Origin of the sequence: Streptomyces sp. NPDC002176 (assembly GCF_044903645.1) — a bacterium.
In the GTDB taxonomy this organism is placed as follows: Bacteria; Actinomycetota; Actinomycetes; order Streptomycetales; family Streptomycetaceae; genus Streptomyces.
The window spans coordinates 57672-509358 of the sequence record NZ_JBJDQW010000001.1; the positions used below are offsets into that span (position 1 = coordinate 57672).

Below are 451687 nucleotides of genomic sequence, written 5' to 3' on the forward strand. Positions count from 1 at the left end.
GGTGCGGCCGCGGTCGGTGCTGTAGGCGAGCGACTGGGCCTGTTTGCCGCCGCTTTTGTAGGCGCTGGTGTAGACGGCGACCATCGGCGGGTTGTCCGGGGTGCCGAAGCCGCTGGTGTTGTTCCGGTCGATCACCGCGCTGCCGGAGAACACCATCTCCTTGTCGTCGTGGGAGAGGGCGAGCGGGAGTTGCTTCCAGTGCACGAGGTCCGTGCTGACGGCGTGGCCCCAGGACATGTCGCCCCAGGAGTTGCCGCCCGGGTTGTACTGGTAGAAGAGGTGGTATTCGCCCTGGTAGTAGACGAGACCGTTGGGGTCGTTCATCCAGTTCTTCTCGGGGGTGAAGTGGAACTGGGGGCGGTAGGTCTCGGTGTAGGGCGGTGCGTCGGCGGCCGCGGCCGGTGGGGTGAGGGAGGTGGCCGCCAGGGCGCAGGCGGTCAGTGACGCCGCGACCAGCCAGGCGCGGGCGTGCCGCGTTCCACGTACCGAGCTCATGACATCTCCTGTGCTGCGGTCGGCCCCGCGGCGGAGCGTGACGCGCGGGGCGCACGGGTCCGGGAAGGAGTGGGCAGGCCGCCGGTGCCGTCGTCCCTGGCGTCGGCGGGAGATGTCATCGTTGACTCATGTCATCGATGACAGCGAGCGGGTGCGTCGATGATGCGGCAGGGACACGGGCGCGTCAACGGTTCGCGCGGCACCGCTTGTTGGCTGATTCATGGCGCCCGGAACAAGCCGCGTACGTTGCCGTTTTGTGACCGGCACAGGGCATTGACGTCGCCGTGAGGGGCCGTCCATCATCCTCGCCATGGCGTGTCAACGATGACATAAGTCAACGATGACACCTCGGGACGGCATGCTCCGATGCCGGCCGCGCCGCTCGCAATCCCGCAGGAGTCGTTCATGTCTCGCTTCACTCGTCCGCACCTGTCCCTGCTGAGAGTCGCCGCGTGCACGGGCGCCGTGGCTCTGACCCTCACGGCCTGCGGCTCCGGCTCCGGTTCGGGGTCGTCCACGTCGGGTTCGGGCGGGGTCAAGGTCGGGCTGATCACCAAGACCGACACCAACCCGTTCTTCGTGAAGATGAAGGAGGGTGCGGAGCAGTCGGCCAAGGAGAACGGTGCCCAACTGCTCACGGCTGCGGGCAAGTTCGACGGGGACAACGCCGGTCAGGTCACCGCGATCGAGAACATGGTGGCGTCCGGGGTGAAGGGCATCCTGATCACGCCGAGCGACTCCAAGGCGATCGTGCCCGCGCTGGCGAAGGCCCGCGCCAAGGGCGTGCTGGTGATCGCGCTGGACACGCCGACCGAGCCGGAGAGCGCGGTGGACGCGCTGTTCGCCACGGACAACCTCAAGGCGGGCGAGCTGATCGGGCAGTACGCCAAGGCCGCGATGAAGGGCAAGCAGCCGAAGATCGCCACGCTCGACCTGGCGCCGGGTGTCTCGGTGGGCGTGCAGCGACACGACGGGTTCCTCAAGGGCTTCGGGGTCGGCGCCAAGGACCCGTCCGTGGTGTGCTCGCAGGACACCGCCGGTGACCAGACCAAGGGCCAGACGGCGATGGAGAACTGCCTCCAGAAGGAGCCGGGCATCAACGTCGTCTACACGATCAACGAGCCCGCCGCGCTGGGCGCCTACACCGCGCTGAAGGCCAAGGGCCGCGAGAAGGACGTACTGATCGTCTCCGTGGACGGCGGCTGCACCGGCACCAAGGCGGTCAAGGACGGCAAGATCGCGGCGACTTCGCAGCAGTACCCGCTCAAGATGGCCGCCGAGGGCGTGAAGGCGGTCGTGTCGTACGCCAAGGACGGGAAGAAGGCGTCCGGTTACACCGACACCGGCGTCACCCTGATCACCGACAAGGCGCAGTCCGGGGTGGACGCGAAGGACACCGCGTACGGCCTGGACAACTGCTGGGGCTGAGGCCCCGGCCCACCTGACCGGGCGGCCGGCCCGGCCACTCCCCCGCCGGACCGGCCGCCCACCTCTCCCGCGCTCCCCTGGACCGACCTCCGGCAAGCCCTTTTCGACAAGGACGTCGTATGACCGCCACGACCACGCCGTACGCCGGGCTCACGGCGCCGAGCACGGCGCGCCGACTGCTCACGGCACCCACCACGGGTCCCCTGGCCGCCCTGCTGATCGCCTGTGTCTTCTTCTCCTTCTCCACCGACCAGTTCCTCACCGGCGGGAACTTCTCGCTGATCGTGCAGCAGGTCATGGTCGTGGGCACGCTCGCGATCGGGCAGACCCTGATCATCCTGACGGCGGGGATCGACCTGTCGTGCGGGGCGGTGATGGCGTTCGGCAGCATCATGATGGCGCGGATGGCGGCCGAGGGTTCGCTGCCGCCGCTGCTCGCCATCGGGCTGGGCCTGCTGGTGTGCGCCGGATTCGGGCTGCTGAACGGGGTGTTGACGGAGAAGATCCCGCTGCCGCCGTTCATCGTCACCCTGGGCATGCTCAATGTGGCGTTCGCGCTGACCCACATCTACTCCGAGGAGCAGACGGTCACCGAACTGCCCGGCGCGCTGACCGCGCTCGGCGGCACCTTCCCGCTCGGTCACACCGACATCACCTACGGTTCGCTGGTCACCATCGCCCTGTTCCTGCTGTTCGCCTACGCGCTGAGCAGCACCGGCTGGGGACGGCACGTGTACGCGCTCGGCAACAGCGTGGAGGCGGCCCGGCTGAACGGCGTCCGCACCTCCCGGCTCACCATCGGCGTGTACACGGTCGCCGGTCTGCTGTACGGGGTGGCCGCGCTGCTGCTCATCTCCCGTACCGGCGTGGGTGATCCGCAGGCCGGGCAGACGGACAACCTCGACAGCATCACCGCCGTGGTGATCGGCGGGACCTCCCTGTTCGGCGGGCGCGGTTCGGTGCTGGGCACGTTCATCGGTGTGCTGATCGTCGGGGTGTTCCGCAACGGCCTCCAGTTGATGGGGGTCGCGTCCATCTACCAGACGCTGATCACCGGGGTCCTGGTGATCCTCGCGGTGACCGTCGACCAGATCTCCCGGAAGAAGGCCCGATGACCGCCGCCGACTCCCCCACGCCCGTGCTCCAGGCCCGAGGTCTCGTCAAGCGCTACGGCCAGGTGACCGCGATCGACGGCGCCGACTTCGATCTGCTGCCCGGCGAGGTGCTGGCGGTGATCGGGGACAACGGCGCCGGGAAGACCAGCCTCATCAAGGCGCTGACCGGGGCGATCGTGCCGGACGCGGGCGAGATCCTGCTGAACGGCGAGCCGATCCGGTTCACCGGGCCGCAGAGCGCCCGTGCGCACGGCATCGAGACGGTGCATCAGGATCTCGCGGTGGCCGCGTCGATGGACATCGCGTCCAACATGTTCCTGGGCCGGGAGCTGCGCCGTGCCGGGGTGCTGGGCAGTGTCTTCCGGATGCTGGACAAGAAGCGGATGCGGCAGGAGGCCGCCGAGCACATGGCCGATCTGAAGATCGGGCTGCGTTCGCTCACCCAGGCCGTGGAGACGCTCTCCGGCGGGCAGCGGCAGGCGGTCGCGGTGGCCAGGTCGGTGGCGTGGGCGCGCAGTGTCGTGGTGATGGACGAGCCGACGGCCGCGCTCGGGGTGAAGGAGTCCGGCCAGGTGCTGGACCTGATCCGGCGGGTGCGGGACAAGGGGCTGCCGGTGGTGCTGATCAGCCACAACATGCCGCATGTCTTCGAGATCGCGGACCGGGTCCATGTGCACCGGCTGGGGCGCCGGGCGGCGGTGATCAAGCCGTCGGACTACTCGATGGCGGAGGTGGTCGCCATCATGACCGGGGCGCTCACGGTGGACGAGAGCGGAGGTACGGTCGTCGCGGACTCCGAGGCCGCGAAGGCCGCCGGGGTCCAGGCCACCTGACTTCCACGGCCCGGGGGTTCCCGGCCGGAGCCGACGAGCACAGGAGACGTGTCCCGCATGGCCGCGAACCGCCGCCCCACCCTGGCCGATGTCGCCCGCGAGGTCGGGGTGAGCGCCAAGACGGTCTCCCGTGTCCTCAACGAGGACGGTCCCGCCTCGGCGCGGACCCGGGAGCAGGTGCTCGCGGCCGTGGCGCGGCTCGGCTTCCAGCCGAACCTGATGGCCCGCAACATCCGGGTCGGCGGCCCGGACACCACGATCGGGCTGGTCGTGCCGGATCTGGGCAACCCGTTCTTCGGGGCGGTGGCGGGCAGCATCGAGGACTGCGTCCGCGAGCGCGGGCTGACGTTGCTGATGGGGTCGTCGGCGGACGACGCGGACCGGGAGCGGGCGCTGACGGACAAGTTCCTGGCGCGCCGGGTCAGCATCCTGATGGTGGTGCCGTCGGTGGGCGCCGACCACGCCCATCTGCGGCCGCACCGGGCGGTGGGGCTGCCGGTGGTGTTCGTGGACCGGCCGGGGGCGGGACTGGCGACGGACTGCGTGGTCAGCTCCAACCGGGAGGGCGCCCGTGCCGGGGTGACGCATCTGGTCGGGTACGGGCATCGCCGGATCGGGTTCGTCGGGGACCTGCCGACGCGGCTGTACACCCGGCGGGAGCGGCTGGCCGGGTACCGGGAGGCGCTGCGGGACGCGGGGCTGCCCGACGACCGGCTGCTGGTCGCCAGCGCCCACGACCAGGACGACGCGGGCGAGGCGACGGCGCGGCTGCTGGCCCTCCCCGACCCGCCGACGGCGCTGTTCGCGGGCAACAACATCGTGGCCCTCGGGGTGGTCGCGCAGTTGGCCCGCAGTGGCCGCAAGGACGTGGCGGTGGTCGCGTTCGACGATGTCGCGCTCGCCGAGGCGCTGGAGCCCGCGTTGACGGTGGTCGCCCAGAACCCGGAGGAGATCGGCCGTACGGCGGCCGTCACGGCGCTGGCCCGGCTGGACGGCGACCGCTCGCGCGCCCGTACGGTCACGGTGCCGACCCGGCTGATCGTGCGGGGGTCGGGCGAGCAGCGGGTCAGCGCGCCTGCTTGAGCAGATGCGGCGCGTGGCGGCGGACGGCCTCGCGGATCTCTCTCATCGACGGGTTGACCATGGGGTTGCCCGCCACGGTCACGGTGGGGACGGTCTCGTTGCCGTCGGCCACCAGGCGGACGAAGGCGGCCGCGTCGGGGTCGCGCCAGATGTTGACCTCGGTGCGCGGCAGCCGGGCGAGGCGGAGGCGGAGCCGGAGCTTGATGCAGAACGGGCACAACGGCCGCCAGTAGACGACCACGCCGTCCCGGTAATCGGTCAAGGTGTTCCCCTCGGTCGGCGTCTTCAGGTCCGGGTCCGAGGGTAGTGGAGGCCCGCGCGGTGTCGTCGCGCGGGCCATCTCCCGTGCGGCTGGGGCCAGTCAGAGGCTCGCCGGTTCGGCGTGCGGGGTGCCCAGGTAGGGGAACCGGTCCGACAGGTCGGTGTGCGGGCCGATGTGGTCGCTGGTGATCTTGCCGCCGGAAACCATGGTCAGCCGGGCGGAGGTGATGTCGTCGGTGGGCGTGCGTCCGTTGGGATAGGCCGCGGGCCGGGAGCGGTCGAGGCGGAGGATGTCCGGCAGGACCGTGCGCAGGGTCTCCTCGGCGGCCGCCGGGTCGTAGCCGCCGGTGTGCTGGAGCACCTCGGTCCACTGCCGCAGGTAGGTGTCCCGGTCCTGGGCGGGCTCGCCCTCGTTGTACGCGGTCTTGGCGCTGTTCTCGGGGTTGAAGTAGGCGGTCAGCGACGGGTGGGCACCGCGGTCGACCGACTTCAGCTCACCGTCCGTACGGAGGCTCACCCGTCCCCATACTCCGATGACGGGGTCGGCGCCCAGTTCCGAACTGGGCATCTCCAGCGCGATGCTGAAGACGTTCTTGTCCGCGCCCCAGTCCTTCCCGGTCCACTGGAACTGGTTGGCGATGCCCTCGAGGTCGGCGAAGAAGGGGTCGCTGCGCAGCGCGGCGGAGAACTGGTACGGCCCGGCGGTGACCACCTGGGGTTCCGCACCGAAGGCGACGGGCGCGTCCTTGACGATCTCTTCGCCCACCGCCTCGTGGTCGCGGGCCTGCTGCCCGGTCGCCCGGTACACGCTCACGGTCTGCCGACCGTCGCGCGGCGGGGAGAAGACGAAGCTGAACGCGACGTCCGCCTGGTGGTCCCCGTCGGTGTCGACGTTGATCCGGTAGACCGCGTCGGGGTGGAGTGCGGCACCCTCCTTGGGGACGGCGGGGTGCGCGTTGAGGATCAGTACGGTGCGGTCGTCCGGCACCGTGAAGGCGAAGAGGTCGGTCATGTCCAGCCGGGCGTCGCCCAGGGGTGGGCGCAGGTCCGGGCCGCTGAGGTGATGAGACATGGCGCCAAGGTTGCGCCTTACGTCTCTCGCTCGGGCGGTGGCCGGGCCGCTCGTCGGCGCCGGGTCACTCGGAAGAGGGCCCGCGCGGGGTAGTCGCGCGGGCCCCCTTGTGCGGTACCGGCTACCGGTAGGAGACCGTAACCGGCTGGTGGACGCTCGTCCTCGGGGTGGTGATCTTCAGGGTGTGGGTTGTGGCGTCCCACTGCCAGGCGGAGGGGGCGAGTGTGGTGCTGTTCGCCGTGACGTGGGCCGGGGCCTTGGTGAGGCCCTGGAAGGTGACCGTCCACGTGCGGCGGGCCGGGGCGCCCTGGTAGGTGCCGTGGGTGGGGGCGATGCGCAGGGTGCGGTCGGTGTAGGTGATCCGGGTGGTGGCCGAGCGGTGGCGGGCGGGGGTGCTGACGCCGTCGTCCTCGTAGAGGGTGAAGGCGCCCGGCGCGCCGGTGGCGACGGTGACGCCGACCTGGTCGAGCGGGGTGCCGGAGTCGTGGGCGGCGTTGCCGGTGCGGGTGGCGACGATGCCCCCGGCGCGGACGAACACCGGCATGGTGTCCAGGGTGGTGGTCACGTCGTACGTGGCGCCGCCGGTGCCCGCGGTGTAGGTGCGGCCGGTGAAGTAGTCGGTCCAGGTGCCCTCGGGGAACCACACGGAGGTGGTGGTGCTGGTGCCGGGCGTGGTGACCGGGGCCACCAGCATGTCGGGGCCGTACAGGTACTCGCTGCCCGCCTTGGTGTAGGCGGCCTCGTCCTCGGGGTGGTCGAGGTAGAGGGGGCGGACGAGGGGGACGCCGGTGGTGGCGGCCTGCTGGGCGAGGGTGTACGTGTACGGGACGAGGGACTCGCGCAGCCGGAGGAACTTGGTGGCGGAGTCGCGGGCCGCGTCGCCGTACTGCCAGGGCAGCCGGTCGCTGTGGTTGCTGTGCAGGCGGTCGATGGGCTGGAAGGTGCCGAACTGCACCCAGCGGGCGTACAGGTCGTCGGGGAGTTTGGTGGTGCGGTGGGTGCGGCCGTCGTCGGTGGTGTAGGTCTCGGCGCCGGGGATGCCGTGTCCGTCGTTGTGGCCGCCGATGTCGTGGCTGATGGCGGCCATGCCGGTGGCGGCGGACTCGCCCGGGGTGTAGCCGACCTCGGCGCTCAGGGTGCCCCAGGTGGAGGAGGTGTCGCCGGAGAAGTGGAGCGTGGTGCGCTTGTCGGCCCAGGGGCCGGTGGGCAGGCCGACGCCGCCGCTGTAGCCGCCCGCCTGGAGGGAGCCGTAGGCACGGGAGAGGACGAAGGGGCGCTCGGCGGTCTCGGCGGTGAGGCCCGCGTACTTCTGGTTGATCCAGGCGTCCGGGGTGACTCCTGCCTGCGAGGAGCGGGAGGCGTCGCAGCACCAGTCCAGCCACCAGAAGTCGTTCCCGGCGCGGTCGAAGGGCCGGTGCAGATCGAGGTACGCCTTCAGCTGGTCGGCGTCGCCGAAGTCGAAGGTACGGCACTCCGAGCCGGCCGAACCCGCGCAACCGCCCTTGCTCAGCTTGCCCTTGGCGGTCTCCTGGGCCTTCGCGTACTGCGGGTCGGACTCCAGGATGCTGGGGTGCACGTTCAGGGTGTTGTGCAGCCCCTGCGCGGTGGACCAGTCGAAGAAGCCCTTGGGATCGGGGTACTTGGCCGGGTCGAAGTTCCAGCCGCTCCAGGTGTTGGGGGCCTTGAAGTCGGTGTCGGTGACGAGCACGTCGAGCGGGACTCCGGCGGCGCGGAAGGCGGGCAGGATGGTGTCCTGGTAGTCCTTCGCGGTGCGGTCGATGTACTCGGAGTACCAGACGCCGTAGGCCCAGCGGGGCAGCAGCTGGGGCGGGCCGGTGAGGGTGGCGAGGTCGGTGAGGGCCTGCTTGTAGTCGTGGCCGAAGCCGAAGACGTAGCCGTCCTGGTAGGGCTTCCCGGCGTGCGCGGCGCGCGAAGTGGCCTTGCCGGTGCGGGAGTCGTAGACGGCGGAGGGGGTGTCGTCCAGCAGGTGCCAGCCGTCGCGGTGCAGGAGGCCGGGGGTGGTGCGGGGGCTGGGGTCGTGGTCGCCGTCGAGGCCGTCGAGGCTGCGGCGGTAGCCGCCGAGGGCGAGGTGCGGCTCGGGGGCGGGGTCGGCCGTGGCGGTGACGGCGAGGGTGTCGACGTTGACGTGGCAGCTCGTGGTGTCGGGGCAGGCGAGGGTGACGTCGTTGACGCCCGCCTTCAACTCGACGGTGGTGGAGGCCGTTTGCCAGGTGTCCCAGTCGGCGGTCGGGTCGAGGGTGAGGGTCGCCGGGGTGCCGGTGCCGGGGCGGACCTCCATCGTGCGCTTCTCGTGGCGGCCGTCGCCGCCGGTGCCGTTGGCGTAGCGCAGGTGGAGGCGGTAGGTGCCGTCGCGGGGGACGTCGGCCACGCGGCGGGTGAGGCGGGCGTCCTTGTTCAGCTCGGCGGCGAAACCGTCGCCGGAGTGTCCCCGGTGGTCGGTGGCGATGACCGCGGTGCCCGCGAGGAGGCCGTCCTCGGCCTCGCAGCTCGTGCCGAACGCGCACGCGGGGACGGCGGTGCGGTCCCGTGCCGGGTAGTCGGCGCCCGGCTTCAGCAGGGCCGTGCTGTCGATGTTGACGTTGCCGGAGTCGGCGGCGGTGCGCTGGAGCCGTACGGTGTGGCTTCCGGCGCCGAGGGTCAGGGGCAGCCGGGCCACGCCCCAGGTGTTCCAGTCGGCGGTGGCCGGGAGGCTGAACGTCCTGTTCGCGCCGCCGTCCACGCTGAGGCTGAGGGTGCGGGTCTCGCGGCGGCCGTCGGCGCCGACCGCGTTGGCGTACCGGACGGCGTACTCGTAGGCGCCCGCTTCTGGTGAACGTACGTCCGTGGTCAGCGAGTTGTTCGTGACGTCGAAGCCCGCGAGGAAGCCCTTGCCGGTGTACCCGGTGTGGTCGATGGCGACACCGGGGCCGTCGTGGGGCTGTCCCTCGGCCTCGCACAGGGCGCCCGCCACGCAGTCGGGGCGCTGCCAGGGGCTCGCCTGCACCTGCTTCTGCCCGGCCTTCAGGCGCACGGTCAGGTTGTCGGCGGTGAAGGGACCGGAGCCCACCTTGTAGCGCAGGGTCAGGGCGCTGGTGGTGACGGTGAGGACGCCGTCCTTGACGGAGGAGGTGTAGGCGGGCGGGGTGAAGGCGCTCCGGCCGATGGCGTTGAAGGTGGCGCTGTCCTCGAACTTGTCGTCCCCGGCGTACTCGGTACGGATCAGAGTCGGGGACAGCACCTGGAACCGGGCGCCCGGCACGGTCACGGTGGCCGAGCGGGCCTTGGCCGCCGGGGTGGCGGCGTCGGCGCCGACGGGGGCGAGCGCGACGCCCGCGCAGGCCAGGACGAGGGCGATGACCGGTCCGCGCGGCGGGCGGAGGGTACGGGGGAAGGGTGGTCGCACGGCACGCTCCTGGGGGCGGTGGCGCTCTCGCGAGCGCGACGGACATGCGGAGACGACGGGTGCAGCACAGGTGCGATACAGCGATACAACGTTGTAAACACGGCTCCCCGGCATGAGACCACGCTCCGCTTTCACGTGTCCAGGTCCCGAACAGACAGCGTTGTCAGGGTAGTTGGCGTGAAGCGCGCGCGACGGGTGTTCCGTCCGGTTCCGGCTGTGGCTGCTTTTGATGCTGTACAGCCCTCCCCCGCGGTGCTGTCCTGCGACTGACTGGGCTTGTTCAACGTTGGAGGACTCGCCATGCCGGTTCACAGACCCCGCTTCCTCGGCGCACTGCTGGCCCTCGCTCTCGCCCTCGGCGGAGTGCTCGCGCTGCCCGCGCCCGCTCGCGCCGCGTCGACCGTGTGCGCGCTCTCCTGCGACACCCTCGATCCGTCCAAGGCCCGCCAGGAGTCGTCCCCGGTGCCGGACCGGACCGTCAACGGCCGTCTCCTGAGGCTGCATGTCTCCGAGCCGGACAGCATGGCCTGGGCCAGCGTCGACCAGGGCAAGCAGGGGGACGCGGTGTGGCTGGACCGCTCCTGGGACCGGGGCGCGAGCTGGGACGGGCTGCTGGGGAAGGCGAGCATCCCCGCCTCGTGGACCGGCACCCGGACGCTGATGTACAACGTCACCGACCCGGTCGCCCACCGGCGCGGCTGGGTCCGGGCCTGCGCCGACGCGGCCGGGGTGACCTGCACCGACTGGTTCCGCCCGCGGGTGTGCGACGGCACCTCCTGCGACGGCGCCGACCCGGCCACGGCCGCCCGTGACGAGCGTCCGGTGCCCGCGACCACCCTGTACGGGCGCACCATCAGCCTGCACATGGACCAGGCGAACGGCATGGCGTGGGGTGTGGTGGAGAACGGCGGCGCGGGCGACGAGATCTGGCTCGACCGCTCCTGGGACGAGGGCGCGAGCTGGCCCGAGGGTTCCTCGCTCGGCCGGACCAGCGTGCCGTCCGGCTCATCGTCGACGCGTACGGCGATGTTCGCCACGCGGGACCCACGCGGGCTGCTGTACGGCGGTGCCGTGCGCGCCTGCGGCCGTGAGTCGGCGCACCAGGACGGGAGTTGCACCGCCTGGGCGCGCCCGGCGCCGACGCGGGCGCGGGGTGCGGCGGACGCGCTGATGGCGTCGTACCAGACCAGCGAGGGCTGGTGGCGCAGCAGTTGGTGGAACTCGGCGGTGGCGTTGACCTCGGTGGCCGACTTCGAGCGGGCCACGGGTCGGCACGACTACGACTGGGCGATCGCGCGGACCTTCGAGCAGAACAAGGGCGTCTTCCCGGCGGGCGGCCGCAGTTCGGACCCGGTGGAGGGGCACTTCATCAGCCGGGCCGTGGACGACGCGGCGTGGTGGGCGATCGCCTGGGTGGCGGCGTACGACCAGACGGGCGAGCGGCGCTATCTGGACGAGGCGGTGACCATCACCGACTACGTGCGGGGGTTCTGGGACACCAACACCTGCGGCGGCGGGGTGTGGTGGGACCGCGAGCGCACGTACAAGAACGCGGTGACCAGCGGGCTGTATCTGTGGCTGACGTCGGCGCTGCACCAGCGGCTCGCCGGGGACACGGTGTGGGGCACGCGGGCGGTGACCGCAGGTGACTGGTATCTGCGCAGCGGGCTGATCAACTCCTCCGGCCTGGTGAACGACGGGCTGACCAGCGGGTGCGCCAACAACGGCCAGACGGTGTGGAGTTACAACCAGGGACTGGCGATCGGCGGCCTCACCGAGCTGTGGCGTTCGACCGGTGACGGCCGCTATCTCGACACCGCGAAGCGGCTGGCGGACGCCGCGCTGTCCTCCGCCGCGCTGACCCGTGACGGGGTGCTGACCGAGTCGTGCGATGTGGGCGGCGCGAGTTGCGACGACAACCAGAAGCAGTTCAAGGGTGTCTTCGTGCGGCATCTGGCCGATCTGGCGTCGGCCACCGGCTCGTCGGCCTACCGCGCGTATCTGGTGCGGCAGGCCGACTCGGTGTGGGCCAAGGACCGGGACCCGCTGAACCGGCTGGGCCAGCGCTGGGGTGGCGGGAGTCCGAACCAGGTGGACTGGCGAACCCAGGCGAGCGCGCTGGCGGCGCTGACCGCGGCCGGATGAGGTGAGCGGGGCGTTCAGCCGACCCGGCGCCGTCTGGCCAGCCAGGTCTGGGCGACGACGACCAGGACGAGGAACGCCCCGCTGACCACCTGCTGGTAGGCGGAGTCGAGGGAGCCGATCTGGTTGATGACGTTCTGGATGACCTTCAGCAGCAGCACGCCGACGAGGGAGCCGCTGACGTAGCCGAGGCCGCCGGTGAGCAGGGTGCCGCCGATGACGACGGCGGCGATGGCGTCCAGCTCCATGCCGTAGCCGAGGATGGTGACACCGGAGGCGAGGTAGGCCGCGTTCAGCGCCCCGGCGAGACCGGCGAGCAGCCCGGACAGGGTGTAGACGCTGATCTTGGTGCGGGCGACCGGGGCGCCCATCAGCGCGGCCGCCTGTTCGTTGCCGCCGACGGCGTACACCCGCTGACCGAACCGGGTGCTGCGCAGCAGCACGGCGCCGCCCAGGAACAGAACCGCCGTGATCCACACGGGAGTTCCGATGCCGAGCAGCTTGCCCTGGCCGAGGGAGGCGAAGACGGAGTCCGGGTCGACCAGGAAGGTCTTGGCGCCCTCGTCGGTGATGGCCAGCATGAGCCCGCGCGCGGCGAGCATCGAGGCGAGGGTGACGATGAACGGCGCGAGCCCGGTACGGGCCACCAGCAGCCCGTTGACGAGGCCGATCGCGGCGCACACCACCAGTGGCAGCAGGAGCGCGACGGCCGTGCCGTACTGGGAGCCCCAGGCGGCGAGGACACCGCCGAGGACGAACACGGAGCCGACGGAGAGGTCGATGCCGCCGCTGACGATGACGAAGGTCATGCCGAGGGCGACGGTGGCGAGGAACGACGAGGAGACCGCAATGTTGCCGAGGTTGTCGCCGGTGGCGAAGGAGTCGAAGGACAGCGAGGCCACCGCGGCGAGGACGACCAGGGCCACGAGGGCGCCGTGCCGCTGGGCGAGCGCGGCCACCCGGTCCCCGCGCCGGGCGGTGTCACCGGGTACGGGTGCGGTCCGTCCGGCGGCGGTGGGGTGTTCCTTGGTGCTGGGCATCACCGCTTCCCCCTCTCCCGTGCCGCGTACACCGCGAGCACGATCACCACGGCCTGGGCGATCTGGGTCCAGGACGAGGGCAGGTCGTGTTTGATCAGGGTGGCCGTCAGGAGCTGGATGAGGACGGCACCGGCCACCGTGCCGCCGATGCGTACGCGTCCGCCGGTGAGCGGGGTGCCGCCGACGACCACGGCGGTGATGGCGGACAGTTCCATCAGGTTGCCCAGGGAGCTGGGGTCGCTGGCCTGGAGCCGGGCCGTGGCGAGGAACCCGGCGACGGCGGCGAGGACGCCCGAGCAGACGTAGACGGTGATCAGGACCCGGTGCACGGGGAGTCCGGCGAGCTGGGCCGCCGGGCGGCTGTCGCCGATGGCGAGGAGCCTGCGCCCGAAGGTGGTCCGGCGCACCACGAAGCCGACGATCAGGGCGAGCGCGGCGGCGATCAGCGCGAGGTAGGGGATGCCCACCACGCTGCCGGAGCCGAGCGTGGCCATCGCGGGGTCGCGTACGTCCTTGAGCTGGGGCAGCAGCACCAGGGCGATGCCCCGGCCGCCGACCATGAGCGCGAGGGTGGCGACTATGGGCTGGACGCCGACGAACGCGATGAGCGAGCCGTTGGCCACGCCGATGACGGCGCCGCCGACCAGCGCGGCCAGCAGGGCGATCCAGGGGCCGTAGCCGAGGTAGAGGGAGGTGACGGAGGTGGCCAGGGCCATCACGGCGCCGACGGAGAGGTCGATGCCCTCGGTGCCGATGGCCAGCGCCATGCCGAGGGCGACGATCAGCACCGGGGAGACCTGGACGGCCTGGGTGCGGAAGTTCTCGCCGGAGACGAAGTGGTCGGTGAAGAACACGTTGAACAGCAGCAGGACGGCCAGGCCCAGGTAGACGCCGTAGTTCTGGAGCCAGCCGACGACCGTGGACCGGTCGGGCAGGGTCCTGTTGTCCAGGGCGAGTTCAGTCATGGTGGGGCGCCTCCTCCTCGGCGGCCTCGGCGATGGCCCGCAGGAGCTGGTCGGCGCCGACCTCGTCCCCGGTCAGCTCGCCGACGACCGAGCCGTCCCGGAGCACCACCACGCGGTCGGAGCCTTCGATGAGTTCCTCCACGTCGGAGGAGATCAGCAGCACGCCGAGGCCGTTCTCGGCGAGTTCGTCGATGAGTTTCTGCACCTCGGCCTTGGCGCCGATGTCGATGCCTCGGGTCGGCTCGTCGAGCAGCAGCACCTTGGGGTGCATGGCCAGCCAGCGGGCCAGCAGCACCTTCTGCTGGTTGCCGCCGGAGAGTTCGCCGACCTTCTGGTGCGGGCCGGCGGCCTTGATCTGGAGCCGTTTCATGAAGGTGTCGACCACGGCGTCGACGCGGGCCTCGGAGACGAGGCCGAAGCGGGACATGCGGGGCAGCGCGGCCAGGGCGATGTTCTCCCGGACGGACAGGCCCGGCACGATCCCCTCGGACTTGCGGTCCTCGGGCAGCAGGCTGATCCCGGCCCGGATCGCGGCCGCGGCCGACCCGGTGCGTACGCGCTGCCCGTCCACGGTGACCTCACCGGCGCCGAGCGGGAGGGCGCCCGCGATGGCCTTGGCGGTCTCGGTCCGCCCGGAGCCGAGCAGTCCGCCGAGGCCGACGACCTCGCCGGGGCGGATGTCCAGCGAGACGTCGTGCAGCTGGTGGCGCCGGGTCAAGTTGCGTGCGCTGAGCACGGGTTGGGACCCGGCGTCGTGGCTGCCCGCGAACTTGGTGACGCCTTCGGCACGGACCTCGCTGGTCTCGCGGCCCAGCATCAGGGAGACCAGCTGGAGGCGGCCGGTCTCGGCGAGCGGGCCGGTGTGCACCAGGCGTCCGTCGCGCAGCACGGTGACCGTGTCGCAGATGGCGTACAGCTCGTCCATGCGGTGGCTGACGTACAGCACGGCGATGCCCTGTTCGCGCAGCCGCCGGATGACCCCGAACAGGGTCTCCACCTCGCGGGGTTCGAGCGAGGAGGTGGGTTCGTCCATGACGACCACGCGGGCGTCGACCGAGACGGCGCGGGCGAGGGCGACCATCTGCTGGGCGCCGACGCCGAGTTCGCGCAAGGGGCGGCGTACGTCGACGTGGACGCCGTACTCGGCCATGGTGTCCCGCGCCTCGCGGTGCATGCGGGCGAAGTCGATCAGGCCGAGGCGGGTGCGGGGCTCGCGGCCGAGGAAGAGGTTGCGGGCCACGCTCATCAGGGGGATGAGGTTGACCTCCTGGTAGATCGTGGAGATCCCGGCGTGCTGCGCGGCGAGCGGGGTGGGGAAGGCCACCGGCGCGCCCTGGTGGCGCAGTTCGCCCTCGTCGGGGCGGTACACCCCGGTGAGGACCTTGATCAGGGTGGACTTGCCCGCGCCGTTCTCGCCGACCAGGGCGTGGGTCTGGCCCGCCCGCAGGGTGAACGTCACGTCGTCCAGGGCCAGTACACCGGGGAAGCGCTTGGTCAGGCCGGTGACGGCGAGGACTTCGTCGGATGGTGCGGTCACGGCTGCTCTCCATGGGGTCATGGGCGACGTGCCTGCTCGGGGCGCCGAGAGCATTGAGGAGGGCTCTCGGCGCCCGGTCGAAGTGGGCGCTCAGTACGCCTTGTTCAGGTCGGCCTTGGCGTTGGCGCCGGTGTACTGGCTGTCCTGGATGACGATGTCCTCGCCGACCGGCTTGCCCTGGGTGAAGGAGTCCAGGGTGGCGAAGGCGAGCGGCCCGAAGCGCGGGTTGGACTCGATGACGGCGCTGATCCAGCCGTCCGCGATGCCCTGCACGGCGTTGCGGGTGCCGTCGATGGTCACGATCTTCACGGCGCCGGGCTTCTTGCCGGCGCCCTTGAGGGCGTTGACGGCGCCGAGGCCCATCTCGTCGTTCTCGGCGTAGATCGCCTTGATGCCGGGCTTGGACTGGATGAGCTGCTCGGTGACCGACTGGCCCTTCTCGCGGGTGAACTCGCCGGTCTGCTTGAAGACGACCTTGAGTCCGGGGGCCTTCTCCTTGACGCGGTCCTCGAAGCCCTTGGTGCGCTCGGTGGTGACGTTGTTGCCGGCCGCGCCGAGCAGGATGGCGATCTCGCCCTTGCCGCCGGTCGCCTCGATCAGCTGGTCGGCCGCGCGGCGCCCCTGGGCGACGAAGTCGGAGCCGATGAAGCTGACGTAGTCCTTGCAGGGGGCCGCGTTGATCTGCCGGTCGATGGTGATGATCGGGATCTTCTTGGCCTGGGCGGACCGGAGCACCGGCTCCCAGCCGTCGGAGTTCAGCGGGGCGATGACGAGGAGCTTGGCGCCCTTGGCGATGAGGTCCTGCACATCGCTGATCTGCTTGGAGAACTGCGACTGGGCGTTGGCGGTGAGCAGCTTGATGCCGCGCTTCTCGGCCTCGGCCTTGATGGAGGCGGTCTCCGCGATGCGGAACGGGTTGGCCTCCTTCTCGGACTGGGAGAAGCCGACGGTGGCGTTCTTCAGGTCGAGCTTGTCGGCGCCGTAGTCGCCGATCGCGCAGGTCTTGCCGCCGCCGCTCTCGGCGACCTGCTTGCCCGCGTCGTCGCCCGCGCTGGAGGTCTGCGTCGGGGCGGAGTTGTCGCTCTCGGACTTGGTGCAGCCGGTGACGAGCGCCAGCCCGGCGACGAGCCCCATGGCGAGGATGTTTCTGGTGGTGGTGCGGGAGTGCGGCTTCATGCGGATTACCCCACTTCGGGACTGCGGAAGGCCGTCCGGCCGTGACCAGATCAGGATGCTTTTTACATCGTTGGAAGTGCCGTGTAAACACCTTGTGCCGGGCGACACCGAACCGATACCAGCGCCAACTGGGGCCTGTGACAGGGGATTTGTGCTGGTCAGAACGAGTGCGGACGTCGTCCGAGGGTGCTCTCCCGCTCCACCAGGGTGAAGCCGGGCTGGAGCAGGCGGGCGGCTCGGGGGGTCTCCTGGTTCTGGTCACCCTTGAGCCGTCCGACGACGGACTCGACGGCGAGCCGGGCGATGGCCTCCTTGTCCGGGGAGACGGTGGTGAGGGTGACGGCGGCGTACCGGGACTCGGTGATGTCGTCGAAGCCGACCACGGCGATGTCCTCGGGCACCTTCAGGCCCCGCTCGGACATCACCCGCATCGCGCCCAGCGCGACCAGGTCGTTGTAGGCGAACACCCCGTCCGGCCGCTCGCCGGAGTCCAGCAGCTCCGCCATGGCACGCGCGCCGTCCTCGTGGCCCCAGCCGGTGGTGGTGGCGACCAGCCGTTCGTCCACCACCACCCCGGAGGCGGCCAGTTCGGCCTGCCAGCCGATGAACCGCAGGTGGGCGGGCTGGTGGGAGCGGTCACGGCGGGCGCCGAGGAAGGCGATGCGGCGGCGGCCGAGGGCGAGCAGATGGCGTACGGCCGCGCGGGCAGCGGCGATGTTGTCGATGACGATGTGGTCGTAGGGCAGGTCGTAGCGGCGCTCGCCGAGCAGGACGAGCGGGGCGTCGTCGCGGCGGGCGGCCAGGTCCTCGGTCTCCAGCTCCAGCGGGCTGAGGATCAGGCCGTCCATGACCCGGGCGCGGAAGCCCTGGCAGACCAGGATCTCCTGTTCGCGGCGGCCCTGGGTGTGGTCGAGCAGGACGGTGTACTCGTGCTGGGCGGCGGCGTCGATGACGGCACCGGCGAGTTCCGCGAAGTAGGAGTTGCCGAGTTCGGGCACGGCCAGGCCGATGATTCCGGTGCGGCCTTTGCGCAGGTGGCGGGCGGTCAGATTCGGCCGGTAGCCCAGCTCGTCGATGGCCGACTGGACGCGGGCCCGCATGGCGGGGGTGACGTGCGGATAGTCGTTGACCACGTTCGAGACGGTCTTCACGGAGACCCCCGCACGTTCGGCCACGTCCTTCAGACTCACGTGCATCCTCAGTCCTCCCACGCCTCGTGTCAGACACCTGGACAGAGCGCAGGAGGCGTGTTCTCATGCCAACTGCCCTTGTTTCCAACGTTATACAAGATGTGCTGGAGCACGGGCAGAGCACGCACCCGCAACTCCGTTTCCCCCGGAGGTACTCGTGCCACCATCCTCTCGCCGCAGGTCCCGCCCGCACCGCTGGCTGGCCTCCGCGTTCACCGCTCTGACGCTCGTGGTCTCGGGCGCCACCGCCTCCCAGGCGTCTCCGGCGGCCCCGTCGGCCCCGGATTCCCCGAAGGCCGACGGCCCGGCCGAGGCCCACGGTCTCAAGGGTGAGTACTACACCCAGTCGGCGTCCGGAGCCTTCGACTTCGCCACGCTGAAGGCGACCGCCTTCGACCCCTCGCTGGACTTCCAGGACCTCGAACCGCGTCTGAAGGCCCGCACCGGCCAGCAGGACGACGTGAGCGTGCGCTGGACCGGCCGCCTCACCCCGGAGAAGTCCGGCGCGCACACCTTCTCGATCACCGGCGACAACGGCTTCCGGCTGTGGGTCGACGGCAAGGAGGTCATCGACCACTGGGTGGACGACTGGGACCGTGAGCAGAACTCGGCGCCGGTCACCCTGGAGGCCGGTCACGCCTACGACATCAAGGTGGAGTACTTCGAGCACTACGGCGGTTCCAACCTGCATGTGCGCTGGACACCGCCCGGCGGTGCCAAGGGGGCGATCCCGCAGTCGGCGTTCAGCCTGCCCGACGGGTTCACCTACAACGGCCCGCAGGACTCGGCGATCCAGCCGGACGGCAAGACCCTGGTGCTGGACTTCGCCCAGCAACTCCAGGCTCCCCCGGCCGGGTTCGACGAGCACCTCGACATCGATGTCGGCGGCTCCGCCTGGCCGCGCGGCACCGCCAAGCTCGACCCGTCCGACCCGAGCAAGCTGATCGTCCCGCTGAAGGAGCCGGTGGTCGGCGGCCACGGCGGCTACGCGGACCTACGCTACGACGGCAAGGGCGGCCTGACCGGCACCGACGGCGTGGCGGTCTCCGACTTCTGGAGCACCGGCGGCAACCACTCCACGTACCAGCTGCGCACCCCCTGGGCCGACAAGGTGAGCCCCACCAACGCCCACCCGGAGTATCCGCGGCCGCAGTTGACCCGTGACAAGTGGAAGAACCTCAACGGCACCTGGGAGTTCGCGGGCGCCGAGGCGGGCGAGCAGCCGCCCACCGGCAAGAAGAAGCTGGGCGAGAAGATCCTGGTGCCCTACCCCGTCGAGTCCCAGCTCTCCGGGATCGAACGGCACGAGGACCGCATGTGGTACAAGCGGACCTTCACCGTGCCCGCGGACTGGCAGGTGCACGGCACGCGCCGTCTCCAGCTCAACTTCGACGCGGTGGACTGGCAGGCCGTGGTGTACGTCAACGGCAAGAAGGTCGGTGAGCACAAGGGCGGTTACGACCGGTTCAGCCTGGACGTCACGGACGCGCTCCGCAAGAACGGCGGCCTCCAGGAGCTGATCGTCGGCGTCTACGACCCGACCGACTCGGCGAACGGCGAGAACCCGCCGATCGGCAAGCAGCGCCTCGACCCTAGCGGCATCTGGTACACGCCCAGCTCCGGCATCTGGCAGACGGTGTGGATGGAGCCGGTCGGCCGGGACCGCGCCGAGGACGTGAAGACCACCCCCGACCTGGCGAACCGCTCGGTGTCGGTGAGCGTGCGCGGTGTGCGGGACGGCGTGCCGGTCACGGCCGTCGCCTACGACGGCAACCGCGAGGTCGGCCGGGCGAGCGGCACCGGCGGCAAGGCGTTCTCGGTGCCGGTCCCCCGCCCGCACCTGTGGACCCCGGACGACCCGCACCTGTACCAGCTCAAGGTGACGGTCGGCCGTGGCTCCGACACCGACCGGGTGGGCAGCTACTTCGGTATGCGCTCGGTCGAGGTCAAGACGGTGAACGGCAAGCAGCGCGTCCTGCTCAACGGCAAGCCGGAGTTCCTGATGGCCACCCTCGACCAGGGTTTCTGGCCCGACGGCCTGCACACCGCGCCGACCGACGACGCGCTCGCCTACGACCTGAAGGTGCACAAGCAGCTCGGCTACAACTCGGTGCGCAAGCACATCAAGGTGGAACCGGACCGCTGGTACTACTGGGCGGACAAGCTGGGCCTCATGGTGTGGCAGGACATGCCCGCGATGAACACGGTCAACCCGTCGGCGGCGGCCCGTACCGAGTACGAGCACGAGCTGAAGGAGATGATCCTCCAGCACGACAGCCACCCCTCGGTGGTCATGTGGGTCACCTTCAACGAGGGCTGGGGCCAGTACGACCAGGCGCGGATCGCGGACTACGCCAAGTCCCTGGACCCGACCCGGCTGGTCAACAACATGAGCGGCCTGAACTGCTGCGGCGCGGTGGACGGCGGCAACGGCGACATCGCCGACGCCCACGGCTACCCGAGCCCGCAGGTCCCGGCGGCCGACGGCAAACGGGCCCTGGTCAGCGGCGAGTACGGCGGTCTCGGTCTGGGTGTCCCCGGACACGCCTTCCCGGTCCAGATGACCTATGTCGGCGTGACACCGGAGACGTACACCGACGTCTACCTCGACCGGCTGAAGGAGGTCGAGCAGCTCGCGGCCTGCAAGGGGAGCAACGGCGCCGTGTACACCCAGATCACGGACGTCGAGGGCGAGTTGAACGGTCTGCTCACCTATGACCGCAAGGTCCTCAAGGCCGACACCGATCGGCTGCACGCCGCTCACCAGGCGCTGATCAAGGGCGCCGAGAACGGCACGCTCACCTGCACCTCCTGACGTACCGCGCGGCCCGCTCCCCTGTCGGGGGCGGGCCGCGTGTCCCCATGGCGGACTCACCCCCAGGAGCTCCCGCATGTCCCTCCATCGACGTCACTTCCTGGCCGGCAGCGCGCTGGCGCTGGGTTCGGCCGCACTCTCCGGCCCCCTGGCGTACGCCGCCCCGGCCGCCCGCTCGCTCGCCCCGGCCGCCTTCACCCGGCTCGCGCCGGGCAGCATCACCGCCCGCGGCTGGTTGGCCGGCCAACTCAAGCTTCAGCTCGACGGATTGTGCGGCCGCTACGACCGGCGCTCGCACTTCCTGGACTTCGACAACTCCGGCTGGGTGCACCCCGAGAAGCCCGGCTGGGAGGAACTGCCGTACTGGCTACGGGGTTTCGTCCCGCTCGCCATCGCCACCGGGGACGCCGACGCGCTGGCCAGAGCCCGCCGCTGGATCGACGCGGTGCTGGCCACCCAGCAGTCCGACGGGTTCTTCGGCCCGCGCTCACTGCGCACCTCGCTGGACGGCGGCCCCGACTTCTGGCCGTTCCTGCCGCTGCTGATGGCACTGCGGACCTGGCAGGAGTACGCGGGCGACCAGCGGATCATCCCCTTCCTGACCCGCTTCCTGACCTTCATGAACGCCCAGGGCAAGGGCGCCTTCGACCACAGCTGGATCGCCACCCGCTGGGGCGACGGTCTCGACATCGCGCTGTGGCTGCACGACCGTACCGGCGACGCCTTCCTGCTGGACCTCGCCGACAAGATGCACACCTGGGGCGCCGACTGGACCGGCCCGCTGCCCTCACCGCACAACGTCAACATCGCGCAGGGATTCCGCGAACCGGCCCAGTACGCGCGGCGCTCCGGCTCGGCCTCGGACACGAGTGCCACGTACCGCACGTACGACCAAGTGCTGGGCGTGTACGGCCAGTTCCCCGGTGGTGGGTTCGCCGGGGACGAGAATCTGCGGGCCGGTTTCGGTGATCCCCGGCAGGGGTTCGAGACGTGCGGGATCGTCGAGTTCATGGCCAGCCACGAGCTGCTGACCCGGGTCACCGGGGACCCGGTGTGGGCGGACCGCTGCGAGGAGCTGGCGTTCAACATGCTGCCCGCCGCCCTCGATCCGCAGGGCAAGGCGGTGCACTACATCACCAGCGCCAACAGCGTCGACCTGGACAACGCGGCGAAGACGCAAGGGCAGTTCCAGAACGACTTCGCCATGCAGTCGTTCCAGCCCGGCGTCGACAACTACCGCTGCTGCCCGCACAACTACGGCATGGGCTGGCCCTGTTTCACCGAGGAGCTGTGGCTCGCCACCCCGGACCAGGGTCTGGCGGCCGCTCTCTACGCGCCGAGCCAGGTGACGGCCACCGTGGCCGGGGGCACTCGGGTCACCGTCACCGAGGAGACCGACTACCCCTTCGGCGAGACGGTCCGGCTCACCCTGTCCACCCCCCGCGCGGTCCGCTTCCCGCTGCGGCTGCGCGTGCCGGGCTGGTGCGCGGACCCGGTGCTCACGGTGAACGGCCAGACGGTGGCCGCGCGCCCGGGCCCCACCTTCGTCACCGTGGACCGCACCTGGGCGACCGGCGACGTCATCGCCCTGAAGCTCCCCCAGCGCACGACGGTACGGACCTGGACGGGCGGCAAGAACGCGGTCAGCGTGGCGCACGGACCGCTGACGTACGCGCTGAAGATCAGTGAGCGCTATGTCCGGTACGCGGGCGACGACACCTTCCCCGAATACGAGGTGCACGCCACCACCCCGTGGAACTACGGGCTGGTGCCGGGCGCGGTGCCCGAGTTCGTCCGGTCGGCGGGATCGGTCCCGGCCAATCCGTTCACCCTGGAGGGCACGCCCGTACGGATGACGGCGCGGGCCCGCCGTATCGCCGAGTGGGTCGCGGACGACGAGCACGTGGTCGCGCCGCTGCAGCCGAGTCCGGCCCGGTCCGCCGCCCCCGTGGAGACGGTCACGCTGGTCCCGATGGGGGCGGCGCGGCTGCGGATCAGCAGCTTCCCGACCGCCGCGCCGGACGGCCGCGCGTGGACCCCCGAGCCGCCCTTCCGGCGGATACGGAACAAGAACAGCGACAAGGTGCTCGCCGTGGACAACATGTCCACGGCCAACAGCGCCCGGGTGGTGCAGTTCGACGACACGCCCACCAGCGACCACGCCTGGCAGTGGCTCGACCGCGGGGACGGCTGGTACCTGGTCCGCAACGGTCACAGCGGCAAGGTGCTGGGCGTGGACGGCATGTCGACGGCCGACAGCGCGCTGGTCGTCCAGTACGAGGACAACGGCACGGACGACCATCTGTGGCGGCGCCTGGACAGCGGTGACGGCTGGTTCCGGCTCCAGAACAAGCACAGCGGCAAGGTGCTCGGCGTGGACCGGATGTCCACGGCGAACAGCGCGCAGGTCGTGCAGTTCGCGGACAACGGCACCGACGACCATCTGTGGCGGATCGGCTAGCTCGCGTCGCGGGAGTCGTCCCGGTCAGCTGGGCCGGGACGACTCCAGCAGGTCGCACTCGATGAAGGAGGGCGGGCTGGTGCACAGGGCCGCCATGCGCTCGGCGAAGGCGCGGGCCTCGGGGTCGTGGCGGCTGCGGCCTGCGGCCTCCAGGGAGGCGAACTCCAGCACCTCGTAGTAGCGGTCGTCCTGGTTCTTGTCCTTGAGGACGGCCTGGTAGGTGGGGCCGTGTTGCATGCCCCCGAAACGCCGGTCGATGTCCATCGCCAGGGTGCGCATCTCGTCGATGCGGTCGGTCTCGAAGGCGATGATCTGCACGAACTTCTCGGCCACGGTTCCTCCAGCCGGCCAGGGCGCCGCCACCGGGGCGGCGACGGCTCAGCACCCAACGAAACACGGCGGGCGGCGGTCGGCAATTCGTCGCGGGACGTTCGCCGTACGGCTCGCGCGGCCGCGTATGGGTGTCGGACCCGTCCCGGTATGGGGGTCAGCACCGATGGTGGCGCGGTGCGCGGGCGTGCGACGGTGTCATGGCCCCCGCGACCCGAACCGAGACCGTCGACGGCACGGGGCCTCGATGCCCCGAACGCTTCCGGGGACCAGGCCCTTCGCGCGTCCGCAAGGAAGGCGAAGGTGGCCCGTGGGACATGCCGACACCCTGCTCGCCATGGGCGGCGCCTTCCTGGCCGCCGCCTTCCTCGCCCGGCTGGGCGCCCGCTTCGGGGTGCCGACGATCCCGCTGTTCATGCTGGCCGGTCTGCTGCTCGGCCCACACACCCCCGGTCTGGTCCTGGTGTCGGACCCGCACGACTTCGAGATGCTGTCCGCGCTCGGGCTGGTGCTGCTGCTGTTCTATCTGGGCCTGGAGTTCAAGCTGGACGACCTCCGGCGCGGCGGCAGACGCCTGCTGACGGCGGGCGGCATCTATCTGCTGCTCAACGTCGGCGCGGGCCTGGGTTTCGGGTTCGCCCTGGACTGGGGTGCGCGGGAGGCGCTGGTGCTGGCCGGTGTCCTCGGCATCTCCTCCTCCGCGATCGTCACCAAGATCCTCATCGACCTGGGCCGGATCAGCCGCCCGGAGACCCGGCTGATCCTCGGGGTGATCGTGGTGGAGGACCTGTTCCTCGCGCTGTACCTCGCCGCGCTCCAGCCGGTGATCGGGGGTGCGGAGGGGGTCGGGGAGACGGTGTTGCAGGCGGCGAAGGCGTTCGGGTTCCTGCTGGTGCTGGCCGCCGCCGCCCGGTACGGCACCCGGCTGGTGGGGCGGCTGATCCAGGTCCGCGACAACGAGCTGCTGGTGATCAGCTTCCTGGGCGCGGCCGTGCTGGTGGCCGGGGTGTCGGAGCTGCTGGGGGTGGCGGACGCGATCGGCGCGTTCATGGTGGGCCTGATCCTGGCGGGTACGTCGTCCGGGCCGCGTATCCGCAAGCTGGTGCATCCGCTGCGGGACGCGTTCGCGGCGATCTTCTTCTTCGCGTTCGGGCTGGCGCTGGACCCGGCCCGGCTGGCCTCGGTGGCGGGTCCAGTGGCCGCGGCGGCGGCGCTGACCATCGTGATGAACGTGATCGCCGGTCTGCTGGTCGCCCGCACCTACGGGTACGGGCCGGAGCCCGCTGCCGACATCGCCACCACGCTGGTGGCGCGCGGGGAGTTCGCGCTGATCCTGGGCGCGATGGCGGTGAGCGCCGGGCTGGACGGGCGGCTGTCCTCGTTCATCGCGGGGTATGTGCTGGTGCTGGCGATCCTCGGGCCGATCATCGCCAAGCGGGCGGATCTGCTGGCGCGTGCGATGCGGGCGGTGCGTCCGGCTCCACCGTCCCCGGCGCCGTCCGAGGAGGAGACCCCGGTTCCCGCCGAAAGGTAGCTCAGGGTTCGATCAGGCCCACCCGGATGGCGTACCGGGTGAGTTCCAGGCGGTCCTTGAGGCCGAGTTTCTGCAGCAGGTTGGCGCGGTGGCGTTCGACCGTCTTGGGGCTGATGACCAGGAGGTCGGCGATCTGCTGCGTGGTGTGGCCCTCGGCGACCAGTTTGAGGATCTCCTCCTCGCGGCCGGTGATGACCCGGGAGGGCAGCGCGCGGCCGTCGCGGACGCGGTCGAGGTAGTCGCGGATGAGGGCGTTGACGGCGCCGGGGTAGAGGAAGGGCTCGCCGCGCAGGGTGGCGCGGCAGGCTTCGACGAGGTCGCGGTCGGCCACGGACTTGAGGACGTAGCCGGAGGCTCCGGCGGCGAGGGCCTCGAAGAAGAACTGCTCGTTGTCGTACATCGTCAGGATGAGGACGCGGGTCTCCGGCTGGGTGCGGGACAGTTCGCGGGCGGCCTGGAGGCCGGTGAGGCGGGGCATGGCGATGTCGAGGACGGCCAGGTCGGGGCGGTGGTCGCGGGCTAGGGCCAGTGCCTCGGCGCCGTCGTCGGCCTCGGCGACCACGGTGAGGTCGGGTTCGCCCTCGAGGATGAGCCGGACGCCGCGCCGGACGAGGGCGTGGTCGTCGGCGAGGAGGATGCGGGCGGGGGCCGGGTCGGTCATGGTCGGCGGCTCCGGACGGGGACGGTGAGGCGGATCTCGGTGCCGCCCTCGGGACGGGGGCGCACGGTGAGGTGGGCGCCGATGAGCAGGGCGCGTTCGCGCATGCCCCGCAGGCCCGAGCCCTCGGGGTCGCCGTCGATGCCCCGGCCGTCGTCGGCGACCCGGAGTTCGACACCGGCCGGGGTGTGGGTCAGGGCGAGTTCGGCGTGCCGGGCGTGGGCGTGGCGGGCGATGTTGGTGAGTCCTTCCTGCGCGACGCGGTAGAGGACGAGTTCCGTCTCGTGGCCGAGCGGGGGCAGGTCGTTGCCCAGCCGGTGGCGGACGGTGAGGCCGGGGCCGGAGAACTCGCTGGTGAGGGCCTTGAGGGCGCTGAGCAGGCCGAGTTCGTCGAGGACGCCGGGGCGCAGGCGGCGGGCGATGCGGCGCACCTCGTCGAGTCCGGTGCGGGTGGTCTCCTGCACCTGGTGGAGTTCGTCGCGCAGCCGGGGCGGGGCCTGGCCCGCGACGCGGCCCAGTTCGAGGAGGACGGCGGTGAGGGTCTGGCCGACCTCGTCGTGGAGTTCCTGGGCGACGCGGTGGCGTTCGGCCTCCTGGGCGGAGAGGGCGCGGGCGCTGCTGGTGGCCCGTTCCTGCTCCAGCCGGTCGAGCATGGCGTTGAAGACGGTGATCAGCTCGGCGATCTCGCCGTGTCCGCCGACCGGCGGGCGTACGCCGGGCCGCAGCAGGTCGGCGGTGGTCATGGCGCGGCTGAGCCGGTGCAGCGGGGCGAGGTTGACGCGGAGCAGTACGGCGTTGGCGACGAGCATCGCGGCGAGGCCCGCGGTGAGGATGGCGGCCTCGGTGAGCAGGACCGGGGTGGAGACGGTGACGGGGCCGAGCAGCAGGGCGGCGGCCGCGACCAGGACGACGGCGTTGAGCAGGAAGATCCGCCAGAACAGGGGCACCGCGCCTCACCTCCTGGCGCCGGGTCGCGCTCGGGCCCGTCAGCTACAGCCTGTGCGGGGAGCGGGCGGCGCGCCATCCGTGGGGGCACCCATCCGGGTCTCCCCTAGGGGCTGAGGGCCGCGGAAATGGGGGTCGTACCGGATGGTGGGGCGGGCGGTGGAGCCGGGATGCTGGAAGCGATCCGGAGGGAGGCGCCCGATGTACGCATACGACGAGGAGACCCTGGCCGGGGTGCGAGGGCGCTTCGCCCGGAGCGGCCCATACGACGGACCGCGCACGGAACCCGCACCCCCGCCGCGCGCCCGGTCCCGCCCCTTCCGTGTGCGGTGCTGGTGGCTGCTGGCGCTCGGCGGGGTGCTGCTGGCGGCGGGGATCGTGCTGCCGCACGGGCTGCTGATCGCGACGGGGCTGGTGCTCAGCGGGATCGCGGCCCAGCTGCTGGACCCGGCCCGCGGCCGCCCCCGCTCAGTCGGCCGACGCGGACGGTCCGGCAGGCGCGCGGCTCAGCTCGGCCGTGAACTGCGCCCCGGTGAGCAGGGCGAGGTTGGTCAGCCAGAGCCAGATCAGGAACACGACCGAGCCCGCGAGCGACCCGTAGAGCCTGCTGTAGCCGCCGAGTACGGAGGTATAGAGCGCGAAGCCGCCCGACACCGTGATCCACAGCGCGGCGGCCAGCACTCCGCCGGGCAGGCTGTGGCTGCGTCGGCGGGCCTGTACGGGGCCGGTGCGGAAGACGATCACGATCAGGACGACGGCGAGGCCGAGCAGCAGCGGCCAGCGCAGCAAACGCCACACCCAGGCCACCGTGGCGTCGAGGCCGAAGAAGCGTCCGGCGGCCTCGGCGACGGGCCCGGTGAGCAGCAGCACCAGGGCGCTGACGACGAGCAGGCCGAGCAGGGCCAGCGCGGTCAGCACGATGCGGTGGGCCTTGCGCAGGGGCGAGCGGTGGTCCTCGACGCGGTGCATGCGGTGCAGGGAGCGGCGGAAGACGGCCAGATAGCTGGAGGCGGACCAGATGGCGCTGCCCGACCCGGCGACCAGCAGCGGCCAGATGGCGGCGTCGGGGCGCAGCATGCGGCCCAGGACGTCGTGGAGTTCGCCGCCGGACTCGGCGGGGGCGTAGGCGGTGACCTGGGTGATGAACCGTTCCGCCGTGCCGGGGCTGATCAGCGCGAAGGCGATGACGGTGACCAGGAGGGCGGGCAGCACGGTCAGGATGGCGTAGTAGGTGAGGGCGGCGGCGTCGTCGGAGACGTCGTCGCGCCACATGGAGAGCGGTGTGCGGCGCAGCGCCGCGCCCCAGTCGCCGGGACGGGGCGGGGGCGGCCGGGTGGCGGCGGGGGCGTGTGGTTCAGCGGACATGCGGTACCTGGTGGGGGCGGGCGCTGAGGCGCACCCGGCCGTCGACGGGACAGGGGGCGGCGGCCGTCTCGGCCCGGCCGAGGAGCCGGGTGACGCCGGGCAGCACGGCGTCGGGGGTGGTGTCGGGCTGGATCCAGAGGTGCAGCCGTACGGTGATCCGGCCGCGTCGGGCGAGGACGCGGGCGCGGCAGCGGGCGACGCCGTCGAGGGCGGCCGCGTCGCGGGCGACGGCCTCCTCCAGTGCGCGGGCGCGCACGGTGGAGCCGGGTGCGGGCAGGGTGATCAGCGGGCGTCCGCCGCCGTGGAACTGGCGGGCGCACCACAGGGCGCCGAGCGTGGTGGCGGCGACGGACGCGGCCATGACGGTGGGCGTCCACCAGCCCTGGGTGCGGGCGTCGAGGAGGCGGGCGGGGCTCAGGAAGGTGACGTCGTCGGAGGGTCCGGGCCACCAGGCGGGCATGCGGGTGCCGAGGGCCGGGTCGGCGGACGCCAGCCAGGCCCCGGCGGCGAGCAGGGCCAGTCCGGTGACGGCGAGGACGCAGCGGTTGAGGGCGGTGCGCATCAGTTGCCTCCCGCGGGCGCCACGACACCCAGCGGCGCCGGTGCCGGTTCGGCCGGGGGCGGGGTCCACACCGGCAGGGGGCGTACGGCGACCCGCAGTCGCAGGGGGCGGCGCAGGCCGCACTCGGCGAGGGCGCGGCGCGCGGCGTCGGTGATCTGCTCGCGGGCGGCGCCGCGGTCCCCGAAGGCGAGCGCGGCGCGCACGGTGGCGCGGCGGCGCCGGACCCGTACGGCGACCGTGTCGACGCCCTCGGTCCCGGCGGCCGTGTCCCGGAGCAGGGCGGCGACGGCCGCGCGGTCCACGGCGACCCGGGTGACCGGTGCCGGGGAGTGGGCGGTGAGCAGGCCGCGTCGGCCGGGGGTGACGGCGAGGACGATGAGCCAGACGCCGAGCAGGACGCAGCCGACGGCGGCCGCGGTGACCGGGGGTTCGCCGGGTCCGTGCACGTACAGCCAGTGCAGGGCGCCGGTGCGCCAGGCGGCGGCCGGGCGGTGCCCGGTGTGCACGAGGATCAGGTCGGTGGCGAGGGCGCCGCAGGTCAGCGTGGCAAGCAGGGTGAGCACGCCGAGGGGCAGCCTGCGCTGCGCCCACCAGCGGCGCGGGACCCGGCCGCCGGGGGCCGACTCCCGCGCGGGCGGCTCCTGTTCGGTCATCCGGTCCGGGGTGAGCGCGGTGACACCGACGCGGGCCGTGCGCACGTCCAGGCCGGTCAGTTCGGCGGTGCGGGCGGTCACATGGTCCTGGACGCGGCGGACCGTGGGCGTGAGCGGCTCGGGGTAGGGCAGGGCGACGTCGACCGCGACCTCGGCCCGGCCACCGCGCACGGCGGCCGAGGAGCCGGTCGCCCGCGCGGCGCGGCCGGGCAGCGCCTCGGTGACGGCGCGGCCCGCGATCCGGCGGACGGCGCGGTCGGAGACCGTGGTGGTGCCGCGCCGCTCGGGGGCGGTCGTCGGCGGCCCCGGCTCGGGGGCGGTCATCGGCGGCCCCGATCGAAGGCGTGCCGCAGGTCCTCGGCGCGCCCGCCGCGGTCGAACCAGTACCCGACCGCGTAGCCCACCGCGCCGAGCGCGGCCACGAGCAGGAACGCGCCGAAGCCGCCGAACCAGCCCGCGAACGCCAGCGCGATACCGGCGATCAGCCCTACCAGCGCTCTGTCCATCTCTCCGTCCCCTTCTTCGATCCCTGCTTCGCCACGCCCGGTGTCAGGCCACGCGGGACGTGGTCTCCGGGGTGCCGTCCTCGTCGTCGGGCAGGTGGACGTCGTTGATGGCGACGTTGACCTCGACGACCTCCAGGCCGGTGATCCGCTCGACGGCGTCGATGACGTTCTCCCGGACGTCGCGGGCGAGGTCGGCGATCGGGACGCCGTACTCCACGACCAGGTCGAGGTCGATGGCGGTCTGCCGCTCCCCCACCTCGACCTTGACGCCCCGGCCGACGTTGGAGCGGCCGCCGGGGACGCGGTCGCGGACCGCGCCGATGGTGCGGGACAGGCCGCCGCCCATGGCGTGCACGCCGGGGATCTCGCGTGCGGCCACTCCGGCGACCTTGACGACGACGACATCGGCGATGGAGGTCCGGCCGCGCGTGGCGGCGGGCTCGTCGGCTCCGGTGGCGCCGCCCGCGAGGGCCGTCGAGGACGGCTGCGGCTTGGTGGTGGCTCCCGCCGGGGCGATGCCGGTGGCGGGCGCGCTCTGGACGCTCATGACCAGGTCCTCTCGATGGGCCGTACTGCTGGTGTCGTTCCGTTGGACCCGGCCGGTCCACGACTGTGACGCGGATTCCCGGATTTTCTCCGCTGATGCCTCTCTTCCCCTCGCTGACGCGCCCCGCAACCTGCATCCACCTGGGTTTTCGTGCCTGAAGTAGCCGATGAGGGGCACGGCGGAGAGGGGGCGCGGCGGATACCGCGTCACAGAGCCGCCTTCGAGGTGTCGAAGAGGCAGGACGACGGAGAGGAGCCGCCCGGTGTCGGGGGCCCGTGGACAGATCGCGTATCCGGGACCGGAACGCGCGCCCGACGACACCCCGGCACGGGAGGCGACGGCGGCGCGCCCGGACGACGACCTCCTGACGGTGCGTGCGGCCGAGGGCGACGAGGAGGCGTTCGCCGTGCTGGTGCGCGAGCACGCCCCGGCGCTGGTCGGCCTCGCCACCCGGCTGCTGGGCGACCGCGCGGAGGCGGAGGACGCGGTGCAGGACGCCTTCATCAGCGCCTGGCGCAGGCTGCCGGAGTTCCAGCGGCGCTCCTCCTTCGGCACCTGGCTCTACCGCATCGTCACCAACCGCTGTCTGAACGTCCTCCGGGCGCGCAGACCGGTGACGTCGCTGGAGGCGGCCGGGGAGGTCGCGGCGCCGGAGTACGACTCCCCCGAGCGGATCACCGAGGCACGGGACGCGGTGCGCGGGATGCGCCGGGCGCTGGACGAGCTCTCGGCGGAGCAGCGGGCCTGCTGGGTGCTGCGCGAACTGGACGGACATTCCTACGAGTTCATCGCGGAGACGGTCGGCATCAGCCAGGAGGCGGTGCGCGCCCGCGTCTTCCGCGCACGACGCTGTCTGACACGAGCACTGGGGGCCTGGCGATGACCACGCACACCGACCCGCCCGACCGGTACACCGGGCCCGACGGCGACGACGAGCGGCTCGCCTGCGGGCGGCTGCTGTCCGGTGTCTGGGACGGCTGGGAGCAGGCCGATCCCGACCCGCACCGCGCCACCTGCCCGCACTGCAGGGACGCGGTCCGGGAGCTGACGCTGCTGGAGTCGACCGTACGGGAGCTGCGCGAGGAGACCGCCCCGGCGGAGACCGGCTACGATCCTTCGGCGCTGACCCGGCGGGTGATGGACGTGGTCCGGATGGAGCTGCGGCCGGGCCGTCCGGTGCCGCTCGGGGACGACGACGAGGACCTGTGGGTGATGGAGGCGGTCGCCGCGCGCACCCTGCGGGCGGCCGCCGAGACGGTCACCGGGGTCCGCGCGGGTTCGTGCCGGATCACCCCGCCGGACGCCTCCGGGCGGGGCGAGGTGACGGTGCGCCTGGAGGTGCACGCCCCGCTGGGCGTGCCGCTGGCGGAGGTGGCCGAGGAGGTACGGCGTCGGGTGGCCGAGGCGGCCCGGCTGCGGCTGGGGCTGCGGCCCGCGTCGGTGGACGTCCGGATCGTCGACCTCGTGGACGCTCCGGCCGGATTCGAGGAAGGGCCGGGCGATGACTGACCGCGCGCTGCGCACCACGCTCACCGGGGAGATCGCCGCGGCCGTGGAGGCGGTGCCGGGGGTGGCGTTCCTGCGGCCGGGCCTCGGCGGGCGGCTGCGCTCGGCGCTGCCCCGCGGCGCGAGCGCGGCCGACGGCGGCCGGGCGGTGCCCGCCGGGGTGCGGCTGACCCGGCCGGACGGGGCCGGGCCGTGGCGGGTGGAGATCCATGTCGTGGCGCGCGGGCACGTGCACACGCTCGACGTGGCCCGCGCCGTCGCACGTGCCGTCGAGGGGCGGCTGGCCGGGCTGCTGCCCGGTGAGCAGCCGCCGAAGGCCACCGTGACCGTCACCGGGCTGGTCTGAGTCCGGCCCCGGTACCCGTCGTCGTTATTCGTCCGGGTGACCAATCCGCGGCCGTCCTGGCCTCGGATTACGCGGGGACGACTCTCACGGAACGACGTGAGAGCCCCGCCCCGGCGCAACGTTGGAGAGGACAGTTGTGAAGGAAGCCGTCTACATCGGCAGGAACCCGGCAGCGGAACCGGACTTGCAGCAGTTGCTGCACGAGGTGGCCCTGGGAGACCAGGAGGCGTTCGCCTCGGTCTACGACACGGTCGCCGGTCCGGTGCTCGGGGTCGTCCGGGCGGTGCTGCGGGACCTGGCCCAGTCGGAGGAGGTGGCCCAGGACGTGCTGGTGGAGGTCTGGCGTACCGCTCCGCGCTACCGGCCCGACCGGGGTACCGCGATCAACTGGATCCTGACGCTCGCGCACCGGCGCGCGGTGGACCGCGTCCGCTCGGTGGAGGCGGCCGCCGCCCGTGACACCAAGGCGGCGCTGCTGGACCGTACGCCGGAGTACGACGAGGTGACCGAGCAGGTGGAGTCCCGGCTGGAGCAGGAGCAGGTGCGGCGCTGTCTGCGTACGCTGACCGACCTCCAGCGGCAGTCGGTGACGCTCGCCTACTACCGGGGGCTGACCTACCGGGAAGTCGCGGAGGCGCTCGCGCTGCCGCTCGGCACCGTCAAGACACGACTGCGCGACGGCCTCATCCGGCTGCGCGACTGCCTGGGGGTGACCGCGTGACCATGACCGATCCACACACGCTGACGGGTGCCTACGCGCTGCACGCGCTGCCCGACGACGAGCGTGCCGATTTCGAGCGCCATCTGTCCGGCTGCCCGTCCTGCGCCCGTGAGGTGGAGGAGTTCGAGGCGGCCGCTGCCCGGCTGGCGCTGGCCGCTTCCGCGCCGGTGCGCCCGGCGATGCGGGAGGAGGTGCTGCACCGCGTCGGCTCGGTGCGCCAGCTCACCCCCGGCACCACGCCGGTGGAGCGGGTGCGCCGCAGCAAGGGCGCGGGCCCGGCCCGCTGGGCGCTGGCCGCGTGCGTCGCGGCGGCCGCCGTGTTCGGCGGTACGGCGGCGTGGCAGTGGGAGCGCGCGCAGGACGCCCAGCAGCGGGCGGCGCAGGCGGAGCGGCAGTCGTCCGAGCTGGCCGGGGTGCTGGCGGCGCCGGACGCCAAGTCCCGCACGGTGAAGGTGGCGGGCGGTACCGGCACGGTGGTGGTGTCCGCCGAGCGGGACCGCGCGGTGTTCGTGTCGTCGAAGATGCCCGAGCCGCCGAAGGGCAAGGTGTACCAGCTCTGGTTCGACGACGCCGGCACGATGCGCAACGCCGGTCTGATGGACCCGGCACGCGCCAGCCAGTCGGTGCTGATGAAGGGCGCGGTGGACGGCGCCTCGGGTGTCGGAGTGACGGTGGAACCGGCGGGCGGCTCGGCCAAGCCGACCAGCGCCCCGGTGACGGTGCTGAGCATGCCGTCGTAGACGGAGAGCAGCGAAGGAGGGGAGCCCCGGATCACCGGGGCTCCCCTCCTTCGTTGTCACGGCGTCAGCCGCGCGGGGGCAGCGGGAAGAAGCCGCTGGTGCGGGCCGCGTACTCCTCCCAGCCGGGGCGGCCGGACATGCGGCGCTCCAGCAGGCGCTTGCCGCTGCCGTTGATCAGCAGATAGCTCATCACCAGCGGCGAGATGAACGAGACCACGGCGGGGGCGGCGCCGCCGTCGCAGGCGACGAGGAACAGGCCCCACCAGACGCAGAAGTCGCCGAAGTAGTTGGGGTGCCGGGTGTAGCGCCACAGGCCGCGGTCCATGATGCGGCCCTGGTTGGCGGGGTCGGCCTTGAAGCGGGCCTTCTGGGCGTCGCCGACGGCCTCGAAGAAGATGCCGACCGCCCACAGGGCCGTACCCAGCCAGGCGAGCCAGGAGACGGGGCCGGTCGCGTACTGGGCGGCCTGCACCGGCAGGGAGACCAGCCAGACCAGGGCGCCCTGGAGCAGGTAGATCATGCGGAACGCGTACAGGTTGCGGTTGCCCGACGCCTTGTCGAGCAGTTCCTCGTAGCGCGGGTCCTCGCCGTGGCCGCGGCCGCGCCGCCCGATGTGGACGGCGAGCCGGAGGCCCCAGACGACGGTGAGGGCGGTGACGAGGGCCCGGCGGGCGAGATCTCCCTCGCCCGCCGACGCGCCGAACGTGGCCAGGGCGACCACCGCGAAGGCGGCTCCCCAGGCGATGTCCACGATCCGGTGCATGCCCTTGCGGACGGCGATGGCGAAGGTGATCACCATGACGCCGAGCGCGGTGAGCGCCGCCCAGCCGAGGTTCGCCGCGAACGCGCCCCAGGCGAAGCCGCTCACACCAGCTCCCGGTACCAGTCGGCGGCCTCGGAGAGGTCCAGCCCGCTGGCGCCCTCGCGGTCCCGGCGCACGGAGAGGATCTGGTCCACGCCCATCCGGCCCTCCTCGAAGGCGAGCGCCCCGCCGACCAGGTACAGCCGCCACACCCGGGCGGTCTCGGTGCCGACCAGGGCGACGACCTCGTCCCAGCGCTGCTCCAGGGTCTGGTGCCAGGCGGCGACGGTGCGCACGTAGTGCTCGCGCATCGACTCCGTCGACCGCACCTCGAGACCGGCCGCCTCCAGGAGGCCGACGGTGTCCCCGAGGGGCCGCATGTGCATGTCGGGCGCGATGTACGCCTCGATGAACGCGCCGCCGCCCGGCGCGTTGGCGCCCCGGGACATCTGCTGCACCAGCACCCGGCCCTCGGGGCGGACCATGCGGTGCAGGGCGGCGGCGAAGGCGGGGTACTCGTCGTCGCCGACGTGCTCGCCCATCTCGATCGTGGACACCGCGTCGTAGCCGGAGCCGGTGATGTCGCGGTAGTCCTGGCACACCACCTCCACCCGGTCCTCGAGCCCGCGTTGGCGTACCTGCTCGCGGACGTACGCGGCCTGTTCGCGGGCCAGGGTGACGGCGGTGACCTGGGCCTTGTGCTGTTCCGCGGCGTACAGGGTGAGCGAGCCCCAGCCGCAGCCGATGTCGAGCAGCCGGGCGCCGGGGGTGAGGCCGAGCTTGCGGCAGATCAGCTCCAGCTTGGCGCGCTGGGCGTCGGCGGGGTCCATCTCCTCGGCGGTCCAGTAGCCGCAGGAGTAGGCCATGGTGTCGTCGAGGAGGAGGCGGTAGAAGTCGTTGGACAGGTCGTAGTGGTGGCTGATGGCGGCGCGGTCGCGGGCCTTGGTGTGCCGGTCGCCGCGCAGCCGGGCCTGGGAGGCGGGCACGGGCGGGCGGGGGCCGATCGCGCCGAGCCGTGCGGCCTCCCCGACGGCGCGGGCGCGGTCGGCCAGGGTGAGGCGCGGGGCGTGCGCGCCGCGTTCGCGACCGGCGGCCCAGACGGTGCGCAGTCCCTCGGCGAGGTCGCCCTCGACGTCGAGTTCGCCGGTGATGTACGCCTGGGCGAGGCCGAGTTCACCGGGCTGCCAGAGCAGGCGGCGCAGGGCGCGGCGGGAGCGCAGTACGACGACGGGGGTGCCGGACGGGCCGGTCTCGCTGCCGTCCCACGCGCGCAGCCGGACCGGCAGCGGGACCCCGAGCGCGTCTTCGACGAGCGCGGCCAGCCGGTGCGCGGCGCCGGTGCGGACGGGGGTGCGGAGGTCGGTCATCGAGTGGGCTCCTTGGTGAGCAGGTACTGCTGGACGTCGAGGTAGCCGGAGCGGAATCCGGCCTCGGAGTAGGCGAGGTAGAAGGTCCACAGGCGGCGGAAGACGTGGTCGAAGCCGAGGTCGTCGACGTCCTCGGCGCGCTCGGTGAACCGTTCCCGCCACAGGCGCAGGGTCTCGGCGTAGTGCGCGCCGAAGGCGTCGCGGCGGGTGACGCTCAGCCCGGTGTGCTCGCGCACGGTCTGGTCGACGGCCTCGACGGAGGGCAGCAGGCCGCCGGGGAAGATGTACTTCTGGATCCAGGTGTGGGTGTCGCGGGAGGCGAGCATCCGGTCGTGCGGCATGGTGATGGCCTGGAGGGCGACCCGGCCGCCGGGGGCGAGGCGCTCGTCGAGGGTGCGGAAGTAGACGGGCCAGAACTCGGCGCCGACCGCCTCGATCATCTCCACGCTGACGATGGCGTCGTAGGTGCCCTCGGCCTCGCGGTAGTCGCAGAGTTCGATGGCGACCCGGTCGGCGAGGCCCGCCTCGCGCACCCGCTGCCGGGCGAGGTCGCGCTGTTCGCGGGAGAGGGTCAGCGAGGTGACGTGGGCGCCGCGGGCGGCGGCGCGCAGGGCGAGTTCGCCCCAGCCGGTGCCGATCTCCAGCAGCCGGGTGCCCTCGCCGACCTCGGCGAGGTCGAGCAGCCGGTCGATCTTGCGGTGCTGGGCGGCGGGGAGCAGGGCGTGCTCGGCTGGGAAGCCGCGGAAGACGGCGGACGAATAGGTGAGGGTGTCGTCCAGGAAGAGGGCGAAGAGGTCGTTGGACAGGTCGTAATGGGCGCTGATGTTGTCGCGGGAGCCGGTCGTGGTGTTGCGCTGGGCGGCGGGCTGGCGCAGCGCCCACAGGCGGCGCAGGCGTTGCAGCGGGGCGGGGACGAGTTCGGCGGCGTGGGAGGCGAGCACGGTGAGCGCGCCGACCAGGTCGGGGGCGTCCCACTCCCCCGCCATGTACGACTCGCCGAAGCCGATCAGGCCCGTGGTGCCGATGCGGGCGTGGAAGGCGTCCGGGTCCCGCACCTCTATGAGCGGTCCGCCCTGGCCCAGGGTGGTGCCGTCGGGGAACCGGACCCAGAGCGGCAGCCCGCCTAGGGCGTGCCGTACGACGGCGGCGGCGACGGTACGCACCGGCCGGGACGCCTTGGGCACGGCGGCCACGTCGGGCCAGCGGCCGGCGTCCACCGGGGCCGGGACCGAGGCGGCGTCGGTCCTGGTCGTGGGGCGGGGGTGGGCTGTGGTCATGTGGCGTTCTCCGGGTCGTGGCGGACCTGGCGCGGTTGCACCGGCAGGCCCCTGAGGAACAGGCGGATGCCGTGGAAACGGATGGCGGCCGACACCGCGAGGGTCGACCAGGGGTGGCGCAGGGACAGACGCAGCAGCGCGCCCGGGGTGGCCGGGCGACGGGTTCCGTGGACGGTCGCGGTGAAGGGCGGGCTGCCGGGTCTGTCCAGGCGCAGGGAGAGCTGGAGGCGGTCGCCGGGCAGCGGGAGCCGCATGTGGTAGCGGCCGTCCACCGGATAGAAGGGCGAGACGTAGAACTCCTTGTCCACGTCCGCCTTTCCGGCCGCGTCGGTGTGCAGCAGGTAGGCGTGGCGGCCGCCGTAGGTGTTGTGGACCTCGGCGACCACGCAGCGGGGGCTGCCGTCGCGGTCGTGGCACCAGTACAGGGTGAGGGGGTTGAAGACATGGCCGAGGACGCGCGCGTGGGTGAGCATCATGACGCGGCCCCCGTCGAGGTCGATGCCGTGCTCGGCGAGGAAGCCGTCGAGCGCGGCCCGGATCGAGGGGGCGCGGCCGGTGAAGTGGTCGCGGGCCCGGAACCGGGCCAACGGGCGCAACAGCAGGGGCAGTTCGGGTATGTGGTCGGTGTCGATGAGCCACATGTAGGTGCGGTGGCGCAGGGCGTGGTGGATGGGGGCGCGGCGGGTGTGCCGGACCACGCACGGATAGAGGGCGGGCGTGCTCACCAGGTCACCCCCAGGGCCTGCGCGGCCGCGACCCCGCTGCGGCAGCCGTCCTCGTGGAACCCCCAGCCGTGGTAGGCGCCGGCGAACGCGGTGACGGAGGTGGCGAGTTCGGGCAGCCGCTGCTGCGCGGCGACCGACTCCGGGGTGTAGACGGGGTGTTCGTAGTTCATCCGGGCGAGGACGCGTGCGGGGTCGACGCGGTCCTCGCCGCCGAGGGTGACGAGGTAGCGCGGGGAGGCGTCGAGACGCTGGAGCCTGTTCATGTCGTAGGTGACGCGTACCCGGTCCGAGCCCGCCGAACAACTCGGCATGAGGTAGTTCCAGGAGGCACGGGCGCCGGGGGCCCTCGGCAGCAGGGCGGCGTCGGTGTGCAGCAGGGTGGTGTTGTGGGAGTAGCGGAAGGCGCCCAGCACCTCCTTCTCGTCGGCGGAGGCGTCGCCGAGCAGCCGGAGCGCCTGGTCGGGGTGGACGGCGACGACGACGTGGTCGTAGGAGTCGGTGGTGCCGTCCTGGGTGGTGATGTCCACGCCGTCGGCGTGCCGCAGGATGCTGCGGACCGGGGCGCTGGTGCGGACCTCCTGCACCTCGGCCGCGACCCGGTCGACATAACTGCGTGAGCCGCCGGTCACGGTGCGCCACACGGGTGAGCCGGTGACGGAGAGCATGCCGTGGTGGGCGAGGAACCGGAAGAGGTAGGCGGCCGGGTAGTGCTGCGCGGTCTCGGCGTCGCAGGACCAGACGCAGGAGACCAGCGGGGTCATGAAGTGGGCCCGGAAGTACGGGGAGAAGCCCGACCGGTCCATGAACTCGCCCAGCGTCATCGTGGAGTGGCCCTGGTGCTCCAGCAGGGCGCGGGCGGCCCGGTGGAAGGCGGGGACCTCGGCGAGCATGCGCAGGTAGGCCGGGCGCAGGACGTTGCGGGGCTGGGCGAGCAGGCCGCGGGCGCCGCGCGCACCGGCGTACTCGAGGCCGCAGCCCTCGCAGCGCACCGACATGCTCATCTCCGACTCCTGCGTGGCGACGCCGAGTTCACGGAAGAGGCGGAGCAGGTTCGGGTAGGTGCGCCGGTTGTGCACGATGAAACCGGAGTCGACCCGGTCGATGCGGCCGTCCGGGGCTATGAGGTCGTGCGTGTGGGCGTGGCCGCCGAGGCGGTCGTCCGCCTCGTAGAGGGTGACGTGGTGGGCCCGGCGCAGCACGTGGGCGGCGGTGAGTCCGGCGACTCCGCTGCCCACGACGGCGGTTCGGCGCATCGTGCGTTCCCTTCCGGGGAGTTGGGCTTCTGAGTGGGGAAAGGGCTGTGCGCCCGCCCGCTCCGGGGACGCCGGAGCGGGCGGGCGCTGCCGGGTGGGGTCAGCTCTTGGGCATCAGGACGGTGTCGATGATGTACACGTTGGCGTTGGCGGTCTTGACGTTGCCGCAGACGACCTTGGCGGTGTCGTTGACGGTGTAGGACTCGCCGGAGCCGGAGGTCATCAGCTTCGACTTCTCGAGGGTGTCGAAGGAGCCGTTCTCCAGGTCCTTGGGCGCGAGCTTCTGGCCGACGACGTGGTAGGTCAGGATCTTCGTCAGCTGGGCCTTGTCGTTGAGGATCTTGTCCAGGGTCGCCTTCGGGATCTTGTTGAAGGCGTCGTTGGTCGGCGCGAACACCGTGATGTTCTGGGCGTTGTTGAGGGTGTCGACCAGACCGGCCTTCTTCACCGCGGTGACCAGGGTGGACAGCGCCGGGTTGTTGGAGGCGGCGGTGGCGACCGGGTCCTTGGCCATGCCGTCGAACGAACCGGCGCCGTTCTTCGGCACGGAGGAACAGGCGGGGCCGAAGGGCTGGTCCATGGAACCGGCGTCCATGCTCTTGCTCGCCATGGGCGAGGAGGCGGCGGCGGAGGCCGAGGAGCCGGAGTTGTCCTTGGCGTCGCTGGAGGAGCAGGCGCTCAGCGCGAGCGGCAGCACGGCGGCGGCGGCGAGAGTGACGGCGGCACGGCGGGTGCGGGTGGTGGTCATCATTTCTCTGTCATCTCCTGAGGATGGCGCGTGGCGGGTGCCGCGCTGAGGGGTGTCGCGCTGAGGGGTGTCGCGGTAACAGCTGATCCGGGGTGGGGGGAGTTCTCCGGCGCGGGGGCGGCCCGTACGGCCAGGGTGCCGGTGGAGTCGGGGCTGCTCGCGGCAGTCGGCGCCCCGACTCCTCCGAAGAGCGGGCCCCCGGCGGCCCCCACCGCCGGGTTCCGGTCCACCGGCGCGGCCGAGCCCACGAGGGGCCGGCGCGGCGCGCGCGGCGCGCAGCGCGCCGGGGCGGCCGGCGATCGGTGGTCCCACTCTTCATCCCTCACATGGGGAATCCGGATCTGCTGCGGAAGCGGATTGGTCACTCCCCCGATCAGGTGAAATAAAGATCGAAACCCATCCGCCGAGCCCCTGGCCTCGGATACTCCCGCCTCCGGCCTCGGCTACGGGTACCTCCGGTCCGGGTCCACGAGAGGCGCCCTCCGGCCGCCGCGCTTACGATCCCCACGTGGCAGACATTCCCGACAGCCTCATCGCCCTGGAACGGTCCGCCGAGGTGGAGCGCGCCAAGCTGGCCGGTCTCACCGGGAGCGAGTACGACGCCCAGCGGCGCCGCTGGCGCACGGCTTATGACGCCGTGTGCGCGGCCATCGCCGAGCGGTCGGACCGGACCGGTGAGGACCGCTGCGCGCTGGAGCGGGAGGTCCAGGAGGCGGTGCGGCACGCCCACGAGGACCCTGCCGTGGAGTAGCGCCCGGACCGGGCCGACTCGGAGCACTCCGGCATGCGGCGTCCACGGTCCTGGGCCACCCTCGGGACATGGCCCCGGACATGCCCGTCGTGATCTACCCGCCCGCCCCGGACGGGGGCAGGCGGGTGCGGGTCGGGGACCGGTTCGTCGGCATGGCCTACACGGTGCTGGACGTCGTGGAGTTCCTGCGCCGGGCCGGGCCGGAGGGCCTGGCGTCGGTGGAGGAGGCGGACGTCGTGAGCGCGGGGTGGGTCGAGTGGCGGGGCGCGGGTCCACGGGAGTGGCCCCGCTGAACACGGGAACCGGCCCCTGCCGACGGCGAACCGCCGTCCCAGCGGCCCGAGATGCTCGGGCGCGGGCAGCCCGGTCCAGGTGAGAGCGCGAGCCGGTGCACCCCCGGGTCACCGGCCCGTCAGGTCCGAACGCTATGAGGAGCGAGTGTCATGCCCAAGCAGATCGAGCACGTCATCAGGGACATCGAGGACCGCACCGCGCTCGACGCCCTCACCGGTCCGGCCGCCGGTCTGGTGAACAGGGTGACCCAGCCGACCGCCGTCAAGAACGCGCTCTCCGGTACCTGGCTGGGCCACGCGCTGCACCCGGTGCTCACCGATGTGCCCATCGGCGCCTGGGGCATGGCCACGCTGCTGGACCTGACGGCGGGCGAACGCGGGGCCCGGGCGGCTCGCAGGCTCGTGGGCTTCGGCCTGCTCGCCGTGGTACCGACGGCCGCGACCGGCGCCTCCGACTGGGCCGACACCATCGGGGGCACCCAGCGGGTCGGCCTGGTCCACGGCATGCTCAACAGCGCGGCGACGGTGTTGCAGACCGCGTCCTGGGTGGTCCGGCTGACCGGGCGGCGGCGCGCCGGAGCCGTGCTGAGCGGGGTGGGCCTGGGCCTGACCGGCGCCTCCGCCTACCTGGGCGGACACCTCTCCTACGTCAACGGCATCGGCGTCAACCACACGGCGTTCGAGGAGCCGACGGGCAAGTGGACGGACGTGGCGGCGCTGACCGCGCTGGAGGAGGGCAAGCCGCTGCGGGTGGACGCGGCCGGTGTGCCGGTGGTGCTGGTGCGGCACGGCGGGAAGGTGGACGCCCTGTCGGCCACCTGTACGCACGCCGGTGGCCCGCTGGACGAGGGCGAGGTCGACGCGGACGGCTGCATCCACTGCCCGTGGCACGGCAGCGCGTTCCGCCTGTCGGACGGCGAGGTCACGCGTGGCCCGGCGTCGGTCGCCCAGCCCGACTGGGACGTCAAGATCTCCCAGGACCGGGTGCTGGTGCGGGCCGCGAACGCCTGAACCGGCCCTGTGGACGGCTCGGGTGAGGCGGCGCCGGGATGACCAACCGCATCCGCACGGTGGGGCACTCCACCCGTGACTTCGACGAGCTGGTGACGATGCTGCGGAACAACGGCATCACCCATCTGGTGGATGTGCGCTCGTTCCCGTCGTCGCGGAAGTACCCGCAGTGGAACCGGGCGGCCATCGAGGAGGCGCTGCCGCCCGACATCGAGTACCGCTGGCTACCGGGACTGGGCGGGCGGCGGCACACGCCCAAGGACGTCCCGACACCCAACGGCGCCTGGCGGGTCAAGGCGTTCCGGGACTACGCGGACCACATGGCCACGGACGAGTTCCAGGAGGGGCTGGCCGAACTCCTGGAACTGGCCGAGCACGGCAGCCCCGCCATCATGTGCAGCGAGGCGGTGCCCTGGCGCTGCCACCGCAGGCTCATCACGGACGCCCTGCTGGTGGCGGGCGCGGACGTGGAGCACATCATGTCGGCGACGAGTACGAGACCGGCGTCGCTGAACGAGCACGCGCATGTCGAGGACGGACATCTCACCTACCCGCCACCGCCCGGCGGGGACGGACCGTGAGCCGGGTCCGGCACGGCCTGGACCGCGCCTGGGAGTGGCTCGCCCTGCACGTCCTGATCCGGCGCGGCCGCGAGCTGGAACTGCTGCACCGGGCCATGGGGTTCGCCACCCTCGCCCTGGTGACGCTGGCCCCGCTGCTGATCGTGGTCGCCGCCGCCGACCCGCTGGTGCGCGGCGGTTTCTCGTCCTGGCTGTCGGACGGCATGGGGCTGTCCGGGCGGTCGGCGAAGCTGCTCACCGATGTGTTCAGCCCGCCGCGCGAGGTCATCGGCACCACCAGCGCGTGGAGCATCCTGATGCTCGCCGTGTTCGGGGTGTCCTTCGGCGGCAGTGTGCAGAACGCCTTCGAGCGGATCTGGGGGCTGGCGGCCGGGCCGTGGCACCGGGTGTGGCGGCAGGCGACCTGGCTGGTGGTGCTGATGGCGTACCTGTACCAGGAGGTGCAGACGGGGACGACGATGCAGGGGTTCTCCCGGATCTTCCTGACCACGGTGACCACGGTGTTCTTCTTCTGGTGGGGCCCGTGGTTCCTGCTGGGCGGCCAGATCCGCTGGCGGGATCTGCTGCCGGGCGCGGTCGCCAGCGTGCTGGGGCTGGCCGGGCTGCGCGCCTTCTCCACGCTGGTGTTCACCCCGCTGATCGTGACCAACGCGCTGAGCTACGGGGCGGTCGGCACCGTGCTGGTGGTGTCGTCCTGGCTGATCGGCGTGGGGTTCGTGGTGTACGGGGGCGCGCTGTTCGGCCGCTGGTTCACCGAGCACCACTGGGTGCCCTCGCACGAGGACCAGCACCGCGACGAGGAGGGGTGACCGGGCCGTCCCGGTGGGCGTGTGCGGGCGGCGGGGGCAGCATGGAGGGGTACCGGTCCCGAGCCGTCGGGCGATGCCCGTGCCGGTGGGTGGAGGTGGCGGGATGGCAGTGGACTCCTTCCGGTCCGACGAGGAGCACGACGCCGGGGAACCCCGGCCGACGGGGCTGCTGGACCTGCTGAGCGTGGCCGCGGTGGTCCTGGACACCCGCGGACGCATCGTCTTCTGGACCCCGCAGGCGGAGGAACTCTTCGGCTGGTCCGCCGAGGAGGCGCTCGGTTCCGAGGCGGGCAAGCTGCTGGTCTCGCCGGGGCGGATCAAGTCGGCGGTACGGCTGTTCAGCGAGGTGCTCGCCACCGGCCAGGGCTGGGCGGGCGCCTTCCCGGTACGGCACAAGGACGGCTCCAGCCGGTTGACGGAATTCCGCACCATGCGGCTGCTCGACGACGAGGGCGAGGTGTACGCGCTCGGCATCGCCGCCGACCGGGGCCTGCTCCAGCGGGTGGAGACCGACCTCGCGCTGTGCGAGCGGCTGATCTACCAGTCCCCCATCGGTCTCGCCCTGCTCGATCCGGACCTGAGGTTTCTGCTGGTCAATCCGGCGCTGGAGCGGATCGACGGCATGCCCGCCGCCGAGCACGTGGGCCGGAGCCTGCGCGAGGCGCTGCCGCTGACGGACGTGGACACCGTGGAGTCGGCGCTGCGCCAGGTCCTCACCACCGGCACCCCGCTGCTGGACCAGTACCACGTGGGCCGCCCGCGCAACGATCCCGGACAACAGCACGCCTGGTCGCTGTCCTTCTACCGGCTGGAGGACCCCGGCGGCCGGGTGCTGGGCGCCGCCGTCTCCGTCGTGGACGTCACCGAACGGCACCAGGCGGCCGGGGAGGCGGACCGGGCGCGCAGACGGCTGGCGGTCATCGCGGACGCCTCCGCGCGGATCGGCACCACGCTGGAGGTGGAGCGCACCGCCCGTGAGCTGGCCGAGGTCGCGGCGCCGGTGCTGGCGGACGTGGTCGCGGTGGACGTACTCGACTCGGCGCTGGCCTGCCGCCGGATGAGCAGCCCGGACGACGGCCCGGAGCTGTTCCGGGCGCTCGCCCTGAAGGCGGCGCATCCCACGGTGGCGACGCACGCCGCCGATCCGCCGGGCGACCTGGCCGCCTACGCCGGGGACCGGCTGGTCACGCTGTGCGTGCACACCGGGCGCCCGGTGCTGGTCCCGCACGTGCAGCCCGCCGACCTGCCGCGGATCGCGCGGGACGCGGACGGCGAGGCGCTGCTGGCCGAGGCGGGCGTGCACTCGTATCTGGCGGTGCCGCTGATCGCGCACGGCGAGGTGCTGGGCGCGCTGGACCTGAAGCGGACCCGTAATCCGCTACCGTTCGACGAGGACGACGTGGTGCTGGCCGCCGAGATCGCGGGCCGGGCCGGGGTGGCGATCGACAACGCGCGCTGGTTCCAGAGCGTGCGCAACACCGCGCTCACCCTGCAGCGGAGCCTGCTGCCCGACCACTCCCCCCGGCACACCGGCCTGGAGGTGGCCTCCCGGTACGAGCCCGCGCAGGCCACCAGCGAGGTCGGCGGCGACTGGTACGACGTGATCCCGCTGGCGGACGACCGGACCGCCCTGGTGGTGGGCGACGTGATGGGCAACGGCATCGACGCGGCCGCCACCATGGGCCGCCTGCGCACCGCGACCTGCGCCTACGCCGACCTGGACCTGGCCCCGGAGGCGGTGCTGCGGCATCTGGACAAGATCACCTGCGATCTGGAGCACTACATCGTCACCTGTCTGTACGCGGTGTACGACCCCGCCACCAACCGGTGCACGGTCGCCAACGCCGGACATCTGCCGCCCGCCCTGGCCCGGCCCGGCCGGGCGCCGACGTTCCTGGACCTGCCCACCGCCGCGCCGCTCGGGGTGGGCGGGGTGCCGTTCGAGGCGGCCACCGTGCCGATGGAGCCCGGCGATCTGCTGGTGCTGTACACGGACGGGCTGGTGGAGACCCGGCAGCACGCCATCGACGAGCGGCTGGAGGCACTGCTGTCCCTGCTGGGCGAGCCCGGCCCCTCGCTGGAGGAGGTCTGCGACCGCCTAGTGCACGGCCTGCGCCACCCCGACGACCACGACGACGTGGCCCTGCTGCTCGCACGGGTGGTGGACAACGCGTAAGGGCCTGTCCGGCGGATCAAGGCGCGGACGCGGGGTCTGGCACGCCCATCTGCGGCGTTGTCGTCACTCGCCGACGCTCCGCGTCGACTCCCTCCTCCGCCTTGCACCTGGACGCACCAGACCCCGCTCACCTGGGTCGATCGGCGCCGCCGCTTCCCCGCACCTTGATCCGCCGGACAGGCCCTAGCCGCCGTCCGTCGCGTGGTGGGGTGCGGTGGGTGGTGCGACTCTTAGGTGCACAGGTGTTGGAGGAGGGAATCCAGGAGGGCCGATGGGACGGGACGTCCCGGCGCTCGTCTTCACCCGCGAGGACCGCCGCCGGTACCGCTTCAAGATGCAGGAGTGCCTCGACGCGTTCGCCCAGATGCTGCGCGAGTCACGCTTCGACAGCGACCGGCCGCGGGTCGGTCTGGAGATCGAGCTGAACCTCGTGGACGCCGACGCCGAGCCCGCGATGCGCAACAGCGATGTGCTGGAGGCGATCGCGGACCCGTCCTGGTCGACGGAGCTGGGCCGGTTCAACCTGGAGATCAACGTGCCTCCGCGTCGGCTGACGGCGGGCGGTCCGGACGCCTGGGAGGACGAGATCCGGGCGGCCCTCAACCACGCCGAGGACCGGGCCCGTACGGTCGGCGCGCGACTGGTGACGGTCGGCATCCTGCCCACGCTGCGCCAGGCGGACATCGGGGTGGCCGCGCTGTCGGAGAACCCGCGCTACCAACTGCTCAACGACCAGGTGTTCGCGGCCCGCGGCGAGGACCTGCGCATCGAGGTGGACGGCGTGGACCGGCTGCGCACCTACGCGGACACGATCACCCCGGAGGCGGCCTGCACCAGTACCCAGTTCCATCTCCAGGTCTCCCCGGAGGACTTCGCGGGCTACTGGAACGCGGCGCAGGCCATCGCGGGGGTGCAGGTGGCGCTGGCGGCGAACTCGCCGTTCCTGTTCGGCAAGGAGCTGTGGCACGAGACGCGTATCCCGCTGTTCGAGCAGGCGACCGACACCCGGCCGGAGGAGATCAAGGTGCAGGGGGTGCGACCGCGGGTGTGGTTCGGGGAGCGGTGGATCACCAGCGTCTTCGACCTGTTCGAGGAGAACCTGCGCTACTTCCCGGCCCTGCTGCCGCTGTGCGACGAACAGGACCCGGCGGAGACGCTGGACCGGGGGGACATTCCGGAGCTGGCCGAGCTGACCCTGCACAACGGCACCATCTACCGCTGGAACCGCCCGGTGTACGCGGTCGCGGACGGCCGCCCGCATGTCCGGGTGGAGAACCGGGTGCTGCCCGCGGGCCCGACCGTCGCGGACACCCTCGCCAACGGTGCCTTCTACTACGGCCTGACGCGGGCCCTGGTGGAGGAGGACCGGCCGGTGTGGTCGCGGATGTCGTTCTCGGCGGCGGAGGAGAACCTGCACACGGCGGCCCGGCACGGCATCGAGGCCCTGCTGTACTGGCCGGGCATGGGCGAGGTGCCGGTGCCGGAACTGGTGCTGCGCAGGCTGCTGCCGCTGGCGCACCGGGGTCTGGAGCTGTCCGGCATGGACGCGGCGTGGCGGGAGCCGCTGCTCGGCATCATCGAGCAGCGGTGTGTCACGGCCCGCAACGGCGCGGTGTGGCAGAAGGAGACGGTGCGGAGGCTGGAGGACACCACGCACGCCAGCCGCCACGAGGCGCTGCGCCGGATGACGGAGCTGTACATCGACTACATGCACCTCAACGCCCCGGTGCACACCTGGCCGGTGGACTGAGGCTCAGGACTCCGCCCGCTCTTCCTCCGCCTCTCTCCCCTCGGCAGCGGCGAGGGCGGAGTTCGGGCGGCGGACGACGAGTCGGCTCACCGTGTAGGACATCTCCGTGGTCTCGCGGCGGGGCGGCGGGTGGTAGCGGCCGCCGCAGACGGACAGGTTGACGATGATGGAGGCGTGCCAGCCGCGTCCGGTGCCGCGCTGGTCGGCGAAGACGCGTCTGCCGTTGACCCACCAGACGACCGAGCGGGTGCCGAACTCGGTGCGCAGGTCGACCCAGGCGCCGGGGCTGATCATGTCGTCGCGGAAGTAGCGGTTGCTGCCGCGCACGTGGTTGGTGAACTCCAGCAGGTCGGGGTTGTCCGGGTGGTACTCGAAGACGTCGACCTCCTGGCCGCCGTCCCGCCAGGTCCAGATGGCGGGCCAGGCGCCGATCTCGCGGGGCAGCCGGACGCGGGCCTCCAGGACGTCGCCGGTGCGGAGCTGGAAGCCGTCCGGGCTGCCCTCGGTGGTGAGCAGCCCGGTGTTCCACCGGCCGTCGGATCTGCGTCTGGCCCGGAAGACGCCCGAGCGGCTGTAGGCGGGGTCGGCCACCAGGTAGTCGAGTTTGTCGTCGCCCGGGTTGACCGGGCCGCCGTCGGGATAGGCCCAGGAGCGGCCCGCCACCCACTGCCGTTCGGACGTGAAGTCGGCGGTGAACACCACGTCGGAAGCGGCGGCGGACCGCGGACCGGGAAGGGGGCTGCCCGCATTCGGTTCGTGCATGTCCGTCATGTCCGTGTTCTCTCCGTCCAGCGACGCGCCATGCGCCCAGACCCGGACATCAGCGCAGAAAGAACCCGAACGAGTGAATACGGGCCGAGGCTTCGGCCAGAGCCTCGCGCGGACGGGTGTGCGCGGCGGCGGTCCAGCGGCGCACGGGGCAGGGCTTTCGTAGGCTTTTCATAGGCTTTACGCAGGCGGGAGAACCTCAGTGATCGAACTGGCCGCGGCCTTCGCCGTCGCGGGTGCCGCGAGCAACGCCATGGGCACGGCGTTCCAGCGCAAGGCGGCCTCCACCAGCGAACGCAGCGGCCTGAAGCTGCTGGCGGAGCTGGTGCGCCGCCCGGCCTGGGTGCTGGGCATGGCCGGGGTGGTCGGCGCGGCGGTGTTCCAGAGCCTGGCGCTGGTCAACGGGCCGCTGGCGCTGGTGCAGCCGCTGTTCATCCTGGAGCTGCCCTTCGCGCTGCTGATCGTCGGCCCACTGCTGCACCGGCATCTGCCCCGCTACGGCTGGTGGGGGGTCGGCGGGGTGGTGGTGGGCCTGGCCGTGCTGCTGGCGGCGGCCGCGCCGCACGGCGCGGGCGACCAGGCGCCGCTGACCCGCTGGGTCCCGGCGCTGGTGCTGGGCGTCGGAACGATCGTCGTGGTCGTGCTGCTGGCCCGGCACGAGCGTCCGGCCACCGGCCGCGCCGCCCTGCTGGCCACAGGGTCGGCGATCGCCAACGCGCTGACGGCCGCTCTGCTGAAGTCGGCCACGGGCACGTTCGCCGACGAGGGCTTCGAGGCGTTCCTCACGTCCTGGCAGACGTACGGCTTCGCGCTGGCGGGCGCCGCGGCGGTGCTGCTGCTGGAGAACGCGCTGCAGGCGGGCCCGCTGGCCGCCGCCCAGCCCGCTCTGACCATCGGGGACGCGGTGGTCAGCCTGGCGTTGGGCATCTTCCTGTTCCATGAGCGCATCCGCACCGGCTGGTGGCTCGTCCCGGAGGCGCTGGGCGCGATCCTCATCGTCGGGGGTGTGCTGGTGCTGAGCCGGGCGGTGCAGAACCTCATCGAGCGCCCGCCGCCCGGCTCGGACGACTGAACACGCGCTGTGGGCCGTCGTCCGGGACGACGGCCCACAGGCGTGCGGGGGGGGAAGCGTCAGCGGTCCTGGTTCACCTTCGCCAGCGCCTTGGCGAGCCCGTTGGCCCACAGCTGGTTGACGCGGGAGCGCTCGGCGGCGTTCGGGTAGCGGTTGGTGCAGGAGGTGCCGGGGCCGCCGCCGGACATCAGCTCGCTGCACGGGCCGCTGTAGTGGTCGGGCAGACCGAGCACATGGCCGGTCTCGTGCGCGGTCACCCGGATCGAGTCGTACTGCTGGTTCTGCGCGTAGTCGAGGAAGACGTAGCCCCGGCCGTGGCCGTCGGTGGAGGCGTACGAGCCGCGCGAGTCGTTGCCCTCGCGGTAGGAGAAGTTGCCGGTGCCGGTGGTCGAGGCGAGCTTGACGTTGGAGACCGAGCTGTTCCAGATCGACGTGGAGCTCGATATCTGCGAGCGGAAGCTCGGCGCCTGGCTGGCGTTGTAGTAGACGGTGACGGCCTTGAGGCTCGGGTTCTCGGCCCGCTGCTCGGCGACCGACTTCAGCACGGCGTCGAAGAACGCCTTGGTGTTCGCCGACTCCTGCGCCGAGCCGGTGTACCCGGCGTGCGGGGCGGCGACGGGCGCGGGCTGGGCGGCGGCGGGGGTGGTGGCGCCGAGCGCGGCGGCGGCCACGCCGAGACCGAGGGCGAGGAGGGATCTGACGGTCTTGGCGGACGTACGGGACGACGTCATGTGGGGTCCTCGTTTCGTACGTGGGGGGCCGTCCGTATGGGGGTGAACGGCCGGTTGCCCATGAGTCTCGGGCAGGTCAACGGCGTCCGGATGATGGCAAGTTGGGATAGTGGCGCCCTATCACCCAGCCATCACCGGTACCACGCACGACGGACCGCGGACCGTCGCGTGGGGGGCGACGATCCGCGGTCCGGTGTTCCTGCCGGGCGCGCTGAAGGGTCAGCGGGCCTGGTTCACCTTGGCCAGGGCCTTGGCGAACCCGTTGGCCCAGAGCTGGTCGACCTGGGCGCGCTCATTGGCGTCCGGGCTGGAGTTGGTGCAGGACGGGCCGGGGCCGCCGCCGGACATCAGCTCGCTGCACGGGCCCTCGTAGTGGTCGGGCAGGCCGAGCACGTGGCCGGTCTCGTGGGTGGTGACGCGGACCGAGTCGTACTGCTGGTTCTGGGCGTAGTCCAGGAAGACGTAGCCGCTGCCGTGCCCGTCGGTGGAGGCGTACGAGCCGCGGGAGTCGTTGCCCTCGCGGTAGGAGAAGTCGCCGGTGCCGGAGGTGGCCGACAGCTTGACGTTGGAGACGGAGCTGTTCCAGATGGAGGCGGCGCTCGCTATCTGCGAGCTGAAGGTCGGCGCGGCCGACGGGTTGTAGGTGACGGTGACCGACTGCAGGCCGGGGTTGGCGGCCTGCTTCTCGGCGACCGACTTCATGACCGCGTCGAAGAACGCCTTGTTGTTCGCCGACTCCTGGGCCGAGCCGGTGTATCCGGCGTGGGCGGCGACGGGGGCGGGCTGGGCGGACGCCGGGGCGGCGGCACCGAACGTGGCGGCGGCCACGCCGAGACCGAGGGCGACGAACATTCTGGTGGTCTTCGCGGGCATGCTGGAGGACGACATGTGGGGTGCTCCTCTTTTCGATGCGTGTGGGGGTCGCCGTCGTTCGAGTGGGGGTGAACGACCGGCTGCCTCCGAGTCTTGGATAGATCAACAGCCCCCGGCTAATGGCAAGTTGCGATAGCACCGGGCTATCACCGGCAACTCGTGCCGGTGCGCGGTGATTTATGCGTCTGGCGTGGGCATGCTCAACCGCCCTAGGCTCCCGTCATGGAGCTAGAGGTGAGGCACTTCCGGGTTCTGTGCGCCATCGCCGATGCGGGCAGCCTGCATCAGGCGGCGCGCGAACTCGGCCTGGCCCAGCCCTCGTTGAGCACCCAGCTGGGTCGGATCGAACAGGCGCTGGGCGGTCGGCTCTTCACCCGCGGCCACACCGGCTGCCGCCCCACCCCGCTGGGCCGCATGGTGCTGAGCCGGGCCCGGCCGCTGGTCGGGGAACTGGCCGCGCTCGTCACCGAGGCCCGCGCGGCCGCCGCCCGCGCCTCCGCCGGGCCCCGGCTGCGGATCGGCGCCACCGCCAGCCGCGCCCTGCCCGGCTGGCTGCGCCGACTGCGCTCACGCGTGCCCGCGGCCGAGCCGTCGCTCCAGATGGACGCGTCCGCGAACGCGCTGCTGCGCCTGGTCGCCGAGGGCGCGCTCGACCTGGCCTTCGTGCACGAGGTGGAGGGCAGCCCGCTGCGGGTCCCGGCCGGGCTGCGGCTGCGGGTGCTGGTGGAGCGGGAGCCGCAGTTCGTCTCGCTGGCCGCCGACCATCCGGCGGCGGCCCGGAGCGAGGTGCGGCTCACCGAGCTGGCCGAGGACCGGTGGATGGTCGACTCCACGGTCGACGGCGAGTGGGACGCGATCTGCCGGGTGCTGCGCGAGGCGGGGATCGAGCCGGACCTGCTGCACGGCGACTACCTCACCGCCTATTCGCTGGCCGCCACCGGCGAGGTGGTCACCGTCAGCCAGCCCACCGCGCACCCCCGGTCCGACCTCGCCATCCGCCCGCTGCACGGCGACCCGATCGGGGTCAGGCTGCTGGTCGCGGCGCGCACCGAGACCGACCTCGACCGGGGGTTCCCGGAGCTGGCGGACGCCTACTGGGAGGTGGCCCACCAGGCACCGGCGTACCGGGACTGGCTGGAGCGCGTACCGGAGCCGGAGCCGGAACCGGCCCTGTTCTGCGCCATGACCCGGACCGTGCCGGGCCCGGCGCACCGGCCCGGTCAGGTACCGGACCCGAACGTCCGCGTGGTGTAGGCGCATTCGGTGTACAGATAGCCCGACCGCAGCCGCGCGGTGTCGGAGGCGGGCGCGCCCGCGCCGATGCCGCCCGGCCGGTGCACGAAGTACGTGGTGCCGACGGGCAGCCGGATGGTGCGCGCGGGGTAGTTCCGCCCGCTGTCGGAACACGGCTTGAAGCCGGTCGTGATGGTCGCGGCCAGCGAGTACGCGGTGCAGCCGCCGCATGCCTTGAGCGTGAAGCTGCCGGTGACCGGGCCGGTGTAGAGGACGGTGATGTCGTGGGGGCTGTCGTTCTTCACGGTGACGGAGATGCTGCCGCCGGAGGCGGTGGTGGGCAGGTTCTTCCCGGCGGCCGGAAGGGTCTGGGCGACCTCGGCGCCGATGGCGATCTTCTTGGCCCGCTCCCGTTTGCCGCCGCTCTTGGTGTCGGAGACATAGCTCCGCATGCTCTCGCGCGCCCCGGCGAAGTCGCCGTCCTTGAACTGGTCGACCCCGCACTCGTAGGCGCCCGCGTCGCCGTCGCGGGCGGCTCGGCTGGCCGCCGCGGTGAGGCCGGTGGAGGCGCCACCGGCCGTGGCGGCGAGGTCGGTGAGCCGGGTGCCGAGGGCGCGCAGCCGGTCCACGGCGGTGCAGGGCGCGGTCCCGCTCACGCCCTGCTGGGCGGTGCGGACGGCCGTGTCGGCGGCGGGCACCACCTTGGCGGCGGCGGCTGAGCCGGGGAAGGTGCCGAGCAGGTCGCGGAAGTGGCCGGTCCACGCCTCGCCGCCGTCGGTGAGGTCGGCCGCGCCGCACTCGTAGAGCGAGGTGGCGAGCCGGTCGTCGGGCCAGTGGGTGAGCGTGCCGAGCCGGTCGGCGGGCATGGTGCGGGGCACCGTGCGCAGGAACTGCAGGGGTTCGACGGCCAGGCAGTACTCCCCCCGGCCGTACGCGGCGCCGATGGTGGAGTAGTAGGCGCGCAGCCGGGCGGGGACGCGGTCGGCGGCGCGTGAGCCGGGGTGGTCGACCGCGAGATCGCGGTAGACGGCGAGGGCCGAGCGGTAGTCGGAGCGGGAGGCGGCGAAGGTGCCGCGGGCGGCCGCGGCCACCAGGTCGTCGGCCTTCTCCAGCCGGTCGAGCAGCGCCTGCTGCTCGGCCTCCGCGCGGGCGCCGTCGTACCAGAGCGCGCCGCCCACCGGTACGGCGAGCAGCACCAGGCCCAGCAGCAGGGCGAGCGGGGCGCGGGCGGCCAGCGGGGTGCGCAGTCCCACCACGGCGCCGTGGGCGGCGGCGAGCAGCAGGACGACGCCGTAGCCGAGGATTACGCCGATGGGTATGCCGTCGGCGTCGGCGGGCAGCGCCACGAAGAGCAGGACGGCGATGGCCGCCAGGCACAGGGCCAGCGGGCCCCATCTGCGGAGCAGGGCGTAGCCGAGGCCGAGTCCGCTCAGGTTGAGCAGGGCCACGGCGGCCGCGCGCAGCGGGTTCGGCGGCGCGGGTGGCGGGCCGGGCGGCATCGGCGGAACGGTGAAGTGCTGGTCCGGGCCGTACGGCGCTTCCGGCATGTCGGCTCCCCCTGTCAACCGCCCCGCGCTCCCGACAAGTCTACGGCTCGTGTCGGGGTCACGACAGAGGGTGTGCGCGCCGGACGACGCGCGGGCGCGGGCGCCGGGTTCACGTGAGACTGGGTGTCGGACGACCGATCGGCGGGCCGGGAGGCGATGGGCGGTGAACGCCGTCAACCCTACGGACAGCGCGTCACTGCTGGCCGCCTTCGGTGCCCTGGGCGTGCTGGCGGTGACGTTCGCCGAGTCCGGGCTGCTGGTCGTCGGCTTCTTCCTGCCGGGGGACACGCTGCTGTTCCCGGCCGGGGTGCTCAGCGCGGTCCAGCACGGCGGTCAGCCGCCCCGGCTGGTGCTGTGGCAGGTGATGCTGTGCGCCGCCGTGGGCTCGGTGGCGGGCGCCCAGGTGGGCTTCCTCATCGGGCGGCACGGTGGCCGGGCGCTGCTCACCCGCACCTCCAGCCACCGGGTCAAGGAGGGGGTGGCGCGGGCGGAACGGCTGCTGGCCCGGTACGGGTACCGCAAGGCGCTGGTGATCGGCCGGTTCGTGCCGATGCTGCGTTCCGTGCTGCATCCGGCCGCGGGGGCGCTCGGGGTGCCGACGCGGACCTTCACCGTCTGGCAGACGGTCGGCGGGGTGTTGTGGTCCCAGAGCCTGGTGCTGGCGGGCTGGGCGCTGGGCTCGTCGGTCGACCACGTGGACGACTATCTGCTGCCGCTGATCGCGGTCGTCGTGGCGATCTCCCTGGTGCCGCTGCTGGTGGAGGTGGTCCGGGCCCGGCGTGCCCGGCGCGAGGCCGGTGACGGCGACTGAGTCCGTCCCCTCGATGCGTCACCCGCCCGGCTCAACCGCACTCCGCCTAAGGGGCGAGGCCGCGTGAGCGGTGTGACGGTGGGTGGGAGACATGGCCCCATGCACCGGCGGCGAGGAGGCGGCATGGCTGACACGGGAGGCGGGAGCGGCGCTGCGTGCGTCGCCACGCCCGGCCGGGACATCCCCGAGGGGTTGTCCGGCGATCCGTTCACTCAGGTGGGCGCGGTCGCGGACGCCGTGCTGTACGAGGGCTATCTGCTGTACCCCTACCGCCGTTCCTCGGCGAAGAACCGCGTCCGCTGGCAGTTCGGGGTGCTGCTGCCCCGTACCTGGGTGGAGGCGGACGGTCCGGTCGCCGAGGGCATCTCCGGTTCGGCGGACTCCTGGTACCAGCGCACCGAGTGCCTGGTACGGGCGGTTCCCGGGGCGGTGCTACGGGTGCGGGTGCGGTACCTCCAGCTCCAGCGCAAGCAGGTGGAGGCGCGGGGCGAGGACGGACGGCACCGGCCGGTCGAGTCGCTGCGTGCGGACGACGGCACAGCACATCTGAGCTTCGACGAGGCGGTCCCGTACGAGGTGGACCTCGGCTGGCCGTTGGAGGAGTTGCTGCGCGGACCGTGCACCGCCGAGGTCGGCGCGCCGCCCGCCGTCGAGACCGAGAACCTGGGCGCCGGGCGCGTCGTGCGCCGTCGCGAGCGGGTACGGGCGCGCACCACGGTCGCGGCCGAGGAGCTGGCGGACGGGCTGTACCGGCTGAGTGTGCGCACCGAGAACGCGGGCGAGGCGCCGGACATCCGCGCCCCCCGCGCGCGGGCGCTGCGGCAGGCTCTGCTGGCCGCGCACACCCTGCTCGGCGGCGAGGGGCTGGAGTTCGTCTCGCAGACCGACCCGCCCGCCGCGCTGCGGGAGCGGGCGCGCGGCTGCCGCAGCGCCTTCACCTTCCCGGTGCTCGGCGGCCCGGCCGGGGAGGCCGGGATGGACGGGGACGGCGCCACCGGGCCCGTACTGCTCTCGGCGCCGATCATCCTGCCGGACCATCCGCAGGTGGCGCCGGAGAGTCCGGGCGATCTGCACGACGCGGCGGAGATCGACGAGATCCTGACGCTGCGCACGATGCTGCTGACCGACGAGGAGAAGGCCGAGGCGCGGGCCACCGACCCGCGCGCGGCGCGCATCCTCGACCGGGTCGACACGATGCCGCCCGAGGTCTTCTCCAAGCTGCACGGGGCGATCCGCTCGCTGACCCCCGTCACGCGGCCCCCCGAGGCGCGGCCCGCCTGGTGGCAGGAGGGCGGCGACGCCGGACTGTCCCCGACGACGGACACCGTCGCGGTGGACGGCGTCCCGCTCGGCACCGGCAGCAAGGTGCGGCTGAACCCGCGGCTGCGCGGGGCGGACGCCCAGGACATGTTCCTGGTGGGGCGGACGGCCGAGGTGGCCGGGGTCTTCCACGACGTGGACGGCAGCGTGCACCTGGCGGTGACCGTCGACGACGACCCGGCGGCCGAACTGCACGGCTGGTACGGCCGTTTCCACTACTTCCGGCCCGAGGAACTCCAGCCCCTCGGCGACGGCGCCGAGCCCCGACCCTGAGCCCAGCCGGACCCGAGCCCCGGACGCCCCTGACGGCGACACCCACTCCCCCAGCGGCCGACCGACCGCAGCGAAGGCAGGCGACATGACGACCGAGAGCCACACCACCGCGGCGCGTGAGCGCATCGAACGATCCGAGGAACACGAGGGGATAGACGAGATCACCATCCTCTGGATCTCGGAGGGGATGAGCTGCGACGGCGACACCGTCTCCCTGACGGCGGCCATGCAGCCCTCCATCGAGGACGTGGTCCTCGGCCTGATCCCCGGCCTGCCCAAGGTCAACCTGGTCAACAAGGTGCTCTCGCCGAGCCTGGGCGGGGAGGACTTCCTCACCCCCTACCGGCAGGCGGCGCGCGGCGAGCTGGAGACCCCGTTCATCCTGGTCATCGAGGGCTCGGTGCCCAACCAGGACATCATCGAGGGCGACGGCTTCTGGACGTCGTTCGGCAACGACCCCGAGACGGGGCAGCCGCAGACGATCAACTGGTGGATCGACCAGCTCGCCCCGAAGGCGTGGGCGACGGTCGCGGCCGGTACCTGCGCGACCTACGGCGGCATCCACGGCATGGCCGGCAACCCGACCGGTTCCATGGGCCTCGGGGACTACCTGGGCTGGGACTACAAGTCGACGGCGGGGCTGCCCATCGTCAACGTGCCCGGCTGCCCGATCCAGCCCGACAACTTCATGGAGACCCTGATCTGGGTGCTCCAGCACGCCGCCGGTAACGCCCCGCCGCCCCCGCTGGACCACATGCTGCGGCCGCAGTGGCTGTTCGGCAAGACCGTCCACGAGGGCTGCGACCGCGGCTCGTACTACGAGCAGGCCGACTTCGGGCTCGACTACAACTCCCCCAAGTGCCTGGTGAAGACCGGCTGCTGGGGACCGGTGGTCAACTGCAACGTGCCCAAGCGCGGGTGGATGGCCGGGATCGGCGGCTGCCCGAACGTCGGCGGCATCTGCATCGGGTGCACGATGCCCGGCTTCCCGGACGCGTTCATGCCGTTCATGGACGAGCCCCCCGGCGGCACCCTGTCCTCCATGGTCATCAAGCCGTACGGCGCGATCATCCGCCGACTGCGCGGCGTGACCAACGAGATGGTCAACCACGAGCCCAAGTGGCGGCACCGGAAGCGCAAGCTCACCAGCGGTTACGACCCGTACTGGCGTCCCTGACGCCCGGTCGGCCGCGGCAGGCCCGACACCCACCCGCACACCCCGACAGCGAGGGCAGTACCGCAGATGACAACCACCGAATCACGGCCCACGGGACGCAAACCCGCCCAGATCGTGGACATGTCCTGGGACCCGGTCACCCGGATCATCGGCAACCTGGGCATCTACACGAAGATCGACTTCGCCAACCGGGAGGTGACGGAGTGCCACAGCACCTCGTCGCTGTTCCGCGGCTACTCGGTCTTCATGAAGGGCAAGGACCCGCGCGACGCGGGCTTCATCACCTCGCGCATCTGCGGTATCTGCGGGGACAACCACACGACGTGCTCCAACTACGCCCAGCAGATGGCGTACGGCATCAAGCCCCCGCCGATGGCCGAGCACATCACCAACCTCGGCGAGGCCGCCGAGTACATGTTCGACCACACGATCTACCAGGACAACCTGCTGTTCGTGGACTACTGCGAGGCGATGGTCAAGGCCACCAACCCCGGTGTCCTGGCCCGCGCCGAGCGCACCGAGGCACCGCGCGGCCACATCCACGGCTACCGGACCATCGCCGACATCATGCGCTCGTACAACCCCTTCGAGGGCGAGGTGTACAAGGAGGCACTGAAGATCAGCCGGGTCACCCGTGAGATGTTCTGTCTCATGGAGGGCCGCCACGTGCACCCCTCGACGCTCTATCCGGGCGGCGTCGGCACCATGCCGCAGCCCGCCATCTTCACCGACTACCTCAGTCGGCTGATGCACATCATCGACTTCGTCAAGAAGTCGGTGGCGATGGCCGACGACATCTTCGACTTCTTCTACGAGGCCCTGCCGGGCTACGAGGAGGTCGGCCGTCGCCGCATCCTGCTGGGCTGCTGGGGCGCGTGGCAGAACCCGGCGGTGGCCGACTACCGCTACGAGACGATGAACGAGTGGGGCAAGGCGATGTACGTCACGCCCGGCGTCATCGTCGACGGCAAGCTGGTCACCAACAACCTGATCGACATCAACCTCAACCTGCGCATCATGCTGGGCAGTTCGTTCTACGACGACTGGGTCAACGAGCAGCCCTTCGTCACCCACGACCCGCTGGGCAACCCGGTGGACATGCGCCACCCGTGGAACCAGACGACCGTCCCGGTGCCGCAGAAGCGCGAGTTCGACAAGAACTACAGCTGGGTGATGAGCCCGCGCTGGCTCCACCAGGAGACCGGCAAACACCTCGCGCTGGACACCGGCGGCGGCCCGCTGGCCCGGCTGTGGTCGACCGCGCTGAGCGGCCTGGTCGACACCCGGTACGTCAGCTCGGGCAACGGCAGTGTGCGCATCCAGCTCCCCAAGGGCGAGTCGCTGCCGGAGACCACGCTGGAGTGGCGCGTCCCGCAGTGGAGCAACACCATCGAACGCGGCCGCGCGCGGCCCTACTTCGTCGCGTACGCCGCCGCGATGGCGCTCCAGTTCCTGGAGGAGTCCATGGAGCTGCTGCGGGCGGGCGAGACCAAGGTGTTCCAGGACTTCGAGGTGCCGGACGAGGCGATCGGCTGCGGCTTCCACGAGGCCGTGCGCGGGGTCCTCTCGCACCACCTGGTGATCAAGGACAAGAAGATCGCCAACTACCACCCGTACCCGCCGACCCCGTGGAACGCGAGCCCGCGTGACATCTACGGCACCCCCGGCCCGTACGAGGACGCCGTCCAGGGCCAGCCCATCTTCGAGGAGAACGGGCCGGACGACTTCAAGGGCGTCGACATCATGCGCACCGTGCGCAGCTTCGACCCCTGTCTGCCGTGCGGTGTCCACATGTACATGGGCAAGGGCAAGACGCTGAACGTCGTGCACTCCCCCACCTACGGCGCGAACCATGGCTGACGGCGCCCGGCTCGCCGACCCGGCGGTCGAGGCGCGGCTCGCCCGGCTGGACGAGCTGCTGGAGCGCCTGGAGTCGGGCGGCGACTCGGCCGAGGCGCTGGAGTCGGTGGGCCTGCTGACCGACGTGTACGGGGAGGCGCTGGCCCGGATGCTCGACGGCGCGGACGCCGCCCTGCTGGACCGGGTGGCGGGCGACGAGCTGCTGGCGCATCTGCTGGTGCTGCACTCCCTGCACCCCGAGCCGCCCGAGCGGCGCGCTGAGCGCGCGGTGGAGCGGCTGCGCCCGGCCGTGCGCGAGCGCGGCGGGGACCTCCAGTGGCTCGGCGTCGAGGGCGACGTGGCCCGGGTGCGGGTCGACTCCGGCGGCGGCGGTGGCTGCGGGTCCGGGTGCGGCGCGGGTGGCGGGGACGTCACCGAGGTGGTGCGGGCGACCGTGCTCGCCGCCGCTCCGGAGCTGCGGTCGGTGGAGGCGGTCACGGCCGAGCGGGCGAAGCCGCCCGCGTTCGTGCCGCTCGCCACGCTGACCACCCGCCGGGCGGAGCGTCCGCAGGAGGCGCGGTGAGCGGGGCGCTGGCCCGGCTGATCCGCTCCGGCCCGGCTCTGGCCGGGGCCGGGCGGGCCGAGGTGTGCGAGCTGTGTGCCGCCCCGGTGGCCGAGGAGCACCGGCATCTCTTCGAGACGGCGGCCGACGAGGTCCGCTGTGTCTGCGGTCCCTGCTCGGTGCTGTTCGCCGAGCAGGGGGCGGGCGGCCGCCGGTACCGGCTGGTGCCCCGGCGCCGGGTGCGGCTCGCGCCGGTGGACACGACCGCGCTGGGCGTGCCGGTGGGTCTGGTGTTCTTCGTGCCGCGCGCCGACGGCGCGGTGACCGCGCAGGGGCCGAGCCCGGCCGGGGCCATGCGGTGGGAGGTGGACTCCGACGCCTGGCACGGGCTGGCCGCCGTGTGTCCGCCGCTCGCCTCCGTGGTACCCGACGTGGAGGCACTGCTGATCAACACGGTGCGCGGCCAGGAGGAGCACTGGATCGTACCGATCGACGACTGCTTCCGGATGGTCGCCCTGGTCCGCGCGGAGTGGCAGGGGCTGTCCGGCGGCGGCCGGGTGTGGCCGGCCGTCGAACGGTTCTTCGCGGAGCTCACCGAGCGTTCGTGAAGTCCAGAGAGGAGACGTTCATGGGCAGGATCAGAGTGGGCCGTCCCCAGGTGAAGCCGGACACGCCGACGCACGTGCCGGGCCTCCACGAGGGCAATCAGGGCCCCTACCAGGAGCAGACCGGGCACCACGAGGACGGCACCGCCGACGCGAGCCGCTCCACGGGTATCCGCAGCAAACGGCACGACGCCATCCTCGACGTCATGCCGAACATTCCGCCGGGATGAGCCGGGATGAGAGGCAGGAAGTGAGCGCCATGAAGATCGAGAGAGCGGCGAGAGCCGTCGAAGAGGCGGAGCGGACCCTGTGGACGGGGCGGCGGGTGCTCGTCGCCCAGGCCGCCGTGCTCGCCGGTCTGACGCTGCTGCTGCTCGTGAAGGAGGTCCCCGGGATGGTCCGGGAGATCAAGATCTACCGGATGACCGGGGGCCTGCGCACGGCCCGTCGGCACCCGTGAGACACCGGTGCACGAGCTGTCGATCGCGACCGCGATCGTGGAGCAGGCCGGGGAGATCGCCCGCGCGGACGGCACCGGGGACGTCTCCTCGGTGACCGTCCGGGTCGGTGAGCTGGCGGGTGTGGTGCCGGACGCGCTGCACTTCGCCTTCGAGGTGGCCCGGGACGGCACCTCGCTCGCCTCGGCCCGGCTGGTGGTGGAGCAGGTGACGGCGGTGGCCTGGTGCGGCGGGTGCGCGCAGGAGTTCGCGGTGGGCATGCCCCCGTTCTTCTGGTGCCCGGCCTGCGACCAGCCGTCGCAGGATCTGCGCAGCGGACGGGAGTTGGAGATCACCGCCGTGGATTCGGTGCCCTGACCCCCGCACGCGCGAACCGGCCCCGTCCCTCTCTGGGCGGGGCCGGTTCATGTGCTCAGCAGATGCGCGGAAGCTGCTCGCCCAGCGGCAGATCCAGCACCCGGGTGCCGCCGAGTCCGGTGGCGACGGTGACCATGCCGGGGTGTTCGGCCACGCACTCCCCGATCAGCGCGGCCCCGGCGCCCTGCGGGTGGGCGCGCATCGCGGCGAGCACGGCGTCGGCGTGCTCGCGGGGTACGAAGGCGACGAGCCTGCCCTCGTTGGCGACGTAGAGCGGGTCCAGGCCGAGGAAGCCGCAGGCGTTGGCGACCTCGTCCGGTACCGGCACGGCGCGCTCGGTGATCCGGACGCCGGTGCCGGAGGCGCGGGCGATCTCGTTCAGGGAGGCGCCGAGTCCGCCCCTGGTGGGGTCGCGCAGTACATGCACGTCCTTGGTGACGGCGAGCATGGCCGCGACGAGCCCGGCCAGGGGGGCGGTGTCGGACACGATCTCGACGCCGAACTCCAGCCCCTCCCGCACGCTCATCACCGCGACGCCGTGCAGCCCGATCGGCCCGCTGACGATGACCGCGTCGCCGGGCCGGGCGCGCTGGGGCCGGATGTCGACGCCGTCGGGTACGAGGCCGACGCCCGCGGTGGTGACGTAGACGCCGTCGCCGTGGCCGGACTCGACCACCTTGGTGTCGCCGGTGGCCACGATGACGTCCGCGGCGCGGGCGGCGGCGCCGAGCGCGCGGGCGATGCGATCGACGACGGCGATCTCGACGCCCTCCTCCAGGACGAACGCCGTGGACAGGTAGGCGGGCTTCGCTCCGCTCATCGCCAGGTCGTTCACCGTGCCGTTGACGGCGAGGTCGCCCAGGCAGCCGCCGGGGAAGAACAGCGGGCGCACCACGTAGGAGTCGGTGGAGAACGCCAGCCGGGCGCCGCCGAGTTCGAGCACAGCGGAGTCGGCGAGTCCGGCGAGGGTGGGGTTGCCGTAGGCGGGGGCGAAGACCTGGTCGATGAGTTCGGCGGAGAGGGCGCCGCCTCCGCCGTGGCCCATGACGACCACGCCCTGGTCGCGCAGGGGGGCGGGGCAGGTCCAGTTGGCGGGGTCGATCGCGGGGGCCTCGGTGAGGTCAGCCAACGGGGTTCATCTCCTCTCGCGGGATGCGCGATCCGCGCGGAGCCGGACCGCCTTCCATGCGGCGGTACAGGTAGTAGGCGGCGCAGGCGCCCTCGCTGGAGACCATGGTGGCGCCGAGCGGGGTGCGCGGGGTGCAGGCGGTGCCGAACGCCTCGCACTCGGTCGGCTTGATGAGGCCCTGGAGCACCTCTCCGGCCCGGCAGACGGCGGGTTCCTCGGTGCGGATGCCGGTGACGTCGAAGCGGTGCTCGGCGTCGTAGGCGCGGTACGCCTCAGCGAGGCGCCAGCCGCTGGCCGGAATGGGGCCGATGCCGCGCCAGTTGCGGTCGGTGACCTCGAAGACGTCCTCCAGCATGCGCAGCGCGGCCGGGTTGCCCTCCTCGCGCACGGCACGGGGGTAGGCGTTCTCCACCCGGTGCTCGCCGCGCTCCAGTTGGTGCACGGCGCGGCGGATGCCCTCCAGGATGTCCAGCGGTTCGAACCCGGTGACCACCATCGGCACCCGGAACCGCTCGGCCAGCTCCGGGTACTCGGCGGTGCCCATCACGCTGCACACGTGCCCGGCGGCGAGGAAGCCCTGCACCCGGCACTCGGGGGCGGTCATGATGGCCTCGATCGCCGGGGGCACCCGGACGTGGGAGACCAGCAGGCTGAAGTTGTCCAGGCCCAGGCGGCGGGCCTGGTGGACGGCCATGGCGTTGGCGGGTGCGGTGGTCTCGAAGCCGATGGCGAAGAACACCACCTGCTTGTCGGGGTTTTTGCGCGCCAGCTCGAGCGCGTCGAGCGGGGAGTACACCACACGTACGTCGCCGCCCTCGCCCTTGACCCGGAACAGGTCGCGGTCGGTGCCGGGCACTCTCAGCATGTCGCCGAAGGAGCAGAAGATCACCCCGGGGCGGGCGGCGACCGCGAGGGCCTTGTCGATGACGTCGAGCGGGGTGACGCACACCGGGCAGCCGGGGCCGTGGATCAACTCGACTTCATCGGGCAGGAGTTGGTCGATACCGTGCCGGATGATGGAGTGGGTCTGGCCGCCACACACCTCCATCAGGGCCCAGGGCCGGGTGGCGGTGGCGCGGATCTCGTCCAGCAGGCGGCGCGCCAGCGCGGGGTCGTTGAACTCGTCGATGTACTTCACCGGTTCTCCACTCCGCTTCCCTGCCGCTCGGCCTGCTCCCAGGCGTCGCCGAACTCCTCTTCCAGCAGCCCGAGTTGCTCGAACAGCTCCAGTGAGGCGCGGGCCGACTCCTCGTCGAGCTTCTGCAGGGCGAAACCGACGTGCACGATGACGTACTCCCCCACCCGTACATCGGGCAGGTACTCCAGGCACGCCTGTTTCTGCACTCCGCCGAAGTCGACGAGCCCGGTGAGCGGGTCGGCGCCTTCGTGGATGGCGACGACCTTGCCGGGCACTGCAAGACACATGGGTCACTCCGTCTCGTCTGGGGTGTGCTGATGGCCGGGTCGGCGGATCAGCGGGCTCGGTCCGGCCGGGGGACGTGGGCCGCGACCATGAGCTGGCCGAGCGCCAGCCCGCCGTCGTTGGGGGGCACCTGGCCGTGCCGCAGGACGGTGAAGCCGTCGGCCGTGAGCCGGGCGGTGCTGTCCTCCTCCAGCAGGGCGTTGGCGAAGACCCCGCCGGTGAGGGCGACGGTGGTCAGACCGGTCTCCGCGCGGGCCCGTCGGCACAGCTCGGCCACCGCTCCCGCCACGCCCCGGTGGAAGCGGGCGGCGAGCACGGGAGCGGGTACGCCCCGGCGCCGGTCGGCGAGGAGGGCGCGCAGCATCGGGGCGGGGTCGGCCAGCGGTCCGGGTGCGAAGCCGAAGGCGTACTCCCCGCCGTCCGCGTCCCGCGCCTCGAGTGCCAGGGCTTCCAGGGCGAGCGCGGCCTCGGCCTCGTGGCCCGCGCGCTGGCAGGCGCCGGTGAGGGAGGACACGGCGTCGAAGAGGCGCCCCATGCTGCTGGTCGGCACGCAGGCGACCTGCCGCTCCAACTGGCCGCGCAGCACGGTGAGTTCCGTCTCCGTGCAGGCGGTGACGCTGGGCAGGTCGGGTGCCCAGTCGACTCCGGCCGCCCAGAGCCGGGCCAGCGCCTGTCGGCAGGGGTTGGCGACGCCCGCGTCCCCGCCGGGCAGCGGGGCGGGGACGAGGTGGGCGAAGCGCCGGTACCCGGTGTAGTCGGCGAGCAGGATCTCGCCGCCCCATACGGTGCCGTCGTCGCCGTATCCGGTGCCGTCGAAGGCGACGCCGATGACGGGGGTGGTGCCGTCGAGGCCGTGTTCGGCCATGGCGGAGGCGATGTGGGCGTGGTGGTGCTGGACCCGCGCCGGTTCCGGCAGTCCGGATTCGGTGGCGCGGCGGCGGGCGTGGGCGGTGGAGTGGTAGCCGGGGTGCCGGTCGGCGGCGATCAGGCGTGGGGTGACGCCGGTGAGGGCGGCGAGGTGGGCCTCGGCGCGGCGGGCGGCGTCCAGGGTGGCGAGGTCGCCCATGTCCCCGATGTGCGGCCCGAACCACGCCTGGTCGTCCTCGCCGAGGCAGAGGGCGTTCTTAAGGTCGCCGCCGACCGCGAGCGCGGGCCGGACCGGTACCGGGAGGGTCAGTGGGCGGGGCACGTATCCGCGTGAGCGGCGCAGGAGTTGGGCGGTGCCGTCGGGGCGTACCCGGAGCAGGGAGTCGTCGCAGGGGGCGGCGATGGTCCGGTCGTGGGTGAGCCAGGCGTCGGCCAGTCCGGCGAGCCGGATCAGCGCCTCGGTGTGGTCGGTGACGATGGGCTCGCCGGAGCGGTTGCCGCTGGTCATGACGAGCGCCCGGGGCCCGGGGGGATCGCCGGGGAGGCCGAACAGCAGGGTGTGTAGGGGGGTGTAGGGCAGCATGACGCCGATGTGCGGGCTGCCGGGCGCGATCTCGTCGGCGAGGCGGGGGCCGTCGGGCGTGGTGCGGGCGCGCAGCAGGACGATGGGGCGGCCGGGGCTCGTGAGGGCGGCGCGTCCGGCTTCGGTGAGGTGGGCGACGCGTCCGGCGGTGGCGAGGTCGGCGCACATCACCGCGAACGCCTTGCCGCCGCGTTCCTTGCGGGCGCGCAGGGTGGTGACGGCGCGCGGGTCGGTGGCGTCGCAGGCGAGGTGGTAGCCGCCGAGTCCCTTGACGGCCACGATCCGGCCCTGGGCGAGCAGGGCCCGCGCGGCGGTGAGGGCGTCGGCGTCGCGGGCCGGGCGGGCCCCGGTGCCCTCGGCGGGGACGAGGCTCAGGCGGGGGCCGCAGTCGGGGCAGGCGACGGGCTGGGCGTGGAAGCGCCGGTCGAGCGGGTCGCCGTACTCGCGGGCGCAGGCGGGGCACATCGGGAAGCGGGCCATGGTGGTGGCCGCGCGGTCGTAGGGCATCGCGGTGGCGATGGTGAAGCGGGGGCCGCAGTGGGTGCAGGTGACGAAGGGGTGCCGGTGGCGGCGGTCGGCCGGGTCCGCGAGTTCCCGCAGGCAGTCGGCGCAGGTGGCGGTGTCGGGCGGCAACTGGGTGCGGCCGGTGGTGTGCGCGGTGGCCTGGATGGTGAAGGCGTCGTCGGTGCCGGTGGCGGGGAGGTCCTCGTGGCCGATGCCGGTGACGGCGGCGAGCGGGGGCGGCCGCTCGGCCAACTGCCTACAGAACAGCTCCACTTCGGCCAAGGGTCCCTCGACCTCGATGAGTACGCCGTCTGCGGTGTTGCCGACGAACCCGGTGAGGGCGTGCTCCGCGGCGAGCCGGTGCACATGGGGTCGGAAGCCGACCCCCTGCACCGTGCCCCGCACGGTGAGACGGCGGCGCACCCGGCCCGTCGCGGGGGCGGTCATGCGCGGGGGGCGGCGGCGGGGTGGTGCGTGTGGTGGCCTTCGGAGCCGTGGGAGTGGCCGCCGTGGCCGTGGTCGTGGGAGTGCGGGCCGGGGGCCAGTGGCGGGCGGTGGGCGGGCGGTGCGTGCCGGACGGCGAGGGCGCGCTCCAGCAGGGCGTCGACACCGTCGCCGCTGCGGGCGCAGGTCCGTACGGTCTCGACGCCGGGGTTGACCCGCTGGACGTTGGCCCGGAAGACGGCCTCGTCGAAGCGGGCGGCCTCGGCGAGGTCGGTCTTGGTGATGGCGACCAGGTGGGCGGAGCCGAACGCGGTGGGGTACTTCAGGGGCTTGTCCTCGCCCTCGGTGACGGCCATCAGGGAGATGCGCAGGGTCTCGCCGAGGTCGTAGGAGGCGGGGCAGACCAGGTTGCCGACGTTCTCCACGAACAGCACCTCGGTCTCGGCGGGGAGCCAGCCGTCCAGGCGGTCGCGTACCTGGCCGGCCTCCAGGTGGCACAGTCCGTCGGTGAGGAGCTGCTGGACGGGGGCGCCGGAGCGGGCGAGGCGCTGGGCGTCGTTCTCGGTGGCCAGGTCGGCGGTGAGCGCCGCCACCGGGACACCGCGCTGCACGGCGCGGGCGAGGACGCGGGCGAGGAGTTCGGTCTTGCCGCTGCCGGGGCTGGACAGCAGGTTGACGACCGTGACGCCCCGTTCGATGAGGTCCGCGCGGAGGCGGGCGGCGAGATCGTCGTTCTTGGCCAGGACGGCCTGCTTGACGTCGGACCGGCACATGGGCCACAGCTCCTCGGGAAGATCGGGCGCCTAGGCCCTGGGCCGTGCCGGGCACGGCCCAGGGATCTCACCGATCTTCGGCTGCCAGATCCCCGAGGCCGGGCAGCGCAGCCGCGTGCGGGGGCCCGGATTCCATCGGGCGGCCCAACGGGGGCGGGGGCGCGGCCGGGTCGGCCAGCAGGACGGGGATCAGGGTGTGCAGCGCGTCGACCGCCCGTTCGACGGCCGCGCGCACGGGTTCGCTGAGGCCGGGGGCGATGTCCTCGTCCGGGTTCGGCAGCACGGCGGGCTCGCAGGCCAGGACGAGGACGCGGGGCAGCGGCTCGTCGCCGAGGTGGGTGGCGAGGGCGAGCACCTTCTCGGGGTCCATGCCGTGCGCCTCGGGCACGACGCTTTCGTCCGGTGGGTCGGCCTCGACCAGGGAGAGGGTGCCGGGGCGCTGCCCGCGCGGGGCGACGTCGACGAGGACGGCGGTGGCGCAGCCGCCGAGCAGGGCGTAGGCGAGGTCCATGCCCCGGATGCCGAAGTCCCGTACGTGTGCGCCGGGCGGGAGGGGGCGCCGGTCGAGGGCGCGGATGACCTCGGGGCCGAAGGCGTCGTCGCCGAGGAAGATGTTGCCGACGCCTGCCACCAGCAGGGGTTCGGGGGTGGGGATCATCGGCCGTCTCCGAGGGGCAGGGGGCGGGTGGTGGCGGCGGGGACCTTGCGGACGAAGGCCGAGCGCAGGGCGTGGTAGGGCGCGGTGGGGTCGGAGAAGATGGCGTGCATCCGGGCGAGTTCGTCGCGCCGGTGGTCGGCGAGGGGGCGCAGGGCCTCGTCGGCCTGGCGGGCGGCAGCCTTGGCGGCGATCCGGTCGGCGAGGCCGGGCGCGGTGGCGAGTGCGGTGGCCATGGCCTCGACGGTGCCCGCGAAGTCGGCCGGTGCGGCGGGGACGAGCCGGTCGACCAGGCCGAGCCGGACCCCTCGGGCGGCGCTGACCGGCAGGGCCTCGGCGGTGAGGCGGCGGGCGGTCTCGGGGCCGGTGCGGCGGGGCAGCGAGTACGTCCAGAACTCGGAGCCGTACAGGCCCATGCGCCGGTAGTGCGGGTTGAGGACGGCGCCGGTGCGGCACCACACCTCGTCGGCGGCGAGGGCGAGCATGGCGCCTCCGGCGGCCGCGTTGCCCGCGAGCGCGGCGATCACCAGCCGGTCGGTGGTGCGCAGTACGGCCTCGACCAGGTCGTCCATGGCGTCGAGGTTGCGCCAGGACTCCTCGCCGGGGTCGGGGGCGCCCTCGATGACGTTGAGATGGATGCCGTTGGAGAAGAAGTCGCGGGCGCCGCCGAGGACGAGGACGGAGGTGGGGCGGGCGAGGGCGTACTGGTAGGCGGCGAGGAGTCTGCGGCACTGGTCGGTGCTCATCGCGCCGCCGGGGAAGGAGAAGCTGACGAAGCCGGTGGTGCCCTGCTCCCGGTAGCGGATGTCGGCGTAGGTGCGGCGGTCCGCGGGGAGGTCGAGCGGGGCCGGGATCTCGGGCAGCGCGGGGGTGTGCGGGGCGCTCCAGGAGGCGAGGACGGTGGCGGCGGGGCGGCGGAAGGGCGCCGGGTCGCCGGAGTTCTTGCGGGGGCGCAGCTCCGGAATCCACACGGCACCGTCGCGGGTGGCGCGGCAGACGGCTCCGGCGCGGGTGGCGAGGAGGTCGCCGGGGCGGCCCCGGAGCTGGTCCTCGGGGTGGCCGCCGTGCAGGAAGACCTCGCGGCCGTGGAGTTCGTCGAGGACGCCGGGCTGGGAGTCGGCGCCGCGCAGCCCGCGCAGCACGGTCTCGGTGTCGTCGTGCTCCCAGTCGATCCGGCGCCGGTCCTGGCGGAAGTGGTCGCGCCAGGTGACGGAGGGCCAGTCGGCGGTCTGGGGGCGGGGTTTGTGGTCGCCGTCGGCGTACCGGCGCACCGCGCGGTGCAGGGCGGTCATGGCGGCGTCGGCGGCCTCGTTGCGGTACAGGTCGCTCTTGCCGACGGCCGGTACGGGGAAGGGTTCGTCGGCCCAGACCGGGCCCGCGTCCATGCCCGCCTCGGCCTGGAGGACGGTGACGCCCCACTCGGTGACGTCCCCCGCGATGGCCCAGTCCAGCGAGGAGGGGCCCCGGTCGCCGGGCGGGCCGGGGTGCACGATCAGGCAGGTGTGCGCCCGCCAGATGTCCTCGGGGAGCGCCGTCTTCAGCAGGGGCGCGATGATCAGCTCGGGGCTCAGTTCGCGCACGGCGGCGCGGACGGGGTCGGGACCGTGCGTGGCGAGTACGACGTCCACCCGGTGGCCCGCGTCCGAGAGTTCGGCGTAGGCGCGTTGGGAGAGGCTGTTGAACGCGCTGGCGACCAGCAAAATGTCCATGAGACCGTATATTCGTCCATGTTCCGGGCGTCATGTAGGACCATCGGAACGTTTCCTCACCCCTACTCGGCCGCTTCCGGCCGTACCGGGGCATTCCGGGCTGTTCGAGCCAAGCGCGCGTTCGATCACCGGCCTGGGGTTCGGATGCGGGGATCGGCCGACCGGGTGACGATGGGGGTACGTCGGCCCGTTTCCCTCCGCCGGGGAGTACTCATGACCGCTTCCGCCACCGGGCGTTTCGACCCGGCGCGTGTGGCCCAGCTGTCCGGGCGGTTCGCGCCCGTCACCGAGGAGGTGGACGAGGTCTCCCTCGTCGTCGAGGGTGAGCTGCCGGACGACCTGGACGGCGTCTATCTGCGCAACGGCCCCAATCCGCGTTTCACCCCGATCGGCTCGTTCCTGTATCCGATCGACGGCGACGGCATGCTGCACGGCGTGTGGATCGAGGGCGGCCTGGCCCGCTACCGCAACCGCTTCGTGCGCACCCCCGCCGTGCTGGCCGAGGAGCGGGCGGGCCGGGCGCTGTGGGGCGGCCTCGAGTCGATGATCACCCCGGACGAGACGGAGGTCGGCCCGGAGCTGGCCCACACCTTCCGGGACCTGCCCGACATCAACGTGGTCCGGCACGCGGGCCGTCTGCTGGCGCTGGCCGAGTCGGGCTGCCCGTTCCGGATGACCCCGGAGCTGGAGACGGCGGGCCGGGAGACCTTCGGCGGCGCCCTGCCCGCCGGGATCACCGCGCACCCGAAGGTCGATCCGGTCACCGGCGAGATGGCGGTGTTCTGCTACGCGCTGGAGCCGCCGTACCTGACCTGGTCGCTGATCGCCCCGGACGGGACGGTGACGCGGGGTCCGGTGCCCGTGGACGGCGTCGACGAGCCGATGATGATCCACGACATGGCGCTCACCGAGCGCTTCCTCGTCCTGGTCCTCGCCCCCGTTTTCTTCGACCTGTCCGGGGCGATGAGCGGCGGCTCGCTGATCGACTGGCGTCCGGAGGCGGGCACCCGCGTGCTGCTGATCCCGCGCGACGGCTCCCCGGTCCGCGAGGTGGCGGACGACGCCTTCTGGCTCTGGCACACCGTCAACGCCCACGACGAGGACGACGGCACCGTGCTGCTGGAGTACGTGCAGTGGTCGCGGCTGTCCCTCGGCGAGCCCGACGGCGAGCCGAACCGCGGCACGCTGGTCCGGGCGGTGCTGGACCCGGCGACCGGCCGGATGCGGCGCACCGCTCTGGACGACGCCCGCGTAGAGTTCCCGCGCGTCGACGACCGCCGGATCGGCGGCCGACACGGCCGGGCGGCGGTCGCCTGGGACAGCGAGCGCTCCCCCGGCCTGCTGCCGGGCGAGTTCGACTCGCTGCGCTGGTACGACACCGGGGCGCCCGGTGTCCCGTCGCGCGGCTGGTACGGCGGTGAGCTGTCGGTGGGCGAGCCCGCCTTCGCGCCCTCGCCGGGGCAGACCGGCGAGGACCAGGGGTACTGGCTGGCCTTCGCCACCGACCGCACGGACGGCGGCGCCCGCCTCCTGGTGTTCCCCGCCGAGGAGCCGGAGAGCGGACCCGTGGCACGCGTACGCATCCCGGTGCGGGTGCCGCTCGGGCTGCACGGGAACTGGCTGCCGACCGAGGAGTAACCGGGGGAAGCCGGGAGTAGCCCACGCGGCCCAGTGGGCGTCCCCTGGTGTCCGGTTTGCCCGTAGCGTTCGTCAGAGGTGATCGTCGGTCAGCTCGGCGGATGCGGAGGCGAGGCGGGCGCGTGGCGGGTGGTGACGGGCGGCGGACGGGGCGCGAGCGTTCCGGTCCGGCCGCGCGGGGCGCGGTGCCGGGCAGCCGTCCGGCGTACACCGTGCGGCTGCCCTCGATGACCCGGTCCATCCCGCGTACCTCGGTGGCCGAGCGGACCGTGGGCTGGCTGCGGGTCGCCGCGGCCTACTCGTGGCGGCTGATCCTGGTCGGGATCGTCGTCTGGGGCATCTTCAGCGTGCTGGGCCGCTTCCAGCTCATCGCCGTCTCGCTGTTCCTCGCGCTGGTCGTCACCTCGGTGCTGCGGCCGCTCGCGGATGTGCTGGACCGGGTCATGCCGAGGCCGCTGAGCGTGGCCCTCGCCCTGATCGGCAGCATCCTGCTGGTCCTCGGTCTGCTCGCGCTGGTGGGCAACGCGGTGGCGGGCGAGTCGGCGCGGCTGAGCGGGGAGTTCCGGGGCGGGGTGCACCGGATCGAGGAGTGGCTGCGGCAGCCGCCGTTCCGGCTGAGCGCGGGGCGGCTGGCGGCGCTCCAGCAGGAGGTGACGGACTATCTCTCCCGGCACCGGGCCAGCCTGTTCAGCAGTGCGGTGTCCGGGCTCGGCCGGGTGGTGGAGGTGGTCACGGGCGGCGCGCTGGCGCTGTTCGCCTCGGTCTTCTTCATCCACTCCGGCGACAAGCTGTGGAGCTGGGTGAGCCTCAAGCTGCTGCCGCGCGGTGCCCGTCCGAGGTGGGACCGCGCCGGGCGCGCGGCCTGGCGGACCTTCGCCGGGTACACCCGGGGCATCATCATCATCGCCGCGACCAACGCGATCCTGGTCGGCATCGTGCTGTTCATCCTGCGGGTGCCGCTGGCGCTGCCGCTGACCCTGCTGGAGTTCTTCGCCGCGTTCGTGCCGCTGGTGGGTTCGCCGGTGGCGCTCGGGGTGGCGACGGTCGTGGCGCTGGCGGGGCGTGGTCCGCTGACGGCGGTCGCGGTGCTGGTGCTCATCGTGGTCATCGGCCAGTTGGAGGGGCATGTACTGCATCCGCTGGTGATGAGCTGGGCGGTGCGGCTGCATCCGCTGGTGGTCGCGGTGTCCGTCATCGCGGGGAGCATCGTGGCCGGGGTGATCGGCGCGGTGGTGGCGGTGCCGTTCGTGTCGGTGGTGTGGGCGGTACTGGGCGCGATGCGGGCCCCTCCCCCGGCCTAGCTCGCGGTCCCGCCGAGCGCGACGCTCGCCTCGACGGCGTGCACGTCGGCGAGGGCGCCGGTGTCGTCGGCGTCCGAGGCCAGGGCGAGGAGGAAGGCGGCGTGGTCACCGGCTACCACGGTCAGTTCCAGGCGTGCGGTGCCGCCGTCGTGCGGGACGTCCAGGGCGACGGTGTGCGCGGGACGGCCGCCGAGTTCGGTGCGGCGGGACTCGGCGAGGGTGGGCGCCGCGTCGGGGAAGAAGAACTCGGCGTTGGAACGGGCGGCGCCCTCGGCCGTCCGGCGCAGTTCACCGCTCGGTACGGGCCGTCCGGCGGCGCCGGTCAGCACGGTGGCGTCCTCGGCCGGGGTGGCGTCGGAGGTGCGGGTGATCCGGGAGGAGAACGCGCCGATCAGCTTCCGGTCCGCCGCCGGATCGTGCCGCCAGCCCTCGGGCACGGCGTAGGAGACACCCGCGCGGGTGTCGTTGACCCGGGGTCTGCCGCCGTCGTCGCCCGGCCAGGCGAGCGCGGCACCCCCGCACGCGACGGTCACGCCGAGCGCGGTGAGCCCCGTCCACAGCCGCCCGTGCCCACGCTCGCGCCGTGGTGCCGGGGTGTTCGGTGATGGCGTTGTCATGCCCTCAGCCTGCCCGACCGGGCGGAAGTACGCCTGAGTGCGGGTACTCAGGTGGCTGGGGCCCGCCCGGCGGATGGTCGGCGCATGACGGTGCGCGGGTCGGCCGGGGGGGGCCGGGTCCCGCGCACGGTGTGCTGCCGGTGCGTCAGCCGTTGGCGAGAGCACGCAGCCTGGTGAGGGAGCCGTTGAACTTGTCGTGGTCGCCGACGGTCTTGCCGGTGGAGGTGTACTGCCACATGGTGTGCGTGGACCAGCCGGCCGGCAGGGTGCCGGGGGTGGAGGCGTAGCGGGCGATCCACAGCGGATGGGAGGAGGCGAAGCCGGAGTAGTTTCCGGTGCAGTCCTTCCACCAGTTGGTGGCCGTGTAGATGACGGCGGAGCGGCCGGTACGGGCCTTGTAGCGGTTCAGGAAGTCCTTGATCCAGCTGACCATGCCGCTCTTGGACTTGCCGTAGCAGGACGCCCCGTAGGGGTTCCACTCGATGTCGAGGACACCGGGCAGGGTCTTGCCGTCCTTGGACCAGCCGCCGCCGTGGTCGACGAAGTAGTCGGCCTGGGCCTTGCCGCTGGTGGTGTCGGGGGTGGCGAAATGGTACGAGCCCCGGGTCATGCCCGCCGTGTAGGGGCCGTTGTACTGCTGGGTGAAGTGGGGGTTCTTGTAGTACGTCCCCTCGGTCGCCTTGGTGTAGGCCCACCGAGTGCCCGCACCCCACAGGGTGGACCAGGCGACGCTGCCCTGGTGGCTGGAGACGTCCACGCCCTCGGTCTGGGTCACCCGGAGGGCGGCTGAGCGGTCGTCGGTCAGGGACGCGCCCCCGTCGTGGGCGCGTACGCCCACGCCCATGTAGGCGCTGCCGCGCGGGGCGGTCGGCCCGCCGGAGTCGGGCACGGCGGCGGGGGGCGACAGGAAGAGGAGAAGGCCGGTCAGGACGCCGGTGAGACACAGGCGTGAGGTGCGGCCGCTGGGGAGGAGTATGTCGCTTCGCACGTCCTCCATCTGACCCGCCATCGGGCCGCACCGCACGCGGGGTACCACCGGGCGAAGGTGCTTCTTGGGCCAACTGGGTGGCCCGGCCGGGAGAGTGTCCCGGCCGGGCTCGGCTCAGCCGTCGATGCGGTGCTGGGTCCAGAAGGAGGTGAGGTCGGTACTGGTGGCGGCCTGGGCGGCGGCCTTGAACTCGGCGGTGGTGGAGACGCCGTACCAGTGGGCGGTGGCGTAGTCCTTCAGCAGCTTGGCCATCGCGGTGTCGCCGAGGACGCGGCGCAGGTCGTGCAGGGCGCACTTGCCGTAGCCGTAGACGACGGTGGAGTACCGGGAGGAGTGGGTGTCCCAGTAGGCCATCGAGTTGGTGATCTTCTCGGCGCTGGAGGCCCAGGAGACGCTGCTCCAGCAGCCGGAGCCGGTCTTGCCCTGGGCGAGGTCGGTGGCGTAGTCGGTGAAGGACTCGTCCAGCCAGGGGGTGTTGTACTCGTCGTCGCCGACGATGCCGTACCACCACTGGTGGGCGATCTCATGGGTGAGGGCGGTGGTGCTGACCAGGTCGAGGACGAAGCCGGGGTACTCCATGCCGCCGAACCAGAAGTTGTTGTCGATGACCGCGTCCAGCTCCCCGTAGGGGTACGCCCCGAAGCGGCCCGCGTGGGCGTCGACGGCGCTCTTGGCGGTGCTCAGCATCGACTGGGCGTTGGCGGAGCTGATCCCGGAGACGGAGTAGACGTTGACCGGGACCCCGCCGGGCGAGGTGCCGGAGATCTTGCTGAAGGGCCCGGCGGCCCAGGCGAAGTCGCGCACCTTGGACGCGGTGGCGGTGGTGACCGTACGGCCGCTGGTGCCGGGGGTGTCGGTGGAGGTGCCGGTGGCGGGAACCAGCAGGGTGCTGGGGTGGTCCAGGGTGACCTTGAAGTCGGCGGCGAGCGAGTAGAAGGACTCGCCGTTGTTGGTGTACGGGTCGAGGTGCCAGCCCGCGCCGTCGCGTACCGCGAGGACGGGCAGCGCGTTGCCGATGAAGCTGAAGGCGCCGTCGTGGCCGAACCGGTCGGCGCCGTCGGGCACGGTGATGCCGAGGTCGAAGCCGATGGTGGCGCTCTGCCCCTGGGCGAGCGGCGCGGGCAGGGTGATCTTCAGGGCGGTGCAGGCCACGGAGAGGTCGCCCGCCGTGCCGCCGGTGACGTTGCTGACCTTGATGGGCGGCGCGGAGCAGGTGCCGTGGTAGTTGTCCCACAGCCGGAGGTAGACCTCGCTGAGCGCGGTGGCCGAGGCGTTGGTGAAGGTGGCGCTCTGGTGGCCGTTCCACACCGTGCCCGTGCTGTCGCTGCTGAGGCTGACGGTGTAGGCGGGCGCGGCCGGGGTGCGGACGCTGTCGGCCGGGGGCGGGGTGGTGCCGCCCGAGGTGTCGAGCGCGATGTCGTCCAGGACGAAGCTGGTCTGGAGGCTGGAGTCCTCGGTGCCGGTGAAGGCGAGGTTCACGGTCTGGCCCGCGTACGAGGAGACGTCGACCGTCTTGCGGACGTAGCCGGAGGCCCGGTCGAGGTTGGAGTACGTGGCGAGGGTGGTGGAGCCTGCCTTCACCGTGAGCTTGTCGTAGGCCGTGGACGACGTGGTCTCGGCGGTGTCGACGTGCAGGTAGAAGCTGAGCGTGGCGGTCGCGCAGTCGCTCGGGACCGTGACGCTCTGGGTGAGGGTGTCGGTGCGGGTGCGGCCGGTGCCGTCGAGCCAGGCGAACGAGGTGCCGCCGTGGGCGCTCTGGCCGGTGCGGCTGGTGACGAGCCCTGAGGGGGACTCGGTCCAGGGTGAAGTGCCGTTCTCGAAGCCGCCGTTGACGACCGACTGCGTCGGGGTGCACGCGGCGGCGGCCGAGGTCTCGGGCTGGGCGGCGGTGGCGGGGAGGGCGAGGGCGATCAGGGCGGCTGCGGTGAACACGCCGGTGGCGAGCGCCCGGTGGGGGGTGGGTCTCACACGCTACTCCTTTGGCGGCGGCCGGGGTGCGGCCTGCTCGGTGGCCGCTTGCCGGACGGGGAGTGCGCCGGGGCGGCCGAGGCGCGGGGTTGCGCGAGCACTGCGCCACGCCCAGGCGGGCGTGGCTGCCGAAAGAGTGACAGATTTGACCAGGGCATGCCAGATGGTCGATGGGGGTGCCGGTGCCGCCGTACCGGGCGGGGTCAGGCGGTGCGCAGCTCCATGAAGACCGCGCGCAGCCGGGTGCCGTCCGGACTGGGCCAGCCGGTCGCCACATGTCCGGCCGCGCCCTCGGGGCGGGCGGGCGGCTCGGTTCCGGGGACCGGGCGCAGCACCCGGTGGACCCGGAGCACGGTGTCGTGGGGCGCGGGCAGGGCGGTGCCGTCCGCGTCGTCGGCCGGGGCCGGGGTGTGCGCGGCCGCGGGGAGGGGCTCGCCGGTGTAGGAGCGGATGACCTCGTGGTCGGGGGTGTCGCTGACGCGCTGGGCCATGGCCTGGGCGGTGCCGCCGATCAGGGCGAGCAGTTCGGTGGTCAGCACCGGGTCGTGGCAGCCGTCGTAGACCCAGCGCTCGCCGAGGACACCGTGTTCCGTGGTGCCGATCAGGGCGTCCTCGGCTCCGGCGAGAGGGGCTGCGCGGTAGGTGAGCGGGACCAGGTACGCGGTGGGCTCGGGGGTGGAGCCGTCGGTGACCACCATGAACTCGATGCCGACCTCGCCCTCGGGGTCGTCGAGGCGGAAGCCGCCGGTCCGCTCCAGCTCGGGCGCGCCGGAGCCGCGGTACCAGGGGCGGGTGGGGAGCCAGGGGGTGAGGAGTTCGAGCTTGGTCGGGGTGAGGGTGGTCTGGTGGATGACGGCCATCGAGCGGGGCCCTTCTGCGTACGGTGACGGAACCTCTGGAGTCTTCCACAAAGGGCGCGGGGCAACTGTGACCTGCGGTGCGGCAGTTGAGGTGGTCCGGCTTCTGGTCCTGGGGTGCTGCTCGGCGGTATACAAGGCCGGTCGAGGGCGCCGGGAGCGCCGGCCCTGATCCGAGTCCGAGGGGGACGATCTCATGGTGCGTGGCGGAGAGACGGGGAGACGGCGCCTGCGGGGCGGGCTGGGGGCGGTGCTGGGCGGGTGTGCCCTGGTCGCCGGTTCCGTGGTCCCGGCGGCCGCGCATCCCGCCGGGCACGGTACGGAGTACGTGGCGCTCGGCGACTCCTACACCTCCGGGCCGCTGATACCGGACCAGGTGGACGCCAACTGCGCCCGCTCGAACCGGAACTACCCCTCGCTGGTGGCCGCCGGGCGCCAGGTGGGCACGTTCAAGGACGTGAGCTGTTCCGGCGCGACGACCGCCGAGATGTGGCGGGCGCAGGGCACCAACGGCCCCCAGCTGGACGCGGTGAACCGGGGCACGGACCTGGTCACGGTGCAGATCGGCGGCAATGACGTCGGGTTCGGCTCGATCATCGCCACCTGCGCCCGGCTCGGCGCCGCCGACCCGACGGGCAACCCGTGCCAGCGCTCCTACCGGGCCGCCGGATACGACGAGTTGACGGCCACCATCGCCCTGGCGGCGCCCAAGGTCGACCGGGTGCTGCGGGCCGTCCACGCACGGGCGCCGCACGCCCGCGTGCTGCTGGTCGGCTACCCGGACCTGCTGCCCGACGACGGCTCCGGCTGCTTCCCCGACGTGCCGTTCGCCCGCGGCGACTTCCCGTATCTGCGCGACACGGGCAAGCGGGTCAACCTGATGCTGCGGCTGGTCGCGGCCTGGAACCGGGTGGAGTACGTCGACACCTACGGGCCCACCGTCGGCCACGACATGTGCAAGGCGCCCGCCGACCGCTGGATCGAGCCGCTCCGGCCGGCCTCCCCCGCGGCGCCCGCCCACCCCAACGCGGCGGGCGAGGCGGCGATGGCCCGCGCGGTGCTGGACCGGCTGGGCCGGGGGCACGGCCGGGGCTGACCGGCCGCGCACCCCGATCCGGGGCGCTCAGTCGCCGAGCGCGCCGAGGACGACGCCCTGGGCCTCCTCCTGCACCCGCGCGAGGTGGTCCGGGCCGAGGAACGACTCGGCGTACACCTTGTACACGTCCTCGGTGCCCGAAGGGCGGGCCGCGAACCAGGCGTTGGCGGTGGTGACCTTGATGCCGCCGATGGGGGCACCGTTGCCGGGCGCCTCGGTGAGGACGCCGGTGACCTCCTCACCGGCCAGGGTGTCGGCGGTGACCTGGGCCGGGGACAGCTTGCCGAGCAGCGCCTTCTGCTCGCGGGTCGCCGGGGCGTCGATACGGGCGTAGGCGGGCTCGCCGAAGCGCTCGGTGAGCCCGGCGTAGTGCTCGGAGGGGGTGCGGCCGGTGACGGCGGTGATCTCGGAGGCGAGGAGGGCGAGGAGGATGCCGTCCTTGTCGGTGGTCCACACCGAGCCGTCGCGGCGCAGGAAGGAGGCGCCCGCCGACTCCTCGCCGCCGAAGCCGAGGTCCCCGCTGAGCAGGCCGTCCACGAACCACTTGAAGCCGACCGGCACCTCGACGAGCCTGCGGCCCAGGTCCCCGGCGACCCGGTCGATCATCGTGGAGGAGACCAGGGTCTTGCCGATGCCGGTGGCGTCGGGCCACTGGTCGCGGTTGCGGTAGAGGTAGTCGATGGCGACGGCGAGGTAGTGGTTGGGGTTCATCAGCCCGGCGTCCGGGGTGACGATGCCGTGCCGGTCGGCGTCGGCGTCGTTGCCGGTGGAGATGCCGAACCGGTCGCGCCGCTCGATGAGCGAGGCCATCGCGTACGGGGAGGAGCAGTCCATGCGGATCTTGCCGTCCCAGTCCAGCGTCATGAAGCGCCAGGTGGGGTCGGCGTGCGGGTTGACCACGGTCAGGTCGATGCCGTGCTCGTCGGCGATCCGGCCCCAGTAGCCGACGGAGGCGCCGCCGAGCGGGTCGGCGCCGATGCGCAGCCCGGCGTCCCGGATCGCGTCCAGGTTCAGCACGCTGGGCAGGTCGCGGACATAGGTGCCGAGGAAGTCGTACCGGCCGGTGGTGTCGGCGGCGAGCGCGCGGGCGTAGGGGAAGCGGAGTACGTCCTTGCATCCGCCCGCGATGATCTGGTTGGCGCGGTCCTGAATCCAGGAGGTGGCGTCCGACGGGGCCGGGCCGCCGCTCGGCGGGTTGTACTTGAAGCCGCCGTCGGCGGGCGGGTTGTGCGAGGGGGTCACCACGACGCCGTCCGCGAGGCCGGTGGTGCGGTCCCGGTTGTGGGCGAGGATGGCGTGCGAGACGGCCGGGGTCGGGGTGTAGCCGTCCTCGCTGTCGATGAGGACGGCTACACCGTTGGCCGCGAACACCTCCAGCGCGGTGACCTTCGCGGGCTCGGACAGGGCGTGGGTGTCGGCGCCGAGGAACAGCGGGCCGTCGATGCCCTGGGCCGCGCGGTACTCGCAGATCGCCTGGCTGGTGGCGGCGATGTGGTCCTCGTTGAACGCGGCCGCCAGGGACGAGCCCCGGTGTCCCGAGGTGCCGAAGGCGACCCGCTGCGCGGGGTCGGCCAGGTCGGGGTGCAGCGCGTAGTAGGCCGTGACCAGGCGGGCCACATCGACAAGGTCCTCGGGACCGGCCGGACGGCCGGCTCGCTCGTGCGCCATGGGTCCGCTCCTCCGCATCAGTGATTTTCGAACGCTCGGGGCCATTTTGGCTTGTCAGGGGCCGTACGGGCGAATGGACCCGCTCCGGGCGGTGCCTACTTGCGCCCCACCGCCGCGTACAGCGGGAGCCGCTCGCCCTGCTGACGGCCGGTGGCGTCGGGGCGCCAGTCGGTCACGAACCCGATGCCCGGCTCCAGCAGGTCGAGTCCGGCGAAGAACTTGGCGAACTCGGCGCGGGAGCGGACCTGGACGCTGGTGCCGCCGCGCCGGTAGACGTCCACGACGGCGTGCCAGGTGTCCGGGTCGACGTCGGCGGTGGCGTGCGAGAGGACCAGACAGCTGCCCGCCGGGAGCGGGTCGAGCAGTTCGCGGACCACGTCGTACGCGTTGTCCTCGTCCGGCACGAAGTGGAGCAGGGCGACCATGGAGAGCGCCACCGGCTGCTCGAAGTCCAGCAGCTCGCGGGCGGCCTCGACGATCTTCCGGGGTTCGCGGGCGTCGGCCTGGATGTAGGCGGTGCCGCCCTCGGGGGAGCTGCTGAGGAGGGCCTGTGCGTGCCGCAGCACGATCGGGTCGTTGTCGACGTAGACGACCCCGCACTCCGGGGCGACGTCCTGGACCACCTGGTGCAGGTTCGGCCGGGTCGGTATGCCGGTGCCGATGTCGAGGAACTGCCGGATGCCCAGCTCGGCCAGGGTGCGCGAGGCGCGGTGCATGAACTCGCGGTTGGCGCGGGCGAGTTCCGGCACCTGGGGGAAGAGCTCCCGCACCGCTTCGGCGGCGGCCCAGTCCACCGGGTAGTTGTCCTTGCCCCCGAGGAACCAGTCGTACATCCGGGCCGGGTGGGGCTTGCTGGTGTCGATGGCCGTCGGCTGTCGCGCGGTGTCGGACACGGGGGCGTTCTCCTCTGCTCCGGTGGGGGGGTCTGCGTCCGGGTTTCTCTGCCCAACAGGACTGGTGTGCAAGCATGTTGGGGTGGGACTGGAGTGACCGGAGGGGGAAGTGTGAGCGACACCGTGCTGCGAGTCGGCGCCGACGGCGGGGAGGCCCTGCTGCTGCGGCCCTGGCGGCCCGAGGACGCGGCGGGGCTGGTGCGGGTACAGCGGGGCGACGCGGCGCTGCGACGCTGGACGGGCGCGGCCGTGGACGACGAGGCGGCCGCCGGGCGGTGGATCGCCGAGCAGACGCGGGGGTGGGAGACGGGCGACCGGCTGGCGTTCGCCGTGACGGCGGGCGACTCCCCTCTTGAGGAAGGTGAGTTGCTGGGCCATATCGCCCTCAAGGAGGTGCTCTCGGGTGGCGGCCGTGCCGAGGTCGGCTACTGGACGGCCGCACGCGCGCGGGGCCGGGGCATCGCCCCGCGCGCGCTGACGGCGTTGACCGAGTGGGCGTTCTCGGGCGGGCTGACCCGGCTGGAGCTGCTGCACCAGCTGGACAACACGGCGTCCTGCCGGGTCGCCCTCAAATGCGGCTACGAGCGGACCGGGACGCTGCCCGCCGCGCCGCCCGAGTATCCCCGCGACGGGTGCCTGCACGCCCGCCGTCGGGACGGTCAGGGCAGGATCGCGTCCACGTAGCCGCCGTCCACGCGGAGGGCTCCGCCGGTGGTGGCAGATGCCTGGGGGGAGCTGAGGTAGACGACCATGTGGGCGATCTCCTCCGGCTCGATCAGGCGCTGGATCAGGGACTGGGGGCGGTACTCGCGCATGAAGACCCGCTGGGCCTCGTCCCAGGGCAGCTTCTTGTCGACGAGTTCGTAGACGAAGTCCTCGACGCCCGCGGTGTGGGTGGGGCCCGCGATGACGGAGTTGACGGTGACGCCGGTGCCCGCCGCCTTCTTGGCGAAGCCCCGGCCCACGGCGAGCAGGGCGGTCTTCGACATGCCGTACTGGATCATCTCGGCCGGGATGACGATGGCCGAGTCGCTGGCGATGTACAGCACACGGCCCCAGCCGCGGTCGGTCATGCCGGGCAGGTAGAGCCGGGTGAGGCGGACGGCGGCGAGGACGTTGATCTCGAAGTAGCGGCGCCACTCGTCGTCGGTGAGCTCCAGCGGGTCGGCGGTGCCGAAGATGCCGAGGTTGTTGACGAGGATGTCCACCTGGGGCAGTTCGCGCAGCAGCTGCTGGGCGCCCTCCTCGGTGGAGACGTCGGCGGCGGCCGCGACGAACTCGGCGTCCGGGGCCTGCTCGGCGAACTCGGCGATGGCCGCGGAGACACGCTCCTTGTCGCGGCCGTTGACGGCGACGCGGGCACCGGCACGGGCGAGGCCCAGCGCGATGGCCGCGCCGATGCCCTGCGTGGAGCCGGTGACCAGGGCGGTGCGGCCGGTCAGGTCGAGGTGCATGGGGCGGGGGTTTCCTTCCGGTACGGGTGCGGCGGCTGCGCCCAGTCTGCGGGGGCGGGGCGCGGGGGACGGAGAAGCGCCGTCCGCCCGCGTGTTCACCCCTCCCCCGCGTCTCGCCGCTGTCCGGAAGGAAAGCCCTGTCGGTGGGCCGTCAGTTCAGCTTGAACTTCTGCGCGGCGGCGCCGTTGCAGTCCCAGATCTGGAGCCGGGTGCCGTTGGTGGTCGTGCCGTTGGGCGCGTCCAGGCAGCGTCCGGACTGGGGGTTGCGCAGTGAGCCGTCGGCCTGCTGCTCCCACTTCTGGCCCCCGGCGCCGTTGCAGTCCCACAGCTCGACCTGGGTGCCGTTGGCGGTGCCGTTGCCGTTGATGTCCAGGCAGCGGCCGAGGGTGGAGAGGGTGGTGTCGGCGCGGTGGAACCAGTGCTGGTCCACGGACCAGGTCTGGCAGTCCCACAGCTGGACGGCGGTGCCGTTGACGCCGGAGTCGTCGGCGGCGACGTCCACGCACTTGCCGCCCGGCGCGGCGATGGGTGCTCCGCCGTTGACGGAGAACTTCTGGGCGGCCGAACCGTTGCAATCCCAGATCCGCAGCCGGGTGCCGTTGGTGGAGGTGCCGTTGGGCGCGTCGAGGCAGCGTCCTGACTGGGGGTTGCGCAGCGAGCCGTCGGCCTGCTGGACCCACTTCTGCCCGCCGACCCCGTTGCAGTCCCACAGCTCGACCTCGGTGCCGTTGGCGGTGCCGTTGCCGTTGATGTCGAGGCAGCGGGAGATGGTGCCGAGGGAGGTGTCCGGGTTGTGGGTCCAGTGCTGGTCCTCGGCGTAGGTCTGGCAGTCCCACAGCTGGACGCCGGTCCCGTTGACCCCGGTGTCGTCGGCGGCGACGTCGACGCACTTGCCGCCGGGGCCGGTGATGGTGCCCTGGGGGCCGTTGGGCACGTTGGTCTGGCCGGAGTACCCGGCCGCGACGACGTTGGCCTGCACCGCGTTCTCGGCGGCGTCGGAGGGATAGCCGGAGACCATGGCGCCCTCGAAGAAGGTGCCCATGTTCCAGTTGCTGTTGTCCCCGCCGGTGCCGAGGATGATGCCGCCCTCCTGCTGCATGGGCCGGTAGCCGCCGCGCGAGGGCAGCGCGCCGTCCCACCAGGTACTCAAGGAGCCGGTCTGGGAGTTGCCGCCCTTGAGGGCGTACCGGGTCTGGCCGTCGTTCTTCAGCACGGCGGTGACGTAGGTGCTGTTGTTGCCCCGGTTGGCGAGGTTGGAGCCGTTGTCGCCCTGGAACATGCCGTTCTCGAGGTCGGCCTCGACCCAGGGTCCGTTGCCGGTGCAGGGGGCGAAGTAGCAGGTGGTGGCGATGGAGACGGCGTCCATGTGGCCGTTGCCGGTGTCGGCGGGGGTGCGTTCGGCGTTGCCGTAGTCGAAGCAGCAGGCGGAGCCGACGTGGGTGCCGCTGGCCACCATGTAGACACCCTCGGGCTGCCCGTTGACCGCGGTGCCGGAAGCGGCGCCGTTGGAGCGGTAGCCGACGCCGGGCGAGATCCAGATGCCGTAGACCTTGTGGCCGCCCGCGGTGACGGCGAGTTCGCTCGCGTCTGCGGCGCGGTCGGCGCCCATGCCCGCGGTGCCCGCCGGGCCGGGGTTGAGGTCGTTGTGGCGGCTGGTCTGGTCGTAGATCTTCGTCATACGACAGGTGGTGCCGCCGCAGAAGGTGTCCTGGCGGCCCGCGTCCGCGTAGCCGCCGACTGCCAGGAGGCCGATGTCGGTGGCGGCGCCGTCCGAGGCGCGGGTGACTCGGTACAGCGGGCCGTTGTAGCCGGAGAACAGCGCCCGGATCGTGCTGTGCGCGGCGACGCAGGGGGTGCCCGCGGCGGCGTAGATGTCGCAGGGCGCCGACCCGGCGGCCTGGGCGGGCGCGCTCAGCCCGGCGAGCGCGCCGAGCAGCAGGGCGAGCACGGACAGGACGGCCCCGAGGCGCCCCCGTAGACCTGGTAACACGGCGGATCTCAATGCGCGCATCGTCTGCTCCTTCGGCCGGCCGTGCGGTGGGGAGGCGGAGTCGGTGACTCCTCACGGCCGCTCGGGAACGTACGAAGCGCGATCGAACACGTCAAGATTTGTTGCTTCAGACTTGTCCAGGCTTTTGCCTGTGTGGTGATTTGTTGCTTTGGGCGGGCCCTCGGTCCCCCACCGGGCGGGGGCGCCGTGGTGCCGGGAGCTGTCCGGGCCCTTGATACGGTCGGCGCTCAGACGGTGACTGACGGTCCGCCAGGTCCGTCACGGGGGCAAGGGGGCACAGCGGTATGCGCGTTCGGACGGTGGCGGGAGCGCTGGTACTGGCCGCGGTCGGGCTGACGGGGTGCGGCGGCCAGGGGGACGGAGCCGACAAGGGCGACGGCGGGAGCCCCTCGGCGAAGTCGCTCGCCCGGCTGAGCCTGCCCGCCGCCTACGACGCGGGCGCGGGCTGGGACACGACGATCTCCGGCGTTCCGAAGCGCGTGACCGGCATGCCCCTGGTGGCGGTGCCCGGCGCCGGTGAGATCGCGAGCATCCACGGGGCTCCGAACGGCTGGACCACCCTCGTGCGGGCCGCCGACACGGGGCGCATCACGTGGACTTCCGCGCCCTGGCAGACTCCCCTGCCCGGCGACACCGGGACTCCGCGGACGCCCGGTGTGACGGTCGTCGAGCAGGACGGCCGCGAATACCTCGTCACCTATGCCGAGGGCATCCGGGGGAAGGACGCCCTGCACGACGGCTCCTCGGCGGTCGCCCTCGCGGTGTACGCCGCCGACGGGCACGGCACCGCGGTGAAACCGCTGCGGCGGATCGAGCTGCCCGTGGCGGACGACCCCGTGGTGCGGGTCACCGCGTCCGGCGACCGGCTGCTGGTCGGCCTGGGCGACGGCATGTACCCGGAACGTTCGCTCGCGGTGGATGTGGTGACGGGCAGGAGCACCGCCTACGACGGTCCCGACGAGCTGCTGTCGCCGTGCGTCGAGGCCGACTGCGCGGGCGGCCGGGTCATCGCGGCCACGGCGCGGGGCCCGTTGGTCGGGGTGGACAACGGCGGGTTCGGCCTGGTCGGCCACTGGTTCAGCGACTCCGTCCGACCTGCCGGTACGGAACGCACCGGCGATCTCGCTCCCTTCAACGGGCTGGCCTACGGCGCCGTCGACGGCCATGTGCTCGCCGGGTGGCGGACCCCGGACAAGGAGGACGGCACAGCAGCCGATCCGGTGTGGTCCGTGCACGAGTTGGCGACGGGACGCATCCAGGCGTACATGACCTGCGGTTACGGCCTGAACAACGAGATCGGCAAGGGCAACCACGGAGCGAGCCGTGCGTACGACCTGGTCGCCTCGCCCGACGGCCGCTATCTCGCCGCCGGTCCCGTCGCCTTCGACCTGCGGCGCGGGAAGGGCGTCTGCCTGGCCAGGAGCGGCGACCGGAAGGCCATCGCGATCGTCGCGATCCGCGACGACGGAACCGCCTACGGGGCGGTCCAGCAGGACGCGGCCGACGAAGCCACTCCCGTACAGGTCGATCTCACCAAGGGCCCGGACACCGCGAAGGTCCTCGGCGCCGGAACGCTGGTGCCCTATGTGACCGACGTGCGGGGCTCGGGCCTCTTCCTGAGCCGTGACGCCGAGAAGGCCCTACGGGTCTCCCTGCGCCGCGCACGCTGACGGCCGGTGTCAGCCGCCGCCCAGCAGTCCGCGCATCGTTGCCAGGTCCGCGTCCTCCTGGGTCTCGTGGGTGCGGGGGCCGCAGGCGCGGAGGAGGCGGGTGAAGTCGGCGGCGGCGGCCGTGATGCGGGCGCCGAGGGCCGCGCCGTTCTGGGTGCCGAAGTCGCTGGTGGCGGCGTAGACGGGGCGCGGGGAGACGATGGCGTGGAGGTAGGAGAACATCGGGCGCAGCGCGTGTTCGAGGACGAGGGAGTGCCGTTCGGTGCCGCCGCTGGCGGCGATGAGGACGGGCATGTCGGAGAGGGTCTCCTCCGGGAGCACGTCGAAGAACGACTTGAACAGGCCGCTGAAGGACGCGTTGAAGGCGGGGGTGACGGCGATGACGCCGTCCGCACCGGCGACCGTCTCGAACGCCGTGTCCAGCGCCTCGCCGGTGAAGCCGGTGAGCATCGCGTCCATGATGGGGTGGGCCAGCGGCCGCAGTTCGACGAAGGACAGCTCCACCGGCGCGCCCTGCGCCTCGAGTTCACGGGTGACGGCCGCCGCCAGCCGGTCCGCGAGGAGCCGGGTGGAGGAGGGCTCGCGCAGCCCGCCGGTGATGATCGTGATCTTCATCGTGCCTCCGGGTCGCCTTCGTCGGCCGGTTCTCGACTCCCGCCCGTGCTGTCGCGTGCGCGCAGCAGCGAGGCGTGGGTGGGGGCCGCCGGGGTGCCCTCGGGCCGGTCCTTGGCGAACTCCCGGCGCAGTACGGGCACGACCTCCTCGCCGAGCAGGTCGAGTTGTTCCAGGACGGTCTTCAGCGGGAGCCCGGCGTGGTCGATGAGGAACAACTGCCGCTGGTAGTCCCCCACGTACGCGCGGAAGCTCAGCGTCTTCTCGATCACCTCGGCCGGTGAGCCGACGGTCAGCGGGGTCTGCCGGGTGAACTCCTCCAGCGAGGGCCCGTGTCCGTACACCGGGGCGTTGTCGAAGTAGGGCCGGAACTCGCGCACCGCGTCCTGGCTGTCGGCCCGCATGAACACCTGCCCGCCGAGCCCCACGATGGCCTGCTCCGGGGTGCCGTGGCCGTAGTGGGCGAACCGGCGCCGGTAGAGGTCGACGAGCTGCCTGGTGTGGGAGGCGGGCCAGAAGATGTGGTTGGCGAAGAAGCCGTCCCCGAAGTAGGCGGCCAGTTCGGCGATCTCGGGGGTGCGGATGGAGGCGTGCCAGACGAACGGCGGTACGTCGTCCAGCGGGCGCGGCGCGAGGGTGAAGCCCTGGAGCGCGCTGCGGAACGTGCCCTCCCAGTCGACGGTCTCCTCGCGCCAGAGGCGGCGCAGCAGGTCGTAGTTCTCCACGGTGAGCGGGATGGCCTGGCGGATGTCCTGGCCGAACCACGGATAGACGGGGCCGGTGTTGCCCCGGCCGAGCATGACATCGGTGCGGCCGCCGGACAGGTGCTGGAGCACGCTGAAGTCCTCGGCGATCTTCACCGGGTCGTTGGTGGTGATCAGCGTGGTGGAGGTGGAGAGGATGATCCGCACGGTCTGGGCGGCGATGTAGGCGAGCAGGGTGGTCGGCGAGGAGGGCACGAAGGGCGGGTTGTGGTGCTCGCCGGTGGCGAAGACGTCGAGCCCGACCTCCTCGGCCTTGCGCGCGATGGCGACGGTGGCCTGGATGCGCTCCGCCTCGGTGGGGGTACGGCCCGTGGTGGGGTCGGGGGTGACGTCCCCGACGGTGAAGATGCCGAACTGCATCCCGGCCGCGCCGGTCGTTTCGGACGACGCCATGCTGGGCTCCTTCAGACGCTGCTGCGGAACTGGCGTACTGAGGTGGGGTTGCCGCTGTCCCGTCATCGTGTCACGCCGGGTGCGATCCGGCACGGGCGGGAAGGAGGCGAGGCTCCGGGGCCCGTGGGAGAATCGGGGGGTGTGCGGTCGTACGACTGCTCTGCCGGAAATCAGGCGATACGCGCCCGCCGGTGTACGGCCGTCGAGGACAGGTGGATCGATCCGCCGGGAGGCTCCCGTGAGCGAACGTCCCGAGGCGTGGCCGGTGCTGGACCACGCGGAACTGGGCCCCATGATCGAGTATGTGAACCGGGTGGTTCAGGTCGCGGGCAAGTACTCGCTGGACGACCCCTTCGAGGTCGGCTGGGGCAACATCGTGCTGGAGGTGTCCCCGCGCGGGCTGCGCACCCCGACGTTCCGGCGGAACGGGGTGACCTTCACGGTGCACTACCGGCTGCTCGACGGTGACGTGGTGATCGAGACCGACGGCGCCACGCGGACGCTGTCCCTGGGGCGGACGTCGGTCGCGGACTTCTACACGGCGTTCTGCGAGGCCGCGTCCAAGCTGGGCATCCCGCATCCGCGCAGCGCGCAGATCTGCGAGATCCCCGCCGCCCCGCCGAACTTCGAGGACGACCGGGTGGAGCGGGTGTGGGACGCGCACTCGGCCCGGCTGATGTGGGAGGCGTACGACCTCGCGGCGGCCGGACTGGAGGCGTGGCAGGCCCCGTTCCTCGGACACCGGCCGCGTGTCGGGGTGATGTGGGGCGGGTTCGACCTGTCGGCGACCCGGTGGCGCCCGAAGCGGACGGACCCCGGGCCCGAGGGCCCGCCGTTCATGCGCAACGCCCAGTTGCACGAGTACGTGTCGGTGGGGTTCTCCTTCGACAACACCCATGGCGACGGCAGCAGCCCGCTGGACATCGGCATGTACGCCTACATCTGGCCGCAGCCGGACGGTCTCACCGGCCGCTCCTGGGGTGTCGAGGGCGCCGACTGGCACCCGGACCTGGGCCTCGCGCTGCTGCCGTGGCAGAACCTGCGCCGACTGCCGGACCCGCACGGGGCGATCATCAGGTTCGGCGACGCCGTGTACGACGCGGCCGTCCAGCGGGCGGACTGGCCGACCGATCTGGTCGGACCGCGGGTCGACGGCTGGTACATGAGCGAGCACCAGCCGACCGAGCACACCGAGCGGATCGAGCAGGTGGGGCGGCAGGGCTGAGCGGACCGGGTGCGCCGGGGATCAGCCGCGCTGGTCCCCGGCGGCCGGGGGTTCGAGCCGCCGGTTCTCCGCCAGCAGCTCGTCGTACTTGTGGGACAGCTCGTCGTACCGTTCCTCGGCGGCGTCGTCGTCGGAGTCGCGCTTGCGACGGCTCAGGACAAACAGCACGACCGGTCCGGTAATCATCGAGACGACCGGGATCAGCGCCCACCACGGCATGGTTGTTCCTCCCCTGCGCGGCCGTCACGGGAGTGCGCCGCGCCACTTCACCGGGAGGGTATGCCCTGGCAGGGCGCTCGCCAACACCGTTCGACGCAAAAGCCTTCGCGTCCCCCGCTCGTCATCAGGTGTTTCGCGCCAACCACTGGACGGACCGGCCGGTTCGCTTCTAAGTTCCCGTCTCAACAGATCACTTGTTCACGTCCTACACCCCTGGTGTGAACAAGTGCCCTGTCGTGCGAGGCAGTTGGTGCATCACTTACCGTGCGATGCGAAAGGCTGTGGTGAAGACCGGATTTCCCGCGCCCGACGGCGCCCTTCCCGACCAGCGGTCCGCCACGGCGCGTCCGGACCGCCCCCGCTTCCAGGTCCTCGGCCTGCTGGCCATCACCGACGGGCACGAGACCGTCGTCCTCCAGCCCTCCAAACCGACCTCTCTGCTGGCCGCCCTGCTGCTGCACCCAGGTGCCGTGGTCTCGGGCGAGCTGCTCCAGCGCGTGGTGTGGGGCGACCGGCCCCCGGCCGGTGGCCGATCGGCGCTGCACACCTGTGTCCTCAGACTGCGCCGCCTGTTCGCCAAGTACGGGGTCGCCGACCGCGCCATCGAGGCGGTGCCCGGCGGCTACCGGCTGCAGGCGGACGCCGACACCCTGGACCTCCTGCACTTCCGTGACCTGCTCGGCCGGGCCTCGGCCAGCGACGACCCGGAGGCCGCGCTGCGGCTGGCGCGGGCCGCGCTGGGACTGTGGAAGGGGCCGCTGCTCGGCAACGTCCACTCCGACGAGCTGCACCGCGACCACGTCCCGCGTCTCGCCGAGGAGCGGCTGCTCGCCGTGGAGCGGGTCTTCGACGGCGAACTCCGCCTGGGCAGGCACCGGGAGATGATCGCCGAGGCCCGTGAGGCGGTGCGCGTCCAGCCCGGTCACGAGGGGCTGTCGGCGCTGCTCATCGAGGCGCTGTACCGCTCGGGCCGCCGGGCCGAGGCGCTCGCGGAGTACCGGCGTATCCACGCCCACCTCACCTCCGAGCTGGGGGTGGAGCCGGGTGCGGGCCTGCGCGGGCTCCAGCTCGCCGTGCTGCGGGGCGAGCCGTACGGCGGGCGCCCCGCGCTGCCCGCGTCCGGTGTGCCGCCGTCCGGGCCCGCCGGGACGCCGTCCGCTCTGGAGCGGACCTCTCCCCCGGCGCCGGGCGCGCTGGTGCTGCGCGCACTGGTCGACGCCGGACTGCTGGAGGAGGACCCGTCGGGCCGCTACCGGGTCCACGACCTGCTGCGGCTCTTCGTCCAGGCGGCCGGCACCAGCCTCCCGGCCACCGCACCGCACGACCCGGCGGAGAGTTCCCCACCCCCCGCCGACTGACCGCTCTCCCCGCCCTCTTCCCCGGAGGTTTCGCCAGCATGGTCCATGCTCCCTCGTCCCACGAGGAGATCGCCCGTTCGCGGCCCCGCATCCGCAGGGACGTCCTGTTCACCCAGACCCCGAACGGTGTGCTGTTCCACAACGCGCACGGCGGGTTCAACGTCGTCACCCAGTCCGCGTACCGCTTCGCCGCGCTGATCGTGCCCCATCTCGACGGGGAGCGGCGCGTGGAGGAACTCTGCGCCGGTCTGGGGGACAAGCAGCGCGACATGGTGGTCCAACTCGTGCGCGCACTCTACGCGCGTGGCTTTGCCCGGGATGCCGGGCCAAGACCCACCGGCAGCACACTGTCGCCGCAGGTGGCGGAGCGTTTCGCCCATCAGCTCGACTATCTGGACCATTACGCGGACGACGCGCACGGCCGGTTCGCCCGGTTCCGTGACACCCGGGTCGCGGTGCTCGGTACCGACGAGATGGCGCGCTGGGCCGCGCTGGGTCTGCTGCGCAACGGCTGCGCCACGGTGGGCGTCACGGGCATCACGGGCATCACGGTCGAGGACGCGGCGGAGGGCGCCCTCGACCACGACCCCCGGGGCACGGCGGGCGTCGACGCGGAGGTCACCGCTCTCACCGAGGCGGGCTGCGCGCCCACCCTGACGCGGCTGGGCGGGGGGACGCTGGGCTGGGCCGACCTCGACGGCTGGGACACCGTGCTGGTGACCGGTCCCGACGCACCGAGCCAGCTGCTGCGGCTGCTCGGCGAGGGCGTACCGGCCGGGCGGCGGCTGCTCGGGGCGTGGACGTTCGGACGGCGGGTGGTGGTCGGGCCGGTGATGACGGCCGGGACGCCGGGCTGCTGGTCCTGCGCCGCGCTGCGGCTGGGCGCGGGTTCCGACGCCGCCGACAGCGCCGAGCTGTGGGCCTCGCTGGGTCCGGCCGCGCCGCTGGGCGCGCCCGCGCGGGTGCCCACCGGGCCGCTCGCGGGGATGCTCGGCAACCTGCTGTCGTTCGAGGTGTTCCGGCTGGTGACGGAGGCGCTGCCCGCAGAGACCCGTAACCAGGTCGTCGTGCAGGACCTCGACTCGCTGGACGTGCTGGCCGAGCCGCTGCTGCCGCACCCCCGCTGCACGTTCTGCGCCTCCGGCGAGCCCAAGGTCCCGGACGGGGCCGCGCTGCGGGTGCCGCACGCGGACGACGAGCCGGTGCCACCGCCCGCCGACGGCCCGGCCGACGAGGCGGCGGCCAAGGGGGCGCTGACCGCGCTGGAGCTGCGGGACGTCCTGGTCCGCGAGGCGGCCGGGGTGTTCAGCGGCTACGCCGACGACGACTGGGAGCAGACCCCGCTGAAGGTGAGCACCGTACGCCTGGGGGTCTCCCCCGGCCGGATGCGGGAGGTCTCCGCGATCGACGTGCACCATGTGGCCGGGGCCCGGCTCGCCGCGCTGTTCCGGGGCGCCGAGGTGTACGCCGAGCATGTGGTGCCGCCTCGGGTCGGCGGCGAGGGGAGCCGGGTCGCGCCGGTCGAACTCGCCCTGTCCAGCGGGCTGGACGTGCCCATGGATCAGGTCGCCGCGTGGTCGGAGGCGACCTCGCTGCTGGACGGGCGGACGGTGCTGGTGCCCACGGGCGCGGTGCGCACCCTGGGCGGCTGGAACGACCAGGGCCTGTTCGAGCGCACCTCGGCGGGTACGGGCGCCGCGGGCACTCCCCGCGCCGCGCTGGCCCGCGCCCTGCGCTCCGCCCTGGCCCATGACGCCCTGCGCCGGGCGATCCGCCGGGAAGCGCCGGTACGGCTGGTGGACCTCGGCTCCCTCACCGACGACGCCGAGTCGCTGTTCCTGCTGCGCTCGGCGGAGAACCTGGGCGTCACGGTGGAGGTGCTGGACCTGACCGAGGGGGCGGCCGCACTGCCGGTGGCCCTGGCCCGCTGCACCGACCCGGAGAGCGGGGCGGTGCGCTGGGCGTCGGGCAGCGGCCTGCGTCCGCGTGAGGCGGTACTGGAGGCGCTGCGGGATCTGCTCGGCGCGGAACAGCTACGGCGGGCCGGGGCGGAGCCGGATCTCGGTGACCCGCTGTGGGCCGACCTGGAGGCGGCCGCGCTGGTCGCCGAGGGCGGGCCGGTGCCGGTGAGCGCGGCCGGGACCGACTGGGGTGCGGTGCTGGACGCGCTGGCGGCGGCCGGACGGGACGCGTTCGCGGTGCCGGTGACCGCGCCGGACCTGGCGGTGGGCGAGGTGCACGCGGTACGGGTGCTGCTGACCGGTGGCGAGCCCGGTGCCCACTGAGACGGAGACGGCGCCGGTCGCCGTCGACGCGCCCTGGGACACGGTGTGCGCACGCCTGACCGCCGCGCTCGCCGCCCGCGTGCCCGGCCGCCCGGCCGAGGTGACGGCGCTGGGTGTCCGCGACGAACTCGGCGATGAGGCCGTGGAGTTCACGCCGGGCACGATCCCGGTGGGCCTGTACGGGCATCACGCCGTGGTCGGCCCGGTCGCCCCCGCGGACGGCCATGGCTGTCCGCGCTGTCTGGCCCGGCGCTGGCAGGCGGTGCGGGCCGGGTTCCTGCGGGACGCGCTGGAGCAGGGCGGGCCGACCCGTGCGGCCGGGACTCCGCCGTGGGGTGCCGACTTCGTGGTGGACGCGCTGGCCGCGCTCGTCTCGGCGGCGGACCGGCACCCGCGTGCCGTACGGCATCCGTGGGTGTGGCTGCTGGATCTGGAGACGCTGCGGGTCTCCCGGTTCCCGCTGGTGCCGGACGGTGAGTGCCCGTCCTGCGCGGGCAGCCCGGACGACACGGCCGAGGGTGCCCGGATCGCCCTGGAGTCCGCCCCGGAACACACGCCGGGCAGCTTCCGTACCCGCCCCCTCTCCGCGTACGACCTGCCGCTGGAGGCGTTCGCCAACCCGGTGACCGGGATGCTCGGCCCGTCCGTGGCGCCCGATCTGACCTCCGCCTCCACCTCGTCGGCGGTCGGCGCCTTCACCACCCGTTCCGGCGCCTATCTGCGGGAGTGCTACTGGGGCGGGCACACGGGGGCGTACGGAACGAGTGTGCGGGTCGGGCTGCTGGAGGGGCTGGAGCGGTACGCGGGGATGCGGGCCCGCGCCCGGCGCCCGGTCGTCACGGCCACGCTGGACGAGCTGGGGGACACAGCGGTCGACCCACGGGTCACCGGGCTGTACCCGGACAGCTTCGACGCGGACGCGGTCGGCGCGCCCCGCTTCGCGCCGGACCGGCCGATCGAGTGGGTGTGGGGCTGGTCGCTGCGGGACGCCCGGCCGGTCCTCGTCCCCGAGGTGGTCGCGTACTACCACGCGCCGGGCGGCATCCGGCGCCGGTTCGTGCAGGAGAGCTCCAACGGCTGCGCGTCGGGCGGCAGTCTGGCCGAGGCGGTGCATCACGGGCTGATGGAGACCATCGAGCGGGACGCGTTCCTGCTGGCCTGGTTCGGCCGGGCGCGGCTGCCCGAGATCGACCCGGCGAGCAGCACCCGCCCCGCGACCCGCGCGATGGTGGACCGGCTGGCGATGTACGGGTACCGGGCGCGGTTCTTCGACACCCGGATCAGCTTCCCGGTGCCGGTGGTGACCGCCGTCGCCGAGCGGGTGGACGGCGGGCCGGGGCTGCTGTGCTTCGGTGCGGGCGCCTCCCTCGACCCGGAGGACGCCCTTGCGGGCGGGCTGTGCGAGATCGCCACCGACTCGGTGAACCTGCGCCGCCGTACCGCCCGCGAGGAGCGGCGGCTGCGCCGGATGGCGGCCGACTTCGACGAGGTGCGGGTGCTGCACGACCATCCGCTGCTGTATGGGCTGCCGGAGATGGGCCGGTACACCGACTTCCTGCTGCGCGACCGGGACGACGGGGCGCGGGTCCCGCTCGCCTCGCTCGCCCCGGACCCGTCCCGGCCCCGCCCGGCCGATCTGCGGGCGGACGTGGAGGCGGTCGTGGCCGAGGTGACCGCGCGCGGCTTCGACGTGGTGGTGGTCGACCAGACGGCGCCGGAGCAGCGGGAGTTGGGGCTGAGTACGGCCAAGGTGCTGGTGCCCGGTCTCCTCCCGATCGACTTCGGGTGGAGCCGCCAGCGCGGCCCATGGCTGCCCCGTACCCGTACCGCGCTGCGGGAGGCCGGGCTGCGTACGGCCGAGCTGACGCCGGACGACCTCAACCCGGCCCCGCATCCCTTCCCCTGACCGGCCCGCGGCCGAGACGCGGCACAACGAATCCCGGGCGCCCGGCCCGAACCGCCGGGCGCCCGCCACAGACGAGCTGACTAGGGAGTGACCATGGGATACGCCCATGAGTACGCGACCGCGGTGATGCGGCGGGGCAGGACCCCCATGGAACCGGCCGACTTCGTGCCGGACTGGGCCGACCGGCCCCGCAAGGGCAAGTACTTCCCCGGCGTGCCCTCCTTCCCGCTGCCCGACGGCGGCTGCGCGGACAACGCCACGCTGGGCCGGGGCCTGTTCGGCGAGCCGGGCACGGGCGCGTTCACGCTGCCCCTGCTGGGCGCGATGCTCCGGGACTCCTACGGGCTGACCGGACGCAGGCTGGCCGTGCAGGCCAACTCGGACCTGGGTTCGCTGCCGTTCCACACCCACGCCAACTGGTCGCGGGGCACCGCCTCGGGCGGCGGCCTGTACCCGATCGGCGTGCATTGGGTGAGCGGCGCGAGCGGCCCGCTCACCCCGGGCGTCTACTACTACGACACCCCGCACCACCGGCTGAACCGGCTGCTTTCCGGTGACGTGACCGGTGAAGTACGTTCCGCCCTGGGCGACTTGGCGGAGGCCGACACCGACCAGTTCCTGGTGCTGGGCGTGACCTTCTGGCAGAACGCCTTCAAGTACAACAGCTTCTCCTACCACGCCGTGACGATGGACATCGGCGCCCTGCTGGAGACCTGGCGGATGTGGGCGCGGGCGCACGGACTGCGGCTGGGCACCGCCCTATGGTTCGACGAGCCGCGCATCGGGCGGCTGTTGGGCCTGGACCCCGCCGAGGACGGGGTGTTCGCCGTGGTGCCGCTGCGCTGGGACGCGCCCGCGCCGGTCGCCCCGGAGACACCGGGGGCGGCGGTTCGGCACGTGCCGGACGAGCGTTCGCGGCGGACGCTGACCTTCCCCACCCTCGACCGGGTGCACACCGCCACGCTGGAGGGCGCCGCCGACCGGCCCGCCCACGGCAGGCTGGACCCGGCGCTCGCGGCTCCGGCGGGGCCCGGCGAACGGGTGCCGCTGCCCGGTCCGGCGCCGCTGGACACCACCGTGCGGCGCGCGTTGCGCGAACGGCGCAGCAGCTTCGGCCGGTTCACCGCGGGGGCGCCGCTGGACCCGGCCAAGCTGGCGGTGACGCTCGCCTCCGCCGTCACGGCCGCCACGCTCGACAGCGACGTGGAGACACCGGGCGGGGCGCCGCTGACCCGGTTCCATGTCTTCGTCAACCATGTCCGCGACGTACCGCCCGGCCTGTACGAGTACGACCGGGACACGGGCGGGCTGGTGCTGCTGAAGTCCGGCGCGTTCGGGGCGTTCCTCCAAGAGAACTACTTCCTCGCCAACTACAACCTGGAGCAGGCGGCCGCCGTGCTGGTGCCGGTGGCGCGCACCTTCGCCGTCCTGGACGCCGTGGGTGACCGGGGGCTGCGGCTGGTCAACGCCGCCGTGGGCGCCATCGCCCAGGCCGTCTACACCGCCGCCTCCGCCGCCGGGACCGGCTGCGGGGTCGCGCTGGGCTTCGACTGCGTGTCGTACGCGGAGGAGTTCGGGGTGGCCGACCGGGGCGAGGTGCCGCTGCTGATCATGATGATCGGCGAGGAGCGGCCCCGGCCCGCCGACTACCGCTACGACATCGTCGCCCCATGACCCGCCCGACCGACCGCCTCCTGCCCGGTCCGCGGGAGTTCCGACACGAGAGGGGCAGCACGGTATGAGCCCGGCCACCACAGTCGCCGAGACCACTGTGACCCTGCACGACCGATTCATGCTGCGCGTGGCCGGGCTCCCGGCCGAGACCGTGGAGGTGCTGCGCGCCCCCGAGACCGCCGACTGGGCCGCGCGCACGGCGGCCGAGGAGGACAGGCTGCGCGCGCTGGGCGCCCGGCTGAGCGATCCGCTCTCGGCCGCGGTCGGCGCCACCGAGGACGCGGCGCTGCGCCGCCGCCTGCTCGCGCTGCGCCGCCAGGTCTTCAACAACCGTCTGCCCGCCGACCTCCCGGCCGCCCGCGACCTCGCCTCCGGCCTCGACGGCGACACCGGCGCGGACCTCACCGCCTGGCTGGACGCGCGCCTGCGCTGGGAGGAACTGCGCGCCGAGGGCGAGACGGTGCTCGGCGGCGCGCTGGCCCGCGCCCGCGCCGCGCTGCGCGGACTGGCGCTGGACGACCGGCTGCGCCGGGGCCTCCTGCTGGCCTCGCCCACGCTGGAGGAGCGGCTCGACGCGTTCGCCGCCGACCAGAACCCGGCACCGGGCAAGCGGGCCCGCAAGATGGAGCGTTCGCTGCTGTCGTACCTGTACCGGACCGCCTGCAAGACCAGCCCGTTCAGCACGCTGACCGGGGTCGCGCTCGGCGGTTTCACGGAGGGCGGCGACCTGACGGAGGTGGACGACGCCTGGACGAGCCACCCCCGGCTGAACGTGGTCGTCCTCACCCGGCTCGCCGAGCTGATCGTGGCCGACCCGGCCCGCCGCGCCGACCTGCCGGTGGCACCCGCCTCGGGCTGGAAGCTGGACGACGACCGGGTGCGCTATGTCCGGCGGGCGGTCACCGCGGGGGACGACAGCGCGCCGGTGAGTTTCGACGCCGCCCAGGACCGGCTGTTCTTCCTGCGCAGGCAGGGCGCCCTGGACGGAATGCTCACGCTGCTCCGCGACACCGAGGGCACGCTCACCCACGGCGACCTGGCTCGCTGGCTGGCCGCCACCACGGGCGCCGGGGAGGAGGAGGCGGGGCACTATCTGACCGCGCTGCGCGAACTGGGCATGCTCCAGCTCCCGTCGCTGGACACGAGCGTGCACAGCGCCGACCCGCTGCGCGCCTTCCAGCGGGCGCTGCGCGGGCTGGGGGTGGCCTGGGCGGACACCGTCGCCGCCCGGCTGGACGGCCCGGCCGAGGCGGTCGCACGGTACGGGGCCGCCGACGTGCCGACCCGGCGCGCCCTCCTCGCCGGACTCCGCACCGAACTCAGCTCTCTCCAGCTCGACTTGGGCGCCGAACGCCCCGTACTCCCGCAGACCCTGCTCTACGAGGACGTGTCGGCGGGCACCACCAGCGCCCCGCTCGCCCAGTGGGCCGAGCCGGTCGCCGCGCCGCTGCGGTCGATCGGCCGGGTGCTGCCCGCCTTCGACGTGGCGCTGCCCCAACGGCTCACCCTCAAGGGCTTCTTCGTCGCCCGGTACGGGCGCGGTGGCCGCTGCGAGGACCTGCTGCGGCTGGTCCACGACTTCCACGAGGACATCTTCCGCCAGTACCTCCAGTTCACGGCGGCCAAGGACGGCTACCTCCCGGACGGCAGCCACGCCCCGGAGGAGAACTGGCTCGGCGTCCCGGAGATCGCGTCCATCGACCGGGCCCGCGCCACGCTGACCGCCCGGATACGGGAGCGCTGGGCCGAACTCCCTGACGAAGCAGATGAGTTCGTCCTCGATGACGCGATCGTGGACGAGATGGCCGACGCCCTCGGCACCGCCGCTCCCGTCTTCCGTCCGCAGAGCCACTTCCTCCAGCTGGCCCGCCGCGACGACGGTCCCCTGGCGGTGCTGAACAACTCGTACGGCGGCCTGTGCTTCCCCTTCACCCGCTTCACGCACTGCTTCGACGGTGCGGACGGGCTCACGGGTGCCCTGCGGGACGGGCTGCGTTCGGTGCCGCCGCCCGGCGCGGTCCTCGCCGAGGTGACGGCCGGTGCCGCGACCACCAACCTCAATCTGCACGGCAGGCTGACCGACTACGAGATCGTCTGCCCCGGTGAGAACAGCACCGCCCCCGAGGAGGCCCGCCTCCACCTGGACGACCTGTACGCCGTGCACGACGAGGACGGTGACCGGCTGCTGCTGCGCTCACGGCGCCTGGACCGCGAGGTCGTCCCGGTGTACCTCGGCTATCTGGTGCCGATGGTGCTGCCCGAGATCCCGCGCACCCTGCTGCTGTTCTCCCCCACCTCCCGCTCGGTGCCGGACGTGTGGCGCGGGGTGCCGACCGGGGAGGCGGAGGACGGCGTCACCCGGCGCCCCCGCGTCCGCCACCACGCGCTGGTGCTCCAGCGGCGCTCCTGGACCGTCGCCGACGGCCACCTCCCGCTGCGGGCACCCGGTACCGCCGACGCCGACTGGTATCTCGCCTGGCACCGCTGGCGGGTCCGGCACGGCCTGCCCGCCCGCGTGTTCGCCACCGTCCACGAGGAGACGGAGGACGGCCAGGGCGCCGCCTGGTTCGGCGGGTCCAAACCGCAGTACGTGGACTTCGAGAGCCCGCTCTCGCTCACCGCGCTCGAAGGGCTCCTCGCCGGGAAACGGGCCCGGACCGTCTTCGAGGAGATGCTCCCCGCCGAGGACGAACTGCACGTCACCTCACCGCGCGGGCGGCACGTCGCCGAACTCGCCGTCGAACTGCTGCCCGCCCGACCTGAGGAGGACGCCACACCATGACCGCTCCCACCGAAGCCTCCGCCCTACCCGGTCAGGCGCCCGGCGAGTGGCTGGCCGTACACGTCTTCTACGCGGCCAGCCCTCGCCCGTTGCTCCTGAACTGCGTCCGGCCCTTGGTCGACGCCCTCACCGAGGAGGGCCTGCTCGCCGGGTACTTCTTCATCAACTACTGGCTGGAGGGCCCCCATCTGCGGCTGCGTCTGAAGCCTGCCCGCGCCGCCGACGCCGCAGTGGTCCGGGAGCGGGCACACGCGGCGCTGGAGACGTTCCTGCGCGAGCGGCCCGCGCTGTACGAGGTGAAGGACGGCTTCTTCGCCGACCTCTACGAGACCTTGTTCGCCCTGGAGTTCGGCGACCAGGAACGCTCGGAGTACCTGGGCCCGGACGGCCGGATGCGGCTGCGCCCCAACAACTCCTTCGAGGACCGCCCCTACGAGCCCGAGTACGGCAAGTACGGCGGCCCGGCCGGGATCGAGCTGGCGGAGTGGCACTTCCAGCACTCCAGCGACCTGGTCATCGAGGCCGCCCGCTCGATGAACCTGCATCTGCGCACCGTGCTGCTCGGGCTGTCCGCCCAGCTGATGACGGTGATGTCCGGCACCTTCCTGCGGGACGACGAGGCCCTGCTGTCCTTCCTGGACCGCTACCACTCCTTCTGGAACCGGGCGTTCTCCAGCACCAACTACACCGCCGACGAGGGCTACGACCGCGCGTACACCGCGATGGGGGCCAGCCTGCCCGGCCGGTTCCGGGACATCCGGGACGCGGTCGCGGCGGGCGAGACCGGGCGGCTCCCGGCGTTCCTGCGCGGCTGGGCCGAGCACTGCGCCGAGCTGCGCGACCGGGCGACGGCGCTGACCCGTGACGGCGCGCTGGTCTTCCGCTCCTGGGACGGCACCCGAGACCTGCGCCCCACCGACCCGGCGCAGGCGCTGCCGATGCTGCTCTCGCCGTATCTGCACATGACCAACAACCGGCTGAGCACGACCGTCCGCGACGAGGCGTTCCTGTCGTACGTGCTCGCCCGTGCCCTCCGGGATGGCGGAGCGCAGGGTGCCGAGGGCGACGCGGGCGACTCGCTGGCGGGCTGGCGCCGCGGGGGTGAGGGGTGACCACCGGCACGTTCCTCGCCAGCCGCCCCCGGGTGCGCCCCGACCTGGTGGCCGGGCCCCGGCTGGTGCGCGGTACGGCCCGTATCCATCTGCTGAAGGACCCGCGGTCCGGGCGGCGGCTGGAGCTGGGCCCCAAGGAGCACTTCCTGATCACCCGGCTGGACGGGACCCGGACGCTGGAGGAGATCGGCGGGGAGTACGCGGCCGCGTTCGGTGCCCGGCTCGGGGAGGCGCAGTGGGGACAGTTGCTGCGGCTGCTGCACGGCCGGGGCCTGCTGGAGGGCTCCCCCGGGCCGTCGGTGGCGCCCCCGGCCGGGCCGGAGCGGCCGCCGAACGGGATTCTGGCCGGCCGGACCCGGATGGTGTCCGACGCGCCCGCGCTGATGGACCGGCTGCACCGGCTCACCGCGCCCGCGCGGCGGCCCGCCGTGGTGAGGGTGCTGACCGCGCTGGCCGTGGGCGTGTTCACCTCCGTCGCGCTGCAGGCCGGGACGTTGTGGCGGCAGACGGAGGAGACGGCGCGGCAGCCGGTGCTGCTGTTCGCGATCGGCTGTGTGCTGTGGTGCTCGCTGGCCCTGCACGAGCTGGCGCACGGGCTGTTCGCGCGGGCCTGGGGCGGGCGGGTCACGGAGGTCGGGCTGCGCTGGATCTGCTTCGCCACCTATCTGTACTGCGAGGTGGAGGACGTCCAGTTCCTCGGCAGCCGGGCCCGGAAGGTGGCCACGGCGTGCGCGGGCGTCTTCGCCAACCTGCTGTTCCTGGTGCCGTTCTACGCGGTGTGGGTGCTGCTCCCGGACGGCGCCCAGGCCCGGCCCGCGCTGGGCGCGCTGCTGCTGCTCGGCACCGTCCTCGGCGTGGCCAACCTGCTGCCGCTGCCCCCGCTGGACGGCTACAAGGCGCTCGGGCACGCGCTCGGCGTCTCCGGGCTCTCCGAGGGCGCCCGCACCTTCACCGGGCTGGCCGCGCGGGCGCTGTTCCGCCGGGGTCCGGGCATCGCCGCGTACTCGGCACGCCTGCGGCTGCTGTACGGCGGGTTCGCGCTGCTGACGGCGGCGCAGAGCGCGGCGCTGCTGGTGCTGTGCGGGGCCGTGCTGCGGGCCATGCTGCCGGACGGCCTGGCGGTGCTCGCCTGGTCGCTGCCGCCCGCGCTGCTCGCCGCCGTCCTGCTGCTGTGGGCGCTGGGCGGCCTGGGCCGACGCCTGCGGGACCGGCGTACCACCGGGGCGGCCGCGACCGCCTCCCCCACCCCCGAACCGGGGCGGCAAGCCCCCTCCGCAGTACACCAGTTGAGGAAAGGCGAGATGAGCGCACCCGACAGCAGGACGGAACCCGCCCCGAGCGGCACCCGCACCGAGACCGTCGTCGCCCTGGACGGCGTCAGCAAGCGCTACGGGGAGGTGACGGCTCTACACGGCGTCTCCCTGGAGGTGCGCCACGGTGAGTTCTTCGGCATCCTCGGGCCGAACGGCGCGGGCAAGACCACCCTGGTGGAGATCGTGGAGGGCATGCGGGAGGCCGACGCGGGCAGTGTCGCCGTGTTCGGGCAGAGTCCCTGGCCGCGCGACATCGCGCTGCTGGCCCGGATCGGCGTACAGACGCAGGCGTCGGCGTTCTTCGCCCGGCTGACCGCGGGTGAGCATCTGCGCACGGTGGCCGCGCTGTACGGGATGGCGCCGGAGGCGGCGAGGACGGCGCTGGAGCGGGTCGGGCTGACCGAGAAGGAGAACGCGCGGGTCGACCATCTCTCCGGCGGCCAGCGGCAGCGGCTCGCGGTGGCCACCGCGCTGCTCAACGAGCCGGAGCTGATCTTCCTGGACGAGCCGACGGCCGCCCTCGACCCGGAGGCGCGGCGCGAACTGTGGGAGCTGCTGCGGTCGTTGCGCTCGGAGGGGCGCACGATCATCTGCACCACCCACTATCTGGACGAGGCCGAGGCGCTGTGCGACCGGGTGGCGATCATCGCCGGGGGCCGGGTCGTCGCGCTGGACTCGCCCCGCAACCTGATCCGCGCCCTGGCCGCGCCGACCCGGCTGCTGGTGCCCGCCGACAAGCTCTCCCCCGGGGCCGCGCTGGCGCTGGCGGGCGTGGACCGGGCGACCGTGCAGGGCGCCGACCTGGTCATCGAGACGACGGTGCCCAACCGGGTGCTGCCCGCGCTCGGCGACCTGGTGGACATCGACTCGGTCTCCGTGCGCACCCCCACCCTCGAAGACGCCTACCTCTCGCTGACCGGCACCGGATCGGAGCACCACCGTTGAGCGCCTACGCCGCACTGACCAGGGCCACCTATGTCGCGAGCGTGCGCGACAAGACGACCCTCTTCTTCACCTTCGCCTTCCCGCTCGCCTTCCTGGTGCTGTTCGGCCTGATCTTCCAGGGCGACAAGGTCAACGGCGGGCTGGCCTCCATCAACTACATCGCGCCGGGCGTGCTGTCCTGGGGTGTGGGCAACGCGGCCGTGTTCTCGGTGGGGTTCGCCCTGATGCAGTGGCGCCGGGACGATCTGCTCCGGCTGATCTGGCGCACCCCGACCCCGCTGCGCACCCTGATCGCCTCGCGGTGGACGGTGGCGATGGGGGTGGCGCTGGCGCAGACCGCGCTGTTCACCGCCGTCGCGCTGCTGCCGTTCTTCGGGCTCAAGCTGATGGGCCCCTGGTGGGCGGCGCTGCCGCTGCTGGTGCTGGGGGTGACCGCGTTCCTCGCCATGGGGCTGGTCGTCGGCAGCCTCGCCGACACCCCGGAGGCGGTCGCGGCCATCGCCAACCTGGTGATGGTGCCGATGGCGTTCCTGTCCGGCTCGTTCTTCCCGGACGACCTGATGCCGGGCTGGCTCCGCACGGCCGCCAAGGTGCTGCCGCTGCACTATCTGAACGACGGTCTCACCGACGCCATGGGCGGCCGCGGCGACCTGGGCGACATCGCGCTGGACTGCGCGGGCCTCGCCGTGTTCGCCCTGTTCTTCGGGGTGATCGCCACCCGGATCTTCCGCTGGAGCAACCGGACATGACGACGACGATGACCGCTCTGGAGGCCGCGCGGGCGGACCTCCAGGCCCGGCTGGCGGTGCGCGCGACCGCCGCCGGGCTGCCCGCGCCCGCCGTGTCCCGGATCGGCGACACCAACGTGCTCGGCGCGGCCGGGCTCCCCGTCGGCCCGGCCAGCGTGCATCTGACCGCGCAGGCTGTGCTGCTCGGCCCCTGGGGCGGCACCCCGGCGGCCGGTCCGGCCTGCGGGATCTGTCTGGCGATGCGGCGGCAGCGGCTGCGCACCCGTACCGAGCGGGAGGCGCTGGAGACCGGTACGGAGACCACGGCGGCCGGGGTCTGGCCGGTGCTGCCGGACCACACGGTGGACGCGGTGTGGTCGCTGCACCGGCTGATCGCCTCCGGCGCCGCCCGGCACTCCGCCGAGGGCCCGGACGCCGAGCTGCCCCAGGTCACCGAGGTCGACCTGGAGACGCTGCGGGTACGGACGTTCCCGCTGCTGCCGGAGCCGATGTGCCCGCACTGCCGTCCGTTCACCGAGGAGGCGGAGCTGCGCGCGGCGGAGGAGGCGACACTGCCCTCGCCGGGCCCGCTGCCCAAGCCGCGCCCGGACTCCTACCGGCTGCGCCGGGCGTCGGACCATCCGCTGCCGGTGAAGGCCCTGGCCAACCCGGTGTGCGGGGTGCTCGGCGGCGGCACCTGGATCGACGTCACCTCCCCCACCACCGCGCCGGTCGCGGGCAGCGTCTTCATGCGGGGGTACGCCGGTCTCACCGACGTCACCTGGAGCGGCCAGGCCAACTCCTTCGCGGACAGCCGCGACCTGGCCTTCCTGGAGGGCCTGGAACGGTACGCGGGCACCCATCGCCGACACCGCGCGCCGGTGCTGACCGCCTCGCTGGAGGAGCTGGGCGACCGCGCCCTCGATCCGCGTACGTGCGGGCTGTACGAGCCGCGCACCTACGCCGAGGACCCGATGGTCGAGCCCTTCGACCCGGCCCGGCCGATCCCCTGGGTCACCGGCTGGTCGCTGCGGGACGGCCGCCCGGTGCTGGTCCCGGCCCGGCTGGTCTACTACAGCGCGGGCACCGCCGCCGACAACTTCGTCTTCGAGTGCTCCAACGGCTGTGCCACCGGCAGCAGTTGGGAGGAGGCGGTGTTCTTCGGCCTGCTCGAACTCATCGAGCGGGACGCCTTCCTGCTCGGCTGGTACGGCGATCTGCCGCTGCCCGAGATCGACCTGGACTCGGTGCGCTCACCGAGCGTACGCGCGATGGTGGCACGGGCCGCGCTCCAGGGCTACGACGTGCACGTCTTCGACAACCGGGTGGACCTCCCGGTGCCCGTCGTCACCGGGCTCGCGGTGCGCCGCGACGACGCGCCGGGCTCGCTGGCGTTCGCGGCGGGCGCCTCCTTCGACCCGGAGACGGCCGTGGAGTCGGCGGTCTCCGAGATCCTCACCTACATCCCGCACCTGCCCGGCCAGGTTGCCGAACGCCCCGCCGAACTCACGGCCATGGCCGAGGACTTCGACCTGGTGAAGCGGCTCCCGGACCACGCGGCGCTGTTCGGGCTGCCCGCGATGCGCGTCCACGCCACCGGCTATCTGAAGCCGCCCCGCACGGCTCCGCTCGACGAGCTGTTCGCCGGGTGGGAGGAGCGGCGGCCGCGCACCGGCGACCTCCGCGACGACCTGCTCCTCGTGCGGAACCTGCTGGGCGAGGCGGGCTGCGAGGTGATCGCCGTCGACCAGACCACGCCCGAGCAGCGCCGGATGGGGCTGCGTACGGTGGCCACGCTGGCTCCGGGGCTGCTGCCGATCGACTTCGGCTGGCTCAGGCAGCGGGCGCTCGCCATGCCGAGGCTGCGTACCGCGCCGTACCGGGCGGGCATGGTCGCGGCGCCGCTCACGGAGGAGGAGTTGCGGCGGGTGCCGCATCCGTTCCCGTGAGCGGGGCAGGCGTTCTGCTCGTCGGCGCGCGGGCCGTCAAGGGCCCCGCGCACACCGGCGGTCCCCGGCGCGCCGAGGCGGACCGGGGACCGTGGGTGCGAACGCCTGGATCAGGCGGTGCAGGAGGTGGTGCTGGTGGTGCTGGAGCAGGTGCTGGTGGAGGAACAGCTCGTCGACGAACCGAGCATGACCTCGCTGGCGTCCGAGTAGTCGGTGATCTCGAAGGTCTCCGACTCCAGGTCCAGGATCTCCTGGGCGAGGGAGGCGAGGTTGTTGTCAGCCATGATGGCTCCTTCCGGGTCAGGTGGCCTGCTGCCGGCCGGGACGGCCCCGTCCGGTGGTGCGCTGAACCTGCCGGAGGAGCGATCCCCCCGGACACCTCCCTTTCTACGCGCGTCCGACACCAACTCCCTTACCGATGGCTGTCACTTCGCTGACACCCCCGTACGACAACCCTCTGGAGTCCCCGCCGTGAGCAGCGACCAGTCCCGTCCGTCCGTGACCGTGGGCGGTGGTGTGCCGCCCGGTCTGGACGCCCTGCTGGCGTCCACCGCCGAGCTGTATCTCGACCTGCACCGGCACCCCGAGCTGTCCGGCGCGGAGGAGCGCACCGCCGCCGTGTTCGCGGACCGGCTGACGGCAGACGGCTTCCGTGTGCTGCGCGGGGTCGGCGGGCACGGGGTCGCCGCCGAACTCGTCAACGGCGACGGCCCGGCCGTGCTGCTGCGCGCCGAGCTGGACGCGCTCCCGGTGGCCGAGGAGACCGGTGTGCCGTACGCCAGCACCGCGACCGCGCCGGGTCCGGACGGGCGGCCGGTGCCGGTGATGCACGCCTGCGGCCATGACGCCCATCTGGCCTGCGCGGCCGCCGCGGCCCGCTGGCTCGCCGGGCACCGGGACCGCTGGCGCGGCACCCTGCTGGTGGTCGGGCAGCCCGCCGAGGAGACGCTGAGCGGTGCCCGGGCGATGCTGGAGGACGGCCTGTACGACCGGATCACCGCGCCGGACGTGGTCCTCGCCCAGCACACGGCCGCGTTCCCGGCCGGGATGGTGGCGCACGCGGACGGGCCGCTGATGGCGGGCAGTGTGACGCTGGAGGTGGTGTTCGAGGGGGACGGCGGGCACGCGGCCACCCCGCATCTGACGGCCGATCCGCTGCTCGCGGCGGCCGGTGCGGTGACCCGGCTCCCCGCTGTCGCCGCCCGCGAGACGGACCCGGCCGAGCGGCTGGTGGTGACCGCGTCCTCGCTCCGGGCCGGGGACACCGGGCGCTCCGGGAACGTGATAGCCACCCGCGCCGAGCTGCGGGTCACCGTCCGCGCCCTCTCGGAGGCGGCGCTCGTGCGGGGTACGGCGGCGGTGGAGCGGGTGGTGCGCGCGGAGGCCGCGTCGGCCGGGCTGCCGCCCCGGGTCACCGTGCGCGAGCTGACCCGCTCCGGCGTCACCCGCCCCGATCCGGGTGTCACGGCCGCCGTCCGCGCCGCCCACCAGGGGGCGTTCGGCGCGTCCCGTGTCACCGGCTGGCCCGCCTCCGCGGCGACCGAGGACTTCCCGCTGCTCACCGGCGCGGGCGGCCATCTGCACGGCCGCCCCGGCATCCGGGGCGCCTACTGGATGCTCGGCTCGGTCGGCCCCACCCAGTGGGCGGCGGCCCCCGGCACCGGTCCGGCGGAGAAGTTCCGGAGCCTGCCGAACAACCACTCCCCCCGCTACCTGCCCAGCGTCCGCCTCACCCTGGACACCGGCACGGCCGCGCTGGTCACGGCGGCGCTGGCCCAACTGGGCCCGGCGGCCGGGTGACCGCGGTGCGCGTGGCCCGGATCACCATCCGAATGCCGGACGGTACCGGCGGCGGCCGGTCATGGCCCGTAGGCTGACCTGTGCAGCTGGTTCGCCCCGTCCGCCAGACGGGGTGTCGTAAGAGGGAACCCGGTGGGAATCCGGGACTGCCCCGCAGCGGTGAGCGGGAACGACCGCCGTCATACGCACTGGGTCCGACGCACGGACCTGGGAAGCGACGGCCAGTAGGTGTCCTCCTGGTGAGGACGCGCCCGTGAGTCCGAAGACCTGCCATCTGCCCGTGCGCGACCCGCTCGCGTGCGGAGTTCCGGTGACCTCGAGGGCGGGTCGGCGTACGCAACAGGACGGACCACCGCGTCGCGCGGGCCGGGCCGCCTGGCCGTCACCCCTTCACGTACTCGTTCCGTCGCCGGGACCTCAGGGATTCATCTCGTGAAGGAGATCTCCGTGACACCGAAGTCCGCAGCCGCGGCAGCACGGTCGACCGTGTACGGCTACCCGCGTCAGGGCCAGGGCCGGGAGCTGCAGAAGGCGATCGAGGGCTATTGGAAGGGCCACGTCACCGCCGACGCCCTCCGGGCCACCGCGGCCGACCTCCGCCGCGTCAACTGGCAGGCGCTCGCCGAAGCAGGCATCGACGAGGTCCCGACCGGCGACTTCTCGGCCTACGACCACGTGCTGGACACCACCGTGATGGTCGGCGCGATCCCCCAGCGGCACCGGGCCGCCGTCGAGGCCGACGCGCTGGACGGCTACTTCGCCATGGCGCGCGGTACGCAGGACATCGCGCCGCTGGAGATGACCAAGTGGTTCGACACGAACTACCACTATCTGGTGCCCGAGTTGGGCCCGGACACGGTGTTCTCCGCCGACTCCGCCAAGCAGGTCGCGGAGCTGAAGGAGGCCCTCGCACTGGGCCTCGCCGCCCGGCCGGTGCTGGTCGGCCCGGTCACCTACCTGCTGCTGGCCAAGCCCGCGCCCGGTGTCCCCGCCGACTTCGACCCGCTGACCCTGCTGGACCGGCTGCTCCCGGTGTACGCCGAGGTGCTGGCGGATCTGCGCGCGGCCGGGGCCGAGTGGGTGCAGCTGGACGAGCCCGCGCTGGTGCAGGACCGCACCCCGGCCGAGCTGAACGCGGCCGAGCGCGCCTACCGTGACCTGGGCGCGCTCACCGACCGGCCGAAGCTGCTGGTCGCCTCCTACTTCGACCGTCTTGGCGAGGCGCTGCCGGTGCTGGCGAAGGCGCCGGTGGAGGGGCTGGCGCTGGACTTCACCGAGGCCGCGGCCGCCAACCTGGACGCGCTCGCCGCCGTCGGCGGGCTGCCCGGCAAGCGGCTGGTCGCCGGGGTCGTGAACGGCCGCAACATCTGGGCGAACGACCTGTCGAAGTCCCTCGCCACCCTGGGCACCCTGCTCGGGCTGGCCGACCGGGTCGACGTCGCCGCGTCCTGCTCCCTGCTGCACGTACCGCTGGACACCACTCCCGAGCGGGACATCGAGCCGCAGATCCTGCGCTGGCTGGCGTTCGCCCGGCAGAAGACCGCCGAGATCGTCACCCTGGCCAGGGGCCTGGCGCGCGGCACGGACGCGATCGCCGCCGAACTCGCCGCGAACCGGGCCGACCTGGCCTCCCGCACCGGCTCCCCCATCACCCGCGACCCGGCCGTCCGGGCCCGCGCGAAGGCCGTCACGGACGCCGACGCCTGCCGCGCCCAGCCGTACCCCGAGCGGGCGGCCGCCCAGCGGGCCCACCTCGGCCTGCCGCTGCTGCCGACCACCACGATCGGCTCGTTCCCGCAGACCGGCGAACTGCGCACCGCCCGCGCGGACCTGCGGACGGGCCGGATCGACACAACCGGGTACGAGGAGCGCGTCAAGGCGGAGATCCAGGAGGTGATCTCCTTCCAGGAGAAGACCGGCCTGGACGTGCTGGTGCACGGCGAGCCCGAACGCAACGACATGGTGCAGTACTTCGCCGAGCAGCTCACCGGCTACCTCGCCACCCAGCACGGCTGGGTCCAGTCCTACGGCACCCGTTACGTCCGCCCGCCGATCCTGATCGGCGACATCTCCCGCCCCGAGCCGATGACGGTCCGCTGGACGACGTACGCCCAGTCGCTCTCCGACCGCCCGGTCAAGGGCATGCTGACCGGGCCGGTGACCATGCTCGCCTGGTCCTTCGTCCGCGACGACCAGCCGCTCGGCGACACCGCCCGGCAGGTCGCGCTCGCCTTGCGCGACGAGGTGAACGACCTGGAGCGGGCGGGCACTTCGGTGATCCAGGTGGACGAGCCCGCTCTGCGCGAGACGCTTCCGCTGCGCGCCGCCGACCGGGCCGCCTATCTGGCCTGGGCGACGGAGGCGTTCCGGCTGACCACAGCGGGCGTCCGGCCGGACACCCAGGTCCACACCCACATGTGCTACGCCGAGTTCGGTGACATCGTGCGGGCCATCGACGACCTGGACGCCGACGTCATCAGCCTGGAGGCAGCCCGCTCGCACATGCAGGTGGCCCGCGAACTGGCCGCGCACGGCTACCCCCGCGAGGCGGGTCCGGGGGTGTACGACATCCACTCCCCGCGCGTGCCGAGCGCCGAGGAGGCGGCCGAGCTGCTGCGTACGGGGCTGAAGGCGATCCCCGCCGAGCGGCTGTGGGTGAACCCGGACTGCGGGCTGAAGACCCGCGCCTGGCCGGAGACGCGGGCGTCGCTGGAGAACCTGGTGACGGCGGCCCGTACCGTGCGGGGTGAACTGCGTTAGTCCGACCGTCCGTTCGTCCCGGCCCCGTTGCGGGGCCGGGACGCGTTCTCATCATCAGGAGGTTGTCCGGGTGACCAGTCGGCTGGTGCTCGTCCCGCCCGCGATCGGGGTCGCGCTGCGGGAGGCCCGGTTCTACGACGGGTCCTCGTCCATCGACGAGGCGGGCGCCGCTCGGGCGCGGGCGGCGGCGGGAGCGGTGCCGGAGGCGGCGCGGGTCGTGCTGTCGCCCGGTGCGCGGTGCCGGGAGACGGCCGAGGCGCTGGGGCTGCGGGGTGTGGTGGCGGCGGAACTCGCGCCGCTGGACGCCGGGCGGTGGCGGGGGCGTGCGCTGGCGGAGGTCGCGGCGGCCGAGGGGGAGGCGGTGGCCCGGTGGCTGGCCGACCCGGAGTGCGCGGCGCCGGGCGGGGAGTCGGTGCGGGCGGTGTGCGCGCGGGTGGGGCGCTGGCTGGAGTCGGTGCCCGAGGGCCGTACGGTCGCCGTCGTGGAGCCCGACGTGGTGCGGGCGGCCGTGGTGCACGCGCTGGGGCTGCCCGCCGAGGCGTTCTGGCGGCTGGACGTGGCCCCGCTGACCGCGACGGAGCTGTCGGGGCGGGCCGGGCGGTGGAACCTGCGGCTGGGACGCCCGCTCACGGCCGACTGAGAGGGCCCCCGGAGGATTTCCGGGGGCCCTTCGACTCAGTGGGAGGCGGCGACCGCCCGGCCCGTGTCGCGTGCCGCCACGGGGTGCGGGTTCAGCAGCCGCTCGGCCAACTCGCCGAAGAGCAGCCCGAATCCGGCCCACAGCACCGTCTGGATGGCCAGCGCGGAGAGGCGGAACCGCCAGAGCAGGGTGGCCGGGAAGTGTTCCGGCACCTCGTTGACGACCGGCAGGAAGGCGTACGCCAGCCCGGTCAGCAGGGCGAAGGCGGCCACGGCGACGAGGGTCGCGTACCAGTTGCCCAGGCGCGGGGCGAGCCGCTTGCCGAGGAGGGTGGCGCCGACCGCCAGCAGCACGCTGAGCACCATCATCAGGAAGTACAGCGTGGTGCGCTTGCCGATGGTGTCCGGGTCGCCGACCGAGGGCGGGTTCGCCGGGTACTTCAGGAACGGCACCACGTACACGGCGAGCAGCGCGGTGCCGGACAGCAGCAGCGCGGTCGCTCGGGGGCCGAAGCGGCCGACGCGGCCGAGCGCGAAGCAGAAGGCGAGCGCGGCGATGCCGCCGAAGGCGACCCCGTAGACGAGGACGCCGGTGGCCAGTCCGGCGGTGGACTGGAGCGAGCGGGAGACCACTTCGACCTCGTGCTCGTGGGAGTGGTGGCCCTCGAAGCTGATGGCGCTGTCCACGGACGGCTCGCCGAGGAAGTACGCGGCGATCAGGGCGAGCACTCCGGCGCCGAGGCCGGCGAGCATGCCCCGCACGAGGAGGTTTCTCACGGTTGCGGAGTTCATGGTGGGTGCGGCGTCCCTCGCGTCAGTGGCAGGGGAAGCCGAGCAGGTGGCGGGCGTCGTGCACCCACTCGTGGACGTCCGTGCCGTTGAACACGGAGGTGGCGCCCTGCTCGGCGCCGACGAAGTACAGCAGGACCAGCATGAGGACGCCGAAGAAGACCGCCCAGGGCGCTATCTCCTTCAGCGGCAGGGTGGCGGGAGCGGCCGGGTTTCCGGCGGTCGGCTGAGCGACGGTCTGCGCCATGGCAGTACCTCCTCTGGGAGTTCGCGTCCCATCTCGGTGGTGCACAGGACGACGGCCACGGGTCTGACTCGCGCGCCCCCTTGAGGGACCGCGCACACAGTGGCGCGACCGTGCCGGTTTCTCACCGGCTTCCGTTTCGCCGTCGTCGATATCGCCCCGACGGTACCGCGTGCGCCCTGCCTGGCCAAGACCGCGCCCCCTCGGGTGATCTTCCTCTCCCGAGGGGGCGCGGCCGGGGGTACGGGTCAGAAGTCGTCGGCGCCGTTGCGCAGTTCGGTCGTCCAGTAGCCGGTGAGCGTCTTCGCGGGGTCGACGGCGAGGCCGCCGCCTGCCGAGGAGTCCACCGCGATGACGGTGGAGTCGCCCTGCAGCACCAGCTGGAACGCGGTCACCACCTCGTTGTCCTCGTCGACACCCCCGTCGGACAGCTTGACCAGCACGAACGCCGGGTCACCGGGGTTCAGCACGGTCGGCACGGCGGGCTTGCTCTTGGCCACGGACGGCACGTCCTGCTTGTGGCTCTCCAGGAACTGGATGTGCGGGAAGCCCGCCATCTCGCAACGGTGGCCGGAGGTGTTCCGCGCGGTCAGGATGATGTGGGTGTAGGGCGGCCCGTCCTGGCGCTCGGAGCTGACCTTGACGTCCTGGGCGCGGCAGAGGGGCGTGGAGGCGGTGCCCTTCTTGGCGCCGGAAGAGCCGGAGCCGGTCTTGTGCGCGGTCCCCACGGCGGTGCTGGTGCCCGTGGTGGTGCCGGTGTCGGTACCGGTGCTCGTACCGGCCGCAGGCGCGGAAGTGGCGGCGGCGGCCGTGTCCTTGGCGACGGGCGCCCCCTCGGCCTTGGTGCCCTCCCCGCTCTGGCAGGCGGTCAGGGACAGGGCGAGCGCGGCGGAAGCGGCGACGGAGAAGAGTGCCGTACGGCGCGATGCGTTCATGGTGTTTTCCCCCGGGAGGTGAAACGTCGACGACGGCCCTCTCAGACCGTCGGCCAGCCTCTGACCTGCTGACACCCCCACTCTCACCGCCCCCGCTCACGTCCCGCTGACGTCCGGCTGACGCCCCTCTGACGCCGGGCCGGGCCCGCTGCCGTCACCGGGGTCGACCCGCGCCAGCACCTCGGCCAGCGGCACCCCGTCCCGCGAGGCGACGATCCGCCGCACCCGCAACTCCGCCCGCGTCCGGGGCCGGTACTTCGGCTCCTTCGCGCACCCACAGCCCGACCGCCCGTCGAACCGCAGCCCCTCCCCCAGCACCGCGGCGACCACGGACCACCTCGCGACATCCCGCCGACGCGGCGGAGCGAAGTCCCGCCCGGCACAGACGAGCGGCCGGGCGCAGTTCGGGCACGCGTGCTCCCGATCCGCGTGCCGCTTGAAACTGACCCGGCACGAGAGGCAGGCGTGGTGGAGCTTGTACGGGGTCACGGCGTAGCGGCACATGGGGTCACCGTAGCGACAGCCGTCCTACGACTCCTCCGCCGCGAGCCTTCGTACCGCCGCCTCGTGCCGCTTGCGGTGGTCCGGGCGGCCGCTGACCCGCAGCAGAGCCTCCAGGGCCCGTACCGCTCCCTCGTCGTAGCCCGTGGACTCGGCCTCGTCGGCGGCGCGTTCCAGGAGGCGGAGGGCTTCGGGTTCGTCGCCGAGGGCGAGGTGGGCCTCGCCGCAGACCGTGTGGAGGAGGGAGGTGCGGGCCGCTTCCTCGTGTTCGGGGCCGAGGTCCAGGGCCGTGCGGGCGACGCGGAGGGCCTGTTCCGGGGCGCCGGAGGTGAGGTGGGTGCGGGAGAGGTGGAGGAGGGCGAGCATCTCCGTGTGCGGGTTGCCCTCCTCGCGGGCCAGGGTGGCGGCTCGGGCGCAGTGGGTGAGGGCGGCGTCGAGGTCGCCCTGCGCGGACTGGACGACGGCCAGGTTGATCAGGGCGGTGGCCTCGCCGAGGCGGTCGCCGGTGCGGCGGGCCAGGGCGGGTGAGGGTTCGAGGAGGGTGAGGGCGTCCGCGAGGCGTCCCTCCTCGCTCAGCACCCAGCCCAGCAGGGTGCGGACGCGGGACTCGGCGTACGGGTCGGCCACGGCCTGGGCGCACTCCAGGGCCGTGGACAGCAGCGGCACCCAGTTGTCCCGCGAGCGCCACACCACCTGCGGCCACTGGAGGAGGATGATCCGCCAGGCCCGGTCGTCCAGTCCGGCGGCCCGCGCGGCGGTCACCGCGCGGGCCAGGTCCTCGCGTTCGGCGGCCAGCCAGCCCATCGCCTCCGCCCGGTCCGCGAAGTCGCGTACGGCGGCCGGGCGCCGGAAGTCGGCGGGCAGCGCGAAGCAGGGCTCGCCGCCGGGCTGGGCGGTCTCGGCGGCGGCGAGGGCGGTCGCGATGTAGTGGTCGAGAGCGCCGGTGAGCGCCTGGGGGCCGCTCGCCGGGTCGAGGTCGCGGGCGTAGAGGCGTACGAGGTCGTGCAGTTCCCAGCGGCCGGGCGCGGTCTCGGTGACGAGGTGGGCGGCGCCGAGCCGTTCCAGGGCGCGGGCGGCGGCCAGCGGGTCGGTGCCGGAGAGGGCGGCGGCGGTGTACGGGTCGACGTGGGTGCCGGGGTGATGGCCGAGGCGGCCGAAGTGGTGCGCGGCCTCGCCGGGGAGGTGCTGCAGGGTCAGGCGGAGCGCGGCCGGGACACCGGTGTCGTCGACCGCGAGGTGGGCCAACCGGCCGCGTTCGTCCGCGAGTTCGTCCGCGAGGTGGGCCAGGGTCCACTGAGGGCGGCCCGCGAGCCGGGCGGCGGTCACCCGGAGGGCGAGCGGGAGTCCGCCGCAGAGTTCGGCGAGCCTGCGCGCGGCCACCGGTTCACCGAGGACGCGTTCCTCGCCGAGGACGCCCGCGAGGAGCGCGGTGCCGTCCCGCGCGTCGAGCGTGCCGAGCGGCACGGGGCGGGCCGCGTCGGAGGCGATGAGCCCCTCCAGGCGGTGGCGGCTGGTGACGACGGTGACGCAGTCGGTGCCGCCGGGCAGCAGGGCGCGGACGGTGGCGGAGTCGCGCGCGTTGTCGAGGACGACCAGCAGCCGCAGCCGGTCGGTGAGGGTGCGGAACAGCGCGGCGGCGGCCGTGGCCGACTCCGGTATCCGGCGCGGCGGCACGCCGAGGGCGAGCAGGAACTCGCGCAGCACCTCGGTGATCGAGGGCTCGCCGGTGTCGCTGAAGCCGTGCAGGTCGGCGAAGAGCCGTCCGTCGGGGAAGGCGTCGGCGTTGCGGTGCGCCCACCACAGCGCGAGGGCGGTCTTGCCGACCCCGGCGGGCCCGGTGACCAGGCACACGGGCGCCTCCCCGGCGGCGGCCCGGCCGAGCGCGGCGAGTTCCGGGCCGCGCCCGTGGAAGCCGCGGGGCGCGCGGGGCAGCAGGTCGGCATGCGCCTCGGCGGGCACGAGAGGGGGGCGCGGGGGTACGGGCAGCCGAGCGGGTTCGGCCGCCGAGCGCGGGACGAGCAGGTCCGGTACGGGGTCTCCGCGCAGGATCAGCCCGTAGGCGTCGGCGAGTTCACGGCCGGGGTCGATGCCGAGTTCGTCGGCGAGGAGTCTGCGGGTGCGGTGGAACCAGTCGAGCGCCTCCGACTGCCTGCCCGCCTGGTACAGGGCGGTCATCAGCGCGGCGGACAGCGACTCGCGCAGCGGATGCGCGACGGCCTCGGTGCGCAGCACTGCGGCGGCCCGGTGATGCTCGCCCAACCGGCCATAGGCGAGCGCCAGTTGCTCCACGGCGGAGAGCCGGGACTCCTCCAGCGAGTGGGCGGCGGCCTGGAGCGGCGGTCCGGCGAAGGCGCCGCCGAGGGCGGGGCCGCGCCACAGCGCGAGGGCGTCGCCGAGCATCAGCACGGTGTCGGCGGGGTCGCGCTGTTCGCGGGCGAGGGTCAGCAGTTCCTCGAACCGCTGGGCGTCCAGCAGGGTTTCCGGCAGCCGCAGCGCGTACGCGTCCCCGGCGGTGAGGAGTTCGACGCCGTACGCCTCCGCGTCGCCCTCGGCGAGCAGGGCGCGCAGCCGGGACACATGGCCCTGGATGACACTCCGCGCCTGGCTCGGGGGTTCGTCGTCCCACAGGCAGGCGGTCAACCGGCGCGTCGGCACAGGGGTGTTGGCCGACAGCAGCAGCGCCGCGAGCAGGCTGCGGCGCTTGGCGGGGCCGAGCGGCAGTGGTCCCCGGCGGGTGTCGACGGAGACGGTGCCGAGCAGCCGGAACTCCACGAGTCGGTCCTTTTCGAGGGCGGCCATGGGCGGCCGGTACGGGAAGAACAGCAGCATATCGGGGGGTTGTCCGCGGCTCGGCGGGGGTTTCGCGTCCTCGCCGCGCCGCGCCTTGCGTACCCTGCTGACCGTGCCCTCCTCCCGCCGTCGCCGTGTCGCCGTTCTCGTCCTGGAGGGCGCCAAGCCGCTCGACGTGGGGATTCCGGCGCAGGTGTTCACGACCCGCGCGAGCATGCCGTACGAGGTGCGGGTGTGCGGGGCCGCGCCGGGGCTGGTGGCGGGCGGGGACGGCCTGTCGTACCACGTGGCGCACGGACTGGAGGCGCTGGAGTGGGCGGACGTGGTGTTCGTGCCGGGCTACCGGTTCCCGGACCGGGAGGACCCGCCGGAGCCGGTGGTGGCGGCGCTGGTCGCGGCGCACGGGCGGGGGGCGCGGCTGGCGGCGATCTCCACGGGGGCGTTCGCGCTGGCGACCACCGGACTGCTGGACGGCAGGCGGGCCACCACGCACTGGCACTACGCCCGCGCCCTGGCGGCCCGGTATCCGCTGATCCGGGTGGACGAGAACGTGCTGTTCGTGGACGAGGGCAGCGTGCTGACGTCGGCCGGGGCGGCCTCCGGCATCGACCTGTGCCTGCACATGCTGCGCGGCGAACTGGGGGTGGCCGCGTCCAACCACGCGGCCCGGCGCCTGGTCGCGGCGCCCTATCGCAGCGGGGGTCAGGCGCAGTACGTGCCGCGCAGTGTGCCGGAGCCGCTGGGCGAGCGGTTCGCCGCGACCCGGGAGTGGGCGCTGCACCGGCTCGGTGAGCCGCTGAGCCTCCAGTCGCTGGCCCGGCACGCGGCGGTGTCACCGCGTACGTTCTCCCGCCGGTTCGCCGAGGACACCGGGTACACGCCGATGCAGTGGGTGACGCGGGCCCGGGTCGACCTGGCGCGGGAGTTGCTGGAGCGTTCGGAGCGGAGCGTGGAACAGATCGCCGACGAGGTGGGGCTCGGTACCGGCACCAACCTCCGGCTGCACTTCCAGCGCGTCCTGGGGACCACACCGAGCGACTACCGGCGTACGTTCGCCCGGGGCGAGTGACGCTGGCGCGATCCTTGTGAACCGTGGCGCTCCTGCCACTGCCGCGCCCGGCTCCCGCCCGCGAACCTGGTGGCGAACGGAAGGGACACCATTCATGACGCGCATCGCCATCAACGGATTCGGCCGCATCGGACGCAACGTGCTGCGGGCCCTGCTCGAACGCGACAGTGACCTCGAGGTCGTCGCGGTGAACGACCTCACCGAACCCGCGGGCCTGGCCCGGCTGCTGGCCTTCGACTCGACGGCCGGACGGCTCGGGCGCCCGGTGGAGGTGGACGGCGACACCCTCGTGGTCGACGGCCGCCGTATCAAGGTCCTCGCCGAGCGCGAGCCCGCCCAGCTGCCGTGGGCCGAGCTGGACGTCGACATCGTGCTGGAGGCGACCGGCCGGTTCACCTCGGCGAAGGCCGCCCGCGCCCATCTCGACGCGGGCGCGAAGCGGGTGCTGGTGAGCGCCCCCTCGGACGGCGCCGATGTGACGCTGGCGTACGGGGTGAACAGCGACACCTACGACCCGGCGCTGCACACCATCGTGTCGAACGCCTCCTGCACGACCAACGCGCTGGCCCCGCTGGCCGCCGTGCTGGACGAACTCGCGGGCATCGAGCACGGGTTCATGACGACCGTGCACGCCTACACCCAGGAGCAGAACCTCCAGGACGGCCCGCACCGCGACCCCCGCCGGGCCCGCGCGGCCGGTGTGAACATCGTGCCGACGACCACGGGCGCGGCCAAGGCGATCGGCCATGTGCTGCCGAACCTCGACGGCAAGCTGTCGGGCGACTCGATCCGGGTGCCGGTGCCGGTCGGCTCGATCGTCGAGCTGAACACCACGGTCGCCCGCGACGTCACCCGCGAGGAGGTGCTCGCCGCCTACCGCACGGCCGCCGAGGGCCCGCTCGCCGGTGTCCTGGAGTACTCCGAGGACCCCCTGGTCTCCTCCGATATCGTCGGCAACCCCGCCTCCTCGATCTTCGACTCCGCCCTCACCCGCGTCGACGGCCGCCACATCAAGGTGGTCGCCTGGTACGACAACGAGTGGGGCTTCTCGAACCGGGTGATCGACACGCTGGAGCTACTGGCGCGCTAGGTACCGCAGCGCCGAAGCGGCCGCCCCCGCCCCGCACATGCCGTGGGCGCCCGGGCCCGGTGGGGTGGCCGCCGAGCAGAGGAAGACGCCCGGCAGGCCGGTGGTGTACGGGTCGAGGGTGGGGCGGGGGCCCAGGATGAGCTGGGGGACGGTCTTGGCGCCGGTGAGGATGTCGCCGCCCGCGAAGTTGGCGTTGGCGGCGGCGAAACCGGCCGGGGTGGTGGCCTGCACGCCCACGATCCGGTCGCGGGCGCCGGGGGCGAACCGTTCGATCTGCCGCAGGATCGCCTCCGTGGCGTCCCCGGTGTAGCCGTTCGGGACGTGGGCGTAGGCCCAGACGGGGTGCACCTCGCCCACCGAGCGGCCAGGATCGGCCAGGTACTGCTGGCCGACCAGGACGAACGGCCGCTCGGGCATGCGTCCGGCCGTCACGTCCCGCTCGGCCCGCGCGATCTCCTCGATCGTGCCGCCGAGGTGCACGGTCCCGGCGCGCCGGGCCTTCTCCTGGGTCCAGGGAATCCCGCCCTCGACCGCAAGGTCGATCTTGAAGGCGCCGGGGCCCCGGCGGAACCGCCGGTAGGCGGACCGGGTCCGGGCGGGCAGCCGGTCCCCGTAGATGGTCGCGGCCTGGCCGGGGTCGAGGTCGAGCAGGGTGACGTCGGCGGCCGGGATCTGGCGGTGGTCGGTGATCCGGATGCCCGTCTCCACAGTGCCCCCGTACTCGCGCAGCGCCTTCTCCAGCGCGCGGGCGATGGACTGGGAGCCGCCCTCGGCCACCGCCCATCCGGCGGCGTGCCCGGAGACCAGGATGCCGAGGCCGATGGCCGAGGTGAGCGGGCGGGTCAGCGGGCGGAAGGCGTGGGCGGCGATCCCGGCCCACAGGCCGCGCGTCCGCGGATCGCGGAAGATCCGGGCGAGGGCGGTGGCGGGCAGGGTGGTCGGCAGGCCGAACCGGGCGAGCAGCAGCGGGTGCGAGGGAACGCGCAGCAGCGGGCCCATCACCTCCCCGGCGAGCGCCTCCCAGTGCCGTACGGAGGGTTCGATCAGCGCCCGGTAGCGGTCGCCGTCGGCGCCGAGGAGACGGGCGGTGTCCGCGACGGAGCGCATCAGGACGCCCGCGGTGCCGTCGTCGAGGGGGTGGACGCAGTCGATGTCGGCCAGGAGCCAGCGCAGACCGTGCCGGGCCAGGTCCAGTTCGCGCAGGGCCGGTGAGGTGACGGCCATGGGGTGGATGGCGGAGCAGTGGTCGTGCAAAAGACCGGGCAGCAGGGCCTCGTAGCTGCGGGTGCCGCCGCCGACCTCGTCGGCGGCCTCCAGGAGGGTGACGTCCAGGCCCGCCTTGGCCAGGAGGGCGGCGGCGGCGAGCCCGTTGGGTCCGCCGCCGACCACCACGGCCGAGGTCATGAGGTGCTGTCCAGGGGGCGCGGCTCGGCCGACGGGCGCGTCGACCGTACGCCGTACACCGGGTAGCCGGGGCCGTCGGTGGGCCAGGGCTGACGGGTCACCATGTCGCGCACCGCGACGTGGCCGCTCTCCAGCAGGCCCAGGGCCGCGTCGTGGATCTCATAGGACTGAGTCTGCCGGTGCAGGGGCTGACCCTCCAAACAGATCACCCGGATCTCGCCGGGTGCGAAGGCGCAGCGGGCCTGTACGGCGCGCAGCAGTTGGTCGTCGTGGAGGTGGCCCTCGCCGAAGTTCCAGCCGAGGGCGAACCCCGCGATCAGCTCGCCCTCCAGCACGGTGACCCCGTCCTGGCCGTCGGTGATCCGTTCCACCAGGCCGTTGAGGGCGCGCCCGTGGGAGTGCATGGCGCGCCAGCCCTCCGCCTTGGCGGCGAGCAGCAGGGCGGTGTCGGCGTCGTAGAGGGTGGCCATCTGGTGCGGGGCGAGCCGGGCGCTCGTGGTCAGGCCCGCTTCCAGCCGGTCGAGCGCGTCTCCGGTGAACAGCCAGGCGCTGGTGGCCCAGTTGCCCGCGTAGTAGCGCATCGCGGGGAGGAAGGAGACGAGGTCGGGGCGGAGGTTGCCGAGCAGCGGGAGCAGCACGAGGCTCGGCAGGATCACCGCGAGCAGCCAGGGCGAGTGGAGGTCCCAGACGGTGAGGTCGCCGTGGGCGCCGAAGAGGAGGAAGAGCGAGAAGACGAAGAACAGGTTCCACTCCAGCGGCACCCCCATGGGCAGGGTCGACAGGATGTGCAGGTGGAAGACGACCATGTAGAGCAGGGCCGCCCAGGTCCACGGGCCGCCGTCGCCGAGGAAGACCAGGTACAGCGGGACGAGGTACTCGGTGGCGGTGCCGACGTGCGCGAGCAGGAACGAGAGGCGGGAGGGGCGCAGGTCGCGCGGGTGGTCGCGGTAGAAGAGGGTCTTGAGCCGGTTCGGGACCAGGGGCGCGTTGCTCATCATGGTGGCGACCACGAACGGGAAGTGGTGGTTGAGCTTGGAGGTGGCCGCTCCCCACCAGATGGCCAGCATGATCAGCTTGAAGCCGATGAACATGTCCCCGTAGGGGAAGAAGAACACCAGCAGCGACAGCCCGTACTGCTCCCCGCGCGCGGCGAGGAAGACGGTCTTGTCGCGCAGCCCCAGCACCGCCAGGGTCACGATCAGCGGTACGGCGGTGGCCGGGTCGAGCAGCCCCGCGTCATCGGGGCGGCCTAGCAGCAGCCGGACGCCGGAGGCGAGTACGGCCGCGTAGAGCAGTACGTCCACCAGTCCGCGCCGGTCGCCCCGGGTGAACGGCACCTTGCCGGGCCACGGTGGCAGCCGGACGGTGCCGGGGCGCAGCCAGTACAGGGCGGAGCCGATCGGCGGGAGGAAGCGGGAGGACAGCGGGCCGGAGCCGCAGCCGAGCCCGATGATCTCCCACAGCAGGGTGAAGACGATCAGCTTCTGGTAGACGACCGGTTCGGACCACCAGGACGCCACCTCGGTGACCGGTCCGAGGCCCGGCGTCAGCGAGATCACCAGCGCCGCTCCGCCGAGGTAGAGCGCGCATTTGACGACGTAGAAGAGGTACACCGACGAGGGGCTGCCGAAGCCGTGTTCGACCCAGTGCCGGGTCAGGGCCTCCAGGCGGTCGCGGCGGGGCAGGGTGCGGTAGGTGCCGGGGTCGACGGGGAGCAGCCGGGGTGTCATGAAGCCCATGGGGATCACGCCTTCGCTGGGCGGGCCGTACGGATGCAGCGAAGGTAGGGGCGCCCGGAGCACGCTGACGACGGCCGCGCGTCACAACATCGGCGGGCGTCTTTGTGCGCCGAGCACACTGGCGCGGCCGCCGGGCGGCTCTACAGTGCGGTCATGGCGATGGAACAGGCCCTGGTCGGCCAGTTGGTGGACCGGCTGCGCGGGACGCGGGAGGCCATGATCGCGGATCTGGTCCGGCTGACCCTCGTGCAGATCGACGCCCTCGACCACGACGCCGCGACCCGCTCCCTGCTGGAGGCGAGCCTGAGCGAGAACGTGGTGGCCGGGCTGAACTTCCTCCAGCAGGACTTCGCCCCGGAGCTGCTGGAGGCCCCGTCCTCGGCCCTGGCGTACGCGCGGGTGCTGGCCCAGCGCGATGTACCGCTCTCCGCGCTGGTCCGCGCCTATCGCATCGGCCACTCCCGGGTGCTGGACCACGCGTTCGCGCACCTCGACGACCTGCCCGCCGAGCAGCGGGTGTCGCTCGTCCTCGACGTGGTGCGCCGCTCGGCGCTGTTCATCGACCAGATCTGCGAGCAGGTCGGACGCGCCTACGAGCGGGAGCGGGAGCGTTGGGTGGCGAGCCAGGGCGGGGTGCGCCAGCAGTGGGTGGGCGCGCTGCTCGGCGGGGGTCCGGTGGACCGTGCGGCCGCCGAGCGGGCGCTGCGCTATCCGCTGGACGCGGTGCATGTCGCCTGCACCCTGTGGCCGGTGGCCGCGATGACCTCGTTCGACCTGGTCACCGCCGTGGACGAGGTGCGGGCGCACGCGGTGGCGGTGCTGCGGGCCCGTGCCGCGCTGGTGGTGCCGACCGACGAGCGCGAGGCCCGGCTGTGGCTGGCGCTGCCCGCCGGGGGCGAACGGCGGTGGGGAGACGGCCTGGCGGCGCCCGAGGGCACCGTCCTGCATGCCGCGGTGGGGCGGCCGGGCGCCGGGCTGGACGGCTTCCGCACCTCGGCACGCCAGTCCGCCCAGGTCCGGGAGATCCTGGCCAGGAAGCCCGCCGGGGCGGGCGCCCCGCACTGGGTGCACTACGCGGAGGTCGCGCCGGTCGCGCTGATGGCCGGTGACCTCCCGGCGGTACGGGACTTCGTGACGGCGACGCTCGGCGACCTGGCCCGGCGCGACGCGCGAGGTGCCGTCCTGCGGGAGACACTGCGGGTCTTCCTCACCCACCGCCGCGGTCACGCGGCCGCCGCCGAGGCGTTGAACCTGCACCGCAACTCGGTCCAGTACCGGGTGCGCCAGGCGTGCGCGCTGCTGCCCGACGACCCTGCGGACGACTTCAATGTCCGGGCGGCGCTGCTCGCCGCGCACTGGCTCGGGGACGCCGTTCTCGGTTGATTACCGACGCGTATCCGATAACCGCTCCGGCTATCCGCCGCGGAAACCACCCTTGAGGCAATAAAGAAACGCGCATCTATTCACGGCCTTCCGGCGATGCTGGCATTTGCGTGCCGAGCAGGGCTTCTGGGTTCGCATATGCGCGGCCGTATCACCACTTCCGGGAAACGGCACCGGATGGATGCGCGAACGCCTTTCCCCGAGTCGACGCGACTATGCCCTGGAGATACCTTTTATCCAGATTGCGGCCGGATCGAGCGAGAGAAGGACGTAGTGGAACTAGCAATCGCTCAGGAGACCATTGCCCGATGGCAGTTCGGTGTCACGACCGTCTACCACTTCCTCTTCGTCCCGCTCAGCATCGGCCTCGGAGGCATCGTCGCCGGACTGGAGACGGCCTGGGTGCGGACAGGGAAGGAGAAGTACTTCCACGCCACCAAGTTCTGGGGAAAGCTCCTGCTGATCAACCTCGCGCTGGGTGTGGTCACGGGCATCTTCCAGGAGTTCCAGTTCGGCATGAACTGGTCGAGCTACTCCCGCTTCGTCGGTGATGTCTTCGGTGCTCCGCTGGCGATGGAGGCGCTGATCGCGTTCTTCTTCGAGTCCGTGTTCATCGGGCTGTGGATCTTCGGCTGGAACCGGCTCCCGAAGAAGATCCACCTGGCGACGATCTGGGTCGTGACCATCGGCAGTCTTCTCTCCGCGTACTTCATCCTGGCCGCGAACTCCTTCATGCAGCACCCCGTCGGCTACCGGATCGACCCCGCGAACGGCAAGGCGCGGCTGACCAACATCTGGCGGGTCCTGTTCCAGGACACCACCCTGGTGCAGGTCTTCCACACCTTGACGGCGGCGTTCATCACGGGCGCCGCCTTCGTCATGGGCATCTCCGCCTACCACCTGTGGCGGGCCAAGCGCGGCAAGGACACCAACCGCAAGCGGATCGCCGCCATGCGCAGCTCGCTCAAGCTGGCCCTGGTCGTCTGCGCCATCGCGGGCATCCTCACCGCGCTGAGCGGCGACCGGCTGGCCAAGGTCATGTTCGAACAGCAGCCGATGAAGATGGCGGCGGCGGAGGCCCTGTGGGACACGGAAGGACCGGCCCCCTTCTCGATCTTCTCGGTCGGCAATGTCGGTGCGGGGCGCAACGACGTGGCGCTGGAGGTCCCCGGCGCGCTGTCCTTCCTCGCCAAGAGCAACTTCCACTCCCCCGTGCCCGGCATCAACGACCGCGCCGACGAGCAGGTGAAGCAGTTCGGCGGCAGCCGCGAGGACTACATCCCCAACATCTTCATGACGTACTGGGGCTTCCGCCTCATGATCTTCTTCGGCATGACCAGCTTCACCCTCGGGGTGATCGGCCTCTGGCTCACCCGGAACAAGTTCTGGCTGAAGTCCAGGTTCCGCACGGGCGAGGACGAGCCGCCGAACCTGATGATCACCGACAAGATCCGGATGAACGACTTCTTCACCAAGTGGAGCTGGCGCGTCGTCGCGCTGACTTTCGGCTTCCCGCTGCTCGCCAACAGTTTCGGCTGGATCTTCACCGAGATGGGCCGTCAGCCGTGGGTGGTGTTCCACCTGATGAAGACCGCGAACGCCGTCTCACCGAACGTCAGCGTCGGCACCCAGGTCGGCTCCCTGGTCGCGCTCAGCGTCTGTTACGCGATCCTCGCGGTGGTCGAGGGCGGCCTGATGGTCAAGTACGCGAAACCGGGGCCCGACGTCGACGAACGGCCACCCACCAAGGACCCCAGCCTGCGCATGTCCCCGGACGACCAGGACAAGCCACTCTCGATCGCCTACTGAGGACGGACGGCCATGCATCTCTATGATCTCTGGTTCATCCTGATCGCCCTGCTGTGGGTCGGCTACTTCTTCCTCGAGGGGTTCGACTTCGGGGTCGGTGTCCTCACCCAGACGATGGCCCGCAACAGCACCGAGCGGCGCGTTCTCATCAACACGATCGCCCCCGTCTGGGACGGCAACGAGGTCTGGGTGATCGCGGCCGCGGGCGCGACCTTCGCCGCCTTCCCGGACTGGTACGCCACCCTGTTCAGCGGCTTCTACATCCCGCTGCTGATCATCGTGCTCTGTCTGATCGGCCGCGGGGTGTCCTTCGAGTACCGGGCCAAACGCGACAGCATGCGCTGGCAGCACAGCTGGGAGCAGGTCACCTTCTGGACCTCGGTGATCATCCCGTTCCTGTGGGGCGTGATCTTCGCCAACATGGTCCGGGGCGTCGCCATCAACCGCGAGAAGTCCTACGTGGGCACGCCGGGTGATCTGTTCAACGGGTACGCGATCCTGGGCGGCTTCGCCACGCTGGTGCTGTTCACCTGCCACGGCGCGATCTTCGCCGCGCTGAAGACCGACGGTGAGATCCGCGAGCGCGCCCGGAAGCTGGTGCCCGTGCTGGGCCTGGCCTCGCTCCTGCTGCTGCTCGCGTTCCTGCTGTGGACGCAGGCGAACTCGGGCAACGGCCAGAGCCTGGGCGTCATGATCGTGGCGTTCGCGGCGATCCTCGTGGCCCTGTTCTTCAACCAGCTGGGCCGGGAGGGCTGGGCGTTCGTCTTCTCCGCCCTGACGGTGGTCGCGTCGTTCGCCATGCTGTTCCTGACGCTGTTCCCCGAGGTCATGCCGTCCACGCTGAACCCGGCCTGGTCGCTGACGGTCGCCAACGCGTCGTCCGCCTCCTACACGCTGACGGTGATGACGATCGTCGCGGCGATCTTCGCCCCGCTGATCATCATCTACCAGAGCTGGACGTACTGGGTGTTCAGCAAGCGCATCGCCGTGCACCACATCCCGGCCGGCCACTGAGCACGGCGGCACACCGCACGGGCGGGCCCCCTCCGAATCGGAGGGGGCCCGCCCTTGTCCGCCGTGGCCTCGCCGGTCAGGTCGCCGCGGTGATGTGGACCTTGAGCTGCTTCATGAGCGGCTGGTCGCTCTGGGTGCTGTAGTCGCACAGCGCGATCAGCACGTTCATCTCCGGCATGTACCCCGCGGCGCAGCCGCGCGGCATGTCGTACGGGATGGCGAGGTAGCCGTCGAGGTAGCGGTGGCTGCCGTCCTTCGCCGTGGAGACGATGTTCACGGGGTCGAACTCCGAGAGCCCGCGCTCGCGCATGTCGTCCTCGTTCATGAAGACCAGCTCGCGCAGGTTCTTGATGCCCCGGTAGCGGTCGTTGTCCGAGTAGATCGTGGTGTTCCACTGGTCGTGCGAGCGCATGGTGCCGAGCGTCAGCATGCCCGGCGCGGGCACCACGTCCGGCAGCTTGGCGTGGGAGAACTCCGCCTTGCCGGACTCGGTGAGGAAGATCAGCTCACGGGCGGGCTGCTTGATGCGGAAGCCCAGCGGGAGCCGCACCCGGCGGTTGAAGTCCTCGAAGCCGTCCAGCACCTCGGACATCGTGTCGCGGATGCGGTCGTAGTCCTCGATGTACCACTCCCACGGCGTGGGGCTCGCGGGCAGGGCGGCGCGCGCCATGCCGGAGATGATGGCGGGCTCCGACAGCAGGTGCTTGGAGGCCGGGCGCTTCATGCCGACCGACAGGTGCACCATGGACATCGAGTCCTCGACCGACATGCTCTGCACGCCGGTGCGCTGGTGGTCCTTGTCCGTGCGGGCGAGGCAGGGCAGGATCAGCGCCTCCTTGCCGTGCACGACATGGCTGCGGTTCAGCTTGGTGCTCACCTGGACCGTGAGGTCGCAGTTGCGCAGCGCCTCGTAGCTGAACGGCGAGTCGGGCACCGCGAGGGCGAAGTTGCCGCCCATGCCGATGAACACCTTGACGTCGCCCCGGTTCATCGCCTGGAGCGTGCCGATGGTGTCGAGGCCGTGCTCGCGCGGCGGGTTGATCTTGCAGACCTCCGCCAGCCGGTCCAGGAACGCCGGCTCGGGGCGGTGGTCGATGCCGCAGGTGCGGTTGCCCTGCACATTGCTGTGCCCGCGCACCGGGGACGGACCGGCGCCCTCACGGCCCAGATTGCCGCGCAGCAGCAGCAGGTTGACGATCTCGCGGACGGTGTCCACGCCGTGCTCGTGCTGGGTGACGCCCAGGCACCAGCTGATGATGGAGCGGTCGGCGTCGCCGTAGATGCGCGCCGCCTTGAGGATGTCCGCGCGGCTGAGCCCGGACTGGCGCTCCAGCTCCTCCCAGGGGGTGGCCTCGCACAGCGCCCGGTACTCGTCGAAGCCGACGGTGTGCCGCTGGATGAACTGGGTGTCGATGGCCTTGGGGTCGGTCTTCGCCTGCTCCAGGACGGCCTTGGCCATGCCGCGCAGCAGCGCCATGTCGCCGCCGACCCGCACCTGGAGGTCCAGGGTGCTGGTCCGGGTGGCGTGGAAGGTGGCCATGTCCAGGAAGTCGTGCGGGATGATCGCCTTCGTGGCGCCCGCCTCGATGAACGGGTTGATGTGCACGACCTGCGCGCCGCGGTCGAACGCCTCGGTCAGCGAGGTGAGCATGCGGGGCGCGTTGGAGGCGACGTTGACGCCGATGATGAACAGGGCGTCCGTGGCCTCCCAGTCCTTCAGGTCGACCGTGCCCTTGCCGGTGCCGAGGGATGCCGTCAGGGCGCGTCCGCTGGCCTCGTGGCACATGTTGGAGCAGTCGGGCAGGTTGTTGGTGCCCAGCTCACGCGCCATCAGCTGGTACAGGAAGGTGGCCTCGTTGCCGAGCCGCCCCGAGGTGTAGTACGACGCCTGGTTGGGGTTCTCCAGGTTGCGCAGGTGGCGTCCGACCAGTTCGAACGCGTCGTGCCAGGAGATCGGGACGTAGTGGTCGGTGGCCGCGTCGTAGACCATGGGCTCGGTGAGTCGGCCCTGGTCCTCCAGCTTGAAGTCGCTCCACTCGTGCATTTCGCTCACCGTGTGGCGGGCGAACATCTCACGGTCGGCCCTCTTGTGGGTCAGCTCCCACGTGACGTGCTTGATTCCGTTCTCACAGATGTCAAGCTTCAGGCCCTTGGTGTCATCCGGCCAGGCACATCCGGGACAGTCGAAACCACCGTTCTCGTGGTTCATCTTCATGATGGCCCGCGGGCCCTCGATCAGCGTTCCCTCGTCCAGCAGGAATTTGGTCACGCTCTTGGCGGCGCCCCATCCCGCGGCGGGGTGGTGGTAGGGGTGGAAGTACGGCTCCCCTTTGGGGATCGGGCCCACGCGGGGCTCGAGATCCGACTCCGCCTCCATCATCCGTGACTGTTCTTCGTCCAAGGTGCTCAAGGCTCTCACCCTTCCGCCGTCGCGGCGTGCGTCCATACCTATATATGGAGCTTTAGGCCAGACTATGTCGGGGTATCAGCACCCGCCACGCGGCGCGCAGCCCTTGAAAACAAAGGCCGAGCGGGGTTTTCATCCGGGCGCGGGAATCCTTTCACCAGGCTTCCGGAAAAGATTTCCCGATAACAATGAACGGCACGGAATCCGTTCTTGGTGACCGAGTTCCGTGCCGCATCGTCCAGGCGATAAAGAGGATTACGCTCGCATATGCGACCCCGTCACGGAGCCGGAGTGACCGGCGCGGTCTCCTCGCGCCGCTGGGCCGAGAGCACCTGCTCCCGCCGGGCGACGACGACCGCGGTACCGGCCGCGCTCAGCGCGAAGGAGAGCAGGACCAGCCGGGGCCGGTCGAGCCGGTAGCCGATGAGGCGGTCCAGGGAGTAACGGCCGGGTCCGGTCAGGCCGACGCAGGTGGCGATGTAGCCGAGGTAGGCCGGGTACTCGTAGCCGCCCGCGGTGGCGAAGAACCCGTTGGGGAGGTGCACGGAGACGGCGCCGCCCATGCCCCCGGCCACGGCGGCACCGGCGGCCGGGGTGGCGAGACCGAGCGCGAGCAGGAGCCCGCCGCCCAGCTCGGCCGAGCCGGAGGCGATGGCGCTCGCCTTGCCGGGCTTGAAGCCCATGGACTCCATGAACTTGCCCGTGCCGTCGATCCCTCCTCCCCCGAACCAGCCGAGCAGCTTCTGCGCGCCATGGGCGGCGAGCACGCCACCGGTGCCGAGGCGTACGGCGAGCAGTCCGAGATCCTTGCGTCGGCCCATGGGGAGGTCCTTCCGTCGGCGGAGCGGTCCCAACTGGGCAACACGCTAGCGACCGACGGGGCGGGACGCCCCTCGAAGGCCACAAGGGACGCGTGGGACACACGCCGGGTCGTCGGGAGCAGATGGCCGGTGTCGTGGCGGGACGTTCCGGTGTCCGCGATCTATCGTCGGCTTGCGTCCGCAGGCGGTGCGGTCCGGCGGCCGAACATACGGTACGGGCCCCTCGCCGCCGCCCGTTCGGCGGTTGCCGCCGACTGCACCTCTTGGAGTGGTATGGCTTCCGGGATGCCCCCGCACGCGTCCGGACCGAGGGTGAGCGCGTCGCGGTTGCTGGGGCGGTGGAAGCTGTGGCTGATGCCCGCCGTGCTCAGCTCGCTGGTCGCGCTGGTGCTGTCGCTGCTGTACATGGGCGGCATCCTCACCCCGGAGGGCAGCCTGCACCGGATGCCGGTGGCGCTGGTGAACCAGGACGAGGGCAAGCCGCTGCCGGGCCAGAAGGCCAACGTCGGCACGCAGGCCGCCCGTTCCATCCTCTCCTCCGGCACCTCCGACGGCCGGGTCCGCTGGCGCCCGATGTCACGGGCGAAGGCCCAGGACGAGCTGGCGTCCGGCAAGGTGTACGGCGCCCTGGTGATCCCGGCGGACTTCACGGCGACGGTCGGCGCGCTGGCCACCGCGGACGCCAGGTCCCGGCCGACGCTGACCGCGCTGACCAACCCGGGCGTGGGCAGCCTGGCCTCCTCGCTGGCGGGCCGGATCACGCAGACCGCGGCGCACCGGGTGTCGGTCTCGGTCGGCGAGCAGCTGTCGGCGTCCCCGCAGGTGAAGCAGGCCGACGCGACGACCCGGCTGCTGATCGCCGACCCGGTGGAGGTGCGCACCGAGGTGGGCCATCCCATCGGCGCGCACAGCGGGCTGGGGTTGAGCGCCTTCTACTACGCGCTGCTGCTGGTGCTGGCCGGCTTCATCGGCGGCAACATCATCCACAACGGCGTCGACAGCGGGCTCGGCTACGCGGACACCGAGATCGGCCCCTGGCACTCGCGCCGCCCCACGGTGGACATCAGCCGGACCCAGACCCTGGTGCTGAAGATGGTGATGACGGCGGGACTCGCGCTGCTCACCACCTCGCTGATCATGCTGGCGACGATCGTCCTGCTGGGCATGGACGCCCCGCACCCGGGGCTGCTGTGGGTGTTCTCGTACTGCGCGGTGCTGACGGTGGGGCTCGGGGTGCAGGCGATCAACGCGGCCTTCGGCAGCCTGGGGCAGCTCGTGTCGATGTTCGTCTTCATCGCGTTCGCGCTGCCGTCCTCGGGCGCCACGGTGCCGCTGGAGGCGGTGCCGGGCTTCTACCGGTTCCTCGGCGCCTTCGAGCCCATGCGTCAACTGGCGGCCGGGGTGCGGGCGATCCTCTACTTCGACGCCCGCGCCGACGCCGGGCTGCAGCGCGGCTGGGTGATGATCGCGATCGGCTTCGTGGTGGCCCTGGCGTTCGGCTTCGCGGCGACCCGCTACTACGACCGCCGGGGCCTGCACCGGATGGTGCCCCAACCGGCCTGACGGCCCGCTACTCCGGCAGACGCGGCGGGGTCGGGTCCAGGTACACCCGCTTGACCGCCGGGATGAGGGTGCGCAGCCGGGTCTCCGCCTCCTCGCAGGCCCATTCGATCTGGGCGGAGGTGGAGACGTCGCGGAAATCGACCTTGGCGGCGATCAGGATCTCCCCCGGCCCCTGCACCAGTGTGGTCAGCTCCATCACGTCCTGGACGGCGTCCACGGAGCGCAGTTCGCGCAGTACGGCTTCCCGCATGGGCTTGGGCAGGGCGCGGCCGACGAGGAGTTCGGTGTTGGCGCGGCCGAGGATGTAGGCCACGACGACCAGCAGCACACCGATGAGGATGGAGGCGATGCCGTCCCACACGCCGGAGCCGGTGAGCTGTCCGCCGAGCAGGCCGAGGGCGGCGAGCACCAGGCCGACGAGCGCGGCGGAGTCCTCCATGACGACGGCCTTCACGGCGGTGTCGGGGGTGTGCTGGAGGTAGCGCAGGATCGGCACCCGGAAGTGCTCGGCCCGTCCGGTGGCCTGCCGCCAGCCGGTGCGCAGCGACAGCCCCTCCAGGACGAAGGCGACGGCGAGCACGATGTAGGAGATCAGCGGGTCGCCGGGCTTCTCGTCGTGGGTGAGGGCGTGGATGCCGTCGTACACGGCGAAGACGCCACCGCCGACGAAGGTGGCGACGGAGGCGAGCAGCGCCCAGATGTACCGCTCGGGGCCGTAGCCGAGGGGGTGGTCGTCGTCGGCGGGTTTCTTGCTGCGCTTGAGGGCGACGAAGAGCAGGGCCTCGGTCATGGTGTCGGCGACGGAGTGCCCGGCCTCGGCGAGCATGGCGCTGGAGCCGCTGAGGACACCGGCGACGGCCTTGGCGAGGGCGACGCCGAAGTTGGCGGCGGCCGCCACGAGCACGGTGAAGGTCGATCCGCCCGCGCCGGGCCCGCCCGCCGAGCCCACCCGGGCGTCCAGGTAGGGGCCCTTGCCCGCGTTCGTCCCTCGTTCCATTCCGGGTTCACCCTGTTCGCTCATGGCCGGACAGTAACCCTCTTCCGTGGCGGAGATCGCGGGGTGCCGCGCTCCCAGCCTCGGCGCTGCACCGCACGGCGGCCAGCGCTGCCGGTCCGTACGGGGGATTCGGCGCCGGGCGGGGAAAAGGGCCGGGCCCGGTCGCCTCGGGGTGAGGGGACCGGGCCCGGTGCGGCCGTCGTCTCAGGACTGGGGCCGACTGCCGTGGTTGGCGCCGTTCTTGCGGCGGGCCTTCTTCTTGCGGCGTCGCTTCGAGGACATGCGAGCCTCCTTCTGGCGTGGTCGGGCACGTTCTGTGCGGGGACGGATGATCTCCTGCCCCGCGGTCCGGACACCATACATGCCGGTATGCCCCTCGAGCACGGCCGCCGGGGCGCACGCCCCGAGTCGCGCGCCGGGTCCGGGACACGGACGATACGAGAGACCGAGAAAGGGGGCGCCGTCGCGCGCGCCCGCCGCCGGGGTGAGGAGCATCCGCCGATGGCCGGAACCTGGGAAGCCGACGCTCTGGTGATCTTCGGGGTGACCGGGGATCTCGCGCGCAAGATGACGTTCCCCGCGCTGTACAAGCTGGAGGGCCGAGGGCTGCTCGACTGCCCGGTGATCGGGGTCGGCCGCCGGGAGATGAGCGACGAGGAACTCGCCGGGCTGGTGCGTGAGTCGGTGGAGGAGTCGGAGGGGTCGGTCGACACGGCGGCGCTCGAGCGGCTGACCGCACGGCTGACGTATGTGTCCGGCGACCTCAGCGCGCCCGAGACCTATGGGCGGCTGGCCCAGGAGCTGGGGCGGCGCCGTCGCCCGCTGTTCTATCTGGAGACCCCGCCCTCGCTGTTCGCGCCGATCGTGGACCAGCTGGCGGCCGCCCGGCTGCTGGGGCAGGCGCGGGTGGCGCTGGAGAAGCCGTTCGGGCACGACCTAGCCTCGGCCCGCGCGCTGGACCGCAGGCTGACGGCGGTGCTGGACGAGAACCAGATCCTCCGGGTCGACCACTTCCTGGGCAAGGAACCCGTCATCGAGCTGGAGTACCTGCGGTTCGCCAACTCCGCGCTCGCCGAACTGTGGCACCGGGACAGCGTGGTCTCCATCCAGATCACGATGGCCGAGGAGTTCGGCGTCGAGGACCGAGGCGCCTTCTACGACCATGTGGGCGCGCTGCGCGACGTGATCCAGAATCATCTGCTGCTGGTGCTGGCCCTGGTGGCGATGGACCCGCCGGTCGGGCCGAGCGCGACCGATCTGTGGGACAAGCGGATCGAGGTGCTGCGCGCCATGCCCGCCGCCGACGTCCACGAGTACGTGCGCGGCCAGTACCTCGGCTACCAGCAACTGCCGGGCGTGGCACCGGATTCGACCACGGAGACGTACGCGGCGCTGCGGCTGGAGATCAACAACTGGCGGTGGGCCGGGGTGCCGGTGTTCATCCGCGCGGGCAAGCGGCTTCCGGTGCGGGTGACCGAGGTGCGGCTGATCCTGCGCGAACCGCCCCGGCTCGGCTTCCTGCCCGACCCCGGCCAGGTCGCCGGGAACCAGATCGTGCTGCGCATCGACCCCGAGGCCGGGATGCGGCTCCAACTCTCGGCGCTGGACGAGGCGTCGACCTGGCGGCTGGTCCCGCTGGACACCATCTTCGCCCGCGAACTCGGCAAGCCGCTGGCCCCGTACGAGCGGCTGCTGTACGCGGCGCTGACCGGCGACGACAAGTACTTCGCGCCGCAGCGGGCGGTGGAGGAGTGCTGGCGCATCATCCAGCCCCTGCTCACCTATCCCCCGCCGGTCCACCCCTACCCGCCCGGCTCCTGGGGCCCGCCCCAGGCAGACGCCCTGGTGGCGGGCAGCCCGCCCTGGCAGCGCCCCTGGGTACCGGAGGTGCCGCCTGCGCCGGGTTCCCGCCAGTAGGGTGCTTTCTGTCCAGCACATCCCTCTGTAGCACTGGAGCAGGAATGACCGGTGATCCCGAGCCGATCAGCGCCGACGCACGCAAGGCGCTCGAGCAGGAACTGTCCGATCTGCATGAGGAGCGCAAGACGGTCGCCGCGACGCTGAAGGACTCCGACGAGGTCGGTGACCGTGCCGACCAGGCCGACGAGATCCAGCGGGCCGACCAGCTGAACCGGCTGGACGAGCGCATCGACCGGGTCGAGGACCGGCTCCGCCAGGCCGACATCGGGGGCCCGGTGCCCACCGACAAGGTCGGGGTGGGCACGACGGTCACCGTCCGGTTCGCGGACGGCACCACGGACACCCTGCACATCGGTGAGATCGCCGACGCCCGCGACCCGAAGCTCGTCACGTCGGACAGCCCGCTGGGCCGCGCGCTCATGGGCCGCGTCCCCGGCGACTCCGTCAGCTACGACGCCCCGGACGGCGAGGCCACCGCAGTCGTGGTCTCCCTGGGCACGCCCGGCGACAAGGGCTGAGGGCACACGCGAAGAGCCTGGGCGGATCGGACGCGATGTCCGGTCCGCCCAGGCTCTCGTCGGCGGCGGGGTCAGCCGTCGTAGTGGGACGGCGGGAAGGGGTCCTCGTCCTCGCGCTGACGGTGCGTCAGGTCACCCGTCTCCACCTCGCCCCGGTCCACCTGGCGGTCGATCTCGACGTTCTCCTGCTCGTAGACCCGCTCGGGGCTCTCCTGTTCCCGGACCGGCAGGCCCACGTCGCGCCGGTCCTCCTGGGTGCGTTCCTGCAGCTGCGGCTCGTCCGGACGGCGTGGCAGGCCGCGGCCGTGACCGTAGTCCGGGTCGCCCTCGACTTCCTTGTTGGACTTGTGGTGGTGCGCCATGGGGTTCTCCTTGCCGCCGTCAGTCCTTCTTCGCGTCGGCGTCCTTGGTACCGGCGTCCTTCGCGTCGGCGTCCTTGGCGTCGGCCTTCTTCTTGCCGCCGGACGCGGTCTTCTTGGCGGCCGCCTTCTTCCCGGCGTGCTCGTCGCCCTTCTCGGACTTCTCGGACTTCTTGTCGCCCGGGCCCCGCACGGTGACGTGCAGCGAGTCGTCCTTGACGTCGGCGACGATGGTGTCACCGGGCTCGGTCTGGCCGCTGAGCAGCAGCTCGGCGATGCGGTTGTCCAGCTCGGACTGGATCGTGCGCCGCAGCGGCCGCGCGCCGAACTCCGGCTGGTGGCCGTGCGCGATGAGCAGCTTCTTCGCCGCCTCGGTGACCTCCAGGTGCAGCCCCTGCGACTCCACCCGGCGCCGGGTCTGCGCCAGCAGGTGGTCGACGATCTGGGAGAGGTCGTCCTCGGTGAGGCTGTGGAAGATGATGATGTCGTCGATCCGGTTGAGGAACTCCGGCAGGAACCGCCCGCGCAGCTCCTCCAGGAGGTCGTCCTTGATCTCAGACACGTCTCCCTGGTGCGCCAGGATCAGATGGGCGCCGATGTTCGACGTCATGATGATGACGGTGTGCCGGAAGTCGACTGTGCGGCCCTGGCCGTCGGTCAGCCGCCCGTCGTCCAGGATCTGGAGCAGCGTGCTGAAGACATCCGGGTGCGCCTTCTCGATCTCGTCGAAGAGGATCACGCTGTACGGCTGGCGGCGGACCTTCTCGGTGAGCTGCCCGGCCTCCTCGTAGCCGACGTATCCGGGAGGCGCGCCGACCAGGCGGGAGACGGTGTGCTTCTCCTGGAACTCGCTCATGTCGAAGCGGATCATGCGGTCCTCGTCGCCGAACAGCAGCTCGGCGAGGGCCTTGGCGAGTTCCGTCTTGCCGACACCCGTGGGGCCGAGGAAGAGGAACGAGCCCACCGGACGATCGGGGTCGCCCATTCCGGCGCGGTTGCGGCGCACCGCCTGGGAGACGGCGGTGACGGCCTCGTTCTGCCCGACGATGCGGGCGTGCATCTCCTCCTCCAGCTTCAGCAGCCGCTCCTTCTCGCTGGCGGTGAGCTGGGAGACGGGGATGCCGGTACGGCGGGAGACGATGTCCGCGATGTCGTTCGGGGTGACGGTGATGACGCCCTCGCGGCGCTCCTCGATCCCGGCGACCTCGCTCTCGACCTCGGCGATCTTGCCCTTGATGTCGTTCGCCTTCTCGTAGTCCTGGCCCGAGACCGCCTCGTCCAGCTCGCGCTGCAGCTTGGCGATCTTGTCCTCGCGGGCGACGACCTCGGTGGAGCGGGCCGCGCTGCGCAGCCGGACGCGCGCACCGGCCTGGTCCATCAGGTCGATGGCCTTGTCCGGGAGGAAGCGGTCGGTGATGTAGCGGTCGGACAGCCCGGCGCAGGCTTCCAGCGCGGAGTTCTCGAAGCGGACCTGGTGGTGGGCCTCGTAGGCGTCGCGCAGCCCCTCGAGGATCAGCACGGTCTCCGCGACGCTCGGCTCCGGCACCATGACGGGCTGGAAGCGGCGCTCGAGGGCGGCGTCCTTCTCGACGTACTTGCGGTACTCGTCGATGGTGGTCGCGCCGACCACGTGCAGCTCACCGCGGGCGAGGGCGGGCTTGAGGATGTTGCCCGCGTCCATCGAGCCCTCACCGGTGGCACCGGCGCCGACGACGGTGTGCAGTTCGTCGATGAAGAGGATGATCTCGCCCTCGGACGCCTGGACGTCCTCGATGACCTTCTTCAGCCGCTCCTCGAACTGGCCGCGGTACTGGGCACCGGCGACCAGGCCGGACATGTCGAGGGCGACGACCCGCTTGTCCTTCAGGGTCTCGGGGACGTCCCCGATGACGATGCGCTGGGCGAGGCCCTCCACGATGGCGGTCTTGCCGACGCCGGGCTCGCCGATGAGGACCGGGTTGTTCTTGGAGCGGCGGGAGAGGATCTCGACCGTCTGCTCGATCTCGTCGGCGCGTCCGACGACCGGGTCCAGCTTGCCCTGCTTGGCCTCCTCGGTGAGGTCGCGGCCGAACTCGTCCAGGGTGCTGGTGGGTCCGCCGCCGCCCTTGCCCTGGTCCTGCCGCGCGGCCTGCTCGGTGCGCGACGCCAGCTTCCTGCCGTCCATGCCCTCGGCGGTCAGCAGGCGTCCGGCGCCGGAGTCGGCGTCGTCCAGCAGCGCGGCGAGGATGTGCTCCGGGCCGATGTAGGAGTTGCCGGCCGCCTGGGACTGTGCGAAGGCGTCGGCGAGGGTGCGCTTGGCGGCCGGGGTGAGGCCCGGCTCGGCGGACGGGGTGCCGGACTCGGCGGGCAGCACCGCGTCGATCTGGTCCGCGAGCTTGTCGGGGTCGACCCCGGCCTGGGCGAGCAGCCTGCGCGAGGGCTCGACCTTGGTGCAGGCCCACAGGAGCTGCTGGGTGTCCAGGTCGGAGGTGCCGTCCTCCTCGGCCTTCTGCGCGGCCAGGTTGAGCAGTTCCTGCGAGGACTCCGTCAGCAGCCGTCCGATGGGAACTCGCTGTACCGCGGGGGGCGATGACGCCGGTGACATGCCGAAGAACCGGTTCAGCAGGTCGCTGAAAGGGTCGGAGGAACCGAACGGTGAACCGAACGACATCGACATGGCAGCTCCTGGGGCGCGACGGATCAGGTTTTCACTGAACCGCGATGTCCAGGGCCTCGCAACCCGAGGAAGTTAGCTCCCCCAAGGGTTTTCCGGGTTTCCCTCACCCATTTGCCAGGGCCTTGCTGCCGGTGTCGAGCGGGTTGTGCACACTCCTTATATGCACGCGAGAAGCAGAGGAGTCCGGGCATGAGCGAACGTGCGGGCGTTGCGAGGTCGGCCTGGTGGGCCGGACACGATCCCGTGGTGGAGCTCCAGCAGTTGTGGGGCGAGGTCAGCCGCCTGGTGGAGCAGTCCGCGCAGCCCACCGAGCCGACCCGGCACTGGATGCCGCTGGTCGAGGAGGAGGACGCGGGCGACGCCTATCTGGTCCGCGCCGAATTGCCCGGCATTCCGCGGGAGAGCGTGAACATCGAGGTCGACGGCCGTGAACTGCACATTCACGGCGCGCTCGACGAGAACACCGACGGCAAGGCACTGCGCCGCAGGTCGGGGAGTTTCTCCTACGGGGTACGGGTACCCGGTGACGTCAATGTCGAGGCGGTGCAGGCCGATCTCTCCGACGGCGTCCTGACGGTCCGGCTGCCCAAATCCCAGGCGGCCACCCGGCGCACGATCGAGATCGGTTTCTGAGCACTCCGTATATACGAAAGCGGCCGCCTCTCACGGAAAGAGGCGGCCGCTTTCGTATGCCCGTTAAGCGGTGGGCGTCACCACGACGTTGATGTTCTTCATCAGCGGCTGGTCACTCTGCGTGCTGTAGTCGCCGATCGCGCAGAGCACGTTCAGCTCCGGCATGTACCCGGCCGCGCACCCCTGCGGGATGTCATACGGGATGACCTTGTAGCCGTACACGCTGCGCTTGCTGCCGTCCTTGGCGATGCTGGTGATGTCGACCTCGTCGAAGAGCTTCAGCCCGCGCTTGGCCATGTCCTCCTTGTTCATGAAGATCAGCGTGCGCAGGTTCTTGACCCCCCGGTAGCGGTCGTCGTCCGAGTAGATCGTGGTGTTCCACTGGTCGTGGGAGCGCATCGTGCCGAGCTTGAGCATGCCGGTCTCGGGGACGACGTCGGTCAGGCCGGGGCTGGAGAACTCGGCGCGCTCGGAGGGGGTGCGGAAGACGAGTTCGCGGGCGGGCTGCTTGATGCGGAAGCCCAGCGGCAGCCGGACCCGGCGGTTGAAGTCCTCGAAGCCCTCCAGCGCCTTGGCCATGGTGTCGCGGACGCGGTCGTAGTCCTCGACGTACCACTCCCAGGGGGTGGCGCTGTCGGGCAGCGCGGCCCGCGCCATCCCGGCGATGATCGCCGGTTCGGAGAGCAGGTGCTTCGAGGCGGGGCGCTTCATGCCGACCGAGAGGTGGACCATGGACATCGAGTCCTCGACCGAGGTGCCCTGCTCACCGGTGAGCTGCTCGTCCTTCTCGGTGCGGCCGAGGCACGGCAGGATGAGCGCCTGCTTGCCGTGCACCAGGTGGCTGCGGTTGAGCTTGGTGCTGACCTGCACGGTCAGCTCGCACTTGCGCAGCGCGTCGAAGGTGTAGACGCTGTCCGGCGCGGCGAGGGCGAAGTTGCCGCCCATGCCGATAAACACCTTGACGTCGCCGGTGTGCATGGCCTCGATGGTGTTGACGGTGTCCAGGCCGTGCTCGCGGGGCGGGTCGATCTTGCAGACGTCGGCCAGCCGGTCCAGGAACTCCTTGGACGGCCGGTGGTCGATGCCGCAGGTGCGGTTGCCCTGGACGTTGCTGTGCCCGCGCACCGGGGACGGACCGGCGCCCTCGCGGCCCAGATTGCCGCGCAGCAGCAGGACGTTGATGATCTCGCGGACGGTGTCGACGCCGTGTTCGTGCTGGGTGACGCCCAGGCACCAGCTGAAGATGGAACGGTCGGCGTCGCAGTAGATGCGGGCGGCCGCCTCGATCTCGGCCCGGCCGAGCCCGGACTGCAGCTCCAGCTCCTCCCACGGCGTGGCCTCGACGACGGCCCGGTACTCGGCGAAGCCCGAGGTGTGCCGGTCGATGAACTCACTGTCCAGCGCCTTGGGGTTGGTCTCCGACTCGGCGAAGATGGCCTTCGCCATGCCGCGCAGCAGGGCCATGTCGCCGCCGATGCGCGGCTGGAGGTTGAGCGAGCTGGTGGGGGTGGCGCGGTTGAGCGCCATGTCCACGAAGTCGTGCGGGATGATCGTGCGGGTCGCGGCGGCCTCGACCAGCGGGTTGATGTGCACGATCTTCGCGCCGCGCTTGTACGCCTCGGCGAGTGAGGTGAGCATGCGGGGGGCGTTGGAGGCCGCGTTGACGCCGATGATGAACAGGGCGTCGGTCTTCTCCCAGTCCTCCAGGTCGACGGTGCCCTTGCCGGTGCCGAGGGCGGCCTGCATGGCGCGGCCGCTGGCCTCGTGGCACATGTTGGAGCAGTCGGGCAGGTTGTTGGTGCCCAGCTCGCGCGCCATCAGCTGGTAGAGGAAGGTGGCCTCGTTGCCGAGCCGGCCGGAGGTGTAGTACGACGCCTGGTCGGGGCTGTCGAGCCCGCGCAGGGTGCTGCCGACCAGTTCGAAGGCGTCCTGCCAGGAGATCGGGACGTAGGTGTCGGTGTCCGCGTCGTAGCGCATGGGGTGGGTGAGGCGGCCCTGGTCCTCCAGCGCGGCGTCGCTCCAGGTGGCGAGTTCGCTGACGGTGTGGGCGGCGAAGAAGGCGGGGCCGACGCGCTTGTGGGTCATCTCCCACGTGACGTGCTTGATGCCGTTCTCGCAGATGTCGAGCCTGAGACCCTTGAGGTCGTCCGGCCAGGCGCAGCCGGGGCAGTCGAAGCCCTTGCCCTCGTGGTTCATCTTCTGGATGGCCTTGGGGCCTTCGAGGAGTTCGCGCTCGCGTATCAGGAAGCGCGTGACGCTCTTGGCCGCTCCCCAGCCTGCCGCCGGGTGGTGGTAGGGCTGGAACTCCGGGGCCCGCTTCTCGGCGTCTTCGGTGGGTCGTCCCGACGTGTCTTGGCTCATCACAACTCCCTGTGTTCCAGGCCGACTCGCTGCGTGCACATGACGCGAGTGCGGCCCAGCCTAGGACACTTGGGCGTGGCCGTGACCAGGAACGGCGTCGCCCCACGGCGCGCGTGCGGCGTGGGGCGAGGGTCAAGTGCCTGTACAGGGAACCCTTTTGGCGGGGCTACCGTTCCGCGCGGTTCTCCGAGTGGTGGAAGCCGGTCTCGGCCCCCCGGTCCCGGACCATCGGGTGCGGCTGGTCGCGCAGTTCGGGCAGCAGCCGGGCGAGGTCGCGCGCGAACAGGTCGGCGAGGTCCCGGGTGAAGCCGTTGCGGCACACCACCCGCATCACGGCGAGGTCCTGGCGGTCGGGCGGGAAGGTGTACGCGGGCACCAGCCAGCCGGTCTCCCGCATCCGGCGGGAGATGTCGAAGACGTCGTACGACGTGACGTGGTCGGCGGTGGTGAAGGCGAACACCGGCAACTGATCGCCACGGGTGAGCAGCTTGAAGTCGCCCATGTCCTCGACCTTCCGGGCCAGCGACATGGCGACGTCGCGGGTGGCCTGCTGGACCGCGCGGAAGCCTTCGCGGCCCAGACGCAGGAAGGTGTAGTACTGCGCGATGACCTGGGAGCCGGGGCGGGAGAAGTTGAGGGCGAAGGTCGGCATGTCGCCGCCGAGGTAGTTGACCCGGAAGATCAGGTCCTCGGGCAGCGCCGCCTTGTCCCGCCACAGCGCCCAGCCGACGCCGGGGTAGACCAGCCCGTACTTGTGGCCAGAGGTGTTGATCGAGGCCACGCGTGGGAGCCGGAAGTCCCACTGCAGGTCGGGGTCGAGGAACGGGGCGATCATCGCGCCGGACGCACCGTCGACATGGACCGGGATGTCGATGCCGGTGCGTTCCTGGTAGTCGTCGAGGGCGGCGCACAGCTGGGCGATGGGTTCGTAGGAGCCGTCGAAGGTGGAGCCGAGAATGCCGACGACACCGATGGTGTTCTCGTCGCACAGCTCGACCGCCTCGTGCGGGTCGAGATGGAACCGGTCGCCCTTCATGGGGAGTTGGCGTGCCTCCACCTCCCAGTAGTTGCAGAACTTCTCCCAGCAGACCTGGGCGTTGATGCCGAGGACCAGGTTGGGGCGGGCGCTGCCGGGATAGCGGTCGGCGTTGCGCTGGGTCCAGCGGCGCTTCATGGCGAGCCCGCCGAGCATGCACGCCTCGCTGGACCCGGTGGTCGAACAGCCCACGACCTGCGAAGGATCGGGGGCGTTCCACAGGTCGGCGAGCATCGCCACGCAGCGCTGTTCCAGGGCCGCGGTGCGCGGGTACTCGTCCTTGTCGATGATGTTCTTGTCCCGCGACTCCCCCATCAGCCGCCCGGCCTGGGGTTCCATCCAGGTGGTGACGAAGGTGGCGAGGTTGAGCCGGGCGTTGCCGTCGAGCATCAGCTCGTCGTGGACCACCTGGTAGGCGGTGTCGGGGGCCAACGGCCGTTCCGCCAGGCGGTGCTTGGGCGGGTCCTCGGTCATTCCGCTGACCGGGTTCGCCTGCCCGAAGAACGGGTTGACGGCGAGGGCGGGTTCGTCGGGCTGCTGGGAAGTGCCGTGCGAGAGAGGCGACATGAGTGCTTCCTGTTTCCGATCAGCGTCCGCTGGCAGGGGGTGGGGTACGCCGGAACGAACGGACGGCACCGGCCCTGAGAGAGGGCCGGTGCCGTCCGTTCAGGCGTGCTGGAGCTATGAGGCGTCGAGGGCTATGTCCCGCTCGGCCGCCTTCTCGGGGGCCGCCGGGAGCTCGTCGAGGAAGGCGATGGTGGGGACGTGGAAGAGGCAGCCGGTGACCGCGGTCGAGTAGTTCAGGATCTGGTCGTGCTGGCCGGGGTGACGGCCGAGGAACATGTTCCGGAGCATCTGCTCGGTGACGTCGGGGGTACGGGCGTAGCCGATGAAGTAGGTGCCGTACTCGTCGTCGCCGATGGTGCCGAACGGCATGTTCTCGCGGACGATCTTCAGCTCACGGCCGTCCTTGCCCTCGATCGTGTTGAGCATGACGTGGGAGTCCGGGGCCTTCACGTCGTCCGGGAACTCGATGTTGGCGAGCTTGGACCGGCCGATGGCGCGCTCCTGCTCCTCCGTCGTCAGGGCGTGCCAGGCGTCCATGTCGTGCAGGTACTTCTGCACGATGACGTAGCTGCCGCCCTCGAAGTCCGGGTCCTCGTCGCCGACGTACACGGAGTCGGTGGCGCGCTCCCCCTCGGGGTTGGCGCTGCCGTCCACGAAGCCGAGCAGGTCGCGGTCGTCGAAGAACTTGAAGCCGTGCACCTCGTCCACGACCGTGGCGGCGCCCTTGAGCCGCTGCGCGAACTGCCGGGCCAGCTCGAACACGATGTCCATGCGGCGGCCGCGGACATGGAAGAGGAGGTCGCCGGGGGTGCCGGGGGCCTTGTGGCGCTCGCCGTCCAGCTCGACGAAGGGGTGCAGTCCGGCGGGGCGCGGCCCGGTGAAGAGGCGGTCCCAGGCCGCGGAGCCTATGCCGACGACGCAGCTCAACTGGGCGTCGGGATCGCGGTATCCAGTGGAGCGGCGCAGCGACTGCACATCCTCCAGCAAGCCTCGTACGGTGTCCTCGCCGCCTTTGTCGATGGTGACCACGAGGAATACCGCCGCCCGGGCCGGAGGAGCGACGACGGGCTGTGTCTCGGTCATGGAAACCTGCTTTCTGATCAGCTTGCACGCGAGACGAACATAGACGCTCCGGGCGGCTGGTCGTGCGGATTCGCAGCGACGGCGCGGCCCGTCGTCCCGGGCCGCGCCGAATCGCGCGAATTCGCCGCACGCCATATTGGGCCGGTGCGGCGCAGACAGGTTTATGGAAGTAAAGCTGAGCCTTTGCGGCTCACGATGGTCGAGCCGCTCCGGGGCGTCTGCGGCCCCGGCCGCGTCTGGCGCGGTCGTCGGCCAGGACGGCGCGGCTGAGTCGGCCCAGCAGGTCGTAGGCGCGGTGCTCGGCGGCGGCGATGGCGGCGGGGTCGACGCCGGTCGGCTTCAGTTCGCCGCTGGCGGCCTCCTTGGCCTCGTACAGCTCGACGGCGGCCGCGGCCAGCTGCACCTGGGCCATCCGGCGCCGGGCGGCGGTGCTGTGCAGGGCGTGGTCGGCCTGGTCGGAGACGACCGTGCACAGGTGCAGCGCCTCCCGCATCCGGACGGCGGCGCGGCCGTGCACCAGGAGGAGGGCGCAGATCAGGCCGACGCTGATGCCGATGCCGCTGCCGATGACGCGGTCGTGCAGCAGCCGTGAGGCGGAGACGGGCGAGGAGAGTTCGCTGAGCAGCAGGGCGAGCGGGGTGAGGAAGATGACGCCGAGGCCGTAGTTGCGGGCGACGACGTACTCCAGGAAGAACTCGAAGACGATGATCAGGCAGATGATCGCCACCGGGCCGGGGTGCAGGACGAGGACGGCGCTGGTCAGCAGCAGGCCGATGGCGGTGCCGAGGGTGCGCTGCACGGCCCGCTGCATGGTGCTCCACACGTTGATCGAGTGCAGCACGGCGGCGGCGGAGATCGCGGCCCAGTAGCTGTGGCCGACGCCGAGGAAGAGGGCGATTCCGCCCGCGGCGGCGGTGCCGACGAAGGTGCGTACGGCGGTCGGCAGCAGGGCGGTCGCCCGGCGGCGGCGCCGTCCGCGCGGTCTCGCCGGTCGGCCGTCGCCGGGTGCGGCCGGGGGGAGGGGCGTCGGCGGCCGGGTATCGGGCGGGGCGGTGGCGGGGCGGCCGGGCGCGCTGTCGCCGGTGTGGGACTCCAGCAGTTCCTCGGGCAGCGGCAGCAGGGTGTGCCAGCGGCGGTCGGAGAGCATCCGCGCCTGCTCGCGCAGGTGCCGGGCGACGACCTCGCCCTCGGCGTCGCGCCAGGCGTCGGTGGTCAGCAGGGCCCAGACGTAGTCGGCGGAGTAGCCGGTGGCGGCGGGGCGGCCGGAGGGGCGCCGGGTGAGGCCGAGGAGGCCGTCGCTGTCGTCGGGGTCGTTCAGGGCGTGGTAGGCGCGCAGGGCGGCCACGATGGCCTGGTGGCGGGCCTTGGAGGTCTCGATCGGCCCGGCGGCCTCCAGGGCGCGGGCGAAGCACTCCAGCGCGTCCGCCAGCGCGAGCCGCTGGAGCCGCTGCGGCTGGAGGGAGTTGGGCAGGCACACCAGCCAGGCGATGGCCGCGCCGAGCGCGGTGAGCGCGGTGTGCGGCAGTACGTCGGTGAGGGCGGGCGTGCCCTCGGCGGTGATGGCGAAGGCGACCAGGATCAGTACGGCGCCCAGGCCGCGCAGCCCGGCGTAGTCACAGCCGAACTTGGCGAGTCCGGCGACCGCGGCCATGCCCACCACGGCGGCGAGGCCCTGGTTCCAGGGGCCGGAGGGGCCCACCCAGACGGCGAGCAGCGAGCCGAGTCCGACGGCGGCCGTCATCGCCAGGGCGACCAGCGCGAGCACCCGGAGCCGACTGCGGCGGCGCAGCGGCAGGCTGCGCTCGAAGGTGATGGTGAAGGCGCCGAGGGCGGGGAAGACGGCGAGGTTCGGGTGGCCGAGCAGCACCAGCGGCAGGGTGGGCAGTGCCATGGTGAGCGCGGCCCGCAGCGCGAAAGGGAGCGCTCCGCTGACCTTGGCCATGGCGAATGAGCCACGTGGCGAGAGAACACGGGCCAGTCCAGCGATGAGCTGAGAAGTATTGCCGCGGGTCATAGATTACTAACTCTAGCAAATCGGGGAGGGCTCAGCGCCCTCGCGCATTACACTCGGTCAATTGCCGAAGAATCCCGAAGGGAAGTCCGGCATTGTGTGAATTCGCATACGGTCTTCACACCGCGCTTCACATCGCGGAAGGGGCTCGCGGCCCGTCTGTGCCCGGCCCGGCGGCCGTCCGCGCGGTCCGCCGGTGGTGGTCCGGCCGCTGCGCCGATTGGCTTTTCGGTCAGCTGTCGGGTACACCCATGAGGTGCTGTTTCGCCAACTCGAATACCTCGTCGCTCTCTCGAGGGAGCACCATTTCGCCCGCGCCGCCCAGGCGTGCTCCGTCTCCCAGCCCGCGCTCTCCGAGGCGATCCGGAAGCTGGAGGACGAGCTTGACGTGCCGTTGGTCCGCCGCGGCCGCAAGTACGAGGGGCTCACCCCGGAGGGCGAGCGCATCGTCGTGTGGGCGCAGCGGATTCTCGCGGACCGTGACGCGCTGCGGGACGAGGTCGGTGCCCTGCGCTGCGGGCTCAGCGGCCGGATGCGGATCGGCTCGGTGCCGACCGCGTCCGCGGCCGTCTCGCTGCTGACCGGTCCGTTCTGCACGGAGCATCCGCTGGTCACCGTGGAAGTGATAGCGGACCTCCAGTCGGAGGACATTCTCCGCCAGCTCCAGCATTTCGAGATCGACGCCGGAATCACGTATCTCCCTGAGGAACTTTCGGGGCATTTCCACGCCATTCCGCTGTATGAGGAACGTTATGTACTGCTGATCACCGCGGCCGACGGTCTGGCGCATCAGTCGACGGCGACCTGGGCGGAGGCCGCCCGGCTCCCGCTGTGTCTGCTGAACGAGTCGATGCAGGGCCGCCGGGTGCTGGACGACGTGTTCGCCAAAGCCGGGGCGAAGCCGACGCCCCGGGTGGAGACCGACTCCGTCGCCGCGCTGTTCGCGCATGTCAGGACCGGCCGGTGGGCGAGCGTCGTCCCGCACGCCTGGCTGCACGTCTTCGGGGTGCCGCACGGCATGCGGGCCGTGCCGCTGGTGGAGCCGGACTGGACGGTGCCGGTGGGTCTGGTGACGACGTCCCAGCAGCCGGGGTCGGTGATGGCCCGCGCGCTGGCCGAGGTCGCCAGGGAGACGGACGTGGCGGGCGCCCTGGAGCGCCTCCCCGGCGGTCCCGCACTGCCGCTGGCCTAGCACCGGCTGTGGCCGCGCCCGGTAAGGCGCGGCCACTGATGACGGGTGTCGTCAGGCGACGGGCTGGGGTTCCAGGCGTTCGGCGCCGGTGTAGACGTTCATCGAGTCGCCGCGCAGGAAGCCGACCAGGGTCAGGCCGCTCTCGGCGGCGAGGTCGGCGGCGAGCGAGGACGGGGCGGAGACGGCGGCGAGCATCGGGATGCCCGCCATGACCGCCTTCTGCACCAGCTCGAACGAGGCGCGGCCGCTGACCATCAGGACACAGCCGCGCAGCGGGAGCAGCCCGGAGCGCAGGGCGTGTCCGACGACCTTGTCGACGGCGTTGTGGCGGCCCACGTCCTCGCGCAGGCACAGCAGTTCGCCGTCCGAGGAGAAGAGTCCGGCCGCGTGCAGGCCGCCGGTGCTGTCGAACACCTTCTGCGCGGCGCGCAGCTTCTCGGGCAGGGTCGCCAGCATCTCCGGGCTCATCCGCAGCTCGTCCTCGGCGACGGACCAGGCGGCGACCGTGCGTACCGCGTCCAGGCTGGCCTTGCCGCACAGGCCGCAGGAGGACGTGGTGTAGAAGTTGCGCTCCAGGGAGGCGTCGGGGGCCTCGACTCCGGGGCCGAGGACGACGTCGACCACGTTGTAGGTGTTGGAGCCGTCGTCCGTGGCGCCCAGGCAGTAGCGGATGCCCGCGACGTCCGTCTCGGCGTGCGCGACGCCCTCGCTGACCAGGAATCCGGCGGCGAGGTCGAAGTCGTCGCCGGGGGTGCGCATGGTCACCGTCAGGGGGCGGCCGCCGACCCGGATCTCCATCGGCTCCTCGGCGGCCAGGGTGTCCGGGCGGTGCGAGGACGCGCCGTCGCGGATGCGGAGCACTCGACGCCGCACGGTCACTCGTCCCATGGTCTTGTTTCCTCTCCTCGGGCTCCGCCGGGGCGGTGTGGTCGCCACGGGAGCCAATGTGTGCCTGGTGGTGTGGGGTCGGCGGGCCGGGCCGTGCCGGGGGCCGCCGGGGTCGGGTGGATCGGGTCGGCGGCGGGTCTGCGGTTCGCGCAGCCGCCGCTTCCCGCGGGTCAGGGAAGGTGCCGGCGGCTGTGCCAGGCCGTGATCATCAGGCACAGTAGGCCGATGGCGGCCAGACCCGTCAGCAAGGCGGGGTAGGGGGCGGCTCCTGCGGTGACGGCAAGCAGCAGTGGTGTGAGAAATCCACTGTAGGTGACACCGTGGTAGAGGGAGAGCGCGGAAGGACTGGCGCGTGGCCTGGTCAGCCGTTCGATCTCGCGGAGTCCGGAGGCGAGGGTGAGCCCGTATCCGGCGCCCAGGAGGACGGCGGCGAGCAGGGCCAGGCCCATGGAGCCGTGGTGGACGGCGAGGGCGCTGAGCAGCAGGCCGCAGATGACCGTCGCCATGGCGGTGAGGGTGGCGCGGGCGCTGTGGGCGTGGTCGAGGTGTGCGGCCAGCGGCTGGACGGCGAGGCCCGTGAGCAGCGTCAGGGCGGTGACCAGTCCGCTGAACAGCGGTGCGTAGCCGGAGGTCCGTTCGGCCACCAGCGGGGGCAGCACGACATAGGCGACGGTGGAGGCGGCGAAGACGGCCGGGCCCGCCGGGAGCACCACGCGGACGAAGCGGGGGTGGGTGACGGCGGGCGGCCAGGGGCCGTCCGGGTCGTCCCGTGCCGGGGGCGGCGCGGTCTCCGGTGTGCGGCGCAGCGCGACGAGGACGCCGAGGGCGAGCAGGCAGTGCAGGAGGCAGGGCAGCAGCAGGGGGTGCGGCAGCCACTGGGCGAGGACGCCCGCGGTGAGGGCGCCTGCGGCGAAGCCGGAGCCGGTGGCCCAGGTGACGCGCCGGGCGGCCTTGGCGGGGCCGTCGGCGGCGGACAGTTCGCGCAGCCAGGCGCTGCCCACCGAGAGGATGAGTCCGGCCGCGACGCCGGTGGCGAACCGGCTGGCGTAGACGGCGGGGCGGACGAAGGCGGCCGCGGCCAGCAGCGCGCTGGCGGCGGCCGAGAGGAGCAGCGCGGGCCGCACCACGCGGCGCCGCCCGTGGCGTCCGGCGACCGTGGCGCCGGTGAGGAGCGCGGGCAGGAAACCGGCCAGGTAGGTCGTGAACATCAGGGCGACCTGGAGGGAGGGCCAGTGCTCGCGGGTGCGGTACACCGAGGAGAGCGGGGTGAACTGGTTCGCGCCCCATCCTGCGGCGAACACCGCGCCGGCGGCCGGGAGCCAGCCGTGCGCGGTGCGGGAAGCTGACATGCCGTGAAGTGCCTTTCTGTACGCGTGGATCACGCGAATGGGCATCGTGCGGACGAGGTCTGCTGGGGGGTGCCGGTCCGTCGCCCAGGACCGGCGGGGTGACGGCGTGCCGGTCGCGGGCGGGGGCGGAAGGGGCCGCCGGGCCGGGCCGGGGGTCTGCCGGTGCCGGGGCGGCGCGGTCGTACGCCGGGGCCCGCGGGGGTGGTGCGGGTGCCGGTGGCAGCCGCGGACGGCCCGGTCCCGCCGGTGCGGCGGGTACCGGGCCGTCCGCGGCTCACATCCCCTCCCGGACCGTCGGGAGGGGAGGTCATGGGCCGGATCAGCCGACGAGGCCGGGGGCCGGGACACGGGACGGCTCCAGCCGGATCAGCACGCCCTTGGAGGTGGGGCAGTTGCTGATGTCGGCGACGCTGTCCAGCGGGACCAGCACGTTGGTCTCCGGGTAGTACGCGGCGGCGGAGCCGGGGCTCGTCGGGTAGGCGACGACCTTGAAGCTCTCGGCGCGGCGCTCCTTGTCGGTCCACACGCTGACCAGGTCGACCATGTCGCCGTCCCGGAAGCCGAACTGCTCCAGGTCGGCCGGGTTGACCATGACGACGCGGCGGGCGTTGTGGATGCCCCGGTAGCGGTCGTTGGGCGCGTACCAGATGGTGTTCCACTGGTCGTGCGAGCGGAACGTCTGGAGCAGCAGGTGACCGGCGGGCACGTGCGGCATCTCGAACTTGCTGGCCCAGAACTCGGCCTTGCCGCTGGGGGTCGGGAACGTGTCGCTGTTCACCGGGCTCGGCAGGTTGAACCCTCCGGGCTGGCGGACGCGCTCGTTGTAGTTCTCGAAGCCGGGCACGACGCGGGAGACCCGGTCACGGATCTTGTCGTTGTCGGCCTCGAAGCTCTTCCACGGGATGCCGTACTTGTCGCCGAGGGTGGCGACCGCCAGGCGGCTGATGATGGCGACCTCGCTGAGCAGGTGCTTGGAGGCCGGGGGCAGCTTGCCGTGCGAGCGGTGGACGTCGCTCATCGAGTCCTCGACGGTGATCCACTGCTCGACGCCGTTCTGCATGTCCCGGTCGCTGCGGCCCAGGGTGGGCAGGATCAGCGCGGTGTCGCCGCAGACGGTGTGCGAGCGGTTGAGCTTGGTCGAGATGTGCGCGGTCAGGCTGCAGTTGCGCATGGCCTGCTCGGTGTACTCGCTGTCCGGGGTGGCCCGGACGAAGTTGCCCGCCACGCCGAGGAAGAACTTGGCCTTGCCCTCGTGCATGGCCCGGATGCCCTGTACGGCGTCGTAGCCGTGGTGGCGGGGCGGCTCGAAGCCGAACTCGCGGCCCAGCGCGTCCAGGAACTCGTCGGACATCTGCTCCCAGACGCCCATGGTGCGGTCGCCCTGCACGTTGGAGTGGCCGCGGACGGGGCAGACACCGGCGCCGGGCTTGCCGAGGTTGCCGCGCAGCATCAGGAAGTTGACGATCTCGCGGATGGTGGCGACACCGTGCTTCTGCTGGGTCACGCCCATCGCCCAGCAGACGATGGCGCTCTTGCTCTTCATGACCCGCTCGTGGATCTCCTTGATCTCGTCCATGGTCATGCCCGTGGCGAGGAGGATGTCGTCCCAGGAGATCTTGCGGACGCTCTCGGTGAACTCGAGGAAACCGCGGGAGTTCTTCTGGATCCAGGCGTGGTCGAGCACGGTGCCGGGCGCGGCGTCCTCGGCGTCCAGCAGCAGCTTGTTGAGGCCCTGGAAGAGAGCCATGTCGCCACCGGCGCGGATGTGCGCGAACTGGTCGGCGATCTGGGTGCCGTTGCCGATGACACCGCGCGCCTTCTGCGGGTGCTTGAACCGCATCAGACCGGCCTCGGGGAGGGTGTTGACCGCGACGACCTCACCGCCGTTGCGCTTGGTCTCCTCCAGCGCGGCGAGCATGCGCGGGTGGTTGGTGCCGGGGTTCTGGCCGACCAGGAAGATCAGGTCGGAGTGGTGGATGTCGTCCAGCGAGACGCTGCCCTTGCCGATGCCGAGCGCGGCGCCCAGGCCCCAGCCGGTGGACTCGTGGCACATGTTGGAGCAGTCGGGGAGGTTGTTGGTGCCGAACGCGCGGGAGAACAGCTGGAGGAGGAAGGCGGCCTCGTTGTTCAGGCGGCCCGAGACGTAGAACATTGCCTCGTCGGGGGAGGTCAGCTGCTTCAGCTCCCGGGCGAGGACCTCGAAGGCCCGCTCCCAGCTGATGGGCTCGTAGTGGGTGGCGCCGGGCCACTTCACCATGGGCTCGGTGAGCCGGCCCTGCTGGTTGAGCCAGTAGTCGGACTTCGAGTCCAGCTCGGCGATCGAGTACTGCTGGAAGAAGTCACGGGTGACGCGGCGCGAGGTGGCCTCGTCGTTGATGTGCTTGGCGCCGTTCTCGCAGTACTCGTTGAAGTGCCGCTTCTTGTCCTCGGGCCAGGCACAGCCGGGACAGTCGATGCCGTCGATCTGATTGATGTTCAGCAGCGTGAGCATGGTGCGCCGCGGGGACGTCTGGCTGAGGGAGTACTCCAGCGCGTGCGTCACGGCCGGGACACCCGTCGCCCACGTCTTGGGAGGCGTGACCGCCAGTTCGTCGATCGGGTCCTCGATGCTGCTGCTCATGGTGTGTCTGCCTCTTTCGTGAATACGAATCCCGCCGAACGGTATTTTCTTTGATTCCGCGAAGGAAAGTCAAAGAGGCCGCATCGATCATGCGATAGGTATCGCTTATCTTCCGGTTCCGCTCGCCAGGGGAAGCATCGCACATTTCCCATCGGGCCGGTGACCAGGCATGATGTGGGCGAGACGGGCAGCTCTCGGAGCGAGGATAACTACCGCCTATTACCCGATCGACCGCCCCTCTTTGACTCGGCCGGGAAATTGCCCGACGCTGGCCGACGAACAGCAAGCGAGAATTCACATTCAGGAGACACCTGCCGTGTATCTGGCATTGGCCCCGGACACCATCGCGCGATGGCAGTTCGGGATGACCACCGTCTACCACTACCTGTTCGTGCCCCTCACCATCAGCCTGGTGGCGATCACGGCGGGACTGGAGACGGCGTACGTACGCACGGGTAAGACGAAGTACTTCCACGCCACCAAGTTCTGGGGCAAGCTCTTCCTGATCAACATCGCCATGGGTGTCGTCACCGGGCTGGTGCAGGAGTTCCAGTTCGGCATGAACTGGTCCGCCTACTCCCGCTTCGTGGGCGACGTCTTCGGCGCACCGCTCGCCCTGGAGGCCCTGCTGGCCTTCTTCTTCGAGTCCATCTTCATCGGGCTCTGGATCTTCGGCTGGGACAAGCTGCCCAAGAAGATCCACTGCGCGTGCATCTGGATGGTCTCGCTCGGCACCATCCTGTCGACGTACTTCATCCTCGCCGCCAACTCCTTCATGCAGAACCCGGTGGGCTTCAGCCTGGACAAGGCGGCCGGGAAGGCGCATCTGACCGACATCGGCGCGGTGCTCTTCCAGAAGCTCAACCTGGTGGTGGTCGCCCACACCCTGACCGCCGCGTTCCTGACCGGCGCCGCCTTCGTCATCGGCATCTCCGCCATCCACCTCTGGCGCGCCGCCCGCCTCCAGCGCCGCGGCAGGCCGACCGACCTCAAGCAGGTCGCGGCCATGCGCACCTCGCTGCGGCTCGGCCTGGTGCTGGCCGTGGTCTTCGGCCTGGGCACCGCGATCAGCGGTGACAAGCTCGGCGAGGTGATGTTCGAGCAGCAGCCGATGAAGATGGCCGCCGCCGAGGCGCTGTGGGACAAGGAGGCACCGGCCCCCTTCTCCGCCTTCTCCGTGCCGGACGTCGCCCACCAGCGCAACAGCGTCGACATCCAGGTCCCCGGCCTGCTCTCGTTCCTCGCGCACAAGGACTTCCACTCGGCGGTCCCCGGTATCAACGACACGGCCAAGGCCGAGGCGGCCAAGTACGGCGGCTCACCGGCCGAGTACATCCCGAACGTCCCCATGACGTACTGGGGTTTCCGGGCGATGATCCTGTTCGGGATGACCTCCTTCTCCCTCGGCGCGGCCGGACTCTGGCTGACGCGGCGGAAGTTCTGGGTCGCCCCCGAGCACCGCACCGGCTCCTTCGACGTGCCGAAGCTGATGCTCACCAAGAAGCGCGAACTCGGTGCGATGGCGAGCGGGCTGGCCTGGCGGGCGGGCATCCTCACCATGGCCTTCCCAGTGATCGCCAACTCCTTCGGCTGGATCTTCACCGCGATGGGCCGTCAGCCCTGGGCCGTCACCGGCCTGCTGCGCACCGTCGACGCGGTCTCCCCGAACGTCTCGCTCACCGAGCAGCTGATCACCCTGATCGGCTTCAGCCTGCTGTACATCGCGCTCGCCGTGGTCGAACTGAAGCTGCTGGTGAAGTACGCGGGCGGCGGGCCGGTCACCTCCGAGCGGCCACCGCTCAGGGACATCAAGCTCGGCGGCGGGTCGACGCTCGAAGGCGCCCCCGCGGACGCCGACAAGCCGCTCGCCTTCGCCTACTGATCAGTTAGAGAGAGTCCGGAACCGTGCATCTCCATGACCTCTGGTTCTTCGTCATAGCCCTGCTGTGGGTCGGGTACTTCTTCCTCGAGGGCTTCGACTTCGGCGTGGGCATCCTGACCCGCGTGCTCGCCCGCGGCGAGACCGAGCGCCGCGTCCTGCTCAACACCATCGGCCCCGTCTGGGACGGCAACGAGGTCTGGCTGGTCACCGCGGCCGGCGCGACCTTCGCCGCCTTCCCCGACTGGTACGCCACGATGTTCAGCGGCTTCTACCTGCCGATGTTCGTCATCCTGGTCTGCCTGATCCTGCGTGGCGTGGCCTTCGAGTACCGGCACAAGCGCGACGGTGAGCGCTGGAAGCGCAACTGGGAGGCGATCGTCTTCGTCACCTCGCTGGTGCTGGCCTTCCTGTGGGGCGTGCTGTTCGCCGCCATGGTCCACGGGCTGCCGATCGGCGCCGACCACGAGTACCACGGCGGCCTCGCCGAACTGGTCCAGCCGTACGCGCTGCTGGGCGGTGTGACCACGACCGTGCTGTTCACCTTCCACGGCGCGGTGTTCGCCTCGCTGAAGACGGTGGGCAGCATCCGGCACCGGGCGCGGCATCTGGCCCAGAACGCCGGTGTGCTGACCGTCCTGCTGCTGCTCGCCTTCCTGACCTGGACCCAGGTCGACACCGGCAATGTGCGCAGCCTGATCGCGGAGGCGGTCGCCGTCCTCGCGGTGCTGGTGTCGCTGGGCTTCAACTTCGGCGCCCGCGAGGGCCGGGCGTTCATCGCCTCCGGGCTCAGTGTGGTGGCGTCCACCGCGATGCTCTTCCTCGCGCTGTTCCCCCAGGTGATGCCGTCCAGCCTGAACGCGGCCTGGAGCCTGACCGCGACCAACGCTGCCGCGGGCTCGTACACGCTGGGGATCATCACCTGGGTCGCCGGGTTCGCCACCCCGCTGATCCTGCTGTACCAGGGCTGGACCTACTGGGTGTTCCGCAAGCGGATCGGCGTCCAGCACATCCCCGTCAGCGCGCACGCCCACGCACCGGTCCACCGCGTCGCGCCGTGAACACCCGACGCGCCATGACGTGCCGCGCCCTGCGCCGCCTCTCCCGTGCCCGCGCCGAGCGCGCGGGCCGGGGGGAGGCGGCCGACGGCGTGGCGATGACCGGGGGCCGGGCCGCCGACCGAGATGATCATCGGAGTGTGTCCCGGCCGCGTCGGCGTCGCGGACGCGTCGCGCTCCGGCCGCGTCTGGTCGAGCCCGGCGGCGTCCCCGGCGCCGGGCGGGCGGTCCGCGGCGGCCCGTGGCGCGACGAGAGCGAGGGCCCGGTGCTCCAGGTCCCGGTCCGGCGGCCGGGAGCACGCACCACACGTCCGGGCGACCGCCGCCCGGCGGACGAAGACCGCACACCGTACGACCGCCGCCCGACAGCACAGGAAGAAGGCAGGCCCGTGTCCCGACCGCTCACCGACCAGCACAGCGACACCGCCGTCACCGGTACGCGTCGGCGGCCCGCCCCGGAGCCGCTGGTGGACCGTTTCGGCCGCGTCCACACCGACCTCCGCCTGTCGCTGACCGACCGCTGCAATCTGCGCTGCACCTACTGCATGCCCGCCGAGGGCCTGGCCTGGCTGCCCAAGGACGAGCTGCTCAGCGACGACGAGATCGTCCGCCTGGTCGGCATCGCCACCGGGCGGCTCGGTATCACCGAGGTCCGGCTGACCGGCGGCGAGCCGCTGGTGCGCCGGGGTCTGCCCGGGCTGATCGCCCGCCTGTCCGCCCTGGACACGCCGCCCGAGCTGTCCATCACCACCAACGGCATCGGGCTGGCCCGTACCGCGGTCGCGCTGCGCGAGGCGGGGCTCGGCCGGGTCAACGTCAGCCTGGACACCCTGCGCCCGGAGCGGTTCGCCGCCATCACCCGGCGCGACCGGCTCCCCGACGTGCTTCAGGGGCTGCGCGCGGCCCGCGCCGCCGGTCTCGACCCGGTCAAGGTGAACGCCGTGCCGGTGCGCGGGGTCAACGACGACGAGATCGCGGACCTGACCGCGTTCGCCGTGGAGAACGGCTACCGGATGCGGTTCATCGAGTCGATGCCGCTGGACGCCCAGGGCGCCTGGGAGCGGGAGAAGATGGTCACCGCCGCCGAGATCCTGGACCGGATCGGCGAGCGCTTCACCCTCACCCCCGTACCCCGCGAGGACAACGCCCCGGCCGAGGAGTGGCGGATCGACGGCACGGACTCGTTCGTCGGTGTCATCGCCAGCGTCACCCGGCCGTTCTGCGGCAACTGCGACCGGGTGCGGCTCACCGCCGACGGGCAGCTGCGCAACTGCCTGTTCGCGACCAAGGAGTCCGATCTGCGCGCCCTGCTCCGCGCGGGCGCCGACGACGACGCGCTGGAGGCCGCCTGGCGCTCCTGCATCGCCGTCAAGGGCCCCGGCCACGCCATCAACAGCGAAGACTTCCGCCGTCCCGACCGGCCCATGTCGGCCATCGGCGGCTGAGACCCGTACCCCACGAGTGAGGACCGACGAAGTGAACAAGATGCACGAATGGATCGCGGCGGCCAAGGCCGAGCTGGGCATCGACCTCGACGTCGACGTCGCCGGGCTGCTGGACATGACCAAGGTGGTCGCGCACGAGGTGGCCCGCCCGGCCGCCCCGCTCACCTCCTTCCTGGTCGGCTACGCGGCCGCGCTCCAGGGCGGCGGCGCCGACGCGGTGTCCGAGGCCAACCGCAGGGTGACCGAGCTGGCCGAGCAGTGGGCCGCCGAGCGTGAGAACGGCACGGCGGCGCTATGACCGGCCTCCCGGCACACCACCCGTCCTGGGAGCGGGCCCGGTCCCTGGCGCGTGCCGCCGCCGGGCGTCCGCTGCCCGGTGTGCCGCGCACCCTCGAGGACGCGCTCGGCCACGCGCTGGCCGAGCCGCTGACGGCGCTCACCGATCTGCCGCCGTTCGCCACCTCCGCCATGGACGGCTGGGCCGTGTCCGGTCCCGGCCCGTGGCGGTTGGGCGAGCGGGGCGTGCTCGCCGGTCAGCAGCCGGACCCGCTCGCGGCAGGCAACGCCGTGCCGATCGCCACCGGCGCGCCGCTGCCGCCGGGGGCGAGCGCCGTACTGCGCCGCGAGCACGGCGAGGTGGAGCGGTCCACGAGCCTGCTCCACCTCGCCGCCCCCGACCCGCTGACCGAGGGCCACGACGTACGCCCGCGCGGGCAGGAGTGCGCGAGCGGCGAGCCGCTGCTCCCGGCCGGGACCAGCGTCACCCCGGCCGTGCTGGGCCTCGCGGCCGCGAGCGGCTACGACCGGCTGGTGGTGCACCGGCGTCCCAGCGTGGAGCTGTTCGTCCTCGGCGACGAGCTGCTGGACGCGGGGGTGCCGCGCGGCGGGCGGGTCCGGGACGCGCTCGGCCCGCTGCTGCCGTCCTGGCTGGCCGGGCTCGGCGCGGAGGTGATCGGCCGACACCGCGTGGCCGACCAGCTGGCGGAGCTGCGGGAGGCCGTGGCGCACTCCCCCGCCGATGTCGTGATCACCACCGGCAGCACGGCGGCCGGACCCGTGGACTTCCTGCACGAGACGCTGCGGCTGCTGGACGCCTCGCTGATCGTCGACTCCGTCTCGGTACGGCCGGGACACCCGATGCTGCTGGCCGAGCTGCCCGCCACGGCGGACGGCCGCGCCCGCCGTCTGGTCGGGCTGCCCGGCAACCCGCTGGCCGCCGTGGCCGGAACGGCCACCCTGGCCGCGCCCCTGCTGCGCGCCCTGGGCGGCCACGCCGACCCCGGGCCGCGCACGGCCGTGACCGCCGAGGCGCTGCCCGGCCACCCGCGCGACACCCGGCTGCTGCCGGTGCGCGCGGCGGGCACCGGGGTGGCCCCGCTGCCGTACGACGGTCCGGCGATGCTGCGCGGGCTGGCCCTCGCCGACGCGCTGGCCGTGGTCCCGCCCGGCGGCGCGGCGGCCGGGGACGCGGTGGAGCTGCTGCCGCTGCCCACCGGCTGACCCACCCCGACCACCCTCAGATTCGACCCACCCGAGAAGGCGAAGGACATGGAGACGAAGACGGCATCCACGGGCACCATCCGCTACTGGGCCGCGGCCAAGGGCGCGGCGGGCACGGCGGAGGAGCCCTACCGCGCGGGGACCCTCGCGCAGGCACTGGAGCAGGCGCGGTCCCGCCACGCCGACGAGCCGCGCTTCGCGCAGGTGCTGAAGGTCTGCTCGTTCCTGGTGGACGGCGACCCGGTCGGCGTCCGCGACCATGCCTCGGTCGCGCTGCGGGACGGCGCCACGGTCGAGGTGCTCCCGCCCTTCGCGGGCGGCTGAGCAGCCCCGTACCCCACCCACTTCCCCCCTTCACCCGGAAACCGGATCACCCCATGTCGCTTCCCACCCTGCTCCCCTCCCCCGTCCGTCTGCTCGCCCTGCGGGACACCCCGCTCACCCTCGACGAGGTGTACGGGGCGGTCGGCGACGACGCCGCGGGCGGCACCGCGCTGTTCGTCGGCACGGTCCGCGACCACGACGGCGGCAAGTCGGTGTCGTCCCTGGAGTACAGCGCGCACCCGTCCGCCGAGCGGGAGCTGCGGCGGGTGGCGGAGGAGATCGCGGCCGAGTTCCCGGTGCGCGCGCTGGCCGCCGTGCACCGTACGGGCCTGCTGGCGATCGGGGACGTCGCGGTGATCACCGCGGTCTCCTGCCCGCACCGCGCGGAGGCGTTCGCCGCGTGCCGCAAGCTGATCGACACCCTCAAGCACGACGTGCCGATCTGGAAGCGGCAGATCTTCGCGGACGGCGCGACGGAGTGGGTCGGCGCCTGCTGATCAGCCGGTGACGACGCCCGCGACCAGGTTGATGGTGGTGGCCAGCACGCTGATGCCGAACAGGTACGACAGCAGACAGTGCCGGAGCGCCACCGCCCGGATGATCGGGCTGGACACGCTGGTGTCGGAGACCTGGTAGGTCATGCCGAGGTTGTAGCTGAAGTAGAAGAAGTCCGGATAGGCGGGCTTCAGCTCGGAGTTGAAGTCGATACCGCCCTTGGCCGGGCCGTAGTACAGGTAGGCGTAGCGGGTCGTGTACATCAGGTGCAGCGCGGCCCAGGCCATGAGAACGCCGAGCAGGGCGACGGCCGCGGCGGCGCCGGTGTCGTCGTCACTGCGGTGGGCGACCAGCATCAGCACGATGCCGCCGAGCCCGCACAGCGAGACGCCGACGACCACGAGTTCGTCCACGGCGGGCCGGAAGTCCTCGCGCCGGGCGTTGGCGTGGGTGGCCTCGGCGTCCATGGGCCACAGCGCGATCCAGCCGGTGACCACGAAGACGGTGCCCACCGCGGCGATGCCGGACAGGGTCGCCAGCGACGCCGGATTGCCGGTCAGGCCGATGACGAGACCGACGACCGCTCCGACGACGAGGGACCCGCCGAGCCTGGGAACCGCGGACAGCCACATGCTCATACGGCCCCACCCTAGCCGCGTCCAGCGCTTCCGGCCCGGCGGATGACATCCCCCGCACACGCCCCCACAAGTCGATCAGGACTGGGACGGGGCCAGGTGGTATACACCGAACATGTCCCCTTCGCGCCGTTCCTCCCCCGCCGGTACCGGCGGCGGGCGCCGGTGGGACACCTCCGGCGTCGGCCACGTGCTGTTCCCGCGCGGGGTGCTGGCCCTCCAGCGGGTGGACGGGGCGCTGCTGTTCGCGGTGCGGGCGGCGCTGGCCATGGCGCTCGCGGGCCTGCCGGTCGTGCTGGCCGGACGGCCCGATCTCGCGGTGTACGGGATGCTCGGGGCGTTCACGACGACGTTCGGCCGGAATCTGCCCTACCGCCGCCGGGCGCGGGTGCTGGCCTGGGTCGCGCTCGCCATGACGGCGTGCGTGGGCCTGGGTTCGGCGCTGGCGTCGGTGGCGCGCCCTTGGTCCAGTGTGGCCGGGGCGGCGGTGGTGGTCGCGGCGACGGCGCTGGTGGCGGGCGTGTGCAAGTACGTCTGTGACGCGACCGGGCTCGGCGGGCTGGGCGCGATCCTGCTGCTGTTCTCCTTCGCGGTGTCCGCCAACGCCACCACCACGCCGGGCCAGGTGCTGCCGCGCACGGGTATGGCCCTGGCGGGCTCGCTGCTGGCGTGGGCGCTGGCCCTGCTGGGGCGCCTGGTCCATCCCGACCGTCCGCAGCGGCTCTCGGTGGCCGCCGCGCTGCGCCAGCTCGCCGAGCTGCTGGACACGGCCAGGGGCGGGGTGGGCCGGTCCCGGCACCGGGCGACCGCCGCGGTGCTCCAGGCGTACGACTCGCTCGGGCTGGCGCCGCCGACCACCACCGCGCGGCCAGGTGAGGACAACACCTGTGTGCGGCTGACGGACCTGTCCTGGTCGCTGCTGATCGACTCCACGCGCGGCACCCCCGAAGACCCGCCGGAGCTGGCCCGGCTGCTGCGCACGCAGGCGGCCATGCTGGCCGACCGGCATCAGCGGTACGCGCAGGTGCTGGCCGACCTGGCCGCGTACTCCTCGCTGCCCCGCGAGCCGGGCCGCCGCTTCTCGCCGCGCGCGCCGGTGCCGGACGATCCGGCCGCGCGGCGGGCCTGGGTGCTGGTGCGGGGGCGGCCCGGCGGGCGCAAGCCGGTGTCGGTGCTGCTGGTGCCCGCGCTGCGGATGGTGCTGGGCACGCTGGTCGCGGGCGGCGCGGCGCTGGCGCTGGGCCTCGGGCACGGTTACTGGGCGGCGATCTCGGCGGCGGCGGTGCTGCACTCGGTCAACGTCCGCACCACGGTCCAGCGGGCCGTCCAGCGCACCCTGGGCACGGCTCTCGGCCTGATGATCGCCCTGGGGGTGCTGGCGGGGCACCCGGAACCGGTCGTGCTGGCACTGGTGGTCGTGGCGCTGGAGTTCCTGATGGAGTACATGGTCGTACGCAACTACGGCCTGGGCGTGGTCTTCCTGACCCCGCTGGCGCTGCTGCTGAGCGATCTGGCCGACCCGGAGTCTCCCGAGGAGCTGATCGTGGACCGGGGGCTCGGGAGTCTGCTGGGCATCGTGATCGGGCTGGTGTGCGCGCTGCTGGTGGTGCACGACCGGGCGGCGGTACGGGTGGAGCGGGCGCTCGCACAGTGCACCGAGGCGACCGAGCGTGCCGAGCGCGCGCTGGTGTTCCGTTCCCGGCCGCCGCATCCGGTGATCCCGGTCCATCTCGCCGTCGCCGTGGTCGAGTTGCGCGAGGCGGACGACGCGGCGGCGGGCGAACTGCTGTCGGCGGGCATCGATCCGGCGGCGCTCGCGGCGGCCGAACAGCGGGCCTACCTGCTGCTCGCGCGGCTTCTCCACCACTGAGTGCGGCCGGAGTTGGATGTGTGACGGACGACGACTTCCGTAACTCCTCTGTGTTTAGCTGGGGTTCCCGTGAGGGAAGACAGAGGAGGCTGATGCGCATATGTCAGTGCCACCTATGGGCGCGTTCGGTTCTTTCGGATCGTCGGACCCGTTTTCCGACCTGCTGAATCGTTTCTTCGGTATGTCCGCGGCGTCCTCGCCACCGGCGGTGCAGCGTGTTCCGGTCGGCCGACTGCTGACCGACTCCGCGCGTGAGCTGATCGCGCGAGCCTCGCAGCGCGCCCACGAGGACGGCAGCGGGGACCTGGACACCGAGCATCTGCTGTGGGCGGCCACCCAGGTCGAGCCGTCCCGCACCCTGCTCGCCCGCTCCGGTACCGACCCGGACGACCTGGCCAAGGAGCTGGAGGCGGCCCTGCCCGCGGGCAGCGGCACCCCGTCGGCCGAGCCGGGGCTGACCCCGGCCGCCAAGCGCGTGCTGATCGGCGCGCACGCCGTGTCGCAGGCGACCGGTGCCTCGTACATCGGGCCGGAGCACATCCTCCAGGCGCTGCTCGACCCGGGCCACGACCAGGCCGCCTCGGTGGCCCGGAACCTGGGAGTGGACACCGGCAAGGTGGCCCGCGACGCCGGTTCCGCCGCGAAGGCCGAGGCCCGGCAGGAGCCGAGCAGCACGCCCACGCTGGACGAGTACGGGCGCGATCTCACCGCCGACGCCCGCGCCGGGAAGCTCGACCCGGTGGTGGGGCGCGGTGAGGAGATCGAGCAGACCATCGAGATCCTGTCCCGCCGGTCCAAGAACAACCCGGTGCTGATAGGTGAGCCCGGTGTGGGCAAGACCGCCATCGTGGAGGGCCTCGCCCAGCGGATCGTCTCCGGTGACGTGCCGCGCACGCTGGAGGGCCGCCGGGTCGTCGAGCTGGACCTGGCCGGTCTGGTGGCCGGGGCGAAGTACCGGGGCGAGTTCGAGGAGCGGCTGAAGAAGGTCATCGACGAGGTGACGTCCGCGTCCCAGGACGTGATCCTCTTCATCGACGAGCTGCACACGGTCGTCGGCGCCGGTTCCGGCGGCGAGGGCTCGATGGACGCCGGGAACATCCTCAAGCCCGCGCTGGCCCGCGGCGAGCTGCATGTCGTCGGCGCCACCACGCTGGACGAGTACCGCAAGTACGTGGAGAAGGACTCCGCGCTGGAGCGCCGTTTCCAGCCGGTGAAGGTGCCCGAGCCCAGCGTAGAGGAGACCGTCCAGATCCTGGAGGGCCTGCGGGACGCGTACGAGGCACACCACCAGGTCCGGTTCAGCGACGCGGCGCTGGTCGCGGCGGCCGAGCTGTCGGACCGGTACATCGCGGACCGGTTCCTGCCCGACAAGGCGATCGACCTGCTGGACCAGGCCGGTGCGCGGGTGCGGCTGCGCTCGCGCGGCAAGTCCAAGGAGGTGCAGGACCGCGAGGACTCCCTCGCCCGGCTGAACCGGGAGAAGGACGAGGCGGTCGCCACCGAGGAGTTCGACCGCGCCAAGGAACTCAAGCACCACATCGCCGGGATCGAGACCGAACTCGCGCAGATCGAGGAGCGCCGCGAGGGCGTGGTCGCGGTCACCGAGAACGACATCGCGGAGATCGTCTCCCGCCGCACCGGCATCCCGGTGGCGCAGCTGACCGAGAGCGAGAAGGAGCGCCTGCTCAAGCTGGAGGACGCGCTGCACGACCGCGTCGTCGGCCAGGACGAGGCGGTCCTCGCCATCGCCCAGGCGGTGCGCCGCAACCGGGCGGGCATGGGCGACCCGGACCGTCCGGTGGGCTCCTTCCTCTTCCTCGGTCCGACGGGCGTCGGCAAGACGGAGCTGGCGAAGGCGCTCGCGGAGCTGCTCTTCGGTGACGAGGACCGGCTGATCCGGTTCGACATGAGCGAGTTCCAGGAGAAGCACACGGTGTCCCGCCTGGTCGGCTCCCCGCCCGGCTACGTCGGCTACGACGAGGCGGGCCAGCTCACCGAGAAGGTGCGCCGCCAGCCTTACAGCGTGGTGCTGTTCGACGAGGTGGAGAAGGCGCACCCGGATGTCTTCCACACGCTGCTCCAGGTGCTGGACGACGGTCGGCTGACCGACTCGCAGGGCCGTACCGTGGACTTCCGCAACACGGTGGTCATCCTGACGAGCAACATCGGCTCGCAGCTGATCCTGGCCCACCAGGGCAGGGTGGACGAGATCCGGGGCGAGCTGGAGTCGGTGCTCCAGGGGCACTTCCCGCCGGAGTTCCTGAACCGGATCGACGAGACGATCGTCTTCCACGCGCTCAGCGAGCAGAACCTCGGGCACATCATCGACCTGCTGCTGGCCCGCAGCGCCAAGCGGGTGCGGGCCCAGGGCATCGGTCTGGAGGTCACCGAGGCGGCGAAGAAGCTGCTGGTGGCGCACGGCTACAAGCCGGAGTTCGGCGCGCGTCCGCTGCGCCGCACGATCCAGACCGAGCTGGACAACCGGATCGCGGAGCTGGTGCTGTCCGGCGGCGTCGAGAAGGGCGACACGATCGTCGCAGACGTGCGGGACGACTCGCTGCACCTGAGTGTGCGTCACCCGGAGCCGGGCGAGGCGGAGAAGACCCCCGCCGAGTGAGACCGCACGGCTGAAGGGGCGGTACGGGGGGGGGTTGCTCCGTACCGCCCGCCGGGCTGGTCAGACGGGGCTGTGGCCCTGGAGGTAGGCGCGCACGGCGGACGGCAGCGCGTCCCGCTCGGCGTCCGCGAAGGCGACCCAGCGGATCTGCTCGGGCGGCAGCGAGGCCCCGCCGGACGGCGAGTCGGTGAGCAGCTGGCACACCACGGCCGGGACGGCGTCCGGGGACTCGCCGTGCGGCGGGCCGAGCGGTTCGGTGCCGTCGACGAGGTAGCCGGTGAGTTCGTACACAACGCGCTCGGCCGTCGCGCCCGGTGTCTCGGCCGGTTCGGCGGTGCCGGAGGGCAGCGTCCAGGGGGCGTCGTCCCCCTGGCTCACCAGCAGCAGCCGTCCGTCGTACACCGCGACCGCCAGCACCCGGCCACCGGCCTCCTGCTCGGAAGTCATCGCCCCGTCCCCTCTCCGCGCGCGTGTCGACCGCCCGGCCCGATGGCCGGACGGTCGTTCCCTACCCAGCGGCCGGGCCGCGCATCCGGTGCGGTCAGGACGTCTTGATCGCGGCGAGGAACTTCTGCGGGTCGGTGTCCACTTCGCCCTCGACCGTGGTGACGGGGATGTTGTCCTTGTCGTACCAGACGGCCGGGGTGCCGGGCAGGCCGAAGGTCTCGAAGGTGGCGATGGACTCCCCGGCCCAGGTCAGATAGGTCTCGTCGGAGATCTTGTGGTCGAAGTCGGCGGAGCGCAGGCCGTCCACGTCACCGGCGACCGACAGCAGCACCGAGCCTTCGGAGAACTTGTCCTCCGCGGGCGGGAAGGGCTGGTGGTCGAAGAGGGCGCCGAGGTACTCGATGAACTGCTTCTGCCCCTCGTCGCTCGCGGCGGCCAGCGCGCTGAGCGCCTTCTGGTCGCCGTTGCCGCCCACGGTGTTGTCCATCGTCCCGGCGAAGTGGAACTTCACCGCGTACTTTCCGTCGTCGGCGCCCTTCTGGATGGTGTCCAGGAGCGTCTTGGCCATACGGGCGGAGGCACGGTCGCGCATCTCCAGGAAGACCTGGAGCACGTGCGGCGCGGACAGGTCGCCGTAGTACAGCGTGGTGCCCTCGTTGCCGGTCGTGTTCGCGGGAGTCATGTGTCGAGCTTGGCACAGATGGCCCCAGCGCACGAACGGTGCGGGGCGGGGCCGGGCGGCACCGGGGCGGGGGCCGGTCGGCACGACATGGCGCCGCTCGCGGGCGCAGTCTGGAGGGGTGGACACATCGCAGAACAGGACCGCGGACCGGGGCCGTGACCTGGACAGGGCCGTGCTCGACGCGTTGTTCGCCGACTCGCCGCACCCGCTGTACGTGCTCGACGGCACGCTGCGGCTGGTGGGCTTCAACGACGCGGCCGGGGACTTCGGCGCGCTGCCGCTGGGCGGGGCGCTCGGGCAGCCGTTCCGGGACTGGGCGGCCGGACTGCACCAGGAGCCGGTGGAGACCATGCTGCGCGAGGTGCTGGCCACCGGGGAGCCCCAGCGGGACGTGGAGGTGGCGGGCGGGGCCACGCCGGACGCGCCGGACCGGGTGCTGGCGCTGTCCGCGTTCCGGCTGCGGGACGCGCACGGCGGGCGGCCGGGGGTGGCGCTCAGCGTCGTGGACGCCACCGAGCGGCACCGGGCGCAGGTCCGGCTGAGCGTGCTGCGGGAGGCGAGCGCCCGGATCGGCACCAGCCTCGACACGGTGCGCACCGCGCAGGAGCTGGCGGACATCAGCGTGCCCGACCTGGCCGACACGGTGGTGATCGACGTGCTGGACGCGGTGCTGCGGGGCGATGTGCCGGATGTGGGGTCGCTCGGCCACGATCTGCTGCTGCGCTGCGCCGGGTACCGGTCGGTGCGCGCGGCGAACGGGAACCGGACGGTGGGGGTCGGCTGCGTGATGGAACCGGGGCTCACCTCCCAGTACAAGGAGGTGCTGACCGAGGGGCGCCCGGTGCTCCTCACCGACCACGAGAAGCCGGTGAACGGGCCCGCGCGGCGCGGTGGGCAGGAGGTCGCCCAGGCGAACGGCGCGCACTCGAAGATGGCGGTGCCGCTGGCCGCGCGGGGCGGGGTGCTGGGCCTGGCGCGTTTCTACCGGGGCCGGGGCACGGCGCCCTTCTCCGAGGACGATCTGCGGCTGGCGACCGAGCTGACCCGGCACACCGCGCTGTGTCTGGACAACGCGCGCCTGTACACGCGGGAGCGCTCGGTGGCCCGTATCCTCCAGCTCAGTCTGCGCCCGGCGCATGTGCCGGGGCACAGCGCGGTGGCCACGGCGCACAGCTATCTGCCGAGCAGCACCAGCGGGGACTGGTTCGACATCATCCCGCTGTCCGGGGCGCGGGTGGCGCTGGTCGTCGGGGAGCCGCCCACGCGGGGCATCCGGGCCGCCGTCACGATGGGCGGTCTGCGGGCCGCGATCGGCGCGCTGGCCTCGCTCGACCTGCCGCCCGAGGAGCTGCTGGAGCGGCTGCACGACCTGGTGGGCCGACTGGACGCGGAGGAGTCGCGGCACCCGGACGAGTCCCTGGACAGCCTGCGCGCGGGCACCTCGTGTCTGTACGCGGTCTACGACCCGGTGGCGCGCCGGTGCACGGTGGCCAGCGCGGGCCATCCGCCGCCCGCCGTGGCCCGGCCGGACGAGCCCGTGGCCTTCGCGCAGGTGCCGGTCGGCCCGGCGCTGGGCCGGGGCACGCCGCGCTATCGCGCGGGACACTTCGACGTACCCGAGGGCACGCTGATGGTGCTGTGCAACCCGGTGCTGCTGCGGGACGCGAGCCCCGAATCCGGGGACCAACTGACCCGGCTGAACAGCGCGTTGCAGCCACGGGACCGGCCGCTGCCGGACATCTGCGACGCCCTGCTGCACGACCTCGCGCCACATCACCCGGCCGACGACGGGGTGCTGCTGGTCGCCCGCACGCTCACCCTGGGCGCGGACAAGGTGGCGTCGTGGTCGCTGCCGAACGAGCCGCAGGCGGTCTCGCTGGCCCGCGAGCGCACCGACGAGCGGCTCGGGCACTGGCAACTGGGGGACCTGGCGTTCACCGCGACCCTGGTGGTCAGCGAGCTGGTCACCAACGCGGTCCGCTACTCCGAGGGGCCGATCCGGCTGCGGCTGGTCCGGGACGAGGCACTGATCATCGAGGTCACCGACGACAGCAGCACGGCCCCACAGCTGCGGCAGGCCGAGGACGACGACGAGCACGGCCGCGGTCTGACCATCACCTCCCAGCTCACCGAGCGCTGGGGCACCCGGCGGGAGCACCGGGGCAAGACCATCTGGGCCGAACTGGCCGTCCACGCATGAGAGTTGGGGTGTGAACGGATGTGACGGGATCGACCGCCGGGCGCCTTCCGTGACGGGTGCGGCGTGGTGGACACTGCGCTCCACGCATTCCCGCGCTCCCACCCCCCCCATCACAGCCGAGGGCCGCCTCCATGCCGACCGCTCCCCGTTCCCTGCGTCTGGCCGCCACCGCCGCCGGACTGCTGCTCGCCTCCAGCATGACCATCACGGCACACGCCGCACCGGTCCCGGCACCGGCGCCGGTCGCGCACTCCGCCACGCAGGCGGCCGCCGACTGGTCGGCCCCGCTGTCGACGCGGGGCCGGTACATCGTGGACAGCCGGGGGAAGCGGTTCCGGCTGAAGGCGGCCAACTGGGACGGTGCACAGGGCTCCTGGACCGGCAGCGGCAGCGTGGACGACCCGGCGAACCACCACGCGGGCCAGAACGCGCACGACATCCCGCTCGGACTGGACCGCGTGCCGATCGCCCGACTGCTCTCCGACTTCCGGGAGTTGGGCGTGAACACCATCCGGCTCCCGTTCTCCAACGAGCTGGTCCACCGCACGACCCCCGTCCCGGACGCGGCGGTCGCCGCCAACCCGCAGTTGCGCGGCAGGACCCCGCTCCAGGTGTACGACGCGGTGGTGGACGCGCTCAGCCAGGCCGGGTTCGCGGTGATCCTGAACAACCACACCAACACCTCCCGCTGGTGCTGCGGCATCGACGGCAACGAACGCTGGAACAGCGGCCAGTCCACCGGGCAGTGGGCCGACGACTGGGTGTTCATGGCCCGCCGCTACGCCTCCGTGCCCGGCGTGGTCGGCGCCGATCTGTACAACGAGGTCCGCCGGGACATCCTGGACGACCCCAACTGGGGCCTGGGCGACGCGCACGACTGGTACGCGGCGGCCCAGACGGCGGGCGACCGCATCCTCACCGAGGCCAACCCCAGGCTGCTCATCGTGATCGAGGGCATCAACTGGACCGGCCTCCCGGTCGACGGACTCCCGCACGGCCGCCCGCAGTTGAGCCCGGCCCGCACCCTCTCGCACACCCTGGTCGACTCCCACAAGCTGGTCTACTCGGCCCACTTCTACGGCTACACCGGCCCCCGGCACAGCGGCGCCACGGGGATCGGCGAGACGCACGACGCCCGCTACCAGGACCTGTCCCGCGACGAGTTGAACGCGGCCCTCACCGACGAGGCGTTCTTCGTGGAGGAGTCCGGCCGCCACTACACCGCGCCGGTGTGGATCAGTGAGTTCGGCGCCGGTGCCGGGGAGACCAACCCGGCGACCCGCGCCTGGTTCGGCAACATCACCGACTACTTCACCGACCACGACGCCGACTTCGCGTACTGGCCGCTGGTCGGCTTCGACGGGCACGACGACTGGGCGCTGCTGCGCTACGACGAGGGCGGCCGACGCTCCGGGCTCCTCGACTCCGGCGACTGGCGGGCCACCGCCTGGCGGCACCTGATGGACACACCGGGGAAGTCGGGTGCGGTGCCGACGGCCGCCGTGTGGAAGATGCTGAACACCGACCACGGGGACGCGGTGGAGTCGCTGCGGGTGCGCGGCACCGGCGACTGGGACGCGGGCGCGTACAAGGCGGCCTGCCCGGACGGGCTGCGGCTGGCCGGGCTGAGCAGCACCGGCGGGCGCGGGCTGTGCACGGACGCGGGTGCGGCCGATCTGCGTGCGGCGGACGGGGCGCAGAGCGTCGTCAAGGACGAGCGGTTCGTCTCCGGCGGCGACTGGGCGGGCGGCTACACCAAGTTCCAGTGTCCGTCGGGCGCGTTCCTGATCGGCTACTCCCTGCGGGGCGAGCGGGTGTCGGCGGCGCTGTGCGCACCGGGCCGGACGGCGCTCGCGGGCAGCGGGCGGACCGTGTGGTTCGACCGCTCGGACAACCGGCCCCCGGACGGCGTGGGCGGCGAGTTCGCCCAGGGCGCGTACAAGGGCCAGTGCCAGGTGAACGAGTACGCGGCCGGGATCGCGTTCACCACGCGGCTGGGTGCCCGGCAGGGTCCGGCGGCGCTGCTGTGCCGCACCCTGCCGTAGCCGGGCTCAGCCGGGGGTGGTTACCTCGAAGGCGAGGTCGTTGTCGACCGTGTAGTAGAGGCGTACGAGGCGGCCGCCGGTTTTCCTCGCCGGGTAGACGAAGGAGTGCTTGCGGTCCGCCACGTCGTCCAGGACGCGGCCCACCCGGACGGGGGCCGCGCCGGTGGCGGGCAGCACGTCCACGTCCCAGTAGCGGACGCCCGCGCCGTCGCCGCCGGTGAGTTCGGCGTGGTCGACGGTGAAGCGGAAGTCCCGGCCGTCGCCGTCGGTGCTCGCGCGGACGGTGCGCTCCGCGCCGCTCTCCCGCCCCCGCAGCCGGACGACGGCGTCTTCGCCCGCCTCGGTGCCGTGCAGGCGGGCGGTGACGGTGGTGGCGCGGTCGGCGACCTCGATCCGGTCGGTCTCCGCGTGCGCGGGACGCAGCCAGGTGCGCAGGGCGAGGAAGCCGTCCTGCGCCCGGTAGGGGATGCGGACCGCCACCGGGGACGGCCGGTCGATACGGGCGCCGTCGACCAGGACCCGCAGATCCAGCGGGCCGGACCCCAACCGCTCGGGTTCGCCGTCCGGTTCGCGGACCAGGAAGGCGTCCCAGCGCCCCTCCTCCAGCACGGGCAGCGGCTCCAGCACGGCACGGCTCCGGCCGTCGCCCGTGGCTTCGAGCGGGAGACGGCGTACGGCGGGGTCGGCCACGCCCTTGCGGGGCCTGGCCTTGAGCAGCAGGTGGGGGCGGCCGTCCGGCGCGGGCAGGGGCAGGTCGAAGGTGAGGCGGCCGTCGGCGTCCGCCACACAGGTCACGCGGATCACGCGGGGCTCCTTGTCGCTGGTCGTGCTCATCGCCGCCACCCGCGCACGGTGCGCACCGCGGCGGAGGCGGCCGTGTACGCGAGGTCGTGGGCGCTCTGGCCGCCTGCCGTCAGGCGGCGGCGTGCGGCCCCGGGTGCGCGGGCGGGGCGGCGGCCGGCCGTCTTGGCGGCGAGGGCGTCGGCCAGCAGGCGTTCGGCGCCTGCCACGACGGTGTCGGGGGCGAAGCGGCGGGAGTTCTCCAGGGCGGCCTTGCCCATGGTGCGGCGGCGTTCGTCGTCGCGGACCAGCTCCAGCAGGGCGGCGCCGAAGGCGTCGGCGTCACCGACCGGGACGAGCCGTCCGTCGACGCCGTCCTGGATGATCTCGCCGGGTCCGTGGGCGCAGTCGGTGCTGACGACGGGCAGCCCGCAGCGCATCGCCTCGACGATGGTCATGCCGAAGGGTTCGAAGTTGGAGGAGACCGTGGCGATGGACGCCTTGACCCACTCGGCCTCCATGGGCACGGCGGCGCCCATCAGGAAGGCGCTGTCGCTGAGGCCGAGCCGTTCGATGAGGGCGCGCAGCCGGTCACGCTCCTGGCCTCTGCCGTAGATGCGCAGCCGCCAGTCGGGGTGGGCGGCGGCGACGTGCGCGAAGCCGCGGATCAGGGTCTCGTAGTCCTTCATCGGGACGAGCCTGCCCGCGGCGACGATCAGTTGGGTGCGGCCGTCCGAGGGCGGCAGCTCGGGCTCGGGCACGCTGTTGGGCACGGCCTCGACACGGACGCCGGGCAGCCACGCGCCGCGCCGGTAGGCGCGCGCGTCCGCCTCGGAGACGGTGGTGAGCAGGTCGAGACGGCGGTACGCGCGGCGCAGCACGGTGCGCAGCCGCGGCGAGTGGTGACCCCAGGTCAGGTGTTCCTGGCCGACGCGCAGCACATGGTCGGGCGCCTGGCGGGCGAGGTGCACGTTCAGTCCGGGCCGGGTGCCGATGACGACCTCGGCGTCCGTGGTGGCCAGGTGTTCGGCGATCCGCTCGTCGCTCAGCCTGCTGTAGTCGGAGTGCCGTCCTTCGACGGCGGGGAAGACCCGCGCGGGTTCGCGGTGGGCCGGGTGGTCCTGCTCCTCGCGCAGATCGATCAGCGACCGCAGCCGGACGCGGGGGTCCAGGGTGAGCTGCGGGCGCTCCCGGTTCCGGAACACGGAGACGATCTCCACGTCATGGCGCTCGGCGAGTGCCCCGGCCTGATTGAAGGTCGTGGTGATCGTCCCTCCGATCGGGTACGCGCTGTGGAGCAGGAAAGAGATCTTCATGCCGGTCCAGACCTTGTCGACGCGGGCGCGGTTGCAAGACGTTACCGCTTCGTTCCCCGCGGGCCCGGTGACGGGCACAGCACGGCGAGGTCGGCGGGGCGGACCCGCACGGTGACGGGCAGCGCGGCCTCCACCTCGCCGTCGGCGCCGTAGGGCACGGGACGGTCGGCCTCGATGCGCAGCTCCCGGCCGCGCAGCACGCGTACCTCGGGGCGGTGCACGTGGGCGCCGGTCTTCAGCTCGTTCATGAGGGCGAAGAACAGGCGACGCGGGGCCTCGCGGATCAGCACGATGTCGAGGAGGCCGTCGTCGAGTTCGGCGGCGGGGGCGACGGCGCGGCCGAAGCCGTAGTAGGGCGAGTTGGCGGCGACGACGGTGTAGCCGCGGTGCCGCTGTTCCTCGCCGTCGACGGTGATCCGGTAGTCGGCGGTGCGCCAGGTCGCCACGGCGCGCAGTCCGCCCGCGTAGTAGGAGGCGGCGCCGCGCAGCAGCCGGGACTGGTTGGCGTACCGGTTGGCGAGGGCGTCGACCCCGGCGTACACGCTGCCGAGGACGACGGTGCGCGGGTGGACGGCGGACTCGACCTCGATGGTGTCGACGTGCCGGGGCGCGGCGTGCAGCAGGATCTCGGCGAGGGCGGCGGGGTCGGCGGGCAGGCCGAGGGCGCGGGCGAAGTCGTTGCCGCGTCCGGCGGGTACGAGGCCGAGCACGGCTCCGGTGCCGCTGAGCGCTCCCCCGATGCCCCCGGCCATGCCGTCGCCGCCGACCGCGAGGACGACCCGGCCGCTCTCCCCGGCGCGCAGGGCGGTCTCGCGGGCGTGGGCGAGGCTGTGGCTGTACTCGGTCTCCAGGGTGGCGCCCGCCTCGCGGAGGTGCCGGGCCACCTGGAGCAGCGTGGCGGCCCCGGTGGAGGCGCCCGCGGTCGGGTTGACCACGGCGGTGAACTCTCGCATCGGTGTGCCTCCGGGCGCGGTCAGTCGGTGGGGAGCAGGACGCCGGGGTTGAGCAGCCCGGCGGGGTCGAGGCGGGCCTTGACGGCACGCAGCGCGTCGACGGCGAGGGGTCCGGCCTCACGGACGTACCAGTCGCGGTGGTCGGTGCCGACGCCGTGGTGGTGGGAGATGGTGCCGCCCGCCGCGAGGATCGCCTCGTTGGCCGCGTGCTTGGCCGGGGTCCAGTGGGTGAGGGGGTCCTCGCCCTGGGCGCTGACGACGGTGAAGTAGAGGGAGGCGCCGTTCTCGTACACGTGGGAGATGTGGCACATGACCAGGGGCGGGGTGCCGGCGCCGGTGAGGGTGTCGGTGAGGGCGGTGCGTACGGCGGTGTACAGCTCGGGTATCCGGGACCAGAACGCGGCGGTCTCCAGGGTCTCGGCGAAGGCACCGGCGTCGAGGAGGGCGTCACGGAGGTAGGGCGCTTCGTAGCGGCCGTGGGCCCAGCGTTCGCCGGGTTGGGTGCCGACGAGGGTGCCGCCGCACTCCCGGAGGACGGCGGCGGCCTCCTCGCGGCGCCGGGCGGTGTCGGCCTCGGTGCCCTCGTAGCCGGTGACGGCGAGGCAGCCGGTGCCGCCGTCGGCCAGGGCGGCGCCGATGGCGTCGGGCTGGGCGAGGCCGACCAGGGTCTCGGTCTCGTCGGAGAGCCGGAGCACGGTGGGCCGGGGCCCGTCCTGGGCGAGCCTGCGCAGCGCGGCGGCGCCTTCGGCGAAGGTGGCGAACCGCCAGCCCTCGTAAAGGCGTTGCTCGGGCTGGGGCCTCACCCGGACGGTGACGGAGGTGATGACGCCGAAGGCGCCCTCGGAGCCCAGGATCAGCTGGCGCAGGTCGGGTCCGGCGGCGGAGCGCGGGGCGCGGCCGGTCTCGATGGTGCCCTCGGGGGTGGCGAGGGTGAGGCCGAGGACCATCTCGTCGAAGCGGCCGTACCCGGCGGACGCCTGGCCGCTGGAGCGGGCGGCGGCGAAGCCCCCGACGGTGGCCCACTCGAAGGACTGCGGGAAGTGGCCGAGCGTGAACCCCTGTGCGGCGAGCAGCGCTTCGGCCTGCGGACCGCGCAGGCCCGGCTGGAGGACGGCGGTGCGGGAGACCGGGTCGAGGTCGAGCAGGGCGTCCATCCGGCGCAGGTCGAGGGCGATGAACTCCCTTTGTTCGGGGGCGAGTCCACCGACGACGCTGGTGCCGCCGCCGAACGGCACGACCGCCACCGCGTGCGCGGCGCAGGCCCGCAGCACGGCGAGCACCTCCTCGTGGGAGGCGGGCAGGACGACGGCCTGCGGTACGTCGGTGAGGTCGCCCGCACGGATGCGGAGCAGGTCGGGCGTGGACTTGCCGCGGGTGTGGCGGACGCGGCTCTCGGTGTCGGTGCGGACATGGTCTACCGCGGCGGCGAGGTCCTTGAGGACGGCCGGGGAGAGCGTGGGCTCGGGCAGCTCAAGGTCGGTCAGCGCGAGAGGAGTTGAGGGGCTCGGGCGGACGCCGAGCAAGTCGTGCAGGAGTCCGGCCACCGCGTCGGGCAGGGGGGCCGCCTTCGCCGGGTCGCCCCAGCCGTTCCACAGCATGTCCATCGAACGGTCGTCCTCACCCAGTCGGTTCGGTGTGTGCGGCGCCATCTCGCCCCGGCCGCCGGGGCGTTACACTGTTACACATGACGTCCATCCGTCACAACCGTTCGGACGCCGACACCGTGCTCGACGCGGTGCGCGACTGCGTCCTGGCCGTAGGTGTCCGCCGCACCACGCTCGCCGACGTGGCCCGCCGCGCCGGGGTCTCCCGGATGACGCTGTACCGGCGCTGGCCCGATCTGCGCACGCTGGTGGGCGACTTGATGACCCGCGAGTGGCTCGCCGTGGCCACCCGCGCGATGCCCGAGGCGTCGGAGGGCCCACATACCCGCGCCCGAATCGTGACCGGACTGGTCGCGGGCGTCACCGAGTTCCGCGACCACCCTCTGTTCCACAAGATCCTGGACGTCGACCCCGAGCTGCTGCTCCCCTACGTCCTCGACCGGCGCGGCGCCACCCAGGAGGCCCTGCTGACGCTGCTGAGCGACGCCCTGCGCGAGGGTCACGCGGACGGCTCGGTGCGCGTGACGCATCCCGAACGGCAGGCCCGCGCCGTGCTGTTGCTGGTGCAGTCCTTCGCGCTGTCGCTGCGCACCATGACCGACGAGGACGACCCCGAGCTGGACGCCGCCGCCTTCCTGGGCGAGCTGCGCACCCTTCTGGAAAGGACCCTCACCCCATGAGCATCCGCGACCGCGCAGACCGTACGGCCACGCCGGGTTCGTCGCTCGGCGCCGCGCGCCGCTCCCGCGAGCTGGCCAGGGCGGCCGGGGGCGGCACGGCCGACCTGCTGGTGGTGGGCCTCGGCGCGACGGGTGCGGGGGTCGCCCTGGACGCGGCGGCGCGCGGTCTGGACGTGGTCGCGATCGACGCCCACGACCTGGCCTTCGGTACCTCCCGCTGGAGTTCCAAGCTGATCCACGGGGGCCTGCGCTATCTGGCGGCCGGGCAGTTCGACGTGGCGCACGAGAGCGCGGTCGAGCGGGGCGTGCTGATGACACGCACGGCACCTCATCTGGTCGCCGCGCAGCCCTTCGTCCTGCCGCTGACCCCGCTGGTGTCACGGGCGCAGGCGTCGCTGGCGTGGGCGGGGTTCCGGGCCGGGGACATGCTCCGGCTGGCCGCCCGCACCCCGCGCCAGGTGCTGCCGGTGCCGCGCAGGCTGACGGCGGCCGAGGCCCGGCACCTCGCGCCCTCGGTGCGCGCGACCGGGCTGCGCGGCGGCCTGCTGTCCTGGGACGGCAAGGTGACCGACGACGCCCGCCTGGTCACCGCCCTGGCCCGCACCGCCGCCGCACACGGAGCCCGGGTCCTCACCCGCGTCCGCGCTCTGTCGCTCGGCCGCACCGGGGCCCGCTTCCGGGACGAACTCACCGGCGAGGAAGGGGAGATACGGGCGCGTGCCGTCGTCAACGCGACCGGCGTATGGGCCGGGGGCCTGGTGGACGGCTTCCGCGTACGCCCCTCCCGCGGCACCCACCTCGTACTGCGCTCCGAGCGCCTGGGCGCGCTCCCGGCGGGCCTGCACATACCGGTGCCCGGCGAGACCAACCGCTTCGTGCTGGTGCTCCCGCAGGGCGACGGCCGCACCTATGTGGGCCTCACCGACGAGCCGGTCGAGGGCGCGATCCCGGACGTGCCCGAGGTACCGGAGACGGACATCGGCTTCCTGCTGGACGTGCTGGGCTCGGTGCTGGACGCGCCGGTGCGCCGGGACGAGGTGGACGGCGCGTTCGCGGGGCTGCGCCCGCTGCTGGACACGTCGGTGCCGGGCGCGCCCGGCTCGGTGCGCACGTCGGACATCTCGCGGCGGCACGCGGTGCTGACCTCGGCGGACGGGGTGGTCACCGTGGTCGGCGGCAAGCTCACGACGTACCGGCGGATGGCACAGGACGCCGTGGACGCGTGCGGCCTGACCTCCGCCCCCTCCCCCACCGCCGCACTCCCCCTGGTCGGCGCCGCCGCCCCGGAGCGCCTCCGCGACCTCCCCGCCCCCGCCCGCCTGGTCCGCCGCTACGGCACCGAGGCGCTGGCGGTGCAGGCTCTGGCCGAGCAGGACCCGACGCTCGCCGAGCCGGTACTCCCCGGCCACCCGGTCACCCGCGCGGAACTCCTCTGGGCCGCCCGCCACGAGGGCGCCCTCGACCCGTCCGACCTCCTGGACCGCCGCACCCGCATCGGCCTCGTCCCCGAGGACCGCGCCGAGGCGCTGGCGGTCGCCGCCGAGATCCTGTCGCGGGCCACCCCATCGGGCGTCTGACCTGTTTCACCGCTTCGTGCCAGGGGCATCCGTCGCACGTGATGCCCCCCGGCCGCGACGCCCCGCCCCCACCCCCGCGCGACTCCGTCGACCTCCGCTTCGACGGCTGGATCACCGGCATCGGCACGGCCTCCGGCACCCGCCTGGTCCTGGGCCACTGGCCCCGGACCCCCTTCGGCCCCTTCAGCGACGTGATGGTGGAGCGGGCGGACGGTCACCGCGTCCTGCTGGCGCCGACCCGGCAGGTGGCCGACTTCATCGCGGGGACGTACTCCTTCGACGAGGTCCGGCTCGTGCCCGTGCGGGTGCGGATCGCCGGGGCGCACTGGACCGTGACCGCAGGCGCGGCGCTCGACCTCACCTTCACCGTCGGCCGCCGGGGACCGCTGGGCACCCTGCTCCATGTCGCCGGGCCCCTGGTCTCCCGCCCCGCCCTCGCCGCCGTGACCGATCCCGTCTCCCGGCTGCTGCTGGGCGTACCCACGCGGGGCTCCGCCGGAGGCGGCCGGTACGAGTGGTACGGCGCCCACGATCTGCACCGGCTCACCTCCGCGACCACCGTCCTCGACGGCCGAGACCTGGGCCCGCTCGCCCCGGTCGACCCTCCGGTCCGCTTCGGCTTCGCCTCGACCCCGCGCACGCCTTGCCAGGTGAGGGTGACGACGACGGTACGCGAGGCGGGGCCGACGCCTCAGCGGTGAGTCGCACTCATCCCCTCACCCGGTGCTCGTTCGATCTACGGGACGCCCGCATTCCATCAGCAACCGGCTCCCCCGTGGGCCGACCGGGCGAAAACCCGCCTTGCTCCACGCCCTGACGGCACGGCGATTGGACGCTTCAGGATCGACGGTCACGCGGTCCCATCCCACGCAGGTATGCAGGTGCCGGACGAGGGCGCGGGCGGCGTCAGGACCGTATCCCCGCCCCTGGGCGTGGGGCGCGAGCACCATGTCAATGCCGCCATCGTGCGGCCCGGCGGCGACGTACTGGGCGTAACCCACGGGCTCCACACCCGTGAGGACCAGCAACGAGACCACTGCGGGCCGCCGTCTCCCGATGTACTTCGCGGCCACTTCCTCGCGCCCGAGCGGCTGCCCGCCCCACTCGCGGACGAACTCGGGGTCTGCGAACCACCGTGCGAGCAGCGGCAGATGCTCCTCCGTGGCGGGAACGAGCAAGGTCGCCTCCCCCGCGATGCCGCACTCCGGTATCTCCTCCACGACTGCCGACCCCTTTCGCGCGCGTGTCTCGTCCAGCGCCTTGGGGCGCGAAGCCGAGCTATTGGCAGTCACACCCGATTTACGCTTGCCCGCATGGCGACTGACAGCGTGACGGTACGCACCTTTGACGGTCTGCACCTCGCGGGCACCCTGGAGCAACCTCGTACACAGGCCACCCGTGCTGTGCTCCTGGTGCACGGCGGTGGGGTCACTCGGGAAGAAGGCGGGTTCTTCACTCGGCTTGCGAATGGCCTCGCGGAGGCGGGCATCGCCAGCCTCCGCTTCGACCTCCGGGCACACGGCGAGAGCGAAGGACGGCAGGAAGAACTCACGCTCTCCATGATCCTCAACGACATCCGCGTCATGCTGGCTTATCTACGGAATGAGACCGGAGTCCAGCAGCTCACCCTCCTCGGAGCGAGCTTCGGCGGCGGTATCTGCGCGTATTACGCGGCCAAGCGGCCCGACGAGATCGGCGGGTTGGTGCTCTTCAATCCGCAACTCGACTACAAGCGCCGGACCATCGACAGCCGGGACTACTGGACGGATGATGTCATCAGTGACGAGGCGGCCGCGGAACTCACCGAGCGCGGCGCGATCCAGTTCACTCCCACCCTCCGCCACGGCCGCCCAATGCTGAATGAGGTGTTCTGGCTCAAGCCGCACGAAGTCCTGGAAGAAGTGCAGGCGCCCACGCTCATCGTGCACGGCACGGCCGACACGCTGGTGCCGTTCGAGTCCTCCCGTGATGCCGTGCCGCGCTTCACCGCGCCCGTGCGGCTCGTGCCGGTGGAAGGCGCGCAGCACGGCTTCGCCGTACACGATGACCCGCAGTACCGGGAGCCGAAGAGTCAGGAGTACCAGGCGTTCGTCATTCGTACGGTGACCGAATGGATCAACCGACCGAGTTGAGCACGTCGCGGAGTTCGCGTACCGCTGGTCGGCTGCGCCACCGGTCCAGACTGTGCAAGACCTCCCCGAGAACACGTACGGTCCGTTCCGACTTCACCTCGTAGGCCACCGACGCGGAATCCGTGCCGATCTTCGCGGCCTCGTCCGGTTCACCACTGAGCGCCAGGGCCGCCGCCCGCCGCGCATTGAAGAACCCCGTATCGCGGTGGGACATGGCGTTGGCGCTCAGCACCTCGCCGAACAGGTCCACAGTCCGGTTCGGCTTACCCGCCTCGGTGAGGGTGATGGCGTCGCGGAGCAAGCGGGTGTGCCCGTTGAAGTAGGCCCCGAGCGCTTCGGGGTCATCGTCGGAAGCGCTCGCCAGGAGGGTCGCGGCGGTGTCCAACTGGCCGCGTACGACGTCCAGTGGGTCACCGAGCATGGCGCGGCCGAGCGCCTCCTGCTGCGTCACCTCCGCCTGCACACGGGCGGGAAGCTGCCACCTCGCGTGTCCGGCGGCCTGGGCCAGGGTGAGTACTCGGAGGGCATCTCGCTCGTCGTAGGCCATCTGGGACTTCTTGAGAAGCACGTAGCCCTGCATGGAGGCGTCGTCGGCCTCCTGCGCCCACTCCATGGCGCGGTCGTACCAGGCCACGGCCGCTTGCGGCTGTTGGATGTCCCGGTACAGCCACCCGGCGAATTCCGCGCCCTCGGCTCCGACGCTGAGCAACTCACGGCGCACGCTCGGTTTGACCTCACGGACCTGGCTCTCGAGCGCGTCCAGCAAGCCGAGTACGACCGGCAGCGTCTTCTTCGGGCCGAGGGCACCGTCGTCTTGCTTGGCCTTTTCGAGCACCCGGCCGAAGTACGCGACAATGGGGCCATCCGCACAACGGTGGGCGTCTTCAAGGACACTGTCAAGGCCGAGGCTCGGCAGTACGGCAGCGGCGACCCCGGTCTTTAAGAACTCGCGGCGGTTGAAGGCACTCATTGTTTCTCTTCCAACGGAGTCCATGACGGCAGCTTCCACCGACTGGTTGAGCAGTTCGCCCAACCCGTTCGCTGCGAGAGTCTCTGCGGCTACCGGAATCAAAACCGTGCGGCCGTGGACAACGACTCGCAGCAGCACATCGGCCGACATCCTGTCCGGCTCAGCGCTCGGCTTTTCGCTCGGATTCTTCGCAAGCACCACCTCGGTTGAGACGGACTGCTTGGCATCGGGCAACTTGAACCACAGTAGGTCTCCGGGCACGTAGAGGCTATGCGCCCATCTCATGAGCTTGGCGAGGTCCTGCGGCGGCTTGCCACTCTCGATCCGACTGAGTTGTGCCTGATTGAGGTCGAGCCATGCGGCCAGCCTATCTTGGGAAAGCACTCGACCGTGCCAGGGGTGCGTGCGATAGGCGTAGAACACCTGACCCATATGCCAGGAGTCCAGTGCCTCCACCATGACAGGGTGTCGCCAGAATTCGGCCGGAGGGATCGGTGCCTCACCGACGCCTTGGACCTGCGCGCGGCGGACGCAAGCCGAGCACCGCTCCGTGCGGTTGTCGCGGGCCAGCCGGGTGCCGCAAGAGCAGAATCGAACCTCAGCCGGTGCCATTCGTCGTACCTCACTCGCGATACAGGCGTTGTACCCGCCCAATCTAGGGACAGTAGACGCCCCACGCCCGCCCTTCCATGCATCCCATGCATACCCGTCCATGCAGTCGTGCCATGACGCGGCAGTCGTACCAACCTCGATGCTCTGACCAGGTAGTTCACCCCTGACCGCGAGCTGCGAGGGAATGTCCCATGCCCCAGGAAACACTGGTCAGCCGACTGGAACTGGCCGCGCAGCCGGACGCAGTGCGTTGGGCACGACGCCACGCGCGCGACGTCCTGAATGCGTGGCGGGTGTCGAGTGATGACGTCGATTCCGCCGCCCTGGCGGTTTCCGAACTGGTCACCAATGCCGTCCAGCACGCGACGAAAACAGCCACACCGGGTCGTTTGGCTCTGACCCTGCGGCACCGTCGCATGCGGCTTCTCGTAGAGGTGGCCGACTCGGACACCCGGCCGCCGGTCCGCTCCGCAGCCGTGTCGTTCACGAGCGAGGGTGGACGCGGTCTGCAGCTGGTGGAAAGCATGTCCAAGGAATGGGGCTACTACCTCCCGCCGACCGGCGGAAAAGTCGTCTGGTGCGCCTTCGCCCTGAACGGCTGACTCCTTGTCGCCCCATGAGAAGAGTTCGAGGTAGAGCATCATGAGTACACCCCCGCGCCCGAAGGCCGTTGCCTATCTGCGCATCGACCCGAAGGACACAGACAAACTGACCGCCATGCAGGAGAAGCTATTTTCCGAGTACGCGGCACAACACCACTTCGACCTCTGCCACATTGAGTTCGAGCCGGGCAACTCGCTCGCGGTCGGGCGCATCGGCCAGATCATCGAACAGCACAGCGCCAGGCACTTCCTTGTGCTTTCCATGGAGAACGTCACCGCCCATCCGATGCTTTCGAACTCCCTGAAGGAGGCAATTACGTACGGATCAGGCGCGGAAGTCCATGAGATCGAGACGGACTGCCCGAAGAGTTCGGCCCCGTAGCGACAAGTACGAGCTACAGCCCCCGAGGCGGACGCACCCGTACCCGCGCCCCCACCGCCATCACCAGCACGATCGCGCAGGCCGTGAACACCATCCCCGCCCCGCGCACCCCCACACCCACCGTCAGCGCGCCCACGCCGACGACCGGGACGGAGATGCCGAGGTACGCCACCACGAAGAAGGCCGAGATGGTGGCGCCCCGGTGTTCCTCGGGAGCTGCCGCGCCCACTGCCGTGAGGCCCGCGCGGAAGGCCATGCCCTGGCCCGCGCCGCCGGTGAGGGCGCCGATGAGGAGGAGGGGGAGGGACTTCGCCAGGAGGGAGGTGCCGACCAGGACCAGGCCGACGGCGAGTACGGCGCAGCCCCAGGGGAGGGCGGCGCGGGCGCCGATGCGGCCCATGAGGAGTTGGCCGCCGGTGGAGGCGCAGAAGACGCTGAAGACGACGGCGCCGGTGACCGCGAGGTTGTGCTCGCCGAGGGTCTCGGTGAGGAAGGCGGGCGCGACGGCCGTGAACAGGCCGAGCAGGGAGAACCCCGCGAAGGCGGCCAGTGCGCAGGGGCCGAACACCCCGCGTACCTCGGGCGGTACCCGCATTCCCTGCGGCCGGAGCGGGGGCCGGGCGCCTTCGTGGTGGACGGTCTCGGTGAGCAGCAGGGTGACGACGAGCGCAAGCGCCAGCAGGCCGAGGTGGACGACGAACGGCAGGATCAGCGGCCGGGGCGCGTACTGGGCGAGCAGCCCGGAGACCAGCGGGCCGAGCCCGAGCCCGCCCATGTTGGCGGCGGTGGCGGCCAGTGCCGCCCGCCCCCGGTGCTCGGGCGGCGCGAGGTCGAGGACGGCGGCCGTGCCGGTGCCGCTGAGCAAGCCCGCCGAGAAGCCGGACAGCACCCGCCCGAGGTACAGCAGCGGCAGCCCGCCCTCCAGCAGGAAGCACACCGCGCTGAGCGCGGACAGCGTCAGGGCGCAGATCAGCACCGGGCGCCGTCCCAGCACGTCGGAGGCGCCTCCGGCGAGCAGCAGGGCGACGATGACGCCGACCGCGTAGACCGCGAACACCACGGTCACGATCAGCTCGGAGAACCCGATCCGCTCCCGGTACAGCCCGTACAGCGGGGTCGGCAGCGTGGTGCCCATCATGCCCACGGCGAAGACGCCCGCCGCGGCGAGATAGCCGGGGCGCGGGCGCCGCCGGGAGGTGGCGCTGTCGGAGTCGATCACAGCTCACCTTGGCACGTGGCCGCCGGTCAGGCGTGACGCGGACACGCCGGGGCATCGGGTGTGTCATGGACTCAAGCGTTCTGGCACAGCGCGGTCGGGGGCAGGCCCGGCGAGCGGCCGACAGCCCGGCGATGACCGCGGCGGCGAAGGCGGGCTTCGTCGCCCGTGGACTGATCTACCTGCTCGTCGGGGTCATAGCCCTGCAGATAGCCCTGGGCGGTGACGGCGGCAAGCAGCAGGCCGACCGCGGCGGCGCCCTCGCCGAGCTGGCGGACAAGCCGTTCGGCGCCGCCATGCTGTGGATCGTCGGCATCGCGCTGGCCGGGATGGCGCTGTGGCGGCTGTCGGAGGCGGTGGTCGGCAGCGCCGGGCCGGACGGCGGCAAGGCGTCGAAGCGCGCGATGTCCGCGGTGCGCGCGGTGTTCTACGCGTTCGTCTCCTACTCGGTGCTGTCCTACGCGGCCGGGCAGAAGGGCAGCGGCGGCGGCTCCTCGGACAAACAGAGCGACGACGTGACGGCGATGGCGATGAAGTGGCCCGGCGGCCAGTGGATCGTCGGAGCCGCCGGGCTCGTGGTGATCGGGGCGGGCGTGTACATCGCGGCCCGGGCCATCATGCGCAAGTTCCGCAAGCATCTGCGCACCGGCGAGATGTCCCCCACCGTGCGGAAGATCGTCGACGTCCTCGGTGTGGGCGGCGGCACGGCGCGCGGCGTCGTCTTCGCGGTGGCCGGGGTGTTCGCCCTGATCGCGGCCGTCCAGCACGAGCCGGGCAAGGCCAAGGGGATGGACGACACCCTGCGTTCCTTCCGCGACCTGCCCGCCGGGCCCTGGCTGCTGGCGCTGATCGCGCTGGGCCTGGTCGCGTTCGGCGCCTTCTCCTGGTGCAACGCCCGGTGGCGCAAGGTGTGACCCTCCTACCGTCCACGACCACGGCGCCCCGCCTTCTCAGGTGAGGGCGCCGCCGTCCACCCGCAACACCGCGCCGGTGACGAACGAGGCGCGGTCGCTCAGCAGCCAGGCCGCGGCCTCCGCGATCTCCTCGGGCCGGGCGTCCCGCCGCAGCGGGGTATGCGCCTGGAGCCGCCCCTGGAGGCCCGGCGACTTCTCCTCCCAGGAACGCATCATCTCGGTGGCCGTGTTGCCGGGTGCGATGGCGTTGACGCGGATGCCCTCCGGGCCGTACGTGACGGCGGCCGACTCGGTGATGCTGTTCAGGGCCCGCTTCATCGCGCCGTAGCCCGGCAGTTCGGGGTTGCCGCGCAGGCTGCCGACGGAGGAGTTGTTGACGATGGCTCCGCTGCCGGAGGTGGCGCGGATCGCCGCGACCTCGGCGTTCATGGCGAGCCACTGCCCCTTGAGGTTGACGGTGTAGAGCCGGTCGAACTCGTCCTCGGACAGCTCGTCCAGCGGGCCGGGCGCCTGGTTGGCGGCCCCGTTGTTGAAGGCGATGTCGAGACGGCCGTGCAGTTGTACGACGCGGTCGACGGCCGAACGCACCGCGTCCCCGTCGGCCAGGTCGCAGACCACGTAGTCGGCGGTGCCGCCCTCGGCCCGGATCTCGTCGGTGACCGCCTTCAGCTGGTCCTCGCTGCGGGCGGCGAGCACGACCCGCGCCCCCTCGCGGGCGAAGAGCCGGGCCGCGGCCGCGCCGATACCGCGTCCGGCGCCGGTGATGAAGGCGACCTTGCCGGGGAGCAGTCCGGTGGTGGCGGACGTGTCTGTCGGTGTGGGGTTCATACAGTCGAGCTTGCGCCGCCCGGCCCCGCTCATCCAGGCACAGGCGGTACCTGGCTGACCCCGCCGGAACGGCGCAGACTGGAGCCGTGGACCGAGACGAACTGGCGGCATTCCTCCGTGACAGGCGCGAGCGGATCGGCCCGGCGGAGGTGGGTCTGCCCGCCGGGCCGCGCCGCCGTACGCCGGGGCTGCGGCGCGAGGAGGTGGCGCAACTGGCGTTCATCTCCACCGAGTACTACACCCGGCTGGAGCAGGCGCGTGGCCCGCGCCCGTCCCGCGAGGTGCTGTCCGGGCTGACGCGGGCGCTGCGGCTGACCGACGCCGAGCGCGACCATCTGCACCACCTGGCCGGGGCGCCCCCGGCCCCGCCGTCCGGTCCGCCGCGCGAGGTGCGGCAGAGCATCCTGGACCTGCTGACCCGGCTGCCGGGGACGGCCGCCATCGTCACGTCGGCGATCGGCGAGGTGCTCGCCTGGAACGACCTGGCGGCCGCGCTGATGGAGGACTTCTCCGCGCTCTCCCGCCGCGACCGCAATCTGATCCGCCGCGTCTTCCTCGACTCGCCCCCGGACGGGCCCCCGCTGTACGGCGTCTCGGACGCGGCCGAGTTCGCCCGCGACTCGGCACAGCGGTTGCGCGCGGCCTCCGCCCGCTACCCCGACTCCCCCGAGGTGACCGGCCTGGTGACCGAACTCCTGGCGGGCAGCGAGGAGTTCGCCCGGCTGTGGGAGGAGTACGAGGTGTCCGTGCTGCCGACCCTGGCCAAGACCTTCCACCACCCGGTGGTCGGCCCGCTGACCGTCAACTGCGATGCCCTGCACGTCCCGGACCGGGATCAGCGGCTCATCCTCTACACCGCCACACCCGGCTCGGCCTCGGAGGAGGCGCTCCGGCTGCTCGCGGTCGTGGGGACCCAGCGGATGGACGTGTCAGGCTGAGCCGCCGCGCCGCCCCTGCGGCGTGTCATGGCGGGCGTCCGCCGCCCAGGAGGACAGGATGCGCAGGCCGTCGTGGGAGGGGGTGCCGGGTTCGGCGGTCCAGACGACGAGTTGCTGGTCGGGGTCACCGGCGCAGGCCAGGGCGTCCCAGTCGAGGGTGAGTTCGCCGACCAGGGGATGCCGCAGCACCTTGTCGCCCCGGCTCAGCCCGGCGACGCGGTGGTCGCCCCACCAGCGCCGGAAGTCGTCGTCCCGTACGGACAGTTCACCGACCAGCGCGGCCATCCGCTGGTCCTCGGGATCGCGGCCCGCCTCCCTCCGCAGCATCGCCACGCAGGACCGGGCGGTGTGTTCCCAGTCGGCGTGGAGTTCGCGCATCGCGGGGTCGGAGAAGACGAGCCACACGTAATTGCGGTGCCTCTCCGGAATGCGCGAGAAATCGGTGAGGAGTGCGGCCGCCATGGGATTCCAGTCGAGGATGTCCATTCGGCGGCCCATGACCAGCGCGGGGGACGTGGTGAGTTCGTTCAGCACCCGGTGCAATTGCGGATGGGTCTTCTGCACGGTACGGCGGGGCGGCCGCGCGAGGGATTTTCCGGCCAGCTCGAACATATAGGCCCGCTCCTCCTCGGAGAGGCGCAGGATCGCGGCGAGCGCGTTCAGCACGGGTGCGGACGCCCGCCTGCGCCCCTGCTCCAGGCGGGTGTAGTAGTCGGTGCTGATGGACGCCAGCAGGGCGACCTCCTCGCGGCGCAGCCCCCGGACCCGGCGCCGGGCGCCCGCCTCGGGGAGCCCGGCCTCCCTGGGGCTGATGCCGGATCGCCGGGCCTTGAGGAATTCCCCCAGCTCATTGGAGTCACGCTGACCGCTCATGGATCGAGTGTCACAGAAAAGCGCCGCACGGTGAGGGGGCCAGGATTGTCCCTGGACAACCGGGTCGGGGGCTGCGGGCGGCCCATTGTGCGGGCGCCCGGCCGGGGTGAGTGTGGAGGTGAAAGGCCCTCTGGGTTTTCTCGGAACAATTGAGGAGCAGTACCCATGGAATCCGTACGGTTCAAGAACCGCACCTGGGACGTGGCGGCGGACCTGCGTCTGCCGGAAGACTTCGACCCGGCCAGGAAGTACCCGGCGATCATCTGCGCCCACCCCATCAGCAGTTGCAAGGAGCAGACCGCGGGCGCCGTCTACGCCGAGGCGCTGACCAAGCTGGGCTATGTGACCCTGGCCTTCGACGCGTCGCACCAGGGCGAGAGCGGCGGGGAGCCCCGGTATCTGGAGGACCCGGCCACCCGTGTCGAGGACTTCCGCTGCGCCGTGGATCACCTCGTCACCCTCGACTACGTGGACGAGGAGCGGATCGGTGTCGTCGGCGTCTGCGGTGGCGGCGGTTACGCGGCCCAGGCCACGATGACCGACCACCGCATCAAGGCCCTGGCCACGGTGGTCGGCGCCAACTACGGCCGCCTGATGCGCGAGGGCGACCTCACCCCGGACGCGGCGCTCCACGCGCTGGAGGCGATCGGCAGGCAGCGCACGGCGGAGGCACGCGGCGCGGAGCCGGTGACCACCGGCTACATCCCTGGCTCCGAGGCGGAGCGCGAGCAGGCCGGGATGACCGACGTCGACATCGTGGAGGCCGTCGACTACTACACCACCGAGCGCGGGCAGCACCCCAACTCCCCCAACAAGCTGCGCTTCTCGGGGCTGGAGGCCGCCTTCGCGTTCGACGCCTTCCACCTGGCCGAGGTGCTGCTGACCCAGCCGCTGCAGATCGTCGTCGGTGACGTGCCGGGCGGCTTCGGCTCGTACCGGGACGGCTTCGAGCTGTTCGACCGGGCGCGCTCGGCGAAGAAGGACATCTTCGTCGTCCAGGGCGCGAGCCACTACGACCTGTACGACCAGCCCAAGTTCACCGGCCCCGCGCTGGAGCGTCTGAAGTCCTTCTTCGCGGAGAACCTGTAGCCCCGCGAGCGGCCGGAGAAGGGGATGGTTCCGTGACATCCCTCACAGGCTCCGATGACCTACGGGGGTCCCTTAGTAGGTGACGAGCCGTGACGACAAGTGCGCTTTGTCCGTCTTGGCGGGCATTTGGATCATGCTGTCCCCTGGACCGGCCCCTCCGTCGGCCAGGAACCCTCGCTTTCGCAAATCATGCGGGGTTCTGACGGCCCGGCAGCAGCGGGCAAAAGCCGCTGGTGCCGGGTCGGCACGCCTTCGTGACCTTGGCAAGGGGCTCACAGGTCTACGAAGCGCATTAGTACGACAGTCTCTTTGCACGCCTTGTGTGGCCGTCCTAAGAATGACGACTCGCAGGGCGTCTTTTTGCTGTTCGGGAGGCGGGTTCCAGCAAGAGGAAGCCGCGCGGCGGCGCCCGGCGTCTACCGAATGAGGTTTCACGCATGGGAAAGCACCGTAAGAACCAGCAGTACCGGCGGGTGCTGATAGCCGCCGTCGCCGTCGGCGCGGTGGGCGTACCGACCGCCGCCGTGGCCTGCGTCGACTGGAAGGACGACTCCCGGCAGCAGACCGAGGCCACCGCCTGGCGGACGGAGCAGAGCCCCCGTCACGAGGCGCACGAGGTGCGCGAGCGGCCCGCCTCCACGACGCCCTCCGCTTCCCCGAGCGCCCGCACCGAGCACCGGCCCGCCTCGGCGCCCGCCCACCACCGCACCGCCCGCACGACGGCCCCCGAGGCGGCGAAGACCACCGCGGCCGCCCAGCCCGTCAAGACCGCCAAACCAGTCACCGCCAAGCCCGCCGTCGCCAAGTCGGCCTCCGCGAAGCCCGTTTCCACGCCGACCGTGCGCCAGGTCTCCACCCGGCCCCGCCCCGTGCGGACCGCCACCGCCGCCGCGCCCAGCACCCCGCAGCCCGCCGCGACCGCGTCCGGTGACATCGCCCGCGTCGTGGAACTGGTCAACGCCGAGCGCGCCAAGGTCGGCTGCTCCCCGGTCAAGCTCAACTCGACGCTGTCCAAGGCCGCGCAGGACCACAGCGCCGACATGGCCGCGCACAACACCATGTCGCACACCGGCTCCGACGGCTCCGACCCGGGCTCGCGCATCACCGCCGCCGGGTACCAGTGGAGCGCGTACGGCGAGAACGTCGCCTACGGCTACTCGACGCCCGAGCAGGTCATGGACGGCTGGATGAACAGCGCGGGCCACCGCGAGAACATCCTGAACTGCTCCTACAAGGAGATCGGCGTGGGCCTCGCCCAGCCCGGCAGCTACTGGACCCAGGACTTCGGCACCGCGAGGTAGCGCCAGGCACCGCCAGCCAGCAGCGCCCAGCGGCGTGGCGTCCCGTACCCGTCTCCGCCTCCCAGTGAGGATGGGGCGGTCGTACGGGTCGGTTGGGAGGCGGGTGTCGGGATGACGGTGGACCGTATCGGCTTGGTCGTGCACGCCGGGCGCCCGGCCGCGCTCGCCGCGGCGGACGCGGTGCGCGCGTGGTGCGCCGAGCACGACGTGGGCTGCGCCGACATCGACGTCTGGCAGGAGGGCGCCCGGCACAGCGCCCGCGAGGAGGTCGACAGCGCGGGCGACCCGGACCTCATCGTCACCCTGGGCGGCGACGGCACCTTCCTGCGCGGCGCCCGGCTGGCGGCCGAGAACGACGCCCTGGTGCTCGGGGTGGACCTCGGCCGGGTCGGCTTCCTCACCGAGGTGCCCGCCCCGGCCGTACGGGCCGCGCTGGACGCGGTGCAGGAGGGCCGGTACGAGGTCGAGAGCCGGATGCTGCTCACCATGCGCGCCTCGTGCCCGCTGGGCGTCCCCGCCCACATGGCGGACCTGGTGCGCTACGGGCGCGGCCCGATGCTGCCGCCGCCACGGGTACGCGGTGAGTGCACGGTCGGTGACGACTGGGGCGTGGCCCTGAACGTCACCGCGCTGAACGACGTGGTCGTGGAGAAGCTGACCCGGGACCGGCAGGTCTCGGTGGGCGTGTACATCGCCGGGCAGCTGCTCGCCTCGTACTCCGCCGACGCGCTGCTGGTGGCCACCCCCACGGGATCGACCGCGTACAGCTTCGCCGCCGGGGGTCCGGTGGTCTCGCCGCGCATGGAGGGGCTGCTGTTCACACCGGTCGCCCCGCACATGACGTTCGACCGCTCGGTGCTGGCCGCGCCGGACGAGCCGATCGCGTTCCGGGTGCTGGAGCGCTCCGGCCGGGCCGCCGTCAGCATCGACGGCCAGGTCAGGGGCGTACTCAACCCCGGCGACTGGATCGGCGTGTACGCGTCCCCCCGGCGGCTGCGGGCGGTGCGGCTGGGTCCCATGGACTTCTACGGACGGCTGCGCGAGCGGATGAACCTGACCGACGCGCCCGCGGCCGTCGCGGACGGTCAGGCCGCCCCGCTGTGGCCGGTGCGCTCGGCGCCGCCCGGCGACCTCGCCCATCTGGCGCTGCCCCCGACTCCCGACGACGGTCCGCCACACCACTGAGCTGCGGAAACTCCGTCCGGGGCGGAGCGGCCCGAAAGGATGTCCAGGTTTCCCGGTCCGGAGTGAGAATGTGTCCCGCATGGGGGCACTAGAAGAGCAGGTACTTCTCCTACGGCTGGAGGCACACCATGCTCGCCATCGGTGTCATTTTGCTCATCATCGGTTTTCTCACCGGGATCTCGATCCTGTGGACGATCGGCATCATTCTCGCGGTGATCGGCGCCATCCTGTGGATTCTCGGCGCCACCGGTCACGCTGTCGCCGGCCGTCGGCACTACTGGTGATCCTTCGGTGGTGACCTCCCGGCCCCATCGGTCCCCCTGATCACGCTCCGGCGCGGCAGGGGGACCGCTGATGTGGCGGAACCCCGCATGCGGCCCGCCCAAGGCTGCGGGAGGCTGGCGGACACTGCTGGAGAAGGGACCCGCCATGACCTTCGACTCCGCGTCCGTCGAACCCGTACCCCCGTCCTCACCGCCCCCGCCGCCGGTGCGGCCCTGGCTGGTGGAGGACCTGCCCGCGCTGGACCCCGATCCGTTCCTGGACTCGCTGCTGCGCGACGAGCCGGTCACCCGCATCCAGCTGCCCTACGGGGAGGGGCACGCATGGCTGGTCACCCGCTACGAGGACGTCCGCTTCGTCACCTCCGACCCGCGCTTCTCCCGGGCGGAGCTGCGGGGCCGCTCGGTGACCACCATGGCGCCGCAGACCGTGGCCTCGCAGACGGCCGGTCTCCAGTACATCGACGCGCCCCGGCACACCGTGCTGCGCCGGGTGGTGGCGCGGGCGTTCACCGCGAAGAGCATGGCCCGGCTGCGGCCGCTGGCCGAGCGCACCGCCCGCGAGATGCTGCGGGGCATGCGGCGCGCGGGCGCCCCCGGCGACCTCATGGAGCATCTGTACACGCCGTTCCCGATCGCGGTGGTCTGCGCCTTCCTGGGCGCCGACGAGGACGACTGGCGCAACTGGGCGGGCAACTCCGAGGCGCTGCTGACCAAGGCGAACGCGAAGGAGCGCAATCAGGCGGCCCGCCAGGACACCCGGAGCCGGGTCGTCGCACTGCTGGAGCGCCGCCGCACCGAGCCCCGCGACGACCTGGCCGGAGTGCTGGCCGCCGCCTCGGCGAGCGGGGAGATCACCGACGACGAGGCGATCTCGCTGGCGATGGCCGTGTACGTCAGCGGCGGGCACGCCGTGCGCAACAACAGCGGCTCGATGATGTACGCGCTGCTCACCCATCCGGACCAGTTCGAGCGGCTGCGCCGGGAGCCGGAGCTGCTGCCGAAGGCGGTGGAGGAGCTGTTCCGGTTCGTCCCGCACCGCAACGGCGTCGGCATCCCCCGTATCGCCCTGGAGGACGTGGAGATCGGCGGCCATCTGATCCACAAGGGGGACGTGGTCTACAACGCCTACGTGGCCGCCAACCGCGACCCGTCCGCCTTCCCCACCCCGGACCTGCTGGACTTCGACCGCTCCGGCGCGGGCCATGTGGCCTTCGGGCACGGTCCACACTTCTGCCTCGCCGCGCTGATGGCCCGGATGGAGGCCGAGGTGCTGATCGAGGCCGTGATGACGGAGTTCCCGGAGGTGCGGCTCGCCGTACCACCCGAGGACGTCGAGTTCCAGCGGGACGGCCTGATTCGCGGTCCGAGAACACTGCCGGTGAGCTGGTAGCGGCGGGCGGGGTTTGCCTGTGCGTATGCGGCAGGCCCGGATTCGGGCCGACATCGCGTACGATAGGCTCACTTGGCGATCTCGATGACTGTTTGCGTGTGCACATTTCACCTGGAGTACCCGCAAAAGGACCGCCCCGACCCGGTCCGCCGGGCCCGGCTCCGGCGAACGTCCGGGACCGACCGGCGGTAGGTTGATCTCCATGAGCGACAACGTGTACTTCGACATCACCATCAACGACGAGCCCGCGGGCCGGATCGTGTTCCGCCTCTTCGACGACGTCGTGCCCAAGACCACCAAGAACTTCCGCGAGCTGGCCACCGGCGAGCACGGCTTCGGCTACGCCGGTTCCCCGTTCCACCGCGTCATCCCGCAGTTCATGCTCCAGGGTGGCGACTTCACCAACGGCAACGGCACCGGCGGCAAGAGCATCTACGGCGAGAAGTTCCCCGACGAGAACTTCAACCTCAAGCACGACCGGCCGTACCTGCTCAGCATGGCGAACGCGGGCCCGAACACCAACGGCTCGCAGTTCTTCGTGACCACGGTCGTCACCCCCTGGCTGGACGGCAAGCACGTCGTCTTCGGCGAGGTCGTCGAGGGCCAGGACATCGTGGACCGCGTCGAGTCCCTCGGCAGCGGCAGCGGCGCCCCCAAGGCCAAGGTGGCGGTCTCCGCGAGCGGCACCGTCTGATCCGCCCCGCCACTCGCCGTGCCCCCGCACACCGGGGGCACGGCGGCCGGTGCCCGGCTCAGCCCGCGGTGAGTTCCGCGAAGCGCCGGGTGTCGATGTTCCCGCCCGAGGCGATGATGCCCACGCGTGGCGGAAGGTTCTCGACGCGCCCGGACAGCAGGGCCGCGAGCGGGGTGGCACCGCTCGGTTCGAGGACGATCTTCAGGCGTTCGAAGGCGAACCGCATGGCGTCGACGATCTCCTCGTCGCTGACCAGCGCGATGGCGTCGACCAGCCGCTGATTGAGCGCGAAGGTGATCTCGCCGGGACTGGGCAGCATCTGCCCGTCGGCGATGGTGCGGGGCACCGGGATGGTGACGCGCTCCCCCGACTCCAGCGAGCGCTTGGTGTCGTCGCCCGCCTCCGGCTCCACGCCGATCATCCGCACCGCCGGGTACAGGGACTTCGCCACGACCGCGCTGCCCGCGATGAGCCCGCCGCCGCCCACCGGGACCACCAGCGCGTCCAGCTCCCCGATGTCCTCCAGGAGTTCCAGCGCGGCCGTGCCCTGGCCCGCGATGACGTCGAGGTGGTCGTAGGGCGGGATCAGCGCCAGCCCCCGGTCCTTCGCCAGTCCCTCGCCGAGCGCGCCGCGCTCCTGGGTGTAGCGGTCGTACGTGACGACCTCCGCGCCGTAGCCGAGGGTGGCCTGCTTCTTGGACTCCGGCGCGTCCTCGGGCATCAGGATGACGGCGGTGGTGCCGAGTTCCCGGGCGGCCAGCGCGACCGCCTGGGCGTGGTTGCCGGAGGAGAAGGCGGCGATGCCCTTGGCGAGCTGCTCCGGCGGCAGCTGCTTGGCCGCGTTGTAGGCGCCCCGGAACTTGAAGGCGCCGACCCGCTGGAAGTTCTCGCACTTGATGAACACCCGCGCCCCGACCCGGGCGTCGAGGGTGCGCGAGGTGAGGACGGGGGTGCGATGGGCGACGCCCGCCAGGCGGGCGGCGGCCGCGCGGACGTCGTCGAGGGTGAGGTGCGGTTCGGCGGGCATGGTGGGTCCCCCAGGGTGTGATTTCGGGCGCTTACTTGGTGTAGTTGTAGACGGTCGCCCGGGAGACCCCGAGCAGGTCGGCGATGGTCTGGGCGGCGTCCCGCGCGTCGAACCAGCCCTCGCCGTGCAGGTGCCGTACCAGCTCGCGCTTGGCGTCCCGGCCCAGCGATCTCGGGGTGCCCCCGCGCCGCGCGGCCAGTTCCTCCACTGTCCCGCGCAGCTCCCGCGAGCGCCGGTCCCGCAGGGTCTCGGGCGGCTCGGCGCCGTGTTCGGTGCCGGTGGCGACCAGGTTGGCCAGGGCGAGCGCGACCGGCGAGAGCACGGACACGTCCAGGTTGAGGCAGAGCGCCGCGATGTACTCGCCCGCGCTGTTCCGGATGCCGATGGAGGTGCTCTTGGCGGGGCGCCCGTCGGGGAAGCGGTTGGGGTAGTTCTGTACGACGTCCGGGTAGTCGGGGTCCGCGATGCGGGCCAGGCCCAGCTCGGTCGCGGGGTCGCCGGGGGCGCGGCCGGAGAGGTTGTTCTCGATGGTCCGGATCGCGTGGTCCGGGTCCCGCAGATCGTGCAGCACGACCTCGCACAGCCCCGGGAACATCCGCCCCAGCGCGACGGCGACCTTCTCGGCCTCGCCCAGCAGATGCTCGTCCTCGGACCCCACCGACACCGCCTCCATAGGTTCTGGACGGGTTTTCCAGTTCTGGACGATACATCCAGGACGACTTCGGCACCAGGGACACAATTCGGTTGGCCGGGCGGACCCGCTGTGGCAGCGTGCGGTGCCGTGCCCCTTGATGTCGTGCCTTTCGATGTGCAGAACTTCGCCGCCGCCAACCTGCTGCGCCGCCCGGAACCGGTCCGGGTCGGCGGATTCGTGGCGGGCTTCGACCCCGCGACGACCAGCCCCTACGTCAACTACGCGACCCCGCTGCCCGGGACCAGCCCCACGGAGGCCGACGTGGCCGCCCTGGTGGCCGAGTTCCGCGGGCGCGGCCTGCTCCCCCGGCTGGAGTTCGCCCCGGACGCCGCGCTGCAAGTGGCTCCGGCACTGCGCCGGGCGGGCTTCAGCACCGAGGCGGTACACGAGTACCTGGTCTGCACCCCGGCCACCCTGACCCTCCCCACCGGCCTCCCCCAGGCCGAGACCCCGTCCTCGGACGAGGAGTTCACGGAGATCGACACGGCGCTCGCCGAGGCGTTCGACGGGGAGTTCCCGGCGTCCGCCGAGGGCGCGGCCCGGCTGCGGCGGACGCAGGACCGCGGCGGCGCCGTCCGGTTCGTCCGCGCGGACGACGGCGGCTGTGCCGGGGCGGCCAGTTGCTCGGCACCCGCCGAGGGCACGGCCGAGCTGGCCGGGGTGGGCACGCGGCCCGCGTACCGGGGACGCGGAGTGGCGGCGGCCGTCACCGCCGCGCTGGCCGGGGTGATGTTCGAACGGGGCGCGGAGTCGGTGTGGCTGGAGTACTCGGGCGACGGCTCCCGGCGGGTGTACGAGCGGGTCGGCTTCCGCCCGGGCGGCACCCGGTTGTACCTGCGGCTGGAGCGGCCGCTTCCTTAGCGGAGTGTTAGATCTGCGCGTCGTCCCTTGTCCGGGGCGGGTGGGCGGCGCATGCTCGGGCGGCACTCGGGTCCGGCGTCCCACGGCGTCGGCCCCCGTCCCCCCTTGTCTGGAGCCGCCATGTCCGCGTCCGCCGCACCGCCCACGCTGACCCCCGCCGCCCGCCGCTTCGCCCTGATCGGCGGGTCGCTGGGCAATCTCGTGGAGTGGTACGACTGGTTCGTCTACGCCAGCTTCGCGATCTACTTCGCGGACTCCTTCTTCCCCGGCGACAATCCGACGACCAAGCTGCTCAACACCGCGGGCATCTTCGCGGTCGGGTTCCTGATGCGGCCGGTCGGCGGCTGGGTGCTGGGGCGGGCGGCGGACCGGCACGGCCGCAAGAGCGCGCTGACCCTGACCGTCACCCTGATGTCGGTGGCGGCCCTGCTGATCGCCGTCGCGCCGACCTACGGGCAGGTGGGCTACTTCGGCGCGCTGGTGCTGCTGCTGGCGCGGCTGCTCCAGGGGCTGAGCATCGGCGGCGAGTACGCGGCCAGCGCCACCTATCTGACCGAGGCGTCCGCGCGGAACCGGCGCGGGCTCGGCTCGTCCTTCCAGTACGTCTCCATGACCTGTGGGCAGTTGCTCGGTCTGGCGATCCTGATCACGATGCAGCACACCCTGACCACCGAGCAGTTGCAGAGCTGGGGCTGGCGGGTGCCGTTCGTGCTGGGCGCGGTGTTCGCGCTGGTGGTGTTCTGGCTGCGGCGGCGGCTGACCGAGACGGAGGCGTTCACCGAGGAGACGGGCGGCGGCACCGACACCGCGCGCGGCTCGCTCAAGGCGCTGTGGGAGCACCGTCGGCAGGCCGGTCTGGTGATGGCGCTCACCCTGGGCGGCACGGTGGCCTACTACACGTACACCACGTATCTCACCAAGTACCTGATCGGCAGCGCGGGCATGGCCAAGTCGACGGCCACGCTGGTGAGTTTCACCGCGCTGGCGGTGTTCGCGGCGATCCAGCCGCTGGCCGGGATGCTCTCCGACCGGATCGGCCGCAGGCCGCTGCTGATCACCTTCGCGGTGGGGTGCACGGTGGGCACGTATCCGATCATGACGGCACTGGGGTCGGCGCACTCGTACTGGTCGGCGCTGGGCCTTTCCCTGCTGGCGCTGGTGATCGTCACCGGGTACACCTCGATCAACGCGGCCGTGAAGGCGGAGCTGTTCCCGACCCGGGTCCGCGCGCTCGGTGTGGCCCTGCCGTACGCGCTGGCCAACGCCCTGTTCGGTGGGACGGCGGAGTACGTGGCGCTGTGGTTCAAGGACGCCGGGCACGAGGAGATGTTCTTCTGGTACGTGTCGGGGTGCGCGCTGGTCTCGCTGGTCACCTATGTGCTGATGCCGGACACCCGGGACGCCGCGCTGAGCCGGGCCGAGGCGGAGGCGGACACCGGTTCCGCGCTCACCCCGGCGAAGGCGGGCTGACCCGACGACGGCCCCGATCCGGTCGACTGCGTAAGCTGCGGCCCAGGTCACCACGGCACGAGGACTCCCCATGCACGCCCTGCTCGTCGAGGACGACGACCGGATGGCCCAGGCGCTCACCACGGCCCTGGCCCAGCGCGGCCACACCGTGCGCCGGGCCGCCCGCGCCCTGGACGCGCTGCGGCACGTACGGGAGGCCGAGTTCGTGCTGCTGGACCTCGGACTGCCCGACCTGGACGGTCTCGAGCTGCTGCGGCGGCTGCGCACGGTGTGCGGGGCGCCGCTGATCGTGGTGACGGCCCGCTGCGAGGAACGGGACATCGTGCAGGCGCTGCGGGCGGGCGCGGACGACTACGTGGTGAAGCCGTTCCGGATGAACGAGCTGATGGCCCGCATCGACACCGTCCGCCGCCGCACCGGCGCGGTCGTGCCGCCGTCGCGCGCGGACGCCGACCGGGGCCCGGTGCGGGCCGGGGACGTGGAGGTGGACCTCGCGGGCCGCACGGTCACCGTCGCGGGTACGGAAGTACGGCTCACCCGGCGCGAGTTCGACGTACTGGCGGTGCTGGCCGCCCGGCCGGAGGAGGTGCACTCTCGCGAGGAGATCCTCGACCGGATCTGGGGGGACGCGTTCCTCGCCGCGTCCCGCTCGCTGGACGTGCATGTGGCCGGGGTCCGCGCCAAGACGGGCCGGGCCGAACTGGTCCGTACCGTACGGGGGTTCGGCTACCAGCTGGGTTCGCCGGGTACGCGATGAGGCGCAGGCTGCTGGCCGTGCTGATGGTGCTGATGGGGGTGGCGGCGCTGCTGCTGTCCGTCCCGCTGGCCGAGTCCTTCGCCGCGGGCCGCACCGAGCATCTGCTGCTCCAACGGCGGGCGGATGCCGTACGGTTCGCCGATCTCGCGGACCGGGTCCGCTCCCCCGCCGACCGCGCCGAGCTGTCCACCGAGATCCGCCGGTACGCCGGGCTGTACGGCGCTTCGGTGGCGGTCTCCGACACGGTGGGCCGGACGGTCGCGCGGGCGGGGAGTCCGGTGCCGTCGGCCGAGGCGCGGGAGGCGCTGGGCCGGGCGCTGACCGGCCGGTCCACCGAGCGGCTGCCGACGGTGCGGCCGTGGGGTCCGCACCGGCTGGTGCTGGCCGAGCCGGTGGGCCGGGACGAGCGGGTGAGCGGGGCGGTGCTGATGGCCGTGCCGACGGGGGCGGCACGCCGGGACGTGACCGTGCGCTGGCTCCTGATCGGGTGCGGCGCGCTGGCCGCCTTCGCGGCGGCGGGCCTGGTGGCGGCGGGGATCACCCGCTGGCTGATGCGTCCGGTCCGCGATCTCGACCAAGCGGTGGCGCGGCTGGCGTCGGGCAGGCTGGAGGCGCGGGCCGTGTCGGACACCGGGCCGCCCGAACTGCGCAGTCTGCGCGAGCAGTTCAACGCGATGGCCGAGGCCGTCGCGGACTCGATCGGGCGCCAGCGGGCGTTTGTCGCGGACGCCTCGCACCAGTTGCGCAATCCGCTGGCCACGCTGGTGCTGCAACTGGAGAACGTGGAACCGCATCTCGCGCCGGGCCCCGGCCGCCAGGAGCACGCCCGCGCCCTGGACGAGACCGAGCGGCTGGCCGAACTCCTCGACGGCCTGATGGCGTTGGCGCGGGTGGAGTCGGGTTCGGCCGAGCAGGTCGAGCAGGACCTGTCCGGCGCGGTGACGGCCCGGCTGGCGGCCTGGGAGCCGGTGTTCGACGCCTCGGAGCTGACGCTCACCGCGGACGGGGTGCCTGTGGGGCTGCGGGTGCGGGCGGTGCCGGACGCGGTGGGGCGGGTGCTGGACGCGGCGCTGGACAACGCGGTGAAGTTCGTGCCGTCCGGCGGCCGGGTGACCGTCGCCGCCGAGAGCACCGGGGACGGTCAGGTCGTGGTGCGGGTGACCGACGACGGGCCCGGCGTCCCCGAGGACCAACTCGCGCTCCTCACACGGCGTTTCGTCCGTGCTCCCGAGCATCAGAACGTGCCCGGTACCGGCCTGGGCCTGGCCATCGCGGACGAGATCGCCCGGCTCAGCGGCGGACGGCTGACCGTACGGGCCGCGACTCCGCGCGGACTGCTGGTGGAGCTGTGGCTGCCGTGTCAGCCGTACACGGACCGGTAGTACGCCACGGCCCCCGGATGCAGCGGGAGATCGCCGGTGGCGACGGCGAAGCGGGGTTCCAGTCGCGCGCCCGCGGTCACCTCGCGCAGCAGCACCCGCCACCGGTCGAACACCACCCGCAGCACGTCCCACGCCTCCCGCTCCGGAACCTCTGTGCGGGCCAGCAGATAGTTGCCGACGCCGATGGTGGTGACCGGCCGGGTGAGCCCGTACACCCCCGCCGGGAGAGTGACCGCCGAGTACACCGGGCCGTACGCCGCGCGCAGCGCCTCCGCCTCGGCCTCCAACGGCAGGAAATGCAGCGGGAGTTCACGAGCGAGGGCCGACAGGGCCGGGGTGGGCACCCCGCCCGCCCAGACCACGGCGTCCACGGTGCCCCGGCGCAGCGCGGCCACCGACTCGGCGAGCTCCAGCCGCTGTTCGCGCACCGCGCGGCCGCCCGTCAGACCGGCCACCTCCAGCAGGCGCCCGGCGAGCACCTGGGCCCCGGAGCCGGTGGCGCCCGTGGCGACGGGGCGGCACGCGAGGTCGGCCACCGAGCGCACCGGGCCGTCGGCACGCGCCAGCAGATGTGTGTAGTTGACGTAGACCCGGGCGAGCGCGGTCACCGGGGCCGGAGCCGTGAAGGGCGCCGCTCCGTGCAGCGCCTGCTCGGCGGCGTCTGCCATGGCGAGGGCCAGGTCCGCCGAACCGGCCGCCAGCCGACGCAGGTTGTCCACGCTGGCGGCGGTGCTGACCGGGGCGATGCGCGGGTGCGGCGGGGTGCGCGCGGCCTGCTCGGCGAGGGCGTGACCGAAGGCGTGGTACGGCCCGCCGGGCGCGCCCGTGGCCAGGGTGAGCCGCCGGTGCGGGCCGTCGCCCCGGGCGCAGCCGGGCAGCGCGAGGGCCGGTCCGCCCAGCAGGGCGGACCGCAGCAGCCCACGTCGGCTGATCGGTCGGCCGGTCACCGCGGCAGCGTAACGCCCCTGCCGGGAGCGGTCGGAAGGCGGCCGGGCGATGCGCCCCCGGCAAATGCGGCTATCGTTTGCGACCTCGTTCCCCCCGGCCTTGGAAGGATCTCGGCGTGGCATGGAAGGCACTGCGCTCGGCGCTGGAAGCGGTGTATCTGCGGCGGCTGCACGGCAAGTTGGAGGGCCTGCCCCGGCCCCGGCATGTGGCGATCATGCTGGACGGCAACCGGCGCTGGGCGCGCGGCGCCGGGCACACGGACGTCCGTGAGGGCTATCGCGTCGGTGGCGCGAAGGTCACGGACTTCCTGCACTGGTGCGCCGACGCCGAGATCAGCCATGTCACCCTGTGGATGCTCTCCGACGACAACCTGCACCGTCCCGCCGCCGAACTTGAGCCGCTGCTCGACATCATCGAGGAGACCGTGCGCCGGGTCTGCGCCACGGACGCGCCGTGGGAGATCGAGATCATCGGCGCGCTGGACCTGCTGCCGGGCGACACCGCGCGGGTGCTGAAGGAGGCCGCCGCCACGACGACCGGCCGGGGTGGCCTGAAGGTCGACGTGGCAGTGGGCTACGGCGGGCGCCGGGAGATCGTCGACGCGGTGCGCGCCGCCTTCGACAAGCACATCCGCGCCGGGGGCGACCCGCGCGACCTGGCCGCCGACTTCGACCTGGAGCACATCACCGACAACCTGTACTCCCCCGCCGGGCACGACACCGACTTCGTCATCCGCACCTCCGGCGAACAGCGCCTCTCCGGGTTCCTGCTGTGGCAGTCGGCGTACGCGGAGGTGCACTTCGTCGACGTGCTGTGGCCCGCCTTCCGCCAGATCGACCTGCTGCGCGCCCTGCGCTCGTACGCGGCCCGCGAGCGGCGTTACGGCCGCTGAGCGGCCGTCGGTCCGCGCGGTCGGTGGGGCGGTGAAAACCCCTGGCCGGAGGGGGTTTCGCGTGCTGGGATGGGCCGATGGAACGCACGGCTGATGTGGACCGGGGGACGTACCCGGATGTGGTGACGCCCTGGGAGCGGGAGGCGTGGCGGGGCCAGGTCTTCGACTGGGTGGAAGGCCGACTCGCAGGTCAGGGGCTGCGGTTGAGTGGGGTGCCTCGGGTTCGGGTGCGGCCGTGGTCGGTGTCGATGCGGATTCCGGTGGCCGGGGGTGCCCCGGTGTGGTTCAAGGCGAACCCGCCCGCGAGTGCCTTCGAGGGGCCGCTGACCGCCGCGCTGTCCCGCTGGGTGCCGGAGCATGTGCTGCGGCCGCTGGCCGTGGACGCGGAGCGTGGCTGGTCGCTGCTGCCGGACGGCGGCCCGCTCTTCCGCGAGACGCGGGGCGATGTGCCGCCGCGCGTGTGGGAGGAGTTGCTCACCGGGTACGCCCGGATGCAGCGCGCCCTGGTCCCGCGCGCGGACGAACTCGCCGGACTGGGCGTACCGAGGCTGCGGGTGCCCGAAGTACCCGCGTCCTTCGACCGGTTCCGGGCCGGGAACGGCTCCCTGGACCCGGACCAGCGGGCGCGGCTCGACGCGCTGCGCCCCCGGCTGGCGGACTGGTGCGCGGAGTTGGCCTCGCTCGGCGTCCCCGACTCGCTGGACCACGCCGACCTGCACGAGGGCCAGCTGTTCCACCCCGGGCCGGGCCGGTTCACCTACTTCGACTGGGGGGACTCCGTGGTCTCGCACCCCTTCGCCAGTCTGCGCGTCCCGGCCCAGCGGGCGTGCGAGCGGTACGGGCCCGAGCTGCTGCCGCGGCTGCGGGACGCCTACCTGGAGCCGTGGACGGACGTCGGGCTGTCGGCGGCGGAACTCCGGCGCGCCGTACGGCTCGCGTGGCGGCTGGGCGCGCTGGGCCGGGCCCGCTCCTGGACCCGGCTCTTCCCTTCCGCAGCCTCGGCCGCGCCCACCGCCGTGGCGGGCGCCCGCTCGCTGTTGGAGACCGGCGACACTCCCCCGCTCTGAACGTCAGCGGGACTGGCGGGAGTTCAGCCGGGCGGCCTGGCGGGTGAGGTGGTCGCGCTCGGGGAGGCTGGTCGCCCGGTGGGCCGCCTCGGCGTACAGCCGTGCCGCCGTCACCGGGTCGCCGTCCCGCTCGTGGAGGTACGCCGCCACCGCGGTGTACCGGGGCAGCGAGTCGTCCAGTGCCGCGAGCGCCGCCAGCCCGGCGCGTGGTCCGTCGGCCTCACCGACGGCGACCGCGCGGTTGAGCCGGACGACCGGGCTGCCGGTCAGACGCGTCAGCTCGTCGTACCACTCGACGATCTGCACCCAGTCGGTCTCCTCGGCGGTGGGCGCGTCGGCGTGGAGTGCCGCGATGGCGGCCTGGGCCTGGAACTCGCCCAGCCGGTCGCGGGTCAGAGCCGCCTGGAGGACGGCGACGCCCTCGGTGATCGCCGTGGTGTCCCACCGGCCGCGGTCCTGCTCGGCGAGCGGCACCAGGCTGCCGTCGGGCGCGGTCCTGGCGGCGCGCCGGGCGTGGTGGAGCAGCATGAGGGCGAGCAGTCCCGCCGCCTCGGGGTGGTCGATCGCGGCCGCGAGCTGCCGGGTGAGCCGGACGGCCTCGGCGGCGAGGTCGATGTCGCCGGAGTAGCCCTCGTTGAAGACCAGGTAGAGGACGCGCAGCACGGTGGCCACGTCGCCGGGCCGGTCGAGGCGTACGCCGGAGACGGTGCGCTTGGCGCGGCTGATCCGTTGCGCCATGGTCGCCTCGGGCACCAGGTACGCCTGGGCGATCTGGCGGGTGGTGAGGCCGCCGACGGCGCGCAGGGTGAGCGCGACCGCCGACGACGGCGTCAGCGACGGGTGGGCGCAGAGGAAGTACAGCTGGAGGGTGTCGTCCCCGGCGGCCGCGGGACCGGGTGCCGGTTCCTCGTCGACGCGGTCCTCGCGCCGTCGGCGGGCGGTGTCCGCCCGGTGCGCGTCGAGGAACTTGCGCCAGGCGACGGTGATCAGCCAGCCCTTCGCGTCGCGCGGCGGGTCGCCCGGCCAGACGCGCAGCGCCTCGACCAGGGCGTCCTGCACGGCGTCCTCGGCCGCCGCGAAGTCTGCTCCGCGGCGTACGAGGACGGCGAGCACCTGTGGGGTGAGGCTGCGCGGCAGGGCCTCGTCCATCGTCCGGGTCAGTCCGTGACGTGGCAGTGGTCGCCCAGGAACGGGCGCAGCTCCAGCCACTCGTGGATCGGCTTGCCACCGGCTCCGGGGGCGGCCGAGAGTTCCCCGGCCAGGTCGAGGGCCCGCTGGTGGCTGTCGACGTCGATCACCATCCAGCCCGCGATGAGGTCCTTGGTCTCGGCGAAGGGGCCGTCGGTGACCGGCGGGCGCCCTTCGCCGTCGTAGCGGACGAAGGTCCCCTCGGGGGCGAGTGCCTGGCTGTCGACGAACTCGCCGGTCTCCTGGAGGCGGGCGGCGAACTCGTTCATGTACCGCAGGTGGGCCGAGATCTCCTCCGGCGTCCACTGGTCCATGGGTACGTCGTTGGCCGGGGCCGGGGCGCCGCGGTAGTGCTTGAGCAGCAGGTACTTGGCCATCGTGGTCCTCCTCGCTGATGCGACCCATTGTGGTCGCGTTCGCAGCGGGGACGGAGCCGGACACGGGTTCTCGACATCGCCGGCCAACCTTTTTTTCCGCGCGGTGAGGGTCAGCCTCTGTGCGGCGTGCCGCCGGTGGCGCGGAGGTGGTCGCGGCGGGCGTTGTTGTAGCCGCGCAGATGGACCTTGGCGACGGCACAGGCCGCGCCGTCGGCCCGGCACTGGCGGCAGGTCCGCACGTGCTGCTCATAGGTGGTACGGGCGTTTTCCAACGCCTCATCGGCAGAGGACATGGTCATCTCCGGAGGAGGGCGCACCCGCGCGGGCGACGCCTGGTTGACTGGCTAGTAACTTCCGGAGAAAGATCATCATGTTACTGCCGGTACTGGGAAACCGGCCCGGCAAAGATCGGGTACGCAGTCCGTCCATGCAGGTCAAAGGCGTGGGAACGCGGAAAGAGGGGGAACCGTCCGCCGACGGTTCCCCCTCCTGCCTCCCCTTCCCGCGCCGGTGACGCGGGAGGGGTCAGGAACGGCGTGCGCGCGAGGCGTACACCGTTCCGGCTCCCACGGCCAGCACGAGCGCGGCCCCACCCGCGAGCATGCCGACCGGGGCGCTCGCACCGGTCTCCGCCAGCGGCGGGTTGCCGCCGTTCGGCGAGGACTTGGGGGCGGGCGCGCTCGACCGGACCGGCGGCACGTCCGGGTTGGTGGACGGCGTCGCGCCGGGCTTCGGGCTCACCGGGGGCTGGCCGCCCTCGGCGGGGGCACTCGGCTCACTCCCGGCGGGCGGCGCGCTCGGCGCCGGGCTCGCGGAGGTCTCCGGCGCGGACGGGCTGGGGGTGGCCGACTCCGGCGTACCGGGCTCGCACCGCTTGTCCCCGCCGTTCCAGGCGGCTATCAGGTGGTACGGGGTGAGGACACCGGCGCGCACGTCGGGCAGCGGGCCGTGGCCCTCGCCCTCCTTGCCGTCGTACGTCACGTCCTCGCCGTACAGGTCGATCTGGCCGAAGCAGGAAGGCGCCTTCACGCTCAGCTTCTGCCAGGTGCGGCCGTGGTCGTCCTTGCCCGCGACATCCTTCGCGGTGAGGCGGACGGTGGCCTTGTCGATCATTTCCTGGCGGCCCGAGGAGGCCCAGTCCGGGCCCTCGGTGGTGTACTCGGCCAGGGAGACGGGGTAAGCGCACCCCTCGCCGACACTCTGGCCCGGCGCGAGGCGGACCTCGACGGTGCCGGGGGCGGAGTCCCAGCGGTGGAACCCGCCCTGCGAGGACCAGTCGGGGCCGACGACCTTGCCGTCGGCGTCGACCAGGCGGTACTGCACGGTGGCGGACGAGCAGTCGCCACCCTCCTGGGCGTGGGCGGCGGTGGCGCCGACCAGGGGCGCGGCGGCCGCAGCGAGGAAGGCCGCGGCGGCCGTGGCGAGAAATCTGGCTGGTTGCGAGCGTGCCAAGGTGAGCCTCTGTCCGTTCAAAGGTGTGGGAGGTGGCCGGGCGCGCGCGAACCGGCGCGCGGCGCCCTTCGTCCCTTCGCCCGCCCGAGGCGGAACGAGGACGGTCAGAGTCTTGTCGCCTTTACAACTCCCGTCAATTTTGCAGGAGTTGAGAGCATCACTCGCCCGGTGCCAGGGTGGCCGCGAGGAGGCGTGCCGTCTCCTCGATCAGCGCGTCGTCCACCGGCGCTTCGGGGTCGGGCTTGGTGGACAGCACGGACAGCAGCAGGGGCGTCCCCTTGCCGGTCCAGGCGACGCCGAGGTCGTTGGCGGTGGCGTAGGAGCCGGTGCCGGTCTTGTCCGCGAGGAGCCAGCCGGGCGGCAGACCGGCGCCGAATCGCTTGGCGCTGGTGGTGTTGCCGCGCAGCCACTCGACGAGCTGTTCCCGGTCGGCGTGGGACAACGCCCGCCCCAGGGTGAGCAGTTCGAAGGTGCGGCCGAGGGCGCGCGGCGTGGTGGTGTCGCGCGGGTCACCGGGTACGGCGGTGTTCAGATCGGTCTCCCACCGGTCGAGCCTGCTCACCCGGTCGCCGAGGGAGCGGAAGAAGCGGGTGAGTCCGGCCGGACCGCCGATCCGGCGGAGCATCAGGTTGCCCGCCGTGTTGTCGCTGTACTGGATGGCGGCCGCGCACACGTCGCCCAGCGCCATCCCGGTCTGCTGGTGGGCCTTGGTCTGCTCGGAGTTGGGCAGGATGTCCGCCGGGGGGTAGTGGATCACCTCGTCCAGCGCCGCGCGGCCGCCGTGGTCGCGCAGGACGGCCGCGGCGGCGATCGCCTTGAACGTCGAGCACATGGCGAACGGTTCGTCGGCGCGGTACGCCACCGTCGCCCCGGTGCGCGGATTGTGCGCGTTCACGCCGAGCCGCGCGCCGTACCGCTTCTCCAGGGCGGCCAGCTCGGGGCGCGGGTCGGCCGGGCCGTTCGCGGCGCCCCACGCGGGGGTGGCGGAGGTCGCGGCGGCGGCCGCGGTGAGGGCGGCGCCCGCGCGGAGCAGGCTGCGGCGCGGTACCGGGGTGGCACGGGTCATGTGCGGTTTCCTCCAGGGGAGTTGGGCCGTCGGGGACGTTGGATCACCGACGGGGACAGCGAAACAGCAGGGCACCGCTCATGTCCAAGAGTGAACTTTGAACGTGCCATGACTTATTGATATGACTCCTGGATGGATCTGCTCGCGCATCTGGCGGCGTTCACCGCGACGGCCGACGAGATGAGCTTCTCGCGCGCGGCCGACCGGCTGGGGATCGCGCAGCCGCTCCTCAGCCGCCGCATCAAGTCGCTGGAGACGCATTTCGGCGGCCAGCTGTTCGACCGGTCGCGGCGGCAGGTCGCGGTGACGGAGTTCGGCGGCTCCCTGCTCCCGTACGCGCGGGACGTGCTGGAGCGGGCCGAACGGCTCGGGCAGGCCGCCCGCTCGGCGCGTGCCGCGCGGATACGGGTCGTGGGGGTGCCCGCGCACTGCGCGCCACTGGCGCTGGCCGGGGTGATCCGCGCCGGTACGGAACACGGCACCACGCTGGCCGTACGCGAACTCCCGCCCGCACAGCGGCAGTCGGCGCTCGGCGACGGCTCGCTGGCCTACGCCCTGCTCCGCGTGGCCCCAGAGCGGGCCGCGCTGCGTGTCCCGCTCGGCCTGGCGGAGGCGGGACAGCCCGCGCGGCGCTCCGTCCACCTGGAGGACCTGCGCCCAGCCCGAGGCGTGGCCGGGCTGCCGATCCTGACCCTGGAGGAGGACGAAGTGCCGTACGCGCAGGACCGGTTGGCCCGATCCATCGCCCGTGCCGGGCTGCCCGAGACGCTGGTCGGACCGGCGGGCCCGGCCGCCGCCGCACTGGCCGACACGCTGGCCGGGCGGGCGCGGCTGCTGTGCGCGGAGCCGCTCGCCCGGCAGCACGGCGCGGGCTGGACCCCGCTGGCCGACGCCTCCCTGCACCGGGGGTACGAGGTCGGCGCGAGCGAGTGCCACGGGGAGACCGGCGAGGTCCCGGCGTGGCTGGCGACGACCCTGGCGGAGGCGGCCGGATGAGCACCGAGGTCACCCGCACGGCCACCGACGGCCCCCTGCGCGACGTGGCGGACGGCATCGCCCGCGCGTGGGACGCGCTCGGGGTACGGGGTTCGTTCCTGGCCCGGAACATCGACACCGGCGAGCAGCTGGGCTTCGACGTCGACGTGCCGGTGCCGCTCGCCTCGGTGGTGAAGGTCCCGCTGGCCCTGGTGGTGCTGGACCGGATCGCGGTCGGGGAACTGGACCCCGCCCGGCCCGTGACCTTCGTACCCGCGGCGGGCGGCGCCGGTCCGACCGGGCTCGCCGCGTTCCGCCATCCGGCGACGCTGGCCGTCGGCGATCTGCTGCTGATGATGCTCTCGGTGAGCGACAACGTCGCCGCCGACCTCCTCCTCGATCTGGTGCCGGTGCCGGAGGTGGCCGCCCGGCTGCGCTCCTGGGACTGCCCGGACCTGCGGGTACGGCATCGGCTGCGGCACATGTACGCCTGCGCGGCCGGGGCGTCCGGCAACGACTTCTCGCTCGCGCTGGAGCTGGCCGTACGCGACGAGCGCATCGGCCGTCACACCATCGAGTCGCTGGACCCGGCGCATGCCAGCACCGGGACGGCCGGGGCGTTGGTGTCTCTGCTGGAGCGGGTGTGGCGGGACGAGATCTCCGACCCGCGCGCGACGGCCGAGTTGCGCCGTCTGATGGGCCTCCAGGTCTTCGCCCACCGGATGGTGAGCGAGCTGCGCGCGGACTCGTTGCGGTTCAGTGGGAAGACGGGGTCGTTCCTGCATCTGCGGCACGAGATCGGGGTGGTGGAGGCGGACTCCGGGGACCGGGTGGCACTGGCGGCGCTGACCCGCGCGGACCGCAGGGCGTCCCTGGCGCCGGACATCGACCTGGCCATCGGGGTCGGGGCCCGGCGCGCCTTCGAGGCGCTGCGCGGGTGAACCGGGTTCAGCCCCGGCCACCGCTGAGCCGACGCCACTCGGGTCCGACGCGTTTCCATTCCTCGTCCCACTCCGCGAGCCGACGCCGGACGAGCGAGTTGCACGCCAGCCGTCCGGAGGCCCAGACGACCGTGCCGGTGATCTGGGCGACCAGGACGCCGGTGAGGACGGTCTGGAGCATGGCCTCGGCCATGGAGGCGGGCGGCGGCACGGTGCGCCCGGTGCCGTCCGTCCACAGGTCGAGGGTGGTCCCGGCCGGGGTGCCGGGGCTCACCTTGGCGCGGTCGGTGTGCACGGCGCCCTTGCCGTCCGTCCAGCGCACCTTGGCCCACACGCGTTCGTCGTCGTAGCCGCCGCGCGAGGGCGGGGTCTTCGGCGCCGGTCCGGTGAGCACCGCGCGGACCTGGTGCACCTGGTCGCGGCGCGCGGACAGCGAGGAGTCCACGGAACTCGCGGCGGCCCAGCCCGCGAGCACACCGCCCAGGACGACGAAGATCCAGGTGAGGAGCACGACCCACGCCTCGACGAGGTCGCCGCGCCGACGCAGTGGATTGCGCCGCCAGCGCCACAGCCGTATCGGGGTGATCGCCTCCGGAGGTGTCCGAGTCATCGGCAGCCGCCTCCTCTCGCCTGCCCACACCACCATCGTGCACCTGACCCGGCGAGCCCGCAGTACGGGCGGCCGGGGCGGAAGAACCGCAGGCGGCAGGGGGTGCCATGCGAAAGGGGGCGCCCCCGGACCGGTCGGTCCGGGGGCGCCCACGGCGGGGTGCGAAGGCTTTAGGCGAGGTCGAACCGGCCGAGGTTCATCACCTTGTGCCACGCGGCGGCGAAGTCCTGGACGAACTTCTCCTTGGCGTCGTCGGAGGCGTACACCTCGGCGACGGCACGCAGCTCGGCGTTGGAGCCGAAGACCAGGTCGGCACGGGTGCCGGTCCACTTCACCGCGCCGGTGGAGGCGTCGCGGGCCTCGAAGGTGGACTGGTCCTCGGACGTGGAGCTCCACGTCGTACCGAGGTCGAGCAGGTTGACGAACCAGTCGTTCGTCAGCACACCCGGCGTCTCGGTGAGGACACCCAGGTCGGAGTCCTCGTAGTTGGCGCCCAGGACCCGCAGACCGCCGATGAGGACGGTCAGCTCAGGGGAGCTGAGGGTGAGCAGGTTGGCCCGGTCGACCAGCGCGTACTCGGCGCGAGCCGGGTTGGCGCCCTTGCCGGAGTAGTTGCGGAAGCCGTCGGCGACGGGCTTGAGCGCCTCGAACGACTCGACGTCCGTCTGTTCCTGGCTGGCGTCCACGCGGCCCGGCGTGAAGGGCACGGTGACCGGGAAGCCGCCGTCCTTCGCGGCCTTCTCCACCGCGGCGTCGCCGCCGAGGACGATCAGGTCGGCCAGGGAGACGTGCTTGGCACCGGCGGAGGCGTTGAACTCCTCCTGGACGCCCTCCAGGGTGCGCAGCACCAGGGCGAGCTGGTCCGGGTCGTTGACCTCCCAGCCGCGCTGCGGCTCGAGGCGGACCCGGGCGCCGTCGGCACCGCCGCGCTTGTCACTGCCGCGGAAGGTGGACGCGGACGCCCACGCGGCGCTGACGAGCTGCGACACGGTGAGACCGGAGTCGAGGATCTTGCCCTTGAGCGCGTCGGCGTCGGCCGCGTCGATCGGCTCGCCCTGCGGCTGGGGCAGCGGGTCCTGCCACAGCAGGGTCTCCTCCGGGACCTCCGGGCCGAGCAGCAGCGACTTCGGGCCCATGTCGCGGTGGGTCAGCTTGTACCAGGCGCGGGCGAAGGCGTCCGCGAACTCCTCGGGGTTCTCGTGGAAGCGCCGGGCGATCGGCTCGTAGATCGGGTCGAAGCGCAGCGACAGGTCCGTCGTGAGCATGTTCGGCGCGATCTTCTTGTCCGGGTCGAAGGCGCTGGGCACGGTGTCCGCACCGGCGCCGTTCTTCGGCTTCCACTGCTTGGCGCCGGCCGGGCTCTCGGTCAGCTCGTACTCGTAGCCGAAGAGGTTGTCGAAGAAGCCCTGGCCCCACTGGGTGGGGGTGTTGCTCCAGGTGACCTCGAGGCCCGAGGTGATGGTGTCGGGGCCCTTGCCGGTGCCGAAGCTGTTCTTCCAGCCGAGGCCCTGCTGCTCCATCGGGGCGTCCGCCGGGTCGGGGCCGACGTCGCTCGCCGGGCCCGCGCCGTGGGTCTTGCCGAAGGTGTGGCCGCCCGCGATCAGGGCGACGGTCTCCTCGTCGTTCATCGCCATGCGGCTGAAGGTCTCGCGGATGTCGCGGGCCGCGGCGATCGGGTCCGGGTTGCCGTTGGGGCCCTCCGGGTTGACGTAGATCAGGCCCATCTGGACGGCCGCGAGGGGCTTGTCCAGCTCACGGTCGCCGGTGTAGCGCTCGTCGCCGAGCCAGGTGGTCTCCGGACCCCAGTAGACGTCGGCGTCCGGCTCCCAGGCGTCCACGCGGCCGCCGCCGAAGCCGAAGGTCTTGAAGCCCATGCTCTCCAGCGCGACATTGCCCGTGAGGATCATGAGGTCGGCCCAGGAGATGTTCTTGCCGTACTTCTTCTTCACCGGCCAGAGCAGGCGGCGGGCCTTGTCCAGGCTGACGTTGTCCGGCCAGCTGTTCAGCGGGGCGAAGCGCTGCTGGCCGGTGCCGCCACCGCCGCGCCCGTCGAGGGTCCGGTAGGTGCCCGCGCTGTGCCAGGCCATGCGGATCATGAGCGGGCCGTAGTTGCCGAAGTCGGCGGGCCACCAGTCCTGGGACGTGGTGAGCACCTCGGCGATGTCGCGTTTCACGGCCGGGAGGTCGAGCGCGAGGAACGCCTCGGCGTAGTCGAACTCCTCGCCCAGCGGGTTGGCGACGGGCGGGTTCTTGGCAAGGACCTTCAGGTTGAGCTGCTTGGGCCACCAGCGGTCGTTGCCGCTGCCGAGGGCCGGGTGCAGGGAGGTCGCGCTGGCGCCATGGGCGACGGGGCAGCCGCCGGTCTCCTCGGGCTTCGGGTCGGTGACGATCGCGTCTTCGTTGTCAGGCATGTCGATCCTTCCGGAAAGGGCGAGATAACCCGGCGCTCAGGAGCTGCGGCCGGTGGAACAGTCGGAGCAGGTGCCCCAGTACACGACCTCGGCCTCGTCGATGGCGAAGCCCCGGTTGTCGGAGGCGGTCAGGCACGGCGCGTGACCCACCGCGCAGTCGACGTCGGCGACGGCGCCGCAGGAGCGGCACACCGCGTGGTGGTGGTTGTCGCCGACGCGTCCCTCGAATCGGGCGGCGCTGCCGGCCGGTTCGATGCGGCGTATGAGACCCGCCGCGGTGAGCGCGTGCAGGGCCTCGTAGACGGCCTGTACGGAGATGTGGCCGACTCGCTCGCGGACCTGCGCGGCGATCGCCTCGGCACCGAGGTGGTCGCCCGCGCGGACGGTATCCAGCAGCGCGACGCGGGCCGCCGTGACGCGGAGGCCCGCACCGCGCAGTTCCGCGGCGGCGGTGGTCGGAGGCTGGGATGCGGTCATGAGAGAAACCTAGCGCCATAAACACGAGAGATTCAAGAAAACGAGCCATACAAGTCTTTGACTTCTTAGAGCGACCAGCCGGACACCATGACGTACCAGTACAAAACGGAACCCGAGGTGGTGGTTCCCCGCCGTGGCCCCGCTCACTCGTCCGGGTGCTCCGGGCCCGCCATCCGTGGCAGGGCGAGGGGTGTCTCGTTCGGCAGCAGTGTGACGTTTCCGGCATGACGTGAATGTGGGGGTGTGGCAGGGCAGCAGTCCCCTTCATGCCCCACGCGAACCTCCAGCGGCAGGTGATTGGATGACCACGGCGACGACCCGGACGCCCCGGACGCCGCCCACACGGCCCGACGCGGCCGGTGCCGCCTCCCCATCGGACGGCGTCAGACCCTCGCTGCCCTCGCTCACCGGACTGCGCTGGGTGGCGGCCCTGCTGGTGTTCGGACTGCACATCAACAACTTCGGCTACCTCGGCGGCCAGGCCGGGCGGCTCGTGTCCTGGGCCTTCACCCCCGGCGGCACCGGGGTGTCGTTCTTCTTCGTGCTGTCCGGCTTCGTGCTGACCTGGTCGGCCCGGCCCGGCGACCGGGCGCCCGGCTTCTGGCGGCGGCGGATCGCCCGGGTCTACCCGGTGCACCTGGCCACCGCCGTGCTCGCGGTCACCATCGCCTTCGCCATGGGCAAGCCCGCCCTCCCGACCTGGAAGCAGACCCTGGCGAACGTGTCGCTGGTGCACTCCTGGTGGCAGCCCTGGTGGCAGACGCTCAACCCGGTCAGCTGGTCGCTGGCCTGCGAGGCGTTCTTCTACGCGCTCTTCCCGGCCCTCTTCTGGCTGCTACGGCGGCTGAACGCACGCGGCACGCTCGTCCTGGGCGGCTTCGCGGCGGTGACCGCGCTGGTCCTGGCCTGGGCGGACGCCCACCACTGGCTGAACCAGCCGATGTACTCGCTGCCCCTGGCCCGGCTCCCGGAGTTCGTGCTCGGCACGGTCACCGCGCGGCTGGTGCTGCTCGACCGCTGGCGGGGTCCCGGCCTGGAGGGCTCGCTCGCCCTGGCCATCCTCGGCTACTTCCTCGTCCCCCAGGTGGCGCCCGGCTACGCGGCCACATCCTGCACGCTGGCCGGGTTCACCCTGCTCATCCCGGCGGCGGCGATGGCGGACCTGCGCGGGCTGCCCTCGCTGTGGCGGGGGCGGCGGATGGTGCGGCTCGGGGAGCTGTCGTTCGCGTTCTACATGGTCCATCTGCTGGTGCTGCGCGCGGGCATCTCCGTCCTGGGCGACAAGCCGCGGTTCGGCGCGGCGGCCGGGATCGGGGTGACCGCGGCGGCGTTCGCGCTCTCGCTCGGGCTGTCCTGGGCGCTGTTCGAGGGCGTGGAGCGTCCGGTACGGCGCCTGCTGTTGCGGGGCGGCCGGACGAAGGAGCGGCCCCAGCTCCAGAAGGAACCGGTCGCGGCCGACTGATCCACCACAGCCGGGTGCCGGCCCCTCGCTGAAGAGGGACCGGCACCCTTCGCGTACTCCGTCAGGAGTTGGCGCAGATGTTGCCGAACGCGGGGTTCAGCAGGCCCACGACGTCGATCGTGTTGCCGCACAGGTTGACCGGGATCTCCACCGGGACCTGGATGACGTTGCCGGAGGCGACGCCGGGGCTGTTGGCGGCGACGCCGGTGGTCGGGTCCGGGTCGGCCGCCTGGGCCGCCGTGGCGCCGGAGAGGGCAAGTGCGCCCGCGAGGACGGCTGTTGCAGCAAGCTTACGCATACGCATGAGATGCCTCACTGGTCGAGATTGGGACTCTTCCATCAGAGCGGCAGCTCAGGCGGGGCGCCCGCCGTACTACTCCGTTCGGGCTGGTGGCCCCCGGTCCGGGGGTCGTCCGAGGCGGGAGCGGAGGGCTCCCGGTGGGTGAAGTCGGCCCGGCCGCCCAGGGGTTGTCCTGGACGACCGGCCGCTCGGACGCCTGGCCGGGCCGGGGGCCGTGACGGCGGGCCGCGCGGCCCGCCGTGCACGCCACCCTAGGCGCGTCGCGCGGACCCCGCCTTCCGGGCTCCGCGCACCCGCGCTACGGGAACTGCGTGATCTTGGACGGGATGGTGTCCGACCCCGAGGTGGGGGCGCCGGTGTTGTTGACGACGTGGGCGTACTGGCCCTTGCCGCCGAGCGAGATCACCAGGATGTCGTGCAGCTTGACCCCGGAGTTCACCGGGACCTGGAAGCCGTGCGCCTGGACGATGGAGGAGTCCGTGGTGAAGTTGCAGTAGCTCCCCAGACCCCATGCCTCGTGCGAGGTGACCGAGTCGGCGACCTTGTAGGCCGCGTAGCCGACGATGCCGTCATGGGTGATGGCGGCGGAGTTGGGCACGTCGTACGCCTTCTCGTTCTGGAAGAAGATCGTGCGCCCACGCTGCCCGGCCCAGTACACGTCGTACTTGTTGTAGTGCTCGACGAACAGGCCGGTGGCCAGGACGTCGTTGCCGTTCACGCGGAGGCCGTAGTCGGCGCGGTTGGTGTCCCAGCCGACTCCGCTGCCGTGGTCGGCGCGCCAGAGCCAGGTGTGGTCGATGACGACGTTGTTGCTGTTGACCACGACCGAGTTGGTGGCGAGGCCGGGCCCGGCACCGCCGATGCGCACGAACACGTCCTGCATGGTGGTGGGGTTGGCCGAGTGGTCGGCGGTGGAGCCGGCCGGGCCGATCCGCAGCAGCGTGTCGGAGTTGGCGCTGCCCGCGTCGATGAGGAAGCCCGCGAGCTTCACGCCGTCCACGTCGGCCACGTGCATGGCGTCGACGCCGTTGTCCGGCACGATGGTGGCGAGGCCGAGGCCGAGGACCACGGTGTTGGCGCGGTTGACCTCGATGGCCCGGTCCAGGTGGTAGACACCCGGCGTGAACAGCAGGTTCAGGCCCTGGGCGAGCGCCTGGTTGATGGTGGCGGCGGTGGCGCCGGGCTTGACCACGTAGAACTGGTCGAGCGGCAGCGAGGTCCCCGCGTTGGCGGGCCAGGACACACCCCGCGCGTTGGTGCGCTTGGCCGGGACGAACACCTTGTACGTGGAGCCGTCGAGGTAGAGGAACGGCTTCTCGCGCGAGACCGGGGTGTTGTCCAGCGTGGTGTACGGGCCGCTGTCGAAGTTGGTCGCGGGCGCGCCCTGGACACCGCTGAAGACCATGTTCCAGACGCCGTTGGTCCAGCCGCCGACCGAGCTGTCACGGGTGTACCACTGCTGCTGGGAGTAGGGGCCCACCGTGCCGTCGATCTTCGAGTCCGCGATGTAGCCGCCGGACGCCCAGCCGTAGCCGTTGGGCGAGAGGTTGAGCCCGCCCTGGACGTGGATACGGCGGAACGGGGCGGCCTGGGCGACGGCCCAGCGGTCGGTGCCGTTGACCGGGCGGATGGCGAGGTTCTCCGCCGAACGCCAGAAGTTCTGCGTGGCGTTGCCGTTGAACCAGCCCGCGTCCACGGTGATGTCACCGTTGATCTGGACGTCGTCGGGGTTGAGCCCGAGGCCGGAGATCGAGGTGTAGAAGCCGAGCTGGGCGTTGATGTTGTTGTACGTGCCGGGCTTCATCAGGAACTGGTAGCGGGCGGAGCCGAACTGGTTCGACTCCTGACTGGCGAAGACGCTGTCGAACTTCTGCTGGAGGTTCGGCGTGCTCGGGTCGACGACGATCACATTGGGGCCGAGGTCGCCGCCGCCCTGCACCGGCGGGACACCGGTGGTGCCGGTGTGCACGGCCATCTCCCACAGCGAGTAGCCGTACGTCGTGCCGCGGGCGGTCCCGTTGATGCGGACGTAGCGGCCGGAGCCGCTCACCGCGTACGAGCTGGTGCCGCCCGTGCCGCCGGTGACGGTCTTGAGGGTGGTCCAGTTGGTGCCGTCGGTCGAGCTCTGGAGCTGGAAGTCCTTGCCGTAGGCGGCTTCCCAGTTCAGGTCGATGCCGCACAGGTCCTGCACCGAGCCGAGGTCGACGCGGAGCCACTGCGGGTCGGCGAACGCGCTGGACCAGCGGGTGCCCGTGTCGCCGTCGAAGGCGGCGGAGGCCGGGGTGCCCGCGTTCTCGGTGGAGGACGCGGTCGCGGGCTTGCCCTGCGCGGCGTTGGCGGTGTTGCAGCCCGCCTGGGCGGCGTCCGTGGCGGCGACGGCCGGTGGTTGGAGGGTGGGCAGGGCGAGCAGTGCTGCCGTGGCGGCGAGCGCTGTCCCCAGGGATCTCAGTCTCATTGCGGCTCCCTGCGACTGCGGGACCGGGAGACCGGCCCCTGCTTAGTTCATGTTTTGATTTAAGGGATGAACCAAAGCGGCGCAAGCCTTCGGAAGCCAAATCCTTCGCGCACATGGGCGTTCACACCCAGCGGCTGTTCACATGCGGGCGGGACTGTCCGGACCATGTGCTTTGGTCCCGACAGCCCCGCCCGGCGGGCTCAGCGGCCCGGCCGCCCCTGGGTGCGTAGTTGACCGACCGTCTTCAGCAACCGATCGGCGGGCGCCAGCAGTTGGGGATGGGCCAGCACGGTGTTACGCAGTCCGCGCACCGGCCGACGCCACACCCGCTGGGCCATGGCCACCGGATGAGCGCGGGCCGCGAAGCCCTCGCCGACCCGCAGTTCGCGGGTCTTGAGCCAGTCCTTGTACTCCTTGTCGCCGCGGCCGAGGTCGACCAGGGTCACCCCGCTGCGGGCGGCGCCCTCGGCCGTGCGCAGGTGCATCATCAACCCTGGTGAGTAGTAGTGCAGTTCGGGGTCGTAGGCGGTGAACCAGGCGGCCAGGACGGTGCTGGAGCGGGGCCCGAAGTGGGCGGCGACCGGACGGTCGCCCGCGTACAGCACGGAGAGCACGCCGGTGAAGTGCTCCTCGCGGACATGGAAGAGGTGGTTCACCAGGTCCACGATCCAGGGGCGGGAGAAGCGGTCCATGCGGCCGGTGCGGCGGTACTGGGCCGACTTCCAGCGCATCAGGGTGCGCAGCACCTTCGGGTCGCGCTCGTCGAAGACGAACCGCACCTCGCCGATGTCCCGGCCGAGCCTGCGCTCCTTCTTCAGGGTGGTCTTGGCGAGTCCGGGGTAGGTGGCGCGCAGCCACTCGGCATAGGTGCCGTCGCCGGGCTTCACGTCGATGACGGGCGAGGCGAAGGTGCCGGTGAGGTGCGGGGCGAACGGCCGCTGTTCCTGCACGAGATGGTCGAACTCGAAGATGCTGAGCCCGCAGGCGCGCAGGAGTTCGGCCGCGTCCCAGGTGACGCCGGGCCGGTGCACGAGGGCCTGGCAGTCGGAGAGTCCGAGGCCGATGGCCCGCCCGGTGCCGAACGGCCCCCGTTCATAAGGGAGGAAGCCGACCGGCTCACCGCCTTCGCGGAGCACCGCGATGCGGACGCCGCCGCGATGGCGGCCGACCCCGATGGCGAACTCCGGTGCGAGGAAGGGGTTGGCGTACTCGGGTGACTCGTCCATCGCCCGGTGCCAGGCCCCGCGCAGCGCGGAGGTCAGTTCGCCGGGTCTGTGAATGGTGATCTCCACCGTGGTTCGCCCCGCCCTTCGTGTGATCGCTCCCCGTCGCGCACCGCCGCTCAAACGTGGCGAAACAGTACGCACAGCGTCAAGGGTGCCCCAGAGGGCGGACGCTCCGCCACGGGTACGCGCAGATCGGCCGGTTCGGCAAGTGCCCTGCACAGGACGGTCGTTCACTTACTCCTCGGTAAAGAGACGGTTTGGTCCAGTCCAAAGACGCGTATTGGACTAGACCAAGAGGGAGGCTGTCCACGAGTCTTGCACTCCCCCCTCCCCCACCCCCCTCTGGAGGCTCTGAGTGAGACGTCTTCGGGCATGTCTGGGCGCGGCCGCCGCCGTCACGCTGGCCGCGGCCGGTACGACGGCACTGGTCGCGGGCAGCGCCTCGGGCGCCGCGAGCGCGCTCGACAACCGCTGGTACGCGGCGGCCCCCTATCTGATGCCGACGGACAACGACCCGCCGAACGCGGCCGCCATCATGGACGCCACCGGCCTCAAGGCGTTCCAACTGGCGTTCGTGCTGGCCCCCAACGGCGGTGGCTGCTCCCCGACCTGGGGCGGCACCTCGCCGGTCTCCTCCGACACCGCCGTGCAGTCGGTGATCAACACCATCCGGTCCAAGGGCGGTGACGTCTCCATCTCGATCGGTGGCTACGGCGGCACCAAGCTGGGCCAGACCTGCGCCGACCCGGCGGCCACGGCGGCGGCCTACCAGCAGGTCATCACCAAGTACGGCCTGCACGCCATCGACTTCGACCTGGAGGAGCCGGAGTACGAGAACACCGCGGCCATCCACAACGAGATCGGCGCGGCCAAGATCCTCCAGCAGAACAACCCCGGCCTGTACGTCTCGGTGACCACGGCCGGTACGGCGGACGGCACCGGCTGGTTCGGCAAGCAGATGCTGCTGGAGGCGAAGTCCCAGGGCTTCACCCCCAACAACTTCTCCATCATGCCGTTCGACGGCGGCTTCAACGGCGCGGCGAGCCAGACCAGCGCGCTGGCCAACTTCAACGGCGTCCTGCGCTCCACCTTCGGCTGGGACGAGGCCACGGCTTACGCGCACGAGGGCTTCTCCGGGATGAACGGCCGCAGTGACACCGGGGAGTACTTCTCCCAGGCCGACTTCCAGACCGTGCTGGACTTCGCCACCGGCCACCACATGGACCGCTTCACGTTCTGGAGTCTGAACCGGGACCGCCAGTGCACCCCGGCGGACAACGGCGGCCGTACGTCCGGCACTTGCTCCAGCGTGGCCCAGAGTGCCTGGGACTTCGCCAAGTTCTCGGTGAAGTTCGCCGGTGCCACCCCGCCCGGCTCGACGCCCACCCCGACCCCCACGCCGCCGAATCCCGGCAACTCCTGCAAGGCCGCCTGGAGTTCGTCGGCCGTGTACGTCGCCGGGGACGAGGCGTCCTACAACCACCACAACTGGAAGGCCAAGTGGTGGACCCAGAACGAGACGCCGAACGGCTCCGACTGGGGTCCGTGGCAGGACGAGGGCTCCTGCTGATGCCGTGAACCCTTGACGGGCCTGGACCGGACCTTTAGCTTCACGGGTCATCGACGTCCAAGGATGCGTTCGGCGTTCAACATGCTGAACGCATCCGGCCCGGCGGGAGGACCCCCACCATGACCCCCCACATGACCCGTTCCCGGCTTCTCGCGGCGGCCGCCGCGAGCCTCGCCCTCACTCTCGGCGCCCTCGGCGGCACCGCGCACGCGGCCGACCCGGGCAAGGCGCCCGGCGGCAACTTCGACCTCGCCGTCTGGCAGCTGCAGGAGCCGGTCGGCTCCCCCGGCTCCCCCACCACGATCCCCTCGTCCCGGCTGCGCGGCGCCAACGGCTACCAGGACGCGTACTTCTACACCGACACCCGCGACGGCGCGATGACCTTCTGGGCGCCCGAGAAGGGCGTCACCACGCCGAACTCGAACTACGCCCGCTCCGAGCTGCGCGAGATGAACCGCGACGGCGGCGCCGCCGACTGGGCGCTCGGCGGCACGCACCGGATGAACGCGACCCTCAGGGTGGTGTCGGTGACCAAGAACGTCTGCGTCGGACAGATCCACCTCGGCTCCGGCGGCTCCTCCACCAAGCCGCTGCTGGAGCTCTACTACCACGCGGACGGCGACATCGTCCTGGGCACCGAGAACTCCCCCTCCGGCGGCCAGACCCCGCACACGGTCGGCCATGTGTCGCTCGGCAAGACCTGGACGTACAGCATCGCCGTGACCGGCGGGAACACCATCGAGCTGACCGTCAACGGCAGCACCACGCGCTACCCGATCCCCGCGTCCTTCAACCCGTACAAGCAGTACTTCAAGGCCGGGTCCTACAACCAGTCGTCCTCGGACTCGACCACCAACGGCGCCCGGGTCGCGTTCTACGGGCTGACCGTCCAGCACGGGTGACCCACGCTCCCACCTGCGCGAGTGGTGCATTCGGGCGAACGGTCGTAGCGTCGGCTCACGGTCGGACACAGCACGACAGGTGGGAGCGACCATGCGCGGATCACTGGTGGGAACGACGGTCACCCTGGCGGCGGGAGCCCTGCTCACCGCGGCGATGACGACGGCGTCGGCCAGCCCGCCGACGGCCCCCCAGCCACAGCGGACCGCGCCCGTGCTCGTCGACTGCCAGTGGAAGAAGGACGTGCGCCCGGCCGACTTCCTGCTGGCCTGCGGCGACGGCAACAGTCGGCTCAGCGGACTGAAGTGGTACAAGTGGGACTCGGAGTCGGCCGTGGCCGAGGGCCTGAACGTGGTCAACGACTGCAAGCCGTACTGCGCCAAGGGCGTCTTCCGCTCCTACCACGTCACCGTGCGCCTCGACCGTCCGGCCGCGTGGAAGAAGAACCCGGACGTCCAGCGCTACACCCGGATGAGCGTGACGTACGACGACGCGCGCCCGAAGGGCTTCACGCAGACCATGGTCTACCCGCTCTGGGACTGATCCCGCCCGTACGCCGTCCGCTCCGGCCCCCGGTACGAGGGGCCGGAGCGGACGCGGGCGGCTCAGCCCAGCTCGACCAGCAGGTCTCCGCCCTCCACCTGCTGGATGCGGTTGATCGCCAGCCGGGACACCCGGCCGGCCTTCGGCGCGGTGATCGTCGCCTCCATCTTCATCGCCTCGATGGTGGCCACGGTCTCCCCTGCCGCCACCTCGGCGCCCTCCTCCACCGCGAGCGTCACCACCCCGGCGAACGGCGCCGCGACATGGCCGGAGTTCGTACGGTCGGCCTTCTCCGTCACCGGTACGTCCGTGGCGGCCGAGCGGTCGCGGACCTGGATGGGCCGGAGCTGACCGTTCAGGGTGGACATCACCGTGCGCATACCGCGCTCGTCCGCCTCGCCGACCGCCTGCAGCTCGATCAGCAGCCGCACTCCGGGCTCCAGGTCGACGGCGTACTCCTTGGCCGGGCGCAGGCCGTAGAAGAACGACTTGCTGTCCAGCACGCTGGTGTCGCCGTACGCCTGCCGGTGGGTGTCGAACTCGCCGGTCGGGCCGGGGAACAGCAGCCGGTTCAGGGTGGGCTTCGGGTCCTTCTCCAGCCCCTCGCGGTCCTCGGCGGACAGTTCCCGCACCGGCTTGGCCTCGGCGCGGCCGCGCAGCGCCTTGGTGCGGAACGGCTCCGGCCAGCCGCCGGGCGGGGTGCCCAGCTCGCCGCGGAGGAAGCCGATCACCGAGTCCGGGATGTCGAAGCGGTCCGGGTCGGCCTCGAAGTCGTCCGGCGAGACGCCCGCGCCGACCAGGTGCAGGGCGAGGTCGCCGACCACCTTGGAGGACGGGGTGACCTTGACCAGGCGGCCGAGGATGCGGTCGGCGGCCGCGTACATCGCCTCGATCTCCTCGAAGCGGTCGCCGAGGCCCAGCGCGACGGCCTGGGTGCGCAGGTTGGAGAGCTGGCCGCCGGGGATCTCGTGGTGGTAGACGCGGCCGGTCGGGGAGGCGAGGCCCGCCTCGAAGGGGGCGTAGACCTTGCGCACGCCCTCCCAGTACGGCTCCAGCTCCTCCACCGCGTGCAGGCTGAGCCCGGTGGGGCGCGCGGAGTGGTCGGTGGCGGCGACCAGGGCGGAGAGCGAGGGCTGCGAGGTCGTCCCGGCCATGGAGGCGACGGCGCCGTCCACCGCGTCGACGCCCGCCTGGATCGCGGCGAGGTAGGTGGCGAGCTGGCCACCGGCCGTGTCGTGAGTGTGCAGATGCACGGGCAGCCCGAACTCGCTCCGCAGCGCGGTGACCAGCTTCGTGGCGGCGGGCGCGCGCAGCAGGCCCGCCATGTCCTTGATGGCGATGACGTGCGCCCCGGCCTCGACGATCCGCTCGGCCAGCTTCAGGTAGTAGTCGAGCGTGTAGAGCCGCTCGGCGGGGTCGCTGAGGTCGGCGGTGTAGCAGAGGGCGACCTCGGCGATCGCGGTGCCGGTCCCGCGCACGGCGTCGATGGCGGGCCGCATCTGGTCGACGTCGTTCAGCGCGTCGAAGATGCGGAAGATGTCGACGCCGGTGGCGGCCGCCTCCCGTACGAAGGCGTCGGTGACCTCGGTGGGGTACGGGGTGTAGCCGACGGTGTTGCGGCCGCGCAGCAGCATCTGCAGACAGATGTTGGGCACCGCCTCGCGCAGTGCGGCCAGCCGCTCCCACGGGTCCTCGGCGAGGAAGCGCAGCGCCACGTCGTAGGTGGCGCCGCCCCAGCACTCCAGGGACAGCAGCTCGGGCAGGGTGCGGGCGACGACGGGGGCGACCGCGAGCAGGTCCTTGGTGCGCACCCGGGTGGCCAGCAGCGACTGGTGGGCGTCGCGGAAGGTGGTGTCGGTGACGCCGAGCGCCGGGGACTCGCGCAGTTCGCGGGCGAAGCCCTCGGGGCCGAGGTGGACCAGGCGCTGCCGGGAGCCCGCCGGGGGCTCGCCTGCCGGAAGGGCGGGCAACTTGGTGACGGGGTCGAGGAGTTCGGGGCGCTCGCCGTGCGGCTTGTTGACGGTGACGTCGGCGAGGAAGGTGAGCAGCTTGGTGCCCCGGTCGGCCGAGTGACGGGACGTCAGCAGGTAGGGGCGCTCCTCGATGAACGAGGTGGTGACGCGTCCGGCGCGGAAGTCGGGGTCGTCCAGTACGGCTTGCAGGAAGGGGATGTTGGTGGAGACGCCCCGGATGCGGAACTCGGCGACCGCGCGCCGGGCGCGGCCGACGGCGGCCTGGAAGTCCCGTCCCCGGCAGGTGAGTTTGACCAGCATGGAGTCGAAGTGGGCGCTGATCTCGGTGCCCGCGTGGGTGGTTCCGCCGTCGAGCCGGATGCCGGAGCCGCCGGGTGAGCGGTACGCGCTGATCAGGCCGGTGTCCGGGCGGAAGCCGTTGGCGGGGTCCTCGGTGGTGATCCGGCACTGGAGGGCGGCGCCGCGCAGGGTGATCCGGTCCTGGGAGAGCCCGAGGTCGGCGAGGGTCTCCCCGGCGGCGATGCGCATCTGGGACTGGACGAGGTCGACGTCGGTGACCTCCTCGGTGACCGTGTGCTCGACCTGGATGCGGGGGTTCATCTCGATGAAGACGTGGTTGCCGTCCCGGTCGAGCAGGAACTCCACGGTGCCCGCGTTGCGGTAGCCGATCTCGCGGGCGAAGCGCACGGCGTCGGCGCAGATCCGGTCCCGCAGCTCCGGGTCGAGGTTGGGCGCGGGGGCCAGCTCGATGACCTTCTGGTGGCGGCGCTGGAGCGAGCAGTCGCGTTCGTAGAGGTGGATCACGTCGCCCTCGCCGTCGGCGAGGATCTGCACCTCGATGTGGCGGGGGTCCACGACGGCCTTCTCCAGGAAGACGGTCGGGTCGCCGAAGGCGGACTCGGCCTCGCGGGAGGCGGCCTCGATGGACTCGCGGAGCTGGGCGGGCTCCTCGACCCGGCGCATGCCCCGGCCGCCGCCGCCCGCGACAGCCTTGACGAAGACGGGGAAGCCGATGTCGTCGGCGGCGCGCACCAGTTCGTCCACGTCGTTGGAGGGCGCGGAGGAGCCGAGCACGGGCACCCCGGCCGCGCGGGCTGCGGCGACGGCGCTGGCCTTGTTGCCGGTGAGTTCGAGGATGTCGGCGCTGGGGCCGACGAAGGTGATGCCCGCCTCCTCGCAGGCGCGGGCCAGCTCGGGGTTCTCCGAGAGGAAGCCGTAGCCGGGGTACACGGCGTCCGCCCCGGCGCGGCGGGCGGCGGTCACGATCTCGTCGACGGAGAGGTAGGCGCGGACGGGGTGTCCGGGCTCGCCGATCTCGTACGCCTCGTCGGCCTTGAGCCGGTGCAGCGAGTTGCGGTCCTCATGGGGGAAGACGGCCACCGTGCGCGCGCCGAGTTCGTAGCCCGCCCGGAACGCGCGGATGGCGATCTCTCCGCGGTTGGCTACCAGCACCTTGCGGAACATCTGGGATTCCCTTCAGCCTGCCGGCGACGTACGCCATGGTGTCAGCCACGTCCTGCCCCCGTACTTCGCGGAAACACTAGGGGGTGCGCGCTCCGGCCGAAGTGCGAAAACCATCACATTGACGTGTCCGCGCCGGGTCGGTCGGAAGTACGGGCGGGATGCGGGGATTCGGGACCGGAGGCGCGGGCGGGGCGGTGGGCGGGTATACCGGCCGGGGCCGGGGCTTCCCGGCGTAGGGCAGGCGGAGGCGGCGGCCGCGCAGCAGGCCGAGGAGGACCGCGGCGGACACGGCGACGAGGTGCTCGCGCCCGGCGAGGTTGGGCACGGCGAGGGACTCCCACACCATCGATCCGCCTGTCAGGGTGAAAACCACGGGGGCGCGCCGGACCACGGCCAGATAGGTGAACAGGCCCACGACGGCCGCCGACGGGCCGGTGTCGAGGACGGCGCCGTACTCGGCGGGCAGGCCGAATCCCCACCAGCCGGGGCCCAGCTCGATCATCAGCCGGGCGGTCAGGGTGCCGGCCAGCGTGGTGACGTAGGCGATGGCCAGGGTCCGGACGCGGCCGAGGACCAGTTCGGCGAGCGCGAAGGCCAGGAACAGCTGGGTGATGCCCGCCCATACCGGCAGGTCGAGCGCGGGGACGTACAGCGAGACGGGGGTGCGCAGCAGGGAGAGCCAGAGCGGGAGGTCGGCGGTGACGCCGCCGAGCCGCCGGACCCAGGTGGCGCCGAGGGGGTGCTGGGCCAGGTCGTGGAAGAGGATGACGCCGAACGCGGCGACGAAGGCCAGGAGCAGCCCGGACAGTCCGCGGTGGGCGAGGCGGCGTACCGGGTCGACGACGACGGCGTGCCATTCGCCACGCAGGGTGCGGCCGGTGAACCGGGCCGCGCGCACGAGGAGCCGCCACGCTCCCAGGTCCCCCGCCACGTGCCGCTCCCCCTTCGCCGTCACCCCCGCCGGGGCGGGCGGTCTCAGTTCAGCGGGCCGGGAACCGGGAGTCAAGATCTACGGCTTCGGTGGATACGCCACCAGCGCCCGGTTCATGGCCAACGCCACGATTTGAACGTCCACTTCATGGGAGGCCGCTGCTTTCTTTCCATTTTGATCATCAACTCTCGTATAGTGACCGCCGGTTCACCCAAGACACTGTTTCTTGTCGTTTCTCGTCTCCCGACCACCCCCGATTGCCGCGAGGACCAGACCGGACCGATGACCGCGCCCACACCCCCTGGCGACCGCCCAGCCCTCCGTACGCCCGCCCTCGCCCTGGCCGCCACCGCCGTCCTGTCGGCGCTCGCGCTCGGCGCGGCCGTGGCGGTGGCCCCCCACGCGGCGCGCACCGCGCTGCTGTGGGCCGGGGGTTCGGCGGCGGTGGTGCTGTGTGTCGCGGTGACCGTGGCCGCCCATGCCCGGGGCACCGCCCGCAGCGCCCGGCACCGGCTGCAGAACGCGCTGGCCGACGTGGCCCGGCTGGAGCGGGAGCGGACCTCGGCGACCGAGGAGACCCGTCGGGAGCAGCAGCGGCTCATCGACGAACTCGCTGCTCAGCGAGCGGAGTTCAGCACCGAGCGGGTCCGGCTGGAGAAGGACGGCGCGCGGGAGTCGGAGCGGCTGCGCGGCGAGGTGCTGCGGCTGTCCGGCGACCTGGAGAAGGCCCGGCGCGAGCGGGCGGCGGCCATCTCGGCCACCTCCAACACGGCGGGCCGGATGCAGGCGCTGGCCACGGCCACCCTGGCCGACCTGCGGGCGATGGAGGAACGGCACGGCGACGAGGACGTGCTGGCCGACCTGCTGCATCTGGACCACCGCACCGCGCAGGCCGGACGGCTGGCGGACTCCATCGCCGTGCTGACCGGGGCGCGTTCGGGACGCCGGTGGGCGCGGCCCATCGCCATGGAGTCCATCCTGCGCGGCGCGATGGGCCGGATCGGCGGCTACCGGCGGGTGCGGGTGCACTCCGTCAGCGCGGTCGCCGTCGCCGGGCACGCGGCCGAGGGTGTGATGCACGCGCTGGCCGAACTCCTGGACAACGCCACGAACTTCTCCCCGCCGACCGCCGAGGTCCATGTCTATGTGGAGGAGGTCCCGGCCGGGGTCATCGTCTCCGTGGAGGACAGCGGCCTGGTGATGGGCGATGTCCAACTGCGGCGCGCGGAGCGGGCGGTGACCGGTGACGTGTCCGGACTGGGCGGTCTGACCGGTACCCGGCTCGGGCTCGCGGTGGTCGGCAGACTGGCCCGCAAGCACGGCCTGAAGGTGTCGTTCCGCCCCTCGGCCCGCGGCGGCACCGGCGTGCTGATGCTCGTACCGCAGGAGATCCTGACCAGCCCCGCTCCCGCCGCCCCCGTGGCCGAGCGCCCCGCCGCCCCGGCCGTACCGGCCACACCGGTCCATGAGTCGCCCGCGCCGCCCGCCGACGAGGTGAACGGGCTGCCCAAGCGGCGGCGCGGGCGCACGCTGGCCGAGGCCGAGCGGTCCCGGTCGGCCGCGCCCGACGACACCGGGCGGACCGCGCCCGACCCCGACCAGGCCAAGGTCCGCGCGGCCCGCTTCAGCAGCTTCCGCAAGGCGGTCCGGCCCGGCAGCGCAGCCGAGGACCCGGCCCCGCACACCCGGCCCGGCGAGTCGCCCGCGAGCGACCCGGCCGACACCCCCGATGTCTCCCGTCCCACCCCTCCCCCCACGCAACCGCACACGCATCTGGAAGGCGACCCCACCTCATGACCGGCCCGACCACCGCCGACGACACGCTCACCTGGCTCCTCGAGGGCCTGCTGGAGAAGACTCCGGGCGCCCGGCACGCGCTCGTCCTCTCCCGTGACGGCCTCAAGCTGTGCCGCACACCGGAGTTGTCCGTCGACCAGGCGGACCAGCTCGCCGCGATCGCCGCGGGCATCCAGTCGCTGTCGCACGGGGCGTCCGTGGAGTTCGGCGACGGCAGCGGCGGCGTCCGCTCGGCCATGGCCGAGTTCTACGGCGGTGTGCTCTTCATCGTCGAGGCGGGCCAGGGCGCCCACCTGGCCGTGGTGACCAGCGAGGACGCCGACCCCGGAGTGGTCGGCCACACGATGAGCGAACTGGTGGAACAGCTCGGCGAGCACCTGACCGCTCCGCCCCGCTCCTCATGAGCCGACCGGGCAGGGACGACGCTCCCGACCGTCTCTACACCATCACGCGGGGACGGATCGGGACCGGCGTCGGCAGTCCGCTGGACCTGGTCACGCTGATCGTCGCCGAGTCGGCGGCGGCCACCGGCATGCAGTCCGAGCATGTGGCCATCCTGCGGCTGGCGGAGTTCCCCACCTCGGTGGTGGAGATCGCCGCCGAACTGCGCCTGCCCGTCAGCATCACCAAGGTGCTGCTGTCCGACCTCCTGGCCACCGGCCATGTCAGCGCCCGCCATCCGCGCCGCCCCGCCATCACCGACCCCGACATCCTGGAGCAGGTGCTCGTTGGACTCCGCAATCTCTGACGCGCGCACCCCGTTGGGTGCCTCCGCCGACAACGGTCTGAAGATCGTCGTCGTGGGCGGCTTCGGCGTCGGCAAGACCACGCTGGTCCGCTCGGTCAGCGAGATCCGTCCCCTGAACACCGAGGAGACGATGACGCAGGCGGGCGCGTCGGTGGACGACATCGCGCAGGTGGGCGGCAAGACGGCGACCACGGTCGCCTTCGACTTCGGCCGCATCACGCTGGACGCGCACAACGTGCTGTATCTGTTCGGAGCGCCCGGCCAGGAGCGCTTCTGGTTCCTCTGGGACCGGCTGTTCTCGGGCACGCTCGGCGCGGTCGTACTGGTGGACACCCGCCGGATCGACGACTCCTGGTACGCGATCGACCGGCTGGAGCAGCACGGCACGCCGTTCATCGTGGCCTGCAACGACTTCGGCGGCCCGGTGCGCGCGGGCGCGGACGTACGCGCCGCCCTGGACCTCGACCCGCAGGTACCGCTGATCGACTGCGACGCCCGCTCCCGCGAGTCGGCCAAGGACGTCCTGATCACCCTGGTCCGCCATGTGCAGACCCGGTACGCCACGGCCGCCGGGGCCAGAGGGGAGCTGGTGTGATGTCCGAGGCCGTACCGCTCGGCGGACCCCGCTTCCAGACCGAACCCGCCTGTCTGTACCGGGAGATGCGGCGCGACCACGGCTCCGTGGTCCCGGTGGAGCTGGACGGCGGCATCCCGGCCTGGCTGGTGGTGGGCTACCGCGAGCTGCACCAAGTGACGGGCGATCCGGTGCTGTTCAGCCGGGACTCCGAGCTGTGGAACCAGTGGGAGAACATCCCGGCGGACTGGCCGCTGCTGCCGATGATCGGACACCGCCAGCCGTCCATCCTCTACACGGTCGGGGAACGGCACCGGCAGCGTGCCGCGATGATCAGCAACGCGCTGGAGACGGCCGACCCCTTCGAACTCCGGCACCAGGCCGAGCGGTTCGCGGACGAGCTGATCGACACCGTCTGCCTCTCCGGCGAGGCCGACCTCGTCGCCCAGTACTCGGCCCTGCTGCCCGTACGGGTCCTCGCACACCTCTACGGCTTCCCGGACGACGAGGGTCCCGGCCTGGTCACCGCGCTCAACGACATGATCGACGGCCGGGAGCGGGCGCTGGCCGGGCAGTCCCATCTGGCCTCCTCCATGGCCCGGCTGGTCGCCGACCGCAGGGAGCAGCCCGCCGACGACGTGGTCTCCCGGATGCTGGCCGACGACAGCGGGTTCACCGACGAGGAGATCGTCCAGGACCTGATGGTGATGATGGCGGCCGGGCACCAGCCGACCGCCGACTGGATCGGCAACTCGCTACGGCTGATGCTGACCGACGACCGGTTCGCCGCCTCCCTGTTCGGCGGCCGCAACAGCGTCGCCGAGGCGATGAACGAGGTGCTGTGGGAGGACGCGCCCACCCAGAACGTGGCGGGCCGCTGGGCCGCGCGCGACACCCACCTCGGCGGCCGCCGGGTCCGCGCCGGTGACCTGCTGCTGCTCGGTCTCCAGGGCGCCAACTCCGACCCGCAGGTGCGTACCGACGCCTCCGCGCTGACCGGCGGCAACAACGCGCACTTCTCCTTCGGGCACGGCGAGCACCGCTGCCCGTTCCCGGCGCAGGAGATCGCCGAGGTCATCGCGCGCACCGGCATCGAGGTCGTCCTCGACCGGCTGCCCGACATCGACCTGGCGGTGCCCGCCGGGTCCCTCACCCGTCGCCCGTCGCCCTGGTTGCGCGGGCTGACCGAGCTGCCCGTGCGGTTCACTTCGACCCCTGCCCTGGGAGGCACGTCACGATGACCACCGGTACCGAAATCTCCCGTATCGCCCTCGACCCCTTCGTCACCGACCTGGACGGCGAGAGCTCGGCCCTGCGCGCGGCCGGACCGCTGGCGGCCGTGGAGCTGCCCGGCGGGGTACCCGTCTGGGCCGTCACCCGGCACGCCGAGGCCAAGGCGCTGCTGACCGATCCGCGCCTGGTGAAGGACATCAATGTGTGGGGCGCCTGGCGGCGCGGCGAGATCCCGGCGGACTGGCCGCTGATCGGGCTGGCCAACCCGGGCCGCTCGATGCTCACCGTGGACGGCGCGGACCACCGCCGGATGCGCACGCTGGTGGCGCAGGCGCTCACCCCGCGCCGGGTGGAGCTGATGCGGGAGCGGATCGGGAAGCTCACCCAGGACCTGCTGGACGCGCTGCCCACCGACGCCGGGGTGGTCGACCTGAAGGCGGCCTTCGCCTATCCGCTGCCGATGTACGTGGTGGCCGAGCTGATGGGCATCGACGAGTCGTCGCTGCCCCGGCTGAAGGTGCTGTTCGAGAAGTTCTTCTCCACCCAGACCCCGCCCGCCGAGGTCATCGCCACCCTGACCGAGCTGGCCGGAATCATGGCGGCGACCGTCGCGGCGAAGCGTGCCGAGCCGGGCGACGACCTCACCAGCGCGCTGATCCTGGCGTCGGCGGACGGCGACCACCTCACGGACGAGGAGATCGTCGCCACCCTCCAGCTGATGATCGCGGCCGGGCACGAGACGACGATCTCCCTGATCGTCAACGCGGTCGTCAACCTCTCCACCCACCCGGACCAGCGGGAACTGGTGCTGTCCGGGCAGGCGGACTGGTCGGCGGTGGTCGAGGAGACGCTGCGCTGGTCCACCCCGACCTCGCACGTGCTGATCCGCTTCGCCACCGAGGACGTGCCGGTCGGTGACCGGGTGATCCCCGCCGGGGACGCGCTGATCGTCTCGTACGGCGCGCTCGGCCGCGACGAGGAGGCGCACGGGCCGAGCGCCGGGGAGTTCGACATCACGCGGGAGACCCAGAACCGGCACATCTCCTTCGGCCACGGCCCGCACGTCTGCCCCGGCGCGGCGCTGTCCCGGCTGGAGGCGGGCGTGGCGCTGCCCGCGCTGTACGCCCGCTTCCCGCAGCTGGACCTGGCGGTCCCGGCGGCCGAGCTGCGCAACAAGCCCGTGGTCACCCAGAACGACCTGTTCGAGCTTCCGGTACGCCTGAACGGGTGACTTGACTTCGAGCGCGCTTCAGCTCGTAGCGTCGCAGGCGCTCCGGTGCCCGGCGTCCCTCTACGGGATGCCGGGCTGCCAGATCCGTCGCTAGATGGATGTAGGGGCCCGAACGCGTGCGAAAGGCTGGAACACCAGATGCGAAAGCGCAGCCTGCGGGACTTGGAAGTGTCCGCTATCGGCCTAGGTTGTATGGGCATGTCGGCCTTCTATGGAACGGCCGACCAGGACGAGGGCGTGGACACCATCCACCGCGCCCGCGAGCTGGGCATCGACTTCCTGGACACGGCCCAGATGTACGGACCGCTCACCAACGAGTCCCTGGTCGGCGAGGCGATCCGGGGCCACCGTGACAGTTACGTGCTGGCCACCAAGTTCAACTTCCGGATGGACGACGCGGTACCCGGCGACATGTCGACCGTGGGCCGCCAGGACGGCTCGGCCGAGCATGTCCGAGCCTCGGTGGAGGGCTCCCTCCAGCGGCTGGGCACCGACCACATCGACCTGTACTACCAGCACCGGGTCGACCCGAACGTGCCGATCGAGGAGACGGTCGGCGCGCTGGCCGAGCTGATCGCCGAGGGCAAGATCGGGCACATCGGGCTGAGCGAGGCGAGCGCGGAGACGCTGCGCCGGGGCAACGCCGTCCACCCGATCACGGCCGTGCAGAGCGAGTACTCGCTGTGGTCGCGGGACGTGGAGGCGGAGGTGCTGCCGACCTGCCGCGAGCTGGGCATCGGCTTCGTCGCCTACTCCCCGCTGGGCCGGGGCTTCCTCGCGGGCCGCTTCTCCTCCCCCGAGGAGCTGGACAAGGACGACTACCGCCGCAGCAGCCCCCGCTTCACCGACGAACACCTCCAGGCCAACCTGCGCCTCGCCGCCAAGGTCAAGGAGATCGCCGAGAAGAAGGGCGTCACCCCGGCCCAGCTCGCCCTCGCCTGGGTCCTCGCCCAGGGCGACCACATCGTCCCCATCCCCGGCACCAAGCGCCGCTCCTACCTCGAACAGAACGCCGCCGCGGTCGACATCACCCTCACCCCCGAGGAACTCGCCCAGATCGACGCGGAGTTGCCCGAGGTCTCGGGTGAACGGTACGACGAGGCGGGGATGCGCGCGGTCAATCGCTGAGGCGACCTGCCCGGCCGGGAATCGCGTTGCACGCCGGGTCCCGGCCGGACTCGGCTAGCTCGCGAGGGTGAGTTCGGTGCGGGCACGGTGCAGGAACTCGGCGACGGGCCGTTCCCGGTTCCAGGGGGCGAGGGCGGCCGTGACGTCTGCGACGTAGTCCCGGGCACGCGCTGAGGCCACACGGCCGAGGATGTCGACGGCCCGGTGCCCGACGGCGAGGCCCTGGTCGAGGGCACCCTCCTGGAGGTGGGTGGTGGCGAGGACGGTCAGGCGCAGGCCCACGGAGCGGGCGAAGTCGTCCGGGGACATGGCGGTGGCCTGGGTGTTCCAGCGCCACGCCGCGGCCGGGTTCCGCAGGTCGCGGTGGACTTCGACGGCGTCGGCGGAGAGCCGGGCGTGCGTGAAGTACCGAATCCAGGCCGGTTCGTCGGCGTCGTGCCCGGCCTGTTCCAGGCAATGTTCGGAGACGGTGAGCGCGGCGGCCGCGGCCCTGGCGTCGCGTGCCTTGGCGTGTGCGCGGGCCTCGATGAGCTTGGCGAACCCCAGGACCCGGTGACCCGCGCGTCCTCGGGAGCGGTCGTAGGCGCCCTGCGCCATGTCGATGGCCTCATCTGGGTAACCGCGCAGCAGGGTTTGCAGAGCCATGTTGGCCATCACGTGGCAGCCGATGTCCACGGCTCCCCCGGCCTTGGCCATGCGCAGGGCTTGGACGAAGTGCCGCTGGGCGATGTCGTGGTGGCCGGTGTCGACGGCGCTCCAGCCCGCTACTCGGGCGAGTTCGGCGGTCACGGAGAACAGGCCGCGTCCGATCTCGTCACTGTAGGAGCCGTGCAGGAGCGGCGCGGCCCGGCGGGCGAGGCAGCGAGTGACGGAGGAGGAACGCCAGTTGCCGCCGCCGTACTTGGAGTCCCAGCGCTGTGCCTCTACCGCGGCCTGCCACAGCTCGGCGAGGTCCTCGCGGCCGACGCGCTGGGTGCCGTGGTGTGCCGCACCGGAGTCTGCGGGCACGCCGAGCCAGCGGGTGACCGGGACACCGTAGGCGCCGACGGCGAAAGCTTGGTTGAGGAAGCGGCGGCGGTCCAGGTGTTCCACAGTGCTCCAGAAGGTGACGGCATGGCGTACGGCCCCGGCGGTGTCCCGCGCGAAATCCAACCCCAGATCCTCCGCGTTCTCGCGCACGGTGCTCATGCCGATCTCGGCGACAACTAAAGGCCGAATACCGTTGTGCTTGAGCACCACGCGAGCGCAATGGAGCGGGTTGCCTGCTCTGCTCGATACTCTCGCGGTAGGTACCGCACGTAAGCGAGTCGCTGCATGGTGAACCACAATGGCCGCGAGTCTCGTCGCTCGTCACGAAGCCCAAGCAGCTTCCCGTGTCAGCGTCAGGTCACCGTCGGTACGGCTGCGGTGCGCGATGCCGTCTCTTCGATGCCAGTGTCTTTGCCGATCTGCTGAAGGGCCGCGGTCCACGGCTCTCCGGCGAGGAGGCGGTTGAAGCTGTTCATGGCGTGCCAGAGCAGTGTCGCGGCGATCAGTGGTGCGTATTGGCCAGGGCTATCCACGCCCTGCGGGTATTCCGGTTCAGCGAGCAGCGTGAGGGTGTTGTTCTCGTAGCGCGAGAACGCCTGCGCGGCCGTGAGCGTGGGGTGGGCGGACATGGACTCGGAGCGCCAGATCGCCAGAAGAGGTGCGCCGATTCGCTGCATCAGCGGCGTGAAGCTGTTGTAGACCTCCCGCCGGTTGCTCGGGATGTCTTCGGCCGCGACGGCGTCCGCGATCTCGGTGGGGTACGAGATGCCAGCGGCGTCGGCTGCCTCACGAAGGGAAGCCTGTGACCTTTGAAGAGCCCGGTTCATACAGATGACGGCGTCAGTCCCGTCCTCGGCGAGCCACCAGATGCGTGCGGCGTGCTCCAGCAGGGCGCGCCGGTTCGGCGCGGTGTCGTGGCCGAAGCTCTCACGGTGCAGCAGGACGATGGCCACCGCCTGCCGGTGTGCTCCTGCGAGCAGTCCCCAGGCGATCCGGAAGGCGCTGACGTCTTGGTCCGTCGGCCTGAGTTCCGTGGTCTCGATCAGCTCGGCCATGGCCTGTAGCCCCTGGCAGGCATGATCGTTAACGGTCTGTGCGTCGTCCATGGCGAAAGTCTGCCTCAGAACAATGCAGTTGCTCCACGCAGTATCAGCACCCTGCCCCGTACGGTGTTGGCCGCGGCTCCCCGGAGCATCATGGGGGACGGTGTTACGGCTCTCGCGGCCGGCTCAAGCGCCTGCGTGCACAACAGTGCCGGAGTTTCTGCCTGTTGTCAGGGCCGCGGTCCAGAGTCGGGATATGCGTGACAAGCGTGATGAACAGCCCGGCGACGAAGCCGATGTGGCTGATACGTCAGCGGACGGGCTCGCGTCCGAGTACGGCTCCGGAAGGCCATGCGGGACGCCCGGCTTCGAAGTGCTCGACGTGATCGGTCTGTCGGAGTCGTCTGACCCGCTGGCCAGATTGAGTGAGCACGCCCCCTGGCCTTACCCGATCAAGGGCCTCGGCAACGTTCTCGGCGCCTCACTTGCGGCGAAGATGCTGGAGACGCGTGGCCTGGGAGAAAAGATCCGGCAGATGGTCCAGATCAAGATGCCTCCTGCGATCGGGCTCAATCTGCCGACGGACTTCGGACGCATCATCGCGCAGAAGATGCAGGCCCAGTCGGCCCACATCGGGGCCGTCGTCGAAAGGGCACTGGAACGCATCCCTGAAAACCTGCGGGATCTGAAACTGGGGACGCAGCTCCACCGAGTCTTCCTGGTGAACGAGGAGGACGGGACGTCACTGGCGTGGGCCCCTAGGACCAGCATCGTGGAGGGGCTCCTCGCCGCTCCCGACATGGCGGCACGCGACACCGTGCTTCTCGACCATGTCGATGTCATCGCCGATGACGTCGACGCCTCGCTGACCTCGGTGACGGTTGCTGAGCACCAGTTGCTGCGGGCGATGCTCGCCGACGCTGTGGCCGCTCTACGCGTCGGCCTGTAAGTCCCGGCGCAGGCGGCGGCGGTCACGGTGCTCGACACGGTCTTGTACCACCACGTGCTTGAGGAACTGGACTACCCCGACAGCGAGAAGAAGCTGGCTACGCGCCAGCACTTCATGCCCATCACCGTTGATGAATGGGAGGACGCTGTTCTCTATGAGGCCGCACTCGTTCTGGTCGGCGGTGGGCTGATGACTGCCTTCCGGACCTGGAACCGCGGTCGGGGCCCCGCCTCGTTCAACCGCAACGGAAGTGTCCACCACGCGGACGATGGCCCCTACTCGCCGGCGCACGCCGTGCGGGCCGTCCTTCTCGCTCATGCACTTCTGCGGTGGCTGGACGCTGCCGTCTCGGACGGCCAGGAACCTGCGGTCGCTTGATCGCACGGCGGTGCGAGCTACCCCTGAGTACTACATCCGCAGCGCGCGGCCGATCGGAGCGGTGTTCCTGGAGCGGGCGCGCCTGGAAGCGCCGAGGATAGCTGGATTTGACGCGGCAAGACGAGCCGATCGAGCGGCTGCCGACCTGCCGCGAGCTGGGGTCGGCTTCGTCGCCTAGACGCCGCTGGGCCGGGGCTTCCTCGCGGGCCGCTCCGCCTCCCCCGAGGAACTCGCCCAGATCGACGCGGAGTTGCCCGAGGTCTCCGGTGAACGGTACGACGAGGCGGGGATGCGGGCGGTCAACCGCTGAGGCGGCTGGCCCTCGGTGCGCGCCCGACGCGCCGGTTCGAAATCCGATGTCATCACCATGCGCTTCTGCTCGAATACTCTCCGTAGTCGTGATGTGCACGACTGGAACGAGGAGAGATTCCTGTGCGACGCATGCTCATGAAGGCGGCCACGGCGGCCGCGGTCAGTGTTCTTGTCTTCGCCGCGGCGCCGCCGTCGCAGGCCGCGGCCGCCGCTGATGACCCCGCGTACTTCGTGATGACCGACGTCACACATGCGGAGTTCGTCATCAAGCTGACGAAGAGCGACGACATCCAGCATGCCCGCGCCCTCCTCAGCGGCGAGACCACCGAACGGCCCCACGTACTCACGCGGATCATCAAGCGGCCGGCCATCCACAACCCGCGCTGGAGCTTCAGCAACAACCCCGACACGACCAGCTTCTTCGACGTGGCCATCGAGGTCTGCGACGCGACCATTCCCTATGTCGAGGAGCACCTCGACGAGGCCGGTGGCGCCTTCCTGCCCGGCGCCTACTGGTGCGACTGGAGCTCGCGTCTGATCCGGGAAGTCTCCGCCCCGTAGGGCACCTCCCACGCATGCGCGGCCGGGGCCCGAGGTCGGGTCCCGGCCGCGCGTGGGTCACTTCACCGGCTTCAGGTCCGTGATCTTGCGGGTCGTCAGGTCCGACTGGACGTCGATGCGGGTGACCTGGGGGTGCTTGCCGTCGCTCCAGGTGAGGGTGACGCGGCTGGTGGCGTGGCCCATGCCGGAGCCCGTGTAGGCGACCTTCCACTTCACCGGCACGTTCTGGGCGAAGAGGATGCCGTCGGCGTGGTTCTTCTGCTCCCAGGCAGTGACCTTCTTGCGGGCGGGGGCGGAGAGGTAGAAGTTTCGCAGGGCCTTGGCGTCGGCGCCCGCCGCCGGGTCCTCGGTGTCCCAGACGGCGTCGATGTAGGCGCCGTAGAAGTCGGTGACCCGCTGGGTGACGTTGCGGGGGTCGCCCTGCGCGGAGGAAGCGGCGGCGGGCCTGGCCGCGGCGGTGGTCGTACCCGCCAGCGCCGGGGTCACGGCGGCCAGGGCGAGGCCCGCGGCGAGGGCGACGACGGTCAGCGGAGTCGTACGAATGCGGATGGACATGTGTCTCGATTCCCCGTATTCCACGCGGCCGGGCCGATCCCGGTCGTTGACGGTGCCTAAGACCGCAATTCTCGCGCGCCGGTTCCCGTTTCCGGCGCTTTGGCCTCCTTGCGCCGCGCCCGTACCCGACCGGCGTCGGGCCAGCGCACGTCGTAGGCCCAGCCGAGGTGTTCGAACCAGCGGATCAGCCGGGCGCTGGCGTCCAGTTGGCGGGTGAGGACGCCGTGCCGGGCGCTGGTCGGGTCGGCGTGGTGGAGGTTGTGCCAGGACTCGCCGAACGAGAGCGGCGCCAGCCACCACACGTTGCCGGAGTGGTCCCGGCTGCGGAACGGGCGTGAACCGGCCGCGTGGCAGATGGAGTTGATGGACCAGGTGACATGGTGCACCAGGCAGATCCGCACCAGCCCGGCCCAGAAGAACGCCGTCGCCGCGCCCGCCCAGGTCCCGGTGAGCAGCAGGCCGAGCAGTGCGGGGAGCGCCAGCGAGAGCGCCACGAACACCCCGAAGCTCCCCGAGATCAGCCGCAGCGCCCGGTCCCGTTCCAGGTCGGGCGCGTACTGCTGGGTGGAGGCGTGGTCGGTGTCGAAGAGCCAGCCGAGGTGGGCGTGGAACATGCCCTTGGCGAGCGCGCCCGGGGTGCGGCCGTACCGCCAGGGCGAGTGGGGGTCGCCGTCGCGGTCGGAGTAGCGGTGGTGCTTGCGGTGGTCGGCGACCCAGGTGAGCAGCGGCCCCTGCACGGCGAGGCTCCCGGCGACGGCGAGCGCGATCCGCAGCGGGCGGCGGGCCTTGAACGAGCCGTGGGTGAAGTACCGGTGGAAACCGACGGTGATCCCGAGCCCGCTGACCAGGTAGAACCCGGCGGCGAGCACGAGGTCGGTGGGACTGAGCCCGTTCCGCCAGGCGAGCGGGACGGCGGCGAGGAGCGCGAGGAAGGGCACGGCGACGAAGACACCGATGAGGAGCTGCTCGGCGTTCGGCCAGGACCACACCCGGCCGAGGGGCGGTACGGCGTCCGGGATCTGCGGCGCTTCCGGGACTTCCGGCACGGGCGGGACCTTTCGGCTGGGCACGGGCACCGGGTGGGCCCGGTGCGGAGTGACTACTCGGTGGCGGTGAAGGCCAGTACGGCGTTCTGGCCGCCGAAGCCGAAGGAGCTGCTGAGGGCGGCGTGCATCGGCAGGGGGCGGGGGGTCTTGGTGACCACGTCGAGGTCGATGGCGGGGTCGAGGGTGTGGAGGTTGGCGGTGGGCGGGATCAGCTGGTGGCGCAGGGTGAGGGCGGTGCAGGCGGCCTCGATGGCACCGGCGCCGCCGATGGCGTGGCCGATGGTGCCCTTGACGGCGGTCACCGGGGGCGGGCGGTGGAAGACCTGGTGGAGGGCGTTGTGTTCGGCGAGGTCGCCCTGCGGGGTGGAGGTGCCGTGGGCGTTGACGTGGTCGACGTCCTCGGGGGCGAGCCCGGCGTCGGTGAGGGCGCTGCGGATGGCGCGGGCGGCGCCGTCGCCGTCGGGGTGCGGGGAGGTGAAGTGGTGGGCGTCGCAGGATGCGCCGTACCCGGCGACCAGGGCGGCCGGGCGGGCGGCGCGGGCGCGGGCGTCGGCGGTGCGTTCCAGGACGAGGACGGCGGCGCCCTCGCCGAGGACGAAGCCGTCGCGGTCGCGGTCGAAGGGGCGGGACGCCTCGTGCGGGGCGTAGGCGCGGCGGGACAGGGCGCGCATCTGGGCGAAGCAGGCGGCGGTCATCGGGAGCCGGGCGGACTCGCTGCCACCGGCCAGCACGAGGTCGCAGGCGCCGGAGAGCAGCAGGTCGCGGGCGAGGCCGATGGCGCTGGTGCCGGAGGCGCAGGCGGTACTCACGACCAGGTTGGGGCCCGTGGCGCCGAGGTCGAGGGCGATCTCGGCGGCGGCCATGTTGGGCACGCTGCGCGGCAGGGCGAGCGGCGAGACCCGGTCGGGGACGCGGGCGGCGAGCCGGTCGAACTCGGCCTGCCAGCCCTGCATCGAGCCGGTGCCGACGCCCATGACGATGCCGATGCGCGGGCCGTCCCAGTCGCCGGGGGTGAGTCCGGCGTCGGCGACGGCCTCGCGGGCGGCGAGCAGGGCGAAGGTGGTGAAGCGGTCGAGGCGGCGGCTGAGCCGGTGGCCGAGGAGCCGGGGTGCGTCCAGGTCGGGCACCTGGCAGGAGAACGCCACGGGCAGCCCGTCGAGTCCGGGGTCGGCGGTGGCCGTGGAGATTCCGGCGCACAGGCCCTCCCAGGCGGCCGCCTGTCCGACACCGGCCGGTGTGACCAGTCCCAGTCCGGTGACGGCCACGGGGGCGCGCCGGGTCGCTTGACCTGCGTTCACGAGCTGCATGTGCGGTGATTATCCGGACCTTCGGGGCGGGTGCCGGGGCGCCACGACCCGTTCGGCCCAGGACGGCACCGGCTACCACCCGGATGCCCGAACGTCCTTGACGCGCTCCCTCATTTCCGCTGGACGGCCGGGAGCACGGCGGGCGCGGCCTGGCGGCGGCGGGGCCGTGACCGGCCGGGCCCGGCCTGGGTGAGCAACGCCTCGGCGACGGCGCGCAGTTGGCGGGCGGTCGTGCGGCAGGCGGCGGCCTGGCGGGCGAGGGTGGGTCGGCTCCACTCCGGTGCGGCGGTGCGGCCGCTCAGGGTGGCGGCGGTGGCGAGGAGGCGTCCGGCGTAGCCGTCCATCAGCTCGGCGTCGGTACGCAACCGGGCTATGCGGTCGAGGAGTTCGGCGGCGATCGGCTGGGCGGGGGTGGAATGGCTCACCATGACGGCTCCCGGTCGCGTGGGGTCGAGGAGGTTCAGCGTGGCAGGACGGCGCCCGCGGCACGGTGGACCATGAACTGCGGGCAGGCCACGACGAACAGCGGCCGGGCGGTGTCGATGCCGAGCCTGCGCAGCTGTCCGGCCATGGGTTCGGCGGCGGCGGTGTCCAGCCGGAGCCGTACCCCGGCCCCGGCGTGCAGCCGGGGGCGTCCGGAGGTGCGGATCGCGGTGCGTACGGTGCTCTCGCCGCGCCGCCCGTACAAGGCCCAGTCGGGCTCGGGGCAGCGCACGCCGGGTCCGAGGCGGCCGAGTACGGCGATGCCGAGGCCGGGCGCGCTGAGCCGGAGCCGGTGGCCGGTGAGTTGGACCTCGGCGGCGGCGCGTACGGCGGGCAGGCCCCAGAGTTCGCGGGCCGCGACGCGGGCCTCCTCGGTGGTGACGGCGAGGGAGAGGACGTGGCGGCCGGTGCGGCGCAGGTCGGCGCGGCGCAGCACGTCGAGGGCGAGGTCGGCCGGGCGGGGCCGCCACAGGTCGTCCACCGGGACGGACAGGGCGACCTCGGTGTAGGGGCCGAGGGTGGAGCAGCGGTGCTCGTACAGCGAGAGCACCGCCAGGGTGTGCCGCCCGATGCCGCTGGGCCGCACCCAGGGCACGTCGGGCAGCAGGGCCCGTACCGCCTCGGTGTCGACGGGGAAGCAGAGGTGGGCGGCGGCGGTGTCCTGGTAGCGCACGGGTACGCCGACCGGGCCGGTGGCCGTCGGGACCGAGGCGGTGGGGAGAGTGAGGAAGGGGTGGCCCTCGGGCGGCCGGGCCGGGTCCTTGAGCTGGTACGCCTGGCTGCGGACGACGGGGCCCCGGTACGGGGTGAGGGCCTGGTCGATGTGCTCCCGCGCCTCGGGGGCGACGGTGCGCAGGTGCCCGATGTACTCGCGCAGCAGGTGGGACTGCGGGTAGGCGCGGGTGGGTCCGGTGTAGCGGGCCTCGTACCGACCGGGGTGCGGGTCAGCGGTGGTCGCGGCCGGGACGAGGTCGTGCTCGTTGGTGAGGTGGCCGACCCAGGTGCGGGGGTCGGCGGGGCGCCCGGCGGGGGCCGGGGAGCCGACCGCGACGACATGGGTGATCCGGTAGGCGCGGCAGAACGCGGCGTCCCGCGCGAGGTTGAGCAGTGCGGTGCCGCCCTCGCCGTGCCCGATCAGGGCGAGTTCGGCGCCGCGCGGGATGCCGTGGTCCTCGATGGCGGGCCGGAGTGCGCGGGTGTAGGGCGAGTCGGCGGAGAGCTGCTCGCGCCAGGCGCCGACGACATCGCGCGGGGAGCCGTGGCGGGGGCGGCCGGGGCTGGTGCCGGGGGCCTGGACGACGTACCGGACGACACCGTCGGGGCCGCGCACGTTCTGCACGAGGACGCGGCCCTCGGGGGCGAGGAGGTCGATGTTGCGGAGGAAGCCGAGGAGCGAGCCCTCGGTGGCGAGGGTCTGCTTCGCCCGGTCAGCGAGGTCGACGGCCTCGGCGGCGCCGTGTTCCGCGCCGGGGTCCGGTTCCGTCTCCCCACGCGGCTCGGCGTCCAACAGGGCTCGTACGGTGAGGAGTTCGGCCAGTACGGGGGTGAGCGCGGCCAGGGCGCGCTGGGCGCCGGGGTCCTGGAAGAGGGTGCGCAGCGCGCGTACGGCCTCCCGGTCGCCGCGGGTGGCGAGGGCCGCGGTGAGGCGGCGTATGCCGGGGTCGCGGGCCAGTTCGGGGTGTCCGGCCAGCACGGCGGCGATCCGCAGCCGCAGCGAGGTGACGGCCGCCAGCGCGGCCAGGGGTTCCCCGCCCCGGCGGGCGCCGAGCAGTCTGGTGAGTCGTCTGCCGGTCCGTGCGGCGGGGGCGCCCAGGCCGCGCGGGTCGGTGAGGGTCCGCAGCAGCGCCCAGCGGGCGGTGAGTCCGGTGCGGGGGTGGCGGGCGGAGTCCTTGTGGGGTGGGGCGAGCAGGGCTTCCGCGGTGCGTTCGGCGACGGCACGGACGCCTTCGGCGACCTCGGCGACCTCGCGGGCGCCTTCGCGCAGGAGTTCCTCGGTGGTGCGCTGGTCGGCGTCCTGCCCGCCGGGCGCGGGCCGTCCGGGTGCGTGGCCGTCCGCTCGCATCCGACGCTCCCTCGATTCAGACGACGTACGACGGGATGCGACCGCGTCCGCAGGGACGCGGCCTCGTGACCCATCGTCGGCCAGGGCTCCCGCGCCCGCACCTTCGTCCGGCCGGTGGGGGCGGCGGGACCAGCGCTTTCCCGGTCCGGCACCGGGCCGGGCGGGGACCGTGGGGGATGCGCGGGGGCACGGCCGAACGGGCGACCCCGGTGTCGGCCGAGCAGGCCCGCCGTACCGGTATCAGTCGACGAGGCCCGCCGCGAGGACGGCGCCCAGTTCCCAGCACGCCTCGGTGTCGGCCTTGCCGGGCGCGCCGGTGACGGTGACCGGTTCGGCGGCGCGGCGCCAGCCGAGGCCGGTGGTGATGGCCTCGATGGCGCGGGCGGCGCCGGTCACGTCGTTGCCGCCGTGCACCCAGTAGCCGAAGGGGCGGCCCCGGGTGTCGTCCAGGCAGGGGTAGTAGATCTGGTCGAGGAAATGCTTGAGGGCGCCGGACATGTAGCCGAGGTTCGCCGGGGTGCCGAGGAGGTAGCCGTCGGCGGCCAGCACGTCGGAGGCGGTCGCGGCCAGGGCGGCGCGCCGGACGACGCGGACGCCCTCGATCTCGGGCGCGGTGGCGCCGGACACGACGGCCTCGAACAGCTCCTGGCAGTTCGGCGAGGGCGTGTGGTGGACGATCAGCAAGGTGGGCACGCCCGCACCCTGCCCTGCCGGTGCTCCCATCCGCAAACGGGGCTGCCGGGAGTGTGCGGGTATGGGTGCGCCGATGCCGGGCACCGGTAGGGAACGTGAGAGGAGCCGTCGTGGCAGAGGAAGAGCAGCGGGCACCGGCGGCGGTCGTGTTCGACACGCTGGGCATCGCCTATGAGCAGGCGTTCGCCGCATCAGGACCGCATCTGGCCTCGCTGAGCTGGCTGGTGGACCATCTGATGCCGGGCAGCCGGGTGCTGGACGTGGGCAGCGGGACCGGCCGTCCCACCGCCGAGGCGCTCGCGCGGGCCGGGCACCGGGTGCTGGGCGTCGACGTGTCCCCGGTGATGGTCGAGCTGGCCGCGCGCCAAGTGCCGGACGCCGAGTTCAAGGTGGCCGACATCCGCGAGATGAGCCTGGACGAAGGGTCGTTCGAGGCGGTCTGTGTGTACTTCTCGCTGCTCCAGATGTCCCGCGCCGAACAGCGGGACGTACTGGGCGCGTTGGCGCGGGCGCTGCGGCCGGGAGGTCTGGCGGTGCTGGCCACGGTCCCGGTGGACGTGGCGGACACGGAGGTGGAGTTCATGGGGCAGCCGGTGCGGGTGAGCAGCTTCGCCCCGGAGGAGTTCACCCGGCTGGCCACCGAAGCGGGGCTGACCGTGCTGTACGAGGGACACGCCACCTTCGTACCGGCCCATCCCGACGCCGGGCCGGAGCCGCATCTGTTCCTGTACTGCCGCCGTACGGCGCACTGAGCGAGCGCCGAGAGGGCACTGAGCCCCCGGTCCCACAGGGGAACCGGGGGCTCGGGCGTGCTCGGGTCAGTACCGCAGACGCCGGGCGCGCAACAGCATCACCAGGCCGGACGCGGCCAGCAGCACACCGAGGGCGGCGGGCCACAGGTTGGCGCCGGTCTCCGCGAGGCCGCCGTTGCCGACCGCCTGCGGCTCGAGGTTCGCGGGCGGCGGCGTGGTCACGGCGGCGGCCTGCGCCGGGGCCGAGTCGGACACCTGGGGCGCCGCGCTGGTGGCGGGGGCCGCCGGGGCGGTGGACTCGTCCCGGCCGCCCTTGCCGCCGTCGTTCTTGGTGGTGTTGGCCGGGGCGGTCGTCGCGTCGACGCGGGGCGCCTCTACGGGGTTGGACTGCGCGGGGTCGGGCTGCGCGGGCTGCTGGGCCGGGGCGGTCTCGGCGGGCTGGCCCGGCTGCTCCGACTTCTCCGGCTGGGACTGTGCGGGCTGCTCCGGGGTGGTCTCGGCGGGCTTCTCGGGCGCCGCGGTCGCGCCGGGCTCGGCCGTGTCCTGGCCGCCGGGCTCCTCACCCGGGTTCGCCGTGCCGCCGCCGTCACCCTTGCCGCCGCCGTTGCCGCCGTCACCCTTGCCGTCGTCGCCGGGACCGCACTGACGGCCGGAGTTGATGCAGTCGACCATGGTGCGCATCAGGTTCTCGTCGAAGACGTTGATGAAGTCGCCGTGGTCGGTGACCGGCTTGTGCTGCTGCTCCGGGAAGGAGTCGACCGCGAAGAGCGGGGTGCCCTTGCCGCCGTCGGCCAGGCTCGGCGCGTCCACGTCGTAGACGATCCGCTGGACCAGTTGAGGGATGGCCTTGAAGCCCTCGGGGCAGTTGCCCTGGGCGTCGGCGAAGGCCACGTGGGTGCGGTGGTTGGCGCTGTCGGCGTTACGGCCGTCCCAGCAGCTCTGGAAGTGGAAGCTGCGCACCACGTCGCTGCCGGACGGGCACAGCGGGTACTTGTCCTTCAGCTGCCGGTCCTCGAACCCGGTGCAGCTCCAGGAGGCGTTGGCGTTGGCGGGGCCGTTGACGAACGCCTTGGCGTCGCCGGTGATGATGCGCAGCAGCCGCGGCATCTCCGTGACCTGGCCGCTCGGGCTGCCGACGAAGGTCAGGGTGACCTCCTTGGGCGTGACGATCTGGCCCGCGTTGCCCTCGGTACCGCCGCCCGGCGCCCCGGCGTCCCGCTCCTGCTTGCCGTTCTGCAGGCGCAGCACCGGCCAGTAGTACGTGGACTTGTCGCCCTGGTCGGCACAGCTGGTCTTGGCGTCGGCGAGGTCCTGGTCGCTGGCGAAGGCGGTGTTGGACTGGTTGCCGACGTAGTCGTGGAAGTGGTGGGCGCCGTTGGATACACCGGGCGCCACGATCACGTTGTCCGAGTTGAACAGGCCGTTCTCGTTGACCCCGCACTCGGTACGGAAGGTGCCGCCGGGGGGAGCCTTGGGGGCGTTGGGCTGTACGGAGTTGATGTCCGCGTAGTCGGCGGCGACGGGTCCATTGCCGCCCTGGCCGGTACCACCGTTCTGGCCCTGGCCGCCCTGCTCCTGGCCCTGGCCCTGCTCCCCGCTGCTCTGGGAGGGCGCGGTGGACTCGCCACCGGGCGCCGCCTCGGCGGGGCGCAGGGTGCAGGGGGCGAGCTCGTCGAGCTGGTTGGGGCGGTTCCCGGCGCGGCCGATGGCGTCGGCGATCCGGCCGAGGGTCGCGGTCCGCTTGTCCTTCAGCGGGTTCATCACCGAGTTGTCGGCGGCCCTCGGGTCCTGGCGGAGCGCGTCGGCCGACTGCTGGAGCCGCTGGTACGCCTCCGCGATCTGCTGGTCCAGCGTGGCCAGTTCACGGTCGACGTCTCCCCGGGCCGCCTCCGGTACGTCGGTCAGCTGGGCGCCGACGTCGGGGCAGTCGATGGTGGCCATTCCGGCCGACCTCAGAGATGCGTTCGCCGCGTCGCCGGAGCCCTGTCCGCCCCAGCCGCCTTCGCTGGCCGACGCGTAGACGTTCGCCGCGACGAGCCCGCCGCCGCCGAGCATCAGCGCGACCGCGGCGAGGGTCACGCGTCGTGCGCCGGTCGGGCGCCTGCGCCTGTTCGGTTCCAAGATCGTCCCCTGCGAGTCGTGGTCGGTGGGGGCATATGGCGCCCCACACCCTTACGCGGGGTGGTGCCGATGTGTTCATCGCGGCCCGGATTTCTTGCCGAACTCTCAGGAAAACGGGGCCACATGAGGTCCGTAACGCCACCGGCGCACCTATGGAAGGCAGTTGGCCGCGTGGGCGGCAAGTCTGCCCATCCGAACACGGCGGCGAACATCACAAATACGTATCGGACATTCCACCCGACGACCTTCACACGAGTGACACAAGTTGGCTAGGTTGACCGCAGGCCGCCCGGCTCCCCCATTCCAGTGAGCCCGCAGCGGCGTCCGGTACGGGAGATTCGACCGACTTCCGGGCGCGCCGGGCCAACTGCCCCGCGGGGCGAGGAAGGAGTACGTCTCCATGGCGCCGGAGAACCACGAAGAGGTTCGGCAGCGGATCGACTCCCTCTACGCGCGTGCCGAGACCGCGACGGGCAACTACAACGCGACCCGCGCGGTGGCGGCGGCCAGCCGCAAGCGGGGCGTGCCGCTGGCCAAGCGGCCCGGCAGCCGTCAGGACCCGGCGCTCGACTCCGTGACCCGGCAGTGGTTCGACGCGGCCCGCGCCCTGGCCGGTCCGACCGTGGCCGCCACCCTCCCCGCCGACCGGATGCCCGACAACTCCCCCGTGGTGGAGCGGACTTGGACCGCCGCCGAGCTGGGGCTGCCCAGCGCCGAGCCCGAGACGCCCGCGCTGCCCGCCGGACCCTCGCAGCGCCCGGTGGCCGAACTCACCGGCGGCCCGTCCACCCCGGCGCTGGAGGCGGGTACGGCGACCGCGCTCCCTCCGGCCGCGCCCATGGCCGCGCTCCCCGCCGCACCGGTCGCTCAACTCCCGCCGAGCGCACCCGAGTCGACTCCCCCGCTCATGCCGATCGGTGGACCGGACCTCGGTGGACCGGGTATGCCCGACCCCCTCGCCGCCCTTGCGCCGACACCGCCCGGCGGTGCTCCCGGAATACTGCCGACCCAGCCCGCCGGACCGACGCGCACCTCTCCCGCCGACCTCAAGGCGGGCAACCGCCGCAAGCTCGCCTCCGCCAGGGACATGATGTCCCGCCACGCCTGGACCGCCGCTCCGGCGCAGGCGTGGGGAGGCGGCGCCCCGCAGACGCCCGTACCGGGCGCCGCACAGACTGCCGCGCCGGGGATCGCCAGCTCCGGCGCGGCGCAGGCACCGGCCGCTCCGACGGGCCAGTGGACGGCACCCCCGGCCCCGGTCATGGACACCGGCCCGCTGACGTACCCCATGCCGGACGCGCTGGGCGACACCGGCTCGCTGCCGTACCCGATCCCCGGCCCGCTGACCGACACCGGCGGCCTGAGCTATCTGGCCCCGGCCCCGCAGACCGATACCGGCACCCTGCCCGCCGTGGACACCAGCGCCTTCGCCTACCCGCCCACGCCGCCGACCGCGTACGACACGGGCGCGTTCCCGGCGGCGGCCTCCCTGGCGCCGACGTACGACACCGGGGCGTTCCCGGCGGTGCCTCCGGTGGCCGAGGCGGCCCCGGCCCCGGTCCCCCCTCAGGCCCCGGCCCCGATGTACGGCACAGGCGCGTTCCCAGCCGCACCCGCCTTCCAGCCCGCACCCCCGGCCGCCCAGCCGACCCCGCCCCCCGCACCGACCCCGGCGCCCGCACCCGCCCCGGCACCGACCCCCGCATACGACCCCACCCCCCAGCCCCCCGCCTTCAGCACCGGCACCTTCCCCGCCGCCCGCCCCGCCTCCGAATCCGCGCACGTCGTCCGCGCCGCCAAGGCCATCGCGTTCGCCGCCGCCCAGGTCGGCAAGCCGTGCGTCTGGGGTGCCACCGGGCCCGACTCGTTCGACTGCTCCAGCCTCACCCAGGGGGCCTGGCGGACGGCCGGGGTCGAGCTGCCGAGGGCCGCGCACGAGCAGGCGGCGGCCGGGACCGAGGTGACGCTCGCCGCGGCGCTCCCCGGTGACCTGGTGCTGTTCTTCGAGGACGACCGGCATGTGGGCCTGTACGTAGGCAATGGCACGATGATCCACGCGCCGGGGCCGGGCGCGACCATCCGCGAGGAGTCGGTCTACGGCGCCGGGGAGGCCGCGATCCACCGGGTCATCAGGCCCGCCTGACCGCCCATAAAACGTGTTTATGAGCTCATAGACCGGACCCGTGTACTAACTTAGGGCTGCCTTAGCTTAGGCTTCCTGATCGAGTCGCCTGTCCACACTCGAAGGGAACCTGATCATGCCGCGCCCCCTGCGGGTAGCCATCGTCGGAGCCGGCCCCGCCGGGATCTACGCCGCCGACGCCCTCCTGAAGTCCGAGACGGCCACCGACCCCGGTGTGTCCATCGACCTCTTCGAGCGGATGCCCGCCCCGTTCGGCCTGATCCGTTACGGCGTGGCGCCCGACCACCCGCGCATCAAGGGCATCATCAACGCCCTGCACCAGGTGCTCGACAAGCCGCAGATCCGTCTCTTCGGCAATGTCGACTACCCGCGCGACATCAACCTCGACGATCTGCGCGCCTTCTACGACGCGGTGATCTTCTCCACCGGCGCGATGGCCGACCGCGAGATGTCGATCCCCGGCATCGACCTGAACGGCTCCTACGGCGCGGCGGACTTCGTGTCCTGGTACGACGGCCACCCCGACGTGCCCCGCACCTGGCCGCTGGAGGCCGAGAAGGTCGCCGTCCTCGGCGTCGGCAACGTCGCCCTGGACGTGGCCCGCGTCCTCGCCAAGACGGCGGACGAGCTGCTGCCGACGGAGATCCCGCAGAACGTCTACGACGGTCTGAAGGCCAACAAGGCCCTCGAGGTGCACGTCTTCGGCCGCCGCGGCCCGGCGCAGGCGAAGTTCAGCCCGATGGAGCTGCGCGAGCTGGACCACTCCCCCAACATCGAGGTCATCGTCGACCCCGAGGACATCGACTACGACGCGGGCTCCATCGAGACCCGGCGTGGCAACAAGCAGGCCGACATGGTCGCGAAGACGCTGGAGAACTGGGCGATCCGCGACGTCGGCGACCGCCCGCACAAGCTCTTCCTGCACTTCTTCGAGTCCCCGGCGGAGATCCTCGGCGAGAACGGCAAGGTCGTCGGCCTGCGCACCGAGCGCACCGCCCTGGACGGCACCGGCAACGTCAAGGGCACCGGCGAGTTCAAGGACTGGGACGTCCAGTCGGTGTACCGCGCGGTCGGCTACCTCTCCGAGAAGCTGCCCAAGCTGCCCTGGGACCTGGAGACGGGCACCGTCCCGGACGAGGGCGGCCGGGTCATCGAGGAGAGCGGCGCCCACCTGGCGTCCACGTACGTCACGGGCTGGATCAGGCGCGGCCCGGTCGGTCTGATCGGTCACACCAAGGGCGACGCCAACGAGACGGTGGCCAACCTGCTGGACGACCACGCCCATGGCCGACTGCCCGCGCCGTCCGCGCCGGACCCGGAGGCCGTGTACGCCTTCCTGACCGGCCGCGGAGTCCGCTTCACCACGTGGGACGGCTGGTACAAGCTGGACGCCGCCGAGCGCGCCCTCGGTGAGCCGCACGGCCGCGAGCGCGTCAAGCTCGTCGAGCGCGAGGACATGCTCCGGGAGAGCGGCGCCTGAGGCGGTAGCGCCCGCTGAACACCGCGAGACCCCGACGCGACCGGTCCCCCCGGCCCTCGTCGGGGTCTCGCGCGTTCCGGGCCCGCCCCCTACGGGGCGCGTACGAAGCGCATCAGGGGCGCACACGACCGCGCGCGCCCCTGTCCGACGCGCCGCCTCGGGACCCGCCGCCCCGGTACCGGGGAAGAGCGGTGATACTGGAACGCGCACTGGCCCCCACCAGCAGATTGGCCCATGTCGAACTCCGCCACCGACCGCGCCCCCGTCCCGCAGACGCTCTGGGCGGCCCGCGGTCGTCACACCGGTCCCGCCCCCGAGGACGTCGTACGCCGCACCCTGAGAGCACGCCACAGGAGCGGGGATCTGGACGATTTCGCGGAGCCGCCCGCGCCCGGGGACTCCACGCACCGCGTCTTCGAGGCCCGCTGGCGCGCCGGGGGCACGGTCACCGTGCGGGCCAGGCTCACCCTGGTCCTCCGGCCGGAGCGGCCGGGGCACGAGTGGACGCTCGTCGCGGAGGCCGAGCAGCCATGGGAGGAGGCGTGGCCCTCTCCGGCCACCCTGTTCTGGCCCGAGGGCGGCACGGCGTCCGACGGTGACGGCGAGTGGGACCACCACCCCACCGTGCCGGGTCTGCGCTTCCGGCAGGTCAACGCGCTGCCGCTGGACGACAAGGAGATGCGTCGGCGGCTGCGGGACGCGGCCCGTGAGGCATGGTGCGTCAATCTGGTCGTGCACGAGGCGATGACGCCGGACGAGCGCGGGAAGCTGCCGCTGGCGCGGCTGCTGCCGCCGGGGCTGCGGCACCGGGTGATCGAGCACCGGGCCACTCCGCAGCAGTTCCGGGCGGTCAACTGGGCCCTGAAGGATCTCGGGGTCGAGGTGCCGCGCGGCGGTGCCGTGCTGCTGCCCTGGGACCCGGCGCCGGACGGCTACGACCGGCAGGCGCACCGCGTGCGCAGTGTCTTCCTGGACGGCTCGGAGCCCACCGACCTGGTCGCGGCCCTGCGGGACTTCGTCGCGCTGTCCAGGCCGCGGCCCCGGGGGCTCGGCGAGGCGCTGACCGATCTGCGGGACAACTGGACGCTGATGACCCCGCAGGAGGAGCTGCAGCGGGAGCGGCGCCGGGTCGTCCGGTACCGGGAGGCGCTGGACGCGATGACGAAGTCGCGGGACCTGTACCGGGAGGCCGCCGAGCAGGCGCACGAGGCGCTGGCCGCCTACCGCGACACCCCGCTGCCCGGCCTTCCCCAGCAGCGGCCCTCGGCCCGTACCCAGTCGCCGTTGCAGCAGCTGACCCGGACGTTCGAGCGGCTACGGCTCCCGGCGCGGGGGCAACGGCCCGACACCCCTGGCACCGACCCCGACCCGAAGCCCGACCCGGAGCGCGAGGCCGAGGGCAGCGACCGGGTGTGAGCGGGCGGCTGCCGCGCGCCACAGCGGGCAGTAGCCAAGAGAGCGCGGGGTGAGCCGCGGACGCCGGAGGGGACAGGGCGCATGGACAAGAGCACGATCGTGCTGGTGGCGGCCGCCGTGGCGGCGGCCGTCGTACTGGTTTTCGCCGTCGTCCTGCTGGTGCGGCTGGTCCGGGCCCGGCGTTCGCTGCGGGACGCGGGGCTGCCCACCGGGCCGCGCTGGGTGTTCTGGGGCGCCGTCCTCTATCTGGTGCTGCCGACCGATCTGCTCCCCGACCCGGTCTACCTCGACGACATCGGCGTCCTGCTGCTCGCGCTGCGCAGCATGCGCGCGGCGACCCGCCCGCTGCCGGGGAAATCCGGCGACCTCTGAGCGGTGTCCGGCGTCATGGGACGGTTCGGGAGACCCCGTACGGGTTTCCGCCGGGCGGGTGAGCGCGGATCACCGTCACAGGGCCCGCGACCTCGGGGGATGGCCTCGCCTGACGGAGCGCGGCAGTGTAGACATGGGCACATGGTGCGACTGCCCGGCCGACCCGACACGCGGGCGCCCCGTTCGTTCGGGCATCCGCGCGCGCCCTTCGGCGCGCGGCATCCGGGCGCTGACGGCGAGGGCGGTCCGCCCGGAGTCCTGCGCGCCGCGATGACCGGGCGCAGCCTGGCGGGGCAGGTGTTCCTGCTCCAGGTGGTGATCGTGCTGCTGCTGGTGGTGTCGGCCGTGGTGGCGCAGGTGCTCCAGGTACGGCACGACAGCGATCTGGAGGCCCGTAACCGCTCCCTGTCCGCCGCCGGTGCCTTCGCCAACGCGCCGGGTACGGCGGCCGCGCTGCGTTCGCCCGATCCGACGGCGATCCTCCAGCCGAGCGCGGAGGCGGCCCGCAAGGCGACCAAGGTGGACTTCATCGTCGTGATGAGCACCGAGGGCATCCGCTACACCCACCCCGACCGGGACCGGATCGGCAAGAAGTTCGTGGGGACCATCGGGCCCGCCCTGCGCGGGCAGACGGTGGTGGAGGAGCTGACCGGCACGATAGGTCCGCTGGTCCAGGTGGTCGTGCCGGTGCGGGACTCGGGCGGCAAGGTGGTCGGGCTGGTGTCGGCCGGTATCACCACCGCGCACGTCGGCGGGGCGGCCGACCAGCAGGTGCCGCTGCTCCTCGCGGCGGCCGCGGCGGCGCTCGCGCTGGCCACGGCGGGCACCGCGCTGGTCAGCAGGCGTCTGCTCCGCCAGACGCACGGCCTCGGCCCCTACGAGATGACCCGGATGTACGAGCACCATGACGCGGTGCTGCACGCGGTCCGGGAGGGTGTGCTGATCGTCGGTGACGGCGGCAAGCTGCTGCTCGCCAACGACGAGGCGCACCGGCTGCTGGACCTGCCCGAGGACGCCGAGATGCGCAGCGTGCTGGACCTGGGGCTGGACGACGAGACGGCCGGGCTGCTCGCCTCCGGGCGGGTCGCCACGGACGAGGTGCATCTGGTCAAGGACAAGCTGCTGGCGATCAACCAGCGCCCCACCGATCTGGACGGCGGGCCGCCCGGCAGCGTCACCACGCTGCGCGACTCCACCGAGCTGCGCGCGCTGTCCGGCCGCGCCGAGGTGGCCCGCGAGCGGCTGAACATGCTGTACGACGCCGGGGTGGGCATCGGCACCAGCCTGGACGTGAGCCGCACGGCGGAGGAGCTGGCCGAGCTGGCGGTGCCCCGGTTCGCGGACTTCGTCACGGTGGACCTGTTCGACCCGGTACTCAAGGGCGAGGAGCCGAAGCCGGGCAACGAGCTGCGGCGGGCGGCGTTCAGCGGCATCCGCAAGGACGCGCCGCTGTACCCGCTGGGTGAGCGCATCCGGTTCGTACCGACGTCGCCGCAGGCGCGCAGCCTGGCCACCGGGCAGTCCGTGGTGGAGCCGGACCTGCGGGAGGCGCCGGGCTGGCAGGCGCAGGACCTGGAGCGCACCGAGCAGATCATCGAGTACGGCGTCCACTCGCTGATCACGGTCCCGCTGCGGGCGGGGAACCTGGTGCTGGGGGTGGCGAACTTCTGGCGTTCGGAGAAGCCGCAGCCGTTCGACTCCGAGGATCTGGCGCTGGCGGAGGAGCTGGTGGCGCGGGCGGCGGTGTCCATCGACAACGCCCGCCGCTACACCCGCGAGCACAGCATGGCGGTGACGCTCCAGCGCAGTCTGCTGCCGCGCACCCTGCCCGCGCAGGACGCCCTCGAGATCGCCTACCGGTATCTGCCCGCGCAGTCGGGGGTGGGCGGCGACTGGTTCGACGTACTGCCGCTGCCGGGTGCGCGGGTGGCGCTAGTGGTGGGCGACGTGGTGGGGCACGGCCTGCACGCGGCGGCGACCATGGGCCGACTGCGTACGGCCGTGCACAACTTCTCCTCGCTCGACCTGCCCCCGGACGAGCTGCTGGGCCTGCTGGACGAGCTGGTGGCCCGCCTGGACCAGGACGAGACCCCGGAGGACGGCGCGGCGGCCGTCACCGGCGCGACCTGTCTGTACGCGGTGTACGACCCGGCGTCCCGGCGCTGCACCATCGCGCGGGCCGGGCATCTGCCGCCCGCACTGGTGCTGCCGGACGGCACGGTCGAGTTCCCGGACGTGCCCGCCGGTCCCCCGCTGGGCCTGGGCGGGCTGCCGTTCGAGACCGCCGATCTGGAGCTGCCGGAGGGCAGCCGTCTGGTGCTGTACACGGACGGTCTGGTGGAGGACCGTGAGCGGGACATCGACGAGGGGCTGGACATGCTGCGGGACGCCCTGCGGCACGCGCCCGGCGCCTCGCCGGAGGAGACCTGCCGCGTCGTCCTGGACCGGCTGCCGGTCCGCCCCACGGACGACGTCGCGCTGATCGTGGCCGAGACCCGCGTCCTCGGCGCCGACCAGGTCGCCCAGTGGGAGGTGCCCGCCGATCCGGCGGCCGTCTCGGAGATCCGCGCCAAGGTGACCCGCCAGCTCGCCGACTGGGACCTGGAGGAGCTGACCTTCACCACGGAACTGATCCTCAGCGAGCTGGTCACCAACGCCATCCGCTACGGCCGGGGCCCCATCGGCGTACGCCTGCTGCGCGGCCGCGCCCTGATCTGCGAGGTCTCGGACGGCACCACCACCTCCCCGCACCTGCGCTACGCCGCCAGCACCGACGAGGGCGGCCGCGGCCTCTTCCTGGTGGCCCAGCTCTCCGACCGCTGGGGCACTCGCTACACCCCGACCGGCAAGATCATCTGGGCGGAACAGCCCCTGCCCTAGGGCCGCATCGAACAAATGCCTTGTACCGGCGCGCTGGTGGGAGGCATGATCACGCCCATGTTCTCCCGCAGGAAGCGCCGCCGCCCCAATACCCCCGAACTGCAGAAGGCTTGGGAGGCGCTGGACTCCTCGGACGTCCCCGGCGCCCTCCGGCTGCTGCGCGGTGCCGCCGAGGAGGCGCCGCTCGCCGAGGTGGCCCTCGTCGTCGAACGGGCCGCCACGGCCGCCGACTTCACCGACCTGGCCCAGGCAGCGTCCCCCCTCGCCGCCGGTTCGGAGGAGCCCCGCGCGCTGTTCGACTTCGGGTACGCCTGCGTCGAGCGCGGAGTCCCGTTCCTCGCGATTCCCGCCCTGCGCGTGGCGCTGCGCGGGGCCCCGGATTCCCTCGGCATCCTGCGCGAGCTGGTCTCGGCGTACGAGGGCGAGGGGCGTCACCGCGAGGCGGCCGACGAACTGGCCCGGCACGAGGAGCGGTTCGCCGACTGGCCGGACCGCTATCTCCTGGTGTTCAACAGCCTCATGGCGGGCGACCTGGAGGCGGCCCGGCGCCACCACGCGCCGCTGGGCGACCCCGAGGACCAGATCTGGCAGCCCACGCGGGAGCGGCAGAGCCTGATGCTGCGGCGCGCGGCGGACGCGGAGCAGGCAGGGCCGCTGGACCTCACCGACCTGCGCGGCTGGCAGTACGTGATCGGCGGCACCGTCCTCGGCACGCTCTCCCCGTTCGGTTTCGACGCGGGCATGACCGGCCGGTACGCCTTCCTCCAGGACGAGGAGGAGCTGTGCCTGCGCGGCCTGCTGCGGCTGCGGGCGCTGCTGGAGACCACCGGAGTGCGGCCCCGGTCGGTGTCGCTGCTGCCGGACCGCGACTCCCGTGTCCTGGGCCTGGCCGCCGCGGAGGTCCTGGCCCTCCCCGCCGAGCCGTTCACCCCCGGCCGGGAAGACACGGTGGTGGTGGCGTACGACCTGAACGCGCTGGCCGAGCACGAGGACGGGCCCGAGATCCTCGAGCAGTTGGTGGAGCGGACGCCGGGGCAGGTGCTGCACGAGCACGCGAGCTGCTGGACCGACCCGCCCGTCGTCACGGCGGACAGCGTGACCCTGCTCCACCAGGTCGTGACGGCGCCCTGGGGCGCCCAGCTCCGGCAGGGCGCGGACGGCGGTGTCGAGCGCGGCCCCGCGGACGACCGTCCGGAACAGGAGCTGGCGGCCGCGGTCGTGAGCGGCCTGAAGGAGCCCGTGACCGACACCGGCGGCGACGAGGGGCCCGACGACTCCGACGAGGTGTTCACCGCGTTCGCGGCCGCCGTGCGCGGCACCTGGCTCCAGGGCCCCCGCAGGCGGCTCAGCTCGCCGGGCCCGGTGCCGAGTTCACGGTTCGCCTGACGGCGGGGGGCGGGACGGCGGGGTGCCTCACCCCAGCGCCTTGTCCAGGTTGAAGGCCGCGCTGATGAGGGACAGGTGGGTGAACGCCTGGGGGAAGTTGCCCTGTTGTTCGCCGGTGCGGCCTATTTCCTCGGCGTAGAGGCCGAGATGGTTGGCGTAGGTGAGCATCTTCTCGAAGGCCAGGCGGGCTTCGTCGATGCGTCCGGCGCGGACCAGGGCCTCGACGTACCAGAAGGAGCAGATGGAGAAGGTGCCCTCGTCGCCGCGCAGGCCGTCGGGGCTGGCCTCGGGGTCGTAGCGGTAGACGAGGGAGTCGGAGACCAGGTCCTCGGTGAGGGCGTCGAGGGTGGAGAGCCACTTGGGGTCGGTCGGCGCGATGAACTTGGCGAGCGGCATCATCAGCAGGGACGCGTCGAGTACGTCGCTGTCCTCGCACTGGGTGAAGGCGCCCCGCTGCTCGGACCAGCCGCGGTCCATGATGCGGCGGTAGATGTCGTCGCGGGCGCGGCGCCAGGTGGGCAGGTCGGCGGGCAGGCCGCGGCGGTTGGCGAGGCGGATGGCGCGCTCGATGGCGACCCAGCACATCAGCCGGGAGTACAGGAAGGGCTTGCGGCCGCCTCGGGTCTCCCACACGCCCTCGTCGGGCTGGTCCCAGTGCTCGCACACCCAGGTGACCAGGTGGCACACGTCGTCCCACTGGGCGCTGGAGATGGGCTGGGCCCACTTGTCGTAGAGGTAGATGGAGTCGATCAGGGCGCCGTAGATGTCGAGTTGGAGCTGCGGGGCGGCCGCGTTGCCGACCCTGACCGGGGCGGAACCCAAGTAGCCTTCCAGGTGCGGGAGTTCACTCTCGGGCAGCTCGGTGCGGCCGTCGATGCCGTACATGATCTGCAGCGGGCCCTCGGTCGCGCCGTCGCCGGGGCTGATGTGGGTGGTGAGGAAGCGCATGAACGCCTCGGCCTCGCCGGTGAAGCCCAGGCGGAGCAGGGCGTAGACGGCGAAGGCGGCGTCGCGGACCCAGACGTAGCGGTAGTCCCAGTTGCGCTCGCCGCCGAGCTGTTCGGGCAGGCTGGTGGTGGGGGCGGCGACGATGGCGCCGGTGGGGGCGTAGGTGAGCAGCTTCAGGGTGAGGGCGGAGCGGTGCACCATCTCGCGCCAGCGGCCCCGGTAGCGGGAGTGGGCGAGCCAGCGGCGCCAGTAGTCGACGGTGGCGTTGAACTCGTGCTCGGCCTCGGCGTGCGCGCAGCCGCGCGGGGCGATCTCGCCGCCCGCCTGGTCCAGGGCGAACACCGCCGTCTCGCCCTCGCCGAGCTTGAACTCGGCCCGCGCGTCCCGTTCGTCGCACTCCATGGCCACGGTGGCGGTGAGCGCGAGGGAGCGTTCCCCGGCGTCGAACAGCAGCCGGCCCTCCTCCTCGCGCACGGTGTGTGGTTCGGCGCCGTACCCGAAGCGGGGGGCGACCAGCGCCCGGAAGGGCACGGTGCCGCGTACGCAGACCACGCGGCGGATCAGCCGGTGCCGTCCCTCCTCACCGTGCCGGGCGGTGCCGACCGGCATGAAGTCCTGCACCTCGCCGACGCCCTCCTCGGTGAAGAAGCGGGTGATCAGCACATTGGTGTCGGGGAAGTAGAACTGCTTGGTGTGCGCCGGGACGGAGGCGGCCAGCTCGAAGCGGCCGCCGCGCTCGGCGTCCAGCAGGGCGGCGAACACGCTGGGGGCGTCGAAGGACGGCGAGCAGTACCAGTCGATGGTGCCGTCGCTGCCGACGAGGGCCACGCTGCGCAGATCCCCGATGAGGCCGTGCTCGGCGATCGGCAGATAGCGGTGCGTCGTCTGCCGGGTCTCCTGCTGGAAGGGCGTCTCGGCCATCGCTGCGGCCTCCCGTCATGGCGTGCGGCTGCCCATCCAGCGTAGGTCTCCGGATGCGCGCGGGCGCCCGGCGGCCGATGGTGAGAGTGTGCCCCGTTCGGCGGCACCGGCACGGATGCGCCCATCCGGCCCGAGGAGGAGGCGTCATGTCGAGTTCCACGCCCGAAGAGTCCCGGTCGACCGACGACCACTGCACCCCGGACGCCCTGCTGCACACCGCCCCCGCGGGCGGCATCACCCCGGAGGACCTGGTGATGGCGGCGGGCAGGGACGTCACCCCGAAGAGTCTGGACTGGGCCCGCCGCAAGCTGGAGACGGAAGGCTCGGCGGCGGTCGAGAAGCTCCTGCCCTAGCGAGCCGGGAGCCTCACAGCGCCTTGCGGCGCAGCAGTACGGCGAGGGTGAGCAGGCCGGGCGGCAGGGGCAGCCAGACGGTCAGCATGCGGTAGCCGAGCACGGCCGAGGCGGCCGTCGCGGCGGGCGCGCCGGACGTGGTGAGCGCGAGGACGAGCGCCGCGTCCAGTGAGCCGAGCCCGCCGGGCGTGGGCAGCAGGGCGGCCGCGCCGCTCGCGGCGAGATAGAGCAGGGCCACCTCGGGCGCGGGCAGCGGCAGCGCGACGGCACGCGCCACGGCGACGAGCACCCCGCAGTGCAGCGCGGCGAAGGCGAGGGACCCGCCCCACAGGGCGACGGCGCGCGCGGGCCGGGCGTGCACGGCACGGACGTCGCCCAGCAGGGCGGTCAGCGCGCGGCGGCAGCGTGGCCGGAGCGGCCCGGCGGCGACCGCCGCGACGAGCGCGGCCGCGCCCAGCGCGCCGACGAGCCAGATCAGGGGCAGTTCGGGTACGCGCAGCAGCCCCGGGCAGAACGGCACCAGCAGCGCGATCAGCACCAGCCTGGCCACTCCCCCGGCGCCGCCCTTGACGGCGAGCGCACCGGCGGAGCGGCCCATGGGCAGCCCGCAGCGCAGCAGGAACCGCAGGTTGACCGCCCCGGCGCCGATCCCGGCGGGCAGCAGATGGTTGGCGGCGCAGGCGGCGAACTGGGCCGCGACGAGCCGTACGCCGGGCAGCCGCTCGACGACGGCTCCCTGCTGGGCGAGCGCCGAGGCCGCCCAGGTCCCGACGGCGGCGACGGCCGCGACCGACAGCCAGCCCTGGTCGGCGAGCGTCAGCCGCACCGCTCCGCCGCGCACGGTGGGCCAGTACCGCTGGGTGAGGTAGGCGAGGAAGAGCAGGACGCAGAGCAGCAGGGCCGTCTGCCAGACGAGGCCCCTCAGCCGCGGTCCCGGTCGGCCGTCCGGGACCGGGAGCGCCTCGGGGGCCGGATGGTCGCGGGCGGCGCGCGTGTCCGTCATCGGCACCCCTCCCCCTCCACGGAAGCACCCGCCGACGGCGTCCGGGAGAACGGGATGCCGCGGCGAAATCACGGTCAAACTAACGTGGATCGACGCCGCCCGCCGCCCGCGTACCGCCATCCGGCGGTGGCCCTACGCGCTGTAAGGTGGAAGGCATGGCTGGTGCAGGGCCCCTCGGCAGGGCGGAGCGGCGGGGTGCGGGGGCGCTGGAGGGTGAGGTGCTGGCGGCGCTCTGGGGTGCGGGGCGGGCGCTGACCCCGGCGCAGATCCAGGCCGAGATCGGCGGACTCGCCTACAACACGGTGCACACCATCCTCAAGCGTCTGTACGACAAGGGTCTGGTGCTGCGGGACGCCGACGGGCGGCGCGGCGCGTACCGTCCGGCGAAGGACGCGGCGCAGCTGACCGCCGAGTCGATGCGGGCGGCGCTGGACCGGAGCCCGGACCCGGTCGCGGCGCTCCGGCGGTTCGTGACCGGCCTGACCGCCGACGAGGAGCGCGCCCTGCGCGACCTCCTCGCCGACGGCGACGGCCACCCTTGACCGCCGTCTAGAGCCCCTTCGGCACCCGGTGCGGCGGCTGTTCCGGTGTCGGCCGGTGGGTGAGCGGGGGCACGGTCCGCACGGCGGGTTCGTCGGTCTCCAGCGTCACGGTCTCCCCGTGGTGCTCGATGATCAGCGGCGGCCCTTCGAGCAGGGTGTACGTCGTCTTGTCCGCGCCGATCTCCACGCGCAGCCTGCGCCCGCGGAACTGCAGGTGGAAGGCGAGCCGACGCAGCCGTTCCGGCAGCCGGGGCGCGAAGCTCATCCCGGCCGGACCCTCCAGCACCCGCCGCATGCCGCCGAACCCGGCGACCAGCGCCATCCAGGTCCCGGCCAGCGAGGCGATGTGCAGTCCGTCGCGGGTGTTGTGCTCCAGGTCGTGCAGGTCCATCAGCGCCGCCTCGGTGGTGTAGGCGTAGGCGAGCCGCAGATGGCCCGCCTGGGCGGCGATGACGGCCTGGCAGCAGGCCGAGAGGGAGGAGTCGCGGACGGTCAGCGGCTCGTAGTAGGCGAAGTTCCGGGCGACCTGTTCGTCGTCGAAGTAGGACGCGCAGGTGTACATCGCCAGGACGAGGTCGGCCTGTTTGACGACCTGTTTGCGGTAGAGGTCGAAGTACGGGTAGTTCAGCAGCAGGGGGTAGTGCTCCGGCTCGGTCCCGGCGAAGTCCCAGCGCTGGTAGCGGGTGAAGCCCGCGCTCTGCTCGTGGACGCCGAGTTCGTCGTTGTAGGGGATGTTCATGGCCTCGGCCGCGTCCCGCCAGGCCGCGCTCTCCTCCTCGTCGGCGCCGAGATGCTGCGCCTCGTCGGGGTAGCGTTCCACGGCGTCGGCGGCGGCGATCAGGTTCTGCCGGGCCATCAGGTTGGTGTAGGTGTTGTCGTCGGCGACCGCGCTGTACTCGTCGGGCCCGGTGACGCCGTCGATGTGGAAGGCGCCCCGGTGGTCGTGGTGGCCCAGTGAGCGCCACAGCCGGGCGGTCTCCACCAGCAGTTCCAGGCCCACCTCGCGTTCGAAGCGGAGGTCGCCGGTGGCCTCGACGTAGCGGACGACGGCGTCGGCGATGCCCGCGTTCACATGGAAGGCGGCGGTGCCCGCGGGCCAGTACGCCGAGCCCTCCGAGCCCTCGATGGTGCGCCAGGGGAAGGCGGCGCCGCCGAGCCCCAGCTGGGCCGCGCGTTCTCTGGCGGCGTCCAGGGTGTTGTGGCGCCAGCGCAGCGCCTCGGCGACGGCGCGTGGCGCGGTGTGGGTGAGCAGGGGCAGCACGAACATCTCGGTGTCCCAGAAGGCGTGCCCGTCGTACCCGGAGCCGGTGAGGCCCTTGGCGGGGATGGCGCGCTGCTCGGCGCGGGCGCCCGCCTGGAAGACGTGGAACAGGGCGAAGCGGACGGCCTGCTGGATCTCCTCGTCGCCGTGCACCTCGACGTCGGCGCGGGCCCAGAAGTCGGCGAGGGCCTCGCGCTGGTCGGCCAGCAGTCCTTCCCAGCCGTCGTGGGAGGCGGCGGCGAGGGCCGCGTCCACCTGGTCGGCCATGGCGGGCAGCGAGCGGGTGCCGGACCAGCCGTGCGCGACCAGCTTCTCCACCCGCAGGGTGTGTCCGGGCTCCAGCACGGAGGTGACGGTGAGCCGGGCGACGTCGACCCCGCTCTCGCTGCGGCTGGTGGTGCGGCCCGGCCCGGTGACGACGTGGTCGGCGGCGACCGCGACCCGGAGGCCGCTGCGCTTGGTGCGGTGCACCAGCCGGAGCCGCTCCCCGGAGGCGAAGCCGTCCTCCTGCTCCAGCGGGGACCGCAGGCTCATCGCGGCGCGCGGGTCGCCGTTGGGTTCCGGCAGGCTCTCGTTGGCGACCAGCTCGGACTGGATCACGACCCGGCTGGGGCGGCCGACGGCCTCCACCTCGTAGGCGATGGCGGCCACCGCGCGCTGGGTGAGGGAGACCAGCCGGGTGGAGCGCACCCGGACCGTGGAACCGGCCGGGGAGGTCCACTCGCAGGTGCGTTCCAGCACCCCGCGCCGCATGTCGAGGACGCGTTCGTGGGAGACCAGGCGGCCGTAGCGCAGGTCGAAGGGTTCGTCGTCCACCAGCAGCCGCAGGATCTTGCCGTTGGTGACGTCGATGACGCTCTGCCCGGACTCCGGGTAGCCGTAGCCCGCCTCCGCGTACGGCAGCGGGTGCACCTCGTGCACGCCGTTGAGGTAGCTGCCGGGCAGGCCGTGCGGCTCGCCCTCGTCGAGGTTGCCGCGCCAGCCGACATGCCCGTTGGACAGCGCGAACACCGACTCGCTCTGGGCGAGCACGTCCAGATCGAGGGTGGTCTCGCGCACGTGCCAGGGTTCGACCGTGTACGCCCGCTCAGTGATCACTGCTTGCCTCCCAGCTCGGCGAGGTCTTCCACGACGATATGCGCGCCGTGCGCGTACAGCGCGTCGGCCTGCCCGGTGCGGTCCAGTCCGACCACGTATCCGAAGCCTCCGGCGCGGCCCGCGTCCATCCCGGCGAGCGCGTCCTCGTAGACGGCGGCCCGCTCCGGGGGCACGCCCAGGTCCTTGGCGGCGGCCAGGAAGGTGTCCGGCTTGGGCTTGCCGGGGAGGTGCCGTTCGGCGGCCACCACGCCGTCGATCCGGACGTCGAAGAGGTCTTCGGCGTCGATCGAGCGCAGCACGTCCTGGCAGTTGGCGCTGGAGGAGACGATGGCGGTGGCCAGCCCGGCCGCGCGCACGGCGGCCAGGTAGCGCAGGGTGCCCTCGTACGCCTCGACGCCGTCGGTGCGGATCTTCGCCAGGAGGAGTTCGTTCTTGCGGTTGCCGAGGCCCTGCACGGTGCCCGCGTCCGGCGGGTCGTCGGGGGCGCCCTCGGGGAGTTCGATCCCGCGGGACTTCAGGAAGGAGCGGACGCCGTCGGCGCGGGGGCGGCCGTCCACGTATTCGTCGTAGTCGGCGACCTCGTCGAACGGCCGCGCGTCCGGGCCCTCGTGTTCGCGCAGGAAGGCGTCGAAGGTCTCCTTCCAGGCGGCCGCGTGCACGACGGCCGTCTTGGTGACCACTCCGTCGAGGTCGAACAGGCACGCCTGGATGGTGTCGGGCAGTCCGAGCTGAGTCATACCCTGCTCCCTTCCCCGGATCGGGCGCGGCGATCACGCCTCCCGGAGCGGAAATGAGGTGCCCGGCGGCCGCCCCGCGCACGCCCGGTGGCACACTCTGCTGCATGCCGCCGACCTTCGACGATCTTCTCCTCCGCGCCCGCAGCCTGGTCAAGGGCGGGCGGCGCGCGGTCCTCGGTATCGCGGGCGGTCCGGGCGCGGGCAAGACGACCCTCGCCGGACACCTGGTGCGCGCCCTGAACGCGGACGGGCCGCCCTGGGTGGCGCACGTCCCGATGGACGGCTTCCATCTGGCCGACGCCGAGCTGGACCGGCTGGGCCGCCGGGACCGCAAGGGCGCGCCGGACACCTTCGACGCGGCCGGGTACGCGGCGCTGCTGCGGCGGCTGCGCGAGACGCCCGCCGACGCGGACGAGGTGGTGTACGCGCCCGCCTTCGAGCGGGATCTGGAGCAGCCGGTGGCGGGTTCGATCCCGGTGCCGCCGTCGGCGCGGCTGGTGGTGACCGAGGGCAACTACCTTCTGCTGCGCGAGGGTTCATGGGCCGGGGTGCGGCCGCTGCTGGACGAGGTCTGGTACTGCGAGGTGGACGAGCCGGAGCGGGTACGGCGGCTGGTGGCCCGGCACGTGGAGTTCGGCAAGGAGCACACGGCGGCGGTGGCGTGGGTGCGGGGCACCGACCAGCGCAACGCCGAGCTGATCGCCACCACCCGGGACCGGGCGGACCTGGTGATACCGGCCTCGGCGCTGCCCGTACCCGGCCGGGGCTGAACCGGCGCGGGTCCGGGGCCGTATCCGGGGGTGCGCGGCGGAGGGTCCGCCGAGGGGACCGGCGGGGTGGTGGCGCCGCCGGTCGCGGGAACGGTGCGCGGACACGGGCCTGACCGGGGCCCATCGCCGCCGGGACCGGTGCGGCGCGTGCCACCGTGGGGCGGATGATGGCGAGCGAACACCTCGGGACCGGGACGATCCCCGCACCGGCGCCCCCGGCACAGCCGCTCCCCCGCGTACGCGGGCGTCGGTGGCTGGTACCGCTGTTCGTGACACTGCTCCTGGCCCAGCTGGCGGCGGCGATGGTCACCACGGCCGTCCGGCAGACGCCCACCATCGACGAGCCGGTGTACGTGGTCACGGCCACCGACTACCTCCACGAGCACCGGCTGCGCTACAACCCCGAGCATCCGCCCCTGGGCAAGCTGCTGATCGCGGCCGGGATCGCGGTGGCCTCCCCGCACTATGACCCGGACACCCCCGGCACCCAGGGCGACGCGGGACGGCACCTGCTGTACGAGTCGGGGAACGACCCCTGGCGGCTGATGCTGTGGGCACGGCTGCCGGTGATCGCGCTGACGCTGCTCGGCGGGCTGGTGGTGTTCGCGTTCGCACGGGACCTGGCGGGCCCGGTGGCCGCCGTGGTGGCGCTGGCGCTGTACGCCTTCTCCCCCGACGTCGTCGCGCATGGTTCGCTGGCCACGCTGGACATGCCGATGACGGTGTTCCTGCTGACCTCGGTCTGGCTGGCCTGGCGGGCCCGGGACCGGCCCGGGCCGTACGTGCCGCTCGCCGGGGCGGCGCTGGGCGCGGCGGCGGCGACCAAGATGAGCGCGCTGCCCGCGATCCCGCTGCTGATGCTGCTGGCCGCCTGGTCGGTGTGGCACGCGCGGGCGGCCCTGGAACGGCGGCGCCGGGTGCTGTCGGCGCTCGGGGGCGCGGGCACGGTGCTGCTGGTGGCACTGGCCGTCGTCTGGGCCACGTATCTGGTGGTCGACCCCCGGCTGGGCTTCGCGCCCGCCGAACCGATCCCGCCGCTGGCGGGCAAGCGGGCCCTGGTGAGCGGTCTGCTGCCGCTGCCGCCCGCGTACGGCGAAGGGCTGCGGATGCAGTTCGCGCTGGAGTACTACCCGTGGGAGGGCTTCCTCTTCGGCCGGGTGTACACGGGCGCCCTCTGGTACTACCTGCCCGTGGCGCTGCTGGTGAAGACCCCGCTCGGCCTGCTGGCCCTGGGCGCGGCCGGTGCCGTGACGGTACTGGCGCTGCCCCGGCTGCGCCCGGCGGCCCCGTACCTGCTGCTGCCGCCCGCGCTGCTGCTGGCGGTGGCGATGACGGGCGCGCGGGACTTCGGCACCCGGTACGCGCTGTTCGTGCCGGTGTTCCTGGCGCTGGCCGGGGGCTGCGTCACGCTCTGGCGGCACCGGCGGGCGAAGGCGCTGGCCGGGGTGCTGGTGCTGTGGGTGGCGGTGAGTTCGCTGCGGGCGTTCCCGTACTACCTCCCGTACGCCAACGAGGCGTTCGGCGGTCCGGCGCGGACCCATCTGCTGCTGCACGATTCCAACGTGGACTGGGGGCAGGACCTGGGCGCGCTCGCGGACCGGCTGCGGGAGCGGTATCCGGGCGAGCGGGTGTGGCTGGTGTACAAGGGCAGCGGTGTGCCGTCGTCCTACGGCATCCGCGCCGGTGATCCCCGTACGGTGCCGCCGGAGCGGGTGCGGGGGCTGCTGGTGGTGTCGGACTCGGCCGTCGCCAAGGCGCGGGGGCGGCTGGCGGAGCTGATCCGCACGAGCCGCCCGGTCGGCGAGGTGGGCCACTCGATCACGCTGTACCGGCGCTGACCGCTCCGGTCCAACACGCGGGGCCACCAGGGGCGGTGAGCTATGTTGGCTCGTCGTGGGAGACAAAGTCGACGGTCCGGCGCCCTCGCCGCAACAGGCGCGCGCCCAGGCATCAGCGATCACCTCGGGCGGGTCCGCCACGGGCGCCGAGGCCGCGCCGACCTCCCAGCTGCGGGCGCTCTTCGACGGGCCCCGGCTCTCCCCCGGACAGCGCCGGGTGGCGCGGTACCTGATAGAGCACCTCACCGAGGCCGCGTTCCTGTCCATCACCGAGCTGGCCGACCGGGCCGGGGTCAGCCAGCCCTCGGTGACCCGGTTCGCGGCCGCCGTCGGCTTCAGCGGCTATCCGGCGCTGCGGGAGCGGCTCCAGTCGATCGCGCTGGGCACGCTGGCGGGCGGCCCCGGTGAGGAGGACCGGGCGAACGAACTCCAGGCGGCGGTGGACGCGGAGATCCAGAACCTGGAGCATCTGCGCCGCGACCTGGCCGACCCCCGGCGGGTGGTCCGGGTGGGCCGCGAGCTGTCCCGCTCCACCCCGCTGACCGTGCTGGGGCTGCGCATCTCGGGGTCGCTGGCGGAGTACTTCGGCTACGCGGCCCGGCGTATCCACCCCGATGTACGGCTGGTGACGCGGGGCGGCAGCGTGGCCTGCGACGCGCTGCTCCAGTCCCGCGAGGCGGGCGGTACCTGGGTGCTGGCGTTCGCCATGCCACGGCACGCGCAGGAGACGCTCGCGGCGCTGCGGGTGGCGCGGGAGGCGGGGCTGAAGGTCGCGCTGGTCACCGATCTGGCGCTGGGCCCGCTGGCGGAGGAGGCCGACGTCACCTTCGCCACCGGCACCGGCTCCCGGCTGGTCTTCGACTCCTACGCCGCGCCGGGCCTGCTGGCCGCCGCGCTGCTCCAGGCGATGACCGACGCCGACCCGGAGCGCGCGCAGGGCCGCCTGGAGAAGTACGAGCAGGTCGCCGACCAGCAGCAGTTCTTCCTGCCGGAGTGAGGGGGCGCGGTGCTTTTCGCACCGGCGTGGATGAATGTTTTCATCCGTCTTGAAAAGCGGTTGGCATATATAAATACTGCTCCCGGACGACGAGGCACTCCGGAAGCGATGAGCATGCCGATCACCACCACGCGCATCAGCCCCGACTGGCCCTGCCAGGTCAAGCAGCCGGGGAGCTACGACTGGGAACGCTCGGCGGCCAAATGGCTGCGCGAGCTGATCCCGGCACGGTACGCCAGCTATCCGGCACTGATCCGGCACCCCGTACTGCTGGCCCGGCACGCCGGGCTCCAGGTGCGGCAGGAGATCCGGGTGGCACGCACCGCGCTCCAGACCGCCCGCGCCGAACTGCCGATGCTCGGACTGCCCGAATCCGTCATCGAACACACCATCAAGCTGTACGCGGCCGAGCTGCTCCAGCTCCAGCACATCGCGCGCAGTGTCCGCGCCGTCTCCGAGGCCCTGGGCACCCGTGGCACCGGCCGCTGACCCCGCCCTTCGCATCCCTGGTCCGACGCCCGCCGTCCCTGATGGGAACGGTTGTGCCGGACAAGTGAGCGATGGGCCGGGGTGTGCCATGCTCATCGCGTGACGAGCGAGCCCACCCCCTCCGTGGACCCCGGCTTCGGCGCCGATGTCGCAGCGCTGGCCAAGGTCGTGGCCCGGCAGCGTGCCGAGTTGGAGCGGCTGCGCGATCTCGCCGCCTCCTCGGCGGTGCTGGAGCGGGCCAAGGGCGCGCTGATGGCCCTGACCGGCCGGTCCGTGGACGCCGCCCACGAGGAGCTGCTCGCGCGGGCCGAGGCCGGCCGCCGCACCCTGATCGAGGAGTGCTGGCTCACCTTGGGCGCGCTGGAGCGGCCGAAGCCGATCACCCCGGACATGGAACCGGCAGGTGCGCTGGAGCCGGGGTCCGCCGTCTCCCGGCAGCCCGCGCCCACCGCGCCCGGCGACCTCGCGGACGTCCTCGGCGATCTGGGCCGTGACCTGGTCCGGGTCGGCTCGCCGCAGGAGCTGGCCGGGTATCTGCTGCGCCACCTGGGTCCCGACGCGGCCGCCGACGCCGTACTGCTGTACCAGCGCGTGCCGGAGGACGGTCTCGAACTCATCGGGTACGCGGGCATCGACGCCGCCCTCGCCGGGCGCTGGCACCACATGCCGACGCTGAGCAGGCTGGCCCCGCTGGAGTGCCTGCGCACGGGCGAGCCGCGCTGGCTGGAGGATCTGGCGGCGGACCGGCGTCAGTACCTGCTCGGGGACCCGCCCGAGCGGTGGCTGTCGCGGGCCTGGCTGCCGGTGCCCGCCGGGCACGGCTCCGGGGTGGCGCTCGGTGTACTGCGCACCCAGGAAGGGCCGTTCGAGCCGCGTGAACGTCAACTGCTGCTGGCGGCCGCCCGGTTGTGTGCGGGACGGCTGCGCGCCTTCGCCGCGGCGCGGGACGGCGAGGCGGGCGGGGCCACCCGGTCCGTACAGACGGTGCTCGACGCGCTGCCGGGCGCCGCGATCCTGCTGCGCCCGCTGCGCGCCGCCTCCGGCGCGGTGGAGGACTACCGCATCGAGGCGGTGAGCCCGGAGGCGGTCGACGTGTTCGGCAACACCGGACGCGAGATGCTCGGCCGACACATCCTGGAGAGCTATCCCACCGTCGCGGGCGAGCAGTTGTGGCACGGCTATCTGACGGCGCTGACCACAGGAGTGCCCTTCGAGAGCGCGCCGTTCGCCTACCAGGACATGGTGGACGGGGTGCCGCTGACCGCCACGTACTCGGTGCGGGCGGCGCCGCTGGGCGACGGGCTGCTGGTGACCTGGCTGCGGCTGGACCGGGAGGACCGGCAGGAGCAGCGGCTGTGGGACGTGCAGCGGCTGGGCAATCTGGGCTGGGCCAACTGGAACCTGGTCACCGGGGAGATCTCCTGGTCGGCGCAGACGTACGCCGTGCTCGGTCTGAACGCGGCGCGCGGGCCGGTGCCGCTGGCGGAGCTGCCCGCGCTGGTGGCGCCGCAGGACGCGGGGCAACTGCGCGGCGCGATCACCGAACTCGTCGACCACGCACGCCCCTTCGACGTGCCCTTCCGTATCGACGCGCCAGGCGGGCTGCGGCACCTGCGGATCGTCGCGGAGGCGGTGACCGAGCCGGACGGCACGCCCGCCGAGGTGCACGGGTTCGTGCAGGATCTCACCGCCCAGCGCAGTGCCGAACTCGCGCTGGTGGAGAGCGAGCGGGCGATGCTGCTCCAGCGCGGGGTGCTCCAGGCCGAGCGGGCGCTGGCCGACCGGTTGCAGCACGCGCTGCTGCCGCTGCCCGCGGGGCCGGTGCGGCTGGCCGGGCTGCGCGTCGAAGTCACCTATCTGCCGGGCCAGTCGGGCATCCAGGTCGGCGGCGACTGGTTCAGTGCCGTCGAACTCTCCGACAACGCGGCGCTGTTCGTGGTCGGCGATGTGGCGGGGCATGGCATCGGGGCGGTCGCCACGATGGCCCAACTCCGGTTCACCGCCAAGGGCATGGTCGGTACGGGCTCCTCGCTGACCGGTGCGCTGACCCGCCTCAACACCCTGCTGCTGCACTCACGGGACGGCCGCTCCACCGCGACGATGGTCCTCGCCCGCTACGACCCCACTACCCGCGTCCTCGCCTGGGCCCAGGCCGGGCACCCGCCGCCGCTGCTGGTGCGCGGGGGCACGGCCCGCTTCCTCACCCGGCCCGTCGGCATGCTGCTCGGGGCGAGCGCGACCCCGGTCTTCGAGGCGGCCGAGGCCCGGTTGGAGCCCGGCGACCGGCTGTTGCTGTACACCGATGGTCTGGTCGAACGCCCCGGCGAGGACGTGCACGCGGGTTTCGCCCGGCTCGCGCACACCGTCCGCACGCACGGCGAGGACAGCCTGGAAACCCTGCTCGGCACGATGCTGGTGGACGAACACCGCGACGACGTATGTGTGGTGGACATCCGGCTGCCGGAGGAGTGAGGGTCACTCGGTGCCGGTGCGGGACTCCAGGGCGCGGCGGGTGTCATCGCCGTAGACACCGGTCTCGTCGCCCCGGATGCCGTACCAGAGCTGGAACCGGGCTACGGCGGCGGTGAGTTGGGGGTCGTAGGCGCCGGTGGCGGCACCGTCGTGGAAGACGTCGGGGATGCGCAGGAGGCGGCGGCGCAGGTCGGTGACCTGGGGGCCGGAGTCGCCCTGGCGGAGGGTGCCGGGGCCGTCGGGGTCGGTGGCCGAGGGTGCGGTGGTGGCGGGGGCCGCGGTGGCCTGGGCGGGTGGGGGTGCGGGGCGTGCGGTGGCTTCCTCACGGCCGGGGAGCAGGAGGGCGCCGCCGAAGCCGAGGAGGGTGGCCGCGGCCAGGCCGAGGCCGACCGCCCAGCGGCGGTGGACGGAGCCGGAGGGTGCGCGTGGGCCAGTGCGTGCGCGTGTTGCCGTGCCCGGGTCGTCGTCGGACGGTACCGGTGGCAGTTCCTCGGTGTCGGCGTCGGCCGGGGGCGCGGTGGGTGGTTCCTTCCGCACCCCGGCGCCCGGTTCCGGCATCAGCTCGCGCATCAGCTCCGCGAGGGCGTCGGTGGGGCGGGCCCGCAGGACGCGGATGGGTTCCACGACCCGGGCGGGGCGCGGGCGTTCGGGATCGGGGGGTGTCGGCACGCTGCTCTCCTTCCGTCCCTCGCCGGGAGATACGGAGCGCGGGGCGGCCTTGTTCAGCATGCCCCCGTCACGCCGGAGCCAGGGCTCCCGCCAGTACGAAACGGCTCAGGGACGCCGTGAGGGTGCCCACGAACGCGTCCTGCTCCTCCTCGCCGAGCACGTCCAGGGAGAGATAGGGGTTCAGGTCCTCCAGCTCGACCAGGAGCAGATCGCCCTCGAGGGTGCGGCACGCGTCGACGCGCTGGATGCCGTGGCCGAGTCCGTTCCAGTCGATGAAGCCGCGCGCGAACTCCAGGTCCGCGGCGGTCGCCCGGTACGGCTTCAGGGTCCAGCGGTCGCGGGGGTCGGGGGCGTAGAGGGCGTACTGGAAGTCGTCGTCCACGAAGTAGAAGGACACCTCGTGGACGAAGTCGATGTGCGGCTGGACCAGGACCGAGCCGTCCGCGACCGGGGCGTCGGCGACCCGGCTCGCCGGGACGGTGCGCAGGCCGAGGGAGTCCGCGCCGTAGGTCGGCTTGACCACGTAGCGGTCGGCGGCGGGCAGCCGGTGCAGGTTCTCGGCGCGGTCGACGGTGGGGATGACCGGGAGCCCGGCCTCGGTGAGGTCGAGCAGATACCCCTTGCCCGCCATGTCGGCCTTGCCGGTCAGCGGGTTGTAGACACGGGTTCCGGTCTCGAGCGCGCGGGCGCGGAACGCCTCGTACTCGGTGTGGTAGCCCAGCACGGGGCCGCTGTTGCGGACCACGACGGCGTCGAAGCCCGCCATCAGCGCGGCCGCGTCCATCGGATGGCACAGGGCGAGGTCGAAGTGGGCGCGCAGCCGGGAGGTGAGGAAGACGTCCTCGTCGCCGTAGCGGCGCCCGCGGGCCGGGTACGCCAGGTCGGTGACGTAGAGCAGGCGGGGGCGGGCGGAGGGCATACGGGATCTCCTCGTACGGGCCGGGTGCCGACAGGGTGGAGAAAGGTTACGTCGCAGCAGGTGGACGATGATCGCCGGGCCCGCGCGGAGCACTCGGTTCCCTCCTGAGGCCCTGTCGGCTGCACTCAGTGCCAGAGACGCGCCCCGGATGCTACGTTCCCGTCCATGAGCACCAGCAGTGCGGCGCCGCCCGCGAAGCCGCCGATGCGCGATGCCCTGGTGGCGGCCGCCTTCCAGCTCTTCCTGGAGCGCGGGTACGAGCAGACCACGGTGGACGACATCGTGGCGCTGGCGGAGGTCGGACGGCGGTCGTTCTTCCGCTACTTCCCCTCCAAGGAGGACGTGGTCTTCCCCGACCACGAGAGCTGCCTGGCCGACATGACCGCGTTCCTCGCGGCGGGCGAGGGCGACGAGGAGCCGGTGCGGCGGGTGTGCGACGCGGCACGGCTGGTGCTGCGGATGTACGCGGAGAACCCGGCGTTCTCGGTGCAGCGTTACCGGCTGACGCGCCGGGTGCCGGGGCTGCGGGCGTACGAGCTGTCGGTCGTCTGGCGCTACGAGCGCGCGCTCGCCGCGTATCTGCGCGGCCGGTTCGCGGGCCGTACGGACGGCACGCTGCGGGCGGACGTGATCGCGGCCGCGGTGGTCGCCGCGCACAACAACGCCCTGCGCTCCTGGCTGCGTTCGGACGGCAAGGGCGACGCGGAGGCGGCCGTGGACCACGCGCTGGGCTGCGTCCAGACGGCGTTCGCCGACACCCCGACCCGGCCAGCGCCCTCTCCCTTCCCGCCCGAGTCGCCGCGCCCCGATGACGTGGTGGTCCTGGTGGCCCGCCGGGACGCTCCCCTCTGGGAGGTGGTCCGGCAGTTCGAGGCGGCGCAGTGCGAGAGCCCGTAAATAAGGGTACGCAGTGCCTTTACGAGTGACACTGAGTGCCATACGCTGTCGCTCGTGCACGGTGGCACGGCATCGGGCACGAGCGGATTCCGGCCCAGTGCAGGGAGTTGACGAGCGTGTACCACCACTCAAGCGGAACGGCCCAGCCGGTGGCAGGCTCGGCCGGCCTCCTCACCGAGCGCCCCGCCGACTCCATCGAGTACCAGCGCTGCGGCTGGTGCGGCACCGCGATGTACCACCGCCTCCTCTGTCCGGTCTGCCAGGGCAGCGACCTGCGCACCGAGCGCAGCGAGGGCATCGGCACGATCCGCCACTCCACGATCGTCCACCGCAACACCCCCGCCGCCCGCAACGTCTCCCTGGTCGAACTGGCCGAGGGCTTCGTCGTACGCGGCCGCGTCATGGGCCCCCCGGTCGGCATCCACAGCGGCGACCGAGTCCGCCTGTCCACGGCCAAGGACCCGGTACGCGGCGAACCGGTTTTCCAACTCCTGGACGAGACGTGCCGGGCGTGGACCTGAGGCGGTCAGCCGACTAGGCCGGGAACGTCACCCGAATCCCCACCGTGCCCTCTGTCCCCCGCCGGAGTCTGCTGCCCAGCAAGGTGAGGCGGCCGAGGATGCCGTACTTGCGGGCGATCAGGGTGCGGTAGCGGGCCGTGGTGGTGGGGTCGGCGATCTCAGCCTGCGCGGGGTGCGGGGCGCCGGTGGGGCGGCCGCGCATGTCGCAGGGGCCCACGAGGACGTCGGCGCGGCGGCGGACGCGCTTGACCTTGTAGCTGTCGGCGGCCGTCCAGACGCCGAGGGCGTCGCCGTCGGGCACGACCCAGACCGGGGTGGCCACCGGGGTGCCGTCCTTGCGGTAGCTGGTGACCAGCAGATACTTGCCCGAGCCGAGCCGGGACACAAGCGCGTCGTCCATGCCCCGAGTCTACGAGGCGGGCCGCTGCGGACCCCGGCCGACACCCCCCAATGCCGCGGACCTGAGGCGAGGATCAACTCCGGCGTCTAGATTGCGTCTTGACCGGTACCTCTCGCATCAGGCACCCCAGGAGCTGACCCCCGTGACCGACAACCCGGCCGCCACCAACGACGTGGCCGTGTCGCTGCGCGCCCGCATCAACACCGGCCAGCCGCACACCGCCCGGATCTGGAACTACTGGCTCGGCGGCAAGGACAACTACGAGGTCGACCGCGCGGCAGGCGACCAGATCCGCCAACTGCACCCCGGCATCGGGGAGTACGCCCGCCACGACCGTCTCTTCCTGGGCCGTGCCGTGCGTCATCTGGTCGGCGAGGTCGGCATACGGCAGTTCCTGGACATCGGCACCGGCCTGCCCACCGCCGACAACACGCACGAGGTCGCGCAGAGCCTGGCCCCGGAGACGCGGGTCGTCTACGTCGACAACGACCCGCTGGTCCTCACGCACGCCCGCGCCCTGCTCACCAGCACCCCCGAGGGCCGTACCGACTATCTGGACGAGGATCTGCGCAACGTCGACGCGATCTTCGAACACGCCGCGAAGACCCTGGACTTCAGCCGGCCGGTGGCCCTGATGCTGCTCGGCGTGGTCATCTTCATCGGCGACGACGAGGACCCGTACCGCCTGGTCCGGCAGCTGCTGGAGCGGCTGCCCGCGGGCAGCCACCTGGTGCTGTCGCACACCGTCACCAGCCCCTCGATGCCGGACGTAGACGACGCGGTGAAGTTCTGGAACGAGCACGGCACCCCGAAGCTCACCCAGCGCACCCCCGAGGACGTGACCCGCTTCTTCGACGGTCTGGAGCTGCTGGAGCCGGGCGTGGTGTCCTGCTCGCGCTGGCGCCCCGAGGAGACCGGAGACACCGAGCCCGAGGAGGTCGCCATGTTCGGCGGGGTGGCCCGCAAGAACTGACCCCGCCGACCGGGCGGAATCATGCCGTCCGGTGAACACTCCCGGCCCCGGCCCCGTACTGACGGGGGGCGCTCATGACCGGAGGGCCCCGTGCCGCCGGTACGGGCGGCGCGCGCTCGGGGTTCGGGAGTCTGGCATGAGGCACGCACGACGGCGGGTCGTCCGGCGAGTGACACGGCTGGCGGCGGTCGGCGGACTCCTCCTGGGAGGAGGGATGGTCGCGCAGGCGGCCATGGCGAGCGAGACCCCGGCCGCGCCCGCGACGACGTTCAGCGCGGCCGGTACGGCCGGGGACAAGGGCGCGGCACTCGCGGCGAAGCTCGGCACGGCCCGCTCGGCGGGCAACTGGGTGGACGCCGAGGGCCGTCCGGTCGTCGCGGTGACCGACGAACGGGCGGCGGCCGAGGTGCGCCATGCGGGGGCGCAGGCGAAGGTCGTCGGGCACAGCATGAACGAACTCAAGTCGGCCACCGGAGCGCTGCGTTCGGCGCCCCGTGTGACCGGCACCGCGTGGGCGGTGGACTACCGCACCAACCGGATCGTGGTGAGCGGGGACCGTACGGTGTCGTCCGGCGACTGGACGAGGATGACCCAGGTCGCCTCACGCATCGGGAACTTCGTGACCATGCAGCGGACCGAGGGCAGGTTCACCACTCGCCTCAACGGCGCCCAGCCGATCCTGTCGACCGGCGGCCGCTGCTCGGCGGGGTTCAACGTGACCGACGGGCAACGGGAGTTCATCCTCACGGCCGGGCACTGCGGGCCGACCGGCTCCATCTGGTTCGCCGACGGCCAGGGCACCCGGCAACTGGGCGCGACGGTCAACAGCAGCTTCCCCGGCGGTGACTTCTCCCTCGTCCAGTACGACACCGGCAAGGCCGGGGAGGGTGCCGACGTGGTCGCGGTCGGCGGCGGCAAGGGGGTGCGGATCACCGGGGCGGCCGACGCGGCGGTGGGCCAGCGGGTGTTCCGCAGCGGCAGCACCAGCGGGCTGCGCGACGGCCAGGTGACCGCACTCAACGCCACCGTGAACTACCCCGAGGGCACGGTCACCGGGCTGATCCAGACCAATGTGTGCGCCGAACCCGGCGACAGCGGCGGCCCGATGTTCTCCGAGGGCATCGCGCTGGGCATCACCTCGGGCGGCAACGGCGACTGCACCACCGGGGGTACGACGTTCTTCCAGCCGGTGACCAAGGCGCTCGCCGCGCTGAACGTCCGGCTCATCACCGCCACCCCGTCCCCGGGCGCCGCCCAGAGCGCCGCCCCCACCCCCGCGACCGAGGCCGGGCAGAGCGGCATGACGCCGAGCGCGGCCCAGCCCGGCTTCTCGGCGCCGGTGACCGGGGTCGAGGGGGAGACGCTGCTGGCCCGGCTCACCGACCCCCGGAACGTCGGCCCCGGACTGCTGGTGATCGCGGGCAGCGTCATCGCGCTGATCGCCACCCGGTACATCCGCGCCGAGCAGGACCGCAAGGCGTACCAGCGGTACTACTCCGCGACCTGGGGCTGACCCCGGCCCCCGGCGGGCACGACAAGGACGGCACGGCAAGGAGGGCACCCGGTCATGGGTGCCCTCTCGGCGGTACGACGGTGGCTGCGGGGTCCGGTCAGACCGAGCGGCGCGGCATGGGGGCCGCGGCGGCCCACTCCATCACGAGGCGTTGGTACTCCGTGCGCTGCTCGCTGGTCAGGATGCCACCCGACCGGCGCCACAGGGCCCGGATCTCCTCGTTGACCTCCGCGGCCGAACGCCCGCAGGAGGCTTCAGCAGTGGTGGACATGGTGTGAAGCATATGCCGGTCCCCGTGAAGGCAGCGTGAATAAGTACGTGCTATTCGGGCATTTCGGACCGTGTTGCTCATCACGTCAAGAAGCAGCGCGGAAGGGCGAGTTCGACTTCACCGCTCGCCCCGCCCGTCCGCGCGCGGGTCGGGCTCAGGTGCCGGGCTTGCGGCCGTAGACGAAGACGTCGTCGCCGTTCTTCAGCAGTGACCAGTACTTCTTCGCGTCCTTGGTGGTCATGTTCACGCAGCCGTGGGAGCCCGGCGGGTTCCACATGCTGAGACCCACGGAGTGGAACGCCTGCCCGCCGTCGAAGAACTGGCTGTAGGGCATCGGCACGTCGTAGAGGTTGGAGACGTGGTCGATGTCACGCCAGTAGACCTTCTTCAGGCCGGTGCGGGTCTCGTACTTGTCGCGGCCGGTGCGCACCGGGACGGGGCCGTAGATCAGCTTCTTGCCGTCCTGGACCCAGCTGAGCTGGAGGGTGAGGTTCACGCAGGCGATGCGGCCCTTGTTCACCGGGCACTTGCCGTCCTTGTTGGGGTTCTTCCCCACGGCCTTCTGCCGGTTCATGAGGTCCATCACACCCCAGGTGACCGGCCCTGCGTAGCCGATGTTCGGGGTGATGCCGTGCTTGTTCTGGAAGCTGCGGATGGCCGAGCAGTCCCCCGAGGACTGCTTGCCGTCCACCGTACGGCCGAGGAACCGCTCGACCTGCTTCTGGTACGGGCCCGCCGTGGTGGTGCAGCTCGCGGCCTGGGCCGGAGTGGCGGTGGCGGCGATGGTGAGCGGCGCGACCAGCGCGCCGACCCCGAGTGCGACGGCTCCCCGTCTGCGTATGTCGCCCATGGTCGGCCCCATCCCTTCTCCCCTGCGGGTCCCGGGGACCTCCCCCGGGCGGTCGCCTCGTGCGTTCCGAGGCTTCGGCCTACTAGACCGGCTCATCGGCCGGATGGTTGTGTTTCCGGCATGCTGTGACGAAACGGTGAACTTTACCCCGGCCCGGTGCGGCCCCCGTCCAGCGCGGTCCGGAACCCGGTGTGCACCGAGGTCAGGCCGCCGTCGACGACGAGGGTGGTGCCGGTGATCCAGGCGGCGTCGCGGGAGGCGAGGAAGGCGACGGCCGCCGCGATGTCCTCGGGCTCGCCGACCCGGCCGAGCGGATAGCAGTCGCGCACGGCGTCCAGGTCGTCGTCCCGCCCCTCCCAGGCGGAGGTGCGCACGGTGCCCGGCGCGACCAGGTTCACCCGCACCCCGCGGGCGGCCGCGTGCCCGGCGAGGGTGCGGGTGAGGGAGCCGAGACCGGCCTTGGCGGCGCTGTAGGCGTGGTTGCCGAAGTCCATCAGGCCGTTGACCGAGCCGATGCTGACGATGGCGCCGCGTCCGGAGGCGGCGAGGTGGGGCAGCGCGGCCTGGCTGCAGCGCCGGACGCCACCGAGGGTGATGTCGAGATCACGGGCCCAGGAGTCGTCCGGGTCGTCCTCGAACGCCGGGCCGTCCGGGGAGCAGTGGGCGGCGCAGTTCACCAGCACGTCCAGCGAGCCGAACGTCCCGACCGCGTGGGCGACGGCCGCCTCCACCGAGGTCCGGTCGGCCACGTCGCACTTCCACGCCGCCGCGGTGAGCCCCTGTCGGCACAGCTCGGCGGCGACGCGTTCCGCCTCGGGTGCGTCCTGGTCGGTCACCAGGACCTGGGCGCCCTCCTGGGCGAGACGCCGGGCGACGGCCGCGCCGATGCCCCGGCCCGCGCCCGTGACGAGGGCGCCGTGGCCCGTGAAGCGGTGGGTGAGATCGGTCATGGGCCGACGGTAGGGCAGCGAAGACCGCCGCGACAGAGGCTGTTCGGCCGCGGCGGTCCCCTATCGGGTCGCACGGCTCAGTGGCCGCGCTCGATCCACTCCTGGAGGTGGCCCGACTCCTCGCCGATCGTCGTCGGGTCGCCGTGGCCGGTGAGCACCTTGGTCTCCGGGGGGAGGCTGAGCAGCCGGTCGCGGATCGAGTCGATGATCGTCGGGAAGTGCGAGTACGAGCGCCCGGTGGCGCCGGGGCCGCCCTGGAAGAGGGTGTCGCCGCTGAACACCGCGCCGAGACCGGGGTCGTAGAGGCAGACGGCGCCGGGGGCGTGGCCGGGGGTGTGCAGCACGGTCAGGTCGGCTCCGGCGGCCTCCAGGACCTGGCCGTCGACCAGATGCTCGTCGGGCTCGCGGTCGGGGTGGGTGAGCTGCCACAGCGGCAGGTCGTCCGGGTGGAGCCAGATGGGGGCGCCGGTGCGGTCGGCGAGGGCGGGGGCCGCGTTGACGTGGTCGTTGTGCGCGTGGGTGCACACGATCGCGGTGAGCCTGCGGTCTCCGACGGCCGCGAGGATGGCGTCGGCGTCGTGGGCCGGGTCGATGACGACGGCCTCGTGGTCGTCGCCGACGATCCACACGTTGTTGTCGACGTCCCAGCTGCCCCCGTCGAGGGTGAACTGGCCGGAGGTGACGAGGCGTTCGATACGGGCGGTCATCAGAACTCCACCACCGAGCGCAGCACGTCGCCGTGGTGCATCCGCTCGAACGCCTGCTCCACCTCGTCCAGTTGGATGGTCTCGGTGACGAACGCGTCCAGCGGCAGGCGCCCCTGGAGGTGCAGGTCGATCAGCATCGGGAAGTCCCGCGAGGGCAGACAGTCGCCGTACCAGGAGGACTTGAGGGAGCCGCCGCGGCCGAACACGTCCAGCAGGGGCAGTTCGAGCTTCATCTCGGGCGTGGGCACGCCGACGAGGACGACGGTGCCGGCCAGGTCGCGGGCGTAGAACGCCTGCCGGTAGGTCTCCGGGCGGCCGACGGCGTCGATCACCACGTCGGCGCCGAAGCCTCCGGTGAGTTCGCGGATCGCCTCGACCGGGTCGGTCTCCTTGGAGTTGACCGTGTCGGTGGCGCCCAGCGTGCGCGCGGTCTCCAGCTTGCGGTCGTCGATGTCGACGGCGATGATCTTCGCGGCCCCGGCCAGCGCCGCTCCGGCGATGGCCGCGTCCCCGACACCGCCGCAGCCGATGACGGCGACGGAGTCACCGCGGCCGACGGCGCCGGTGTTGATGGCCGCGCCGATGCCCGCCATCACACCGCAGCCGAGCAGTCCGGCCACGGCCGGGGAGACGGACGGGTCGACCTTGGTGCACTGGCCCGCCGCGACGAGCGTCTTGTCGGCGAAGGCGCCGATACCGAGCGCGGGGGTGAGTTCCTGGCCGGTGGAGGCGAGGGTCATCTTCTGCTTCGCGTTGTGGGTGTTGAAGCAGTACCAGGGGCGGCCACGCAGACAGGCCCGGCAATTGCCGCACACCGCACGCCAGTTGAGGATCACGAAGTCACCGGGCGCCACCTCGGTGACGCCCTCCCCCACCGACTCCACGACACCGGCGGCCTCATGGCCGAGCAGGAAGGGGTAGTCGTCGGAGATGCCGCCCTGCTTGTAGTGCAGATCGGTGTGGCAGACACCGCACGCCTGGATGTCGACGACGACCTCGCCCGGGCCCGGATCGGGGATCACGATGGTCTCGATCCGTACCGGCTCGTCCTTCCCCGGTGCGACGACGCCGCGTACTTCCTGCGCCATGGTCAGGCCCCTTTCCGTCGGTGTTCCTATCGTCCCGACCCTACGCCACCGGGGGCCGCCGGGAGGGCTCCGCGAGGGCGTGGACCAGCGGGTTTTCCGAGCAGGGGAGAGGGCCGCCCGGTCACGGACGGCCCTCCTGAGTAAGGCTGTTCAGATCTGGCGCGCCGACCCGGCCTAGAGGCCGGGGAGCAGTCCGGTGACGGGGGCGGCGAGGTCGGTGACCTGGTGCAGTTCGTTGAGCCGGTTCAGCTCGCTCACCTGGTTCAGGCCGCGCAACTGCTCGCCGACGCGCGGGACCTGGCTCTGGGCCTGGGGCGGGAGTTCGCTGACGGCGGCGTCGTCCAGCACGGTCATCGGGTTGAGCTGGCCGCCCGCCGGTGCGGTCGCGTCGGCCGCGTTCGCCATGGGTACGGCAAGGCCCGTGACACCGACGGCCAGACCGACGGCGGCGACGATGCGTCGTGTTGAGATCATGCCTTGAGCAACGCCCGTACCCCGTCGCCGGACACGGGCGGTGGCCGTCGCTCACCCGACAGGCGGACCCGTTCGCTTGCGTTTGCCGTGTCCGCCGGGGCGGAGGAGTCTCGGATGTGGGCCCCTGCGGCCCGCCGCCCGCCGGGCCGCGGGCGTACCGAGGAGGTCACCATGGGCAGCAAGCAGGACTCCGCCTTCACCACCGAGGCGTTGCGCGAGGCCATCGAGGCGGACTCCGGAGAGGGTCTGCTCGCGCTGTACGAGGACGACGCGCAGATCCGCGTCATCGACCACGCCGACCAGCCGAGCCACCCCAAGGTGCTGCGCGGCCGGGGCGAGATCGAGGAGATGCTCGCCGACATCTACAGCCGCGAGATGATCCACCGGCTCGACCAGTGCGTCATCGACGGCGACCACGCGGCGTTCACCGAGTCGTGCCAGTACCCCGACGGCAACAAGGTGTACGCCGAGTCGATGGTCACACTGCGCGACGGCCGGATCTCCGACCAGATCATCATCCAGGCATGGGACGAGTAGGCGCGAGGCTCGCGCGGTCCAGGTCGGCTCCCGGCTGACCTGGACCTTCTCGGCTCGGCGCTGAGCGGATCAGGTGGTGAGGACCATCCGGAAGCGGGCCTTGCCCGCGAGCATCTTCTGGAAGGCCGAGTCGACGTCGTCCAGCGGCACGGACTCGCTCATCGGGCGGATGCCGTGCAGCGCGCTGAACTCCATGGTGTCCTGCACGTCCTGGGAGGTGCCGGAGGGGTGGCCCTTGACCTCGCGGCCGACCATCAGGAGCTGGACCGGGCTGATGTCGAGCGGCTCCATGGTGGCGCCGATGACGACGAGCTGGCCGCGCGGGGCGAGGCCGTCCACGGTGGCCGACATGGCACCGGAGTTTCCGGCGGTGGCCAGTACCACCTTGGCGCCGCCGAGCGCCTGGAGCGCCTCGGCGACGGGGGTCCCCGCGGTGCTGTCGATGTAGTGGTGCGCGCCCAGTTCGCGCGCGAAGTCGGCCTTCTCGGCGCCGCGTGCGATGGCCACGGTCTCGAAGCCCATGGCGGCCGCGTACTGCACGCCGAGGTGGCCGAGCCCGCCGATCCCGAGGACGGCGACCAGGTCGCCGCCGGGCCGGGCGTCGGTGTGCCGCAGGGCGTTGAAGGTGGTGACGCCCGCGCAGGCCATGGGCCCGGCGTCGGCGGCGTCGAGGCCCTCGGGGATGCGGGCGAGCGCGTCGACGGGGACGATCACCTGCTCGGCGAAGCCGCCGTCGTAGGCCCAGCCGGGCACCTGGAGGCGGACGCAGGTGATGAAGTCGCCCTCGCGGCAGGGCTTGCACCAGCCGCAGCTGCCGCCGAACCAGCCGACCGCGACCCGGTCGCCGACCTTCCAGTCCCGCTCCGCCGTGCCCTCGCCCAGCTCGGCGATCCGCCCGGCGATCTCGTGTCCGGGGACCTCGGGGAAGGAGATGCCGGGCAGTCCGCCCTCGACGAACATGGCGTCGCTGTGGCAGATCCCGCACGCCTCCACGGCGATCCGCACATGGCCGGGGCCCGGCCGCCGCACCTCCCGCTCGACCAGCTCGAAGCCGCCGCCGGGTTCCGTCACCTGCGCCACTCGATAGGTACTCATACGCCTCTCCGGAGAACGTCACGAAAGCCCGCGAGGGCCCTCGCTCCAGCAGACCAGCCGTACTCCGATCGCGCGCGTCGACGCGGGGGGGGGCTACGGCAGGGTGTGCGTGGTGACGTCGGTCAGGGCGCCGTCCGCCACGGTGGCGGTCAGGTACGTGCAATGCGGCTGGCGTCGGCGGTCGGTCGGGGAGCCGGGGTTGAGCAGGCGGAGGCCGCCGGGGGCGGTGGTGTCCCAGGGGATGTGGCTGTGCCCGAAGACCAGGACGTCCAGGTCGGGGAAGCGGGCGGCGCAGCGGGCCTCGCGGCCGGTGGCCTGGCCGGTCTCGTGGACCACGCCGAAGCGCAGGCCGCCCAGCTCGGCGTACGCCACCTCGGGGAGGCGGGCGCGCAGGTCGGGGCCGTCGTTGTTGCCGTACACGCCGATCAGGCGGCGGCTCCGGGACTCCAGCAGGTCGAGGGTGGCGGTGTCCACCCAGTCCCCGGCGTGGAACACCACGTCCGCGTGCGGGAGTTCGGCGAGCAGGCGGTCCGGGAGCCGCTTGGCCCGCTTCGGGAGGTGGGTGTCGGACATCAGGAGGAGGCGCACGGTCCCAGCGTAGGGAAGCGCAATGGACAGGTAAAACTGAACAGTCTCAACTGGACAGGCTGGGCTGACGCTCCCTACGGTGGCGGGCATGGTCCACATCTCCGGCTCGGCCGCCCGCGCGGCACGCGATCTCCGCGTGGTGTTCAGCAGGCTGCGGCGCCGCATCCGTGAGGTGGCGCGGGACGCCGATCTCACGCCGCCGCAGGAGTCCGCGCTCTCCCTGGTCGGCAAGCACGGCGCGGCCACGGCGAGCGCCCTCGCGGCGGCGGAGGGCGTACGGCCGCAGTCCATGGCGGCCACGCTCGCCGCGCTGGACGGCCACGGGCTGATCCGCCGCGCCCCCGACCCGGACGACGGCCGCCGTCAGCTGGTCACGCTCACCGAGGCGGGCCGGGCCCGGGTGGAGGGCAACCGGCAGCTGCGCGAGGAGTGGCTGGCCCGCGCCTTCCAGGACCAGTTCACCGAGGAGGAGCGGGAGACGGTGCTGACCGCGCTGGAGCTGCTGGAACGGCTGTCCCGCCCCTGAACACCGGGCCCCTCCCCCATCCCCCACCCTTTTCGAAAGGCCCCCGCATGTCCGTCACCACGCTCGACCCCCGTACCGCCCTCGTCGTGATCGACCTCCAGGCCGGGATCACCGCGATGCCCGTCCAGCCGCACTCCGCCGCCGACGTGGTGGCCCGCAGCGCCGAGCTGGCCGACGCCTTCCGCGCCCGTGACCTGCCGGTGGTGCTGGTCCGGGTGTCCTTCGCCGCCGACGGCGCGGACGCCGTGCCCGGCCGTACCGAGCGTCAGGCGCGCGGCCTGTCCTTCCCGGAGGGCTGGGACGTGGTCGTGGACGAGCTGACCGGGCACGCCGGTGACGTCCTGGTCACCAAGCACAACTGGAGCGCCCTGTTCGGCACCGACCTGGAGGTGCAGCTGCGCCGCCGGGGCGTCACCCAGATCGTGCTGACCGGCATCGCCACCAGCATCGGCGTCGAGTCCACCGCCCGTGACGCGTACGCGGCCGGATACCACGTCACCCTGGCCACGGACGCCATGTCCGACGCCGACGCCGACGCGCACACCAACAGCGTCGAGCGGATCTTCCCCCGCCTCGGTGAGAGCGGTACGACGGCGGAGATCCTGGACCTGCTGGCCAAGACCCACGCCTGAGCGTGCCAGGGCGGCCCGGAACCCACACGGGTGCCGGGCCGTTCCATCACGGTCGTCCGGTCAGTCCCCGGCGGCCGCCGCCCGTTCGACCTCGGCCTCGACCTCGGCGCGGGCCCGCCCGGTCTCGCGGGCGTAGTCGCTCAGCGCGGTCTGCGCGTCGCGGGCCAGGTCACGCCAGGCGCGCAGGGCGGTCTCGTACGTCCCGGACTGCGCGCCGGTCATCGCCCGCTCGGCCGGGGGCCCGTAGGTGTCCCGCAGCTCGTCCACCATGGCGTGGGCCGCGGCGGCCGCGCGCTGCTTCTGGACCAGTTCTTCGAAGGTGTGTGCCACACCAACCGACCCTAGGCACGCGGGGCGAACGCGCCACTCGGGGCCGCCGTCCGCGCCGTTCGCCGGGGTCCGTTCCGCCGCGCCGTCGCCCGCCTCGTCAAGGTCGCTCATCCCCCACCCGTCCCTCACGCCTCGTCCGTCATCAGCTCCGCCCAGACCTGTTTGCCGCCGCTGACCGGGACGGTGCCCCAGGCGCTGGAGACCGCCTCGACCAGCAGGATGCCCCGGCCGCCGGTGGCCTCCCAGCCGACGCTGGTCGGTTTGAGGGGGCCGCGCGGCGAGGAGTCGGTCACCGCGATGCGCAGCCGGTCGCCGACCAGGCTCAGGTCGAGCCGTACCTGCCCCTCGGTGTGCACGAGGGCGTTGGTGACCAGCTCGGACACGATCAGCAGCGCGGTGTCGGCGGTGTCCCTCGGCAGCTCCCAGACCCGCAGGGTGCGGCGGACGAAGCGGCGGGCGTGCCGGACCGCCTCCGGGACCCGCCACACGCTCCAGCTCTCGCGCCGCGGGCGTACGGCCATGCCGTCGTAGCGCACCAGCAGCAGGGCCACGTCGTCACCCCGGTGGGCGCCCGCTAGCAGGGCGTCGGCGGCCCGGCCGAGGTGGGCGGGGTCGGCGGCGGCGAGGTCGCGGGCGAGCCGGTCCATGCCGGTGTCGAGGTCGGTGCCGGTGGATTCGACCAGGCCGTCGGTGGTGAGCGCGAGGACCGTGCCGGGCTTCAGTCTCAGCGGGGTCATCGGATACTCCGCACGGGTGAGCACCCCGAGCGGCGGTCCACCCTCGGCCTGCACGATCTCGGTGCTGCCGTCGGGGTGGCGCAGCACCGGCTGCGGATGCCCGGCGCGTACGCACAGCGCGGTGCCCTGCTCCATGTCGATGTCGACGTACACACAGGTGGCGAAGAGGTCGCTCTCCATGTCCAGCAGCAGCCGGTTGGCGTGGGCGGCGACCACGTCGGGCGGGTGGCCCTCGGCGGCGTAGGCGCGCAGGGCGGTGCGCATCTGGCCCATGAGGGTGGCGGCGCCCGCGTTGTGGCCCTGGACGTCGCCGATGACGAAGGCCACGTGGTTGTCGGCGAGCGGGATCACGTCGTACCAGTCGCCGCCGACCTCCAGCCCCTCGGTGGCGGGCAGATAGCGGGCCACCGCCTTGGCGCCGGGGAGGCGGGGCAGTCGGCGGGGCAGCAGGGTGCGCTGGAGCATGCCGACGAGTTCGTGCTCGGCGTCGAAGGCGTGGGCGCGGCGCAGGGCCTGTCCGGCGAGGGCGGCGCAGGCGGTGAGCAGGGCGCGTTCGTCGGGGGCGAACTCGTGCGGGCGGTCCCAGCCGATCAGGCAGGCCCCGGCCATCCGGCCGCCCGCGGGCAGCGGCAGCACGGCGAGCCCGCCGGGTCCGACTCCGGCGAGGCCGGGCTCCAGGACGGAGCCCGCGGGCCAGACGTGGGCGCGGCCGTCGCTCAGCGCGGCGGCGAGGGCGGGCATGGCGCGCACGGGCGCGTCAGGCCATTCGCCGCGCCACTCGGCCCGCCAGAGTTCGGGCCACGCCTCGGGTTCCGGCGGGTCGAGGACGGTGACGACGAGCCGGTCGTTCTCCAGTTCGGCCAGGGCGATGCGGTCGGCGCGCAGGGGTTTGCGCAGGGCGTCGACGACGGCCTGGCCGACGTCCTTGACGGTACCCGCGGTGGCGAGGTCGGCGGCGAGGCGCTGGACGCGGGCCACGTCGGTGACATCGGAGCGCAGCTTGGTGGCGTCCGCGACGGTGCCGACGAGCCGGGCGGGACGCCCTTCGCCACCGGCCACCGTGCGGCCGCGCAGCCGGAGCCAGCGGGGTACGCCGGAGGGCTGGCGGACGCGGAACTCCAGCTCGCGTTCGGCGAGGGAGTCGAGGGACATGTGGTCGGGTTCGACCACGGACATCAGCGCGGGCAGGTCCTCGGGCACGGTGAGCCCGAGCAGCGTCTCCACCTTGCCGTCGAAGTCGTCGCGCGCGATGCCGAACAGCCGCAGGATCTCGTCGCCGACCTCGACCCGTCCGGTGTCCATGGCGAGGCTGAAGGCGTCGGCGGCGGGTTCGCGGGAGTCGGCCGGGCCGGACTCGGGGACGGCGATGGCGCGGGAGATCAGTTCCAGCGTGGCGCGTTCGCCGGGGTCGAAGCCGCCGGGCCGTTCCGCGACCGCGAGCAGGCACCCGCTGCCGGGCCCGGCGAGCGGCAGCACGGCCAGGGAGAAGTCCGGGGACGGGGTACGGCGGGACTCGGCGCGGTCGGCCAGCTCGTCCGGGCCGAGCCAGTGGGGGCGGCCGGTGCGGCTCGCCTCGGCGACCGGCGCGCCGCTGTCGGCGGGGTAGCCGTCGCGCAGCCCGTAGAGCGTGCGGGGCAGACCGGCGGACTCGGCGAGCCGCAGCACGGCGGGGTCGTCGCCGGGGACGTACACCCCGGCGAACGCGGCCCCGGCGAGGACGAGCGCCTGTTCCAGGACGCGGCGGAGCCGGTCCGGGGAGGCGGGTGCGGCCATGAGTGTGGCGAGGACGTGCTCGGCCCGCCCGGCTCCCGTCCTGCGCACCGCAGCACCCTCACTCGCCACGTTGGCCATTACAGCGCGTGCGGGCGCGCGGCGCAGCCCCTGTGCACCGACCACGCGCGGTTTTTCCCTACCTCGCGATCGCCGTAAAAGCCCTGAAGGGGCACGCACCCGCCTTTTCCGTGCCCGGCATGAGCCGTGTCCGGACGGGGTACTCGGACGACTCCCCAGATCCGGGACTCGCCCGCAGGCCAGGGCGCGAGGGGCCGTACGAGGAGGTGGTCGGCGTGTCCGACACGCCGGACCCCGCGCGGGAGCCCTCGGGGGCCGGGCGCCCCCTGCTCTCGGTCGCCCTGACCGCGATGATGGAGGACGTGGGCGCGCACTCCGGCGCGGTCTACCTGCTGCGGCCGGATGTGCCGGTGCTGGAGATGGCGGTGATGGCGGGCCTGCCGCGGGCGTTCGCGGCGCCCTGGGAGCGGGTCGGGGTGAGCGCGCCGATCCCGGTCGCGGAGGCCGTGCGGCAGCGGCGGCCGGTGTGGGTCGCGGGCGGGGAGGAGATGGCGCGCCGGTTCCCGCGCATCGCGGTGGTGCTGCCGTACCCGTTCGCGCTGGCGGCGCTGCCGCTGGCGACGGAGGACACCGTGCACGGCTCGGTGTTCGTGACCTGGCCGGCCGGGCACGGCCCGGAGCTGTCCGAGCGGGAGCGGACGCTGCTGGCGGCGGGGTGCGAGCGGCTGACCCGGCTGCTGGAGCGGGCCACGGCCGAGAACCGCACGCTGGGCCCCGAGCGCGATCTGGTGGCGGCGCCGGACGCGGCCGTCGCGGACACCCTGGGCCCGGTGGAGGCGGCGCGGATGGTGGCCCGGCTGCCGTACGGGCTGGTGTCGCTGGACCTGTACGGCCGGATCGGCCATGTCAACGCGGCCGCCGCCGAACTCCTCGGCCGCCCCGCCGCCGAACTGCTGGGCACGCTGCCCTGGGTGTCGGTGCCGTGGCTCAACGACCCGCTGTACGAGGACCGTTACCGGGCCGCGCTGATCAGCCGCCGCCCGACCTCGTTCGTGGCGCTGCGGCCGCCCGGCCACTGGCTGTCCTTCCGGCTCTATCCGGGCAGCACCGGGCTGAGCGTGCGCATCACCCGGGTCCGGGTGCTGACGGAGCCCGCGAACGGGCCCGCCGGGGCGCGGCCGCACCGGCTGGTGACGATCTCCCGGCTGCTGAGCCTGACGGGGGCGCTGACCGAGGCGGTGGCGGTGGACGACCTGGTCCAGCTGGTCGCGGGCGAGGTGGGACCGGCGGTCGGCAGCCATGCGCTGATGCTGCTCGCCGCCGAGGAGGGGCGGATGCGGGTGCTCGGACACCGGGGCTATCCGGACGAGCGGGTGGCCGGGTGGTTCGACGGCATGCCGCTGAGCGAACGGACTCCGGGCACCCAGGCGCTGAGCAGTGGGGTGCCCGCGTTCTTCGAGTCGATGGAGCATCTGGAACGGCTGTATCCCGTCCGGCGCGAGACCCGTGACGGCTTCGCGGCCTGGGCCTTCCTGCCGCTGATCGCGTCCGGGCGCCAGGTGGGGACATGTGTGCTGGCGTACGCGGAGCCGCACTCCTTCCCCGCCGAGGAGCGGGCGGTGCTGACCAGCCTCGGCGGGCTGATCGCCCAGGCGCTGGAGCGGACGCTGCTGTACGACGCCAAGCACCGGCTGGCGCACGGGCTCCAGGAGGCGCTGCTGCCGCACTCGCTGACCCCGCCGCCCGGCATCGAGGCGGCCGCGCGCTATCTCCCGGCGACGCGGGGCATGGACATCGGCGGCGACTTCTACGACCTGGTGCCGACCCGGCCGCGGGCGTCCGCCGTGATCGGCGACGTCCAGGGGCACAACGTGACGGCGGCCGCGCTGATGGGCCAGATCCGTACCGGTGTCCGCGCGTTCAGCGCGGTGGGGCAGGCGCCGGGCGAGGTGATGAGCAGCATCAACCGGCTGCTGATCGACCTCGGCACCGAACTGTTCGCCAGCTGCCTCTATCTCCGCCTCGACCCGGCGCACGGCCGGGCCGTGATGGCGCGGGCCGGGCATCCGCCGCCGCTGCTCAGGCGTCCGGACGGCCGGGTACGGGTGCTGGACCTGGCCGGGGGCCCGTTGCTCGGCATCGACTCGGAGGCGGCGTACCCGACGACGGACGTGACGCTGGCGCCGGGCTCGGTGCTCGCCCTCTATACGGACGGACTCGTGGAATCGCCCGGGGTGGACATCGAGGACGCGCTGATCGACCTGGGCGCGCTGTTCTCCGAGGCGGGCGACGGGCCGCTGGAGGAAGTGGCGGACGCGCTGGTCCGGCACGGCACGGCCGACCGGGAGCGGGTGGACGACGTGGCGATGCTGCTGCTCCGGGCGCGGGACGGGAGATGAGCCCCGGTACACAGATGGTCCGGCCCTCCCGCCGGAGGGCCGGACCGTCCCCGCCCGGCACCCTCGTGCGGCCGGGCGGGGGGCTGGAGTGCGGCTCAGCGGAGCCGCGGTGGGTCAGTTGGAGCCGGTGAGGGACGAGGTCCCGCCGCGCTGACCGTTGCGGTGGTGGTGCTTGGTGCCCTTCTCCTCGGCGGCACCGGCGCCCGCGCCCGCCTGGTCGTCGGCACCGGCACCCGCGCCCGCACCGGCCTGGTCGTCGGCACCCGCGCCCGCACCGGCACCGGCACCGGCACCGGCTTGGTCGTCCGCACCCGCACCGGCCTGGTCGCCGCCCGCCTGGTCGCCCGCACCGGCTTCGTCACCGGCGCCCGCCTGGTCGTCACCGGCACCCGCACCGGCACCGGCACCCGCACCCGTGTCGCCGAGGGTGGCGCCCGTGGCCGCGAGGGCGGCGGTGACCGGCTGGAAGAAGGTCTCGCCGCCGCTGGTGCAGTCGCCGCTGCCGCCGGAGGTCAGGCCGATCGCCGCGCCCTCCTGGGTGAACAGCGAGCCGCCGCTGTCGCCGGGCTCGGCGCACACGTCGGTCTGGATGAGTCCGGTGACGGTGTCGACGCCGTTCGGGTCGGTCTCGCTCTGGAAGTTGACGGTGGCGTCGAGGCCGGTGACCTGGCCGTCGTGCAGTCCGGTGGTGGAGCCCATGCGGAACACGGTGGAGCCGACGGTGGCCTCGGCGGCCTGGGTGATCGCCACGGTCTGCCCGTTGCCCGCGTCGACCTCGCTGGGCGCCTGGGTCGCCGGGTCGTCGTACTTGACGAGCGAGAAGTCGCCCTCGCCGGGGAAGGTGGCCTGGTCGACGGTGGCGATCGGCTGGCCGGTCTCGGAGTCGGACCACTGCTTGGCCGCGACCCCGCAGTGCCCGGCGGTGAGGAAGGCGGGGCTGCCGTCGGCGGCGGTGACGTTGAAGCCCAGGGAGCAGCGGACGTTGCCGCCCTGCACCTGGGAGAAGATCGCGTCGCCGCCGGAGACGAAGGTCTTGAAGGTGCCGCCGGTCTTCTTCAGCGTGGCCGTGCCGGAGCCGAGACCGTCGACGGTGGACTCCAGCCGGTCCCACTTGGCGCCGGTCACCGTGGAGTCGGCGCTGACGATCACCTTGTTGGTGCGCGGGTCGACGGCCCAGGCGGTACCGGGGATGGACGCCTTGGTCCGCAGCGTCTTCGCGGCGGACTGAAGGTCGGCGGTGCTGTTCTCCACCTGCCGTACGACGGCGCCCGCACTCTTCGCACGTGCGACGGCGGCACCGTCACCGACCGCGTTGACGACGAGCTGCTTCCTGGCGCTGTCGTAGTAGGCACCGGCGAACTGGCCGCCGAGGGACTGCTTCAACTGGGCGGCGAGCGTGCTCGCGTCGGTGGTCTTGAGGGTCCTCGCGGTGCCCGCCGCGGCCGCCCCCTGGTCCTGGGAGTTGTCCTGGGAGGCCATGGCGTTGGGCAGCAGCAGGGCCGCGGCTCCGAGCGCCGCTACACCGCCCACCGCTATCGCGGCCTTCCTCTTGGGCATGCGCTTGTGACTCAACTTCTCGACCTCCTGGGTACGGGGGTCTGCCGCTGTCGGGCAGTTCGATGGGGGGTGCCGGCTGGCTACAGGTACGGGCGTTCGGCTCGGCGCGTTCAATTCCATTTGCCAACTTCGTTGTGTGGGTGGGGAATCAGCCACGACCCAGCCACGACCGCGCCCGGCCTGACACACCGCCACCTCGATCACCACGAGTCACGAGCAGGTCGCCCTGCGTCGAACACGCGGAGCGGAACCCCCGCTTCAGGGAATCTGCACATCCCGCACCCAGGCAGGTCACGGACCGTGAGGTTTGCGCACCGGTACGGGTGTCCCGGACACGCCTTTGGAGAGGTGTGCCGGATTCGCGTTACCGCCGGTAGTGGAGACGGCGCGACGACGGCGGGGGGAATGTGAAGGAGAACCGTCCACGTCGTGCGCGCCTCTGCACGAATGAACCTCACCCTGGGCCGAACTCGCTGGTGAGAGCCCTGCACAAGTGGAATCGGGCGCGGCGGGCGTGCTTTGATCCATCGCATCGCAGGAACCGCCCCATGGCTGCCGGAGACGGCGGCCGGAAGGTCTGGAACTCCTAGCGGTCGCGGCCGTCATCTGTCCCCAGAGGGGGCCGCTCCCCCCTTGTGAAGACCTATACGAAGGGAAGTTCTCCCATGAACTCCACCCCCCGTGTCGAGACCGTCGAGATCTCGGACGCCGAGCTGGACAACGTTTCCGGCGGCCTGTCCGTGAACGCCCTCTCCACCGTGACCGGCGCCGTCAACGGCATCGCCCCGGTTTCCGGCCTGGTGGACACCGCCGTCGGCACCGTCGAGGGTGTCACCGGCCTCAACACGGCCCCGGTCACCGGCCTGGTCGCCGGTCTCTGACCGCACCTCGGTGTCACCGAGAGTCCCGGACCCCCTCGCGGGTCCGGGACTCTCGGGCGTCCCGAAACTTTTTCCGTGACATCGTCTCTCCTCGGGTGAGGGAAGTTCCGTGCAGTTCCGCCAACAGGCCCTCGCCAAGCTCCAGTCACCGGAGGATCTCGACCTCCCGGTGCGGCTGGCACGCCCGCAGGGATGGCTCGTGCTGGGCATCACCGTCGTCGTGATGGCGGCCGCCTCGGTGTGGGCGGTGACCGGTACGGTCGCCTCCACCGTGAGCGCCCCGGCCATCCTCAACCACGGGCAGGGCAGTTACGTCCTGCAGAGCCCCGTGGCCGGTCAGGTCACCGGCGTGCTCGCCAGGCAGGGGCAGCGGCTGCCCGCGAACGCCCCCGTGCTCAAAGTCCGTACCGCGCAAGGCGATTCCGTGATCCGGACCGTCGCCGCGGGCCGCGTCACCGCGCTGGCCGCGACCATCGGCCAGATCGTGCAGACCGGCGCCGACGTGGCCGCCGTGGAGAAGGTCGCGCACGACTCGGACCCCCTGTACGCGACGGTGTACGTCCCCGCGGAGAACGCCGCCTCGATCCCCGCGCACGCCACCGTGGACCTGACCCTGTCCTCCGTACCGGCCGAGCGCTACGGCGTGCTGCGCGGCCGGGTGAAGTCGGTGGACCGTACGGCGCAGTCCGCGCAGTCGGTCGGCGCGTTCCTCGGCGACAGCCAGCTCGGACAGCAGTTCACGCGCAAGGGACGTCCGGTCGCCGTCCTCGTCGCCCTCGACAAGTCGACGTCCGCGAAGAGCGGTTACCGCTGGTCGACGGCCGGAGGGCCGCCGTTCGGGCTCGACTCCATGACCCTGGCCTCCGGTTCGGTCCATCTGACCGACCAGCGCCCGATCGATTGGCTGCTCCCGTGACCACCCCGACCGACACCGCGCAGGAGAACCGCGGCCGCAGACGGGCCGCACCGGCCCGCCGCCCGGTGCCCAAACCCCGTGGCGGCACGGTCCGTACGCCCACCGTGCTCCAGATGGAGGCCGTCGAGTGCGGCGCCGCCTCCCTCGCCATGGTGCTCGGCCACTACGGCCGCCATGTCCCGCTGGAGGAACTCCGCATCGCCTGCGGTGTCTCCCGCGACGGCTCACGCGCGAGCAACCTGCTGAAGGCGGCCCGGAGTTACGGGCTGACCGCCAAGGGCATGCAGATGGACCTGGCGGCGCTCGCCGAGGTGCGCGCCCCGGCCATCCTGTTCTGGGAGTTCAACCACTACGTCGTCTACGACGGCATGGGCCGCCGCTTCGGACGGCGCGGGGTGTACATCAACGACCCCGCCAAGGGCCGCCGCTTCGTGCCCATGGAGGAGTTCGACGGCAGCTTCACCGGTGTGGTGCTGGTGCTGGAGCCCGGCGACGGTTTCAGCAAGGGCGGCCGCAAGCCCGGTGTCCTCGGCGCGATGCCCGCCCGCCTGCGCGGCACGGCGGGCACCCTGCCCGCGGCGGTGCTGGCGAGCCTGCTGCTGGTCGCGGTGGGCGCGGCGATACCCGCGCTCAGCCGTACCTATATCGACATGTTCCTGATCGGCGGCCAGACCTCGCTGCTCGGCGTGCTGTTCGCGTCGATGGCGACCTGTGTGGCGCTGACCCTGGTGCTGACCTGGCTCCAGCAGGCCAATCTGCTGCACGGCCGGATCATCTCCTCCACGCTGTCCAGCGCCCGCTTCCTGCGGCATCTGCTGCGGCTGCCGGTCACCTTCTTCTCCCAGCGCTCCCCCGCCGACCTGGTGCAGCGCCTGCAGTCCAACGACCAGGTCGCCGAGACCCTGGCCCGCGACCTCGCGGCGGCGGGCGTGGACGCGATCGTGGTCGTGCTGTACGCGGTGCTGCTCTACACCTACGACCCGCAGCTGACCTTCGTCGGTATCGGCGTGGCGCTGCTGAACATCGTGGCGATGCGGCTGGTGATCCGGCTGCGCGCGACCCGTACCGCCAAGCTGCGGGCCGACACCGCGCGGCTGACCAACACCTCGTACACCGGGCTGCAGCTCATCGAGACGATGAAGGCGACCGGCGGGGAGGACGGCTACTTCCGCAAGTGGGCCGGGCAGCACGCGGCGACGTTGGAGGAGCAGCAGAAGCTCGGGGTGCCGAGCGCCTGGCTGGGTGTGGTCGCGCCGACGCTGGCCACCTTCAACAGCGCGCTGATCCTGTGGATCGGCGGTCTGAGGGCGGTCGAGGGGCACATCTCGGTCGGTCTGCTGGTGGCGTTCCAGGCGCTGGTGGCCCGATTCACCGCGCCGCTCACCCGGCTCAACGGCGTGGCGGGCCGCATCCAGGACTTCGCGGCCGACGTGGCCCGGCTGAAGGACGTGGAGAACTTCCAGGCCGACCCGCTGTACGCGCGCCCCGGCGGCGCCGACGACACGCGCAGGCTGCGCGGGCATGTCGAGCTGGAGGGTGTCACCTTCGGCTACAGCCCGCTGGACAAGCCGCTGCTGACCGACTTCGACCTCACGGTGGGGCCGGGGCAGCAGGTGGCGCTGGTGGGCGGTTCGGGCAGCGGCAAGTCGACGGTGTCCCGGCTGATCTCGGGGCTGTACGCGCCCTGGGAGGGCGTGATCCGGATCGACGACCGCCGCCTGGAGGACATCCCGCGCGGCGCGCTCGCCGCCTCGGTGTCCTTCGTGGACCAGGACGTGTTCCTCTTCGAGGGCTCGGTCCGCGACAACGTGGCGCTGTGGGACCCCTCGATCCCGGACGAGGCCGTGGAGGAGGCGCTGCGGGACGCGGCGCTGTACGACGTGGTGGCGCGCAGGCCGGGCGGGGTGCACAGCAAGGTCGAGCAGGACGGCCGGAACTTCTCCGGCGGCCAGCGGCAGCGGCTGGAGATCGCGCGGGCGCTGGTGCGTCGTCCCAGTGTCCTGGTGCTGGACGAGGTGACCAGCGCGCTGGACGCGGAGACCGAGCTGACCGTGATGGACAACCTGCGCAGGCGCGGCTGCGCCTGTGTGGTGATCGCCCACCGGCTCAGCACGGTCCGGGACAGCGACGAGATCGTGGTGCTCCAGCACGGCACGGTCGTGGAGCGGGGCAGGCACGAGGAGCTGGTGGCGCGCGGTGGCGCGTACGCGGCGCTGGTCAGGGAGCGGTGAGATGACGTCCACGCACGATGGTGATCTGGTGCTGGGTGCCCTCGGCTCGCTCGGTACGCGGGTCGACTGCGCCGGGCTGAACCGGCTGGATCTCGAAGGTCCGCAGGTGCTCTGGCTGGTGGCGGCGGGCGCCCTCGACCTGTTCGCGGTGGACGCCGCCGAGCAGGGCCACTGGCACCACCTGGGCCGGGTGGAGGCGGGCGCGCTGCTGCTCGGCCCGGTCGCGGGACCCCAGCACACCCTGGTGGCCCGCCCGGTGCGGGACTGTGTGGTGCACCGGGTGAACCTGCGCGAGCTGTACCAGGGCGCGCACACCGAGACCTGGTCGTACGACGAGTACGGCAACCCGCAGTACGTCCCGCCCTCCTCCAGCCCGCTGGAGTACGCCCTCGCGCTGGGCGTCGGCCGCGGTCTGTCGGTGCTGTTCCAGGCGCCGCTGGCCGAGGACCGGTCGGTGGCGCCGTCGGACGACGACGTGTTCTGGATGCAGGTGCCGCCGGGCAGCGCCCAGTACGGCTCGATGTACGGCGCGGAGGCGGCCGCCGACCTGCTGATGGACCCGGCGCTGTGGCAGAGCCTGGTCGACCAGCAGTACCGGCTGCTGACCGCGCTGGACCGGTGGATCGAGCAGCTGGAACGCACCCACGAGACCCGGGCGGCGGCCGGTATCAAGGCGGGTGAGGCGGTACGCGCCCACGCCGACCAGACGCTGCTCGCCTCCATCGGCAAGCGCTCGGCGCGGCGGACGACGGCCGCCGACGCGGACGCCGGGTACGCGGCCTGCAAGCTGGTCGCGCGGGCGGCCGGGATCACGCTGGCCGACCCGGCGCGCGGGATCGGCGAGAGCGAGCGCCTCGACCCGGTGGAACGGGTGGCGCTGGCCTCGCGGGTGCGGGTGCGGGCGGTGCGCCTGGAGGGCACCTGGTGGCGGGAGAACGTGGGCCCGCTGGTCGGCCATCGGGCGCTGTCCGGGGCGCCGGTGGCGCTGCTGTGGCGGCGCGGCGGCTATGTCGCGGTGCAGCCCGCGACCGGCCGGGAGACGCCGGTGGAGAAGGCGAACGCGGAGGAGTTCGAGCCGCGTGCGGTGATGTTCTACCGGCCGCTGCCCGAGAAGCGGCTCGGCCCGCTGGGCCTGCTCCGGTTCAGCCTGGGCGGGACCCGGAACGATCTGCTGAACCTGCTGCTGGCGGGGCTGGTGACGGTGGTGATCGGCGCGCTGGTGCCCATCGCAACCGGCAAGGTGCTCGGCGAGTACGTGCCGCAGGCGCGGGAGAACCTGATCGCGCAGGTGTGTCTCGCGGTGATGCTGAGCGGGGTGGTGTCGGCGGCGTTCACGCTGCTGGAGAACCTGACCATCCTGCGGCTGGAGGGCCGGATCGAGGGAGCGCTGCAACCGGCGGTCTGGGACCGGCTGCTGCGGCTGCCGACCCGGTTCTTCAGCGGGCGGTCCACCGGTGAGCTGGCGAGTGCCGCGATGGGCATCAGCTCGATCCGGCGGCTGCTGGCGGGCGTCGGCCCGGTGGTGGCGCAGTCGGTGACGATCGGCGCGATGAACGTCGGTCTGCTGCTGTACTACAGCGTGCCGATGGCGCTGGCCGCGATCGCGATGCTCCTGGTGATCGGCGCCGTCTTCACCGGGCTCGGGCTGTGGCAGGTGCGCTGGCAGCGGCGGCTGGTGACGCTCGGCAACAAGCTGAACAACCAGGCGTTCCAGACCCTGCGCGGGCTGCCCAAGCTGCGGGTGGCGTCGGCGGAGAACTACGCGTACGCCGCGTGGGCCGGTGAGTTCGCGCGCAGCCGGGAGCTCCAGCAGAAGGTCGGCCGGATCAAGAACATCAGCTCGGTGCTGGGCGCGGTGTATCTGCCGGTGTGCACGCTGGTGATGTTCATGCTGCTGGCGGGCCCGGCGAGGGGCGCGATGTCGGCGGCGTCGTTCCTCACCTTCAGCACGGCGGTCACGATGGTGCTGACCTCGGTCACCCAGCTCACCGGCGCCTTCGTGTCGGGCGTGGCGGCGCTGCCGCTGTTCGAGGAGATCCGCCCGGTGCTGGACGCCACCCCGGAGGTGCGGGCGGGGAGCACCCGGCCGGGCCCGCTGACCGGCGCGCTGGAGGCCCGGCGGCTGTCGTTCCGGTACTCCGACGACGGCCCGCTGGTCCTGGACGACGTGTCCTTCGCGGTACGGCCGGGCGAGTTCGTCGCGGTGGTCGGCCCGAGCGGCTGCGGCAAGTCCACCCTGCTGCGCCTGCTGATCGGCTTCGACAAGCCGGTCTCCGGCAGTGTGCTGTACGACGGCCAGGATCTCGGCGCGCTGGACCAGTCGGCGGTGCGGCGGCAGTGCGGGGTGGTGCTCCAGCACGCGCAGCCGTTCAACGGCTCCATCATGGACGTGGTCTGCGGCACCGAGCCGTACTCGCCGGAGGAGGTCATGGCGGCGATCGAGCTGGCGGGCCTGGCGGAGGACGTGCAGCGGATGCCGATGGGGCTGCACACCATCGTCGCCGGGAGCGGCGCGGTCTCCGGCGGGCAGCGCCAGCGGCTGATGATCGCCCAGGCGTTGATCCGCCGGCCGCGCATCCTCTTCTTCGACGAGGCGACCAGCGCCCTGGACAACGACACCCAGCGCACGGTCATCGAGTCGACCCGCAAGCTGAACGCCACCCGGATCGTGATCGCGCACCGGCTGTCCACCGTGATGGACGCGGACCGGGTGGTGGTGATGGAGGACGGCAAGGTGATCCAGCAGGGCACCCCCGCCGAACTGCTCGCCGACACCGGCGGCCGACTGCACGAACTGGTGCGCCGCCAGCTGGCGTAGACGTGGCTCAGGAGTGGATGTGCCGCTTCCCGGCGAGGCCCCCCACGGACCTGCCGGGAAGCGGCTTGGGGTCCGGAAGGCGGCGGCCCCACTCCGCCTCGCCCTCCCGGTACGGGATCGCCGGTCGCTCCGCTCCTGGGGGCCGCACTCCCCACTCGCGAAACCGGCCCGGTGGCACGGAGCCCGTGCGATCCCGGTCTCAGAACGCGAAGACGCTGCTGTCGAGCGCGTCCTTCGCGCAAGCGTTGCCGAACGTGCGCTCATAGGCGACCCGTTGGCCCTGCCAGACCCCCTGGACGGTGACGACCACCGGGTCGTACAGCCGTGTGCAGTGCACGTCGGGGCGGGCCTTGAGGGCGGTGAAGTCGCCTCTGACTCCGCGCAGTTCGGCGCAGGCGGCGGCAGCCGCGGGGTGGGTGCCGGTGGCCGTGGGCGCGCAGCTCAGGGTGACGGCGCGCTCCGGGGTGACCGTGGTCGCGCTGTCGCCGTGCCCGGTGGTGAGGATCAGTGCCGAGGGCGCGTACAGGGAGGCGGGCGCGGCTACGGAGGACCCGGTCAGGGGTCCGCAGACGGCGGCGGCGGCGAGGCCGAGGGCCCCGGCCCAGCGCGCGGTGTTCCGCATGGTGTGCATCCTTCCGCTCGATTCGAGGGTGTGCCGCCCGGTGCCCGGTGGGGCGCCGCGACGGCGAGCGCCACTCTGCCGAGTCCGCCGCCGGAACACACATCCCACCCATGACTTTCAGTAACATTGCGTATTGAATCAGTGGCGCGAAGTCACGGAATTCGAACAGGTCGACCCCGTAACGCCGGGCTTTCCGAACACGCGCGTCGGTCCGATGGCCGGAACTCACCGCCTGAGCAATCGGCCTGAAACATTCCGGTCCCCCGCGTCGGGGCCGCTTTCACGATCCGCCCGTGACACCTTCACGATTCCTCGCGTTCGCGCGGGTTTCGCCGGGCGAGAGGGGTGGGCGAACCCTCCATCGGGGCGGCCGAGGATGGATGAAACATCCCCTGGCCGCATGCTCCGATCCGGCCGTACGGTCGGCAGACCCCGTACCTGGAGCCCCAGTTGACCTCACAGCCCACCGACTCCCCCGCCGCGCCCTCGCTCACCGAGGTCGAGCCCTACGGTGTGGAGCGCATTCCGGACGCGGAACGCACCGCGACCCCGTTCGATCTGTTCCGGGTCGCCTTCGGCGGCGCCAACACCTTCTCCACCTGCGTGCTGGGCGCGTTCCCGATCCTGTTCGGGCTCTCCTTCTGGCAGGGCCTCGCGGCGACCGTGCTCGGGGTGCTCGCGGGCGCCCTGATCCTCTGTCCGATGGCGATGTTCGGCCCGGCGAACGGCACCAACAACGCGGTGTCCTCCTCCGCCCACCTGGGCGTGCACGGCCGCGTGGTGGGCTCCTTCCTCTCGCTGCTGACGGCGGTGGCGTTCTTCTCCATCTCGGTGTGGAGTTCCGGCGACGCCCTGGTCGGCGGCGCGCACCGGCTGTTCGGCCTCGGGCGCGGCACGCTGTCGTACGTCGTCGCGTACGCGCTGTTCGCCGGGCTGGTGCTCGCGGTGTGCGTGTACGGGTTCCGGTTCATGCTGTTCGTCAACAAGATCGCGGTGACCTCGGCGACGGTGCTCTTCCTGCTGGGCGCGGTCGCGTTCGGCGGCGACTTCGACCCGTCGTACGCGGGCTCGTTCACCGCCTCGGCGGACCCGGCCACGCAGGCGATGTTCTGGCCGTCGTTCATCGGCGCGGCGCTGATCGTGCTGTCGAACCCGGTGTCGTTCGGGGCGTTCCTGGGCGACTGGTCGCGGTACATCCCGGCGGACGCCCCGCGTCGGCGGGTGGTCGGCGCCGCGTTCCTCTCCCAGCTCGCCACGCTGCTGCCGTTCGTGTTCGGGCTGGCGACGGCGAGCATCATCGCCACCAAGGCACCGAAGTACGTCGACCCGGCCGCGCCCGACTTCGTGGGCGGGCTGCTGGCGATCTCGCCGAGCTGGTTCTTCCTGCCGGTGTGTCTGCTGGCCCTGATCGGCGGCATGTCCACCGGCACGACGGCGCTGTACGGCACCGGCCTCGACTTCTCCTCGGTGTTCCCCCGGCTGTCGCGGGTACGGGCGACGCTGCTGGTCGGCGTGGTGTCGATCGCGTTCATCTTCATCGGCCGGTTCGCGCTGGACCTGGTGCAGTCGATCTCCACCTTCGCCACGATGATCATCACCTGCACCACCCCGTGGATGGTGGTGATGATCCTGGGCTTCTTCACCCGTCGCGGCTGGTACGACCCGGACGCCCTCCAGGTCTTCAACCGCCGCCAGCGGGGCGGCCGTTACTGGTTCACCCACGGCTGGAACTGGCGTGGGATGACCGCGTGGTGGGTGTCGGCGCTGCTGGGCGTGCTCTTCACGAACATCCCCGGTCAGTTCGTCGGCCCGCTGGGCGACCTGGCGAACGGGGTCGACATCAGCCTGCCGCTGTCGCTGGCCGTGGCGGCGGTGCTGTACCTGACCCTGCTGTGGCTGTTCCCGGAGCCTCGCGCGGCCTATGGACCGGAGGGCGCGCGCTGGGTACCCACGCGGGAGCTGCCGGTGCCGCCGATCACGGAGGCGCCCACCCTGACCACCGTGTGACCTGCGCCACAACCCGGTCACTTTCCTCTAGGTACCTACTGTCCCCGCGACAGTAACGTCGCCGTGCACGAGGCAAGTCGGACTCGGGACGGAGAACAACATGATCGTGGTGACCGGAGCGACGGGGAACGTCGGACAGCCCCTGGTGCGGGCGCTCCTGGCGGCGGGCGAGCGGGTGACGGCGGTGTCCCGGCACGGCTCCGACCGGCTCCCGGAGCAGGTGCGGCAGCACCGGGCCGACCTGGCCGACCCGAAGAGCCTCGCCCCCGCGCTGGACGGGACCGAGGCGCTGTTCCTGCTGACGTCGGGCGACTTCGCGGCCACCGAGGGCGCGTTGAGCGGCCTGCTGGAGGTGGTCCGGGGCGGGGGCGTCCAGCGGATCGTCCTGCTGTCCTCGCAGGGGGTCGGCACGGGCGACCATCCGTCCGGCCCGGAGGACGCGGTCCGCGCCTCGGGGCTCGGCTGGACCGTGCTGCGGGCGGGCGGCTTCCACACCAACACCCTGCGGTGGGCGGACGCGGTGCGCGCGGAGCGGACGGTGACGGCGCCGTTCGGGGACGTCGGGCTGCCGACCGTCGACCCGGCCGACCTCGCGGAGGTGGCCGCGGTGGCGCTGCGGGACGCCACCCATGCCGGGCGCGTCTACGAGCTGACGGGACCGGCCCCGGTGTCGCCGCGCGAGCAGACCGCCGCGATCGGGGAGGCGCTGGGTGAGCCGGTGCGGTTCGTGGAGCAGACGCGGGAGGAGGCGAAGGCGGTGATGACGCGGTTCATGCCCGAGCAGGCCGTGGAGAGCACGCTCGACATCCTCGGGTCGCCGTCGGCCGGTCTGCGGCGGGTGAGCCCCAATGTCGAGAAGCTGCTGGGCCGGGCACCCCGATCCTACGGCGAGTGGGCGGTACGCCATGCGGCCGCCTTCCGCTGAGCGCGGTCAGTCCGGCTTGCTCAGCAGCCGGGTCACCTCCTCCCCCGTCGCCGGGGTGAGTCGGCCCGCGCATTCCAGGCCGAGCGCCTGGGCCAGGTCCTTGCCGTGGAGGTCCACCAGTGCCTCCGCGAGTTCCGCGAAGGACGCCGCCGCCGTGCGGCCGCGTACGGCTCCGGTCGCCGCCGTGACCACGCCGACCAGCGCGGCGGGCCACCACCAGGCGCCGAGCAGGAGGTAGGCCAGGCCCCAGGCGGTGAGCCGGGCGGCGGCGCTCAACGCGGCGCGGGCGGAGCCCAGTTCGGCCCGTGTGCTGTCGGGGGCGAGGAGCCAGAGGTGGGGCCAGGCGACGGTCAGGTCCAGACGGTAGGCCCGCCAGACACGCCGGTCCGGGGTGGTGACCCGGTCGCCGGTCCAGAACGGGTGGCGGGGTGCGACGAGGCCGCCCTCGTTGCGGCGGGCGTACCGCGCCTCCGCCTCGTCCGCGAGCGCGTCGGCGTCGGCAGCGCCGCCCAGCCGGGCCCGCCCGGCCGCGACCAGCGCCGTACGGTAGGCGTCGTCGGCCGCCCGCCACCGGCGCAGCCGCCGTGCCGTCAGCCACCGGGTCACCGGCCCGCGCGGCCCGGTCAGCCAGATCCGCTCGACCAGCGCGCCCACCGCCTGCACACCGGTGCCCGTCAGCGCGGCCCCGGCCAGCACACCGACCGCCACCACCGCGAGCACGCCCGCGCTGTGCGCTCCCGGCGCGGCCGCGAGGGTGTCCAGGCGCTCCCGCAGCCGCCCGGTGTCCTGCCAGTGCCGCTGGCCGAGGGTGACGGCGAGGGCCAGGGCGACGACGTACACCAGGCCGGGGATGGCCAGCAGGGCGAGCCAGCGTTCGGCCAGCTTGCCGCCGAGCGCGTTGAGGAACGCGGTCACGGGCGCAGCCCGATCTCCCTCAGCGGCTCTCCGAAGATCCGGCACCGCGCGGCCGGGCCGCCCTCCGGCGCGGGCGCCTCGACGCGGGCGCAGCAGCCGCCCGGACAGGCCAGTACACGCAGCAGGGGGTGCCCGGCGCCGGAGAGCCGCCGATAGACGGGTGGCGTGTCCGTCCGGTACGAGCCGAGGCCCGCGCTGAACCCGGCGGCCAGCAACAGATCCTCCAACTCGTCGAAGGAGTCCTCCAGTTCCTCCGGCGAGCGGCCACCCCGCACCTCGGCGGTGATGTGGTCGATCAACCGGTGCCCCTCCGGCCCGAGTTCCGGCACCCGGGAGGCCGCGCCGAGCCGGTGGCACAGCGCCGCCAGCCGCTCGTGGCCCGGCCCGTCGTGGCCGTCATCGCCGTCATCGCCGTCGACGTGGCTCATCCCCGTACCTCCCTGTACCGGCCGACAGACGACTCAGCATAACGAGAGCCTCCGGTGGACCAGTTGGGTAAAATCGGGCTCAGGGACTCCCGTGGGGCACGCCACGGGCGGGAGCCCACGGCGAGACATACGGGGGCCGTCATGGCGGACGCGCACGGAGCCGTCAACGACGCGCTCCGCCAAGTCGCCGCCCTGATCAGCGAGTTCGACCGCACGGGTGAACGCCATGCGCTGGACCGCGCGGTCGGCGTCTGCCGGGACGCCCTGCGGACGACACCGACGGACGACCGCGGGCGCACCGCGTTGCGGGCGGGACTGCGCACCACCCTCGTGATGCGCTGGTCGGCGCTCCACGACCGGCGCGACCTGGACGAGTCGATCACACTGGGCCGACTGCTCGCCGAGGGCCCGGCACCCGACGAGCAGGACCTCCGCCTGCTGGGCCACATGCTGGCCGAACGCCACGAACTCAGCGGTGATCCGGCCGACTTGGCAGCGGGGATCACCGCGTTACGGCGCGCGGCCGAACTGCCCATGCGCGGCTGGGACAACCGGCCGTTCATCCTCGACACGCTCGGCGGTCTGCTGGAGAAGCGCGGCGGGGCGACGGGCGACGGCGCCGACCTGGTGGAGGCGGCGCGGCTGCGCCGGGTGGCCCTGACCCTGCTGTCCGAGGACTCCCCGGAGCTGCCGACCGTACGGAACAACCTGGCGGCGACCCTCCGCCACGCCGCCGAGCTGCACCGGAACCCGGACCAGGCGCGGGAGGCCGTGGAGCTGCTGGGCGCGGCCCTCACCGGCACCCCGCCCGACTCGCCGCGCCGTCCGCAGGCGCTGCTCAACCTGGCCACGGCCTGGCAGACGAAGGCCGAACTGACCTCCCGGGCCGCCGACGTCGAGGCCATGGTCGCCGCACACCGCGCGGCCCACGCCGAGACCCCCAGGGGGCACCCCCTACGGGTGCGGACCCTGACCGGGCTGGGCGTGGCGCTCCGGCTGGCGGCCGAGCACACCGAGGACACCGGTCAGCTGCGGGAAGCCGTGGCCCTGCTGACCGAGGCCGTACGGGAGACACCGCAGGGTAGTCGGCCGCTCCCGCACCGGCTGAACAGTCTCGGCAACGCCCTGCACCGGCTCGGGGAACGCATCGGCGACGCCGCCCTGCTGGACGAGTCGGTACGCGTCCTGCGCGCGGCCATCGCGGAGCCCTCGCCCCAGGAGGAGGGCCACTTCGAGCGGGTGGCGAACCTCGCGCTGGCCCTGCGCGAGCGCTACCACCAGACGAGCGACCTGGAGACGCTCCGCGAGGCCGCCGGGCTGGCCCGGCTGGCGCTGAACACGCCCCGTACGGCGCGCGACTCCGACACCCCGCTCGCCAACCTCGGGGTGATCCTCCAGACCTGGTCCGACCGGACGGGTGACGTGGACGCCGCCGACGAGGCCGTCGACGCGGCCCGCCGGGTGCTCGCCCGGACCCCGCCGGGCGGCACGAAGCGGGCCATGCGGCTGAACCACCTCGGCAACGCCCTGTTCAAGCGGTTCGAGTCCGGGGGCGCCCCGGCCGACCTGGCGGAGTCGGTCGCGATGCTGACCGAGGCCGTGGAACGGACGGCGTACGGCACGCCGGAGCACGCCGACCATCTGCACAACCTGGGTCTGGCCCAGCTCACCGGAGCCCGCGCGGCCGAGGACCCGGCGCTGCTGAACCAGGCGGTGACCACGCTGGGCCGGGCGGTGTGGGCGTCGGCCCCCGGCGCGGCGCACATCGCCAACCGCCTCCAGTCGTACGCGTCCGCGCTGCGCACCCTGCACGAGGTGACCGAGGACCCGGCCGTGCTGCTCGCGGCGGAGGACGCCTACCGGCAGGTCGCCCGGATCACGACGCTGCCCGCCGCGCAGCGCGTCCGGGCCGCGTACTCCTGGGGCATCGCGGCGGGGGACGCGGGCCGCTGGGAGCAGGCCCTCGAGGGGTTCGAACTCGCCCTCGCCCTGCTGCCGTTCAGCATCACCAGACGGCTGAACCGCAGCGACCAGGAACACGGGCTGACCAGTGTGCAGGGGCTGGCCGCCGATGCCGCGGCGTGTGCCGTGCACCTGGGCCGACTCGACCACGCGGTGCTGCTGCTGGAGCAGGGGCGCGGGGTGCTGATCGGGCAGACGATCACGGCGCGTGCCGAACTGGAGCGGCTGCGGGCCGCGTATCCGGAGGCCGCCGACCGTTTCCTGGGGCTGCGCGATCTCATCGAGGCGCTGGACTCTACGGAGGGGGAGAACACCGACGAACGGCACGCGCTCGCGGCCCGGTGGGAGCGGCTGGTCACCGAGATCCGCGCGCTGCCGGGCTTCGGCGGCTTCCTGGGCGGTCCGAGCACCGCCGAAGTGCGGGCGTGTGCCGGGCGGGGGCCGGTGGTCGTGGTGTACGCGAGTCCGTACCGCAGCGACGCGCTGGTGCTGCTGCCGGACCGGGTGCTCCTGGTCCCGCTGCCGGACGCGGCACTTCCGGCCGTGGAGAGGCAGGTGGGACACCTGACCGCGGCGCTCGCCGAGGCGGCCGCCCCGGACGGGGAGCGGGCCGCGCAGGAGGCGGTCGCGGGGGTGCTCGCCTGGACGTGGGACCACGTCACCGGGCCGGTCCTGGACGCGCTGGGGCTGTCCGCTCCGCCCCCGGACGGCGCCTGGCCGAGGGTGTGGTGGTCGCCGGGCGGGCCGCTCGCCGCGCTGCCGCTGCACGCGGCCGGTCACCACGGCGACCCCACGCGTACGGTGCTGGATCTCGCGGTCTCCTCCTACACGCCGACCGTCCGCGCCCTCGCCTACGCCCGTGCCCGCGCGGCGGGCCCTCCGCCGACCGGGCGCCTGCTCGCGGTGGTCGTCCCGGACGCCCCCGGTGCCCGCAGGCTCGACGGGGTGCGCCGGGAGGTGCGGGAGCTGAGCGCGCTGCTGCCGACCGAGGTGGTCGCGGGGCCGCGTGCCACGTTCGCCGGGGTGATGGCGGCGCTCCCCGCGCATCCGTACGTGCACTTCGCCTGCCACGGGGTGAGCGAGCCGGACGACCCGTCCCGGGCGCGGCTGCTGGTGCACGACCACCGGGAGCATCCGCTGACGGTACGTCACATCTCGCGCCTCGAACTGCCTGACGCCCGGCTGGCCGTGCTGTCGGCCTGCGAGACCGCGCGGGGCTCGGAGCGGCTGGCGGACGAGGCGATCCACATCACCTCGGCGTTCCAGATCGCCGGGTACCCGCACGCGATCGGCACCCTCTGGCCGGTGCACGACGCGGTGGCGGTACGGGTGACCCGGAGCCTGTACCGGGGGCTGCGCGGCGAACCCCGCACCGACTCGGTGGAGTTGGACGCCGAACGGGCGGCCCTCGCGCTGCACCACGCCGTCCGGGAGTGCCGGACGGCCTTCCCCGGCAGCCCCAGCCTGTGGGCGGCCCATGTGCACTCCGGGGCGTGAAGCCCCAGACCCGGACGAGGAGAGGAGGGGGTCGCGACATGGCCCTCGGATGGCGCAAGAAGCGCGAGGACGACGAGCAACGGGACGCGCCGGAACCGGAACTGCCCCCGGCCGCCGACCTGGTCTTCACGCTGCTCAACGACGACGGCAGCGAGCAGGAGATCTCCCGTGTCGGCCTGCCCCCGCACGAGTACTACGGCATGCGGGCCAACGCGGCCCATCAGCGGCTCGGCCCCGAACACCCGGAGACTCTGCTGGCGTTCCGCGACTACGCCCGCGTGCTGACCCATATGGAGGGCCGCCAGGAGGAGGCGCGCGAGCGGCTGTGGGACCTGGTGCGCACCCAGTCCCTCACCATCGGCTACGTCCACGAGGACACTCTGACGACCGCCGCCGACCTGGCCGGTCTGATGCACGTCACGGGCGAACTGGGCAAGTCCGAGGAGGTGTGGCGCAGCGTGTGGACCAGCCGCGCCGAACTCCTCGGCCCGGACCACCCGCACACCCTGGACAGCGCGTCGTCGCTGGCCTCGGTGCTGGAGGACCTGCGCCGGGAGGCGGAGGCGGCCGCGCTGCGCCGGGATGTGCTGGAGCGCCGGAAGCGGCTGCTCGGCCCGGACGACCCGGTGGTCCTCTCCGCCACCGGCAGCCATGCGGCGGCACTGGTCAAGGCGGGCCACTGGGCCGAGGCGGAGCGCGAACTGCGCCTGCTGGTGGCCCGGTTGGAGCGACGGAACCTCCAGGACGACGACATCGGTCTGGCCGCGCGGGCCAACCTGGGCGCCGCGCTGTGCCGACTGGGCCGTCTCGACGAGGCGGAGGCGGTGATGCGTTCCGTGCTCACCGCCCAGCAGCGCGCCAAGGGCCCGGACCACGACGACACCCTCTCCACCCGCAACAACCTCGCCGCCGTGCTCCACGCCCGCGAGCGCTACGCGGAGTCGGCCCACGTCCTGCGCGAGGTCCTGTCCCTGGTGTCCCGCCGCAGGGGCGAGGCCCATCCCGACACCCTGCACGCCCGCGACAACCTGGCCAACGTCCTCATCGACAACGGCGACCACCGGGAGGCCGCCACCCTCCTCACCCGCTGCCAGGCCGACTACGCCCGGGTCTTCGGCCCCCACCACCCCCTGACCCGCACAGCGGCGGAACGACTGGCCTGGCTACGGGACAACTCGCCCTGAGGCACACTGAGCTGAGTGTGACACCGTAGAGAGGGAGCGGCGGCGTGGGCGCACGGTGGGCCGATTTTCAGTACGAGATCTACCTGAACGGGATGAACGGGACGGTGCCCCGGCTGCCCACCGATCTGACCCGGCTGGAGGAGCTGGCGGAGCACCGGCTCGGGCCGGGGCCGGTCGGGTATGTCGCGGGGAGCGCCGGGGACGGAAGCACCGAGCGGGCCAACCGGGCCGCGCTGGAACGGCGTCGGATCGTGCCGCGCATGCTGCGGGACGTCTCGGAGCGGGACCTTTCCGTGCGGGTGCTGGGCCGTGAGCTGCCCGCGCCGCTGGCCCTCGCGCCCGTAGGCGTACTGTCGATCATGCATCCGGACGCGGAGTGCGCGGCCGCGCGGGCCGCCGCCGCGCAGGGCGTGCCGTACATCCTGTCGTCGGCGTCGAGCACGCCGCTGGAGACCGTCGCGGAGGCGATGGGGGACGCCGAGCGGTGGTTCCAGCTGTACTGGGGCAGCGACCGCGAGGTGACCCGGAGTTTCCTGGGCCGGGCGAAGGCGGCCGGGTTCTCGGTACTGGTCGTCACGCTGGACACCCCGCTGCTGTCCTGGCGCCCCCGCGACCTGGACCGGGCGTATCTGCCGTTCCTGCACGGGGTCGGCACCGCGAACTACTTCACCGACCCCGCCTTCCGGGCCGGGCTGGCCAAGCCGGTGGAGGAGGACCCGAACGCGGCCGTCCTGCACTTCCTCGGCCTGTTCGGGGACGCCGGGCACACCTGGCCGGACCTGGCGTTCCTCCGGGAGCACTGGGACGGCCCCATCGTCCTGAAGGGCATCCTGCACCCGGACGACGCCCGCGCGGCCGCCGACGCCGGGATGGACGGGGTGGTGGTCTCCAACCACGGGGGCCGCCAGGTCGCCGGTTCGCTCGCGGCCGCGGACGCGCTGCCGGGGGTCGTGGACGCGGTCGGCGACCGGCTGGACGTGCTGTTCGACAGCGGCATCCGCACCGGCGACGACATCGCCAAGGTGCTCGCCCTGGGCGCCCGCGCGGTCCTGCTCGGCCGCCCCTACGCGTACGGGCTCGGGCTGGACGGGCAGGCGGGCGTCGCGCACGTCATCCGCTCCATCCTGGCCGAACTCGACCTGACCCTGGCCCTCTCCGGCCACGCCACCCCGGCCACCCTGGACCCGTCCGTCCTCACGGAGCAGCCGGGCTAGGCACCCTGTTCCGGCGCCTCTGCCTGACGGGCCGGAGCCTCGGGGGTCTCCGCTATCGACAGCGAGCCGGGGGTGGCCGACGGGGTGTCGGTCAGCCAGTGCTGGGCCGACGAGCGGTCCCGGAGCGAGACCACGATGTCGGCGCCGGGACGCGCGTCGGCCGACGACAGGGCGAGCGTCTCGTCCCAGAGAGGCAGCAACTCGCCCTGCACGGTGAGGTCGTAGCGCACGTCGTTCCCCCGCTCGGTGCCCGCGTCGTCGCAGGTGCCGAGGATGACGACGGCGGCGTCCGCGTGCGAGTCCAGGCAGAGCTGGGGGTCGGCCTGGCTGTGCAGGAGGCCGTCGGCGTCGTAGGTCCACTGCTGGGTGAGGGCGTCGGAGCACAGCGCCAGCGTCACCAGCGCGCCGCGCTCGGGCTCGCCCTTGATGCCCAGGCAGAGCCCGGCCGCGACGTTGCGCAGCCGCGTCGGCCGCCCCGCGAGCGGCAGGGCGGGCGTGGAGGCGGCCGTCGAGGGCCGCGCGGTACGGGGGTCGGCGGCGGGCGCGGCCCCGGCGGAGACCACCGGGGTGCGCCCGCCGTCGTCCTCGGGCCATACGGCGACGGCCAGGCCGGTCACCAGCAGCCCGGCCGAGACGAAGCCCGCCCCGGTCCGCAGCGACCAGCCGGTGCCGCGCCCGCGCCCGGACCGGGCACCACGGGCCGGTGCCCCCCGCTTGCCGCCGCGCCTGCGCCCGCCGGAGCGCGGGGCGACCTCGGCCTGAGTGACGGCCTGCCCCCGGCCGGGGCGGGAGTCGAGGTAGCGGCGGGCGCCCCAGCCGAGGACCGCCTCGGCGAGCAGCAGCCCGGGGCCGGTGTCGATCTGGCCGAGCTGCTCGGCGGCGTACCGGCAGTACGAGCAGGCGTCCAGGTGCTGGCGGACATCGGGCAGCACGGCCCCGCCCCGGCGCACGGGCACGTCGAGCAGCCGGTTGTAGTGGCGGCACTCCCCACTGGGAGCCAGCTCACGGTGTGCGCGCAGCACACCCGCGCGGAGCTTCTCCCGGCTCTGTTCCAGCGCGGCGGCCGCGCCCACCGGGTCCACGCCGAGCAGCGCGGCGGGGACGGTCACGGGCTCGGCCTCCACCTCGGTGTGCCACAGCAGCGCCTGTTCGAGCCGGGGCAGCAGGTGGAAGGCCCGCTCGGCGAGGGCGCGGTTCTCCGGGGTGAGCGAGTTCGCGGCGCGCATGCCACGCCCTCCGGCGGGCTTGCCGAGGCCGGGCAGGGCGGCGGTGACCCGGTCGGTGGCCGCCCAGTCGAGGACCGTGTCCCGTACGGCCACCAGCAGCCGGGGCCGCAGCGCCTCGGCGGGCTCGCCGAGGGTGAGCCGGTCCAGGGCCTGGTGGAAGACGGCGGCGGTGACCATCTGGGCCAGTGGTCCGGGGCCCGCGAGGCAGATGACGGCGTAGTCGGCGGCTGGCTGCCAGTGCCGGGCCATCAGCAGGGCGGCGGCCCGGGACGCCTCCACGTCCGAACCGGCGCGCAGCGAGGCGGCCGTGGACTCGTCGGACTCCCCCGCCGCCATGCCGGGCAGGTAGGGGGGAAGAGGCGGCTGAGGGGTGGTCACTGAGCGGATTCCTTTGGCGCGTGCGGAGCGTCGGAGCGGACCTCCGGGAGGCGCACGGGGAGCGGGGACCCTTGAGGCCCACGATCGGCGTGGCTCCGGCCCGGCCGTCCAACTGCCGAATCGGTCCCGGACTTCACCCCCCGCACGGGAGTGTCACCCTCGCACAACATCTCCACACGCAACAAGGAGCACGTCCCACATCGACGGGTTTGCAGGGAAGTCGGAGTCGGGCGCGCGGTGTCAGATCCGCCAGGACCGCAGCCGGTCGGCCGCGCCGTACACGTCGGCGCGGCCGGCGGTCACGTCGCGGACGAGGTCGACGAGGGCGCCGTACGGCGGGTCGATGCCCGCGCCGCTGATGTGCAGGTAGGCGACGGCGGTGGCGCAGGCGAAGCGGGCGTTGGCCGCGGGCAGCGGGCGGAGCACGGCGAGGGTGTGCAGCAGGGCGGCGGCCCGCCAGGCGGGGTCGGAGTCGACGCCCAGCCGGGGCGGGTCCACGCGGTGCCGGGCGACGGCGGCGACCAGGGCGGAGAAGTCGTCCACCGAGGGCTGGTCGGGCAGCACGTCCTCATGGCGCTGGAGCAGCCAGGGGACGTCGATGTGGATGACGGGGGGCATCGCCGCTCAGGCGGCCTCGCCCCTGGCCGGGGCTGCCTCGTCGTCGGGGAACGCGGCGGCGAACTCCGCGGCGTGCGCGGTGAAGAAGGCCCGGAACGTCTCCGCGCCCTCCTTCAGCGCCCGGTGCCGGGCGATGTCCGCCGCGGCCGCCTCCCGGACCAGGGCCTTCATCGACGTACCGCGTTCCTTGGCGATCTGCCGCAGGTCCGCGAGTTCGCGCTCGCTGAACTCCACGTTGAGAGCTGGCATGCCCTCACGGTACCGCGAGGGTACTCACCCGTAAATCGAGCCAGATCAGCCGTCCGCACGCCCGGTACCCGGCGTCTCGGACATCTCGCCGGGCCGACACCAGCAGACGCGCCGCCCTCAGATCCATCACATATGAGCACAAAAAGTGTCTTATTTCCTTCATGCATACACCTTCGCGGCGTACTCTCCTCCGCGTCCCGCTCGCTGCCGCGGGCGCGGGACTCCTGGCCGCCTGCTCCGACTCGGGCCCCCGGCCCCGGCCCGGACCGCGCGGCACGATGATGGCGGCGGGGAACTTCGTCCCGCCGGGGCCCGCGGGTTACGTGGAACCGTCGGGTCCGGAGGTCCGGGCCGCCGAGCGTCGGCGCGGCTCGGGCCGGGTGCGCATGGTCACGCTGACGGCCGGTGAGACCACGCTGGACCTGGGCGGCCGGTCCGTGCGCACCTGGGCGTACCAGGACGCGCTGCCCGGACCGCTGGTGCGGGCCACCGCCGGTGACGTGCTGAGCATCACGCTCGCCAACCGGCTGCCGGAGACCACCACGCTCCACTCGCACGGGGTCCGGCTGCGCTGCGACATGGACGGCGCGCCGGGCCTCACCCAGGACTCCATCCCGGCCGGGATGGACTTCAACTACCGCTTCACCGTCGCCGACCCCGGCACCTACCTGCTGCACAGTCACGTCGGCATGCAGCCGGACCGGGGCCTGTACGCGCCGCTCGTGGTGGACGACCCCAGGGAGCCGCTGAAGTACGACAAGGAGTGGGTGCTCGTCCTCGACGACTGGGTGGACGGCGTCGACGGCTCCACCCCGGAGAAGGTGCTGCGGCAGCTCAAGCCGGGCGGCGGCATGGCGATGATGGGCCCCGAGCACCCGGCCCGCCCGACCGCCCACCCGCACGAGCACCCGATGTCGGCCATGCCCCACCCGCCGAAGAACACCGGCCCCGACCGCATGCTGCACGGGCCGAAGAGCCGCATCCTGGACGGGGTCGGCGGCAATGTCGCGTACCCCATCTACCTGATCAACGGGCGCAGGCCGGGCGCGCCGACCTCGTTCAAGTGCCGTCCCGGCGAGCGGGTGCGGCTGCGCATCATCAACGCGGGTTCGGACACCGCCTTCCGGGTGGCGCTCGGCGGCCACAAGCTGACGGTGACCCACACCGACGGCTACCCGGTCGAGCACCGGGAGACGGACGCCCTGCTGGTCGGCATGGCGGAGCGGTACGACGTGCTGATCACGGCCAAGGACGGGGTGTTCCCGCTGGTCGCGCTGGCCGAGGGCAAGGCCGGGCAGGCGCTGGCGGTGCTCCGTACCGACAACAGCAGAACCGTTCCTCCAGCCGATGTGAAGCTGCCCGAGCTGGACCGCGAGCTGGTCCCCGCGCGCCGTCTGCGACCCGCCGACTCCGCGGCCCTGGACCACCGGGAGCCGGACCGCGAGATGCGCATCAGAGTCACCGGCACCATGGAGAAGTACGACTGGGGCTTCGACCACAAGCAGTACGACGTGCGCGAGCGGTACGCGGTGCGGGCGGGCGAGCGGGTCCGGATGACCCTGATCAACGCCACCGACATGTGGCACCCGCTGCATCTGCACGGCCACACCTTCGCGCTGACCGGGATCGACGCGGTGGGCGCCCGCAAGGACACCGCCGTGGTGCTGCCGCACCGCAAGCTGGTCATCGACTTCGACGCCGACAACCCCGGCCTGTGGATGCTGCACTGCCACAACCAGTACCACTCGGAGAGCGGCATGATGGCGATCGTCGGCTACAAGAAGTGAGCCGGTGACACGCGTCCCCGGACCCGCCCCAGCGGCGGGTCAGTGGGCGCGCAGCCAGGGCCGCACCCGCTTGCGGGCCTCGTGCAGCCGGGACTTCAGGGTGCCGAGCGGGATGCCCGCGCGTTCGGCGGCCTCGGCGTAGTCCAGACTGCACAGGTCTCGGTAGACCAACGGCGCGACCAGGTGCGGGTGTTCGCGCTCCAGCCGGTCCAGCGCGTCCAGCAGGTCGAGCCGGGAGCCCGCGATGACGCTGGTGGTGCGCGGGTCCACGGGCTCCGGCACCTCGGCGGGGGCGGGCTGTTCGGCGGCCCGCCGCTTCAGCTCGCGGTACTTCTGGCGGCAGCAGTTGGCGACGACCGTGTACAGCCAGGTGCTGAAGCGGCTGCGGCCCTCGAAGCCGCCGATGTGCCGGGCGACCTGGAGCAATACGTCCTGGGCGGCCTCCTCGGCGTCCTCCCTGCAGGGCAGGAAGCGCCCGCAGCGGCGCACCACCTCCGGCCGCAGCTCGGTCAGCAACCGGTCCAGGGCCGCCCGGTCGCCCGCCGCCGCCAGGCGGGCCAGCTCTTCGGCCCTCGCCGCGTCCGGCACGTCCGCTCCCCCCTCGGAGTCGATCTCAGGGCAGGCATGATAGTCGTATGCACCCCCCGGAGCGGATCGGCCGGTACCGCCTTCAACAGCGCCTGGGCAGTGGCGCCTTCGCCACCGTGTGGCTCGCCCACGACGACGAACTCGACGCCCTGGTGGCGGTCAAGGTCCTCGCCGACAACTGGTCCCACCGCCTCGATGTGCGCGAGCGTTTCCTGTCCGAGGCGCGGCTGCTGCGCCGGGCCGGGTCCAGCCGGGTGGTGCAGGTCTACGACATCGGCGAACTGGACGACGGCAGACCGTACTTCGTCATGGAGTACGCCGACGGCGGCACCGTCGCCGACCTGCTCGCCGCGGGTCCGCTGCCGGTCGCCGAGGCGCTGGAGCTGACGGCGCTGGCCGCGCGGGGTGCCGCCGCGCTGCACGAGGCCGGGATCGTGCACCGGGACGTCAAGCCGACCAACCTGCTGCTGCGCACCGCCCCGGACGGCGGGCGGCGGCTGCTGCTGGCCGACCTGGGGCTGGCCAAGAGCCTCGCGCAGGCGTCCGCGCTCACCCTCGCGGCGGGTTCGGCGGGCTATCAGCCCCCGGAGCAGGCCGAGCCCAACGCGGGCATCGACGAGCGCGCCGACGTCTACAGCCTGGGCGCGGTGGGCTACGAACTGCTCACCGGGACGGTGCCGGGCGCGCCGGGCAAGGTGGTGCCGCCCGCCCGGCTGCGGCCGGAGCTGGACACCGGCGTGGAGCGGGCCGTGCTGCGGGCGCTGGAGCCGGACCGGGAGCGGCGCTGGCCGTCCGCGCGGGCGTTCGCGGACGAGCTGGACCGGCTGGCGGCGGGCCCCGGCCGGGCAGGCTCGTCCGGGGCGGTGCGGGGCAGGCGCGCGGTGCTCGCGGTGGCCGCCGCGGTGGGTCTGGTGGCCGCCGGGAGCGCGGCGGCGCTGGTACTGCACCGGCCCGCCGGGAGCGCCGCGGAGGCGGCGCGGGTACGGGACGCGTCCGGCCGGATCGCGGTGGAGGTGCCCCCGGACTGGGACCGGGAGCTGCGCGACTCCGGGTGGGACCCGCGGGCGCTCGGGCTGGCGGCCGGGCGGGAACCGGGGCTGGTGGTGGCCGACGACCTGTCCCGCTGGTCCGACCTCCGCGCGCCGGTGAACGGCGTGTTCGTGGGCGTCGGCGAGGGGGATCTCACCGGCCGGGTGGACGCGCTGGCGCACTCCGGCTGCCGGAGCGCGGACCGGCGCGCGTTCACGGGGTCCGGCTGGCGGGGCACGGTCCGGGTATGGAGCGGCTGCGCGGGCGGCGGCTCGGTCACCGAGACCGCGCTGCGCCCCTCGGACGGCGCGCACGGCCCGCAGGTGTACGTGCAGGTGCGCCAGCACGGCGACCCGGCCGCCACCGACGGCATACTCCGCTCGCTGCGGGTCACCTGATCGGGGGGAACCCTCGTCCGGCGTGGCGGGGAGGCCCCGGTGAGCGGAGACTTCTTCGGGCGCGGAGGTTTTTTCGCCGCGTCCCGAACTTTTCCGCCGGACGGCGCATCGGAAGGTGTGACGGCGCATCGGGCGCCGACGGCACGCGGCCCCCGTGTGCCGTGGATTTCAGGGAGGCATGTGCGACATGGCGAACTCATCCCCGGCCAGGCGGCGCGGGACCCTGCTCGTGGGCACCGCCGCCGTACTGGGCCTCCTGACCGCCTGCGGCAACGGCGACGTGGGCGCGGCACCGGCGAAGACGGTGTCCGGTTCGGCGGCGCCCGCGACCGAGACCTCGGCCCCGCCCGAGTCCACCGGCTCGCCCGACCCCGCCGACACCCCCTCTCCGGTGACCCAGAGCGGCGGCACTTCGACCCCCAGCTCGGCGCCGGACACGGCGACGAGGACCGTCAAGCCCGACAGCGCGAAGAGCACCCGCTGCCACACCTCGGAGCTGCGGGCCGCCGTGGGCCGCGTGGACCCGGGCGCCGGGCAGGAGAACTTCCCCGTCGTCCTCACCAACAAGTCGTCCCGCACCTGCACCCTGCGCGGCTATCCGGGCGCGGCCTTCGTGAACGCCTCCGGCACCCAGCTCGGCCGTGACCCGGAGCGCACCTCGGGCTCTCCGGTGACGGTCACGCTGCGCCCCGGCCAGAGCGCGTGGGCCGGGCTGACCTTCTCCAACCCGCAGATCAGCGGCGCGAAGACGGCGAAGCCGGCCTCGCTGGTGGTCACCCCGCCCGATGAGCGGGACCCGCTGAAGGTGACCTGGACGGGCGGCGCGGTGCCGGTCTCCGGGAACGCGTCCTCGGTCCGCCTGACCGTGTTCGCCCCCGGTTCGGGCGCCTGACCGGGCACGACGGCGCCGGGCCCCGGTCGGCCCGGCGCACCGGCGTCTGTTTTCATGAGCGGGCACATCACCCCAGGTCCGGAGGAACGCCCTGAACACCCCGCTCGCCGAGGCCCTGTCGGCCGTCCTGCTCGTCGCCGTGCTCGCCTGGGCGGTGGTACGGCCCTTCGGCTGGACGGAGGCGGTGCTCGCGGTGCCCGCCGCCGGTGTCGCCATCCTCACCGGCGCCATCTCCCTGGACCACGCCCGCGACGAGGTGGCCCGGCTGGGCCCGGTCGTGGGATTCCTGGCCGCGGTGCTGGTGCTGGCCCACTTCTGCGACGTGGAGGGCCTGTTCCGGGCCTGCGGGGCGTGGATGGCCCGCTGGTCGCGGGGGCGGCCGGTACGGCTGCTGACGGCGGTGTTCGCGCTGGCCTCGGTCATCACGGCCGTACTGAGTCTGGACGCGACGATCGTGCTGCTGACCCCGGTGGTGTTCGCCACGGCCGCCCGCTCCGGCGTGCGCCCCAAGCCGCATGTCTACGCGTGCACGCATCTGTCGAACACGGCGTCACTGCTGCTGCCGGTGTCCAATCTGACGAACCTGCTGGCGTTCGCGGCGAGCGGGCTGTCCTTCACCCGGTTCGCGGCGCTGATGGCGCTGCCCTGGCTGGCCGCGATCGGCGTGGAGTACGTGGTGTTCCGGCGCTTCTTCCGCCGCGACCTCTCGGCGGCGGCACCGGTCGCGCGGGACACCGGGGAGGAGCCGCCGCTGCCGGTGTTCGCGCTGGTCACCGTGGGCTGCACGCTCGCCGGGTTCGTGGTGGCGTCGGCGTTCGGTGTCGATCCGGCCTGGGCGGCGGCCGCGGGGGCGCTGGTGCTGGCCGGGCGGGCCGTGCTGCGGCGGCAGGCGACCCCGCTGTCCGTGGTGCGGGCGGCCGCGCCGCCGTTCCTGGCGTTCGTGCTGGCGCTGGGCGTGGTGGTGCGGGCGGTCGTGGACAACGGGCTCTCGGACGCGCTCGGGCAGCTGCTGCCGTCCGGGAGCGGGCTGCTCGCACTGCTGGGGATCGCCGCGCTGGCCGCCGTGCTGGCCAACCTGATCAACAACCTGCCCGCCGTGCTGGTGCTGCTGCCGCTGGCGGCGCCGGGCGGGGCGGGCGCGGTGCTGGCGGTGCTGCTGGGCGTGAACATCGGCCCGAACCTCACCTACGCCGGTTCGCTGGCCACCCTGCTGTGGCGGCGGATCGTGCACCAGCACGACGAGGGCGTGGACCTCGGGGAGTTCACCCGGCTGGGTCTGGTCGCCGTGCCCTCGGCGCTGGCGGTGTCGGTGGTGGCACTGTGGGGGGCGCTGCAGATCTTCTGACGGGATGGCGTGGAACGAGGAGGGCATCGGATGCGTGCGGTCGTCTGGCTCGTCGAGGGCACCTGGCCCGCCTGTGTGGACGCCGTGCGCGTGCACGCCCCGCACGCCCGTGAGGTGGTGCTGCTGCATGTGACGGGGCCCGAGGTGCCGGAGGTGGCGCACGGCGCGTTCGCGGGGCTGATGGGGCGGGGGCGGGCCTGGGGGCAGGGTCCGGCGGAGGGCTGGGAGGCCGATCCGGGTGACCGGCTGGAGGCACTCGGCGACGGCTCGGCGGCGGAGCTGCTGGACGCGGCCGCCGAGCGCCTGGGCCGCCCGTGCGTACGCGAGGAACGGTCGGGGCGGCCGGAGCGGGAGGTGGTCGCGGCGGCCGAGGGCGCGGGCCTGCTGGTGCTGGCCCGCGACGGCGACCGCTCCCGTCTCGGCCCGCACAGTCTGGGCCCGGCGGCCCGCTTCACGGTCGACCACGCCCCGTGCCCGGTCCTGCTGGTCTGGCCCGGAGAGGCCCCCGGCCTGAGCACGATCCCGCCCCCGCCGCACCATCACTGAGCCACGGCTCAGCGGTGCCGACCCCCGAAGCCGCCACCCCCGTACCGGTGTCCGCCTCCCCCGCCGTCCCTGCCGCAGCGGTCCCGGTACGAGGAGCAGGTGTCGTCGTCCGTCGCGCTGGGCGTGGGACTGGCGGTCGCCGTCGGGGTGGGGCTGCTGCTCGGGGCCGGTGCCGGACTCGTGGAGTGCTCGGCCGGGGTGGGCTTCGCAGAGGTCCTTCGGGCCGGGGGCTTGGTGGCTCCCTTGTCCCAGTTGACGACCTCCATCTGCGGATCGTTCCCGGCGGTGTCCACGACCCAGCGCTGGACGGCGGTCTCGGCGCGGTTCTTCAGCACCAGCGCCCCGGAGCCGTCGGTGGCGGCCGGGGTGAGGGCCAGGTTCTGGTCCCAGCGGGGTACGAGGGTGCCCTGGAGGGTGAAGTCGTAGCGGATGAAGCGGCCGTCGGTGCCGGTGGCCGAGCAGGGGGCGAGCCGGACCGAGTAGCCGAGCCGGGAGTCCAGGCAGAGGGCGGGCGCCGCGTCGCTGCGCAGCCTGCCGTCCGCCTCGTACCGCCAGCGCTGGCCGGGTGCCGAGGAGCAGGTGACGACCTCGGTCTCGGCGCCCTCGACGGCCTTCTGGCCGACGATGCCCACGCACCGCCCGGAGGCGACGTTGTGCAGTCGGCCGCGCACCGTGGGCCGGTTGCCGTCCGCGCCCGCCCAGGACGGCTGGGGCGCGGGCGTGGAGGTGCCCGGTGTCGGGGACGGGGTGGCGCCGTGGGCCGTGGCGGGGCCGTCGTCGGAGCCGAGCACGGCCCACAGGACGAGGGGCAGCGCGACCAGGGCGCTCACGGTGGTGACGGCCAGTGAGAGGTTGCGCCTGCGGGCCCGCCGGGCCGCGCGGTGGGCGGTACGGCCGCCGGGGGCCTCGTCGACCGTGACGGGTGCGGCGGCCGGGGGCGCGAAGTCCTCACCGCCGGACGGCAGGGGCATCGCGGGTACGGGCGGCGCGGCGCTGTCGTCGGCGCGGGCGGCGAGGTAGGCGGCGGCGCCCCAGCCGAGCACGGCCTCGGCGAGGGCGAGGCCGAGCCCCTCGTTGAAGCGGGCGAGCTGGTCCGCGGTGCGGCCGCAGTGGCCGCAGCCGTCGAGGTGGCCGCCCAGGTCCGGGTCCATGGCGAGCCCGCCGCCGCGCCGGAAGGTGACGTCCAGCATCCGCAGATAGCGGCCGCACTCGGCGTCGGGGGCCAGTTCGCGGTGCGTCTGGAGGCACTCCTCGCGCAACCGGTCGCGTGCGCGGCCGAGTTCGACGGCGGTGCTCTCCTCGTCCAGCCCCAGCAGCGCGGCGGGCACGGCGAGGGGTTCGCCCTCGACCTCGGTGTGCCAGAGCACCGCGCGGGAGGGCTGGGGCAGCCGCTGGAAGGCGCGCGCCAGCAGCCGCCTGCCGGGCGCCGGGAGCAGCCGGGCGGCGGCGCGCTCCCCGCTCGCCGGGTCGGGCCGCAGCGCGGGATGCAGGAGTTCCTGCCTGCCGTCGGTGTCCCATTCGGCGGCGATCCGCCGTACGGCGACGAGGAGTTGGGGGCGCCAGGCGGCGGACGGCCCGGCCTGGCGGAGCGACTCGCCGAAGAGCCGGGTGAACGCGGCGGTGGTCAGCATGCCCGCCGCGCGCGGTCCGTCGGCGCAGAGCCGGGCGTAGGTGAAGGCGGCGGCCCAGTGCCGGTCGAGGAGTTCACCCACGGGGTGCAGTCCCGGCGTCGTTCCCGTCCACTTCATGAGTTCCGCGCTGAGTTCGCCGTCGGATATCCCGAACGGCCTCGTGGAATCCTGGGAATTCGACAGCCCTTCGCCCTTCACGCTCTGTTCCTCCAGAATGCACCCGGAATCAGGTCCGTACCAATCGGCGGGAGGGTGGCCGAGCCGACATCAACTCCCGTTGGGTGAGGGACAATCACTCCCGTCACAGCGACGCACACTTTCGCACAGGGCGACAGTGGGGAACAAGAGATCTCCCGTCCGAAAACGGGTTCACGGGAGATCTTTGACCCATATTCAGGAGACACGAAATCGTTGACGCATCACAGAAAGCCCGGTGACGGGAGCCGAGCCGTTCTGCTCGCCCTCACCCTGCTCCTCACCGGCTGCGGCACCGGGCACGACCCGGCACCGCGGGCGCCCCGACTGCCGCCCCGGCACGCCGGGTTCGACTACCAGATCGGCGGCGCATACCCCCCGCCCGCAGGCGTCCGCGTTGTCACCCGCGACCGCGCCGACTCCCCCGCCGATGGCCTGTACACCGTCTGCTACGTCAACGCCTTCCAGGCCCAGCCGCAGGAGCGCGCCGACTGGCCGGCCGACCTGCTGCTGCGCGACCGCGCGGGCCGGGTCGTCGTCGACGAGGACTGGGACGAGCCCCTGCTCGACATCGGTACCCCGGCCAAGCGGGCCCGGATCGCCGACCGGGTGAACCGCTGGACCGACGGCTGCGCGGACAAGGGCTACGACGCGATCGAGCCCGACAACTACGACAGCTACACCCGCTCCCGCCACCTGCTCACCCCCGCCGACGCGACCGCCTTCATGCGCCTGCTCACCCGGCACGCCCACGCCCGCCACCTGGCCGTCGGCCAGAAGAACACCCCGGAACTGGCGGGCAAGCGCGAGAGCGCCGGTCTCGACTTCGCGGTGGCCGAGGAGTGCGGCCAGTACGACGAATGCGGAACCTACGCCCGCGCCTTCGACGACCGGGTGCTGGACATCGAGTACACCGACACGGGCCTCACCAAGGCGGTGTCCGCGTGGGGCTCGCGGCTCAGCATCGTCCGCCGCGACCTGGACGTCTCCCCACCGGGCGAGCCCGGGTACGTACGCCGGACGGGCTGACGCTCTCAGGGGCCGTCCAGCAGTTCCAGCCCGCGTATCCAGTCGAACGCGCCCGGCACCCGCCCCTCCCCGAAGCGGACGCCGAGACCGCGCAGCCGGGTCAGGCTCTCCTGGTAGGCGGGGTGGGCGGCCAGCGCCTCGCCCACGCTGGGCAGGACCGCGAGGGGCACGCCGAGCCCCAGCGCCTCGCAGAGGGTGCCGACGGCCAGGGTGTCCGCGATGCCCTGGGCCCATTTGTTGACGGTGTTGAAGGTCGCCGGGGCCACCACGACCGCGTCCGGTGGCGGAAAGGGGCGCGGGTCGGCCGGTGAGCGCCAGGCGGAGCGGACCGGGCGGCCGGTGCGGGACGCGGTGCCGGTCGCGTCGAAGAAGCCGTTCATCGCCGCCGGGGTGGCGATCACCCCCACCTCCCAGCCCCGCTCCTGGGCCTCGGCGATCAGCGTGCCGACGCCGAAGGCGACACCGGCGGCGCAGACGACGACGTAGAGAAAGGGCTTCCCGGTGGGTTCGGTCACCGGGAAACCCTATAAGCCCTGTTGAGCTATGGGCCCAACTGCGCGGCGGTCAGCTCTCGGTGACGGTGATCGCGCCGACCGGGCAGGCGCGGGCGGCCTCCCGGAGCATGGGGCTGCCCGCCCCGTCCTCGGCGCCGGGCAGCAGCGTGCTGTAGCCGTCGTCGTCCTGGGTGAAGACGCTCGGTGCTGCCAGCGTGCACTGGCCCGCGCCGATGCAGAGGTCCTTGTCGATCTCGATGTCGGTGTGCATGGCGAGAAGCCTCTTACCAGGTCACGGGGAGTTCCAGCATCCCCTGGATCGTGTCGCCGGGCTTGAACGGGATCTCCTCGGCCGGTACCGCGAGGCGCAGGCCGGGCAGCCGGGCGAGCAGGGTGCCGAGGGCGATCTCCAGCTCCGCGCGCGCCAGGTTCTGGCCCAGGCACTGGTGGATGCCGAAGCCGAAGGCGACGTGATGGCGGGCGGAGCGGTTCCAGTCGAGGGCGTCGGGGTCCGCGTACACGGAGTCGTCGCGGTTGATCACCGAGGTGGAGAACATCACCCCTTCCCCGGCGCGGATGGTGACGCCGTCGATCTCGATGTCGTCGACGGCGACCCGGACCAGGCCGTCCGCGATGGACAGCATCCGCATCAGCTCCTCGACGGCGGTCGGCAGCAGCGCGGGGTCGGCGCGCAGCTCGGCCAGCCGTTCGGGGTGCTGGAGCAGGGTGTAGGTGCCGAGCGAGATCATGTTGGCGGTGGTCTCGTGCCCGGCGACCAGCAGGATGACGGCGAGCGAGACGAGTTCGCGCCGGTCCAGCGCACCCTCGCTGAGCTGCTTGTGGACCAGGTCGTCCAGTACCCCTTCGCCCGGCTCGGGGTGGGCGGCCTTGGCGTCGATCAGGCCGCCGAGGTAGGTCTCCAGCTCCGTGCGGGCGTTCTGGCTGTCCTCGGCCGTCGGCCCGCGCAGCAGCTTGCGGGACTGCTCCTCGAAGAACTCGTGGTCGGCGTACGGCACCCCGAGCAGGCCGCAGATCACCATGGACGGCACCGGCAGCGCGAACGCCGACACCAGCTCGGCCGTCGGGCCCCGCGCGATCATGGCGTCCAGGAGGTCGTCGACGATCTCCTGGATGGCGGGCCGCATCGCCGCGGCGCGTTTGACCGTGAACGACGGGATCATCATCCGCCGCTGGATCTGATGCTCGGGGTCGTCCAGGCCGAGGAGGGCGACCCGGCGGTCCCGGACGCCCGCGAACCGGGCGGTGGGGATCGGGAACTCCGGGCGGCACCGGTCGCTGGACAGCCGGGGGTCGGCGAGCAGCGCGCGGGCCGCGCCGTGCCCGGTGACGGCCCAGACCTCCCGGCCGTCGTACAGGGTGACGCGGGAGACCGGCCGCCCCTCGCGCAGCGGGCCGTACCCGGTGGGCGGGTGGTAGGGACAGGTGCGGTCCTGCGGGAAGGCGACGGGGTCTGCCGCCTTCGCGGGGCCGGTGGTGTCCGTCAGTTCCGTCATGGGTGGACCTCGCAGACGAAGAAGTACCTCGAACCGATCTTCATTAGATGCCCCGGGCACCTATGGGGCGACGCCAAGTTCGGCCAGATCGGCGACCCGTCGGATCTGGCCGAAGAAGCGCGTCCGCCTGAGGTGTCCAGGTACCGGAATCCGGTCGTCCGACGCACATCGGTCCTCCCAGTGTCGTCGCCCGCGCCCCTTTTCGGCCACCCCCGGCCGGGAACGGCCGGAGAGATCCGGCTATTCACCCGCGTGGCCCAGAGATTGCGCGGTACGGATGATTCCGGCGGCCCCCCGTGTTGCGGTGGAGCGCAGGCGTGAAGCCGTCGGCACGAGGAAACACGACGAAGGGGAGAAGCCATGCCTCTTGAGGGCGAGTACGAGCCGAGCCCGGAGCAATGGGTACGCGATCAGGTCGAGCAGTACGAGAGGTCCGGCGGGACGGAGGGGACGACGCTGCGGGACACCGGGATGCCGGTGATCATCCTGACCACGCGCGGCAACCGCAGCGGCAAGATCCGCAAGACGCCGCTGATGCGGGTGGAGCACGACGGGACGTACGCGGCGGTCGCGTCCCTGGGCGGCGCGCCCAAGCATCCGGTCTGGTACTTCAATGTCCAGGCCGATCCGGCGGTCGAGCTCCAGGACGGGCCGGTCAAGCGGGAGATGCGGGCCCGCGAGGTCACGGGCGACGAGAAGGCGAAGTGGTGGGAGCGGGCCGTCGCCGCCTATCCGCCGTACGCCGACTATCAGGAGAAGACCGACCGGGAGATCCCGCTCTTCGTGCTGGAGCCCGCCGACGCGAGCTGAACGGCCGCCGGGGGACGGTTCGCGCACCTCGCGGGTGTGAACCGTCCCCCGGCGGGCACGCGAAGGTCAGGCCCCGCCGCGCTCCCCCGTCGCGGCGGGGCTTTCGCGCGCCTCGCCCGGCGGGCGGTCGCTCGCGTCGCGGTCGGTCACGTCGAGGAAGATCTGTCCGGCGTCGGGGAACATCTCGGCGACGGACCGCTTGATGCGTACGGCGACCTCCTCGACCTCCTCGCTGTCCATCCCCGGCACCAGGTCGACGCGGGCGGCCACGAGGGCGGAGTCGATGCCGGTCTTCATCGTGAACAGCGCCTCCACGCTGTCGATCTCCGGCTGGGCCCGCAACAGTTCCCGTATCCGCCCGGTCAGCTCGGGGTCGGCGGCCTCGCCGATGAGCTGGTCGCGGGCGTCGCGGCCGAGCCGGTAGGCGACGTAGACCAGCAGGGCGCCGATCAGGATCGACGCGCAGCCCTCCCAGAGGGCCTGGCCGGTGAGCATGTGCAGCACCATGCCGATGGCGGCGAAGGTGACACCGAGCACCGCGGTGCCGTCCTCGGCGAGCACGGTACGCAGCGCGGGGTCCTCCACGTCCCCCACGCTCACGCCCTGGCGGTGCGCCTGGCGCACGGCCCGAAACAGGGACAGGCCCTCGGCGACGAACGCGACGCCGAGCACGATGAGACCGGCGATGTAGCCGCTGAACTTCTCCTCGGCGCCGCTCGTGATCGCCTCGAAGCCCTGGAAGAAGGAGAAGCAGCCGCCCATGACGAAGATCCCGACCGCGGCGAGCAGGGACCAGAAGAACCGTTCCTTGCCGTAGCCGAAGGGGTGGCGGGCGTCCGGCGGGCGGCGGCTGCGGCGCAGCGCGGCCAGCAGGAACACCTCGTTCAGGCTGTCGGCGACCGAGTGCGCGGCCTCCGACAGCAGGGCGGGCGAGCCCGCGAAGATCCCGCCGACGGCCTTGGCGACCGCGATCACCAGGTTCGCGCCGAGTGCCACGAGGACGGTGACACGGGTATGACTGTCGGTCTTGGCGGCCTCCTGGCCGTCTCTGTCGTCGGTCTTCGTGTCCGGCTGCTGTTCCGAAGTAGCGCTCACCTGTCGCCGACTGCCCCGGGCGGGGAGGATCACACGGGCCCGGACGGGGGAGGTCGGGGGCTGTCGGGAGAGGACCCGGGCCCGGTGAGGAAGGAGTGACACATGGCGAAGAAGAACAAGAACATCAGCAAGATCAAGGCGCCCCTCCTCCACAAACCGGTCGGCTTCGCGATCAGCTGGGCGGGCGGTGCGCTGGCCGGGCTGGCGTTCCGGAAGGCGTGGATGGTGATCCGGCACGAGGAGGAGGCGCCCGACCCGCTGGACCAGGACCGCCGCTGGGGCGAGATCCTGCTGGCGGCGGCGATGCAGGGCGCGATCTTCGCGGTGGCCCGCAGCGTGGTGGACCGCACGCGGGCCAAGGCGGTCATGCGCTCCACGGGCACCTGGCCGGCTGGTCGATAGCTAGCCGACGGGCGGCCGGTAGCTGGCCGATCACAAACGCACAGATTCGAACCAGCTACGTCAAACTCGAAGACATATGTCAAGCGAACATGCTCAAATTCCTCCTGTCGAGCTAGGTTGCCGGGCGGCGCGATGCGTCGCGGGCGCGGGTGGGAGGGGGTGCCGTCGTGCGGGAGGAACCCACCCCGCCCACCCGGCATCTGCGCGTGCACGAGGACCGCGGGTACACCGTGCTGGAGTTACGGGGTGAGATCGACATCGCTTCGGCGGCGGAGATCTCGCCCCTGCTGGACCGGCTCACCGGCCGCGAACACGCCCGTGTCGTACTGGATCTGCGCCCCGTGGAGTTCTTCGACTGCTCGGGGCTGCGCCTGGTGAACCGGGCCCGGCGCCGCGTCCTGGAACGCGGCGGCCACCTCCAGTTGGTCTGCGTCCACCCCCTTACCCTCCGCGTCCTCGGGGCCACGGGCCTGACCAGCATCCTGCCCCCGCACCCGACCCTGGAGTCGGCCCTGCGGGCCGCGGACCCCCGCTAAGCCTCCGCGGGCTGCTCGAACAGCGCGCTCACCGATTCCCCGTCGTGGATGCGCCGTACCGCCTCGGCGAGCGCGGGGGCGATGGACAGGACGCGGAGCTTGTCGGAGTGCTCGTCCTCCGGCACCGGGACGGTGTTGGTGCAGACGATCTCCAGGACGTCCGGCTGTTCGCCCAGCCGCTTCAGGGCACCCGCGGCGAACAGACCGTGGGTGCAGGCGATCCGGATCGAGCGTGGCTCCAACTCCCGCAGCCGGTCCACAAGTTCGAGCACCGTGCTGCCCTTGGCGATCTCGTCGTCCAGCACGATCACGTCCCGGCCGGTGATGTCGCCGATCACCGAGCTGATGCTGACCCGGTCGTCCGCGAACCGCTGTTTGGCCCCGGCCGCGACCCGGGCGCCGATCAGCCGGGCGAAGGCGGCGGCCTCCTTGGCGTTGCCGAGGTCCGGGGAGACGACGGTGGTGCGGGACAGGTCGTACTGCCGGAAGTGCGCGGCGAGTTCGCGCAGCGCGTGCAGGTGGTCGACCGGCACCGAGAAGAAGCCGTGCACCTGCGGGGCGTGCAGGGTCATGGTCAGCACCCGACTGGCGCCCGCCGCCACCAGCAGGTCCGCGACCAGGCGGCCGCCGAGCGAGATGCGGGGCGTGTCCTTCTTGTCGGAGCGGGCGTAGGAGTAGTGCGGCATGACGACGGTGATCCGGGCCGCGGAGGCGCCGCGGGCCGCGTCGCACATCATCAGCAGCTCCACCAGGTGCTCCTGCACCGGCCGCACCAGCGGCTGGAGCAGGAAGACGTCCCGTTCCCGACAGTTGGCCCGGAGCTGGACCTCCAGGCAGTCGTTGGCGAACCTGCTGACCCGTGCCGGACTGAGGGCGACGCCCAGGTGCGCGCACACCTCCTCGGCCAGCCGGGGGTGGGCGCTGCCGCTGAAGACGGCGATGTCTCGCACGATCCCGCTCCTCGCATGATCGGTACGGGCTGGGCGGCCATGCTATCGGCCCTCCCCCGCCCGGCCCGGACGCCTGGCGTGGCGGGTCTCGTACGGGAGCGGCAGGGGTACGTACGTCAGCGGCGGGGGATGGTCAACTCGCTTGCCTGTTCGCTTACTTGGTGGGCATCCGAGGAGGGGGAAGGGAGAACCGTGGAGAAGACGACTACGGCCGGTGAGGCGACTACGGTCCAGCAGCGGCCCCGGCGGCGGACGCCGCTCTGGGTCAAGGTGCTGGCGGGCATCGCCCTGGTGCTGGTGCTGCTGTTCGCCGGGATACGGCTGGCCGTGCTGCCCGGCATCAAGGACCTGTTCGGCACCGAGTCCCGCGACCGCTCGGGCCCGGCGCTGCTGCAGTCCATCCAGGACATGAGCCGCTACCAGGCCGCCTCGGGCAACTTCCAGGTCGTCGTGGACCTGGAGAAGAACGCCAAGTATCTGCCCGACGCGCTGCGCGGCACCCGCACGCTGTACGTCGGCGCGGGCACCGTGGACGCCTATGTGGACCTCGGCAAGGTCGGCGAGCAGGACGTGACGGTCAACGACGACCGCACCTCCGCCGTCCTGAAGCTGCCGCACGCCCAGCTCGGCAAGCCCGCGCTGGACCCGGACCGCTCGTACGCCGTATCCAAGCAGCGCGGTCTGCTCGACCGGCTCGGCGATCTGTTCTCGGACAACCCCAATGGCGAGCAGGCGGTGCAGAAGCTTGCCGTCAAGCACATCGGCGAGGCCGCGCAGGACAGCGAGCTGACCACACGCGCCGAGTCCAACACCACCGGCATGCTCCAGGGCCTGCTGCGCTCCCTCGGCTTCAAGGACGTACGCGTGTCGTACGGCTCCTGAAGCTTCGCCCGGACCGGCATCACCGGCCGGTTACCGGGCACTCGCTGCTTCTCACGGGGATGTTCACGACTGGAGGACCACCGCATGGCCCGTACCGCCCTTCGCCTGCCGACCGTACTGCGCACCCCTTTGCGGCGGGGGCGCCTGGAGAAGACCGAGCCCGCGCCGGTCGAGCCGGAGCCGGTCACCGAGCCCGCCCCGGTGGTGGCGGAGCGCAGGCCGCTGCCGCTGCCGATCCGGCTACCGATCATGCTGCTGGCGTTCATCTTCATGGTGGCGTTCGCCATCGCGCTGGCCCGGATCACGCTGGAGCCGTCGCCCGCGTCGGAGGCGCTGACGCACAGCAACATGCACCCGGGCAACTCCCTGAAGGCGTACTTCGAGTACGGGACGGTGCGCGACACCCTGAAGCAGATCGGCGGCAACGTCCTGCTGGGCGTGCCGTTCGGCGTGCTGGTGCCGGTGCTGGCTCCGCGGGCGCGGGGCGTCCTCCAAGTCCTGTTCCTCACCGCGCTGGTGATGCTGATGGTGGAGCTGACCCAGGGCGCGCTGATCACCGGGCGCGCCTTCGACATCGACGACGTCATCCTCAACACCACGGGTGCGCTGCTGGGTTGGCTGCTACTGGGGCGCCGACTGGGGCGGGCGGTGCACGCGCGGCGGCCCAAGGTGGTGGAGGACTGAGCGTCCTCCACCGGTTTGTCCGAGCCGTCGATCACTGGTCTGTACCAAGGTATTGACGGCCCCGGTCCCGATCTCTACAACAAGAGGCGTCACTCCCCCCATGTGAAACGGAGAGTCATGGCATCCCCACGCCTGCTCCGCAGATGCCTCCTTGCCGCTCTCTCCGCCGCGCTGGTCGGTTCGGCGGCCGTCGGTCCCGCGAGGGCCGATACGGCCGCCGCCCCGGCCGTCGCGGCGGCGACGTTCTCGGACTCCTTCGACGGCCCGGCGGGTTCGGCCGTGGACGGCTCCAAGTGGACGCTGGAGACCGGAGACAACGTCAACAACCACGAGCGGCAGTACTACACCTCGGGCACCAAGAACGCGGCGCTGGACGGCCAGGGCCACCTGGTCATCACCGCCAAGCGTGAGAACCCCGCGAACTACCAGTGCTGGTACGGCAGTTGCCAGTACACCTCGGCCCGGCTGAACACCTCGGGCAAGTTCAACGCGCAGTACGGGCATGTCGAGGCCCGGATGAAGATCCCGCGCGGGCAGGGCATGTGGCCCGCGTTCTGGATGCTGGGCACGCCGGTGAACTGGCCGGACTCGGGCGAGATCGACGTGATGGAGAACGTCGGCTTCGAGCCCTCCACCGTGCACGGCACCATCCACGGCCCCGGCTACTCCGGCTCGGGCGGCATCGGCGCGGGCTACTCGCTGCCGAACGGGCAGGCGTTCGCGGACGCCTTCCACACCTACGCGGTCGACTGGGCCCCGGACTCCATCACCTGGACCGTGGACGGCAACGTCTACCAGCGGCGCACCCCGGCCGACCTGGGCGGGAAGACCTGGGTGTTCAACAAGCCGTTCTTCCTGATCCTGAACCTCGCGGTCGGCGGCTACTGGCCCGGCGACCCGGACGGCTCGACCCAGTTCCCGGCGCAGCTCGTCGTGGACTCGGTGTCGGTGACCACGAGCGGCGGCTCGACGGGCGGCAAGGCCATCCGCGGCCTGGCGGGCAAGTGCGCGGACGTGGCGGCGGCGAACTCCGCCAACGGCACCCCCGTACAGCTCTACGACTGCAACGGCTCGGCCGCCCAGCAGTGGACCGTCGGCTCGGACGGCACGATACGGGCGCTCGGCAAGTGCCTGGACCTGAAGGACAACGGAACGGCGGACGGTACGCCCCTGCAACTGTGGGACTGCGCGGGCAGCGCCAACCAGAAGTGGGTCGTCTCCTCGGCCAACGACATCGTCAATCCCCAGGCCAACAAGTGCCTGGACGTGACGGGCGCCAATTCGGCCAACGGCACCCGGCTCCAGCTGTACACCTGCAACGGCACCGCCGCCCAGAAGTGGACCGTGGGCTAGTCACCCCTCGCCTCGGCGGATGCCGCGCACCCGCCAGGTGAACTTGTCGCCGCCGACCCAGCGGACCACGTCGGGGTCGTCCAGATCGTGGATGACGATGCCGCGGGCGGCGGCGGCCTCCAGCACGCCGGTGATCGACGTGACCTCGCCGATCACCTCGCCGTCGATCTCCATGATCCGGAAGGGCGGCGACCCCGGCTTGCCCTGACAGACCCCGAGCACCCGGATGCGCGGATTGGACATGTACGGAGCTGATTGTTCGGTCATGTCTCCGAGCGTAGAACGCGAGGCGCGGGGACGGCTCGTCCGCACGGGCCGTCCGGGCCGCCACCGTGCGGAGACCGCGCCGGTGGGCAACCCTGGAGGTCCGTGCGGAGCCGGGAGGTGGCCATGGAACCCGTCGCGGCGCTGGACCGGATCGCCTTCCTGCTGGAACGCTCGCTCGCGCCCACCTACCGGGTGCGGGCCTTTCGCACCGCCGCCCGCGTGCTGAAGGACATGCCCGAGGACGAGATCGCCCGGCGGGTCTCCACGGGCACGCTCCAGACCCTGAAGGGCATCGGGCCGAAGACCGCGAAGGTGGTCGAGGAGGCGCTGACCGGGGACACGCCCGCGTATCTGCGCTCGCTGGAGGAGGACGCCGGGGGCCCGCTGACGGCGGACGGCGGCGAGGAGCTGCGGGCGCTGCTGCGCGGGGACTGCCACACCCACTCGGACTGGTCGGACGGCGGCAGCGGAATCGAGGAGATGGGCTGGGCGGCGGCCGAGCTGGGCCATGAGTGGACCGCGCTCACCGACCACTCCCCCCGCCTCACCGTGGCCCGCGGCCTCTCCCCCGAGCGGCTGCGCGAGCAGCTCGACCTGGTCGAGGCGCTGAACGCGCGCTGGGCACCGTTCCGGCTGCTCACCGGCATCGAGTGCGACATCCTGGACGACGGCTCGCTGGACCAGGAGCCGGAGCTGCTGGAGCGGCTGGACGTCGTGGTGGTGTCGGTGCACTCCAAGCTGAAGATGGACGCCGCCGCGATGACCCGCCGGATGGTGGCCGCCGTCTCCGATCCGCACGCCGACGTGCTGGGCCACTGCACCGGTCGGCTGCTCACCGGGCGCGGGCGGCCCGAGTCGGCGTTCCACCCGGACGAGGTGTTCGCCGCGTGCGCCGAGTCCGGCACCGCCGTGGAGATCAACAGCCGTCCGGAGCGGCTGGACCCGCCGAAACGGCTGCTGCGCAAGGCAGTGGACGCCGGGACGCTGTTCTCCATCGACACCGACGCGCACGCGCCGGGCCAGCTGGACTGGCAGATCCTGGGCTGTGCCCGCGCCGAGGAGTGCGGGGTGCCCGCCGGGCGGGTGGTGAACACCTGGACGGCTGACGAGTTGCTGGACTGGACCCGCGAGGGGCGGGTGCCCACGCCCTGACCAGGTTCCCGCGTTCTGACCAGGCGTTTCATCGCGTGACCCGGATCACCTCGCCGGGCGGGAACGCCACCCCGTGGTTGTCCGTTGAACCGTACGTGGACGCGGGCCCGCCCTGACCTGGACCCCGTCCGCGATGGACCGCCCCGGCCGTGATTCCCCCGTCACGGCCGGGGCATCTTCGTGTCCGGGCTCAGCGGGGGGTGCGCTCGTCCAGCGCGGCCCGCCAGGCGGGCGGCCGGTCCTCGGGGGCGGGTTCGGCACGACGGCCGCCCCGGCCGAAGAAGTCGGCCAGCGGCAGGATGGCCGCGCCTACGGTGACCGCGTCGGGCCCGAGCCGCCCCAGCTCGATGGTGACCTGGTCCGCCGGGTATCTGAGCGCGTAGGTGGCCGCGTGATGGCGTACGGCGGGCAGGAAGCGGGTGCCGAGCTGGAGCCCGGCCCAGCCGCCGATGAGGATGCGCTCGGGCTGGAAGAGGTTGATCAGGTCGGAGAGGCCCGCGCCCAGGTACTCGGCGGTCTCCTCCAGCACGGCGAGCGCGACCGGGTCGGGTTCCGCGTCCCCGGCCGGGTAGGCGGCGGCGAGCATCGCGGTGAGCGCGGTCTCCTCGTCGGTGCCCTCGGGCGGGCGTCCGCCCTCCTCGCGCCAGCGGGCCAGCAGCGATTCGGCGCCCGCGTACGCCTCCAGGCAGCCCGGCGCCCCGCAGCGGCAGCGGCGCCCGCGCACCCGTACCGTCAGATGCCCCCACTCCACCGCGCGGCCATTTTCCACCTCGGGCGTGACCAGGCAGGCGCCGACGCCGGAGCCGAAGAGGACCACCAGGGCGTTGCGGGCGCCGCGCCCGGCGCCGAACCACATCTCGGCCTGACCGAGCGTCTTGGCGCCGTTGTCGATGAAGTACGGCACGCTCTCGGGGAGCCCGGAGGTCGCCCGGAGCAGCCGCTCCAGCGGGACGGCGTCCCAGCCGATGGTCTGGCCGTGCACCACGGCGCCCCGGTCGGCGGTGTGCTCAACGATGCCGGGCACGCCCACCCCGACCCCGAGCAGCCGCTCGGGTCGGGCGCCCTCGGCGGCCAGCACCTCGGCGACGCCGTCCCGGATGTGGCCGGTGATGTCGTCCACGTCGTAGCCGGGTCGGGTCAACGGGCGCTCGGCGCGGGCGAGTTCGGTCAGGGCGAGGTCGAACAGCTCGACGCGGACGCGGGTCTCGCCGACGTCCACGCCGATCATCTGGCCGCTGTGCGGGGCGACGCGGAGCAGGGTGCGGGGGCGGCCGCCGTCGGAGTCGACGCTGCCCGCCTCCTCCACGAGTCCGTCCGCGATCAGGTCGGCGACGACATTGCTCACCGAGCCGGAGCTGAGCCCGGTGGCCGGGCCCAGTTCGAAGCGGCTGAGGGGGCCGTCGAAGTACAGCCTGTGCAGCACGGCCGTGCGGTTGCCCCGCCTCAGATCGCGTACCGTGCGCCCGTTCCGCCCCGCCATGTGGCCCCTTCCGAACCGTGCCCGACCTGCAACATACCCTTCGGCGCAGGCCGGACACGACTTCACGGGCCCCCTTATTTCATGCTGTGAGATTTCCAGGGGGTGCGGGTGGGGCGGGTGCGGCTCAGCCAGCCGCGTACACGTCCTCCACATAGCGGCCCGCGCCGACCAGCTCGTCCAGCCAGCGCGCCGCCGACGCCTCGTCCGCGCCGGGGGTGCGGTCGCGGTACAGGGTGCGGAACGCCTCGCGGACGCCGGGTGCCATACGGGCGCCGTCGCCGCAGACGTAGACGCGCGCCCCGGCGCCGAGCAGCCCCCAGACCTCGTCGGCCTCGGCGGCGATCCGGTGCTGGACGAACTGCGCGCCGTCGACCGGGGCCGCGCTGAAGGCGGGACGCAGCGAGACGGCTCCGGCGCTCTCGGCGGCGCCCAGTTCGGCCGCGTGGAGGTAGTCGGCGTCGGGGGCGTCACAGCCGAAGTAGAGCAGTGCGGGCGGGAGTTCGGCGCCCTCGGCGCGGGCGGCAGCCCGGTCCATGACCACACCGCGGAACGGGGCGAGCCCGGTACCGGCCGCGATCAGCACGACAGGGGTGGAGGTGTCGGTGCGGAACGCCTCGCGGCAGGGCTGGACCCGGGCGTACACCGTGTCGCCGGGCTTCACGCCCGCCAGGTGGCCCGAACCGGTGCCCCGGTAGCGGCCGTTGCCCGAGCGTGCGGGGGCGTCCAGCACCGAGACCATGAGGTCGGCGTGGCGCGGGTCGGCGGCCGGGGACGAGGAGATGGAGTAGTGCCGCGGGCGCAGCGGGGTGAGCAGGTCGAGCAGGCGGGGCCAGTCGAGGGCCTCGCGCAGGGCGGGGTGGTCCTCGATCAGTTCCAGCAGGGTGCGCGGGTCGTCGCCGGTGAGGGCGGCGAGGGCAGCGCGCTCGGGCGGGCAGGGGTTGGCCGCGGCGAGCAGTTCGCGCTGGCGCGCGGTGGGCCGTTCCTGCAACTCGACGTGCCGGGTGAGGAGTTCGCGCACGGTGAGCGGGCGGTCCACGGCGAGTCCGTCGCGGCGCGGGCGGGTGGCGCGGATGTCGAGCACCGTGTACGGGTCGGCGCCGAGCGCGGCGAGGGCCCGTTCCACGGTCTCGGGGGCGTTGCCGGGCAGCACGGTGAGGTGGTCGGCGGTGCGGTAGGTGACGCCGTCGGGCAAGGCGACGCGCAGGAACCGCTTGACGCGGGGGTGTCCGGGCGCGGTGAGGTCGTACGCCTCGGTGACGGTCATCGGGACCAGCTCGTGCCGCTCGGTGAGGGCGTCGAGCGGGCCGCCGGTCAGGGCGCGGACCTCGTAGGCGGTCTCGGGCTCGTCGGCGGGGGTGGTGGCGTCGGGGTCGCCGTACTCGGTGAGCAGGGCGGTGCGCAGTGCGGTGGTGTAGTCGCGGACGGCGCCGGTGAGGTCGCCGGAGGCGTCGGCGGCGGCGCGCGGGGTGAGCCGGGTGGCGCCCAGCTCGGCGAGGCGGGCGTCGATGCGGGTCGGCATGTGCTGGTAGGTGGCGGCCCAGTTGCGGTCGCCGACACCGAGCACGGTGTAGGTGACGCCGGTGAGGTCGTGGTCGCCCTCCAGCCAGGCGGCGAAGGCGACGGCGTCGTCGGTGGGGCGGCCGTTGTAGGAGGCGGCGGCGATGACGACGGGCCGGTCGGTGGGCAGGCCGTCGGCGTAGGCGTCCAGCGGGGCGACCTCGGTGGCGGCGCCGAGGGCGGCGGCCTCGTCGGCGAGCTGTCCGGCGAACTCGCGGCAGGTGCCGTAGTTGCTGCCGTGCAGGAACAGGGCGGCGGTGCCGGGGCGGACGCGGGCGGAGAGGCCCTGCGCGCCGGTGTCCTCGGCGGCGGTCACGGCGGCGGCGCCGGGCAGCGGGGAGTGGACGCGGTCGGCGTCGGTGCGCGGGGTCAGGGTGAGGGTGAAGCCCTCGGGCTTGAGGGTGAGGGTCTCCTTGATGTCCAGCGCGTAGTCGGCGTGGTCGTGCAGCCGGTAGCGGTGGACCAGCATGGCGAGCAGCATGGTCGCCTCGTGCAGCGCGAACTGCCGTCCGATGCAGGCGCGTTCGCCGGTGCCGAAGGGCTTGAAGGCGTGTACGGGACGCTCCGCCTCGGCTTCGGCGGTGAAGCGGTCCGGGTCGAACAGCTCGGGGTTGTCGCCCCAGACGGGCTGGCGGTGCAGCATCGGCACCAGCACGCTGACCGCCTGCCCGGCGCGCAGCGGCACGCGTCCGCCGAGCAGGGTGTCCTCGCGGGCCTCCCGGCTGAACGCGGCGGCGGTCGGCCACAGCCGGAGCGCTTCGTTGAGCACCTGGCGGGTGTAGGTGAGCTTGCCGATGTCGTCGTAGGACGGCTCGGGGTCGGCGGTGTCGCCCCACAGGGCGTCGGCCTCGCGCTGGACCAGGCGGAGCACGGCGGGGTGCTTGGCCAGGTAGTACAGGGCGAAGGACATCGCGCCGGAGGTGGTCTCGTGCCCGGCGATGAGGAAGGTGATGACCTGGTTGCGGATGTTCGCGAGGTCCAGGGTGGTGCCGTCGGCGGGGTGCTGGGCGGTGAGCATCAGCCCGAGCAGGTCGGCGGCCTCGCTCTGGTCGGTGCCGGTGCGGGCGGCGATGACCTCGTCCACGACCCCGGCGAGATAGTCGGCGTCCTCGCGGAAGGCGGCGTCGGCCTCGGTGTAGTCGCCGCCGGGCACGCGGGCCAGGCGGGTCATGCTCCACTGGAGGCAACGCACCATCGACTCGACGAAGGGGTGCGGCTCGGGGCGCTCGAAGGAACCGAAGTCGTAGTCGAACCCGGCGAGGCCGATGGTGTCGAGCGTCATCCGGGTCATGTCGTCGGGCACGTTCACCGGCTGACCGGCGCGGGCGGAGCGGTCCCATGCCTCGATGAGCCGCTGGGCCACCTTCAGCATCACCGGGTGGTAGGCGCGCATGGAGCCGAGCGCGAAGGCGGGCATCAGGATGTCGTGGGCCTTGGCCCAGTTCGGCTCGTCGTTGTACGCGGTGAAGAGGCCGTCGGCGGCGAAGGCGCGCACGTTCTCCAGCGCGGGCCCGATGTGCTTGGCGAACCGGTCCTCGTCGGCGAGGTCGGCGATCAGGTCGGCGTCGGCGACAAAGAGGGCGTCGCGCCCGTGCAGGCGGCGCACCAGCACCGGCCCGTGGGTCCGCATCAGCTCCATGACCTGCTGGATCGGGGTGCGGGTCGGCCCGGTGGCGGTGATGTCGACGACCGGCACGCCGGTGAGTGCGGGGGGCTCGGGGTGCGGTGCGGTGGGGGGCATGGCGCGGCAACTGCCTTTCGCGGGGCGGGACTAGCGTTTCGCGTGGGGGCTGGCGTCTTCCAGCGTGCTCCAGCGGCGGGGCGCGCCCAGGCACGGGCACTACACGAACGTGCAGTGAAAAGTGGGCGTGACCCCTTGCGCGCTGCCTGCGAAGTTGCCGCTGACCTGGGTTTTCGTCTTGGATGGTGGGGACGGTTCGGCACCTGGGAGGCTGGCGTGGAGTGGGGGCTGGCGGATGCCGTGGTGTGGCGCAACCGGGCCCTGATGCTCTTCGACCGGGTCGCGGTGCCGGTCGCGGTCTGTGACGTGTACGGCAATGTGCTGATGGCCAACCCGGCGATGGCCGCCGAGTGCGGCACGTCACCGGGGCAGCTGCGCGGCCGTGACGTGCTGGAACTGTTCCGGCCGCAGGAGGCCGGTCAGGTCGAGCGGATCGCCCAGGCGCTGCGGCTGCGGCACCGCTCCCGCTACCAGGTGTCGGTGAGCTGGAGCGGGCCCGGCGGATCGGAGCGGCACGGGGAGCTGACCGCCGACCCGGTGAGCGACTCCACGGACGAGACCCCGGCACTGCTGGTGATGCTCCGGGTGCTCGGGGAGACCGAGCCGGAACCCGCCCCCGAGCCCGCGCCGGTCACCCCGGTGGAGGGCGCGGTGCTGGCGCTGCTGGCCGGGGGCGCCACGACCGGCCGGGCCGCCCGTGAGCTGGGCCTGAGCCGGGACGGCGTCACCTATCACCTGCGTCGGCTGTCCGCCCGCTGGCACGCGGCCAACCGGACGGAACTGGTCGCCCGCGCCTACGCCCTGGGCGTGCTCGCGCCGGGCGTCTGGCCGCCGAGGGTCCGGGAAGCCGAAGCCGACGAGTAGCCGACGAGCGAGGGGGCGCGCGGAAAACCGCTTGGCCCGGCCCGCCGGACTTCTATACCCTCGTAAACCTAGACCCCCTAGGCTAATGGCTACAACAGAAGGAAAACTCCGATGCGCCCCCTCACCGAGCAGGACATCCGCGCCTCCTTCGTCAACTGCTCCAAAGGTGACGCCAAGCGGCTGGCGGTCCCCCGCGACCTGGGCGAACGTCCCTGGGACGACCTCGACTTCCTGGGCTGGCGCGATCCGGGCGCGCCCGACCGCGGCTATCTGGTGCTCGAACGCGGTGAGGACGTCGTCGGCCTCGCACTGCGCTCCCCCACGGTCCGGCGCGGGTTCCAGCACCGCAGCATGTGCTCGGTGTGTCTGACGACCCATCGTGGCGGCGGGGTCTCCCTCATGACCGCCCGCAAGGTGGGCCCGGCGGGCCGCGACGGCAACTCCGTCGGCGTGTACATGTGCTCCGACCTGGCGTGTTCCCTGTATCTGAGGGGGAAGAAGGTGCCGGAGTCGGGGAGCAGGTTCGAGGAGAGCCTGACGACGGAGGAGCAGATCGCCCGCGCGGGCGGCAACCTGACGGCCTTCGTCGATCAGCTGTACGCCTGAGGGGGAGCCCTTTCGCGTACACGGTGCTCGAACGGCCCCGTTCGACGCGGTGACGGAAAGGGAAGACGCCAAAGGATGCCAGACGTACGGAAGTGGATGGACGCGTCGCAGCGACGCAAGGGGGCCGACGCGCTGCGGCGCCTGCTCGCGCGCCGCCGGGAGCCGGTGGTCGTCCAGACACTCAGGTCGGCCGCGGCGGCCACGGTCGCCTATGTGATCGCGCTGCGGCTCAGCCCGGAACCGGCGCCGCTGACCGCGCCCCTGACGGCCCTGCTGGTCGTCCAGGTCACCTTCTTCGCCACCCTCACCAACGGCATCCGCCGGGTGAACGCGGTGGTGACCGGCGTCCTGGTCGCGATCGTGTTCAGCCTCCTGGTCGGCCTGACCTGGTGGAGCCTGGCGCTGCTGCTGGTGGCCGCGCTGAGCATCGGTCACCTGGTGCGCGTGCACGAGTACGTGAACGAGGTGGCGATCAGCGCGATGCTCGTGCTCGGCGTCACCACGGTCGGCTACACCGCGTGGGCGCGGATCGTGGAGACCCTGATCGGCGCCATCATCGGCATGGCCTGCAATCTGCTGCTGCCGCCCCCGGTGTGGGTGGACGCGGCCGGGCGCTCCATCGAGTGGCTGGCCCGCCGGGTGCGTCAGCTGATGCTCCGTATGGGTGAGGAGGCGGCGGGCACCATCCCCTGGCAGCGGGCGGCCGAGCGGCTGCACGAGGCGCGTCGGCTGGACCACGACATCATCCAGGTGGACGCGGCCCTGCGACAGGCCGAGGAGAGCCTCCGGCTCAACCCGCGCGTCAAGGAGGGCCTGCTGCACCGGGTGGTGCTGCGCACCGGCCTGGACACGCTGGAGATCTGCACGGTCGTCCTGCGGGTACTGGCCCGCTCCTTCACCGACCTGGCGAAGTCACGGGGCGCCAAGGAGCTGTTCCCGCCGCCGATCGGGGCGACCGTCGAGCAGGTGCTGTCCGAGATCGCGGACGCGGTGGTGAGCTTCGCGGTGCTGGTGACCACCGATCTGAGCGCGAACGCCGAGTCGGCCGAGTCCCGGCTGACCGCCGAGCTGCACATGGCCGCCGCCACCCGCGACCGGCTCGCGGAACAGCTCAAGGAGCATGTCGAGGAGGACTTCGAGGACTGGCAGCTGCTCGGCGCGGTCCTGACCGAGGTCAGCCGGATCATCGACGAGCTGGACACCGAGCACCGCAGCCACCGTCTGCTGGAGGAACTGGACCGGGTGTCCCGCCAGCAGCGCGCGAAGATGCCCCGGATCAACCGGCTGCGCCAGCGCCTCGGCGTCCAGGAGGACCTGTGGCGGAACCGTGCGGGGGTCGGCGGGCGTTCTGGGTGACGGGACACCGGACAGCACCGGTGCCGGAACTTCGAGGGGGCGGGCCGATGGCCGAGCGGGCCGGGGTACGGATCGACGGAAACACCCTGCGGCTGGGCGGCTGGGTGGTGGTGCGGTTCGTGCGCACCCTGCGGCTGCCCGAGCGGGGTACGCATCCGCTGCCGCCGGGGCTGGGCGAGTTCCCGCTGCGCCGGGTCGCGGACTACGCCGACCGGGTGCCGGAGGCGTGGCGGGCGCGCGGCGGGGTGCTGCTGCCGATGTACCTGCGCGAGGCGATGTGGCTCAGCTTCGCCGGGACGACGGAACCGGCCGCCCTCCAGGTCGGCGTCGGCAAGGTGTGCGCGGTCTCCGGCAAGCCCTGGCAGGGGAGGCTGGCGCGGGACCCGCAGAACTACGTCACGCTCCCCCGGCAGCCCTGGCTGGACGGCATCAACTCCGGCAAGGGCACCGTCCGCCAGTTCGTCGCCGTACCCCTCGGTCTCGGCGCCACCGTGGAGGGGCAGGTGACCGGCGAGGAGACCTGGGGCGGGGTGCAGTTGCAGGCGTTCGGGCTGCGCCCGGAGGTGCTTGAGCGGTGGCGGGCGGCCGAGCGGGCCAGGAGCGCGCCGCTGGCCGGGGGTTATGGCGCCGCGCCCGCCTTCGCCGCCCCGGCGCCCGGCGGTCCCCCGCCCGCGGGCGCTGCTCCCCGGCAGGCGGCGGCGATGGGGCTGGGCGTGGGCGGCTCGATGCGCCAGGAGGTCTACCGGGACGAACGCCCCGCGTCGGACTGGTCCGACACCCCGTCCGGCCGGGTCTTCGTCCACCTGGTCACCCCGCCGGAGTGGCGCCGCATCACCGGCGAGGAGCCCCCGCCCTCCCCCGTGGACCGGGCCGCGTACACCAGGGCGGGCCTGCCCTGGTTCGAGCACTACGACGACGAGGCCGACGACCTCTCCCCTGCCGACCCCCTGAAGCCGGTGCGCCCGGTGGGCGACTGGCTGGGCGACGACCTGGACCCGTGGCAGCAGCCGACACCGGGTCAGGTGGTCCCGCTGAAGGACGCGCCGGGCAAGCCGGTGGCGGACGGGGACTGGTGACCACGCGTCCCGCCTTGCCTTGGGCGGCCGGTCCGCGACAGGGTGGCCACGGTGACGGGTGAGCACTCGAGGGGCGGTAGGGACATGGACGCGCGGACGGACCGGGACGGCTGGAGCAGGCGGCGCTTCGTCGGCGCCATGGCGGGCACGGCCGCCGTCGTGACGGTGCCCGCGCCCGCCGCGCCGCCCCCGGACCCCGCCCCCGCACCACGCCGTCATCGGGCCGAACCGGGGCCCCGCCCGCTCTACCTGGGCACCTACACCTCCGTGGAGGGCGGCGGGAAGGGCGTGTCCGTGGCCCGGTACGACCCGGTGTCGGGCGCGGTCACCGACGCGGAGCCGCTGGCCGAGATCCCCGACCCGTCGTACGTCACGGTCCACCCGGACGGGCACACGCTGTACGCGGTCGACGAGCGGGAGGACGGCGCGGTGACCGCCGTGCGGCTCTCCGACCGCGAGGTGCTGGGCAGTCGGAGCACGGGTGGTTCGGGGCCGTGTCATCTCTCGGTGCATCCGGGCGGCCGCTGGCTGCTGAGCGCGAACTACGGCTCGGGCAGTGTCGCCGTGCACCCCGTCGACGCCTCGGGCGCCCTCGGCGAGCGCACCGCGCTGGTCACGCACGCGAGCCCGGCGCCGGGTCCGGGTCAACAGGGCCCGCACGCCCACCAGTTCATCACCAGTCCGGACGGCGGCCATGTCCTCTCCGTGGACCTGGGCACCGACACCGTCTACACCTACCGGCTGGACGCCGAGCACGGCACGCTGACCGAGGTGTCCCAGGCACACACCCGGCCGGGCGCGGGCCCGCGCCATCTGACGTTCCATCCGAACGGGCGGTACGCGTACCTGGCCAACGAGGTGGACGACACGGTGGCCGTCTGCGCGTACGACCCCGCGACCGGTCGGCTGGCCGTGGGCGAGCCGCAGTCCTCGGGGGCGAGCGGGGACGCCACCAACTATCCGGCGCAGTTCGTGGTGACGCCGGACGGCGCCTACGCGTTCCTCGCGAATCGGGGGCACGACAGTGTCGCCCGGTACGCCGTCGAGGAGGACGGCGCCCGGCTGCGGCTGCTGGGCACGGTGCCGGTGGGCGGGGACTTCCCCCGCCAGTGCGCGCTCTCGCCGGACGGCCGCCTGCTGTTCACGGCGAACCAGCGCTCCGGCACGGTGAGCGTGTTCCACGTCGACACCGGCACCGGAGCGCTCGAGCGGGCGGGTGAGCCGTTCGTGTCACCCGTCGCCGTCTGCGCGGTGCCGCTGTAGGGCGCGCGGGCAGGCGGCGGCGCTGGCCTGGGTGAGCAGCGCGTGCATGCGCTCGGTGAGCTGGGAGACGTCGTCGGCGGGCGTGTGGAACGCCAGCCGTACGTCGCCGTGCGCGCGGGTGCGCTCGATGCGCAGGGTGAGCCCGTGCCGGTCGACGGCGACCGGGGCCACGCGGGTCACGGCGTGCAGGCTCTCCGGCCGGACCAGCCGGGTGAGCCGCTCCACGGCGTCCGGGTGGGAGTCGGCGAGGTGGGTCAGCAGTTGCGCCTCGGCGGTGGCCAGCGGGTCGGGCCGGGCGGCCGCGAACTCCTCCAGGCCGATCAGTACCGCCCCCGAGGGCTGGCGCAGCACCACCCGGGTGGGCTGGAACAGCAGCCGGGCGCCGCGCTGGGTGAACCAGCCGGCGAGCCACAGCCGGGCCCGGATGCGCTGGCGCACCGGTACCGGGGACACGTCGGCGAACTCCAGCACGGCGGTGGGCTCGCCGCGCGGGGCGCACAGCGCGGCGGCGAACAGGGCGCTGTCCTCGGGGACGTCGAGCAGCACCCCGCCGTCCCCGGTCACGGTGTGCGCGCCGACGTACTCCTCGCGGGCGCCGTCCGCCGTCACCGCGCACGACCACGCGGCGGCAAGGACCGACCGCGCCCGCTCCGCCGCTCCGGGTCCTGCCGCCCAGTCCTGCGTGTCACCCATCCCGAGTCCTCCTTAGGTAAGCCTTGCCTAACCTACCGAAGATCCGGGCATACGCCAACCACGCCCCGCCGAACGGGTGACACACCGCGGAGGAAACGCCCCGTCAGGCGATGGCGCCGAGCAGCGCCCGCGCGCACAGCTCCCGCACCTGGTCCCGGCCCGGCTCGCCCTCGCGCAGCCACTCCAGGCAGACGGCGGTGGTGAAGGCGAGCCAGCCGCGCACGGCCAGCCGGGCCTGCGGGGCACCCTCGAAGGCGGGCCCGAACTCGGGGTCGGCCGCCAGCGCGGCGAGGATCTGCCGCTCCTGCGCGGCCAGCGCCCGCTGATAGACCCGGCGTACGGCCTGGTCACCGGCCGCGTCGGCACGGTGGAAGGCGCGGAAGCCGTGGGCGTGCGCCTCGACGTACCCGAGATAGGCGTCGAGCCCGGCGCCGAGCTGCTCGCGCACCGGCACGTCGGGGACGGCCGCGGTCATCCGGAGCATGCGCTCGCTCTCCCGCTCCACCACGGCGGCGAAGAAGTCCCGCTTCGTCGGGAAGTAGTGGTACAGCAGCCCCCGTGAGACCCCGGCGATCTCGGCGACCCGCTCGATCCACACGTCGTCGTACGGGCTCTCGGAGAACAACCGCGCCCCGACCGCCAGCAGTTGCTCGCGGCGCTCCTCGGTGCTCAGTCGGCGCCGGGCGCGTTCCCCCTGGTTGGCGGCCATGCCGTCACCCTACTGGACGTGTTGCTTGACGTCGGTTCCGTAGGCGGACCAGACTGCCAGCACTATTGAACTCGCGTTCAACACGCGGGTGGTGGACGCACAACAGGCCACCGGATCAAGGGAGATCGCGTCATGGCCGAGACGACGGGGGCGGGGCTGCCCAAGGGGTTCCGCGGTGCCGAGCAGGGCTGGCCGGAGCTGGACCGCATCCCGCGTCCGCCGCGCAGGCTGCCCCTGCTCGGCGATGTGCTGGGCGTCGACCGGCGCACCCCGCTCCAGGACTCGATGCGCCTGGCGCGCGAACTGGGTCCGATCTTCCGACGCCGGGTGCTCGACCGGGAGTTCGTGTTCCTGTGGGGCGCGAAGCTGGCCGCCGACATGGCGGACGAGACCCGGTTCGCCAAGCATGTCGGCCTCGGGGTGGCCAACCTGCGTCCGGTCGCCGGGGACGGGCTGTTCACGGCGTACAACCACGAGCCCAACTGGCAGTTGGCGCACGACGTGCTCGCGCCGGGCTTAAGCCGCGAGGCGATGGCCGGGTACCACGCGATGATGCTGGCGGTCGCCGGGCGGCTGACCGGTCACTGGGACCGCGAACTGGCCGCCGGGCGCACGGTGGACGTGCCCGGCGACATGACCCGGCTGACCCTGGAGACCATCGCCCGCACCGGCTTCGGACACGACTTCGGCTCCTTCGAGCGCGACCGGCCGCACCCCTTCATCACCGCCATGGTCGGCACCCTCGCGTACGCCCAGCGGCTCAACAGCCTGCCCATGCCGCCGCTGCTCCAACGGCGGGCCGCCCGGCGCAACGCCGCCGACATCGCCTACCTCGACGACACGGTCGACGCGCTGGTGGCCGAGCGCCGCCGCTCCGGACGCGGGGACGGCGACCTGCTGGACCGCATGCTGGAGACGGCCCATCCCGAGACCGGGGAGCGGCTGTCGGCGGAGAACGTCCGCAAACAGGTGATCACCTTCCTGGTGGCGGGCCACGAGACCACCTCCGGCGCCCTGTCGTTCGCCCTGTACTACCTGGCGAAGCATCCCGAGGTCGCCGCCCGGGCCCGCGCCGAGGTGGACCGTGTCTGGGGCGACACCCCGGAGCCCGGCTACGACCAGGTGGCCCGGCTGCGCTATCTGCGCCGGGTGCTGGACGAGTCGCTGCGGCTCTGGCCGACCGCGCCCGCCTTCGCCCGCGAGGCCACGGAGGACACCGTGCTCGCCGGGGAGCATCCGATGCGCCGGGGCGGCTGGGCGCTGGTGCTCACCCCGATGCTGCACCGCGACCCCGAGGTGTGGGGCGAGGACGCCGAACGGTTCGACCCGGACCGCTTCGACGCCAAGGCGGTACGGGCCCGCGCACCGCACACCTTCAAGCCGTTCGGCACGGGCGCCCGAGCCTGCGTGGGACGCCAGTTCGCCCTGCACGAGGCCACCTTGGTGCTGGGCCTGCTGCTGCGCCGCTACGAGCTGATCCCCGACCCCGGCTACCGGCTGAAGGTCACCGAGCGCCTGACGCTGATGCCGGACGGCCTGCGCCTCGGCCTGGAGCGCCGGAAGGCCCCCGCCGCCGCGCCGGTGGATGCCCCCGAGCCGGACACCGGTTCAGCGGGACGCTGTCCAGTGCGCGGGGTGGACGAGTGAGCCCGGCAGCCGGGTGCCGGGTCCCCCTCGGGCGGCGTTGACCTGCGGCTGGGTGAGGAAGAGCGCGCCGGTGAGGTCGGCGTCGGTCAGATCGGCGCCCCGTAGATCCGCCCCGATGAGGTCGGCCTGCCGCAGGTCGGCGCCGGTCAGGTCGGCGCCGATGAGGCAGGCGCCGCGCAGGCTGACCCCGCGCAGGTCGGCTTGATTGAGGCGCGCGCCCGCCAGGTCCGCGCCCCGCCGGTCCCGGCCCTTATTCCGGCCTTTGCGGGCCAACTCCGAAGCCTGGAGCAGGAGTTCCGCCACCTCGTGCCAGTGCTCGGCCGGGTCAAGCACGGCCAGCTCCTCGGGCTCCTGTGAGGCGAGCCGCTCGGTGTGCTCCAGCGCGCGGCGCAGCTCCGGGTGGAGAGTACGCGCGGCGTCCAGGGCGAGCGCCTCGGTGAGGTACCGGAGCAGCTCGTGCAGGCGCCGGACGACCGGGAACACCTCGAACATCAGCCGGGCGTGCTTCTTGCCACCGGTACGCCAGTCACGGCCGCCGAAGGTGACCTGGGAGACGCGCTGGCCCGCGCCGAAGCAGTCGTACACCGTGCACCCGGCGTAGCCCTTGGCGCGCAGCTCGGTGTGGATGCCGCAGCGGTGGTCCTCGCGCAGGTTGGCGCAGGGCTTCCCGGCGGGCTTGTCGTGCGCGAAGTCGGCGGAGCGGGCGAAGGGCAGGGCGACACAGCAGAGGCCGAAGCAGTTGGCGCAGTCGGCGCTGAGGACGGGTATGTGATCAGGCATCGCGGCAAGGGTACGGGCTCTGGCTACGCTGCCCCCTGTCCGATCTTCGAGGCCGAGGAGCCGCGATGCGTGTGGCCCTGTTCCTGACCTGTGTCAACGACACGCTCTACCCGGACACCGGCCGCGCCGTGGTGAGACTGCTGAAGCGCCTCGGGGTCGACGTCGACTTCCCCCTGGCACAGACCTGCTGCGGGCAGGCCCACTACAACACCGGCTACCGGCACGAGACGGAACCCCTGGCCCGGCACTTCGCGGACGTCTTCGGGGAGTACGACGCGATCGTCACCCCGTCCGGTTCGTGCGCGGCGATGGTGCGGGAGCTGTATCCGAGGCTGGGCGAGCGGGCCCGCGCGGAGGGGCGCGGGGAAGACCTGGCCGACGTGCTGGCGCCGGTGGTGCCGAAGACGTACGAGCTGACGGAGTTCCTGGTGGACGTGCTGGGCGTCACCGATGTCGGCGCCGCCTACCCGCACAAGGTCACCTACCACCCCACCTGTCACGGCCTGCGCTCCCTCGGCCTCGGCGACCGGCCGCGCCGCCTGCTGGAGGAGGTGCGGGGGCTGGAACTGGTCGAGCTGCCCGGCGCCGACGAGTGCTGCGGGTTCGGCGGCACCTTCGCGGTCAAGAACGCCGGGGTGTCGGCGGCGATGGGCGCGGACAAGATGCGCAACGCGGAGTCGACCGGCGCGGAGGTGCTGTGCGCGGCCGACAACTCGTGCCTGATGCACCTGGGTGGCACGATGAGCCGGGCGGGCTCCGTGGTGCGGCCGGTGCACATCGCGGAGATCCTGGCCAGCACGGAGGAGGAACCGGCCCGGTGAACGAGACGACCTTCGTCGGAATGCCCGCCTTCCCCGAGGCGGCAGGGGAAGCGCTGGACGACAGCACCCTGCGCGGCAATCTGCGGCACGCCACCCACACCATCCGCGCCAAGCGCGCGGCGGCCGTGGCGGAGGTGTCCGACTGGGCGGAGCTGCGCGAGGCGGGCAGCCGGATCAAGGAGCACACGCTCCGCCATCTCGACCGGTATCTGGAGCAGTTGGAGGAGTCGGTCACCGCTGCGGGCGGCACCGTCCACTGGGCGGCGGACGCGGCGGAGGCCAACCGGATCGTCACCCAACTCGTCCATGACACGGGTGAGTCGGAGGTCGTGAAGGTCAAGTCGATGGCCACGCAGGAGATCGGGCTCAACCAGGCGCTTGAGGCGGCGGGCATCCGGGCCTACGAGACCGATCTCGCCGAGCTGATCGTGCAGTTGGGCGAGGACCGCCCCTCGCACATCCTGGTCCCGGCCATCCATCGCAACCGGGCCGAGATCCGGGACATCTTCCGTACCGCGATGGCCGGTTGGGGCCGCCCGGCGCCCGAGGGGCTGTCCGACAGTCCGGCCGAGCTGGCGGAGGCGGCGCGGCTGCATCTGCGGGAGAAGTTCCTGCGGGCCGAGGTGGGGGTGTCCGGGGCCAACTTCATGGTCGCGGAGACCGGCACGATGGTGGTCGTGGAGTCCGAGGGCAATGGGCGGATGTGCCTGACCCTGCCGGAGACCCTGATCTCGGTGGTCGGCATCGAGAAGGTCGTCCCCACCTGGCGTGACCTGGAGGTCTTCCTGCAGACCCTCCCCCGCTCCTCCACCGCCGAGCGCATGAACCCGTACACCAGCATGTGGACCGGCACGACCGACGGCGACGGGCCCAGCGCCTTCCACCTGGTGCTGCTGGACAACGGCCGCACCGACACCCTCGCCGACGAGGTCGGCCGCCAGGCACTGCGCTGCATCCGCTGCTCGGCCTGCCTCAACGTCTGCCCGGTCTACGAGCGCGCGGGCGGCCACGCCTACGGCTCGGTCTACCCCGGCCCGATCGGCGCCATCCTCAGCCCCCAACTGCGCGGCACGGCAAGCGAGATCGACACCTCGCTGCCGTACGCGTCCTCGCTGTGCGGGGCCTGCTACGAGGTGTGCCCGGTCGCCATCGACATCCCCGAGGTGCTGGTCCGGCTGCGCGAGCGGGTCGTGGAGGGCGGTCCAGCGGTGCGCGAGGGCAACCGGGTGGTGCTGAGGCCCGCCAAGGGGCACGCGGCGGAACGGGCGGCCATGCGGGCGGCCCGCTGGACCTTCACCCGGCCGACGGCCCTGCGCACCGGCCAGCGCCTCGCCTCCCGTACCCGCCGCCTCCGCCCGCGCACCCTGCCGGGGCCCGGCGCGGCGTGGACCCGGACGCGCGATCTGCCGGAGGTACCGGCCGAGCCGTTCCGGGACTGGTGGGTACGCACCCGAGGCGGCGAGGAGGAGACGAAGTGAGCGACCGGGAACGCGTCCTGGGCCGGGTCCGGCGCGCGCTGGCCGACGTATCCGAGGACGACACGCCGTACGACCGGGCGGTCCCGCGTGACTACGCGCGCGAGCACGGCGAGCGCACCGCCGAGGAGACGGTGGAGCTGCTGGCGGCGAACCTGGCCGACTACCGGGCCGTGGTGCACCGGTGCGCGGAGGCGGACCTGCCCGCGCTGATCGCCCGGCTGCTGGCGGCTCGGGGTGCTCGGAAGGTACTCGTGCCGGACGGCCTCCCGTCGACGTGGCTCTCGGACACCGACCTCGTACCCGTGCCCGACCGCGCGGAGAGCACCCCGTACGAGCTGGACGCCGTGGACAGCGTGGTGACCGGCTGCGCGGTGGCCGTCGCCGAGACCGGCACCCTTGTGCTGGACGGCGGGCCCGGTCAGGGCCGCCGCCGGATCACTCTCGTGCCCGACCATCACATCTGCGTGGTCCGGGTGCCCGAGCAGGTCGTGGCGTCCGTGCCGCGGGCCCTCGAACGCCTCTCCCCCACCCGCCCGTTGACCTGGATCTCCGGCCCCTCGGCCACCAGCGACATCGAGCTGGACCGGGTGGAAGGGGTGCACGGGCCGCGCACGCTGGAGGTCGTGCTCGCCGGGGTCATCCCTTCGGTCGGCGGGACCGGGCGGCCGGACGGGACCCCGGCTAGCGTGGAGGAATGATCCGGTTCGAGCAGGTCAGCAAGCGCTACCCGGACGGTACGACGGCCGTGGACGACCTGTCCTTCGAGGTGTCCGAGGGCGAACTCGTCACGCTGGTCGGCCCCTCGGGCTGCGGCAAGACGACCACCATGATGATGGTGAACCGGCTGATCGAGCCCACCGCGGGCCGGATCGTCGTGGACGGCGAGGACATCGCGCGCGTCGACCCGGTCCGGCTGCGCCGCCGGATCGGGTACGTCATCCAGCAGGTCGGCCTCTTCCCGCACCGCACGGTGCTGGACAACACGGCGACCGTGCCGTCCCTGCTCGGCTGGAAGCGGGCCAAGGCGCGGGCGCGCGCCGCCGAGCTGTTGGACCTGGTGGGCCTGGACCCGGGGACGTTCGGCGCGCGCTACCCGGAGCAGCTGTCCGGCGGCCAGCGGCAGCGCGTAGGGGTTGCGCGGGCACTCGCGGCGGACCCGCCAGTGCTGCTGATGGACGAGCCGTTCGGCGCGGTCGACCCGGTGGTGCGCGAGCAGTTGCAGGACGAGTTCCTGCGCATGCAGCAGGCCGTGCGCAAGACGGTGCTGCTGGTCACGCACGACATCGAGGAGGCGGTCCGCCTCGGCGACCGGATCGCGGTGTACGGCGAGGGCCGCATCGAGCAGTACGACACCCCGGGCGCGGTCCTGGGCGCCCCCGCGACCCCGTACGTCGCCGGGTTCGTCGGCGCCGACCGGGGCCTGAAACGGCTGTCGGTGACCGCGATCGAGCCGGACGACCTGGAACAGCCCCCGGTGGCCCGCCCGGACGAGCCCGCCGGGTCGGCGGCACGGCGGCTGCGCGAGGAGGGCGCGCGCTGGGCGGTCGTCCTGGACGCGGACGGCGACCTGCACGGCTGGGTCGGTCTGGAGGAGTTGGCGGCGGGCGGCACGGTCGGTGAGCTGGCCCACCGGATGACGGCGTGGGTGCCGGTGGGCGCCCCGCTGAAGCAGGCGTTCGGCGTGATGCTCCAGTACGACGCCGGGTGGGTCGCGGTGCTGGACGGCTCCCGCCTGCTGGGCGTGCTGACCCCGGCCAAGCTGCATGAGGCGCTGCGCCGGTCGGTGGACGCGGACGTGCTGGGGGTGGCGCGGGGTCAGGTGCCGTTCGACTCGGTGTCGGACGCGTAGGTCACTCGGCGTCGGACGCGTAGGTCACTTGATGAGGCCGTGGTCCTTCAGGTAGGTGCGGGCCACGTCGGCGGGCAGCCGACGCCAGCTGTCGACCTGCTGGTTCATGTCGGCGAGGTCCTGCGTGGTGAGCACGTCGTTGAGCTTGCCGAGCGCCTTGGCGACGCGCTCGCTCCCGGCGCGGGCGCGGTTGACGACGGGGACGATGTAGTCGGCGTTCTGCAGGTGCTTGTCGTCGGCGAGCAGGACCAGGCCGAAGGAGCCGAGGGTGGCGTCCGTGGTGGTGGTCAGCACCATCTGGTCGCGCCCGGACTGCACGGCCTGCTTGGCCGGGGTGGTGCCGACGCCCTTGGGATCGACGGCGGTGATGTCGATCCCGTACACCTTCTTCAGGCCGGGGGCGCAGTACGGCCGCTTCACGCACTCGTCGCCCGCCGCGAGGCGCACCTTGAGCCCGGAGGCGCCGAGGTCGCTGAGGGTCTTGAGGTGGTGGCGGCGGGCGTAGGAGGCGCTGACCGCGAAGGCGTTCTGGTCGACGGCCCGGCCCGGCGGGAGGACGGTGAGTCCGCGCGGGGCGGCCAGGGCGCGCAGGTTCTTCATGGTCTTGGCGAGGTCGGGCGAGCCCGCCGGGGGTGCGTCGGCGCCGTGCGCCTTGACGTTGAGCCAGTCGGCGAAGGTGGCGGCGTACTCGGGGGCGACGTCGATCTGCCCGGACTCCAGGGCAGGTTCGTACAGCTCCCGGTTGGCGACGGTGATGAGGGAGGTCTGGTATCCGGCCTGGTCGAGGAGCTGGGCGTAGAGCTGGGCGAGCAGGTCGCTCTCGGTGAAGCCCGCCGAGCCGATGACGAGGTGGTGGCTGTCGCCGGGCGGCGCGGTGACGGCGCCCTGGTTCTCCAGGGAGGGACCGGAGCCGCAGGCGGTGAGCAGGCAGAGGAGTGCGACCGCGAGCGCCGCGCGCGCCTTCACCGGCCGCCCCTCGCCCAGGCGGGGCCGAGCCGCTCCACGACCTCGAAGACGCCCTCGACCAGCAGCGCGAACAGGGCGACCAGGATGGCGCCCGCGACGACCTGCGGGGTGCTGGCCAGGTTGAAGCCCGCGGTGATGATCCGGCCGAGGCCGCCGCCGCCCGCGAGCGCGGCGATGGTGGCGGTGGCGACGAGCTGGACGGCGGCGATCCGTACCCCGTTGAGGATCATCGGCAACGCGAGCGGCACCTCGACCCGGGTCAGCGTCTGCCGCCCGGTCATCCCCATCCCGCGCGCGGCCCGCACCACGCCCCGGTCGACCTCGCGCATGCCGACGTAGGCGTTGGTGAGCAGCGGCGGCACGGCGAACAGCACCAGGGCGACGACGGTGGGCCCCTCCCCCCACTTACCCACCGGGGTCAGCAGGAGCAGCACCAGCACGGCGAAGGTGGGCACGGCCCGGCCGACGTTGGAGATGTTGACGGCGAGCGCACCGCCCTTGCCGAGGTGCCCGAGGACCAGCGCGACGGGCAACGCGATCAGGCAGCTGACGATCAGGCAGACCACGGTGAGCAGCAGGTGCTGCAGCAGCCGGTGCCAGACGCCGTCGTCGCCGGACCAGTGGGCGGGGTCGGCGAGCCAGTCCCAGGTGGAGCCGAGCACGTTCATGTACGGCCCTTCCTCGCCCACGGGGTGAGCAGCCACTGCACGCCCAGCAGGAGCAGGTCGGCGGCGACGGCGATGAGCACGCACAGCACGGACGCGGTGAGGACCTGTGCCTTGAAGTAGGTGTTCATGCCCGCGTAGATCAGATTGCCGAGCCCGCCGAAGCCGACGATCGCGCCGATCGTGACCAGAGAGACCGCCGACACGGTGGCGATGCGCAGCCCGGCCATCGCGGCGGGCAGCGCGAGCGGCAGCTCCACGGCGAGCAGCAGCCGTACGGGCCCGAAGCCGAGCCCGCGCGCGGCCTGCCGGGTCTCCTCGGGGACGGCGCGCAGCCCGGCGAGGATGTTCCGGACCAGCAGCGTGAGCGAGTACAGCACCAGCCCGGCGACGACGAGGGTGGCGGACAGCCCGTAGACGGGGAGCAGCAGGGAGAACATCGCCAGGGACGGGATGGTGTAGAGCACGGTGGTGACGGCGAGCACCGGCCCGGCGGCCCACCCCCAGCGGCGGGCGAGCACGGCGAGCGGCAGGGCGATGACGAGCCCGATCAGCACGGACAGCGCGGTCAGCTCCAGGTGCTGCCCGACCGCGTCGAGAAGGATCTGGCGGCGGGTGCTCAAATAATCGCCGCAGATCCACTCGTTGCGCGCGAGGCAGTCGTCCGGAGCGGCGGTCACCCGTCCATTGCACCGGCCGGGGCAGCGGGTCGGCGCGTTGTGGTGACCCGTACGGGGGCCGGAACGCCCCTTTTGGTATCACTTCTGGCATCCGAAGCGAGGAGTGTGGCGGCTGTGGAACGAATCGTCGTCGTCGGCGCCGGGCACATGGGGTCGGTCATCGTACGCGGGCTGCTGGACGGGGTGCCGGGGGTCGAGGTGGTGGTCGTGGAACCCTCGGCCGACCGCCGGAGGTCCCCCGACGCCCGCGCGGAGCTGACGTCGGCGTACGACCCCCGCCCGGACGACCTCCTGATCCTCGCCATTCCGCCCCAGGCGTTCGACTCCTTCGCGGACAGCCTGCCGCCGGGCGCGTGCGCGCGAGCGACGGTCGTCTCGATCATGGCGGGGGTACGGCTGGAGACCCTGGCGTCGGCGCTGGGCACGCGGACGGTACTGCGCGCGATGCCGAACCTCGCCGCGCGGGTGGGACAGAGCATGACGGTGCTGTGCCCTGGGGACCAGGTGCCGCGAGGCGGGGTGGAGCGGGCGAAGCGTGCGCTGTCGGTGATCGGCAAGGTGCTGGTGGTCCAGGACGAGTCCCTGCTCGACGCCGCGACGGCGGTCGCGGGCAGCGGCCCGGCCCTGGTGGCGTACCTGGCGCGGTCGTTCACGGACTTCGCGCGAGGGGCAGGTTTCGACGCCGCTGACGCCCTGCTGCTGACCAGCCAGGTGCTACGAGGCACGGCGGACGTCCTCGCCGAGCCGGGCGTGACCCCGGAGTCCCTGTACCAACAGGCCAGCACCCCGAACGGCACGACAGCGAAGGGCATCGCCACGCTGCGGGAGCACCGGGTGGGGGAATCGGTGGGGGCGGCGCTGGAGGCGACGATGGAGAGGGCGCGGGAACTGGCGGGGTGAAGGGGTTCGGCGGGCCGGGCGCTAGGGGGTGTCTTGTCGGTCAGGCCGGATCAGGGAGCGGCGTCTGGTGCCGCGCATCGCAAGGCGGAGGAGGGAGTCGATGCGGAGCATCGGCGAGTGACGACAACGCGGCGAGGTGCGGTGCCAGACGCCGCGAGCCCGGCATGATCGACAAGACATCCCCTAGGTTGGCCGTATGAGCAACCTTGACCTCGCGCCGGAGCCGAGCGCATGCGGTGGCCGTGGCTTCGTCGTCGCCGAACCGGTCCGCGAACTGCTGAGCCCCCGTACGGTGAAGCTCGGGGAGTCCACCGAAGTCCGCCGCCTGCTGCCGAACCTGGGCCGCCGCATGATCGGCGCGTGGGCTTTCGTAGATCATTACGGGCCCGACGACATCGCGGACGAGCCCGGCATGCAGGTACCCCCGCACCCGCACATCGGCCTGCAGACGGTGAGCTGGCTGCACGAGGGCGAGGTGCTGCACCGGGACTCCACGGGCAGCCGCCAGACCATCCGCCCGCGAGAGCTGGGCCTGATGACGGCGGGCCGGGCGATCAGCCACTCAGAGGAGAGCCCGCGGTCGCACGCGCGCTACCTGCACGGAGCGCAGCTGTGGGTGGCCCTCCCGGACGAACACCGCCACACCGACCCGCACTTCGAGTACCACGCGGACCTGCCGACGGTGACCGCCCCCGGCCTGACGGCCACGGTGATCCTGGGCACCCTGGACGGCACGACGTCCCCCGGCACGACGTACACCCCCCTGATCGGCGCCGACCTCACCCTCACCGAGGGCACCCGAACCCACCTCCCCCTCGACCCCGACTTCGAGTACGGCGTCCTCGCGATGTCGGGCTCCGTCCACGTGGACGGCGTCCCCGTCACCCCGGGCTCCATGCTCTACCTCGGCTGCGGCCGCCGTTCCCTCCCCCTCCACGCGGACTCCGACGCCTCGATCATGCTGCTGGGCGGCGAGCCGTTCGCGGAGGAGCTGATCATGTGGTGGAACTTTGTCGGGCGTACGCAGGACGATATCAGTCGGGCTCGGGAGGACTGGATGAGGGGTTCACGATTTGGGGAAGTGAAGGGGTATGACGGCGACCGACTGACGGCCCCTCAACTCCCTTCCGTGCCGCTGAAGCCGCGAGGGAGAGCACGTTGAGCTGTCTCTTTCTCATCCGCCCTCATCGCGACTACACCTGCCCGAAAACTCCCCGTCACCGTCCACTGGATCACTACAGCAAACGACCTCAGGTCAGCCAGATTCACCCTGCCGTGAAGTGCGCGCTTCGCCAAACGTAGTCAGCTTTGGCCGGACTGATGCTGACCCTATGCTGACTTTCCTGACGAACAGTCAGGTCGATGACTGGACATCGCTCACACTTTCACCCTCGGTCCCGCCTGCCGACGGCGCCGTCCACGCCTGATACTTCAGCGGGCCATCACGCCCGTGAGGCACCCGACCGTTTCGCCTGCATCCCGGCAGAGATGACAGCAGCGCCACAGTTGTGAGGTCTCGACAAACACCCGCAACGAGAGAGCGCACATCCGTGACCTCCTCCCCGACCAACCGTCATCAAGGAGCACGGCCCGGCCCCCGAGCTGCCGGTCACCCTCGACATGCCGGGCAAGGTCGCCGACTTCCTCCGCACCATCGAGTTGGAGGCCGCCGAGCGGGCCGCGCTCGACCAGGGGGGTGACCGTACGGCGCGGCCAGGGCTACACCTTGCGCGTGACAGCCGTCCCAGTGGTGCACCAGCAACTCCTCGCCCTCTGCCAGCCTGTCGACGGCGCTCAAGGCGTCCCAGCAGTACCAGCTCAGCGCAAGGCCCGCCGTGAGTATGAGAGCCGGGTCAGCGCACTCACACCTGCCCGTGATCGTTCTCAGCGGCCAACCGCTGTACCGATGTTCTCCGAGGCCGATCCCCGCGCAGGTGAGGAGCAGTCGACGAGCGCGGCGATTTCCTCCATCAGATTGGGGCCATCCCCGCACGTGTAGGAAGCAGCTTCTGCGCTCTCAAGCTGATGGCCCGTCGGCGATCGGTAACGATCGCACACCATGGGGGCGGTGACTCAATCGCCCATGTGATGATCTTGCGATGACGAGTGAAGAAACCTCAATGCAAGACAAGGGTCCGAACCGGGCGCTTTTTCCCGAGGCACCTTTGGCGGCTTCGAAGCACATTCGTAAGCTACCAACAACCGTGCTGGCACCCACCGTGTTGCTGTCCCTCGCCCTTGGCGCCGGCATCGGTTACACCGTTGCGCACTCATCCACCTCTACAGGGGCCTCAACGACCGGAGAGGCTCCGACCATCTCCGGCATCAGCAAGAAGAACGTCTGCAAGCTCGTGAGCGAAGCAATGCAGCGAGATCTCAGCATCAGAGCGGCGTCTCCCATGGCTGAGGACCAGGGTGGCGCCTCCTGCTATCTCTCGATGACTGAAGACGACGCGGCCGAACCGGCCGGGTTCGTTGTCGCCTTCTATCCCACCTCAAAGTCCCTGCAGCAGACGGTAGACGGCACAGACGTGATACCGGAGAAGGCGGAGCCGCTGCTGGTCCATGGACGAGCCGCCGCCCGTCAGGTTCTCTACGGCGACACCTGGAAGGCGCAGCTCACGCTTGACGTCGGCAAGGGCGCAGTGCTGTACGTCGAGCGCTACGGTCCCAAGGATTCACTGTCCGAACGAGAACTCCGACGCTCCGTCGACGATCTTGCCGCGAGTGTCCTAGAAGATCACAAAGCATAAGGCCAAGCGGCCACCCCCTGATCAGAAGCTCTTACGAAACGCTGCGGTCGCGCACACCTGCGGCGGAGACCATCCCCCGCGTGCGAGGAGCAAATCAGCGACGGCCTCGGCGCCGGGAAGACCACGGGAACATCCCCGCGCGTGCGGGGATCCGGGTCGGCCGGTCGGCGTTCTCGGCCTCGCCAGCGACACGCGGCCGACCGGACGACGGGCTGAAGGTCACAAGTCCCTCAGCCTCAAGGTCTCGGAGAGCAAGGAATGCCCGCTCGACTGATGCCTCCGAGCAGCCTGCTTCGACGGCGATGCGACGGGCAGACAGCCATGACCCTGCGGGGTGCTCACCCTTCTTGATCGCCTGCCGTAAGTGATCAGCGATTGCGTCGGCTCGCGGGCCGGGCCGCTCGTAAAACCCTGGCTGCCTATCTCTGTCGCTCCGCCTGTCGCGGCTCGGCGGAACTCACACCAGGTCTCCTGCCCCCGCTGCCCCAGGCGTCGGCCAAGGTTTGAACAAGGAGGAGCCCGCGGCCAGAGGTGTCGTCAGGCCCCACCTGCCTCAACACCGCTGGGGCGGGGTTCTTGTCGATCACGGAGACCAGGACGAGGTCCTCGGCGATGTGGATCGTCAGCTTGACGACACCCCGTCCGTGCCCGATCGCGTTGGTCACGAGTTCCGACACCGCCAGGACCACGTTGCCGATCAGCCATCGCGGTAGCCCCACCCGCCGCAGGACAGCCGCCGTCGACACCCGCATTTCCGTGACCATGGACAGATTGGGCCGGAACACCGCTTGAAAGACGTGCTCCTCCAGCGGCACATCGGCGTCAGCGCGCCGAGGGCAAGGACGGGGGTCCAAGGGCTCCGTGGGCTTCGAGTCCAAGGTGGCGGTGCTCTGGCTCATGGTGGCCTCGGCTTCATGGGGATGGCAGACCGGATCTCACCAGCCCGGGGTGCTTCACCCGAAGGCGGCGAGTGGAGATCAAGGTTTCCCCTGGGGAGCCAGCCCCGCCATGTCACGCGGGGTATCACCTGCACCTCGTCGGGTGACACAGGTATCACCGGCATGTCATCTGGACCCCAATTGCCTCCAAGATCTCAACCCATGGCCGAAGTTGGGCGATTGCTGGTTGGCAAGGCTTACTCAGGCCGAAGAGGCATCGTTCGTTAACTCCGGCTGGAAGGGAGTCGTTGGAGATGAGAGAGCGGGCACGGACGCTGCTCCGACTGCTGGTCTGGGAACGCGGCTGGACATACGACAGGTTCAACCGGGAGTACGAGAAGGCGGCGCGGGAATTAGCCGCCGCGGCCGGCGAACCCCCTTCCACGGCGACGGTGGAAGAGCAGACGTTCCGCCGGGTGGACAGTCGAGGTGTTCACCAGTGAAGCATCGGCGAACCGGCTCGGATCCACTTCCCCCCTGGCCATCGAGGGTTGATCGTCAGCGGCCCAACTCGGCAAGAATTTCTGCCTCCTTCTCGGCAGAGATCCCATGTTCGGCCCAACGAGGGTGCTCGACGGGCGTACCGCCAGACTGCATCCACTCCCACGTGTCGCGGACGGTCTGCGCAAGAGGTCGTCATCCGAGCCCTGCCGCCTGCGCGCCCGAGGAGTCGACGTTCCAAACGCCCGCGTGGGTGCGCCAGAGCGGGAGCTCGGTCCAGTGCTGCACCCCGTGAGCCACGAGCATGTCATCAGGCGCCCAGACAAGTTCACCGGCACTCCCGGTTGCATCGCCGCAGGCACCGAGAAGGCCGCCCATGGTGTCGTGGCCCAACGGTGCGGTCACGTTGAACTCACCCCCGCTTGACGAAGCAGCCTGGTCCAGCGCGAAGGTTGCCACGTCCCGCACGTCCACCGGTTGGATCGTCTTGCTCGAGAGGCCAGGCGCAAGGATCGCGCCACCCTTTGAAGCGCGTCGCAGCCACCAAGGAAGACGGCCCACGTATTCGCCGGGCCCCAAGATGACGCCAGGCCGCAGGACCGAGACACGGGGCGCCCCGAACGCCTCCTTCGCCGCGCGCTCAGCACCGGCCTTCTGTCGACCGTAGTACCAGTCCGGGCCGTCCCAATACGTCGGAAGGCGCCCATAGTTCACGTCGGCATCTGCCGGTGCGTCCAGCAACTCCGAGAACTCTGTTAGCGGCTAGTCCGGCCAGCCACGGTAGGCGTTCACGGTCGAGATATAGACGTACTTCCGCGCCACGGGCTCCAGGGCCCGTGCTCCCTCAAGCACGTCGCGCGGGGCAAGCTCGGAGGCCGTGGTGTAGATCACGGCGCCCCAAGGCCCCTGCTGCCCCAATCGCGCCAGGTCTTCGCGCACGGTGCGATCTCCGTGATTCTCGTGCGTTCCGTCCGGCGCAGTGCCGGACCTTCCCCTGTTGAAGGCGTCCGCGGACCACCCGCGATCGAGTGCGGCCTGGGCAACTGCTCCTCCGAGAAATCAGATTCCGCCCAGTACCAGAATCTTCATGACGCTGATCCTGCCCGCCCACTCGCCCTCCGTGCCACCACCTCGGTACAACACGGGCCAGCTCAAGTGATCGCGCCCGTTACACGACCCGCGTCGTCTCCTCAGCGACCCACGCGAGGTTTGCCTCCGACCCGCCCGTAATCGGCAGAGTGATCCATTGGGGAACGTCGTACGGGTGCCGCTCGTGCAGCCAGGCTTCCAGTTCAGGCAGCCGGTCTGTCGTCGTCATGTACGAGATCCGCCACTCCCTCGCCGTCTCGACCTGATCCTTCCACCAGTAGAAGCGGTGATCGGGGCGTCGACGTGAACGCCTGCCGCCAACTTCCTCTCGACCGCCCCCCGCGCCAGCGCCCTTGCCTGACCCTCGTCGTCGCTGGTCGTCTGCGCGATCACGATGTCCGCCATGCCCTTGCCTCTCCAGCTCGGTGTTCTCCGAACCGACCCGGCTGGCAGGCAGGCAGGCACCGCCGTCGCTCTGACTCATCGCTGGTTACGCCCTACGAGTGAGGCCACCGCGCCACTCGGCTGCCTCCCGAGAAACGGGAGCTAGCGTGCCGACGTCGCGTCTGCCGACACGTACGCCCCTGCCCCAGGAGGGTGTTCCATGCGTGCTGCATTCATCGGAATTGCCTTGCTGTGCACGGCCTCGTCCGTCGCGAGTGGTTCTGCTGTCGCCGCGGGACACGGCTCGTATCGCGTGGTGCCCAAACCTCCAGGCTGGGATTGCGGCGGCTTCGATTGCCGGGCAGAGGACGGCCCTGGGGCGGCAAGGGTCGTCCACTGGTTCAAAGGGGCGGGCTTTGGCGGTTCCCTGCTGCGAGAGGGGAGCTCGAAGTTCGGCTACAAGCACATCGCCAAAGGCGGCAGCACCAACAACAAGACGAACCACCCCGTGGACGCCGCCGCGGTGAAGCTGTGGGGCAAAGCACTCAACAACCTCAGCCGGGGCAGCACCTCATTCCCGTATCCCGGTGGCGGTCAGGGACTTTCAGTTCCTGAGGTTCTTCAGCGCCGACGTTCCGCCGAAGACCCGGTCCAGGGCCCGGTCGGGCAGCAGCCTGGACAGTACCCGGCTGCCGGTTGCGTCGCGGCCGACGGTGTACCGGGTCCTGGGCCGCTCGGCGACCAGTGCGCGGAAGATCACCCGGGCGACGTCCTCGACGGTCGTGCGGCTGCTGCGGGCCGAGGTCTCATTGGCCTCCATGAAGCCGAGGAACGAATCGCGGTAGAGCTCCCGGACCAGTTCGGGCGCGCCCTCCAGAGCCCGGTTGCCCATGTCGGACATCTTGGACCAGAGGGGGGTCAGGACGGCGCCGGGCTGGATCACCACGACGGGGATGCCCTGGGGGGCGAGCTCGCGGCGGAGCGCGTCACTGAGGGCCTCCTTGGCGAACTGCGAGGCGGCGTAGGCGCCGAGGTAGGGCAGGGCGACGTTCCCGAGGCCCGAGGAGACGTTGACGATCCGGCCGGTGCCGACCCGCAACAGCGGCAGGAAGCTCTGCACCATCTGCACCTGGCCGATCACGTTGATGTCCAACTGCCGACGCATCTGCTCCATGGGAACGCATTCCAGGGGAGCCGTGACCGCGATGCCCGCGTTGTTGACGAGCCCCCACAGCCCGGCTCCGTCGAGCAGCTCCGTCACCTCGTCCGCGGCCGCCCGGACCGACTTCTCGTCCGTCACGTCGACGACCACCGGGGTCAGTCGGCCGACCGCCGCCGTGCGAAGCCGTTCCCCGTCCACGGAGCGGCGGACCCCGGCGAGAACGTGGAAGCCGACCCGGGACATGTGGAGCGCGCAGGCTTCCCCCAAGCCGGAGGAGGTCCCGGTGATGAGTACGGCCCGGCCTGCGGGCGATGTCGGACTCGACGATTTCAACACGTGTTCACTCCGGTTGAGGACTGGGAGAAGGGCTGGAAGACGGACGGGGCCGTGCTCTGCGGGACGGGCTGGCGGGGCTTTCCGCCCCGTTGCCCTGGTGGCATCGGTGGCGTGAGCAGCGAATCCGGCAACCGGAGCCGACGACAACACCCGGCGCACATGCACGGCGTTCCGCTCCCGTGGGCCGGACTTCAGTATGCGCAGCGGCCCCTACCGAACGCACTCCTACGGGTGGCCCGCCTGACCCAAAAGAGTGGAAGACGAGGATGAGCACTTTTGTGCGGAATGTACCTCGCGCAAGGGTGCTCGTGTACCCCCCTTCGTCCCCAAGGAGGACACGTGACCGCCGCAGTACAGGACGTCATCACCACCAAGCTCGAGCGCACCTTCGACACCATGGACGCCAACAACGACGGCTACCTGGACTGGTCGGACTACCAGAAGCTCGCCGACCGCTACATCCAGGCGTACGGCCTCGACAAGAACGACCGCCGGGCCAGGGCGCTGCAGACCTTCTGCCAGATCTACTGGCTGGAGCTTCTGCGCCACGCGGGCGTGGACGGCGACCGGCTGACGAAGGACCAGTTCGTCACCGCCAACCGACTCGCCGTCGTCGACACCAGCCGTCTCAACGTGACCGAGGGCGGCGGTCACGCGATCTTCGACGTCATCGACGTCGACGGCGACAACGAGATCAGCAAGGACGAGTTCGCACGCTTCCTGCGGGACGTGTGGAAGAGCGAAGCGCCCGACGCGATGGACATGTTCACGAAGCTGGACACCGACGGCGACGGCGCCATCTCGCGCCACGAGTTCATCCGCGCCGTCCGTGAGCACTTCCTGTCGAACGACCCGGAGGCGCCGGGCAGCCTGTTCTTCGGGCGCGTCTGAGCTGATCCGGTCGGTCCGTACGGGCCGACGGCGTGACCGCACCCACCGCATCCCACCGCATCCGTTCCGCCGGGCACGGCCTCGCACCCACCCTTTGTGAGGGTGAGTGCGGGCGTGCCCGGCGGGCGTGTGTACCGGGGACGCCTTTCTCCGCCCGACGACGGCCCCTCACGGCTCCCTCCGCGGCTCCCCCGTCGGCCGTTGCGCCGGACAGGTGAGACCGCGTCCCCGAAACGGTGAAATCGCAGCTCATCCGCCGCATTCAGGCCGACGCGCTTGGCACCATCGACACGCTCCCCACCTCCCGGAGGGCCGTTCGCGCAGGCTGGCCAGACCCCTCCCCAGCCACGGCGCGTGGCTCGACCACCCTGAAAGGTCTCCCTCATGCTGACGCAGAACCCTCATACGTCCGGCGACGTGGGGACCTTCTACGACCGCCACACGGACGTCTACGACCACGCCCTCGGCGGCAACATCCACGTCGGCTACTGGGAGGACGACGCGGATGACAGCTCCATGCGGGAGGCGACCGACCGGCTGACGGACCTCGTCACCGAACGCCTCGCCCCGGCCGAGGGCCAGCACCTGCTCGACGTGGGTTGCGGCCACGGCAGCACCGCGGCGCGCATCATCGCCCGCCATGCCGTGCAGATCACCGGCATCAGCGTCAGTGACTACCAGGTGGACCTCGCCAGCAGCCGCCCCCTGCCGCCGACCCTTCCGGGACGGGCAACGTTCCGGCTGGCCGACGCCATGGAGAACCCCTTCGAGGACGGGACCTTCGACGGCGCGTACGCCATCGAGTCCCTGATGCACATGAAGGACAAGAAGGCGGCCCTCGGACACATCGCACGGGTCCTCCGTCCCGGTGGACGGCTGGTCATCGCCGAGCACAGCCTCGCGGGTGAGCTCGCCGGGCCGGACGCATCCCGCATGGCCGACGCGTACGCCTACTTCAAGTTCTCGCTGACCACCGACATGTACGGGGAGCTGCTGCGGGAGGCCGGCCTGGAGGTGGTGGACCACACCGACATCACCGAGAACGTCCAGCGCTGCTACGGCAGCATGATCAGCGGCTGGCGGGACGCCGCGGACAACTCCAGCGGCGAGACGTCGCGCGAGTGGGCGGCGGCGGCCGACCTCGGCCACTGGTTCTTCTTCGACGTACCGGAACTCCGCTACGGACTCCTGACCGCCGTCCGCCCCTGAGCGCCGAGCACCGACTACCACCGCCGAGGTCGTACGCCATGTCCTCCCCTCCCTCCCGCGCCCGCGACAGCTGCCCCTACCGCCTGGACGGCAGCGCCGCGGACATCCACGGCGAAGCCGGGGCACTGCGCACCCTGGGGCCGGCCGCCCGGGTCGAACTGCCCGGCGGCGTACCGGCGTGGTCGGTGACCGACCCGGGACTCGTCCGGCGATTACTGGTCCACCCGCGGGTCTCCAAGGACGCCCACCAGCACTGGCCCGCATTCGTCAACGGCGACCTCCCCACCGACTGGCCCCTGCGGATCTGGGTCGACATCCGCACCGTCCAGACCGCTCACGGACCCGACCACACCCGGTTGCGTCATCCCCTGGTGCCCGCGTTCGCCGCCCGCCGCGTGCGGGCGCTCGCCCCGTGGATCGAGGAGACCACCGCCGTACTCCTCGACGATCTCGCGCGGGAGGCGGCCCTCGCTCCCGACGGGGTCGTGGACCTGCGGAAGCGGTTCGCCACGCGGTTGCCGTGGCGGACGGTCACCACGCTGGTCGGCCTGCCGGAATCGATGCACGACGGCTTCCAGGCCATCAACGACATGGTCTTCACCACCGACCTGAGCGCGAAGCAGGCGAGTGACACCGAGGCGGAGGCCGCGCGACTCCTCGCGGAGCTGATCGTGCTCAAGTCCGAGCAGCCCGGCGACGACATCGCCACCGCACTGGTCGACGCGCACCGCGAGGGCCTGCTCGACGAGCGTGAGGTGGGCGACAACATCTGGATGGTCCTCGGCGCCGGTTACGGAACCACGGCGAACCTGCTCGACCACGCCGTGGTCAACCTGCTCACCCATCCGGAACAGCGGGACCTGGCCGTGTCGGGGCAAGTCGGCTGGGATCGGGTCGTGGAGGAGACGCTGCGCCACCAGGCCCCGGTGGCCAGCTTCATGATGCGCTTCCCCACCGAGGACCTCCACGACGAACCGACGGGGCTGACGTTCGAGCGGGGCGACGCCCTCGTCATCAACTACGCCGCGGTCGGCCGCGATCCCGGAGTCCACGGCCAGGGGGCCGACCTCTTCGACGTCACCCGTCCCACCGTCCGCGAGCATCTGGCCTTCAGCCACGGCCCCACCTACTGCCTGGGGGCCGAACTCGCCCGGCTGGAAGGCCGTATCGTGCTGTCCGCGCTCTTCTCCCGGTTCCCCGGCCTCGGACTCGCCGTCGGTCCCGACCGTCTTGCCCCGCTCCCCTCCCTCATCTTCAACGGCCACCGGGAGATCCCGGTACGGCTCGAAGGAAACCCACACAGTTGAGCACCCACCCCGGATCACCGCACCCGTTGACGTCGTACCAGCGAGACATCTGGTCCGTCGGATCCCGAACGCCGGAATCACCGCAGTTCAACTGCGTGCTCCACGAGCGTCTGCACGGCGGCGTCGACCACCTCAGGCTCGCCGCCTGCGCGGAGCACGTGCTGCACCGGCACGAGACCTTCCGGCTGCGGTTCGCCGACAGCGCAGGCGTCCCCTTCCAGCGGGTGGCGCCGGAGACGATCCCGGTCACCGTGGTCGACCTCTCGAACGCGCCCGAACCGGAGACGGCCCGCGCCGAGTGGATGCGTACGTCGATGGGGCGCGCCCTGCCCATGGAAGGCGGCCCCCTGGTCGAGGCCACGGTCCTCCTGGAGGGCGCGGACGTCACGCACCTTCACATCAAGGCGCACCACATCGTCGCCGACGGCTGGACCCTCGACCGGCTGGGCCACGAGATCCTGCGGGAATACGCCCACGCCCCGGAAGACGACCGACGGAAGACCGACGCGGAAGCCCCGTCCTATCTTTCGTTCGTCGAAGAGGACGCCACCTACCTCACGGGTCCCGACGGCGACCGCGACCGCGCCTTCTACCGCGAGTACCTCGCGGGCGTGACACCCGCGTTGTTCACCCGTACGACGAGCGACGGCCCGCGCGAGCGAGGGCGGCACTCGTTCGTCGTCGATGGTGCCCTGGTGGATCGCGTCCGCGCCGCGGGCCATTGGCCCTCCACCTACGTCGCGGCCATGCTCGGCGTGTGGCTGACGCGCCTGCACCGCAGCGAGGAGGCGGTGCTCGGCATCCCCTTCCTCAACCGTCCGATGAAGCGGCACAGGGACGTGCTCGGCCAGTTCGCCAACACCCTTCCCCTGCGGATCGCGGCACCGGGCGGGTTGACTGTCCGGGACCTCCTCGCCGAGGTCCGGGACACGACCCGTCGGCTCCGGCGCCACGAGCGGCTCCCGCTCGGCGAGATCCTGCGCGAGGCGTCCCCGGCGACCGGGGGCCCGCGGCAGCTCTTCGACGTGACGCTGTCCTCCGTGAACTGGTCCCGGCCGGAGGTCCCGGGGGTCGTCCGGCGCAGTGCACTGATGGCCCCCTCGCACGACCAGGCGGCACTGAGCGTCCTGGTCTCCGCCTTCGACGACACGTCCGACATCCGTGTCGATCTGGATCATGCCCGCGACGTCTTCGACGAGGACCTCCCCGTCACCGCCGCGGCCGGTCAGCTCAGGGCACTCCTCGAGCACGGGGTGGACCTGCTGGACCGGCCGATCCGCGACGTCTCCATGCTGGCCCCGGCCGAGTACCGGGACCTCACCGCCGGACGCGCGCACGGCCCCCGGGCGCCCTATGCGGACGAGGCCACCCTGCACGGGTTGTTCGAGGCCCGGGCCGCCGCTCACCCGGAACGACCCGCCGTCATCACGGCGTCCGGCGGAACGCTGACCTACGCCGAGCTCGACGAGCGGGCCAACCGCGTAGCCCGCGCGCTGCGGGCGGACGGCGTCGGCCCGGACGACCGCGTCGCGGTGATGATGGAGCGAGGGCCGCGGCTGCCGGTCGCGCTGCTCGGCATCCTGAAGGCCGGCGGCGCCTACGTACCCGTGGACCCCGACCACCCGGCCGAGCGCGTGGATTTCCTGCTGCGCGACAGCCGCGCCAAAGCGGTGATCGTCGACGGCGAGCCCGTCGGCCTCCCCCCACATGTGGCAGCTCGACCGATCGACGACTTGCTGACCGGCGGCGGAGCCCCGGTCGAGCCGGTCGCCACCTCCCGGAACCTTGCCTACGTCATCTACACCTCCGGCTCCACCGGGCGGCCCAAGGGCGTCATGGTCGAGCATCACAGCGTGGTCAACCGCCTCGCGTGGATGCAGCGCCGCTACCCGCTCGGAGAAGGGGACGTGCTCCTGCAGAAGACGCCGGTCTCCTTCGACGTCTCGGTGTGGGAGCTGTTCTGGTGGGCCGTCGAGGGCGCGGCCGTGGCTCTGCTGCCGCCCGGCGGCCAGCGCGACCCGCGCGAGGTGCTCCAAGCGGTCCGCGAGCACCGGATCACCGCCGTGCACTTCGTCCCCTCGATGCTCGGCCCGTTCCTCGACCTGCTGGAGGAGTCGCCGGAGGCACGTCAGGGCATCGCGTCCCTGCGCCACGTCCACTGCAGCGGCGAGGCCCTGCCCGGGGCACAGGTCGAGCGGTTCAACCGCCTCATCGACTGGTGCCGCCGTGAGAGCGGCGCCGAGCGATCGGCCAGGCTCGTGAACCTGTACGGCCCGACCGAAGCGACGGTCGACGTCTCGTACTACGAATGCCCGACCGACCCCGCCCGCCCCGTCGCACGGGTCCCCATCGGCCGGCCGATCGACAACACCAGGCTGTACGTGCTGGGCGCCGATGACCAGCCACAGCCGGTCGGCGTCGGCGGCGAGTTGTGCATCGGCGGAGTCGGCGTCGCCCGGGGGTACCTCGACCGCCCGGAACTGACCGCCGAGAAGTTCGGCGACGACCCGTTCGTGCCGGGCGGCCGCCTCTACCGCAGCGGCGACCTGGCCCGGTGGCTCGCGGACGGCACCCTGGAGTACCTCGGACGGATCGACGACCAGGTCAAGATTCGAGGCCAGCGCGTCGAGCCCGGCGAGGTGGCGGCCGCCCTTCGCGCGGTCCCCGGCGTGCGCGACGCCGTCGTGGTGGGACGCGCCACCGCCGACCGGGGACTCGTCCTGGTCGGCTACTACGTCGCCGAGACCGCGGTCGCCGTCGACACGGCGCTGTTGCGCGAGCGGCTCGGGCGGACGCTGCCGACGTCCATGGTCCCGACGTTCTTCACCCGGATCGACGCGATCCCTCTGTCCCCCAACGGCAAGGCCGATCGCCGCGCCCTCCCCCCGCCGGACGACACCACCGGGACCGCCGCCGGAACCTGCGGGGGCGAGCATCCACGCAACCGGACCGAGGCGCTCCTCGCCGAGGTCTGGGCCCACGTTCTGGGCCACGACGCCGTGGGGGTGCACGACGACTACTTCGCCCTCGGCGGTGACTCGATCACCATGCTCAGGGTGCGCGCCGAGGCAGAGGCCCGGGGCCTGCGCCTCTCCCTCACCGACATCCTGCGGAACCCGACGGTGGCGGGCCTTGCCCCGTACGCCGAGGAGTGCGACGCGTCCGGCGCCGAGGCCGACCCGGCTCCGTTCGCCCTCGTGGCCGACGTGGACCGGGCCCGGCTCCAGGACGCCGAGGACGCCCATCCGCTGACCAGCCTTCAGCTCGGCCTGCTCTACCACAGCCGTCGGCACGAGTCGTCGGCCAGGTACCGGGATGTCTTCCGGTACACCTTGGAGATGCCGTGGGACGAGGAGAAGTTCCGCCGTGCCTTCGGCCGACTGGTGGCCCGGCACCCGGCGCTGCGGTCGGCCTTCGACCTGAACGGCACCGAACCGCTGCAGGTCGTTATGCCCCGGGCGCGCGGCGGCCTAGAAGTCACCGACCTGCGTCCCCTGGACGACGCGGCGGCCGAGGCCGAGGTGGCCGCGCACGTCGAGGAACGCCGTCGTCACCCCTACGCGTTCGACCGGCCGCCGCTGTACCTGTTCCGCGCCCACCTGCGTCCCGCAGCGGTCGACCTGGTCCTCAGCTTCCACCACGCACTCCTCGACGGCGGCAGCGTCGCGACCCTGCTCCAGGAACTGCTCCAGGACTACGCACACGGCCTCGGCCTGGACACCGGTCCCGTACCCGGATCGGTACCCCCCTCGCCTGCTGCCCACGTGCGACTGGAGCGAACCGCCCTGCGTTCGCCGGAGTCCCGGCGGTACTGGCGCGAGAAGCTGACCGGCTGCGATCCCCTGCCGGTCGAGTCGTTCTCGCCCCACCTGCCCGGCACCGGACACCGTCCGGCCTCCCACCGGGTCGACCTGCCCACCGACCTCGTCGAGCGGGTGCGGAGCCTCGCGGCCGAACACTCCCTGCCCGTCAAGTCCGTGCTCTTCGCGGCACACTCCCTGACGCTGGCGGCACTCGCCGGCACCCGTGACATCACCACGGGCCTCATCACCCACGGCCGCCCGGGGACAGCCGGTGCGGAGCGCACCGCCGGACTCTTCCTGAACACCCTGCCCGTGCGCCTGGACACCGCGCGGGACAGCTGGCTGGAGGTGGCACGCGCGAGCTTCCGTCAGGAACAGGAGGACCATCCCCACCGCCACTACCCGCTGAGCGCGATCCAGGAGGACCACGGCGGCCCCGTGCTGGACACCGCCTTCAACTACGTGCACTTCCGCCAGCTTTCCCGCGTACTCAGCCTGCCCGGTCTGCGCCTCATGAGTTTCCGCACCTGGGAAGAGAACGACTTCCGCCTCCTGGTGAACGCGATCACCGAACCGGACGGCACCGGCACATGGCTGCGGATCGACTGCGACGGGGAGACCTTCCCGGCCGAGCAGGGCGGCCTCTACGCGGACTGCTACCTGGGCATCCTGCACCGTCTGGTGGAACAGCCGTACGAAGCACCGGACTTCGCCTTCCTCGCCCCCCGCCCCGTCCTCGCCCCTCCGGTGGAGCACCCCACGGTCGTCTCCCGCTTCGCCGAGCAGGCGGCCCGCACCCCGGACGCGACCGCCGTGGTGGCGGGCGCGGAGCGGTGGAGCTACACCCAGCTGGCCGAGGCCGCCGAGAACGTGGCCGGGCAACTGTACGCGCTCGGCGCACCGGCGAACGCCCGGATCGGGGTCGCCATGAACCGGTCCCCGCTGACCATGGCGGTGCTTCTGGGCGTCATGCGCGCCGGATGCGCGGTCGTCCCGATGGACGTCGGCTATCCGCCGGCCCGGCTGGCCACCATGGTGGAGCAGGCCCGGCCCTTCCGCGTCGTGGCCGAGGCCGCGCACGCCCACCTCGCAGGCGACCCGGCACTGCTGCTGCCGGCCGAGTCGGTCGCCCTGCCGGGGCCGGGCGGGTCGGCGGGAGGCGGCCCGAACTCACTGGCGGAGGGCGGACCGGGCGGCAAGGACACCGCGTACGTCCTGTTCACCTCGGGCTCCACCGGAACCCCCAAGGGTGTCGTCATGCCACACCGCACCCTGGCCGCCCTGGTGGCCTGGCAGGCGACGGCGCCCAGCACCGTCCCCGGCGGCGTCACGCTCCAGTTCGCGCCGCTGAGCTTCGACATCTCTTTTCAGGAGATCTTCTCCACCCTGTGTTCCGGTGGCACCCTGTGCCTGGCCGACGACGCGCAGCGGCGCGACATGGCCGCCCTGCTGCGCCTGCTCGACCGCGAGCGTGTCGAGCAGGTCTTCCTCCCCCCGGTGGCCCTCCAGCAACTCGCGGAATCCGCAGGAGCGCTGGGCATCACACCATCAACCTTGCGGGCGGTCATCACCTGCGGCGAGCAGCTGCGCGTCACCCCGGAGATCCAAGCGTTCTGCGCCGGGCTGCCAGGGGTCGTCCTGGAAAACCACTACGGCCCCACCGAGACGCACGTGGTCACCGCGTTCACCATGACCGGGGACCCGGCGACCTTCCCAGCCCTGCCGCCGATCGGCCGCGCCCTCGACGGGGCCGAGGTGCACGTCCTGGACAAGCGGATGCGCCCGGTGCCGACCGGGGCCAGGGGCGACGTCTACCTGGGCGGCAACTTCCTGGCCGACGGCTACGAGGGCCGACCGGACCTGACCAAGGAGCGTTTCCTCCCGCACCCGTTCGCGGACGGGGGCCACCGGCTCTACTACACGGGCGACGTCGGCATGGTGCTTCCAGGCGGCGACGTCGTCTTCCTCGGACGTGACGACGCGCAGGTGAAGGTACGAGGCTTCCGCGTGGAACCGGCCGAGGTGGAGCTGGCCGTCACCGGCCTGGCGCACGGCTGTCCCGGCCTGCGCGACGCCGCGGTCGTGGCCCGAGAGCGGGCGGACGGCGAGACCTTCCTCGCCGCCTTCCTCCTCGGCGAGGGCACGGACGACGACCTGACCGGAATCCGCGAGCGGTTGCGCACCGTCCTGCCCGCCCACATGGTCCCCTCCCACCTGCAATGGGTCTCCCGGTGGCCCCTGACACCCAGCGGCAAGCGCGACGACGCCGCACTGCGCCGCACCCCGCTGGCTGCCCCCGGCCGCGCCCCCGACAGCGGACCGCGCGACACGTACGAGCGCACGCTCGCCGAGATGATGGCGGACACCCTGGGTCTGGACGCGGTGGGGACGAACGACAGCCTCTTCGACCTCGGCGGCACCTCGCTGACCGCGATGCGGCTGGTGGTCCGGATCGAACAGCTCTACCGGGTGCACCTCCCGCTGGCCGACTTCGTCGCGACGCCCACCCCCGCCGGGCTCGCTGCCCGGCTGCGCGACGGCGGGGCGCAGGCCGCGTTCGACCCCTTGGTGCCGCTCCGCCCGCAGGGCACTCGCCCGCCGCTGTTCATGGTCCACCCGATGGGGGGCACCGTGCTGTGCTACGTGGCGTTCGCCCGGCACTTCCCGGCCGACCGGCCGCTGTACGCGTTCCAGGCCGCCGGAGCCGATCCCGGCACGACGCCACTGCGCACGGTGGAGGACCTCGCGGGCAGCTACCTCACCGCGCTGCGCAAGGTGCGCCCGCACGGCCCGTACACCATCGGCGGGTGGTCCTTCGGCGGCTTCGTCGCCTTCGAGATCGCCCGCCGACTGCGGGCGCAGGGCGAGCGGGTGACCCTGCTGGTGGTGGACACCACCGCCCTGGAGCAGGGACCACGCAGCCCGCACGACGACGAGGCCATGCTGGAGTGGTTCTTCCACGAACTGCTCTGGCCGCGCGACGGCGGCACGGCGCCCCCTCCCGCCGTCCCCGGCGGGTCCGGCTCGCCGGAGGAGAGGTTCGCGTCCATGGCCCGCGTGGCGAGCGAGCGGGGCATCCTGCCGGGCGGCAGCACCGGGTCCGTCGTCCGTCGCCTGTTCGACGTCTACCGGGCGAACTGGCACGCGACGCTGGCCTATCGCCCCCCGCGCGAGGACCAGGACCTCACGCTGATCCGGGCCGCCGAGGTACTGCCCACCTCCCTGGCCGCCATGCACGGCGCCGCCCGCACCCGCCACGAGGACCCCTGCAACGGCTGGAGCGCCGTGACCGGCGGACAGATCCGCACGGTCCGGGTCCCCGGGGACCACCTCACGATGATGGAAGAACCGCACGTGGCCCGTCTGGCAAGCACCCTCGCCGAGCTACTGGAATCATCCGACCGCGACCACGGGGTGGGCTGACGCCATGCCATCGGGACGTCCTCCTAAAGTCCTCGTCATCGGCGCCGGCATCGGCGGTCTGACGTGCGCGGTCGCACTCAGGCGCGTCGGCGTCGACGTCGAGGTGTACGAACGCGCCACCGAGCTGCGTGAGGTCGGCTCCGGCCTGTCGGTCATGAGCAACGCCGTCACCGCTCTGGCCGGCCTCGGCATCGACCTGGGCCTGGACAAGCACGGCCGGACCGTGGAGTCGTTCAGGATCATGGACCGGCGCGGTCGGCTCATCAGGGACCTGCCGTTCGGGGAAGCATGTGAGCGGGCGGGGGCGCGGAGCTTCTGCCTCAGCCGTGCGGACCTCCAGGAGGCCCTGCTGACCGAAGTCGGCGACTGCCCGGTCCACCTGGGGGCGACCGCCACCGGATTCGACACCGCGGGTCCGGGGGTCACCGTCCGCTTCGCGGACGGCCGTTCGGCGACCGGTGATGTCCTCGTCGGCGCCGACGGGTTCCACTCGGCTGTACGGCGCCACCTCGTCGGGCCCGAGCAGCCACGGGACTGTGACCATCTCTTCCGGCTCGGCATCGTCCCCTTCCGGCACCCGCGTCTCACCGAGGGAGCCGTACGCCACTACTGGGGTCGCGGGCAGCGCTTCGGCCTGATCGACATCGGCCACGGCCGGTGCTACTGGTGGGCCGCCATGAGCACCGACCCCGGTACACCCGCCCCGGAGCGCGTCAAGGACGCCGTCCGACGGGCGTACGAGGGGTGGGCCGACGAGGTGCGGGCGGTGATCGAGGCCACCCCCGAGGCGGACATCCTCACCGTCCCCTCGCGCGACCGGGCCTTCCTGGAGCGGTGGGGCGACGGACCCCTCACCCTCCTCGGCGACGCCGCCCATCCCATGCTGACCACGCTCGCCCAGGGCGCGGGCACCGCCATGGAGGACGCCGTCGTCCTGGCCCGGGCACTGGCCGACCCGACGACCGGCGACGACCCGGTACGGGCCCTGCGCGTATATGAGGACCTGCGCCGCGACCGCGCGCGGGCGATGGTGGTCGGCTCCCGCGACATGAACAGGCTGACCCAGGGCGCCCGGCCGCACCGGCGTCTGCTCCGCGACGCCTACTTCCGGCTGGTGCCCCGCCGCGTTCTCGTCCGGCAGACCGCGCAGGCCCTCACCTACCCGGGCGGGCAGGTCGCGGGACCTGGCGACGTGCGCCGGGACCTGAGTCCTCTGGAGCGGTTGTACTGGATCGCAGACCAGACCTCGCCGCTCAACGTCATCGCCCGCGCCCGGGTCCACGGACGCCTGTCCCCGTCGCTGCACCGCCGCGCCCTGGACGTCCTGCAGCTACGACACCCCCTGCTGCGCGTCGCGGTCACCGACGACGGCACCGGCTCACGCCCCGCCTTCGTCCCCCTGGACGGACGACAGATCCCGCTCCGCCACGTCCGCGTACGCCCGGACGACCCGGCCGCCGACACCCGGTGGCAGTACGAGGTCGACCGCCACGAACTCGCGGAGGGCCTGGACTGGCGGGCCGGGCCACTGCTGCGCGCGGTGGTGATCACCTCGGGAGGTACGGAGGGCGAAGGGGATTTCCACGATCTGCTGCTGACGGTCTCGCACGTCGTCGCCGACGGCAAGACGTGCCTGTCCCTGGTCCGTGAGTGGATCGAGATCGCCGCACAACTGGACCGCGAGGCAAGGCCGCAGACAGATTCCCGGCGGGTCCTCCCCGCGACGGACGACCTGCTCCCGCGTCGCCACCGGGGCGCGGCAGGCGCCGCCGGGTTCCGGGCCATGACGCGCCGGGAGGAACGAGCGTCCCTGACCCGCCCCGCCCAGCGGATCGTCCCCGACGAGCACATCCCGTTCGAGCGGCGGCGCACCCGGATGACGCACCGGTCCCTCACAGCCGACCAGTTGGAGCGTCTGGTGCGGGCCGCCAAGCGACACGGCACCACGGTCCACGGGGCCTTGGCAGCCGCGATGGTGTCGGCGGTCGCCCGGGACGCGGACACCCCGGCCGCCACGCACTTCTCGATCGGTTCGCCGATCGACTTCCGCGCCGATCTCGAACCGCCCGTACTCCCCGACGAGGTCGGCACCTACGTGGCCACGGTCCCCACCCGCGTCCGGTACGAGCCGGGTGGGTCGCTGTGGACCATGGCGCGGGACATCAGCCAGGACCTGGTGCGGCGCCGGAAGCAGCAGGACCATCTGGCCACGATCAGCCTGCCGCGCGTGGCGGGTCCCGGGTCGCTGGCGGACGGCGAGTCGTTCATGCGGTTCATGGACGAGAAGGGGCCGATCAATCTGTGTCTGTCCAACGTCGGCCGCTACGACTTCCCCGATCGGGCAGGATCCTGGCGGATCGACGGCGCCCAGTTCCTCACGGGCGTCTCGGTCATGGGTGCCGTCGTGGCGACGGCGACCACCGTGCACGGCCGGCTCGCGTGGAACTTCGGCTATGTCGAAGGTCTGGTCACGCAATCGCGCGCACGGCGCATCGCCGACGACTCCGTACACGTCGTGCTGTCCGCCCTCTCCGAGTGACCGGCCGGACCGGACGCGCGCCGGTCTCGTGGAACCCCGCGATCCCCTCCTCCGCCTCCTCCCTTCCGAAAGGTTCCGTTCCGATGACCAGTACTCCCGACCGAACGCCGACACGACGCCGCGTCCTGCCCGCAGGCGAGAACGGTTCGCTGTGGGAGGCCCGGCCCTCGTGCGGGATCTTCGAGTTCCGCGGTACGCGTCTGCGGCTCATGGTGGAAGACCCCTCGGAAGTCCTGTTCCCGACCGACTGTGGACTGAGCCTGCTCAGCGCCCTCGACAGCGCCGGGGCTCCCGTGCTGGAAGGCGTCAACGCCCTGGACATCGGGGCCGGTTCCGGCCTCTACAGCGTCGCCCTGCTCGCGGCCGGTGCCGAGCGGGTGACCGCCCTGGACATCAACCCCGCCTCCGCCACCCAGACCTTGGCCAACGTGACGGCGAACGGGCTCGACCACGCACGGCTGACGTGTGTGACATCGCCGCTGGAGGAGTACGCGCCCGATGAGCGGTTCGACCTGGTGATCACCAACCCGCCGCACCTCCCCCACGATCCGAGCTACGCCAGGACGGATGGGCTGGAGACGGCCCTCGTCGCCCGCAGGGGCGGACGCGCGGTGTACGACGCCGTCGTCGACCGCATCGACGGACTCCTGGCGCCGGGCGGCTCCCTGCTCATGGCGCACTCCTCGCTCGCCGATATCCCCCGAACCGTCACGGAGCTCACCGCACGCGGCTACGGGGTCGAGACGCTGGAGGTCTTCGAGATGGACATCCCTCTCCTGGCGTACGCCGACCACCGGGAGACCCTGCAGCTCCGTCTGAAGGAACTGCGGTCGGAGGGCCGGGCGGAGTTCGACGGATCGCGTTTCACGGTGCATGCCCTCCTGTTCCGGCGCTCCTAGGCCGTGTATCGAAAAGGCTGGTCAGGACCATTGAGTCGTCGGCAACCAGGACTAGGACCAGCGCCCGATGGCACGCAGTCGCTTAATCTCTAAGCTCACTGCTGTCCAAGCCCACGGACACAGCCACTGGTTCATGCTGGGCCTGCCCCTATCACGAGGTAGAACGATGTCGGCCGACGCCGCAGCTCACATCCGCATAGCCCGACCCTCACACGACCTCCGAGCGGCTGAACGCTTCTGGGTTTCAGGTCTCGGCCTCGACGTCCTGTATCAGCATGCGGCGGACGGCACCCCGGGCCGGAGCTCGCTCCTGATGGTCGGCTGGCCCGGGGCCGGCTGGCATCTGGAACTCGTTCACGATCCTGCTGCTCCTTTCGAACCGCGGCCAACCGTTGAAGACCTGCTGGTCATCTACCTCGGCGAACCAGTGCCCGACTCTCTCGTGGAGCAGCTCGAGCGGCACGGCGGGAAGCGAGTGGCCGCCCATAATCCGTACTGGGACACCTGGGGCATGACTTTTCAGGACCCCGACGGCTATCTGTTGGTGCTGTCCACTCGCGACTGGTCCAACTCGTAGACCTCACAAACATGCATGTCAAAGCCACTCGTTGATGGCAGCGACCAGCACGGTCGCCTCGAAGCGGACCGCGAGCTTGTCGTATCGCGTGGCGACGGCTCGGTGTCTCTTGAGCCGGTTGACCCCGCACTCGACCGCATGGCGCTCGCGGTAGTCGGCCGGGTCGAAGCGCGGCGGCCGACCGCCGCGGGAGCCGAGCTTTCGGCGGTTGCGTGCCTGGTCAGCCTTCTCCGGGATGGTGCAGCGGATCCCGCGGCGGCGCAGGTAGGCGCGGTTCCTGCGGGACGCGTACGCCTTGTCGGCCCGCACGCGGTCGGGACGGACACGCGGCCGGCCCACCCCGATGCGGGGCACACGGACCTTTGCCAGCACGGGTTCGAACTGCGGCGAGTCCCCGCACTGTCCTGCCGTTACCACGATCGCCATGGGCTTTTGACCCTGCTCGACGGCGAGATGCAGCTTGGTGGTGAAGCCGCCTCGCGACCGTCCCAGCCCGTGATCATGAGGCTCGATGAACACGCCGCCTGGTGGCTCCTTCTGCAGGTCGCCCTGCTTGCGGGCCCCGGCCGCATGCTGGTGGGCGCGGCAGACCGTGGAGTCGACGTTCAGGTCCCACGTGATCGCACCCCTCGCATCGGCCAGGGATTGGAGCTGGGTGAGGATCCGGTGCCAGGTGCCGTTCCGCTGCCATCGGCGGAACAGGTCGTAGATCCGGCCCCACGGCCCGTACTCGGCAGGTACATCCCGCCACGGAACACCGGTACGTACCCGGAACCGTATGCCGTCGAGCAACCGCCGCCGGGGCCACACCGGCGGCCGCCCCACCCTGGCGCCCTCCGGCAACAACGGCTCCAGCACTGCCCACTGCTCGTCCGTGAGATCTCCCCGACCCATGAACTGAGATCATTCACAGCCCAAGATCCACTTTCGGCACGCGGCCTAGGACGCCGCCCACCCTTGACACCCCCCGCGGGTACGGTCGGCAGGTTTCAGACCGACGCGTCCTGCCTGTTCTGCTCGTCCTGCATCAGCCGTGCGATCTCGGCGACGCTGCCCGCCTCCGAGAGTTCGTCGAAGCCGACCTTCAGCCCGGCCTCCTCCTCCAGCACGAAGGACAGCTCCACCGCGAACAGCGAGTCCAGTCCGAGGGCCGGCGGGGTGGCCTCGGGGGTCACCAGCTCGGGCCGCACCTGGAACCTGCCGGTCAGAATGCCGACCAGGGTGTCGTACATGCCGTTCCTCCTCAATGAGCGGGACGAGTCAGTGCGGGCGTGCGAGGCACGGCCACACCAGGGTGGTGGCGCCCCAGGCCAGACCGCCGCCGAAGGCGGTGAGCAGGACCCGGTGTCCGGGTTCGAGGTCTCCCGCGCGGTCGGCGCGGTCGAGCAGGATCGGAATCGAGGCGGCCGAGGTGTTGCCGACCCGCTCGATGTCGGACAGCACGCGGTCCGCCGCGACGCCCAGCCGCTGCGCGAGCACGGCCAGGATCCGCGCGTTCGCCTGGTGCGCGACGATCCGGTCCGCCTCCTCCGGCTTCCACAGCGCGGCGTCCAGCGCCGCGCGTGAGGCGGAACTCATGTGCTCCACGGCCCGCCAGAACACCTCGCGCCCCTCAAGGCGCAGGTACGGGTCCGCGGGGGTGCCACCGGCCGCCGAGCGTTCCTCGGCCCCTCCGCCCCGTACGGTGATCAGGTCGCGCCCGCCGCCGTCACTGCCCAGGATGCACGTCCCGAGGGCGCCGAACTCCTCGCCTCGGCCCGCACGCAGGACGACGGCGCCTGCACCATCTCCGAAGAGCATGCTCGTGGGGTCGTCCGGGGCGACGTTGAGCGAGAGCGTGTCCGTGCCGACGACCAGGACGCTGTCGGCCGTACCCGCAGCGATCAGGCCCTGAGCGACCCCGAGTCCGTAGACGAAGCCGGCGCACACGGCCTGGACGTCCAGCGCTGTCACCCCGGTCATCCCGAGGCGCGAGGCGACGCTCGGGGCGGTGCCGGGGCACGGTCTGTCCGGCGTCGTGGTGGCGACGACCACGGCCGCGACATCGCCGATCGCCGCCCGGGAGAGGGCCTCGCGGCCGGCCGCGACGGCCAGGTCACCGCTGGTGGTGCCCGGTTCCACGACGTGCCGGGACCTGATGCCGGAGCGTTGGAAGATCCATTCGGGTGACCGCCCCAAGCGCTCCGCAAGCTCCTCATTGGCCACCTCGCGGGCCGGTACGTACGACCCGACTCCCGCCAGTACGGACGCCGGAACCACTCGGTTCCTCACTTCTCCCGCTCTCACTCCGAAAGGCCGAACGGTGATCTTGCCGCGACCACCGCTCCCCCCGTCGACAGATTCCGATCGAATTCCCACGTAACGACATGTACGCAAAAATCACTCGTTGGGAATATTCCTACCACGCCCACAATCCCAGTGATCTGAGTGACTCGCTGTGTTGGGCGACCCAGACCACCAGCGGGCAGTCGGAAGCAGCCGTCCCCAGGTCCACGGGGTCTGAGGAACGTCGGTCCCGGATCGGGCGCTAAGGGTTTCCCGGACCGGTTGGGGCTTTGGACCTGGGGTGATTGAGCGCCAGAGCCCTCGAGGGTCGATGTTGTCGATCTCCGGAAAGCTGTTGTGGTGGACGAGTTCCTGACAGACGAGCAGGCGGCCCGGTAGGGGGTCGTTTTAAGGTGGCCTCGTGGCGAAGCTGGAGAGGTACTTCGCGCGGTGCCCCGAACTTGGTCAGGGCACCGCTCCGCGGCAGCCGCTTCCTATGACCGCGGTGCTGCCCTCGGCGCGGATGTCCGCACGCCAGGCAGGCCATCGGTGATGACCAGGCCAGGCTAGGCGGTGTCCCGCTTGGTGGGCTCTCACGTTCTGGTATGTCATCCGTCGGTAAGAACTCACCGCACGACACCTTCGTCGGCGCACCTACCCGACCGCCGTCTGGTCGGGGTCCCGTGGCGTCGCGGCCTCCAGGACGCCGTCCGCTGCGCGGCCCAGCTTGGGCGGCGAGCGCGGGGTGAGCTCCGCCACCGGCTGGCCCCGGCAATGACGATCTTCAGATGGCCCCCGCGCGGGTGAACTCGTCGGCTCTCTTGGTCACTTCTCGGTCCGGCCGGTTCGACGCTCCAGGGGTGCCGGCTTCGCCGAACCGCACGCGGGCGACCGGGCCGTCCTGCTCGTGTGGGTGTCGCATTTGCCTTGGAGTGCACTCAAGGCGAGAGGATCTGCAACGCGGGTCAGGCACAGCCCAGGGCCATCGGGTCCACGGGCGGACCCGTTCACTACTGCTCCGAAGAATGCGAGTTCTCGACATGCCCGGCAAGACCGTTCTGATCACCGGTACATCCACAGGCATCGGCCTGCAGACGGCTCTCGCGGCCGCACGCGCCAACTGGCAGGTGATCGCCACCATGCGGAACATCTCCAAGGCCGGTGCTCTTGAGGAGGCCGCCGTCGCGGCGGGAGTGGCCGAGCGGATCGAGGTCCGGAAACTGGACGTCACCGACCCCGCCTCCGTGCGGGAGTGCCTGGAAGCGGTCGTGGCCGAGCACGGCACACTGCACGCCCTGATCAACAACGCCGGTTCCGGACACGTCGGCACGCTGGAGACGGACGGGGTCGAGGCCGCCCGCCGCGTCATGGAGGTCAACTTCTTCGGTGTCCTGAACACGACCTCCGCCGCACTTCCCCATCTGCGGGCGAGCGGAGGGCGGGTCCTCGCCGTCTCCAGCGTCGGCGGAATCGTCGGGCAGCCCTTCAACGAGGCGTACTGCGCGGCCAAGTTCGCCGTCGAGGGCTACCTCGAGTCACTCGCCCCCGTAGCCGCCACCGTCGGAGTGGGCGTCACCCTTGTCGAGCCCGGTGCGGTGGCGAGCGAATTCGTCGCCAACGTCGGCATCCCCGACGACAGGGCCGCCCTCGCGGAGCGCATGGGCCCGTACGCCCCGGCGATGGACGCCTACCTGACCCGCACCGCCGGAGCGTTCGCCGCCGCCCAGTCCGCGCAGGACGCCGCCGCGGTCGTGGTCGCGGCGCTCGACGCCGAGCAGCCGCCACTACGTGTTCAGACCTCCGACGGCGCCCGGGCCTTCGTCGCAGCCAAGCTGGCCGACCCTGACGGCGCGAAGGTGATCGGCATGACCAGCACCTGGGTCGCCTCCTAGGGGAAGGTGCGCACCTGTCGGGGAGAGGGAGGTGCAGCAGGTGGCGGGAGACTCAGGCCGTGAGTCGCTGCCGCCTCCCGCTCCACCGCCTCTTCGCGTCCTCCGCGTCTCACTGAAGTCGTGATCGCGATTCCCGCCGCCGGGATTCCGCCTGTCTACGGAACGACCGCTCCCGTTTCCGGGTGATGTGGTGTCAGGCTCCCGGGCGGCGCCTGGCGGTCGTCGCCGCTCACCTCTTCGGGCACCTTCAGGAACATGGTCAGGACAGCGGCCAGGACGTACAGGGCGGCGAAGACGATCACCACGCCGCCCGCCCCGAGCGGTCCGAGCAGGACGCTGACGATGGCCGGGCCGATGAACGCGGCGCCGCCCGCCCCCAGGTTGAGCAGTGCCATCGCGCCGCCCCTGTTCTCCGGGGCCAGCGCCGGGATGAGCGCCGAGATCGGCACGAATCCGGCCAGCGCGATGCCGTAGAGCATGCCGACCACGACCGCCACCCAGTAGTGGCTGCCGGCGGCCAGGGGGACGAAGTAGAGCAGAAGCGTGGTGAGGGCGCAGCCGAGCCCGCCGAACAGGGCGATCGTCCGGCGCCAGCCGAAGCGATCCCCCACCGCTCCGAAGAGCAGGTTGGCGAAGACGTTGGTGCCGTAGATGACCGCCAGCAGCGTCAGCCAGCGGCCTTCTCCGAAGCCGAGGCGCTCGCCGAAGAAGGTGGGCAGGAAGACGAGGAAGCCGAACTCCGGTGCGGTGTTGATGATGCGCACCAGGCATCCGACCGCCACCCGGGGACGCTGCCAGGCGATGGAGAGGCTGGAGACCAGGGACTGGACGGGCCTGACGTCCGGCTCCGCGAGCCGTCCAAACCCTGTGCGCTCCCGTACGCCGAGCAGGCAGCACGCGCCGCCCAGCGTGATGATGCCGAGCGCCACCCACAGCGTCCCGAACTCGCCGAGCAGGGGGTTGGTGACGCTCGCCACGAGTGAACCGAGCGTGGGCAGGCCGCCGGTGAACGCCACGTAGAACCAGCCCACCGCCGTTCCCATGCGGGCCGCCGGCGCGGTGGCAGTGATCCACACCAGGAAGCCGAAGGCGAACAGGGGATAGCCGAAGCCCCGCAGGCCGTAGAAGACCAGCATCAGCCCGTAGTTCCCGGGTGCCAGCGCGAGGGCCAGGTACAGGACGTCGAAGACGATCCAGACGGCGAGACCGAGCTGCATCACCCGCCGAGGCCCCCAGAGTTGGGACAGGGCACCGGACAGCCACGAGGCCAGCATGACGGTGACGCCATAGGCCGTGATCACGTACGAGGCGCGGATCTCCGTACCCGCGCCGTGGTCGGCCATGTAGGGCGCGATGAACCCGGACTCGACCCCGTCGCCGACCATGAACAGCAGTACGCCGAGGTAGCCGTAGACCAGGGCCCGGGGGATGCCGAGGCGTTCCAGCAGCGGTGCCTGGGGTGGGGGTGCTCCGACCGGGAAAGAAGGGGACGCCACGTCGCTGCTCCTTCGGTGCGAGGTGCGAGATGCCAGGGGCCTGAGAGTCCTGCGCATCATGGAGGATGTGAACTTCTCATTTCAAGACGCGGTCATGAGATTTTGAGAAGTTCAGATGACCTGTCCCTCCGGGACGGAGCACATGCGTCAAACATCCAGTTCAGAAGGCTAGATGCCTGGCCTGTCAGGCAAAGTCCAGGCCGCCGAGGGGGTGACATGACGATGATCGCCGTATTAAATGAAACAGAGTTATCACAGCGACGGCACATGGGAGTGAGACGTGATGACCCCATCGACCCGAGGGCTCGGCTACGACCCGGACACCTTCCGTGAAGACTGGATCGAGGGCCTGACGGGCGCGTACGCCCGCACGGTGCGCCGGGTGCCCGATGCTTACGGAGTGATCGACCGGCACGCGCCGAGGGCGGGCTCCGTGGCCGTCGTCATCGGCGGGGGCTCGGGCCACTATCCGGCGTTCGCGGGGCTGGTCGGCCCCGGCCTCGCCAGCGCCGCCGCCGTGGGCGAGGTCTTCGCCAGTCCCAGTGCCGAGCAGATATACCGCACCGCGCGCGCCGCGGACGGGGGTGCGGGCATCCTGCTCGCCTGCGGCAACTACAGCGGTGACGTCATGCACTTCGGACTCGCCGCGCGCCGCCTGGCCGCTGAGGGGATCGAGAGCCGTTTCGTCGTGGTCACGGACGACGTGGCGAGCGGTCGGCCCCCGGCAGGCGAGGGACCGGTGGACCCGTCGCTCGACCGACGGGGCGTGGCGGGCGGCTTCTTCGTCTTCAAGGTGGCCGGTGCCGCGGCCGAGCGCGGTGACGACCTCGACACTGTCGCCGGTCTCGCCGCCCGCGCCAACAGCATGACCAGGACCTTCGGCGCCGCCTTCGCCGGCTGCACCCTTCCCGGCGCGGCAGAGCCTCTTTTCGAGGTCGCTGACGGAACCATGGAGTGGGGCATGGGCATCCACGGCGAACCGGGCCTGCGCACCGGTCCCCGCAGCGGTCCGCGCGGCGTCGCCGACGCGCTGGTCGACCGGCTGCTGCCCGAACTGCCGCTGTCCGGGGGCTCGGACAGGGTGGCGGTCCTGCTGAACGGGCTGGGCGCGACCAAGGGGGAGCAGCTCTTCGCCTGTTACGCGCAGGTGGCCCGTCGGCTGGCGGAGGCTGGTCTGCGACCGTACCTGCCCGAGGTCGGCGAGTACGTCACGTCCTTCGACATGGCCGGGATATCGCTGTCGCTGATGGCCCTCGACGACGAACTCGCCGAGTTGTACGGGGCACCCTGCGACACGCCCGCCTATCGGCTCGCCCCAGGCACCGACGCCGAGCGCGGCCCAGTCCCGCGACAGCCGCCCCGAGCGGGCTCGGCCGCGGCCGCGGAAGACACCGGCCCCGGCACCGCCGACGCCGCCCCTGCCGCGGAGGACGGCCCGGTCACCCGCCTGCTGCGCGCGGCGCTCGATTCCGTCCGCGAGCACGAGGAGCACCTCGGCCGCCTCGACGCGGTGGCCGGTGACGGCGACCACGGCCGCGGCATCGTCCGCGGGCTCGGCGCCGCCGTGGCCCGCGCACGCGAGACCGAGACCGCGCCGCTCGGCACCGACTCCGCTGGGCGCACCCTGCTCGCGGCCGGCCTCGCCCTTGCCGACGCCTCCGGCGGAGCCTCCGGGGCACTGTACGGCGCGCTGCTGACCGAGACCGGCGCGACCCTGACCCGTGCCGCACGTACCGGCACGACCCGGATCACCGTGAGTCTCCTCGCCGACGCCGCGGACGCCGCGATGGAAGCCGTCTCCGCGCTCGGCGGCGCCCGGGTCGGTGACAAGACCATGCTCGACGCGCTCGGCCCGTTCAGCGCCGAACTCCGCGTGCACGCGGGAGCGGACGGCGACGGCTCGCCGGGAGCTGCCTGGCGGGCAGCCGCGGCGGCCGCCACCCGTGGCGCCGAGGCCAGCGCCGACCTGAAGCCCGTGCGGGGACGCGCGGCCCGGATGGGCTCGCTCGGGCACGGTCACCCCGACGCCGGGGCCACGTCCCTCGCCCTGGTCCTGACCGCGATCGGTGCCGCACCGGTCCACCGGGAGCCCGCCGCCCGATGACCCGCCCTCCCTTCCCCGGCCCCTCCGGGCAGCCCGTCGTCGGCGTCTCCCTCAAGCTGTACATGGGCGTGGCCCGCACCGCGGCGTGGCTCGCGGATGTCGCCGCCCTCGCCCGCTCACGCCCCGCGCACACCGAACTCTTCGTACTCCCCTCCTACATCTGCCTGCCGGACGCGCGCGACCTGCTGGCGGGTACCCCCGTCGGCTACGGAAGCCAGCACGTGCACTGGGCGGGGGAGGGTCCCTGGACGGGCGAGGTCTCCGCCGCCCAGCTCGCCGAACTGGGTTGTACGTACGCCGAGATCGGGCATGCGGAGCGCCGCCGCCACTTCGGGGAGACCGACGCGACCGTGCAGGCCCGGACCACCGCGGCGCTGGAGCACGGCCTGGTGCCGGTGATCTGCGTCGGTGACGACGCGGAGCACGACGCCGACCTGGCGATCGCCCAGACGCTCCGTCAGGTGCGGGCGGCCGTCGCGGGAGCCGCGCCCGGCAGCGACATCCTCGTCGCCTACGAACCCGTCTGGGCCATCGGCGCCGACCGGCCCGCCCCGGCGGCCCGCGTCCGGACCGTCACCAGGGCCGTGGCCGAGTACCTGACCGGCTCCGGCGTGCGCGGCCGCATCCTCTACGGCGGCTCGGCAGGCCCCGGCACCTACCGCGACCTGCTCGACGCGGGCGCGCCCGTCGACGGACTCTTCCTGGGCCGCCGGGCGCACGATCCCGCGGCCCTCGCCGCCGTACTCGACGAGGTAGAGGCAGCGGCCCTCTCCCCCGTCGGCCACCCGACCCCGTCCCCCTCCCCCACAGCGAAGGACCAGTCATGACCACCGCCTCCCCGCAGAGCCCGGCTCACCTCCCCATCGCTGTAGGCGCCGACGAGGTGGGCGCCGCTCTCAAGGACACCCTCGCGCAGCACCTGCGCGATCTCGGCCACGAAGTCGTCGACCTGTCCGCCTCCCCCGCCGAGGACTACCCGGAGGTCGCCGCCCGGGTCGCCGAGGCCGTCGCGGCCGGTACCTACGAGCGCGCCGTGCTCGTGTGCGGCACCGGCATCGGCATGGCCATCACCGCGAACAAGGTGCCCGGCGTGCGGGCCGCGCAGATCCCCGACACCTACAGCGCCGAGCGGGCCCGCAAGTCCAACGACGCCCAGATCGCCTGCTTCGGGCACCGCACGATGGGCGTGGAGAGTGCCAAGCAGTGCCTGGAGCACTGGCTCGGCTCGGAGTTCGCCGGGGGCGGCTCCGCGCCCAAGGTGGAGAAGATCAAGCGCGTGGAGGCCCGCTTCCTCGGCGCGGCCTGAACATCCGCCGAAGTCAGCACACCTGCGGTACGGCCACGGGGCGGCCGCCGTCAGAAGTCCCGCACATCCGCCAACAGAACCGCTGAGGAGAACCACATGCGCGCCGTCGTCATCCAGGCACCCGGACAGCTCGACGTCACGACCAGGCCCGACCCGGTCGCGGGCCCCGAGGACGTCATCGTGAAGGTACGGGCGGTCGGCCTGTGCGGTACCGATGTGCACATGCTGGCGGGAGAGTTCGGACCCACCGTCTACCCGGTCGTGCCGGGCCACGAGTTCTCCGGCGAGATCGTCGAGGTCGGCAGGTCCGTGTCGGGCCTCGCGGTCGGTGACCGCGTGGCCGCCGACCCGGCGATCTACTGCGGCTCCTGCCACTTCTGCGCCATCGGGCGCGGCAACCTCTGCGAGAGCTGGCGGACCATCGGCATCACGCAGGACGGCGCGGCCGCCGAATACGTCAAGGTTCCGGCCGCCAACATCCATCGCCTGCCCGAGGATCTCGACCTCGACCACGCGCCGCTGATCGAGCCGCTCTCCACCATCGTGCACGGCATCGACGTGGTGGCTCCCGCCGTCGGGGACCACTTCCTGATCTACGGCGCGGGCACCATGGGCCTGCTCTACCTGCAGACCGCTCTGCGTAACGGTGCCGCGTCCGTCTCGGTCGTGGACCTGAACGCGGACCGGCTCGCCGTCGCGAGTCGGCTCGGCGCCGACCGGACGGCGACCTCCGCCGACGCACTCCCGCGCGTCGGCAAGGGCTGGGAGGTGGTCGTCGACTGCACCGGAGCCGTCCCGGCCATCGAGGACGCGTTCACCCGCGTGCGGCGCGGCGGGACCTTCCAGCAGTTCGGCTGCGCCCCGGACCAGGATGTCGCCAAGTTCTCGCCGTTCCGCATCTACAACGACGAGATACGCATCGTCGGCAGCATGGCCATCCTGCACAGCTACGGCCGCGCCGTCGATCTGCTGGGCCAGGGGTGGATCGACTGCGACACAATGATCACCCACCGGTTCGGACTGGACGGCTACCAGGAAGCCCTGGACACCTTCTCCAAGGGCTCCGGACGCAAGATCCAGATCGTCCCCGGCCTCACCGGCGACAGGTAAACTCGCACGGCTGACCGCGCGGGCGAGCGAAGGAGGACAGTGAGCGAGCACGGTGGAAAGGCAGGCCCCAGGGCCCGGAGGTCCGGCATCGCGGACCTGGTGCTCCAGCAGGGCCAGGCCAGCATCGACGAACTGGTCTCCGCCTTCGGCGTGAGCCAGATGACCATTCACCGTGATCTGGACGAGCTGGAGCGGGAGGGCTGGCTGCGCAAGGTGCGCGGCGGCGCCACCGCCGCGCCCAGTGCCGTCTTCGAGTCCAACGCCCGCTGGCGCGGCAGCACCATGCTCGCCGAGAAGCGTCAGATCTGTGCTGCCGCCCTGCTCACGGCCGAACCCGGCCAGGTGGTCATCGTGGACGACTCCAGCACGGCGATGCCGTTCGCGAAGGGCCTCCCCGAGCGGGGGGCCTTCACGGTCATCACCAACTCGCTGCAGGTGATCAACGAGTTGACGGGTGCGCCGGAGATCCAGGTGATCGGCCTCGGCGGGGTGTACCAGGCGTCCTTCAACGCCTTCGTCGGCATGTTCACCGCCGACATGGCCCGGTCGCTGCGCGCGGACGTCGCGTACATCTCCGCATCGGCGGTCGACAACGGCCAGTGCTACCACCAGTCCCAGGAAGAGGTCCTGGTGAAGCGGGCGTTCCTGGAGTCGGCCCGCAAGCGGGTGCTGCTGGTGGACCACAGCAAGTTCGGCCGCCAGGCCCTCTACCGGCTCGCCCCACTCACCGACTTCGACCTCGTCATCTCCGACTCCGGGCTCCCGGAGGCCGAGTCGCAGGCCCTGCGCGCCGCCGGAATCCGCGTCGAGCTGGCGCCCGGCGACTGAGCGGAACTCCCGCTCGTCCCGCTGAAGCCATGGGGTCGAGTGCGAGGACCGTCGGCCCGTACGCAGCGACCGATCAGGCGACCGGGGGATGTCAGTGCACGAGGACACTGGCATCGTCCGGCTCGGTCTCCAGAGCCGAGCGATGGAACAGCAGCAAGCCGACGAAGAAGAGCCCACCCACCACGAGCAGGCCCACCACGATCAGCACGGGAACAAGCGCCTCAGCCGGCGACACCAACACGAACAGAGACACGAGCGTCCACAGCAGGGCGCAGACCGCGACCGGCATCTCGAACCGCCCGAGGTCGAACGCGCCCTTCCTGCGGTCGAGACGGCGGCGCACCGCCAGATACAGGACGATCGTCGCCCCGTAGATGATCGCCGGAAGAATCGTGGACGCCGTGATCAGCTTCAGCAGCGCGGCGCCCGGCAGCGCGACCATCAGAGCGAGGCCCACGACGAGGATCAGCACCGTCGCGGGGACCGGCGTCTGCGTGCGAGGGCTGACCCGGCGCATGAGCCGGTGGGCAGGGAAACGCCCGTCGCGCGACATGGCGAAGACCATCCGGGAGCACGCCGTCATCACCACCGTCCCGGCGCCGAAGAAGGCGATCGCGACGGCCGCCAGGAGCACTCTCTCCATCGGCGGCCCCAGTCGCTCACGCATGATCGCCGCAACGGGCGACTCGCTCGCGGTGATCCTGGGGATGTCCTCGATCGCCACGGTGAGGCAGATCAGGAACACCATGCCCAGCACACCGGCCGCCAGGACGGACCCCACGATCGCGCGCGGGACGCTGCGGAAGGGGTCCTTGGCCTCCTCGGCCAGGTTCGCCGCGGAATCGAAGCCGACCAGCGTGGCGAGCCCCATGATCATCGCGATCATCAACCCGCCACCGACGTCGAAGTAGTGCGGGGCATGCTCGGTGACGCCGCGTGAGACCAAATTGCCGGCCGCGCCGCGACCGGTGACCGCCACCACGATGGCAAGGACGAGCGCCACCACCACGACCAACGCCAGCTCCAGCCCCACCGCGGTGGTGTTGATCAGGCTGACGAGACGCGTGGAAGCCACCACGACCGCGGCCTGAACCAGCAGGATCACCAGGGTGATCACACGCGCCGTGCCCTCGTCCGGACCGATACCGGCGAGAGGCATGAACGCCTGACTCGCGAGTGCGTTGTCCACCGCCACCACCGCGACGGCCAGGTAGCAGAAGCTCAGCCAGCCGAACCCCCAACCGACCTTCGGGTTGGCCAGCCGTGAGGCCCACTGGTACGACGAGCCGCTGAGCGGGATACGCCCGGCAAGCTGCGCCACGACCAGGGCGACCAGCACCTGACCCACCGTCGCGACGCCCCACAGCCAGATCCCCACCGGCCCCGCGTTCCGCAGCACGTCGTCGTACGTCGAGAAGATGCCGACCGCCACCGAGATGAACGCGAACGAGATCGCGAAGACCTGAAAGGAGCCGAGCGTCCGCTTCAGCTCCTGCTGATAGGCCCCTGGGGCAGCGGCGTCCTCCTTGCCCTCGGAGCCCGGCGAAGCCGCTTCCACCACTTCGGCACCCTCTTCCGTCACGCCTGCCCGGCCGACACCCTCGCACCCCGCTCTCACGGGCCAGGGCCCCGGCTTCCATCCGTGCCCTTGGCGTTCATATAAGACATAGGTACTGCACTTGCGCACCCGGAAGATCAGTACCGTCACCCACACAGCACCGAAGCGAGTACGTCGCTCACGTCCGTGCGAGTGACCACTCGAACCCGGCGTCGCACCTGCGTTCTTGACCGTCAGAGGCAGCATCCCGCCGCACGCCGCTCTCATCACCTACCGGCGGCCATGAGCACCACCGCGCAGAGCGGCCCACGCTCCGGTGCGACCCTGCCAGTACGGGCGGAACAGCACCTCGGCAGACAGGGCAAGCAGTCACCCCCGGAGCGCCGTACTGGGTCGACGGCCGAGCTGCCGGCAGGCGGCGCACCACTCCCGGATCGCGGCCACGAGATCATCGGGGAGATTGCCCATATCTGCATTAGAGCACGTGTTCGATGTTCGGTCTCACGGTGACCGCCGTCCGGGAGCTTGTGGTGCGACGACGGCTCCGGGAGCGTCGGCGCGCGAACCACCCTGAGCTGGAGTGGGCATCATGACCCGGGCGACGCGATGCGGACGCGTTGGGAACCAGGTACCGGGAGACCTGTCGGCAGTCTCGACGGGCAACTTCGTCGGAGTACTGTCATTCGTGCGTGTGATGCCTCTCTGACGCCCGGTACGAGAAGATTGACCCTCTCGCCCTGCCTTTGGAAGAGGGTTGCATGATCCATGCACGTACCGTGAAGCGACGTCTGTCCCGAGTCTCCGTCGCCTTGTTCTGCGCCTGCGCTCTCGGCGTCACGCAGGCCGCACAGGCCCACGCTGCCAGCCGGACGGTGAACTTCAACTACAGCCACCTCTGGGTGACACCCGAGTTCAAGACCGGCGGCGGGGCTGTGCACTTCACCGTCAAGAACTGCAACTATCCCAAGCGGGACATGACCGTGCTGCTACGGGCAACCGACGGAATCAACACCGACATCGGCACCAGGACGATCAAGTGCCGTACGAGTGAGAAGGCCGTCATCGGTGCGGGGCTCAAGCCGGGGACGTTCGAACTCGAACTCGGGAAGCTCGACGACGGCAAGTACTTCAAGGGAACGGGCACCATCTCGTTCACGGCCCCCAAGTAGCCACCTGTCACCCACGGCCCGTGCAGCCGATCGCGTGGGTGGGCAGCGCACCCGACGACTCATGAGTGGCGGGTGAGACCAGTCGGCGGGGGCTGCTGCGCGGGGGCGCGGCGATGGGGGCCGTCGCGGTCGTGGGTGGCACGGCGTCGGCGGCCAGGGCCGCGGGCACGGGCGTCAATCCGTCCGTCACGGGTGAGGCCGCCCACGTCCGGGCGCTGCGCAAGGCGCTGGACGACGCGGCGGCGGGCGTCATCGGCCCCGACGGCGTCGACGCCAAGGGCCGGATCATCGTGAAGGCCGGATACACGGGCGTTCCCACCTACACGCTGCTGGACACGCTGGTCATCGGCGGCAACACGGTCCTGGACGCCACCGGGGCGCGGTTCGTCGCCAAGTTCCCCACCGTGACACGGAAGTACACCCTGGACCGGACGAACCAGCACTCGCCCACTCCCGAGTACGCCACGGACAGCCAGGGGGCGTTCAGCGCGCCCGCGGTCAGCGGCGCCAAGGCCGCGACCATGCTGCTCAACCATGTCCCGGCCGGTACGAAGGGCTACGCGGCCCCGGGCAACATCATGGTCAAGGGTGGCGAGTGGGACCCCATCTCCGCGTGGGTGTGGGAGGACTCCGGGGCGGAGCGGGCGCGTGCCGACAAGGCCCCGCCGATGAACGTGCTGACCTTCACCCACACCCAGGACGTGGAGGTCCAGGGCGTGACGGTCTGGAACGTGAAGTGGTGGCACGGGGTCGAGCTCAACGCCGTGCGCCGCGGCACGGTCCGGGACTGTTTCTTCAAGGGCTGGGTCGAGAACCCGACATGGGGCCTGTGGCAGGGCGAGGCCGTCCAGCTCGACCTGCCGCTGGCCAACAACACCTGGGCCGGAGCCTCCGACGGCACCCCGACCGTGGACGTACAGGTCCTGAACAACTACGCGGGCAAGTCCGGCTCCCAGCCGTCCTGGGCGAAGCTCGTCGGATCGCACACCGGCGGCGAGAAGGTCGGCCAGGTGCACGCGCGTGTGCTGATCGAGGGCAACACCGTGGACGAGGCCAAGTGGGACGCGGTGGGTGCGATGAACACCACCGAGATCACCATCCGCGGCAACACGATCAACAACAGCGTCGGCGGGGTCTACGTCAGCTCCATGTCCGCCAGGACGCTCGCCCAGCCGCCGGTCCAGGTCGGGGCGAACCCCATCTCCGGGGTCGACATCGTCGACAACCAGGTGACGCTGGTGGCAGGCGTGTCGGGGGCCCTGCGCAACGCCGTCCGCGTCAGCGCGGACACGGTCGGGAACGTCTCCCCGGTGAGCGATGTCGCGGTCACCGGCAACCAGGTCAGCGGCGGAGGCTTCTACTACACCCCGAACGTCACCTTCCGTCCGGGCACCACACCCCAGCGCTGACCCCCGAACCGGCGGCGCTCCAGAACCGTGAAGGCCCAGGTCAGATGGTGTCTGTCCTGGGCCTTACCGGAGCCCCAGAGGTGACTCGACCCTCGGACCCACCCGGCGCCGCAGCGGTCAGGCTCGCCCGTCGAAAGGGCGGGTCAACGCGCCGTCCGGGTCCAGGCGTTGGAGGACGGCGTCGGCGATGCCCGCGAGTTGGTCCAGTTGTTCCGGGGTCAGGGCGTCGATGACGTTGTACCGGGCGGTGGCCACGTGCCCCGGGGCGGCGGCGGCGAGCTTCTCGCGGCCGGCCTCGGTGAGGCGGGCGTCGGTGGCCCGCTTGTCCTCCGGACAGGGGAAGCGGGCCACCAGACCCCGTTCCTCCAGCCTGCGCACCACGTGGGAGAGCCGCGGGAGCGTGGCGTTGGTGCGCTCGGCCAGGGCCGTCATGCGCAGTTGCCCCTCGGACGCCTGGGAGAGCACGACGAGGACGTGGTAGTCGAAGTGGGTCAGCTCCGCGTCGCGGCGCAACTGGGCGTCGAGCACCCCGGGAAGCAGTTCCAGGACAGCGATCAGGCGCACCCACGCGCGCATCTCCTGTGAGTCCAGCCATCGAGTGCTCATGAGGCCATCCTAGCCAAGAGGTTGACGCTACAACCTTCCCCCTCCTACTCTTTTACTTGTAGCAACAACCTTCAACGGAAGTGAGCTCATGTCGAACCGCGAGATCGTCAGCCCCGTCACCGACGGCGTGCAGCCCTGCGCGTCCTCCCCCGACGAGGCCCGCGCAGCCGGTCGTACCCCCTACGAGAAGCCCACCCCGCAGAACAGCGTCATGCTGCTGATCGACCATCAGATCGGCCTCATGACCAGCATCCGGGACTTCCAGTCGCTCGCCACACTGCGGGCCAACGTCCTGGGACTCGGCCGGATCGCCAAGGCCCTCGGCATCCCCGTCCTGCTCAGCTCCTCCAACGCCCAGTGGCAGAACGGCGACACGATCCCGGAGCTGAAGGAGCTCTTCCCCGACGAGCCGATCTACCGCCGCACCGGCATCATCAACTGCTACGAGGACCCGAGCTTCCGCTCCGCCCTCGAGGAGCTGATGGCCCGGACCGGGCGTACGCACGTGATCATCGCCGGGATCACCATGGGCACCTGCACGGCGATGCCGACCCTGTCCATGCTGAACGACGGCTACCGCGTCCTCCCCGTCGTCGACGCCTGCGGCGCCTGGAACCAGTACGAGGCCCAGGCGGCGATGTCCCGCATGGCGAACGCCGGGGCCGAACTGGTCACCACCTTCGCCCTGGGCTGCGAACTCCAGGCCGACTGGAAGCTGCCCAGCGCGGAGGCCATGTTCGACCCGTTCCTGAAGGAGCTGCCCGAGTACGGCTACCTCATCCAGAACTTCTGGAACAACGCCAACACCCACACCGTCGAGGACCCCTTCGGCCAGGTGAAGTAAGCGGCACACGGCCATCGGCCCGGTGCGCGTCCCCGGTTCCAAGACCGGGGACGCGCACCGAAGGGGTCTGTGGCGGTCGGAGTCCAGAGCTGGGGTGCCCGCGCGGAGCGGGGTCAGTCACGCGAGACTGGTAAGAGCACCGGATCGGGTGATGAGAGATGCGAAAGCGGCCTCGAGATGAACCGATCGGCAGATGACAGCCGCCCCCTCGGCGGTACGGGCCAGGCGGCACAGGAGCGGGCTTCTCTTCTGATCGATACCGCGGGCACTGTCGTGGGGTGGAGTGCGGCAGCCGAAGAACTGCTCGGCTACCCGGCGGAACTCGTTGTCGGCCGACCTCTCGCGGAGTTGCTCGGTGAAGGCCCTGCTGCCGCCGACGACGTCCTGGTCAGGCACCGGGATGGCGGCCTCATCGGCTGCCGCATCCGGTTGCGCCGCGAGGAGGTGAAGCCGGAAGGGGCGTACGTGAAGGTGGAACTACTGCCGGGCCGCGAGGACACGTCCGCCGTCGACCGGGCTCTGCTGGACGCCCTGTTCAACCGCTCCCCCATCGGGCTGTGCCTTCTTGATCCCGAGCTGCGCCTGACCCGGTTCAACACCGCCGCTGACGGAATGCAGGGCATCACCGCGACCCACGGACTGGGACTGCGGCCCACGGAAGCGTGGCCCACCTTCAGCGCGAAGCATGCCGAGCAGGTGCTGACCACCGTGCTGGAAACGGGCGAACCCGTCCTCGGCTTCGAGAAGACCGGTCGACCGCCGGGCGACCCCGACACCGAGCACATCTACTCCGCGGCGGCGTTCCGGCTGGAGGACGAGGACGGGCGCGTCCTGGGAGTGGCCGACACCATCGTCGACGTCACCGAACACCACCGCGCCCAGCAGAGGCTGGCCCTGACCGCTGAAGCCGGAACCCGGATCGGGACGACGCTGGACGGCTTGCGTACCGCCACGGAACTCGCGGAGATGGCGGTGCCCCGGCTCGCCGACAGTGTGACCGTAGACCTTCTCGAGCCGGTTCTCACCGGGCAGGACATGTCCCCCTCCCCCGGACAGCCAGCATGGTCCCTGCGTCGTGCCGCGTCACGGTGCAGGTCGGCCGGTGCCGAGCCCAGGGTCTACGCGCCCGGCGAGGCCGACGACGTCCCCGGCGCCGCACCGGCCGCCCAGGCGCTCATCGACCGTCGGCCACGCCTGGTGCGGGAGGTCGACCAGGACAGTGCCTGGGTCCACGGCGATCCCGGGCGGGGTCCGGGGACGCGGGACGAGAAGGTTCGCTCGCTGATGGTGGTCCCGCTCGTCGTGCGGGACTCCGTACTGGGGCTGGTCACCCTGTACCGCTGGTCCCCCGGTCGGCCCTTCGACGAGGAGGACCTCGCCCTGGCGCAGGACCTGGCCGTGCGCGCTGCCATCGCGCTGGACAACGCCCGCCTGCACCTGCGTGAGCACAACGCGGTGCTCACGCTGCAGCGCGGCCTGCTACCGCGGGACCTGCCCGCTCCCGGGGCGGTGGAGGCGGGGCATCACATGGTGCTCTCCGGGGCGGGCGGCGACTGGACCGATGTCATCGCCCTTCCCGGAGCCCGTGTCGCGCTCGTGGTGGGCCGTACGCCGGGCCGTGGCATGGGCACCGCAGCCACCATGGGCAGACTACGGACGGCTGTGCACACGCTCGCCGCCCTGGACCTCGCACCGGACGAGGTCATGGCCCGGCTCGACGACCACGTACGGCAGATGGACGCGGAGAGCGCCGATCCGGCGGCTGCCAGCCCCGTCGGTACGACCTGCCTGTACCTGGTCTACGACCCGGTGACCTGCCGGTGCACCTTGGCGGCGGCCGGGCAGGCGGGGCTGGCCGTGCTCCGCCCGGACGGTACGGTGGCGTTCCCGGAGCTTCCGGCGGCGGAGCCTCTGGGTCGGCCGGGCCCGCCGTTCGCCAGAGTCGAGCGGCATCTGCCGCAGGGCAGCCGTCTGGCGCTCTTCACACCGGGACTGCTGCAGGCTTTCGCCGACGACACCGGACGCGCCGCCCTCGCGCAGGTGCTGGCGTCCACCGATTCCGTCCAGAGCGCGAGCCTGACGCTCACCGAGCAACTGGTACCGGCCGATCCACCGGAAGACGCGGCCGTCCTGATCGCCCGGACCCGGTCCCTGGACCCGTCGTCCGTGGGCGAGTGGGAGCTGCCCTCGGACCCGGCGGCCGTCGCCACCGCCCGTTCCCTGGCCACCCGGCAACTCGACGCCTGGGGTCTGACGGAGGAACTGTTCGCCACGGAACTCATCGTCAGCGAACTGGTCACCAACGCCATCCGCTACGCCCGGCCGCCGGTACACCTGCGCCTCATCAACGACCGCCACCTGACCTGCGAAGTCTCCGACGGCAGCAGCTCGGCCCCCCACCTGCGCCACGCCCGCACCACCGACGAGGGCGGCCGCGGCCTCCTCCTGGTCTCCCAGCTGGCCGAGCGCTGGGGCGCCCGGTACGAGAACGTAGGCAAGATCATCTGGGCCGAGCAGCCGCTCGGTGCCGTGGCCTGAGGGGCGGGTCAGCTGGTTCGCTGCTGTCCGGACCGCACCTCGTCCAGCATCTGTTGCTGGTGGCGGTAGCCGATCGTCTCGTATCCGATCACGGTGACGTAGGGGGCGAGCATGACCACGAGCAGGCACACCGCGACGGAGACTCCTGCAGCCGACAGCAGTGCCGCCGCCGCGAGTACGGCGAGGGTGAGGGCGATGAGGAGGAGGTGGAAGCGGTCTGCCGCCGACAGGAGCAGGGTGTGGAGGAGGTAGACCATGAGCAGGTAGAGGCCGGTCGGCAGGGCCAGGGACAGTACGACGGCGGTGGGGCCGAGGTGTGCGTGGTGTTCGATGTACAGACCGGCCACGTGGAGTCCTGCTCCGACGCCCGCGATGCCGGTGAACAGGGGGATGTGCCCGTAGCCGAAGAGGTATCCGCGGCTGCGGCGGTGGACGAGGATGTCGCCGAAGGGGGTGGAGAAGTAGACCCACCACATCCCGAAGGTCAGTCCGACACCGGCGACGATGACGGCGATGGCGTTGCCGGTCCACTGCGTGCCGTCGCCGCCGAGGAGGTCGCCGGAGGACGCCGCGGTGCCGACGACGCTCTCGCCCAGCACGATGATCGCGAACAGGCTGTAGCGCTCGGCGACATGGTGCGGGTGCCAGGGCGTGGTGTCGGCGCCGCCCTGGGCGAGCACCGGCAGCAGCAACTCCAGGGTTCCGATCACGATGACGCAGACGATGACCGCAACCAGTGGCAGATGGGCGAATCCGATCACGGTCCAGCCGACCTGGGCGACCAGGGTCCAGACGATGTTGGCCCGGGCCACCTTGCGGAACGCGGGGGACTGCCGGGACACGCGCCACCACTGGAGCACCACGGCGACGCGCATCACGATGTAGCCGACGACCATCACCCGCAGTTCCAGGTGACCGCCTTCCTCGACGGAGTGGAACATCGCGGGGATGCCGAGCGCGAAGATGACGACCCCGGTCATCTGCACCATCGTCAGTGCCCGGTACAGCCAGTCGTCCGTGCCGAACGCGGAGGCGAACCAGCTGAAGCTGATCCAGGCGACGCAGATCGCGAACATGGCGAGGAGGAACGCGACGACGGCCTGCGCCGGATGCCCGGCGGCGAGCAGCTCGGCGTACCGGGAGGCCGCGGTGCCGACCGCGACGACGAACGTCAGGTCGAACAGCAGCTCCAGCGGTGTGGCGACCCGGTGGGCCTCCTCCGGGTCGCGTCCGGTCATCGGCATGAGCCGGTGCGCGAGCCTGCCTCTGCCGATCCTGCTGGTGCTTCGGGATGCGCTCATGCGGATCATGTTCCCGTGAGGAGGCGGTGACGTCTCGGCCTGAAATCCGATGAGGGGGGTGCGAGGGGCGCCTGGGTGCCGGCCAGGCGCCCGCCGGTTCAGGCGCCGTGCGGGAGGAACACGCCGCGGAAGCGCATCTTGCCCGAGGCGAGACGGTCGTACGCCTCGGTGGCCTGGTCGAGGGAGAAGGTCTCGATGATCGGCTTGACCTTGCCCTGCCCGGCGAGGTCGACGACCTCGGACAGGTAGTGCTGGCCGCCGTGGGTGGAGCCGATGACCTTCTGGCGCATCATGTGGAACGGGATGCCCTCGGAGGAGATGGAGAACGGCCGGGTGAAGTCCAGACCGCTCAAGACCACACGACCGCCGGGCCGCAGGCCCGCCATCGCCTCTTCCGCCGCCTCGAAGGCGTTGGTGGTGACGAGCAGGACGTCCGCGCCGCCCAGGTCGTGCAGCTCCTTGCCGCCCGCGACGACGTGGTCGGCTCCCAGCTCGACGGCCAGATCGTGCTTGTCGGGAGAGTGCGTGACCGCGATGGTCTCGAAGCCCGACGCCTTGGCGAGCTGCAGGGCCACGTGCCCCAGCCCGCCGATGCCCACGACGGCGATCCTCTCCCCCGGCTGCGGGTCGGCGTCCCGCAGGGCGCTCCATGTGGTGTACCCGGCGCACATCATCGGCGCCGCGTCCTCGAACGACAGGTCGTCGGGCAGCAGCACCGTGCCCCCGGCCGCGATGGCGATGTACTCGGCGTGGCCGCCCTGCGCCGCGAAGCCGGTGGTGCGCGGTGCGACGCAGTTCATCGCGGTCTGGCCGGTCAACGGCAGGTTCTTGCGGCAGTAGTCGCAGCGGCCGCACGCCGACTGCACCCAGGTCGTGCCGACCCGGTCACCGACCTCACGCCCATGCACACCGTCGCCCACCGCGACGATCTCCCCGACGACCTCGTGGCCCGGGGTCTGCGGGTAGATGTCCCCGCCATAACCCTGCGTGGCCCACACGTCGGTGAAACACATGCCCGACGCGCGGACCTTCACCAGTACCTGACCGGGCTCGGCCACGGGGGTCGGGACCTCCTGGACCTCCCACGGCTGGTTCGCACCGGTCATCACAACAGCCTTCATGATCTCGCTCCTGGCTTTATGGGGTAGGGCGCCGAAGCGTCCTCTGTCACGGGGCCCGCCTGCGCCTCGGAGGGCTGGCGAGCCACGTCCACCAGAGGTAACCAACTGGATAGGTACAACGTAGCACGGGGTCATGAGGCCCACGAATGGTCCGATTCGTGCACAGGTGGACGGTGCGGTTACGCAACGCACTAACCTGTACCCATGCCGCCGGATGCCACCGCCACCAAGAAGCGCCTGCTCAAAGCCGCGTACGACGAGTTCGCCCAGTTCGGGCTCGCGGGTGGCCGCGTGGACCGCATAGCCGAGGCCGCCCAGGCGAACAAGCGCATGATCTACGTGCACTTCGGCAACAAGGACGACCTCTTCGACCTCGTCGTCGCCAACAGCCTGGCGGACCTCGCTCAGGCCGTACCGTTCACCGCCGACGACCTCCCCGGCTACGCGGGCAGGCTCTTCGACTACCTCCTGGAACACCCCCAGGTACTGCGTCTGACCGGCTGGGCCCAACTGGAGCGCCCCGACGCCGTACCGGCTCAGGTGGACGCCTACGTGCCCAAGATCGACGCCATCGCGAGCGCTCAGCAGCGGAACATCGTCACCGGGACGGTCACCCCCGCCGACATCCTGGCCCTTCTGCTCGGACTCACCACCGCATGGGCCTATGCCTCACCAGCCCTGCGGTCACTGGCGGACCAACCGCCGTGGGACGGGGAACGCCTGCGGATTCACCGCGCCGCGATGATCGCCGCGGTGCAGGCACTCACCACGCTGCCGCCGTCCGCCGGTGAAGAGCAGAGCGCGGGGCAACTGCGCACGGCCTCCACGCCTAACTGATCATCTCCAACTGGGAGTTGATGATCCGCCTCCCCCGTGTTCGGGTGTTGGCCTTGGTCCGTCACCGGTCAGGGTTGCGCCTTTTGTCGGGCGGTTCGCTGCTGTCGACATAGACGACCAGTGTCTGCTCCGGCTGTTCGGCCGGGTGGAAAGCGGTGTACGCGTAATCGACCGCTCCCCGCTGGGGATGCCGTAGCCGTTTTCGACCGCTGTGGCGGGCCTGCACCTCGTACTGGGGCCACAGTCCCGCATCTCCGGGCTGCCGTTTTCAGGGGGCGCAAGGGCAACCGGTGCTTGTCAGGGGGCGCAAGGGGCCGTGCTTTTAGGGGCGCGGGGAACTGCGCGACAAGCCTCAGCGGACCCGCACCCGAAAAGCACCCACCTCGGCCGGGAGCGGCTCGCGTTCCTCGGCCTCGGGCGCGGGCGCGTGACCGGCGAGCTGGAGAAGGTGATCGCGCTCGTGCCGGTCGAGCCGCAGCGCCACGGCGAGGGCGTTGAGCACCTGTTCGGAGACGCGGATCTTTCGCCCCTGCTCCAGGTATCTGTACCAGGTGGCGCTGATCCCGGCCAGCAGTGCCAGTTCCTCTCGGCAAAGTCCCGGAGTCCGACGGCGGCTGGTCCGGGGCAAGCCGACCTCGTCAGGGGGTGTGGCGCTCTCTCCGGTCGCGCGGGAACTCACTTGGCTGACGGCGTTGGTCCGGCTGCGTGGCCATGACGGATGGCACCTTCAGTACCAGGATAAATGCCGTCTGGATACCAGGCTAAGCCCCTCGCAGACTGGTGTGCGAGCACGGGCCGCGGCATGACCGACGGCCGCACACGGTCACACCGGCACCCGGCCCCGGTGCCGAAGAGGGAGAGGGCGACTCATGTCCGGAATCAACGGCAAAGTGGTGGCGATCACGGGAGCCAGCAGCGGCATCGGCGAGGCGACCGCGCTGCTCCTCGCCGAACGCGGCGCGCGACTCGTCCTCGGTGCGCGCCGGTCCGAACGCCTGGCGGAGCTGGTGGCCCGGATCGAGAAGGCGGGTGGCACGGCCGTACAGATTCGCACCGACGTGACCCGGCGGGAAGACCTGCGCGCCCTGGTCGCGTTGGCCGGTGAGCGCTTCGGCCGACTCGACGTACTCGTCAGCAATGCCGGAGTCGGCACCATCTCGCCTCTCGACGATCTGCGCGTCGAGGAGTGGGACCACATGGTCGACGTCAACGTGAAGGGCGTGCTGCACGGGATCGGCGCCGCGCTGCCGGTCTTCCGGGCGCAGGGAAGCGGCCACTTCATCACCACCGCCTCCACGGCCGCGTTCCGCATCGTGCCGACCATGGCCGTCTACGCAGGCACCAAGTTCGCGGTCCGGGCCATCTGCGAGGGACTGCGCCAGGAAGCGGGCGGCTCCTTGCGGGTGACCACCGTCTCGCCTGGTGCGACCGCGACCGACTTCGCCGAGGCGTCGACCAACAGCCAGGTCAGAGCGGAGATCACGAAGATGCGGGACGACATCGCGATCCCGCCCGACGCGATCGCCCGGGCCATCGCGTTCGCGATCGAACAGCCTGCCGAGGTCGACGTGAACGAAATCGTCGTTCGGCCCACCGCCCAGAGCTGACCTCCTCCGCCCTGCGTATGCCGGAGGCACGGCAAGCTACTGGATGCTCCAGCGGTGGGGATGCTCGGGGTCGTCAGGACAGGCGAATACGTTGAGCTCACCCCAGCGGCCCACAGTGACCTCCGTGGGAGTGGCACAACGGTGCGTGGGCTGGTCCTGGTCCTCCAGTGGTTTCCAGCTGCCGCTGCCGCCGTCCCATTCCGAGCTGTCGATGGTCAGCAGCAGCCGCATCGGTGTCGTGCAGGTCGGACAATCCATGGGACAGGGGTCAGTCGCGTGCCAGGAGGCGAAGCCGCCCACGCGCCAGCCTGGCGGGATCGACAAGTCGTAGTGGTAGCCGAGCGGTTCGGACGTGCTGTCGTCCGCCGACTGCTCAGCTTCCTCTTCAAGGGCTTCCTCCCAGGCGTCGATCCGGGCGCACAGTTCCTCCGGCAGAAGGCCGGCGAACGGGTAGGTGGACACCTGCTCCGGGTGCAGCACACAGGGCTCGGGCACGAAGCCATCGGAGCCGACGACCAGCGGCTGCGGCGGTACGGTCAGCACCTCGCCAACCTCCCACGAGCGTCGCCAGCGCAGGTGCAGCGCCAGGTCGTACCCGCCCGGACCGTGCGCGTCGAAGGGACACCAGAACACTTGAAGCAGATTGCAGTCGGCCGGCCCCGCCAGCAGGTCTGGCACATCCCGCCGGTACAGCTGCGCGAGGCCGATCATCGGCAGCGGGTCGGTCTCGGGTGCTCCGGGAATCCGGTGCTCCCGGTGCAGTTCGTCCAGGAGCTTCCGTTCGTCATCCGTCGGGCCGGGAGCCTGCTCGCGGGCCCATGCGGAGGCCAGAACCTGCCGGTAGCGGTGGATGTCAGCCGGGCGTCGACCACGCCCACGGCCGTGTGCCTCGCCGCACACCGGCCAAGGCTCGTCCACCGGCCACAACAGCGGACCGCCCACGGAACTGACCGAAGGGTCTGGCCTGCCCGGCCGCGGATGGAGCCGAGTCGTCGTTCCCCGAAAGGTGGCCAACTCCGGGAAGAGTGCTTCGACATCCAGCGGCCGTGCGGGAGTGGTCCTCGTCATGGACGCGACCCTAGACGCATCAAAGCCCCGGCCATCGGGCACCCCTGGCAGCCACACCCTCGATCTGTCGACCGTGGGTAAGTGTCCTCGGGGACAGGGAACCTTCGACTGTTGCAGCCCCCAGCTCTCCGCTTCAGTTCCGACAGGAATCCAGCAGCAGGCCGTCCACCAGGGACCGGAGACCGTCCCGATACGTGTCCTCGGCGGTCAGTGGAGCCCAACGGTCCGCGGCCTGTGTCAGGCGGGGTAGCTCGTTCGGGTCGAGGTCGGCGAAGACCTGCTCACGGTAGGTCGCACGGTCATCGTCCGCGCGCCGTCGGGCCGCTGTCGTCCTGACCACGATCTCTCCGGCGGTGTAGTACCAGATCGCACGGTAGCCGTGCACGGCCCGGTCGAGGGAGAGGCCGCATTCGACCAGGCCGTCGACGATCTGCTCGACGAACCACAGCGCGCTCGTGGACAGCAGGTCGTCGGCGGTCAGCACCTCCACGATCCAGGGACAGGCGGCGAGCGCCTCGTGGATGGCGGTGGCGGCCACGATGATCCGCTCGCGGGGGTGGGCGGGCAGTTCCGGTCTGCGCAGGGTCCGGGCGGCGTAGTCGTCCAGCAGGAGTACGAGCAACTCCTCCTTGTCGCGGACGTGGTGGTAGAGCGCCATCGGCGTACTGCCGACCTCCGCGGCCAGTCGGCGCATGGTCAGCCGGGCCACGCCTCCCTCGTCCACGATCCGGCGGGCTGTCTCGATGATCTCCTCGCGAGAGATACGGGGAGGTCGACCCGGGGACTTACGCGGTACGGACGGCTGCGGCATGCCGCCCATCATTCCCCAGCTGTCGACAACGGCGAACCTCGGCACTATGTTTTCTTACATGTATAGAAACTCTCGCGGGAGGCCCGGAGTGGTGCTGGCGGCAGCTGCCGTCGCCCAGTTCGTCGTCGCCCTGGACATGTCCGTGGTCAACGTCGCGTTACCCGCGATCCGCACGGCGCTGGGGTTCGCGCCGCTCGACCTGTCATGGGTCGTGCACGTGTACGCGCTCACGTTCGGCGGGTTCCTGCTGCTGGGGGGACGCGCTTGCGATCTGTACGGCCGACGCCGGATGTTCGTGCTGGGGCTGAGCGTCTTCGGGCTGTGCTCCCTGGTGGGCGGCCTGGCCCAGGCCCCCTGGCAGCTGATCGCCGCGCGCGCCGGTCAGGGCCTGGGCGCCGCCGCGGTGGCACCGGCCGCGCTCGCGATGCTCACCACCACCTTCACCGAAGGCCCGCGGCGGGTACGGGCGTTGGGGGTGTGGAGCGCGGTGAACGCCGCGGGCGGCGCGCTGGGCGTGCTGGCGGGTGGACTGCTGACCGAGTACGCGAGCTGGCGCTGGGTCATGCTGATCAACCTGCCCATCGTCGCGGCGGCTCTCGCCTTCATCCCCGCGGGGGTGTCCGCCGGAGCACCTGAACCTGCCCGGCGCGAGAGGCTGGACGCACTGGGCGCCGTCCTGGCGACAGGCGGAGTCGGGCTGTTGGTGCTCGGCGTCGTCCGCACCGACACCCTGGGCTGGGGCTCCCCCACCACCTGGGCGACGCTCGCCGCCGCAGCGGTGCTGCTGGGCAGCTTCGTCTTCGCCGAGACGAGGGTCGTCGCACCGCTGTTGCGCCTCGGGCTGCTGCACAGCCGCTGGGTCGCGGGCGCAAACGTACTGGTGCTCCTGGCCGCGGCCGGGCAATTCGCGGCGTTCTACTTCGTGTCCCTGTACATGCAGCAGGTCCTGGGCATGGGCGCGGCGGCGACCGGCACCGCGTTCCTGCCCTTCTCCCTGGGGCTGGTCGCGGGAACCGTGGTCGCCACCCGCGTCACGGCCTCCCGTACCCCCCGCGCGGCCTTGGCGCCCGGCGCGTTGCTGGCCGCCGCGGGCCTGGCCTGGTTCGCCCTCATCAGCGCCGACGGCAGCTTCGTCACCGACGTGCTCGGCCCGTCCCTCGTCACCAGCTTCGGCACCGGGCTGGTCCTTGCTCCGGTGGCCGCAGCCGCCACCACCGGCGTCGCTCCGCGGGAGGCGGGCATGGCCGGTGGCCTCATGAACAGCTCCCGCCAACTCGGCGGCTGCATCGGCCTGGCCGCCCTGGCCACCATCGCCGCACGCCACTCCGGCTCGACCGCCACCCCCGTCGCGCTCAACGACGGCTACGCCCTGGGCCTGGCCATCGCTGCCGCCCTGTACGTGCTCGCGGCGGTCGTGGCCATCGGCGTACTGCCACGCCGCCGAGCCGCCACCACTGTCCCCCGATCCACCGATCCCGCAGAGAACCAGCTGGAAGGAACTCCGTCATGACGACCACCACCGTCGACCTGTTCGCCTCGGCGCTGCGATTCCACCATGACGGCGAAGTCCGAGCCGTCGAACGACAGATGACGAGCAGCGGCTCCGGCACCTGGCAGCTCGCCACGTTCCACGTCGAGACCGACGCCGACGTTCACGCCGACCACTGGGAGATGCACCCTGAGGCGGACGAAGCGGTGTGCTGCCTGACCGGCGGCATGCGCCTCTACTTCCGTCCCGACGCGCCCGGCGGGGCCGAGGGCATGGTGCGACTGCGGGCAGGCGCCGCCGTGATCATCCCTCGCGGCCGCTGGCACCGCCTGGAACTGGACGCCCCCAGCGACCTGATGTCGATCACCCTCCGCCAGGGCACCCGGCTCGAAAGGCGGGCCGAAGCCGACTGATCGCACGGTACCGGGAATCCAGGACGTGGGGCCCTACCTGGCCACGAGAAGCGTCCTGTCCCTGGTGGCCGGGCTGGCCCTGTACGAGCGGATCATGGGACCGATCGGGGACTCGTCCGGGTAGTCCTGGCACGGTTACGCCGACGCCGCGGTCGAGTCGCTTCTCGCTGAGGTGTCCGCCGCGATCGAGCCGATACCGCCAGCCTGAACACGCCCCAGGCAGCGCCGCCGCGCTCGACGGTATCTTCGCTCCTGGGGACTCGAGGGGAACAGCCATGATCAAGCCCGAGCTGATGGACGAGTTGATCGCCAAGCACGGAGAGGACGCCTACAAGTTCGCGGCGAAGATCTTAGAAGAGGATCAGAAGACCTGGCCCGAGTTGCCGCCCGGCGACTACACCATGGACGAGGCCGACTTCGGATTCCCTCCGGTCCCCTACTGATCCCCTGCGGTGTCCGCGCCGCCCACCGAACCTCGCACCACACCCTCGGGACGGCGCGGAGGTACGAACCCTCGCACTTCGGACCGCCGTGCCTACTGTGTACCGAAAACTCTCTTTTAGTTCCTTCACGCCACCCAACGCACCGAATTGCAACCGTCATTTGATCCCCCACACCATGACGAGAGACACTACCCAGCGGGTGCGTGTTCCCCGACCGAGCGGGACTCGCTCCGGCCTCCTCCGCGCAGGTCTCTGGAGGCCATTTACCCACCGATTACCGGGCAGTTGACCTCACGGTTTCGTGGTAGCGTCCTCTTTCTGAGGGATAGAGCAACCTGAAAGGGAAATCGTGAACACGGAGAAGATCGCCGCTCGCCGCCTCTCATTGGAAGAGGTGACGAAGCTCGACGTGAAGGACAAGCTCTTCGTTTCCGCCAACACGGCAGAACTCAAGCTTCCCGGCTGCTATGTCCCTGCTTTTCTGACCAAGCCCGGTGAGAATTTCGAGGGTGGTGCGATAACAGCGCGAACCATATTCCAGGAAGAGGTCTCCTGCCTCCCTGACGACGAGACCGAAGCCGGAATCTACGTGGCCGACGAGAACGGCTCGGCGACCATCGAGGTCCTCCAGTCCGCCGGTGTCGTGCTGGACCTGGCCCTGTTCGTTCCCAGCGGGGACAAGGGGGCCCTCTCGGCCCTTTACGCCGCTGCCCGGCAGGCGTTCGGCGCCGACGTTGTGCAGATCTGGCGCCAGGGCCTCAAGGAGGTGCCCGACGTCAAGGTCGACATCTTCGAGGAGCAGGTTCCCCGCGGGCGCAAGGGGGGCGACACCCCCAAGCGTGACCGTCGCGCGATCGACACCTACCCCACCCGTGCGGACTTCATCGAGTTCACCGCGGGCTGGAAGCCGGTCGTCGAGATCCACCGGCCGGTTGTCGACGACACCCCGACCATCTGAGGCAACGTCGCCTCTCACCCTCGCGCTTGAGGGAACGTCGAAGCACCGTTGCGCTCGATGCCCCCCCGAGACAAGCCGAGCGCTCGTCCCAGGTGCGGGGGGGGGCAACGCCGCCAGTGGTGCGAATGGGTGCCCCCGCGGTCTCGAGCCCGATCTGCCCTCTCGCCCGTAAGGCACGCCCCTCGGGGGCGCCCCGTCACCCCCTGGACGGGGCGCCCCCCTTCGGACAGGATTCGCGGTGCTGGCGCTGGCAAAACGCGCCGGACGAAACGCAGCACCGTGCTCCACCGGGGGAAAAGAACAAGGGCATGCTGAGAGCCGGAACGACCTGCACCGACGCCATCGACTTCCTGGAGAACGAGCTCCTGGCCGGGAGCCTCAACGACGTCTCCAACCGGATTCCTCCCGCGGTGAGGACCGGCGCGGAAGCCGAGGCCGAGATGCGGGCCGTGCGCAAGCGGTACGACGAGTGGACCTGGCTGGCCGCCGAGGAGCTCAACCGGCGGTTCAGCGACCGGGAGATCGCGGGACAACTCCGCGCGGGCCGCTACCGGGCGATCCTCACCGCGCCGCTGGACGAGGCCCGGCTGATGATGTACTCGGAAATCACCGAGCTCCGGGACTACTTCAGATCCGTGGCGAACCGGGTACGTGCCCTGCAGGAGCGATACGGGCCCGCCGATTCCGTGCGCTACGCGGTGCTGGACACGAACACCACACTGCACTTCACGCGGTTCGACAAGATCCCCTGGCAGAAGGTGCTCGGGAAGGGCACCACGGTCATGGTCCCGCACGTCGTGGTCGACGAGATCGACACCAAGAGCTACCAGACCGGAGACAGGAAGATCTCCCGACGGGCGCGCGGCGTGTTCCGGCTGCTGGAAACGGTGCTGGAAGCGGGGCCCGAGAAAGCGGCCGCGGACGACGGAACCCCCGTGTTCATCGCGGCCGATGAGCCCGGACACGCTCGCCTTCCTGTGCCGGACGATGAATTGGTGGCTGCGGCGCTGCGTCTACGCCAGGCCGTCGCTCCCGCGGAGGTGATCGTCGTCAGCCGTGACATCGGCGTGCGGACCCGCGCCGGCACCTGGGGGCTTCCGGCACAGCCCCTGCCCGACACGTACCTGATCGAGGGCGGCGAACTGCGCCGACAGGAACTGGAGCAGGCGGCCGCCGAGCTCGTTCCGGGCGGAGGCGTACCGCAGCAGTCCGAGTCGAAGGAGTCCGCCGTAGGCCCGGCGGAACGTCAGACGGGGAGCGGCTCGTGAACGAAGATGACGGGCAGGACGACCAGGGCCGCCAAGAGCGGGCGGACGCGGTGGATCGCGAGATGGCCGCGCGCCCGCTGCCCGATTCCGCGGTGCGGGCGTTGGGTCGCTGGTGGGAGGTGAACGCGTCGGTCTACGCGGACGGGACGCCCGGTGCGCACACGGTCCGGTACACGCCCGGTCGGTGGGCGCGGATCGCTCCGTGGCCGGGCGCGCTGGCGCCCACCTCCGTAGGCGATGACGCGGCGGTCAGCCGGGCGGAGGTGGCCGCGGCCGTCGGCGACGCGCTGCGGCGGGAGGCGTTCGGGGAAGCGCTGGTCGCAACGTATGTGTGGGGCAAAGGCAAACGTGGCACTCCCGGCGGTAGCGGACCGGCCACCCTCCACAAGATCCTGGCCTTCGACGGCCTCGACGCGGCGCTGGCCACGGCGGTCACCGCGCTGCGCGAGCACGGTGCACCCCAGGCGTACGCCGCGCTCCGGAGGCAGGTGCCCGGGCTCGGGCCGGCCTTCTTCACCAAGTTCCTCTACTTCACCGGCGCCGCTGTTCCACCTGCCCAGGGACCGCGCCCCCTCATCCTCGACCGCGTACTGGCCAGACGCCTGCGGCAGTTGGCCGCCGCGGTCGGCTACGAGAGCGGCCTCGACAAGGACGGCTCGGTCGCCGCCTGGGTCTGGTCGGACAGCAACTGGACGCCCCACCGCTACCAGGTCTATCTCTCCTTCATGCAGGCCGCCACCAACCAGTTGGTGCAGGGCGATAGTTGGCCGTCCGGCGCCACCCCCGACCTCCTCGAATGCGCGCTGTTCACCACCAATTGGGAGCCAACAGACTGACCGCCGGTACGGGGCGCGAAGAACAGCCACGTAGCGGAAGGGCTCATACCGCCTCAACTCATCGCCTAAAGAGATAGATTGACCCGACCAACAGCACGGGGGCGGGGTGGGCATGGGGGGTGCCGGGGGCATCTCGGACCGTGAGTTCGAGGTCCTCAAGACGGACTACGAGATGGCGCGGGAGGACGAGCGCACCTTCGCCACCATCCAGGCGGCGGTCGCCGGGATCGTCGTCGCGCTGCTGGCGGCCCTGGCCACCGTGCTCACCCAGACCTGCCAGCTCAACCACCGGGCGAAGACCTGCACCGAGGCCCCCGCCCTGTTCCTGGCTATCGCGCCCGCGATCCCCTTCGCCGCCCTGGCGTTGCTGCAACTTCTTGGTCTGGTCGCCACGTTGCGCAGCTACTATCTGCGGGCTGTGGAGGCGGAGCTGCGCCGGGTGGCCGCCGTCCCCCTCGGCGAGCTGGCCGGTGTCGGCCTCAGCTCCCCCTCGTACGCCGCGCTGATCGCCGAGGCGTCCACGATGCGCCGCGGCCGCTCCCGGTACCGGATGCTCAGCATCCTGATCCTGCTCATCACCCTGTCGGTGTTCTCCGGTCTGACGGCCTTCATCGCGGTGAGCCTCGGCGGCCGCACCGGGCTCATCATGGCGATCGGCTACGGCTGGGCCTTCCTGCTCCTCGTCGCCGACGTCACCTCCGCCACCATCGGGGGCCGCTCAGCCTTCCTGCGCCTGGCCGAGCAGCTCGCCGTCCGGCAAGGCACCGGCCTCCTCGCCGGGAGCCCACCGCGCGGCCCACGCCGACGCGGCCTGCTCTCCTACCTCGTGCTGCCCCGGCCCGAGGACTGGGTCAAATGGCTGCTGATTCCCCTGGCGTTCACCGTCGTCGTCCTCGCCCGCGATCTGACGCCGCAGTGGGGGCGGCTGCTCCTGGCGATGCTCCTCGTCGAGTACCTGGTCTATGCCGCCCGCTACCAGGTCAACGACATCCGCGGCTACGCCGAGGACGCCGCCCACCCCGAGGCCGCCGCGCGCATGCGCCTGCCCCACCCGGCCGACCCGGCGGCACGGCGTCTGGTCGTGGTGTGCAGCGCGCTGGTCGCCGCGCTACGCGTCGTCACGGCCTTCGGCATCGCCGCCGCCACCGGGCTGACCCGCGGCCTCCTAGCCGTAACCGCCGTCATCGCCGTGGCCGGGATGCTCTACGAGTACCTGCGCACCGCCGAGGCCCGCCCGGGCAGCGCACGGCGTGCCGCCGCCGTGGGCCTGTGGCTCCTGGTGGGCACCGGGTACGCCCTGCGCTACGCGGTGGGCGCGCACGCCGCCGGGCTGCCGTTCGGCGACCCGCTGGTGTGGACGGGCGCCCTCTACGCCTACGGCCTGGGCGTGATGTTCGTCCTGCTCACCTGGGTCCTGGAAGCGAGCGCGTACTGCGGCGCCCCGCGCCCGCGCCGCTGGTACGCGTCGCCCGCGCTGCGCGCCAAGCCGCATCTGCTGCTCCTCCTGCGGCACGTGCGGGGCATCACCCTGATGCCGGGGCCGCCACCCGTCGGGAACCCGGCCCACGCGGGCTGCGGGGAGGTTCCCGTACTACGCGGCCGGTGTGCCCCGGCAGCGCCGTGGAACCTCGCGTACTGGGCCACCGTCACGGCCGCCGCCCCGCTCGCCCTGCGGCTGACCGGCCTCACCCCCGGCGACGCCGCCGGAGTGTGGGTTCTGGCCGCCTCGGTACCGGCCGCCGCGCTGCTGCCGCTGGCGGGCGGCCCGGCGGCGCGGGCGCTGCTCCTCGCGGCGGGCACCGTGCTGCCCGCCGTCGGCGTGGCGCTGCTCGCGGGTCCCGGAGCGGCCCTGTTCACGGCGCTGCCCTTCGCGGTGTGCGGCGGCCTGTACACCTCCTTCCGGCAGCAGTCCTACCGCGACCTGAAGCACTTCCTCCCCGACCTGACCACCGCCACCCGCCACACCGCCGCCCGCGCGCTCCGCGTCCTGGTCGGCCGCGCCACCTGGGACGATCTGACCCATTGAGCGCGCCCCTACTCATCTACGACGGCTCGCGGCACGAGCAGGAAGTCTGGCTCCAGAAGGTCGAGGACGTCTGGTGGATCAACATGGGCGCATGCGGGGATCGGGTTTTGATCCCTGCGGGGCCTCGCCGAACGACTGACCCCTTACCCGCCCTCCTCTGGGCGGACATATCCCGGTCGCCCGGAAGGATTTCGGCGTGAGAGCCTCACCACCGTGGCTACCGAGAACCAGGTGGGAGAGCTGTTGCACAAGCGCGGCTGGCGCGCGGCCTTCACGGTCGCTGAAAGGGTGAACGCGTGGGCCGCCCTGGTGAGCGCCATCGAGCGCGGCTACGGCGACGAGATCTACGAGTACACCAACGACCTTTACTGCCGAAACTGGCTGCACGAGGCGTGGCTCCTGCTGGACGACCACATCGTCCAGCTCTGGACTCCGCAGATCAAAGCTCTGGACGACCGGTACAAGGCCGCGACCGTAGACGACGACGGCATGGCACTCGACCAGTTCCACAGGCTTCCCGGCCCCAGTCTGTGGTGGTGGCGGCGTCACCCTCGCATCCTCACCGGGGACCTCGGGAGTTCACTTCGCTCGGCCGGTGCCATCGGCGCCGACCCGGACACGGCATGACCCTCAGTCACACGAGGTTATGGGACAGCTCTCAGCGTTTTCCATCTGAGGTGATATGCCGGGTGCGACGATGGGTCACCCGTGGTCGAGCATAGGGAAGTGACACACGCATGACCTACCCAGCAGCCCTTGACGGCGAGGGTCTCCTCGCTCCGGCCGCCATTCTGGAATTCTCCGACGACCTCCGCAGGGCCGACCTTCGCCCGCTCCGGGACTTTCTCGCCGCACGACTGAGGGAACTCGCCCTCGCCCAGCCGGTGGACAGCGACGCCCACTGGGCCGCCGAGCACCTCGCCCAGACCGTGGACGCGTCCTGCCGCGACCTCTGCGACGCGCTGGTCTCGTGGGAGATCGAGCTCACGGAGGGAAACATCAACCGTCCAGGTCTCGTTCAGAGCCTGCGGCAGAGCCTGGGAATCGACTGGAACCGGCTCATCACCACCGCCCGGCGCTTCGCCGACCACCCCGACTACCTTCCCCGCTGGCGCCCCCTGCGCTATTGCTGCGTAGAGCACGCCGAGTTCATCGAACACGCCCTCGGCGACCAGGCCGACGGCGGCATCCTGCACTCCCCCGACCCGTTGTAGCCACTGTCGAAACGCCCCGTCCAGAGAATCCGGGCGGGGCGTGTTCCGTCTCCATCGCCGCGGCGCTCGCCCCCGGCCTTCCTGTGCCGCTGTCGGGCTGGTCCGTCCTGGAGGGGCTCGGCGCCTTGGACGCGCTGTTCGTCGCGTCGAGCATCACGACACGGCAGCCCCGGTCGGCGCGAGCGCGCGAGAGCCGTTGACCACGGGCGAGGCAAGGACGCGGGGAAGGCTTGGGCGCTGAGCAGCATCGCCTCGAAAGCGGCTGGCCGTTCCAGAGGTGGTCTGACCGGGAGGCCCGGGGCCTCCCCGCAGGCTCGGGAGTGTTCCGCGACCTCCAGATCGACGGCACACTTCCCTCACGTACCAACCGTACCGCGTCAGATGGAGTCCCGCATGCCCGACACCACCCCGACCACCCTCAGCACTCCCACCCTCGGCGGATACATCCAGCACCACGCCCACGGATCTTCCCTCCACGTGTGGTGTTCCTGGTGCTGCCAGTGGCACGAGCACGGCCTGGCCGGCGCGAAGGTCGGCGACATCGTGCATCGAATCGCGCACTGCTACGCCGACGACAGCACCTACCGGAGGACTGGCTACCGCATCGTGATCGTCAAGACTCCGTTCTCCGAGGTCTCCAAGTCCATGCGCACGGCGACGTCCTCACAGCGTCAGGCGATACAGGACGGGCGGAGCAGCGAGGCCGTGCGGAAGCTCCGCGATCAGCGGCTGCCCATCATCTAGGCGCGTCTGTCCCTCGTACGCCCTGGTGCCTTCGGGCGCTGGGGCGCGGCTGCGTCAGGCACCACTTGGGCGTGCCCGCTCACGCCGCAGTGCCCGGTCCGGCTTCCCTCGGGTCCCCGATCGGCCGGGTCGCTCCCTCGTCCACTTGTCGCCGACGGTCGCGGTCGGTCTCGTCCAGCTCCCAGTGATGCCGGCACTCCTCGCACCGGACGCCGTCCACGAGTTCGGTCTCGCCGTTGGGGCAGTCGGTGCCGTCTCCGCGTCCCGTGCACGCTTCCGTGGTGTCTGCCATGGGGTCGACGGTGCGACGGCCGTCCGAGGCCGCGGGAGGGGGCGTGGTGGGGCGCACGGGCGCTCGTCGCGGGCAGGACGGCACAGCTGCCGCCAGCAGCCCCACCAGCCCTCACAAGCGGTTGACAAGGGGTGGGCGGGTCAGGCGTAGGGGTCGACCTCGGGGTGGGTGAACCGGGTGGGCTTGCCCAGGGAGCGGGCGTAGGCGATTTCGGCTCGGGTGCTGTCTCCGATGTAGTCGCCGACCACGAGCACCTCGTCGGCGAGCCGGATCTTCGCTCGGTGCAGATCGTCGAGTCGAGCCTTCAGGGCCTCGGCTTCGGCCGGGTCGGACCAGAGTTCGTGCGGCGACTTCAGGTCGCAACCCGGCTTGACGACGATCCTGCCGGCTGACGTCTCTCGCAGATCGGCCTCGGTCATCTCGGCCATGAAACGGGTGGAGCCGCAGATCACGACGATACGCGGGAGGCTCAGCCGCTTCTTCGCGTCGGCGAGGTTCTCCTCGGGGGTGAGCGGTCGCGGGTATGACACGGGTTCCTCCTGCGGAGACGTTTGATGTGGTCGTCACGGCAACGCGAGCACCTCGTCGATCGCGGACCGGATCTCCTCGTGCTGCAGGAAGGCCCGGTAGTCCCAGTGCGCCGAGAGGCGTCGGTCGGATCTGCGGACCGTGCGCAGGGTTGCCCGCGCCGCCGGGGAGACGGTGCCGATCCTGGCGAGGGCGCGCAGCGCGTCGAGGAACGTGCCGTAGGCGTCCCCACCAGCGGCGACGGGGAGCAGGTGCTCCTCCAGGACGGAGACGGTCGGTTCCGGCTCGCCGGTCATCGACCACAGTGCGACCGCCGCGTCGAGGCGCAGCCAGCTGTCACCGTGCTCCAGGACATGCCGCACCCGGTCCGCGTAGGGTGCGGCCGCCGTTCCGAAGTCGCCCAGGAGGCGGACGGCGCCGGGCGGCGGTTCCTCCTCGGTCAGTATCGCCTCGCCGATGAGCCGTAGCGCCGCGTCGCGGTCACCGCCCAGGCGCCAGGTCGCCCAGGTCACTCTGAGATGGTTACCGGGGACCGCGCAGCCGCGTACGGCGGGCTCGGCCGACTTCGCGGCAGGCCCCATCGCCACCAGCGCGTCGACCGCGTTCCACGTGTACCGGGGGTCGTCCAGCAGAGCCACCACTTCCGGCAGCGCGGGCGCCGCGGCCGGGCCCCACGCCCTGAGGACTTTCAGGAAGCGGCAGGTCAGCGGGGAGCCTTGGCCGTCGTCACGGAGCAGTTTCCGCACCGCGGGCAGCAGAGCCTCCGCGTGCGCTCCCAGCGGGGTCAGGACGTCATCGACCTCCGGCAGGTGCGGGTCGCCCGCGACGTACCCGCGGGACCACGCGCCCTCATACGGCGCGTGCAGCCGCTCGACCAGCCCCGGCAGGGCGCGCTCGTCGCCGATGCGGCTCAGCGCCCAGCGGGCGTGGTCGCCCACGGTGCCCTCGAGGAACTCGGCCTCACCCGGGTCGTCGAGGAGGGTGGCCAACTCGTCGGCGTACGGCGCCGCGCGCGACCCCAGCACGGCCAGCAGGTGGGCGGCCCGGTACCGTACGCCGTCGTCCGAATCGGCGAGCAGCGCGCCCGCGAGCGGCAACAGGGACGATGCCGCGACCGGCTGGACCACCAACAGCCGCCATGCCTCGTCCAGCGCGGCGCGGCACAGCAGGGTGTCCCCGTTCCGGCGGGCCGCGTCGACGAGCCGGACGACGAAGGCGAGCGCTGTCCGCGGCGCGCCCTCGAGCAGGTGGGCCGTCCAGGAGATGACGTCCTCACGGGTGAAGGCACTTTCGACATCCGGTTCGTACCAGATCGCCTCGAACCGCGGACGCACGGCCGGGTCGGAGAGGATCTCCACCAGCCGGTCCAGCTCACGGACCGGCGCCCGGGGATCGAACGCGGCCCAGGCGTGCACGGCCGCGACCCGCATGACGGGATCGTCCGTACGGAGCACCTCTGCCACCACCGTCCTCACCTGGTCCACCGGCCCGGCTGGGGCGGAGCGGGCCGCGGCGGTCCCCAGCGCGAGCAGCAGCGGCAGCCGCACCGTCGGGTCCTTCTCCGCCTGCCACCGCTCCAGCAGCACGTCGACATCCTCCGCGAGCGGCAGGGCTTCTCTCCGCACCTCGGGCAGGGGGTCCGCGAGCAGGGCCCGGAGCCGGGGGCGTTGGGCCCGCCATGCCTCGCGCCATCCCGCGTCCAACAGGGCCGGGTCCGCTTCGGCCGCCGTCTTGGACAAGCTCGCCAGCAGCTGGACGAGCGTGGTCCGGGCGCCCATCTCCGCATCGTGGGCGAGTGCGACGACGAACGGCAGCGCGGCGGTCACGACGGGGGCTATGCGTCCGGTGCCCGGTGCGCAGCAGTCGAACAGCGGATTGCAGTCTTCCTCGGTCGCCGAGGCGCCCTTGAGCGCCAGGCGACGCAGCGTTCGCCCCATCTTCTCGGCCGGATGGTGCCCGAGCGTCGACTCCAGCCCCTCCCACGGCACTTCATCCAGCGCCTCGAGGACTGTCTGCGCCACCCATGCCCCCCGTGACCTCGCGAATCGGCTCCCCGCCGGACATCCTGTCACCGAAAGCCGACTTGTGGGACCGGTGGGGTCGGGTCCGCAGGGGGGCCACCCGCGTGAAATCCCGTACGGGAATCCGGGCGGCAGGAATCGACGCGGGGCGGTGGGTCGTTGGCTACGGCATGAAGGCCATCACCGTCGCCGCTCCGGGCGACACACCGCAGCTCACCGAACAGCCCGAGCCCAAGGTCGGCCCGGACACCGTCCTCGTGCGCGTCAAGGTCGCCGGGGTGAACCCGGTGGACTGGAAGGTCGCGGCGGGCCGCCTCGACCCGGTCCTGTACGTCTACCTCCCGTTGATCCCCGGCTGGGACGTGGCGGGGGTCGTGGAGAAGGTCGGCCCAGCCGTGACGGAGTTCGCGCCCGGGGACGAGGTGATCGCCTACGCCCGGCCGGACACCGCGCAGCACGGCACGTACGCCGAGCTGGTGCCCGCGCCCGTCCGTTCGGTCGCTCGCAAGCCCGCCTCGCTCACCTGGCAGCAGGCGGGCGGACTGCCGCTGGCCGGGCTGACCGCCTACCAGTCGCTGCGGGCCGCGGACGCCAGGAAGGGCGACACCGTGCTGGTGAACAACGCGGCGGGCGGCGTCGGTTCCTTCGCCCTCCAGATCGCGGCGGCCGAGGGAATCCGCGTCATCGGTACGGCGAGCGAGGCCAAGGCCGACTACCTGCGCTCGCTGGGCGCGGAGCCCGTGACATACGGGGAGGGGCTCGCCGAGCGCGTACGGGCGCTGGCACCCGAAGGAGTGGACGCGTCCCTCGACTTCTACGGCGGCGACGCCACGGCCGTGTCCTTCGAGGTGGCCAAGTCCCCGTCCAGGGTGGTGTCCATCGCCGATCCCGCCATCCGCGAGCGGGGCGGCCGCTACGTCTTCGCGTATCCCGACCACGCCGCGCTGACCGAGCTGGGCGACCTCGCGGACGCCGGGAAGCTCACGGTCCACGTCGCCCGGGAACTGCCGCTGGCGGAGGTCGCCCAGGCATGGCAGCTCAGCCAGGAGGGCCACACCACGGGTAAGATCGTCCTGCGAGTCTCCTGACGCGGACACCGGTTCGGGGCGGCCGGGGCGGGTGATGCAACGGTCGGACGGCTTCGGGCTCGAGGCCGAAGTAGCCGCCAACCGGTAGGCGCCCACTCGTCACGGTCGCTCGACGCCGGTGCCGTCTCAGTCGGCGGGCCGTGAGTCGCCGGGCCGGTCCGGCTCCGGCCCGTTCCGGTGGGGGCCGACCAGGCCCGCGTCGTGGGCGAGGAGGCCGGCCTGGGTGCGGTTGACGCAGTCCAGTTTGTCCAGCGTGCGTGAAACGTAGCCTTTGACGGTGGCCTCGGAGAGGAACAGCCGGGCCGCGATGCGGGCGTTGGACAGGCCCTCGCCGAGGCCGCTCAGGACCTCGGCCTCGCGCTCGGTCAGCGAGGCGACCAGTTCGCGGGCGCGGTCGCGGGCCGAGAGGCCGTCCGTCGACGCGGCGATGAGCCGACGCGCGGCGGACGGCGAGAGGACGGTGTGGCCCTGGGCGGCCGTCCGTACCAGCCCGATCAGCTCGTCCGGCGGGGTCGACTTGACCAGGAAGCCGGTCGCCCCGGCCCGCAGGGCCCGTAGCACGTACTGGTCGGCGTCGAAGGTCGTCAGCACCACGATGTTCGGCGGGTCCGCGAGCGCGTTGATGTGTTCGATCGCGGTCAGCCCGTCCATGCCCGGCATGCGCAGGTCCATCAGGACGACGTCGGGGTGGCCGCGCCGGACGGCCTCGATGGCGGCCGCGCCGTCGTGGGCCTCGTCGACGACCTCGATGTCCTCGGCCGAGTCGAGGATGGTGCGCAGGAACACGCACACCATGGGCTCGTCGTCCACCACCACTACCCGGGCCACCGCTCACACCGCCGATTCCGTGGTCGGGACGTACGCGGGCAGCGTCGCCTCCACGCTGAAGCCCCCGTCGGGGGACGGTCCGGCACGGAGGCTACCGTGCACGAGTTCGATGCGCTGGCGCAGTTGGGCGATGCCCAGGCCGGAGCCGGTGCCCGCGAGGGCGCCGCCCAGTCTGGCTTCGCCGTGCGGGGGTGCGTTGTGGACCGTGAGCCGTACCCGGGCCTCGGCGTACTCCACCCGTACGGTCACCCGGGCGCCGGGCGCGTGCTTGCGCACGTTGGTCAGCGCCTCGCGCAGCACACGGTAGGCGGTGCGTCCGACCACCGGGGAGGCGAGGGCCGGGTCGCCGTCCTCGATCAACTCCGTCGGGATGCCGACCGCCACCGATTCGGCGACCAGGGCGGCGAATCCGCCCACCGAGGGCGCGTGGTCACCCTCGGGCGCGGTGCGCAGAATGCCCACCAGGTCCCGCAGTTCCTCCAGCGCCTGGCAGCCCGCGGCGCGCAGTTCCTCCGCCGCACGCCGGGTCCGCTCGTCCGGCGCGGTCACCCGCAGGGCTCCGGCCTGCAGCACCATCAGGCTGACCCGGTGCGTGACGATGTCGTGCATCTCCCCGGCGAGCCGGGCGCGTTCCTCGGTACGGGCCTGCTCGGCGAGCAGATGGCGTTCCCGCTCGGCCCGCTCGGCGCGTTCGCGGAGGGTGAGGATCACGCGCCGACGAGCGTCGAGGTACAGCCCCAGCAGCGGCCCGACCGCGGTGCGCAGCAGCCCGACCGTCATGACCGTCACCGAGGGTTCCCAGGGACGCATGATGACGAGGGTGAAGGCGGCGAGCACGAGGAACGCCGTCCGGCGGTCGCGTCGGCAGAAGAACGGGCCGGAGAGGGCCACCACCGTCGCGTAGGGCGCCCACACGTTGGTGTCATGAGCGGGCGTCAGCGCGCCGACGGGTGAGATCAGCAGCGTCACGGCGACCGTGAACGCGCCGAGCACCCCGACGACGGCGAGCGGCGCGACGCGGCGGACGGCCAGCGAGGCGCAGGCCAGGGCCTGCAGGCCGAGCATGACCCAGGCGAGGGTGTCCGGACGGTCCGGCCACCAGCTGGCGCCGACCACCGTGGCGCCGGTGTCGAGCAGCACGAAGGCGGCCGCGATCGCCACGTCCACGGCCACCCGGTGTCGACGGTGCCACGGTCCGTCAGTCATGACGCTCACCGTAGGGCATCCGCGCCGCCACCGGCCCGGGCCGGGAGCACCCCCGTACCTCCGTCTCTTACGGACCCTACGAAAGTCGCATGGCGGCCGCGAGGACCAGCCGTTGGTCGCTCGCGGAACCGACCGCTCGCCCTGCCGCGCGAGGGGTCCGCTGCCGTGGAATGGAGGCATGGATGCGAAAGGCGACACCAACACGACGACGCCCCGGCTCGGTCGCTACGCGATCGACCCGGCGGGTTCGTCCATCACGTTCACGACCAGACATCTCTTCGGACTCCTGCCCGTGCGCGGCACGTTCGCGATCCGGGGCGGCACCGTCGACGTGGCCGAGCCGCTGGCGGAGTCGCGCCTGCGGGTGGAGATCGACTCGGCGAGCTTCAGCACCGGCAACCGCCGCCGGGACGGCGAGGTGCGGTCGGCGAAGTTCCTCGACACCGGGCGGCACCCGCTGATCACGTTCGTCTCCGAGCGGGTGGACGCCACCCAGGTCTCCGGCACGCTCACCGCGTGCGGCATCGCCCGGCCCGCGAGCCTGTCGGTCGTGCGCGCGGAGGTGCGCGCGGACTCGTTCACCGTGCGCGCCACCACCCGGGTCGACCGTACCGAGTTCGGGGTGACCGCGTCCCGAGGGATGGCCGGGCGCCGTCTCGACCTGACGCTGGAGGTCACGTGCGTCCGCGCCTGACGCCGCCGCGGGTACCCGGGTCCGCGGCGGTCGTGGTCGAGGACCTGCGCAAGAGCTACGGCACAGTGCGGGCCGTGGACGGGGCGGGCTTCACCGTGGAGCACGGGGAGATCTTCGCGCTGCTCGGCCGCAACGGCGCGGGCAAGACCACCACCATGGAGATCCTCGAGGGCTTCCGGGCCCGGGACGGCGGACGCGTCGCCGTGCTCGGCCTCGACCCGGGCGACCGGTCCACGGCACGCACCCTGCGCGAGCGGATCGGGCTGGTACTGCAGGACATCGCGGTCGAGCCGTACCTCACGGTCCGCGAGACCGTCACCCGTAACGCGGGCTACTACCCGGCGCCGCGTGATGTCGACGAGGTGATCGGCCTGGTCGACCTCGCCGGGCAGGCGAGGCAGAAGGTCCGCAGCCTCTCCGGCGGCCAGAAGCGGCGCCTGGACCTGGCGCTGGGGATGATCGGGAATCCGGGCCTGCTGTTCCTCGACGAACCGACCACCGGCTTCGATCCGAACGCGCGCCGCGGCGCCTGGCAGCTCGTACGGAACCTGCGCGACGCGGGCACCACGATCCTCCTCACCACGCACTACATGGAGGAGGCGCAGGCGCTGGCCGACCGGGTGGCCGTGATCTCCGCCGGGCGCATCGTCGCCGAGGGCACCCCGACGACCCTCGGGGGGCGCGACAGCGCGCTGACCCGTATCCGCTTCGCGCTGCCGCCCGGCCGTACGGTCGCCGAGCTGCCGGTGGCCGCCGAGCCGGACGCGGACGGCCTGGTCACCGTGGAGTCCGCGGAGCCGACCGGCATCCTGCACCGGCTCACCGGCTGGGCGCTCGACCGCGGCACCGTACTCGCCGGACTCACCGTCGACCGGCCGAGCCTGGAGGACGTCTACCTGCGCCTGACGCGCACGCCGGAAAAGAGAGTGTCGTGAGCGGCCGCCGAGGCCGTCCCGCCCTGCTGTGGCATCAGATCCGCTACGAGCAGCTCACGTTCTGGCGCAATCCGCAGAGCGCGTTCTTCACGTTCGTCTTCCCGGTCGTCGTCATCACGATCTTCGGCGCGCTGTTCGGCGGCATCGGCACGAGCGAGTTCTACTACGGCCGGTCCGCGCTGCAGTACTACGTCTCGACGATCGCCGCGGTGTCCGTACTGGGCTCCTGCTACAGCCAGTTGGCCATCGTGCTCGCCGCACGGCGCCAGAACGGCATCCTGAAGCGGGTACGGGCGACGCCTCTGCCCGCGTCCGTGTACTTCGTGGGTCTGCTGGCGCACTGCGTCGTGGTGAGCGTGGTCGACGTCCTGCTCATCACCGTGGTCGGGCGGCTCTACGGCGTCCCGCTGCCCGCCGCCCCGCACCTGCCCGCGCTGGCCCTGACGCTCGTCCTCGGCGCCGCCGCCTTCTGCGCGCTGGGGGTCGCGGTGGCGTCGCTGATCCGCAACGCGGAGGCCGCGCCTTCGGTCGTGCAGTTCGTCCTGTTCCCGCTGGTGTTCGTCTCGGGCACCTACATGCCGATCCACTCCAGCCTGCTGAACGGCATCTCCGACGCACTGCCGGTGAAGCCGTTCAACGACGCCCTGCTCACCTCGTTCACCACGGACGACGCCGGTCTCCCCTGGCGGAGCCTCGGGGTCCTGCTCCTGTGGGGCGCGCTCGGTGCGGTGGTGGCGGTGCGACGGTTCCGCTGGGACCCGCGCGCGGAGTGACCCGGTCTCGTCGGGGCTGGTCCGTGGCCCGGCTGCGGCGGGCGTACGCGCGGGCGGCACGGGCGCGGTCGCCGCAGCGGGTGGAGCACCAGTGCCGCCTGCCGTGGGTGAGCAGCAGGAACCGGTCGCAGGGGGCGGAGCCGCAGGAGGCGAGGATGTCGGCGTCGGGGCCGGTGAGCAGGTCGGCGGCGCCGGCGGCCAGGGTCGCCAGCGCGTGGTTGACGGCCCGGTCGGTTGGACACCGCCATCCCGTTCGCCGGTGCGCCTCGCTTCCCCGTGCTGTTCGACGGCGGGCTGCTCGTCCTGGACAGCACGGAGGCCGCCGAGGCCGCCCGCATCCTCGACGCCCGCCGTGTCGTCCCGGCCCACCACGACAGCTGGGCCCACTTCACCGAGGGCCGCGAGGACCTGGAGGCGGTCTTCACCGCGGCCGGTCTGGCCGACCGCCTGGACCCGGACTGGACGCGCCCGCTCCGCCCGCCGAGTCACAGGAACTCGCTCCGGTAGGTCGAGGCCAACTCGGCGGCGCGGCGGCGTCGTTCGGCGCGTTCGTCCTCCGACAGCGGCGGGGGCGGCGCGTCCTTTCCCGTGACGACGTCACCGATGCGCAGGAAGTACTCGTCCTGCCCGGCCGGGGTGCACATGCACAGCATGCGGGCCGAAGCACCGGACACGTTGCGGAAGTTGTGCGGCGCGTTGGCCGGGATGTTGATCGTGGACCCGGCCCGTACGGTGTGCTTCTCGCCGCGGAAGGTGAACTCGAGCTCACCCTCGAGGATCGTGAACATCTCCTCGAAGTCGTGCCGGTGCGGCGGCGGGCCTCCGCCGTCGGGGACGTGCATGTCGATCAGGCAGTAGCGGCCGTCGGTCTGCTCGCCGGTGACCAGCATGCCGTAGGTGTTGCCCACCAGGGAGACGTACGTCGTGCCGGGGTCGTCGGGGTGCGCCACGGTCAGCGAGCGCGATGGATCGTCGTCGGGGATCATCGTGGTCTTCTCCTTCACGGATCGGTCAGACGGGCGTGACGACGATCTTGCCGTTGGGCAGGGTGCCCGCGGCGGCGTCGGCGTGCAGAGCGGGCAGCTCGGCCAGCGGCACCCGCCGCGCGACCTCGACGCGCAGCCCGGCGCCGTCGACCAGCTCCACCAGGTGCGCCAACTGCTCCGCGTCACTGCGTACGAACAGGTCGATGCCACGCACGTCACGCTGCTCGTCGCTCGGCGCGGGCATCCACACGGTGGTGTTGACCAGGACACCACCGGGGCGGATCAGGCCGAGGAGGGCGGCCAGTTGTGCCGGTTCGACCGGTGCGAGGTTGAGGACGACGTCGACCGGCTGGTTCACCGCCGCGATGACGTCGGTGGTGGTGTGGTCGATGACTTCGTCCGCGCCCGCCTCTGCGACGCGTGTGTTGCTGCGCGGACCGGCCGTGGCGAACACGAAGGCGCCCGCCTGCTTGGCCAGTTGCACGGCGTAGCCGCCGACCGCGCCGCCCGCGCCGTTGACCAGTACGCGCTGCCCAGCGGTCAGCCCGGCGTGCTCGAAGAGCGCCTGCCACGCGGTCAGACCCACCAGCGGCAGCGCGGCCGCGTCGGCCAGCGCGATGCTCTTGGGCGCCGGTGTCAGGGCCTCGGCCGGTGCCAGGACGTACTCCGCGGCGGCGCCGGGCTCCCCCATCGGCAGGAAGCCGATGACCTGGTCCCCGGCCCGGAGGCCGGTCACGCCCTCGCCGAGCGCGTCGACCGTGCCCGCGACGTCGATGCCGGGCGTGTGCGGCAGCGTCACCGGGATGGGGCCCTGCATGAATCCGGCGCGGATGTTCGCGTCGACCGGGTTGAACGACGTCGCCGCGACCCGGACCAGCACCTGCCCGGCGCCCGGAACGGGCTGCTCCACGTCCTCGTGGCGCAGGACGTCGGGGTCGCCGTACTGGTGGTAACGCACTGCCTTCATGGTTCTTCTCTCTTTTGGGGAGGTCGAAGCGCCTGCCCAGCGTAGGAACAGGAGTACGGACGAGGGGTGTACCTTCGCGACACGGGATGGGATCGCGGCGACATCCTCATCGGGCTCATGGGGCTCATCGGGGCGGAGGACAGATGGTGAGCGGGCGGCAGTTACCCGGCCCGGTCGGCAAGGTGGGCAACGTGGGCACGTTCGCGGTCGACGCCGACTCCACGGGCACCGGCCGGGGAACCTGGGAGCCGTTCATCGACACCTGGAACGACCGGATGGGCGACCTGTACCCCCTGCCGGAGTTCAGCGCCTCCACGGTCGACGGCTTCCAGGGAACGATGCGCTCGGTCGCCCTGGCGGACACCGCCGTCAACGAACTCTGGGCCTCCTCACCCGTGAGCACCCGAGCGGTCGGTACGCACGAGCACGACCAGGTCAGACTGTACGTCGGACTGCGCGGCGCGGTGGCTCTGCAGGACCCGCACGACCAGGGCGGTGACGCGGACGTCGTGTCCGGCACCTATTTCATGCACCACGTCGTGACGGAGAACCACTTCCACACCACGCCCGTGATCGGCACCCGCATCTTCATCTTCCCCGGCGACGCCCTGCGGTCCCTGGTCGCCGGGAAACCGCGCACCGGCCAGGCGACGTCGCCCGCCGCGCAGATCCTCATGGCACACACCAGCATGGTGCAGCGGACCGTGAGCGACCTCGGCCCGGCTGGAGCCCACGCCTCCCGCAACGCCCTGCTCGAACTCGCCAGAGGGCTGGTCCTCGACCACTTCGACGACCGCGAGCCCACCTTCACCCCGGCCCTGGCCCAGGCCGCCAGGAACCTGGCCGATGCCCAGCTCACCGACGCCGAGTTGTCGCCCACCACGATCGCCGGTCAACTGCACGTATCGGTACGCACGTTGCAGCGGGCCTTCGCCACTCTGGACGAGTCCTTCAGCGCCTACATCCGCCGCCGACGCCTGGAGGCAGCGGCCGAGGCCCTCACCGCCCCCGGATCACGGCTCAGCGTCTCCGAGGCCGCCGCCCTCTGGCACTTCACCGACAGCAGCCACTTCATCCGCGCCTTCAAGAAGCAGTACGGCGCGACCCCGGCGCAGTTCGCCCGCCGGGTGCCGTGAGGACTCCACCGGCCCCCCTCCCGCGCTCCGGTCTAGGGTCGCCCGCATGACCGAGCCCTCCTTCCTGACCGCCGTCCGCGAGTCGTACGACACGGTCGCCGCCGACTACGTCCAACGCGTCCCGTCTCCCGCCGAGTTGGACCCGCTGTCGCGAGCGATGCTGACGGGCTTCGCGGAACTGGTGCGGACGGCCGGGCCGGGGCCGGTCGCGGACCTGGGATGCGGGCCGGGCCGGGTGACGGCGCACCTGGCCGGGCTAGGGGTTCCGCCTTCGGCGTCGACCTGTCGCCGGAGATGATCGGGCTGGCCCGCCGCGCCTATCCGGACCTGCGGTTCACCGTGGGCTCGATGACCGCGCTGGAGACGGGCGACGACGAGCTGGGCGGCATCCTGGCCTGGTACTCCACCCACCACACTCCCCCACGGTGGCTGCCGGGGGTGTTCGCCGAGTTCCACCGCACGCTCGCGCCCGGCGGGTACCTGCTCTGGGGAGACTACGTCGACGAACGGCTGCGGCCGACCCACGGTTATGGCCGCCCGGTGTCCTACGAGTCGTATCTCCTGCCCCTGGAGCGCACGGTCGGCCTGCTGGAGCAGGCCGGGCTCGTCGTCACCGCGAGGCTGGAGCAGGAGCCCGGCGGGCGGGTGAACCGACCGCACGCCTGCCTGCTGGCCCGTAAGCCGGGCTAGGGCGTGTCTTTCGGATCATCTTGCTGACCAGATGTGGATACCTCGCCACCGCAGTTCGCAGCGGATCGCGCGGGACGAGTAAGCCTTGTCCGCCAGGACCGTCTCCGGTGTGGTTCTCGGCCTGCCGACCGCTCGTGGCACCCGTAACCGGACCATGACCTCAGCGAACGCGGGCGCGTCACCGGCTTGTCCGGGCGTGAGCACGAACGCGAGCGGGCGGCAGTGACTGTCTGCGGCGAGGTGGATCTTCGTGGCCAGTCCGCCGCGGGACCGTCCCAGGGCAGGGCGGTCAGGAGACGTTCCCAGGTGCCATCGGCGGCCCAGGTCCGCAGCCTGTTGTGCACACCCTTCTCGGACCCGAGGCACTCGGGCAGGTCCATCCACCGTGTCCCCGTGCGGTACTTGAACGCGACCGCGTCGATCACCTGCCGGTGATCACGCCAGCGCCCCGCCCCGCTTCGGCGTCCGGTCCGGACTCTGGAGCCGCAGCTGCTGTTGTGCGGGCTTCGGGTGAGCGTCGAAACCATCACCCTTCGGTGATCAACATGATCCTGCGGACGGGCTACGTCATCAACTCGATGTGCGGGTGCTCAAGCTCTGCCGGGCAGACGAACAGGTGCTGCCGGTAGCCGCTGCCTATCTGGACCCCGGTCGCGTTGAAGCCGCGGTGGCCGGGGTACGGTCCGGCACCTGGGTGGGGGTGCGGGGACCAACTGTTCCCGGTGTCGTCCCCTTCCTCGAACGTGGCGACGGTCATCAGGACCTCCATGCCGGTGCCGCACTCGGAGCAGGGCCGCGGGCGGGGGTCGGTGGAGTTCCAAGCGGGCCAGCCGCCGACCTTCCAGCCGGGTGCGTTGGACAGCACGCAGTCGTAGTACGTGGCCGGGTCCATGTCTTCCTCCGCCGCCTGCGGCACACTCCACTGCTCGAGCTGCTCCCGCAGTTCTTCGCTCAGCTCCAGATGGTCGGGGTACTCGGTGATCTGCTCCGGTTCGAGCACGCACGGCTCCGGTAGATAGCCGTGGAACTGCACTGCGGGCGGCTCGGGGGGCGTGTCGAGGATGTCGGTGACGGCGGCTGCCGAACGCCAGAAGAGCAGGGTCCTGGGCATGATCGGATGATCGAAGGGGCACCAAAGAACCTGCAGAAGGTCCTTGCCCTCCGGCGGGCTCAGATCGGGCACATCCCGTGCGTACAGCTGCGCGACGGGCAGCATCGCTATGGGGTCGTCGTACGACCGGTCCGTCGGCCTGGAAGGATATGTCCGAGGGGGCCGGAGCCGCTCGAGAGTCTCCCGTTCCTCCGGAGTCAGGTCCCGACCGTACGAGACGGTGGAGATCCGTCGCTTCAGCCGCAGATCCGCCGGGGACAGGGCTGGGTTGATGCCGTCCACCTCATGCGGTTCCTCGCAGTGCGGCCACGGCTCCTCGGCAGGCCACAGCAGCGGGCCGCCGATCGAGCTGTCGTGCCGCGTCGGCGCCCCGGGGCGGGGGTGCAGGCGGGTCGCCGTACGGGCCAGCGGGGCCAGTTGGGGAAAGACCGCGACCACGTCGATCGGCCGTGGCGGAGTGACAGGAGTGACGTTCATGGCCGCAATCCTGCCAATCGCCTCTGACAACGGCCCTCGTTCATCGGTCAGGGCATGCATGCAGATCCGCCGGACAGGCCCTGGGGCGAGTCGGCCGATGAGGCCGAACAGCGGGCCCGGTCGTCCAGATGTCGCTACCTCGGTCGCGGGAACTGGACCGCGACAAGCTGGTCGTGGAAGGCGACCGCGCAGGGGTGGGGGTCGCGGCGCGGGGTGATCGTGTAGAGGCCACGGGTCGGGGGGTCCACGAGGTTGACCGTGACGACGTCGGCGCGGAGTGCGCGCGTCAGTGCGGCGGGGATCAGGGCGATGGCGTGACCCGTGGCGACCAGGGCCAGCTTGCCGGGCAGGTCGGCCGCGGTGAGGTCGATGTGGGCGGTGACACCGGCGCGGGCGGCGTGCTGGCGCAGTAGCGCCGCCGAGCCCTCGTTGTCCTCGGCCCAGATCTGGTCGGCCAGCGCCTGGATGGGGACGGGGCCGTGCCCGGCCTGGGGATGGCCTGCGGGGAGGACGACGACCATCTCGTCCAGCCCGAGGAACCGGCGTTCGACCCTCGGGTCCGCGGCCAGTCCCGGTGGTGCGTCGGTGACCACGGCGATGTCGAGGTCACCGGCGATCACCCGGTTGTGCAGTTGTGCGCTGAGCGCCGGGAGCAGGCTCCACCGGACGGGTCCGGCCTGGTTCAGCAGGCTCCGGACAGCCTCGGGGACGATGCCCGCCGCGAGAGAGGGCGTGGCGCCGATGGCCAGGGGTCGGTCGGCCACCCCGTCTCGCACGTCCCGTACCGCGCGAACGGCACGGTCGGCTTCAGTGAGCGTCGCCAGGGCGTGGCGCCGGAACACCTCACCGGCCGGTGTCGGGCGTACGCCCCGTGCGTGACGCTCCATCAGGGGCGCACCGAGCTGCCGTTCCAGCCCGGCGATCTGCCGGGAAACGGCGGACTGGGTGTGGTTCAGCTCGGCCGCCGCCGCCGAAAGAGACCCGACCCGGCACACCGTCACGAAAGCGCGCCACACGTTCAGATCCATGGCGGCAGTATGGCCTGCCGGTATGCGGTTGTCGCAGGGCTGGTGCGCGAAGTCTGCGCTTGTCGCACCGCTGGTGGTGCACCAGTGTGGCGGACATGATCACACCGCATTCGATCGCCGTCCTCGGCCAGGGGCGCATGGGCGGCGCCATCGCGACACGACTGGCGGCCGGGGGTGGGGACGTCGTCGGCTGGAGTCGCTCAGGGCGCACGTCGAGCACCGTCAGGACGACCGGTGACCCGAACAAGGCCGTGGCGGGGGCCGACCTCGTCCTCCTGTCGCTGTTCGACGGCCCGGCCTGCCGACAGGTCCTGGACGACGTGAGCGACTCGTTGAGAGCGGACACGATCGTGCTCAACACCAGCACGATCGCGCCCGCCGAAGCAGCAGCGCTGGCACGGCGGTTCGGCACCTCCTACGTCCACGCGCCCGTGCTCGGCTCGGTGCCCGCGGCCGCTTCCGGCACACTGCGGGTCCTCGCCGCCGCCGACCAAGGCGTATTCGACCGGGTCCGGCCGGTGCTCCAAGCGCTGGGCAGCGTCCGGCGCGTGGACGACGCCCCCACCGCAGCCGTGCTCAAGCTGATCGCCAACAGCGGCCTCACCGGCGCCGTCCTGGCCCTGCGCGACTCGCTGCGGCAGGCCGACGCCCTCGGCGTGAGCCGCGCGCAGGCGCTGGACATCCTCGAACTCGGCCAGCTCGGCGGGCTCGTGGCCCGCAAGCGCCCCTTCCTCCTCGGCGAACCGGACGCGACCACGGCCGAGTTCACCATCGGCGCGCTGGCCAAGGACATGGCGCTGCTGACCACCGCATCAGCCCTCCCCCTGCGCGGCGCTTCGAGCCTGTCCGGCGCTCCCGAGGCCGACATCGCCTCGGCCGCCACGGTCGCCGCCGTGGAGGACTCCCTGCTCGCACCCCTCCGCGCCTACATACGCGGACACGCCACCGGGGACCCCACCCACTTCCGCGACGCGTTCCTGCCCACCGCCCACATCGAGGGCATCCGGGACGGCACCTTCGTCTCCTGGCGCCTGGACGAGTACTGCGCCCTCTTCCCGGGCCGCCCCGCCCCGGACGAGCCGACCCGCAGCCGCCGCGTCGACACCGTCGACGTCCACGGCACCGTAGCGACCGCCACCATGACGCTCTCGCACCGCGCGGACACGTTTACCGACATCTTCCTGCTGGTCCGCCAGGGCGACGGCTGGCGGATCGCCAACAAGGTCTATCACCGAGCCACGACGAGGACGTCATCCCCTGCGACGGCATGACCGTGGGACGCCGCTGCCCCCGCACCTCGCGTCTCGCCCCGCCGCAGGCGGTCTGTCGGGGGCGGCGGCCTTCTGCGACGATCCAACCGTGACCTACGACGTCAACGCACTGCGCGCCCAGTTCCCCGCACTCCGAGCCGGTATCGCGCACTTCGACGGCCCCGGCGGCACCCAGACACCGACGCCCGTCATCGAGGCCATCGCGGGCGCCCTCGGCAGCCCCCTGTCGGTCCGGGGCACGGTCGCCCCCGGCGAGATCAACGCCGAGCGGATCGTGGGCGACTTCCGGTGCGCGATGGCCGACCTGCTGGGCGCCGATCCGGCCGGGATCGTCTTCGGCCGCAGCGCCACCCAGCTGACCTACGATCTCGCCCGCACCCTCGCCGCCCGGTGGAGGGCGGGTGACGAGGTGATCGTCTCCCGGCTCGACCACGACGCCAACATCCGGCCGTGGGTGCAGGCCGCGGAACGGGTCGGCGCGGTCGTCCGCTGGGCGGAGTTCGACCCGGCCACGGGTGAGCTGCCACCGGAGGCCGTCGGCGCGCTGCTCACCCCGCGCACGCGGCTGGTCGCCGTGACCGGCGCGTCCAACCTGATCGGGACCCGGCCCGACGTCCCGGCCATCGCGTCCCTCGTGCACGAGGCCGGGGCGCTGCTCCATGTCGACGCCGTCCACCTCGCCGCGCACGCCCGCGTCGACGTGCGTGACCTCGGTGCCGACTTCGTGGTCTGCTCCCCGTACAAGTTCTTCGGCCCCCATCACGGCGTGCTCGCGGCCGATCCCGCGCTCCTGGCCACCCTGCGCCCGGACAAGCTCGCCCCGTCCAGCGACGCGGTCCCCGAGCGCTTCGAACTGGGCACCCTGCCGTACGAGGCGCTGGCCGGGAGCACCGCGGCCGTGGACTTCCTCGCGGGCCTCGCCCCGAGCCGGGAGGGCGGCAGGCGGGACCGGCTCCGGGCGGCGTACGCGGCGATCGAGACGCACGAGAACGCCCTGCGGGAGACCGCAGAGGACGGCCTGTACGCGCTGGACGGAGTGACGGCGTACTCACGGGCGGCGGACCGGACCCCCACCCTCCTGCTGACCTTCCGGGACCGCCCCGCCGTGGACGCCTACCACTTCCTCGCCACGCTCGGCGTGCACGCCCCGGCAGGCTCCTTCTACGCCCTCGAAGCCTCCCGGCACCTGGGTCTCGGCGACACCGGCGGTCTGCGCGTGGGGCTGTCGCCCTACACCCACGCGGAGGACGTGGAACGCCTGGTCGCGGGGTTGGCCACGTTCCTGAAGAGCTGAGCGGCGGCGCCGTTCACCCGGTGGAAAGCGGGTACCCGGCAGGGAACGCGGACACGAGGAGACGAGGTGCGTTCCATGCCCACCACCGATGGCCAAGGCGCGGCCCGCGCCGCCGTGTTCGATGTGGACGGCACGCTCGTGGACACGAACTACCTGCATGTCACGGCGTGGTGGGAGGCGCTGCGGCAGGCCGGGCAGGATGTGCCGACGCAGGCGATCCACCGGGCCATCGGTCTCGGTTCGCGTGATCTCGTGGCCCATCTGCTGGGCGAGGACCGGGCCCGCGAGGAGGCGGAGGCGCTGGGTGCCGCCCACAAGACGCTCTACGGACAGTACTTCGGGCGTCTGACGGCTCTCCCGGAGGCCGGGCGGCTGCTGCGGCGCCTGGCGGACGACGGCTGGAAGGTCGTCCTGGCCACGTCGGCGGGCGGCCAGGAGCTGTCCGCGCTGCGGACCGCGCTCGACGCCGACGACGCGATCTCCGGCATGGCGAGCGCCGACGACGTCTCGGAGGGCAAGCCCGCCCCCGAGCCGGTCGAGCGGGCGCTCGAGCTGGCGGGGGCGGTACCGGAGGGATCGGTGTTCGTCGGCGACACCGTGTGGGACATGCGGGCGGGCAGCCGGGCCGGGGTCACCTGCGTGGGGCTGCTCTGCGGCGGGATTCCCCGCGAGGACCTCGAGAAGGCGGGCGCGGACACGGTGTACGACGACCCGGGCCACCTGCTCGCCTCACTCGCCCGGAGCCCGCTGGGCCACCGCCCCTGAGCCCTCCCGAGTTCGGAGTTTCAGCCGGTCCGGCAGAACCCGCTGTCCCGCTCGGACAGTCGCGTCCGGGGACCGGCCGAGCGCAGGACGACGTCCAGGACCCGGTCGGGGTCGGCGGCGTAGCAGTTGCTGAACCAGGCCATGTTCGCCTCGACCACCGCCCATTGCCCGGCGGCGCCGTGCTCGGGCGCGGTGAGGAGCCCGACGTCCAGCACCACCGCGCTGGGCAGGCCGTCGCCGCACGTGGTCAGGAGATCGTCCGCGAACTCCCGGACGGCGTCCTCGTACCGGTGCCCGTGCAGCGGCTCGGCGTCGAGACGGCCGAAGGTGGTGTACTGCGAACCCGTACGGACCTCGCCGTCCAGGATGTGCAGGCGGAACTCCGCCGCCCAGGTCACCACGTCGCTGATCAGCACCGGCACGTCCGGCGACAGCTCCGGTCCGGTCGGGAGGCGGGTGCCGTCGGCGTAGACGGCGGCCGGGAAGCTCTTTTCGCGGGGCGGCTTGACGAACGCGGGCCGGGTCAGACCGCGCGCCTCGCCCAGGGTCGCCATGGCGATGTGTCGCCCGGTGTACTGGCGGGGCAGCGTGGCCAGCCAGTCGTCGGACGGCTCCAGGAGCGCGACCTCGAGGTCGTCCGCGACGCGTGCCGCGAAGGCGGGGCCGCCGTAGTAGTGGCCGCCCGTCCTCCGTACGGCGGTGGGCGTGAGGACGTCCACGTCCATCCCCCGCCGCCGCGCCGACGTCGAGAGCAGCTCGGATGTCGTGGTGTACTGCGGCGCCAGCGCCAGAAAACCCTGCTTCGTCACGGTCACCGACGATGCCATCCACCCGGCCGCGTGGTCCACAGCGTTCCCGCCGGGGTCACGCGCTCATCCGGCGCGTGATCAGCTCCAGCAGCCGCATGACGGCCGCGTCGGCGTCCGGGCGGCGGATGGCGACGAGGGTGGTCTCCAGGTACGGCGACGTCTCCGCGAAGGGGACGAAGGCGACCTCGGCGACATGGAAGTCGCGGAGCCGCTCGGGCAGGAGGCTGACGCAGAGTCCGGAGGCGACGTAGCTGAACAGGCCGGTCAGGTCGTCCGAGACGGCGCGGCTGCGCGGGGTGAAACCCGCCTCGCGGCAGGCGAGTTGGACCTGATGGGCGAGGGTGGGCAGCGCGGTGGGGTCCGGGAGGACGAAGTCCTCGTCGCGCAGGTCGCCCAGCTCGATCGACCCGGCGTCCGCCAGCGGATGGTGGCGCGGTACCGCCGCGGCGATGCGCTCCACCGCGAAGTCGAGGCTGACGAGGTCGGCCGACAGGGGTGAGGGGTCGCGCAGGAAGGCCAGGTCGAGCGTGCCCGCGCGGATCATCTCGGCCAGGGCCACGGCCGAGTCCTGGTGCAGGTGGACACGGAGGCCGGGGAGTTCCTCCGCCGCCGCCCGGAGCAGGCCCGGCAGGTAGTGGTGGCTGAGGATGCTCACGTAGCCCACCCGGACATCGCCCTCCAGACCGGCGGCGACGCGTCGGGCGCGCTCGATGGCCGCGGACTGGGAGTCGAGGAGGCGGCGCGCGTCCACGGCGAAGACCTCGCCCGCCGCGGTCAGCGTCACCCCGCCGGGGCCGCGGTCGAACAGGCGCACCCCCAGTCCGCGTTCCAGTCGCTGGATGGACTGGCTGAGCGGCGGCTGGCTCATGCCGAGGCGCTCGGCCGCGTGCCCGAAGTGCCGCTCGTCGGCCACCACCAGAAACTGTTCCAACAGCCTCCTGGTGAGCTGAATATCCTCAAGCATATCGCTCATGACCACACCATATATTGGACGGACAGGGGTGAAGAGGTGTCCACTGGAACATGAGCGTCACCGGAACAGCGTGTCGCACTTCCCCCCACGGCCCTCTCCCTGGAGGCCCCCATGCGCAAGCAGGACGTCGCGCGGCTCTTCACCACCCCGGTGGACTCCCCCGCCTACGCTCCCACCCGGTACCGCTTCACCGACCGCGAGTACCTCAACATCTACTACCGCACCGACCCCGAGGCGCTGCGCCGTCTGGTGCCCGAGCCGCTGACGGTCACCGACCCGGTCGTCCGCTTCGAGATGATGCGGATGCCCGACACCACCGGGCTCGGCGACTACACCGAGGCCGGGCAGCTCATCGCCGTCGAGCACGAGGGCGAGCGGGGTGAGTTCAACCTCGCCATGTACGTGGACAGCGTGCCCGCGATCTCCAGCGGCCGCGAGTACAGCGCGTACCCGAAGAAGGGCGGCTCCCCCCGCCTCTACGTCGACTCGGACACGGTGGTCGGCACGCTCGACTACGGCACCCTGCGCGTGGCGACCGCCACCATGGGCTACAAGCACCACACGCTGGACGCGGACGAGGCCCGGGCGGAGATCAGTACCCCGAACTTCATGGTCAAGACGGTCCCGAACTACGACGGCACCCCGCGCATCTGCGAGCTGGTCCGCACCCGGATCACCGACGTCACCGTCAAGAGCGCCTTCACCGCCCCGGCCCGGCTGCAGCTGTTCGCCCACGTCATGGCGCCGCTCGCCGACCTGCCGGTGCTGGAGATCGTCCGGGCCAGCCACATCGTCACCGACCTGACGCTCGCGCCGGTCGAGCCGGTCTTCGACTACCTCGCCGCGGCCTGAGCGCCACCCGATCGAGAAAGCCACCGAACCATGACCTCTCCCACCGACCCCGCCCTGACCTCCTACCGGCGTGCCGCGATCATCGGCGGCGGCGTGATCGGGATCTCCTGGGCCGGTCTCCTCCTGGCCCGCGGTGTCGACGTGGTGATCAGCGACCCGCGCGAGGACATCGAGGACCTCGTCCGTGCGGGCCTCGCCGAGATCACCCCGGCCCTGGCCGAGCTGGGCCTGCCGACGGAGAACCTCACCGAGGGGCTGTCCTTCGAGGCCGACCTCGCCACCGCCGTGGCGGACGTGGACGTCGTCCAGGAGAACGGCCCCGAGCGGCTGGACGTCAAGCAGCGGATCTGGCGGACCATCGAGGACGCGGCTCCGGCGCACGCGCTGCTGGCCACCTCGACCTCCGGCATCCCGGCGAGCGCCATCGCCACCGCGCTGCGGCAGCCCGAGCGGCTCGTCGTCGGGCACCCCTTCAACCCGCCGCACCTGGTGCCGCTGGTGGAGATCGTGCCGGGCGAGAAGACGTCCGCGGAGACGGTCGAGCGGGCCAGGGCGTTCTACACCGCTCTGGGCAAGAAGCCCCAGGTGCTGCACAAGGAGATCCCCGGCTTCGTCGCCAACCGTCTGCAGTCCGCGCTGTTCCGCGAGTGTGTGCACCTCGTCGCCGAGGGCGTGGTGACCGAGGCGGAGCTGGACGAGATCGTCACCTCCTCCATCGGGCTGCGCTGGGCGGTCGCCGGACCGTTCCGCACCTTCCATCTGGGCGGGGGCCCCGGCGGACTCCCCCACTTCATCGAGCACCTGGGCCGCGCCATGGAGGACAGCATGTGGCCGGTCCTGGGCAACCCCACCTTCGACGAGGCCACCGTCACCACGCTCGTCGACCAGGCCGACGAGGCGTTCGGCGGGCACTCGGTCGAGGAGCTGGCCGCCGAGCGCGACCGGGCGCAGATCACGCTGATGCGCGCCCTCGGCGAGACGCCCGGCTCCGGCAGCACGCACGCCTGAACCACCGATAACGCACATAAGAGGCGAAGAAGCATGGACCTCACCCAGAAGATCAAGAAGTCGATCGCCGCCCCGGCCACCGACGACGCGTTCGACGTGTACGCCGAGGCGGAGGAGGTGCTCGCGGGCATCGGTCTGAAGCCGGGCGACACCGGCGGTGACCTCACCTTCGAGGGCGCCGACCCGGTCGTGCCCAGCACCCTGCGGCTCGGCGCGGCCTCCGGGATCGCGCTGGTCGCCAAGTCGGCCGCCGTCGCCGCGCTGTGGAAGGACCGCACCGGCCGCGGCCAGGACATCCACATGGACCTGCGCAAGGGCCCGCACCGGCTCTGCCCGTTCTACGAGCGGAAGTGGGAGCTGCTCAACGGCTATCCGGGCGGCACCCCGTCGCTGATCAACATGGCGTTCGTCAACAACTTCTACCGCAGCGCGGACGGCCGTTGGATGATGCCGTTCAACATCTATCCCAACATCAAGGTCGCCGCGCAGCGCCTGCTCGGTGTCGGTGATGTGCCCGAGCACGTCGAGGCCGCGATCTCGAAGTGGGACGCGCGGGACCTGGAGCGGGCGGGCGCCGAGGCCGGGTGCGTGATGCCGATGGTGCGCACGCCCCAGGAGATCCTGGACGAGGAGCAGTACCGGCAGGTGCTGTCCAAGCTGCCGCTGGTGGAGATCACCCGCATCGGTGACAGCGACCCCGAGCCGCTGCCCGCGGACCCGGTCGCGCCGCTCGACGGGGTGCGCGCGCTCGGCATGGGCCACATCATCGCCGGTGCCGGGGCCGGACGCGCCATGGCGCTGCACGGCGCGGACGTGCTGAACCTGTGGCGGCCGACCGAGCTGGAGCACGACGTCACGTACAACTCGACCGGTGTGGGCGTGCGTTCCGCGACGGTGAGTCCGTACACCGAGGAGGGTCTCGCCCTCATCCACCGGCTCCAGTCGGAGGCCGACGTCTTCTACGCCAACCGGCGCCCCGGCTTCCTGGACCGCATCGGCATGTCGGAGGAAGAGGCGATCGAGCGCCGCCCCGGCCTGATCTACGCCACCGTCTCCCTGAACGGGCGGACCGGTCCGTGGAAGGACTACCTCGGCTTCGACCAGACGGCGGGCGCGCTCACCGGTCTGCTGCACCTGGAGGGCGACGGCGACAAGCCCGCGCTGCCTCCCATCACGGTGGTCAACGACTACCTGGTCTCCTGGTTCATGACCGCGGGTATCGTCGAGGCACTGCGGCGCCGTGCCGTGGACGGCGGCAGCTACCGCGTCCACGTCTCGCTGTCCCGCGTGGCCCTCTGGATTCTCTCCATGGGCATCTTCGACCAGGAGTACGCGAAGCAGATCGCGGGCACCGGCGACCTCCACGCCTACCCGGACCCCGACGTCTTCACCGCCGAGACCCCCCTCGGCCACTACCAGGGCATCACCGACCAGGTGCAGATGTCCGACACCCCCGGCGCCTACCGCCAGATCCTCGTCCCCCGCGGCTCCCAGCGCCCGGAGTGGCTCCCGGCCGCCTGACGCACCGCGCCGGGACGGTCACGGCCGTCCCGGCACGGGCCGACCCGACGGACTCCGGGAGCGCCTCAGCGGACGGCGGCCAGGGCTGTCAGTACGAAGGCGCCGACGGCGAACAGTGTCCGTACGGTGTGCAGGACCCGCCATCGGCTCTCGAACGCGGTGCGGGCGGCCCGCTCGTCGCCCTGCCCCCGCGACGACTCCAGCGCGTTGTTCAGCGGGATGTTGCCGACCGCGGTGATCGTGTGGCCGACCAGCGCGGAGGTGGCGGCCGCGCTCAGGAGAACCGTGGCACCGCCGCCGCGTCCGTCCGGTGCGATGAAGCAGGAAGCGACGGGGAAGGCCAGGGAGCCGAGGAAGAGGAGCAGGAAGAGCGGGCCGGGCACCTTCCGGTTCACCGCCCTCATCACCAGGGTGAACGACGCGTCGTCCGCCTCCCTGAGCGCGGGCATGACGCCGGACTGGAACGCGATCATGTATCCGGCGTACAGACCGGTGCAGCACAGGGCGAGGATCTCGATCGCTTCCGACATGGCGATCATCATCGCGGCTCGGGAACGACGCACACAGGTCTGGTTTCGGACGCGCCATGGGCTGCGAGGCCGATTCTCGACGCGGTGGTGCCGGGGTCGTGGAGGTTCACGACCCCGGCGGGGGTACTCAGGTCAGTTGACGCCCACCGAGAAGCTGGTGACCGCCAACCCCGCGCCGTTCTCCCAGGGTTCGAACCCCGCCTGCACGCTGGTGAGGTACCAGTCCGGGGTGGCGAGGCCCTGGGAGACGGTGTGGTCGATGAACTCCTTGATGTTGAAGTTCAGTCCGGTCAGGGACGCGGGGGCGACGTAGGAGATCACGTCGTTCGAGCCGTTGCTGCCCCGCCACACGTCCCAGGTGTGCCCGGCGAGGGAGACGGTGCCGGTGACGGAGCCGATCGGCTGGATGGGCCCGGTCCGGTTGAGCCAGATCATGATCTCGGTCTTGTTGACGCCGTCCGTCTTCGGCGTCGGGTCCAGCCAGATGTCGTACGCGGCGTCGTACACCGCGCCGCCGACGTACTGGTACGCGATGCTGCTGGGCACGCTGCCGATGCTCCCGATCCGCTTGGGGAGGTTCGTGCCCGGCGAGCAGTTGGTGTAGTGGCAGCCCGCGAAGATCGAGGGGTACGACTTCGGGGCGCCGTTGGTGGGCACGGAGCCGTCGGCGCGGGTGAGCTGGAAGCCGTCGCCGACCTGGGTCACGCACTGCGGGGCGGAGGTGCCCCAGGCGTTGTTCTGCACGACGTAGCCGCCGGGCGTGGTGACCGAGCCGAACTGGTCGCAGACCTGCGCGTCCGCCTGGGCCGAGCCGGAGGTGGCGGTGAGGGCGGTGACCGACCCTGCGGCCAGGACGAGCGCGGCCGCGAGGGGGCGTAACTTGCGGGACTTCAGGTGCATGGGGGGGTCCTTCCGTACGTGCGTGGGGGGAGAAGTGACCGCGCTCTACGGCTCGACGCCCCAGGCGAGCGTGCCGTTGACGTAGACGGTCACCTTGGGGGCGTCGGCGTACGACGTGCCCGTGCCCCGGCTGTAGTCGTCGGACTCGTCGAAGTTCGACCAGTCCGACTTGGCGAGCCGCAGCTGGAGATCGCCCGTGCTCGCACCCGCGGCCAGCGAGCCCGAGGTGAAGGTGACGTCGAGGGTGCGGTCGGCGCCGGTGCGGGCGGCCGGGAGGGACGTGACGGACGTCTTCACGGCGGAGCAGCCGAGCTGGGCGTAGTCGCACCACGTCTGGTAGCCCGCGGCGGCGGACTCGCCGGTGAACCAGTACCGCACGGTCACCTTCGACAGATCGACGGCGCCGGAACCGGAGTTGACGAGCTGGATGCCGGGCCTGATCTGGTTGTCGGCGGCCGAGGAGTCGTTGTTCTTGTACTGCGCCTTCAGCCCGGTCGAGCCGCCTCCCCCACCGGACGCCTTGGTGGTCGCGGAGAGGGCCGCCGAGGCCGCCGAGACGTTCCCGGCCGCGTCCTTGGCCTTGACCGTGTAGGTGTAGGCGGTGGCGGCGGACAGGCCCGTGTCGGTGTACGAGGTGCCGGTGACGCTGCCGACCCTGGTGGCGCCGCGGTAGACGTCGTACCCGGTCACGCCGGTGTTGTCGGTGGCCGCGCGCCAGCTGAGGGAGACGCTGTCGGCCGTCGTGGCCGTGGCGGCCAGTCCGGTGGGCGCGGTCGGCGCCTGGGTGTCGCCGCCTCCGCCGCCCGAACCGCTCAGCGGCGGGTAGGCGTTGGCGAGCAGCTGCCGGAACTCCGCCGAGAACCAGTGCCCGGCCAGCGGGGAGTTGGGCAGCGCCCCGGTCGGGTTGTTGCCGTTGCGCCCGTTCCCGGCGTACGTGGGGTCGCACATCCGGTCGAAGCCCTTGCCCTCGTCGTTGTCGAGGGGCTTGCTGGCGCCGTCGGACTCGCCCGGCGGCTTGGCCCAGACATACGCGTCGATGCCCGTGTCGGGCGCGGTCGCCGGGCGTTCGCCGATTCCGGCACCGCTCTGGTTGCACCAGTTCCCGGCGTGGATGCGCCGGTCGATGCGGCCGCCGTCGACATAGGCGTCCACGCTGGTCGAGGGGCCCGGACCGGTCGGCCGGGCGGAGCCGCCCCAGCCGTTGCGGGAGGTGTCGATCAGCATGCCGATGCCGCTGTCGAAGCCTTGGGCGACGAGGGCGGAGCGCAGCCCTTGGGCGAACGTCGTCTCGTCGTCGTACTGGTTCCAGTCGATCCACTTCGACTGGCGCACGGTGGTGCCGTTGACCGTGTCGGTGATCTTGACGTGGGGTTCGCGGGTGGCCGAGTAGTTGGCCGTGTTGACGATGAACCCCGTCACGTCGCTCACGGTGGCACCGCTGGTCGTGGCGGCCTTCTTGAACTCCTGGGCGGACGGGACCAGGTTGGAGTCCCAGCCGAGCCAGCCGTGGTGTCCGGCGTCGATGTAGTTGTAGGCGTTGGGCAGGGCGCCGAGCTTGTGCAGGGCGTAGCCGACGCCCTTCTCGTAGTTGCCGTTGGCCTTCATCGTGGCGCACTGGGGCGTGGAGCCCGCCGTGCCGCCCGCGTTGGTGACGAGGTTGGGCAGCGAGTCGGGCTCGATGAGGTTGACGATGCGCAGGCTCGCGTACGCCGGGTCGGCGAGGACGGCCGCGATCGGGTCGATGTAGTCGGTCTGGTAGCGGCCCAGTTCGTCGGCGCCCAGCTCGCCGTTGGAGGCGAGGGCGGCGCAGTCCCGGCCCGGCAGGTCGTAGATCACGAGCTGGACGAGGTTGGCGCCCTGCGCCTTCGCCGCGTCGAGGTGGGCCTTGAGGCCGCGCGCCTCCGAGGTGCCCTTGATCGCGGCGATCCGGTCCAGCCATACGAAGGTCGGCTGGTTCGACACCGCCGAACCACCGGGCTCCGCGGCCGCCTTGGCCGACCAGTCGGGGTTCACGTACGGCTTGGCGCCCACGTACGGGTTGTCCAGCTTGGCGGCGGCCGAGGCGGTCTGCGGCAGGGCGCTCAGGGAGAGCGTGCCGAGGAGCGCGGCGGCGGCCAGTACGGCGGCTCGTCTCGGGGCGTGCGGGTGTGCGGCTCTACGGGAGGACATGAGGGTCTCCTGAAGGTCACGGTGAGCGGGGTGGGGGTACGGCATCGCGCTGACGGTGCCCGGCAACGCGCCGTGCACCTACCTTGGGAGCGCTCCCACCGTGCGACCGCCCGACGGAACTGTCAACACCTGATGCTCGAACTCGGTTTGCCGGCAGCCCCTTTGGCGGCTTCAGGCCCCCCGCGTGGGCTCCGGCACGGCGATGGTCCCCTGTGCCACCGCGCAGAGGGTTTCCTGGCCCGTTCCGTCCACGACCGACAGGTCACAGCGGCATACGACACGGGACCGGCCCGCCCTCACGACCTGGGCATGGGCCCGCAGCAGCACGCCGTCGGCGGGGCGCAGGTAGTCGATGGTGAACCCGGCGGTGAGCAGCCGTGCGCCGACGGCGGCTCCGGCGGCGAACGTCAGGGTGTTGTCCGCCGCGTAGGCGAGCACGCCACCGTGCAGAAAGCCGTTCTGCTGGCGCAGATCGTCACGGATGTCCAGCTCCAGCGTCGCCTCGCCCTCTCCGAAGGCCACCAGGCGGGCGCCGAGCAGATTGCTGAACGGCTGTGCCGCCAGCACCTTCTGCGCGAGGGTCAGGTCCAGGGCATCCGTCATGTCACACCTTTCCTCCGCGTACGCCCCGTCGACCGGTCGCACGACGCGCCGCCTCGGGGCCTGGAGGACCGACGTCCTCCAGGCCCTCACGGCCTGAGGCTACTTCACGGTGCCCAAGGGCCGTCCAAGTTCCAACTGCTGTCCGCCGTCAGGGTCTGCGGGCGGTTGTAGCCGCTGCCCGCGGTTCCGGCGGCGATGTACACCTGGGCCTCGAAGTGGCGGAGGTAGGAGCCGGGCAGGTTGAGCGACTCGAAGGTGACGCCGGTGCCGCTCAGGCCCGGCCGGGCGCAGAAGGTGGCGTCGGCGCGGAAGAGGGCCGAGCCGTCGTCGGGCGAGTTGCGGGCCCGGCTGTCGGCGTGCCGGAGGAACTGGCCGGGGAAGTTGACCGACTCGAAGGAGTAGCAGGAGGAGTCGGCGAGCCCCCGGCGCACCGTGTAGGTGGCGTCCTGCTTGAGCTGGGCGCTGCTGCCCGCGTCCACGACCTCGGTGTAGGCGAGGCTGTCGGCGTGGCGTAGATAGCGGTTGGTGAAGCCCCAGGTGGTCACCTGGAGGGAGCGCCGTACGTCGGTGGGCAGGAGCACGGAGCTGCGCCACAGCGCGGGCTGGCCCACGTTCCAGGTGGCGTCGGCGGCGAAGGAGGTCGCGGTGTCCCAGGCGTTGGGGCCGCCGCTGCGGGCGAGGTACACGTTGTCGGCGTAGTGCCGCAGGTAGGAGCCGGGGAAGTTGGCCGACTCGAAGGAGGTGCCGCCGGAGGCGAGTCCGGGCCGGGCGCACCAGGTGGCGTCGGCGGCGAAGGAGCCGCCGGTGTCGGAGTCGATACGGACGCGGCCCGAGGCGTGGCGCAGGTAGCGGCCGGGGAAGTTGACCGACTCGAAGGAGTAGCAGCGCGGGTCGGACAGGCCGGTCACGGTACGGAACGAGGCGTCCTGGCGGGCACCGTCGGCCGAGGAACCGCTGAGCACGTCGGTGCGGGCCAGCGAGTCGGAGTGGCGGAGGTAGCGGTCGGTGAAGCCGGGCGTGGTGACCTTGAAGGACCGTACGTGCCCGAGGGTGAGCGGGGCGGGCGAGTTGAGGTTGCGGGAGGCGGCGATCAGGTCGCGGTGGGCGGTGCGGACCCGGCCGGTGTCGACCTTCTGCACCCGCCGGTCGTAGCTGAACAGCCCGTTGTACTCGCCCTCCACGTCGGTGATCTCGGTGTAGACGTACGCGGAGACCCCCTTGGTGGTCATGAGCTGCTGCACGTCGCGGACCATGCCGGTGTAGCGGTCGTCGAGCTGGGCGCCGCTGGAGACCTGCTCGTAGGCGAAGAACTGGCCGTTGGGGCTGTACTCGTGGCCGGGGGTGCGCAGTCCGATGCCGCCGAACTCGCCGAGCACGGAGACCCGGGTGTCGGACGGTTTCGGTGCGTCGGGCCCGGTGTAGACATGCCAGTCGATGATGTCCCCGGTGCCCGGATCGCCTTTGGACTGGCAGCAGTTGTAGCCGCTGTGGGCGTCGACCAGGCGGGAGGTGTCGTAGTTCTTCAGGTCGGTGGTGACGCGCCGGGTGGCGTTCAGGTCCCATTCGCCCCAGCCCTCGTTGAAGGGGACGTAGGTGACCACGGCCGGGGAGAAGCGGTGTTCGTCGATGATCTCGCGGGCCTCCGACTCGAACTCGGCGGTCTGCGCGGAGGTCCGGTTCTGGTCGGCGGCGGTGGTGGAGGGGATGTCCTGCCACACCAGGAGCCCGAGCCGGTCGGCGTGGTAGTACCAGCGGGCGGGTTCGACCTTGATGTGCTTGCGGACCATGTTGAAGCCGAGATCCTTGTGCTTCTGGATGTCGGAGGCGAGGGCCGCGTCGGTGGGCGCGGTGTACAGGCCGTCCGGCCAGAACCCCTGGTCGAGGGTGCCGATCTGGAAGACGAACTCCCCGTTGAGGGTGGGCCGCAGCACCCCGTTCAGCATCTTCTTGCCGATCTCGCGCATGCCGAAGTAGCTGGTGACGCTGTCGACGGCGGAGCCGGAGGCGTTGCGCAGGGTGACCTTCAGGTCGTAGAGGAACGGGTCGTCGGGCGACCACCGCCGGGCGTTCGGCACGGGTACGGAGAACTCGGTGAAGCCGCCGGTGGCGCTGCCCACCACGGTGGTGCCGTTCAGCGCCTCGGCGCGCACGGTGTGCCCGGTGACATCGCCGCGGGTGAAGACCTTCACGCGGGCGGTGTTGGTGGCGAGGTCGGCGCGGATGTCGACCGAGTAGATGGAGGAGGCCGGGGTGGGCTCCAGCCACACGGTCTGCCAGATGCCGGAGGTGGGGGTGTAGAAGATGCCGCTCGGGTTGGCGACCTGCTTGCCGACGGGCTGCTTCTCCCCGCGCCCGTCGGTGGGGTCGTAGACCCGTACGACGATCTCATTGGTGCCGCCGCCCAGCCGCGCGGTGATGTCGGTCTCGAAGCGGTCGTAGCCGCCGCGGTGGGTGGCGACCTGGGTGCCGTTGACCCAGACGGTGGCCTCGTAGTCGACGGCGCCGAAGTGCAGTTGGACGTGGCGCCCGTTCCAGCTCTGGGGGACGGTGAAGGTGCGCCGGTAGAACATCAGGTCGCGGTTGTCGTTGCGCATGATGCCGGACAGCGCGGACTCGACCGGGTACGGGACGAGGATGCGCTCGGGGAGGGTCTGGCCGAGGGGCGGGGCGGCGTTCCGGTTGACGTTGCCCGCGCCGTCGGTGGGCGGGTTCAGGAACTCCCACTCGCCGTTGAGGGACTGCCAGTCGGGGCGGGTCATCTGCGGGCGCGGGTACTCGGGCAGCGGGTTGGTGGTGGACACCTGGCTGGTCCACGGGGTGGTGAGCGGTGGCGTCTTGGGGACGACGGCGGCGGCCGCGGTGCCGGTGGTGCCGACGAGGATTCCGCCGACGGCCATCAACAGGGCCGCCAAACAGGCGATCAGGCGACGCATCGAACTCCTCCAGGGCAGAGCTGGACGGGGCAGGACGGTGCGCGGATTCCGTCGCGCTGACCATCGTGCGGGGCGGGAACGGGAGTCCGTGCGGTGGGACGGGCGGCGCGTGAACGGGGACGAACCCCGCACCCCGGCGCGGGCGTTGGCCCGGCGGCGAGGTGCGGGGAACGTAGCACGGAACATTCTTCAACGGAATCACTCAGGACCGATCAGAAATCAAACCCGTTCGCCCACAGGGGGTGTGGGTCAGGCTCCGAGGTGGCCGAGCACTCGGCGCATGGTCTCCCGTATGACCGAACGCGCCTCCTCGGTGTGGTCCACCGTCTCGAAGCCGTGACGGCAGTGCGGGGCGACGATGACCTCCACCTTGGCGCCGCACTGACCGGCGGCGTCCAGGAAGCGCTCCACGGTCGCGTCGAGCATCGGGTCCTCGAGACCGACGCGGGTGAGCACGATCGGCAGGTCCCCCGCGCCGCGCACCGCCGCCGCCGGACGGAACCGGTCGCCGTCCGTGCCGTGCCCCGGAATCGGTTCCAGCAGTGGGTAGTTGGCCGCGAGGCACCGCAGCCACGGCGGCGGCGCGGAGAGCCACGGTGCCGCCATCGGACTGGCGCCGGAGAAGAACCAGAGGGCCACTCGGTCTCCGTCGACCCGGGGATGCGCGCGGATGAGGTCGACGGCCGCGGACACGTCCTCGGCGGCGCGTACGAGGTCGTCCGGCGCGTGCAGCCGGTGATCCAACGTGACGCCGACGACGCCGAGTTGGGCGGCGAGACTGGCGTACCCCGTGAAGGTCGGCCAGTCCCGTGGCGTCGGTCGCATACCGGCGGGCAGCGGGCCGCCGTGCACGAACAGCACCGCGGGGCGCGGCCCTTGGTCGTCGGGCAGATAGAGGTCGACACGCTCCCCGCGCTCCCGCGCCCGTTCCGGCACCTCCACGGCGAACGGCCGCAGGTGGTCCGGTACGTGGTCCGCGGGGAGCGCGAGGCTCTCCCCCTCACCCGCCGCCGCCTGCCGCAGGGCCTTGGCCAGCAGGTCCGGCTCGGACAGCATCGGCCAGTGTCCGGTGGGTACTTCGAGGAAGGTGTTGCCCGGCTCGGTGAGCAGGCTCAGCCGCGGGTCGCCGAGGGACGCCATCCAGCGCAGCCGCTCGATGGTCGAGCCGTCCGCCGGGCACAGGACTCCGGTCCTCGGGATGCGGGCGGCGCCCTCGGAGAGCCGGAGCGGCTGGGTGAGCGTGGCGGCGGGCTGCGGCAGGGCCCGTACGGTGAGCTTGTCGAGTACGGCGTGGGTGAGCCCCTCGGTGCTGCCCAGCCGCTGCCACTCCTCGCGCGTCGGCGGCGGCACCTCGGTCGCGCCGCTCGCGGGTCGCGGCAGGGCGGGGAGTACGTCGAGGGCGGTGTCGCCGTCCCCGGGCAGCCCGGCCGCGTCCAGGTGGACGACCCGGACCACCCGGTCCCGGCGCCGGTCGGCGGCGCCCAGCGCCGGAAGCAGGCCGTAGCCGTGCCCGACGACCACCACGCGCTCCCCCGCCGCGTCGACCTGGCGGATCACGTCCGCGATGTGCGTCTCCAAGTCGGCCGAGCCATCGCGACTGTCCGCGGAGAGCGTCGCGCAGAGCACCCGCGCCCCCGCCCGCCGCAGCACCGCCGCCACCCGATCCCACACCCAGTCCCCCGTGTGCGCCTCCGGCACCAGGACGAACGCGGCCTCGGCCCCTGTGTCCACTGTCATCCCCGACTCCTCCCATTGATCCGGCGCGGCCCTGTCGTCGGCCGCGCGCCGCTACCGTAGGAACTCCCCCTGGAGGAGGTTCAAGGCGTGACCGGCAGTACTTCGTGGAGCATCGGGGAACTCGCCGCGCAGGCGGGCGTCACCGTGAAGACCGTCCGCTTCTACTCCGACCAGGGGCTCCTGCCCGAGACCGGACGCAGCTCCGGCGGCCACCGCCGCTACGGCCGGGAAGCACTGGGCCGACTGCGGATGATCCGCTCCCTGCGCACCCTCGACCTCCCGGTACCGGACGTGGGCCGGGCCCTGGACCGGGACGACGCGCTGGAGGGACTGGTCGCGGACCGCCTGCGCGAACTGCGGCCCCAACTCACCGCGCTGCGCTGGCGGGAAGCCGCGCTCCACCTCCTCACGGACTGCGCGCCGGACGAGCGAGCCCGGCGGCTGGACCTCATCGGCGCCATGGGCCTTCCGCCCGACACCGACGTCCTGGCCCGCTTCTGGCGACGGTGGCTCTTCCCGGCCCGACTGCCCGCACCCCTGCTGGCCGGGATCGTCGACACCGCGGTACCCGCACCGTCCCACGACCCCACTCCGGCGCAGGTGCTGGCCTTCGGGCGGCTGCGGGCGATCGCCACGGCGCCCTGTCCGCCGGACCGCCTGGCCCGCCCGCCCGCGCCGAAGCGGTTCGGAGACGGCTTCCGCCCCGCCGTCCTCTACTCCGGGCTCAAGGAGGCGTACGACCTCGCCGCCCCGGAGCTGCGGGCCGGGCGTGCCCCGGCCGGGGGTGAGGCGCTGGACCGGTTCGTCGGGGCCTGGGCGGAAGCCGGGGGCGCCCGTGACAGCGAAACGTTCCGGCACCGGCTGACCGGCGTCCTCGCCGACGAGCCCCGCCTCGACCACTACTGGGACGTCGTGTCCGAGCTGGCGACCCCGTCCGGCGCCGCGCCGGAGCCCACGCCGGGCGCGGCCGAGGCATGGCTGCGCGAGGCGCTCACGAGCACCGCTGGAGACCCGGAAGAAGACCTCCGGGTGCGATCGGACTAGGGACGCGGCTGCGGGGAGGACGGGGCTTTGCGGTCCACGTCGCACTCCTTCTCGGTCAGGGGGCGCCGGTCGCCCGCGCGGCGGGAGCAGAGGACGGTGCGGTCGTAGTGGGCGCCGCCGGTGTTGGCGACGCGGACGAGGGAGATGGCGTAGTTGTCGCGAGTGCCCGGTTCGAGGCCCTGGTCGTGGGCGTTGTCCTGGGTGACGGCGGTGAAGTCGATGCGGCCGGTGGCGAGGTTGTCGATGTTGGTGCGCAGCAGGCCGGACCATGCCTCCGCCCGGCCGCGCGGCTGTCCGTCGCCGGTCGCGGCGCGGTAGAGCACCTCGGTGGCGTCGTGCATGAGCATCGTCTGGCCGTCGCTGAGCGCGCTGTCGGTCTGCGGGGTCGCCGCGCTCAGGCCGAGGATCTTCTCCTGGTCGGGGCCGAGCTTGCGGAGGTTGTTGACGAAGATGGTGCCCTGGTTCTTGGTGCCGGGGGCGGTGAGGACCAGGTGGTAGAGGGTGACGTTGGCGGCGACGCTGCTGCGCTCGGAGTCGAAGCCCGCCTGGGAGAGGTCGTCCCCGGCGAGGACCGCGATCTGCTTGCCGTTGCAGCCGGGCTCGGAGGTGATGCCGTCCATCAGGGCGTTGACGTCCTCGGTGCGGCCCGCGAAGTAGACGACCCGGGGCACCTCGCCCTCCTGGCAGATCTGGTCGACCTGGCGGCCGAGGACCGGGCGGCCGTTACTCAGTTCGTACCGTTCCAGCCGGTCGACGCGGTAGCCCACGTCGGTGAGCATCCGGGCGCCGTGGTCCATCTGTTCGCGGGTGTAGCGGTCGTGGGTGACGGGGCTGCGGCCGAGGACGACGGCACGGCCTGCGGTGCCGTAGCCCTGGGTGCCCGGCGCGCGCAACTGCTGCGCCAATAGCCTGAGTTGCTGTACCTGCCACTGGTCCGTGGCGGCCAGGTTGAAGAAGTTGGGCTTGTCGAGCAGCCAGGTGCCGGAGTTGGTGCCGGAGACGACGGGGAGTTCGGCCTGCCGCAGGGTCTCCAGCACCTTGTCGGTGTCGGTCATGTCGCGGCCTATGCCGACCACACCGACGATCGTACGGTCCCGGCGTGCCACCTCCACGATCCGCTCGGCCATGGTGAGCTGATTGGCCATGTCCGTGCCGCCGTTGGCGACCAGCAGGCGCAGCTTCACCGGCTGGGAGGCGTTGTTGGCGTGCTGGGCGATGTAGGCGCCGCGCAACTCCTCGAATCCCTTGACCAGTTGGTCGTCGTTCTTGCCCTCCGGGTCGGGTCCGCTGAGTGGACCCGCGTAGACCAGCGTGACGTAGCTGCTGTTGCCGATCGACGCGTTCTCCTCGCGGATGAGTTCCTGGAGCTGCCGTGCGACCGGGAAGGTGACCCCGCCGGTCGCCACGCCGACGCACTCGGCGCCCTTGCCGCTCGACGCCTCGACGCGGCGGGTGTCCTGGTTGGCGCCACGCAGGTCGCTGGAGCAGTACTGGCTGGTCAGCCGGTGGTCGCGGACGCCGAGCCCGAGCCCGGTGGCGGCGAGGACGAGGGCCAGCGCGGGCAGTGACCACAGCCAGGTCCAGCGGGGGCGCCCGGTGGCCAGCCGGGAGCGGCGCGGGGAGCCGACGCCGAGGTCGGGGTGGAGCAGCAGCCCCTCCGGCAGAGGGACTCGCAGCACCCACGGCAGGGTGCTGCCCTCCAGGCTGGGCGACTGGCTGACCCGGCGGGCGCGGTTCCAGCTCGCGTACCAGGCGGGCAGGTCGGCGCCGGAGCCGTTGAGGTGGCTCGCGGCGGGCTCGGCCGCGTAACTGCGCTGCAGCAGGCCGATGTCGTCGTGCCGTACGGCGGCGACGACCAGCAGGGGGTCGAGTTCGCTGCGGATGCTGCGGATGTCGCTGATGGCGCGCAGGAGTTCGATCAGGCCGTTGTCGGCGGTGGCGTCGGGGAGGACGAGCACGGGCGGGGTGGGGCGCTTGCGTCCGCGCAGGTCCAGCGACCAGGCGCGGTGTGCGTCGCGCAGGTCCTCGCGCAGGGCGTGCACCCGCAGCTGGAGGTGGCGGCGCTGGGCGTCGTCGTCGCCGCTGCCGGTGCGGTGCTCGTCGAGGAGGCCGCCGTCCTGGATGTCCCGCGCCACGGCGGCGACCCGCTGGCGCACCGCGCCCGGCGGCCAGAGCCGCAGCAGACGCCAGGTGAGGCCCTCGCCGCGGTCGGCGCGCGGGCCCTGGTTGAGGTAGGTGGTGCTGAGGAACCAGCGGACCTCGCGGCGCAGCCCGAGGAACACGGGCGCGCGTCCCGGCAGGATGCTCAGGGCGAGCAGCGCGGCCATCACCACGGCGAGGAACAGCAGCGTCACGTACCAGGGCTTGTCGGTGATGAGGACCGCGACGACCGCGATGAGCAGGGCGGGGACGGTCCGGGAGGCGTCGGTGGCGGCGTCGCGCAGCCTGGCGGTCCACTGGATGCCGTCGGGCCGCCAGCCGGTGCGGTTCAGTCCGTGCAGCAGCTCGTCCGGTTCGGCGTCGGGCCCGGCCTCCCGGACGACGTTCTCTATGGCGAGGAGCAGCTCGCTGCGCGGGAAGGTGTACTGGCCGTACTGGCGTCGGCCGCCGCGCCAGGCGTGCGGCTCCACGTACGGCTCGCTCCCGGACCGGGCGGGCCGGCCGCCCAGGGCTTGGACGACCCGCAGGGCGCGCACCATGGGGCTGCCGCCGTCGGTGGGGTCGACGAGCGCGGACTGCCGGACGGCGGCGAACGGCACGCCCCGCGAACGCAGTTCCTGCCGCAGCTCGGCGAGGCTGCCGCGTACGGCCTCGTCGCCCTCCGGTGATCCGCCCTCCGCGTAGAGCACGAACTCCGGCAGCGCCATGGGGCTGCGGCGCCGGAACGCCTGGAAGATCGCGTCGAGCATCTCGATGAGGTGCGGGGTGGTCGCGTAGTGCCGTCGGCTGTCTGCGCTGCCCGGGCGGGTCTGCAACTCGTGCTCCTCAGGGTCGACTTCGTACTCCGTTCGGACAAGGAGTGCTGTGCAGTCTGCCCAGCCGGTGTGCCGTGCGAGGGAGAGTGGCACAAATGTGACCAGCTCGCAGCGGGACGGGCATCGGAGGACGGAAGCGGGCGATCGGCGGGTGGCTTTGCCATCATTGCCCTTTCGCCGATCGAAAAGGGTGGGTCTCGGATGGACGAGGACTGGTTGTCCCAGCGTGTGCGCAGCGCGGAGGCGTCCGTCGCGGGCGGCTTCGACCTGTCGGCGTGCGTGACCGAGCGGATTCATCTGCTGGGCGGGGTGCAGTCGTACGGCACCCTGCTGGCGGTGGACGCGGCGACCGGTGTGGTGGACACCGCCGCCGAGAACACCGGCGCGCTGCTCGGGGTGGACGCGGCGGAGCTGGTGGGGCGGCCGGTGACGGCGGTGCTGGACGCGGAGGACTGGGCGGAGGCGGTGGAGTCGGCCGTCGAGGGCGATTCGGTGGCCGTGGCGTTCCCGGTGACCGCGGGCACGGAGCCGGTCCGGTCGGCGTTCGACCTCGGGGTGCACCGCCGGGACGGTCTGGTGATGCTGGAGTTCGAGCCGCGGGAACCGGGCGACACGCTCCGCTTCGCCGGTTTCTACCAGGGTGTCCGGCGGGCGCTGCGGCGGCTGCGGTCGGCCACCACCGTGCTGGACTGCTGCCGGGCGGCGGCCCGCGAGGTGCGGGCGCTGACGGGCTACGACCGGGTGGTCGCGTACCGCTTCGACGGGACCGACGGGCCCGGCGAGGTCGTCGCCGAGGACCTCGCCGAGGGGCGCGAGCCGTGGCTCGGGCTGTGGTTCCCGGCGACGGACATCCCGCCGCAGGCCCGGCGGCTGTACGAGGAGAACTGGATCAGGGTGATCGCGGACGTGGACGACCCGACCGCCCGCCTGCTGCCCCCGGTCCGTCCGGCCACGGGTGAGCCGCTGGATCTGTCGGGGGCGGCGCTGCGTACCGTCTCGGAGTTCCATCTGGAGTATCTGCGCAACATCGGGGTGCGGTCCTCGATGTCGGTGTCGCTGCTGCGGGAGGGGCGGCTGTGGGGGCTGATCGCCTGCCACGGGGACACCCCGACCCGGCTGGCGCCCGAGGTGCGCTCCGCGTGCGAGCTGTTCGGGGTGGCGTTCTCCATGCAGCTGGCCGCCATCGAGGAGCGGGAGCGGGCCGACGCGCTGGCCCGGTCCGGGCGGGACGCGGCGGCGGTGGCCGAGCTGCTGGACGCCGACGTGGACGGTTCGCTGCTGCGGCACGAGGCGGAGCTGCGGCGGCTGGTGGACGCCGACGGCGTGCTGCTGGTGCGTGGCGGGCGGGCGTCCGGGGCGGGCCTGGCGGTCCCCTCGGAGCTGGCCGCCGCGCTCGGCCGGTACGCGGTACGGCTGCGGTCCGGCGAGGTGTGGGCGACGGACCGGCTGGGCGAGCTGCTGGCCGAGGACGGGGTGGACGTGCCCCTCACGGCGGACGGCCCGGCCGGGGCGCTGATGCTGCCGCTGGGCCCGGACGGGGACTTTCTGGCGTGGCTGCGCGCGGAGCGCCCGCTCCCCCGCGCCTGGGCGGCGGACCCGGCCCGGCCGGTGCTGGTGGGCCCGCGCGGCGAGCGGCTGACCCCGCGCGGCTCGGGGGCGGTCTTCCGGTCGATGATGCGGGGCCGCAGCCTGCCGTGGAGCACCCACGACGAGGCCGCCGCGCTCGAGATGGGCCGGTTGTTCACCCGGCTGGTGCTCCGGCACGCGGATGAACTGGCCGCGCTGAACGACGAGTTGCGGCTGACCAACCTGGACCTGGACTCCTTCGCGCATGTCGCCGCGCATGACCTCAAGGAGCCGCTGCGGGGCATCGCCAACGCCGTCACCTTCACCCTGGAGGACGCGGCGGACGGCCTGGACGCGACCAGCGTGCGTCGGCTGGAGACGATGCGGCGGCTGGCCGCGCGCATGGACGACCTGCTCAACTCCCTGCTGCACTACGCCCGGATGGGCCGGGCGGGGCTGCGCCGCACCGACGTGTCCCTGGACGAGATCCTGGACCGCGCGCTGGAGGTGGCGGGCCCCCGGCTGGCCGAGGAGGGCGTGGCGGTGCTGCGTCCCGAGCCGCTGCCCCGGGTGAGCGCCGACGCGGACCGGGTCTACGAGATCCTGCTGAACCTCCTGGTCAACGCCGCGAAGTACGCCGCCGACCGGCCCGACCGCACAGTGGAGATCACCATGGAGGACGCGGTGCCGCCCGGTACGGACTCCCCGGTGCCCTCGGTGGTGGTGCGTGACAACGGGATCGGTATCGCGGCGGAGCTGCACGAGGAGGTGTTCGACCTGTTCCGGCGGCTGCACGCCCCGCAGGAGCACGGCGGCGGCACGGGCGTGGGCCTCGCCGTGGTCAAGCGCATCGTGGAGCGCCACGAGGGACGGCTCTGGCTGCGCAGCGCGCCCGGCGAGGGCACCGCGTTCTACTTCACCCTGGGCGAGGACCGGCCCGCCGACTGACCCTTGTTCTGCTGCCAGTAGTCCAGGGCGCCCTTGAGGACGGTACGGAAGAGGTCGAAGTTGAGCGGCTTGTAGATGTAGCTGTCCGCCCCGGCCGCGTAGCAGGCGTCGACCTCGGCCGGGGCGGTGGAGGAGGTGAAGACCACCACGGTCATCTCCGCCAGCTCCGGCCGGGCGCGCAGCGACTTCAGCACCGCGAAGCCGTTCATGCCGGGCATGTTGAGGTCGAGCAGCACGATGCCGGGCACCTCGGGGGCGGCCAGCAGCCGGTCGACCAGGCCCTCGCCCTGCGAGCTGAACTCCAGCCGCAGGTGCGGGTGGGTCCGGGACACGGCGCGCTCGATGGCCTCCGCGTCCTCCTGCGAGTCCTCCAGGACGAGGACGCGCTCCATGTCGAGCGGCTTCAGGGGTACGTGGTCCGGTGTCATCGCTGTCCTCTCACCCGTGCGATCAGCACGGCCGTGTCGTCGTCGCCCCGGTGCCGGAACGCCGAGGCGGCGGCCACGATCCCGGCGGCCGGTTCGGCACCGCCCGCCAACTCCCTTACGGCGGCGGGCAGATGTTCCTCGAAGTGGGTTCCGTCGGCCGACCGGGCCTCGATCAGCCCGTCGGTGAACATCATCACGGCGTCCCCCTCGCCGAGGCGGCCCCGTACGGGCTCGTACGTGGTGCCGGGGACCACCCCGAGGAGCAGGCCGTGCGCGGGCACCTCGGTGACCTCGCCGTCGGCACGGCGGAGCAGCGGGAAGGGGTGGCCCGCGGCGGCGACCTCGGTGTCCCAGCCGCCGTCGGCGGGGGTGAGGACCATGACCAGGGCGGTGACGAAGCGCGAGGCCCGCTCGTCGGTCAGGACCCGGTTCAGCCGGGTCAGCGCGGGGCCCGGCGCGGTGCCGTCCTCCAGCAGCGTGCGCAGGGTGTGCCGGGCCAGGGAGGTGAAGGCGGCCGCCTCCGCGCCGCGCCCGCACACGTCGCCGATGAACAGGGCGACCTTGCCGCCCGTCGCCACCACGTCGTAGAAGTCGCCGCCGACGTCGAGGCTGGTGTCGCCCACCTCGTAGGCGGCGCTCAGTTCGAGTCCGTCGACCTCGGGCAGGGCGCGGGGCAGCAGATGGTGCTGCAACAGCCTCACGTGCTCCCGCCGTTGGGCGTAGAGGGTGGTGGTGTCGATGGCGAGGGCGGCGCGTCCGGCCAGGTTCTCCAGGGTGCGCGGGTCGGCGATGCCGTCGTCCTCGCCGCCGTAGAGGAAGGTGAGGGTGCCCAGGGTGCGGCCACGGGCGCGCAGCGGGCTGACGCTGAGAGCGGACACGGCGAAGGGGGCGTCGGCAGTGTCCGGGGCGAAGGGGCCGCCCGCCAGGTCGGCGCCGCGCAGCACCACGCTGTGCCGACCGGCCGCGGCGGCGCACAGGGTGGTGTCCAGCCAGGTGTCGTCGTGCGCGATCCGGGCGAGCCGTTCCTGTGCGGTGACCGCCACATGGGCCACGGCCACCGGTTCGAGCCGCCCGTCGGGGCGGAACAGGTGCACCGCGCATCCCTCGGCCACCGCGGGCACGGCGAGCCGGGCCACCCGGCCGAGGGTCTCCTGCACATCGAGGCTGGCGTCCATCTGGAGCGACGCCTCGGCCAGGAACGCGTCCCGGGCCTGCCGTCGCTCGTCGGAACGCGCCGCCAGGATGCGCTCGTTGCTGGCCATCAGCACGTCGGCCACCTGCGTGAGCTGTTCGCCGAGCCGCTCGACGGTCACCGGGTCGGGCAGGTTCTCCAGCCCGACCCAGAGTCCGGCGGTGTCGCCGGTGGCCAGCGGGAAGACGCACTCCAGCACGACGGCGGCCTTGGAGTCGAGCAGCGGCCCCTCCACCAGGGGCAGGTGCGCGCGGTCCGGCCCGGCCAGGTCGTACAGGCGGGACAGGGGCTCGTCGCCCGCGTCGGCCGAAGGCGGAAGCGTGGGACCGCCGGGCCAGTCGGGTGCCGTGGGGAGCCAGGTGACGGGGTCCTCGCCACCCGCGGCCAGCATCCGCATGTACTGGGGTTCGCGGACGCCCCAGCGGGCCCCCACCACGACGACCGCGCCGGGCAGCTGGATCAGTGCGCGGTACACCTGGTCCGCGATCCCCGTGACGTCCTCGACAGCCATGGCGTGCAGCCACAGCTGGTGCAGCCATTGCCACCAGGCGCCGGGCGCCGGGGGCGACGGACTGGCCGGAGTGTTCACGCGGGTCTCTCCATGGGTCCCCATGCTAGGCGCAGCGGCCGGGAAGACACCGGACGGGGTGCTCGCCCGCGGAACGCGACGAATTCGCCGGGGAAATACTCTGGGCGGAGAATGGACTGGCGTCACGATTTCACACCACCGTCGGTGACGAACGGGAAACGATTTCGGAATTCTGTATTCTGTGGCACGAAAGAACGGCGCGCGGCGGAACCTCGCACCTCGATCGGTGCCGGTTCCGCCGCACGCCGTTCGTCCGGAGCGGGCCGCCGGATCAGTCCTTGGCGGCGTCCTTGAGCTTCTCCTTGGCCTGGCGGGCGTCGCCCGTGGCCTGCTCGGCGCGGCCTTCGGCGGTCAGCTTCTCGTTGCCCACCCCGCGGCCCGCGGCCTCCTTGACCTTGCCGCTCGCCTGCTCGGTCGTGGCCTTGGCCTTCTCGCTGGCGCTCATGCCGCTCACCTTTCGCTGTGCCGCTGTTGCCTGACGAGATGGCGGATGGCCACTTCTCCGGTTCGTAAACCCCGTGAACCGGATGTGATTCAGGTGTGTGTGCGGCGAGGATGCGGGCATTCGGCGGCCAGGAGGTCGATAAAAATGGTTCCCCTGATTCTGGTTCTTCTGCTGGCTCTGATTCTTTTCGGTGCGGGCTTCGCGCTCAAGGCGCTGTGGTGGATCGCGGTGATCGTGCTCGTCGTGTGGCTGCTCGGCTTCATCGTGCGGCCCGCCGGGAGCGGCGGCCGCAAGGGTCGCTGGTACCGCTGGTAGAGCGCGCCCGCGTAGCGAAGTGGCCCGGCCGGAATCGGCCGGGCCGCTTCGTCATGTCCGGGATCGGGCGTATCGCCGCCCTTGCCGGGGTACCAGGGAGTACGTCGGCCCCGCGGGGGGCCGCAGGGGAACCCTGCACCTCCTACCCCCGCGGGGCCGACCCGCGCCCGCCGTGCCTCTCTCCCCCGCTCGGCGTCACTCGTTTGCCCGACACCGGGTGCGCCCCGCACGGCCGCCACGGAACGTGGTGCAGGTGTCGTCCAACCCGTGAGGGAGAGTCATGATCATCAAGTTCCTGTACGACAAGGGTCTGCGCAGCGAGCACGCCAACACGGTGGCCTGTGCGGCCATCGGCCTGTCCATCGCCTCCTGGTTCACCTCGCGCAAGGTGGAGGGGCAGGGTCTGGAGCGGGCCGACCGCTGGGGCATATTCGTCGCCACCTGGCCCGCGACCTGGTTCGGCCTCGGCCAGGCCCTGCACCAGTACGAGCGGAGCGTCCTCGCCTTCGGGCGCTGACGGCGACGCGTCCCTGTCGCGGCCGGTAGCCCCGGCCCGGCCATGAGCGGCGGCGCCCGGTGTTCTCCACCGGGCGCCGCCGTCCGGCGTTGTTCAGCGGGTCGAACTCGACAGGTTCTCCCGGACCTTGGCGATGGCGAACCCCCAGCCCTGCTGGACGGTCGTCTTGCCGGGGACGGCGATCTCGTCGGGGTTGGTGAGCACGTCCAGCAGGACGGGTCCCGGCTCGGCGAAGGCGCGCTTCACCGCGTCGGCCAGCTCCTCGGGCCGGGTGACCCGGATGCCGGTGATGCCGAGGGCCTGGGCGACGGCCGCGAAGTCCGGGTTGTCGAGGACCGTGCCGAACTCCGGCAGCCCCGCCTGCTCCTGCTCCAGCTTGACCATGCCGAGGCGCTGGTTGTCGAAGACGACGAGCTTGACCGGCAGCCGCTCGGTACGGATGGTCATCAGGTCGCCCAGCAGCATGGACAGCCCGCCGTCGCCGCAGAAGGCGACGACCTGCCGGTCCTTGTCGAGCATCTGCGCGCCGATCGCCTGCGGCATGGCGTTGGCCATCGAGCCCAGGTTGTAGGAGCCGAGCAGACGGCGGTCGCCGCGCATCTCCACGAACCGGGAGAGCCATACGGTGGCCATGCCGGTGTCGGAGGTGAAGATGGCGTCCTCGTCCGCGGCGGCGTCCACGGCGGCGGCCAGCGCCTCGGGCCGTACGAGGTGCGAGCGGTTGTCGAACTTGGAGCGGACCTTGCCGAGGAGTCCCCTGTCGTGGCCGGGCGAGGCGAGGTCGCGCTGTCCGTCCTGCCACTTGGTGAACTTCTCGCGCGCCGAGTCGAGATGGTCCCGGTCCGTGCGCTGCTCGACGCGCTCCAGCAGTCCGCGCACGGTCGGGCCGACGTCCGCCGCGAGTCCGACGTCCACCGGCACCCGGCGCCCGATGTGCTCGGCGACCCGGTCGATCTGGATCACCTTCTTCCCCTCCGGATACCAGTCGCGGTACGGGAAGTCGGTGCCCAGCAGGACCAGGGTGTCGGCGTGGTCCATCGCGTGGGCGGCGGCCGGGTTGCCGATGAGGCCGGTCTGGCCGACCTGGTACGGGTTGTCGCCCTCGAAGCCCTCCTTGGCCTTGAGGGTGATCACCATCGGCGCGGCCAGCCGCTCGGCCAGCGCGAGCACCTCCGTACGGCAGCCGCGCGCTCCCCGGCCGACGAGCAGGGTGACCTTGCCGCCGTCGTCGATCACGGAGGCGGCCTCGTCCAGCGCGGGGTCGTCCGGCCGGTTGGCGGAGCCGGTCAGCGACAGCCGGACCGGCCGGTCATCGGGCAGCTCCTGGTCGCCGATGTCGCCGGGCACGGTGAGTACGGCGACACCACGGCGCCCGACGGCGGTGCGCACCGCGACCTCCAGCAGCGCGGGCAGCTGCGCGGGCGAGGTGACGGTGGCGCGGAAGACGGCGACGTCCTTGAAGAGCAGGTCGTTGTCGACCTCCTGGAAGTAGTCGGTGCCGATCTCCGCCTGCGGGACCTGTCCGGTGATGGCCAGGACCGGCGTGCCGCTCTTCGCGGCGTCGTAGAGGCCGTTCAGCAGGTGGACCGAGCCGGGACCGACCGTGCCCATGCAGACCCCGAGCGTGTCGGTCAGCTGGGACTGGGCACCGGCCGCGAAGGCCGCCGCCTCCTCGTGGCGGCAGCCCACCCAGGACACCGCATCGGAGGTGCGGATGGCGTCAGTGAAGGGGTTGAGCGCGTCGCCGACGACGCCGAACACCTGGCGTACGCCGAGTTCCTCCAGCGTGTCGACGAACAGACGGGCGACGGTGCGGGCCATGGGGTGTGTCCTCTCCACGGGCCCTCGCGGCCCGCTGCGGTCGTACGGCGGACGGTGTGCCGCCGTACCGGTACGAGTGCCTGCGGTTCAGCCGGCGAAACGGTCCGGGTCGGCTGCTTTCCAGTCGGCGGCCCAGGCGGCGGGCGGCCGCTCGATCAGCTCGCCGGGGGCCAGCCAGTCGTAGAGCCCGGCGTAGGAGCGGAAGTCGCCGGTCGGGGTGTCGCGGCGGCGCAGCATCTCCGGGCGCAGGTCCTTCGGGTCGGTGACGCCCATCGCGGCCATGATCTGCTGGGCGCTGCGGACGGTCGCCTCCTGGTAGCGGCGGACCCGGTCGGACTTGTCGGGGACGTCGAGGGCGCGGGCGCGGCGCGGGTCCTGGGTGGTGACGCCGGTGGGGCAGCGGTTGGTGTGGCAGCGCTGGGCCTGGATGCAGCCGACGGCGAACATCATGCTGCGGGCCGCGTTGGTGTAGTCGGCGCCCATGAGCAGCCGCTTGACGAGGTCCGCGCCGGTGGCGACCTTGCCGCTGGCGCCGACCCGGATGCGGTCGCGCAGTCCGGCGCCGGTCAGGGCGTTGTGGACGGTGATCAGCCCTTCGGTGAGGGGCATGCCGAGGTGGTCGGCGAACTCCAGCGGCGCGGCGCCCGTACCGCCCTCGGCGCCGTCGACCACGATGAAGTCGGGGGTGATCCCCTCGGCCAGCATGGCCTTGCAGACGGCGAGGAACTGGGTGCGCGAGCCCGGACAGAGCTTGAACCCGACCGGCTTGCCACCCGCCAGCTCCCGCATCCGAGCGAGGAAGCGGACCAGCTCGCGCGGGGTGTGGAACGCGCGGTGGTACGGCGGTGAGATCACCGTCTCCCCCTGCGGGACCCCGCGCACCTCGGCTATCTCGGCGTTCACCTTGCTGCCGGGCAGGACGCCGCCGATGCCGGGCTTGGCGCCCTGGGAGAGCTTGAGCGAGACGCACTTGACCGAGGGGTGGGCCGCCTTCTCGGCGAACTTCTCGGCGTCGAAGCCGCCGTCCTCGGTACGGCAGCCGAAGTAGCCCGTGCCGATCTCCCACACGAGGTCGCCGCCGGGGCGCAGGTGGTACTCGGAGAGGCCGCCTTCGCCGGTGTCCTGGGCGAAACCGCCGCGCGCGGCACCGGTGTTGAGGGCGAGGACCGCGTTGGCGGAGAGGGAGCCGAAGCTCATGGCGGAGACGTTGAGCAGGGCCATGTCGTAGGGCTGGGCGCAGTCGGGGCCGCCGATCCGGACCCTGGGCGGTGTGTCCGGGGTGTCCACGGGGGCCATCGACGGGACCAGGAACTCGTAGCCCTGCTGGTACATGTCGCGCTCGCTGCCGAAGGGTTCCTCGGCGTCGATGCCCTTGGCCCGCTCGTACACGATGTTGCGGGTGTCGCGGTCGTAGGGGCGGCCGTCGAAGTTGCGCTCGACGAAGTACTGCTGGAGCTCCGGGCGGATCGCTTCGAGGAGGTAGCGGGCGTGGCCGAGCACGGGGTAGTTCCGCAGCACCGTGTGACGGCACTGGAGGAGGTCGTAGCCGCCCAGCAGGCCCAGGGCCCCGAGGACGCCCGCGGCGAACCACCACCAGGGGGACGCGAAGACAGCGGCGGCGGCCGCGGCCGCGGCACCGATCAGAAGGAGACCCACGGCCCCGAAACGCACCATGTGCTTCCCGGTAACCGCTGCCGCCGCGCTCATGCAGTGACCGGGTAAGGAACGCACATGAGTTCGGCATGGCCGCGCCGGGCGGCCGAGTCACCGCTCGACCGCCCGGCGCGGAGGTTTCAGCGTCTGCGGCCGCGGGTGTTCCAGCCCGCGCCGATGCCCGCGACGTGCAGCGCCAGCACGGCGAGGCCGATCAGCATGATGTTGGTCGAGCTGAAGACGTCGTTGGTGGAGATGTCCGCCGCGTTGATGAGGAAGGCGATGAAGAAGAGGACCGCCGAGATGATGGCCAGCACGATGTGCTCCCGTTCGGGTGAGTGAGGTCTTCCGGAACACAGACCTGATGCCCGTGAAGGGGTGCGCCAGTCACCTCGGCGGCACTGCCTTTCACCGCTCGATGTGTCCGGCCTTCCGGCACGCCTCGGCGCCCTCGCATTTCTGAAGATCCGTCAATGTCTTGTGCAGCGCGTCCTGTTGGGCCTTGGACAGCGAGGACGCCCGGTTGTGCAGCTGGTCCGGGTCGCTCTTGGTGTCGTAGTACTCGCGCTCGCCGTCCGCGTACTCGACCCACAGCGCGTCCGGGGTGCGGATGGCCTCGTACGAGGGCGGGTTGCCGCTGTTGTCGTCCGCCGCGTCGGGGTCGTCCTTCTTGGAGGCGGGGTGATGGTGTTCGATCAGCACCGCCTGGCGCCAGTCGGTCACCTGCTCGCCGCGCAGGAGCGGAGCGAGGCTGTCGCCGTCGGTCGTCCCGCTCGGTTTCACCCCGGCGAGGTCCTGGAAGGTGGGGCTGAGGTCGACGTTCGCGGCGGGCTGGGTGATCTTCTTGCCCGCGGCCACGCCCGGTCCCGCGACGACGAGCGGCACCCGGATGTCGGTGTCGTACGCGGTCTGCTTGCCGGGGCGCAGCCGGTGCTCGCCCATGTGGAAGCCGTTGTCGGAGCTGAACACGATGTACGTGTTGTCCGCGAGCCCCTTCGCCTTCAGCTCGTCCCGTACGCGCCCGATCATGTCGTCCACGGCCTGCACGGAGCGGGCCCGCTTGGCGAACTTCTGGTCGATGGAGCGCTGTTCGTCGGCGGAGAGGGGCTTGAGGCCGCTCTGCCACTGGGGCGTGGGCTCGGAGGGTTTGTCGTAGGCGGGGGTGCGGGGTGCCTTGAGGCCGGGGAAGTCCTTCTCGTCGCGGGGCGCGGGGGTGGAGGGGCCGTGCGGGGCGAAGGTGGCCAGTTCGAGCACGAAGGGCTTCTTGGCCGCCGCCGAGGAGTCGATGAAGTTGGTCGCCTTCTTCGACACCACGTCGGTGAGGTAGTCCTCGGGGTCGTGGCCGTACTTCACGACCTTGCCGTTCTCGTTCAGGCTGTAGTTGAACTCGGGGTAGCCGTTGCCCGCCACGTCCCACTCGTCCCAGCCCGGCGGGACGTAGGGCTTGTCGGTGCCGTGCTGGTCGGCGGGGAGGTAGCCGTTGAGGTACTTGCCCATGAAGCCGGTGCGGTAGCCGGCCTTCCGCAGGGCCGGGCCGTAGCAGTCCTTCTCGTTGCCGTTGCGGTTGTAGGCCCCGTATCCCCCGTCGTCACCGTTGTTGGTGAACACCCCGGTGTTGTGGGGGTACTTGCCGGTCAGGATCGAGGAACGGGACGGGCAGCACAGGGAGTCGGTGACGAAGTAGTCGGTGAACGAGGTGCCGTCCTGCTGTAACTGCTTCACGTTCGGCATGTACTGCACGAGGTTGGTGGCCAGGTCGTCGGTGAGCACGAAGACGATGTTGGGCTTCTTCAGGGCGGTGGCCGTGTCGCCGCGCGCCTCGGTGCTTCCCGGTGCGCCGCAGGCGGCGAGCAAGAGGGCCGCGGCCCCCAGGGCGCCGAGCAGCCGATGTCGCTTCATCGTGGTGAGACCTCCGGTCGGGGATGGGAGGGCAGCACCGTAGGAACCGACTCTGTCGAAACTCTGTGGAGGCCCGTCACTCCGGGAAATCGGCGTCGAGCCCCGCGAGTCCCTCCTCCCACCGCCGACGCCGCCGCTCCCCGGACTCCACCCACCACGGCGTCCCCCGCTCCCCCAGCGCGACCTTGGCCCGCTGCACGCGGGCGCGCGCCGCACGCTCGGCGTCCTGGTCCCCGGCCGCGCGGACGGCCCGCCGCGCCGCCATGAGATGCCGACGCAGCCGGGCCGCGATGTCCTCGGGCACGTCCGGGTCCGTCGCCCGCCAGCGCCGTCCGCCGATGACGACGAAGTGCCCGTCGGGCGTCTTCTCGGGCGGGGTGTGTGCGGGCATGCCCCGATTCTCACCACTACGGGCCGCGGCGGCGACCGGGGCACGCCCGCGGGAGTCGGCTCAGTGCTGCGGCAGCAGCATCGCGTCGCCGCGCTCCTTGGCGGCGGCGTAGCGCTTCGCCACGTCCTGCCAGTTGACGACCTGCCACATGGCCTCGATGAAGTCCACCTTCTGGTTCTTGTACTGGAGATAGAAGGCGTGCTCCCAGGCGTCGAAGACCAGCACCGGGACGGAGCCCTGACCCACGTTGCCCTGGTGGTCGTAGATCTGCTCGACGATCAGGCGGCCGCTGAGCGGCTCGTACGCCATCACGCCCCAGCCCGAGCCCTGTGTGGTGCCTGCGGCCTTGGTCAGCTGGGTCTTGAAGCCCTCGAACGTGCCGAAGGACTCGGCGATCGCGTCGGCGAGGTCGCCCAGGCCGTCCTGCGCCAGGGGCTCTCCGCCGCCCTCGTGCGGGGCGGTCATGTTCTGCCAGTAGATGCTGTGCAGGACATGGCCGGAGAGGTTGAACGCGAGGTTTTTCTCCAGACCGTTGGTGCAGCCCCAGGAGTCCGTGTCCCGGGCCTCGGCGAGCTGTTCCACCGCGGTGTTCGCGCCCTTGACGTAGGCGGCGTGGTGCTTGTCGTGGTGCAGCTCGATGATCTCGGGGCTGATCACCGGGGCGAGCGCCGCGTAGTCGTACGGCAGTTCCGGGAGCGTGTACAGCGCCATTGCGAACGTCCTCCGCTGTTATTGCCTGTGATATGCAAATGCACGTTAACAGCAACAACCGGACAGAACGCCGAAGACGGACGACACCTCCCCCACGTGTCGAGAGGGAGGTGCCGTCCGCCGTACGCCCGTGCGGGTCAGGGCGCGAGCAGCAGGCTGTCGCCGCGCTCCTTGGCGGCGGCGTAGCGCTTGGCCACGTCCTGCCAGTTGACGACCTCCCACATGGCCTCGATGAAGTCCACCTTCTGGTTCTTGTACTGCAGGTAGAAGGCGTGCTCCCAGGCGTCGAACACCAGGACCGGGGTGGAGCCCTGGCCGACGTTGCCCTGGTGGTCGTAGATCTGCTCGACTATGAGGCGCCCGCTGAGCGGCTCGTAGGCGAGGACGCCCCAGCCGGAACCCTGCGTCGTCGCGGACGCCTTGGTGAGCTGGGCCTTGAAGTTCTGGAACGAGCCGAAGGACTCGGCGAGGGCGTCCGCGAGTTCGCCGACGCCGTCCTTGTCGAGCGGCTCGCCGCCGCCCTGGCCCGTCATGTTGTGCCAGTAGATCGAGTGCAGGATGTGGCCCGACAGATGAAAGGCCAGGTTCTTCTCCAGGCCGTTGATCGAGCCCCAGGACTCCTTGTCCCGCGCCTCCGCCAGCTGCTCCAGCGTGTCGTTCGCACCCTTGACGTACGCCGCGTGGTGCTTGTCGTGGTGCAGCTCGATGATCTCGGGGCTGATCACCGGGGCGAGCGCCGCGTAGTCGTACGGGAGCTCTGGGAGCGTGTACACCGCCATGGCCGATGTCCTCCGATGTAATTGCAAGGGATGTGCAGTTGCACGCTATCAGCGACAAGTTGCCCCGCTGATCGGGCATCAGTCCTAGGACCGGAGGCCGACCTCCGGTCGCGGGTGGGGGCGTGGGTATGCTCACCGCCAGGTCCGGGGCTGCGGGGACGACCTCCCGAGTCACCAGCCGGACGGCAGCGGCGAGAAAGGCAGCGCGGCACGGTGAGTCCCCACGTCTACGAGAAGAACGGGGCGGCCATCTACCGCCAGTCCTTCGCCACCATCCGCGCGGAAGCGGACCTCACGGGTCTTCCCGCCGACGTCAGCCAGGTCGCGGTCCGCATGATCCACGCCTGCGGAATGACCGACCTCGTCCGGGACTTGGCGTACACGCCTCAGGTGGTGGCCCGCGCCCGCGAGGCGCTGCGCGCCGGGGCACCGATCCTCTGCGACGTGCGGATGGTGGCCAGCGGGGTGACCCGCAAGCGGCTGCCCGCCGACAACGAGGTGCTCTGCACCCTGTCGGACCCGGCCGTTCCGGAACTGGCCGCGAAGCTCGGCACCACGCGCAGCGCGGCCGCGCTGGAGCTGTGGCGCGACCGGCTCGAGGGCGCGGTCGTGGCCGTCGGCAACGCGCCCACCGCGCTCTTCCGGCTGCTGGAGATGATCGAGGAGGGCGCCCCCCGCCCCGCCGCCGTCATCGGCGTCCCCGTCGGCTTCGTGGGCGCCGCGGAGTCGAAGGACGCCCTGGCCGGGCATCCGGCGGGCCTGGAGCACCTGATCATCCGCGGTCGGCGCGGGGGCAGCGCCATGGCCGCCGCCGCGCTCAACGCGATCGCGAGCGAGGAGGAGTAAGGCCCGGAGGCTGCGACGCTTCCCCGCACCTCGCGGCCGTACGCACGGCCGTGTTCACGTCGGGGGCGTTCTTATTGCACACTACTTGCAATAGCTTACGCAGCGCAGAAGGGAACGGCCGTG

397 protein-coding genes, 7 pseudogenes and 2 riboswitches (2 of these 406 only partly in view) are annotated in these 451687 nt (G+C 72.2%); of the genes and pseudogenes, 212 read left to right on the forward strand and 192 right to left on the reverse strand.

Translation table 11 applies throughout. The annotated features are described in order from the left end of the window. Positions 1–495, reverse strand: the 5' portion of a protein-coding gene (locus tag ACI2LY_RS00240) for a GH32 C-terminal domain-containing protein (protein ID WP_404705101.1). The gene continues 2055 nt to the left of window position 1, outside the view; only the first 495 of its 2550 coding nucleotides appear in the window; its start codon is at positions 493–495; the stop codon falls past the left edge of the window. A 405-nt stretch (positions 496–900) separates the two neighbouring features. Between ACI2LY_RS00240 and ACI2LY_RS00245 the strand changes: the two genes are divergently transcribed. The 4 genes from ACI2LY_RS00245 (at position 901) to ACI2LY_RS00260 (ending at position 4954) form a co-directional block, all read left to right on the forward strand. Then, complete coding sequence (locus tag ACI2LY_RS00245) at positions 901–1923, forward strand: sugar ABC transporter substrate-binding protein (protein WP_404705102.1); 1023 nt, start codon at positions 901–903, stop codon at positions 1921–1923. 119 nt (positions 1924–2042) lie between these two features. Continuing rightward, a complete protein-coding gene (locus ACI2LY_RS00250; protein ID WP_404705103.1) occupies positions 2043–3038 on the forward strand; it encodes an ABC transporter permease in 996 nt (331 codons plus the stop codon). Further along, complete coding sequence (locus tag ACI2LY_RS00255; protein WP_404705104.1) at positions 3035–3871, forward strand: ATP-binding cassette domain-containing protein; 837 nt, start codon at positions 3035–3037, stop codon at positions 3869–3871. The genes ACI2LY_RS00250 and ACI2LY_RS00255 overlap by 4 nt, the downstream gene beginning before the upstream one ends. A 57-nt stretch (positions 3872–3928) precedes the next feature. Continuing rightward, positions 3929–4954, forward strand: a complete 1026-nt coding sequence (locus tag ACI2LY_RS00260; protein ID WP_404705105.1) for a LacI family DNA-binding transcriptional regulator — start codon at positions 3929–3931, stop codon at positions 4952–4954. Here ACI2LY_RS00260 and ACI2LY_RS00265 read toward each other — a convergent pair. The 3 genes from ACI2LY_RS00265 to ACI2LY_RS00275 all read right to left on the reverse strand — a co-directional run bounded on the left by ACI2LY_RS00265 (position 4938) and on the right by ACI2LY_RS00275 (position 9642). Next, complete coding sequence (locus ACI2LY_RS00265; protein ID WP_404705106.1) at positions 4938–5216, reverse strand: glutaredoxin domain-containing protein; 279 nt, start codon at positions 5214–5216, stop codon at positions 4938–4940. The two genes, ACI2LY_RS00260 and ACI2LY_RS00265, sit on opposite strands and share 17 nt — an antisense overlap. 99 nt (positions 5217–5315) lie before the next feature. After that, a complete protein-coding gene (locus tag ACI2LY_RS00270) occupies positions 5316–6287 on the reverse strand; it encodes a DUF4331 family protein (protein WP_404705107.1) in 972 nt (323 codons plus the stop codon). 121 nt (positions 6288–6408) lie between these two features. Then, complete coding sequence (locus ACI2LY_RS00275; RefSeq protein WP_404706438.1) at positions 6409–9642, reverse strand: TIM-barrel domain-containing protein; 3234 nt, start codon at positions 9640–9642, stop codon at positions 6409–6411. A gap of 348 nt (positions 9643–9990) precedes the next feature. On the opposite strand from ACI2LY_RS00275, the gene ACI2LY_RS00280 reads away from it, so the two are divergent. Beyond that, positions 9991–11835 (forward strand): glycoside hydrolase family 76 protein, encoded by a 1845-nt coding sequence (locus ACI2LY_RS00280; protein ID WP_404705108.1) that lies wholly within the window; start codon positions 9991–9993, stop codon positions 11833–11835. Positions 11836–11849: 14 nt separating this feature from the next. Here ACI2LY_RS00280 and ACI2LY_RS00285 read toward each other — a convergent pair whose 3' ends face one another. The 5 genes from ACI2LY_RS00285 to ACI2LY_RS00305 all read right to left on the reverse strand — a co-directional run bounded on the left by ACI2LY_RS00285 (position 11850) and on the right by ACI2LY_RS00305 (position 17746). Then, positions 11850–12872, reverse strand: coding sequence for an ABC transporter permease (locus tag ACI2LY_RS00285; protein WP_404705109.1), 1023 nt, complete (start codon positions 12870–12872; stop codon positions 11850–11852). Beyond that, positions 12872–13837 (reverse strand): ABC transporter permease, encoded by a 966-nt coding sequence (locus ACI2LY_RS00290; protein ID WP_401638867.1) that lies wholly within the window; start codon positions 13835–13837, stop codon positions 12872–12874. The genes ACI2LY_RS00285 and ACI2LY_RS00290 overlap by 1 nt, the downstream gene beginning before the upstream one ends. Then, positions 13830–15395 carry a sugar ABC transporter ATP-binding protein gene (locus ACI2LY_RS00295; RefSeq protein ID WP_404705110.1) on the reverse strand — a complete coding sequence of 522 codons (1566 nt, stop codon included), beginning with the start codon at positions 15393–15395 and terminating at the stop codon, positions 13830–13832. Before ACI2LY_RS00295 ends, ACI2LY_RS00290 begins: the two co-directional genes overlap by 8 nt. A gap of 69 nt (positions 15396–15464) precedes the next feature. Further along, positions 15465–16550 (reverse strand): ABC transporter substrate-binding protein, encoded by a 1086-nt coding sequence (locus ACI2LY_RS00300; protein ID WP_404705111.1) that lies wholly within the window; start codon positions 16548–16550, stop codon positions 15465–15467. A gap of 158 nt (positions 16551–16708) precedes the next feature. Beyond that, a complete protein-coding gene (locus ACI2LY_RS00305; RefSeq protein ID WP_404705112.1) occupies positions 16709–17746 on the reverse strand; it encodes a LacI family DNA-binding transcriptional regulator in 1038 nt (345 codons plus the stop codon). Positions 17747–17960: 214 nt separating this feature from the next. Between ACI2LY_RS00305 and ACI2LY_RS00310 the strand changes: the two genes are divergently transcribed. Then, on the forward strand, positions 17961–20555 hold the full coding sequence (locus ACI2LY_RS00310; protein WP_404706439.1) for a PA14 domain-containing protein: 2595 nt from the start codon (positions 17961–17963) through the stop codon (positions 20553–20555). 76 nt (positions 20556–20631) lie between these two features. Continuing rightward, entirely contained in the window at positions 20632–23016 is a 2385-nt protein-coding gene (locus ACI2LY_RS00315; RefSeq protein WP_404705113.1) for a beta-L-arabinofuranosidase domain-containing protein, read from the forward strand. Positions 23017–23040: 24 nt separating this feature from the next. Here the strand turns inward: ACI2LY_RS00315 and ACI2LY_RS00320 are convergent, their stop codons facing one another. Beyond that, positions 23041–23349, reverse strand: coding sequence for a hypothetical protein (locus ACI2LY_RS00320; protein ID WP_404705114.1), 309 nt, complete (start codon positions 23347–23349; stop codon positions 23041–23043). A 307-nt stretch (positions 23350–23656) separates the two neighbouring features. Here ACI2LY_RS00320 and ACI2LY_RS00325 point away from each other — a divergent pair, with 307 nt between their 5' ends. Beyond that, positions 23657–24880 (forward strand): cation:proton antiporter, encoded by a 1224-nt coding sequence (locus ACI2LY_RS00325; RefSeq protein ID WP_404705115.1) that lies wholly within the window; start codon positions 23657–23659, stop codon positions 24878–24880. Position 24881: 1 nt separating this feature from the next. On the opposite strand, the gene ACI2LY_RS00330 is transcribed toward ACI2LY_RS00325, so the two are convergent. The 7 genes from ACI2LY_RS00330 to ACI2LY_RS00360 all read right to left on the reverse strand — a co-directional run bounded on the left by ACI2LY_RS00330 (position 24882) and on the right by ACI2LY_RS00360 (position 30116). Continuing rightward, positions 24882–25541 carry a response regulator gene (locus ACI2LY_RS00330; protein ID WP_404705116.1) on the reverse strand — a complete coding sequence of 220 codons (660 nt, stop codon included), beginning with the start codon at positions 25539–25541 and terminating at the stop codon, positions 24882–24884. Then, positions 25538–26485, reverse strand: a complete 948-nt coding sequence (locus ACI2LY_RS00335) for a HAMP domain-containing sensor histidine kinase (RefSeq protein ID WP_404705117.1) — start codon at positions 26483–26485, stop codon at positions 25538–25540. The genes ACI2LY_RS00330 and ACI2LY_RS00335 overlap by 4 nt, the downstream gene beginning before the upstream one ends. Before the next feature lie 466 nt (positions 26486–26951). Then, positions 26952–27848 carry a YihY/virulence factor BrkB family protein gene (locus ACI2LY_RS00340; RefSeq protein WP_404705118.1) on the reverse strand — a complete coding sequence of 299 codons (897 nt, stop codon included), beginning with the start codon at positions 27846–27848 and terminating at the stop codon, positions 26952–26954. Beyond that, entirely contained in the window at positions 27838–28410 is a 573-nt protein-coding gene (locus tag ACI2LY_RS00345; RefSeq protein ID WP_404705119.1) for a hypothetical protein, read from the reverse strand. Before ACI2LY_RS00345 ends, ACI2LY_RS00340 begins: the two co-directional genes overlap by 11 nt. After that, positions 28410–29387 carry a DUF6286 domain-containing Asp23/Gls24 family envelope stress response protein gene (locus ACI2LY_RS00350; RefSeq protein WP_404705120.1) on the reverse strand — a complete coding sequence of 326 codons (978 nt, stop codon included), beginning with the start codon at positions 29385–29387 and terminating at the stop codon, positions 28410–28412. Before ACI2LY_RS00350 ends, ACI2LY_RS00345 begins: the two co-directional genes overlap by 1 nt. After that, positions 29384–29569, reverse strand: a complete 186-nt coding sequence (locus tag ACI2LY_RS00355; RefSeq protein ID WP_361824696.1) for a hypothetical protein — start codon at positions 29567–29569, stop codon at positions 29384–29386. Before ACI2LY_RS00355 ends, ACI2LY_RS00350 begins: the two co-directional genes overlap by 4 nt. Positions 29570–29612: 43 nt before the next feature. Further along, positions 29613–30116 carry an Asp23/Gls24 family envelope stress response protein gene (locus ACI2LY_RS00360; protein WP_393604195.1) on the reverse strand — a complete coding sequence of 168 codons (504 nt, stop codon included), beginning with the start codon at positions 30114–30116 and terminating at the stop codon, positions 29613–29615. Between the two features lie 262 nt (positions 30117–30378). Here ACI2LY_RS00360 and ACI2LY_RS00365 point away from each other — a divergent pair, with 262 nt between their 5' ends. The 5 genes from ACI2LY_RS00365 (at position 30379) to ACI2LY_RS00385 (ending at position 33429) form a co-directional block, all read left to right on the forward strand. Continuing rightward, positions 30379–30999: an RNA polymerase sigma factor gene (locus ACI2LY_RS00365; RefSeq protein ID WP_404705121.1), complete on the forward strand. Its 621-nt coding sequence runs from the start codon at positions 30379–30381 to the stop codon at positions 30997–30999. After that, positions 30996–31625, forward strand: coding sequence for an Asp23/Gls24 family envelope stress response protein (locus ACI2LY_RS00370; RefSeq protein ID WP_404705122.1), 630 nt, complete (start codon positions 30996–30998; stop codon positions 31623–31625). The genes ACI2LY_RS00365 and ACI2LY_RS00370 overlap by 4 nt, the downstream gene beginning before the upstream one ends. Beyond that, entirely contained in the window at positions 31618–31968 is a 351-nt protein-coding gene (locus tag ACI2LY_RS00375; protein WP_404705123.1) for a hypothetical protein, read from the forward strand. Before ACI2LY_RS00370 ends, ACI2LY_RS00375 begins: the two co-directional genes overlap by 8 nt. 136 nt (positions 31969–32104) lie before the next feature. Next, on the forward strand, positions 32105–32689 hold the full coding sequence (locus ACI2LY_RS00380) for a sigma-70 family RNA polymerase sigma factor (protein ID WP_086694527.1): 585 nt from the start codon (positions 32105–32107) through the stop codon (positions 32687–32689). Next, a complete protein-coding gene (locus ACI2LY_RS00385) occupies positions 32686–33429 on the forward strand; it encodes an anti-sigma factor domain-containing protein (protein ID WP_404705124.1) in 744 nt (247 codons plus the stop codon). Before ACI2LY_RS00380 ends, ACI2LY_RS00385 begins: the two co-directional genes overlap by 4 nt. 64 nt (positions 33430–33493) lie before the next feature. On the opposite strand, the gene ACI2LY_RS00390 is transcribed toward ACI2LY_RS00385, so the two are convergent. The 6 genes from ACI2LY_RS00390 to ACI2LY_RS00415 all read right to left on the reverse strand — a co-directional run bounded on the left by ACI2LY_RS00390 (position 33494) and on the right by ACI2LY_RS00415 (position 39604). Further along, positions 33494–34297 (reverse strand): DUF1295 domain-containing protein, encoded by an 804-nt coding sequence (locus tag ACI2LY_RS00390; protein ID WP_404705125.1) that lies wholly within the window; start codon positions 34295–34297, stop codon positions 33494–33496. After that, positions 34294–35598 carry a class I SAM-dependent methyltransferase gene (locus ACI2LY_RS00395; protein ID WP_404705126.1) on the reverse strand — a complete coding sequence of 435 codons (1305 nt, stop codon included), beginning with the start codon at positions 35596–35598 and terminating at the stop codon, positions 34294–34296. Before ACI2LY_RS00395 ends, ACI2LY_RS00390 begins: the two co-directional genes overlap by 4 nt. Beyond that, positions 35595–36875 (reverse strand): class I SAM-dependent methyltransferase, encoded by a 1281-nt coding sequence (locus ACI2LY_RS00400; protein WP_404705127.1) that lies wholly within the window; start codon positions 36873–36875, stop codon positions 35595–35597. The genes ACI2LY_RS00395 and ACI2LY_RS00400 overlap by 4 nt, the downstream gene beginning before the upstream one ends. Beyond that, a complete protein-coding gene (locus tag ACI2LY_RS00405; RefSeq protein ID WP_404706440.1) occupies positions 36872–37603 on the reverse strand; it encodes a DUF1365 domain-containing protein in 732 nt (243 codons plus the stop codon). Before ACI2LY_RS00405 ends, ACI2LY_RS00400 begins: the two co-directional genes overlap by 4 nt. Further along, on the reverse strand, positions 37597–38853 hold the full coding sequence (locus tag ACI2LY_RS00410; protein WP_404705128.1) for an NAD(P)/FAD-dependent oxidoreductase: 1257 nt from the start codon (positions 38851–38853) through the stop codon (positions 37597–37599). Before ACI2LY_RS00410 ends, ACI2LY_RS00405 begins: the two co-directional genes overlap by 7 nt. Before the next feature lie 100 nt (positions 38854–38953). Continuing rightward, on the reverse strand, positions 38954–39604 hold the full coding sequence (locus tag ACI2LY_RS00415) for a fasciclin domain-containing protein (protein WP_404705129.1): 651 nt from the start codon (positions 39602–39604) through the stop codon (positions 38954–38956). 505 nt (positions 39605–40109) lie between these two features. Here ACI2LY_RS00415 and ACI2LY_RS00420 point away from each other — a divergent pair. From ACI2LY_RS00420 to ACI2LY_RS00450, 7 genes are all read left to right on the forward strand, one after another. Further along, positions 40110–40352, forward strand: coding sequence for a hypothetical protein (locus ACI2LY_RS00420; RefSeq protein ID WP_388999861.1), 243 nt, complete (start codon positions 40110–40112; stop codon positions 40350–40352). A 68-nt stretch (positions 40353–40420) separates the two neighbouring features. Beyond that, positions 40421–40645 (forward strand): hypothetical protein, encoded by a 225-nt coding sequence (locus ACI2LY_RS00425; RefSeq protein ID WP_388999864.1) that lies wholly within the window; start codon positions 40421–40423, stop codon positions 40643–40645. A gap of 150 nt (positions 40646–40795) precedes the next feature. Continuing rightward, positions 40796–41656 (forward strand): Rieske 2Fe-2S domain-containing protein, encoded by an 861-nt coding sequence (locus ACI2LY_RS00430; protein ID WP_404705130.1) that lies wholly within the window; start codon positions 40796–40798, stop codon positions 41654–41656. A 38-nt stretch (positions 41657–41694) separates the two neighbouring features. Continuing rightward, positions 41695–42237 carry a DUF488 family protein gene (locus ACI2LY_RS00435; RefSeq protein ID WP_404705131.1) on the forward strand — a complete coding sequence of 181 codons (543 nt, stop codon included), beginning with the start codon at positions 41695–41697 and terminating at the stop codon, positions 42235–42237. Continuing rightward, complete coding sequence (locus tag ACI2LY_RS00440; RefSeq protein WP_404705132.1) at positions 42234–43046, forward strand: ribonuclease BN; 813 nt, start codon at positions 42234–42236, stop codon at positions 43044–43046. Before ACI2LY_RS00435 ends, ACI2LY_RS00440 begins: the two co-directional genes overlap by 4 nt. Positions 43047–43149: 103 nt before the next feature. Next, on the forward strand, positions 43150–45222 hold the full coding sequence (locus tag ACI2LY_RS00445; protein ID WP_404705133.1) for a SpoIIE family protein phosphatase: 2073 nt from the start codon (positions 43150–43152) through the stop codon (positions 45220–45222). A 271-nt stretch (positions 45223–45493) separates the two neighbouring features. After that, positions 45494–46972, forward strand: coding sequence for a glutamate--cysteine ligase (locus tag ACI2LY_RS00450; protein WP_404705134.1), 1479 nt, complete (start codon positions 45494–45496; stop codon positions 46970–46972). A gap of 3 nt (positions 46973–46975) precedes the next feature. Here the strand turns inward: ACI2LY_RS00450 and ACI2LY_RS00455 are convergent, their stop codons facing one another. Beyond that, a complete protein-coding gene (locus ACI2LY_RS00455) occupies positions 46976–47734 on the reverse strand; it encodes a beta-glucanase (protein ID WP_404706441.1) in 759 nt (252 codons plus the stop codon). A gap of 208 nt (positions 47735–47942) precedes the next feature. Here ACI2LY_RS00455 and ACI2LY_RS00460 point away from each other — a divergent pair, with 208 nt between their 5' ends. Then, the gene (locus ACI2LY_RS00460) at positions 47943–48812 is read left to right on the forward strand and encodes a DMT family transporter (protein ID WP_404705135.1); all 870 of its coding nucleotides are present in this window, start codon (positions 47943–47945) and stop codon (positions 48810–48812) included. Between the two features lie 59 nt (positions 48813–48871). Here the strand turns inward: ACI2LY_RS00460 and snpA (ACI2LY_RS00465) are convergent, their stop codons facing one another. Together snpA (ACI2LY_RS00465) and snpA (ACI2LY_RS00470) are read right to left on the reverse strand one after the other, a co-directional pair. Next, on the reverse strand, positions 48872–49543 hold the full coding sequence (snpA, locus tag ACI2LY_RS00465) for a snapalysin (protein WP_404705136.1): 672 nt from the start codon (positions 49541–49543) through the stop codon (positions 48872–48874). Between the two features lie 219 nt (positions 49544–49762). After that, entirely contained in the window at positions 49763–50431 is a 669-nt protein-coding gene (snpA, locus tag ACI2LY_RS00470) for a snapalysin (RefSeq protein ID WP_404705137.1), read from the reverse strand. Positions 50432–50638: 207 nt separating this feature from the next. Between snpA (ACI2LY_RS00470) and ACI2LY_RS00475 the strand changes: the two genes are divergently transcribed. Beyond that, a complete protein-coding gene (locus ACI2LY_RS00475; protein ID WP_404705138.1) occupies positions 50639–51670 on the forward strand; it encodes a LysR substrate-binding domain-containing protein in 1032 nt (343 codons plus the stop codon). Here the strand turns inward: ACI2LY_RS00475 and ACI2LY_RS00480 are convergent. Beyond that, positions 51637–53196 (reverse strand): hypothetical protein, encoded by a 1560-nt coding sequence (locus ACI2LY_RS00480; RefSeq protein WP_404705139.1) that lies wholly within the window; start codon positions 53194–53196, stop codon positions 51637–51639. The genes ACI2LY_RS00475 and ACI2LY_RS00480 overlap by 34 nt on opposite strands. Positions 53197–53359: 163 nt before the next feature. On the opposite strand from ACI2LY_RS00480, the gene ACI2LY_RS00485 reads away from it, so the two are divergent. From ACI2LY_RS00485 to hypA, 9 genes are all read left to right on the forward strand, one after another. After that, a complete protein-coding gene (locus tag ACI2LY_RS00485) occupies positions 53360–54007 on the forward strand; it encodes a DedA family protein (RefSeq protein WP_404705140.1) in 648 nt (215 codons plus the stop codon). 123 nt (positions 54008–54130) lie between these two features. Further along, positions 54131–55600, forward strand: a complete 1470-nt coding sequence (locus ACI2LY_RS00490; RefSeq protein ID WP_404705141.1) for a hypothetical protein — start codon at positions 54131–54133, stop codon at positions 55598–55600. Positions 55601–55685: 85 nt separating this feature from the next. Continuing rightward, complete coding sequence (locus tag ACI2LY_RS00495; RefSeq protein WP_404705142.1) at positions 55686–56777, forward strand: hydrogenase expression protein HypE; 1092 nt, start codon at positions 55686–55688, stop codon at positions 56775–56777. Positions 56778–56843: 66 nt separating this feature from the next. Next, complete coding sequence (locus ACI2LY_RS00500; protein ID WP_404705143.1) at positions 56844–58637, forward strand: nickel-dependent hydrogenase large subunit; 1794 nt, start codon at positions 56844–56846, stop codon at positions 58635–58637. Continuing rightward, positions 58630–59199, forward strand: coding sequence for a NifU family protein (locus tag ACI2LY_RS00505; protein WP_404705144.1), 570 nt, complete (start codon positions 58630–58632; stop codon positions 59197–59199). Before ACI2LY_RS00500 ends, ACI2LY_RS00505 begins: the two co-directional genes overlap by 8 nt. After that, positions 59196–59786 (forward strand): DUF5947 family protein, encoded by a 591-nt coding sequence (locus tag ACI2LY_RS00510; protein ID WP_404705145.1) that lies wholly within the window; start codon positions 59196–59198, stop codon positions 59784–59786. The genes ACI2LY_RS00505 and ACI2LY_RS00510 overlap by 4 nt, the downstream gene beginning before the upstream one ends. A 20-nt stretch (positions 59787–59806) precedes the next feature. After that, entirely contained in the window at positions 59807–60013 is a 207-nt protein-coding gene (locus tag ACI2LY_RS00515; protein WP_388999914.1) for a hypothetical protein, read from the forward strand. Positions 60014–60042: 29 nt separating this feature from the next. Next, positions 60043–60243, forward strand: coding sequence for a hypothetical protein (locus tag ACI2LY_RS00520; protein WP_404705146.1), 201 nt, complete (start codon positions 60043–60045; stop codon positions 60241–60243). Positions 60244–60250: 7 nt separating this feature from the next. Beyond that, complete coding sequence (hypA, locus tag ACI2LY_RS00525) at positions 60251–60598, forward strand: hydrogenase maturation nickel metallochaperone HypA (protein WP_404705147.1); 348 nt, start codon at positions 60251–60253, stop codon at positions 60596–60598. A gap of 55 nt (positions 60599–60653) precedes the next feature. Here hypA and hypE read toward each other — a convergent pair whose 3' ends face one another. The 7 genes from hypE to ACI2LY_RS00560 form a co-directional block, all read right to left on the reverse strand. Beyond that, a complete protein-coding gene (hypE, locus tag ACI2LY_RS00530; RefSeq protein WP_404706442.1) occupies positions 60654–61643 on the reverse strand; it encodes a hydrogenase expression/formation protein HypE in 990 nt (329 codons plus the stop codon). A 76-nt stretch (positions 61644–61719) separates the two neighbouring features. Beyond that, entirely contained in the window at positions 61720–62865 is a 1146-nt protein-coding gene (gene hypD, locus ACI2LY_RS00535; protein ID WP_404705148.1) for a hydrogenase formation protein HypD, read from the reverse strand. Beyond that, positions 62862–63152: a HypC/HybG/HupF family hydrogenase formation chaperone gene (locus tag ACI2LY_RS00540; RefSeq protein ID WP_404705149.1), complete on the reverse strand. Its 291-nt coding sequence runs from the start codon at positions 63150–63152 to the stop codon at positions 62862–62864. Before ACI2LY_RS00540 ends, hypD begins: the two co-directional genes overlap by 4 nt. 47 nt (positions 63153–63199) lie before the next feature. Beyond that, positions 63200–65551 carry a carbamoyltransferase HypF gene (hypF, locus tag ACI2LY_RS00545; protein WP_404705150.1) on the reverse strand — a complete coding sequence of 784 codons (2352 nt, stop codon included), beginning with the start codon at positions 65549–65551 and terminating at the stop codon, positions 63200–63202. Then, positions 65548–66321, reverse strand: coding sequence for a hydrogenase nickel incorporation protein HypB (gene hypB / locus ACI2LY_RS00550; RefSeq protein ID WP_404705151.1), 774 nt, complete (start codon positions 66319–66321; stop codon positions 65548–65550). Before hypB ends, hypF begins: the two co-directional genes overlap by 4 nt. A 67-nt stretch (positions 66322–66388) precedes the next feature. Beyond that, entirely contained in the window at positions 66389–66979 is a 591-nt protein-coding gene (locus ACI2LY_RS00555; protein ID WP_404705152.1) for a hydrogenase maturation protease, read from the reverse strand. Continuing rightward, complete coding sequence (locus ACI2LY_RS00560) at positions 66976–68685, reverse strand: hydrogenase maturation protein (protein ID WP_404705153.1); 1710 nt, start codon at positions 68683–68685, stop codon at positions 66976–66978. Before ACI2LY_RS00560 ends, ACI2LY_RS00555 begins: the two co-directional genes overlap by 4 nt. A gap of 213 nt (positions 68686–68898) precedes the next feature. On the opposite strand from ACI2LY_RS00560, the gene ACI2LY_RS00565 reads away from it, so the two are divergent. Continuing rightward, on the forward strand, positions 68899–70323 hold the full coding sequence (locus ACI2LY_RS00565) for a carotenoid oxygenase family protein (RefSeq protein ID WP_404705154.1): 1425 nt from the start codon (positions 68899–68901) through the stop codon (positions 70321–70323). A gap of 227 nt (positions 70324–70550) precedes the next feature. Next, a complete protein-coding gene (locus ACI2LY_RS00570; protein WP_404706443.1) occupies positions 70551–71624 on the forward strand; it encodes an AI-2E family transporter in 1074 nt (357 codons plus the stop codon). Here the strand turns inward: ACI2LY_RS00570 and ACI2LY_RS00575 are convergent. The 4 genes from ACI2LY_RS00575 to ACI2LY_RS00590 form a co-directional block, all read right to left on the reverse strand. After that, complete coding sequence (locus ACI2LY_RS00575) at positions 71621–72241, reverse strand: hypothetical protein (protein WP_404705155.1); 621 nt, start codon at positions 72239–72241, stop codon at positions 71621–71623. The two genes, ACI2LY_RS00570 and ACI2LY_RS00575, sit on opposite strands and share 4 nt — an antisense overlap. 145 nt (positions 72242–72386) lie before the next feature. Further along, on the reverse strand, positions 72387–73238 hold the full coding sequence (locus tag ACI2LY_RS00580) for a lysozyme (protein WP_404705156.1): 852 nt from the start codon (positions 73236–73238) through the stop codon (positions 72387–72389). A 105-nt stretch (positions 73239–73343) separates the two neighbouring features. Further along, the gene (locus ACI2LY_RS00585) at positions 73344–75197 is read right to left on the reverse strand and encodes a M1 family aminopeptidase (protein WP_404705157.1); all 1854 of its coding nucleotides are present in this window, start codon (positions 75195–75197) and stop codon (positions 73344–73346) included. A 203-nt stretch (positions 75198–75400) separates the two neighbouring features. Next, positions 75401–76057 carry a 1,4-alpha-glucan branching protein gene (locus tag ACI2LY_RS00590; RefSeq protein ID WP_404705158.1) on the reverse strand — a complete coding sequence of 219 codons (657 nt, stop codon included), beginning with the start codon at positions 76055–76057 and terminating at the stop codon, positions 75401–75403. A gap of 193 nt (positions 76058–76250) precedes the next feature. On the opposite strand from ACI2LY_RS00590, the gene ACI2LY_RS00595 reads away from it, so the two are divergent. Next, positions 76251–77150, forward strand: coding sequence for an SGNH/GDSL hydrolase family protein (locus ACI2LY_RS00595; protein ID WP_404705159.1), 900 nt, complete (start codon positions 76251–76253; stop codon positions 77148–77150). Positions 77151–77177: 27 nt separating this feature from the next. On the opposite strand, the gene pgm is transcribed toward ACI2LY_RS00595, so the two are convergent. Next, positions 77178–78818 (reverse strand): phosphoglucomutase (alpha-D-glucose-1,6-bisphosphate-dependent), encoded by a 1641-nt coding sequence (gene pgm, locus ACI2LY_RS00600; RefSeq protein ID WP_404705160.1) that lies wholly within the window; start codon positions 78816–78818, stop codon positions 77178–77180. Positions 78819–78913: 95 nt separating this feature from the next. Beyond that, positions 78914–79711 carry an SAM-dependent methyltransferase gene (locus ACI2LY_RS00605; RefSeq protein ID WP_404705161.1) on the reverse strand — a complete coding sequence of 266 codons (798 nt, stop codon included), beginning with the start codon at positions 79709–79711 and terminating at the stop codon, positions 78914–78916. A 111-nt stretch (positions 79712–79822) separates the two neighbouring features. On the opposite strand from ACI2LY_RS00605, the gene ACI2LY_RS00610 reads away from it, so the two are divergent. Further along, a complete protein-coding gene (locus ACI2LY_RS00610) occupies positions 79823–80395 on the forward strand; it encodes a GNAT family N-acetyltransferase (protein WP_404705162.1) in 573 nt (190 codons plus the stop codon). Here the strand turns inward: ACI2LY_RS00610 and ACI2LY_RS00615 are convergent. Beyond that, positions 80371–81165, reverse strand: coding sequence for an SDR family NAD(P)-dependent oxidoreductase (locus tag ACI2LY_RS00615; protein ID WP_404705163.1), 795 nt, complete (start codon positions 81163–81165; stop codon positions 80371–80373). The two genes, ACI2LY_RS00610 and ACI2LY_RS00615, sit on opposite strands and share 25 nt — an antisense overlap. A gap of 151 nt (positions 81166–81316) precedes the next feature. Beyond that, positions 81317–83176, reverse strand: a complete 1860-nt coding sequence (locus ACI2LY_RS00620) for an arabinofuranosidase catalytic domain-containing protein (protein WP_404705164.1) — start codon at positions 83174–83176, stop codon at positions 81317–81319. Between the two features lie 284 nt (positions 83177–83460). Between ACI2LY_RS00620 and ACI2LY_RS00625 the strand changes: the two genes are divergently transcribed. Further along, on the forward strand, positions 83461–84846 hold the full coding sequence (locus tag ACI2LY_RS00625) for a hypothetical protein (RefSeq protein WP_404705165.1): 1386 nt from the start codon (positions 83461–83463) through the stop codon (positions 84844–84846). 9 nt (positions 84847–84855) lie between these two features. Here the strand turns inward: ACI2LY_RS00625 and ACI2LY_RS00630 are convergent, their stop codons facing one another. Both ACI2LY_RS00630 and ACI2LY_RS00635 read right to left on the reverse strand, forming a co-directional pair. After that, positions 84856–85461, reverse strand: a complete 606-nt coding sequence (locus ACI2LY_RS00630) for a CE1759 family FMN reductase (RefSeq protein ID WP_404705166.1) — start codon at positions 85459–85461, stop codon at positions 84856–84858. Further along, on the reverse strand, positions 85458–86582 hold the full coding sequence (locus ACI2LY_RS00635) for an LLM class flavin-dependent oxidoreductase (RefSeq protein WP_404706444.1): 1125 nt from the start codon (positions 86580–86582) through the stop codon (positions 85458–85460). Before ACI2LY_RS00635 ends, ACI2LY_RS00630 begins: the two co-directional genes overlap by 4 nt. Positions 86583–86853: 271 nt before the next feature. Between ACI2LY_RS00635 and ACI2LY_RS00640 the strand changes: the two genes are divergently transcribed. Then, entirely contained in the window at positions 86854–87840 is a 987-nt protein-coding gene (locus tag ACI2LY_RS00640) for a DUF5996 family protein (protein ID WP_404705167.1), read from the forward strand. A gap of 21 nt (positions 87841–87861) precedes the next feature. On the opposite strand, the gene ACI2LY_RS00645 is transcribed toward ACI2LY_RS00640, so the two are convergent. After that, positions 87862–88059 (reverse strand): hypothetical protein, encoded by a 198-nt coding sequence (locus tag ACI2LY_RS00645; RefSeq protein WP_404705168.1) that lies wholly within the window; start codon positions 88057–88059, stop codon positions 87862–87864. A 269-nt stretch (positions 88060–88328) separates the two neighbouring features. Here ACI2LY_RS00645 and ACI2LY_RS00650 point away from each other — a divergent pair, with 269 nt between their 5' ends. From ACI2LY_RS00650 to ACI2LY_RS00690, 9 genes are all read left to right on the forward strand, one after another. Next, complete coding sequence (locus tag ACI2LY_RS00650) at positions 88329–89417, forward strand: BTAD domain-containing putative transcriptional regulator (RefSeq protein ID WP_404705169.1); 1089 nt, start codon at positions 88329–88331, stop codon at positions 89415–89417. A 38-nt stretch (positions 89418–89455) separates the two neighbouring features. After that, positions 89456–91702, forward strand: a complete 2247-nt coding sequence (locus ACI2LY_RS00655) for a TOMM precursor leader peptide-binding protein (RefSeq protein WP_404705170.1) — start codon at positions 89456–89458, stop codon at positions 91700–91702. Continuing rightward, positions 91692–93608, forward strand: a complete 1917-nt coding sequence (locus ACI2LY_RS00660) for a TOMM precursor leader peptide-binding protein (protein ID WP_404705171.1) — start codon at positions 91692–91694, stop codon at positions 93606–93608. Before ACI2LY_RS00655 ends, ACI2LY_RS00660 begins: the two co-directional genes overlap by 11 nt. A gap of 93 nt (positions 93609–93701) precedes the next feature. Further along, entirely contained in the window at positions 93702–95282 is a 1581-nt protein-coding gene (locus ACI2LY_RS00665; protein ID WP_404705172.1) for a SagB family peptide dehydrogenase, read from the forward strand. A gap of 64 nt (positions 95283–95346) precedes the next feature. Beyond that, positions 95347–98064 carry a lantibiotic dehydratase gene (locus ACI2LY_RS00670; RefSeq protein ID WP_404705173.1) on the forward strand — a complete coding sequence of 906 codons (2718 nt, stop codon included), beginning with the start codon at positions 95347–95349 and terminating at the stop codon, positions 98062–98064. Further along, entirely contained in the window at positions 98061–99176 is a 1116-nt protein-coding gene (locus tag ACI2LY_RS00675; protein WP_404705174.1) for a lantibiotic dehydratase C-terminal domain-containing protein, read from the forward strand. The genes ACI2LY_RS00670 and ACI2LY_RS00675 overlap by 4 nt, the downstream gene beginning before the upstream one ends. A 1301-nt stretch (positions 99177–100477) precedes the next feature. Then, a complete protein-coding gene (locus ACI2LY_RS00680) occupies positions 100478–101434 on the forward strand; it encodes an ATP-binding cassette domain-containing protein (RefSeq protein WP_404706445.1) in 957 nt (318 codons plus the stop codon). Beyond that, positions 101431–102183: an ABC transporter permease gene (locus ACI2LY_RS00685; protein ID WP_393597655.1), complete on the forward strand. Its 753-nt coding sequence runs from the start codon at positions 101431–101433 to the stop codon at positions 102181–102183. The genes ACI2LY_RS00680 and ACI2LY_RS00685 overlap by 4 nt, the downstream gene beginning before the upstream one ends. Beyond that, on the forward strand, positions 102180–104111 hold the full coding sequence (locus tag ACI2LY_RS00690) for a TOMM precursor leader peptide-binding protein (protein ID WP_404705175.1): 1932 nt from the start codon (positions 102180–102182) through the stop codon (positions 104109–104111). The genes ACI2LY_RS00685 and ACI2LY_RS00690 overlap by 4 nt, the downstream gene beginning before the upstream one ends. 110 nt (positions 104112–104221) lie before the next feature. On the opposite strand, the gene ACI2LY_RS00695 is transcribed toward ACI2LY_RS00690, so the two are convergent. After that, positions 104222–104395: a thiazolylpeptide-type bacteriocin gene (locus ACI2LY_RS00695; RefSeq protein WP_018548797.1), complete on the reverse strand. Its 174-nt coding sequence runs from the start codon at positions 104393–104395 to the stop codon at positions 104222–104224. Positions 104396–104582: 187 nt separating this feature from the next. Between ACI2LY_RS00695 and ACI2LY_RS00700 the strand changes: the two genes are divergently transcribed. The 3 genes from ACI2LY_RS00700 to ACI2LY_RS00710 all read left to right on the forward strand — a co-directional run bounded on the left by ACI2LY_RS00700 (position 104583) and on the right by ACI2LY_RS00710 (position 109311). Next, positions 104583–105911 (forward strand): amidohydrolase, encoded by a 1329-nt coding sequence (locus ACI2LY_RS00700; protein WP_404705176.1) that lies wholly within the window; start codon positions 104583–104585, stop codon positions 105909–105911. A 70-nt stretch (positions 105912–105981) separates the two neighbouring features. Beyond that, a riboswitch (cobalamin riboswitch) is annotated at positions 105982–106201 on the forward strand. A gap of 157 nt (positions 106202–106358) precedes the next feature. Next, positions 106359–108671, forward strand: coding sequence for a 5-methyltetrahydropteroyltriglutamate--homocysteine S-methyltransferase (gene metE, locus ACI2LY_RS00705; RefSeq protein WP_404705177.1), 2313 nt, complete (start codon positions 106359–106361; stop codon positions 108669–108671). Between the two features lie 70 nt (positions 108672–108741). Continuing rightward, entirely contained in the window at positions 108742–109311 is a 570-nt protein-coding gene (locus ACI2LY_RS00710) for a histidine phosphatase family protein (RefSeq protein ID WP_404705178.1), read from the forward strand. A 35-nt stretch (positions 109312–109346) separates the two neighbouring features. On the opposite strand, the gene ACI2LY_RS00715 is transcribed toward ACI2LY_RS00710, so the two are convergent. From ACI2LY_RS00715 to ACI2LY_RS00735, 5 genes are all read right to left on the reverse strand, one after another. Next, a complete protein-coding gene (locus tag ACI2LY_RS00715) occupies positions 109347–110102 on the reverse strand; it encodes a CbtA family protein (protein ID WP_404705179.1) in 756 nt (251 codons plus the stop codon). 22 nt (positions 110103–110124) lie between these two features. Beyond that, positions 110125–110346, reverse strand: a complete 222-nt coding sequence (locus ACI2LY_RS00720) for a CbtB-domain containing protein (protein ID WP_130330563.1) — start codon at positions 110344–110346, stop codon at positions 110125–110127. A 38-nt stretch (positions 110347–110384) separates the two neighbouring features. Further along, positions 110385–110517, reverse strand: a riboswitch (cobalamin riboswitch). A gap of 74 nt (positions 110518–110591) precedes the next feature. Next, positions 110592–111278 (reverse strand): DUF4232 domain-containing protein, encoded by a 687-nt coding sequence (locus tag ACI2LY_RS00725; RefSeq protein WP_404705180.1) that lies wholly within the window; start codon positions 111276–111278, stop codon positions 110592–110594. Positions 111279–111374: 96 nt separating this feature from the next. Next, positions 111375–111782, reverse strand: coding sequence for a hypothetical protein (locus tag ACI2LY_RS00730; protein ID WP_404705181.1), 408 nt, complete (start codon positions 111780–111782; stop codon positions 111375–111377). Positions 111783–111806: 24 nt separating this feature from the next. Continuing rightward, positions 111807–114551, reverse strand: coding sequence for a BTAD domain-containing putative transcriptional regulator (locus ACI2LY_RS00735; protein WP_404706446.1), 2745 nt, complete (start codon positions 114549–114551; stop codon positions 111807–111809). Positions 114552–114681: 130 nt separating this feature from the next. Between ACI2LY_RS00735 and ACI2LY_RS00740 the strand changes: the two genes are divergently transcribed. Beyond that, entirely contained in the window at positions 114682–115638 is a 957-nt protein-coding gene (locus ACI2LY_RS00740) for a GlxA family transcriptional regulator (RefSeq protein WP_404705182.1), read from the forward strand. 94 nt (positions 115639–115732) lie between these two features. After that, positions 115733–116728 (forward strand): type I glyceraldehyde-3-phosphate dehydrogenase, encoded by a 996-nt coding sequence (gap, locus tag ACI2LY_RS00745; RefSeq protein ID WP_404705183.1) that lies wholly within the window; start codon positions 115733–115735, stop codon positions 116726–116728. Here gap and ACI2LY_RS00750 read toward each other — a convergent pair. Beyond that, positions 116714–118132, reverse strand: coding sequence for a phytoene desaturase family protein (locus ACI2LY_RS00750; protein ID WP_404705184.1), 1419 nt, complete (start codon positions 118130–118132; stop codon positions 116714–116716). The genes gap and ACI2LY_RS00750 overlap by 15 nt on opposite strands. Then, positions 118129–119871 carry a DUF3556 domain-containing protein gene (locus ACI2LY_RS00755; RefSeq protein ID WP_404705185.1) on the reverse strand — a complete coding sequence of 581 codons (1743 nt, stop codon included), beginning with the start codon at positions 119869–119871 and terminating at the stop codon, positions 118129–118131. Before ACI2LY_RS00755 ends, ACI2LY_RS00750 begins: the two co-directional genes overlap by 4 nt. A 153-nt stretch (positions 119872–120024) precedes the next feature. Between ACI2LY_RS00755 and ACI2LY_RS00760 the strand changes: the two genes are divergently transcribed. The 3 genes from ACI2LY_RS00760 to cydB (ACI2LY_RS00770) all read left to right on the forward strand — a co-directional run bounded on the left by ACI2LY_RS00760 (position 120025) and on the right by cydB (ACI2LY_RS00770) (position 124077). Next, a complete protein-coding gene (locus tag ACI2LY_RS00760; protein ID WP_404705186.1) occupies positions 120025–121254 on the forward strand; it encodes a PucR family transcriptional regulator in 1230 nt (409 codons plus the stop codon). Between the two features lie 273 nt (positions 121255–121527). Beyond that, the gene (locus ACI2LY_RS00765) at positions 121528–123063 is read left to right on the forward strand and encodes a cytochrome ubiquinol oxidase subunit I (protein ID WP_404705187.1); all 1536 of its coding nucleotides are present in this window, start codon (positions 121528–121530) and stop codon (positions 123061–123063) included. A gap of 12 nt (positions 123064–123075) precedes the next feature. After that, positions 123076–124077, forward strand: coding sequence for a cytochrome d ubiquinol oxidase subunit II (gene cydB / locus ACI2LY_RS00770; protein ID WP_393914404.1), 1002 nt, complete (start codon positions 123076–123078; stop codon positions 124075–124077). A 76-nt stretch (positions 124078–124153) separates the two neighbouring features. On the opposite strand, the gene ACI2LY_RS00775 is transcribed toward cydB (ACI2LY_RS00770), so the two are convergent. Beyond that, positions 124154–126457: an FdhF/YdeP family oxidoreductase gene (locus ACI2LY_RS00775; protein ID WP_404706447.1), complete on the reverse strand. Its 2304-nt coding sequence runs from the start codon at positions 126455–126457 to the stop codon at positions 124154–124156. 305 nt (positions 126458–126762) lie between these two features. Continuing rightward, positions 126763–127305 (reverse strand): DoxX family protein, encoded by a 543-nt coding sequence (locus ACI2LY_RS00780; protein WP_404705188.1) that lies wholly within the window; start codon positions 127303–127305, stop codon positions 126763–126765. 273 nt (positions 127306–127578) lie between these two features. Between ACI2LY_RS00780 and ACI2LY_RS00785 the strand changes: the two genes are divergently transcribed. Beyond that, positions 127579–128868 carry a YhgE/Pip domain-containing protein gene (locus ACI2LY_RS00785; protein ID WP_404705189.1) on the forward strand — a complete coding sequence of 430 codons (1290 nt, stop codon included), beginning with the start codon at positions 127579–127581 and terminating at the stop codon, positions 128866–128868. Between the two features lie 7 nt (positions 128869–128875). On the opposite strand, the gene ACI2LY_RS00790 is transcribed toward ACI2LY_RS00785, so the two are convergent. After that, a complete protein-coding gene (locus ACI2LY_RS00790; RefSeq protein WP_404705190.1) occupies positions 128876–129889 on the reverse strand; it encodes a cation diffusion facilitator family transporter in 1014 nt (337 codons plus the stop codon). A 180-nt stretch (positions 129890–130069) separates the two neighbouring features. After that, positions 130070–130147 (reverse strand): 50S ribosomal protein bL37, encoded by a 78-nt coding sequence (locus ACI2LY_RS00795; protein ID WP_370443954.1) that lies wholly within the window; start codon positions 130145–130147, stop codon positions 130070–130072. Between the two features lie 219 nt (positions 130148–130366). On the opposite strand from ACI2LY_RS00795, the gene ACI2LY_RS00800 reads away from it, so the two are divergent. Next, positions 130367–131782 carry a glucose-6-phosphate dehydrogenase gene (locus ACI2LY_RS00800; RefSeq protein ID WP_404705191.1) on the forward strand — a complete coding sequence of 472 codons (1416 nt, stop codon included), beginning with the start codon at positions 130367–130369 and terminating at the stop codon, positions 131780–131782. Between the two features lie 44 nt (positions 131783–131826). Beyond that, positions 131827–132303 carry a GreA/GreB family elongation factor gene (locus ACI2LY_RS00805; protein ID WP_389000060.1) on the forward strand — a complete coding sequence of 159 codons (477 nt, stop codon included), beginning with the start codon at positions 131827–131829 and terminating at the stop codon, positions 132301–132303. 71 nt (positions 132304–132374) lie between these two features. On the opposite strand, the gene ACI2LY_RS00810 is transcribed toward ACI2LY_RS00805, so the two are convergent. Continuing rightward, entirely contained in the window at positions 132375–132665 is a 291-nt protein-coding gene (locus tag ACI2LY_RS00810) for a hypothetical protein (RefSeq protein WP_404705192.1), read from the reverse strand. A 19-nt stretch (positions 132666–132684) separates the two neighbouring features. Beyond that, the gene (locus tag ACI2LY_RS00815) at positions 132685–135318 is read right to left on the reverse strand and encodes an ATP-dependent Clp protease ATP-binding subunit (RefSeq protein ID WP_404705193.1); all 2634 of its coding nucleotides are present in this window, start codon (positions 135316–135318) and stop codon (positions 132685–132687) included. A 189-nt stretch (positions 135319–135507) separates the two neighbouring features. Here ACI2LY_RS00815 and ACI2LY_RS00820 point away from each other — a divergent pair, with 189 nt between their 5' ends. Next, positions 135508–135951 carry an Hsp20/alpha crystallin family protein gene (locus ACI2LY_RS00820; RefSeq protein WP_389000069.1) on the forward strand — a complete coding sequence of 148 codons (444 nt, stop codon included), beginning with the start codon at positions 135508–135510 and terminating at the stop codon, positions 135949–135951. A 63-nt stretch (positions 135952–136014) separates the two neighbouring features. Here ACI2LY_RS00820 and ACI2LY_RS00825 read toward each other — a convergent pair whose 3' ends face one another. The 4 genes from ACI2LY_RS00825 to ACI2LY_RS00840 form a co-directional block, all read right to left on the reverse strand. Then, a complete protein-coding gene (locus ACI2LY_RS00825; protein WP_404705194.1) occupies positions 136015–138312 on the reverse strand; it encodes an FdhF/YdeP family oxidoreductase in 2298 nt (765 codons plus the stop codon). Between the two features lie 166 nt (positions 138313–138478). Next, positions 138479–139915: a glutamate decarboxylase gene (locus ACI2LY_RS00830; RefSeq protein WP_404705195.1), complete on the reverse strand. Its 1437-nt coding sequence runs from the start codon at positions 139913–139915 to the stop codon at positions 138479–138481. Between the two features lie 114 nt (positions 139916–140029). Beyond that, positions 140030–140998, reverse strand: coding sequence for a Dyp-type peroxidase (locus ACI2LY_RS00835; protein WP_404705196.1), 969 nt, complete (start codon positions 140996–140998; stop codon positions 140030–140032). 190 nt (positions 140999–141188) lie between these two features. Continuing rightward, positions 141189–142940, reverse strand: a complete 1752-nt coding sequence (locus tag ACI2LY_RS00840; protein ID WP_404705197.1) for an FUSC family protein — start codon at positions 142938–142940, stop codon at positions 141189–141191. A 325-nt stretch (positions 142941–143265) separates the two neighbouring features. On the opposite strand from ACI2LY_RS00840, the gene ACI2LY_RS00845 reads away from it, so the two are divergent. Continuing rightward, on the forward strand, positions 143266–144201 hold the full coding sequence (locus ACI2LY_RS00845; RefSeq protein ID WP_393914418.1) for a LysR family transcriptional regulator: 936 nt from the start codon (positions 143266–143268) through the stop codon (positions 144199–144201). A 51-nt stretch (positions 144202–144252) separates the two neighbouring features. On the opposite strand, the gene fdhD is transcribed toward ACI2LY_RS00845, so the two are convergent. The 3 genes from fdhD to ACI2LY_RS00860 all read right to left on the reverse strand — a co-directional run bounded on the left by fdhD (position 144253) and on the right by ACI2LY_RS00860 (position 149058). Continuing rightward, the gene (gene fdhD, locus ACI2LY_RS00850) at positions 144253–145089 is read right to left on the reverse strand and encodes a formate dehydrogenase accessory sulfurtransferase FdhD (protein WP_389000087.1); all 837 of its coding nucleotides are present in this window, start codon (positions 145087–145089) and stop codon (positions 144253–144255) included. Between the two features lie 170 nt (positions 145090–145259). Further along, positions 145260–146438 (reverse strand): MFS transporter, encoded by a 1179-nt coding sequence (locus tag ACI2LY_RS00855; protein ID WP_404705198.1) that lies wholly within the window; start codon positions 146436–146438, stop codon positions 145260–145262. A 319-nt stretch (positions 146439–146757) separates the two neighbouring features. Then, on the reverse strand, positions 146758–149058 hold the full coding sequence (locus tag ACI2LY_RS00860; RefSeq protein WP_404705199.1) for an FdhF/YdeP family oxidoreductase: 2301 nt from the start codon (positions 149056–149058) through the stop codon (positions 146758–146760). A 316-nt stretch (positions 149059–149374) separates the two neighbouring features. Between ACI2LY_RS00860 and ACI2LY_RS00865 the strand changes: the two genes are divergently transcribed. The 7 genes from ACI2LY_RS00865 to ACI2LY_RS00895 all read left to right on the forward strand — a co-directional run bounded on the left by ACI2LY_RS00865 (position 149375) and on the right by ACI2LY_RS00895 (position 155761). Continuing rightward, complete coding sequence (locus ACI2LY_RS00865) at positions 149375–150940, forward strand: cytochrome ubiquinol oxidase subunit I (protein WP_404705200.1); 1566 nt, start codon at positions 149375–149377, stop codon at positions 150938–150940. A 23-nt stretch (positions 150941–150963) separates the two neighbouring features. After that, entirely contained in the window at positions 150964–151998 is a 1035-nt protein-coding gene (gene cydB, locus ACI2LY_RS00870) for a cytochrome d ubiquinol oxidase subunit II (RefSeq protein WP_404705201.1), read from the forward strand. Between the two features lie 461 nt (positions 151999–152459). Beyond that, entirely contained in the window at positions 152460–153440 is a 981-nt protein-coding gene (moaA, locus tag ACI2LY_RS00875; RefSeq protein WP_404706448.1) for a GTP 3',8-cyclase MoaA, read from the forward strand. A gap of 40 nt (positions 153441–153480) precedes the next feature. Beyond that, positions 153481–153738 carry a DUF6457 domain-containing protein gene (locus ACI2LY_RS00880; protein WP_404706449.1) on the forward strand — a complete coding sequence of 86 codons (258 nt, stop codon included), beginning with the start codon at positions 153481–153483 and terminating at the stop codon, positions 153736–153738. Beyond that, the gene (locus tag ACI2LY_RS00885) at positions 153735–154940 is read left to right on the forward strand and encodes a molybdopterin molybdotransferase MoeA (protein WP_404705202.1); all 1206 of its coding nucleotides are present in this window, start codon (positions 153735–153737) and stop codon (positions 154938–154940) included. Before ACI2LY_RS00880 ends, ACI2LY_RS00885 begins: the two co-directional genes overlap by 4 nt. Before the next feature lie 48 nt (positions 154941–154988). Further along, positions 154989–155264, forward strand: coding sequence for a MoaD/ThiS family protein (locus ACI2LY_RS00890; protein ID WP_404705203.1), 276 nt, complete (start codon positions 154989–154991; stop codon positions 155262–155264). Positions 155265–155317: 53 nt separating this feature from the next. Then, positions 155318–155761 (forward strand): molybdenum cofactor biosynthesis protein MoaE, encoded by a 444-nt coding sequence (locus ACI2LY_RS00895; protein ID WP_404705204.1) that lies wholly within the window; start codon positions 155318–155320, stop codon positions 155759–155761. On the opposite strand, the gene ACI2LY_RS00900 is transcribed toward ACI2LY_RS00895, so the two are convergent. Next, entirely contained in the window at positions 155762–156397 is a 636-nt protein-coding gene (locus ACI2LY_RS00900; protein ID WP_404705205.1) for a DUF1345 domain-containing protein, read from the reverse strand. It abuts the gene before it with no gap. A 112-nt stretch (positions 156398–156509) separates the two neighbouring features. Between ACI2LY_RS00900 and ACI2LY_RS00905 the strand changes: the two genes are divergently transcribed. Then, positions 156510–158264 carry an FUSC family protein gene (locus tag ACI2LY_RS00905; RefSeq protein WP_404705206.1) on the forward strand — a complete coding sequence of 585 codons (1755 nt, stop codon included), beginning with the start codon at positions 156510–156512 and terminating at the stop codon, positions 158262–158264. 100 nt (positions 158265–158364) lie between these two features. After that, positions 158365–160881 carry an ATP-dependent Clp protease ATP-binding subunit gene (locus tag ACI2LY_RS00910; protein WP_404705207.1) on the forward strand — a complete coding sequence of 839 codons (2517 nt, stop codon included), beginning with the start codon at positions 158365–158367 and terminating at the stop codon, positions 160879–160881. A 60-nt stretch (positions 160882–160941) separates the two neighbouring features. Here ACI2LY_RS00910 and ACI2LY_RS00915 read toward each other — a convergent pair whose 3' ends face one another. Further along, the gene (locus ACI2LY_RS00915; RefSeq protein WP_404705208.1) at positions 160942–161328 is read right to left on the reverse strand and encodes an NUDIX hydrolase; all 387 of its coding nucleotides are present in this window, start codon (positions 161326–161328) and stop codon (positions 160942–160944) included. Positions 161329–161422: 94 nt separating this feature from the next. Next, the gene (locus ACI2LY_RS00920) at positions 161423–162010 is read right to left on the reverse strand and encodes a thioredoxin domain-containing protein (RefSeq protein WP_404705209.1); all 588 of its coding nucleotides are present in this window, start codon (positions 162008–162010) and stop codon (positions 161423–161425) included. A gap of 118 nt (positions 162011–162128) precedes the next feature. Between ACI2LY_RS00920 and ACI2LY_RS00925 the strand changes: the two genes are divergently transcribed. Both ACI2LY_RS00925 and ACI2LY_RS00930 read left to right on the forward strand, forming a co-directional pair. After that, complete coding sequence (locus ACI2LY_RS00925) at positions 162129–164210, forward strand: SpoIIE family protein phosphatase (RefSeq protein ID WP_404705210.1); 2082 nt, start codon at positions 162129–162131, stop codon at positions 164208–164210. A gap of 131 nt (positions 164211–164341) precedes the next feature. Continuing rightward, positions 164342–166255, forward strand: coding sequence for a glycoside hydrolase family 5 protein (locus ACI2LY_RS00930; protein ID WP_404705211.1), 1914 nt, complete (start codon positions 164342–164344; stop codon positions 166253–166255). A 6-nt stretch (positions 166256–166261) separates the two neighbouring features. Here the strand turns inward: ACI2LY_RS00930 and ACI2LY_RS00935 are convergent, their stop codons facing one another. From ACI2LY_RS00935 to ACI2LY_RS00950, 4 genes are read right to left on the reverse strand one after another with little or no spacing between them, the layout of a single operon-like run. Continuing rightward, on the reverse strand, positions 166262–167089 hold the full coding sequence (locus ACI2LY_RS00935; protein WP_404705212.1) for a transferase: 828 nt from the start codon (positions 167087–167089) through the stop codon (positions 166262–166264). Continuing rightward, complete coding sequence (locus ACI2LY_RS00940) at positions 167086–168351, reverse strand: glycosyltransferase family 4 protein (protein ID WP_404705213.1); 1266 nt, start codon at positions 168349–168351, stop codon at positions 167086–167088. The genes ACI2LY_RS00935 and ACI2LY_RS00940 overlap by 4 nt, the downstream gene beginning before the upstream one ends. A gap of 41 nt (positions 168352–168392) precedes the next feature. Continuing rightward, complete coding sequence (locus ACI2LY_RS00945; protein WP_404705214.1) at positions 168393–169304, reverse strand: YegS/Rv2252/BmrU family lipid kinase; 912 nt, start codon at positions 169302–169304, stop codon at positions 168393–168395. A gap of 20 nt (positions 169305–169324) precedes the next feature. Beyond that, positions 169325–170908, reverse strand: a complete 1584-nt coding sequence (locus ACI2LY_RS00950; protein WP_404705215.1) for an FAD-binding oxidoreductase — start codon at positions 170906–170908, stop codon at positions 169325–169327. Positions 170909–170988: 80 nt separating this feature from the next. Between ACI2LY_RS00950 and ACI2LY_RS00955 the strand changes: the two genes are divergently transcribed. From ACI2LY_RS00955 to ACI2LY_RS00965, 3 genes are read left to right on the forward strand one after another with little or no spacing between them, the layout of a single operon-like run. Further along, complete coding sequence (locus ACI2LY_RS00955; protein WP_404705216.1) at positions 170989–171588, forward strand: TetR/AcrR family transcriptional regulator; 600 nt, start codon at positions 170989–170991, stop codon at positions 171586–171588. Next, complete coding sequence (locus tag ACI2LY_RS00960; protein WP_404705217.1) at positions 171585–173165, forward strand: glycerol-3-phosphate dehydrogenase/oxidase; 1581 nt, start codon at positions 171585–171587, stop codon at positions 173163–173165. Before ACI2LY_RS00955 ends, ACI2LY_RS00960 begins: the two co-directional genes overlap by 4 nt. Positions 173166–173206: 41 nt before the next feature. Beyond that, positions 173207–173866, forward strand: coding sequence for a hypothetical protein (locus ACI2LY_RS00965; RefSeq protein ID WP_404706450.1), 660 nt, complete (start codon positions 173207–173209; stop codon positions 173864–173866). Positions 173867–173881: 15 nt separating this feature from the next. Here the strand turns inward: ACI2LY_RS00965 and ACI2LY_RS00970 are convergent, their stop codons facing one another. Continuing rightward, positions 173882–174376, reverse strand: coding sequence for a GNAT family N-acetyltransferase (locus ACI2LY_RS00970; protein ID WP_404706451.1), 495 nt, complete (start codon positions 174374–174376; stop codon positions 173882–173884). A 102-nt stretch (positions 174377–174478) separates the two neighbouring features. Between ACI2LY_RS00970 and ACI2LY_RS00975 the strand changes: the two genes are divergently transcribed. Then, positions 174479–175297, forward strand: a complete 819-nt coding sequence (locus tag ACI2LY_RS00975) for an alpha/beta hydrolase (protein ID WP_404705218.1) — start codon at positions 174479–174481, stop codon at positions 175295–175297. Here ACI2LY_RS00975 and ACI2LY_RS00980 read toward each other — a convergent pair. After that, on the reverse strand, positions 175281–176726 hold the full coding sequence (locus ACI2LY_RS00980; RefSeq protein WP_404705219.1) for an XRE family transcriptional regulator: 1446 nt from the start codon (positions 176724–176726) through the stop codon (positions 175281–175283). The two genes, ACI2LY_RS00975 and ACI2LY_RS00980, sit on opposite strands and share 17 nt — an antisense overlap. Before the next feature lie 344 nt (positions 176727–177070). Here ACI2LY_RS00980 and ACI2LY_RS00985 point away from each other — a divergent pair, with 344 nt between their 5' ends. Next, complete coding sequence (locus tag ACI2LY_RS00985) at positions 177071–177481, forward strand: ATP-binding protein (RefSeq protein WP_404705220.1); 411 nt, start codon at positions 177071–177073, stop codon at positions 177479–177481. 40 nt (positions 177482–177521) lie between these two features. Continuing rightward, entirely contained in the window at positions 177522–177863 is a 342-nt protein-coding gene (locus ACI2LY_RS00990) for a hypothetical protein (RefSeq protein WP_404705221.1), read from the forward strand. A 13-nt stretch (positions 177864–177876) separates the two neighbouring features. Here the strand turns inward: ACI2LY_RS00990 and ACI2LY_RS00995 are convergent, their stop codons facing one another. Continuing rightward, a complete protein-coding gene (locus tag ACI2LY_RS00995; protein ID WP_404706452.1) occupies positions 177877–179079 on the reverse strand; it encodes an MFS transporter in 1203 nt (400 codons plus the stop codon). A gap of 68 nt (positions 179080–179147) precedes the next feature. On the opposite strand from ACI2LY_RS00995, the gene ACI2LY_RS01000 reads away from it, so the two are divergent. Continuing rightward, entirely contained in the window at positions 179148–179993 is an 846-nt protein-coding gene (locus tag ACI2LY_RS01000) for a DUF1206 domain-containing protein (protein WP_404705222.1), read from the forward strand. A gap of 36 nt (positions 179994–180029) precedes the next feature. Here the strand turns inward: ACI2LY_RS01000 and ACI2LY_RS01005 are convergent, their stop codons facing one another. Further along, a complete protein-coding gene (locus tag ACI2LY_RS01005; protein WP_404705223.1) occupies positions 180030–180821 on the reverse strand; it encodes an SDR family NAD(P)-dependent oxidoreductase in 792 nt (263 codons plus the stop codon). A gap of 86 nt (positions 180822–180907) precedes the next feature. On the opposite strand from ACI2LY_RS01005, the gene ACI2LY_RS01010 reads away from it, so the two are divergent. Then, positions 180908–181759: a helix-turn-helix transcriptional regulator gene (locus tag ACI2LY_RS01010; RefSeq protein ID WP_404705224.1), complete on the forward strand. Its 852-nt coding sequence runs from the start codon at positions 180908–180910 to the stop codon at positions 181757–181759. Here ACI2LY_RS01010 and ACI2LY_RS01015 read toward each other — a convergent pair. Continuing rightward, positions 181751–182632 carry a helix-turn-helix domain-containing protein gene (locus ACI2LY_RS01015; RefSeq protein ID WP_404705225.1) on the reverse strand — a complete coding sequence of 294 codons (882 nt, stop codon included), beginning with the start codon at positions 182630–182632 and terminating at the stop codon, positions 181751–181753. The genes ACI2LY_RS01010 and ACI2LY_RS01015 overlap by 9 nt on opposite strands. Before the next feature lie 165 nt (positions 182633–182797). On the opposite strand from ACI2LY_RS01015, the gene ACI2LY_RS01020 reads away from it, so the two are divergent. The 6 genes from ACI2LY_RS01020 (at position 182798) to ACI2LY_RS01045 (ending at position 188575) form a co-directional block, all read left to right on the forward strand. Next, positions 182798–183721 carry an alpha/beta hydrolase gene (locus ACI2LY_RS01020; RefSeq protein WP_404705226.1) on the forward strand — a complete coding sequence of 308 codons (924 nt, stop codon included), beginning with the start codon at positions 182798–182800 and terminating at the stop codon, positions 183719–183721. 437 nt (positions 183722–184158) lie between these two features. Next, entirely contained in the window at positions 184159–185022 is an 864-nt protein-coding gene (locus ACI2LY_RS01025; protein ID WP_404705227.1) for a CAP domain-containing protein, read from the forward strand. A 111-nt stretch (positions 185023–185133) separates the two neighbouring features. After that, positions 185134–186207: an NAD(+)/NADH kinase gene (locus ACI2LY_RS01030; protein ID WP_404705228.1), complete on the forward strand. Its 1074-nt coding sequence runs from the start codon at positions 185134–185136 to the stop codon at positions 186205–186207. A 128-nt stretch (positions 186208–186335) separates the two neighbouring features. Beyond that, positions 186336–186491, forward strand: a complete 156-nt coding sequence (locus ACI2LY_RS01035) for a DUF6131 family protein (protein ID WP_135793346.1) — start codon at positions 186336–186338, stop codon at positions 186489–186491. 145 nt (positions 186492–186636) lie between these two features. Beyond that, positions 186637–187881 carry a cytochrome P450 gene (locus ACI2LY_RS01040; protein WP_404705229.1) on the forward strand — a complete coding sequence of 415 codons (1245 nt, stop codon included), beginning with the start codon at positions 186637–186639 and terminating at the stop codon, positions 187879–187881. 202 nt (positions 187882–188083) lie between these two features. Next, positions 188084–188575, forward strand: coding sequence for a peptidylprolyl isomerase (locus tag ACI2LY_RS01045; protein ID WP_393914449.1), 492 nt, complete (start codon positions 188084–188086; stop codon positions 188573–188575). Positions 188576–188633: 58 nt separating this feature from the next. Here the strand turns inward: ACI2LY_RS01045 and ACI2LY_RS01050 are convergent, their stop codons facing one another. Together ACI2LY_RS01050 and ACI2LY_RS01055 are read right to left on the reverse strand one after the other, a co-directional pair. Then, positions 188634–189602 (reverse strand): threo-3-hydroxy-L-aspartate ammonia-lyase, encoded by a 969-nt coding sequence (locus ACI2LY_RS01050; protein ID WP_404705230.1) that lies wholly within the window; start codon positions 189600–189602, stop codon positions 188634–188636. A 31-nt stretch (positions 189603–189633) separates the two neighbouring features. Then, entirely contained in the window at positions 189634–190275 is a 642-nt protein-coding gene (locus tag ACI2LY_RS01055; protein WP_404705231.1) for a transcriptional regulator, read from the reverse strand. Positions 190276–190398: 123 nt separating this feature from the next. Between ACI2LY_RS01055 and ACI2LY_RS01060 the strand changes: the two genes are divergently transcribed. The 4 genes from ACI2LY_RS01060 to ACI2LY_RS01075 all read left to right on the forward strand — a co-directional run bounded on the left by ACI2LY_RS01060 (position 190399) and on the right by ACI2LY_RS01075 (position 194766). Then, the gene (locus tag ACI2LY_RS01060) at positions 190399–191157 is read left to right on the forward strand and encodes a GNAT family N-acetyltransferase (RefSeq protein ID WP_404705232.1); all 759 of its coding nucleotides are present in this window, start codon (positions 190399–190401) and stop codon (positions 191155–191157) included. Positions 191158–191277: 120 nt separating this feature from the next. Beyond that, a complete protein-coding gene (locus tag ACI2LY_RS01065) occupies positions 191278–192627 on the forward strand; it encodes an MFS transporter (RefSeq protein ID WP_404705233.1) in 1350 nt (449 codons plus the stop codon). A gap of 70 nt (positions 192628–192697) precedes the next feature. Further along, the gene (locus tag ACI2LY_RS01070) at positions 192698–193384 is read left to right on the forward strand and encodes a response regulator transcription factor (protein ID WP_404705234.1); all 687 of its coding nucleotides are present in this window, start codon (positions 192698–192700) and stop codon (positions 193382–193384) included. Then, positions 193381–194766, forward strand: coding sequence for an ATP-binding protein (locus ACI2LY_RS01075; RefSeq protein WP_404705235.1), 1386 nt, complete (start codon positions 193381–193383; stop codon positions 194764–194766). The genes ACI2LY_RS01070 and ACI2LY_RS01075 overlap by 4 nt, the downstream gene beginning before the upstream one ends. On the opposite strand, the gene ACI2LY_RS01080 is transcribed toward ACI2LY_RS01075, so the two are convergent. Next, complete coding sequence (locus ACI2LY_RS01080) at positions 194745–195713, reverse strand: TAXI family TRAP transporter solute-binding subunit (RefSeq protein ID WP_404705236.1); 969 nt, start codon at positions 195711–195713, stop codon at positions 194745–194747. The two genes, ACI2LY_RS01075 and ACI2LY_RS01080, sit on opposite strands and share 22 nt — an antisense overlap. 116 nt (positions 195714–195829) lie before the next feature. Between ACI2LY_RS01080 and ACI2LY_RS01085 the strand changes: the two genes are divergently transcribed. Then, complete coding sequence (locus ACI2LY_RS01085; RefSeq protein ID WP_389000190.1) at positions 195830–196606, forward strand: isoprenyl transferase; 777 nt, start codon at positions 195830–195832, stop codon at positions 196604–196606. A 77-nt stretch (positions 196607–196683) separates the two neighbouring features. Next, positions 196684–197673 (forward strand): phosphotransferase, encoded by a 990-nt coding sequence (locus tag ACI2LY_RS01090; protein ID WP_404705237.1) that lies wholly within the window; start codon positions 196684–196686, stop codon positions 197671–197673. A 3-nt stretch (positions 197674–197676) separates the two neighbouring features. On the opposite strand, the gene ACI2LY_RS01095 is transcribed toward ACI2LY_RS01090, so the two are convergent. From ACI2LY_RS01095 to bla, 5 genes are all read right to left on the reverse strand, one after another. After that, positions 197677–198822: an RNA polymerase sigma factor gene (locus tag ACI2LY_RS01095; RefSeq protein ID WP_404705238.1), complete on the reverse strand. Its 1146-nt coding sequence runs from the start codon at positions 198820–198822 to the stop codon at positions 197677–197679. Positions 198823–198830: 8 nt separating this feature from the next. After that, positions 198831–199238, reverse strand: a complete 408-nt coding sequence (locus ACI2LY_RS01100) for a YciI family protein (protein WP_404705239.1) — start codon at positions 199236–199238, stop codon at positions 198831–198833. Positions 199239–199348: 110 nt separating this feature from the next. Next, positions 199349–199531, reverse strand: a complete 183-nt coding sequence (locus tag ACI2LY_RS01105) for a hypothetical protein (protein WP_393604639.1) — start codon at positions 199529–199531, stop codon at positions 199349–199351. A 232-nt stretch (positions 199532–199763) separates the two neighbouring features. Continuing rightward, positions 199764–200690 carry a hypothetical protein gene (locus tag ACI2LY_RS01110; RefSeq protein WP_404705240.1) on the reverse strand — a complete coding sequence of 309 codons (927 nt, stop codon included), beginning with the start codon at positions 200688–200690 and terminating at the stop codon, positions 199764–199766. Between the two features lie 157 nt (positions 200691–200847). Continuing rightward, positions 200848–201756, reverse strand: coding sequence for a class A beta-lactamase (gene bla, locus ACI2LY_RS01115; RefSeq protein WP_404705241.1), 909 nt, complete (start codon positions 201754–201756; stop codon positions 200848–200850). A gap of 132 nt (positions 201757–201888) precedes the next feature. On the opposite strand from bla, the gene ACI2LY_RS01120 reads away from it, so the two are divergent. Then, positions 201889–202752, forward strand: a complete 864-nt coding sequence (locus ACI2LY_RS01120) for a LysR family transcriptional regulator (protein WP_404705242.1) — start codon at positions 201889–201891, stop codon at positions 202750–202752. After that, a complete protein-coding gene (locus ACI2LY_RS01125; protein WP_404705243.1) occupies positions 202749–203672 on the forward strand; it encodes a serine hydrolase in 924 nt (307 codons plus the stop codon). Before ACI2LY_RS01120 ends, ACI2LY_RS01125 begins: the two co-directional genes overlap by 4 nt. Before the next feature lie 7 nt (positions 203673–203679). Here ACI2LY_RS01125 and ACI2LY_RS01130 read toward each other — a convergent pair whose 3' ends face one another. From ACI2LY_RS01130 to ACI2LY_RS01140, 3 genes are all read right to left on the reverse strand, one after another. Then, positions 203680–204282, reverse strand: a complete 603-nt coding sequence (locus tag ACI2LY_RS01130) for a hypothetical protein (RefSeq protein WP_404705244.1) — start codon at positions 204280–204282, stop codon at positions 203680–203682. A gap of 170 nt (positions 204283–204452) precedes the next feature. Then, a complete protein-coding gene (katG, locus tag ACI2LY_RS01135; RefSeq protein ID WP_404705245.1) occupies positions 204453–206693 on the reverse strand; it encodes a catalase/peroxidase HPI in 2241 nt (746 codons plus the stop codon). Between the two features lie 36 nt (positions 206694–206729). After that, a complete protein-coding gene (locus ACI2LY_RS01140) occupies positions 206730–207170 on the reverse strand; it encodes a Fur family transcriptional regulator (RefSeq protein ID WP_389000229.1) in 441 nt (146 codons plus the stop codon). A 301-nt stretch (positions 207171–207471) separates the two neighbouring features. On the opposite strand from ACI2LY_RS01140, the gene ACI2LY_RS01145 reads away from it, so the two are divergent. Then, positions 207472–208632 carry an acyltransferase family protein gene (locus ACI2LY_RS01145; protein WP_404705246.1) on the forward strand — a complete coding sequence of 387 codons (1161 nt, stop codon included), beginning with the start codon at positions 207472–207474 and terminating at the stop codon, positions 208630–208632. A 61-nt stretch (positions 208633–208693) separates the two neighbouring features. Here ACI2LY_RS01145 and ACI2LY_RS01150 read toward each other — a convergent pair whose 3' ends face one another. The 3 genes from ACI2LY_RS01150 to ACI2LY_RS01160 form a co-directional block, all read right to left on the reverse strand. Then, positions 208694–208930, reverse strand: coding sequence for a chaplin (locus ACI2LY_RS01150; RefSeq protein ID WP_350902580.1), 237 nt, complete (start codon positions 208928–208930; stop codon positions 208694–208696). A 301-nt stretch (positions 208931–209231) separates the two neighbouring features. Further along, positions 209232–211388, reverse strand: coding sequence for a discoidin domain-containing protein (locus ACI2LY_RS01155; protein WP_404705247.1), 2157 nt, complete (start codon positions 211386–211388; stop codon positions 209232–209234). Positions 211389–211588: 200 nt separating this feature from the next. Continuing rightward, complete coding sequence (locus ACI2LY_RS01160; protein WP_404705248.1) at positions 211589–212680, reverse strand: GNAT family N-acetyltransferase; 1092 nt, start codon at positions 212678–212680, stop codon at positions 211589–211591. A 289-nt stretch (positions 212681–212969) separates the two neighbouring features. Between ACI2LY_RS01160 and ACI2LY_RS01165 the strand changes: the two genes are divergently transcribed. The 3 genes from ACI2LY_RS01165 (at position 212970) to ACI2LY_RS01175 (ending at position 215627) form a co-directional block, all read left to right on the forward strand. Continuing rightward, positions 212970–214184 carry a chitinase gene (locus tag ACI2LY_RS01165; RefSeq protein ID WP_404705249.1) on the forward strand — a complete coding sequence of 405 codons (1215 nt, stop codon included), beginning with the start codon at positions 212970–212972 and terminating at the stop codon, positions 214182–214184. 131 nt (positions 214185–214315) lie between these two features. Then, positions 214316–215086 (forward strand): polysaccharide lyase family 7 protein, encoded by a 771-nt coding sequence (locus ACI2LY_RS01170; RefSeq protein ID WP_404706453.1) that lies wholly within the window; start codon positions 214316–214318, stop codon positions 215084–215086. A gap of 91 nt (positions 215087–215177) precedes the next feature. Continuing rightward, positions 215178–215627: a hypothetical protein gene (locus ACI2LY_RS01175; protein ID WP_404705250.1), complete on the forward strand. Its 450-nt coding sequence runs from the start codon at positions 215178–215180 to the stop codon at positions 215625–215627. A 62-nt stretch (positions 215628–215689) separates the two neighbouring features. Here the strand turns inward: ACI2LY_RS01175 and ACI2LY_RS01180 are convergent, their stop codons facing one another. After that, positions 215690–219064, reverse strand: a complete 3375-nt coding sequence (locus tag ACI2LY_RS01180) for a pyruvate carboxylase (protein ID WP_404705251.1) — start codon at positions 219062–219064, stop codon at positions 215690–215692. Positions 219065–219140: 76 nt separating this feature from the next. Then, positions 219141–219995 (reverse strand): hypothetical protein, encoded by an 855-nt coding sequence (locus ACI2LY_RS01185; protein WP_404705252.1) that lies wholly within the window; start codon positions 219993–219995, stop codon positions 219141–219143. 282 nt (positions 219996–220277) lie between these two features. Here ACI2LY_RS01185 and ACI2LY_RS01190 point away from each other — a divergent pair, with 282 nt between their 5' ends. From ACI2LY_RS01190 to ACI2LY_RS01220, 7 genes are all read left to right on the forward strand, one after another. Then, complete coding sequence (locus ACI2LY_RS01190; protein WP_404705253.1) at positions 220278–221792, forward strand: sensor histidine kinase; 1515 nt, start codon at positions 220278–220280, stop codon at positions 221790–221792. Continuing rightward, positions 221789–222196: a roadblock/LC7 domain-containing protein gene (locus ACI2LY_RS01195; protein WP_161149581.1), complete on the forward strand. Its 408-nt coding sequence runs from the start codon at positions 221789–221791 to the stop codon at positions 222194–222196. The genes ACI2LY_RS01190 and ACI2LY_RS01195 overlap by 4 nt, the downstream gene beginning before the upstream one ends. Then, positions 222193–222540, forward strand: coding sequence for a DUF742 domain-containing protein (locus ACI2LY_RS01200; protein WP_389000262.1), 348 nt, complete (start codon positions 222193–222195; stop codon positions 222538–222540). The genes ACI2LY_RS01195 and ACI2LY_RS01200 overlap by 4 nt, the downstream gene beginning before the upstream one ends. A gap of 13 nt (positions 222541–222553) precedes the next feature. Beyond that, entirely contained in the window at positions 222554–223135 is a 582-nt protein-coding gene (locus tag ACI2LY_RS01205) for a GTP-binding protein (protein WP_404706454.1), read from the forward strand. Then, positions 223135–224355, forward strand: a complete 1221-nt coding sequence (locus tag ACI2LY_RS01210; protein WP_404705254.1) for a cytochrome P450 — start codon at positions 223135–223137, stop codon at positions 224353–224355. The genes ACI2LY_RS01205 and ACI2LY_RS01210 overlap by 1 nt, the downstream gene beginning before the upstream one ends. Next, positions 224352–225578 (forward strand): cytochrome P450, encoded by a 1227-nt coding sequence (locus ACI2LY_RS01215; RefSeq protein WP_404705255.1) that lies wholly within the window; start codon positions 224352–224354, stop codon positions 225576–225578. The genes ACI2LY_RS01210 and ACI2LY_RS01215 overlap by 4 nt, the downstream gene beginning before the upstream one ends. Positions 225579–225716: 138 nt before the next feature. After that, positions 225717–226706, forward strand: coding sequence for an aldo/keto reductase (locus tag ACI2LY_RS01220; RefSeq protein ID WP_404705256.1), 990 nt, complete (start codon positions 225717–225719; stop codon positions 226704–226706). Between the two features lie 54 nt (positions 226707–226760). Here ACI2LY_RS01220 and ACI2LY_RS01225 read toward each other — a convergent pair whose 3' ends face one another. Then, positions 226761–227942: a sporulation protein gene (locus ACI2LY_RS01225; protein WP_404705257.1), complete on the reverse strand. Its 1182-nt coding sequence runs from the start codon at positions 227940–227942 to the stop codon at positions 226761–226763. A 146-nt stretch (positions 227943–228088) separates the two neighbouring features. Continuing rightward, positions 228089–228841, reverse strand: a complete 753-nt coding sequence (locus tag ACI2LY_RS01230) for a hypothetical protein (RefSeq protein WP_404705258.1) — start codon at positions 228839–228841, stop codon at positions 228089–228091. Between the two features lie 193 nt (positions 228842–229034). On the opposite strand from ACI2LY_RS01230, the gene ACI2LY_RS01235 reads away from it, so the two are divergent. The 4 genes and pseudogenes from ACI2LY_RS01235 to ACI2LY_RS01250 all read left to right on the forward strand — a co-directional run bounded on the left by ACI2LY_RS01235 (position 229035) and on the right by ACI2LY_RS01250 (position 230978). Then, positions 229035–229727, forward strand: a complete 693-nt coding sequence (locus ACI2LY_RS01235) for a hypothetical protein (RefSeq protein WP_404705259.1) — start codon at positions 229035–229037, stop codon at positions 229725–229727. 27 nt (positions 229728–229754) lie between these two features. After that, on the forward strand, positions 229755–230105 hold the full coding sequence (locus ACI2LY_RS01240; RefSeq protein WP_404705260.1) for a hypothetical protein: 351 nt from the start codon (positions 229755–229757) through the stop codon (positions 230103–230105). A gap of 107 nt (positions 230106–230212) precedes the next feature. Continuing rightward, positions 230213–230415 (forward strand): annotated as a pseudogene (locus tag ACI2LY_RS01245) (aldo/keto reductase); the annotation flags it as partial. 131 nt (positions 230416–230546) lie between these two features. Then, on the forward strand, positions 230547–230978 hold the full coding sequence (locus tag ACI2LY_RS01250; protein ID WP_404706455.1) for a calmodulin-binding protein: 432 nt from the start codon (positions 230547–230549) through the stop codon (positions 230976–230978). Between the two features lie 57 nt (positions 230979–231035). On the opposite strand, the gene ACI2LY_RS01255 is transcribed toward ACI2LY_RS01250, so the two are convergent. The 6 genes from ACI2LY_RS01255 to ACI2LY_RS01280 all read right to left on the reverse strand — a co-directional run bounded on the left by ACI2LY_RS01255 (position 231036) and on the right by ACI2LY_RS01280 (position 237124). Next, complete coding sequence (locus tag ACI2LY_RS01255; protein ID WP_404705261.1) at positions 231036–231533, reverse strand: hypothetical protein; 498 nt, start codon at positions 231531–231533, stop codon at positions 231036–231038. Positions 231534–231589: 56 nt separating this feature from the next. After that, positions 231590–232603, reverse strand: coding sequence for an acyl-CoA desaturase (locus ACI2LY_RS01260; protein ID WP_404705262.1), 1014 nt, complete (start codon positions 232601–232603; stop codon positions 231590–231592). A 29-nt stretch (positions 232604–232632) separates the two neighbouring features. Then, on the reverse strand, positions 232633–233877 hold the full coding sequence (locus ACI2LY_RS01265) for a beta-ketoacyl-[acyl-carrier-protein] synthase family protein (RefSeq protein WP_404705263.1): 1245 nt from the start codon (positions 233875–233877) through the stop codon (positions 232633–232635). Positions 233878–233996: 119 nt separating this feature from the next. Further along, positions 233997–234314: a hypothetical protein gene (locus ACI2LY_RS01270; RefSeq protein WP_404705264.1), complete on the reverse strand. Its 318-nt coding sequence runs from the start codon at positions 234312–234314 to the stop codon at positions 233997–233999. Positions 234315–234346: 32 nt separating this feature from the next. Continuing rightward, positions 234347–236431, reverse strand: a complete 2085-nt coding sequence (locus ACI2LY_RS01275; RefSeq protein ID WP_404705265.1) for an acetoacetate decarboxylase family protein — start codon at positions 236429–236431, stop codon at positions 234347–234349. A gap of 240 nt (positions 236432–236671) precedes the next feature. After that, positions 236672–237124, reverse strand: a complete 453-nt coding sequence (locus ACI2LY_RS01280; protein WP_404705266.1) for a flavodoxin family protein — start codon at positions 237122–237124, stop codon at positions 236672–236674. A 110-nt stretch (positions 237125–237234) separates the two neighbouring features. On the opposite strand from ACI2LY_RS01280, the gene ACI2LY_RS01285 reads away from it, so the two are divergent. Next, positions 237235–237876, forward strand: a complete 642-nt coding sequence (locus ACI2LY_RS01285) for a class I SAM-dependent methyltransferase (protein WP_404705267.1) — start codon at positions 237235–237237, stop codon at positions 237874–237876. Positions 237877–237942: 66 nt separating this feature from the next. Here the strand turns inward: ACI2LY_RS01285 and ACI2LY_RS01290 are convergent, their stop codons facing one another. Then, positions 237943–239931: a DUF1996 domain-containing protein gene (locus ACI2LY_RS01290; RefSeq protein ID WP_404706456.1), complete on the reverse strand. Its 1989-nt coding sequence runs from the start codon at positions 239929–239931 to the stop codon at positions 237943–237945. Positions 239932–240397: 466 nt separating this feature from the next. Between ACI2LY_RS01290 and ACI2LY_RS01295 the strand changes: the two genes are divergently transcribed. The 6 genes from ACI2LY_RS01295 to ACI2LY_RS01320 all read left to right on the forward strand — a co-directional run bounded on the left by ACI2LY_RS01295 (position 240398) and on the right by ACI2LY_RS01320 (position 249674). Further along, complete coding sequence (locus ACI2LY_RS01295) at positions 240398–242140, forward strand: NlpC/P60 family protein (RefSeq protein WP_404705268.1); 1743 nt, start codon at positions 240398–240400, stop codon at positions 242138–242140. A 115-nt stretch (positions 242141–242255) separates the two neighbouring features. Continuing rightward, the gene (locus ACI2LY_RS01300; protein ID WP_404705269.1) at positions 242256–243620 is read left to right on the forward strand and encodes an FAD-dependent oxidoreductase; all 1365 of its coding nucleotides are present in this window, start codon (positions 242256–242258) and stop codon (positions 243618–243620) included. A gap of 234 nt (positions 243621–243854) precedes the next feature. Beyond that, positions 243855–245036: a hypothetical protein gene (locus ACI2LY_RS01305; protein WP_404705270.1), complete on the forward strand. Its 1182-nt coding sequence runs from the start codon at positions 243855–243857 to the stop codon at positions 245034–245036. Between the two features lie 81 nt (positions 245037–245117). After that, positions 245118–245408, forward strand: coding sequence for a YkvA family protein (locus tag ACI2LY_RS01310; RefSeq protein WP_404705271.1), 291 nt, complete (start codon positions 245118–245120; stop codon positions 245406–245408). A gap of 141 nt (positions 245409–245549) precedes the next feature. Continuing rightward, positions 245550–248288, forward strand: a complete 2739-nt coding sequence (locus ACI2LY_RS01315; RefSeq protein WP_404705272.1) for a SpoIIE family protein phosphatase — start codon at positions 245550–245552, stop codon at positions 248286–248288. A gap of 57 nt (positions 248289–248345) precedes the next feature. Next, positions 248346–249674 (forward strand): tetratricopeptide repeat protein, encoded by a 1329-nt coding sequence (locus ACI2LY_RS01320; RefSeq protein ID WP_404706457.1) that lies wholly within the window; start codon positions 248346–248348, stop codon positions 249672–249674. Between the two features lie 27 nt (positions 249675–249701). On the opposite strand, the gene ACI2LY_RS01325 is transcribed toward ACI2LY_RS01320, so the two are convergent. Next, a complete protein-coding gene (locus ACI2LY_RS01325; RefSeq protein WP_404705273.1) occupies positions 249702–251543 on the reverse strand; it encodes a glycoside hydrolase family 15 protein in 1842 nt (613 codons plus the stop codon). A gap of 146 nt (positions 251544–251689) precedes the next feature. Between ACI2LY_RS01325 and ACI2LY_RS01330 the strand changes: the two genes are divergently transcribed. After that, positions 251690–251896 (forward strand): hypothetical protein, encoded by a 207-nt coding sequence (locus tag ACI2LY_RS01330; protein ID WP_404705274.1) that lies wholly within the window; start codon positions 251690–251692, stop codon positions 251894–251896. Positions 251897–251909: 13 nt separating this feature from the next. On the opposite strand, the gene ACI2LY_RS01335 is transcribed toward ACI2LY_RS01330, so the two are convergent. Beyond that, entirely contained in the window at positions 251910–252899 is a 990-nt protein-coding gene (locus ACI2LY_RS01335) for a lysylphosphatidylglycerol synthase domain-containing protein (protein ID WP_404705275.1), read from the reverse strand. A 155-nt stretch (positions 252900–253054) separates the two neighbouring features. On the opposite strand from ACI2LY_RS01335, the gene ACI2LY_RS01340 reads away from it, so the two are divergent. Next, positions 253055–253441, forward strand: coding sequence for a BlaI/MecI/CopY family transcriptional regulator (locus ACI2LY_RS01340; protein WP_404705276.1), 387 nt, complete (start codon positions 253055–253057; stop codon positions 253439–253441). 7 nt (positions 253442–253448) lie between these two features. On the opposite strand, the gene ACI2LY_RS01345 is transcribed toward ACI2LY_RS01340, so the two are convergent. Both ACI2LY_RS01345 and ACI2LY_RS01350 read right to left on the reverse strand, forming a co-directional pair. Next, positions 253449–255800, reverse strand: coding sequence for a glycoside hydrolase family 65 protein (locus ACI2LY_RS01345; protein ID WP_404705277.1), 2352 nt, complete (start codon positions 255798–255800; stop codon positions 253449–253451). Then, positions 255797–256537 (reverse strand): HAD family hydrolase, encoded by a 741-nt coding sequence (locus tag ACI2LY_RS01350; protein WP_404705278.1) that lies wholly within the window; start codon positions 256535–256537, stop codon positions 255797–255799. Before ACI2LY_RS01350 ends, ACI2LY_RS01345 begins: the two co-directional genes overlap by 4 nt. 104 nt (positions 256538–256641) lie before the next feature. On the opposite strand from ACI2LY_RS01350, the gene ACI2LY_RS01355 reads away from it, so the two are divergent. The 5 genes from ACI2LY_RS01355 (at position 256642) to ACI2LY_RS01375 (ending at position 263103) form a co-directional block, all read left to right on the forward strand. Continuing rightward, positions 256642–257307, forward strand: a complete 666-nt coding sequence (locus ACI2LY_RS01355) for a nucleoside/nucleotide kinase family protein (protein WP_404705279.1) — start codon at positions 256642–256644, stop codon at positions 257305–257307. 164 nt (positions 257308–257471) lie between these two features. Continuing rightward, the gene (locus tag ACI2LY_RS01360; protein ID WP_404705280.1) at positions 257472–259145 is read left to right on the forward strand and encodes a phospholipid carrier-dependent glycosyltransferase; all 1674 of its coding nucleotides are present in this window, start codon (positions 257472–257474) and stop codon (positions 259143–259145) included. Positions 259146–259200: 55 nt separating this feature from the next. After that, positions 259201–260142, forward strand: coding sequence for a MurR/RpiR family transcriptional regulator (locus ACI2LY_RS01365; RefSeq protein WP_404705281.1), 942 nt, complete (start codon positions 259201–259203; stop codon positions 260140–260142). A gap of 108 nt (positions 260143–260250) precedes the next feature. Next, on the forward strand, positions 260251–260631 hold the full coding sequence (locus ACI2LY_RS01370) for a hypothetical protein (protein ID WP_030805039.1): 381 nt from the start codon (positions 260251–260253) through the stop codon (positions 260629–260631). A gap of 99 nt (positions 260632–260730) precedes the next feature. Next, positions 260731–263103: a SpoIIE family protein phosphatase gene (locus ACI2LY_RS01375; RefSeq protein ID WP_404705282.1), complete on the forward strand. Its 2373-nt coding sequence runs from the start codon at positions 260731–260733 to the stop codon at positions 263101–263103. 3 nt (positions 263104–263106) lie between these two features. Here the strand turns inward: ACI2LY_RS01375 and ACI2LY_RS01380 are convergent, their stop codons facing one another. Beyond that, positions 263107–263772 carry a peptidoglycan-binding protein gene (locus tag ACI2LY_RS01380; RefSeq protein WP_404705283.1) on the reverse strand — a complete coding sequence of 222 codons (666 nt, stop codon included), beginning with the start codon at positions 263770–263772 and terminating at the stop codon, positions 263107–263109. 67 nt (positions 263773–263839) lie between these two features. Beyond that, positions 263840–264691 carry a hypothetical protein gene (locus ACI2LY_RS01385; RefSeq protein ID WP_404705284.1) on the reverse strand — a complete coding sequence of 284 codons (852 nt, stop codon included), beginning with the start codon at positions 264689–264691 and terminating at the stop codon, positions 263840–263842. A gap of 165 nt (positions 264692–264856) precedes the next feature. On the opposite strand from ACI2LY_RS01385, the gene ACI2LY_RS01390 reads away from it, so the two are divergent. Together ACI2LY_RS01390 and ACI2LY_RS01395 are read left to right on the forward strand one after the other, a co-directional pair. Further along, on the forward strand, positions 264857–265588 hold the full coding sequence (locus ACI2LY_RS01390; RefSeq protein ID WP_404705285.1) for a TetR family transcriptional regulator: 732 nt from the start codon (positions 264857–264859) through the stop codon (positions 265586–265588). 116 nt (positions 265589–265704) lie between these two features. Further along, positions 265705–266109 carry a Zn-ribbon domain-containing OB-fold protein gene (locus ACI2LY_RS01395; protein WP_404705286.1) on the forward strand — a complete coding sequence of 135 codons (405 nt, stop codon included), beginning with the start codon at positions 265705–265707 and terminating at the stop codon, positions 266107–266109. 13 nt (positions 266110–266122) lie between these two features. On the opposite strand, the gene ACI2LY_RS01400 is transcribed toward ACI2LY_RS01395, so the two are convergent. Then, positions 266123–266509 carry a PPOX class F420-dependent oxidoreductase gene (locus tag ACI2LY_RS01400; protein WP_404705287.1) on the reverse strand — a complete coding sequence of 129 codons (387 nt, stop codon included), beginning with the start codon at positions 266507–266509 and terminating at the stop codon, positions 266123–266125. 142 nt (positions 266510–266651) lie between these two features. On the opposite strand from ACI2LY_RS01400, the gene ACI2LY_RS01405 reads away from it, so the two are divergent. Together ACI2LY_RS01405 and ACI2LY_RS01410 are read left to right on the forward strand one after the other, a co-directional pair. Then, the gene (locus tag ACI2LY_RS01405; RefSeq protein WP_404705288.1) at positions 266652–267482 is read left to right on the forward strand and encodes an SAM-dependent methyltransferase; all 831 of its coding nucleotides are present in this window, start codon (positions 266652–266654) and stop codon (positions 267480–267482) included. A 136-nt stretch (positions 267483–267618) separates the two neighbouring features. Continuing rightward, complete coding sequence (locus ACI2LY_RS01410) at positions 267619–268995, forward strand: S1 family peptidase (protein WP_404705289.1); 1377 nt, start codon at positions 267619–267621, stop codon at positions 268993–268995. A 97-nt stretch (positions 268996–269092) separates the two neighbouring features. Here the strand turns inward: ACI2LY_RS01410 and ACI2LY_RS01415 are convergent, their stop codons facing one another. The 6 genes from ACI2LY_RS01415 to ACI2LY_RS01440 all read right to left on the reverse strand — a co-directional run bounded on the left by ACI2LY_RS01415 (position 269093) and on the right by ACI2LY_RS01440 (position 273335). Then, positions 269093–269278, reverse strand: a complete 186-nt coding sequence (locus tag ACI2LY_RS01415) for a hypothetical protein (RefSeq protein ID WP_389000372.1) — start codon at positions 269276–269278, stop codon at positions 269093–269095. Positions 269279–269420: 142 nt separating this feature from the next. Further along, a complete protein-coding gene (locus ACI2LY_RS01420; RefSeq protein ID WP_404705290.1) occupies positions 269421–270116 on the reverse strand; it encodes a L,D-transpeptidase family protein in 696 nt (231 codons plus the stop codon). 143 nt (positions 270117–270259) lie between these two features. Next, a complete protein-coding gene (locus ACI2LY_RS01425) occupies positions 270260–271066 on the reverse strand; it encodes an SDR family NAD(P)-dependent oxidoreductase (protein ID WP_404705291.1) in 807 nt (268 codons plus the stop codon). 77 nt (positions 271067–271143) lie between these two features. Next, positions 271144–271773: an MBL fold metallo-hydrolase gene (locus ACI2LY_RS01430; RefSeq protein ID WP_404705292.1), complete on the reverse strand. Its 630-nt coding sequence runs from the start codon at positions 271771–271773 to the stop codon at positions 271144–271146. Beyond that, complete coding sequence (locus ACI2LY_RS01435) at positions 271773–272861, reverse strand: S-(hydroxymethyl)mycothiol dehydrogenase (RefSeq protein ID WP_393914510.1); 1089 nt, start codon at positions 272859–272861, stop codon at positions 271773–271775. The genes ACI2LY_RS01430 and ACI2LY_RS01435 overlap by 1 nt, the downstream gene beginning before the upstream one ends. A gap of 174 nt (positions 272862–273035) precedes the next feature. Continuing rightward, positions 273036–273335, reverse strand: a complete 300-nt coding sequence (locus ACI2LY_RS01440) for a hypothetical protein (RefSeq protein ID WP_401443886.1) — start codon at positions 273333–273335, stop codon at positions 273036–273038. A 171-nt stretch (positions 273336–273506) separates the two neighbouring features. On the opposite strand from ACI2LY_RS01440, the gene ACI2LY_RS01445 reads away from it, so the two are divergent. After that, positions 273507–273872 (forward strand): nuclear transport factor 2 family protein, encoded by a 366-nt coding sequence (locus ACI2LY_RS01445; protein ID WP_393599578.1) that lies wholly within the window; start codon positions 273507–273509, stop codon positions 273870–273872. 69 nt (positions 273873–273941) lie between these two features. Here the strand turns inward: ACI2LY_RS01445 and ACI2LY_RS01450 are convergent, their stop codons facing one another. Together ACI2LY_RS01450 and ACI2LY_RS01455 are read right to left on the reverse strand one after the other, a co-directional pair. Further along, positions 273942–274967 carry an alcohol dehydrogenase gene (locus ACI2LY_RS01450; protein WP_404705293.1) on the reverse strand — a complete coding sequence of 342 codons (1026 nt, stop codon included), beginning with the start codon at positions 274965–274967 and terminating at the stop codon, positions 273942–273944. A 93-nt stretch (positions 274968–275060) separates the two neighbouring features. Next, on the reverse strand, positions 275061–275555 hold the full coding sequence (locus tag ACI2LY_RS01455; RefSeq protein ID WP_401636054.1) for a metallophosphoesterase family protein: 495 nt from the start codon (positions 275553–275555) through the stop codon (positions 275061–275063). A gap of 88 nt (positions 275556–275643) precedes the next feature. Between ACI2LY_RS01455 and ACI2LY_RS01460 the strand changes: the two genes are divergently transcribed. Together ACI2LY_RS01460 and ACI2LY_RS01465 are read left to right on the forward strand one after the other, a co-directional pair. Then, positions 275644–276081, forward strand: coding sequence for a MarR family winged helix-turn-helix transcriptional regulator (locus ACI2LY_RS01460; protein ID WP_404705294.1), 438 nt, complete (start codon positions 275644–275646; stop codon positions 276079–276081). A gap of 47 nt (positions 276082–276128) precedes the next feature. Next, positions 276129–276713 carry a hydrolase gene (locus ACI2LY_RS01465; protein ID WP_393914513.1) on the forward strand — a complete coding sequence of 195 codons (585 nt, stop codon included), beginning with the start codon at positions 276129–276131 and terminating at the stop codon, positions 276711–276713. Positions 276714–276773: 60 nt separating this feature from the next. Here ACI2LY_RS01465 and ACI2LY_RS01470 read toward each other — a convergent pair whose 3' ends face one another. Together ACI2LY_RS01470 and ACI2LY_RS01475 are read right to left on the reverse strand one after the other, a co-directional pair. Further along, positions 276774–277043, reverse strand: a complete 270-nt coding sequence (locus ACI2LY_RS01470) for a hypothetical protein (RefSeq protein ID WP_404706458.1) — start codon at positions 277041–277043, stop codon at positions 276774–276776. A 125-nt stretch (positions 277044–277168) separates the two neighbouring features. Further along, the gene (locus ACI2LY_RS01475; protein WP_404706459.1) at positions 277169–279631 is read right to left on the reverse strand and encodes a SpoIIE family protein phosphatase; all 2463 of its coding nucleotides are present in this window, start codon (positions 279629–279631) and stop codon (positions 277169–277171) included. A gap of 206 nt (positions 279632–279837) precedes the next feature. On the opposite strand from ACI2LY_RS01475, the gene ACI2LY_RS01480 reads away from it, so the two are divergent. Continuing rightward, a complete protein-coding gene (locus tag ACI2LY_RS01480; protein WP_404706460.1) occupies positions 279838–281970 on the forward strand; it encodes a SpoIIE family protein phosphatase in 2133 nt (710 codons plus the stop codon). A 114-nt stretch (positions 281971–282084) separates the two neighbouring features. Here ACI2LY_RS01480 and ACI2LY_RS01485 read toward each other — a convergent pair whose 3' ends face one another. After that, on the reverse strand, positions 282085–283527 hold the full coding sequence (locus tag ACI2LY_RS01485) for a S1 family peptidase (protein WP_404705295.1): 1443 nt from the start codon (positions 283525–283527) through the stop codon (positions 282085–282087). A 665-nt stretch (positions 283528–284192) separates the two neighbouring features. Between ACI2LY_RS01485 and ACI2LY_RS01490 the strand changes: the two genes are divergently transcribed. From ACI2LY_RS01490 to ACI2LY_RS01505, 4 genes are all read left to right on the forward strand, one after another. Further along, the gene (locus ACI2LY_RS01490) at positions 284193–284408 is read left to right on the forward strand and encodes a hypothetical protein (RefSeq protein WP_030805100.1); all 216 of its coding nucleotides are present in this window, start codon (positions 284193–284195) and stop codon (positions 284406–284408) included. Positions 284409–284517: 109 nt separating this feature from the next. Continuing rightward, positions 284518–285324 carry an HlyD family efflux transporter periplasmic adaptor subunit gene (locus tag ACI2LY_RS01495; protein ID WP_404705296.1) on the forward strand — a complete coding sequence of 269 codons (807 nt, stop codon included), beginning with the start codon at positions 284518–284520 and terminating at the stop codon, positions 285322–285324. Then, a complete protein-coding gene (locus ACI2LY_RS01500) occupies positions 285321–287555 on the forward strand; it encodes an NHLP family bacteriocin export ABC transporter peptidase/permease/ATPase subunit (RefSeq protein WP_404705297.1) in 2235 nt (744 codons plus the stop codon). Before ACI2LY_RS01495 ends, ACI2LY_RS01500 begins: the two co-directional genes overlap by 4 nt. Position 287556: 1 nt before the next feature. Beyond that, positions 287557–290373 (forward strand): NHLP bacteriocin export ABC transporter permease/ATPase subunit, encoded by a 2817-nt coding sequence (locus tag ACI2LY_RS01505; protein ID WP_404705298.1) that lies wholly within the window; start codon positions 287557–287559, stop codon positions 290371–290373. Positions 290374–290572: 199 nt separating this feature from the next. Here the strand turns inward: ACI2LY_RS01505 and ACI2LY_RS01510 are convergent, their stop codons facing one another. Next, a complete protein-coding gene (locus ACI2LY_RS01510; RefSeq protein WP_404705299.1) occupies positions 290573–290995 on the reverse strand; it encodes a subtilase-type protease inhibitor in 423 nt (140 codons plus the stop codon). 450 nt (positions 290996–291445) lie between these two features. Here ACI2LY_RS01510 and ACI2LY_RS01515 point away from each other — a divergent pair, with 450 nt between their 5' ends. Both ACI2LY_RS01515 and ACI2LY_RS01520 read left to right on the forward strand, forming a co-directional pair. Next, positions 291446–293002 (forward strand): purine-cytosine permease family protein, encoded by a 1557-nt coding sequence (locus ACI2LY_RS01515; RefSeq protein ID WP_404705300.1) that lies wholly within the window; start codon positions 291446–291448, stop codon positions 293000–293002. A gap of 100 nt (positions 293003–293102) precedes the next feature. Beyond that, positions 293103–293927, forward strand: coding sequence for an SDR family oxidoreductase (locus ACI2LY_RS01520; protein WP_404705301.1), 825 nt, complete (start codon positions 293103–293105; stop codon positions 293925–293927). Between the two features lie 6 nt (positions 293928–293933). On the opposite strand, the gene ACI2LY_RS01525 is transcribed toward ACI2LY_RS01520, so the two are convergent. Together ACI2LY_RS01525 and ACI2LY_RS01530 are read right to left on the reverse strand one after the other, a co-directional pair. Beyond that, a complete protein-coding gene (locus ACI2LY_RS01525; RefSeq protein ID WP_404705302.1) occupies positions 293934–294842 on the reverse strand; it encodes a hypothetical protein in 909 nt (302 codons plus the stop codon). Next, entirely contained in the window at positions 294839–295270 is a 432-nt protein-coding gene (locus ACI2LY_RS01530) for a hypothetical protein (protein ID WP_404705303.1), read from the reverse strand. The genes ACI2LY_RS01525 and ACI2LY_RS01530 overlap by 4 nt, the downstream gene beginning before the upstream one ends. A gap of 141 nt (positions 295271–295411) precedes the next feature. On the opposite strand from ACI2LY_RS01530, the gene ACI2LY_RS01535 reads away from it, so the two are divergent. The 3 genes from ACI2LY_RS01535 to ACI2LY_RS01545 are packed head-to-tail and all read left to right on the forward strand — an operon-like array spanning position 295412 to position 301127. Continuing rightward, positions 295412–298729 (forward strand): CHAT domain-containing protein, encoded by a 3318-nt coding sequence (locus tag ACI2LY_RS01535; protein ID WP_404705304.1) that lies wholly within the window; start codon positions 295412–295414, stop codon positions 298727–298729. A gap of 38 nt (positions 298730–298767) precedes the next feature. Beyond that, the gene (locus ACI2LY_RS01540; protein ID WP_404705305.1) at positions 298768–299913 is read left to right on the forward strand and encodes a tetratricopeptide repeat protein; all 1146 of its coding nucleotides are present in this window, start codon (positions 298768–298770) and stop codon (positions 299911–299913) included. A gap of 44 nt (positions 299914–299957) precedes the next feature. Then, entirely contained in the window at positions 299958–301127 is a 1170-nt protein-coding gene (locus ACI2LY_RS01545; RefSeq protein WP_404705306.1) for a lactate 2-monooxygenase, read from the forward strand. Here ACI2LY_RS01545 and ACI2LY_RS01550 read toward each other — a convergent pair. From ACI2LY_RS01550 to ACI2LY_RS01560, 3 genes are all read right to left on the reverse strand, one after another. Further along, on the reverse strand, positions 301124–302731 hold the full coding sequence (locus ACI2LY_RS01550; RefSeq protein WP_404705307.1) for an RICIN domain-containing protein: 1608 nt from the start codon (positions 302729–302731) through the stop codon (positions 301124–301126). The two genes, ACI2LY_RS01545 and ACI2LY_RS01550, sit on opposite strands and share 4 nt — an antisense overlap. Before the next feature lie 240 nt (positions 302732–302971). Beyond that, positions 302972–303349 carry a toxin Doc gene (locus ACI2LY_RS01555; protein WP_389000446.1) on the reverse strand — a complete coding sequence of 126 codons (378 nt, stop codon included), beginning with the start codon at positions 303347–303349 and terminating at the stop codon, positions 302972–302974. 6 nt (positions 303350–303355) lie between these two features. After that, the gene (locus ACI2LY_RS01560) at positions 303356–303598 is read right to left on the reverse strand and encodes a hypothetical protein (RefSeq protein ID WP_389000448.1); all 243 of its coding nucleotides are present in this window, start codon (positions 303596–303598) and stop codon (positions 303356–303358) included. A gap of 161 nt (positions 303599–303759) precedes the next feature. Between ACI2LY_RS01560 and ACI2LY_RS01565 the strand changes: the two genes are divergently transcribed. Further along, on the forward strand, positions 303760–305385 hold the full coding sequence (locus ACI2LY_RS01565) for a multicopper oxidase family protein (protein ID WP_404705308.1): 1626 nt from the start codon (positions 303760–303762) through the stop codon (positions 305383–305385). Positions 305386–305424: 39 nt separating this feature from the next. Here the strand turns inward: ACI2LY_RS01565 and ACI2LY_RS01570 are convergent, their stop codons facing one another. Next, on the reverse strand, positions 305425–305973 hold the full coding sequence (locus tag ACI2LY_RS01570; protein WP_404705309.1) for an RNA polymerase sigma factor: 549 nt from the start codon (positions 305971–305973) through the stop codon (positions 305425–305427). 47 nt (positions 305974–306020) lie between these two features. On the opposite strand from ACI2LY_RS01570, the gene ACI2LY_RS01575 reads away from it, so the two are divergent. The 4 genes from ACI2LY_RS01575 (at position 306021) to ACI2LY_RS01590 (ending at position 310183) form a co-directional block, all read left to right on the forward strand. Then, positions 306021–307400 carry a serine/threonine-protein kinase gene (locus ACI2LY_RS01575; protein WP_404705310.1) on the forward strand — a complete coding sequence of 460 codons (1380 nt, stop codon included), beginning with the start codon at positions 306021–306023 and terminating at the stop codon, positions 307398–307400. Positions 307401–307587: 187 nt separating this feature from the next. Next, positions 307588–308292 carry a DUF4232 domain-containing protein gene (locus ACI2LY_RS01580; protein WP_404705311.1) on the forward strand — a complete coding sequence of 235 codons (705 nt, stop codon included), beginning with the start codon at positions 307588–307590 and terminating at the stop codon, positions 308290–308292. Between the two features lie 139 nt (positions 308293–308431). Beyond that, positions 308432–309637 (forward strand): arsenic transporter, encoded by a 1206-nt coding sequence (locus ACI2LY_RS01585; protein WP_404705312.1) that lies wholly within the window; start codon positions 308432–308434, stop codon positions 309635–309637. 30 nt (positions 309638–309667) lie between these two features. Next, complete coding sequence (locus ACI2LY_RS01590; RefSeq protein ID WP_393914532.1) at positions 309668–310183, forward strand: universal stress protein; 516 nt, start codon at positions 309668–309670, stop codon at positions 310181–310183. An 8-nt stretch (positions 310184–310191) separates the two neighbouring features. Here the strand turns inward: ACI2LY_RS01590 and ACI2LY_RS01595 are convergent, their stop codons facing one another. Then, complete coding sequence (locus ACI2LY_RS01595; RefSeq protein WP_404705313.1) at positions 310192–312012, reverse strand: ricin-type beta-trefoil lectin domain protein; 1821 nt, start codon at positions 312010–312012, stop codon at positions 310192–310194. Between the two features lie 213 nt (positions 312013–312225). Between ACI2LY_RS01595 and ACI2LY_RS01600 the strand changes: the two genes are divergently transcribed. After that, positions 312226–313038, forward strand: a complete 813-nt coding sequence (locus ACI2LY_RS01600; protein WP_404705314.1) for an endo alpha-1,4 polygalactosaminidase — start codon at positions 312226–312228, stop codon at positions 313036–313038. Positions 313039–313043: 5 nt separating this feature from the next. Here the strand turns inward: ACI2LY_RS01600 and ACI2LY_RS01605 are convergent, their stop codons facing one another. From ACI2LY_RS01605 to ACI2LY_RS01615, 3 genes are read right to left on the reverse strand one after another with little or no spacing between them, the layout of a single operon-like run. Continuing rightward, positions 313044–313553: a flavoprotein gene (locus tag ACI2LY_RS01605; protein ID WP_404705315.1), complete on the reverse strand. Its 510-nt coding sequence runs from the start codon at positions 313551–313553 to the stop codon at positions 313044–313046. A gap of 49 nt (positions 313554–313602) precedes the next feature. Next, positions 313603–313803: a ferredoxin gene (locus ACI2LY_RS01610; RefSeq protein WP_135784678.1), complete on the reverse strand. Its 201-nt coding sequence runs from the start codon at positions 313801–313803 to the stop codon at positions 313603–313605. Between the two features lie 13 nt (positions 313804–313816). Beyond that, positions 313817–315046, reverse strand: a complete 1230-nt coding sequence (locus ACI2LY_RS01615; RefSeq protein ID WP_404705316.1) for a cytochrome P450 — start codon at positions 315044–315046, stop codon at positions 313817–313819. Positions 315047–315406: 360 nt separating this feature from the next. Between ACI2LY_RS01615 and ACI2LY_RS01620 the strand changes: the two genes are divergently transcribed. Next, positions 315407–315856 (forward strand): nitroreductase family deazaflavin-dependent oxidoreductase, encoded by a 450-nt coding sequence (locus tag ACI2LY_RS01620; RefSeq protein WP_404705317.1) that lies wholly within the window; start codon positions 315407–315409, stop codon positions 315854–315856. Positions 315857–315922: 66 nt separating this feature from the next. On the opposite strand, the gene ACI2LY_RS01625 is transcribed toward ACI2LY_RS01620, so the two are convergent. Beyond that, on the reverse strand, positions 315923–316951 hold the full coding sequence (locus ACI2LY_RS01625; RefSeq protein ID WP_404705318.1) for a cation diffusion facilitator family transporter: 1029 nt from the start codon (positions 316949–316951) through the stop codon (positions 315923–315925). A gap of 102 nt (positions 316952–317053) precedes the next feature. On the opposite strand from ACI2LY_RS01625, the gene ACI2LY_RS01630 reads away from it, so the two are divergent. After that, complete coding sequence (locus ACI2LY_RS01630; protein ID WP_404705319.1) at positions 317054–317353, forward strand: DUF4235 domain-containing protein; 300 nt, start codon at positions 317054–317056, stop codon at positions 317351–317353. A gap of 167 nt (positions 317354–317520) precedes the next feature. Further along, positions 317521–317889: an anti-sigma factor antagonist gene (locus ACI2LY_RS01635; RefSeq protein WP_404705320.1), complete on the forward strand. Its 369-nt coding sequence runs from the start codon at positions 317521–317523 to the stop codon at positions 317887–317889. On the opposite strand, the gene ACI2LY_RS01640 is transcribed toward ACI2LY_RS01635, so the two are convergent. Continuing rightward, positions 317886–318839, reverse strand: a complete 954-nt coding sequence (locus tag ACI2LY_RS01640; RefSeq protein ID WP_404705321.1) for a ribose-phosphate diphosphokinase — start codon at positions 318837–318839, stop codon at positions 317886–317888. The genes ACI2LY_RS01635 and ACI2LY_RS01640 overlap by 4 nt on opposite strands. A gap of 192 nt (positions 318840–319031) precedes the next feature. Here ACI2LY_RS01640 and ACI2LY_RS01645 point away from each other — a divergent pair, with 192 nt between their 5' ends. The 3 genes from ACI2LY_RS01645 to ACI2LY_RS01655 all read left to right on the forward strand — a co-directional run bounded on the left by ACI2LY_RS01645 (position 319032) and on the right by ACI2LY_RS01655 (position 321758). After that, positions 319032–319721, forward strand: coding sequence for a DUF4230 domain-containing protein (locus ACI2LY_RS01645; RefSeq protein ID WP_404705322.1), 690 nt, complete (start codon positions 319032–319034; stop codon positions 319719–319721). Positions 319722–319805: 84 nt separating this feature from the next. Beyond that, positions 319806–320405: a VanZ family protein gene (locus ACI2LY_RS01650; RefSeq protein ID WP_404705323.1), complete on the forward strand. Its 600-nt coding sequence runs from the start codon at positions 319806–319808 to the stop codon at positions 320403–320405. A gap of 117 nt (positions 320406–320522) precedes the next feature. Further along, on the forward strand, positions 320523–321758 hold the full coding sequence (locus ACI2LY_RS01655) for an RICIN domain-containing protein (RefSeq protein ID WP_404705324.1): 1236 nt from the start codon (positions 320523–320525) through the stop codon (positions 321756–321758). Here ACI2LY_RS01655 and ACI2LY_RS01660 read toward each other — a convergent pair whose 3' ends face one another. Beyond that, positions 321759–322025, reverse strand: coding sequence for a hypothetical protein (locus tag ACI2LY_RS01660; RefSeq protein WP_404705325.1), 267 nt, complete (start codon positions 322023–322025; stop codon positions 321759–321761). It lies immediately after the preceding gene. Positions 322026–322148: 123 nt separating this feature from the next. On the opposite strand from ACI2LY_RS01660, the gene ACI2LY_RS01665 reads away from it, so the two are divergent. After that, positions 322149–323177 (forward strand): PHP domain-containing protein, encoded by a 1029-nt coding sequence (locus ACI2LY_RS01665; protein ID WP_404705326.1) that lies wholly within the window; start codon positions 322149–322151, stop codon positions 323175–323177. A 190-nt stretch (positions 323178–323367) separates the two neighbouring features. Here ACI2LY_RS01665 and ACI2LY_RS01670 read toward each other — a convergent pair whose 3' ends face one another. After that, a complete protein-coding gene (locus tag ACI2LY_RS01670; RefSeq protein WP_404705327.1) occupies positions 323368–324657 on the reverse strand; it encodes an ROK family transcriptional regulator in 1290 nt (429 codons plus the stop codon). Positions 324658–324781: 124 nt separating this feature from the next. Further along, complete coding sequence (locus ACI2LY_RS01675) at positions 324782–327955, reverse strand: cytochrome P450 (RefSeq protein ID WP_404705328.1); 3174 nt, start codon at positions 327953–327955, stop codon at positions 324782–324784. A gap of 216 nt (positions 327956–328171) precedes the next feature. Between ACI2LY_RS01675 and ACI2LY_RS01680 the strand changes: the two genes are divergently transcribed. The 5 genes from ACI2LY_RS01680 (at position 328172) to ACI2LY_RS01700 (ending at position 333120) form a co-directional block, all read left to right on the forward strand. Continuing rightward, positions 328172–328819 carry a PAS domain-containing protein gene (locus ACI2LY_RS01680; protein WP_404705329.1) on the forward strand — a complete coding sequence of 216 codons (648 nt, stop codon included), beginning with the start codon at positions 328172–328174 and terminating at the stop codon, positions 328817–328819. A gap of 111 nt (positions 328820–328930) precedes the next feature. Further along, complete coding sequence (locus tag ACI2LY_RS01685; RefSeq protein ID WP_404705330.1) at positions 328931–329425, forward strand: FBP domain-containing protein; 495 nt, start codon at positions 328931–328933, stop codon at positions 329423–329425. A gap of 75 nt (positions 329426–329500) precedes the next feature. Then, positions 329501–330781, forward strand: coding sequence for an aromatic acid exporter family protein (locus ACI2LY_RS01690; protein WP_404705331.1), 1281 nt, complete (start codon positions 329501–329503; stop codon positions 330779–330781). A gap of 47 nt (positions 330782–330828) precedes the next feature. Continuing rightward, on the forward strand, positions 330829–331857 hold the full coding sequence (locus ACI2LY_RS01695) for a hypothetical protein (RefSeq protein ID WP_404705332.1): 1029 nt from the start codon (positions 330829–330831) through the stop codon (positions 331855–331857). An 84-nt stretch (positions 331858–331941) separates the two neighbouring features. Beyond that, positions 331942–333120, forward strand: a complete 1179-nt coding sequence (locus ACI2LY_RS01700; RefSeq protein WP_404705333.1) for a lactonase family protein — start codon at positions 331942–331944, stop codon at positions 333118–333120. Here the strand turns inward: ACI2LY_RS01700 and ACI2LY_RS01705 are convergent. Together ACI2LY_RS01705 and ACI2LY_RS01710 are read right to left on the reverse strand one after the other, a co-directional pair. Further along, entirely contained in the window at positions 333088–333813 is a 726-nt protein-coding gene (locus ACI2LY_RS01705) for a DUF2470 domain-containing protein (RefSeq protein WP_389000525.1), read from the reverse strand. The genes ACI2LY_RS01700 and ACI2LY_RS01705 overlap by 33 nt on opposite strands. Before the next feature lie 103 nt (positions 333814–333916). Next, positions 333917–334522 carry a TetR/AcrR family transcriptional regulator gene (locus tag ACI2LY_RS01710; protein WP_404705334.1) on the reverse strand — a complete coding sequence of 202 codons (606 nt, stop codon included), beginning with the start codon at positions 334520–334522 and terminating at the stop codon, positions 333917–333919. A 132-nt stretch (positions 334523–334654) separates the two neighbouring features. On the opposite strand from ACI2LY_RS01710, the gene ACI2LY_RS01715 reads away from it, so the two are divergent. Continuing rightward, positions 334655–336169 carry a cytochrome P450 gene (locus ACI2LY_RS01715; protein WP_404705335.1) on the forward strand — a complete coding sequence of 505 codons (1515 nt, stop codon included), beginning with the start codon at positions 334655–334657 and terminating at the stop codon, positions 336167–336169. On the opposite strand, the gene ACI2LY_RS01720 is transcribed toward ACI2LY_RS01715, so the two are convergent. After that, positions 336131–336949 (reverse strand): pentapeptide repeat-containing protein, encoded by an 819-nt coding sequence (locus ACI2LY_RS01720; RefSeq protein WP_404705336.1) that lies wholly within the window; start codon positions 336947–336949, stop codon positions 336131–336133. The two genes, ACI2LY_RS01715 and ACI2LY_RS01720, sit on opposite strands and share 39 nt — an antisense overlap. Positions 336950–337014: 65 nt before the next feature. Between ACI2LY_RS01720 and ACI2LY_RS01725 the strand changes: the two genes are divergently transcribed. Genes ACI2LY_RS01725 through ACI2LY_RS01740 form a run of 4 tightly spaced genes read left to right on the forward strand, consistent with a single transcriptional unit; the run spans position 337015 to position 341097 of the window. Beyond that, positions 337015–337770: a (Fe-S)-binding protein gene (locus ACI2LY_RS01725; RefSeq protein WP_404705337.1), complete on the forward strand. Its 756-nt coding sequence runs from the start codon at positions 337015–337017 to the stop codon at positions 337768–337770. A 20-nt stretch (positions 337771–337790) separates the two neighbouring features. Continuing rightward, the gene (locus tag ACI2LY_RS01730) at positions 337791–339248 is read left to right on the forward strand and encodes a LutB/LldF family L-lactate oxidation iron-sulfur protein (RefSeq protein WP_404706461.1); all 1458 of its coding nucleotides are present in this window, start codon (positions 337791–337793) and stop codon (positions 339246–339248) included. Continuing rightward, entirely contained in the window at positions 339245–339946 is a 702-nt protein-coding gene (locus ACI2LY_RS01735) for a lactate utilization protein C (protein ID WP_404705338.1), read from the forward strand. The genes ACI2LY_RS01730 and ACI2LY_RS01735 overlap by 4 nt, the downstream gene beginning before the upstream one ends. Then, positions 339943–341097 (forward strand): betaine/proline/choline family ABC transporter ATP-binding protein, encoded by a 1155-nt coding sequence (locus ACI2LY_RS01740; RefSeq protein ID WP_404705339.1) that lies wholly within the window; start codon positions 339943–339945, stop codon positions 341095–341097. The genes ACI2LY_RS01735 and ACI2LY_RS01740 overlap by 4 nt, the downstream gene beginning before the upstream one ends. A 24-nt stretch (positions 341098–341121) precedes the next feature. On the opposite strand, the gene ACI2LY_RS01745 is transcribed toward ACI2LY_RS01740, so the two are convergent. The 3 genes from ACI2LY_RS01745 to ACI2LY_RS01755 are packed head-to-tail and all read right to left on the reverse strand — an operon-like array spanning position 341122 to position 343408. Beyond that, positions 341122–342063, reverse strand: a complete 942-nt coding sequence (locus tag ACI2LY_RS01745) for an ABC transporter substrate-binding protein (protein ID WP_404705340.1) — start codon at positions 342061–342063, stop codon at positions 341122–341124. Beyond that, positions 342060–342731 carry an ABC transporter permease gene (locus tag ACI2LY_RS01750; protein WP_404705341.1) on the reverse strand — a complete coding sequence of 224 codons (672 nt, stop codon included), beginning with the start codon at positions 342729–342731 and terminating at the stop codon, positions 342060–342062. Before ACI2LY_RS01750 ends, ACI2LY_RS01745 begins: the two co-directional genes overlap by 4 nt. Then, positions 342728–343408: an ABC transporter permease gene (locus tag ACI2LY_RS01755; RefSeq protein WP_393599695.1), complete on the reverse strand. Its 681-nt coding sequence runs from the start codon at positions 343406–343408 to the stop codon at positions 342728–342730. Before ACI2LY_RS01755 ends, ACI2LY_RS01750 begins: the two co-directional genes overlap by 4 nt. Positions 343409–343522: 114 nt before the next feature. Between ACI2LY_RS01755 and ACI2LY_RS01760 the strand changes: the two genes are divergently transcribed. From ACI2LY_RS01760 to ACI2LY_RS01770, 3 genes are all read left to right on the forward strand, one after another. Further along, complete coding sequence (locus tag ACI2LY_RS01760) at positions 343523–344308, forward strand: pyrroline-5-carboxylate reductase family protein (RefSeq protein ID WP_404705342.1); 786 nt, start codon at positions 343523–343525, stop codon at positions 344306–344308. A 196-nt stretch (positions 344309–344504) separates the two neighbouring features. Then, positions 344505–345470, forward strand: a complete 966-nt coding sequence (locus ACI2LY_RS01765; RefSeq protein ID WP_404705343.1) for a pirin family protein — start codon at positions 344505–344507, stop codon at positions 345468–345470. Positions 345471–346407: 937 nt separating this feature from the next. Continuing rightward, positions 346408–347061, forward strand: a complete 654-nt coding sequence (locus ACI2LY_RS01770; protein ID WP_404705344.1) for a hypothetical protein — start codon at positions 346408–346410, stop codon at positions 347059–347061. A 94-nt stretch (positions 347062–347155) separates the two neighbouring features. Here the strand turns inward: ACI2LY_RS01770 and ACI2LY_RS01775 are convergent, their stop codons facing one another. The 6 genes and pseudogenes from ACI2LY_RS01775 to ACI2LY_RS01800 all read right to left on the reverse strand — a co-directional run bounded on the left by ACI2LY_RS01775 (position 347156) and on the right by ACI2LY_RS01800 (position 351411). After that, entirely contained in the window at positions 347156–347437 is a 282-nt protein-coding gene (locus ACI2LY_RS01775; RefSeq protein ID WP_404706462.1) for a GntR family transcriptional regulator, read from the reverse strand. A gap of 43 nt (positions 347438–347480) precedes the next feature. Continuing rightward, complete coding sequence (locus ACI2LY_RS01780) at positions 347481–347960, reverse strand: ATP-binding protein (protein WP_404705345.1); 480 nt, start codon at positions 347958–347960, stop codon at positions 347481–347483. Positions 347961–348635: 675 nt separating this feature from the next. Then, positions 348636–349181: an epimerase gene (locus ACI2LY_RS01785; RefSeq protein ID WP_404705346.1), complete on the reverse strand. Its 546-nt coding sequence runs from the start codon at positions 349179–349181 to the stop codon at positions 348636–348638. Positions 349182–349202: 21 nt separating this feature from the next. Further along, positions 349203–349379, reverse strand: coding sequence for a hypothetical protein (locus ACI2LY_RS01790; protein WP_404705347.1), 177 nt, complete (start codon positions 349377–349379; stop codon positions 349203–349205). Between the two features lie 229 nt (positions 349380–349608). Then, positions 349609–349934: pseudogene (gene cutA, locus ACI2LY_RS01795) on the reverse strand (divalent-cation tolerance protein CutA). A 583-nt stretch (positions 349935–350517) separates the two neighbouring features. Continuing rightward, positions 350518–351411: an SDR family oxidoreductase gene (locus ACI2LY_RS01800; RefSeq protein ID WP_404705348.1), complete on the reverse strand. Its 894-nt coding sequence runs from the start codon at positions 351409–351411 to the stop codon at positions 350518–350520. Between the two features lie 339 nt (positions 351412–351750). On the opposite strand from ACI2LY_RS01800, the gene ACI2LY_RS01805 reads away from it, so the two are divergent. The 7 genes from ACI2LY_RS01805 (at position 351751) to ACI2LY_RS01835 (ending at position 366059) form a co-directional block, all read left to right on the forward strand. Next, positions 351751–352302 carry an EF-hand domain-containing protein gene (locus ACI2LY_RS01805; RefSeq protein WP_404705349.1) on the forward strand — a complete coding sequence of 184 codons (552 nt, stop codon included), beginning with the start codon at positions 351751–351753 and terminating at the stop codon, positions 352300–352302. A gap of 384 nt (positions 352303–352686) precedes the next feature. Further along, on the forward strand, positions 352687–353511 hold the full coding sequence (locus ACI2LY_RS01810; RefSeq protein WP_404705350.1) for a methyltransferase domain-containing protein: 825 nt from the start codon (positions 352687–352689) through the stop codon (positions 353509–353511). 38 nt (positions 353512–353549) lie between these two features. After that, on the forward strand, positions 353550–354818 hold the full coding sequence (locus tag ACI2LY_RS01815; protein ID WP_404705351.1) for a cytochrome P450: 1269 nt from the start codon (positions 353550–353552) through the stop codon (positions 354816–354818). After that, entirely contained in the window at positions 354815–362044 is a 7230-nt protein-coding gene (locus ACI2LY_RS01820) for an amino acid adenylation domain-containing protein (RefSeq protein WP_404705352.1), read from the forward strand. Before ACI2LY_RS01815 ends, ACI2LY_RS01820 begins: the two co-directional genes overlap by 4 nt. A 4-nt stretch (positions 362045–362048) precedes the next feature. Further along, positions 362049–364583 carry an FAD-dependent monooxygenase gene (locus ACI2LY_RS01825; protein ID WP_404705353.1) on the forward strand — a complete coding sequence of 845 codons (2535 nt, stop codon included), beginning with the start codon at positions 362049–362051 and terminating at the stop codon, positions 364581–364583. An 83-nt stretch (positions 364584–364666) separates the two neighbouring features. Beyond that, positions 364667–365482 carry a 50S ribosomal protein L11 methyltransferase gene (locus ACI2LY_RS01830; protein WP_404705354.1) on the forward strand — a complete coding sequence of 272 codons (816 nt, stop codon included), beginning with the start codon at positions 364667–364669 and terminating at the stop codon, positions 365480–365482. 166 nt (positions 365483–365648) lie between these two features. Continuing rightward, positions 365649–366059, forward strand: a complete 411-nt coding sequence (locus tag ACI2LY_RS01835) for a VOC family protein (RefSeq protein WP_404705355.1) — start codon at positions 365649–365651, stop codon at positions 366057–366059. A gap of 18 nt (positions 366060–366077) precedes the next feature. Here ACI2LY_RS01835 and ACI2LY_RS01840 read toward each other — a convergent pair whose 3' ends face one another. From ACI2LY_RS01840 to ACI2LY_RS01850, 3 genes are all read right to left on the reverse strand, one after another. Further along, a complete protein-coding gene (locus tag ACI2LY_RS01840; RefSeq protein ID WP_404705356.1) occupies positions 366078–366953 on the reverse strand; it encodes an IS5 family transposase in 876 nt (291 codons plus the stop codon). A gap of 95 nt (positions 366954–367048) precedes the next feature. Continuing rightward, positions 367049–367291, reverse strand: a complete 243-nt coding sequence (locus ACI2LY_RS01845; RefSeq protein WP_404705357.1) for an acyl carrier protein — start codon at positions 367289–367291, stop codon at positions 367049–367051. A gap of 28 nt (positions 367292–367319) precedes the next feature. Further along, a complete protein-coding gene (locus ACI2LY_RS01850; protein ID WP_404706463.1) occupies positions 367320–368318 on the reverse strand; it encodes a beta-ketoacyl-ACP synthase 3 in 999 nt (332 codons plus the stop codon). Between the two features lie 1046 nt (positions 368319–369364). On the opposite strand from ACI2LY_RS01850, the gene ACI2LY_RS01855 reads away from it, so the two are divergent. After that, positions 369365–370216, forward strand: coding sequence for an SDR family NAD(P)-dependent oxidoreductase (locus tag ACI2LY_RS01855; protein WP_404705358.1), 852 nt, complete (start codon positions 369365–369367; stop codon positions 370214–370216). A gap of 155 nt (positions 370217–370371) precedes the next feature. Here the strand turns inward: ACI2LY_RS01855 and ACI2LY_RS01860 are convergent, their stop codons facing one another. Continuing rightward, positions 370372–371712 carry an MFS transporter gene (locus tag ACI2LY_RS01860; RefSeq protein WP_404705359.1) on the reverse strand — a complete coding sequence of 447 codons (1341 nt, stop codon included), beginning with the start codon at positions 371710–371712 and terminating at the stop codon, positions 370372–370374. A 283-nt stretch (positions 371713–371995) separates the two neighbouring features. Between ACI2LY_RS01860 and ACI2LY_RS01865 the strand changes: the two genes are divergently transcribed. From ACI2LY_RS01865 to ACI2LY_RS01885, 5 genes are all read left to right on the forward strand, one after another. Next, entirely contained in the window at positions 371996–373816 is a 1821-nt protein-coding gene (locus ACI2LY_RS01865; protein ID WP_404705360.1) for a dihydroxyacetone kinase family protein, read from the forward strand. Continuing rightward, complete coding sequence (locus ACI2LY_RS01870) at positions 373813–374643, forward strand: triose-phosphate isomerase family protein (RefSeq protein ID WP_404705361.1); 831 nt, start codon at positions 373813–373815, stop codon at positions 374641–374643. Before ACI2LY_RS01865 ends, ACI2LY_RS01870 begins: the two co-directional genes overlap by 4 nt. Then, on the forward strand, positions 374640–375122 hold the full coding sequence (locus ACI2LY_RS01875) for an RpiB/LacA/LacB family sugar-phosphate isomerase (protein WP_404705362.1): 483 nt from the start codon (positions 374640–374642) through the stop codon (positions 375120–375122). The genes ACI2LY_RS01870 and ACI2LY_RS01875 overlap by 4 nt, the downstream gene beginning before the upstream one ends. 96 nt (positions 375123–375218) lie before the next feature. Then, positions 375219–376232, forward strand: a complete 1014-nt coding sequence (locus tag ACI2LY_RS01880; RefSeq protein WP_404705363.1) for a zinc-dependent alcohol dehydrogenase family protein — start codon at positions 375219–375221, stop codon at positions 376230–376232. Positions 376233–376271: 39 nt separating this feature from the next. Next, positions 376272–377060 (forward strand): DeoR/GlpR family DNA-binding transcription regulator, encoded by a 789-nt coding sequence (locus ACI2LY_RS01885; protein ID WP_404705364.1) that lies wholly within the window; start codon positions 376272–376274, stop codon positions 377058–377060. A gap of 91 nt (positions 377061–377151) precedes the next feature. Here ACI2LY_RS01885 and ACI2LY_RS01890 read toward each other — a convergent pair whose 3' ends face one another. After that, entirely contained in the window at positions 377152–378642 is a 1491-nt protein-coding gene (locus tag ACI2LY_RS01890; RefSeq protein ID WP_404705365.1) for an APC family permease, read from the reverse strand. 734 nt (positions 378643–379376) lie between these two features. Between ACI2LY_RS01890 and ACI2LY_RS01895 the strand changes: the two genes are divergently transcribed. After that, positions 379377–379787, forward strand: coding sequence for a hypothetical protein (locus tag ACI2LY_RS01895; RefSeq protein WP_404705366.1), 411 nt, complete (start codon positions 379377–379379; stop codon positions 379785–379787). A gap of 65 nt (positions 379788–379852) precedes the next feature. After that, complete coding sequence (locus ACI2LY_RS01900) at positions 379853–381196, forward strand: hypothetical protein (RefSeq protein ID WP_404705367.1); 1344 nt, start codon at positions 379853–379855, stop codon at positions 381194–381196. 117 nt (positions 381197–381313) lie between these two features. On the opposite strand, the gene ACI2LY_RS01905 is transcribed toward ACI2LY_RS01900, so the two are convergent. After that, positions 381314–381802, reverse strand: coding sequence for a MarR family winged helix-turn-helix transcriptional regulator (locus tag ACI2LY_RS01905; RefSeq protein ID WP_404705368.1), 489 nt, complete (start codon positions 381800–381802; stop codon positions 381314–381316). A gap of 88 nt (positions 381803–381890) precedes the next feature. On the opposite strand from ACI2LY_RS01905, the gene ACI2LY_RS01910 reads away from it, so the two are divergent. Both ACI2LY_RS01910 and ACI2LY_RS01915 read left to right on the forward strand, forming a co-directional pair. After that, a complete protein-coding gene (locus ACI2LY_RS01910; protein WP_404705369.1) occupies positions 381891–382646 on the forward strand; it encodes an isochorismatase family protein in 756 nt (251 codons plus the stop codon). Between the two features lie 177 nt (positions 382647–382823). Next, positions 382824–385184, forward strand: a complete 2361-nt coding sequence (locus tag ACI2LY_RS01915) for a SpoIIE family protein phosphatase (RefSeq protein ID WP_404705370.1) — start codon at positions 382824–382826, stop codon at positions 385182–385184. A gap of 8 nt (positions 385185–385192) precedes the next feature. Here ACI2LY_RS01915 and ACI2LY_RS01920 read toward each other — a convergent pair whose 3' ends face one another. Together ACI2LY_RS01920 and ACI2LY_RS01925 are read right to left on the reverse strand one after the other, a co-directional pair. Then, positions 385193–386422, reverse strand: coding sequence for a low temperature requirement protein A (locus ACI2LY_RS01920; RefSeq protein ID WP_404706464.1), 1230 nt, complete (start codon positions 386420–386422; stop codon positions 385193–385195). Positions 386423–386583: 161 nt separating this feature from the next. After that, positions 386584–387606 carry an alcohol dehydrogenase catalytic domain-containing protein gene (locus ACI2LY_RS01925; protein WP_404705371.1) on the reverse strand — a complete coding sequence of 341 codons (1023 nt, stop codon included), beginning with the start codon at positions 387604–387606 and terminating at the stop codon, positions 386584–386586. 204 nt (positions 387607–387810) lie between these two features. On the opposite strand from ACI2LY_RS01925, the gene ACI2LY_RS01930 reads away from it, so the two are divergent. After that, on the forward strand, positions 387811–388443 hold the full coding sequence (locus tag ACI2LY_RS01930) for a TetR family transcriptional regulator (protein ID WP_404705372.1): 633 nt from the start codon (positions 387811–387813) through the stop codon (positions 388441–388443). A 61-nt stretch (positions 388444–388504) separates the two neighbouring features. Here ACI2LY_RS01930 and ACI2LY_RS01935 read toward each other — a convergent pair whose 3' ends face one another. Beyond that, on the reverse strand, positions 388505–388669 hold the full coding sequence (locus tag ACI2LY_RS01935) for a hypothetical protein (protein ID WP_404705373.1): 165 nt from the start codon (positions 388667–388669) through the stop codon (positions 388505–388507). 126 nt (positions 388670–388795) lie between these two features. Beyond that, entirely contained in the window at positions 388796–389071 is a 276-nt protein-coding gene (locus ACI2LY_RS01940) for a helix-turn-helix domain-containing protein (protein WP_404705374.1), read from the reverse strand. 241 nt (positions 389072–389312) lie between these two features. On the opposite strand from ACI2LY_RS01940, the gene ACI2LY_RS01945 reads away from it, so the two are divergent. Then, positions 389313–390050: an SDR family oxidoreductase gene (locus ACI2LY_RS01945; protein ID WP_404705375.1), complete on the forward strand. Its 738-nt coding sequence runs from the start codon at positions 389313–389315 to the stop codon at positions 390048–390050. A 36-nt stretch (positions 390051–390086) separates the two neighbouring features. Here ACI2LY_RS01945 and ACI2LY_RS01950 read toward each other — a convergent pair whose 3' ends face one another. Next, positions 390087–391118, reverse strand: a complete 1032-nt coding sequence (locus ACI2LY_RS01950) for a hypothetical protein (protein ID WP_404705376.1) — start codon at positions 391116–391118, stop codon at positions 390087–390089. A 133-nt stretch (positions 391119–391251) separates the two neighbouring features. Beyond that, positions 391252–391929, reverse strand: coding sequence for a TetR/AcrR family transcriptional regulator (locus ACI2LY_RS01955; protein WP_404705377.1), 678 nt, complete (start codon positions 391927–391929; stop codon positions 391252–391254). 58 nt (positions 391930–391987) lie between these two features. Between ACI2LY_RS01955 and ACI2LY_RS01960 the strand changes: the two genes are divergently transcribed. The 10 genes from ACI2LY_RS01960 (at position 391988) to ACI2LY_RS02005 (ending at position 401320) form a co-directional block, all read left to right on the forward strand. After that, positions 391988–393439, forward strand: coding sequence for an MFS transporter (locus tag ACI2LY_RS01960; RefSeq protein WP_404705378.1), 1452 nt, complete (start codon positions 391988–391990; stop codon positions 393437–393439). Continuing rightward, positions 393436–393831 (forward strand): cupin, encoded by a 396-nt coding sequence (locus ACI2LY_RS01965; RefSeq protein WP_404705379.1) that lies wholly within the window; start codon positions 393436–393438, stop codon positions 393829–393831. The genes ACI2LY_RS01960 and ACI2LY_RS01965 overlap by 4 nt, the downstream gene beginning before the upstream one ends. A gap of 275 nt (positions 393832–394106) precedes the next feature. Next, on the forward strand, positions 394107–394274 hold the full coding sequence (locus tag ACI2LY_RS01970) for a hypothetical protein (protein ID WP_404705380.1): 168 nt from the start codon (positions 394107–394109) through the stop codon (positions 394272–394274). A gap of 349 nt (positions 394275–394623) precedes the next feature. Beyond that, the gene (locus ACI2LY_RS01975; RefSeq protein WP_404705381.1) at positions 394624–395232 is read left to right on the forward strand and encodes a hypothetical protein; all 609 of its coding nucleotides are present in this window, start codon (positions 394624–394626) and stop codon (positions 395230–395232) included. Between the two features lie 308 nt (positions 395233–395540). After that, the gene (locus ACI2LY_RS01980) at positions 395541–396500 is read left to right on the forward strand and encodes a PIN domain-containing protein (RefSeq protein ID WP_404705382.1); all 960 of its coding nucleotides are present in this window, start codon (positions 395541–395543) and stop codon (positions 396498–396500) included. Further along, entirely contained in the window at positions 396497–397336 is an 840-nt protein-coding gene (locus ACI2LY_RS01985; protein WP_404705383.1) for a hypothetical protein, read from the forward strand. Before ACI2LY_RS01980 ends, ACI2LY_RS01985 begins: the two co-directional genes overlap by 4 nt. 112 nt (positions 397337–397448) lie before the next feature. Continuing rightward, positions 397449–399362, forward strand: a complete 1914-nt coding sequence (locus ACI2LY_RS01990; RefSeq protein WP_404705384.1) for a hypothetical protein — start codon at positions 397449–397451, stop codon at positions 399360–399362. A 213-nt stretch (positions 399363–399575) separates the two neighbouring features. Continuing rightward, positions 399576–399989 (forward strand): hypothetical protein, encoded by a 414-nt coding sequence (locus ACI2LY_RS01995; RefSeq protein WP_404705385.1) that lies wholly within the window; start codon positions 399576–399578, stop codon positions 399987–399989. Between the two features lie 110 nt (positions 399990–400099). Continuing rightward, entirely contained in the window at positions 400100–400576 is a 477-nt protein-coding gene (locus ACI2LY_RS02000; RefSeq protein ID WP_404705386.1) for a hypothetical protein, read from the forward strand. A 393-nt stretch (positions 400577–400969) separates the two neighbouring features. After that, positions 400970–401320, forward strand: a complete 351-nt coding sequence (locus ACI2LY_RS02005; protein WP_404705387.1) for a hypothetical protein — start codon at positions 400970–400972, stop codon at positions 401318–401320. Positions 401321–401399: 79 nt separating this feature from the next. On the opposite strand, the gene ACI2LY_RS02010 is transcribed toward ACI2LY_RS02005, so the two are convergent. From ACI2LY_RS02010 to ACI2LY_RS02020, 3 genes are all read right to left on the reverse strand, one after another. Beyond that, entirely contained in the window at positions 401400–401612 is a 213-nt protein-coding gene (locus ACI2LY_RS02010; protein ID WP_404705388.1) for a hypothetical protein, read from the reverse strand. Positions 401613–401752: 140 nt separating this feature from the next. Next, positions 401753–402142 (reverse strand): hypothetical protein, encoded by a 390-nt coding sequence (locus tag ACI2LY_RS02015; RefSeq protein ID WP_404705389.1) that lies wholly within the window; start codon positions 402140–402142, stop codon positions 401753–401755. Positions 402143–402175: 33 nt separating this feature from the next. Further along, entirely contained in the window at positions 402176–404161 is a 1986-nt protein-coding gene (locus tag ACI2LY_RS02020; RefSeq protein ID WP_404705390.1) for a hypothetical protein, read from the reverse strand. Positions 404162–404331: 170 nt separating this feature from the next. On the opposite strand from ACI2LY_RS02020, the gene ACI2LY_RS02025 reads away from it, so the two are divergent. Continuing rightward, complete coding sequence (locus tag ACI2LY_RS02025; protein WP_404705391.1) at positions 404332–405249, forward strand: NADP-dependent oxidoreductase; 918 nt, start codon at positions 404332–404334, stop codon at positions 405247–405249. Between the two features lie 126 nt (positions 405250–405375). On the opposite strand, the gene ACI2LY_RS02030 is transcribed toward ACI2LY_RS02025, so the two are convergent. Next, positions 405376–406077 carry a response regulator gene (locus ACI2LY_RS02030; RefSeq protein WP_404705392.1) on the reverse strand — a complete coding sequence of 234 codons (702 nt, stop codon included), beginning with the start codon at positions 406075–406077 and terminating at the stop codon, positions 405376–405378. A gap of 3 nt (positions 406078–406080) precedes the next feature. Further along, positions 406081–407283, reverse strand: a complete 1203-nt coding sequence (locus ACI2LY_RS02035; protein WP_404705393.1) for a sensor histidine kinase — start codon at positions 407281–407283, stop codon at positions 406081–406083. 178 nt (positions 407284–407461) lie between these two features. On the opposite strand from ACI2LY_RS02035, the gene ACI2LY_RS02040 reads away from it, so the two are divergent. The 3 genes from ACI2LY_RS02040 to ACI2LY_RS02050 are packed head-to-tail and all read left to right on the forward strand — an operon-like array spanning position 407462 to position 409685. Beyond that, positions 407462–407977 carry a YceI family protein gene (locus tag ACI2LY_RS02040; protein WP_404705394.1) on the forward strand — a complete coding sequence of 172 codons (516 nt, stop codon included), beginning with the start codon at positions 407462–407464 and terminating at the stop codon, positions 407975–407977. Then, a complete protein-coding gene (locus tag ACI2LY_RS02045) occupies positions 407962–408912 on the forward strand; it encodes an ABC transporter ATP-binding protein (RefSeq protein ID WP_404705395.1) in 951 nt (316 codons plus the stop codon). The genes ACI2LY_RS02040 and ACI2LY_RS02045 overlap by 16 nt, the downstream gene beginning before the upstream one ends. After that, the gene (locus tag ACI2LY_RS02050; protein ID WP_404705396.1) at positions 408909–409685 is read left to right on the forward strand and encodes an ABC transporter permease; all 777 of its coding nucleotides are present in this window, start codon (positions 408909–408911) and stop codon (positions 409683–409685) included. The genes ACI2LY_RS02045 and ACI2LY_RS02050 overlap by 4 nt, the downstream gene beginning before the upstream one ends. Positions 409686–409701: 16 nt before the next feature. On the opposite strand, the pseudogene ACI2LY_RS02055 reads toward ACI2LY_RS02050, so the two are convergent. Next, positions 409702–409923, reverse strand: a pseudogene (locus tag ACI2LY_RS02055) (CGNR zinc finger domain-containing protein); the annotation flags it as partial. Here ACI2LY_RS02055 and ACI2LY_RS02060 point away from each other — a divergent pair. Next, positions 409908–410192, forward strand: a pseudogene (locus ACI2LY_RS02060) (hypothetical protein); the annotation flags it as partial. The pseudogenes ACI2LY_RS02055 and ACI2LY_RS02060 overlap by 16 nt on opposite strands. On the opposite strand, the gene ACI2LY_RS02065 reads toward ACI2LY_RS02060, so the two are convergent. Continuing rightward, positions 410171–410671, reverse strand: coding sequence for a cupin domain-containing protein (locus ACI2LY_RS02065; protein ID WP_404705397.1), 501 nt, complete (start codon positions 410669–410671; stop codon positions 410171–410173). The pseudogene ACI2LY_RS02060 and the gene ACI2LY_RS02065 overlap by 22 nt on opposite strands. Positions 410672–410696: 25 nt before the next feature. After that, the gene (locus ACI2LY_RS02070; protein ID WP_404705398.1) at positions 410697–411638 is read right to left on the reverse strand and encodes an NADP-dependent oxidoreductase; all 942 of its coding nucleotides are present in this window, start codon (positions 411636–411638) and stop codon (positions 410697–410699) included. A 191-nt stretch (positions 411639–411829) separates the two neighbouring features. Here ACI2LY_RS02070 and ACI2LY_RS02075 point away from each other — a divergent pair, with 191 nt between their 5' ends. Further along, positions 411830–412774, forward strand: coding sequence for a helix-turn-helix domain-containing protein (locus tag ACI2LY_RS02075; RefSeq protein WP_404705399.1), 945 nt, complete (start codon positions 411830–411832; stop codon positions 412772–412774). Positions 412775–412820: 46 nt separating this feature from the next. After that, positions 412821–413464 (forward strand): annotated as a pseudogene (locus tag ACI2LY_RS02080) (class I SAM-dependent methyltransferase). A 36-nt stretch (positions 413465–413500) separates the two neighbouring features. Here ACI2LY_RS02080 and ACI2LY_RS02085 read toward each other — a convergent pair. From ACI2LY_RS02085 to ACI2LY_RS02095, 3 genes and pseudogenes are all read right to left on the reverse strand, one after another. Continuing rightward, positions 413501–413910: pseudogene (locus ACI2LY_RS02085) on the reverse strand (transposase); the annotation flags it as partial. Between the two features lie 116 nt (positions 413911–414026). After that, a complete protein-coding gene (locus ACI2LY_RS02090) occupies positions 414027–415052 on the reverse strand; it encodes a hypothetical protein (protein WP_404705400.1) in 1026 nt (341 codons plus the stop codon). Between the two features lie 134 nt (positions 415053–415186). Continuing rightward, positions 415187–416080: a LysR family transcriptional regulator gene (locus tag ACI2LY_RS02095; RefSeq protein ID WP_404705401.1), complete on the reverse strand. Its 894-nt coding sequence runs from the start codon at positions 416078–416080 to the stop codon at positions 415187–415189. A 95-nt stretch (positions 416081–416175) separates the two neighbouring features. Between ACI2LY_RS02095 and ACI2LY_RS02100 the strand changes: the two genes are divergently transcribed. The 3 genes from ACI2LY_RS02100 (at position 416176) to ACI2LY_RS02110 (ending at position 419410) form a co-directional block, all read left to right on the forward strand. Beyond that, a complete protein-coding gene (locus tag ACI2LY_RS02100; RefSeq protein WP_404705402.1) occupies positions 416176–417351 on the forward strand; it encodes a nuclear transport factor 2 family protein in 1176 nt (391 codons plus the stop codon). Positions 417352–417439: 88 nt separating this feature from the next. Then, positions 417440–418645 carry a cysteine desulfurase-like protein gene (locus tag ACI2LY_RS02105; RefSeq protein ID WP_404705403.1) on the forward strand — a complete coding sequence of 402 codons (1206 nt, stop codon included), beginning with the start codon at positions 417440–417442 and terminating at the stop codon, positions 418643–418645. A gap of 75 nt (positions 418646–418720) precedes the next feature. After that, on the forward strand, positions 418721–419410 hold the full coding sequence (locus ACI2LY_RS02110) for an HAD family hydrolase (RefSeq protein WP_404705404.1): 690 nt from the start codon (positions 418721–418723) through the stop codon (positions 419408–419410). A gap of 20 nt (positions 419411–419430) precedes the next feature. Here the strand turns inward: ACI2LY_RS02110 and ACI2LY_RS02115 are convergent, their stop codons facing one another. Continuing rightward, on the reverse strand, positions 419431–420237 hold the full coding sequence (locus ACI2LY_RS02115) for an ATP-grasp domain-containing protein (RefSeq protein ID WP_404705405.1): 807 nt from the start codon (positions 420235–420237) through the stop codon (positions 419431–419433). Between the two features lie 37 nt (positions 420238–420274). Beyond that, the gene (locus ACI2LY_RS02120) at positions 420275–421192 is read right to left on the reverse strand and encodes a LysR family transcriptional regulator (protein ID WP_404705406.1); all 918 of its coding nucleotides are present in this window, start codon (positions 421190–421192) and stop codon (positions 420275–420277) included. A 111-nt stretch (positions 421193–421303) separates the two neighbouring features. On the opposite strand from ACI2LY_RS02120, the gene ACI2LY_RS02125 reads away from it, so the two are divergent. The 3 genes from ACI2LY_RS02125 to ACI2LY_RS02135 are packed head-to-tail and all read left to right on the forward strand — an operon-like array spanning position 421304 to position 424573. After that, positions 421304–422044, forward strand: coding sequence for an acetoacetate decarboxylase (locus tag ACI2LY_RS02125; RefSeq protein WP_404705407.1), 741 nt, complete (start codon positions 421304–421306; stop codon positions 422042–422044). A gap of 30 nt (positions 422045–422074) precedes the next feature. After that, entirely contained in the window at positions 422075–423052 is a 978-nt protein-coding gene (locus ACI2LY_RS02130) for a 3-hydroxyacyl-CoA dehydrogenase family protein (protein WP_404705408.1), read from the forward strand. A gap of 33 nt (positions 423053–423085) precedes the next feature. After that, entirely contained in the window at positions 423086–424573 is a 1488-nt protein-coding gene (locus ACI2LY_RS02135) for a CoA transferase (protein WP_404705409.1), read from the forward strand. Between the two features lie 65 nt (positions 424574–424638). Here the strand turns inward: ACI2LY_RS02135 and ACI2LY_RS02140 are convergent, their stop codons facing one another. From ACI2LY_RS02140 to ACI2LY_RS02170, 7 genes and pseudogenes are all read right to left on the reverse strand, one after another. Next, positions 424639–425103, reverse strand: a complete 465-nt coding sequence (locus tag ACI2LY_RS02140; RefSeq protein ID WP_404705410.1) for a DUF1772 domain-containing protein — start codon at positions 425101–425103, stop codon at positions 424639–424641. Between the two features lie 132 nt (positions 425104–425235). Next, positions 425236–426003: a glycoside hydrolase gene (locus ACI2LY_RS02145; protein ID WP_404705411.1), complete on the reverse strand. Its 768-nt coding sequence runs from the start codon at positions 426001–426003 to the stop codon at positions 425236–425238. A gap of 45 nt (positions 426004–426048) precedes the next feature. Continuing rightward, positions 426049–428172, reverse strand: a complete 2124-nt coding sequence (locus ACI2LY_RS02150) for a glycoside hydrolase family 6 protein (RefSeq protein WP_404705412.1) — start codon at positions 428170–428172, stop codon at positions 426049–426051. Between the two features lie 171 nt (positions 428173–428343). Next, positions 428344–428775, reverse strand: a complete 432-nt coding sequence (locus ACI2LY_RS02155; protein ID WP_404705413.1) for a PaaI family thioesterase — start codon at positions 428773–428775, stop codon at positions 428344–428346. Positions 428776–428879: 104 nt separating this feature from the next. Then, positions 428880–429386 (reverse strand): AbfB domain-containing protein, encoded by a 507-nt coding sequence (locus ACI2LY_RS02160; RefSeq protein ID WP_404706465.1) that lies wholly within the window; start codon positions 429384–429386, stop codon positions 428880–428882. Beyond that, positions 429375–431708: pseudogene (locus tag ACI2LY_RS02165) on the reverse strand (AbfB domain-containing protein); the annotation flags it as partial. The pseudogene ACI2LY_RS02165 and the gene ACI2LY_RS02160, both read right to left, overlap by 12 nt. A 249-nt stretch (positions 431709–431957) precedes the next feature. Further along, positions 431958–433445 (reverse strand): alpha/beta hydrolase, encoded by a 1488-nt coding sequence (locus ACI2LY_RS02170; protein WP_404705414.1) that lies wholly within the window; start codon positions 433443–433445, stop codon positions 431958–431960. Positions 433446–433532: 87 nt separating this feature from the next. Here ACI2LY_RS02170 and ACI2LY_RS02175 point away from each other — a divergent pair, with 87 nt between their 5' ends. Beyond that, entirely contained in the window at positions 433533–434489 is a 957-nt protein-coding gene (locus ACI2LY_RS02175; protein ID WP_404705415.1) for a MerR family transcriptional regulator, read from the forward strand. On the opposite strand, the gene ACI2LY_RS02180 is transcribed toward ACI2LY_RS02175, so the two are convergent. After that, complete coding sequence (locus tag ACI2LY_RS02180; RefSeq protein ID WP_404705416.1) at positions 434486–437464, reverse strand: ABC transporter substrate-binding protein; 2979 nt, start codon at positions 437462–437464, stop codon at positions 434486–434488. The genes ACI2LY_RS02175 and ACI2LY_RS02180 overlap by 4 nt on opposite strands. A gap of 201 nt (positions 437465–437665) precedes the next feature. Between ACI2LY_RS02180 and ACI2LY_RS02185 the strand changes: the two genes are divergently transcribed. Next, a complete protein-coding gene (locus ACI2LY_RS02185; protein WP_404705417.1) occupies positions 437666–439978 on the forward strand; it encodes an ATP-binding protein in 2313 nt (770 codons plus the stop codon). On the opposite strand, the gene ACI2LY_RS02190 is transcribed toward ACI2LY_RS02185, so the two are convergent. The 3 genes from ACI2LY_RS02190 to ACI2LY_RS02200 all read right to left on the reverse strand — a co-directional run bounded on the left by ACI2LY_RS02190 (position 439942) and on the right by ACI2LY_RS02200 (position 442632). Further along, entirely contained in the window at positions 439942–440406 is a 465-nt protein-coding gene (locus ACI2LY_RS02190) for a response regulator (RefSeq protein WP_404705418.1), read from the reverse strand. The two genes, ACI2LY_RS02185 and ACI2LY_RS02190, sit on opposite strands and share 37 nt — an antisense overlap. Beyond that, on the reverse strand, positions 440403–442187 hold the full coding sequence (locus ACI2LY_RS02195) for a PP2C family protein-serine/threonine phosphatase (RefSeq protein ID WP_404705419.1): 1785 nt from the start codon (positions 442185–442187) through the stop codon (positions 440403–440405). Before ACI2LY_RS02195 ends, ACI2LY_RS02190 begins: the two co-directional genes overlap by 4 nt. A gap of 271 nt (positions 442188–442458) precedes the next feature. Continuing rightward, positions 442459–442632: a CsbD family protein gene (locus ACI2LY_RS02200; RefSeq protein WP_135784856.1), complete on the reverse strand. Its 174-nt coding sequence runs from the start codon at positions 442630–442632 to the stop codon at positions 442459–442461. Positions 442633–442776: 144 nt separating this feature from the next. Here ACI2LY_RS02200 and ACI2LY_RS02205 point away from each other — a divergent pair, with 144 nt between their 5' ends. Continuing rightward, positions 442777–442947, forward strand: a complete 171-nt coding sequence (locus ACI2LY_RS02205) for a hydrophobic protein (RefSeq protein WP_404705420.1) — start codon at positions 442777–442779, stop codon at positions 442945–442947. A 280-nt stretch (positions 442948–443227) separates the two neighbouring features. Beyond that, positions 443228–443464, forward strand: coding sequence for a hypothetical protein (locus tag ACI2LY_RS02210; protein WP_404705421.1), 237 nt, complete (start codon positions 443228–443230; stop codon positions 443462–443464). A 93-nt stretch (positions 443465–443557) separates the two neighbouring features. Here the strand turns inward: ACI2LY_RS02210 and ACI2LY_RS02215 are convergent, their stop codons facing one another. From ACI2LY_RS02215 to ACI2LY_RS02245, 7 genes are all read right to left on the reverse strand, one after another. After that, positions 443558–445285, reverse strand: a complete 1728-nt coding sequence (locus ACI2LY_RS02215; protein WP_404705422.1) for a thiamine pyrophosphate-dependent enzyme — start codon at positions 445283–445285, stop codon at positions 443558–443560. A gap of 87 nt (positions 445286–445372) precedes the next feature. After that, positions 445373–446959: an FMN-binding glutamate synthase family protein gene (locus tag ACI2LY_RS02220; protein ID WP_404705423.1), complete on the reverse strand. Its 1587-nt coding sequence runs from the start codon at positions 446957–446959 to the stop codon at positions 445373–445375. 119 nt (positions 446960–447078) lie between these two features. Then, positions 447079–447255: a hypothetical protein gene (locus tag ACI2LY_RS02225; RefSeq protein ID WP_388998269.1), complete on the reverse strand. Its 177-nt coding sequence runs from the start codon at positions 447253–447255 to the stop codon at positions 447079–447081. Positions 447256–447346: 91 nt separating this feature from the next. Continuing rightward, positions 447347–448837, reverse strand: coding sequence for a sulfatase-like hydrolase/transferase (locus tag ACI2LY_RS02230; protein WP_404705424.1), 1491 nt, complete (start codon positions 448835–448837; stop codon positions 447347–447349). 76 nt (positions 448838–448913) lie between these two features. Beyond that, on the reverse strand, positions 448914–449228 hold the full coding sequence (locus tag ACI2LY_RS02235) for a hypothetical protein (protein ID WP_404705425.1): 315 nt from the start codon (positions 449226–449228) through the stop codon (positions 448914–448916). A gap of 60 nt (positions 449229–449288) precedes the next feature. Continuing rightward, a complete protein-coding gene (locus ACI2LY_RS02240; protein ID WP_404705426.1) occupies positions 449289–449939 on the reverse strand; it encodes a superoxide dismutase in 651 nt (216 codons plus the stop codon). Between the two features lie 137 nt (positions 449940–450076). After that, on the reverse strand, positions 450077–450718 hold the full coding sequence (locus tag ACI2LY_RS02245; protein WP_404705427.1) for a superoxide dismutase: 642 nt from the start codon (positions 450716–450718) through the stop codon (positions 450077–450079). Positions 450719–450931: 213 nt separating this feature from the next. Here ACI2LY_RS02245 and ACI2LY_RS02250 point away from each other — a divergent pair, with 213 nt between their 5' ends. Together ACI2LY_RS02250 and tsaD are read left to right on the forward strand one after the other, a co-directional pair. Beyond that, positions 450932–451564: a precorrin-8X methylmutase gene (locus ACI2LY_RS02250; protein ID WP_404705428.1), complete on the forward strand. Its 633-nt coding sequence runs from the start codon at positions 450932–450934 to the stop codon at positions 451562–451564. 120 nt (positions 451565–451684) lie between these two features. Further along, positions 451685–451687: the 5' end (the start) of a tRNA (adenosine(37)-N6)-threonylcarbamoyltransferase complex transferase subunit TsaD gene (tsaD, locus tag ACI2LY_RS02255; protein WP_404705429.1), read on the forward strand. 1050 nt of this gene lie beyond the right edge of the window; only the first 3 of its 1053 coding nucleotides appear in the window; it begins with the start codon at positions 451685–451687; its stop codon lies off the right edge, out of view.

What these genes read in the sequence shown, in the direction of transcription:
- ACI2LY_RS00245 (WP_404705102.1), top strand. Translation starts at nt 901, where the DNA reads ATGTCTCGCTTCACTCGTCCGCACCTGTCCCTGCTGAGAGTCGCCGCG.
- ACI2LY_RS00250 (WP_404705103.1), top strand. Translation starts at nt 2,043, where the DNA reads ATGACCGCCACGACCACGCCGTACGCCGGGCTCACGGCGCCGAGCACG.
- ACI2LY_RS00255 (WP_404705104.1), top strand. Translation starts at nt 3,035, where the DNA reads ATGACCGCCGCCGACTCCCCCACGCCCGTGCTCCAGGCCCGAGGTCTC.
- ACI2LY_RS00260 (WP_404705105.1), top strand. Translation starts at nt 3,929, where the DNA reads ATGGCCGCGAACCGCCGCCCCACCCTGGCCGATGTCGCCCGCGAGGTC.
- ACI2LY_RS00270 (WP_404705107.1), bottom strand. Translation starts at nt 6,287, where the DNA reads ATGTCTCATCACCTCAGCGGCCCGGACCTGCGCCCACCCCTGGGCGAC.
- ACI2LY_RS00280 (WP_404705108.1), top strand. Translation starts at nt 9,991, where the DNA reads ATGCCGGTTCACAGACCCCGCTTCCTCGGCGCACTGCTGGCCCTCGCT.
- ACI2LY_RS00285 (WP_404705109.1), bottom strand. Translation starts at nt 12,872, where the DNA reads ATGCCCAGCACCAAGGAACACCCCACCGCCGCCGGACGGACCGCACCC.
- ACI2LY_RS00290 (WP_401638867.1), bottom strand. Translation starts at nt 13,837, where the DNA reads ATGACTGAACTCGCCCTGGACAACAGGACCCTGCCCGACCGGTCCACG.
- ACI2LY_RS00295 (WP_404705110.1), bottom strand. Translation starts at nt 15,395, where the DNA reads ATGACCCCATGGAGAGCAGCCGTGACCGCACCATCCGACGAAGTCCTC.
- ACI2LY_RS00300 (WP_404705111.1), bottom strand. Translation starts at nt 16,550, where the DNA reads ATGAAGCCGCACTCCCGCACCACCACCAGAAACATCCTCGCCATGGGG.
- ACI2LY_RS00305 (WP_404705112.1), bottom strand. Translation starts at nt 17,746, where the DNA reads ATGCACGTGAGTCTGAAGGACGTGGCCGAACGTGCGGGGGTCTCCGTG.
- ACI2LY_RS00315 (WP_404705113.1), top strand. Translation starts at nt 20,632, where the DNA reads ATGTCCCTCCATCGACGTCACTTCCTGGCCGGCAGCGCGCTGGCGCTG.
- ACI2LY_RS00330 (WP_404705116.1), bottom strand. Translation starts at nt 25,541, where the DNA reads ATGACCGACCCGGCCCCCGCCCGCATCCTCCTCGCCGACGACCACGCC.
- ACI2LY_RS00340 (WP_404705118.1), bottom strand. Translation starts at nt 27,848, where the DNA reads ATGTCCGCTGAACCACACGCCCCCGCCGCCACCCGGCCGCCCCCGCCC.
- ACI2LY_RS00345 (WP_404705119.1), bottom strand. Translation starts at nt 28,410, where the DNA reads ATGCGCACCGCCCTCAACCGCTGCGTCCTCGCCGTCACCGGACTGGCC.
- ACI2LY_RS00350 (WP_404705120.1), bottom strand. Translation starts at nt 29,387, where the DNA reads ATGACCGCCCCCGAGCCGGGGCCGCCGACGACCGCCCCCGAGCGGCGC.
- ACI2LY_RS00355 (WP_361824696.1), bottom strand. Translation starts at nt 29,569, where the DNA reads ATGGACAGAGCGCTGGTAGGGCTGATCGCCGGTATCGCGCTGGCGTTC.
- ACI2LY_RS00360 (WP_393604195.1), bottom strand. Translation starts at nt 30,116, where the DNA reads ATGAGCGTCCAGAGCGCGCCCGCCACCGGCATCGCCCCGGCGGGAGCC.
- ACI2LY_RS00370 (WP_404705122.1), top strand. Translation starts at nt 30,996, where the DNA reads ATGACCACGCACACCGACCCGCCCGACCGGTACACCGGGCCCGACGGC.
- ACI2LY_RS00375 (WP_404705123.1), top strand. Translation starts at nt 31,618, where the DNA reads ATGACTGACCGCGCGCTGCGCACCACGCTCACCGGGGAGATCGCCGCG.
- ACI2LY_RS00395 (WP_404705126.1), bottom strand. Translation starts at nt 35,598, where the DNA reads ATGACCGACCTCCGCACCCCCGTCCGCACCGGCGCCGCGCACCGGCTG.
- ACI2LY_RS00400 (WP_404705127.1), bottom strand. Translation starts at nt 36,875, where the DNA reads ATGACCACAGCCCACCCCCGCCCCACGACCAGGACCGACGCCGCCTCG.
- ACI2LY_RS00410 (WP_404705128.1), bottom strand. Translation starts at nt 38,853, where the DNA reads ATGCGCCGAACCGCCGTCGTGGGCAGCGGAGTCGCCGGACTCACCGCC.
- ACI2LY_RS00415 (WP_404705129.1), bottom strand. Translation starts at nt 39,604, where the DNA reads ATGATGACCACCACCCGCACCCGCCGTGCCGCCGTCACTCTCGCCGCC.
- ACI2LY_RS00425 (WP_388999864.1), top strand. Translation starts at nt 40,421, where the DNA reads ATGGCCCCGGACATGCCCGTCGTGATCTACCCGCCCGCCCCGGACGGG.
- ACI2LY_RS00430 (WP_404705130.1), top strand. Translation starts at nt 40,796, where the DNA reads ATGCCCAAGCAGATCGAGCACGTCATCAGGGACATCGAGGACCGCACC.
- ACI2LY_RS00435 (WP_404705131.1), top strand. Translation starts at nt 41,695, where the DNA reads ATGACCAACCGCATCCGCACGGTGGGGCACTCCACCCGTGACTTCGAC.
- ACI2LY_RS00445 (WP_404705133.1), top strand. Translation starts at nt 43,150, where the DNA reads ATGGCAGTGGACTCCTTCCGGTCCGACGAGGAGCACGACGCCGGGGAA.
- ACI2LY_RS00450 (WP_404705134.1), top strand. Translation starts at nt 45,494, where the DNA reads ATGGGACGGGACGTCCCGGCGCTCGTCTTCACCCGCGAGGACCGCCGC.
- ACI2LY_RS00455 (WP_404706441.1), bottom strand. Translation starts at nt 47,734, where the DNA reads ATGCACGAACCGAATGCGGGCAGCCCCCTTCCCGGTCCGCGGTCCGCC.
- snpA (WP_404705136.1), bottom strand. Translation starts at nt 49,543, where the DNA reads ATGACGTCGTCCCGTACGTCCGCCAAGACCGTCAGATCCCTCCTCGCC.
- snpA (WP_404705137.1), bottom strand. Translation starts at nt 50,431, where the DNA reads ATGTCGTCCTCCAGCATGCCCGCGAAGACCACCAGAATGTTCGTCGCC.
- ACI2LY_RS00475 (WP_404705138.1), top strand. Translation starts at nt 50,639, where the DNA reads ATGGAGCTAGAGGTGAGGCACTTCCGGGTTCTGTGCGCCATCGCCGAT.
- ACI2LY_RS00480 (WP_404705139.1), bottom strand. Translation starts at nt 53,196, where the DNA reads ATGCCGGAAGCGCCGTACGGCCCGGACCAGCACTTCACCGTTCCGCCG.
- ACI2LY_RS00490 (WP_404705141.1), top strand. Translation starts at nt 54,131, where the DNA reads ATGGCTGACACGGGAGGCGGGAGCGGCGCTGCGTGCGTCGCCACGCCC.
- ACI2LY_RS00495 (WP_404705142.1), top strand. Translation starts at nt 55,686, where the DNA reads ATGACGACCGAGAGCCACACCACCGCGGCGCGTGAGCGCATCGAACGA.
- ACI2LY_RS00500 (WP_404705143.1), top strand. Translation starts at nt 56,844, where the DNA reads ATGACAACCACCGAATCACGGCCCACGGGACGCAAACCCGCCCAGATC.
- ACI2LY_RS00505 (WP_404705144.1), top strand. Translation starts at nt 58,630, where the DNA reads ATGGCTGACGGCGCCCGGCTCGCCGACCCGGCGGTCGAGGCGCGGCTC.
- ACI2LY_RS00515 (WP_388999914.1), top strand. Translation starts at nt 59,807, where the DNA reads ATGGGCAGGATCAGAGTGGGCCGTCCCCAGGTGAAGCCGGACACGCCG.
- ACI2LY_RS00520 (WP_404705146.1), top strand. Translation starts at nt 60,043, where the DNA reads ATGAAGATCGAGAGAGCGGCGAGAGCCGTCGAAGAGGCGGAGCGGACC.
- hypE (WP_404706442.1), bottom strand. Translation starts at nt 61,643, where the DNA reads ATGGGCCACGGCGGAGGCGGCGCCCTCTCCGCCGAACTCATCGACCAG.
- ACI2LY_RS00540 (WP_404705149.1), bottom strand. Translation starts at nt 63,152, where the DNA reads ATGTGTCTTGCAGTGCCCGGCAAGGTCGTCGCCATCCACGAAGGCGCC.
- hypF (WP_404705150.1), bottom strand. Translation starts at nt 65,551, where the DNA reads ATGACCGCCCCCGCGACGGGCCGGGTGCGCCGCCGTCTCACCGTGCGG.
- hypB (WP_404705151.1), bottom strand. Translation starts at nt 66,321, where the DNA reads ATGTGCCGGTCCGACGTCAAGCAGGCCGTCCTGGCCAAGAACGACGAT.
- ACI2LY_RS00555 (WP_404705152.1), bottom strand. Translation starts at nt 66,979, where the DNA reads ATGATCCCCACCCCCGAACCCCTGCTGGTGGCAGGCGTCGGCAACATC.
- ACI2LY_RS00560 (WP_404705153.1), bottom strand. Translation starts at nt 68,685, where the DNA reads ATGGACATTTTGCTGGTCGCCAGCGCGTTCAACAGCCTCTCCCAACGC.
- ACI2LY_RS00565 (WP_404705154.1), top strand. Translation starts at nt 68,899, where the DNA reads ATGACCGCTTCCGCCACCGGGCGTTTCGACCCGGCGCGTGTGGCCCAG.
- ACI2LY_RS00570 (WP_404706443.1), top strand. Translation starts at nt 70,551, where the DNA reads ATGACCCGGTCCATCCCGCGTACCTCGGTGGCCGAGCGGACCGTGGGC.
- ACI2LY_RS00575 (WP_404705155.1), bottom strand. Translation starts at nt 72,241, where the DNA reads ATGACAACGCCATCACCGAACACCCCGGCACCACGGCGCGAGCGTGGG.
- ACI2LY_RS00580 (WP_404705156.1), bottom strand. Translation starts at nt 73,238, where the DNA reads ATGGAGGACGTGCGAAGCGACATACTCCTCCCCAGCGGCCGCACCTCA.
- ACI2LY_RS00590 (WP_404705158.1), bottom strand. Translation starts at nt 76,057, where the DNA reads ATGGCCGTCATCCACCAGACCACCCTCACCCCGACCAAGCTCGAACTC.
- ACI2LY_RS00595 (WP_404705159.1), top strand. Translation starts at nt 76,251, where the DNA reads ATGGTGCGTGGCGGAGAGACGGGGAGACGGCGCCTGCGGGGCGGGCTG.
- pgm (WP_404705160.1), bottom strand. Translation starts at nt 78,818, where the DNA reads ATGGCGCACGAGCGAGCCGGCCGTCCGGCCGGTCCCGAGGACCTTGTC.
- ACI2LY_RS00615 (WP_404705163.1), bottom strand. Translation starts at nt 81,165, where the DNA reads ATGCACCTCGACCTGACCGGCCGCACCGCCCTGGTCACCGGCTCCACG.
- ACI2LY_RS00620 (WP_404705164.1), bottom strand. Translation starts at nt 83,176, where the DNA reads ATGCGCGCATTGAGATCCGCCGTGTTACCAGGTCTACGGGGGCGCCTC.
- ACI2LY_RS00625 (WP_404705165.1), top strand. Translation starts at nt 83,461, where the DNA reads ATGCGCGTTCGGACGGTGGCGGGAGCGCTGGTACTGGCCGCGGTCGGG.
- ACI2LY_RS00630 (WP_404705166.1), bottom strand. Translation starts at nt 85,461, where the DNA reads ATGAAGATCACGATCATCACCGGCGGGCTGCGCGAGCCCTCCTCCACC.
- ACI2LY_RS00635 (WP_404706444.1), bottom strand. Translation starts at nt 86,582, where the DNA reads ATGCAGTTCGGCATCTTCACCGTCGGGGACGTCACCCCCGACCCCACC.
- ACI2LY_RS00645 (WP_404705168.1), bottom strand. Translation starts at nt 88,059, where the DNA reads ATGCCGTGGTGGGCGCTGATCCCGGTCGTCTCGATGATTACCGGACCG.
- ACI2LY_RS00650 (WP_404705169.1), top strand. Translation starts at nt 88,329, where the DNA reads ATGCGAAAGGCTGTGGTGAAGACCGGATTTCCCGCGCCCGACGGCGCC.
- ACI2LY_RS00655 (WP_404705170.1), top strand. Translation starts at nt 89,456, where the DNA reads ATGGTCCATGCTCCCTCGTCCCACGAGGAGATCGCCCGTTCGCGGCCC.
- ACI2LY_RS00665 (WP_404705172.1), top strand. Translation starts at nt 93,702, where the DNA reads ATGGGATACGCCCATGAGTACGCGACCGCGGTGATGCGGCGGGGCAGG.
- ACI2LY_RS00670 (WP_404705173.1), top strand. Translation starts at nt 95,347, where the DNA reads ATGAGCCCGGCCACCACAGTCGCCGAGACCACTGTGACCCTGCACGAC.
- ACI2LY_RS00675 (WP_404705174.1), top strand. Translation starts at nt 98,061, where the DNA reads ATGACCGCTCCCACCGAAGCCTCCGCCCTACCCGGTCAGGCGCCCGGC.
- ACI2LY_RS00680 (WP_404706445.1), top strand. Translation starts at nt 100,478, where the DNA reads ATGAGCGCACCCGACAGCAGGACGGAACCCGCCCCGAGCGGCACCCGC.
- ACI2LY_RS00690 (WP_404705175.1), top strand. Translation starts at nt 102,180, where the DNA reads ATGACGACGACGATGACCGCTCTGGAGGCCGCGCGGGCGGACCTCCAG.
- ACI2LY_RS00695 (WP_018548797.1), bottom strand. Translation starts at nt 104,395, where the DNA reads ATGGCTGACAACAACCTCGCCTCCCTCGCCCAGGAGATCCTGGACCTG.
- ACI2LY_RS00715 (WP_404705179.1), bottom strand. Translation starts at nt 110,102, where the DNA reads ATGAACTCCGCAACCGTGAGAAACCTCCTCGTGCGGGGCATGCTCGCC.
- ACI2LY_RS00720 (WP_130330563.1), bottom strand. Translation starts at nt 110,346, where the DNA reads ATGGCGCAGACCGTCGCTCAGCCGACCGCCGGAAACCCGGCCGCTCCC.
- ACI2LY_RS00725 (WP_404705180.1), bottom strand. Translation starts at nt 111,278, where the DNA reads ATGAACGCATCGCGCCGTACGGCACTCTTCTCCGTCGCCGCTTCCGCC.
- ACI2LY_RS00730 (WP_404705181.1), bottom strand. Translation starts at nt 111,782, where the DNA reads ATGTGCCGCTACGCCGTGACCCCGTACAAGCTCCACCACGCCTGCCTC.
- gap (WP_404705183.1), top strand. Translation starts at nt 115,733, where the DNA reads ATGACGCGCATCGCCATCAACGGATTCGGCCGCATCGGACGCAACGTG.
- ACI2LY_RS00750 (WP_404705184.1), bottom strand. Translation starts at nt 118,132, where the DNA reads ATGACCTCGGCCGTGGTGGTCGGCGGCGGACCCAACGGGCTCGCCGCC.
- ACI2LY_RS00755 (WP_404705185.1), bottom strand. Translation starts at nt 119,871, where the DNA reads ATGGGCTTCATGACACCCCGGCTGCTCCCCGTCGACCCCGGCACCTAC.
- ACI2LY_RS00760 (WP_404705186.1), top strand. Translation starts at nt 120,025, where the DNA reads ATGGCGATGGAACAGGCCCTGGTCGGCCAGTTGGTGGACCGGCTGCGC.
- cydB (WP_393914404.1), top strand. Translation starts at nt 123,076, where the DNA reads ATGCATCTCTATGATCTCTGGTTCATCCTGATCGCCCTGCTGTGGGTC.
- ACI2LY_RS00775 (WP_404706447.1), bottom strand. Translation starts at nt 126,457, where the DNA reads ATGATGGAGGCGGAGTCGGATCTCGAGCCCCGCGTGGGCCCGATCCCC.
- ACI2LY_RS00780 (WP_404705188.1), bottom strand. Translation starts at nt 127,305, where the DNA reads ATGGGCCGACGCAAGGATCTCGGACTGCTCGCCGTACGCCTCGGCACC.
- ACI2LY_RS00785 (WP_404705189.1), top strand. Translation starts at nt 127,579, where the DNA reads ATGGCTTCCGGGATGCCCCCGCACGCGTCCGGACCGAGGGTGAGCGCG.
- ACI2LY_RS00790 (WP_404705190.1), bottom strand. Translation starts at nt 129,889, where the DNA reads ATGAGCGAACAGGGTGAACCCGGAATGGAACGAGGGACGAACGCGGGC.
- ACI2LY_RS00795 (WP_370443954.1), bottom strand. Translation starts at nt 130,147, where the DNA reads ATGTCCTCGAAGCGACGCCGCAAGAAGAAGGCCCGCCGCAAGAACGGC.
- ACI2LY_RS00800 (WP_404705191.1), top strand. Translation starts at nt 130,367, where the DNA reads ATGGCCGGAACCTGGGAAGCCGACGCTCTGGTGATCTTCGGGGTGACC.
- ACI2LY_RS00805 (WP_389000060.1), top strand. Translation starts at nt 131,827, where the DNA reads ATGACCGGTGATCCCGAGCCGATCAGCGCCGACGCACGCAAGGCGCTC.
- ACI2LY_RS00810 (WP_404705192.1), bottom strand. Translation starts at nt 132,665, where the DNA reads ATGGCGCACCACCACAAGTCCAACAAGGAAGTCGAGGGCGACCCGGAC.
- ACI2LY_RS00815 (WP_404705193.1), bottom strand. Translation starts at nt 135,318, where the DNA reads ATGTCGATGTCGTTCGGTTCACCGTTCGGTTCCTCCGACCCTTTCAGC.
- ACI2LY_RS00820 (WP_389000069.1), top strand. Translation starts at nt 135,508, where the DNA reads ATGAGCGAACGTGCGGGCGTTGCGAGGTCGGCCTGGTGGGCCGGACAC.
- ACI2LY_RS00825 (WP_404705194.1), bottom strand. Translation starts at nt 138,312, where the DNA reads ATGAGCCAAGACACGTCGGGACGACCCACCGAAGACGCCGAGAAGCGG.
- ACI2LY_RS00830 (WP_404705195.1), bottom strand. Translation starts at nt 139,915, where the DNA reads ATGTCGCCTCTCTCGCACGGCACTTCCCAGCAGCCCGACGAACCCGCC.
- ACI2LY_RS00835 (WP_404705196.1), bottom strand. Translation starts at nt 140,998, where the DNA reads ATGACCGAGACACAGCCCGTCGTCGCTCCTCCGGCCCGGGCGGCGGTA.
- ACI2LY_RS00840 (WP_404705197.1), bottom strand. Translation starts at nt 142,940, where the DNA reads ATGGCCAAGGTCAGCGGAGCGCTCCCTTTCGCGCTGCGGGCCGCGCTC.
- fdhD (WP_389000087.1), bottom strand. Translation starts at nt 145,089, where the DNA reads ATGGGACGAGTGACCGTGCGGCGTCGAGTGCTCCGCATCCGCGACGGC.
- ACI2LY_RS00855 (WP_404705198.1), bottom strand. Translation starts at nt 146,438, where the DNA reads ATGTCAGCTTCCCGCACCGCGCACGGCTGGCTCCCGGCCGCCGGCGCG.
- ACI2LY_RS00860 (WP_404705199.1), bottom strand. Translation starts at nt 149,058, where the DNA reads ATGAGCAGCAGCATCGAGGACCCGATCGACGAACTGGCGGTCACGCCT.
- ACI2LY_RS00880 (WP_404706449.1), top strand. Translation starts at nt 153,481, where the DNA reads ATGCACGAATGGATCGCGGCGGCCAAGGCCGAGCTGGGCATCGACCTC.
- ACI2LY_RS00885 (WP_404705202.1), top strand. Translation starts at nt 153,735, where the DNA reads ATGACCGGCCTCCCGGCACACCACCCGTCCTGGGAGCGGGCCCGGTCC.
- ACI2LY_RS00890 (WP_404705203.1), top strand. Translation starts at nt 154,989, where the DNA reads ATGGAGACGAAGACGGCATCCACGGGCACCATCCGCTACTGGGCCGCG.
- ACI2LY_RS00895 (WP_404705204.1), top strand. Translation starts at nt 155,318, where the DNA reads ATGTCGCTTCCCACCCTGCTCCCCTCCCCCGTCCGTCTGCTCGCCCTG.
- ACI2LY_RS00900 (WP_404705205.1), bottom strand. Translation starts at nt 156,397, where the DNA reads ATGAGCATGTGGCTGTCCGCGGTTCCCAGGCTCGGCGGGTCCCTCGTC.
- ACI2LY_RS00905 (WP_404705206.1), top strand. Translation starts at nt 156,510, where the DNA reads ATGTCCCCTTCGCGCCGTTCCTCCCCCGCCGGTACCGGCGGCGGGCGC.
- ACI2LY_RS00910 (WP_404705207.1), top strand. Translation starts at nt 158,365, where the DNA reads ATGTCAGTGCCACCTATGGGCGCGTTCGGTTCTTTCGGATCGTCGGAC.
- ACI2LY_RS00915 (WP_404705208.1), bottom strand. Translation starts at nt 161,328, where the DNA reads ATGACTTCCGAGCAGGAGGCCGGTGGCCGGGTGCTGGCGGTCGCGGTG.
- ACI2LY_RS00920 (WP_404705209.1), bottom strand. Translation starts at nt 162,010, where the DNA reads ATGACTCCCGCGAACACGACCGGCAACGAGGGCACCACGCTGTACTAC.
- ACI2LY_RS00930 (WP_404705211.1), top strand. Translation starts at nt 164,342, where the DNA reads ATGCCGACCGCTCCCCGTTCCCTGCGTCTGGCCGCCACCGCCGCCGGA.
- ACI2LY_RS00935 (WP_404705212.1), bottom strand. Translation starts at nt 167,089, where the DNA reads ATGAGCACGACCAGCGACAAGGAGCCCCGCGTGATCCGCGTGACCTGT.
- ACI2LY_RS00940 (WP_404705213.1), bottom strand. Translation starts at nt 168,351, where the DNA reads ATGAAGATCTCTTTCCTGCTCCACAGCGCGTACCCGATCGGAGGGACG.
- ACI2LY_RS00945 (WP_404705214.1), bottom strand. Translation starts at nt 169,304, where the DNA reads ATGCGAGAGTTCACCGCCGTGGTCAACCCGACCGCGGGCGCCTCCACC.
- ACI2LY_RS00950 (WP_404705215.1), bottom strand. Translation starts at nt 170,908, where the DNA reads ATGGACATGCTGTGGAACGGCTGGGGCGACCCGGCGAAGGCGGCCCCC.
- ACI2LY_RS00955 (WP_404705216.1), top strand. Translation starts at nt 170,989, where the DNA reads ATGACGTCCATCCGTCACAACCGTTCGGACGCCGACACCGTGCTCGAC.
- ACI2LY_RS00960 (WP_404705217.1), top strand. Translation starts at nt 171,585, where the DNA reads ATGAGCATCCGCGACCGCGCAGACCGTACGGCCACGCCGGGTTCGTCG.
- ACI2LY_RS00965 (WP_404706450.1), top strand. Translation starts at nt 173,207, where the DNA reads ATGCCCCCCGGCCGCGACGCCCCGCCCCCACCCCCGCGCGACTCCGTC.
- ACI2LY_RS00975 (WP_404705218.1), top strand. Translation starts at nt 174,479, where the DNA reads ATGGCGACTGACAGCGTGACGGTACGCACCTTTGACGGTCTGCACCTC.
- ACI2LY_RS00980 (WP_404705219.1), bottom strand. Translation starts at nt 176,726, where the DNA reads ATGGTGGAGGCACTGGACTCCTGGCATATGGGTCAGGTGTTCTACGCC.
- ACI2LY_RS00985 (WP_404705220.1), top strand. Translation starts at nt 177,071, where the DNA reads ATGCCCCAGGAAACACTGGTCAGCCGACTGGAACTGGCCGCGCAGCCG.
- ACI2LY_RS00990 (WP_404705221.1), top strand. Translation starts at nt 177,522, where the DNA reads ATGAGTACACCCCCGCGCCCGAAGGCCGTTGCCTATCTGCGCATCGAC.
- ACI2LY_RS01000 (WP_404705222.1), top strand. Translation starts at nt 179,148, where the DNA reads ATGGACTCAAGCGTTCTGGCACAGCGCGGTCGGGGGCAGGCCCGGCGA.
- ACI2LY_RS01005 (WP_404705223.1), bottom strand. Translation starts at nt 180,821, where the DNA reads ATGAACCCCACACCGACAGACACGTCCGCCACCACCGGACTGCTCCCC.
- ACI2LY_RS01015 (WP_404705225.1), bottom strand. Translation starts at nt 182,632, where the DNA reads ATGAGCGGTCAGCGTGACTCCAATGAGCTGGGGGAATTCCTCAAGGCC.
- ACI2LY_RS01020 (WP_404705226.1), top strand. Translation starts at nt 182,798, where the DNA reads ATGGAATCCGTACGGTTCAAGAACCGCACCTGGGACGTGGCGGCGGAC.
- ACI2LY_RS01025 (WP_404705227.1), top strand. Translation starts at nt 184,159, where the DNA reads ATGGGAAAGCACCGTAAGAACCAGCAGTACCGGCGGGTGCTGATAGCC.
- ACI2LY_RS01030 (WP_404705228.1), top strand. Translation starts at nt 185,134, where the DNA reads ATGACGGTGGACCGTATCGGCTTGGTCGTGCACGCCGGGCGCCCGGCC.
- ACI2LY_RS01035 (WP_135793346.1), top strand. Translation starts at nt 186,336, where the DNA reads ATGCTCGCCATCGGTGTCATTTTGCTCATCATCGGTTTTCTCACCGGG.
- ACI2LY_RS01040 (WP_404705229.1), top strand. Translation starts at nt 186,637, where the DNA reads ATGACCTTCGACTCCGCGTCCGTCGAACCCGTACCCCCGTCCTCACCG.
- ACI2LY_RS01045 (WP_393914449.1), top strand. Translation starts at nt 188,084, where the DNA reads ATGAGCGACAACGTGTACTTCGACATCACCATCAACGACGAGCCCGCG.
- ACI2LY_RS01050 (WP_404705230.1), bottom strand. Translation starts at nt 189,602, where the DNA reads ATGCCCGCCGAACCGCACCTCACCCTCGACGACGTCCGCGCGGCCGCC.
- ACI2LY_RS01055 (WP_404705231.1), bottom strand. Translation starts at nt 190,275, where the DNA reads ATGGAGGCGGTGTCGGTGGGGTCCGAGGACGAGCATCTGCTGGGCGAG.
- ACI2LY_RS01065 (WP_404705233.1), top strand. Translation starts at nt 191,278, where the DNA reads ATGTCCGCGTCCGCCGCACCGCCCACGCTGACCCCCGCCGCCCGCCGC.
- ACI2LY_RS01070 (WP_404705234.1), top strand. Translation starts at nt 192,698, where the DNA reads ATGCACGCCCTGCTCGTCGAGGACGACGACCGGATGGCCCAGGCGCTC.
- ACI2LY_RS01075 (WP_404705235.1), top strand. Translation starts at nt 193,381, where the DNA reads ATGAGGCGCAGGCTGCTGGCCGTGCTGATGGTGCTGATGGGGGTGGCG.
- ACI2LY_RS01090 (WP_404705237.1), top strand. Translation starts at nt 196,684, where the DNA reads ATGGAACGCACGGCTGATGTGGACCGGGGGACGTACCCGGATGTGGTG.
- ACI2LY_RS01095 (WP_404705238.1), bottom strand. Translation starts at nt 198,822, where the DNA reads ATGGACGAGGCCCTGCCGCGCAGCCTCACCCCACAGGTGCTCGCCGTC.
- ACI2LY_RS01100 (WP_404705239.1), bottom strand. Translation starts at nt 199,238, where the DNA reads ATGGCCAAGTACCTGCTGCTCAAGCACTACCGCGGCGCCCCGGCCCCG.
- ACI2LY_RS01105 (WP_393604639.1), bottom strand. Translation starts at nt 199,531, where the DNA reads ATGTCCTCTGCCGATGAGGCGTTGGAAAACGCCCGTACCACCTATGAG.
- bla (WP_404705241.1), bottom strand. Translation starts at nt 201,756, where the DNA reads ATGACCCGTGCCACCCCGGTACCGCGCCGCAGCCTGCTCCGCGCGGGC.
- ACI2LY_RS01120 (WP_404705242.1), top strand. Translation starts at nt 201,889, where the DNA reads ATGGATCTGCTCGCGCATCTGGCGGCGTTCACCGCGACGGCCGACGAG.
- ACI2LY_RS01125 (WP_404705243.1), top strand. Translation starts at nt 202,749, where the DNA reads ATGAGCACCGAGGTCACCCGCACGGCCACCGACGGCCCCCTGCGCGAC.
- ACI2LY_RS01130 (WP_404705244.1), bottom strand. Translation starts at nt 204,282, where the DNA reads ATGACTCGGACACCTCCGGAGGCGATCACCCCGATACGGCTGTGGCGC.
- katG (WP_404705245.1), bottom strand. Translation starts at nt 206,693, where the DNA reads ATGCCTGACAACGAAGACGCGATCGTCACCGACCCGAAGCCCGAGGAG.
- ACI2LY_RS01140 (WP_389000229.1), bottom strand. Translation starts at nt 207,170, where the DNA reads ATGACCGCATCCCAGCCTCCGACCACCGCCGCCGCGGAACTGCGCGGT.
- ACI2LY_RS01145 (WP_404705246.1), top strand. Translation starts at nt 207,472, where the DNA reads ATGACCACGGCGACGACCCGGACGCCCCGGACGCCGCCCACACGGCCC.
- ACI2LY_RS01150 (WP_350902580.1), bottom strand. Translation starts at nt 208,930, where the DNA reads ATGCGTAAGCTTGCTGCAACAGCCGTCCTCGCGGGCGCACTTGCCCTC.
- ACI2LY_RS01155 (WP_404705247.1), bottom strand. Translation starts at nt 211,388, where the DNA reads ATGAGACTGAGATCCCTGGGGACAGCGCTCGCCGCCACGGCAGCACTG.
- ACI2LY_RS01170 (WP_404706453.1), top strand. Translation starts at nt 214,316, where the DNA reads ATGACCCGTTCCCGGCTTCTCGCGGCGGCCGCCGCGAGCCTCGCCCTC.
- ACI2LY_RS01175 (WP_404705250.1), top strand. Translation starts at nt 215,178, where the DNA reads ATGCGCGGATCACTGGTGGGAACGACGGTCACCCTGGCGGCGGGAGCC.
- ACI2LY_RS01180 (WP_404705251.1), bottom strand. Translation starts at nt 219,064, where the DNA reads ATGTTCCGCAAGGTGCTGGTAGCCAACCGCGGAGAGATCGCCATCCGC.
- ACI2LY_RS01190 (WP_404705253.1), top strand. Translation starts at nt 220,278, where the DNA reads ATGACCGCGCCCACACCCCCTGGCGACCGCCCAGCCCTCCGTACGCCC.
- ACI2LY_RS01195 (WP_161149581.1), top strand. Translation starts at nt 221,789, where the DNA reads ATGACCGGCCCGACCACCGCCGACGACACGCTCACCTGGCTCCTCGAG.
- ACI2LY_RS01200 (WP_389000262.1), top strand. Translation starts at nt 222,193, where the DNA reads ATGAGCCGACCGGGCAGGGACGACGCTCCCGACCGTCTCTACACCATC.
- ACI2LY_RS01210 (WP_404705254.1), top strand. Translation starts at nt 223,135, where the DNA reads ATGTCCGAGGCCGTACCGCTCGGCGGACCCCGCTTCCAGACCGAACCC.
- ACI2LY_RS01215 (WP_404705255.1), top strand. Translation starts at nt 224,352, where the DNA reads ATGACCACCGGTACCGAAATCTCCCGTATCGCCCTCGACCCCTTCGTC.
- ACI2LY_RS01220 (WP_404705256.1), top strand. Translation starts at nt 225,717, where the DNA reads ATGCGAAAGCGCAGCCTGCGGGACTTGGAAGTGTCCGCTATCGGCCTA.
- ACI2LY_RS01230 (WP_404705258.1), bottom strand. Translation starts at nt 228,841, where the DNA reads ATGGACGACGCACAGACCGTTAACGATCATGCCTGCCAGGGGCTACAG.
- ACI2LY_RS01235 (WP_404705259.1), top strand. Translation starts at nt 229,035, where the DNA reads ATGCGTGACAAGCGTGATGAACAGCCCGGCGACGAAGCCGATGTGGCT.
- ACI2LY_RS01250 (WP_404706455.1), top strand. Translation starts at nt 230,547, where the DNA reads ATGCTCATGAAGGCGGCCACGGCGGCCGCGGTCAGTGTTCTTGTCTTC.
- ACI2LY_RS01255 (WP_404705261.1), bottom strand. Translation starts at nt 231,533, where the DNA reads ATGTCCATCCGCATTCGTACGACTCCGCTGACCGTCGTCGCCCTCGCC.
- ACI2LY_RS01270 (WP_404705264.1), bottom strand. Translation starts at nt 234,314, where the DNA reads ATGGTGAGCCATTCCACCCCCGCCCAGCCGATCGCCGCCGAACTCCTC.
- ACI2LY_RS01275 (WP_404705265.1), bottom strand. Translation starts at nt 236,431, where the DNA reads ATGCGAGCGGACGGCCACGCACCCGGACGGCCCGCGCCCGGCGGGCAG.
- ACI2LY_RS01290 (WP_404706456.1), bottom strand. Translation starts at nt 239,931, where the DNA reads ATGCTCGGCGGCGGCGGGCTCGTCGCGGCGAACGTCTACGCGTCGGCC.
- ACI2LY_RS01295 (WP_404705268.1), top strand. Translation starts at nt 240,398, where the DNA reads ATGGCGCCGGAGAACCACGAAGAGGTTCGGCAGCGGATCGACTCCCTC.
- ACI2LY_RS01300 (WP_404705269.1), top strand. Translation starts at nt 242,256, where the DNA reads ATGCCGCGCCCCCTGCGGGTAGCCATCGTCGGAGCCGGCCCCGCCGGG.
- ACI2LY_RS01305 (WP_404705270.1), top strand. Translation starts at nt 243,855, where the DNA reads ATGTCGAACTCCGCCACCGACCGCGCCCCCGTCCCGCAGACGCTCTGG.
- ACI2LY_RS01310 (WP_404705271.1), top strand. Translation starts at nt 245,118, where the DNA reads ATGGACAAGAGCACGATCGTGCTGGTGGCGGCCGCCGTGGCGGCGGCC.
- ACI2LY_RS01315 (WP_404705272.1), top strand. Translation starts at nt 245,550, where the DNA reads ATGGTGCGACTGCCCGGCCGACCCGACACGCGGGCGCCCCGTTCGTTC.
- ACI2LY_RS01320 (WP_404706457.1), top strand. Translation starts at nt 248,346, where the DNA reads ATGTTCTCCCGCAGGAAGCGCCGCCGCCCCAATACCCCCGAACTGCAG.
- ACI2LY_RS01325 (WP_404705273.1), bottom strand. Translation starts at nt 251,543, where the DNA reads ATGGCCGAGACGCCCTTCCAGCAGGAGACCCGGCAGACGACGCACCGC.
- ACI2LY_RS01330 (WP_404705274.1), top strand. Translation starts at nt 251,690, where the DNA reads ATGTCGAGTTCCACGCCCGAAGAGTCCCGGTCGACCGACGACCACTGC.
- ACI2LY_RS01335 (WP_404705275.1), bottom strand. Translation starts at nt 252,899, where the DNA reads ATGACGGACACGCGCGCCGCCCGCGACCATCCGGCCCCCGAGGCGCTC.
- ACI2LY_RS01340 (WP_404705276.1), top strand. Translation starts at nt 253,055, where the DNA reads ATGGCTGGTGCAGGGCCCCTCGGCAGGGCGGAGCGGCGGGGTGCGGGG.
- ACI2LY_RS01350 (WP_404705278.1), bottom strand. Translation starts at nt 256,537, where the DNA reads ATGACTCAGCTCGGACTGCCCGACACCATCCAGGCGTGCCTGTTCGAC.
- ACI2LY_RS01355 (WP_404705279.1), top strand. Translation starts at nt 256,642, where the DNA reads ATGCCGCCGACCTTCGACGATCTTCTCCTCCGCGCCCGCAGCCTGGTC.
- ACI2LY_RS01360 (WP_404705280.1), top strand. Translation starts at nt 257,472, where the DNA reads ATGATGGCGAGCGAACACCTCGGGACCGGGACGATCCCCGCACCGGCG.
- ACI2LY_RS01370 (WP_030805039.1), top strand. Translation starts at nt 260,251, where the DNA reads ATGAGCATGCCGATCACCACCACGCGCATCAGCCCCGACTGGCCCTGC.
- ACI2LY_RS01385 (WP_404705284.1), bottom strand. Translation starts at nt 264,691, where the DNA reads ATGCCCTCCGCCCGCCCCCGCCTGCTCTACGTCACCGACCTGGCGTAC.
- ACI2LY_RS01390 (WP_404705285.1), top strand. Translation starts at nt 264,857, where the DNA reads ATGAGCACCAGCAGTGCGGCGCCGCCCGCGAAGCCGCCGATGCGCGAT.
- ACI2LY_RS01400 (WP_404705287.1), bottom strand. Translation starts at nt 266,509, where the DNA reads ATGGACGACGCGCTTGTGTCCCGGCTCGGCTCGGGCAAGTATCTGCTG.
- ACI2LY_RS01410 (WP_404705289.1), top strand. Translation starts at nt 267,619, where the DNA reads ATGAGGCACGCACGACGGCGGGTCGTCCGGCGAGTGACACGGCTGGCG.
- ACI2LY_RS01415 (WP_389000372.1), bottom strand. Translation starts at nt 269,278, where the DNA reads ATGCTTCACACCATGTCCACCACTGCTGAAGCCTCCTGCGGGCGTTCG.
- ACI2LY_RS01420 (WP_404705290.1), bottom strand. Translation starts at nt 270,116, where the DNA reads ATGGGCGACATACGCAGACGGGGAGCCGTCGCACTCGGGGTCGGCGCG.
- ACI2LY_RS01425 (WP_404705291.1), bottom strand. Translation starts at nt 271,066, where the DNA reads ATGACCGATCTCACCCACCGCTTCACGGGCCACGGCGCCCTCGTCACG.
- ACI2LY_RS01430 (WP_404705292.1), bottom strand. Translation starts at nt 271,773, where the DNA reads ATGACCGCCCGTATCGAACGCCTCGTCACCTCCGGCCAGTTCACCCTC.
- ACI2LY_RS01435 (WP_393914510.1), bottom strand. Translation starts at nt 272,861, where the DNA reads ATGGCGCAGGAAGTACGCGGCGTCGTCGCACCGGGGAAGGACGAGCCG.
- ACI2LY_RS01440 (WP_401443886.1), bottom strand. Translation starts at nt 273,335, where the DNA reads ATGATCTCAACACGACGCATCGTCGCCGCCGTCGGTCTGGCCGTCGGT.
- ACI2LY_RS01445 (WP_393599578.1), top strand. Translation starts at nt 273,507, where the DNA reads ATGGGCAGCAAGCAGGACTCCGCCTTCACCACCGAGGCGTTGCGCGAG.
- ACI2LY_RS01450 (WP_404705293.1), bottom strand. Translation starts at nt 274,967, where the DNA reads ATGAGTACCTATCGAGTGGCGCAGGTGACGGAACCCGGCGGCGGCTTC.
- ACI2LY_RS01460 (WP_404705294.1), top strand. Translation starts at nt 275,644, where the DNA reads ATGGTCCACATCTCCGGCTCGGCCGCCCGCGCGGCACGCGATCTCCGC.
- ACI2LY_RS01465 (WP_393914513.1), top strand. Translation starts at nt 276,129, where the DNA reads ATGTCCGTCACCACGCTCGACCCCCGTACCGCCCTCGTCGTGATCGAC.
- ACI2LY_RS01475 (WP_404706459.1), bottom strand. Translation starts at nt 279,631, where the DNA reads ATGGCCAACGTGGCGAGTGAGGGTGCTGCGGTGCGCAGGACGGGAGCC.
- ACI2LY_RS01485 (WP_404705295.1), bottom strand. Translation starts at nt 283,527, where the DNA reads ATGCCCAAGAGGAAGGCCGCGATAGCGGTGGGCGGTGTAGCGGCGCTC.
- ACI2LY_RS01490 (WP_030805100.1), top strand. Translation starts at nt 284,193, where the DNA reads ATGAACTCCACCCCCCGTGTCGAGACCGTCGAGATCTCGGACGCCGAG.
- ACI2LY_RS01505 (WP_404705298.1), top strand. Translation starts at nt 287,557, where the DNA reads ATGACGTCCACGCACGATGGTGATCTGGTGCTGGGTGCCCTCGGCTCG.
- ACI2LY_RS01510 (WP_404705299.1), bottom strand. Translation starts at nt 290,995, where the DNA reads ATGCGGAACACCGCGCGCTGGGCCGGGGCCCTCGGCCTCGCCGCCGCC.
- ACI2LY_RS01520 (WP_404705301.1), top strand. Translation starts at nt 293,103, where the DNA reads ATGATCGTGGTGACCGGAGCGACGGGGAACGTCGGACAGCCCCTGGTG.
- ACI2LY_RS01530 (WP_404705303.1), bottom strand. Translation starts at nt 295,270, where the DNA reads ATGAGCCACGTCGACGGCGATGACGGCGATGACGGCCACGACGGGCCG.
- ACI2LY_RS01535 (WP_404705304.1), top strand. Translation starts at nt 295,412, where the DNA reads ATGGCGGACGCGCACGGAGCCGTCAACGACGCGCTCCGCCAAGTCGCC.
- ACI2LY_RS01540 (WP_404705305.1), top strand. Translation starts at nt 298,768, where the DNA reads ATGGCCCTCGGATGGCGCAAGAAGCGCGAGGACGACGAGCAACGGGAC.
- ACI2LY_RS01555 (WP_389000446.1), bottom strand. Translation starts at nt 303,349, where the DNA reads ATGCCCCCCGTCATCCACATCGACGTCCCCTGGCTGCTCCAGCGCCAT.
- ACI2LY_RS01560 (WP_389000448.1), bottom strand. Translation starts at nt 303,598, where the DNA reads ATGCCAGCTCTCAACGTGGAGTTCAGCGAGCGCGAACTCGCGGACCTG.
- ACI2LY_RS01565 (WP_404705308.1), top strand. Translation starts at nt 303,760, where the DNA reads ATGCATACACCTTCGCGGCGTACTCTCCTCCGCGTCCCGCTCGCTGCC.
- ACI2LY_RS01575 (WP_404705310.1), top strand. Translation starts at nt 306,021, where the DNA reads ATGCACCCCCCGGAGCGGATCGGCCGGTACCGCCTTCAACAGCGCCTG.
- ACI2LY_RS01580 (WP_404705311.1), top strand. Translation starts at nt 307,588, where the DNA reads ATGGCGAACTCATCCCCGGCCAGGCGGCGCGGGACCCTGCTCGTGGGC.
- ACI2LY_RS01590 (WP_393914532.1), top strand. Translation starts at nt 309,668, where the DNA reads ATGCGTGCGGTCGTCTGGCTCGTCGAGGGCACCTGGCCCGCCTGTGTG.
- ACI2LY_RS01610 (WP_135784678.1), bottom strand. Translation starts at nt 313,803, where the DNA reads ATGCACACCGACATCGAGATCGACAAGGACCTCTGCATCGGCGCGGGC.
- ACI2LY_RS01615 (WP_404705316.1), bottom strand. Translation starts at nt 315,046, where the DNA reads ATGACGGAACTGACGGACACCACCGGCCCCGCGAAGGCGGCAGACCCC.
- ACI2LY_RS01620 (WP_404705317.1), top strand. Translation starts at nt 315,407, where the DNA reads ATGCCTCTTGAGGGCGAGTACGAGCCGAGCCCGGAGCAATGGGTACGC.
- ACI2LY_RS01630 (WP_404705319.1), top strand. Translation starts at nt 317,054, where the DNA reads ATGGCGAAGAAGAACAAGAACATCAGCAAGATCAAGGCGCCCCTCCTC.
- ACI2LY_RS01650 (WP_404705323.1), top strand. Translation starts at nt 319,806, where the DNA reads ATGGCCCGTACCGCCCTTCGCCTGCCGACCGTACTGCGCACCCCTTTG.
- ACI2LY_RS01655 (WP_404705324.1), top strand. Translation starts at nt 320,523, where the DNA reads ATGGCATCCCCACGCCTGCTCCGCAGATGCCTCCTTGCCGCTCTCTCC.
- ACI2LY_RS01660 (WP_404705325.1), bottom strand. Translation starts at nt 322,025, where the DNA reads ATGACCGAACAATCAGCTCCGTACATGTCCAATCCGCGCATCCGGGTG.
- ACI2LY_RS01665 (WP_404705326.1), top strand. Translation starts at nt 322,149, where the DNA reads ATGGAACCCGTCGCGGCGCTGGACCGGATCGCCTTCCTGCTGGAACGC.
- ACI2LY_RS01670 (WP_404705327.1), bottom strand. Translation starts at nt 324,657, where the DNA reads ATGGCGGGGCGGAACGGGCGCACGGTACGCGATCTGAGGCGGGGCAAC.
- ACI2LY_RS01675 (WP_404705328.1), bottom strand. Translation starts at nt 327,955, where the DNA reads ATGCCCCCCACCGCACCGCACCCCGAGCCCCCCGCACTCACCGGCGTG.
- ACI2LY_RS01685 (WP_404705330.1), top strand. Translation starts at nt 328,931, where the DNA reads ATGCGCCCCCTCACCGAGCAGGACATCCGCGCCTCCTTCGTCAACTGC.
- ACI2LY_RS01690 (WP_404705331.1), top strand. Translation starts at nt 329,501, where the DNA reads ATGCCAGACGTACGGAAGTGGATGGACGCGTCGCAGCGACGCAAGGGG.
- ACI2LY_RS01695 (WP_404705332.1), top strand. Translation starts at nt 330,829, where the DNA reads ATGGCCGAGCGGGCCGGGGTACGGATCGACGGAAACACCCTGCGGCTG.
- ACI2LY_RS01700 (WP_404705333.1), top strand. Translation starts at nt 331,942, where the DNA reads ATGGACGCGCGGACGGACCGGGACGGCTGGAGCAGGCGGCGCTTCGTC.
- ACI2LY_RS01705 (WP_389000525.1), bottom strand. Translation starts at nt 333,813, where the DNA reads ATGGGTGACACGCAGGACTGGGCGGCAGGACCCGGAGCGGCGGAGCGG.
- ACI2LY_RS01710 (WP_404705334.1), bottom strand. Translation starts at nt 334,522, where the DNA reads ATGGCCGCCAACCAGGGGGAACGCGCCCGGCGCCGACTGAGCACCGAG.
- ACI2LY_RS01715 (WP_404705335.1), top strand. Translation starts at nt 334,655, where the DNA reads ATGGCCGAGACGACGGGGGCGGGGCTGCCCAAGGGGTTCCGCGGTGCC.
- ACI2LY_RS01720 (WP_404705336.1), bottom strand. Translation starts at nt 336,949, where the DNA reads ATGCCTGATCACATACCCGTCCTCAGCGCCGACTGCGCCAACTGCTTC.
- ACI2LY_RS01725 (WP_404705337.1), top strand. Translation starts at nt 337,015, where the DNA reads ATGCGTGTGGCCCTGTTCCTGACCTGTGTCAACGACACGCTCTACCCG.
- ACI2LY_RS01730 (WP_404706461.1), top strand. Translation starts at nt 337,791, where the DNA reads ATGCCCGCCTTCCCCGAGGCGGCAGGGGAAGCGCTGGACGACAGCACC.
- ACI2LY_RS01740 (WP_404705339.1), top strand. Translation starts at nt 339,943, where the DNA reads ATGATCCGGTTCGAGCAGGTCAGCAAGCGCTACCCGGACGGTACGACG.
- ACI2LY_RS01750 (WP_404705341.1), bottom strand. Translation starts at nt 342,731, where the DNA reads ATGAACGTGCTCGGCTCCACCTGGGACTGGCTCGCCGACCCCGCCCAC.
- ACI2LY_RS01765 (WP_404705343.1), top strand. Translation starts at nt 344,505, where the DNA reads ATGAGCAACCTTGACCTCGCGCCGGAGCCGAGCGCATGCGGTGGCCGT.
- ACI2LY_RS01770 (WP_404705344.1), top strand. Translation starts at nt 346,408, where the DNA reads ATGACGAGTGAAGAAACCTCAATGCAAGACAAGGGTCCGAACCGGGCG.
- ACI2LY_RS01780 (WP_404705345.1), bottom strand. Translation starts at nt 347,960, where the DNA reads ATGAGCCAGAGCACCGCCACCTTGGACTCGAAGCCCACGGAGCCCTTG.
- ACI2LY_RS01810 (WP_404705350.1), top strand. Translation starts at nt 352,687, where the DNA reads ATGCTGACGCAGAACCCTCATACGTCCGGCGACGTGGGGACCTTCTAC.
- ACI2LY_RS01815 (WP_404705351.1), top strand. Translation starts at nt 353,550, where the DNA reads ATGTCCTCCCCTCCCTCCCGCGCCCGCGACAGCTGCCCCTACCGCCTG.
- ACI2LY_RS01825 (WP_404705353.1), top strand. Translation starts at nt 362,049, where the DNA reads ATGCCATCGGGACGTCCTCCTAAAGTCCTCGTCATCGGCGCCGGCATC.
- ACI2LY_RS01830 (WP_404705354.1), top strand. Translation starts at nt 364,667, where the DNA reads ATGACCAGTACTCCCGACCGAACGCCGACACGACGCCGCGTCCTGCCC.
- ACI2LY_RS01835 (WP_404705355.1), top strand. Translation starts at nt 365,649, where the DNA reads ATGTCGGCCGACGCCGCAGCTCACATCCGCATAGCCCGACCCTCACAC.
- ACI2LY_RS01840 (WP_404705356.1), bottom strand. Translation starts at nt 366,953, where the DNA reads ATGGGTCGGGGAGATCTCACGGACGAGCAGTGGGCAGTGCTGGAGCCG.
- ACI2LY_RS01845 (WP_404705357.1), bottom strand. Translation starts at nt 367,291, where the DNA reads ATGTACGACACCCTGGTCGGCATTCTGACCGGCAGGTTCCAGGTGCGG.
- ACI2LY_RS01855 (WP_404705358.1), top strand. Translation starts at nt 369,365, where the DNA reads ATGCCCGGCAAGACCGTTCTGATCACCGGTACATCCACAGGCATCGGC.
- ACI2LY_RS01865 (WP_404705360.1), top strand. Translation starts at nt 371,996, where the DNA reads ATGACCCCATCGACCCGAGGGCTCGGCTACGACCCGGACACCTTCCGT.
- ACI2LY_RS01870 (WP_404705361.1), top strand. Translation starts at nt 373,813, where the DNA reads ATGACCCGCCCTCCCTTCCCCGGCCCCTCCGGGCAGCCCGTCGTCGGC.
- ACI2LY_RS01875 (WP_404705362.1), top strand. Translation starts at nt 374,640, where the DNA reads ATGACCACCGCCTCCCCGCAGAGCCCGGCTCACCTCCCCATCGCTGTA.
- ACI2LY_RS01880 (WP_404705363.1), top strand. Translation starts at nt 375,219, where the DNA reads ATGCGCGCCGTCGTCATCCAGGCACCCGGACAGCTCGACGTCACGACC.
- ACI2LY_RS01895 (WP_404705366.1), top strand. Translation starts at nt 379,377, where the DNA reads ATGATCCATGCACGTACCGTGAAGCGACGTCTGTCCCGAGTCTCCGTC.
- ACI2LY_RS01905 (WP_404705368.1), bottom strand. Translation starts at nt 381,802, where the DNA reads ATGAGCACTCGATGGCTGGACTCACAGGAGATGCGCGCGTGGGTGCGC.
- ACI2LY_RS01910 (WP_404705369.1), top strand. Translation starts at nt 381,891, where the DNA reads ATGTCGAACCGCGAGATCGTCAGCCCCGTCACCGACGGCGTGCAGCCC.
- ACI2LY_RS01915 (WP_404705370.1), top strand. Translation starts at nt 382,824, where the DNA reads ATGAACCGATCGGCAGATGACAGCCGCCCCCTCGGCGGTACGGGCCAG.
- ACI2LY_RS01920 (WP_404706464.1), bottom strand. Translation starts at nt 386,422, where the DNA reads ATGACCGGACGCGACCCGGAGGAGGCCCACCGGGTCGCCACACCGCTG.
- ACI2LY_RS01925 (WP_404705371.1), bottom strand. Translation starts at nt 387,606, where the DNA reads ATGAAGGCTGTTGTGATGACCGGTGCGAACCAGCCGTGGGAGGTCCAG.
- ACI2LY_RS01930 (WP_404705372.1), top strand. Translation starts at nt 387,811, where the DNA reads ATGCCGCCGGATGCCACCGCCACCAAGAAGCGCCTGCTCAAAGCCGCG.
- ACI2LY_RS01945 (WP_404705375.1), top strand. Translation starts at nt 389,313, where the DNA reads ATGTCCGGAATCAACGGCAAAGTGGTGGCGATCACGGGAGCCAGCAGC.
- ACI2LY_RS01950 (WP_404705376.1), bottom strand. Translation starts at nt 391,118, where the DNA reads ATGACGAGGACCACTCCCGCACGGCCGCTGGATGTCGAAGCACTCTTC.
- ACI2LY_RS01955 (WP_404705377.1), bottom strand. Translation starts at nt 391,929, where the DNA reads ATGCCGCAGCCGTCCGTACCGCGTAAGTCCCCGGGTCGACCTCCCCGT.
- ACI2LY_RS01960 (WP_404705378.1), top strand. Translation starts at nt 391,988, where the DNA reads ATGTATAGAAACTCTCGCGGGAGGCCCGGAGTGGTGCTGGCGGCAGCT.
- ACI2LY_RS01965 (WP_404705379.1), top strand. Translation starts at nt 393,436, where the DNA reads ATGACGACCACCACCGTCGACCTGTTCGCCTCGGCGCTGCGATTCCAC.
- ACI2LY_RS01970 (WP_404705380.1), top strand. Translation starts at nt 394,107, where the DNA reads ATGATCAAGCCCGAGCTGATGGACGAGTTGATCGCCAAGCACGGAGAG.
- ACI2LY_RS01980 (WP_404705382.1), top strand. Translation starts at nt 395,541, where the DNA reads ATGCTGAGAGCCGGAACGACCTGCACCGACGCCATCGACTTCCTGGAG.
- ACI2LY_RS01990 (WP_404705384.1), top strand. Translation starts at nt 397,449, where the DNA reads ATGGGGGGTGCCGGGGGCATCTCGGACCGTGAGTTCGAGGTCCTCAAG.
- ACI2LY_RS02000 (WP_404705386.1), top strand. Translation starts at nt 400,100, where the DNA reads ATGACCTACCCAGCAGCCCTTGACGGCGAGGGTCTCCTCGCTCCGGCC.
- ACI2LY_RS02005 (WP_404705387.1), top strand. Translation starts at nt 400,970, where the DNA reads ATGCCCGACACCACCCCGACCACCCTCAGCACTCCCACCCTCGGCGGA.
- ACI2LY_RS02010 (WP_404705388.1), bottom strand. Translation starts at nt 401,612, where the DNA reads ATGGCAGACACCACGGAAGCGTGCACGGGACGCGGAGACGGCACCGAC.
- ACI2LY_RS02025 (WP_404705391.1), top strand. Translation starts at nt 404,332, where the DNA reads ATGAAGGCCATCACCGTCGCCGCTCCGGGCGACACACCGCAGCTCACC.
- ACI2LY_RS02035 (WP_404705393.1), bottom strand. Translation starts at nt 407,283, where the DNA reads ATGACTGACGGACCGTGGCACCGTCGACACCGGGTGGCCGTGGACGTG.
- ACI2LY_RS02040 (WP_404705394.1), top strand. Translation starts at nt 407,462, where the DNA reads ATGGATGCGAAAGGCGACACCAACACGACGACGCCCCGGCTCGGTCGC.
- ACI2LY_RS02065 (WP_404705397.1), bottom strand. Translation starts at nt 410,671, where the DNA reads ATGATCCCCGACGACGATCCATCGCGCTCGCTGACCGTGGCGCACCCC.
- ACI2LY_RS02070 (WP_404705398.1), bottom strand. Translation starts at nt 411,638, where the DNA reads ATGAAGGCAGTGCGTTACCACCAGTACGGCGACCCCGACGTCCTGCGC.
- ACI2LY_RS02090 (WP_404705400.1), bottom strand. Translation starts at nt 415,052, where the DNA reads ATGAACGTCACTCCTGTCACTCCGCCACGGCCGATCGACGTGGTCGCG.
- ACI2LY_RS02095 (WP_404705401.1), bottom strand. Translation starts at nt 416,080, where the DNA reads ATGGATCTGAACGTGTGGCGCGCTTTCGTGACGGTGTGCCGGGTCGGG.
- ACI2LY_RS02100 (WP_404705402.1), top strand. Translation starts at nt 416,176, where the DNA reads ATGATCACACCGCATTCGATCGCCGTCCTCGGCCAGGGGCGCATGGGC.
- ACI2LY_RS02110 (WP_404705404.1), top strand. Translation starts at nt 418,721, where the DNA reads ATGCCCACCACCGATGGCCAAGGCGCGGCCCGCGCCGCCGTGTTCGAT.
- ACI2LY_RS02115 (WP_404705405.1), bottom strand. Translation starts at nt 420,237, where the DNA reads ATGGCATCGTCGGTGACCGTGACGAAGCAGGGTTTTCTGGCGCTGGCG.
- ACI2LY_RS02120 (WP_404705406.1), bottom strand. Translation starts at nt 421,192, where the DNA reads ATGAGCGATATGCTTGAGGATATTCAGCTCACCAGGAGGCTGTTGGAA.
- ACI2LY_RS02125 (WP_404705407.1), top strand. Translation starts at nt 421,304, where the DNA reads ATGCGCAAGCAGGACGTCGCGCGGCTCTTCACCACCCCGGTGGACTCC.
- ACI2LY_RS02130 (WP_404705408.1), top strand. Translation starts at nt 422,075, where the DNA reads ATGACCTCTCCCACCGACCCCGCCCTGACCTCCTACCGGCGTGCCGCG.
- ACI2LY_RS02135 (WP_404705409.1), top strand. Translation starts at nt 423,086, where the DNA reads ATGGACCTCACCCAGAAGATCAAGAAGTCGATCGCCGCCCCGGCCACC.
- ACI2LY_RS02140 (WP_404705410.1), bottom strand. Translation starts at nt 425,103, where the DNA reads ATGTCGGAAGCGATCGAGATCCTCGCCCTGTGCTGCACCGGTCTGTAC.
- ACI2LY_RS02145 (WP_404705411.1), bottom strand. Translation starts at nt 426,003, where the DNA reads ATGCACCTGAAGTCCCGCAAGTTACGCCCCCTCGCGGCCGCGCTCGTC.
- ACI2LY_RS02150 (WP_404705412.1), bottom strand. Translation starts at nt 428,172, where the DNA reads ATGTCCTCCCGTAGAGCCGCACACCCGCACGCCCCGAGACGAGCCGCC.
- ACI2LY_RS02155 (WP_404705413.1), bottom strand. Translation starts at nt 428,775, where the DNA reads ATGACGGATGCCCTGGACCTGACCCTCGCGCAGAAGGTGCTGGCGGCA.
- ACI2LY_RS02170 (WP_404705414.1), bottom strand. Translation starts at nt 433,445, where the DNA reads ATGACAGTGGACACAGGGGCCGAGGCCGCGTTCGTCCTGGTGCCGGAG.
- ACI2LY_RS02185 (WP_404705417.1), top strand. Translation starts at nt 437,666, where the DNA reads ATGGACGAGGACTGGTTGTCCCAGCGTGTGCGCAGCGCGGAGGCGTCC.
- ACI2LY_RS02190 (WP_404705418.1), bottom strand. Translation starts at nt 440,406, where the DNA reads ATGACACCGGACCACGTACCCCTGAAGCCGCTCGACATGGAGCGCGTC.
- ACI2LY_RS02200 (WP_135784856.1), bottom strand. Translation starts at nt 442,632, where the DNA reads ATGAGCGCCAGCGAGAAGGCCAAGGCCACGACCGAGCAGGCGAGCGGC.
- ACI2LY_RS02205 (WP_404705420.1), top strand. Translation starts at nt 442,777, where the DNA reads ATGGTTCCCCTGATTCTGGTTCTTCTGCTGGCTCTGATTCTTTTCGGT.
- ACI2LY_RS02210 (WP_404705421.1), top strand. Translation starts at nt 443,228, where the DNA reads ATGATCATCAAGTTCCTGTACGACAAGGGTCTGCGCAGCGAGCACGCC.
- ACI2LY_RS02215 (WP_404705422.1), bottom strand. Translation starts at nt 445,285, where the DNA reads ATGGCCCGCACCGTCGCCCGTCTGTTCGTCGACACGCTGGAGGAACTC.
- ACI2LY_RS02220 (WP_404705423.1), bottom strand. Translation starts at nt 446,959, where the DNA reads ATGGTGCGTTTCGGGGCCGTGGGTCTCCTTCTGATCGGTGCCGCGGCC.
- ACI2LY_RS02230 (WP_404705424.1), bottom strand. Translation starts at nt 448,837, where the DNA reads ATGAAGCGACATCGGCTGCTCGGCGCCCTGGGGGCCGCGGCCCTCTTG.
- ACI2LY_RS02235 (WP_404705425.1), bottom strand. Translation starts at nt 449,228, where the DNA reads ATGCCCGCACACACCCCGCCCGAGAAGACGCCCGACGGGCACTTCGTC.
- ACI2LY_RS02240 (WP_404705426.1), bottom strand. Translation starts at nt 449,939, where the DNA reads ATGGCGCTGTACACGCTCCCGGAACTGCCGTACGACTACGCGGCGCTC.
- ACI2LY_RS02245 (WP_404705427.1), bottom strand. Translation starts at nt 450,718, where the DNA reads ATGGCGGTGTACACGCTCCCAGAGCTCCCGTACGACTACGCGGCGCTC.